This is a genomic window from Bacteroidota bacterium (assembly GCA_016706865.1).
Lineage (GTDB): Bacteria > Bacteroidota > Bacteroidia > Chitinophagales > BACL12 > UBA7236.
On the sequence record JADJIS010000002.1, the window covers coordinates 1,153,429 to 1,566,269 of the forward strand.

General features: G+C 35.6%; 307 protein-coding genes, 5 tRNA genes and 10 pseudogenes (1 of these 322 running past the window's edge). 202 read left to right on the forward strand and 120 right to left on the reverse strand.

Going from position 1 to position 412,841, the window contains the following annotated elements; all coding sequences use genetic code 11:
- From IPI31_07980 to IPI31_08005, 6 genes are all read left to right on the forward strand, one after another.
- Window positions 1-9, forward strand: the 3' end of a protein-coding gene (locus IPI31_07980) for a hypothetical protein (protein ID MBK7567755.1). The gene continues 1,473 nt to the left of window position 1, outside the view; the window shows 9 of its 1,482 coding nt (coding positions 1,474-1,482); the start codon falls outside the window, past its left edge; its stop codon occupies window positions 7-9.
- Window positions 10-478: 469 nt separating this feature from the next.
- The gene (locus IPI31_07985) at window positions 479-1,540 is read left to right on the forward strand and encodes a site-specific integrase (GenBank protein MBK7567756.1); all 1,062 of its coding nucleotides are present in this window, start codon (window positions 479-481) and stop codon (window positions 1,538-1,540) included.
- A 320-nt stretch (window positions 1,541-1,860) separates the two neighbouring features.
- Complete coding sequence (locus IPI31_07990; GenBank protein ID MBK7567757.1) at window positions 1,861-2,049, forward strand: helix-turn-helix domain-containing protein; 189 nt, start codon at window positions 1,861-1,863, stop codon at window positions 2,047-2,049.
- A 10-nt stretch (window positions 2,050-2,059) separates the two neighbouring features.
- A complete protein-coding gene (locus IPI31_07995) occupies window positions 2,060-2,797 on the forward strand; it encodes a hypothetical protein (protein ID MBK7567758.1) in 738 nt (245 codons plus the stop codon).
- A 349-nt stretch (window positions 2,798-3,146) separates the two neighbouring features.
- Entirely contained in the window at window positions 3,147-3,824 is a 678-nt protein-coding gene (locus IPI31_08000) for a hypothetical protein (GenBank protein ID MBK7567759.1), read from the forward strand.
- A 20-nt stretch (window positions 3,825-3,844) separates the two neighbouring features.
- The gene (locus tag IPI31_08005; protein ID MBK7567760.1) at window positions 3,845-4,228 is read left to right on the forward strand and encodes a hypothetical protein; all 384 of its coding nucleotides are present in this window, start codon (window positions 3,845-3,847) and stop codon (window positions 4,226-4,228) included.
- Window positions 4,229-4,718: 490 nt separating this feature from the next.
- On the opposite strand, the gene IPI31_08010 is transcribed toward IPI31_08005, so the two are convergent.
- Window positions 4,719-4,790: transfer RNA gene (locus tag IPI31_08010), tRNA-Glu, on the reverse strand.
- Window positions 4,791-5,430: 640 nt separating this feature from the next.
- Here IPI31_08010 and gap point away from each other — a divergent pair.
- The 4 genes and pseudogenes from gap to IPI31_08030 all read left to right on the forward strand — a co-directional run bounded on the left by gap (window position 5,431) and on the right by IPI31_08030 (window position 10,491).
- Window positions 5,431-6,438 (forward strand): type I glyceraldehyde-3-phosphate dehydrogenase, encoded by a 1,008-nt coding sequence (gap, locus tag IPI31_08015; GenBank protein ID MBK7567761.1) that lies wholly within the window; start codon window positions 5,431-5,433, stop codon window positions 6,436-6,438.
- 233 nt (window positions 6,439-6,671) lie between these two features.
- A pseudogene (locus IPI31_08020) lies at window positions 6,672-7,869 on the forward strand (phosphoglycerate kinase).
- Between the two features lie 574 nt (window positions 7,870-8,443).
- Complete coding sequence (locus tag IPI31_08025) at window positions 8,444-9,274, forward strand: ComEC family competence protein (protein ID MBK7567762.1); 831 nt, start codon at window positions 8,444-8,446, stop codon at window positions 9,272-9,274.
- The gene (locus IPI31_08030) at window positions 9,259-10,491 is read left to right on the forward strand and encodes a ComEC/Rec2 family competence protein (protein ID MBK7567763.1); all 1,233 of its coding nucleotides are present in this window, start codon (window positions 9,259-9,261) and stop codon (window positions 10,489-10,491) included. Before IPI31_08025 ends, IPI31_08030 begins: the two co-directional genes overlap by 16 nt.
- Before the next feature lie 31 nt (window positions 10,492-10,522).
- On the opposite strand, the gene IPI31_08035 is transcribed toward IPI31_08030, so the two are convergent.
- The 3 genes from IPI31_08035 to IPI31_08045 form a co-directional block, all read right to left on the reverse strand.
- Window positions 10,523-12,169: a serine hydrolase gene (locus IPI31_08035; protein MBK7567764.1), complete on the reverse strand. Its 1,647-nt coding sequence runs from the start codon at window positions 12,167-12,169 to the stop codon at window positions 10,523-10,525.
- Window positions 12,170-12,243: 74 nt separating this feature from the next.
- On the reverse strand, window positions 12,244-13,053 hold the full coding sequence (locus IPI31_08040) for a helix-turn-helix transcriptional regulator (protein MBK7567765.1): 810 nt from the start codon (window positions 13,051-13,053) through the stop codon (window positions 12,244-12,246).
- A gap of 242 nt (window positions 13,054-13,295) precedes the next feature.
- Window positions 13,296-14,831 (reverse strand): glycosyltransferase family 39 protein, encoded by a 1,536-nt coding sequence (locus IPI31_08045; GenBank protein MBK7567766.1) that lies wholly within the window; start codon window positions 14,829-14,831, stop codon window positions 13,296-13,298.
- Between the two features lie 932 nt (window positions 14,832-15,763).
- On the opposite strand from IPI31_08045, the gene IPI31_08050 reads away from it, so the two are divergent.
- The 14 genes from IPI31_08050 to ftsZ all read left to right on the forward strand — a co-directional run bounded on the left by IPI31_08050 (window position 15,764) and on the right by ftsZ (window position 32,256).
- Window positions 15,764-16,219 (forward strand): division/cell wall cluster transcriptional repressor MraZ, encoded by a 456-nt coding sequence (locus IPI31_08050; GenBank protein MBK7567767.1) that lies wholly within the window; start codon window positions 15,764-15,766, stop codon window positions 16,217-16,219.
- Window positions 16,216-17,163 carry a 16S rRNA (cytosine(1402)-N(4))-methyltransferase RsmH gene (gene rsmH, locus IPI31_08055; protein ID MBK7567768.1) on the forward strand — a complete coding sequence of 316 codons (948 nt, stop codon included), beginning with the start codon at window positions 16,216-16,218 and terminating at the stop codon, window positions 17,161-17,163. Before IPI31_08050 ends, rsmH begins: the two co-directional genes overlap by 4 nt.
- Before the next feature lie 49 nt (window positions 17,164-17,212).
- Window positions 17,213-17,578 (forward strand): hypothetical protein, encoded by a 366-nt coding sequence (locus IPI31_08060; protein MBK7567769.1) that lies wholly within the window; start codon window positions 17,213-17,215, stop codon window positions 17,576-17,578.
- A complete protein-coding gene (locus IPI31_08065) occupies window positions 17,565-19,652 on the forward strand; it encodes a transpeptidase family protein (GenBank protein MBK7567770.1) in 2,088 nt (695 codons plus the stop codon). Before IPI31_08060 ends, IPI31_08065 begins: the two co-directional genes overlap by 14 nt.
- Window positions 19,649-21,118 (forward strand): UDP-N-acetylmuramoyl-L-alanyl-D-glutamate--2,6-diaminopimelate ligase, encoded by a 1,470-nt coding sequence (locus IPI31_08070; protein ID MBK7567771.1) that lies wholly within the window; start codon window positions 19,649-19,651, stop codon window positions 21,116-21,118. Before IPI31_08065 ends, IPI31_08070 begins: the two co-directional genes overlap by 4 nt.
- A complete protein-coding gene (locus tag IPI31_08075) occupies window positions 21,118-22,422 on the forward strand; it encodes a phospho-N-acetylmuramoyl-pentapeptide-transferase (protein MBK7567772.1) in 1,305 nt (434 codons plus the stop codon). The genes IPI31_08070 and IPI31_08075 overlap by 1 nt, the downstream gene beginning before the upstream one ends.
- Window positions 22,423-23,775, forward strand: coding sequence for a UDP-N-acetylmuramoyl-L-alanine--D-glutamate ligase (gene murD, locus IPI31_08080; protein MBK7567773.1), 1,353 nt, complete (start codon window positions 22,423-22,425; stop codon window positions 23,773-23,775). It begins immediately after the preceding gene.
- Window positions 23,776-23,798: 23 nt separating this feature from the next.
- Window positions 23,799-24,995, forward strand: a complete 1,197-nt coding sequence (locus IPI31_08085) for an FtsW/RodA/SpoVE family cell cycle protein (GenBank protein ID MBK7567774.1) — start codon at window positions 23,799-23,801, stop codon at window positions 24,993-24,995.
- Between the two features lie 93 nt (window positions 24,996-25,088).
- Window positions 25,089-26,192 carry an undecaprenyldiphospho-muramoylpentapeptide beta-N-acetylglucosaminyltransferase gene (gene murG / locus IPI31_08090; GenBank protein MBK7567775.1) on the forward strand — a complete coding sequence of 368 codons (1,104 nt, stop codon included), beginning with the start codon at window positions 25,089-25,091 and terminating at the stop codon, window positions 26,190-26,192.
- 12 nt (window positions 26,193-26,204) lie between these two features.
- A complete protein-coding gene (locus IPI31_08095) occupies window positions 26,205-27,551 on the forward strand; it encodes a UDP-N-acetylmuramate--L-alanine ligase (GenBank protein MBK7567776.1) in 1,347 nt (448 codons plus the stop codon).
- A gap of 2 nt (window positions 27,552-27,553) precedes the next feature.
- On the forward strand, window positions 27,554-28,336 hold the full coding sequence (locus IPI31_08100) for a hypothetical protein (protein MBK7567777.1): 783 nt from the start codon (window positions 27,554-27,556) through the stop codon (window positions 28,334-28,336).
- The gene (gene ftsA / locus IPI31_08105; protein MBK7567778.1) at window positions 28,333-29,745 is read left to right on the forward strand and encodes a cell division protein FtsA; all 1,413 of its coding nucleotides are present in this window, start codon (window positions 28,333-28,335) and stop codon (window positions 29,743-29,745) included. The genes IPI31_08100 and ftsA overlap by 4 nt, the downstream gene beginning before the upstream one ends.
- Before the next feature lie 163 nt (window positions 29,746-29,908).
- Window positions 29,909-30,265, forward strand: a complete 357-nt coding sequence (locus IPI31_08110) for a four helix bundle protein (GenBank protein MBK7567779.1) — start codon at window positions 29,909-29,911, stop codon at window positions 30,263-30,265.
- Between the two features lie 203 nt (window positions 30,266-30,468).
- Window positions 30,469-32,256, forward strand: coding sequence for a cell division protein FtsZ (ftsZ, locus tag IPI31_08115; protein ID MBK7567780.1), 1,788 nt, complete (start codon window positions 30,469-30,471; stop codon window positions 32,254-32,256).
- A 480-nt stretch (window positions 32,257-32,736) separates the two neighbouring features.
- Here the strand turns inward: ftsZ and IPI31_08120 are convergent, their stop codons facing one another.
- From IPI31_08120 to lpdA, 5 genes are all read right to left on the reverse strand, one after another.
- Window positions 32,737-33,600, reverse strand: coding sequence for an alpha/beta fold hydrolase (locus IPI31_08120; protein ID MBK7567781.1), 864 nt, complete (start codon window positions 33,598-33,600; stop codon window positions 32,737-32,739).
- The gene (locus IPI31_08125; protein ID MBK7567782.1) at window positions 33,597-34,142 is read right to left on the reverse strand and encodes a TetR/AcrR family transcriptional regulator; all 546 of its coding nucleotides are present in this window, start codon (window positions 34,140-34,142) and stop codon (window positions 33,597-33,599) included. The genes IPI31_08120 and IPI31_08125 overlap by 4 nt, the downstream gene beginning before the upstream one ends.
- Window positions 34,143-34,648: 506 nt before the next feature.
- A complete protein-coding gene (locus tag IPI31_08130) occupies window positions 34,649-35,011 on the reverse strand; it encodes a DUF4260 domain-containing protein (GenBank protein MBK7567783.1) in 363 nt (120 codons plus the stop codon).
- A 1-nt stretch (window position 35,012) separates the two neighbouring features.
- Entirely contained in the window at window positions 35,013-36,065 is a 1,053-nt protein-coding gene (locus IPI31_08135) for a formimidoylglutamase (GenBank protein MBK7567784.1), read from the reverse strand.
- Window positions 36,066-36,403: 338 nt separating this feature from the next.
- Window positions 36,404-37,792, reverse strand: coding sequence for a dihydrolipoyl dehydrogenase (gene lpdA, locus IPI31_08140; GenBank protein ID MBK7567785.1), 1,389 nt, complete (start codon window positions 37,790-37,792; stop codon window positions 36,404-36,406).
- 377 nt (window positions 37,793-38,169) lie between these two features.
- Here lpdA and IPI31_08145 point away from each other — a divergent pair, with 377 nt between their 5' ends.
- Window positions 38,170-39,069, forward strand: coding sequence for a T9SS type A sorting domain-containing protein (locus tag IPI31_08145; GenBank protein MBK7567786.1), 900 nt, complete (start codon window positions 38,170-38,172; stop codon window positions 39,067-39,069).
- A gap of 151 nt (window positions 39,070-39,220) precedes the next feature.
- Here IPI31_08145 and glpK read toward each other — a convergent pair whose 3' ends face one another.
- Complete coding sequence (gene glpK / locus IPI31_08150; protein ID MBK7567787.1) at window positions 39,221-40,690, reverse strand: glycerol kinase GlpK; 1,470 nt, start codon at window positions 40,688-40,690, stop codon at window positions 39,221-39,223.
- Between the two features lie 2 nt (window positions 40,691-40,692).
- Complete coding sequence (locus IPI31_08155; protein ID MBK7567788.1) at window positions 40,693-41,769, reverse strand: endonuclease/exonuclease/phosphatase family protein; 1,077 nt, start codon at window positions 41,767-41,769, stop codon at window positions 40,693-40,695.
- A gap of 138 nt (window positions 41,770-41,907) precedes the next feature.
- On the opposite strand from IPI31_08155, the gene IPI31_08160 reads away from it, so the two are divergent.
- Together IPI31_08160 and IPI31_08165 are read left to right on the forward strand one after the other, a co-directional pair.
- Entirely contained in the window at window positions 41,908-42,744 is an 837-nt protein-coding gene (locus IPI31_08160) for an alpha/beta hydrolase (GenBank protein MBK7567789.1), read from the forward strand.
- Window positions 42,745-42,747: 3 nt separating this feature from the next.
- A complete protein-coding gene (locus IPI31_08165) occupies window positions 42,748-43,197 on the forward strand; it encodes a hypothetical protein (GenBank protein MBK7567790.1) in 450 nt (149 codons plus the stop codon).
- A gap of 5 nt (window positions 43,198-43,202) precedes the next feature.
- On the opposite strand, the gene IPI31_08170 is transcribed toward IPI31_08165, so the two are convergent.
- The 4 genes from IPI31_08170 to IPI31_08185 form a co-directional block, all read right to left on the reverse strand.
- Window positions 43,203-44,261: a VOC family protein gene (locus IPI31_08170; GenBank protein ID MBK7567791.1), complete on the reverse strand. Its 1,059-nt coding sequence runs from the start codon at window positions 44,259-44,261 to the stop codon at window positions 43,203-43,205.
- 169 nt (window positions 44,262-44,430) lie between these two features.
- Window positions 44,431-45,249: an SDR family oxidoreductase gene (locus IPI31_08175; protein MBK7567792.1), complete on the reverse strand. Its 819-nt coding sequence runs from the start codon at window positions 45,247-45,249 to the stop codon at window positions 44,431-44,433.
- Window positions 45,250-45,262: 13 nt separating this feature from the next.
- Window positions 45,263-45,967 carry a TIGR04283 family arsenosugar biosynthesis glycosyltransferase gene (locus tag IPI31_08180; GenBank protein ID MBK7567793.1) on the reverse strand — a complete coding sequence of 235 codons (705 nt, stop codon included), beginning with the start codon at window positions 45,965-45,967 and terminating at the stop codon, window positions 45,263-45,265.
- A gap of 1 nt (window position 45,968) precedes the next feature.
- The gene (locus IPI31_08185; GenBank protein ID MBK7567794.1) at window positions 45,969-46,499 is read right to left on the reverse strand and encodes a GNAT family N-acetyltransferase; all 531 of its coding nucleotides are present in this window, start codon (window positions 46,497-46,499) and stop codon (window positions 45,969-45,971) included.
- A gap of 190 nt (window positions 46,500-46,689) precedes the next feature.
- On the opposite strand from IPI31_08185, the gene IPI31_08190 reads away from it, so the two are divergent.
- The 3 genes from IPI31_08190 to IPI31_08200 all read left to right on the forward strand — a co-directional run bounded on the left by IPI31_08190 (window position 46,690) and on the right by IPI31_08200 (window position 51,647).
- Complete coding sequence (locus tag IPI31_08190; GenBank protein ID MBK7567795.1) at window positions 46,690-47,070, forward strand: hypothetical protein; 381 nt, start codon at window positions 46,690-46,692, stop codon at window positions 47,068-47,070.
- 134 nt (window positions 47,071-47,204) lie between these two features.
- Window positions 47,205-49,730, forward strand: coding sequence for a PIG-L family deacetylase (locus tag IPI31_08195; GenBank protein MBK7567796.1), 2,526 nt, complete (start codon window positions 47,205-47,207; stop codon window positions 49,728-49,730).
- A gap of 180 nt (window positions 49,731-49,910) precedes the next feature.
- A complete protein-coding gene (locus tag IPI31_08200) occupies window positions 49,911-51,647 on the forward strand; it encodes a sodium:solute symporter (GenBank protein ID MBK7567797.1) in 1,737 nt (578 codons plus the stop codon).
- A 115-nt stretch (window positions 51,648-51,762) separates the two neighbouring features.
- On the opposite strand, the gene IPI31_08205 is transcribed toward IPI31_08200, so the two are convergent.
- The gene (locus tag IPI31_08205) at window positions 51,763-52,167 is read right to left on the reverse strand and encodes a DUF1761 domain-containing protein (GenBank protein ID MBK7567798.1); all 405 of its coding nucleotides are present in this window, start codon (window positions 52,165-52,167) and stop codon (window positions 51,763-51,765) included.
- 142 nt (window positions 52,168-52,309) lie between these two features.
- On the opposite strand from IPI31_08205, the gene IPI31_08210 reads away from it, so the two are divergent.
- The 3 genes from IPI31_08210 (at window position 52,310) to IPI31_08220 (ending at window position 55,048) form a co-directional block, all read left to right on the forward strand.
- Window positions 52,310-53,125, forward strand: a complete 816-nt coding sequence (locus IPI31_08210; protein MBK7567799.1) for a thymidylate synthase — start codon at window positions 52,310-52,312, stop codon at window positions 53,123-53,125.
- A complete protein-coding gene (locus tag IPI31_08215; protein ID MBK7567800.1) occupies window positions 53,122-53,619 on the forward strand; it encodes a dihydrofolate reductase in 498 nt (165 codons plus the stop codon). The genes IPI31_08210 and IPI31_08215 overlap by 4 nt, the downstream gene beginning before the upstream one ends.
- A gap of 178 nt (window positions 53,620-53,797) precedes the next feature.
- Window positions 53,798-55,048, forward strand: coding sequence for an MFS transporter (locus tag IPI31_08220; GenBank protein MBK7567801.1), 1,251 nt, complete (start codon window positions 53,798-53,800; stop codon window positions 55,046-55,048).
- Between the two features lie 84 nt (window positions 55,049-55,132).
- Here IPI31_08220 and IPI31_08225 read toward each other — a convergent pair whose 3' ends face one another.
- Complete coding sequence (locus tag IPI31_08225; protein MBK7567802.1) at window positions 55,133-57,514, reverse strand: T9SS type A sorting domain-containing protein; 2,382 nt, start codon at window positions 57,512-57,514, stop codon at window positions 55,133-55,135.
- Window positions 57,515-57,785: 271 nt separating this feature from the next.
- Here IPI31_08225 and IPI31_08230 point away from each other — a divergent pair, with 271 nt between their 5' ends.
- The 3 genes from IPI31_08230 to IPI31_08240 all read left to right on the forward strand — a co-directional run bounded on the left by IPI31_08230 (window position 57,786) and on the right by IPI31_08240 (window position 61,987).
- Window positions 57,786-59,348, forward strand: coding sequence for a T9SS type A sorting domain-containing protein (locus IPI31_08230; protein MBK7567803.1), 1,563 nt, complete (start codon window positions 57,786-57,788; stop codon window positions 59,346-59,348).
- Between the two features lie 418 nt (window positions 59,349-59,766).
- Complete coding sequence (locus IPI31_08235; protein MBK7567804.1) at window positions 59,767-61,188, forward strand: T9SS type A sorting domain-containing protein; 1,422 nt, start codon at window positions 59,767-59,769, stop codon at window positions 61,186-61,188.
- A gap of 334 nt (window positions 61,189-61,522) precedes the next feature.
- Entirely contained in the window at window positions 61,523-61,987 is a 465-nt protein-coding gene (locus tag IPI31_08240; protein MBK7567805.1) for a hypothetical protein, read from the forward strand.
- A gap of 251 nt (window positions 61,988-62,238) precedes the next feature.
- On the opposite strand, the gene IPI31_08245 is transcribed toward IPI31_08240, so the two are convergent.
- The 3 genes and pseudogenes from IPI31_08245 to IPI31_08255 all read right to left on the reverse strand — a co-directional run bounded on the left by IPI31_08245 (window position 62,239) and on the right by IPI31_08255 (window position 67,865).
- Window positions 62,239-62,973 carry a response regulator transcription factor gene (locus tag IPI31_08245; GenBank protein ID MBK7567806.1) on the reverse strand — a complete coding sequence of 245 codons (735 nt, stop codon included), beginning with the start codon at window positions 62,971-62,973 and terminating at the stop codon, window positions 62,239-62,241.
- Complete coding sequence (locus IPI31_08250; GenBank protein MBK7567807.1) at window positions 62,970-65,831, reverse strand: histidine kinase; 2,862 nt, start codon at window positions 65,829-65,831, stop codon at window positions 62,970-62,972. Before IPI31_08250 ends, IPI31_08245 begins: the two co-directional genes overlap by 4 nt.
- A 559-nt stretch (window positions 65,832-66,390) precedes the next feature.
- A pseudogene (locus IPI31_08255) lies at window positions 66,391-67,865 on the reverse strand (proline--tRNA ligase).
- Between the two features lie 97 nt (window positions 67,866-67,962).
- Here IPI31_08255 and IPI31_08260 point away from each other — a divergent pair.
- From IPI31_08260 to IPI31_08300, 9 genes are all read left to right on the forward strand, one after another.
- The gene (locus IPI31_08260) at window positions 67,963-69,516 is read left to right on the forward strand and encodes a hypothetical protein (GenBank protein MBK7567808.1); all 1,554 of its coding nucleotides are present in this window, start codon (window positions 67,963-67,965) and stop codon (window positions 69,514-69,516) included.
- Window positions 69,517-69,544: 28 nt separating this feature from the next.
- Entirely contained in the window at window positions 69,545-71,053 is a 1,509-nt protein-coding gene (locus tag IPI31_08265; GenBank protein MBK7567809.1) for a hypothetical protein, read from the forward strand.
- Between the two features lie 871 nt (window positions 71,054-71,924).
- Window positions 71,925-73,817, forward strand: a complete 1,893-nt coding sequence (locus IPI31_08270) for a menaquinone biosynthesis decarboxylase (protein ID MBK7567810.1) — start codon at window positions 71,925-71,927, stop codon at window positions 73,815-73,817.
- A 262-nt stretch (window positions 73,818-74,079) separates the two neighbouring features.
- Window positions 74,080-75,363 carry a T9SS type A sorting domain-containing protein gene (locus IPI31_08275; GenBank protein MBK7567811.1) on the forward strand — a complete coding sequence of 428 codons (1,284 nt, stop codon included), beginning with the start codon at window positions 74,080-74,082 and terminating at the stop codon, window positions 75,361-75,363.
- A gap of 244 nt (window positions 75,364-75,607) precedes the next feature.
- Window positions 75,608-76,912 carry a T9SS type A sorting domain-containing protein gene (locus IPI31_08280; GenBank protein ID MBK7567812.1) on the forward strand — a complete coding sequence of 435 codons (1,305 nt, stop codon included), beginning with the start codon at window positions 75,608-75,610 and terminating at the stop codon, window positions 76,910-76,912.
- Window positions 76,913-76,968: 56 nt separating this feature from the next.
- Window positions 76,969-77,634 carry a response regulator transcription factor gene (locus tag IPI31_08285; protein MBK7567813.1) on the forward strand — a complete coding sequence of 222 codons (666 nt, stop codon included), beginning with the start codon at window positions 76,969-76,971 and terminating at the stop codon, window positions 77,632-77,634.
- Between the two features lie 54 nt (window positions 77,635-77,688).
- Window positions 77,689-78,954, forward strand: a complete 1,266-nt coding sequence (locus tag IPI31_08290) for a HAMP domain-containing histidine kinase (protein MBK7567814.1) — start codon at window positions 77,689-77,691, stop codon at window positions 78,952-78,954.
- Window positions 78,955-78,961: 7 nt separating this feature from the next.
- Window positions 78,962-79,666, forward strand: a complete 705-nt coding sequence (locus IPI31_08295) for a response regulator transcription factor (protein MBK7567815.1) — start codon at window positions 78,962-78,964, stop codon at window positions 79,664-79,666.
- A 179-nt stretch (window positions 79,667-79,845) separates the two neighbouring features.
- Window positions 79,846-80,583: a hypothetical protein gene (locus tag IPI31_08300; protein ID MBK7567816.1), complete on the forward strand. Its 738-nt coding sequence runs from the start codon at window positions 79,846-79,848 to the stop codon at window positions 80,581-80,583.
- 429 nt (window positions 80,584-81,012) lie between these two features.
- Here the strand turns inward: IPI31_08300 and gdhA are convergent.
- Window positions 81,013-82,349 (reverse strand): annotated as a pseudogene (gdhA, locus tag IPI31_08305) (NADP-specific glutamate dehydrogenase).
- Between the two features lie 97 nt (window positions 82,350-82,446).
- Entirely contained in the window at window positions 82,447-82,896 is a 450-nt protein-coding gene (locus tag IPI31_08310) for a type I restriction enzyme HsdR N-terminal domain-containing protein (protein MBK7567817.1), read from the reverse strand.
- A gap of 50 nt (window positions 82,897-82,946) precedes the next feature.
- Between IPI31_08310 and holA the strand changes: the two genes are divergently transcribed.
- Both holA and IPI31_08320 read left to right on the forward strand, forming a co-directional pair.
- Window positions 82,947-83,630, forward strand: coding sequence for a DNA polymerase III subunit delta (gene holA / locus IPI31_08315; protein MBK7567818.1), 684 nt, complete (start codon window positions 82,947-82,949; stop codon window positions 83,628-83,630).
- Between the two features lie 20 nt (window positions 83,631-83,650).
- Window positions 83,651-83,956, forward strand: coding sequence for a hypothetical protein (locus tag IPI31_08320; GenBank protein ID MBK7567819.1), 306 nt, complete (start codon window positions 83,651-83,653; stop codon window positions 83,954-83,956).
- 10 nt (window positions 83,957-83,966) lie between these two features.
- Here IPI31_08320 and ribF read toward each other — a convergent pair whose 3' ends face one another.
- Window positions 83,967-84,626: a riboflavin biosynthesis protein RibF gene (ribF, locus tag IPI31_08325; GenBank protein MBK7567820.1), complete on the reverse strand. Its 660-nt coding sequence runs from the start codon at window positions 84,624-84,626 to the stop codon at window positions 83,967-83,969.
- 10 nt (window positions 84,627-84,636) lie between these two features.
- The gene (locus tag IPI31_08330) at window positions 84,637-84,888 is read right to left on the reverse strand and encodes an adenylyltransferase/cytidyltransferase family protein (GenBank protein ID MBK7567821.1); all 252 of its coding nucleotides are present in this window, start codon (window positions 84,886-84,888) and stop codon (window positions 84,637-84,639) included.
- A gap of 60 nt (window positions 84,889-84,948) precedes the next feature.
- On the opposite strand from IPI31_08330, the gene IPI31_08335 reads away from it, so the two are divergent.
- A complete protein-coding gene (locus IPI31_08335) occupies window positions 84,949-85,185 on the forward strand; it encodes a hypothetical protein (protein MBK7567822.1) in 237 nt (78 codons plus the stop codon).
- Window positions 85,152-86,372: a hypothetical protein gene (locus IPI31_08340; GenBank protein ID MBK7567823.1), complete on the forward strand. Its 1,221-nt coding sequence runs from the start codon at window positions 85,152-85,154 to the stop codon at window positions 86,370-86,372. The genes IPI31_08335 and IPI31_08340 overlap by 34 nt, the downstream gene beginning before the upstream one ends.
- A 10-nt stretch (window positions 86,373-86,382) precedes the next feature.
- Here IPI31_08340 and truB read toward each other — a convergent pair whose 3' ends face one another.
- From truB to IPI31_08360, 4 genes are all read right to left on the reverse strand, one after another.
- Window positions 86,383-87,075, reverse strand: a complete 693-nt coding sequence (truB, locus tag IPI31_08345; protein MBK7567824.1) for a tRNA pseudouridine(55) synthase TruB — start codon at window positions 87,073-87,075, stop codon at window positions 86,383-86,385.
- Between the two features lies 1 nt (window position 87,076).
- Window positions 87,077-87,913 carry an undecaprenyl-diphosphate phosphatase gene (locus tag IPI31_08350; GenBank protein ID MBK7567825.1) on the reverse strand — a complete coding sequence of 279 codons (837 nt, stop codon included), beginning with the start codon at window positions 87,911-87,913 and terminating at the stop codon, window positions 87,077-87,079.
- 9 nt (window positions 87,914-87,922) lie between these two features.
- Window positions 87,923-88,210 (reverse strand): DUF3098 domain-containing protein, encoded by a 288-nt coding sequence (locus IPI31_08355; protein MBK7567826.1) that lies wholly within the window; start codon window positions 88,208-88,210, stop codon window positions 87,923-87,925.
- Between the two features lie 169 nt (window positions 88,211-88,379).
- On the reverse strand, window positions 88,380-89,105 hold the full coding sequence (locus IPI31_08360; GenBank protein ID MBK7567827.1) for a hypothetical protein: 726 nt from the start codon (window positions 89,103-89,105) through the stop codon (window positions 88,380-88,382).
- Between the two features lie 358 nt (window positions 89,106-89,463).
- Here IPI31_08360 and IPI31_08365 point away from each other — a divergent pair.
- The 3 genes and pseudogenes from IPI31_08365 (at window position 89,464) to IPI31_08375 (ending at window position 93,774) form a co-directional block, all read left to right on the forward strand.
- Window positions 89,464-92,278 (forward strand): annotated as a pseudogene (locus IPI31_08365) (leucine--tRNA ligase).
- A gap of 110 nt (window positions 92,279-92,388) precedes the next feature.
- Window positions 92,389-92,907, forward strand: coding sequence for a hypothetical protein (locus tag IPI31_08370; GenBank protein MBK7567828.1), 519 nt, complete (start codon window positions 92,389-92,391; stop codon window positions 92,905-92,907).
- 6 nt (window positions 92,908-92,913) lie between these two features.
- Window positions 92,914-93,774 (forward strand): hydroxymethylglutaryl-CoA lyase, encoded by an 861-nt coding sequence (locus tag IPI31_08375; GenBank protein ID MBK7567829.1) that lies wholly within the window; start codon window positions 92,914-92,916, stop codon window positions 93,772-93,774.
- Between the two features lie 170 nt (window positions 93,775-93,944).
- Here the strand turns inward: IPI31_08375 and IPI31_08380 are convergent, their stop codons facing one another.
- Window positions 93,945-94,796 carry a transposase gene (locus tag IPI31_08380; GenBank protein MBK7567830.1) on the reverse strand — a complete coding sequence of 284 codons (852 nt, stop codon included), beginning with the start codon at window positions 94,794-94,796 and terminating at the stop codon, window positions 93,945-93,947.
- Window positions 94,760-95,047 carry a hypothetical protein gene (locus tag IPI31_08385; protein ID MBK7567831.1) on the reverse strand — a complete coding sequence of 96 codons (288 nt, stop codon included), beginning with the start codon at window positions 95,045-95,047 and terminating at the stop codon, window positions 94,760-94,762. The genes IPI31_08380 and IPI31_08385 overlap by 37 nt, the downstream gene beginning before the upstream one ends.
- Window positions 95,048-95,743: 696 nt before the next feature.
- Here IPI31_08385 and IPI31_08390 point away from each other — a divergent pair.
- The 3 genes from IPI31_08390 to IPI31_08400 all read left to right on the forward strand — a co-directional run bounded on the left by IPI31_08390 (window position 95,744) and on the right by IPI31_08400 (window position 101,235).
- On the forward strand, window positions 95,744-97,414 hold the full coding sequence (locus IPI31_08390) for a beta-lactamase family protein (GenBank protein ID MBK7567832.1): 1,671 nt from the start codon (window positions 95,744-95,746) through the stop codon (window positions 97,412-97,414).
- 533 nt (window positions 97,415-97,947) lie between these two features.
- Window positions 97,948-100,470 (forward strand): CotH kinase family protein, encoded by a 2,523-nt coding sequence (locus IPI31_08395; GenBank protein MBK7567833.1) that lies wholly within the window; start codon window positions 97,948-97,950, stop codon window positions 100,468-100,470.
- A 477-nt stretch (window positions 100,471-100,947) separates the two neighbouring features.
- Window positions 100,948-101,235: a hypothetical protein gene (locus IPI31_08400; GenBank protein MBK7567834.1), complete on the forward strand. Its 288-nt coding sequence runs from the start codon at window positions 100,948-100,950 to the stop codon at window positions 101,233-101,235.
- A gap of 144 nt (window positions 101,236-101,379) precedes the next feature.
- Here IPI31_08400 and IPI31_08405 read toward each other — a convergent pair whose 3' ends face one another.
- Window positions 101,380-103,254 (reverse strand): mucoidy inhibitor MuiA family protein, encoded by a 1,875-nt coding sequence (locus IPI31_08405; GenBank protein MBK7567835.1) that lies wholly within the window; start codon window positions 103,252-103,254, stop codon window positions 101,380-101,382.
- Between the two features lie 252 nt (window positions 103,255-103,506).
- Here IPI31_08405 and IPI31_08410 point away from each other — a divergent pair, with 252 nt between their 5' ends.
- The 16 genes from IPI31_08410 (at window position 103,507) to IPI31_08485 (ending at window position 131,111) form a co-directional block, all read left to right on the forward strand.
- Window positions 103,507-104,028 carry an Lrp/AsnC family transcriptional regulator gene (locus IPI31_08410; GenBank protein ID MBK7567836.1) on the forward strand — a complete coding sequence of 174 codons (522 nt, stop codon included), beginning with the start codon at window positions 103,507-103,509 and terminating at the stop codon, window positions 104,026-104,028.
- Between the two features lie 39 nt (window positions 104,029-104,067).
- Complete coding sequence (locus tag IPI31_08415) at window positions 104,068-107,169, forward strand: TonB-dependent receptor (GenBank protein ID MBK7567837.1); 3,102 nt, start codon at window positions 104,068-104,070, stop codon at window positions 107,167-107,169.
- Window positions 107,170-107,189: 20 nt separating this feature from the next.
- Window positions 107,190-108,596: a RagB/SusD family nutrient uptake outer membrane protein gene (locus IPI31_08420; GenBank protein MBK7567838.1), complete on the forward strand. Its 1,407-nt coding sequence runs from the start codon at window positions 107,190-107,192 to the stop codon at window positions 108,594-108,596.
- Window positions 108,597-108,602: 6 nt separating this feature from the next.
- Window positions 108,603-109,964, forward strand: a complete 1,362-nt coding sequence (locus IPI31_08425) for an NAD-dependent succinate-semialdehyde dehydrogenase (protein ID MBK7567839.1) — start codon at window positions 108,603-108,605, stop codon at window positions 109,962-109,964.
- Window positions 109,965-110,474: 510 nt separating this feature from the next.
- Window positions 110,475-111,785 carry an aspartate aminotransferase family protein gene (locus IPI31_08430; protein ID MBK7567840.1) on the forward strand — a complete coding sequence of 437 codons (1,311 nt, stop codon included), beginning with the start codon at window positions 110,475-110,477 and terminating at the stop codon, window positions 111,783-111,785.
- Window positions 111,786-111,823: 38 nt separating this feature from the next.
- Entirely contained in the window at window positions 111,824-113,245 is a 1,422-nt protein-coding gene (locus tag IPI31_08435) for an NAD-dependent succinate-semialdehyde dehydrogenase (protein MBK7567841.1), read from the forward strand.
- Window positions 113,246-113,315: 70 nt separating this feature from the next.
- Window positions 113,316-114,707: a sodium:proton antiporter gene (locus tag IPI31_08440; GenBank protein MBK7567842.1), complete on the forward strand. Its 1,392-nt coding sequence runs from the start codon at window positions 113,316-113,318 to the stop codon at window positions 114,705-114,707.
- Window positions 114,708-114,746: 39 nt separating this feature from the next.
- On the forward strand, window positions 114,747-115,382 hold the full coding sequence (locus tag IPI31_08445; protein MBK7567843.1) for a GNAT family N-acetyltransferase: 636 nt from the start codon (window positions 114,747-114,749) through the stop codon (window positions 115,380-115,382).
- A 367-nt stretch (window positions 115,383-115,749) separates the two neighbouring features.
- Window positions 115,750-117,093, forward strand: a complete 1,344-nt coding sequence (locus IPI31_08450) for an aspartate aminotransferase family protein (GenBank protein ID MBK7567844.1) — start codon at window positions 115,750-115,752, stop codon at window positions 117,091-117,093.
- A 35-nt stretch (window positions 117,094-117,128) separates the two neighbouring features.
- On the forward strand, window positions 117,129-118,673 hold the full coding sequence (locus IPI31_08455; protein ID MBK7567845.1) for an amidohydrolase: 1,545 nt from the start codon (window positions 117,129-117,131) through the stop codon (window positions 118,671-118,673).
- 114 nt (window positions 118,674-118,787) lie between these two features.
- The gene (locus tag IPI31_08460; GenBank protein MBK7567846.1) at window positions 118,788-120,662 is read left to right on the forward strand and encodes a T9SS type A sorting domain-containing protein; all 1,875 of its coding nucleotides are present in this window, start codon (window positions 118,788-118,790) and stop codon (window positions 120,660-120,662) included.
- 267 nt (window positions 120,663-120,929) lie between these two features.
- Window positions 120,930-122,984 carry a T9SS type A sorting domain-containing protein gene (locus IPI31_08465; GenBank protein ID MBK7567847.1) on the forward strand — a complete coding sequence of 685 codons (2,055 nt, stop codon included), beginning with the start codon at window positions 120,930-120,932 and terminating at the stop codon, window positions 122,982-122,984.
- A 302-nt stretch (window positions 122,985-123,286) separates the two neighbouring features.
- The gene (locus tag IPI31_08470) at window positions 123,287-125,479 is read left to right on the forward strand and encodes a T9SS type A sorting domain-containing protein (protein MBK7567848.1); all 2,193 of its coding nucleotides are present in this window, start codon (window positions 123,287-123,289) and stop codon (window positions 125,477-125,479) included.
- A gap of 413 nt (window positions 125,480-125,892) precedes the next feature.
- Entirely contained in the window at window positions 125,893-127,626 is a 1,734-nt protein-coding gene (locus IPI31_08475) for a fibronectin type III domain-containing protein (GenBank protein ID MBK7567849.1), read from the forward strand.
- 240 nt (window positions 127,627-127,866) lie between these two features.
- Window positions 127,867-129,732: a fibronectin type III domain-containing protein gene (locus IPI31_08480; protein ID MBK7567850.1), complete on the forward strand. Its 1,866-nt coding sequence runs from the start codon at window positions 127,867-127,869 to the stop codon at window positions 129,730-129,732.
- Between the two features lie 116 nt (window positions 129,733-129,848).
- On the forward strand, window positions 129,849-131,111 hold the full coding sequence (locus IPI31_08485; GenBank protein ID MBK7567851.1) for a T9SS type A sorting domain-containing protein: 1,263 nt from the start codon (window positions 129,849-129,851) through the stop codon (window positions 131,109-131,111).
- Window positions 131,112-131,171: 60 nt separating this feature from the next.
- On the opposite strand, the gene IPI31_08490 is transcribed toward IPI31_08485, so the two are convergent.
- The 3 genes from IPI31_08490 to lepA all read right to left on the reverse strand — a co-directional run bounded on the left by IPI31_08490 (window position 131,172) and on the right by lepA (window position 134,725).
- Window positions 131,172-131,771: a 7-carboxy-7-deazaguanine synthase QueE gene (locus tag IPI31_08490; GenBank protein ID MBK7567852.1), complete on the reverse strand. Its 600-nt coding sequence runs from the start codon at window positions 131,769-131,771 to the stop codon at window positions 131,172-131,174.
- 11 nt (window positions 131,772-131,782) lie between these two features.
- On the reverse strand, window positions 131,783-132,670 hold the full coding sequence (gene folD, locus IPI31_08495) for a bifunctional methylenetetrahydrofolate dehydrogenase/methenyltetrahydrofolate cyclohydrolase FolD (protein ID MBK7567853.1): 888 nt from the start codon (window positions 132,668-132,670) through the stop codon (window positions 131,783-131,785).
- Between the two features lie 261 nt (window positions 132,671-132,931).
- A complete protein-coding gene (gene lepA, locus IPI31_08500; GenBank protein ID MBK7567854.1) occupies window positions 132,932-134,725 on the reverse strand; it encodes an elongation factor 4 in 1,794 nt (597 codons plus the stop codon).
- Between the two features lie 202 nt (window positions 134,726-134,927).
- Here lepA and IPI31_08505 point away from each other — a divergent pair, with 202 nt between their 5' ends.
- On the forward strand, window positions 134,928-135,461 hold the full coding sequence (locus IPI31_08505; GenBank protein MBK7567855.1) for an RDD family protein: 534 nt from the start codon (window positions 134,928-134,930) through the stop codon (window positions 135,459-135,461).
- Window positions 135,462-135,785: 324 nt separating this feature from the next.
- On the opposite strand, the gene IPI31_08510 is transcribed toward IPI31_08505, so the two are convergent.
- Together IPI31_08510 and IPI31_08515 are read right to left on the reverse strand one after the other, a co-directional pair.
- Window positions 135,786-137,936 carry a hypothetical protein gene (locus tag IPI31_08510; GenBank protein MBK7567856.1) on the reverse strand — a complete coding sequence of 717 codons (2,151 nt, stop codon included), beginning with the start codon at window positions 137,934-137,936 and terminating at the stop codon, window positions 135,786-135,788.
- A 3-nt stretch (window positions 137,937-137,939) separates the two neighbouring features.
- On the reverse strand, window positions 137,940-138,758 hold the full coding sequence (locus IPI31_08515) for a hypothetical protein (protein MBK7567857.1): 819 nt from the start codon (window positions 138,756-138,758) through the stop codon (window positions 137,940-137,942).
- A 264-nt stretch (window positions 138,759-139,022) separates the two neighbouring features.
- Between IPI31_08515 and IPI31_08520 the strand changes: the two genes are divergently transcribed.
- The gene (locus IPI31_08520; protein ID MBK7567858.1) at window positions 139,023-140,441 is read left to right on the forward strand and encodes a hypothetical protein; all 1,419 of its coding nucleotides are present in this window, start codon (window positions 139,023-139,025) and stop codon (window positions 140,439-140,441) included.
- Window positions 140,442-140,682: 241 nt separating this feature from the next.
- Here the strand turns inward: IPI31_08520 and IPI31_08525 are convergent, their stop codons facing one another.
- The 5 genes from IPI31_08525 to IPI31_08545 all read right to left on the reverse strand — a co-directional run bounded on the left by IPI31_08525 (window position 140,683) and on the right by IPI31_08545 (window position 148,664).
- The gene (locus IPI31_08525; GenBank protein MBK7567859.1) at window positions 140,683-142,764 is read right to left on the reverse strand and encodes a T9SS type A sorting domain-containing protein; all 2,082 of its coding nucleotides are present in this window, start codon (window positions 142,762-142,764) and stop codon (window positions 140,683-140,685) included.
- Between the two features lie 151 nt (window positions 142,765-142,915).
- A complete protein-coding gene (locus tag IPI31_08530; GenBank protein MBK7567860.1) occupies window positions 142,916-145,000 on the reverse strand; it encodes a T9SS type A sorting domain-containing protein in 2,085 nt (694 codons plus the stop codon).
- Window positions 145,001-145,929: 929 nt separating this feature from the next.
- Window positions 145,930-146,295 (reverse strand): hypothetical protein, encoded by a 366-nt coding sequence (locus IPI31_08535; protein ID MBK7567861.1) that lies wholly within the window; start codon window positions 146,293-146,295, stop codon window positions 145,930-145,932.
- 397 nt (window positions 146,296-146,692) lie between these two features.
- Window positions 146,693-147,199: a hypothetical protein gene (locus tag IPI31_08540; protein MBK7567862.1), complete on the reverse strand. Its 507-nt coding sequence runs from the start codon at window positions 147,197-147,199 to the stop codon at window positions 146,693-146,695.
- A gap of 118 nt (window positions 147,200-147,317) precedes the next feature.
- Window positions 147,318-148,664 carry a DUF5103 domain-containing protein gene (locus IPI31_08545; protein ID MBK7567863.1) on the reverse strand — a complete coding sequence of 449 codons (1,347 nt, stop codon included), beginning with the start codon at window positions 148,662-148,664 and terminating at the stop codon, window positions 147,318-147,320.
- A 68-nt stretch (window positions 148,665-148,732) separates the two neighbouring features.
- On the opposite strand from IPI31_08545, the gene mazG reads away from it, so the two are divergent.
- Complete coding sequence (mazG, locus tag IPI31_08550; protein ID MBK7567864.1) at window positions 148,733-149,515, forward strand: nucleoside triphosphate pyrophosphohydrolase; 783 nt, start codon at window positions 148,733-148,735, stop codon at window positions 149,513-149,515.
- Window positions 149,516-149,677: 162 nt separating this feature from the next.
- Here mazG and IPI31_08555 read toward each other — a convergent pair whose 3' ends face one another.
- Together IPI31_08555 and IPI31_08560 are read right to left on the reverse strand one after the other, a co-directional pair.
- Complete coding sequence (locus tag IPI31_08555) at window positions 149,678-150,421, reverse strand: sulfotransferase domain-containing protein (GenBank protein MBK7567865.1); 744 nt, start codon at window positions 150,419-150,421, stop codon at window positions 149,678-149,680.
- Window positions 150,422-150,504: 83 nt separating this feature from the next.
- Window positions 150,505-153,441 carry a TonB-dependent receptor gene (locus tag IPI31_08560; protein ID MBK7567866.1) on the reverse strand — a complete coding sequence of 979 codons (2,937 nt, stop codon included), beginning with the start codon at window positions 153,439-153,441 and terminating at the stop codon, window positions 150,505-150,507.
- A 204-nt stretch (window positions 153,442-153,645) separates the two neighbouring features.
- Here IPI31_08560 and IPI31_08565 point away from each other — a divergent pair, with 204 nt between their 5' ends.
- From IPI31_08565 to hemH, 6 genes are all read left to right on the forward strand, one after another.
- Window positions 153,646-157,359 (forward strand): hypothetical protein, encoded by a 3,714-nt coding sequence (locus tag IPI31_08565; protein MBK7567867.1) that lies wholly within the window; start codon window positions 153,646-153,648, stop codon window positions 157,357-157,359.
- Entirely contained in the window at window positions 157,356-158,672 is a 1,317-nt protein-coding gene (hemL, locus tag IPI31_08570; GenBank protein ID MBK7567868.1) for a glutamate-1-semialdehyde 2,1-aminomutase, read from the forward strand. Before IPI31_08565 ends, hemL begins: the two co-directional genes overlap by 4 nt.
- Window positions 158,665-159,672 carry a HAMP domain-containing histidine kinase gene (locus IPI31_08575; GenBank protein MBK7567869.1) on the forward strand — a complete coding sequence of 336 codons (1,008 nt, stop codon included), beginning with the start codon at window positions 158,665-158,667 and terminating at the stop codon, window positions 159,670-159,672. Before hemL ends, IPI31_08575 begins: the two co-directional genes overlap by 8 nt.
- Before the next feature lie 84 nt (window positions 159,673-159,756).
- The gene (locus tag IPI31_08580; protein MBK7567870.1) at window positions 159,757-160,449 is read left to right on the forward strand and encodes a response regulator transcription factor; all 693 of its coding nucleotides are present in this window, start codon (window positions 159,757-159,759) and stop codon (window positions 160,447-160,449) included.
- A 114-nt stretch (window positions 160,450-160,563) separates the two neighbouring features.
- On the forward strand, window positions 160,564-164,592 hold the full coding sequence (locus tag IPI31_08585) for a lamin tail domain-containing protein (GenBank protein MBK7567871.1): 4,029 nt from the start codon (window positions 160,564-160,566) through the stop codon (window positions 164,590-164,592).
- Window positions 164,593-164,681: 89 nt separating this feature from the next.
- Window positions 164,682-165,689, forward strand: a complete 1,008-nt coding sequence (hemH, locus tag IPI31_08590) for a ferrochelatase (protein MBK7567872.1) — start codon at window positions 164,682-164,684, stop codon at window positions 165,687-165,689.
- A gap of 8 nt (window positions 165,690-165,697) precedes the next feature.
- Here the strand turns inward: hemH and IPI31_08595 are convergent, their stop codons facing one another.
- Window positions 165,698-168,133 carry a TonB-dependent receptor gene (locus IPI31_08595; protein MBK7567873.1) on the reverse strand — a complete coding sequence of 812 codons (2,436 nt, stop codon included), beginning with the start codon at window positions 168,131-168,133 and terminating at the stop codon, window positions 165,698-165,700.
- A gap of 213 nt (window positions 168,134-168,346) precedes the next feature.
- Between IPI31_08595 and IPI31_08600 the strand changes: the two genes are divergently transcribed.
- From IPI31_08600 to IPI31_08610, 3 genes are all read left to right on the forward strand, one after another.
- A complete protein-coding gene (locus IPI31_08600; GenBank protein ID MBK7567874.1) occupies window positions 168,347-169,888 on the forward strand; it encodes an acyl-CoA carboxylase subunit beta in 1,542 nt (513 codons plus the stop codon).
- A gap of 54 nt (window positions 169,889-169,942) precedes the next feature.
- Window positions 169,943-171,028 carry a M42 family metallopeptidase gene (locus IPI31_08605; GenBank protein MBK7567875.1) on the forward strand — a complete coding sequence of 362 codons (1,086 nt, stop codon included), beginning with the start codon at window positions 169,943-169,945 and terminating at the stop codon, window positions 171,026-171,028.
- A 143-nt stretch (window positions 171,029-171,171) separates the two neighbouring features.
- Complete coding sequence (locus tag IPI31_08610; protein ID MBK7567876.1) at window positions 171,172-171,324, forward strand: hypothetical protein; 153 nt, start codon at window positions 171,172-171,174, stop codon at window positions 171,322-171,324.
- A 101-nt stretch (window positions 171,325-171,425) separates the two neighbouring features.
- On the opposite strand, the gene IPI31_08615 is transcribed toward IPI31_08610, so the two are convergent.
- Window positions 171,426-172,562 carry an AhpC/TSA family protein gene (locus tag IPI31_08615; GenBank protein MBK7567877.1) on the reverse strand — a complete coding sequence of 379 codons (1,137 nt, stop codon included), beginning with the start codon at window positions 172,560-172,562 and terminating at the stop codon, window positions 171,426-171,428.
- A gap of 254 nt (window positions 172,563-172,816) precedes the next feature.
- Entirely contained in the window at window positions 172,817-174,271 is a 1,455-nt protein-coding gene (gene gatB / locus IPI31_08620) for an Asp-tRNA(Asn)/Glu-tRNA(Gln) amidotransferase subunit GatB (GenBank protein ID MBK7567878.1), read from the reverse strand.
- Window positions 174,272-174,524: 253 nt separating this feature from the next.
- Here gatB and IPI31_08625 point away from each other — a divergent pair, with 253 nt between their 5' ends.
- The 6 genes from IPI31_08625 (at window position 174,525) to IPI31_08650 (ending at window position 183,460) form a co-directional block, all read left to right on the forward strand.
- Window positions 174,525-175,802, forward strand: coding sequence for a hypothetical protein (locus tag IPI31_08625; GenBank protein MBK7567879.1), 1,278 nt, complete (start codon window positions 174,525-174,527; stop codon window positions 175,800-175,802).
- Window positions 175,802-176,611, forward strand: coding sequence for a hypothetical protein (locus IPI31_08630; protein ID MBK7567880.1), 810 nt, complete (start codon window positions 175,802-175,804; stop codon window positions 176,609-176,611). Before IPI31_08625 ends, IPI31_08630 begins: the two co-directional genes overlap by 1 nt.
- 21 nt (window positions 176,612-176,632) lie before the next feature.
- Window positions 176,633-177,205 (forward strand): T9SS type A sorting domain-containing protein, encoded by a 573-nt coding sequence (locus IPI31_08635; protein ID MBK7567881.1) that lies wholly within the window; start codon window positions 176,633-176,635, stop codon window positions 177,203-177,205.
- A gap of 116 nt (window positions 177,206-177,321) precedes the next feature.
- Complete coding sequence (locus IPI31_08640; protein ID MBK7567882.1) at window positions 177,322-181,443, forward strand: T9SS type A sorting domain-containing protein; 4,122 nt, start codon at window positions 177,322-177,324, stop codon at window positions 181,441-181,443.
- Window positions 181,444-181,955: 512 nt separating this feature from the next.
- A complete protein-coding gene (locus IPI31_08645; protein MBK7567883.1) occupies window positions 181,956-182,528 on the forward strand; it encodes a hypothetical protein in 573 nt (190 codons plus the stop codon).
- Complete coding sequence (locus tag IPI31_08650; protein ID MBK7567884.1) at window positions 182,525-183,460, forward strand: class III cytochrome C family protein; 936 nt, start codon at window positions 182,525-182,527, stop codon at window positions 183,458-183,460. Before IPI31_08645 ends, IPI31_08650 begins: the two co-directional genes overlap by 4 nt.
- A gap of 65 nt (window positions 183,461-183,525) precedes the next feature.
- Here the strand turns inward: IPI31_08650 and IPI31_08655 are convergent, their stop codons facing one another.
- Window positions 183,526-184,932, reverse strand: coding sequence for a peptidoglycan DD-metalloendopeptidase family protein (locus tag IPI31_08655; protein ID MBK7567885.1), 1,407 nt, complete (start codon window positions 184,930-184,932; stop codon window positions 183,526-183,528).
- Window positions 184,933-184,970: 38 nt separating this feature from the next.
- Window positions 184,971-187,589, reverse strand: a complete 2,619-nt coding sequence (gene alaS / locus IPI31_08660) for an alanine--tRNA ligase (protein MBK7567886.1) — start codon at window positions 187,587-187,589, stop codon at window positions 184,971-184,973.
- Window positions 187,590-187,703: 114 nt separating this feature from the next.
- Between alaS and IPI31_08665 the strand changes: the two genes are divergently transcribed.
- The 3 genes from IPI31_08665 (at window position 187,704) to IPI31_08675 (ending at window position 191,122) form a co-directional block, all read left to right on the forward strand.
- Window positions 187,704-188,678: a M23 family metallopeptidase gene (locus tag IPI31_08665; GenBank protein MBK7567887.1), complete on the forward strand. Its 975-nt coding sequence runs from the start codon at window positions 187,704-187,706 to the stop codon at window positions 188,676-188,678.
- A 477-nt stretch (window positions 188,679-189,155) separates the two neighbouring features.
- Window positions 189,156-189,491, forward strand: coding sequence for a MerR family transcriptional regulator (locus tag IPI31_08670; GenBank protein MBK7567888.1), 336 nt, complete (start codon window positions 189,156-189,158; stop codon window positions 189,489-189,491).
- Between the two features lie 176 nt (window positions 189,492-189,667).
- Window positions 189,668-191,122 carry a T9SS type A sorting domain-containing protein gene (locus tag IPI31_08675; protein ID MBK7567889.1) on the forward strand — a complete coding sequence of 485 codons (1,455 nt, stop codon included), beginning with the start codon at window positions 189,668-189,670 and terminating at the stop codon, window positions 191,120-191,122.
- 423 nt (window positions 191,123-191,545) lie between these two features.
- Here IPI31_08675 and IPI31_08680 read toward each other — a convergent pair whose 3' ends face one another.
- Window positions 191,546-193,216, reverse strand: a complete 1,671-nt coding sequence (locus tag IPI31_08680; GenBank protein MBK7567890.1) for a hypothetical protein — start codon at window positions 193,214-193,216, stop codon at window positions 191,546-191,548.
- 115 nt (window positions 193,217-193,331) lie between these two features.
- Between IPI31_08680 and IPI31_08685 the strand changes: the two genes are divergently transcribed.
- On the forward strand, window positions 193,332-194,735 hold the full coding sequence (locus IPI31_08685; GenBank protein MBK7567891.1) for a hypothetical protein: 1,404 nt from the start codon (window positions 193,332-193,334) through the stop codon (window positions 194,733-194,735).
- Between the two features lie 348 nt (window positions 194,736-195,083).
- On the opposite strand, the gene IPI31_08690 is transcribed toward IPI31_08685, so the two are convergent.
- Window positions 195,084-196,403, reverse strand: a complete 1,320-nt coding sequence (locus IPI31_08690) for a hypothetical protein (protein ID MBK7567892.1) — start codon at window positions 196,401-196,403, stop codon at window positions 195,084-195,086.
- A 239-nt stretch (window positions 196,404-196,642) separates the two neighbouring features.
- On the opposite strand from IPI31_08690, the gene IPI31_08695 reads away from it, so the two are divergent.
- The 3 genes from IPI31_08695 (at window position 196,643) to IPI31_08705 (ending at window position 200,319) form a co-directional block, all read left to right on the forward strand.
- A complete protein-coding gene (locus IPI31_08695; GenBank protein MBK7567893.1) occupies window positions 196,643-197,527 on the forward strand; it encodes a T9SS type A sorting domain-containing protein in 885 nt (294 codons plus the stop codon).
- 190 nt (window positions 197,528-197,717) lie between these two features.
- On the forward strand, window positions 197,718-199,112 hold the full coding sequence (locus IPI31_08700; protein MBK7567894.1) for a DUF1800 domain-containing protein: 1,395 nt from the start codon (window positions 197,718-197,720) through the stop codon (window positions 199,110-199,112).
- Window position 199,113: 1 nt separating this feature from the next.
- A complete protein-coding gene (locus IPI31_08705) occupies window positions 199,114-200,319 on the forward strand; it encodes a DUF1501 domain-containing protein (GenBank protein ID MBK7567895.1) in 1,206 nt (401 codons plus the stop codon).
- Window positions 200,320-200,342: 23 nt separating this feature from the next.
- Here IPI31_08705 and IPI31_08710 read toward each other — a convergent pair whose 3' ends face one another.
- The 5 genes from IPI31_08710 to IPI31_08730 form a co-directional block, all read right to left on the reverse strand.
- A complete protein-coding gene (locus IPI31_08710) occupies window positions 200,343-201,884 on the reverse strand; it encodes a hypothetical protein (protein MBK7567896.1) in 1,542 nt (513 codons plus the stop codon).
- A gap of 889 nt (window positions 201,885-202,773) precedes the next feature.
- Entirely contained in the window at window positions 202,774-204,012 is a 1,239-nt protein-coding gene (gene clpX, locus IPI31_08715) for an ATP-dependent Clp protease ATP-binding subunit ClpX (protein ID MBK7567897.1), read from the reverse strand.
- Between the two features lie 19 nt (window positions 204,013-204,031).
- Complete coding sequence (gene clpP, locus IPI31_08720; GenBank protein MBK7567898.1) at window positions 204,032-204,721, reverse strand: ATP-dependent Clp endopeptidase proteolytic subunit ClpP; 690 nt, start codon at window positions 204,719-204,721, stop codon at window positions 204,032-204,034.
- The gene (locus tag IPI31_08725) at window positions 204,711-206,087 is read right to left on the reverse strand and encodes a hypothetical protein (GenBank protein MBK7567899.1); all 1,377 of its coding nucleotides are present in this window, start codon (window positions 206,085-206,087) and stop codon (window positions 204,711-204,713) included. The genes clpP and IPI31_08725 overlap by 11 nt, the downstream gene beginning before the upstream one ends.
- A gap of 254 nt (window positions 206,088-206,341) precedes the next feature.
- Window positions 206,342-206,426 (reverse strand) — tRNA-Leu (locus IPI31_08730).
- Window positions 206,427-206,881: 455 nt separating this feature from the next.
- Here IPI31_08730 and IPI31_08735 point away from each other — a divergent pair.
- Window positions 206,882-209,398, forward strand: coding sequence for a sulfatase-like hydrolase/transferase (locus IPI31_08735; GenBank protein MBK7567900.1), 2,517 nt, complete (start codon window positions 206,882-206,884; stop codon window positions 209,396-209,398).
- Window positions 209,399-209,609: 211 nt separating this feature from the next.
- On the opposite strand, the gene IPI31_08740 is transcribed toward IPI31_08735, so the two are convergent.
- The gene (locus IPI31_08740) at window positions 209,610-211,535 is read right to left on the reverse strand and encodes an ABC-F family ATP-binding cassette domain-containing protein (GenBank protein MBK7567901.1); all 1,926 of its coding nucleotides are present in this window, start codon (window positions 211,533-211,535) and stop codon (window positions 209,610-209,612) included.
- Between the two features lie 460 nt (window positions 211,536-211,995).
- Between IPI31_08740 and IPI31_08745 the strand changes: the two genes are divergently transcribed.
- The 3 genes from IPI31_08745 (at window position 211,996) to IPI31_08755 (ending at window position 215,147) form a co-directional block, all read left to right on the forward strand.
- On the forward strand, window positions 211,996-214,200 hold the full coding sequence (locus IPI31_08745; protein MBK7567902.1) for a bifunctional (p)ppGpp synthetase/guanosine-3',5'-bis(diphosphate) 3'-pyrophosphohydrolase: 2,205 nt from the start codon (window positions 211,996-211,998) through the stop codon (window positions 214,198-214,200).
- A 77-nt stretch (window positions 214,201-214,277) separates the two neighbouring features.
- Complete coding sequence (locus tag IPI31_08750; protein ID MBK7567903.1) at window positions 214,278-214,775, forward strand: transcriptional repressor; 498 nt, start codon at window positions 214,278-214,280, stop codon at window positions 214,773-214,775.
- An 18-nt stretch (window positions 214,776-214,793) separates the two neighbouring features.
- Entirely contained in the window at window positions 214,794-215,147 is a 354-nt protein-coding gene (locus IPI31_08755) for an STAS domain-containing protein (GenBank protein MBK7567904.1), read from the forward strand.
- A 458-nt stretch (window positions 215,148-215,605) separates the two neighbouring features.
- Here IPI31_08755 and IPI31_08760 read toward each other — a convergent pair whose 3' ends face one another.
- Window positions 215,606-220,282 carry a translocation/assembly module TamB domain-containing protein gene (locus IPI31_08760; GenBank protein MBK7567905.1) on the reverse strand — a complete coding sequence of 1,559 codons (4,677 nt, stop codon included), beginning with the start codon at window positions 220,280-220,282 and terminating at the stop codon, window positions 215,606-215,608.
- 46 nt (window positions 220,283-220,328) lie between these two features.
- Between IPI31_08760 and tsaD the strand changes: the two genes are divergently transcribed.
- The 4 genes from tsaD (at window position 220,329) to IPI31_08780 (ending at window position 226,581) form a co-directional block, all read left to right on the forward strand.
- Window positions 220,329-221,339, forward strand: a complete 1,011-nt coding sequence (gene tsaD / locus IPI31_08765) for a tRNA (adenosine(37)-N6)-threonylcarbamoyltransferase complex transferase subunit TsaD (GenBank protein ID MBK7567906.1) — start codon at window positions 220,329-220,331, stop codon at window positions 221,337-221,339.
- A gap of 27 nt (window positions 221,340-221,366) precedes the next feature.
- Window positions 221,367-221,786: a thioesterase family protein gene (locus IPI31_08770; protein ID MBK7567907.1), complete on the forward strand. Its 420-nt coding sequence runs from the start codon at window positions 221,367-221,369 to the stop codon at window positions 221,784-221,786.
- Window positions 221,787-222,166: 380 nt separating this feature from the next.
- Window positions 222,167-225,922: a T9SS type A sorting domain-containing protein gene (locus tag IPI31_08775; protein MBK7567908.1), complete on the forward strand. Its 3,756-nt coding sequence runs from the start codon at window positions 222,167-222,169 to the stop codon at window positions 225,920-225,922.
- Between the two features lie 182 nt (window positions 225,923-226,104).
- Entirely contained in the window at window positions 226,105-226,581 is a 477-nt protein-coding gene (locus tag IPI31_08780) for a hypothetical protein (GenBank protein MBK7567909.1), read from the forward strand.
- Between the two features lie 702 nt (window positions 226,582-227,283).
- Here the strand turns inward: IPI31_08780 and IPI31_08785 are convergent.
- Window positions 227,284-228,819 carry a CotH kinase family protein gene (locus tag IPI31_08785; protein MBK7567910.1) on the reverse strand — a complete coding sequence of 512 codons (1,536 nt, stop codon included), beginning with the start codon at window positions 228,817-228,819 and terminating at the stop codon, window positions 227,284-227,286.
- Window positions 228,820-228,954: 135 nt separating this feature from the next.
- Here IPI31_08785 and IPI31_08790 point away from each other — a divergent pair, with 135 nt between their 5' ends.
- Window positions 228,955-231,060, forward strand: coding sequence for a lamin tail domain-containing protein (locus IPI31_08790; protein ID MBK7567911.1), 2,106 nt, complete (start codon window positions 228,955-228,957; stop codon window positions 231,058-231,060).
- A 39-nt stretch (window positions 231,061-231,099) separates the two neighbouring features.
- Here the strand turns inward: IPI31_08790 and IPI31_08795 are convergent, their stop codons facing one another.
- The 3 genes from IPI31_08795 to IPI31_08805 form a co-directional block, all read right to left on the reverse strand.
- Window positions 231,100-231,468, reverse strand: a complete 369-nt coding sequence (locus tag IPI31_08795; GenBank protein MBK7567912.1) for a hypothetical protein — start codon at window positions 231,466-231,468, stop codon at window positions 231,100-231,102.
- Window positions 231,469-231,590: 122 nt separating this feature from the next.
- Window positions 231,591-232,337 (reverse strand): pirin family protein, encoded by a 747-nt coding sequence (locus IPI31_08800; GenBank protein MBK7567913.1) that lies wholly within the window; start codon window positions 232,335-232,337, stop codon window positions 231,591-231,593.
- Between the two features lie 85 nt (window positions 232,338-232,422).
- On the reverse strand, window positions 232,423-233,646 hold the full coding sequence (locus IPI31_08805) for an NAD(P)/FAD-dependent oxidoreductase (protein MBK7567914.1): 1,224 nt from the start codon (window positions 233,644-233,646) through the stop codon (window positions 232,423-232,425).
- A 36-nt stretch (window positions 233,647-233,682) separates the two neighbouring features.
- On the opposite strand from IPI31_08805, the gene IPI31_08810 reads away from it, so the two are divergent.
- On the forward strand, window positions 233,683-233,913 hold the full coding sequence (locus tag IPI31_08810) for a hypothetical protein (protein MBK7567915.1): 231 nt from the start codon (window positions 233,683-233,685) through the stop codon (window positions 233,911-233,913).
- A 185-nt stretch (window positions 233,914-234,098) separates the two neighbouring features.
- Here the strand turns inward: IPI31_08810 and IPI31_08815 are convergent, their stop codons facing one another.
- The 5 genes from IPI31_08815 to IPI31_08835 all read right to left on the reverse strand — a co-directional run bounded on the left by IPI31_08815 (window position 234,099) and on the right by IPI31_08835 (window position 239,225).
- Window positions 234,099-235,490 carry an NAD(P)(+) transhydrogenase (Re/Si-specific) subunit beta gene (locus IPI31_08815; GenBank protein MBK7567916.1) on the reverse strand — a complete coding sequence of 464 codons (1,392 nt, stop codon included), beginning with the start codon at window positions 235,488-235,490 and terminating at the stop codon, window positions 234,099-234,101.
- 95 nt (window positions 235,491-235,585) lie between these two features.
- Window positions 235,586-235,927 carry an NAD(P) transhydrogenase subunit alpha gene (locus IPI31_08820; protein MBK7567917.1) on the reverse strand — a complete coding sequence of 114 codons (342 nt, stop codon included), beginning with the start codon at window positions 235,925-235,927 and terminating at the stop codon, window positions 235,586-235,588.
- A 1-nt stretch (window position 235,928) separates the two neighbouring features.
- On the reverse strand, window positions 235,929-236,441 hold the full coding sequence (locus IPI31_08825; GenBank protein MBK7567918.1) for a hypothetical protein: 513 nt from the start codon (window positions 236,439-236,441) through the stop codon (window positions 235,929-235,931).
- Window positions 236,442-236,453: 12 nt separating this feature from the next.
- A complete protein-coding gene (locus IPI31_08830) occupies window positions 236,454-237,590 on the reverse strand; it encodes an NAD(P) transhydrogenase subunit alpha (protein MBK7567919.1) in 1,137 nt (378 codons plus the stop codon).
- Window positions 237,591-237,737: 147 nt separating this feature from the next.
- Window positions 237,738-239,225 (reverse strand): T9SS type A sorting domain-containing protein, encoded by a 1,488-nt coding sequence (locus IPI31_08835; GenBank protein MBK7567920.1) that lies wholly within the window; start codon window positions 239,223-239,225, stop codon window positions 237,738-237,740.
- 246 nt (window positions 239,226-239,471) lie between these two features.
- Between IPI31_08835 and IPI31_08840 the strand changes: the two genes are divergently transcribed.
- Window positions 239,472-240,518, forward strand: a complete 1,047-nt coding sequence (locus tag IPI31_08840; GenBank protein ID MBK7567921.1) for a hypothetical protein — start codon at window positions 239,472-239,474, stop codon at window positions 240,516-240,518.
- 134 nt (window positions 240,519-240,652) lie between these two features.
- Here the strand turns inward: IPI31_08840 and IPI31_08845 are convergent.
- Together IPI31_08845 and IPI31_08850 are read right to left on the reverse strand one after the other, a co-directional pair.
- A pseudogene (locus IPI31_08845) lies at window positions 240,653-242,190 on the reverse strand (IS1182 family transposase).
- A 517-nt stretch (window positions 242,191-242,707) separates the two neighbouring features.
- Window positions 242,708-243,922, reverse strand: coding sequence for a hypothetical protein (locus IPI31_08850; protein MBK7567922.1), 1,215 nt, complete (start codon window positions 243,920-243,922; stop codon window positions 242,708-242,710).
- A 210-nt stretch (window positions 243,923-244,132) separates the two neighbouring features.
- Between IPI31_08850 and clpB the strand changes: the two are divergent.
- The 3 genes and pseudogenes from clpB to IPI31_08865 all read left to right on the forward strand — a co-directional run bounded on the left by clpB (window position 244,133) and on the right by IPI31_08865 (window position 248,512).
- Window positions 244,133-246,728 (forward strand): annotated as a pseudogene (gene clpB / locus IPI31_08855) (ATP-dependent chaperone ClpB).
- 241 nt (window positions 246,729-246,969) lie between these two features.
- Window positions 246,970-247,143: a hypothetical protein gene (locus IPI31_08860; protein MBK7567923.1), complete on the forward strand. Its 174-nt coding sequence runs from the start codon at window positions 246,970-246,972 to the stop codon at window positions 247,141-247,143.
- 73 nt (window positions 247,144-247,216) lie between these two features.
- Window positions 247,217-248,512, forward strand: coding sequence for a T9SS type A sorting domain-containing protein (locus tag IPI31_08865; protein ID MBK7567924.1), 1,296 nt, complete (start codon window positions 247,217-247,219; stop codon window positions 248,510-248,512).
- A gap of 743 nt (window positions 248,513-249,255) precedes the next feature.
- Here the strand turns inward: IPI31_08865 and IPI31_08870 are convergent.
- On the reverse strand, window positions 249,256-250,659 hold the full coding sequence (locus IPI31_08870) for a sodium:solute symporter family protein (protein ID MBK7567925.1): 1,404 nt from the start codon (window positions 250,657-250,659) through the stop codon (window positions 249,256-249,258).
- A 191-nt stretch (window positions 250,660-250,850) separates the two neighbouring features.
- Between IPI31_08870 and IPI31_08875 the strand changes: the two genes are divergently transcribed.
- From IPI31_08875 to IPI31_08900, 6 genes are all read left to right on the forward strand, one after another.
- Window positions 250,851-252,728 (forward strand): M1 family metallopeptidase, encoded by a 1,878-nt coding sequence (locus IPI31_08875; protein MBK7567926.1) that lies wholly within the window; start codon window positions 250,851-250,853, stop codon window positions 252,726-252,728.
- Between the two features lie 20 nt (window positions 252,729-252,748).
- On the forward strand, window positions 252,749-253,771 hold the full coding sequence (locus IPI31_08880) for a sulfotransferase (protein MBK7567927.1): 1,023 nt from the start codon (window positions 252,749-252,751) through the stop codon (window positions 253,769-253,771).
- 149 nt (window positions 253,772-253,920) lie between these two features.
- Window positions 253,921-255,117 carry a glycosyltransferase family 4 protein gene (locus tag IPI31_08885; GenBank protein ID MBK7567928.1) on the forward strand — a complete coding sequence of 399 codons (1,197 nt, stop codon included), beginning with the start codon at window positions 253,921-253,923 and terminating at the stop codon, window positions 255,115-255,117.
- Window positions 255,118-255,125: 8 nt separating this feature from the next.
- On the forward strand, window positions 255,126-255,986 hold the full coding sequence (locus tag IPI31_08890) for an alpha/beta hydrolase (GenBank protein ID MBK7567929.1): 861 nt from the start codon (window positions 255,126-255,128) through the stop codon (window positions 255,984-255,986).
- A gap of 329 nt (window positions 255,987-256,315) precedes the next feature.
- Window positions 256,316-257,044 carry a hypothetical protein gene (locus IPI31_08895; protein MBK7567930.1) on the forward strand — a complete coding sequence of 243 codons (729 nt, stop codon included), beginning with the start codon at window positions 256,316-256,318 and terminating at the stop codon, window positions 257,042-257,044.
- A 151-nt stretch (window positions 257,045-257,195) separates the two neighbouring features.
- On the forward strand, window positions 257,196-258,431 hold the full coding sequence (locus IPI31_08900; GenBank protein ID MBK7567931.1) for a peptidase C1: 1,236 nt from the start codon (window positions 257,196-257,198) through the stop codon (window positions 258,429-258,431).
- Between the two features lie 250 nt (window positions 258,432-258,681).
- Here IPI31_08900 and IPI31_08905 read toward each other — a convergent pair whose 3' ends face one another.
- Complete coding sequence (locus IPI31_08905) at window positions 258,682-259,371, reverse strand: response regulator transcription factor (protein ID MBK7567932.1); 690 nt, start codon at window positions 259,369-259,371, stop codon at window positions 258,682-258,684.
- Window positions 259,368-260,816 (reverse strand): HAMP domain-containing histidine kinase, encoded by a 1,449-nt coding sequence (locus IPI31_08910; protein MBK7567933.1) that lies wholly within the window; start codon window positions 260,814-260,816, stop codon window positions 259,368-259,370. The genes IPI31_08905 and IPI31_08910 overlap by 4 nt, the downstream gene beginning before the upstream one ends.
- Before the next feature lie 128 nt (window positions 260,817-260,944).
- Here IPI31_08910 and IPI31_08915 point away from each other — a divergent pair, with 128 nt between their 5' ends.
- From IPI31_08915 to IPI31_08970, 12 genes are all read left to right on the forward strand, one after another.
- Window positions 260,945-261,697, forward strand: coding sequence for a GLPGLI family protein (locus tag IPI31_08915; GenBank protein ID MBK7567934.1), 753 nt, complete (start codon window positions 260,945-260,947; stop codon window positions 261,695-261,697).
- Between the two features lie 26 nt (window positions 261,698-261,723).
- Window positions 261,724-264,483, forward strand: a complete 2,760-nt coding sequence (locus tag IPI31_08920) for an outer membrane beta-barrel protein (GenBank protein MBK7567935.1) — start codon at window positions 261,724-261,726, stop codon at window positions 264,481-264,483.
- Window positions 264,484-264,817: 334 nt separating this feature from the next.
- Window positions 264,818-265,774: a GDP-mannose 4,6-dehydratase gene (locus IPI31_08925; protein MBK7567936.1), complete on the forward strand. Its 957-nt coding sequence runs from the start codon at window positions 264,818-264,820 to the stop codon at window positions 265,772-265,774.
- A 21-nt stretch (window positions 265,775-265,795) separates the two neighbouring features.
- Window positions 265,796-266,713 carry a WecB/TagA/CpsF family glycosyltransferase gene (locus tag IPI31_08930; GenBank protein MBK7567937.1) on the forward strand — a complete coding sequence of 306 codons (918 nt, stop codon included), beginning with the start codon at window positions 265,796-265,798 and terminating at the stop codon, window positions 266,711-266,713.
- 133 nt (window positions 266,714-266,846) lie between these two features.
- Complete coding sequence (locus tag IPI31_08935; GenBank protein ID MBK7567938.1) at window positions 266,847-267,218, forward strand: hypothetical protein; 372 nt, start codon at window positions 266,847-266,849, stop codon at window positions 267,216-267,218.
- Window positions 267,219-267,433: 215 nt separating this feature from the next.
- The gene (locus IPI31_08940; GenBank protein ID MBK7567939.1) at window positions 267,434-268,462 is read left to right on the forward strand and encodes a dehydrogenase; all 1,029 of its coding nucleotides are present in this window, start codon (window positions 267,434-267,436) and stop codon (window positions 268,460-268,462) included.
- The gene (locus IPI31_08945) at window positions 268,447-269,040 is read left to right on the forward strand and encodes a D-sedoheptulose 7-phosphate isomerase (protein MBK7567940.1); all 594 of its coding nucleotides are present in this window, start codon (window positions 268,447-268,449) and stop codon (window positions 269,038-269,040) included. Before IPI31_08940 ends, IPI31_08945 begins: the two co-directional genes overlap by 16 nt.
- Window positions 269,040-269,750, forward strand: a complete 711-nt coding sequence (locus IPI31_08950) for a nucleotidyltransferase family protein (protein ID MBK7567941.1) — start codon at window positions 269,040-269,042, stop codon at window positions 269,748-269,750. The genes IPI31_08945 and IPI31_08950 overlap by 1 nt, the downstream gene beginning before the upstream one ends.
- A 148-nt stretch (window positions 269,751-269,898) precedes the next feature.
- A complete protein-coding gene (locus IPI31_08955) occupies window positions 269,899-270,447 on the forward strand; it encodes an HAD family hydrolase (GenBank protein ID MBK7567942.1) in 549 nt (182 codons plus the stop codon).
- A gap of 217 nt (window positions 270,448-270,664) precedes the next feature.
- Entirely contained in the window at window positions 270,665-271,987 is a 1,323-nt protein-coding gene (locus IPI31_08960; protein MBK7567943.1) for an undecaprenyl-phosphate glucose phosphotransferase, read from the forward strand.
- Window positions 271,977-273,596 (forward strand): hypothetical protein, encoded by a 1,620-nt coding sequence (locus IPI31_08965; protein MBK7567944.1) that lies wholly within the window; start codon window positions 271,977-271,979, stop codon window positions 273,594-273,596. The genes IPI31_08960 and IPI31_08965 overlap by 11 nt, the downstream gene beginning before the upstream one ends.
- Window positions 273,597-273,846: 250 nt before the next feature.
- Window positions 273,847-274,236 (forward strand): hypothetical protein, encoded by a 390-nt coding sequence (locus IPI31_08970; GenBank protein MBK7567945.1) that lies wholly within the window; start codon window positions 273,847-273,849, stop codon window positions 274,234-274,236.
- 70 nt (window positions 274,237-274,306) lie between these two features.
- On the opposite strand, the gene IPI31_08975 is transcribed toward IPI31_08970, so the two are convergent.
- The 3 genes from IPI31_08975 to IPI31_08985 all read right to left on the reverse strand — a co-directional run bounded on the left by IPI31_08975 (window position 274,307) and on the right by IPI31_08985 (window position 276,411).
- Window positions 274,307-274,378: transfer RNA gene (locus tag IPI31_08975), tRNA-Arg, on the reverse strand.
- 119 nt (window positions 274,379-274,497) lie between these two features.
- A tRNA-Arg gene (locus tag IPI31_08980) sits at window positions 274,498-274,569 on the reverse strand.
- A 393-nt stretch (window positions 274,570-274,962) separates the two neighbouring features.
- The gene (locus IPI31_08985) at window positions 274,963-276,411 is read right to left on the reverse strand and encodes a hypothetical protein (GenBank protein MBK7567946.1); all 1,449 of its coding nucleotides are present in this window, start codon (window positions 276,409-276,411) and stop codon (window positions 274,963-274,965) included.
- Window positions 276,412-276,555: 144 nt separating this feature from the next.
- Between IPI31_08985 and IPI31_08990 the strand changes: the two genes are divergently transcribed.
- The 4 genes from IPI31_08990 to IPI31_09005 all read left to right on the forward strand — a co-directional run bounded on the left by IPI31_08990 (window position 276,556) and on the right by IPI31_09005 (window position 280,523).
- On the forward strand, window positions 276,556-277,068 hold the full coding sequence (locus tag IPI31_08990) for a hypothetical protein (protein MBK7567947.1): 513 nt from the start codon (window positions 276,556-276,558) through the stop codon (window positions 277,066-277,068).
- 43 nt (window positions 277,069-277,111) lie between these two features.
- Window positions 277,112-279,517: a TonB-dependent receptor gene (locus IPI31_08995; GenBank protein MBK7567948.1), complete on the forward strand. Its 2,406-nt coding sequence runs from the start codon at window positions 277,112-277,114 to the stop codon at window positions 279,515-279,517.
- An 80-nt stretch (window positions 279,518-279,597) separates the two neighbouring features.
- Window positions 279,598-279,909 carry a hypothetical protein gene (locus tag IPI31_09000; protein ID MBK7567949.1) on the forward strand — a complete coding sequence of 104 codons (312 nt, stop codon included), beginning with the start codon at window positions 279,598-279,600 and terminating at the stop codon, window positions 279,907-279,909.
- An 83-nt stretch (window positions 279,910-279,992) separates the two neighbouring features.
- The gene (locus tag IPI31_09005) at window positions 279,993-280,523 is read left to right on the forward strand and encodes a hypothetical protein (protein MBK7567950.1); all 531 of its coding nucleotides are present in this window, start codon (window positions 279,993-279,995) and stop codon (window positions 280,521-280,523) included.
- A gap of 339 nt (window positions 280,524-280,862) precedes the next feature.
- Here IPI31_09005 and IPI31_09010 read toward each other — a convergent pair whose 3' ends face one another.
- From IPI31_09010 to IPI31_09020, 3 genes are all read right to left on the reverse strand, one after another.
- The gene (locus tag IPI31_09010; protein ID MBK7567951.1) at window positions 280,863-281,576 is read right to left on the reverse strand and encodes a Crp/Fnr family transcriptional regulator; all 714 of its coding nucleotides are present in this window, start codon (window positions 281,574-281,576) and stop codon (window positions 280,863-280,865) included.
- A 19-nt stretch (window positions 281,577-281,595) separates the two neighbouring features.
- Window positions 281,596-282,534 (reverse strand): universal stress protein, encoded by a 939-nt coding sequence (locus IPI31_09015; GenBank protein MBK7567952.1) that lies wholly within the window; start codon window positions 282,532-282,534, stop codon window positions 281,596-281,598.
- Window positions 282,535-282,712: 178 nt separating this feature from the next.
- A complete protein-coding gene (locus tag IPI31_09020) occupies window positions 282,713-283,264 on the reverse strand; it encodes a DUF4468 domain-containing protein (protein MBK7567953.1) in 552 nt (183 codons plus the stop codon).
- Between the two features lie 601 nt (window positions 283,265-283,865).
- Between IPI31_09020 and gyrB the strand changes: the two genes are divergently transcribed.
- Window positions 283,866-285,821, forward strand: a complete 1,956-nt coding sequence (gene gyrB / locus IPI31_09025) for a DNA topoisomerase (ATP-hydrolyzing) subunit B (GenBank protein ID MBK7567954.1) — start codon at window positions 283,866-283,868, stop codon at window positions 285,819-285,821.
- Between the two features lie 809 nt (window positions 285,822-286,630).
- On the opposite strand, the gene IPI31_09030 is transcribed toward gyrB, so the two are convergent.
- Window positions 286,631-287,224, reverse strand: coding sequence for a hypothetical protein (locus IPI31_09030; protein ID MBK7567955.1), 594 nt, complete (start codon window positions 287,222-287,224; stop codon window positions 286,631-286,633).
- A 320-nt stretch (window positions 287,225-287,544) separates the two neighbouring features.
- Between IPI31_09030 and IPI31_09035 the strand changes: the two genes are divergently transcribed.
- The 6 genes from IPI31_09035 (at window position 287,545) to IPI31_09060 (ending at window position 295,986) form a co-directional block, all read left to right on the forward strand.
- Window positions 287,545-289,584 (forward strand): T9SS type A sorting domain-containing protein, encoded by a 2,040-nt coding sequence (locus tag IPI31_09035; GenBank protein ID MBK7567956.1) that lies wholly within the window; start codon window positions 287,545-287,547, stop codon window positions 289,582-289,584.
- A 403-nt stretch (window positions 289,585-289,987) separates the two neighbouring features.
- A complete protein-coding gene (locus IPI31_09040; protein ID MBK7567957.1) occupies window positions 289,988-291,163 on the forward strand; it encodes a homogentisate 1,2-dioxygenase in 1,176 nt (391 codons plus the stop codon).
- A gap of 41 nt (window positions 291,164-291,204) precedes the next feature.
- Window positions 291,205-292,353 carry a 4-hydroxyphenylpyruvate dioxygenase gene (hppD, locus tag IPI31_09045; GenBank protein MBK7567958.1) on the forward strand — a complete coding sequence of 383 codons (1,149 nt, stop codon included), beginning with the start codon at window positions 291,205-291,207 and terminating at the stop codon, window positions 292,351-292,353.
- A 27-nt stretch (window positions 292,354-292,380) separates the two neighbouring features.
- Window positions 292,381-293,772, forward strand: a complete 1,392-nt coding sequence (locus tag IPI31_09050) for an MBL fold metallo-hydrolase (GenBank protein ID MBK7567959.1) — start codon at window positions 292,381-292,383, stop codon at window positions 293,770-293,772.
- Window positions 293,773-293,824: 52 nt separating this feature from the next.
- Window positions 293,825-294,745 (forward strand): alpha/beta fold hydrolase, encoded by a 921-nt coding sequence (locus tag IPI31_09055; protein ID MBK7567960.1) that lies wholly within the window; start codon window positions 293,825-293,827, stop codon window positions 294,743-294,745.
- A gap of 392 nt (window positions 294,746-295,137) precedes the next feature.
- On the forward strand, window positions 295,138-295,986 hold the full coding sequence (locus tag IPI31_09060; protein ID MBK7567961.1) for a sterol desaturase family protein: 849 nt from the start codon (window positions 295,138-295,140) through the stop codon (window positions 295,984-295,986).
- 181 nt (window positions 295,987-296,167) lie between these two features.
- Here the strand turns inward: IPI31_09060 and IPI31_09065 are convergent, their stop codons facing one another.
- Window positions 296,168-298,348: an OmpA family protein gene (locus IPI31_09065; protein MBK7567962.1), complete on the reverse strand. Its 2,181-nt coding sequence runs from the start codon at window positions 298,346-298,348 to the stop codon at window positions 296,168-296,170.
- Between the two features lie 118 nt (window positions 298,349-298,466).
- On the opposite strand from IPI31_09065, the gene IPI31_09070 reads away from it, so the two are divergent.
- On the forward strand, window positions 298,467-300,323 hold the full coding sequence (locus IPI31_09070; protein ID MBK7567963.1) for a PQQ-dependent sugar dehydrogenase: 1,857 nt from the start codon (window positions 298,467-298,469) through the stop codon (window positions 300,321-300,323).
- Window positions 300,324-300,440: 117 nt separating this feature from the next.
- Entirely contained in the window at window positions 300,441-302,327 is a 1,887-nt protein-coding gene (locus tag IPI31_09075; GenBank protein ID MBK7567964.1) for a PQQ-dependent sugar dehydrogenase, read from the forward strand.
- 467 nt (window positions 302,328-302,794) lie between these two features.
- Here the strand turns inward: IPI31_09075 and IPI31_09080 are convergent, their stop codons facing one another.
- On the reverse strand, window positions 302,795-303,481 hold the full coding sequence (locus IPI31_09080) for a G-D-S-L family lipolytic protein (GenBank protein MBK7567965.1): 687 nt from the start codon (window positions 303,479-303,481) through the stop codon (window positions 302,795-302,797).
- 652 nt (window positions 303,482-304,133) lie between these two features.
- Here IPI31_09080 and IPI31_09085 point away from each other — a divergent pair.
- The 4 genes from IPI31_09085 (at window position 304,134) to IPI31_09100 (ending at window position 305,834) form a co-directional block, all read left to right on the forward strand.
- Window positions 304,134-304,463 carry a winged helix-turn-helix transcriptional regulator gene (locus IPI31_09085; protein MBK7567966.1) on the forward strand — a complete coding sequence of 110 codons (330 nt, stop codon included), beginning with the start codon at window positions 304,134-304,136 and terminating at the stop codon, window positions 304,461-304,463.
- A 66-nt stretch (window positions 304,464-304,529) separates the two neighbouring features.
- On the forward strand, window positions 304,530-304,961 hold the full coding sequence (locus IPI31_09090) for an arsenate reductase ArsC (protein MBK7567967.1): 432 nt from the start codon (window positions 304,530-304,532) through the stop codon (window positions 304,959-304,961).
- Between the two features lie 3 nt (window positions 304,962-304,964).
- A complete protein-coding gene (locus IPI31_09095) occupies window positions 304,965-305,627 on the forward strand; it encodes an MIP family channel protein (GenBank protein MBK7567968.1) in 663 nt (220 codons plus the stop codon).
- Entirely contained in the window at window positions 305,628-305,834 is a 207-nt protein-coding gene (locus IPI31_09100; protein MBK7567969.1) for a hypothetical protein, read from the forward strand.
- 756 nt (window positions 305,835-306,590) lie between these two features.
- On the opposite strand, the gene IPI31_09105 is transcribed toward IPI31_09100, so the two are convergent.
- On the reverse strand, window positions 306,591-307,889 hold the full coding sequence (locus IPI31_09105) for a hypothetical protein (protein ID MBK7567970.1): 1,299 nt from the start codon (window positions 307,887-307,889) through the stop codon (window positions 306,591-306,593).
- Between the two features lie 235 nt (window positions 307,890-308,124).
- Here IPI31_09105 and IPI31_09110 point away from each other — a divergent pair, with 235 nt between their 5' ends.
- Both IPI31_09110 and IPI31_09115 read left to right on the forward strand, forming a co-directional pair.
- Entirely contained in the window at window positions 308,125-308,907 is a 783-nt protein-coding gene (locus IPI31_09110) for a hypothetical protein (GenBank protein MBK7567971.1), read from the forward strand.
- A gap of 228 nt (window positions 308,908-309,135) precedes the next feature.
- Entirely contained in the window at window positions 309,136-309,897 is a 762-nt protein-coding gene (locus tag IPI31_09115) for a hypothetical protein (GenBank protein MBK7567972.1), read from the forward strand.
- Between the two features lie 160 nt (window positions 309,898-310,057).
- Here IPI31_09115 and IPI31_09120 read toward each other — a convergent pair whose 3' ends face one another.
- Both IPI31_09120 and IPI31_09125 read right to left on the reverse strand, forming a co-directional pair.
- Window positions 310,058-310,495, reverse strand: a complete 438-nt coding sequence (locus tag IPI31_09120; GenBank protein ID MBK7567973.1) for a hypothetical protein — start codon at window positions 310,493-310,495, stop codon at window positions 310,058-310,060.
- Complete coding sequence (locus IPI31_09125) at window positions 310,492-312,567, reverse strand: T9SS type A sorting domain-containing protein (GenBank protein ID MBK7567974.1); 2,076 nt, start codon at window positions 312,565-312,567, stop codon at window positions 310,492-310,494. The genes IPI31_09120 and IPI31_09125 overlap by 4 nt, the downstream gene beginning before the upstream one ends.
- Window positions 312,568-312,679: 112 nt before the next feature.
- On the opposite strand from IPI31_09125, the gene IPI31_09130 reads away from it, so the two are divergent.
- From IPI31_09130 to IPI31_09140, 3 genes are all read left to right on the forward strand, one after another.
- Window positions 312,680-314,491 carry a DUF1573 domain-containing protein gene (locus tag IPI31_09130; GenBank protein ID MBK7567975.1) on the forward strand — a complete coding sequence of 604 codons (1,812 nt, stop codon included), beginning with the start codon at window positions 312,680-312,682 and terminating at the stop codon, window positions 314,489-314,491.
- A gap of 428 nt (window positions 314,492-314,919) precedes the next feature.
- On the forward strand, window positions 314,920-316,125 hold the full coding sequence (locus IPI31_09135) for a site-specific integrase (protein MBK7567976.1): 1,206 nt from the start codon (window positions 314,920-314,922) through the stop codon (window positions 316,123-316,125).
- Between the two features lie 206 nt (window positions 316,126-316,331).
- Window positions 316,332-316,979, forward strand: coding sequence for a hypothetical protein (locus IPI31_09140; protein MBK7567977.1), 648 nt, complete (start codon window positions 316,332-316,334; stop codon window positions 316,977-316,979).
- Between the two features lie 40 nt (window positions 316,980-317,019).
- Here the strand turns inward: IPI31_09140 and IPI31_09145 are convergent, their stop codons facing one another.
- The gene (locus IPI31_09145) at window positions 317,020-317,196 is read right to left on the reverse strand and encodes a hypothetical protein (GenBank protein MBK7567978.1); all 177 of its coding nucleotides are present in this window, start codon (window positions 317,194-317,196) and stop codon (window positions 317,020-317,022) included.
- Complete coding sequence (locus tag IPI31_09150; protein ID MBK7567979.1) at window positions 317,193-317,549, reverse strand: hypothetical protein; 357 nt, start codon at window positions 317,547-317,549, stop codon at window positions 317,193-317,195. Before IPI31_09150 ends, IPI31_09145 begins: the two co-directional genes overlap by 4 nt.
- 280 nt (window positions 317,550-317,829) lie before the next feature.
- Here IPI31_09150 and IPI31_09155 point away from each other — a divergent pair, with 280 nt between their 5' ends.
- The 7 genes from IPI31_09155 to IPI31_09185 all read left to right on the forward strand — a co-directional run bounded on the left by IPI31_09155 (window position 317,830) and on the right by IPI31_09185 (window position 323,713).
- Window positions 317,830-318,489: a hypothetical protein gene (locus IPI31_09155; protein MBK7567980.1), complete on the forward strand. Its 660-nt coding sequence runs from the start codon at window positions 317,830-317,832 to the stop codon at window positions 318,487-318,489.
- A 154-nt stretch (window positions 318,490-318,643) separates the two neighbouring features.
- The gene (locus IPI31_09160; GenBank protein MBK7567981.1) at window positions 318,644-319,822 is read left to right on the forward strand and encodes a hypothetical protein; all 1,179 of its coding nucleotides are present in this window, start codon (window positions 318,644-318,646) and stop codon (window positions 319,820-319,822) included.
- Window positions 319,823-319,882: 60 nt separating this feature from the next.
- Window positions 319,883-320,554 carry an RteC domain-containing protein gene (locus tag IPI31_09165; protein MBK7567982.1) on the forward strand — a complete coding sequence of 224 codons (672 nt, stop codon included), beginning with the start codon at window positions 319,883-319,885 and terminating at the stop codon, window positions 320,552-320,554.
- A 121-nt stretch (window positions 320,555-320,675) separates the two neighbouring features.
- Entirely contained in the window at window positions 320,676-320,963 is a 288-nt protein-coding gene (locus tag IPI31_09170) for a helix-turn-helix domain-containing protein (protein MBK7567983.1), read from the forward strand.
- Between the two features lie 2 nt (window positions 320,964-320,965).
- The gene (locus IPI31_09175) at window positions 320,966-321,346 is read left to right on the forward strand and encodes a hypothetical protein (GenBank protein ID MBK7567984.1); all 381 of its coding nucleotides are present in this window, start codon (window positions 320,966-320,968) and stop codon (window positions 321,344-321,346) included.
- 7 nt (window positions 321,347-321,353) lie between these two features.
- A complete protein-coding gene (locus IPI31_09180) occupies window positions 321,354-322,547 on the forward strand; it encodes a hypothetical protein (GenBank protein MBK7567985.1) in 1,194 nt (397 codons plus the stop codon).
- Window positions 322,548-322,699: 152 nt separating this feature from the next.
- The gene (locus IPI31_09185) at window positions 322,700-323,713 is read left to right on the forward strand and encodes a hypothetical protein (protein MBK7567986.1); all 1,014 of its coding nucleotides are present in this window, start codon (window positions 322,700-322,702) and stop codon (window positions 323,711-323,713) included.
- A 316-nt stretch (window positions 323,714-324,029) separates the two neighbouring features.
- Here the strand turns inward: IPI31_09185 and IPI31_09190 are convergent, their stop codons facing one another.
- The 5 genes from IPI31_09190 to IPI31_09210 all read right to left on the reverse strand — a co-directional run bounded on the left by IPI31_09190 (window position 324,030) and on the right by IPI31_09210 (window position 331,757).
- On the reverse strand, window positions 324,030-324,932 hold the full coding sequence (locus tag IPI31_09190; protein ID MBK7567987.1) for a T9SS type A sorting domain-containing protein: 903 nt from the start codon (window positions 324,930-324,932) through the stop codon (window positions 324,030-324,032).
- A complete protein-coding gene (locus IPI31_09195) occupies window positions 324,925-325,368 on the reverse strand; it encodes a hypothetical protein (GenBank protein ID MBK7567988.1) in 444 nt (147 codons plus the stop codon). Before IPI31_09195 ends, IPI31_09190 begins: the two co-directional genes overlap by 8 nt.
- 77 nt (window positions 325,369-325,445) lie before the next feature.
- A complete protein-coding gene (locus IPI31_09200; protein ID MBK7567989.1) occupies window positions 325,446-327,407 on the reverse strand; it encodes a T9SS type A sorting domain-containing protein in 1,962 nt (653 codons plus the stop codon).
- A 127-nt stretch (window positions 327,408-327,534) separates the two neighbouring features.
- The gene (locus IPI31_09205; protein MBK7567990.1) at window positions 327,535-329,886 is read right to left on the reverse strand and encodes a T9SS type A sorting domain-containing protein; all 2,352 of its coding nucleotides are present in this window, start codon (window positions 329,884-329,886) and stop codon (window positions 327,535-327,537) included.
- Window positions 329,886-331,757 carry a T9SS type A sorting domain-containing protein gene (locus IPI31_09210; protein ID MBK7567991.1) on the reverse strand — a complete coding sequence of 624 codons (1,872 nt, stop codon included), beginning with the start codon at window positions 331,755-331,757 and terminating at the stop codon, window positions 329,886-329,888. Before IPI31_09210 ends, IPI31_09205 begins: the two co-directional genes overlap by 1 nt.
- A 197-nt stretch (window positions 331,758-331,954) precedes the next feature.
- On the opposite strand from IPI31_09210, the gene IPI31_09215 reads away from it, so the two are divergent.
- From IPI31_09215 to IPI31_09225, 3 genes are read left to right on the forward strand one after another with little or no spacing between them, the layout of a single operon-like run.
- A complete protein-coding gene (locus IPI31_09215) occupies window positions 331,955-333,133 on the forward strand; it encodes a hypothetical protein (GenBank protein MBK7567992.1) in 1,179 nt (392 codons plus the stop codon).
- A gap of 20 nt (window positions 333,134-333,153) precedes the next feature.
- Entirely contained in the window at window positions 333,154-334,239 is a 1,086-nt protein-coding gene (locus tag IPI31_09220; GenBank protein ID MBK7567993.1) for a hypothetical protein, read from the forward strand.
- On the forward strand, window positions 334,236-336,164 hold the full coding sequence (locus IPI31_09225; protein MBK7567994.1) for a hypothetical protein: 1,929 nt from the start codon (window positions 334,236-334,238) through the stop codon (window positions 336,162-336,164). The genes IPI31_09220 and IPI31_09225 overlap by 4 nt, the downstream gene beginning before the upstream one ends.
- Window positions 336,165-336,352: 188 nt before the next feature.
- On the opposite strand, the gene IPI31_09230 is transcribed toward IPI31_09225, so the two are convergent.
- From IPI31_09230 to IPI31_09245, 4 genes are all read right to left on the reverse strand, one after another.
- Entirely contained in the window at window positions 336,353-337,255 is a 903-nt protein-coding gene (locus tag IPI31_09230) for an RES family NAD+ phosphorylase (GenBank protein ID MBK7567995.1), read from the reverse strand.
- A 148-nt stretch (window positions 337,256-337,403) separates the two neighbouring features.
- Window positions 337,404-337,476, reverse strand: a tRNA-Lys gene (locus tag IPI31_09235).
- A gap of 211 nt (window positions 337,477-337,687) precedes the next feature.
- The gene (locus IPI31_09240) at window positions 337,688-338,134 is read right to left on the reverse strand and encodes a DUF4920 domain-containing protein (protein MBK7567996.1); all 447 of its coding nucleotides are present in this window, start codon (window positions 338,132-338,134) and stop codon (window positions 337,688-337,690) included.
- Between the two features lie 350 nt (window positions 338,135-338,484).
- Window positions 338,485-339,732, reverse strand: coding sequence for an NAD(P)/FAD-dependent oxidoreductase (locus tag IPI31_09245; protein ID MBK7567997.1), 1,248 nt, complete (start codon window positions 339,730-339,732; stop codon window positions 338,485-338,487).
- Window positions 339,733-339,941: 209 nt separating this feature from the next.
- On the opposite strand from IPI31_09245, the gene IPI31_09250 reads away from it, so the two are divergent.
- Entirely contained in the window at window positions 339,942-340,187 is a 246-nt protein-coding gene (locus IPI31_09250; GenBank protein MBK7567998.1) for a hypothetical protein, read from the forward strand.
- 335 nt (window positions 340,188-340,522) lie between these two features.
- Here IPI31_09250 and IPI31_09255 read toward each other — a convergent pair whose 3' ends face one another.
- The 7 genes from IPI31_09255 to IPI31_09285 all read right to left on the reverse strand — a co-directional run bounded on the left by IPI31_09255 (window position 340,523) and on the right by IPI31_09285 (window position 350,773).
- Entirely contained in the window at window positions 340,523-341,842 is a 1,320-nt protein-coding gene (locus IPI31_09255; GenBank protein ID MBK7567999.1) for a hypothetical protein, read from the reverse strand.
- 2 nt (window positions 341,843-341,844) lie between these two features.
- Window positions 341,845-343,932 carry a hypothetical protein gene (locus IPI31_09260; GenBank protein MBK7568000.1) on the reverse strand — a complete coding sequence of 696 codons (2,088 nt, stop codon included), beginning with the start codon at window positions 343,930-343,932 and terminating at the stop codon, window positions 341,845-341,847.
- Between the two features lie 24 nt (window positions 343,933-343,956).
- A complete protein-coding gene (locus IPI31_09265; GenBank protein ID MBK7568001.1) occupies window positions 343,957-345,765 on the reverse strand; it encodes an ABC transporter ATP-binding protein in 1,809 nt (602 codons plus the stop codon).
- A 616-nt stretch (window positions 345,766-346,381) separates the two neighbouring features.
- The gene (locus IPI31_09270) at window positions 346,382-348,370 is read right to left on the reverse strand and encodes a T9SS type A sorting domain-containing protein (protein MBK7568002.1); all 1,989 of its coding nucleotides are present in this window, start codon (window positions 348,368-348,370) and stop codon (window positions 346,382-346,384) included.
- A gap of 161 nt (window positions 348,371-348,531) precedes the next feature.
- Window positions 348,532-349,275: a hypothetical protein gene (locus IPI31_09275; GenBank protein ID MBK7568003.1), complete on the reverse strand. Its 744-nt coding sequence runs from the start codon at window positions 349,273-349,275 to the stop codon at window positions 348,532-348,534.
- A 19-nt stretch (window positions 349,276-349,294) separates the two neighbouring features.
- The gene (locus IPI31_09280) at window positions 349,295-350,011 is read right to left on the reverse strand and encodes a 3'-5' exonuclease (GenBank protein ID MBK7568004.1); all 717 of its coding nucleotides are present in this window, start codon (window positions 350,009-350,011) and stop codon (window positions 349,295-349,297) included.
- 54 nt (window positions 350,012-350,065) lie between these two features.
- Complete coding sequence (locus IPI31_09285) at window positions 350,066-350,773, reverse strand: SDR family oxidoreductase (protein MBK7568005.1); 708 nt, start codon at window positions 350,771-350,773, stop codon at window positions 350,066-350,068.
- 163 nt (window positions 350,774-350,936) lie between these two features.
- Here IPI31_09285 and IPI31_09290 point away from each other — a divergent pair, with 163 nt between their 5' ends.
- Window positions 350,937-351,593 carry a hypothetical protein gene (locus IPI31_09290; protein MBK7568006.1) on the forward strand — a complete coding sequence of 219 codons (657 nt, stop codon included), beginning with the start codon at window positions 350,937-350,939 and terminating at the stop codon, window positions 351,591-351,593.
- 13 nt (window positions 351,594-351,606) lie between these two features.
- Here the strand turns inward: IPI31_09290 and IPI31_09295 are convergent, their stop codons facing one another.
- Window positions 351,607-352,890, reverse strand: a complete 1,284-nt coding sequence (locus IPI31_09295; GenBank protein ID MBK7568007.1) for an NAD(P)/FAD-dependent oxidoreductase — start codon at window positions 352,888-352,890, stop codon at window positions 351,607-351,609.
- 120 nt (window positions 352,891-353,010) lie between these two features.
- Between IPI31_09295 and IPI31_09300 the strand changes: the two genes are divergently transcribed.
- Entirely contained in the window at window positions 353,011-354,216 is a 1,206-nt protein-coding gene (locus IPI31_09300; protein ID MBK7568008.1) for an aminotransferase class I/II-fold pyridoxal phosphate-dependent enzyme, read from the forward strand.
- A 36-nt stretch (window positions 354,217-354,252) separates the two neighbouring features.
- Window positions 354,253-354,492 (forward strand): hypothetical protein, encoded by a 240-nt coding sequence (locus tag IPI31_09305; GenBank protein ID MBK7568009.1) that lies wholly within the window; start codon window positions 354,253-354,255, stop codon window positions 354,490-354,492.
- A 166-nt stretch (window positions 354,493-354,658) separates the two neighbouring features.
- On the opposite strand, the gene fabD is transcribed toward IPI31_09305, so the two are convergent.
- The 5 genes from fabD to IPI31_09330 form a co-directional block, all read right to left on the reverse strand.
- A complete protein-coding gene (gene fabD / locus IPI31_09310; GenBank protein ID MBK7568010.1) occupies window positions 354,659-355,534 on the reverse strand; it encodes an ACP S-malonyltransferase in 876 nt (291 codons plus the stop codon).
- 12 nt (window positions 355,535-355,546) lie between these two features.
- Window positions 355,547-355,984 carry a hypothetical protein gene (locus IPI31_09315; GenBank protein ID MBK7568011.1) on the reverse strand — a complete coding sequence of 146 codons (438 nt, stop codon included), beginning with the start codon at window positions 355,982-355,984 and terminating at the stop codon, window positions 355,547-355,549.
- A 41-nt stretch (window positions 355,985-356,025) separates the two neighbouring features.
- The gene (gene folE, locus IPI31_09320) at window positions 356,026-356,658 is read right to left on the reverse strand and encodes a GTP cyclohydrolase I FolE (protein MBK7568012.1); all 633 of its coding nucleotides are present in this window, start codon (window positions 356,656-356,658) and stop codon (window positions 356,026-356,028) included.
- An 11-nt stretch (window positions 356,659-356,669) separates the two neighbouring features.
- Window positions 356,670-357,077, reverse strand: coding sequence for a 6-carboxytetrahydropterin synthase (locus tag IPI31_09325; protein MBK7568013.1), 408 nt, complete (start codon window positions 357,075-357,077; stop codon window positions 356,670-356,672).
- Between the two features lie 494 nt (window positions 357,078-357,571).
- Window positions 357,572-358,006 (reverse strand): hypothetical protein, encoded by a 435-nt coding sequence (locus IPI31_09330; GenBank protein MBK7568014.1) that lies wholly within the window; start codon window positions 358,004-358,006, stop codon window positions 357,572-357,574.
- Window positions 358,007-358,649: 643 nt separating this feature from the next.
- Between IPI31_09330 and IPI31_09335 the strand changes: the two genes are divergently transcribed.
- The 8 genes from IPI31_09335 (at window position 358,650) to IPI31_09370 (ending at window position 366,795) form a co-directional block, all read left to right on the forward strand.
- Complete coding sequence (locus IPI31_09335; GenBank protein ID MBK7568015.1) at window positions 358,650-359,681, forward strand: class I SAM-dependent methyltransferase; 1,032 nt, start codon at window positions 358,650-358,652, stop codon at window positions 359,679-359,681.
- Complete coding sequence (locus IPI31_09340) at window positions 359,681-360,940, forward strand: FAD-dependent oxidoreductase (GenBank protein MBK7568016.1); 1,260 nt, start codon at window positions 359,681-359,683, stop codon at window positions 360,938-360,940. Before IPI31_09335 ends, IPI31_09340 begins: the two co-directional genes overlap by 1 nt.
- On the forward strand, window positions 360,937-361,719 hold the full coding sequence (locus IPI31_09345; GenBank protein ID MBK7568017.1) for a DUF1365 domain-containing protein: 783 nt from the start codon (window positions 360,937-360,939) through the stop codon (window positions 361,717-361,719). Before IPI31_09340 ends, IPI31_09345 begins: the two co-directional genes overlap by 4 nt.
- The gene (locus IPI31_09350; protein ID MBK7568018.1) at window positions 361,719-362,438 is read left to right on the forward strand and encodes a hypothetical protein; all 720 of its coding nucleotides are present in this window, start codon (window positions 361,719-361,721) and stop codon (window positions 362,436-362,438) included. The genes IPI31_09345 and IPI31_09350 overlap by 1 nt, the downstream gene beginning before the upstream one ends.
- A gap of 202 nt (window positions 362,439-362,640) precedes the next feature.
- Window positions 362,641-363,861, forward strand: a complete 1,221-nt coding sequence (locus IPI31_09355; GenBank protein ID MBK7568019.1) for a class I SAM-dependent methyltransferase — start codon at window positions 362,641-362,643, stop codon at window positions 363,859-363,861.
- A 565-nt stretch (window positions 363,862-364,426) separates the two neighbouring features.
- Window positions 364,427-365,188, forward strand: coding sequence for a T9SS type A sorting domain-containing protein (locus IPI31_09360; protein ID MBK7568020.1), 762 nt, complete (start codon window positions 364,427-364,429; stop codon window positions 365,186-365,188).
- A gap of 103 nt (window positions 365,189-365,291) precedes the next feature.
- Complete coding sequence (locus tag IPI31_09365; protein MBK7568021.1) at window positions 365,292-366,182, forward strand: MerR family transcriptional regulator; 891 nt, start codon at window positions 365,292-365,294, stop codon at window positions 366,180-366,182.
- A gap of 97 nt (window positions 366,183-366,279) precedes the next feature.
- Window positions 366,280-366,795, forward strand: a complete 516-nt coding sequence (locus tag IPI31_09370; GenBank protein ID MBK7568022.1) for an RNA polymerase sigma factor — start codon at window positions 366,280-366,282, stop codon at window positions 366,793-366,795.
- A gap of 490 nt (window positions 366,796-367,285) precedes the next feature.
- Here IPI31_09370 and IPI31_09375 read toward each other — a convergent pair whose 3' ends face one another.
- Both IPI31_09375 and IPI31_09380 read right to left on the reverse strand, forming a co-directional pair.
- On the reverse strand, window positions 367,286-367,678 hold the full coding sequence (locus tag IPI31_09375; protein ID MBK7568023.1) for a VOC family protein: 393 nt from the start codon (window positions 367,676-367,678) through the stop codon (window positions 367,286-367,288).
- Complete coding sequence (locus IPI31_09380; GenBank protein MBK7568024.1) at window positions 367,675-368,040, reverse strand: YraN family protein; 366 nt, start codon at window positions 368,038-368,040, stop codon at window positions 367,675-367,677. Before IPI31_09380 ends, IPI31_09375 begins: the two co-directional genes overlap by 4 nt.
- Window positions 368,041-368,064: 24 nt before the next feature.
- On the opposite strand from IPI31_09380, the gene IPI31_09385 reads away from it, so the two are divergent.
- From IPI31_09385 to IPI31_09420, 8 genes are all read left to right on the forward strand, one after another.
- Window positions 368,065-369,045, forward strand: coding sequence for a bifunctional phosphoglucose/phosphomannose isomerase (locus IPI31_09385; protein MBK7568025.1), 981 nt, complete (start codon window positions 368,065-368,067; stop codon window positions 369,043-369,045).
- On the forward strand, window positions 369,046-369,744 hold the full coding sequence (lipB, locus tag IPI31_09390) for a lipoyl(octanoyl) transferase LipB (protein ID MBK7568026.1): 699 nt from the start codon (window positions 369,046-369,048) through the stop codon (window positions 369,742-369,744). It begins immediately after the preceding gene.
- Window positions 369,744-370,802: an RluA family pseudouridine synthase gene (locus IPI31_09395; GenBank protein ID MBK7568027.1), complete on the forward strand. Its 1,059-nt coding sequence runs from the start codon at window positions 369,744-369,746 to the stop codon at window positions 370,800-370,802. The genes lipB and IPI31_09395 overlap by 1 nt, the downstream gene beginning before the upstream one ends.
- 23 nt (window positions 370,803-370,825) lie before the next feature.
- Complete coding sequence (locus IPI31_09400; GenBank protein MBK7568028.1) at window positions 370,826-372,082, forward strand: T9SS type A sorting domain-containing protein; 1,257 nt, start codon at window positions 370,826-370,828, stop codon at window positions 372,080-372,082.
- A gap of 103 nt (window positions 372,083-372,185) precedes the next feature.
- A complete protein-coding gene (locus tag IPI31_09405) occupies window positions 372,186-373,484 on the forward strand; it encodes a T9SS type A sorting domain-containing protein (GenBank protein ID MBK7568029.1) in 1,299 nt (432 codons plus the stop codon).
- 73 nt (window positions 373,485-373,557) lie between these two features.
- Window positions 373,558-374,757, forward strand: a complete 1,200-nt coding sequence (gene mqnE, locus IPI31_09410; GenBank protein MBK7568030.1) for an aminofutalosine synthase MqnE — start codon at window positions 373,558-373,560, stop codon at window positions 374,755-374,757.
- Window positions 374,758-374,826: 69 nt separating this feature from the next.
- Entirely contained in the window at window positions 374,827-375,435 is a 609-nt protein-coding gene (locus IPI31_09415) for a histidine phosphatase family protein (GenBank protein ID MBK7568031.1), read from the forward strand.
- A complete protein-coding gene (locus tag IPI31_09420) occupies window positions 375,428-376,195 on the forward strand; it encodes a menaquinone biosynthesis protein (protein MBK7568032.1) in 768 nt (255 codons plus the stop codon). The genes IPI31_09415 and IPI31_09420 overlap by 8 nt, the downstream gene beginning before the upstream one ends.
- 502 nt (window positions 376,196-376,697) lie before the next feature.
- Here IPI31_09420 and IPI31_09425 read toward each other — a convergent pair.
- Window positions 376,698-377,573 (reverse strand): nucleoside phosphorylase, encoded by an 876-nt coding sequence (locus IPI31_09425; protein ID MBK7568033.1) that lies wholly within the window; start codon window positions 377,571-377,573, stop codon window positions 376,698-376,700.
- A 47-nt stretch (window positions 377,574-377,620) separates the two neighbouring features.
- Here IPI31_09425 and IPI31_09430 point away from each other — a divergent pair, with 47 nt between their 5' ends.
- The 3 genes from IPI31_09430 to IPI31_09440 all read left to right on the forward strand — a co-directional run bounded on the left by IPI31_09430 (window position 377,621) and on the right by IPI31_09440 (window position 383,894).
- A complete protein-coding gene (locus IPI31_09430; protein MBK7568034.1) occupies window positions 377,621-378,484 on the forward strand; it encodes a universal stress protein in 864 nt (287 codons plus the stop codon).
- Between the two features lie 225 nt (window positions 378,485-378,709).
- Window positions 378,710-382,609 (forward strand): T9SS type A sorting domain-containing protein, encoded by a 3,900-nt coding sequence (locus IPI31_09435; protein MBK7568035.1) that lies wholly within the window; start codon window positions 378,710-378,712, stop codon window positions 382,607-382,609.
- A 4-nt stretch (window positions 382,610-382,613) separates the two neighbouring features.
- Window positions 382,614-383,894 carry a T9SS type A sorting domain-containing protein gene (locus tag IPI31_09440; GenBank protein ID MBK7568036.1) on the forward strand — a complete coding sequence of 427 codons (1,281 nt, stop codon included), beginning with the start codon at window positions 382,614-382,616 and terminating at the stop codon, window positions 383,892-383,894.
- A gap of 215 nt (window positions 383,895-384,109) precedes the next feature.
- On the opposite strand, the gene IPI31_09445 is transcribed toward IPI31_09440, so the two are convergent.
- Window positions 384,110-385,951 carry a hypothetical protein gene (locus IPI31_09445; protein ID MBK7568037.1) on the reverse strand — a complete coding sequence of 614 codons (1,842 nt, stop codon included), beginning with the start codon at window positions 385,949-385,951 and terminating at the stop codon, window positions 384,110-384,112.
- Window positions 385,878-386,402, reverse strand: a complete 525-nt coding sequence (locus IPI31_09450; protein ID MBK7568038.1) for a YigZ family protein — start codon at window positions 386,400-386,402, stop codon at window positions 385,878-385,880. The genes IPI31_09445 and IPI31_09450 overlap by 74 nt, the downstream gene beginning before the upstream one ends.
- A gap of 239 nt (window positions 386,403-386,641) precedes the next feature.
- On the opposite strand from IPI31_09450, the gene IPI31_09455 reads away from it, so the two are divergent.
- The 4 genes from IPI31_09455 (at window position 386,642) to IPI31_09470 (ending at window position 393,107) form a co-directional block, all read left to right on the forward strand.
- Window positions 386,642-387,889, forward strand: coding sequence for a GHKL domain-containing protein (locus IPI31_09455; GenBank protein MBK7568039.1), 1,248 nt, complete (start codon window positions 386,642-386,644; stop codon window positions 387,887-387,889).
- A 45-nt stretch (window positions 387,890-387,934) separates the two neighbouring features.
- Complete coding sequence (locus IPI31_09460; GenBank protein ID MBK7568040.1) at window positions 387,935-388,312, forward strand: hypothetical protein; 378 nt, start codon at window positions 387,935-387,937, stop codon at window positions 388,310-388,312.
- A 75-nt stretch (window positions 388,313-388,387) separates the two neighbouring features.
- Window positions 388,388-390,535 (forward strand): T9SS type A sorting domain-containing protein, encoded by a 2,148-nt coding sequence (locus tag IPI31_09465; GenBank protein ID MBK7568041.1) that lies wholly within the window; start codon window positions 388,388-388,390, stop codon window positions 390,533-390,535.
- A gap of 1,468 nt (window positions 390,536-392,003) precedes the next feature.
- Window positions 392,004-393,107, forward strand: coding sequence for a glycosyltransferase family 4 protein (locus IPI31_09470; GenBank protein MBK7568042.1), 1,104 nt, complete (start codon window positions 392,004-392,006; stop codon window positions 393,105-393,107).
- A 784-nt stretch (window positions 393,108-393,891) separates the two neighbouring features.
- Here the strand turns inward: IPI31_09470 and IPI31_09475 are convergent.
- The 3 genes from IPI31_09475 to IPI31_09485 all read right to left on the reverse strand — a co-directional run bounded on the left by IPI31_09475 (window position 393,892) and on the right by IPI31_09485 (window position 397,608).
- Window positions 393,892-394,671, reverse strand: a complete 780-nt coding sequence (locus IPI31_09475) for a hypothetical protein (GenBank protein ID MBK7568043.1) — start codon at window positions 394,669-394,671, stop codon at window positions 393,892-393,894.
- Window positions 394,672-394,677: 6 nt separating this feature from the next.
- Window positions 394,678-396,018: a signal recognition particle protein gene (gene ffh, locus IPI31_09480; protein MBK7568044.1), complete on the reverse strand. Its 1,341-nt coding sequence runs from the start codon at window positions 396,016-396,018 to the stop codon at window positions 394,678-394,680.
- A gap of 141 nt (window positions 396,019-396,159) precedes the next feature.
- Window positions 396,160-397,608 carry a glyceraldehyde-3-phosphate dehydrogenase gene (locus tag IPI31_09485; protein ID MBK7568045.1) on the reverse strand — a complete coding sequence of 483 codons (1,449 nt, stop codon included), beginning with the start codon at window positions 397,606-397,608 and terminating at the stop codon, window positions 396,160-396,162.
- A 225-nt stretch (window positions 397,609-397,833) separates the two neighbouring features.
- Between IPI31_09485 and IPI31_09490 the strand changes: the two genes are divergently transcribed.
- The gene (locus IPI31_09490) at window positions 397,834-398,217 is read left to right on the forward strand and encodes an ATPase (protein ID MBK7568046.1); all 384 of its coding nucleotides are present in this window, start codon (window positions 397,834-397,836) and stop codon (window positions 398,215-398,217) included.
- Here IPI31_09490 and IPI31_09495 read toward each other — a convergent pair.
- A complete protein-coding gene (locus tag IPI31_09495) occupies window positions 398,191-398,817 on the reverse strand; it encodes a hypothetical protein (protein MBK7568047.1) in 627 nt (208 codons plus the stop codon). The genes IPI31_09490 and IPI31_09495 overlap by 27 nt on opposite strands.
- A 2-nt stretch (window positions 398,818-398,819) precedes the next feature.
- On the opposite strand from IPI31_09495, the gene IPI31_09500 reads away from it, so the two are divergent.
- The 5 genes from IPI31_09500 (at window position 398,820) to tnpA (ending at window position 402,058) form a co-directional block, all read left to right on the forward strand.
- Window positions 398,820-400,244 carry an LptF/LptG family permease gene (locus IPI31_09500; GenBank protein ID MBK7568048.1) on the forward strand — a complete coding sequence of 475 codons (1,425 nt, stop codon included), beginning with the start codon at window positions 398,820-398,822 and terminating at the stop codon, window positions 400,242-400,244.
- Window positions 400,244-400,714, forward strand: a complete 471-nt coding sequence (locus tag IPI31_09505) for a phosphatase PAP2 family protein (GenBank protein MBK7568049.1) — start codon at window positions 400,244-400,246, stop codon at window positions 400,712-400,714. The genes IPI31_09500 and IPI31_09505 overlap by 1 nt, the downstream gene beginning before the upstream one ends.
- The gene (locus tag IPI31_09510; protein MBK7568050.1) at window positions 400,657-400,899 is read left to right on the forward strand and encodes a phosphatase PAP2 family protein; all 243 of its coding nucleotides are present in this window, start codon (window positions 400,657-400,659) and stop codon (window positions 400,897-400,899) included. Before IPI31_09505 ends, IPI31_09510 begins: the two co-directional genes overlap by 58 nt.
- A gap of 54 nt (window positions 400,900-400,953) precedes the next feature.
- Window positions 400,954-401,319 (forward strand): hypothetical protein, encoded by a 366-nt coding sequence (locus tag IPI31_09515; GenBank protein ID MBK7568051.1) that lies wholly within the window; start codon window positions 400,954-400,956, stop codon window positions 401,317-401,319.
- Window positions 401,320-401,593: 274 nt separating this feature from the next.
- The gene (gene tnpA / locus IPI31_09520) at window positions 401,594-402,058 is read left to right on the forward strand and encodes an IS200/IS605 family transposase (GenBank protein MBK7568052.1); all 465 of its coding nucleotides are present in this window, start codon (window positions 401,594-401,596) and stop codon (window positions 402,056-402,058) included.
- A gap of 616 nt (window positions 402,059-402,674) precedes the next feature.
- Here tnpA and IPI31_09525 read toward each other — a convergent pair.
- Window positions 402,675-403,390: pseudogene (locus tag IPI31_09525) on the reverse strand (glycosyltransferase family 2 protein).
- Between the two features lie 278 nt (window positions 403,391-403,668).
- On the opposite strand from IPI31_09525, the gene IPI31_09530 reads away from it, so the two are divergent.
- From IPI31_09530 to IPI31_09550, 5 genes and pseudogenes are all read left to right on the forward strand, one after another.
- The gene (locus tag IPI31_09530) at window positions 403,669-404,319 is read left to right on the forward strand and encodes a hypothetical protein (GenBank protein MBK7568053.1); all 651 of its coding nucleotides are present in this window, start codon (window positions 403,669-403,671) and stop codon (window positions 404,317-404,319) included.
- On the forward strand, window positions 404,247-404,666 hold the full coding sequence (locus IPI31_09535; protein ID MBK7568054.1) for a glycosyltransferase: 420 nt from the start codon (window positions 404,247-404,249) through the stop codon (window positions 404,664-404,666). Before IPI31_09530 ends, IPI31_09535 begins: the two co-directional genes overlap by 73 nt.
- Window positions 404,667-405,095 carry a glycosyltransferase gene (locus IPI31_09540; protein MBK7568055.1) on the forward strand — a complete coding sequence of 143 codons (429 nt, stop codon included), beginning with the start codon at window positions 404,667-404,669 and terminating at the stop codon, window positions 405,093-405,095. It begins immediately after the preceding gene.
- Between the two features lie 19 nt (window positions 405,096-405,114).
- Window positions 405,115-405,390, forward strand: coding sequence for a hypothetical protein (locus IPI31_09545; protein ID MBK7568056.1), 276 nt, complete (start codon window positions 405,115-405,117; stop codon window positions 405,388-405,390).
- A 464-nt stretch (window positions 405,391-405,854) separates the two neighbouring features.
- Window positions 405,855-407,065: pseudogene (locus IPI31_09550) on the forward strand (bifunctional 3,4-dihydroxy-2-butanone-4-phosphate synthase/GTP cyclohydrolase II).
- Window positions 407,066-407,716: 651 nt separating this feature from the next.
- Here IPI31_09550 and IPI31_09555 read toward each other — a convergent pair.
- Window positions 407,717-407,866: a hypothetical protein gene (locus IPI31_09555; GenBank protein MBK7568057.1), complete on the reverse strand. Its 150-nt coding sequence runs from the start codon at window positions 407,864-407,866 to the stop codon at window positions 407,717-407,719.
- A 215-nt stretch (window positions 407,867-408,081) separates the two neighbouring features.
- Here IPI31_09555 and IPI31_09560 point away from each other — a divergent pair, with 215 nt between their 5' ends.
- The 3 genes from IPI31_09560 to IPI31_09570 are packed head-to-tail and all read left to right on the forward strand — an operon-like array spanning window position 408,082 to window position 409,019.
- Window positions 408,082-408,384, forward strand: coding sequence for a hypothetical protein (locus IPI31_09560; protein MBK7568058.1), 303 nt, complete (start codon window positions 408,082-408,084; stop codon window positions 408,382-408,384).
- Window positions 408,385-408,389: 5 nt separating this feature from the next.
- The gene (locus IPI31_09565; GenBank protein ID MBK7568059.1) at window positions 408,390-408,593 is read left to right on the forward strand and encodes a hypothetical protein; all 204 of its coding nucleotides are present in this window, start codon (window positions 408,390-408,392) and stop codon (window positions 408,591-408,593) included.
- A 15-nt stretch (window positions 408,594-408,608) separates the two neighbouring features.
- On the forward strand, window positions 408,609-409,019 hold the full coding sequence (locus IPI31_09570; protein ID MBK7568060.1) for a hypothetical protein: 411 nt from the start codon (window positions 408,609-408,611) through the stop codon (window positions 409,017-409,019).
- 521 nt (window positions 409,020-409,540) lie between these two features.
- Here the strand turns inward: IPI31_09570 and IPI31_09575 are convergent.
- A pseudogene (locus tag IPI31_09575) lies at window positions 409,541-410,010 on the reverse strand (hemerythrin domain-containing protein).
- Between the two features lie 32 nt (window positions 410,011-410,042).
- A pseudogene (locus IPI31_09580) lies at window positions 410,043-411,121 on the reverse strand (PAS domain-containing protein).
- A 721-nt stretch (window positions 411,122-411,842) separates the two neighbouring features.
- On the opposite strand from IPI31_09580, the gene IPI31_09585 reads away from it, so the two are divergent.
- The gene (locus IPI31_09585; GenBank protein ID MBK7568061.1) at window positions 411,843-412,052 is read left to right on the forward strand and encodes a hypothetical protein; all 210 of its coding nucleotides are present in this window, start codon (window positions 411,843-411,845) and stop codon (window positions 412,050-412,052) included.
- Window positions 412,053-412,841 lie beyond the last annotated feature (789 nt).

A 412,841-nucleotide genomic window follows, 5' to 3' on the forward strand; every position in this document is an offset into this window, starting at 1 on the left:
ATTGAATAAAAATTCGTCAGAGTTTTTATTATTTATATTTATTAGGATTCATCAAATAATCTCATAGTAAATAAATTATAAACTGTATTCCCATAAACAGATTTTTTTAAATGTGAGACTTTTCAAAAGATGAAATTTCAAATTAGTTTGCGAATTATTGGTTACTTAATGATTGACATCGAAATAATAATATTATAATCGCAACCGATTCGGGCAAATATTCATGAGCGTGTTAAATCAAAAAACCTTCACAAGTAATTGACTTGCAAAGGTTTATAAAGTTGGAGTAGCCCGTAGGGATACACAACCCTCTATTCATTCCGATACAAACCCTTGTAAACCACAGTTGCAAGTGGGTTTTGACAATCCATTTTTATATATTTTTATATTTAGTTGTCAAATACTTGTCACCCTAATGTCACTTGATTAAATAATTTGCTATATTTGCGTATTAATAAATCGTAATAAATATTGCAATATGTCAGTAACGCTAAGATTAAAAACCAATAAGAATAAGACTCAAACATTTTATCTTGATGTTTATGTGAATAAAACCCGAAAAAGGGAATTTTTAACAAACCTTAAACTTGTTAAACCTAAAAACAATATTGACAGGGATAGTAACCGACAAATGAGACTTTTGGCTGAGCAGGCTAGAAATAAAAGAGCGATAGAGATAGAGGCAGGCATACATTCAATAATTCCTATGTCGCGCAAATCAATCGACCTCTTAAAATATTTTACCTCAACTGCTGATAAGTATGGGAAGAAAGATAAACGCGTAATTTCAGCTTCTTTGGCGAAATTTGAAACTTTTTTGAACGATAAAGGAAAAAGGTCAATCAAGACAAATGAACTCACTAAGGGGCTTGTAATTGAGTTTAAGGAGTATTTAGAAACGAAGTTGAACGGTGAAACTCCTAGCAACTATTTTAAAAAGTTTAAGAAAGTCTTGGAAAGTCTTGTTAATGAGGGAGTTTTAGCTTCAAACCCTTCAAATGGTGTTTCAATAAAAAGAAATGAATCTATTAGCAAACAAATTTTAACTTTTGACGAAATAAATACCTTGAAGAAAACTCCTATCACCAATGAAGAAGTAAAACGCGCTTTTATTTTTTCATGTTTTACGGGGTTGAGATTTAGCGATGTATGTGAAATCACTCATGAAAATATAAATAATGATATAATTGACATTACTCAGAAAAAAACAAATGTACGTGTTATGATACGTTTACATGAGGAAGCAAAACAAATTCTAAATTCCTGCAAAACCAAAACAGGTAAATTATTTGTTTTACCTACCCATACTGCCTGTTTAAAAAGTTTAAAGGTATGGGTAAAAAAGGCTGAAATTCAAAAGCATATAACTTGGCATTGTGCAAGACATTCATTCGCAACGGCAATTATAACACATGGAAGTGATATAAGTAGTGCCAGTGCATTATTAGGGCATTCCTCATATGTTTACACACAGCGTTATGTGCGTGTCTCAGATAAATTGAAAGACACTGCAATATCAAACCTACCCATGCTTGATTAATTATTTGTAATTCTTAATTGCAAATACCCTTGTAATATCTATATAGCTTGCATTATAAATTAATTTTTGTAACTGCTATTTACAAAATGTGTAACTGCTATTTACAAATTCATTATTTTCCATTTAATTAGTAGTCTCATTACCTCAAAAAATATTTTAATTTATTTTGTTTTGCAATTACTTGAAAAACAACTAATTAAAAGCAAATCGGAAAATAACCCAACAAATTGTTCATAAACCGATATAAAAAATCGGAGTAGATAATTTATACTTTTTAATTTTGTATTATTAATTTAACCAATTATATAATTTTAAACTGTATGCAAGAATTTATTACTTCTAAAGAAGCCTGTGAGTTTTTAGGAATCAAACCACCTACTCTTTATAAGCTAACAAGCAATAGAGCAATTTCATTTTATAAACCAAATGGAAAAATGATGTATTTTGATAAAGGTGAACTTGAAGAATATATTACAAGACATCATTACCCAAGTATTACAAATATTTGATGTGATTATAATGACTGAAAGGTTTAAAATTCCACTAGAGCTAGGCAACTATGTAATTTCAAATTCATTGATAAAACCTTTCAAGTTGTATCTTATTTTAAAATCAAGGTGCAGTGGTCAAATCAAATTGGACACAGCAGATTTTGAGCAACTTGCAACTATTCTCGACTACAAGTCTATTAAGTCGATAAGAAACAATTTAACAATACTTATTAAACTCAATTGGGTAGGATACAATAAAAAATCAGGTTTGTATTTTGTTAGGGGTTTTGATTATATTCGTAAAAAGCATCAGTTTAATAGACGAACTGCAATATTTTTGGAACTGTCACAAATTATTTATTTGCAGGAGTTATTACTAGCAGGTTTAATTACGAAGTTAATAAAGAATCGTATCAGGGATATTATCAAAAATGTGGATTGCAAAGGAAGGCGATCCAACCAAGCATTTAGAAATATTCCTGATTTTTTTCCAATTTCGGCATCATATCTTGCCAAGATTTTAAACATTTCAATAAATAAGGCATTCCGTATAAAGCGGTCTGCAGCTGCATTAAAATATATTACAATCCAACCTAATCTTATTAGTACAAAGTTTGCAATTGGCAGCAAATTATATTTAAACAAACTAGAGTATCCAGAAGCAAACAAAGTAAGGGTGAAGAAGGGTTTTTTGGTTATTCAAGAGTGTGATTTGGTTAAGGCAAATATACCCTTAGCTGTTAGGAAAAAAATAGAATCATATTAGGGAAGGTTCTTAAGGTTTACTAATCCTTGATTATCAATACCCTGAAATCAAAAGGTGATTTTGCTTACTTTTCAAATTGCACGAGGTCGGTCTTTACTCAAATCTACACCCCTTTTTAAAAGTTTACTACTATTTCCTACATTTGCTAAATCTTATTGGCGTTCCTATTCCGTTACTCGAATCGACTAAATTCATACACAAACGGGAATATGGGTGCACTACGTTACGGCGTGGGCATTCTATTTCGTTTGTGCGCTTTAGTCGAGCGTGAGTAATGAATGGTTTGCTTCACGCCGATTAATTTGTAAACTACCTGACCGAAGCATAGGGATAAACTCATTCTTAGCTTATGAAAGCCTTATTATTATTCATAATTAGTATTTTTTTTACATCGCATCTATTTTGTCAAGATATTATAGTCAAGAAAGATGGAGAGGAAATACAATGTACTGTAAAGGAAGTTGGAATTTCGGAGGTAAAATATACTCCTGTTGGCGCTGAAAGTCCTGTATTTGTAATTAATAAGGCTGATATATTTATGATAAAATACAGTTGGGGAGAAAAGCAAGTCTTTTCAACTGATGATGAAGTTTTTAAGACGGGTAAGATAACGCCTTCACATGGTTATATAAATATGTTATACTTTTCTTTTTTCACGGCTCCTGGGTATGGATATATAGTTGGTTTTAGCGATGCAAGCGGAGTGCAGGTAAATGATTATTTTGCAATAATGTTTGGCGTTGGAATGGATTTTTATGGAGGAGAAATTTTGATACCAATCTTTGTTAGTCCAAGAGTTAATTTTATTACTGGACAATTCACACCTGATTTTTCTTGTGATATAGGCTATTCTTTATCGGTTTATGATACTGAGTATAGCAGTGGATTGATGTTAAACCCTAAGATAGGTTTTAAAGCTTATTTAAGCCCTAATATAGCTTATGCAGTCGCCATTGGTTTTAAAAGGCAATTTATAGATAACGGAGGGAATAATTTTATTTCTTTACAAACAGGATTCCAATTCTAAACTAAAAGAAATAAAAAATTATGGAAAACAAAATTAAGCAATCACTAATCCGATTACAGGAAAATTGCATAGCTATTAAACCTAAATTAATAAATGTTGGAAGAGAAAATAAAGAGTTAAATCTGTGTTTAATAGTTCCCGATGATATTGATATGTTTGAAGACTTACAAATAATTTCGGCATCGTTGACGAACAAGGATACTAAAATAAAATATCTGAACAAAGGGGATAATTTTTTATTGGAAATAGGAGATATTTCTTTTTATATAACATTGAAAGAGCCGCTAAATAATATAGGAGAATATTGGAAAGAGGGAAGCGTATTTGATAGCATATCTGTTTCATCTTGCAACGAAACTGGAGAGCTTGTGAGGTTTCCTGTTTCATTAAGCCCTACTATATGAGATGTACGAAGATTACATTTAAAGTATTCAAAAATAGACGGTAATGGAGTTGAAAATTTATGATGTAGTAATAAATTTGTTGGTCTAAATCTTTGGTCGTAATAAAATATTGTATGTTTTGACATATATAAATGTACAAAACATAATTTAAAAAAGGCTATTTTTCGCACTGGGTCACGCAAAACCAACCCTTTAGCCTTTATTAAAAAGAAGAAGTAGTTTTTAGGGTATTTAATTGTTAATATATGTAATAGGTATATGTTGGACTAACCCGCCTTAATTGCCCCCCCGCGTCTAAAGTCGAAAATACCCCTCCATGAGTTAATCCTAAATGATTTAATAGTTGAAGGAATTATAAATTTAAAGATATTTAGGTAATCGAAACCAAGAAACTTTGCAGTTTTTATAACCTTTTGTCACCCATGTGTCACCTACAAATTAAAAACCCCTGTAAACTATTGATTTACAAGGGTTTATAAGCATTGTTTTGTAGCCCGTAGGGGAATCGAACCCCTGTACCAAGAATGAAAATCTTGTATCCTAACCCCTAGATGAACGGGCCATATTTTTGTCGCAGTGAAAAGAACGTTGCTTTGGAGTCGAACTCCGGGAATCCCTGCCCTCCTGCGTCAGAGCAGGCAGGAACCCCTGTAACAAGAATGAAAATCTTGTATCCTAACCCCTAGATGAACGGGCCATATTTTTTGTCGCAGTGAAAAGAACGTTGCTTTGGAGTCGAACTCCGGGAATCCCTGCCCTCCTGCGTCGAGCAGGCGGGGAACCCCTGTAACAAGAATGAAAATCTTGTATCCTAACCCCTAGATGAACGGGCAATATTCTGTGTCGCAGTGAAAAGTACGATGCTTTGGAGTCGAACTCCGGGAATCCCTGCCCTCCTGCGTCGAGCAGGCGGGGGAACCCCTGTACCAAGAATGAAAATCTTGTATCCTAACCCCTAGATGAACGGGCCATATTTTTTGCCGCAGTGAAAGAACGTTGTTTTGGAGTCGAACTCCGGGAATCCCTGCCCTCCTGCGTCGAGCAGGCGGAGAACCCCTGTACCAAGAATGAAAATCTTGTATTCTAACCCCTAGATGAACGGGCCGTTTTCTCAAAAGAGATGCAAAAGTAGCGCAAAAAAACATTTTGTAAAAGTTTCTGCGAAATATTTATCGCGAACTGGGTAATTTTACAGGATAATTATGAGTAACTATCGCATAGCAATCAATGGATTTGGGCGTATCGGAAGGATTTTCCTTCGGAGGGTCCTCGAAAAAAATAATGTTGACGTAGTGGCTGTCAACGATCTTACCGACGTGGAAACCCTCGCTCATCTCTTCAAATATGACTCTATTCACCGCAAATTTAGCGGAGAAGTGCATATAGAAGGCGGTGATCTGATCGTAAATGGCAAACGTATCAAGGTTTTTGCGGAAAAAGACCCGGCAAATCTTCCCTGGAAGGATATGAACATCGATCTGGTGCTCGAATCATCTGGACATTTCCTCGATATGAAATCGGCAATGTTGCACGTTGCATCGGGAGCAAAAAAGGTATTGTTATCGGCACCACCCAAATCCCCCGACATAAAAACCATTGTTTTGGGTGTTAATGATGCCATGCTTCTGAAAGAGGATATCATCATCTCCAATGCCTCCTGCACCACTAACTGTGCCGGGCCCATGATAAAGGTGCTCCACGAGCAATTTGGCATCGATCACGCTTATATCACCACCATACACTCCTACACCTCCGACCAGCGCCTGCACGACGCTCCGCACAAAGATCTGCGCAGAGCCAGAGCAGCAGCCCTCAATATGGTGCCAACAAGCACCGGAGCGGCTCAGGCAATTGCGGCTACCTTCCCAGAACTAAAAGGAAGAATTGGCGGAGCAAGTATTCGTGTTCCGGTTGCCGATGGCTCCATTACCGATATTACCTGCACGCTGCTAAAGCCCGCAACAATCGAATCGATCAATGCAGCTTTCAAACAAGCCTCCGAAACCTATCTCAAAAATATTCTTTCATATTCCACCGAACCCCTCGTTTCCATCGATATCGTTGGCGACCCGCATTCCTGCATTTTCGACTCCGAATTAACAGCAGTAAATGGAAATATGATAAAAGTAATGGGTTGGTATGATAATGAGTTTGGATATTCAAGTCGCTTGGCAGATCTTGTGATTAAAATGAAAGAAATAAATATTTAAAGAATATTAAAATGAAAAAATGAAGGAATGAAAGAATGAAGGAATGGGGCATCCGGGCGGAAGTAAATTTTTATTCCAACAAAAAACTACTTCGCGGACCTTACCGCTCTTCCCGTCTTACCGGCCCCCTCATCCGCTATACGAAGACATAGGACATAAGACAAGGAAGTAGGAAATAGGACAAAGAAAGATACACAACAACTAATAATAAAAAACTAAATAGAATAAAATAAATGCGTACCATAAAAGACTACAACTTCAAAGACAAACGCGCGATCATACGCGTTGATTTTAATGTTCCGTTAGATAAAAAAACATTCGAGGTAACCGACGATACAAGATTAAAAGCTGCAATCCCAACAATTAAAAAAGTATTGGAGGATGGTGGTTCTGTTGTTTTAATGTCACACCTCGGAAGACCAAAAGGCGGGCCTGAAGATAAATATTCATTAAAACATATCGTAAAACATTTATCCGAATTAATAGGTCAGGATGTAAAATTTGCTGACGATTGTATTGGTGATGATGTGCGGTTTTAGCATTAAATTTATTGCCCGGTGAAGTAATGTTGCTTGAAAATCTCCGCTTCCATCCTGAGGAAGAAGCCGGCGATAAAGATTTTGCAATTCAATTAAGTGAGTTGGGGAATGTATATATTAACGATGCATTCGGCACTGCACATCGCGCGCATGCATCTACTACCATTGTTGCAGAATTATATACACCCGAAAATAAAATGGCGGGTTATTTATTGGCGGCAGAAGTAGATGCTGCAAATAAAGTATTGAACGATCACGAAAAACCATTTACTGCAATTATTGGCGGCGCAAAAGTTTCTGATAAAATTATGATATTGGAAAAATTAGTGGAAAAAGCGGATCACATCATTGTTGGAGGAGGAATGGCTTATACTTTTATTAAAGCAATGGGTGGTGATATCGGAAATTCATTATGCGAAGAAGATAAACTCGATCTCGCAAAACAATTAATAGAAAATGCGAAATCAACCGGTGCAAATATTTTATTGCCTGTTGATTCAATAATAGCCGATAAATTTGATAATGATGCTGCAAAAGATTCTTGCGTTAGCAATGTAATTCCTGCAGGTTGGATGGGACTCGACATTGGACAAAAAGCAATTAAAGATTTCAGCGATGTAATTCTTGCCTCCAAAACTATTTTATGGAATGGACCCATGGGCGTTTTTGAAATGGAAAATTTCAGCAATGGAACCATCCAAATTGCAAAAGCAATTGCACAGGCAACAAAAAATGGCGCTTATTCCCTTGTGGGCGGAGGCGACTCAGTTGCAGCGGTAAATAAATTTAATTTATCCGACCAGGTAAGTTATGTTTCAACCGGGGAGGGGCTATGCTGGAGTTTTTTGAAGGAAAGACTCTTCCGGGAGTTTTTGCTATTGAAGGCAAGTGATAATTGACAATTGATAATTGACAATTGGGGCTCGTCGATGGGAGGAAAAATAATTTCCTATTTATAACTGTGATATTATAATTGATAGTCGTTTAAATAATCTAAACGACTATTTTTTTTATAAAGTGACTTGGTAAATTTTCTATTTTTCGATTATAACCCTGGTAGACAATTGATTTCAGGCCATAATCGAATTCCCGTTATCAATTATCAATTGTCAATTATCAATTATTCCCGTGTATTTAATTTTAAGCGACTATTTTCAATTTATTTTACACTCCAATTATCGAACTTTAAATCGTATCCGATTAGCATAAAGTAATCTACAATCATTAGGTAATCAGCGTTATTCCTCACTCTACCCAGAGTAAAAATGGTACACGATTAATTCCCATCCCTAGTCGATGTAAAAAATTATCAATTGTCAATTGTCAATTATCAATTAAAAGGCTTTCTTCTTAAATTAATTCTCCTATTTTAGTTGCGTTTATCTCTTATGACAGGATACTGGAACCACATCCCTCTCTTCCGATATTTGGTCCCTTTTGTGTTGGGGATCATAATATCCATTCAATTGCAACTGCAGGCAATGGAGTATGTGTATTGTTTTTTCGGAGTGGTATTTATTTATTTTTTATTTCAGATAATACATAAATTATCCTCTTCATTCCGGCTGCAACCAATGCACGGGTTTTTATTTCATTTGGTATTATTTTTTGGAGGAATATGTATTGTGATTAAGGATACTCCTGTGTATCACGATGATTATTTTATGGTGAATGCAGATAGTATTTCTCTGTTCGAATGTAGAATAAATAAACCTCCGGAGCTTACCGGTAAAAATATTAAATTGTATGTTGATGTTGATTTTTTAATAAAGGATTCTATTTCCACACGCGTTAATGGAAAATCTATTGTGTATATCAAAACCGATACTTTGCATCCGCAAACTTTTAATTATGGCGATATTATTTATATAAAAAATAAATTCGCTGAACCTCAGTCTACAAAAAATCCGGAAGCATTTGATTACAAAAAATATCTGAAGAATTTAAAGATATATCACGTTGCATTTTTAAAGGAAGGAGAGTATAAAAAAACAAATAGAAATGAAGCAAAAACCATCTGGACACATATTTATGGGTGGAAATCTTATTTTATTCGTTTGATGGAGAAACACATAAAAAATGAAAATTCGCTTTCGGTGGGAGTTGCTTTAATTATCGGACAAAAAAGTGTAATTCCAGACGAAGTGCAACAAGCATACGCAAATACAGGCACTATGCACATTTTGGCAGTTTCCGGTTTGCACGTTGGCATCTTATACGTAATTCTCGAGTTTTTGTTTCGTCCTTTCTCCTTTTTTTCACCAAACGCTCTAAAGCTGCTTTGTTTAAAACGGTAATTATTCTTGTAATAATTTGGTTATATGCATGTTTATCAGGTTTATCGGCCAGTGTAAATCGTTCTGCAGTAATGTTCACTTTTCTTGCTTTGGGAAAATTGTATGATCAGCAGATAGATAGTTTTAACATATTATTTGTATCCATGATTCCCCTATTGCTCGACGATCCCTATCAGATTACACAAGTGGGATTTCAATTGTCGTATTTAGCGGTGGGAGGGATAGTATTTTTTCAACCCCTCATATATAATATCTGGAAACCCATTAATACTATTGTAAAATATTTCTGGTCCATGACCTCCGTTTCCATTGCAGCACAAATTGTTACATCTCCAATAGGAATATATTATTTTCATCAGTTCCCGAATTATTTTTTGCTTTCCAATATTGTTGCCATTCCGGTTTCCTTTTTAATATTGGTTTTGGGAGTTGCATTTTTTGTTTTGGGTGCCATTCCTTTTGTTGGCTCAGCCATTGCTTTTTTACTCGATTGGTGTTTGCGTATCATGAATAACTCTGTGATACGCATTGAAAAATTACCCTATTCCGTTACCGATAATTTATATCTTAATACCACTGCAACATTACTGTTATATCTCATCATTATTTTTTTCGGAGCATTTTTAGTGTTGAAAGAAAAAAAATATTTTTTGGGAATGTTGGCGGGTATTTTATTGTGTAGTTTGAGTCTTACCCTGCACAAATTCGAAAACAACAATAATCAGAATATCAGTATCTACAACCTGAAAAAAAACACCGCCATTGTTATCAATAACGGTACTACTGCTTATATATTTACAGATACTGATTCACTTCCCAATTCAGAAGAATATACTTTTCACCTAAAAAATGATTTTATAGAAAATGGAATTAAAGATGCCCAATACATCAATATCAAAACACAAAAAGAATTTACACCCATCACTTCCTTTTATTACCGTTATCCCTTTTTATATTACAACGGAACCACCCTCTATTTTCTCGACAAAGAAACCCGCAACGATTCCGTCCCCAATGCCGAAGTAATTAACTACGTCATCCTCACTCAGGATCCCTTTCTTAAAATTGATTCCACTAACAATCCTTTTCCAAATGCCACTTATATAATAGATAATACAAACAGCTGGAAAAGCAATAATTATTGGATTAAACAATTTGGAAAGATGGAGATACCGGTTTATTCGGTGAAGAGGGAGGGATTTTATAAAGTTGAGTAGGATATTAAATCCGGCAAAACCCTGCGAGCAATCATTTCATCACAGCCGGAATTAAATAGTCCTCCATCATTCTATCAACCTGAGCATGTGCATAGGGTGAGTTATATGCTGTAGATGTAATCAAAATAACTATTGGTTGATCTTTGAAAATAAAGATCTTATTACCACCATTTCCGCTGGAATAATATACCTCATGGTCCGCTCCGTTAACTTTATAGGTCTTATTCCAAAACAGAAACCCATAATATTCGCCTTCGGTAATTATTATTTGTTTTGATAAACTTTTATTCACCCATTCGGGAGTGAGAATTTGATTGCCATTCCATTTGCCGCCATTTTGATATAGTTGACCATACTTTGCATAATCAATGGAGCGCATCTTTAGTCCGCCTGCTGTATTTGCCACTTTTTGAGGAGTGTATTCCCATTTGTAATTTGTAATTCCAAGTGGTTGAAATAATTTTTTATCAGCATATTTTTCCAGACCGTTTGGAACAGATTTATTTATAATATCGCCAAGAATTATTACGCCAGCTGTAAAATAATCCCATCGATGGTTGGCTATTTTCACTGTATCAATTGGCAGATTTAATCCAAATTCAACCCAGTTATTTGTTGGATACATGTTTTCTTCATTTCCGGCTGAATTTTGATCTAGATCAGAACCATCAAAGGGTGAACTCATGGTGAGCAAACTTTGTATTGTAATGCTGTCTTTTAATGGATTATAATTTTGGTAAGATGTTAAGTTGTAATACTCATGAAGCATTTGCAATTCGTTTTTTATATAACCATCATTAATTGCAATACCCATCATTGTGGATGCAAACGATTTGCCAACAGATCTTGTATCGTGTAGTGTATTTCTTTTGGCTCCGTTAAAATATTCTTCTATTAATAGTTTACCGTCTTTTATTACTACAATACTTGTTATGTCTTTAAATGTTTGTGTGGCAATTTTCCTGTTAAGTTCTTCTACCAAATCGGTGTCAAATTGTTCTGTTGAAATTTGCCAGTCTTTGAGCGGTTTTATAGTTTGAACCTGAATAAGTTTTTCGTTTATTTTTATTTCGGTAACAATAACAATTATTTTTCCTTCGGCAATAATGTCTCCTGTTTGCAATTCCGTAAAATTCAAATAAGGTCTGATTTCAATTCTTAGAAGATGTTCTCCGGTAGTTAATGCATCTTGTCCTCCATTAAATAAAAACCTATTCCAAAGAAATCTTCCCCAGGAATCTTCATTAGTAGAACTTATTAATGGAACTCTAAAAACTGTTCTTTCGTTTTTACTTTCAGCACTTCCTGCACCAACGGGCAGATTTTCCACATAGATTTTTTGATCGTCAACGAAAAAGGAAAATTGGTAATTCCCATTATTCGTCAATATATCTGGGCTAAGTTGTGGCGAAAGTTGATGTAGATAATTCGTTAAGGAGTTGCCTAAGAATACCCTGATATTTAAATCGGTGTTTTCTTTAAGGACAAAGGAGGATAAGAAATCGCTTTCTTCACACTTTTCAATAGGAATACTTTGCGCCATAAAAGTAATTTTGCCAATATTTCTTTTATGAATTTCATAAGAAATGCTGTCTTCCTTTACCAGATCAGTTACCTGACAAAAAATATGTACGAACGGAAATTGAAATAGTAGTATTAAAAGATAAGATCTGATCATTTTAATAGTGTAAGTGAACAGCAAAACTACTTTTAACAAATGGATAAAAATAGAATAGAATTAACATGGAAATTTTAGGCCAATATCATTTTCCTGAATTTTTTAGGACCAATTCCATTTACGGACTTGAAACACCGTGTAAAATGACTTTGGTCTGAAAACCCACATTCGAAAGCGATATCTGTTAATGATTTATTTTTAACTGGAAGCAAAGCCAGTGATTGTTCAATTTTTAGTTTTCTTAAATATTCACCCAAATTACAGTTAAAATATTTTGAAAAATCCCGTGACAAGTGCACAGGGTGAATTTCTAATTCTTGGGAGAGATAGTCAAGTGTAAGCCGGTTGGAATGTTCAAAAAACAGTATTTCATTAATTTTTTTCGTCCATGCAGGTTTTCTTATTGTTTCTGTTCGATTCTTGCGAAACATTTCTGCAAGTGATTGTAGTACCAGGGATTGAATTGATAAGGCGGAAATTTCATCTTCTATTTTTGTTTCCTTAAATATTTTATACAACAAAAGTTTTACATCAACATTCGTAATTTTAATACTCCCTTGTAATCTATCTATGTTAAGGTCCAGCTTTTTGAACCATGAAGAATTTAATTCAATATGGAAGCCTCTCGTAAATCCCTCAGGTTTTATGTTGTAGTGAGGTTCCTGCCAATTGTGAAATAATAAACTTCCAGCTGCACAAGTATAAACTTCCTTTTTGTTTCCTTCTATTATGTTTCCTTGCAATACTAAAGTGAAATATGCATTTTCATGATAATGCCAATCTACTTTTTCATGAATATATTCCGTATCAGTTAAGGTCAACCCATTTAAATGAATCGTTTTATTAGTCTCCCCATAAAATTCTCCCGTTCGTAATTGTTTCATAATTGTTATTACCCAAAATTAAATATTTCCGGAATGGGAAGATGTTTTTTTTCAGATCTTAATTTAATTTAACGTTTTGCTTCTAGGGTTACTAAGGGTATCTTGAAAAGTTATATTTATTGGTTTAAGCAATTGGGTAGGATTGGATACTTATTTATTCTGTGAAAATAGAACCTTTTAACAGATGTGTGTTCAGCTGGTTCATTGTTGAGGGATAATTTTACATTTCCGCATGAATTAATTTAATATAATGTTTTATTTATTATAATAATATCTTTATCCTCTATAATAAATTGAGGCAAAATTTGATTGCCATGACTAGCAAAGGCAGCAATCTTGTAACCTTTGCTTTTAAGGGAATCTATTACATCTTTTTCGGGCCACCAAGCATAAACGTTTTGATTCGAATAAAAAAGAGCCTCTACATCTTCCATTGATTTACCATTAAAAATAATATAGCTGCCATTTAAGGTAGTATCTAAGGAACGATATATCTCAGCATTATGTATTTTAATTTTTCGATTGTCCCAATTATAATTTGATAATCCTCTTTCATGGGTTTTTCTGAGTGTTTCATATTTCAAGTTCGTATATACACTAATTGCTATGATCATAAATACTATGACTGTCCCTATTTTTTTACCAGACTTTACAACTAATTTATTATATAAATAATCATAGTTTAATCCTATAATTAGGAGAATAAGAGGGTAAACCATAAAAACGTAAGCCGATACTTTTGTAGTAGCTAATAGAGTAAAAAATACATAAACTGTTAAAATTGATGTCAAGATAATTATCTTAAAATACGTTGGAAGCTTACTTTTTAGAAATAGAATTAATCCTGATATAATTAATGGAATCAAAAAATAGGAAAAATGTTTTGGCAATTCAATGAAATAAAATAGATAATTTCCAGTATGCCCTTCAATAGCTTCCGTTAAATGTTGTTGGTTAAATTGGAACTCATACTTTGCTTCGACAGGATACTCTGTATGAATATAAATTTGCCAGGGAAGCATTATAATTAAGGTAATTATAAGTGTCAGAAATAGCCGTTTAAATTGTTTAATATAATCTTTTGGCCTTTCCATTATTAGAATATTTAAGCCAAATGCTGCGTAGACTAATAAACCCGTTAGCCATTTAACAAGAATGGCCAAACCGGAAAACAATCCAACGAGTATTAACCACTTGTAGTTTTTTGAAGAGTAATATTCAAGTAACGCCCAAATGCTGCAAGTAACATAAAATAGCATTGAAATATCATTATGATCCATACCTATTGCACCGGTAGTTAACTCAATAGAAAACATCGAAAAGCAGAATAATAGGGCGGCACCCATTCCCGCTAAAGGTTTTTTCATTAAATAACCAATTCGTAAAATAATAATGCATAGAAAACTGCATAGTATAGCGCTTGGTAACCTGAGAGCAAACTCATTTATGCCAAATATTTTCATGCTCAGAGCCATTTGCCACATAAACAAAGGTTGCTTATGTAGCCAAATGTGATTTCCCCACCAATCCTGAAAATTATATGGTAACACAGGATCTTCCCGCAATACAGGTAATAAAGGATTCGTAATAAAATTTTTAGCTACAACTGCATGATATCTTTCATCCCAATCATGTAAAAATGGGTCTTGTTGAATGTAATGCATTCTAACAAACAAGGCACTGGAAAACAAAAAGAAATACAGAAGTATATTTCTTTTTGTTAAAAATGCATAAATACTTAGAACTGCTAATAAAATACTTACTAAAAATAACTCCACATTCAAAAATTAATTTACAACAGATTCAACCTGAAAATTGAGTGATAAAAACTACAATTAATATTATTTTTATAATATTGGATTTTAGAATTAAAAATACACATTTTCCTGAACCGCGGGCAATTGATGCGATCGACTTCTTACTTGTTAATTTACTCCATCAACCATTTAAACAGTCAACAGTGTGCAGTGGGCAGTAAGCAGTTTGACGCCATCGAGTCATTCCTCCGAACAATATTTCTTCAACAACTTCAATCCCTTCAACCCCTTAAACAGTCAACAGTGTGCAGTGGGCAGTAAACAGTTTGACGCCATTGAGTCATTCCTCCGGACAATACTCCTTCAACCCCTTAAACAGTCAACAGTGTGCAGTGGGCAGTAAACAGTTTGACGCCTGTCGAGTCATTCCTCCGATCTATACTTCTTCAACCATTTCAACCCTTTAAACAGTCAACAGTGTTCAGTGGGCAGTAAACAGTTTGACGCCATCGAGTCATTCCTCCGGACAATATTTCTTCAACAACTTCAATCCCTTCAACCATTTCAACTCTTCAATCGATGTCATCTTCTAATCCCCTCTTCGAACCCCGACTCAGAACCGCAGCATGTAGTATCTCCGCAGGAGATCTACTACATGCCAGAACACAGAACACAGAACACAGAACACAGAACTCAGAACTCAGAACACAGAACACAGAACACAGAACTCAGAACTCAGAACACAGAACTCAGAACACAGAACACAGAACTCAGAACACAGAACTCAGAACTCAGAACTCAGAACACAGAACTCAGAACCCCCCGCTAACATTTGTGCATAACCCATGTGCATTTCCTGTGCACAAATTTTTTTGGCATCTCGGTGTACAAATGTGTACAAAAGTGTAATAAAAATGATAGGTTTACGTTCAAATTAACACTAAAACCAAAAAATGGCTTTCCTGATCGGTGAATATGAGTGTACCCTCGACGTAAAACAGCGCATTCGTGTGCCTGCGGGACTACTCAGTCAGCTTACAGGAGACGACGCCGGAAAGTTCGTGATAACCCGCGGTATCGACCCATGCCTTTATCTATATCCGCAAAGTGAATTCTACACAGAAATGGACAATGTGAGCAAGATCCAGGAGAATTCGGAAGAGGACAGGGACTATAAGACCCAGTTTTATAGCGGAACCTCGGTTTTGAATATCGATTCTAGCGACAGGATACTGATTCCCAAACTGCATTTATTGCATGCCGGAATTACCAAGGATATCATCATGGTGTGTATGAAAAATAAGGTTGCTGTCTGGAGTATGGAACGTTTCAGCGCAAAATTCATGAAAATGGACGCAACCCAATACCAGCAATTATCAGAAAAAGTGAGAAGTAAATATGGTATATGAGTGCAACATACCACATACCCGTTCTTTTACATACAAGCATTGAAAATCTGATCACAGATCCGGATGGAACTTATGTGGATGTCACCTTTGGCGGTGGCGGACATACAAGGGAGATCCTAAAAAATCTCGGAAACAAAGGGAAACTCTTTTGTTTCGACCAGGATGCAGATGCCGAAAAAAATTACATCAACGAGTTCAGCGCTAACGAACAAGTAACCTTCATCCCGCAGAATTTTCGCTACATGCAGAAATTTCTGCGGGTGCATGGAGTAACACAAGTAGATGGAATTCTTGCAGACCTCGGTGTAAGCTCCCATCAATTTGATGAAGGAGAACGCGGATTTTCCGTTCGTTTCGATGGTCCCCTCGATATGCGCATGAATAATAATCAATCCATTTCCGCATACGATGTAATTAATAATTATACGGAAGATCAGTTGAAAAATATTTTCAGCCTTTATGGTGAAGTGCGAAATTCAAAACAACTCGCACACATCATCGTGAACGCAAGAACAAAAATGAAACAAAACGGCGGCAGAGGAATTACAACAACCGGTGAATTAAAAAATATTGCATTAACGGTTGTAAAAGGAGAACACAGTCCGTATTTGTCAACCGTTTTTCAGGCAGTAAGAATAGCAGTAAATGACGAAATGGGAGCACTGCGCGAAATGCTCGAAAGCACAACACAATTATTAAAACCGGGCGGAAGATTAGTAGTAATAAGTTATCATTCCCTCGAAGACAGAATGGTAAAAAATTTAATAAAAACAGGAAGTGTTTTAGGTGAAAACGAAGGCGATATCATGGGAAGAAAAATAATCCCATTTAAATCACTAACAAAGAAACCAATATTACCTGAGGAAATGGAAATTAAAGAAAATCCAAGATCACGAAGTGCAAAATTAAGGGTGGGAATTAAAAATGAAGGAATGAAAGAATGAAAAATGAATTTTCACCCGAAACGCAAATTAAAGAATTAAAAATGAACGAATGAATTCAACCGAAAAAAAACAACCCACCGAACAAAAACGAAACCTTTCAGGTATGCTGAAATCGTTTGACGAGGTGTCGTTTTTCAGGTTGGAAAAATTAATCAGTAACATACCGTATTTCTTATTTGTTGTGGTGATCGGAATATTTTATATCTGGAATAATCACAGAGGAGTGGAAATGGAAAGAGAAATAAGAACAGTAAATCAGCAATTATTAGAAAAACAATATTACTATAATGCAACACGCGATTCGCTTACGCAACACAGTCGCCAAAGCACCGTTGCAAAAATGGTAGACACATTACATATGCAGGAATTATCACATCCGCCTTATACAATTAAAACAAAAAGTGGACAACACTAAAAAAGACATATTATGGAGATTGTATCTCTCGCTTGCAGCATTTGTCGTGCTTGGGTTGGGTATTACTGCGCAAATAATTAATATTCAATTTGTGCAGGGAGATGCTTATCGTGCAATGGCCGACAGCGCCAGAGTGCGCACTCAAGTAATAGAACCGAAACGCGGAAGTATTATGTCGGAACACCACGATATTCTTGCAACATCATTTCCATATTATAAAATATATATGGATCCGGTAGCACCAAATGATGTCGACTTTAAAAAGAATATAGATTCTTTATCCATTCAATTAGCAAATTTATTTCGCGATAAAACTGCAGCCCAATACAAACAAAAAATTACACAAGCGCGCAAACAGAAAAAAAGATATATCGAAATATATAAAAAAGCAACACTTCCTCAAAAACAAAAACTGGAAAATTTTGCTTTGTATCGTCTTGGAAAAAATCGCGGCGGATTAATTACCGAACAAATAGAAAATCGCGCATATCCATATAACAGTCTTGCAAACAGAACGATCGGTTATGTAAAAGACGGTAGAAAAATAGGTTTGGAAGGAACATACGATACCTTATTAACCGGTAAGGAAGGATATACTTTGATGCGTAAAATAGCAGGAGGCAGCTGGATGCCGATCAGTGATAAAAATGAAGTTGATCCTGTGGATGGTGTGGATGTTATAACAACACTCGATATTAATATGCAGGATATTACCGAAACTGCTTTGCGCAGATCGTTAGTTAAAAATGATGCTGCATGGGGAACTGCAATTGTGATGGAAGTGAAAACTGGAAAAATTAAAGCGATCGCCAATTTAACGCGCTCTGCTCCGGGTTTTTATAAGGAGGATTACAATTATGCAATTTCAACTAAAGTAGAACCAGGTTCCACATGGAAATTATTTTCCTTAATGTGTTTGTTGGAAGATGGATTATCTATAACTGATCATGTGGATCTTAATCAGGGCACCTATTTATTTGCCGATAGAACAATGCGCGACAGTGAACCACATAGCAGAAGAAATGTAACAGTGGAAACTGCATTTGCACTTTCTTCCAATGTAGGAATTTCACGATTGGCTTATGATTATTATCAAAAGGAACCACAAAAATATATCGATCATTTAATTCAATCTGGCATAGCAAATAAAACCGGAATTGAAATTAGTGGTGAACCAAAACCTTATTTTAAAAAAGATCCAAAGGATAAAGAATTGTGGTATAAAACTACCATTCCATGGATGAGTGTTGGATATGAATTAACAGTTACGCCATTACAATTACTTACATTTTATAATGGAATTGCAAATGATGGTAAAATGATGAAACCCTATTTGGTGCAGGAAACTCAGCAATATGGAGCTACAATTCAGGAATTTGAACCCATTGTTTTAAATGAAAAATTGTGTTCAAAAAGTACGGTTGATCAATTGCAGGAATGTATGCTTGCAGTAGTGGATAGCGGAACTGCTAAACATTTAAAAAATGAATATTACCAGTTTGCAGGAAAAACAGGAACTGCGCAATTAGTAGAAAACGGCGTGTATGGTCATAATCACCTTGCAAGTTTCGCCGGTTATTTTCCATATGAAAATCCGAAATATTCTATTGTGGTTATCATAAGTGATCCAAATAGCCCTGTGTATTACGGGGGATATGTTTCTGCTCCGGTTTTCAGAGAAATTTCTGATAAAGTGTATTCGCATTTTATTAATATGCGCGAACCCGTAAATATGGCGGATACTTCTTTTGTTGGTGTTACTGCATCCGCAAAAGGAAATGCATACGATTTCCGACAAATATTAAAATGGCTGAATGTAAATGAAACATTTGATGATAATGAAGAATGGATAGCTATTAATACAAACGGAAAATCTTCCACACACGAATTAATTAAAACATACCAATATACCATGCCAAATGTAAAAGGAATGGGTTTACGTGATGCAATGTATTTATTGGAATCCAACGGATTAAAAGTGGGTGTGAGTGGAAGTGGTAAGGTTACTTCTCAAAGTGTAGAAGCGGGACAAGCAATTAATAAAGGAACTTTTGTAAGCATACAATTGAATTGAAAAAATTAAACGAAATATTATCTGTTGTTAAATTCACAAACTCCGGTGGACAGAATTTGAATGCCATTTCTGTAAGCGGAATTACTGCGGATAGTAGAAACGTAAAACCCGGTTTTGTATTTGTTGCAGTAAAAGGAACTGCGGTGGATGGTCACGATTTTATTCCTAAAGCTTTTGAACTTGGAGCAGTTGCAATTATTGCAGAACATACCATTGACCATGAAGATGCAGAATTAATATTTGTTGTTGCCGATGCTTCAGATGCCTTGGGAAAAATTGCGCATAAATTTTATGATTCTCCAACAGAGCATTTAAAATTAATTGGTATTACAGGTACTAATGGAAAAACATCCGTTGCAACCTTATGTTATAATTTAATAAAGGATCTGGGATTTAAAGTGGGTTTGATAAGCACAGTGGAAAATAAAATTCAGGATACCATAATTCCTTCCACACATACAACACCAGATCCTGTCCAATTAAATAATTTATTGTCGCAAATGGTGGAAGCGGGTTGCGATTATGTATTTATGGAAGTGAGTTCGCACGCAGCGCATCAAAAACGTATCGCAGGATTAAAATTTGTCGGTGCGGCTTTTACAAATATCACTCACGATCATCTCGATTATCACAAAACTTTTGATAAATATATTGCAGCGAAGAAAATGTTTTTCGACGCGCTGGATAAAAATGCTTTTGCTTTGGTAAATGCAGATGATAAAAATGCCGGGGTGATGGTGCAGAATTGCAAAGCTGTTAAATATACTTTTTCCGTTAAAGGTTCCGCAGATTATACAGCAAGAATTAAAGAGAATGTTATCTCAGGATTAGTATTAAATATAGATGGAAGCGAATTTCATTCACAACTTTTAGGTGAATTTAATGCATGGAATTTATTAACTGTTTACGCAATCGGTCGCCTTTTAGGTTTTGATAAAAATGAAGTGCTTTCAGCGCTTAGCAAACAAACTGCGGTGGAAGGAAGATTTGATGTGATCTATTCTTCGGCTGATGCTATTACCGGAGTAATTGATTACGCACATACTCCCGATGCAGTGGAAAAATTATTATCAACCGTTCGATCCATGTTAAAAAATGAGCAACAATTATTAACTGTAGTGGGTTGCGGTGGCGATCGCGATAAAACAAAAAGACCTTTAATGGCTAAAGTTGCTGCAACGCTGAGTGATAAAATTATTCTTACTTCCGATAATCCGCGGAGCGAACATCCTGAAATAATTATTCAGGAAATGGAAGCTGGAATTGAAGGTGATCTGCGCAAAAAATCACTTTCGATACTGGATAGAAAAGAAGCAATTAAAACAGCGGTGATGTTGGCAAAGCGCGGTGATGTTATTTGTGTTGCAGGAAAGGGCCACGAAAAATATCAGGAAATTAAAGGAGTAAAATATCCCTTCGACGATAAAAAAGTGCTTTCGGAAACCTTTAAAACCCTTTCGAGATAATGTTATATTATTTATTTAATTGGTTGGATGAACAATATGATTTTCCGGGTGCGGGGATGTTTCAGTATTTATCTTTTCGCGCGGGAATGGCGGTTTTATTGTCGCTTATCATATCTATCATAATTGGTAAATGGATCATTAAATATTTACAAAAACAACAAATAGGTGAATCTGTTCGCGATCTCGGTCTGGAAGGTCAGTTGAGTAAAAAAGGTACTCCTACCATGGGAGGCCTCATCATTATCGCTGCTTTATTAATTCCCGTTTTATTATTGGCAGATCTGAAAAATATATATGTAATTCTCATGTTGATAGTTACTGTTTGGATGGGATTAATTGGATTCTTGGATGATTATATTAAAGTTTTCAGAAAAAATAAGGAAGGACTTCGTGCGAAATTCAAATTAATGGGGCAGGTGGGATTAGGAACCATAGTTGGATTAGTTCTTTATTTTTCTGATGATATTAAATTGCGCGACTACGATCATATTTATGTATATGAAGTGGAAAATGGTCACGCTGTTGGAAGACCTATAGAAACATATCCTTCTAATGATGTGCGTTTGGAAGGAGATGGAATTATGGATAAGGACGGTGAAAGATTTTTAAGTCACGATACACGTTCTACAAAATCAACAATTCCGCTCGTAAAAAATAATGAATTCGATTATGAATGGTTGGTGAGTTGGGCCGATGACAGCACGAAGGTTTGGTTATTTCCTGTGGTATTTATTCTTATCATTATAATAATAATTACCGCAGTTTCCAATGGAGCAAATCTCACAGATGGATTAGACGGTTTAGCCGCGGGAACATCAACCATAATTGTTTTAACACTTACCATTTTTGCCTATATAGCCGGTAACGCTATTCTCAGCGATTATCTGAATATTATGTATATCCCCGAATCGGGAGAATTGGTTGTATTCAGTGCAGCATTAATTGGAGCTTGTATCGGATTTTTATGGTATAACGCATTTCCCGCACAGGTATTTATGGGTGATACCGGTAGTTTAACTATCGGTGGAATTATAGCATCACTCGCAATTGCGACCAGAAAAGAATTATTAATTCCTGTGTTATGCGGAATATTTCTGGTGGAAAATTTAAGTGTGATGATACAGGTATTTTATTTTAAATATACCAGAAGAAAATACGGCACAGGTAGAAGAGTTTTTCTAATGAGCCCTTTACATCATCATTATCAGAAAAAAGGAATGTTTGAAACAAAGATCGTAACACGTTTTTGGATCATCACGATATTATTAGCAATTATTTCCATAGTAACACTCAAAGTGAGATAAATGACGAAACGCATTGTCATATTAGGTTCCGGCGAAAGCGGCACAGGCGCGGCGATACTTGCTAAACGCAAGGGATTCGACGTGTTCGTGAGTGACAAGGGTGTAATTAAAAATGTTTATAAGGATAAATTGTTAGCAGAAAATATTGAATTTGAAGAAGGAACACACACTTACGAAAAAATATTTGCTGCGGATGAAATAATTAAAAGCCCGGGAATACAGGAAAAATACGAAGTGATGAAAAAAGTGCGGGAACACAATATTCCCGTAGTTGGTGAAATTGAATTTGCGTGGAGATATTGTTCCGGAAAAGTAATTGCAATTACCGGAAGTAATGGAAAATCAACATGCACAGCACTAACTTATCATTTATTGCAGAAGGCAGGAATGAATGTTGCCATGGGCGGAAACATCGGTAAGAGTTTCGCCGAATTAATTGCAAACGGCGATCATGAATATTATGTATTGGAGATCAGCAATTTTCAATTGGATGATTCCGTAACATTTAAACCTTTTATTTCTGTTCTTTTAAATATTACACCTGATCATCTGGATAGTTATAATTATCAGTTTGAAAATTATATCGCATCAAAATTCCGGATAGTAAAAAATCAGGGAGCCGGCGATTATTTTATTTACAATGCAGATGATGCGGTAATTGAACAGGAATTAATAAAACCAAATTATCATAAAACGATCACATCGTTATCCGCAATTTCTTTCACACTGAATGACCGTTCAGGAGAAGGAGGATGGATTTCCGGTGACACTCTAAATATTCAACTCAACCAAAACCAATTTAACATGACCATCAACGAATTAGCGCTACAGGGTAAACACAACCAATACAACTCAATGGCAGCGGCCATTACAGGGAAGGCATTGGACATTAAGAACGAAACAATTCGCGAAAGTCTGATGGATTTTCAAGGCCTCGAACATCGCCTCGAATTTGTCGCAAAAGTGCACGGCATTTCTTTTGTCAACGATTCCAAAGCAACAAATGTCAACAGCACATGGTTCGCATTGGAAAGTCAGAACAATCCAGTTATCTGGATAGTTGGCGGAATTGATAAGGGCAATGATTATTCTCATATAACAGATCTTGTGAGAAAAAAAGTAAAAGCAATTGTTTGTCTCGGGGCAGATAATACTAAAATTCACGAAGCTTTCGGTAAACTGGTTGATATTTTAGTAAATACGGAAAGTATGAAAGACTGTGTTGAAATGGCTTATCGTCTTGGCAATAATGGAGATGTTGTTTTATTATCTCCTGCATGTGCATCCTTCGATCTGTTCGAAAATTTTGAGGACAGAGGCAGACAATTTAAAGCAAGAGTGAAAGAATTATAAATAAAAATTTCAAATAAGAATTAATGAGTCAACCGGTAACATATATGTTAAGTAAAGTAAAAGGCGACCGCTATATTTGGTTGGTTGTTTTTGTACTTTCGGTTTTCTCTATACTCGCTGTATATAGTTCCACGGAAACACTTGCATATAAATCTGCCGGCGGTAATACAGAGTATTATCTTATTAAACACACTACAATATTAATATTCGGAATTTTTCTGATGTATTTAAGTCATTTAATTCCTTTTAAATATTATAGTCGCATTGCACAGATATTATTATGGATCTCGGTTCCGGCTTTATTATATACCATGTTTCTTGCACCGGAAGTAAATGATGCTTCACGCTGGATAACATTACCCGTAATAAACCTTACCTTCCAAACCTCCGACCTTGCGCGGTTTGCACTGATCATGTATACCGCAAGGATATTATCTAAAACACAGGATAAAGTAGATTCTTTTAAAGAAGCATTTGTTCCGGTGATATTACCTATTGCAATAATTTGTGCATTGATATTACCGGAAAATTTATCTACGGCAAGTGTATTATTTTTTACTTGTATCGTTTTAATGTTCGTTGGTCGCGTAAATTTTAAATATATCATGCTCACTATTGGAGCAGGAATTGTTTTATTGGGAATTGTGATTGGGCTTTCTTATTTATTACCGGATGTTGGTCGTTTAGGAACATGGAATACGCGGGTGGAAAGTTTTATAAATGGTGGAGACGGCGATGAAGAATTTCAGGTGGAACAGGCAAAAATTGCAATTGCGCAGGGTGGAATTTTAGGTGTTGGTCCCGGAAATTCCACACAAAAAGATATATTACCTTACCCTTATGCCGATTTTATTTTTGCAACTATTATTGAAGAATACGGATTATTTGGTGCTGTTATATTTATCTTTTTATATCTCGTTTTATTATATCGCTGCATTAAAATAGTGATAAAAGCACCGAGCAGTTTTGGTGCCTTACTAGCCGTAGGTTTAGGATTGTGTTTAACAATTCAAGCCTTCGCAAACATGGCGGTAGCAGTGCACTTGGTGCCAACTACAGGATTAACATTACCATTGGTAAGCATGGGTGGAACATCACTCTGGTTTACCAGTTTAAGTATAGGAATTATATTAAGTGTAAGTCGCGAAATAGAAGTAAAAGAAGAAAAAGATTCGGCGAAGGCAGAGGAGGAAGAGGATGTTATTTTGGAAGGGGAATGAATTGTAATACGTGATGTAGTTGTGTTGTCCTATGTCCTATGTCATATGTCCTACGTCCTTGAAAAGCGTCGTGGCAAAACAACTAATTAAAATATGAAGCAACCAATAAAAATATTAATCAGCGGCGGTGGAACAGGGGGACATATTTTTCCTGCAATTGCTATTGCCAACGAGATCAGGAGGAGAGAACCTGATGCTGATATTTTATTTGTTGGTGCGGAAAATAAAATGGAAATGGAAAAGGTTCCAAAGGCGGGATATAAAATTGAAGGTTTATGGATAAGTGGATTTCACCGCGGATTGGATATGCGCAATTTTAGTTTTCCATTTAAATTAATATCAAGTTATTTCAGATCAGGTGCAATTGTAAGAAAATTTAAACCTGATGTAGCTGTTGGAACCGGTGGTTTTGCAAGCGGACCTGCATTAAATGCAGCAATAAGAAATGGAGTTCCGGCTTTAATACAGGAACAAAATTCATATCCCGGGGTTACAAATAAAATTTTATCGCGTAAAGCAAAAAAGGTTTGTGTGGCATACGACGGAATGGATAAATATTTTCCCGGTGAAAAAGTAGTTAAAACCGGAAATCCTGTCCGCCAAAGTATTATTTTATGCAACGTTAAACCGGAAAAAGCACGCAAAGATTTTGACCTCGATCTGGATAGTAAAATATTATTAGTGGTAGGAGGAAGTTTAGGTTCCAGAACATTAAATAATTGTGTGAAGGCAGGACTGGATAAATTGCGAGATGCAAATATTCAGGTTTTGTGGCAAACAGGTTCCTTATTATTTGACGAATGTAAGTCGACAGCGAAAGGTTACGACAATATAAAAGTTTTTGATTTTATAACCAATATAGATCATGCTTATGCTGCTGCCGATGTAATTGTTTCCAGAGCCGGAGCAATAGCAATTTCTGAATTATGTCTTGTTGGTAAACCTGTTATTCTGGTTCCATTTCCATCTGCCGCGGAAGATCATCAGACCAAAAATGCAATGGCACTTGTTCGTGGAGAGGCTGCAATTCATATCAGCGATAAAGCTGCACAAAATGAATTGGTTATAGCGGCAATAAATTTGTTGAATAACGAAACAAAAAGAAAAACTTTATCAGAAAATATTAAGGGATTTGCAATTCCAGATGCAGCGGAAAGAATTGTGGAAGAGGTTTTTAAAATGATGAGTAAAAATTAATTATTTAGAATAATGCAATTGGATAAAATTAAAAATGTGTATTTCGTAGGTATCGGAGGCATCGGTATGAGCGCACTTGCACGTTATTTTAATTTGCAGGGAGCAAAAGTTTCCGGTTACGATCGCACTCCCACCAATCTTACGGATCAATTGCAAAAGGAAGGAATTTTAATACATTTTGAAGATAATATTGAATTAATTGATAAGGATGCTGAACTGGTTATTTATACTCCGGCTATTCCTAAAAATCACAAAGAATTAAATTATATCATCTCCAATAATTACCCTTTATATAAACGTTCCGAAGTGTTGGGAATGTTGAGTCGCGATAAATTTACTATTGCAGTAAGCGGTTCACATGGTAAGACAACCGTTTCCGGTATGATTACCTGGATCTTAAAAAATTCGGGTTACGATTGCACTGCTTTTTTGGGAGGAATTTGTTCCAACTTCAATTCAAATTTTGTACACGGCGAAAATGATGTAATGGTTGCTGAAGCTGATGAATACGATAGGTCCTTCATGCGATTATTTCCGAATATTACCGTGGTAACTGCCGTGGATTCCGACCATCTCGAAATTTACGGAACACAGGCTGAAGTGGAAAAGGCATTCATCGAATTTGCGAATAAAACAGAAATAGGAGGCGAAATTATAATTAAGGCCGGATTGCCGATCATTCCATTTTTAGAGCAACATGTCACCCAATATGCTCTGGAAAATAAGGAGGCAGATCTTTGGGTTTCCAATTATAAAATAACATTAACCGGAAGTGAAGTGGAATTGAGCAACGGAATTCGTTATACACTTAAATATCCCGGAATTCATAATATTGAAAATTCAGTTGCAGCCGTTGCTGTTGCATTGCAATTGGGAATTACCAATGAAAACATTTCTGAGTCACTGAATACTTTCCAGGGAATATATCGTCGCTTTGAATTAGTTGCCTCCAATAATAAAACTGTTTATATCGACGATTATGCTCATCACCCGGAAGAAATAAGAATGTTTTTGCTGAGTCTGCGTGCAATTTACAAGGATAAAAAGATCACTGCAATTTTTCAGCCTCATCTCTTTACAAGAACACGAGATCTTGCCGATGGATTTGCCGCAAGTCTTGATCTTGCGGATGAGATCATTTTAATGCCAATTTATCCTGCAAGAGAAGAACCTATTGAAGGGGTAACTTCTGATATTATTTTAAGCAGAATAAAAAATCCCCGAAAACGAATTTTAAACAAAGAGGAACTTTTACATCATATTAACGAAAACGAGTTTGAGATCCTTTGTACCATTGGTGCAGGCGACATTGATAAAATGATAAAACCTATTGCTGAAATCATAAATACCAGATCATGAGCATGAAAAAGAAAATATTTCGCGTTTTTGGTTTTCTGTTGATACTTACATGTGTTACAGGATTGGTATTGTTAACCTCTTTTAATTCTAAAAAACAGGAAGCTGTTGTGTGTGGAAAGGTAGATATTTTGATCGATCACGATAAGAATATCTTTTTTCTGGATGCATCTGACATAAAATCGCTTTTAATTAACTCATTTGGCGATTCCGTTAAAGGCGACAGAATTAAAAATATAGCAGTTGGACGAATAGAAAAAGTAATCGAAGAAAATGATTTTGTGCAGGATGCAGAAAGTTGGTTGGATGCAAATGGTGAATTACATATCAATATTGTACAGAAACAACCACTTGCACGAGTTATTAACAGCAGTGGTGTGAATTATTATATCACTGAAAAAGGAAATAAGATGCCTATCAGCACTAAATTTACGAGTCGTGTTCCTGTTGTTACCGGAAACATTAAAGAAGGCACTTATAACTCAAACATGATAGAAACTCAGGTGCTTAAAAACGTGTTGGAATTATCGCGTTTTATTCATGCAAATACTTTCTGGAATGCCCAGATCGAACAGATCTTCGTCGCTGATAACGGCGAGTTTATTTTAATTCCGAAGTTGGGCGATCATAAAATTGAGTTTGGAGGAATTAATGAGATGCAGGAAAAATTCAATAAACTCGAAATATTTTATAAAGAGGGATTGAATTATATGGGTTGGGAAAAATATGAAACTATTAAACTTGACTATAAGGGTCAGGTTGTTTGTGATAAAAAAATGCAACTATGAACAACAGTAATCGAATTATTACAGGTCTCGATATCGGCACAACAAAAATTTGTGTTATCGTAGGACAAATGACAGATAATGGAAAGATCCAGATTCTCGGAATGGGAAAAGCCGATTCTTTTGGAGTAATGCGCGGAGTTGTTGCCAATATTGACAAAACCGTTGAAGCAATAAAACTTGCAGTTCAGGAAGCACAGGAAAAAAGTGGCGTTGAAATTCACGATGTATATGTCGGAATTGCCGGTCAACATATTAAAAGTTTGCAACATCGCGACATTTTCACTCGTAACGATGCGGAAAATGAGATTTCAATGGATGATATCGATCAGATGGTACTCAATATGCATAAATTGGTACTTCCTCCGGGCGATCGCATCATTCACGTTTTACCACAAGAATTTATTGTTGATGGCGAACAGGGAATTAAAGATCCTATCGGCATGAGTGGTGTGCGCCTCGAAGCCAATTTCCATATTATCACCGGACAAATTGCCGCGGCAAAAAATATTTTTAAATGTGTGGAAAAAGCCGGATTAAAAGTTATTGATCTCGTGCTCGAACCATTGGCATCATCTGAATCAGTTTTAAGTGAAGAGGAAAAGGAAGCGGGTGTTGCTTTAGTGGATATTGGTGGTGGAACAACAGATATCGCAATTTTTCAGGATGGAATTATCAGACATACTGCAGTTATTCCTTTGGGTGGAAATATTATCACCGAAGATATTAAGGAAGGTTGTATGATCATGAAAAATCAGGCAGAAATATTAAAAATTAAATTCGGTTCCGCACTAGCTACGGAAACAGAGGATAATGAAATTATTTCTATTACAGGATTAAAAGGACGTGAACCAAAAGAAATAAAAGTAGAAAATCTCGCTAGAATAATTCAAGCGAGAATGGAAGAAATTTTGGAACACGTTTATTACGAAATTAAATTATCCGGCCATCACAAAAAATTGATCGGCGGAATTGTAATAACAGGCGGTGGAGCACAATTAAAACATTTAGTGCAACTGGCATCCTATATCACCGGAATGGATGCACGCGTAGGATATCCCACAGAACATATTTCAAAATCAAAAGTGGAAGATATTCGTCATCCGATGTATGCCACTGCTGTAGGTTTAATTTTGAAAGGTTGTGATGATAGAAATTTCAGAAATTTTGAACCGACAACGGAAAATGTAAATCCAAAACAGGAAGTTAAAAATGTTGTTCCGGAGAATGTGATGAACAATAATATTTTGCAAAATAATTCAGTTGATGTTGCGGTGGAAAATGAAATGCGTGAAGAAGAAAATGAATCCACTCAACAAGATCGCAAAAATGCAAAACCAGGATGGCTGAAAAGTATGCTTTCGAATACTAAAAAATGGTTCGAAGAAGATGATGTTTCAGACTTTAAATGATTTGGTAATCTGGTAATTGTCAATTTGGTAATTGCTAGACACCCTTAAGATTGATTTAACATTGAAAAATTTATATCACCATAAAGTATTAAAGATTATGTAGAATTGAAAGAAAAATATACTGAAAATCATATTGTTTTCCCTTAACCCTTAAAAACGAAATATGAATGCTGAAGAGTTGAAGTTGCGAACTAAGCAGTTTGCAATTAATATCATTAAGTTCTTTGATTCGATAAGTAGTGATTCAAAAAGTTTGAGAATAATTCAAAACCAATTGATCAGATCTGCAACTTCCGTTGCTGCTAATTATAGAGCAGCCTGCAGAAGCAGATCCAAAGCTGAGTTTATTTCTAAAATTAAAATTGTAGAAGAAGAATCAGATGAAAGTCAATTTTGGATTGAACTACTTATTGAAAGTGGAATTGTGAGAAAAGAAAAAATAGAGTTCCTGTTAATTGAAGCAACTCACTTAACAAAAATTTTTTCCGCCTCTGCCAAAACTGCTAAAACAAACAAATAAATGGATAAATGTTAATAGGAAAATAAATTCTCCGGTAATAGAAGAAGTATCATCCGGAGCAATCAATTACCAAATTGACAATTACCAAATTGAAAATATCAAAATCATCAACGGGTAATAAAAGTCCCCGGTCATAATAAAATTATCATCGGGGAAATCAATTACCAAATTAACAAATTATTAAACTATTAAATTAAAAAGCAATGTACTTCGACGTACCGAAAGAACAATCATCCATAATAAAAGTAATCGGTGTAGGCGGTGGCGGCTCTAATGCTGTAAACCACATGTTCATGCAGGGAATTAAGGATGTAAACTTTGTGATCTGTAATACCGACCACCAGGCTTTGGAAATGAGTCCTGTTCCAAATAAAATTCAATTGGGACCAAGTCTTACAAAAGGCAGGGGAGCGGGTTCTCATCCGAGTGTTGGCCAACAGGCCACGATGGAAAGTCTGCAGGAAATAAAAGCCTTACTTGAAAAAAATACCGAGATGGTTTTTATAACTGCTGGAATGGGCGGTGGAACCGGAACCGGTGGTGCACCTGTTATTGCAAAACTTGCAAAGGAAATGGGAATTCTTACCATTGGAATTGTTACAGTTCCTTTCGGATTTGAAGGAAAAAGAAGAAAATCGCAGGCACATGAAGGTCTCGAAACATTAAAACATTTTGTTGATGCAATTTTAATTGTATCCAATGATAAATTGCGCGACATGTTCGGCAATCTTGCGTGGAATGATGCCTTTGCAAAAGCAGATGATATATTAACAACCGCAGCAAAAGGAATTGCAGAAATTATTACTGTTCCGGGTTATGTGAATGTCGATTTTGAAGATGTAAAAACAGTATTACGCGATAGCGGATTGGCAATAATGGGTTCAGGAAGTTCTGATGGTGATGATCGTGCTATTAATGCTGTGAAAGATGCATTGGAATCGCCATTATTAAATGATAATGATATTCGCGGAGCAAGAAATATTTTATTAAACATTTCTTCCGGAGTTAAACCGGTATTGATGGATGAAATTGCAGAGATCACCGATTTTGTTCAGGAAGCAGCTGGTAATGATTGTGATATTATCTGGGGAAATTGCACCGACGAAACACTTGGTGATAAATTAATGGTGACCGTTATCGCAACAGGATTTGAGACCATTGAAGAACGCAGTCGCAGGGTAAAAGAAAGCACTTATAAAATAACGCATATCGACACCAATGCTTTATTAAATAAAATGCTTGAACCCAAAATACACGAAAAAGAAGAAGATGTTGAAGTTAAGGAAAAGGAAGAATATTCCATTCATTTAAAAAGCGATAATAAACCGGAAGAAAAAAAAATAAAAAAGGAAGAGGATACTAATCCCCGTCAGTTCAGTTTCGATTTTGATATGTATGGTGTTCCGGATTTAAAGGTGGAGGAAGAAATAGAAGAACTTGTTAACGAGCAGGAACCAATTATTACCAAGGAAGAGCCGATCACGGAAATTGTTGCGGAAGAAAAAGAATTTCTTACTATAAATGAGGAACAGAACACAAATGAAATAGTTGCGGAAATTAAAATTGAAGAGGTTATATCTGAAATTCCGGAAGAAAAAATAGAAACTCCTGTAATTAAGGAAGAACCATTTTTCGAAATAAAAAAAGAAACCCGTGAACCGTTTATTGAACCTGTAATTAATAAACAGGAAATAAAACCGGTAGAACAAAAACCGGAACCTAAATCTTTTATCACTAACGAAGATAAAATGGGTTTGGTAAATAATCAGAGCAACGACAGGATCAATCGCCTCAAAAGCATGAGCATGAAATTAGGCAATAATAATTTGGAAGAATTAGAAAAAGTTCCTGCCTATTTACGCCGCAATGTCGAACTGGAAGAAACTCCCGATGCAAGAGAGATCAACGTTTCCAAATACAATATCGTAGACGGCGAAAATGGCCCGGAATTAAAAAAGAATAATTCTTTTTTGCATGATAATGTTGACTAAATAATGTTTTACAATACTATTAAAAAAGAGTTGGTTTAATTACTGACTCTTTTTTTGTGCCTCACAGAATTTAAAAAGGGAACACAGATAACGCTGATTTGGCTGATTTAAAAGGATTTCCAACCTTAGAGTTTCCCCACAGTAACGCCACTTAGGGTGTGACGTCGGAGCTCGGTATCATTGCTGTATCTTGTGGGGACACAAATGGAAATTACTAAATTTTATTATAAGATTATTAATCGGAAGAAAAACGGGCCTCATCAGGTTCGAAGCTCCACACCTGACGTGTCCCCACAGAGTTACGCGCAGCGAACTCTGTGGATGCGAAGTCTAAGTTTACATGTTACGTATTCGCAAAATTTTCTTCAATCCAAGAAATAAAGTATTTATTTGTCATGTTTAATTCCTCCTCCGAATCCACAGTTCCCTTCGGGTAACTCTGAGGGGACACAGTTGGGTGGAGAGAATTAATTCTATATATTACAATCCAAGAAACCTCTCAATCTCCACGGCAGCCACCATGCTCTTCTCCTCCAACACAAAATGCCCCACATCTTCATAACGCACTACCACATTATTAATAAATTTCTCTTCAAAACCAATTAAATATTTCTCCGTTATAAACTGATCCTTCATCCCCCAAATTAATAAAGTGGGTTTTGAAGAAATGTTACCCAATTTATTCCAAATACTTTCAAACCAATCCTGATCCTTTAAAAGCGATTTTGCAAAGGCGACCGTTCCATTTCTTTCTGACGGTTTAGAAAATGGTCTTAAAAATTGCTGGTGAATTTCCTTAGTTAACCGCGACCTTTCACCATAGGCTGCAGGTAAAATATATTTGGGAGAAAAATTGAATTGTTTATATAAAAATGGCAACAGCGGACTACCTAAAATTGCTTTCATTTTTTTAAACTCCGGTTCTGCACTTATGCTTTTACACCAGGTATTTAAAATGATAAGTTTATTTATTTTTTCTGGATGTTCCACTGCATAATTCAATCCGATCGGTCCGCCGAAATCGTGCACTAATAAGTTAAAATTTGTGATCTGTAAATGGTCTATAAATTTACCGAGTGTTGCAGAGTGGTTTTGTGCGCTGTAATCATATGCGGATGGTTTATCACTGAGTCCAAAACCGATATGATCTGCAGCAATACACCGAAAATTTTTCGATAAAATTTTTATGGCATTTCGAAATTCAAAACTCCATGAAGGAGTGCCATGCACAAATAAAAGTATTTCTCCAATCCCTTCATCAATATAATGCATTTTCGCTCCATTCACTTCAAAGTATTTATGTGCGAAGGGATATTCTTTAGTATCTATCCAATCAATATTCATATGGTATATTTTTGTATAAGATGTTTTTTAATTTTTTTGAGAGGAAATTCCTCCTCGTTCATCAGGTAATGATTAACTAAACCATCAATGGTTGCGAAAAATATTTTTGCCTCCACTGCAGGACTGGGATATTTCATTTTTTTGAAATTTTGAGTAAGTGTTGTTAGAATAAGCTGTAAACTCGTATGATAAGTTTCCTCCAGAAATTGTTTTACCGTATTCTGCATGCGTATGGAGTGAAACAATTTCCAATACTCTTTGTTCTCCTCCACCAGATCAAAAGTTGAATCAATATGTTTTGAAATAGCTTTTTTGGGATCCTTTTCATTTGTGTAAGCTTCCATCGACAACCTGATAACTTCAAATCCCCGATTGAGAATTTCAATCAGAAGATCGTCTTTCGACGAATAGAAATTATACATCAAACCCTGCGCAACATCTGCCTTTTTGGCGATCATTGCGATGGAAGTTTTGTCGTAACCATTGGCTGCAAACAGCTGCAGGGCAACATCTGCGATATGTTCTTTTTGGTTCGTTTTCATAATGAATGAACGTTCATTCACAAAGGTAAAACGCAAATTGCAATCGTCCAAATTGTGGCAAAACATGAGACTCAGGAAACAGGATACAAGATTGGACTTAGGACATAGGAAATAGGACATAGGACTGATGCAGGACAAGGGAAAATGGACGCAGGACCGCTACTGAATTAAAATATAAACCTTAATTTCTGATAGATAAATTTGAGTGAATTGGAAAAAATTTGAGTTTTACATATCGTAATTTTATTTTTTTTTAACTTTTTGGAGGCAAAAAAAATATTCAATAGAAATTGAAAATTTTATTCCATCGAAAATTACTTCGTGTAACCTTCGTGACTTTGTGTCTTAGTGGCAAAAAGATATTATTTAGAAACTAAAATATCATTCCACAGAAAACTACTTACCGCATTCTTCCCGCAATTACCCTCTTACCGGCCATCAACATCTATTTTTTTTTCGGTATATATTCGAAATGCATTAAAAGCAGCCTTCGAGATAAAACTTTCCTAACTTTTTGCTTTTCCAATCATCCCCAAGTGCGTATTATGAAAATTATCCGAAAATTTTAAACCATAACCAAAAACTCTATCCATACTGCTATGCGCAAATAACAATAACCCGACGAACTGCAATTCTGGATATGTGAGATAAATTCCGAGGAGATAAAATAATATCCCAGTTAATTTATGGTGAAATAAATTATAAGTGAAAGCTCCTGTTTTTGTATTAATTAAATATCCTAACATACTGATATCCGGTACTAATAAAAGTGCCCAAAACACCCATCCCTTAAAATCAAGTTGCCAATAAAACAAAAACACCGCTAATAAGAACATAGCAGCCTCTTCCAATTTGATCAGATTTTTCATGTTAAATATTTTTTGCGTTCATCGCTTTAATAAAATCAGTAATGATATAAGCAATCAGTTTTCCTGTTTTATTATCAACCTGTTTATGTGCGAGCACGGGCGCACCCTCGGCAATATGAAGATAAGCAGCATTCAGATTTTCCGCACAAAACCAAACATATTTTCTTACATCTACAGGTAACATTCCGCTTGGTGTTCTTGCACTTACGGGGACGTTCTGAATAGAATCCAGATCTATTTCAATTCCAACGGCATTTTCATCTCCCCCAAAAAAATCGAAACAACAACGCAGCGCATCGTAATAATTAATTGATTCCCTTACAAAAATATTATCATAAGATTCATACGCTAATCTGTTGGGATATTGCCGAAACATTTCCATCGCGAAACTGATATTATAGGATTCGTGTAATCCGAAAACCACATATTTATCTAAATAATTTTCTTCAAAGGCAAAAAGAAATCCATTGCCACTATGCCTTCCGTTCATGGGACGCATATCGCTGTGTGGATCACAATTTATCACATTAATTGGTTTGGAATTATTTGCAATACTTACACCTTTAATAATTGGATATGCATTGTTGTGTCCCCCGCCAATAACTATTGGAATTTTACCTGCGGAGATAATATTTTTAATAATATTTGCAACTCTTTCATCCACTTGCTCAACTAATTTTCTGGCTTTAATAATATCAGCTTCTAACTTGTAATTTAAGGTGGATGCCATTTCCATCAGATCATCAAAATATACATGCCCCAGAATTAATATTTCATCTCCCGATAAAAATTGATTGCTTTGCATATTAATAAGAAAATCCAAACTTGGTTTCCAAGCAGCATAAGCTCCGCCGCGACCATAATTTGCACGCACTCCGATATCCTCAGGTAATCCTAAAACAATAAATTTTGAAGAAGAATTTTTTAATTCCGTTTTCCAATTTTCCTGATCCGAAATTGTGTTAACAAGATCACCAATTTTTGTTTCACCCTGCCGATGCCGAACACGTGAATTAATTTCAGTAGCACTATATATTATTAATTGATCTTGCATATGGGAATTTAATTATATTGGTAATGATGCAGTGTCACTATCATATGGAAATTATTCTCCGCCATCCACAACGTTCCCTCGATCCTCGCGTAACACTGTAGGGACACTTTTTGAATATCAGCGTTTCCTCATTTCTCGGGTACCACAGCAGGGACACTTTTTGTTCACCGCCGCCCCCCCCCCCCCCCCCCCCCCACCACCAACCCAAAAAAAAAAAAAAAATAACAACAAAAAAAAAAACCCCCCCCCCACACAAAAAATCATCGGGTTATCGTTATTCCGGCTGTTCATTGGTACATCATCCCATTGGTACATTGGTACATCATCCCATTGGTACATCACAAATGAATCACCTCCCCATACGCCGCCGCCGCCGCTTCCATCATCGCCTCACTCATAGTAGGATGCGGATGTATGGATTTAATTATTTCGTGTCCCGTTGTTTCTAATTTTCTTGCAACAACTACTTCCGCAATTAATTCGGTAACATTTGCACCTATCATATGCGCACCTAAAAATTCACCGTATTTAGCATCAAAAATTACTTTTACAAATCCTTCGGGAGCACCTGCAGCTTTTGCTTTGCCACTTGCGGTGAATGGAAATTTTCCAACTTTAATTTCATATCCTCCTGCAATTGCAGCAGCCTCTGTTAATCCCACACTTGCAATTTCCGGTGAACAATAAGTACAACCCGGAATATTATTATAATCAATTCCCTCTGGTTTTAATCCCGCAATTGCTTCCACACAAGTGATCCCTTCAGCACTTGCAACATGCGCCAATGCAGGTCCGGGAGTTACATCACCAATTGCATAATATCCATCCACATTTGTTTTATAATATTTATCAACAGTAATTTTTCCTTTTTCTGTTTTTATTCCCGTTTCTTCCAGACCGATATTTTCAATATTTGCAACAACACCTGCAGCACTTAAAACGATATCGCATTCGATAATTTCTTCGCCCTTTGTAGTTTTCACTTTTACTTTACAACCTTCACCGGAAGTATCCACTGCTTCCACACTTGCTTCGGTCATAATTTTAATTCCTTGTTTTTTGAAATTACGAGCGAGTTCTTTTGAAATTTCTTCATCTTCCACAGGAACAACACGACTCATAAATTCAACGATGGTAACTTCTGTTCCGATTGAATTATAAAAATATGCAAATTCAACTCCAATTGCACCCGCGCCAACCACAACCATTTTTTTAGGTTGATTTGGTAAATTCATTGCCTCGCGATAACCGATCACCTTTTTGCCATCTTGTTTCATGGTTCCTAATTCTTTTGATCTTGCTCCGGTTGCAATAATTATATGTTTTGCAGTATGAATCGTTTTAACTCCGGCAGCATCAGTAACCTCAATATTTTTTCCGGGTTTTAATTTTCCGGTTCCCTGAATTACCTCGATTTTATTTTTTTTCATCAAAAAAGTAACTCCTTTGCTCATACCATCAGCAACATCGCGACTGCGTTTTATTATTGCAGGAAAATCCGCTTTAGGTTCCGCAGCAACTATTCCGTAGGCCGACGCATGTTTCATATAATCGAAAACATTGGCACTTTTTAGCAATGCTTTGGTAGGAATACAGCCCCAGTTAAGGCAAATTCCGCCCAATTCTGCCTTTTCCACAATTGCCACCTTCATTCCCAATTGAGAAGCCCTGATCGCAGCCACATAGCCACCCGGACCGCTTCCCATTATTATTACGTCGTAGTTCATTTTTTTGATTTTTTTGCAAAGATAGTAAAAGGGGGTGAGTGGGGAGTGGTGAATGGTGAGAGGGGGTGAGTAGGGTGGGAAATGGTGAGTGGGCGGGAATGAGCAAAGTTGATAGATTAATTTCATGTTAGAGCTGAATGGATCAATCTAACTTAAATCGGACCTGCCTGACGCGGTCAGCAGGCAGACTCACGATTCACAAAAAATGAGTAATGAGTTATGAGTAATGAGTTTGCTTCCAGCCAGGTTTATGGATTGTTTTCCTAGTGGTAATAATCGGTTCACTTTAGTGATTGCTGGATTCACGATTCACGGTTCATGATTCACGGCCTGCATTAAAAGATATTTCCGTATATTTATTACAAAATCACCTCCATATGAAAATAAGATTACTCTTTATCATTATTATGCTTTCATTGGTCACGATAAAAGCCCAGGTTCCGGAATTCGCGCCCATTGGAGCAAAATGGTGGTATGGCCAGATAGAAATGTTTCCACCTTATAATATTGCATATTGGCGATTTGAAGTAATAAAGGATACTGTAATTAATGATTTGACTCTCAGAAAAATAAATAAAACATTTGTAACACAGGTAGGTGAATCTACCTCGCCATTTTATTTATATTCGGATAGTGGAGAAATTTTCATTTATAGACCTGATTTAGATATTTTATATCCATATTTTAATTTTAATGCCAGTTTAGGGGATACGATTCAGACTTCTAATGGATATAATGGCATTGCGACAAATATTGTTGATTCCATTGTATATATTGAAATTGAAGGCGAAATGCTTAAACGATATTACCTCTCCGAAGTAGGAGACGAAAATTATTATTTTGCGGTTGATGGTTATTGTAATTGTTTTACTGAAAGATTAGGAAGTGATGGTTATTTTTTCGCTACATTCGGTGCCGTGGATCCGCCTACCGGTGGCCCGCGAAGATGTTATGAGGATGATGTTTTAGGATTATACGGTGCAGATGATCTGGAGGATTGTGAGTATATCTCCACAGGAATACAGGAAGTTATATCTTCAAATTTATCAGTATACCCTAATCCAGCAGAGGATAAATTATTTGTTTCATACAATGTAAATTCTAAACCTCAACTAAAATTAATTAATCTGGCTGGGGCAGAAATAAATATATCTGAAATAACAATTAATGAGAATATTTTGGAATGTGATATTAGCAATATTCCCGCAGGTATGTATTTTATTTCCATTATTTCCGAAAACGGAATCTATACAACAGATGTTATTATTAAACCCTGATGTAATTCCTCCGTATTAAACACTGCCAACGCTATAAACAACTCAAAAACACCTTGGTGAATAGTGAATAGTCAGTAGTGAGTTTACCCAACCCAGAACTTAGAACACAGAACCCAGAACTCAGAACACAGAACCCAGAACTCAGAACGTTTTAACCAATCCTCCCCACCGTCTCACTCCACTCCAAATACAATCTATCCGCCTCATCCAATTCCTTTTCTGGTGAGAAAATTGTTGATTCGGATTTAATTTTTTTGAGATCTTCGATTGTAAATAATTTTGCACCTATTCCGGCTAACATTGCAGCACCTTTTACTGTAGATTCTAAATATTCGGGTCTGATGACGGGAATTTGTAATTGATCACTTTGAAATTGCATCATCCAATTATTTGCGGATGCACCTCCATCCACTTTTAATTCTTTTAATGTAATTCCGGAATCTTTTTTCATGGCTTCAAATACATCGCGAACCTGATAACATATTCCTTCCAATGCAGCGCGTACGATATGATTTTTATTTGTTCCTCTGCTTAAACCTGTTATGCTTCCCTTTGCATACATGTCCCAGTGTGGTGCACCAAGACCGGTGAATGCAGGAACAAAATATACACCGCCATTATCTGGTAAGGATGCCGCCATTTCTTCTGTTTCATCGCTGCTTTTAATTATTTGAAGATTATCTCTCAACCACTGAATCACTGCTCCGGCAATAAATACACTGCCTTCCAATGCATATTCAATTTTACCATTTATTCCCCAGGCGATGGTGCTTAATAGTTTTGATTCCGATAATTGAAATTCAGCTCCTGTGTTCATCAACATAAAACATCCTGTTCCATAAGTATTTTTTGCTGAGCCTTTTTCAAAACAACATTGGCCGAATAATGCTGCCTGCTGATCGCCTGCAACACCATGTATCGGAATTTCTTTTCCATTTATATTCGCAAATCCAAAATCGTCTATAGAATTTTTTACGATAGGTAATATTTGTGCAGGAATATTTAATAAATTCAATAAAATTTCATCCCACTGAATTTTTTTAATATCAAATAACATGGTTCTTGATGCATTACTTACATCAGTTGCAAACATTTTTCCTTGGGTGAGTTTCCAAATTAACCAGGTATCAATGGTGCCACATAATAAATTCCCTTTTTCGGCTTTTGCTCTTGCACCTTCAACATTATCCAATATCCAATTGATCTTTGTTCCGGAAAAATATGCATCTATAAGCAATCCGGTAGTTTTGCGAATATATTCCTCGTGACCATTTTGAATAAGTGTTTCACACAAGGCTGCAGTTCTTCGATCCTGCCAAACGATGGCATTATAAATGGGTTCACCGGTTTTTTTATCCCATACAACTGTCGTTTCGCGTTGGTTTGTTATTCCAATGGAAACAATATCCTCCACATTAATTCCGGAATTTTTAATTACTGCATTAATAGTAAATAATTGGGTCTCCCATATTTCATTGGCATTGTGTTCCACCCATCCTACCTTGGGGAATATTTGTGTTAATTCTTTTTGCTCCTTTGTTATCTCCTTTAAATTCTCATCAAAAAGAATTGTTCTTGAGGAAGTGGTTCCCTGATCAATTGCCAGAATATATTTCATCACAATTAATTTTTTAATTTAACCTGCATAAGTACTGGCTGATGATCGGAGAATTCAAAATTGGTATTGATCGTTTTTATTTTTTGCAATTCTATATTTGGTGAGAGGAGATAAAAATCTATCACTGTTTTAAAAGTTTTATCATTTAAAGGTGCTTCTAAATGCCTGTTGGTAGGAACATCCGGGTCATACGCCCAGAGCCAGTTTTCAGGAGTGTAATCAAAACTCATGGAAGGAGGCATAAATCCATCATAACCACCGATAGGTGTAAAAAAATCATTTTTAAAACTGGGGGGACATTGGTTCCAATCGCCACCGGCAATTACGTAATTTCCTTTTTTATATTCTTCTTCCACATATTTTTTCAGATAATTCATTTCGGCATTTTTAATTTCACCGCTCTCATCATATGCAGAATTATGGGTATTGATTATAATTAACTCTTTATTATTTGCCATCGGATAACGCTGCGCTAAAAAACAACGGTCAAGAAAAAATATTCTTGTGGGCCAGGGGAATTTTCCGGGATACTGATAACGTTGCGATTCTGATGGTTGATATCGCGAAAATGTTGCAACCCCTCCGGTTACTTTTCCCATTGGATTGGTATAAGGAACCGGAACAAAATTTACATCGTAATTTAATCCAAAACTTGCGGAGTGATCAGTTAGTGTATGAAATACACTATCGTATTGATTAACTCCAAAACTCCGTGCTGAATTAACATCAATTTCCTGTATCAGAAAAAAATCAACAGTATCGTTTGATCTTAATATATTTAATTGGCCCTGAAAATCCTTATCCCAAATTTCTTTAGGTGCTCTCACCATTCTTCCGCCATCGTAAAAAAAGTCAGCTTCTTTCCCCAGCCCTCCATAACCAATATTCCAGATCATGAGATTTATTACGGAATCTATAGAATTTGATGCCAGGGCATTGCCCTCCGTTTTTACCTTTTCACTTGTTTCGGGATCTGGTTTATATTCGGTAATTGTTCCGTAAAGAATTACACCGATAAGATAAAGTGCAACTATTAGCACAAGTAACAGAATGATGCGGAAGGATTTTTTTATATATTTCATAAATTCTGGTATTTAACGCTGTGGTTGGTGGCCGTGGTTGGGGGTTTTCACCAACCACAACTACTTTTGTTATTCCCAATTCAATCCCGAAGGTAAAAGTTTTACCTTATATTTATGCCAACATTATATAAAGTATTTATGAATCATTCTACATACGATTGGAAGAATAAAAAAGGTCAACATATTTTCGCTCAGCGTTGGTTACCGGATGGTAAACCGATTGCTGTTATATGTCACGTGCACGGACAAAGCGATCACAGCAGCAGATTTGAACATGTGGCTGGTTTTTTTGTGGATCATGATATTGCTTTTATTGCGATCGACCTTATCGGTCATGGGAAAAGTGCAGGCGCACGCGGACATGTTCTTTCCTTTAGTGAATATACCGAGTCGGTTGACATGTTATTGGATGAAGCGGAGAAATTATTTCCTGATGTTCCAGTGTTTGTTTATGGGCATAGTATGGGTGGAAATATTGTTTTACATCATGCATTTGTAACAACACGAAACATAAAAGGATATATTGTTACATCACCCTGGATAAAACTTGCCTTCGAACCTCCTGCATGGAAAGTGGCTTTGGGAAAAACGGTTAAATCCATTTTTCCCGCTTTATTGCAACCAACAGGTTTGGATGCATCCTTAATTTCGCACGATGAAGAAGTTGTTGAAAAATATAAGAATGATAAATTGGTGCATGGTAAAATTTCCGCCTCAGGATTTTTTGAAATATTAATGCATGGATATGCAATTTTAGATCACAAAGACGAATTAAAATATCCCGTTTTATTGATGCACGGAACCGGTGATAAAGTTACTTCCTGTGATGCAAGCAGAACATTTGCTAATCAACATCAGAAAAATATGACCTTTATCGAAATGGATGGTTTGTATCATGAAATGCATAACGAACCCCAGCAATTAACTGTATTTAATGAAATGTTAAATTGGATAAAAAATACAATAAATAAATAATTTATGACAGCTAAACCAAACGCTCTTCAATCTATGTCAGTAATTTACGCATCCCTTATAATGGGTGTGGTATTATTTGGGGTGATGACCATCTTTGTGTTAGGGAAACCTGCGCAACCTCAGGATGAAATGGATATTTTGGGTTATACTGCAATTATTTTAGCAATTGTAGTACCAATAGGTGGAATTTATTTATACAATAAATTAATTGCAGAGGTAAAAGAGGCTGATGTAAAAACAAAATTAAACAAATGGCGCGCCGCAACTTTAATACGTGCAGCAACAATTGAAGGGCCTTGTTTATTTTGTGTGGTAAATATTATGTTGAGTGGTGCCGATATATTTCTATATTTGTATGTGGCACTTTTGGTATTGATGATATTCAATTTCCCAACAAAAAACCGGGTGCTAAATGAACTTCAGATTACAGAGGAGGATTTGAGTATTAAATAACAGATCTATCCCCTCGTTCTATTCAAGCCCATTGCTTTCACCATCCAATTTGGCAATGCCTGTTCAGGATCTCTTTTTTGCAGATTCAAATACCATCCGAATTTTTTTAGAATTGGAACTTTATGCGTTTCTACAAATTCTATTAATGCCCCGTCAGGATCTTCTATGTACGAAAAATGTCCCGCTGCTTCTCCCATATCAAAATGATCGCCGCTATCAACAGTAAACGGATAACCTTTTGAAGTACATAATTCCTTCATTTCTTTCATGCCCTGAATATCAAAACACAAATGAATAAAACCAAGATCACCCCAAAAACGATTTTCAAATATTTTTTTTACGGGACGATCATATACTTTTATTAATTCAATTTCACCGTTTCCTAAAAGTTTACTGAATGGTCCGCGTCGGGATGTTGATTGTGCCAATAAAACTCTTCTCGATTTAATTTGTCCTCCAGGTAAAACAGAGGTATCATTAAATATCTCTTCCTTATCATAAACAACCTTATCAAATCCGAGAATTTCACCATAAAATCGTTTTGATCTTTCCATATCTGTAACACCAACTACAGCTCCATAACTTCCACCGGTGGTAAATTCCGTTTTGCCAAACCAATCATCCGCTTTTACAATTTCAAATACATTTCCATAAAGATCTTTTAAATAAAAATGTGGATCTCCTTTAGGATCGTTGGTTACTTCTCCTAAAATTTTTACACCCTGACGTTGCAACGTTTTATAAGTAGCCTGTACATCCCGACTTTTTATTTTACATGCAAATATTCCAAGATCGCCATATTGAATTTCAAATGTAGCTGCAACCGGAGTTCTGGAAGTATATTGCCAAATCTCAAAACCACCACCTCCATTCATATTAATTGCAAGAATCGCATGGCGTTTATGTGGCTGTCCACCCGTATAGGGCAACATCAAGTTCGCCTCTGCGGCCTCCTCAAATATCTTCACATCCATCCCAAATTTTTCTCTATACCATCTCCATGCCTCTTGTACGAATGGATTGCCGATTCCTATTTGTTGTATTCCACTTATTATTGGTTTCATGATTACATTTTCAGTTTGTTAATTTATTTTATCGTGAATCGTGAGTCGTGAATCCGGGTCGGAGCATACTCATAACTCATTACTCATAACTCATTCATGCCTAGTAACAGTTCTAATTCGAAGCAAAATCATGATGCGGACATACTCACCACTCACTACTCACCATTCACTATTTCGTTGCTACTTTCGATATCATTTTATAATATAGTCCCGGCAAAAACCTCCTAATATGCGCCATCCAGATTTCTTTTCCGCCAATCAGAACTTCTTTTTTATTATTTTTTATTGCTTTTATTATTTTTCTTGCACATACATCCACAGGCATCCCTTTTGCTTGTCCGGGATCTAATATAGCCTGATTTTTTCCGTCGCCTTTTACCGCGTTATAAGAAATATTTGTATGCACAAATCCCGGCATTATTATGTGTATTTGAACGGGTGATCCTTTGATGGTATTTTCTGCGCGCATAGCATCAAAATACCCTATCAATGCGTGTTTACTTGCGCAATATGTGGACCGATTAGGGACACCGATTTTTCCTGTGATACTGCTTAACAAAATTATTTTGCCGTAACCGTTTTTTTCCATTTGTGGAATTACAGCTTTGCTTAAAATTACGGAACTATTAAAATTAATATCCATAATTCGCTGTTCCACATCCGCTTCGGTTTCCATTGCAGTGGATCGCTGACTTATTCCGCCGCTATTTATAAGCATGTCTATCCTCCCAAAAAGTGCAATAGCCTTTTCCGCAATTCCATTAAGTGAATTCAAATCAGAAAGATCAATTGGTAAAACTTCAATATTACTGCTGTAGGGAAGGCATTCCGTTTTTACCCTTTCGAGTTCCTCTTTTCTTCGTGAGGATAGGATCAAAGTAGCTTTATCACGGGCAAATTGTTTTGCAAGTTCTTCCCCAATACCCGAAGAGGCGCCTGTTATCCAGATCACTTTTCCAGTTGCGAAGGTCTTATTTGCAGCACTCATGCCGCAAAGATACTTATTGCCCCTTAGGATGTTTAATCATGCTGTGGTAAGTATTGCGAATGCGCTGCGGACTATAGGCTCCCGACATAAACATATACATGGCGACTGCATTGGCGAAGTTCACCTTTGCCCAACTGTTGTGTTCATATTTTCTTGCAGAAACTACCGCATATTCCGGGATCACTTTGAAGGAATATATTTTCATCAACCGTTTAACAAAATCATAATCCTCCATGATGATAAATTTTTCACTAAATCCATTTAAAGCAAAAAATATTTCTTTTTTTACAAAAAGTGTCTGATCACCGCCGCGGCATATTAATCCCCCGAAACGATTAAAAAAAGCATTTACTTTTAATAAATATTTATCTGAATCAAATTTATAACGGAAACAACCGGCATCATAATTTTGATGAACGGCTTCAATTATTGAATCAAAACAGGTTTTGGGAGGAATACAATCAGCATGTACAAAATATAAAATTTCTCCCCTGGCATGTTTAGCAGCAAAGTTCATTTGATTGGAACGACCTTTTTTTGGGGAATGCAGAATTATTGTATTGAATTGGGACGCTATTTTTATAGTATTATCCTCACTTCCACCATCACAAACAATACATTCTAAAATTTTATCGGAATTTATTGATGCAAACCACAACAAAATTTTTGAAATATATTTTTCCTCATTAAGGGTAGGAATAATTATACTGATTTTCATCTTATAAACTTTTGATCATGATAAAATCATCTTGAACATCGTCTCCTAAAGTAAAGGTAGTTGTTCCTGAAATTATAAAACCTAAATGTTTGTATATGGCAATTGCCTTTTCATTCTTTTGCCAAACACCTAACCACAAATAATTACAGGAACTTTCTAACGCAAAATTTTCTGTAATGTTCATCAGTTTTTTCCCCACTTTATATTGCTGATATTCTTTAATAACATAATACCGGGAAATTTCGCAACCACTTCCTTCTGCCATATACGTTGAATTTATGACCTCCAGTTTTATGTAACCTATCATTTTTTCTCCCTTGAAAGCGATAAAAATGGTAATATTTTTAGTTTTGAGTTCTGCCCCGATCACCTCCGGAGAAAAATGAGTGTTTATATACAATTGCATGTTCTCACTTGTATTTTCCTGTTGGTAGGTGTCGTAAAAGGTTTCTGCACATAAACTGCATAGGCCACTTAGGTCATCCGGACTAGCTTTTCTGATTTTTATTTCCTCTGTATATACATGCTCCATCACCCAATTTTAACACTTTGGCATCAATTTTTCGGCATTGGTCGAAAAATTATGTTAAAATTTATAGGGCGCCTGTAACTTTCTGTCATATTTATACGCCTTAGCGTTAAATATGGTTAAAAGATATACATATTAACATAATAATTTTTAATTTCACGTTACCGAAGGGTAGCACTATAAAAACCACTAAATGAAAAACCTGATCGCTATCGTATTTGTAATGTTAACAGGCCTTTCTGTTGTTTTGGCAGGCGGTCCTGAAAGCGACGATCTTTTAAATGCTGCCACCTGTGTTGTGGATGAAACCGCCCAACGAAGCTATTCTACCAGTCAATCAGGCGAAAAGAAGATATCTTATGCATCGGTAATACCTGCTCCGGATGAAAAAAATGTGGTGATCACTTTTACGATCAATGAGGATAACAAGATACATGTGGTAGATGTTAAAGGTGGTTATGCCTTTCTAAACCATTATATAAAATCATCCCTGGAAGGAAAAGTGATCAAAACTGAGAATGCCTTACCCGGAATAAACTATGTTATGGCTGTAAAATTGCCAACCTCTGTCTGAAAATATTAATAAAAGCTATATGGAACCCTCGAACTTAATCGGGGGTTTTCTATTTTTGAGGCAGGAGAAGAAATTTTGTTTATCTATTATTTTACGATATCCCCCTTCTTCCACTATTAAATCGGAATCAATTTATGAAAAAGAGTTTATTTATTATTTGTTTTTTATCAGCACTTAGAATTTCATTTGCGCAACAGGTCGAATGGAATTCTTCCAGAATTTTATTGGAGATACAAAAATTAAATACCACTGGTAGTGTGCTGTATATCGCCGCGCATCCGGATGATGAAAATACCAGAATGATAACTTATCTGGCAAACGAAAAGAAAGTGCGCACCGGGTATTTATCGCTCACAAGAGGAGATGGTGGACAAAATCTTGTTGGTGATGAACAAGGTGCCTATTTGGGATTAATACGAACACAGGAATTAATGGCAGCGAGAAGAACCGATGGTGGCGAACAATTTTTTACACGTGCAGTTGATTTCGGTTACAGCAAAAGTGCAACGGAAACATTTACCAAATGGCCACACGATAGTATTTTAAGTGATGTTGTATGGGTGATAAGAAATTTCAGACCTGATATTATAATTATGCGTTTTCCACCGGATGAACGTGCAGGTCATGGACAACATACCGTTAGTGGAATTATTGCAGAAGAAGCATTTGCGGCAGCTGCAGATCCCACAAAATTTCCGGAACAATTAAAATATGTTACTGTATGGCAGGCACAAAGATTATTTTTAAATAATTCTACCTGGTGGGATAAAGATCTGCCCACTAAAATTGCAAACGGTGAAAAAAATCTCGCATGGTTGGATGTTGGAGGATATAATGCGCTGCTGGGGAAAAGTTACGGCGAAATTGCAGCCGAAAGCAGAACCAATCATAAAAGTCAGGGTTTTGGAAGTACACCAACCAGAGGTGAACAAAAAGAATATCTCGAATTAAAAAACGGAACTGCTTTTTCGAACAACGATATTTTTGATGGAATTTCCACTTCCTGGGAGCGGTATCGTCAGGGTTCGGAAATAAAATTAGCGTTGGATAAAATTATATCTGATTTTGATGTAATACACCCGGAAAAATCAGTGGATGCATTATTAAAAGTTTACACTCAATTAGAAAATACTCCTACCGATCAATTGGTAGAATTTAAAAAACAACAGTTGCAGAATATTATTGTAGCATGTTTGGGATTGTGGCTGGAGCCTGTTGCGGAGAAGGATATGGTGGTGCAGGGGGAAGAAATTAAAATATTCAGTTCCTCCATCAAGAGAAATGAATATCCTCTCACATTGGAGTCCATTACAGTTTTAAATAATGAATATAAGGCAGGTGAAATTCTTCCTGCTGGAATTAATCAATTAGATACTTTTGAGATTCGTATCTCTGGCAATTTAAAATCTTCGCCTTATTGGCTGGACGATGATTATAACGGGCTCTTCACAATTTCGGATCAAAAGAATCGCGGTAAAGCAGAAAATGATCCATTACTTTCATTTATTTATAACGTAAAAATTGGCGAGCAATTATTTAATATAAAAAGAGCTGTTGTATATAAAGAAACAGATGCTGTAAAAGGGGAAATATACAAACCTTTAAGTATTATACCCGAATATTATATAGAGTTAGATCAAAACAATATATTTCTGCATCAAGATGCTCCCACAGAAATATCATTTAGCGTATATGCAAACAGAGACTTAGCTAATGCGCCGCTGGTAATTAAATCAGATAATATGGATAAACAAACTTCTGAGAAGGTTTTTATTGATTTAAAAAAAGGCGAAACGCGGAATTATAAAGTGAAAGTAAAACCAACTGGTCAATTAACTAATTTTGGTTTTTACAAAATCCGTTCTGATTCCTTATTCATTTTTGACGAAAATGCGAACGAACGGGTTGTAACTACAGATACATATTTCGAAGCAGGTTCAAATTATATTATCGAATACGATCACATTCCCCGCCAGGTAGTATTCGAGCAGGCAACCGTTAAAATTATCAATGCAGATATTAAAATACCTCAGATTAAAATTGCATACATAGAAGGTGCCGGTGATAAAGTGGATGAAAGTCTGCAACAGATCGGATTAAATATTACTACAATTGCACCGGAAGCCATCACCTTAAATGAATTGAAAAAATATGAGGCTGTAGTAATTGGTGTTCGTGCATACAATACCTCTAAGGTGCTGGCAGATAATCAAAGTATTTTAATGCAATATGTTAATGAAGGCGGACTTGTTATCACCCAATACAATACGAACTGGGATATGTATACAGAAATTATAGGTCCTTATCCGTTTAAAATTAAAAGAGGTCGCGTAACAGATGAAAATTCACCCGTCGACTTTTTGCTCCCGGAGCATAGTGTATTAAATACACCAAATAAACTCACTAAAGCAGATTTTGACGGATGGATACAAGAACGCGGAATTTATTTTGCAGAAGAACTTGCACCGGAATATGTATCACCATTGGCATTTACCGACCCCAACGAAAAACCTCAGAGCGGCAGTTTAATAATTGCAGATTACGGCAAAGGTGCATTTATGTATACCGGTATCGCATTTTTTCGTGAATTACCTGCCGGAGTTCCGGGAGCATATCGTTTATTTATAAATTTATTATCCTATAAAAATCAGGGTAAATAATGATCGTATTTAGTTCCTCCGTTATTTTAAACTTCGCGAAACTTCGCGTCCTTAGCGACTTCGTGGCCTTAACACTATCTAAATGAATACAAAAAAATATTGGCGCAACTGGTATCTTTTTGTAATAGCATTTCTTGTGTTGCAGATCATTATATATTCATACATTACAAATAATCTGCAATGAGTTGGATCGATTGGATTGTGATGTTCGGGACATTGTTTTTTATTGCCGGTTACGGTATTTATAAAACCCGTAAGACCAAATCTATTGAAACTTATCTTCATGATAATAATGAGAGAAAATGGTGGGAGATAGGATTGGGTGTAATGGCAACCCAGGCAAGTGCGATAACATTTTTATCGGTTCCCGGACAAGCATACGACAGCGGTATGGGATTCATTCAATTTTATTTCGGACTTCCGCTTGCCATGATCGTAATTGCCGTATTTTTTATTCCGATATTTTACAAATTAAAAGTTTATACTGCATACGAATTTTTGGAACAACGTTTTGATCTTAAAACAAGAACTTTTACTGCTTCCTTGTTTTTAATTCAACGTGCATTCTCCACGGGTATTACAATTTATGCGCCATCCATAATTTTATCGCAATTGTTAGGATGGGATCTGCGGACCACGGTTTTATTTATTGGCATATTAGTAACTGCATATATAATTTCCGGAGGAACAAAAGCAGTTGCAGTTACACACAAACAACAAATGTTGGTGATCTATCTGGGGATGTTCATCGCCTTCGGTTATTTAATTTATTATATCAGTGAACATGCGGATTTTGGAGAAAGTATGCAGATAGCCGGCGCGCTCGGAAAAATGGATATTATTTCCAATGGGATGGAAAATAATAAATTTAACTGGAGCGATAAATACAATATCATTTCCGGATTGATAGGGGGATTGTTTTTGCAACTCAGTTATTTCGGAACTGATCAAAGTCAGGTGGGGAGATACTTGGGGGGAGAATCAGTAAAGGAAAGCCGTCTGGGTCTTTTATTTAACGGTCTTGTAAAAATTCCTGTTCAATTTTTTATTTTACTCACAGGAATTTTGGTTTTTGTATTTTATCAATTTAATCAGCCACCGGTTTATTTTAATCAGGTGGCTTATGAAAACACAAAAACCTCTGTGTATGCCGATAGTCTTAAACTAGCAGAAGAACAATATTTAAATGCAACCTATTTAAATGCTGCAAATGCCAGTTTTTTAAAAGATAATCTTGATAAAAAGGATAAGACAGCAATTGCTGAAGCAAAAAATGAATTAGCCGCATCATACGTGCTTAGTGAAGAATTGCGGAAAGAAGTAAACAGGATTATAATTGCGGCAAATCCGGGTGTTGAGGACGATCACGATTATATATTCATGCATTTCGTTACAAATTATTTGCCTATTGGCCTTGTGGGATTATTATTTGCAGTAATTTTTTGTGCGAGCATGAGTTCTACCTCTTCTGCTTTAAATGGTTTGGCAGCAACATTTTCAGTGGATATTTACAAACGATTAATGAATAAGGATGCCAATGCAAAACAATATCTCAATGCCAGTAAATTATTGACCTTATTTTTCGGTGCACTTGCCATAGGATTTGCGTTGGTCTGTTCCCTTTTCGATAATCTGATTGAAGCCGTAAACATTTTGGGCAGTTTATTTTATGGCACCATACTCGGTATTTTTCTCACAGCATTCTTAATCAAAAAAGTAAAAGGACATGCCGTTTTTATTGCGGCCATCATAAGTGAACTCTGCATTTTATATTTAGATTTTAGCGTTCGGTTTAATTGGAACACTCCAAAATTAGAAATTGGATATTTGTGGTATAATGTTATCGGTTGTTTGTTGGTGATGATCATAAGTATAAGCATCCAATCCTTTAATCACCGCAAACCGATAGTCGATTAACTCCCTTACCGTATCTTCCCGCACTTACTATCTTCCTGGCCTCGTCATCCAAACTATAAACTCAAAATAAAAAGCCCGAAATAATATTCCGGGCTCTAAAAAATTAAACTTTATTTCACATCGATGCATAAATTACCGCAGCAACTATACTTGCAATAGTTGTATAGCCCGCATCATATAAAATAAGATTTTTCGAACGCATTGAATAAAGGTTATGTATCCAGGTGGTTAATCCGGAAAATATGAGTCCGATTACAAGACCGAATTGAACTGCATCACCGGTGCTGAGTTCTTGACCCATCAACCCACACATACATGCAACAATTACAAATTCCAATAAAAACGTCACACCGTAAATGGCTTTGTTAAAATTGTTATTTATTTGGTCCTTTGATAGACCGGCTGCCTCCATCCAGCCTTTGCCCAATATACCATACCAGGCAGCACCAATTACAAAATAGGCTACAGTCGCTAATAGAACGGCGAGCCAGTCTAGATTTGAGAGTAAGTTGCTAATCATTTGAGTTTGTTTTAATTAAAGATAAATTCTTTCCCAAAATCCGCAAAACCATCTTATACCGGCACTGTTGAGATTGTGTTTATTCCTTTGGTCATATCATTAAAATAGTTCCGTAACCCCTTAATTTCCGTAAATTTGCATCATGCAACAGTATCTCGATCTGCTAACAAAAATTTTAGAGGAAGGTCAGCAAAAGTCTGATCGAACAGGCACCGGAACCATCAGTTTATTCGGGTATCAGATGCGTTTTGACCTGAAGGAAGGATTTCCACTTTTAACTACTAAAAAACTACATACCAGAAGTATCATCCATGAATTATTGTGGTTCTTGAAAGGTGATACCAATATTCAATACCTGAAAGAAAATGAAGTGCGTATCTGGGATGAATGGGCAGATGAAAATGGTGATCTTGGTCCGGTGTACGGTCATCAATGGCGAAGTTGGCCGACAGCAGATGGCGGAGCTGTAGATCAGATTTCAAATTTGATCGAGCAGATCAAAAAAAATCCTGACTCCAGAAGATTAATTGTGAGTGCATGGAATGTTGGAGAAATAGAAAAAATGGCTTTGCCTCCATGTCATTGTTTATTTCAATTTTATGTCGCACCTGCTGAAACTCCCGGAGCAAAAAGAAAATTGTCATGTCAGTTATATCAGCGCAGTGCAGATACATTTTTAGGTGTGCCGTTTAATATTGCGAGTTATGCAGTATTAACCATGATGATTGCCCAGGTTTGTGATCTTGATTATGGTGATTTTGTTCATACCTTCGGAGATGTGCATATTTATAATGATCACATCGAACAAGCTAAATTGCAATTGACCCGCGAGCCCCGCAATTTACCGCAGATGAAAATTAATCCTGCAGTAAAAAATATTTTCGAATTTACTATTGATGATTTTGAATTGTTGAACTACGATCCGCATCCTCATATTAAAGCCAAAGTTTCCGTATGATATTTTCCGCGATTGCCGCTGTTGCCGATAATAATGTTATTGGATATAAAGGAGATATGCCTTGGGGAAAAATGCGCGCAGATCTTAAATATTTTAAACAAAATACTATTGGCAAATGGTGTATTTTAGGAAGAAAATCATATAATGCTTTGGGAAATAAAGTGCTGCCCGGTAGAAAATTTATTGTAGTTACCAGAGATAAGGATTTTGTTGCCGAGGATAGTTTAGTAGTGCACGATATTAAGGATGCGATAAATCATCCGGCACTAAAAGGGGAGGAGGAAGTAATGATATTAGGTGGAGGTGAAATATATAAACTTGCAATGGAGTACACCGATCGTGTTCATTTAACAAAAATTCATGCAAGTTTTGAAGGGGATACTTTTTTCCCTGAATTAGAAACAGATAAATGGATCTTATCTTCTGCTGATTATCATGTAGCAGATGAAAATAATCCGCATTCATATACATTTTTGGTTTTTGATAGAAAGTGAATTGAATTCTGCTTCATAATTATATAATATAAGTATGGTATAAAAAATAGGCCGCGAAGACGCGAAGAGCGCGAAGGAAGCGCGAATTATATCTCAAAACCTTTGCGAAACTTTGCGCCCTTTGCGTCTTCGCGGCAAAAAAACTATTTTTGACTCTTAAAATCCATTAACCACCAACATGAATCAACCCTCACCAAAAAAACATGCTATCCTCAGCCTCACAGTCATTGTTGCTGCCCTCGGGTATTTTGTGGATATTTATGACCTTCAGTTATTTAATCTTGTAAGCAAAACAAGTTTAAAAGGCTTGGGAATAACAGATCCTGCACAACTGGATTACTGGGATATCCGCTTATTTAATTTCCAGATGTTCGGAATGTTGATAGGAGGAATTGTTTGGGGAATTTTGGGAGATCTCAAAGGAAGAAAATCAATTTTATTCGGAAGCATTATTTTATATTCTATTGCAAATATTTTAAATGGATTTGTTGAAAATACCTTTCAATATTCCATTGTTCGTTTTTTTGCAGGATTAGGGTTAGCAGGTGAATTAGGCGCAGCAATTACCTTGGTAAGCGAAATTCTTCATAAAGAAAAACGCGGATTAGGAACAATGTTGATCGTAAGTGTTGGTGCTCTGGGAGCTGTTACTGCATTTTATATCACCGGGCAGGTGGATTGGAGGACTTCCTATTTTATTGGAGGTGGATTAGGACTTTTATTATTGGGATTGCGCTTCGGTACTTTTGAAAGTGGAATGTTCGATCAGGTAAAACAACAAAATATAACAAGAGGTAATTTCCTGTCATTATTTTCTGACGCTGCAAGATTAAAAAAATATATTTTTTGTATTCTCATCGGTGTGCCCGTTTGGTATTGTATCGGAGTTTTAATGAAGTTCTCCGATAAGTTTGCCGGCGAATGGGGATTAGATGTGAGCGGTGACAATGGCATACAGATCCGTAGAACCGCGATCATGCTTTCTTATGTCGGTTTAAGTGTGGGTGATATGCTCAGCGGAATATTAAGTCAGGTATTTAAAAGCAGAAAAAAAGTGGTGATCGGATATTTACTCGCCAGTATCGTATTTGCCTGCATCTATTTATTTATAAAAAGCGATTCTCTTTTCTTATTTAATACCATGTGTTTCCTTTTAGGTTGCGCAACCGGATATTGGGCGTTATTTGTAACCATTGCCTCAGAACAATTCGGCACCAATATCAGAGCAACAGTTACCACCACTGTTCCTAATTTTGTAAGAGGTTTGGTAGTTCCTTTAACGCTCGGATTTGCCGCCTTAGCCGGAAATATTGGGAATATAAATTCTGCTTTGGTAGTGGGATTGATTTCTGTTTCTTTAGCACTAATTGCTATTTTTTCTGTGAAGGAAACCTTTAGTAAAGATTTGAATTATGTAGAAATGAGCTGAGGGGACCTCAAGCTTCTTTATACTTATAAGGACTAGACAATTCAAGTTAGATAAGTGTGGTGTTACTTGACGCTACAATAATTATCAAAATACTACATGTATGATTTCTTTGAAAGAATAATTTGAATAATTTATTGTTAAAATTCCTAAACCCGAAAATGTTTTAGGTAGATTAATTAATATATTCTCTTTTGAATTAAATATATTAGTATATAAAGATTGTCCTGCCAAGTCATATATTTCGATAAAAATGTCCCCTGATAAATTTATTTGGTGGTTCACATTGAATACCCCGAAATTAGGATTTGGATAAATTGTAAATGCATAAAAATTATGGCTTTCAATGTTTACTAAGCCTTCATCAATGAGATTATTACAATTGTCATCCAATCCATTTAATATCTCTGTTGCCCCAGGATAAACGAATAGATTTAAATCATCGCAATCAGTTGAATCCAAAACATAGTCTTCAATAGTGGTTAAACATGAAATTGAATCAATGAGCTCGTTGCCATATCCATCATTATCGTTATCATAAAAAAAGTGAAATGTTGGCAAGTCTTCATCAATTAAACTATTACAATTATCATCTATTAAATTACATATTTCATTTGAACCTGGATTTACAAACATATTGGAATCATCACAATCAAGGGAATTAATTGAATACCCAGACGGCGGAAAAATTTCGCAATAAAATTCACTATTGAACGCATCGCCATACAAATCAGAATCATTATCTGCATAATATAATATTGATAAATGTATTGAAGCCTCAGAATCATCACAATCTGTACTGTCAGAAACATATCCAAAAGGAGGTATATCATAACAAGTAATTGTAAGGATCATTTCATTCCCATAACCATCATCATCTTCATCGATAAAGTAGATATAAGTTGCAAGACCCTCATCTATTACCACGTTACAATTATCATCAATTCCATTGCAGATTTCAACCACGGACGGATTGATTTCAAAATTGAAATCATTGCAATCAGTACTATCAGTTGCATATCCAAATGGTGGAAAACAAGATGAAGTAAAAAGATCAGCATTCCCAAATCCATCTGCATCTTCATCTCTATAATAAACAATAGGTGTGCAATCCTCAGGTGATAGTTTAATTACCCAATAATCGGAAAGCCCAATATTGAATTCTGTCTTATCTCCTGAAATACCGGATTGAGAAGTGCCTCCAAGAATAAACCCGTAATCTGCAGTTGGCCCAATATTAATCTGCTTTGCATCTAAAAGATAATCATAATTATCACCACCAATTGTATTATCCCATTCTATACTCCCAAGAGAGGAGATTTTAATTACCCAAAAATCATGCACATCTATGGCATTTTCACTCTTATCAATTGAGGCATTTGAATTCGAATGACCACCTAATATATATCCTGAATCATAAGTTTGTTGTATTGAATATAAATTATCCTCAGAAGTTCCTCCAATTGTATTTTGCCAAATTATTTCTCCTATTGAATCTAATTTAACTACCCAATAATCATTAAAGCCAATGTTGTCCTCCCATTTATCTCCCGAAATTGGAGATTTTGAATGTCCACCGAGAATATATCCTGAATCATTTGTGTGATTTACTGAAAATAATAAATCATCAGAAATACCTCCAATTGTATTTTGCCAAATAATCTCACCTAATGTACTTAGCTTAACTACCCAATAATCATTAAAACCAATACTGCTCTCTGTCTTATTCCCAGATATTGGAGAATTCGAATATCCACCAAGAAAATAACCTTCACCTTCTACCTCATCACAAGAATTTAAATAATCATCCCCAAAACCACCGATTACTTTTTGCCATTCAATATTACCAAATACATCAAGTTTTAAAATCCAAAAATCATATTGCATATCTCCACCCGGCAAGTTTGTTTCTGTCTTATCACCGGATATTGGAGAATTCGAATATCCACCAACTATAAAACCATTTTCTGAAGTTTGGTGTATGAAAGTCAATTTATCCTCCGCACTTCCGCCGATAGTATTTTCCCATTCAATAATACCTGCGGATGAAATTTTTACAACCCAAAAATCAGTACTTCCTGGAAACCCTATGTTTGACTCAGATTTATCACCGGAAATCCCGGAGTTCGAGACTCCACCCAAGATATATCCACTGTCAATTGTTTGTTCAATAGAATATAAATAATCAGCATCATTTCCACCAATTGAATTTTGCCATTGAATATTACCTAAGGAATCCAACTTAACAACCCAAAAATCCATGCCTCCATTTCCATTGTCAGTTTTATCACCAGAGATGCCGGAATCAGAACGTCCTCCTAGAATATAGCCCCCATCATATGTTGGTTGAATGGAATTTAAAATATCAGAAAAAGTCCCCCCAATTGTATTCTGCCATTCAATCTCAGGAGCTTGGGACAATGATATTTTCGTTAAAAATATTATTACAATTAATATAAATATTTTCATTAAAATTTATTTTAAGAAGGATCCATTGTTAATTCCAATGCAAATATAAAACAAATTTTTCCGATGCAAATTTTCTGATTTTAGTGAAATTCACTGCATTTGGCGAGTCTAATTTATTGGACAGTCTTGATTTTAATATATATTTAAATAAACTTCTAATGTAATTTCTATTTTAATAAGCATCACCTATCAATTAATCAATTTCAACTCTACGATTTAATCTATTTACGGATAAATTAATATTTCACTAAATTTGAACATATTTTTTAAGGTGAGACATAAAACTTACACATTATATTTTTTAAGCATTGTTATTTTTTTCAAGAATACAGTAGATGCCCAAACTCCAACCTGGAGCGAAAATATTGCTGATATTATCTATACGAATTGTTCATCATGTCATCATGAAGGAGCAATAGCTCCATTTTCCCTGATGGATTATGATGATGCTTATGAATGGGGCGATTTTATTGCAAATGAAGTGGAGTCCAAACACATGCCGCCTTGGCCGGCTGATCCTTCTTACCGACATTTTAAAGATGAAGCTGTTTTAACAGACCTCGAAATTGATCAGATATTGGATTGGGTGGATGCAGGTATGCCCACCGGTGATCTTGCAACTGCTCCGGATGCACCTATATTTCCTGAAAATGGATCCATGCTGGAATTTATTGATCTTACCATCGCAATTGAACCCTATACATTGCAATTTGATACGGATGAATACAGATGGTTTACCGTTACAAATCCCTTCGCAGAAACAATTTATATCAATGCAATTGAAGTGGAAGCAGGTCTGCCCGATTTGGTACATCACTGCGATATTTCCTGGGATGAAAGTGGAATTTCTCTAAATTATGATTTAGAAGATCCGCTTCCTGGATTTAATTCAAGTACCGGATATCCTAATTACGATTATTATATGAATGCATGGATGGCGGGAGGAAATTTAATTAAATATCCATCCGATTGGGGAATAGAAGTTCCCCCTGGTGCAATATTTGTTTTTGAAATTCATTATGGTCCCGGAGGACAAGGATTAATTGACAGCACAAAAATAAATTTTCAATTTGTGCAGGACCCAACTGATGTACGACCGGTTTATGCATCCTGGTTATTAAATAATCCGATAGCTGCGGAAGGGCCCTTAATTATTCCTGCAGATGAAGTGGTAACCTTTCATCAGGATTATACAACTCCGCAAAAAAGATCCTATTTAACCATTTGTCCCCACATGCATTTATTGGGAAGAAGTTATAAAGTATGGTTTGAAGATGATGGTGATTCAATTCCATTAATTAATATTCCCGATTGGCAATTTCATTGGCAAAAATATTATACCTTTCAAAAAGTGCAGGTAATTCCATACAATGCTCATATTAAATCGGAAGCAGTTTATGATAATACGGTATTTAATTTAGATAATCCGAACGATCCTCCCGAAACTGTTTATTATGGTTCAACCACCGAAGATGAAATGTTCATGACCTATTTCCTCTGGACCAATTACCAGAATGGCGACGAGGATATTATTCTCGACAGCACAATACTTTATTCTCCAATAAATAATTTAACTACATCCGATCTATTTAAACTCTACCCAAATCCCGTTCGCGATTTTTTATACCTTCAAGGTGATATCAACAATACCAACATAAATCAAATAAATATTTTTAACACCTATGGCCAATTAATTCAATTACCAAATCTAAATAATATCTCTATTCTTCCTCACCGAATTAATACCACATCTCTTCCCAAAGGAATTTATTTCATCGAAGTAATCACCAACAACGGAAAATGGAATACCACTTTTGTAAAAATTGACAATTGATAATTGACAATTTGCCTCAACATAAAATTTTAGTTTTTGAACTCATTAAACAACTAAACTTCGAAGCAATATTCACCATTGTTACAAAATTTATCCGCCATAGTTAAGTGAAGGAGGACTGCCCACTGCGACTGTGACTGCGATTGCCACTCGTTCAAATAATCGAAATAGCTTAAATGCTAAAACAATTTCACTGCGAAGCAATATTCATCAATGATACAAACTGCCCACTGCCCACTGTTGACTGTTGAATTTTTTCACGCAAACGCTTATCCTCCGAAACACTTCACTTATAATTCCACCCACACCACTTATCACAATTCCAATCCTGATAAAAATAGTCATTCTACTTTCACACCCATTATAAATCAATTTATAAAATCGATTCTAACATTCACACAAATAATAAATCTTTAAAATGAAAAAAACATTACTAACAATTTTATTCGCATCAATTTTTCTGCTTAGCGGAAAAATAGTAAATGCATGCGACAATTCGAGTGCATCTTTAATTTCTCAAACAGATCTCGGCGGAGGTCAGTATGAATTTGTAGTGGAATTTTGTGCCGGAGGTGGTCAGGATGGAACAGGTTATGGTGCCGATCAGGGTACTTATACTTGGTCTGTTGCATTAGGTGGTGGTGCTACTTTTATATCTTATCCTGCAACATTAACTAGTCCGCAAACTGGTGCCGTATTTGCTGCTTGGGCACCATTTCCAATGTTTGGTTTAGAATATTTAGTGTATGATTATTTTTCTCATCCAGGTACAGGTTGGGGAGCAGATTGGTGGACAACTACAGCAGGTGGTTGGGGACCACCAGATGCATATTGTACTACATTTACTATTGTAACTAATGGTATGCCCACTGCAATTATTTTAGGTGGTGCTGAAGGAGCAGGAGTTGTAGTTGCACCATACGGATGTAACGGAACTGCCGAAATGCAAATTAATTTAGGATTTGTTGTTGAAGCAGGCGATTATCAAAGTATTTGCGAAGGTTCCTTTGCAACATTAAATGCAACTGTTACCGGTGGTGTTGCACCTTTTACTTATTTATGGAGTAATGGCGCAACAACTGCAACTACCTCTGTTAATCCAACTACAAATACTACTTATTCAGTAACTGTTACGGATGCAAATGGTGCAACTGCATTTGATGATGTTCCTGTCTTAGTAAATCCTCGCCCTGTTGTAAATGCAGGTTTAGATAAATTAATTACTAAAGGTTACGGACCAGCTTGCGTAACATTAAATGGAAGTGCAACAGGTGGTTCCGATCCAAAAACATATTCATGGAGCAATGGATCAACAATTGCAAGCCCTTCTGTTTGCCCTACAACAACTACAACATATACTTTAACGGTAACTGATTATTACGGTTGTTCACGCAGCGATCAAACAGTTGTAACACATAAAGATGTTCGTTGTGGACCATCATTAAATAAAGTATACATGTGTAAAAATGGAAATACTTATTGTTATACGGTTGCGCAAGTTCCATCCAAATTATCAAATGGATATGTTTTAGGTGCTTGTTGGATGAAATTGGGTGATGATGTTGCAGAAGGTGAAAATCCAATATCCATATTCCCTAACCCTGCAAATCAAAATGCAGAAATTGTATTTGTTTTAAATGAAGGTTCAAAAGCTATTATAGAAATTTATAATACTGCAGGTGTAAAACAACTTATATCAAATCCGGAAGTGGAAGTTACATCTGGTGTTGAAATTACTCATGTTATTGCATTAAATGAACTTGCCGCAGGAATGTATCAGGTAATTATACATTCCGATGCAGGTGAAATATTAAAAGATAAATTAATCGTAATTCACTAGAATTGGCTGTCAGATAAGTAAAAAACCTCCCTTTCTCAGAGGGAGGTTTTACTTTTTTATCACTTATTCATGATGCGATTACTTATAAATATAAAAATTTGGGCCTGCCCGAATGACCCGGCGATAAATTTAAACCTACTATAAATTATTAACTTGATAAATTGATTGGTAATGTGATAATGTTTAAAGGGTCAGGCGGGCGTGTCCCTGTGGGCCGGGCTTTCCGCTACAACTCCTCGCCTCCTTTGGTCGGCTGTGGGGTTTCCGCTACAATCCCTCACGCAACTATCAGAACCATTGAATCTTGAATTTAAAACAAGTAAATTTTATATAAATGAAACAAACATCAAAAAATATTATTTTAACCTCATCCATAATTGTATTAATTGGAATTGTTATCAGTTTGTATTTTATCATTCGTTCAGAGAATAAAGCTTTTTCTGAAAATGGAATTTCTGTCACTGCAACCATTTTAGAAAAACAAGAAATTGATGACGACCACAGCACTAAACGCGTTAAAATGCGATATGTATTTCGCATTTCCTATTTCACAGAACCTGAAACCCAGGAAAAAAATATGGAAGTAAGACCCGATTCCAGCGAAACCAATAAATCAGAAATAGACAAAAAACTCGACGATATTTTTGGTGATCCCAACCGCGAACGTTTTGGCGATTATTCCACAACAGAATTAAATGTAAACTCCGATAAATACCTACAATATAATGTTGGTGATAAGATCCGTATTACCTATCTAAAAGATTCTCCAACTAAAGTGAGAATTGCTGAGGAAGATTAATTTAAAGGAGAAAGGAGAGAGGAGAAAGGAGTTTAAATTTCTTCGAAATTTTTGGCATATGCCGTTAGTGATATTTCTTCGAAATTACTGTGTATTTTCTTCCAATGACTTTCATATCAAAATGTTTAACGAAACTTTAAAATACTTATCATAAATTAAATTAACATTTTAAGACAAAGCTCCTTATATCGCCCTCCAATGTCCTATATCAAGTCCTATGTCCTATGTCCTATGTCCTTTGTCCCGTGTCCCTAGAGGTTCAACTTATGCAAATGCACCAACAACTTCGCCCTTTTTCGAACCGAAACCGGAATTTCACTTCCATCGTTCATCTGCACACTGGTTCCGTTTTTATTTTTATAAGTGGTAACATGATTTAAATTCACAATATAAGAATGATGAATTCTTTCAAATCCAAAACTCTCCAATTGCGCTTCCATTTCTTTTAATGTTTTGCTAACCAATATTTTTTTATTACCGTTACAGTTAATAAAACAATAATTTCCATAAGAAGAACAACTAATTATATCCGATATCTGAATAATATAAATTCCCTCTGATGTTTGAATGGTAATTTTATGTTGTTGGTCAAACAATTGCGCAGATTCCGGAGCAACATTTTTTTTATTTTGGTTATTTATAATTTTCGAAATAGCCACTTTCAGGTCTGTAGCATCCACGGGTTTTAATAAATAATCAACTGCACTTACTTTGATCGCTTTTAAGGCATATTCAGAATAAGCAGAGGTAATAATTACCTTTAATCCTGGAACTTCCGATCTCTCCAAAATGTCGAAGCCAAATCCGTCGGATAATCTGATATCGAGAAATACCAACTCAGGTTTTTCTTTGGAGAGAATATCAACTCCTTCAGAAACACTTGTAGCTTCGGCAATCAATTGAATATCGGGGCAGTGTAACCCGATCTCGTACTTTAAGGCAGAGCGTGCCTGTTGTTCATCGTCAATAATAATTGTTCTGATCATAAAATATTAAAATAGGGTAAAGTTATTATTACTTTGGTACCTGCTGGTTCATGTCTTTCATTGTAAAGATCCTGAATGTCAAGTGTAAATTTTTCTGAATAATTTTTAAGATTTAATGCGGCTATGAATTCATTTATGATTTCAATTGCCTTCGATTGATGCTCTCTGGTGGAACTGTTCATTTTAGCGGCACTTCTGCCAATTCCATTATCAGTAATATAACAAATGAGCTGTCCGTTTGCCTTCGCAAATTCTAATTGTATCAAACCTTCTTTTTGTTTAGGGACTATTCCATGTACTATAGAATTTTCTAAAAAAGGCTGAACCAGCATGGGTGGTATTCCGGTTTTTTCGATATTAATGTTTTCATCCAGCACGATCTTATAAATGAATTTGCCGGGATAACGCAATTGGGTAAGATCGAGGTATAATTTTAAATATTCAATTTCCTTTTCAAGTGATACCACCTGGTCGGTATTTTCAAGAATACTTCGCAATAACTTGGAAAATTTGGAAATATATTCATTGGCCTTCTCCGTATCATTTTCAGCATAAAAACCCTTTATTGAATTTAGCGTATTAAAAATGAAATGGGGATTCATTTGCAATCGCATAGCCTTGTGTTCCAGTTCAAGTAATTTTTTTTCTGTTTCCATGGCTTCCTTTTCTTCCGTATAATTTTCCTTTATCTTTCTCAAACGCAATTTCCATGCATAATAAATAATTGCAGCCGCTATGAGCGCAATAGCGCAATAAAAAAACCATGTTTGCCAGAACGGTGTTCTAATGGTATAAGGAATTGAAAGGGTTTCACTATAAATTCCGGATCTGTTTATAGCTTTAACTTTGAATACATATTTTCCCGGAGGAAGCGATTTGTAGGTAATATTTCTTTCTCTTGTTCTTTGCCAGTTGTCATCATATCCTTCCAGAACATATTCATAGGATAAATTCTGGTGATCGCGGAAGGAAATACCGGTATAAGAAATGGTGATCTCGTTTTGATGGTAGCCAAATGTTTTATTCTGATTTAAAAGTTCTGATCGACTGGAAACAATAAAATCCTGAATTACGATCTTTGGATTGGAAACATTTCTATAAGTATTTTTTCTTGCAAAGGAGATCAGTCCGTTTTCTGTTCCTAAATATATGGTGCCATTAATTTCTTCAATGGCAAAAATGCGGTTCGAAAATGCACCGGCAGAAATATTCAGAATATTAACAATTGGTTTTTTATCTATAGTAATTGTCACTAATTCATTACTGGAACTCGCTAATATATGTTCAGAGCTTAATATTTTTATTGCATAACAATCGTTGTACGGCAATCCATCGGAAGAAGTAATTGTGAATTCCAGTTTATCATCTCGTAAAACCAAAATTCCATTCGTATTGGTTGCAACATACGTTCTACCTGTTTCCTGATCATATTTAATATCTCTGATAAATGCTTTGAACAAAGGTTCAATTTTCCCAAAGTCGATCAAAACATTATCCCTGTAACAAAATAATCCATGTATAGTACCTATCCAAGCTTCGTTTTCTTTCCCGGCAGCCAATACATTACAACGCGATTTTATTAAAGTGTATTTTTCCTGGCCATACCGGGTAGCAATGGTATAGGCTATTTCTTCATCAAAATTGTCGGCGTTAAACTTCAAAACATATTCCTGACCTAAGATCAAGGCATTATTTCCAAATCGCAACAGGTCGTTTCCATAGAAGTCGTAATATTTTTTTTGACCATTTGCTATTTTCAAAAGCCCACTTTTCGAAACTACCCACGACTCATTTTCAAAATGGCGAATATTTACAATGTCGTGATTTATTTTGGAAGGAAATTGATAATTCTTAATAACTCCTGTAGTATCTATTACAGCATAATCATCATTGGTTAGTCCTACCCATAAATTGTTATCCGCATCTTTTTCCAGACAAGTGATAATTTTGGAAGGAAGATTGGGTTCATTATATTTTAATACATTCAGCGATTGAACCAAATGCACTCCATCTTCCAACGTTGAAATCCAAAGATTATTTTCAAAATCCTTTTCTATACAAGTAACCGCCCAATCAGAAAAATAATTGTGGAGTGAAGCAGTATCATTGGGATTGAGAATATAAAGCCCTTTTCTTGTACCTATATATAAGGAACTATCTGAAAACAACTTCATAAAAATAATTTCTACACTTTTTTCCGGAAGCGTTAGTAATTTTTCAAATTCACCGCGCCCTTTTTTGTAATAAACATTTGTATAAACTCCTATTGCGATTTGATCATTGTAAATAGTTCCTCTTGGATTATAGTGTCGGTTCAGTAACCTTTCTTCTATAGTATGAACAGAGTCATTTTCCACCCATAAAAAATTATAGATCATTTTATTATAGGACATGATCACGCTATCCTCAGGTGTAATTTTACAAACCATTTCGTTTTTTGAAGCGAAATACATATTACCCTTTTCATCTTCAAATTCACCAATTACAATTTTTGTAAAGGGAATTTGCGAAAGCATTTTATTATTTTCCGGAGTATTTAATTTTCCATTTTGATAAAAAGATAATTTTCCATTTAAAGGAATAAACCAAATTCTGTGTTTTTTATCCTCATATATTCTGAAAATTTCATTGTCGGGTAATCCATTTGCAGTTGAAAAATGTTCAAATTCGTAACTATCATACCTATAAACTCCTGCATCCGTGCTCAACCAAATAAATCCTTTTGAATCCTGCATCACATAATACACTGTCGACGACAAATACACATCATCCGGATTTATCCTCGTAGCCAAAGGATCTTGAGCCCCTGCTCCAAAAGCAGCAAAACAAAAAACCAAAATGGCGACGATCTTATTCAAGAATACTTAATTTGGGTCGAATTTAGTGTTTTCTATGTTACTACTTTATCACTACACAATAATTAATGGTATTAGCTATGACAACTGTGAGTTTATTTAGGATAAGTGTTTAAGTAAAAGGTGTAAATTGAATTGCGGAGGAGTTGGCCGGAAAGGCGGGAAGAGCGGGAAGAGGGCGGTAAGAAATTTAGAAGAGCTGGAACATGAGATTACTAAAAAAGAAAATCATAACAATAATCGAGAAATCCAATACCTGCTTCTCAGCTTATGCAATAGGTTATTTTGTAATCACAGCCGGAAACACAATTCCGGAACATTCAAAAAATATAGTTGAAGCACTTATATTATATTATTGGGATCAAAAAGTAAAAGTAATAGATACTAATTTGGATAGCTTTGAGTCACCTATAGTGTGCAACACCAACCGGCATTCGCAGAAAAATTGATCCGATCAAATATTTTATAATTCCATCAATTACAATTTCGTAGAAATAGACCGAAGGTCCCGGCTGTTCATTGGTACATCGGTACATTTTTTGGCTGTCCATTGGCACATCAATTAATACGCCCTTGCAAATAATACGCGCTTACTACTCTTCGCACCAGAATAAACACAAACCCCATCTTCTTCCTTCGCATCCAAAGGAATACATCTTATCGTCGCTTTAGTTTCTGATTTAATTTTTTCTTCAGTTTCAGCAGTTCCATCCCAATGCGCAGAAATAAATCCACCCACTTCAATTTGTGTTTTAAATTCCTCCCAGGTATTTACTTCAAAATAATGTGATGTTCGAAAAGCTAATGCTTTGTTGTACATATTTTGTTGAATTTCTTCCAACAAATTCTGAATATATACTCCAACATTTTCGTTGGATATGGTAGTTTTTTCTTTTGTATCTCTGCGCGCAATTTCCAGTGTATTATTTTCGACATCGCGCATACCCATAGCAATTCTCACCGGAACACCCTTTAATTCATATTCCGCAAATTTCCATCCCGGTTTTGCATTGTCGCTGTCGTCGAATTTTACGCTGATATTTAATTTTTTAATTCTGCAATTATTATATCTGCCTTTTCACCGATCTGATTTAATTGTTCCGCATTTTTAAAAATAGGAACAATTACCACATGCAAAGGAGCTAGGCGTGGAGGAATAATTAATCCGTCATCATCACTATGCGCCATAATTAATGCACCCATCATTCGGGTACTCACACCCCAGCTGGTTGCCCAGGCATATTCCAGTTTCCCTTCTTTATTTAAAAACTTTACATCAAAGGCTTTTGCAAAATTTTGTCCTAAAAAGTGACTTGTCCCGTTTTGTAATGCTTTTCCGTCCTGCATTAGAGCTTCAACACAATATGTATCCTCAGCACCGGCAAAACGTTCGCTTTCGGTTTTTATGCCCATTATTACCGGAACTGCCATATAATTTTCCATGAAATCAGCATATATATGTAGCATCTTCAATGTCTCCTCTACGGCTTCCTCCTTAGTAGCATGTGCGGTATGTCCTTCTTGCCAATGGAACTCCGAAGTTCTCAAAAATAATCTCGTCCGCATTTCCCAGCGCATCACGTTCGCCCATTGATTTATTAAGATGGGAAGGTCGCGATAGCTCTGTATCCAGTTTTTATAGCAGTTCCATATAATTGTTTCACTGGTTGGACGGATGATAAGTTCCTCTTCCAGCTTCGATTCCGGGTCAACTATCAGTTTTCCCTTGTTATTTGGGTCAGTTTTAAGTCGATAATGCGTTACTACGGCACACTCTTTGGCAAATCCTTCGGCATGACCTTCTTCCTTTTCGAGAAAACTTTTAGGTATCAACAGCGGAAAACTGGCATTAACATGTCCTGTCTCCTTGAATTTCTTGTCCAGAATACTTTTCATATTCTCCCAAATGGCCCAACCGTGTGGTTTTATCACCATACAACCCCGAACTGCCGAATTCTCCGCTAACCCGCTCTGTATAACGAGATCGTTATACCATTCTGAATAGTTTACATCTCTTTTTGTAATCTTCTCCGCCATATATTACTTTTGGTATGATTTTGGAATAAAGTGCTTTGTCGCAAAATTAAGAATTGCACAATCAGCAAACAGATTAATAACAATTAAAATATCAGTTATGAAATTAAGATACATACCGATTATAGCAGCAATGGGGTTTTTGGCATCATCTTGCGCTACCCAAACAGCTTCAAGAGGTTCTTCTACTGACGATATTTACTTCAGCACAGAAGATGCACAGGCATCAACCATTACAACCGAAACTACAACCACCACAACTACAGCAGAAACATATTCTACTTATCCCGGCAATTCCGGAAATGTGGATTATAAACAACCTTCAGGTTCCGATGCTGATTACAGAACCGGTTCTGAAGATCTTTCATCTGAAACTTACTACGACGATGAAGGAAATACCTACGTGGTAAATAATTATTATGAAGATGATAATTATGGTTACGACGATTATGACGATTATTATTATACCTCAAATATTTACCGCTACTATTATCCTTACAGCGGTTTTGGATATTATTCATATTGTTATTCCCCTTATTATTACAATCCTTACGGTTGGAATGTAAGTTTTGGATGGGGACACGGTCATTGTTACCCTTATGCTTATTATGGATATTATGATCCATGGTACTCTCCTTATTATGGTTACGGATATGGTTATGGTTACGGCTACGGTTATGGTGGATATGGAAATGGCTATTATAACGGTTATTATGATGGTTATTATAACGGATATTACGATGGCTACTACGGTTCAGGTTATGGAGACAATGGTTACAATGGTTATAGTGATAACGGATATTATTATGGACCAAACACTTCAACAGGTTCCAATACAAATACAGGAAGCAATTCGGTGGATATGATAGCTGCCGGATATGATAAAACCGGTAATACCGATATGAATCATATTTTAACAGATAAAGGTACACTTGAAGTAAATAAAGGTGATGTGAACACCAACGCTGCTTCTGCAGATAATGGTGCAACAATTGGTACTGCTGAAGTAAATTCTATAAAAGGTGTGATCGCTAAAAATGATGTTTCTGAATTAAATGGTGCAGTAGCAGTTATGGATGATAAATCTATAAACGCCGGTCAAAATGAAAATAAAGAAGCAGGTTCTGTAAAGGTGATCAAATATTATAGTGCACCGGATGCACCTGTAAAAAACACCATCTCAGAAAATGTTTCCTCACCGGTTGTAAAAACTGATCGCGGTATAATTCGCAGCAACGATAATAATTATTCTGTGAGTAAACCGTCTTCAAATTATCAACCAAAAGGTGGCGGTCCGGTTAAACCTGCAGCTGATGCTCCAATTCAAAAACAAAATTATCAGCAACAACAAAATAATTCCAACAATCCTCAGGTAAAACCACAATATAATGGAATGCCTGAGAATAAAAATACTTACGAGCAGCCTTCAAGGCCTGATAGTAATCCTTCAAAGAATTACGAACAGCCACCCGTAAAGAAAAATACTTATGAGGCACCTAAAACAAATTCAGGTACTTCAGGTAAAAGCACTTACGGAAATAGTGGAAGTTCGCCAAAAAGCAGCGGAAGTTATTCTAATGGTTCATCAGGAAGCAGACCATCCTCAAGCGGAAGTAATTCATCATCTCCTAAAAAGAGAAGCGGAGGAAAATAAATTTATTTCTATTAAATAATTAAGAGCCATGACAAAAATATTTACATTGGTTTTAGCTACTGCTTTGTCCGCAACAATGTATGCGCAGAGTGATGCAGATGCACTTCGATATTCGATGCTCGATTTTGGAGGAACCGCACGATCACTTGGATCAGGAAATGCTTACGGAGCAATTGGGGGCGATATGAGCTCCATGAGTATGAATCCTGCAGGACTTGGAATTTACAGAAGTTCTGAATTTGTTTTCACTCCCGGATTATTGAGTATTAATACCGAAAGTAATTATCTGGGACAAACCAATACAGACAGCAGATATAATTTTTATATGAGCAATTTCGGTTTTGTTTTTAGTAAAATAAATCCGGGAAAAGAAACTGCAACTGATGGTTGGGTTGGTGGTTCATTTGGAATAGGATATAATCGCCTTGCAAATTTTAACAGCTCAACATTGTATTCAGGATATAATGACGAAAGTTCTTTATTAAATACGTATGTTGATTATTTAAATGCTAACGGTGGAACAAATCCTTCCGATGCATTTGCAAGTGATCCATTTGGAGCCGGATTGGCATGGGAGACATATTTAATTAATCCACTTCCATCTGATTCAACTCAATATTATTCCGTTATTACTGATGGAAATGTGCAACAAACAAAATCGATTATTACCAAAGGCGGATTAAATGAAGTTGCAATTTCTTTTGCAGGAAATTATGGAAATAGATTATTCATTGGAGGAACTATAGGAATTCCAAGTATACGTTATTCCAATTCCACGGTTTATACTGAAGCAGATATTAATCAGAATCATTCCGATTTTGAAGACTTTACATTGGCCGATTATACAGAAACAAATGGTATCGGTATAAATGCAAAATTCGGTTTGATCTATAAGATCAGCGATTATTTCAGAGTAGGTGCATCCGTTCATTCACCTTCTTTATTCAGTTTAAGTGATACTTATTATTCTTCCATGAGCAGTGGTCTTGATACTTCAGGCAGCTATTCGTATGACTCACCAACAGGAGAATTTGATTATGAATTAATTACCCCCTGGAGAGTTATAGGTAGTGCCGCCATTACTTTAAAGAACATCGGTTTTATTAGTGCTGATTACGAATTTGTTGACTATAGTGAAGCGGGATTTAATTTCAACAGAAGTCTCGATGCCGGTGATCTTTCTTATGAAAATACTGTCAACACAAATATTGATACCAAATATGGCACTGTTTCAAATTTGCGTTTGGGTGCAGAATTAATGTATGATATTTTCAGATTCAGAGGCGGATATATTATCAGTGGAACACCGTTTAATGATGGTATTGCTGCCAACGGTGCCGACTTTGCTAAAAATACTATTACTGCCGGAGTTGGAATAAAAGAAAAATCATATTTTATCGACTTCGCATTTTCACATGCAACAACAACAGAATACGATATACAATATATTTATGATAATGGTGCCGGCGTAAACGAAGGTGCAACTATAGATAAATCTTTAAATAATTTCCTTTTAAGTTTTGGTTTTAGGTTTTAATGATTGTCAGTGAAGCAACGCCCTCCTGGTGGTTCGGGAGGGCTTTTTTTTTGTTCTGAGTTCTGAGTTCTGTGTTCTGAGTTCTGAGTTCTGAGTTCTGTGTTTCGATCCGAATAATGTTCTATATTCCTTGTTGTTTATTCTTTATTTTTATTCGATTATTTCCATGATAATTAATTCTTATTTGGTTAGCAGAGTTTACAAGGTTAGCCCGGTTGCCCTGGTTTCCTACGAAGGAATTTCTCCCGGGTTGTGTATCCGATTAATGTTTTTTATTTTTTGATTGTTATTTGATATTTATTCATGTTCACTACGAAGAACATAATTCCAGGTTGCCGATTGGTTTAATGCCTGCCTGGCGACTGCCGGCAGACAGGTTCTTTATTCCTTGTTCTTTATTCTTTATTTTTATTCGATTATTTCCATGATAATTATTTCTTATTTGGTTAGCAGAGTTTACAAGGTTAGCAAGGTTGCCCTGGTTTCCTACGAAGGAATTTCTCCCGGGTTGTGTATCCGATTAATGTTTTTTATTTTTTGATTATTATTTTTTATTTCCTTGGTTTCCGGCCCCATCTCTTATCTTCCCCAAAGGGAAAGACGTTTCTTTACCGTTTTTTCAAAGTTTCTGCAAAATAAATTACATCGCAATTTCTACCACCAAATTCCTCCAATTGATATTTCCCGTAACCCCAAAGCATCCAATCTTAAATTAATTTTCCAATGATACAACTGCATACTCCCACCCGCCAACTGCCACTGCCCACTTTCTACGAAGGAAAATCTCCCAGGTTATCGACAAATTGTCAATTATCAATTATCAATTGTCAATTATTCCCAAACCTTATTCCCTTATCTTTGTTCTTCTACTATGCATTACAAAAATCTTCAGCAGTTTATCGATGATCTTGAAAAATCAGGTGAACTTTTACGTATTAAAGAATTCGTAAGTCCAGATCTGGAAATAACCGAAATTGCCGACCGATATATCAAACAAAATGGACCTGCTTTGTTGTTTGAGAACACAGGTACTGATTTTCCTCTTCTTATAAATTCCATGGGCTCATACAAAAGGATGTGCATGGCTATTGGGGTGGATGATCTTGATGATGTGGGAAGAGATATTTCCGAATTATTTAAGAAGCTCGCAACTCCTAAAAATAGTTTGATGGACAAAGTGATGATGCTTCCGGAACTTGGTAAGGTTGCGTCATGGATGCCGAAGACAATTAAAGGAAAAGGTGCCTGTCAGGAAGTGGTTATGCAGGACGCGGATATAACTAAATTACCCGTGATGAAATGTTGGCCTGCAGACGGAGGAAAATTTATCACACTTCCAATTATTCATACCCTCGATCCTGAAACACAAATACGAAATGTGGGAATGTACAGAATGCAGGTATTCGGTCCTAAATTAACAGGAATGCATTGGCATAAACATAAAGTTAGTGCCGGGCACTTCAACAAGTATAAAAAATTAAATCAACGTATGCCTGTTTCCGTCGCATTGGGTGGCGATCCTGTGTATACATATTGTGCAACTGCACCTTTGCCTCCAAATGTGGATGAATATTTATTGGCAGGCTTTTTAAGAAAAAGAAAAGTGGAATTAGTAAAATGTATCACGAACGATCTGTATGTTCCGGCGGATGCTGATTTTATAATTGAAGGATATGTTGATCCCAATGACGAATTAATTTTAGAAGGACCTTTTGGTGATCACACCGGATATTATTCGTTAGCAGATTATTATCCAAAATTTCATATTACCTGCATCACCCATAAAAAAAATGCAGTTTATCCATCTACAATAGTTGGAATACCACCACAAGAAGATGCATGGATCGGGAAGGCAACGGAAAGAATATTTATTACTCCAATTAAATTAACCATGTTGCCAGAAGTGGAGGATATGGAATTACCTATTGAAGGTGTATTTCATAATCTCACCATTGTAAAAATAAAAAAAGAATATGAAGGTCATGCACAAAAAGTGATGAATGCAATGTGGGGAGCCGGACAAATGATGTTCAATAAAATATTGGTGATAGCAGATGAAATTAATATTCATGATTTTAAGGAAGTAGCACAATATCTCAGTAAAAATGTAGATCCGGCAAACGACATTTATTTCAGCGCGGGCCCAATGGATGTGCTTGATCACAGCTGCAGCAAATTTGCTTTCGGAAGTAAAGTATGTATTGATGCAACAGCAAAATCTGCTTCCGAATTAAAAAATATTGATAGTAAAAATATCCATATTGATAAATCGAAATTGATGACTACTTTTCCCGAAATTAAGGGAATAAATGATGATCTTTTAAAATTGAATATATCTGTTGTAGCAATTGCAGTAGAAAAAAATAAGAAGAAACATATAAGCACTCTCAACGATAAATTGATTTTAGAAGAGGGTTTAAATAAGGTGAAGATCATTATTTATGTCGATCATCTTGTGGAAGTAAATGATATGGCAGTTGTAACCTGGAATTTCTCTAACAATATTGATCCTAAACGCGATATATTTTTATCGCCCGATAATGGTTCAGGTTTATCACATTGTGGCATAGATGGAACGAGAAAAACAAAAGGTTTCGACGATTTTTTCCGTCCATGGCCCAATGTTATAATTATGGATGAGCAGACAATAAATACTATAGATAAAAAATGGATTCAACTCGGTTTGGGAAAATTCATTGAATCACCTTCCCACAAGTATAAAAGGCAAGTTATTGGAGATGGAGCAGTAGTAGAAGAAAAGTGACAAAAACGATCAGGTTATGGTTGAACCGTTTTATGGGCAGGTCACTTAAACCTAATCTTTTTTCAAAGATTGGTACATATTTATTTTAATAACATTAGCTGTCTGGCATAGGTCAAGGGTAGAATTACCATTTGCCCTGTCATGAAATTGATACTTTTGTGCACTAATTTGAATTAAAGATGTTTTAAATTTGTAAAAGTTCTTTAAACTCTATGTGTCGCACACGCCTTAACCCAATTAATTTTACGACACAACCTATCAAATGCAGAAATGGATTTCCTCCTTAATGATCCTGATTTGCACACACAGCTTTATTTATTCACAACTTTGCATCGAGGACCGCTTCACCCAAGCGGGATACTTTTCAACAGATGAGATAACCATTGAAAATAACATTTCCTATGGTCTCGCAAACGATTGGTATTATGGGATGGTTATGCCGGAGTTGAACATGTTCAATATTGCCTATCCGAAAACCGAAATTGATCCTTTAGTTAAAAGACCCTTGGTCGTACTTGCACATGGAGGCGGTTTTTGGGGTGGTGAAAAAGAAAATCTCGATTATATTATTCAACATCTTGCCCAAAAAGGTTTTGTTGCCGCCACTGTAAATTATAGAAAAGGTTGGAATGCCTATGGCGATCCGGAGGAATGTGATGGTGATGGAGTTTCGATGTATCAAGCTATTTATAAGGCTATGCAAGATGTAAAAGCATCGGTAAGATATCTCGTTGCAAATGCTGATACGTATGGAATAGATACTTCCTGGATATTTCTGGGAGGGCAAAGTGCCGGTGTGTATGCGATGATGAATGGTATGTATGCAACACAGGATGAATGGAATTCACTCTTTCCTGATCATGCCACTTTATTCGGAAATTTAAACAGTGCAACAAATGATATAGTAACTGATTTCACTGTAAAGGGATTTATGAATTTCTGGGGTGGCATAGTTGATATTAATTTGATTGATGCAAATGATGCCATTCCAACCATTAATTTTTATGGAACTGATGATGATATCGTTCCACCTTATCAGGGAAATTTTCAAGGTTGTGAACAGTATGCTTATGTTTATGGCTCAGCATCCATTAATAATGCTCTTAATTTACTTGGTGTTTGCAATGTAGTGCATGCGCGCGAAGGTTATGGTCACGATACTTATGAAGATGATTATGTGATCGATAATGTTACCTGTTTTATGAAATCCATATTTTGTGATGAATGTACTTCCTATGAAGTAGACTATCAGTCAGGTTCCTGTGAAGAATTAACTGTGACAGGAATTACGGATCATTCAAAAAAAGTGTTTACAGTGTATCCGAATCCGGCAAGCACTTTTGTTGTCGTAAATTCATTAAATCCACTGGAAATAAATAGTAAATTAAATGTCTGGAATTCAATGGGACAAACAACAAAGGTTGATTATACCAACACTGATAATACATTAATTTTACAAACGGAAAATTTGCCTTCCGGCTTATATTATTTTTCGGTAAATAGTAATAATAAAATACATCCCGGAAGTTTTCTCATCGATAATTAGCAGATGATTGTGTGCATAACGGGGGAATTTATGGGTAATAATTACCCATAAAATTCAGTGGCATTATTCTAATCAAAATTGTATTGTCATCAATTTGTAATCTTAATAATAAAATATTTTTTCACGATAAAAATTATACCAGCAAATCGAAAGTGGATACCGATTTGATTCTTGCATAAAGAAACAAGCCGTATATCTGACTGAAATACAATGTATATGGTATATATTTTGAATATAATTTAATATGAGGAAGTTCATTTTTGTTTTTGTTCTTCCCTTGTTTGCACATACACTTACAGCACAAATTTCTGAATATTGTATTCCTGATAGGTTTGGAGAAGAACCTCTTTTTAATGGGGATGATATTGAAGTAATTAATAATATTCCATATGGGCTTGCCGACTTCTGGTACGATGGAAATGTAGTTCCACAATTAAATTCGTTTGATATCGCTTTTCCAAAGGCAGCAGTTGATGATTTGTCAAAACGGCCTTTTATTGCATTATTTCACGGAGGTGGTTTTGCAGCCGGTGATAAAACTAAAATGACAAATTTTATGATGGAAATGGCGAAACGCGGATACGTGGCTGCTACTTTTAATTATAGATTAGGTTGGAATACCGGGGGTGTAGAACCATCCTATTGTTTGGGTGATCCCGAATCGCTTTTAGGTGCATATTACAGAACCTGCCAGGATGTAAATGCATCCATGCGATATATAACTTATCATGCATCGGAATATGGCATTGACACTTCTATGATCTTTATCGGTGGACAAAGTGCAGGCATGATGGGAGTTATGACCAATATTTATATGTCGCAACAAAATATAAATCAAATTTATCCTGGCTTAGAGGATAAATACGGAAGTATTGACGAATCAACGAATAGTATTGATATTACTTACTCCGTAAAAGGAATAATTAATATGTGGGGTGCAATTCCTGATACTACCTTTATAAATAGTAATGAAAATATTCCTATCATTAATTTTTATGGGGAGAGAGATAATGTAGTGCCTCCCGTTTCCGGACCGATTCAGGATTGTTTTAGTCCGAACGAATACTTTACGGTTTATGGCTCAGTTTCCGTTTATAACAGACTTTCCAATCTTGGAATCTGTAGTATTTTACATGCAAATCAAATAACAGGTCATGATGCGTATTTAGATGAATTTACTGTCCCGGAGTCAGCCTGTTTTTTGAAAAGTATAATTTGTGATAATTGCACTTCAGGTGAATTTTTGAACGAAATTTCCTCTTGTGGTCAATTTGTGCCAATACAAGAAAATGGATTGTTGGAAAATATAACGGTATTCCCAAATCCTGCAACAGGCACACTTTTCATTTCATTGGGAAATGCCTCTCTGCCGGAATATCCTATACTTGAGATCTATGATGCAACCGGACGAGCGATTTCAGCTGATTTCAACCTGGATGGTTCCCTGATAAAACTTAATATCACAGATATGGCTTCAGGAATATATTTTGGACGTATAAAAGTTGTTGATAGCATTGAGGATTTCCGGTTTGTTGTTAATCAAAAATAAATTTTTCAAACATTCTCCTTACCTCTCTGTTTAGAATTAATCTAAACAGTAGAAAGGTGCCCAATATTCAGATATTAATTGCCGAGACTCAATACCTTATTCTGGAGGGATTGCGGTCTATCTTCAGCAGGCATTCTGATATAACGGTTTCTCAGGAGATCACCAGTAAGGAAGCACTTTTCACAACCCTGCACATTACAAATCCCGATATTGTAATTATTGATCCCTTAAACCTCGAAAATTTCAGGATAGATGATATCAGTACCATTGAAACTATTTGTCCTGGCACTCGTATTCTAATTATCACCGACATAAACAATACGGAAGTGGTACATAGCATTGTGGAGACCGGCGTTAAGGGTTACCTTACCAAAACCTGCGATGAAAAGGAGATCATAGCTGCTGTCTATGCTTTAATGCGCGGGGAACAGATGTTTTGTTTCAAAGTGGTAAACATAGTAATGGATGGCAAAGCTCCAGCAGTGGAAAATTGTGAAGCAGCATTGTTGTCGGAACGAGAAATTGAAATAATACGACTAATCGCAAATGGTTATACCACACGCCAGATCGCGGATGCATTGTTCCGAAGTTTTCATACTATAACCACACATCGCAAAAATATCATGAAAAAGCTGGGTATCAATTCCAGCTCGGAGTTGTTGGTTTTTGCCATGAATACCGGTTTGATCCAATCCAGAGAGCAACTTATCTCACCTAAATAACATCATCGTTTTGAAAGCCTCTAATTATCTTTACATTTTAGGCAAGCGAAGAAGATGAATGTAACTACCATACGTTGGGTAATATTATTGGGAATTATTGCGATCATAACTGTGATCCTTTCTCAGGTATTTTGGATACGTAAAGGATTGATAATAAACCAATCTAATTTTGAAACAGCAGTTACACTTTCGCTGGAACAAATTGCAGCAAAAATAGAAATAGCCAACAATGGAAAAAAGATCACAGAAAAGCCGGTAGTCAGAATTTCTCCGCATTCTTATGTTGTAAATATTGAAGAAGAAATTGATCTTAACCAATTGGATTATTATATCCGCAACGAATTTTCCAATCCGTTTCACAAAGTAGATTTTATTTATCAGGTATATGAAACAACCAGAGATGTTTTGGTATTTGAAGAAACAGTTTCGGGCGAAATAAAAAATTCCACAATAGTTTATCCAACCAATTTACCCATTCTCAAAGAATCGAAATATTATTTTAAAATGAATTTTCCGGAGAGACCTGTGGTAGATTCTGTAATGTTATTTGTGTGGTCAACATCTATAATTGCACTTACTATTGTGTTGGTATTTTTTGGATTTACACTGGACGTTATTTTTCGTCAGCGCAGACTTAGTGAGTTTCAAAAGAATTTTATTAATAATCTCGCACATGAATTTAAAACACCAATTTCTACAATTGGAATTTCAGCAGATGTAATTACAGATCCAGAAATCATTAATGAACCCGAACGGTTAAAAAATTATGCCAATATCATCAAAAATGAAAACACAAGATTAACAGGGCAGGTGAGTAAAATATTGGAACTTGCAAAATTGGAAAATGATGAACTTGTTTTGAATTATGAAAAATTCCATTTGAATGAAGTTCTAACCGAGATCATTCATTCGTTTAAAGTGCGTATGGATGAAAATGAAGGATCAATTACCACCGAATTTAATGCAAAACCAGATCTTATTGAAGCGGATAAAGTGCATTTACAAAATGTAATAAATACCTTGTTGGATAATGCTTTGAAATACAACGACAAGGTGCCGGAAATTTCGGTAATGACCGCAACCGACGACAATGGGATCTTTATTTCCATCAGCGATAACGGAATTGGAATACCCAAAGAATTCCACAAAAGGATCTTTGAAAAGTTCTTCCGGGTTCCAACCGGCAATGTCCATAACGTAAAGGGTTACGGGCTTGGCTTGAATTACGTGAAGATGATAGCCAAGGCACACAAATGGCGACTTCGTGTAGACAGCGAAATAAATAAAGGAAGTATATTTACACTCATAATACCACAATAAGCAACACATGGAAATTAAAAGCCCTAAAATTTTATACGTAGAAGATGATGTGAATCTCGGATTCGTTACTAAAGATAATCTTCAAAAAAAGGGATACGATATTACCCTTTGTCAGGATGGATTGGAAGCTGCACAAACATTTACGCAGCAAAAATTTGATCTCTGTATTTTGGATGTGATGCTTCCAAAAATTGACGGATTTGCATTGGCACAAAAATTCAGGGATAAAGATAAAAATGTTCCTATTTTATTTCTTACAGCAAAATCAATGCTGGAGGATAAATTGCAGGGATTTAAAATTGGCGGTGATGATTATGTTACCAAACCCTTCAGCATAGATGAACTGGTTTTAAAAATAGAAGTATTTTTAAAACGCAGTAAAGTATTTGCTACAAATGTTGAAGAAAAAAATATTTATCATATCGCCGGTTACGAATTTGATTTTAAAGAACTCACACTTAAAAATAAAGCCAATACTTATACTCTAACATTGCGTGAAGCAGAATTACTTCGAATGCTAACACTCAACAGAAATCAGGTTGTGCGCCGAGAATCTATTTTACATCAGGTTTGGGGAGAAGATAATTATTATATAGGCAGAAGCCTGGATGTATTCGTGTCAAGATTAAGAAAAATGTTTTCGGACGATGAAAATATTCAGATAGAAAATGTGAGAGGAGTGGGCTTTAAGTTTATTGTGAAGGAGGGGTGAAAAGGGGTTGAAAGGGTTGGCAAGGTTTCCAGGGTTGGCAGGGTTTAGTACGGAGCGGATATAGGAGTGGCCTGAGGATTTTTTTTTAGCAAGTCACAGTAGTTGTGACTAATATGAAGCCTATTGTCACGACAATTAACTACAGCAACAGATTTCAGGTAAACATAAAATACAACCACATGCGAAACATTTTCTTTTTATTAATAATAAATGCAACAAACGTATTCTCCCAATCAGATACTATTAATCGACTCAATTTTCCCTATAGAGCCGGATATAATATGTATTTTTCGCAATATTCAACTTATTATACCAATGCAGTAGAAATTAAAAGCGGTGCTGAATCAGAAACTATTGAGGATGTGGGTTCATTTCAATATCATATCAATCGGGAATTTTTAGAAGGAACTGATACCATTGTAAATTTCCTGATCATTTCGAGAACGGGCGGTGATTCTGTATACATCGAATCACCATTATATATTAATAATGATGGTATGTTTTTTAAAATGCCAAAAGAGGCAATAGAAAAAGCGGTCGCGTATTATAAGATCACCGATAAGAAAAATTTATTATTTCAAACTATAAAAACACCATTATACAAAGGGATGAGTTGGGAGAGTTATAATTATTCCTTTTTAAAAACCACCTATTTTTGTACACATGTAGATACATTAATTGAAACCCCGCTTGGAAAATTTTCTGCTTTTGGAATTGGCACCAGTTCAGCCACAACTGAATTAAGAGGTAAGTTTAAAGATTACAATATGATAACCGAATATCAAAGTTTTTATGCACAGGACGTAGGTAAAATTGCGGAATACACAAACGTATATCTACAAGATAAATCTACAGGTGAAAAAATTCTTTCTACAACAATTGAAGTTTTCTTAGAAGAGATCTGGTGGGATGAGTGAATTCTTATTTAGTATATAGTATTTAGTATATAGTATTTAGTATATAGTATTTAGAGTGCTCCGAGTTATACTTGGAACTTAATATGATCGACTGAGGCTCTCGCTCCCAGCGAGGGTCTCAGTAATGGTAACCTTACAAAAACACTAAACCCGCAGTGTCTCACCTAATGTTTAAACTGGAAACTTAATTACTAAATAATAACTCCGCTTTAATGATATTTTGATGTTTTCCGGGTGAGGACACTGCGGGGACACACAACCCACAGTGTCTCACCTAATGTTTAAACTGGAAACTTAATTACTAAATAATAACTCCGCTTTAATGATATTTTGATGTTTTCCGGGTGAGGACACTGCGGAGACAAAAAATCCGGAAAAAAATAATTTTCCGGATATTAAAAAATTAAATAAAATAAGATAGTGTAAAATCTACACTAAGCCTTGTGCTAACATCGCATCAGCAACTTTAACAAAGCCACCGATATTTGCACCTTTTACGTAGTTGATATATTTACCTTCTTTACCGTATTTAACACAAGTAGCATGAATATCGTGCATGATCTTTTGCAAATGATTATCCACCTCTGTACGGGTCCAACTCATACGCAAACTATTTTGACTCATTTCCAAACCACTTGTTGCAACACCACCTGCATTGCTCGCTTTGCCGGGAGCAAATAAAACTTTTGCATCTATGAATGCATTTACTGCTTCAGGTGTACAAGGCATATTTGCACCTTCGGCAACACATTTAACACCATTTTTAATTAAGAGTTTTGCATCCTTTCCGTTTAATTCATTTTGTGTTGCACAAGGTAAAGCAACATCACATTTAACACCCCATGGAGTTTTACCTGCAATATAATCACATTTGTATTTAGTGGCATATTCTTTAATACGACCGCGTTTTACATTTTTTAATTCGAGTAAATAGGCAAGTTTTTCTCTTGTAAATCCATTCTTATCATAAATATATCCGTCGCTGTCGCTTGCGGTAACAACCTTGGCACCGAGGTCCAAACATTTTTCAATTGCATATTGCGAAACATTTCCGCTTCCGGATACCACAACTGTTTTACCTTTAAAATCCAGATCTTTGGTGCCCATCATTTCTGCTGCAAAATATACACAACCATAACCTGTAGCTTCAGGGCGAATTAAACTTCCTCCCCACTCCAAACTTTTACCCGTTAATACACCGGTAAATTCGTTGCGCAATTTTTTATACATGCCATACATATATCCAATCTCTCTTCCACCAACACCAATATCACCTGCGGGAACATCGGTATTAGAACCGATATGTTTAGATAGTTCGGACATAAAACTCTGACAGAAACGCATTACTTCTACATCAGATTTACCTTTGGGATCGAAATTACTTCCGCCCTTTCCTCCACCCATAGGCAAAGTGGTAAGGCTGTTTTTAAATACCTGTTCAAATGCGAGAAACTTTAAATTGATAATGTAACGGTAGGGTGGAAACGCAATCCGCCTTTGTAAGGTCCAATTGCACTGTTCATTTGAATACGGTAACCACGATTAATTTGAATTTCACCTTTGTCGTCCATCCAGGGAACTCTGAAAGTGAGAACCCGCTCGGGCTCGGCAATTCGTTCTAATATTTTAGAGTATTTATATTGAGGGTGTTCCTCAATAAAGGGGATAACTGTCTCGGCAACTTCATATACTGCCTGAAGAAATTCCGTTTCACCCGGGTTGCGACTTTCAACCAAGGTCATGAATGATTTTACATTTTTGTCCATAAAAGTGCGGTTTATTTGTAGTGTGAAATTAAACATCCTTTTGAATAATACAAATGATAAACTCTTTAAAATCAACTGATTTCAGGCACTGAAAAACTCATATTAATTCGGAGAGAGAGGGAAGGGTATCTAAAAATGTAAATTTTTTAAGTGTGTGATCAATGCGACATAAATGATTGACATTGCCGTTGCTGACCCATAAGAAAGGAACACTTAGAGTGAGATTATAACGTGCAATTTGTTCAAAGGTTTTTTGGGTGAGAGCAACAGATTCAGCTTTGCATTCTACAATTAAAACGGGTTCACCTTTTTGGTTATATAATACTATATCGGTGCGTTTGGTCAACTCGTTTAAGGTAAGCTTTTTTTCAAGGCTGATGAGTGATTTTGGAAATTGATGATCATATAGCAAATAATGCACGATATGCTGCCTAACCCATTCTTCCGGTGTTAATACAACATATTTTTTTCTGATGATGTCGAAAATATAGCGAATATTGTTTTCCGATTTGGTGCGGAAGTTATATTTGGAAAATTCTATATGCATCGGTTACACAAAAATACATATTGTATACCTGTATTTACTAAATTTGCAAAATGGATTACAAAGATCTGATCAATGATATAAAGGCTAAAAAATACAAACCCGTGTATTTATTACATGGTGATGAAGCCTATTATATAGATAAGATCTCCGAATATATGGAAGAGAATATTCTGACTCCGGCGGAAAAGGATTTTAATTGTTCAATATTTTATGGAAAAGACACGCATCCCCAACAGGTGATTGATGCCTGCGTTCGTTTTCCGATGTTTGCAGCATTTAACCTTGTTATTTTGCGGGAAGCCCAAATGATGAAAACAAAGGGAAGTGAGATAGATAAATTGGAACCCTATATTCAAAATGCTTCTGCCACCACAATATTAGTTTTATGTTATAAGGATGGGAAATTTGATGCGCGAAAAAAAATGTTCAAATTAATTAAGGATAAGGGCGTAGTTTTTGAATCGCAATCATTAAAAGATAATGAAGTTCCTATATTTATTGAAACGTTTTTGAAAAGAAAAAAAGTAACTGCAGATGGTAAGGCGATAAGAATACTGGTTGATCACCTGGGAACCGATCTTTCCAAAATAATAAATGAACTGGAAAAATTATGTATCAATCTTAAAGATGGCGATCAAATTACCTCTGAGCTGATTGAAAAAAACATTGGAATCAGCAAAGATTATAATGTGTATGAATTGCAAAGCGCGCTGCTTACAAAAATACAACTTTAGCTTTTACCATCATCAGTTATATGAACGATAATCCAAAGGCAAATCCTTTTGTATTAACCATATCCAATATTCATGCTGCATTTCAGAAATTGTATCATTTTATGGCAGGAGGAAATGTGAAGGATTTTGAAATGTTTACGATATACGGCATTCACAGTTCTCAGAAAAATGAATTCAGAGCTGCACGTTCATTATACACACCCTCTCGTGTCGAAGAAATATTTGAGCTAATGCTGGAATTTGATCTTCGTTCCAAAGGTTTACACAATGGAAAAACCGAGGCGGATGAATTGTTAAAAGAACTTGTTTACAGAATATTGAATTAATTAACGGGAATTAAGGATATTGCATTTTTTTATCCTCATGCATGGCTACTATCAGGTCTTCCCTTGAATCGAATTTTTTATCCTTGCGAATAAATTGTAATATTTTCACAGTAATTGATTCTCCATAAATTGTTTCATTAAAGTCGATAATATAAACCTCTATTCTTTTTTCTGTTTTATTAAAAGTAGGTCTGGTGCCTATGCTTAATAATCCGAATAATTTTATATTGTGATCTTTAAGTATCACTTCTGTAAAATAAACGCCATCGGCAGGAATTAATTTATTGGTATCCTCCACATAGATATTGGCAGTTGGAAATCCGAGTGTTCTTCCTATTTGATCACCTTTTACAACATGTCCGGAAAGTTGATAGGGATATCCCAATAATTCGTTCGCCTCCTGCACATTTCCATCTATTAAAAACTTTCTGATCTTGGAGGAACTCACAGTCAAATGATCAATTACATGTGCTGGTATCTCTTCTATTTTAACGGAATATTTTTCTGCTATGTTTTTTAACAAATGGATATCTCCGGATCTGTCTTTACCAAATTTATGATCATAACCGAAAACGATAATTGCGGGATTAAATTTTTTGATGAGAAAATTTTCAGCATAATCCGAGGCATCGATTTCTGAAAATTCGCGTGAAAAAGTGCTTACAACCACGATGTCGACATTATATTTTTTGCAACATGTCTATTTTTTCCTGCAAAGTTGTAAGATAATAAACCGGTGACTCCGGGGAAATAATATGTCGTGGATGAGGGTGAAAGGTGATAATAATACTCTCTCCATTCACTCTTTTTGCTGCTGCAGTTATAGAGTGAATGATCTCCGCATGTCCGCTGTGCACTCCATCGAAGGTTCCAATGGAAATTACAGAGTTGTGAAATGCGGGTAAATTATTAATATCTTTGAAAACTTGCATATATTTTGACAAAAGTAAAAATTTGTATCGCAATAACAACACAAAATATTGGTGAGCCTCGTGGATAAATTAAAAAAGAATGTTTTATACCTTTTGATCGGATGCCTATTAACGGCTTATCTGGTTGCGCGAGCCATTATTTTACCTATTACCATAGATGAAGGAGGAACATTTTATAATGCGGTTCCGCGATCGGTTTGGGATATCATTACTTATGTTGATCCAAGTCCCAATAACCATATTTTAAACACTTTACTGATCAAATTTTTGTATCCATTTTTGGTGCTCATTCGCTGATAATTCGTCTGCCGAATATACTTGCATTTATTTTATATTTTACCGTGGCAGTAATTTGGCTTAAAAAATTGAATACCAATAAATTGTTTGTGTTTTTCGGCATCGTGGTTTTGACATGCAATCCCTATATGCTCGATTTTTTTGCTTTAGCTAGGGGATATGCTTTATCAATTTCATTTATGTTTTCTTCCATGTATCTGGCTTATTTGTATTTTACTTCAAAACAGATCAAAAGTTTGTATTTTGCATTTATAGTTGCTGCTCCTGCTGTGTATTCGAATTTTACCATGCTGAATTTTTATTTGAGCATGCTTGTGGTATGTAGTATTTTTCTATTGAAAGATAACTGGAATAAACCGGTTAAAATTGTTTTTAAACAGTTTCTCGTTATAATTGGAATTTCCGGGCTGCTTGTATTTTTATGTTATATACCACTTAACCAAATAACTTCCAACGGCCAATTGCGTTATTGGAGCAGTAATGGTTTTTATCCTGATACTTTTATCCCGCTTGTAGCAGCCATGATTTACGGAAATGCCTTTTTTTATTCCATAAAGCCACAGATATATAGTATAATTGTTATTGTTTCGCTTATTGGAATAAGTATTTACGATCTAAGGAATTTGATTAAAAATAAATTCAATTTTGGTTCCGATTTTCTGTTGTTTAGTTTGTTAGTTTTTGGGGGCACTATCAGTGTTGTTTTATTACAATTTTATATATTAAATATTCCATTTCTGAATGCACGCGGGGCTATCTTTTTATATGTTTTGTTTGTAATACCTTTTATTTATTTTTTTAATTCTATTTTTATTAAAGGGTATAAATGGAAAAATTGGATGGTAATTCCATTTATTCTCCTCGGCAGCTATCATTTATTGAGTTCCATAAATTTTTATAATTGTCGGGAATGGTGGTTTGATGCGGATACTAAAAATGTTCTATCTTATTTAGAATCCAAACACGCAGGGGAGGAGATCACCTTAAATACGTATTGGATTTACAATACATCCTTTCAGTTTCATATTGATGAACGGCAAAGGGAGAATATTAAATTGGCACCCTATCATCAGGATCTGTGGCCGGATAGTAATTATTTGTATTATTATTGCGAAAGAGCGCAAGTTGTAGAATTAGAAAAAATTACCAGGAGGTTATTTCATTTAATGGAGGTAATAATGTTTTGATGAAAAAACGTTAAGAGGTGATACTTTCCATAAACTGATCTATCGAAATTGCATCCTCTATTTTAAAATAACCCACTCTTGTTCTGCGAAGAGATGATAAATAACCTCCACAACCTAATTCCTTTCCAAGATCATGTGCAAGGCTTCTGATGTAGGTTCCCTTGCTGCAACTTACCTTAAAATGCACCAGAGGTAATTCTATCGAAGTTATTTCGAAGGAATAGATGGTGATATTTCGTGATTTAATTATTAATTCCTCTCCTGCTCTTGCATAACTATATGCACGGCGACCATCTACTTTTACAGATGAATAAATTGGAGGAACCTGTTCTATGGTTCCTGTAAATTTCTCTTTAGCAGCAATTATTTTTTCTTCCGTAATATTTTCCAGACTAAAAGTTTCTGTAATCTCTGTTTCAGCATCATAACTCGGAGTTATGCCTCCTAAAGTTATAGTTCCGGTATATTCTTTATCGAGCGTTTGTAGTTCTTCTGCTTTTTTGGTGAAACTACCTGTTACAATTATAAGTAATCCGGTTGCGAGAGGATCGAGGGTTCCTGCGTGGCCAACCTTTAATTTTTTCTGATTGCAGAATCGCTGCAAGGGTCCTCGTATTTTACCTATCACGTCGAAGGAAGTCCATTGCATCGGTTTATCGATGAGCAAATAAGTTCCTTCAATAAATTGTTTCGCTGTATACATATTAAACTACCTTGAGATCAACACCCAATGCGAGTAAAATTAAGATAATGGAACCTACTATGATGCGGTAATAACCAAAAATTTTAAATCCGTGTTTTGTAAGGAAGCTGACAAAACTGCGCATGGCAATTAATGCAATTATAAATGCAACAATATTTCCAATAATAAAACACAGGATATTATTATTGGAGCTCAATAATATTTCATAGGCTGCTGTTCCTGCATTTGGACCTTCTTCAATTTCTTTTAAAAATAAAGAATAAGCAGTAGCAGCAAACATGGTTGGAACAGCGAGAAAAAAAGAAAATTCAGCCGCAGTTTTTCTTGTGAGTTTTTGTGTGAGTCCCCCGATTATTGTTGCAGCAGAACGCGACACACCTGGAATAACCGCGAGGCATTGAAATACTCCGATAAGAAAGGAATTTTTATAGGATATATTATCGGTGGAAGTAATATCCTTTTCTTCATCTCTTCCAAATAATTTATCGATGAATAATAAAACTATTCCCCCTAAAATCAAGGCAATTGCAACAACGGTTACATTTTCCAACATGGCATCAATTTCATCACCAAATAAAAATCCTATTGCTGCTGCAGGAATAAATCCTATAAATAACTTTAAATAAAAATTTACCGTTTTAAAAAATCTTTTCCAATACAATATTACCACCGATAATATTGCGCCGAATTGAATAGCAACCGTAAATATTTTGGTAAAATCATCTTCCGCAATACCCATTAAGGAAGATGCAATTATCATGTGCCCGGTAGAGGAAACGGGTAAAAATTCAGTTATTCCTTCTACTATAGCAAGAATAACTGCTTCGAATATGGTCATGAAACGGGATTATTTTTTTGATCTGTGAAACACAGCATAAATTTCGATGGCAAATCCAACTATCACAACAATAGGGGCAATGGTGATCCTGCGCGTACTGTATACCTCCGCTCTGGGGAATACATTGGGGTCGGTCCATTTACCACCACTCATTAAAATAAATCCGATTATAATTACTACCAAACCCAGAATGATAAGGTAATAATTTTCTTTTCCCAACACCATTTTTCCCATAAAATTTGCGGGATTAACCGGTTTTGGTGCTTCTTTTTTTTGAGTTTGTTTGCTGTCTAACATCTTACTAAATTAATATTAATACAATTCATCCAACTTCATGTTGATGTATTTGTGAACCGAATTTCTAGTGCTGTACCAGGTGATCATAACTCCCACACCTAAAAGCATTAAAAAAGTATATATAAATCCTCTTTTTAAAGTTGCATTGGTAAAATCCCAATAGTGAAAATTATTGTGTACACATTACTGCAATAAATAAAACTATCATTGCAACACCTGCACTGCACAAACCATTAATGATACTTCTGCGAACATATGGTCCGGTAATAAAGGAACGTGTAGCGCCAACCAACTGCATACTTCTCACCAAAAAGCGATTGGAATACATGCTCAGACGAATTGTTTTATCAATAATGGCTATGGATATTATCAAAAATAAAATGGAAAGTCCGGCAATTACAAATCCGGCAATTTTGAGGTCGCTGTCTACCGAACTAATTAATTCCTCATTTGCTCTTGTATGGGTTATTTCGGGATATATCTGCAATTTTTCGCGAAACATTCCCATGCTGTCGATATTAACTGCAGATGCATTTAAACTGATATCCACCGATGCAGGTAATGGGTTTACATCACCCAGAATTTCTGAAGGATCTTCGTTGAATTTATTTTCAAAGATCTTCATGGCATCATCCTTAGAAATAAATTTGGTTGATTTAACAGAAGGTTCTGCTTCTATCTTTTTTAATAATTTATCTATATCGGTTTGGGTTAGTCCTTCTTTCAGATAAGCAGAAATTACAAGGTCTTCTTTGATATTGGCTTCTTCATATTTAAAGGAAATGAACAGAATGCACATTAAACCCAACATCAGCAATGCTAATGAGGTGATGAGGATGGAATTGATATAATGCGTTTGCTTGCGTTGAAGCGATTTTCCGGCCTGTTGCGACATTGGCTGCAAATTTAGCGGTTTTACCCGATTGAACGCAAAAGGTTATTGGAAATTGCTGTGGGTAAGTGAATACTTTGGGTAGAAATTGTATTTTACGGGAGAGTGCGTGAGGGATTGCAACGGAAACCCCGCAGCCGAGGCACGAGGCGAGGAGTTGCAGTGGAAAGCCCGACCCGTAGGGACACGCCCGCCTGACCAATTGAACATAATTGCATTATCGATAAATTTATCAAGTCCTATAATTTAAAGTAGGTTTGAAATTATCGCTTAGGTCATTCGGGCAGGCCCAAAACGCCTTTAGACAATTGTGATTGCTTCTGTTTTCCCTAAAATGCCCTGAATTCGCTAATTTTGGCGCATGGAATATTCGATAGACCGGATAAAGGAAATAGAGAAAAAATGGAATAAAAAGTGGGAGGAAACCCAATTATATAAGGTTGTTGAGGATACAACGCGACCGAAATATTATGTATTGGATATGTTTCCATACCCGAGTGGAAGCGGTTTGCATGTTGGGCACCCGCTGGGATATGTTGCGAGTGATATTGTTTCGCGCTATAAAAGGTTGAAGGGATTTAATGTTTTGCATCCGATGGGTTTTGATGCTTTTGGCTTGCCGGCTGAGCAATATGCGATTGAAACCGGTCAGCATCCGGCGGTTACCACCGAAAAAAATATTAATTATTTCCGTGAACAATTAATGCGCATGGGTTTCCAGTTACGATTGGAGCCGTGAAGTGAAAACGAGTGATCCAAAATTTTATAAATGGACGCAGTGGATATTTATGCAATTATTTAAATGCTGGTATAATCCATTTAATGATAAGGCGGAATATCTCGACTCATTAATTTCGATTTTAAATACAGAAGGAAGTAAAAAATTATTTGATCTTGATAAATGTGAACAAATAATAACTGCAGAAGAGTGGAATAAATATTCGGAGGAAGAACAGCAACGATTTTTAATGCAATTTCGTTTGGCATATTTAGATCATGCTGAGGTGTGGTGGTGCGAAATTTTGGGAACTGTTTTGGCAAATGATGAAGTAAAAGATGGTGTAAGTGAACGCGGCGGACACCCTGTTGAAAAAATAAAAATGCGCCAATGGTTTCTGCGTATAACCAATTTTGCAGAAAGATTATTGGAAGGATTGGATCGTGTTGATTTTAGCGACAGCATGAAAGAAATGCAACGCAATTGGATCGGTAAAAGTGAAGGTGCACTGGTTGATTTTAAAATTAATTTTGACTCGAAGCAATCCCCCCTCCAGGGGGGCACGGGGGGTGAAGGGGGAGCTATCCAAATTTTTACCACTCGTCCAGATACCATTTTCGGTGCAACGTTTATGGTGTTGGCACCGGAACATGAATTGGTTTCAAAAATTACAACTTCAGATCAAAAAATTGAGGTTGAAGAATATATTAAATATGTAAAAAGCAGAAGTGAACGCGACAGAATAAGTGAAGTAAAAAAAGTAACGGGACAATTTACGGGAGCCTATGCAATTAACCCTTTTACAGCAAAAAATATACCAATTTACATAGCGGAATATGTGTTGGCGGGGTATGGCACAGGAGCAATTATGGCTGTTCCGAGTAATGATGAAAGAGATCGTGCTTTTGCGGAAAAATTTGGTTTGGAAATAATTGAGGTTGTTGATCAATCGAATTTTCCTAATGCGAGCAGAGAAGATAAAATTGGTAAATTAATTAATTCTGATCTGTTAAATGATCTGGAAGTTAAGGATGCAATAAAAACTATTTTAGACGCGATAGAAAAAAGGGGAATTGGAAAAAGAAAAATTAATTTCCGTATGCGCGATGCAGGTTATTCTCGTCAGCGTTATTGGGGTGAACCATTTCCGGTGTATTATAAAAATGAAATACCTTATTTATTAGCAGAAAAAGAATTGCCTGTTTTACTTCCCGAAGTAGAAACATATAAACCAAGTGGTGCGGGAAAATCACCATTATCTTCCCTTAAAGAATGGGTGAATTTACCGGATAATACAACACGTGAAACTGATACCATGCCGGGATATGCCGGATCGAGCTGGTATTTTTATCGGTATATGGATGTGGATAATGAAAATGAATTCGCATCGAAAGAAAAAATAAATTATTGGAAGGATGTTGATTTTTATATAGGCGGAACTGAACACGCTGTTGGGCATTTATTATATTCCAGAATGTGGAATAAATTTTTGTTTGACCTTGGATTAGTGCCGATGGATGAGCCTTATAAAAAATTGGTAAATCAGGGCATGATCCAGGGATTTTCAAAAATTGTTTATAGGGTTAGCGGGACGAATTTATTTGTGACCAAAAGTGAAAAAGATAATTACGAAGTAACGGAATTACGTGTTGATACGAAATTGGTGGATGGTGATGTTTTGGATTTAGAGGGATTTAAGAAATGGAGAAGTGATTTTGCAAATGCTGAATTTATATTAGAAGGCGGCAAATTCTATTGCGGAATTGAATTGGAAAAAATGTCCAAATCCAAACACAATGTTGTAAATCCAGATGAAGTTATCGATGAGTACGGAGCAGATTGTTTTCGCGTGTATGAAATGTTTTTAGGTCCTCTTGATGCAGGTAAACCCTGGGATACCAAAGGCATTACCGGAGTATACGGCTTCTTGCGAAAATTATGGCGCTTATTTATTGATGAGAATGGCAATGTAAAAGTAACGGATGAAAAGGCGAGCAATGAAGAATTAAAAATCTTGCATAAAACGATTAAAAAAGCGGGTGAGGATATTGAAAGGTTAGGATTTAACACTGCGGTAAGCGCTTTTATGATCTGTGTGAACGAATTGGGAACCTTAAAGTGTTATAAAAAAGAAGTTCTTGAAAAGGTGTTGATATTGGTTGCTCCTTTTGCTCCTTTTATTGCGGAGGAATTATGGGAAAAAATAGGAAACAGGGGAAGCATTCACGCTGCAACCTGGCCGGTATTTGAGAATAGTTTTCTGGTGGAAAACTCTTTTAATTATCCCGTTTCCATAAACGGAAAAGCGAGAGCGAATGTGGAATTACCTTTGGATATGCCAACTGAAGAAATAGAAAGAACTGTTTTGGCGTTGGAATCGGTAATTAAATGGACGGAAGGTAAAACACCTAAAAAAGTGATAATAGTGAAGGGGAAAATTGTAAACGTAGTAGTATAAATATTAGTTAAATCTTATTTGTCGTGTGAATTGGGCCAGAGTCAGTTTTCCTTTCCGAAAACTTCCCGTTCTTTCCGTCTTCCCGGCAAATTAATCCAAATTACAAAACAATGAAAAAAATATTTTTTTTAATTCCAATCCTTTTTTCTTTTTTAATTTCTACAGCTCAGGACGTATCAGTAAATATTAAGTCCCAAGCCGAAAAAATGGTAACTGCTTTTAAAGATGAAAATTATAGTGATCTATTAGATTATACTTATCCAAAAATTCTGGAAATAGCAGGTGGGAAAGAAGTATTGGAATCGATGGTTAAACAAATGATGGATGGTATGAAAGCAGATGGTGTATTCGTTGACTCCGCTACAGTTGGTGAGCCAGGAGCAATCTTTGAAGCCGGAAGTGAATTACATTCCACTATTACACAAACTGTATACATGAAATACACGGGTGGAAGAATGATAAGTGAAAGTACATTGTTGGCTGTATCCACCGATGCCGGATTAAATTGGTATTTTTTGGATATTAAACAATTAACTCCGGAAATGAAAACACAATTTTTTCCCGATTTTAATCCCGAACTTATAATACCGGAACCCAAACCATTAATTACTATTAATGATGAAAATTAATCAAAAATGCCTGAGAAAATAAAATTAGTAGAATGTCCGCGCGATGCCATGCAGGGTATTCATGAATTTATTTCTACGGAAAAAAAGGTGGCATATATTAACCAATTATTAAAGGTTGGATTTGATACCATTGATTTCGGAAGTTTTGTCTCACCAAAAGCAATTCCGCAAATGGCGGATACAGCTGAGGTTTTAAATCAGTTGGACCTTTCAGGTAGCAAATCAAAATTACTCGCCATTATCGGAAATGTCCGAGGAGCGGAAGATGCTGTTAAATTTGAACGCATTAATTATCTGGGATTTCCTTTTTCCATTTCCGAAACATTTCAGCAGCGCAATATAAATTCTTCTATTACAGAAAGTGTTGACCGCGTTAAAGAAATAAAACAATTGTGTGATGATAATGGCAAACAATTAATGATCTATATTTCCATGGGTTTCGGTAATCCTTATGGTGATCCATGGAGTGCCGAAGTAGCTGCGGAGTGGGTGGAAAAAATGGTGCAGTTGAATATTAAATATATTTCACTTGCTGATACTATTGGAATTGCAAATCCTGAATCCATTGAATATTTATTTTCTTATTTAATTCCGAAATTTCCCGCAGTGGAATTTGGTGCACATTTACATACTACCCCCGATGCCTGGTTGGAAAAAATTGATGCAGCCTATAAAAGTGGATGCAGAAGATTTGATGGTGCAATAAAAGGTTTTGGTGGTTGTCCCATGGCTGCTGATGATCTCACAGGTAATATGGCTACTGAAAATATTATTCAATATTTCAGACATGAGGATATTGAATTGAATATTAATTTAAAAGAATTTCGCGAGAGTGTGCGGAAGGCGTTGCTGACGTTTCCCGTTTAGCTGGAGGGACATAGGACATAAGTGTTGTATAGCATCACATAGGTAACACTTTTGGTCACTCCCTAGAGATCCTTGTATTTTGGGGTTGCCCTTAAGGGCGTTTAAGGGTCGATTCTATAGCAATACATAGGTAACACTTTTTCCCTTTGGCTTTAAATCAAACAAGAAGGTTATTTATTTTTTATTGTCATTGGATAATGAAGTATCTCTTTTATTTCGTCATTTTGGCGGATAATAAGCAATTGATTTTCAATATTAATTATGGCCACAACATAACTGTACTTTAATTCAGGCTTCATAATGAAAACCTCGTTAGCCAAATGAAGTTTTAGATCGCTTCGAATAAATCTGATATAAAAAATATTCCCTTCTGTTAGTGGTATTTTAATTTTTGGGTTAAGATTAGGCAGATGTATCGTGCCATTATAATAAGTAGGTGATAATTGTAACGATTTTACTTGATCTGGTGTTTTTTGCCCGTGTGCGCTGTAGCGATGATGACTATTATGGAACTGTATAAATTTTTGTTCTTGCATAGATAGATCTTCCAGATTTTTAAATGTATGCGTGTTCACAAACTTCTTCTGATAAGTATTATTAAACTGTTCGATCTTGCCGTTTCTCCAAGGTTCTCCTAAAGGAATAAAAATAACGACTACCCCTAGGCTAAGAGCAAAGCGCACAACATTTCCATAGCTTCTGGGGAATCGGTTGCTTCCCCGGAATGCTAATTCATTATCCATTTGTAAAGCGTCCGGTATGCCATGTATTTTCCAGAAGGAAGCAATGGCCTGAAGAATGTTTTCTGATGCTTTTGTGCGAACAGCTTCTACAAAACAGGTATGAGAACTTATATCTAAAATATTGACGCTATAGTATCTTCCATCACCTTTAATATATCTAGGCCCCACCAGATCTAATTGATGGGTATGAAGAAATAATTCAGGATATTCTATGGGTGATTTATAACCTGATGGCTTTGTATTTAATCCATGTTTTTTATTAATCGATTGATTGTCCATACCGAAGGAATAGGTTTAATTCCACGAAGTTCGCATTGGTATTGAATAGAAATTGCTCCGATTTGCGCCATCCTTTCGTTTACCAATTCCTTTCTGATTTGCAGAATTTGCGCCTCCAACTCAATGGATAAAGTTGAAGAGTTTTTTTTGGGTGCCTTACTTCGATCTTTAAACCAACTAAGTTCATCAGTTCTAAGGTTATATTGGTTTATCCAGTGGTGAACCCATTTGCGGCTTTTCTTAAATACCATTGCAATATGAGTTACATGTTCACCCTTTAAAAACCTTTGGACCGCCTCTTGTCTTTGCTGATACGAATTCATCACCTTTTTAGATGAGTATCAACCTTTTATGCTAAAAAACAAAATAAAGTGTTACCTATGTAGTGCTACGATAAAATGTGTTACCTATGTAGTGCTATTTATCACATAAGACATAGGACATAGGACTTGATGTAGGACATTGGAAAAGGACATAGGACATAGGAAATGGGACAGGGTATATTTTCACGCAGGGTTATTAAAAAGGTTTAAATAGTGGAATAAAAATTTCACGCAGGGGACGCAGAGGGTGCAGAGAGCGCAGAGGTAGGGTGGGTTTATTGGGAGGAGTCAATGGTCATTAGTCAGGAGCAAAAGTAAACGGTTATTGATGTGCAAACTCACGATTCACGAAAAAGTCAAGAGTCATTAGTCAGGAGTAAAAGCATTCGGCTACCGATAAGTAAACTCACGATTCACGCCTCACGATTCACGAAAAATTGTCATTAGTCAAGAGTAGAAGTAAACGGCTATCGAGATTCAAACTCATTACTCCCGTCCGACCGGGTCATCCGGGCGGGCATAACTCATAACTCATTAATTTACATTAATAAAAGCTAATAAAGGTTAATTGCTAGTTTACTGAATTAAAAACCTGTTATTTAGCATTTTCTAAAAGACCGACCTATGAAAAAAATAGTAATTTTTCTCTTCGTAATGTTTTCTGCAATTATTGTATTTACTCAAAATGAATATGCAGAGCAAATAGATAATTTTTTCAAAAAAGCGCAAACCAATAATTTTTCGGGAAATGTATTGGTGGTGCATGAGGGGAAAATTATTTTGAAGGAAGGTTATGGGTGGAAGGATAGAGAAACGGAAATGCCGGAAGATGGGAATTCGGTGTTTGATATTGGTTCTATCACCAAACAATTTACCGGTGCAGCAATTTTGAAATTGGAGATGCAAGGTAAATTAAAAACCTCTGATCTGCTGAGTAAATATTTTCCGGAAATTCCTGCGGATAAAAAGAATATTACCTTACATCATTTACTGACACATTCAGCGGGATTTCCGGGAGCCGTTGGTGATGATTTCGAACAAATCAGTTCCGAAGATTTTATGAAACGCGCATTTAACGAAGAATTACTTTTTACCCCCGGCGAAATGTATGAATATTCAAATGTTGGATTTTCAATTTTAGGAATCTTAGTGGAAAAATTGTCAGGCAAAACATACGAACAATTTTTGCATGATGAAATATTTGTTCCTGCAGGAATGTTGCATACAGGATATATAATTCCACAATATGATCCTAATACACTGAGTGTAGGTTATACTTCAGATGGTGAAAGATGGGGAACTATGCCGGAGCGGTTTAATGGAATTAGTCCGGGTTGGCATTTAAAAGCTAACGGTGGTATTTTGAGCACTTTGGATGATATGTATAATTGGACGTTGGCATTGGAAGGAGAGAAAATTTTAAATAATGCGGCAAAAGAAAAATATTTTACACCTCATATTAAAGAATATCCTGATGGAGATACTTATTACGGATATGGTTGGGTAATAATGGATTCACCGGAGGGTAAAATGATATGGCACAATGGTGGCAATGGAATTTCGCTGAGCACTTTTATGGGATTTAATCAGCAAACAAAAACCTGTGTTATTGTGAATGTAAATATCGGCGGAAAAGTATCTGATGATTATGCATTAAAAATATATGATATTTTAAGGGGAATTAATGAAGTGCCCGATCCGGAATTGATTAAAAAAAGCAATGGTATTTATGCTCTTGATGAAGCGTCAAAAATAACAGTGGAATTTGATGAGTTCGACAGATTAATTGTTCTTTATTCAACACCCGCTGCATTTAATGTATTGATAAGTGATGGCACTGAAAAAAAAGAAATTGTTGAAAAATACAATAGCAAAACTCAGGAAATGCTCAGCGGATTATTTTCCGAAAATTACCAATTAATTGCTGATGCCTGGGATATGCCCGCAGAAGAATTCGCCAACGGTCCTGGTGAAATGTGGAAACAAACCACCAAGGAAAATGGAGGATTTATTAATACTGAAATATTAGGCACTGCATTCCGCCCTCAAATGAATATTTATATTACAGTAGCAAGAATAAATTTTAAAGAGGATGTTGTATATATGATGTATGTCTGGAATGATCAAACTCTGCGCGATGCCCGCGAATTGGAAACGCCGGATAAAATGTTTGAATGGGAAAATAATAATATTTTTTCCGCACCAAATAATAATAAAAAGATCGTTTTGGAGGATGGAAGTTTGAAGATCGTTTCTGAAATGGGGGTTACGACTGCGAAAAAAATTGACAATTGATAATTGATAATTGACAATTGATAATTGATAATTGATAATTGACAATTGACAATTTCGTCGGGAGGATGATTAAGCTTCGGGTGAAAATTGAGAGTTGAGAATTGAGAGTTGAGAATGTGTCGTCAGGAGGATGATTAAGCTTTGGAAAAATTGATAATTGATAATTGACAATGATCGTCAGGATGATGATTTTTCCTCCGAATTGGTATAATGTCTAGGCCCATGTCCTGTATTTCATATCCCGTGTCCCCCTTTCCTTTTCCTGTGTCCAGTCCCGTGTCCTTCTTCCAGTGTCCGTATTGTGTCCATTTTTTGCCGTTACCACGGACTAAAGTCCGTTGTTACAAGATGTATCGTCCCTTCGGGACTGGTAGTTGTTGAGCAAGTTTAAACTATCTATTTTTCAGCAACATTTTTTCATCCCTTTTTATTGTCAACCTATTTCAGGACAAGACACCTATTTCCTACTTCCTACTTCCTATGTCCCAACTTTACATAAATTTAACTTTATATTTACACAAAAAATATAAAGCATGCGTCAGGTACTTTTTCTCCTCTTAGCCCTTTTAGGTACTCAGGTTTATAGTCAGGTAGTTATTAATGAATATTCAGCATCCAATTGGAAACAATTTCAGGATAATCATAACGACTATGAGGATTGGTTCGAACTTTATAATGTTGGCGGATTGGATGTTGATCTTAGTGGTTATCATTTGAGTGACGACGATGATGAATTAAATAAATGGACAATTCCGGCAGGAACTATAATTGCTGCAAACGATTTTATTTTAATTTGGTGCTCTGGCAGAGATGTAGTGGAAGGTGATAATTTCCATGTAAATTTCAGACTTACACAAACCAAAAATAATCCCGATCAAATTATTTTATCGGATGCGGGTTTAAATATTATAGATTCGCTTACTATGGATTTTACACTCACGCATAATGCAAGAGCGAGAAGTGTGGATGGATCTGCAAATTGGAAAGTTTGTACAGATCCAACTCCGGGTGCTACAAATAATACGGCTTTAATGTTTTCCGCATATAGCGACAGGCCGGAAATGAATTTAGCAGGAGGTTTTTATAATACACCCGTATATGTTAGTATCTCAACCATTGAACCAAGTGGAGAAATTCATTTTACTTTAGATGGAACAGAACCAAAATTAAATGACCCGATATACACAGATTCTATTTTAATTGAAAATACAACGGTATTAAAAGCAAGAACTTTTTCTCCTGATCCAAATATACTTCCGGGTAAAATTCAGTTTAACACCTATTTTATTAATGTAAGTCATACCATGAGTGTGGTATCGATTGCTGCTGATACTTTATTGGAATTGGCAAATGGTGATCAGGACCTGGAACCGATAGGTTCTATTGAAATATTCGGTGCGGATCTCGATAGTAAAACAAGATCTTACGGCGAATTAAATTCGCATGGACAAGACAGCTGGGCAAATGATCAGCGCAGTATAGATTGGGTGAGCAGAGATGAGTTTGGATATAGCAATGCATTAAAAGAAAAGTTTTTTGATGTATCGGAGAGAGATGAATTTCAGAGAATGATTTTTCGTGCTGCAGGAGATGATAATTATCCTGCCGCACATCATTCAGAAAATGAAGGAAGTGCACATATGCGCGATGATTATATTCAGATGCTTGCAAAAAATGATGATCTTTTATTGGATGTAAGAACATCAGCAAGATGTATCGTTTATTTAAATGGTGAATATTGGGGAGTTTATTCATTCCGTGAAAAAACGGATGATCATGATTTTACGGAATTTTATTACAATCAGGGAAAATATGATCTGCAATATCAAATGACATGGGGAGATACCTGGAGTGAATATGGAGGAATAGCAACTGAAAATGCATGGGACGATCTTCGTGATCTTGCAGATGATAATGATCTTACCATTGACAGCAATTATGAAAAGGTGACCGATCTTTTAGATATTTATAGTCTTGTAGATTACATGTGTGTTAATACTTCTTCTGTTTGTAAAGATTGGTTGATATATAACACTGCAGTTTGGCGCGGATTTAATCCTGAAGGAACGCATCATAAATGGGGTTATACTTTATGGGATCTTGATGCAACTTTTGGATTTTATATTAATTATTCCGGTGTTCCAACCGTTGGTCCGGAAGCATTGCCATGTGATGTTGATGTATACGATCCTACCTGGTTTCCACCGAGTTATTTTGATGGAGAAGGTCATGTTCGTTTGATGAATAAATTGCGCACCAATCCCGAATTCGAACAATTTTATTTATCGAGATATACCGATTTGTATAATACCACTTTCAGTTGTGAAAATATGTTGTATTCACTTGATAGCATGATGGCGGTGATAGAACCTGAAATGGCAATGCATGCAGAAAGATGGTACGGTACTTACGATGAATGGCATGAAAATTTTATGGAATTGCGCAGCTGGATAGAAGAACGTTGCGCATTATTATATACAGGCATGAGTGATTGTTACGAACTTACAGGACCTTACGATGTAACATTTAATGTAGAACCTCCGGGGGCAGGTCATATAAAAATAAATACACTTACGCATTATGATCTTCCCTGGAATGGAACTTATTTCGGAGGAATGGAAAATAAATTAATTGCATATTCCAATGATATGGGAGCTTATGTTTTTGATCACTGGGAAGCAAATCATGCAACATTTTCTCCTGGTTGGGATTCCACTATGACAACCTTAACTCAATCAGATACCATCACCGCATTTTTCAGAGTTCCGACAAGTATTGAGGAAATACAAACAATTCCATTATCCGTTTATCCAACAGTTTTCACCAACGGAATTATAATAAATTTCGAATTAACAGAAAGCGTTCCTGTATCATTTAATCTCTTCAATAATCTCGGCCAAAAGATCGCCACAAAAATTGTTTCCGATAACACAAATCCAGGACAACATTTTATTGCATGGGATCTTACTGATCTGAATTTATCATTCGGTGTTTATTTGGTGGAGTTTGTTGCGGGGGATTATAGGAAGAGCGTGAAGGTAGTGGGAGGGAAGTAGGAAATAGGAAGTAGGAAGGAAGTAGGAAATAGGACACGGGACACAGGACTGACATAGGACATTGGAAAAGGAAATAGGACTTTAGTGTGTATCAGGTATCGGGTATCAGGAAAACAAATGGTGGGGTTTTTAGGAAATCTATTCCGTATCGAGTGTCCCCACAGAGTTACGCGCAGCGAACTCTGTGGATTCGGAGGTTGATTTTAAGGATTAAAATAATTTGCTGCTATTAATATTAATTTGTGGGCAAAATTTATTGGCCACTAAGGTCGATTATTATAAAGTTAATTGCTTCGGAGAAAATCAATAACTCCAGAGAGTTTCTCCACAGTGTTACCGAAGGAACGCTTTGGGAGGACTAGGATTACCTATCATGAGGATCGAATACCTTTCATGTTTATAAAAATAAATAACGACAATCATAATTATAAAAGTGATTTCAAGATAAAATAAAGTTAATTGTGGAATAATTAATTTATGAATAGATTCAAAGTATTTATTTGTGTTATAATTATTTTCATAATAATTAATTTTATTCAGGCTTTATTATTAAATTCTGTCAATAAGGAATGGAAATCCATTTCAACAAAATGTAACATGTCTGATTTTATTGCTTTAAATTTTGAAAGCGGGAATTTAAATGTATTTGGTGGAATAAATAACAAAAGCAAAAATCAAACAGGGGTATTATTATTGTTTACTGGTAAAAAAGTTGTTATTCTTAATATTACAGGAATGGAGATATGTGTCTATACTCAATTATGAACCCTAAACATTACTACTCCGAATCCACAGAGTTCCTTCGGTAACTCTGTGGGGAAATAAGAGCACGAAAATTGTGAAGTAGGAAATGGAAATTAGGATTGGATTGTCTATTTCCTACTTCCTATTTCCTACTTCTAGTGTCCCCTATTCAATAAGAAGCACCTTATCCTTCGGATACTTCACATTATACTGCAACAATAATTTTTTCTCCTCTTTGGCGTTGAGATTCAGTTCCCAGGTTATTATTTGTGTTTCTTCTTCTATTTTTCCACCACTGAAATCCATTTTTTCTACTATCATATCATTTTCAGTGGCAATTGGGAATTGATCCTGAATTACAATTTTTATGGGCTGTTGTTTATTGTTTTTGATCACGATCTCATAGGCTATAATTTCTTTTTTATTTGTGCCAATAAATTGTCGTTGCGTAAATTCTTTTAATTTATTGCGTTGAATTATCACACCCTTATCTCTTCCCAAAGAAATACTCAAAGTATCTTTTGCATAGGCAATATCTAAAATTGTTTTACCGAGATAAGCTCCTTCAAAAAATAAATTGGCTTCTCCGGTCAATAAATTCAGATCCTGCCAGTCGGTTATTTTTGCAGTGAGGAATGCATCTCTGTCGATTTTAGGAACTGCAAAATATTCGAAATCAGCTTTTACTTTTACAGCTTTTATATCAATGGTGTAGACTTTTCCATCATTTAAAATGGTATACGGTTCTGTTATATCATAAGTAAATGTTGTAGGTTTATATTCAAAATTTGTTTCGAGAGCGATCGTTTTGAGGTCGATCTTTTGAGAGTTTGATAAACTCTTTGCATCGCCACTAAAACCATAAGAATTAACAGCGTTACTTCTGAGGGTAACTTCCTGAAGCATATTTGTACTTTCAACCATCATAACATTTACCTGATTAGAGGAAATTGGTAATTCTATAGTATTGTAACCTATATAACTAAAAACAAGATAATTTGATCCTTGCGGTAATTGTAACATATAATTACCGTCGGCATCTGTTACAGTTCCTACTGTTGTTCCTTTAACAATTACTGTTGCAAATGATAAAGGGTCGCCATTCTGGTCTGTTATTTTACCTCTTACAACAGTAATTCCATTATTTTTATAATCCTGTTTTTTTCCTTGCACATAACCTGCATTTCCATAATACAATCTCCATGGATATAAAAATGGAGCAACTCCACTTTCATTTGGATTTCCATTACTTAAAGTAACTTTAACATCCTTCCAATCTTCCCCGCTGTTTTGATAAACATTCGCCTTGTAATAAATTTCCACAGGTTCATTAATATTATCTACACGCAGATCGTAATTCGCAAACCATCCTGCATTAAGAACATAATAACTGATCTCGAAACTTCCGGATGTTGCAGCCTTTGAAGATACAATAACATGAATTTCAGCGGTGGGTTTTTCCTTTTTTGCAAAAAGTGTATTTAGTTGTTGAGCTATTTTTTGAGATTCGTCGTTGAGCTCTTTTATTTTTTTATTGAGTTCATTTTGTTTCAGATATATTTCTGTCAATCGCGTGCGCTGGAAGTCAGCAGCTGCTTTTAAATTCTCCGTATTCACACCCACATTACTTCCTCCAATACTCTGATTTTTTTCCATCAAAAGTTGTTCCTGCTTATAAACATTTAATATCGAGTTGTTATAAGTAATTTGTTCTGCCAACTCCTCCTTTCTTTTTTCCAGTTGTTGTATCTCATCCGATACCGCCTGCACTTTGAGATAATTCATTTGATGTCCCACCGACATAATTGTAAAGGAGCCTTCCCCTTTAACTTGTATACTTTGTTTGTCGATATAGGGAGAGATATCAGTAAACACCATTTCCGTTTTGCCGGTTTCAATATTTGTTTTGGCAGTTCTGTTAATTTGTGCACCGTTGGTAAACACAATTACTTTTTCAATTTTAGAAGTTATGTTTTGTTTGGTTTGAGTAAAGAGCTGTGTTGTAAACAGCATAATTATTCCGGTAATGAGGATGCGCATAGTGGTTTTTTTGGTAAAATAACGACAAATTTCATAGGTAAATTTAAATATTTAAGGGGTCGGAGTAATATGTCATTTCAATGACCTTTTGGATAATATTAATATTGAGCTAACTCCAGGAAATTATGATAACTTAAAATTTATTCAATTTTCTAAAAATACCATTTTCTGCAAAAAATGTAGAAATATGCCTTTTGGCATGAAAAAAAGTAATCAAAATTTGGAAAATCGTTCATTTCTTGCATTATTTGCATGCCACAATCAAACCTTTTAAGTATGCAGCTCGACGAATTGGATTACAAAGTTTTGGAATTATTGATCAAAGACGGCAGGAAAAGTTTTACTGAATTGGCAGAAGAACTCAATGTGTCCGTCGGCACAGTTCGCAACAGGTTTAATTTATTTGTAGAGGAAAATCTTCTGACCATAATTGGGCGCGTAAATCCTGAAAAAATTGGATTTCATACTTATGCCCAAATTTTAATAAAAGTGCGACCGGTGGATAGAGTTTCGGAAGTGGCTGAACGCATAGCAACTTTGCCCGAGGTGAGTTTTCTAGCTATGACTACCGGAGCATACGACCTCGAGGTTAATGTAATGTGCCGTGATAACGATCATCTGGTGCAGTTAATGACTACCCAGATCACCAAAATGGATGGCATTTATGAAAGTTCCACTAATATTTATTTCAAAGTATATAAATATGCTCAACCCGATCTTTATCTGCTGAAATCAAAAGAAGATATGCAGGCAATTGATCAGGTTGAGGAGTAATATATTTTTGATTACCCGATAATATTAAAACCTGATCTTATGATTAAACAATCACACAAATTTCTGATTGTATTGCTGTTGCAATTTACTTTCGTATCTATTTTTTCTCAAACAACAATTACAGGCGTTGTGAGAGATTCATTAACAAACGAAACGCTTGTTGGCGCAAATATCCGTTTGCAAAGTGATCCTACTGTAGGCGCAGGAACAGATATAGATGGCGCCTTTACTTTATCATCACCTGTTGCATCCGGGAAACTTATAATTTCTTTTGTAGGATATAAAACAAAAGAAATTAATTTTTCAGGCCCAGGGAATTTGAATATTGTTTTGCGATCGGAAAGTGCTCTCGATGAAGTGATAGTTGTAGGATACGGCACGCAAAAGAAAAGTGATATCACAGGATCTATTTCCTCCACAAAAAATGAAGAATTCGCCGATCAGCCCATTTCAAATATAGCCGGAAGTATACAGGGAAAAGTTTCGGGAATTGATATTCGAAATGCTTCCGGAACACCAGGTGCGGGTTTATTGGTAAGTGTTAGAGGACAAAATAATCCACTTTATGTGGTGGATGGAATTCCCATGATAAGTGAAAGTAATTCCTCCATTTCCACTTCTTTTGATCTGCAGGGAAATTCCGTTGGAAACGGACAGAATATTAGTTCTATTTCTGACATTAATCCTGACGATATTGAATCCATAGAAATATTAAAAGATGCATCCGCTGCTTCTATTTATGGAGCTCGTGCAGCTAACGGAGTAATTTTAATTACCACAAAAAGAGGTAAGGCCGGTAAAACAAATTTTAGTTTGAATTATTATACCGGAATTCAACAGGTAAGCAGGCCAATTGATTTTTTAAGTTCAGAAGAATTGGTTGATCTGATAAATGAGGCCCGTTTAAATGATCTAAATGCATACAATGCCGATCCAACTATTTTCGGGGAGGATTATGATCCTGCATTGTCGACAAATGAATTACCGGAAAGTTGGAATACAGGTGTTAACACAAACTGGATGGATGAAATTTTTCAAAATGCACCTATTAACGACATTGAATTTTCGGCATCAGGTGGAAATGATAAAACAACTTTTTTTATCAGTAATTCCTATTTCGATCAACAGGGAATTGTAATTGAATCATTTTATAAAAGATATTCCAGCAGATTAAATCTTGATCATAAGATCAACGATAAATTTTCGATGGGTGAAAATCTTTCCCTCAGCTTTTCCAATAACAGAAGAAGTTTAAACGATAATGTTTATACAGGAACAGTTACAAATGCTATAGGAGCCTCTCCATTAATGCCTGTATATGATGAGGATGGAAATTATGCGAACTTCGAAGATTATCAGGCGAGCTGGTTAAGTGATAATCCTGTTTTATCTACAAAAGAAATAATTCCCGGAACAAAAAGTTTCCGCACTTTGGGAAGTGTTTTCGGGGAATATAAAATAACCCAACAATTAAAATTCAGAAGTACCTGGAGCATTGATTATACCAATTTAAGTGATGATATTTATTTTAGTCCTTTAACTACCGATGCAGAAACAGTTGGTGGAAAAGCCACTAATAGCAATTTTACACAAACAGTTTGGCTGGGCGAAAATATTTTGAGTTACGATAAACCATTAAATAATAAAAGTGCAATAAATGCAATTGCAGGATTTACACTACAGGAATCGAACAGCGATTATTTAAGTATCAGTGGTCAGGGATTTCCTATTGGAACAGATCTGCAGGATGTTTCCAGTGCTGCATTAATTACAGGTGGAGAAAGTTTTTCCAGCAGATGGGCGCTTGTTTCTTTTTTGGGAAGAGTTAATTATAATATACAAAGTAAATATTTATTTTCACTGAGTGCGAGAGCAGATGGATCTTCTCGTTTTTCACCGGAAAATCAATTTGGATTTTTTCCCGCAGGATCCGCAGGGTGGCATATGAGCGATGAAACTTTTTGGCCAAGTGCATTATTTATTTCTGATCTGAAATTAAGAGCGAGTTATGGTATTACAGGTGATCAGGAGATTGGAAATTATCAATATATTTCATTTTGGTCGCCGGTGGGTTACAACGGACAATCAGGAGTTGGTCCTCGTAATTTAGCAGATGAAAATTTAAAATGGCAAACAAATAAAATGCTCAATATCGGTATCGATTATGAATTGTGGGAAGGAAGAATTAGTGGGTCACTGGAATATTATAAAGGTAATAAAACTGATCTGCTAAGTGAAGATGTTATTCCCGGAACTACAGGTTTTGGAAGCATAACCAGAAATTATGGAAATATAGAAAACAGTGGAGTGGAATTATCTGCCAATGCATATTTAATTGACAGAAAAGATTTTGATTGGTCGTTCTCCTTTAATATCAGTTATTTACATAATGAAATTATTGATCTTAGTACGGATAGTATTTTAATTAGTGCGTATAATGATCTTACCTCGACACATATTTTAGCAGAAGGGCAACCTGTAGGATCTTTCTGGGGTGTTCCTTACGAAGGTGTTGATCCTGAAACCGGTGATCCAATTTATACCGATACAAATGGTGATGGAATTATTGATGATGATGATGCAGTTATTATTGGAAAGGCCACACCTGATTTTTATGGAGGCTTTAGCACCAATGTAAAATATAAAAAATTCGATCTGGGAATTGCAGCAACCTTTACCATTGGAAATGATGTGTATAATTTGATAAGATCAACATATCAAACAGGTGGATGGAGTGATTATGGATGGGATGAGGATTATTTTTTATATCAGGTGTATGCAAATAATTCGCATGTAATTGACGATCGCTGGCAACAACCGGGTGATGTTACGGATATTCCGCGAGCATCTTTATTTAATTATAATTATTATTCCAACTCCTCACAAAGTATTGAAGATGGATCGCATTTACGTATTCGTGAAGTGAGTTTAGGGTATACTATCAAACCTGCAAATACGAATTTATATCAGAGTTTGAGGGTGTATGTGCAAGTTCAAAATGCATACATATTTACAAAATATACAGGATTTGATCCTGAGGTGAGTTCCACCGGTGGTGGCGCCCCACAAACAGCAGGAGTTGATTATGCGGCTTATCCGCAGGCGAGAACATATATGCTGGGATTTAACTTTAAATTTTAATTTTTTCTAAATTTAATTATATGAAAAAACAAAATATATTTTTACCAATTGGGATACTGTTTTTCCTGGTAATATTTTCATCCTGTGAAAAATTTCTGACAGAAACATCTACAAATGATGTTGCAAACGGAGATATGTTTACCGACCTTGCAAGTCTCGAAAGTGCACGAATAGGTTTATACAATACTTTGCAAAACCAATATTATTACGGCGGATATTACCAATTGTTAAGTGATGCATACAGCGATAATGGAGCAACAGGTGGATATGACAATGCAGATCTCGATGAATTTGGGTTAAAAGCGTTGACTGCTTCCAATATATATGTTGAAAATTGTTGGATAGCAATTTACAATACTATTTATACTGCAAATCAGATCATTACAAATATTGATGGAATTTCTGATCCGTTATTGTCAGAAGAATTAAGAAATGATATAAAAGGAGAAGCCCTGACCATACGTGCACTTGCACATTTTGATCTACTGCGCATGTGGGGAGAACATTGGGATATTACATCACCACTTGGAATTCCGGTTGTTACATCCATTTTATCAATTGATGATGCGGCCATTCCGAGAAATACCGTAGTAGAAACTTATGATGCGATCTTAACTGATCTTTTAATAGCAGAATCAATTCTAAGTGACGATGATCTGCGTTTTGATGAACCAACATTTAAAGGCACACAATTTATATCTAAAACCGCTTGTCAGGCTTTGTTAGCAAGAACATATCAATATAAAAGTGATTATATAAATGCCGCATTTTACGGTGATCTGGTATTCGGCTCAGGACTTTTTGGCCCTTTGTCAGGGGATGAATTTTTAAGTATATATTTATCTCCTACAAATGGTGAATCCATATTTGAATTACAATTTAATGTGCAGGATAAAAGTCAATTTAATGCACTTACCTATGCAAGACCGGATGCATTAAGAAGTGAAGTTTCCTTTTTAACTTCTGAAGATCTTAAATTGTTTTTTGAAACCAGAGATGGTGATATCAGATCTCAGTTGGTTGACTTTATAGCAAATGATGTAAGTATTGAACCGGATGGCAGGTCTCAAAAGTATCGCGGAGAAATATTTCAGGATAATTCTGCTTTTATACTTCGATTTAGTGAAATGGCTTTGATTAAAGCGGAGGCAGAAGGGTTTGTTGGAGGTGGAATTGATGAGATAAATACTTTGCGCGGTCTTCGTGGTTTAGATCCCGTGGTGATAGCTAATGAAGAAGAATTTTTACAAGTTTTGATGGATGAACGCAGAAGTGAATTAAATTTTGAGGGTAATCGTTATTATGATCTGGCGCATTTCCAATTGGTGGATGAAATATTGGGAGAAGATGTTTTACCTTGTTTCCCAATACCTGATCGTGAGATAGGTGCCAGTGGTGGTTTATTACAACAATATCCGGGGTACTAATTAAATATGAAAAAATTCACATCTATAAATCCTTTTGATCAATCTGTAATAGCAGAATATGTTTTGTTTGATGATCAAAAATTGGATACGGTTTTATCCTCTTCTGAAAAAGCATTTTCAGATTGGAAAAATACCTCTATCGATTTTCGCGCAGATCTTTTAAATAAAGCAGCAAAAGTTTTACGTGAGAACAGGGAAAAATATGCGATGACCATTTCATTGGAAATGGGGAAAATATTAAATGAAAGCAGGGCAGAGGTAGAAAAATGTGCATGGAATTGTACTTATTATGCCTCGCATGCAGAAAACATGATAGAAAAGGAGATCATTAAAAGTGATGCCCATAAAAGTTATGTTGTTTTTGAACCAGTAGGTTGTGTTTTTGCAATAATGCCCTGGAATTTTCCTTTCTGGCAGGTATTTCGTTTTGCAGCCCCTGCATTAATGGCGGGAAATACCATTATTTTAAAACATGCCAGAAATGTGAGCGGATGTTCTCTTGCAATTGAAAGTATTTTTCGGGAGGCCGGATTTCCCGAACATGTATTTCAATCTGTAATCGTAGATAGCAGTGCCATGGAAAAAATAATATCTCACGATATAATTCAAGGAGTAACTTTAACGGGCAGTGAAATTGCAGGTAGTTCTGTGGCATCCATTGCAGGTAAACATATTAAAAAAACCGTGATGGAATTAGGAGGTTCCGATCCGCTTATAGTTTTAAAAGATGCCAATATAAAAAATGCTGCAAAAATTGCAATTCAATCGCGATTTCAGAATGCAGGTCAAAGTTGTATCGCTTCCAAACGATTTATTGTTGAAAGTGAATGTAAGGTCGACTTTATAAATGCAATACTCGATGGAGTAAATAAATTAAAACAGGGCAATCAATTATCGGAAGAAACTACCACCGGGCCAATGGCTAAAATTGATCTGGCTGAGCAATTGGAACAACAAGAAATTCAATCGGTAAAACTAGGTGCCATTATTACCATGGGTGGAAAAAGGTCGGGAGCAAATTATCAACCAACTATTTTAGAAAATATTCAACCTGGAATGCAAGCTTTTGATGAGGAATTATTTGGGCCTATAGCAAGTATAATTGAAGCACGCGATGAAATGCACGCGATCGCCATTGCAAATAATAGCAGATATGGATTGGGTGCAACCTTATTTACGGAAGATCTTGAAAAAGCACAATTATTAGCACGAAAAATAAATGCAGGAGGAGTATTTATAAATGCCATGGTAAAATCTGATCCCCGTTTGCCCTTTGGTGGAATTAAAAAATCGGGATATGGAAGGGAGCTGTCGCATTATGGGATGAAGGAGTTTATGAATATTAAAACGATTTTTTTGAACAATTGAGAATTGGTTCATAGTCAACAGTGGGCAGTGGGCAGTGGGCAGTGGGCAGTGGGCAGTGGGCAGTGGGCAGTGGGCAGTGGGCAGTGGGCAGTGGGCAGTGGGCAGTGGGCAGTGGGCAGAATTTACGCCGCAAAATTAATGTAATACTGAAAAAAAGTCAACAGTAACAGTGGGCAGTTTGTAACATTGGAAAATATTGCTTCGAATTGAACAAGATGAATAAAAATTAATCATTAAAAAATAAAAAATAAAAATCGGATCCTAAGCTTGAAACTTATGGACATCCAAAAAAATAATATCGAATCCGCCAGTGGTCGGACAGGTATAGAACAAAGATTAAAGAACAACAAACAGATCGTAAGCCTGAAACTTTTGCAAACCATGTAAACTTATAACCAACTTAGAACTCAGAACCCAGAACCCAGAACCCAGAACCCAGAACTCAGAACCCAGAACCGAAACATGTAGTGATCGACGCAGGAGATCTACTACATGTCAGAACTCAGAACAATGAAGGAATTAACAAAAACAGAATTATTACACGAACGAAGAAAAAAACTTGTACCAAACGCATTGGGAATATTTAATCCTTCGAGTGTGGTGTCGGCGAGGGGTGCAATAATTACGGATGCGGATGGAAGAAAGTTAATAGATTTTGGGGGTGGAATAGGGGTTATTAATGCGGGACATTGTCCGGCGCCTGTGGTTAAGGCAATTCAGGAACAGGCGGAAAAATTTCTGCATACCTGTTTTAATGTTTCTATTTACGAACAATATTTGGATGCGGCGGAGAAATTAATTTCTTTAATTCCACATGGAGAGAATACAAAAGTGATGTTTACAAATAGTGGTGCGGAAGCGGTGGAGAATGCCATTAAAATTGCACGACAGGCAACAAATCGATCTGCAATTATATGTTATTCGCAGGCATTCCATGGAAGAACATTATTAGCTTCAACTCTTACAAGTAAAGTAGGATATAAAACAGGATTCGGACCTTATGCACCTGAAATTTATAGAATAGATTTTCCGGCCTATTCGTATTTTAAAGGTTATGCAACGGAGGATGAAGTAAGTCTTGTGCATATTCATAAATTAAATGATTTTTTTAATACGTATGTGCCGGCAAAAGAGGTTGCAGCAATAATTGTAGAACCAGTTCAAGGTGAAGGTGGATTTCATGTATTACCTAAAAAATATTTACAGGAATTAAGAAAAATATGTGATGAACATGGAATACTTTTAATTCTGGATGAAATACAAAGCGGGTTTGGCAGAACAGGAAAATGGGCAGCATTTCAGCATTATGATATAATTCCTGATCTCAGTACTTGGGCAAAAAGTATGGGAAGCGGAATGCCTATAGGGGCTGTTATGGGTAAAACAGAAGTGATGGATAATATTAATGCAGGAACTATTGGTGGAACATTTTCCGGAAATGCAATGTGCTGTGTTGCTGTAACAGCAACGCTTAATTATATGGAGGAAATTAATATCAATGCAAAAGGAATTAAAGTGGGTGCAAAAATTTTGGAGGCCTTTAATGCTTTTAAAGAAAAATTTCCAAAACATATTTCAGATGTAAGGGGTTTGGGTGCAATGATGGCATTTGAATTAAGTATAGATGGTAATATCACCAAACCAGATACAGAGTTATGTAAAAAACTTGTGCAGCGCTGTTATGAAAAGGGTTTGATCGTACTGAGTGCCGGTGTATATGGAAATGTGATCCGTAACCTCGCACCACTTGTAATAGAGGAGGATGATCTGTTAAAGGGATTATTAATTATAGAAGAAAGTTTGATGGAATTAACACAATAACTTAGAGGTATTTTGCAATTTGAGGAGGACATTAAAAAATGAGAAAACAATTTATTAACGGAATTTGGGTGGATGCAAATAATGCAGGTGTTTGGGATGTGATGAATCCCGCAACAGATGAATTAATTTGTACGATTCAATTTGGTGATGGTACAGATTGTAAGTTGGCAATAGATGCAGCGCAAAATGCATTTAAAACATGGAGTGTAATTTCACCCTGGACACGTGCTGAAATATTAAAAAATGCTGCAAATATTATCCGAAAAAATATTGCAGAATATGCCCGCGATATGGTAATGGAAAGTGGCAAACCGATTGCAGAGGCTAAGGGTGAATTAAATGTGGCAGCAAATTTATTTGAATGGTTTGCAGAGGAAGGAAAACGCAGTTATGGTAAAGTAATTCCATCATCAAGAACCGATAAACGAATGCAGGTAATATATCAGCCAATGGGTGTGATTGGTGTAGTTACCGCTTGGAATTTTCCTGCCTATAATCCTGCAAGAGCTTGGGCAGCAGCATTGGCAGCCGGGTGTACTGTAGTAGCGAAGGTTAGTGAATATACACCTCTCACAGGAATGAATTTAATTGCTGCATTAATCGAAGCAGGAATTCCCGCAGGAGTAATTAATCTTGTAAATGGTGATGCTTCAAAGATCGGAAATGAATTGTTGAATAATATTCATGTTAAAAAAATAAGTTTTACCGGAAGTACAAGAGTTGGGAAAATATTAATGGATGGAGCATCGCGAACCAATACAAAATTAGCGTTGGAGTTAGGTGGAAATGCACCCGTTATTATTATGGCTGATGTGGATGTGGAGCAGGTTGCAAAAACTTCTGTCAATACAAAGTTTCGAAATTGCGGACAAGTTTGTATTTCCCCCCAAAGATTTTATGTTCACGAAAATATTTATGATCAATTTCTAAAAGCAGTTGTAAAACACACAGAATTATTAAAAATAGGAAATGGGTTGGATCCGGAAACTAAATTAGGACCGCTCATTAATAAAAATCAACAACAAAATGTTTTAAATATCATTGATCAGGCCAAAAAGGAAAATAATAAAATTTTAACCGGTGGTGATATAATGGATAAAGGAAATTTTATTGCACCGGTAGTGATTGATGTTACTAATAATAATTCTGAATTTATAAATAAAGAAATTTTTGGTCCGGTATTGCCTTTAATTAAATTTTCCACAAAGGAGGAAGTAATTGCCAAAGCAAATGATACACCTTATGGCCTGGCTGCTTATATCTGGACCAATAATTTAAATGATGCAATTTATCTATCCGAAAAATTGGAGTTTGGAATGGTAGGGATAAATGAATGGGCACCACAGGGAACTGAGGCACCTTTCGGAGGTTGGAAACAAAGCGGATTAGGCCATGAAAGTGGAAGTGAAGGGCTGTACGAGTATTTAGAAAAAAAATTAATAAGCATAGGAAATTTATAAATAGGAAATTAATTTTAAGGAGTAGTCTTAGCAAACTCATTACTCATAACTCATAACTCATTCCGATCATATGGAAGAATTCTATTTCGGCTGGTTATCCATAATCCCACCACTGGTGGTAATTCTCGTTTCCATCTTATTGCGCTCCTCTTTTGAAGGATTATTAATCGGATGCCTTGCAGGATTTATAATGATAGATGGTTGGGGATTTTTTGATGGATTTATCACCTCACTTTATGCGGTGATGACCGATGAAGATACAGTATGGGTAATTGTGGTTTGCGGATTATATGGTTCCATCATGGCCTTGATGATCAGAAGTGGAGGTGCGAAAAAATTTGGAGAAAGAATGTTGGAGCGAATTCAAACTAAACGTCAGGCGTTGATGGGCACATGGTTATTGGGAATATTTGTTTTTATTGATGATTATTTAAGCGCATTAACAACCGGTATTACCATGCGGAATGTTACCGATAAATTTAAAATACCTAGAGAATATTTAGCCTATATTGTTAATACGTTATCACCGCCATTATGTGTGATAGTTCCCATTTCCACATGGACTTTATTTATAGGAGTACAATTAGAAGAATCCGGATTTGCCGCGTCGGGTGAAGGGTTAAAAACATATTTTTCTATTATCCCTTTTGTTGCCTACGGCTGGATATCGGTTTTAATGGTGCCACTTTTTATTTATGGAGTAATTCCAATGTTCGGCAAAATGAAAAAGGCAATTCACAGAGCAGAAACTACCGATGAAATAATTCCCGAAGGAACAAAATTATCGAGTGTTCACTTTGAAATATTTCCTAAACTGGTAAATCCGAAAGCGCGTTATTTTTTAATACCGATGTTGGTAGTCCTTATTGCAACTATGGCGTTTCAGGATTTTTCCACTCCTGGAATTGAAATTGATGCTCTCAAGGGAGTGCTTATTGGAGTTGCATTTACTTTTTTATATTTTTTAATTCGCAAATTGTCTACTGTTCAGGAATTAACCGAAACAATATTTTCCGGATTTAATTCTATGTTATTCGCATTGGCATTGGTTGTGATTTCACTCATGTTGAAAGAGGTTGGTGATAAAATGGGATTAACTCAATATGTGATCAATTCAGTTTCGCCTTATGTGAGCAGAGAATTTTTACCCGTCATTATTTTTATTTCACTTTCTGTGATCTCCTTTACCACGGGTTCGAGTTGGGGACTATATGTTGTAGCGATTCCTATTGTTATACCGCTTGCACAATCCATCGATTCAAATGTGCTGTTAAATATTGGAGCAATAATAAGTGCCGGAGTTTTTGGTGCAAATGCATGTTTATATTCTGACGCCACTATATTAACCTCTCAAAGTTGTGAAACCAATAATATGCAACACGGCTTAACACAGCTGCCCCTGGCATTATTGGCATTTGGTTTTAGTTGCATCGTATATGTAATATTGGGATTTATTTTTTAAAATATTTTTAAATTAAAGGGATTAAAAAATTATGTTATTTTGAATAAGATTCATTATATAAATAACGGTATATTATTTACAAATACCCGTGAAGAACATGCTTCAGCCTTGGAAGAACTTCAGTATATTGTATTTCCAAACCTTGCGGAGAATGAAATATTGCAGGCGGAACATTATCTAAAACATCTTAAAATTTTCCCCGAGGGACAGTTGGTAGCTCTCGACAACAATAAAGTAATAGGTGGAACAACCACAATGCGTTATAATTTTGACCTTAATGATCCCGTTCATCATACTTTTAATGAAACCGTAGCAGGAGGCTGGCTCACAAATCACGATCCAGAAGGGGAATGGTTATATGGAATTGATGTAAGCGTACATCCAGATTATCGCGGTCGCGGTGTTGCAAAAGAATTTTACAAAATACGAAGTGAGATCGCCAAAAAACTTGGATGTAAAGGGCAGTTAACCGTTGGAATGCTCAATGGATATATTAATTATAAAGATCATTTGACCATTGACGAGTATTATTTAAAAGTAAAGTCTCACGAAATTTTTGATCCAACCGTTTCTGTTCAGGAAAAAATAGGATTTGAAATAAAAGGATTGATAAAAAATTATCTTAATGACCCCACTTGTGGTAATGCGGGAGCGATAATAGTGATGTACCGATGAAAAAATAATGTACCAATGTACCAATTAACAGCCAAAAAAATAATTGATAATTGATAATTGACAATTGATAATGAAACAGCCAAAAAAATAATTGATAATTGATAATTGACAATTGACAATGAAACAGCCAAAAAAATAATTGATAATTGACAATTGATAATTGACAATGAAACAGCCAAAAAAATAATTGATAATTGACAATTGATAATTGACAATGAAACAGCCAAAAAAACTAAGCATTGTAAAATATATACATAAATCAAACTTTAAATTTTACCGAAATGTAACGACCGTCGAATGAGCGGCTGTTCATTGGTACATTGGTACATTATTACATTGTTACATTAAAAAGCATTAAATTTAAACTATGAGTTCTATAAATCTTAAAACCTCCATCCCCGGCCCTAAGTCGTTGGAAATTATTGAGAGGAGAAAAAATGCCATGCCTCTTGGGCTTGCAAAATCAACGGATATTGCAATTCATTCGGCTGAGGGTGGAGTTGTAATTGATGTGGATGGAAATACTTTGCTTGATTTTGCCGGTGGAATAGGGATGATGAACATAGGTCATAATAACAAACTCGTGGTGGAGGCCATGAAGGAGCAATTATATAAATATACCCATATCTGCTCCTTGGTTGCAACTCCGGAGCCCTATGTTGAATTAGCAGAATTATTAAACAGTTTAACTCCCGGTAATTTCCCCAAAAAAACATTATTGGCGAACAGTGGAAGTGAGGCCGTGGAAAATGCGGTGAACATCGCCAGATATTATACCAAAAGGTCCGCTGTAATTTGTTTTGAAGGAGGATATCACGGTCGCACATTGCTAACATTAAGTTTAACAAGTAAATACGCATTATTTAAAAAGGGATTTGGACCTTTTGTTAATGATATTGTTCGTTTACCATCACCAAATATTTATCGCAAACCTGATCAATTAACAGAGGAAGAATATATTCAATTTTGTATTAACCAATTTGAAGTGGCAATGATCTCACAAATTGATCCTGATAGTGTTGCCGCAATTATTATTGAGCCTGTATTGGGGGAAGGAGGATTTATTCCCATGCCGAAATTATTCCTGCAAAAATTGAGAGATGTTGCTTCCAAACATAATATCGTTTTAATATTCGATGAAATACAATGTGGTGCTTCGCGTACCGGAAAATTATTTGCCTGCGAACATGTGGATGTTGTTCCAGATATTATTTGTTCTGCAAAATCAATTGGAGCAGGAATGCCAATTAGTGCAATTACCGGAAGAGCAGAAATTTTAGATGTTGTACATTTAGGTGGTATAGGTGGGACATATGGTGGTAATCCTGTTTCATGTGTTGCCGCTATTCAATCACTCAAAATATTATCTTCTCCTGAATTTTTAAATCGTGTTAATAGAGTTGGGGAACTTATTGCAGATGAACTTGAAAAGTGGAAATTAAAATATTCCTGTATTGGTGATGTTCGAGGAATTGGCGCCATGCGATTAGTGGAATTCGTAAAGGATAGAAATACCAAAGAACCTGATGTAGAGATCGCCATGGAAATTATAAAGGATGCAATTGCACACGGAATAATTTTAATTCGTGCCGGATTATTCAGCAATTGTATACGTTTACTTCCTCCAATTGTAATGACCGATGAACAATTATTGGAAGGATTAAATGTTTTGGAAATGGCAATACAAAGTGCGCAATTAAAAAGAAATTAATCTTTACAAATTAATTTGGAGGCGAATAATAATTAATGGCGGATAAAATATTCTTTAATGGCAAAATATTGACACAGGATAAACAAAATCCTAAGGCATCGGCGTTTGCTATTAAAAACGGAAAATTTATTGCAGTAGGAGATGATAAAAATATACTTGAATTAAAATCCCCCCAAACCCTTTTAATTGACCTTCATAATAAAACTGTTTTACCGGGATTTAATGATGCCCATATTCATGTCTGGAAGGTCGGCAATTTATTAACTTCATTGTTGGATCTGAGAGGTATTAAAAGCCTCGGGGAAATGCAGGATAAATTAAAAGATTATGCGCATAATAATCCTCAATTGGAATGGATTTTAGCCAGAGGATTTAACGAGGCGCTTTTCCCGGATAAAAAAATGCCTGATAAATTCGATCTCGATAAAATAATTACTGACCGGCCCGTTTGTATTACTCGAACCTGTGCACATCAAATAATTGTTAATTCAAAAGCGCTCGAATTTTGTAATATAGTTACTGACACAAAAGTTCCGCAGGGAGGTGAGATCAAATTATTGCCCGATGGTTCACTGGCAGGGCATTTCACAGAAACTGCCATAGGATTGATTTTAAGTAAAATTCCAAAATACAACAAGATACAATTACGTGAAATGATTCTTGCTGCGCAGGATAAATTGATAGAATGCGGAATTACTGCCGCCACTGATCCAGCTGTGGAAAAAGACCTTATAGAAGTATATAAGGAAATGGATAGGAATGGTGAATTAAAGATCAGAATAAATATATTTCCCATCAGAGTTCCTGATGGAATAAATAAAGTATATCCATTACCGGAAAAATACAGGTCAGATCTTTTAAATATCGACACCGTTAAATTTTTTGCTGATGGTGGCTTAAGTGGAAAAACGGCTGCTATGAAAAAGCCCTACAAAAATTCAAATGAATCAGGGGTATTGAGAATTGAAAAAGAGACATTTAAAAAATTGGCACTCGAATCTCAGGATGCCGGTTTTCGAATTGCTGTGCATGCAATTGGCGATTCTGCTATCGAAATGGTTTTGAATGTATTAGAGGAAATTGCTCCTTTTAATAGAAGTAAAATAAATCATCGTATAGAACATGTTGGATTTCCATCCCAATACGATCTGAAAAGAATGGCCGATTTAAACATCAGTGCCGTGATGCAACCAATTTTTATTTATGAATTAGGGAAAAATTTCAGGCAAAATCTATCCGAAGAATATTTAAACAAGATTTATCCCGTAAAATCAATAATTCAGAGGGGAATAAATGTGGCATTTTCCACAGATGCTCCGGTGGTTGTAAATTTTGATCCTTTATTTAATATAAATTCCGCTATGAATAGAATTGATGATAGGGGAAACAAACTTTCAGCGGATCAAAAGGTAACTTTTGAAGAAGGTGTATTTGCATATACAATGGGTTCCGCAATCGCCTCAGGTTATTCAGAAAAATTGGGGTCAATTGAAATTAATAAATATGCAGATTTTGTGGTATTACAAGATGAACAAAAGGTGTATTCCACATTTGTAAACGGAGAACAATTAATAGTATGAATTTAAATCATTTTCGTCCGTTTATTCCATATAAATTCGTGTAATTGTTAATTTTAACTCAATTTTTTTTAAAAATTAAATAAAAACAGTATACTTGTATCTTAATTAAGAACTATGAAGAAAAATTATACCAAATTATTTATTGGAAAACCTGCACTGCTGGTAGCTTTAGCATTAATTTCCATTTCCTCCCGGGCACAATCTTATATTCAATCGGCCTGCGACTTTACTCCGATGTCAACGGAAGGGACGTTTTTATGTTTAGGGGACGATGAAGTTAGTGCTGCAATTCCCCTCGGCTTTACGTTTGAACTGTATGAAGTTCCTTTCACGGAATGTTATATAAGTTCTAACGGTTATTTGTCGTTTACCGCAGGACTTGGTTCTAGTTGTTGCACAGGGATCATTCTCCCATCGGGCACTTATCCCTACTCTATCTTTTTTGGACAAGAAGATCTTGATCCGAATGCTTGTGTGGATGGTGATATCACATATTATACTACAGGTGCTCCAGGAAGTCAGGTATTTGTATTAAGCTACACTGATGTGCCTCATTATCCTGGTCCTGAAGGTACATTTCCTATAACAGTTCAAGTTCAATTGTATGAAGGAACTCAGGAAGTTCGAATTGTTACTACGAATTATAATGGTGATGGGGGACTTTCTACTATGGGTTTAAACAAAAATGCTTTGGAAGCAGACGTTGTGCCGGGAAGAAATAGCGAAGATTGGTCAGCTTTTGACGAATGTATCTCATTTTTACCTGATGGACTACCTGATGAAGGTTGCACTGACCCTGAAGCTATAAACTACGATCCAGGCGCTGAAATTGATAATGGTTCTTGCTTCTTCGGATATTTATATTCCGAATGTGATTATGTAACCATGCCAACTGAAGGTACTATTGTTTGTTTAGGTGATGATGAAGTTTCGGCCGCAATTCCTATGGGTTTTGATTTTCCATTTTATGGTATTACGCATTCTGATATTTATCTTGGTTCAAATGGCTATGTAACATTTAATGCGGGATTAGGAACTGCTTGTTGCACTGGACAAATTTTACCAAACGGTATTTATCCAAATTCAATATTTTTAGGTCAGGAAGATCTTGATCCAAATTTCTGTGTTGATGGTGAAGTAAATTATTATACTTCAGGACTTGCCGGTAGTCAAATTTTTGTTGTTAATTATTTAAATGTTCCGCATTATAATGCCGATGCTGATCCTACTTATTTTCCGGTTACTGTGCAACTTCAATTATATGAAGCAACCGGGGAGGTTAAAATAGTTGTAACCCAATGGAATAATGACGGTGGTGCCGCTACTATGGGTTTGAATTATGACGGCGTAATTGCAAATCCAGTTGAAGGAAGAAATTCTGAAATTTGGGATGCATCAGAAGAATGCCATTCCTGGTTGCCAAGTGAAGGTCCAATTCCGGTTTGTGATATTCCAACGGGTTTATATGCAGATGGAATAACAACAGATGATGCAGTTTTACATTGGGATGCAATGGATGGTGCAGATCAATATAGAGTTACACTTCAAAATACAGCTACAGGCTTAATAAAAACACGTGGATTTGAATCAAATGTTGTGGAGATAGTTGACAAATTAACTCCGCTAACAACTTATGCTTTCCGTGTTAAAACTGTTTGTTATGATATTCTTGGTGAGATAACACCTCCATCAGAATGGTATTATTTTACAACACTTGGCCGCATAGGTACAACCGAAGCAGCAATTACCATGTATCCAAATCCAAATGCGGGTCAATTTACATTGCAGATAAGTGATTATAGCGATAATGCATTTGAATTATTTGTTTATGATGCAATGGGTAAAATTGTTTATAATAAATCCATTCAAATTGACAATGCAAATTATACAGAGCAGATCAATTTGGAAAATGTGGCATCTGGTATTTATCAGGTTAAATTGTTAAACAATGATGCACAATTAACATATCCTGTTGTGATACAGAAATAATGAAGTGAAAAATATGTCAGCAGGTCATCCGAAAAGATGACCTGCTTTTTTTTGTATATATCTCTATATTTCTGCCTAATTTGTTTACTTGAATGCAAGAACTTGGATAAGTTTATGTAGTAACTTGTCTGGGTTAGGTTGTATTTCGATCAAATTTCTTCTTGAATTTTATTTAAGATTACACCTTGGTTAATTCATTTTTTTATTTACCTTTAAACCACATTTATTATAACTATAAACTTAAATTTTAACTAAAAAAACACATTTATGAAAATTTTTAACGTATCAAAACGTATGGCTATCGCAACGCTGAGTTTACTTTTAGCTTCAGCAACTGCTTTCGGTCAATACTGCACTCCAACCTATACCACAGGTACGGTTGAAGGTGATTATTGCGGTTACGTCGGTTTAGGAACTATTGATAATCCTACAGATGGTGCTCCTGCTCCGTTTTACAGTGATTATACGTTTATGTCTACCGATGTTGCTTTGGGTTCATCTTATACAGTAACAGTTGGTTCAGGATCCTATACCTCCAATAATGATATTGCAATTTGGATCGATTACAATCACGATGAAGATTTTTATGATGCAGATGAATTGGTAGGAACTGTGGTAGATCTTGGTGCTTTCGCAACAGGCACAGCAACATTCAGTATTCCTGTAACTGCAATTGGAGGACCAACAAGAATGCGCGTTCGTGAAATTTTTAATATGCCAACAACTCCAGATGCTTGTGCAAGTTACAGTTTTGGAGAAACTGAAGATTACAGCGTTAATATTATTGGTGGCGCCTTAAATGATGTTGGAGTAGTTGACATTACAAACCCTGTTTCTGGTGTTGATCTTGGTTTCGAAGATGTAATTGTAACCATTTACAACTACGGTTCAGAACCAGCTTCTGAATTCAATGTGTATTATCAGGTTGATGGCGGAATAGTTACAGGTGGAGCATTCCTAGGAACTATTGAACCTTATAGCACTGCTTCTTACACTATGCCTGAAGGTTGGGATTTCAGTTTAGATGGATGTTATGATATTGTATCATGGACAGAAATGGAAATTGATGAAAATACAGATAACGACAGTTATACTGAAACTGTTTGTAATCTTGGTCCAATAACAGGAACAGGTGCAATGTATATCTATTCCAATAGTACCGGTGGTGAACCTTGGTTTCAGGTAACAAATACAACAGCAATGAATACTGTATTTGGTGCTGAAGGTATTGGTTGGACACGCGATTATTATGAGACAGTAGATCCATTACTCGCTTTCTCACCGGATAATTGTTTTATTTTCTTAGAAGGTAGTGATACACATGCAGATGAACTTGAAGCTTTCCTATCTGCAAATATTGGAACAATTGAAAGCTGGGTTACTTCAGGTGGTAAATTATTATTGAATTCAGCACCGAATGAAGGTGACGGAATGAGCTTTGGTTTTGATGGAACTTCCCTCATTTATGATGGTGGTGCTAGTGCAGTTACTGCGGCCGATGCTTCTCATCCAATTTTTAACGGACCAATTCTTCCTGTTGGAACTGATTTTACCGGTGGTAACTTTAGCCATGCTCGTGTAGAAGGAACAGATATTACAAGTGTTATTATTGAAACGGGTACTACTGACATTACCTTAGGCGAAAAAGCATGGGGTGATGGTCTTGTTATGTTCGGAGGAATGACCACCAATAATTTCCATTCACCTATATTGGAAGCAGCCAACCTAAGAGCAAATATTCTAGCTTATTTAAGCTGTATAACATTTGCAGTTTGCGAAATTCCAGGCGGATTATATGCAGATGGAATTACAACTAACGATGCAGTTTTACATTGGGATGCTGTTGACGGTGCCGATCAGTATCGCGTAACACTTCAAAATCTTGCAACAGGTTTGATCAAAACAAAAGGATTTTATACTAATATGGTAGAGATCACTGATAAATTAACTCCGTTAACTGAATACGGTTTCAGAGTTAAAACAGTTTGTTATGATGATCTTGGCGTAATTTCCGCTCCTTCACCATGGTATTATTTTATGACTCTCGGTCGTATTGGCGAAAATGAAGATGCTTCAGTTATGTTATATCCAAATCCAAGCAATGGAGTATTTAATTTAAATGTAAATGGTTATGCAGATAATCAGTTTGAATTAAATGTATCTAACTCCATGGGTCAGATCGTTTATACAAAATCAATTACAGTTAATAATGCTGATTATAATGAGCAAATAAACTTAATGAATGTTGCTCCTGGAATGTATCAGATTAGTTTAAAAAATAATGACCTTAATTTAAATTATTCAGTAGTGATCGTCGAATAATTATTATATTAATACATTATTAAATTTATAAATAATAAAGAGGCTGTTCTTAATTGAGCAGCCTCTTTTTTTTAGGTAATAACTCATTATAAAATTCTTTTTAAATTAATTTACAACCATGTATTTTGACTGGATTGGAATACATTCTTAAATCATATAAGTTTATTTAACAATTAGTCATAATCACCTGCCTCTCAAGTAAATGGTTATAAGATGATTAAAATCACTGTCGCGAATAAAAATCTTAAAAAAGTAGGGTAAAGTCAAAAATAATGGTATCATTGTGACCTAAAACTTTAATCATGAAACTAATTATTACACAATCTATTACAATTACCCGAAAGATCACATTGTTTATCGCAATGGCTACTTTTGGATTAATTGCGCGTGGTCAATACTATGTGCAATCTGACTGCGATTTTTCACCGATGGCAACTGCAGGAACTGCAATTTGTTTAGGAGACGATGAAATGAGTGGTGCTTTTCCAATTGGATTTACCTTTCCATTTTATGGTTCTTTGTTTTCCGACTTTTATGTGAGTTCGAACGGCTATATGTCGTTTAGCGGCGGACTCGGAAATGCATGTTGCAGTGGTGCAATTTTGCCTACGGATCTTTATCCGAATTCCATTTTCTTCGGACAAGAAGACTTGGATCCTAACTTTTGTGTAGATGGTGATATTACCTACTATACAACAGGAGCAGTTGGGAGTCAGATCTTTGTTTTGTCATTTACAGATGTTCCGCATTATCCTGGACCTGAAGGAGTATTTCCTGTTACCGTTCAAATTCAATTATATGAAGGAACTGGAGAGATAAGAATTGTTACCACACAAATGAATAGTGATGGTGGATTTCACACAATGGGTCTCAATCAAAACGGACTTGCATCTGATGTTGTTCCAGGAAGAAACAGCACCAGCTGGTCAGCATATGAGGAGTGTATCTCTTTCACAGTATTTGAACCTGCTGCAGCTGATGCTGGTGTAATTAATGTAACAAGTCCGGTTTCAGGTGTTGATCTAGGTTTAGAATCAGTAACTGTTACCGTTCAGAATTTTGGATTTGAAGCAATCTCCGAATTTCCTGTAAGTTATAATGTTGATGGTGGTGCAGTTATCACTGAAATTTATGGTGGAACTATAGCTCCTTTTTCCTCAGGCTCCTATACATTCAGCTCAATGCACGATTTCAGCATTGATGGATGTTACAATATTGTTTCCTGGACTAGTCTTGCAGATGATGGCGATGAAACAAATGATAGTTATTCTGAAACTGTTTGTAATCTTGGTCCTATAACAGGAACAGGTGCGATGTATATCTATTCCAATAGCACCGGTGGCGAACCTTGGTTTCAGGTAACAAATACTGAAGCTATGAATACTGTTTTTGGTGCTGAAGGTACTGGTTGGACACGCGATTATTTTGAGACTGTAGATCCATTACTTGCTTTCTCACCGGATAATTGTTTTATTTTCTTAGAAGGTAGTGATTCACATGCAATAGAACTCGAAGCTTTCCTTGCTGCTAATATGGTAACTATTGAAGGTTGGGTTTCTTCAGGTGGTAAATTATTATTGAATTCCGCACCAAATGAAGGTGATGGTATGAGCTTTGGTTTTGATGCAACATCCCTTATTTATGATGGTGGTGCAGGTGCAGTTACTGCAGCTGATGCTTCTCATCCTATTTTTAACGGACCATTACTTCCTGTTGGATTGGATTTCACAGGTTCAAACTTTAGTCATGCACGTGTTGCAGGAACAGATATTACAAGTGTTATTATTGAAACAGGTTCCACTGATATTACCTTAGGCGAAAAAGTATGGGGTGATGGTCTTGTTATGTTCGGAGGTATGACCACCAATAATTACCATTCACCTTTATTGGAAGCAGCTAACTTAAGAGCAAATATTCTTGCTTATTTAAGCTGTATAACATTTGCAGTTTGCGAAATTCCAGGCGGATTATATGCAGATGGAATTACAACTGACGATGCAGTTCTGCATTGGGATGCTGTTGACGGTGCTGATCAGTATCGTGTAACTCTCCAAAATGTTGCAACCGGTCTTATTAAAACAAAAGGTTTCTATACCAATATGGTAGAGATCACAGATAAATTAACTCCATTAACCATGTATGGTTTCAGAGTTAAAACTGTTTGTTATGATGATCTTGGTGTTATTTCTGCGCCTTCTGAATGGTATTATTTTACTACCCTTGGTCGTATTGGTGAAAATGAAACATCTGTTACCATGTTCCCAAATCCTTCCAATGGTGAGTTTGTACTTCAAATGAATGGTTTAGAAACCAGCACATTCGAATTGAATGTATACGATGCAATTGGAAATGTGGTTTATAATAAAACCATATCTGTTTCCGGTGCTGATTATTCTGAAACTATTTCATTGAATAATGCAAGCGCAGGTATTTATCAGGTTAGTTTGGTTAATTCCACTGTTAAGCTGAATTATCCTATTGTGATTCAGAAGTAATTAATTTAATTTATCTAATAAAAAAAATGCCTTGTTTAATTACAAGGCATTTTTTTTTATGTATTAGACCCAACTTTTCTAGAAATTAATCAAATAAAAATTTATTTCTTCGATAATATTTTTTTATTATTTAATCATTTTATATTCAAATAATAATTGACGATATTAAGTTGAATTATTTAATTAAGATCAGAATTTTTAATTGATTAACTATGATCATAAAAAAGTATACCCTTATACATATATTTATTATTGTAATAAGAAGGTATAGTTTATAAGATGACTTAAGTTAATCCCGGACCTCAATTAATAATCATATTAAATAGTTATTAATAAAATAAAGAAATATTAGGAATTTTGAAAAAGTAAATTGTATATTAGAGCATTAATTTCACACTTAATAAATTAGAACTATGAACAATTTACACTTTGCCAAACGTGCGACTCTCGGTTTGGCTTTTTTCGTTTTTACTGCTTTCTCAGCTTATGCTCAGTATTGTACGCCAACGTATACTACTGGTACCGTTGAAGGAGATTATTGCGGTTATGTTGGTTTGGGAGCAATTTCAAACACAACAGGAGGCGCTGCTTCTCCGTTTTATTCAGATTACACCGGAATGAATGCAGATCTTACTGCAGGTACGATGTATACAATTACGCTTGGTTCCGGAAGTTATACTTCTAACAATGACCTTGCAGCATGGATCGATTACAATCAGGATAATGATTTTTCTGATGTTGGTGAATTAATTGGAACCGTTGTTGACCTCGGTGCTTTTGCAACAGGTACAGCTGCGTTTACAGTTCCTTTAACTGCTCTTAATGGCGCAACAAGATTACGTGTTCGCGAAATTTATGCAATGCCAACTACACCTGATGCATGCGCAAATTATTCATTTGGCGAAACAGAAGATTACACTGTTACTATTTCCGGTGGCGGTGGTGGACCTGGCCCAACAGTTGGAAATTATTATATCTATTCCAACACTACTGGTGGTGAACCTTGGTTTCAAACAACAAACTCTACGGCTATGACCTCTGCATTTGGTGCTGAAGGTTCAGGTTGGACAAGAGATTATTTTGAAACTGTTGATGTTGCTACAGCATTTGGACCAGACAATTGTTTTGTATTCATAGATGGTAGCGATTCACATGCACAAGAATGTGAAAATTTCTTAATTGCGAATATGGCTGCTATCGAAGCTTGGGTTTCTGCCGGCGGAAAATTATTATTGAACTCCGCACCTAACGAAGGTGACGGTATGAGTTTTGGATTTGGTGGAACTTCATTGGTTTATGATGGAGGTTCAGGATCCGTTCAAGCTTTTGCTCCTGCACATCCAATTTTCAGCGGACCATTTACACCGGTAGGAACTGCATGGACAGGTTCAAACTTTAGTCATGCTCAGGTTACCGGAACAGGTATTGCAACAATTATAAATGAAACAGGATTTGCCGACATTACATTAGGAGAAAAAGTTTGGGGTTCTGGTATCGTTATGTTTGGTGGAATGACTACAAATAATTTCCATTCTCCATTAACTGAAGCAGCAAATTTAAGAGCAAACATTCTTGTTTATTTAAGTTGTTTAGAAGGATTATGCCCTGCACCAACCGATCTTATGGCTGATGCAATTACCGGTACTTCCGCTAACTTATCATGGGCTGCTTCCGATAATTCGGGTGGTTACCATCTTTCAGTTTATACACTCGACGAAGTACTTGTTGCAAAACAAAAAGTATTAGGCGGCGCAACCAACTGGAATGTTGGCGGTTTAACACCAGGTACTGATTATGCATTCCACGTACGTTCTATTTGTACAGTTCTTGGAACAAAATCTCCAATTTCTTATAACTATTATTTCTCAACTCCTGCTCGTTTAGGTGATGAAAATACTAGTGTAAGTTTATATCCTAATCCAAGCAACGGACAATTTACATTAGCATTAAATGGTTATGAAAACAATAATGTTGAATTAAATATTTATAATTCAACAGGACAAATTGTTTATGCATCTTCTATTAATGTAAACAGTGCTGATTATACTGAAATGATAAACCTCGGAACTATTGCTCCGGGTATGTATCAGGTTAGTTTAACAGGTAATTCAAATACGAATAATTATTCAATTGTAATTACTGAATAATTATTTTTTTAATACATATTTATAAGCTGCTTCCATTTGGAAGCAGCTTTTTTTTTATCATTTTATATATTAAAAATTAAATTATTTATTAAATTAAATTATCATATTTAATTTATTTATAATCATAAATAAAATCAAAAAGTAACATATTAATTTTTAATATATACGCTTATAAAATATTTGAAAAATTATTTGTTTTATAGAATTATAAATTGTAGACTTGTTGCCTAAATAACTAATATGAGAAAACTAAACACAAAAATCCTGTCGCTCACAACGACAGCACTGATCGCTATTGCGATCTTTTCCTCCACGCTTCTGGCGCAGTCCTACGTGCAGTCCACCTGCGACTACGCGCCAATGGCTACAACAGGCACCGCGATTTGCCTGGCCGATGACGCAGTTAGCGCAGCAATTCCATTAGGATTCAGCTTCAGTTTTTATGATGTTGCTTATTCTAATTGTTATGTAAGCTCTAACGGCTATTTATCATTTAACACTGGCCTTGGCACTGGATGTTGCACAGGGGCTATTCTTCCTTCCGGGACTTATCCGAATTCCATTTTTTTCGGACAAGAAGACCTTGATCCAAACAGCTGTATAGATGGTGATATCACCTATTATACAACAGGTGCAGCAGGAAGTATGATCTTCGTTTTAAGTTTTGTTGCTGTTCCACATTATCCCGGTCCGGAAGGTACATTCCCTGTATCAGTACAGGTGCAATTACACGAAGGTACAAATGAGGTAAAAATCGTTACTACCGAATATAACGGTGATGGTGGATTGTCAACAATGGGCCTAAATCAAAACGCTACAAATGCCGATGTCGTTACCGGCAGAAATAGTGCAGCATGGTCAGCCTTCAACGAATGTATTTCGTTTATGCCAATGGTTGTTGAAACTTATGGATGTACAGATCCAGCAGCTGTTAATTATGATCCGGCTGCAGATATTGATGATGGATCTTGTTTTTATGGTTATGATTATGCAACCTGCGATTACGCTCCTATGGCCACAGAAGGAACAGCAGTTTGTTTGGCTGATGATGCAGTAAGTGCAGCAATTCCAATTGGATTTGATTTTCCATTTTATGGCGTTGATCATTCTTCTGCTTATATAGGATCCAATGGTTTTGTATCCTTTAATTCAGGTTTAGGTTCAGCTTGTTGCACTGGTCAAATTTTACCAAATGCATTTTACCCAAATACAATATTTTTAGGACAGGAAGATTTTGATCCAAATACATGTATTGACGGTGATATTACTTATTATACAACAGGTGCTCCAGGTAGCCAGGTTTTTGTTGTGAGTTTTGTAAACGTTCCACATTATCCAGGTCCGGAAGGTACATTCCCTGTTTCTGTACAATTACAATTACATGAATCAACTGGCGAAATAAAAATTGTAGTTACAGAAATTAATGGAGATGGTGGAGCTGCAACAATGGGATTAAATTTAGACGGAACTGTTGCCAATTGGGTAGAAGGCAGAAACTCTGAAGTTTGGAGCGCATTCTCTGAATGTCATTCATGGATGCCTGCCGCTGGTATGGATGAATGTCCTAGTCCCGCCGGTTTAGCTGCCGATGATATAACAGGAACTTCTGCTAATTTAAGTTGGGAAGCTTCGTTAAATTCAGAAGGTTATCATCTGTCTGTTTATACAACAACAGGAGATTTGGTAATGAAGAAAAAAGTTTTAGGTGGTGCAACAAACTGGATGGTTACAGGTTTAACTCCTGGCACTGATTATGCCTTCCACGTACGTTCGGTATGTGTTGCCCTGGGCGATAATTCACCGATTTCGTATAACTATTATTTCTCTACACCTGCACGTTTAGGAGTTGAAGAAACAAAAGTTACTTTATTCCCAAATCCTAATACAGGACAATTTACACTTGCATTAAATGGGTATGAAATTGGAAATGTAGAATTAAATATCTCTAATTCAACAGGACAAATTGTATACAGCTCTTCAATTAATGTTACAGGTGCTAATTATACTGAAATGATCGACCTTGGTGCTATTGCTCCGGGAATGTATCAGGTAAGTTTGGCCGGCAATTCAAATGTTGTTAACTACAGCGTTGTTATTACCGAATAATTTATTAATTAAACATTTAAAAAAGCTGTTTCTTAAAAGAAACAGCTTTTTTTTTGCCAATTAAAATTTTATACTTATTTTTATAAACTATAATTTTCACATTTTAAAATCATTTTATGAAAACAAATTTTATCAGATCGATCGTTTTTTCTTTATTTGTATTTTGTACATTCCTTGGCGCACGGGCACAAAATGTATATTATATTTATTCCAACTCAACCGGAGGGCCTGAACCGTGGTTTACCACAACAAACACTACTGCAATGAACACTACTTTTGGTGTGGAAGGCACTGATTGGTTCCGGAGGTATTTTGAAACGCTGGTTCCTGCTGCTATTTTCTCTCCTACAACATGTTTTGTTTTTTTGGAAGGAGGTGATAATCATGCAGATGAATTGGAAACATTTTTTCTGGCAAATAAACCACTCATTCAGTCATGGGTTGCTGCAGGAGGGAAATTATTTATGAATGCAGCACCCAATGAAGGTGATGGAATGAGTTTCGGATTTGGAGGGGTATCTTTAAATTATCCATGGTATACTAGTTCTGTAACAGCTTTAATTCCGGCACATCCAATTTTTAACGGCCCTCATTTGCCGGTAGGCGCAGGCTGGAGCGGTTCTTCATTTAGTCACGCCACAATTTCCGGAGCCGGATTAACAAAATTAATCGGAGATACTTTTGATCCAACACTAAGTGTGTTATCAGAATTAGCCTGGGGATCCGGAAAAGTTTTGTTCGGGGGAATGACTACAAATAATTTTCATGAACCTGAGCTTGAATCGGCAAATTTGCGTGCAAATATTTTGGAATATCTTGCCTGTGAAGCAATTTGTATTCCTGAGGTTCCAGAAGGTTTATATACTGACAATATAACCTCCACACAAGTGAAATTGCATTGGGATGCAATACCGGGAGTTGATAAATATGCAGCAAGTGTTTATACTGCGGCAGGAGTATTTGTTGTTAAGAAAAAAACCAGTGCAACATTTGCCAATATTACCGGGTTGACACCAGGTACTGATTATTTATTTAAGGTGAGATCCATTTGTCTGGATGCCGGTACAATGTCATCATTTTCTGCACCATCATATTTCTCAACATTAATGAGATTGGGTGAAAATGAAAATGATATCGCCATTTATCCAAATCCATCTAACGGGAATTTTTCGTTGAATATAACGAATGCAATAAATACTAATTACGATCTTACTATTATCAATTCATTGGGCCAAACCTTACTTTCAAGGGAATTAATTATCAATGAATCTGATTTCAGTACCGAAATTAATATGGAAAATGTAACCCCTGGAATTTATATTGTTAATCTTAGAAACGATTTAACCAATATCAATTATTCTATTTTTATAACGGATTAAACCAAAAGTATTTTTATTAATTCCTGCAAGTTAAATTAATAATTTGCGGGAATTATTTTTTTACGGAACTTGTATAAATTTATGTATTTGAATGGAAATTTCCCAGACAGGATTTTGTTTTACATAATCAATTATAAGAGGCATTACTTCTTCGCGTTTGCTCCATTCGGGTTGGAGATATAATTTACAATTTTTACCAACCATTTTTCGATTTTCTTCCGCCCAAACAAGATCACTTTTATTATATACCACCACCTTTAATTCATTTGCATGATTTGCAACATCACTCAAAGGTTTTTTAAATTTTTTAGGCGAGAAGCATATCCAATCCCATTCTCCGGTTAACGGATATGCTCCGGATGTTTCCAGATTGATCTGATATTTATTTTCATGAAGAGATGATGTTAATTCTGTGAGATCATACATCAATGGCTCTCCACCGGTTATTACGATAATTTCTACGGGATATTTTTTGATATCCTCCATGATGGAGGATATACTTTTTAAAGGATGTTTTTCTGCATCCCAACTTTCTTTAACATCACACCAAACACAACCTACATCACATCCTCCCAAACGAATAAAATATGCAGCTCTTCCCTGGTAAAATCCTTCACCCTGAATTGTGTAAAATTGTTCCATTACAGGAAGCTGGTTCATTTTTTAATTTATTAATTTAGTTTACTATGTTGGTTGTTATAAGCTTTCATGGTATTCATCAAAAGTGAAATTACTGTCATCAAACCAACCCCACCAGGAACCGGTGAAATAGCGCTGCATTTCGGAGCCACCTCGTTGAAATTTACATCACCTTTAATTAAATATCCTTTTTCATTATCTGCATCCACACGTGAAATACCTACATCGATCACAATTGCACCTTCTTTAACCATATCTGCAGTTACAAATTCGGGTTTTCCCATTGCAGCAATTAAAATATCAGCTTGTAAACAAATTTCTTTTAAATTTTTTGAACGGCTATGACATAAAGTAACCGTGCAATTTCCCGGATTATTATTCCTCGATAATAAAATACTTAAGGGTGTTCCAACAATATTACTTCTGCCAATTATCACACAATGTTTACCTGATGTTTCAACATGGTATCTTTCTAACAGTGTTACAATTCCAGCCGGCGTTGCTGATACAAATGCAGGTAAACCTAATTGCATTCTGCCTAAATTAATGGGATGAAAACCATCGGCATCTTTATTGGGATCAATAGCCTCAATTATATTTGTTTCATTAATATGTTTTGGAAGAGGTAATTGAATAATAAATCCATTAATATCGATGTTGCTATTCAGATCATGCACTACTTTTAACAGTTCCTTTTCGCTTATCGTTTCCGGAAGATGAATAAATGTAGATAACATGCCCACAGCATTGCACAATTTAATTTTGCTCTGCACATACGTAGTACTCGCACCATCATTTCCCACTAAAACAGCTGCTAAATGCGGCAGTTTTTTCCAAGCAGCTTTTAATGCTTCAATTTCAGTTTTTATTTCAGCCTGAATTTCCTGCGATATTTTTTTTCCGTCGAGTATTAATGGCATAAAAAGTTTTTGTTCAGGGGTCAGGGGTCAAGAGTCATTAGTCAGGAGTCAATAGTCATTAGTCAGGAGTAAAAACATCCGGCTCATGTGGATCAATCTCACCACTCACTACTCACTCAGAGTCAATGGTCAGTGGTGAGTGGTGAGTATGCTCCAACCTGGATTTAAACTCAGAACTCAGAACCCAGAACCCAGAACCCAGAACTCAGAACCCAGAACTCAGAACCCAGAACTCAGAACCCAGAACTCAAAACTCTCCCATCAATCCTCATTCAATTTCAACACTGCTAAAAACGCTTCCTGAGGCACTTCTACAGTTCCAATCTGACGCATGCGTTTTTTTCCTTTCTTTTGTTTTTCCAATAATTTTCTTTTTCTGGAAATATCACCACCATAACATTTTGCGGTAACATCTTTACGCATCGCACTTATTGTTTCTCTCGCAATAATTTTAGCTCCAATGGCTGCCTGAATCGCAATAACGAATTGTTGTTTAGGTAATAGCTCTTTTAATTTTGCACATAACCTGCTGCCGAATTCATATGCTTTATCCCGGTGAATTAATGCTGAAAATGCATCCACATTTTCCCCGTTTAATTTTATATCTAATTTTATAAGATCGCCTTCGCGGTAATCTATTAATTCATAATCGAAACTGGCATAACCGCGGGAAATGGATTTTAATTTATCGTAAAAATCAAATACAATTTCCGTTAAGGGCATCTCCCAGATTAATTCAACACGTGTTGTGGTGAGATATATTTGGTTTAATAAAATACCTCTTTTGTCCATACATAATTTCATGATGGTCCCAATATAATCGGGAGCAGTAATTACCTGAGCTCTTATATAAGGTTCCTCTATATGATCGATATATGCAGGATCCGGAAGATCGGTTGGATTATGCACTACGATCTTTTTTCCGCCTGTGGTAAAACAATCAAACGATACGTTTGGAACGGTAATGATCACATTTTGATCAAATTCACGTTCGAGTCTTTCTGTAATAATTTCAAGATGCAATAAACCTAAAAAGCCGCATCGAAAACCAAATCCTAAAGCGACAGAACTTTCGGGTTCAAAAATGAGAGACGCATCATTTAATTGTAATTTCTCAATTGCATCGCGCAAACCTTCATAATCGTCATTATCGATTGGATAAACTCCCGCAAATACCATCGGTTTCACATCTTTAAATCCCTCCACTATATTACTGCAAGGATTATTTTTAAGTGTGATGGTATCACCAACCTTTATCTCTTTTGCTTCTTTAATTCCCGTAATAATATATCCAACATCGCCGGCTTTAACTGCATCTCTTGGTTCATATAATAAACGAAGAATACCCACTTCATTTGCCTCGTAATCATTTTCAGTATTTACAAATTTTACACGGTCGCCTTTTTTTAACGTGCCCTGAAAAATTCTGTAATATGCAACCACTCCCCGGTATGAATTAAATACCGAATCAAATATCAATGCCTGAAGCGGTGCAGTTTCGCTGCCTTTAGGAGCAGGTACTCTGTGAATAATAGCGTCCAGAATTTTTTCAATACCAAGTCCTGTTTTACCACTTGCTTCCAGAATACTTTCGCGACTACAACCAATAAGATCAACTACCTGATCCTTCACCTCCTCGATCATTGCACCATCCATATCAATTTTATTAATTATCGGGATGATCTCAAGATTGTGTTCTATTGCGAGATAAAGATTTGATATGGTTTGCGCCTGAATACCCTGAGTAGCATCCACCAACAACAATGCACCTTCACAGGCTGCAATACTTCTGGAAACTTCATAACTGAAGTCAACATGGCCGGGTGTATCGATCAGGTTCAATACGTATTCTTTTCCCTCATAGTGAAAATCCATTTGAATGGCATGGCTCTTTATTGTGATACCACGTTCACGCTCAATATCCATATCATCCAACACCTGTGCCTTGGAATCCCTTTCAGAAACAGTATGTGTAACCTCTAATAACCTGTCGGCCAATGTACTTTTTCCATGATCAATATGTGCTATTATGCAAAAATTTCTTATATTCTCCATCTTTCCTTACTTACCTTTTTCAATCAGGTGCAAAGGTAATTAAAAGAGAGGCCTTCGTATAACTGAAAAACAAGGAGTTCGTGTTATAGTAAAATTTACAATTTACGAGTTGATTTAGGTTGATCCGGAACGGTCTGAATAAATTTAAGTTCCTATATTTGCGGCGCTTATCAGCACAACAATTTATTAAACCAGACTACATATGACGCATAATTATCAATCTGCCTCCATGCCCAAAAGAACTATAGCTTACCTTATAGATTCCATTTTAATTATCGCAGTTGTTTCTGCATTTTTATTTGTTCGTATGGGAAAAACCGATGCGGAGGCTTTTATAGACGAAGGAAAGCCTGGATTAGCGGATAAGTATCCGTTTGTAGCAACTGCAGAAGCTGTTATTTTTGATCCGCAACGAATGGTGTATATGGAAAGCTTCTTAAAAAATTACACCTTGGATGCCTTGATAGGACTGCTTTTATTACCAATGCTCTATTTTATCTTTTTTGAAGGAATATGGGGAGGCACCATTGGAAAACTACTTTTAGGTATCAGAGTTCGCCGCAAGGACGGAGGAAAGATCAATTTTGGGATTTCCTTTATACGTTTTTTAGGCAAAATAGTTTCGACAATACCATTTTTTCTAGGCTTTATTTTGGCCTTTTTCGATAAAAAACATCAAACTCTGCACGACAAGATAGCCAATACCCTGGTTTTGAATAAAGGCACGGGGATTTAGGACACGGGACGCGGGACACGGGATTGACACAGGACATGGGAGGCGGACTCGGGATACGTATCAGGTATCAAGTATCGGGTATCAGGAAAACAAATGGTGAGATTGGGTAAAATTTCGCAAGAAATTTAAACTCCTTTTAGGAAGTAGGAAATAGGACCTAAGAAATAGGAAAACAAACGGTGGGATTGGGTAAAATTTCGCATGAAATTTAAATTCCTTTTATCATTAATCGGCTGTTTAATTATCAATTATCAATTGTCAATTATCAATTGTCAATTAATTATTGGCTGTTTAATTCTCAACTCTCAATTCTCAATTATTTTTTCACCATTTCAATCGCACCTGCAATTTAAAATCACTTCGTGTAGACCCGGGAAAAGTATTATCGCCGCTTCCTATTTCATCCATTTCTGAGTACCAGGTATTACTCACTCTGGCCCAGATATCCATCCATTTGGTGGGGGAGTAGGTTACCAATAAATAGGTTCTTGTTCCATGACCTGCTAAACCAATTATGGAGTATGCGTATAAAACTTCTGTTTCGTAGGTATAAATTCTGGTGTTGTAACTATCGGTATTAAAAATGGCAAATCGTGTTGCAAAACCAAAAGGACTGCTTAACGGATGATAATTAAAATCCTGGAATGCGAGATATCCTTTTTCAGGAAGACCTAATTGTTCGTCGTAAAAACTAACTTCAATTCTCGATTTTAATGTAAGAGATTTACTTACATCATAATCAGCATGCCAGCGAATTGTTGCTTTTTCTAATTCTGTTATTTCATTTAAAATAACATCATCTTCTAAAAGATCTGATGATGCATTTCTGTCGCTCACTTCACGTTTAAAACGCAAGTAGGTTTCAAAAGCTCTGGAAGGTTGCCAGGAAATTTGTGTTAAAACATCAGTACCATAGGAGGGTGCATCAGCGCGAAATTCGAGCCATTGGTGTTTATAGATATCAATATAACCGCTGAATTTCCATCCTCGCATTGGTTTAATTTCAGTTCCGAAATAGGTGCCTCTTTCGTTTTGCGGTGTTGGTCCGTCGGAAAAAGTTTCTGCGTAAAGCGTTTGATATTCAGGAGAGAAATAACGATGAACTATTGCAATATCTATTTTTGGATCTACAGGCATTACCAAACCGGTTAATGTTGCACCTTTTAAATTATCAGATACTGCTGCCTCGCCGAATATTAAAATATTTCTCCATAAAAAATTATAATGCACGCTGCTGTTCAATAAATTTGTTCCAGTAAAATCATATACATTATAAAGGTCGGGCGTTTTTATTATTGGAGAGGAAAGATGAAAGTATACTGCTGAGATTCCGGCATTAAATTGTCCTTTGTAATATGTTGCGTCGAAACCTGCAACGGTTTCATGAATTGCATTTTTATTTTCCAATTCATTATCGGTTCTGTGTAATCCGCTGTCGTCAATATTGGAAACCTGTAAAACTTCCTCATCTGTTGTATCTATCAAAGAAACATTTGCATCTAAATTTTTATAGGATGCAAATGCAGTTACATATACATTTTTAAATGCATAGGTTGCACCGGCTCCGCGCATGAATCTGTTTTCATTGGTGGATGTATAGGCATCAAGAACCGGTCCCGCTCTTCGCACTGCAACAGGATAAACACTTTTTCCGAAACCAAATCCACTCCACATAATTAATCCCTGGCCCATTCGTAATTCATAATCGCCTAATGCAAGTGCCTTTAATCTACCAGAACTTTTTTTAAAAAAATGTGCGGAATAATAATCAAAGCCCTGTGGTTGAGTGGGACCAAAAATTGCTTCGCCGGCATCTTTTTCGGCTGTTATACCGTAACTCAATTTATTGTTGTAATTGTACCTGAGTCTGGTATAAATACGTGAATTATTTCCATAATAGGTAGTTGCACCCAAACTATCTTCTTCATATCCATCTTGTAATTCGATATAGCGCCCAATACGGAAAAAATATTGGTAATCGCCAAGATATAATTGTTTAATAAAAGGTTCTGAGGGTTTGTTGGATCCACTATACGAAATAAAGGGTTTCAAACGATTAATATCTTCAAGCGAAAATGATGCAATGGTTTGCAGCTCGTAAATATTTACAATTTCCCCATATACTTCAATATGACGTAAAAGATCGCGAATTTGCAATTCGGTAAATAAAGTGGTATTGCGCAATTCCGTGCCCGTTGCCTTATTTATATTTATGGGGTTTTTTAATAATGCATTGAGATTTTCCTGATACGTATCGATGGAGATATCGGTATTATCAATTTTTTCTGCAGCATCTTCTAAAATATCTCCTTCCAATAATCTTCCTTCACCATTATTTTCCTGCGCGAATAAAAGGGAACTATTAAAAAGAAAAAAAGCAGAAAGCAAAAAAGAAAAAACATAAATATCTTTAAAGGTTCCGAAAAATCCGGAAGCTGTTTTTTTTAATTTGATGTGTATGTTTCGTTGCTGCATGTATTAAAAATTATAACTCATACCGAGTCCGGGAGTTAGCCCGAGTTGTTGATGAAATTGAGCGCTGAGGTCCAATTTCAATTCTTTTATCTTAACACCTAATCCGCTCGTGAACATAGAGGGATTTGAAATATATCCTCCTCTCAAATATAATTGTTCTACAATATGATATTCAATTCCGCCTTTTGCCCTGAGGTCGTTATTAATAGTTTGTTCACCTTCCAAACAAATTAATAATTTTTCGGAGGGTTGATATGCAATGCCTACATTTATGATGGAAGGTAATTCTTCTTCATAAGTTAATCCGGTTTTTGCGCGAATAGGATTAAATGTTTTTGCACCAATGGTGAGACTTTTTACAGGTTTATATAAAATTCCGATATCGAAAGTAAATGCTGCACCGCTTCCAACTTCAATTGTTTTTGTTCCAACATAATCCAATTGCAAACCGATCGAAACATTTTCCGCCAATTTTCTTCCGTAGCCGATACCGATTTGTGTTTGATTAAAGGTATTATCACCAAAATAATTTATACTGGCACCAAATACACCCTGTTCTTTAAAGGGTAAAGCAAAAACACCGTGATGTGCTCCAATTCCGCCCTCCACAAGAAAATAGTTTTGTGTGCTTAATCCGGCAGTGATATCCTCTACATAAGCCAATGCCGAAGGATTGTTTTGAGCACTATACACATCCTGAAGAGTTACTGATGCATTTCCCATTGCATTTGCCCTGCTTCCAGCATCACTATAGCCGGTTTGAGCGGCTGCAGTCAACGGTATCAAGCATAGTATTCCGAACAGAAATTGTATGTGGTTCATAAGGGTAAAGATAGTTTAAATTGAATACCTGTTTATATTCTCTATATTAACAAATATAAATATTTTTAACAGAACAAGAAAACAAAAGTGCTTGGGTGGTTGCTTCACCCTAGGATTTTCTCAGCAGTGTATCTCCACTGATTCTATAATTGTGAGGGGTTGCTGATGTTCCGATCTTCAACATCTAAATTATCAACAATCCGGCAGAATCACCGATCTATTCCCCCAAAAAACTATTAACTTTATTAGATCAAATTTATTAAAATGAAACATTTAATTTTCACTCTGCTTTTCATCAAAATACTAAATATTAATGCACAAACCGACACGGTAAATATCAGTTATATTTCTGAATATTATTTTGACCATCCCTTTCTTCCATATTCTGCTTATACTTCCGTGTTTAATAAAAATGATGCACCTTATATTTATTCTGCTTGTCGCGAATTGGGTATTGTTACTTTTGATATTAGTGATATTAATGATCCGATACCCGTTGATACAATTGGCACTGCTTCTTTAAATGGTTTGTTGCCAACAAATCTCAAACAAACCGGAAATTATTTATATTGTTCCTTAGGTGGATATGATGGATTTTTTCCACAAAAACCCGGCTTGGCTATTTTAGATCTGAGTAATCCTTCAAGTCCGGAGGTTACAGATATTTGGGATACCATTATTTTTGATCAGGGTGCAGCCATTGCAATTTCAGATGGTGAATTTGCATATCTCGGTGCAATGGATGATGGTGTAATTTTATTGAATGTAAATAATAAAAACGACATCAAATTTATTTCCTCTATTTTACCTGATCCTGATTTCCCCGAGGTTGCAGGAATTTTTTCCTCCCCAAATGCAAGAGGATTATCCTTATATGGTTCTGATAAATTAATGGTTGCTAACGATGCCGGGGGATTGCGTATGATTGATATTAGTGATAAAGAAAATCCCGTGGAAATTGGGAAATATGTTAATATGGGAATTGAAGATATTGCACAATCAGCTTATAATAATATTGTAATTGTTGATCATTACGCATACATACCGGTGGATATGTGTGGGTTGGATGTTGTTGACATATCAGATGAAGAAATGGAAACAATTTATTGGTTCAATCCCTGGAATTGTGATAGTAGTAATTGGATTGGCAGGCCGGGTCACACTAACGAAATTGAAGTTGTGGGTGATAGTTTATTGTTTGTTTCAGGAGGAGATTCTGAATTGTTGATATTTGATATTACAAACAGAGAAAATCCGGTATTTGTTGGTGAATATATTAATGAATTTGACAGTATAGTAGCATGGGGTGTTGATGTGCATGAAAATTATGTTTCCTTGGCTTTAGTGAATAATGAAATTGTGCAGATACCCTATTATTCCAATATTGGGGGGATAACTATTTTAGAATGGGATGCAATTCCCTACGTTTCCATTTTCAATACAGAAAGAAATAGGATCGATATAGAAATTTCTCCCAATCCTGCTGATAATTTAATACAAATACAAAGTAATTTACTGTGGCAAAATTGCGATATAATTGATGTAAACGGGCGGGCTATTAAACATGTTGAATATACGAGTTCCATTGATTGCATAAATATGGAAAATGGATTTTATTTACTGCGGTTTTTTGATGGGGAATCACAACTAATTGGCACAGGTAAATTTATAGTTCAACACTAAGAGCTCCACACTGTGTTAGGCAGTGTCTTCACAAGGAATTAAACAAAGCATGATGTGTTATTTATTTTGATTATTTGAATAATCATTTGGTGATAATATTATGGTGAGACGCTGCTGTATTCATGATCGGCAGCGACTCACGGCTGGTTTATTTTAATTGTGTGAAGACACTGCCTTTGCAGTCTCTAAAAAAAAATCCCGCCAAAAGGCGGGACCCACATCAAAATGAATAAAGCGATCACTATTTAATTAACGTAACCTGCTTTACTGTTACTGCGCTATGAGAAATAAATCTTAAAAGATATTCGCCGGAATTCAGGTTAGAAATGTTTATTTCATTGGAGGCTCCGTTGAGAATATCGGTGGTTAATTTTTGTCCGAGTGTATTGTAAACTTCTACATTAAGATCTTCGTATAATTCAGAAGTTTCAATATGTAAAATACCTGTAGTTAAAGTTGGAAATACAGAGATATTTAACTGAGGTAAGGCATTAACAATGTCGGTTTGGGTTACTTCAATAGTTTTGCAACTTTGATCGTCACCATACTTATTTTCAGCATTTAAACATACCAGAAAATTTCCGGTTGTTGTATATGCGTGCAAAGGTTCAAATTGTGTAGATGTAGAACCATCACCAAAATCCCAATTATAAGTATCGGCGTCAACACTTAAATTATTAAATGTGAAAACATTTGCAGCAGCGCTATAATCATATTCTGCTGTTGGATCATAAGGTTCAAATCTGCTGTAATCAAAAGCGCGGTATAATACATCGTTGTCTAATGTAATTGCATCCGGAGCAGTTGTTTCGGTGGAAGTTCCCGGATCCTGATCTTGTTGCCATAATACATGTACTTTATTACTGATAGTGCTCCAATAAACGGCAGGATTTACATTTTCAAAATTCTGTTCTGCAACATAAGTTAAATTAATTGGAGGCGACCAACTAATTCCTCCGTCGGTAGAATAAAATCCAAACAGATCTCTGAATGATTGAGCTTCGGCAACAGTAGGATCATCAAAATAATCGGTGAATTCAACGGGATGTGTATACACAACATATATATATCCGGTGAGTGGATCAACAGTTGCTGATGCCTGTGAAGTAAATCCGCAACCATAATTCGGAAGGTCGGCACCAATTCCTAAAAACGGATCACCATCTTCATCCCAATCAACTAATGCAAAATCAAGATATTGAACACTATCAGCACCAAAAGATTCATTCCAGTACCATAATCCTGTTACACCGGGAAAATAACTCCATCCATCATCATCAGGAGTAACATCTAATATTCGTGTTGCTCCGGTCCATACATGCATCATTCCACTATTATCAATTGCCAGTGCTATATTTCCATCTTGTGAAGTAATGGTATCGGCAACTCCATCAGCATCAATATCTGAAATGGTATTTCCATTGAAATTCGGAATAGGCCATTCAATTAATCTTGTTCTTGTCCATGAACCTATATCTCCATTTGAATTTGATTTCCAAACTGCAAGGTCATTAATATTTTCTCCGGCTGCAATATATACATTATCACCTATTGCGCGAATAGTATAACATTCTGCACCCATTATACTATATCCATTTGCAGTATCAATTCCTGGTAAACGGAAATGTGTAATATCCCAGGTTGCACCACCATCTGAAGAACGATAATATAACATATAATCATTTTCATTTGCGGCATCATCGTTGGCCGCTAATAAATGAATATAATTGGAACCCTGGGCACATGCTGCGCGAGGCCATGTTCCATGTAATAACAATGAATTTGCATCTTCTGTCCAATTAGTTGATCCGGTAGCATCATTTTTAAATATAACAAGATTGTTACTTCCGTCATGAGCAAAATACATTTCATGATCTCCAACATTTATCATTGCAGGAAATCCTGTTCTGTAATCTTCGATACGCGTATCAGGAATTGCACCCCAATTTGCACCATCATAATTATTAAAAAATGTTCCGCGATCAGTTCTTGCTTCTGCCGTGCTTGTAGAACCTGTCCATACGGCAGAAACTTTATTATCGGGATATACCAATAATCTGTTTGGTGCCGATGCATTTGTTACCAGATCGTAGGAGCTATAACCAACATAATCGCCGGCTACTCTTGAACCATTTGATATTTTATAAAAACTTTGATCTTGTAAAGGAACTCCTTCCCGATCTTTTGCATATTGCATATAACTTTTATCAGAAACTGCAATAGTAGTTTTTTTCAACGCTGCTTGTTTATCAGCGGTGGCGTTTTGTGCTATTACACCATTTATGGTGGATAGAGCAAGGATGATGTAGACAATTTTTTTCATAGCCATAGTTTAATTTTTTAAACAATGGCGGAAAAGTATTTCTTCTTTTCACATTTAAAACCTGATTTATGTCATTTAAGATTTCCTTTGTGTTAATTAACAAAAAACCCCCGCAATGCGAGGGTTTTTTGTTAATTATTTTAAGTTAATATTATTTACCAACTGTAATCTGACGAGAAGTGAACGCACCATCTTGTGAGTAAACTTTCACAATATAATTACCGGAAGCTAAAGTTGTAACATCAAAATTTACAGAACCTGTAAATGCTGATGTGTTAATTACTTTTTCTCCCAATGCATTATACATTTCAGCGAACATAGTTCCGAAATTACCTTCTACATTAACTGTTACATTTGTTGTAGCAGGTGTAGGGTAAACAGATATTGCCTGATCTAATGCGTAATTGATTACTGCAATAACACCGGATACTGTGATTACTTTACATGTATTATCATCGTCATATTTATTCGTTGCAACTAAACATACATTGTAATCGCCATCAGCTGCATAAACATGTGAAGGATTTTTCAATGTTGAATTTCCACCATCACCAAAATCCCAGCTGTATTGATCAGCATCAACTGATAAGTTAGCAAAGCTCACTAAACCAGCATCAGGAGTATAATCGAACTCAGCTGTTGGCGGGTATGGATTAAAACGTTCTTCATCGAAACAACGATATTTAATATCGTTCATACCATCAGCATCAGGAGCATTCGTATCTAACGAAGTACCTGGCTCTCTATCTTCCATCCAAATTGTGTGAACGCAATCATTAACCATTCTGTCGTAGCAATATGGTAATACACTTTCATATTGTTCGTGAGCTGTATAGGTCATATTTATTGGAGCTGACCATGAAAGTCCGCCATCATCTGAATATGTTCCGAAAATATCACGGAAAGATTGAGCTTCTGCAACAGTTGGATCATCAAAATAGTCGGTATATTCAATCGGATGTGTATACATTAAATATATTCTGCCTGATGTTTCATCAATAGCAACATTCGGCATTGATGTGAATGTAACGCCATCATACATACCAAGATCGGCACCAATTCCTAAGAATGGATCACCATCTTCATCCCAGTCAACTAAAAGACCATCCATATACATTGGTGCACCTGCAGCCATTGTAGAATTCCAATACCATAAACCGGAAAGACTTGGGAAATAACTCCAACCTTCAGCTACATCATCATCCAATAACCAGTAGTAACCTGACCAAATATGAAGAACACCATCATCACCTAACACCATTTCGTGGAAACCATCTGTAGTTTCAATTGTATCTGCAATACCATCTCCATTAACATCAGAGGTTTGATCTGCATCACCTTGGTAATTACATAAACCGGTTTCAATAATTGTTTGGCTTGTCCATGTTCCAGGATCACCGTTAGAAGTAGAAGTTAATAGAACAAGATTAGTCCAAGAAGAACCATAAAGTATATAAACAGTGCTTCCATCAACAGCTATTTGGTAGCAGTCAGCTGATAAAGCGCCGAAACATGTGCCTGCATCTAAAGGCAAAGTTGAATTCAATACAGTATATGTAGCTCCACCGTCATCAGATCTTGAAAAATTTATTGCTGTAGGTGTAGCTGTATTTGGGCTTACTAAGTAGATATCATCAGTTCCAACCGGTACATAAGCACGTGGCCAAAGACCGAGGTGTTGACCTGAAACTGGAAGGCTTGTCCAATCAGTGTTTCCAATTTCTGAATTTGCAAACAAATTGATAGAAGCTCCATCGTGAGATATTACAACTTCATGATCCATAACTGTATAAATACCACCGAAACCAGAACGAACTGGTTCAACTCTTGCTGTTGGAGCTGCACCCCAGGATGTTCCGTCATAAAAATTATAGAACATACCTCTGTCATCCCAAACGTGATCTGCAACGGTCGAGCCGGTCCAAATAACTGAAATTGTACCATCGTCATAAGCTCTTACGCGATCCATCGCAGCAGAGTTAGTTTGCAGGTCATAGCCGGTAGATCCCACAATTTCGCCTGTGCGTAAACCTGACTTTGCATAAAATGTTTCATTGTTACTAGGTACTCCGGTAGTAGCATCATCTTTTGCTACCGGGTGGTAAGGCACTGCAGTTGCAGTTTTAAATTTCTGCATCAATGCAGCCTTGTCATGGGTTTTAGTCTGAATTGCAGACTGTGCAAACAAACTTACAGATAGTAAGCCCGTTGCAAATAAAAGTATTAATTTTCTCATAGCTTAAAAATTTCGTTTTAAAACAGTTTTTGTAAAGGTATAAAGTTAATGTTAATTTATGTAAAATGGTTTAAAAATCGGTTAAAATTTAACTATTTGGAAAAAATGACATTTTTAATACATTAAGGTGGGGGAAGGGGCAGATCTTACTTTTTTGAATTTTGGTCAGGAGGCATTGGTCAGAGGTAATGGTCAGGAGGCAATGGTCGGGAGGCAATGGTCAGGAGGCAATGGTCAGGAGTCATTAGTCAGGAGGAAAAATTTCGGGATCGTGAAAAAGTGGATTCAAGATTGATGAAATGAGTAATGAGTTATGAGTAATGAGTTTGATCCACTTAGCCAAAAATGTGAGGGTCTACCTAAAACTCTAAGGTTGGCCGAAACGGGATCACGATTCACGAAATGAGTAATGAGTAATGAGTAATGAGTTTGATCCACTTAGCCAAAAATGTGATGGTCTATCTAAAACTCTACGGTTTGCCGAAACGGGATCACGATTCACGAAATGAGTTATGAGTTATGAGTAATGAGTTTGATCCACTTAGCCAAAAATGTGACGGTCTACCTAAAACTCTAAGGTTGGCCGAAACGGGATCACGATTCACGAAATGAGTAATGAGTTATGAGTAATGAGTTTGATCCACTTAGCCAAAAATGTGATGGTCTATCTAAAACTCTACGGTTGGCCGAAACGGAATCACGATTCACGATTCACGAAATGAGTAATGAGTGATGAGTAATGAGTTGATCCTCTTAGCCGAAAATATGATTGTTTATATAAAACTCTATGGTTAGTCAAAACGGATTCACGATTGACGATTCACGATTGACGATTAAAACAAACAGAAGTTGAATAAATGATTAATAGGAATTGGGCAAAAAAAAAGGAGACCAAAACTGATCTCCTTAATTTTTTTAAGCTACTAATTTTACATAGCACCACCATTTCCGTTTGCCGGAGGTGCTGCAGTTGTTTTAGCTTTTTTAGCACCGGCTTTCTTCGTTGCTTTTTTCTTTGGAGCCGGAGCTTTACTTTTTTTCGTTGCTTTTTTACCAGCTTTCTTAGCAGCTTTTTTTGCTGCAGGACGACCGCGTTTACCAGCTTTTTTTGCAGCAGCTTTTTTAGGAGCTTTTTTTGCAGCAGCTTTTTTAGCAACTTTTTTAGGAGCAGCTTTTTTAGCAGTAGCTTTTTTTGCAGTCTTCTTAACTGATTTCTTAGCTACTTTTTTTGCAGCAGCTTTTTTGCCGGCAGGACGTCCACGTTTGCCAGCTGATTTTTTTGTTGATTTTGCCATTGGAAAAATATTTGGTTATTGCAAAATTATACATAAATTTATATTATCAAAAAAAAAATAAAAAATAATTGTTGATTTTCACATGTTTTGCACATTATAGTATACAAACCATTATCTAATTTATCCTTTTAAACGGTTTTATGTGATTTAACTAGTGTTTTATACTTACCATTTATCAATTTTCAACTTCTCATTTTTCCAAAATTGACTTTTCATTGTGCATAAAGATTTTCGAATGCACATGTAAAAATTGCTTTTATAGTTGTTTTGAATACTTAAGTTGATATATGTCATTCTAAAATTTACAAATCCGGATACATCTATTTTGGTTTTTGCAAAGAATTCAAAGGGCATCAATTTTACCATTCACAAGTAATGAACAACAATATTTTTTGAATCAGAGGTTGGTATTTTCTATTTCTCTGGTATATGCGATATAGTCGGTGGATATCAAATTAGTGAAACCAATCCCTCTCAACATGGTTATGATCTGACCTCTGTGATAAGTTGAATGGTTCATGCAATGTAAAATGATCTGCCAGTGTTTTGTTTGATTATCGTTTCCATTTAATGTTTTATAAAAACATGTAGTGGTGAAATACGTTTCACTGCGTGATTGTATGAATCGTTGAAAGTCGATGGACTGTTGAATAAAATATAGATCGTAACCTGCAAATGCAGCGTCGTATTCTTTGCTGGGCCATGTGTTGAGCGATATGCCCTGCAGGCGGTTCAGCCATATCACCTGTGCATCCCATATATGATAAATAGTTTTTCGGATACTTGGGAAACTGCTTTCCATATGTTTATCGATAATATCTTCGGGCGATGATTGTATCAATTCAACTACCCGTTTGTTTGCCCAAACATTATAATCGCAGAGGGATGTTAATAGAGATTTCATATTATTACTTTTAAATCAGGAACTAATGTAAGAAAACAAAATGATAAATGTTAGTTAGCTGCAGGTAACAGTTGTGTTGGAATCAATTCGAATTTCATTTTGGAAAAAGTGTCCTGGATCACTTTATAGAATTAAAGATGGAACAACCGACTATTCGGTCGTAGTCACGATCGTACATGTGCTGATAAATAAATAACTGGTAGTCGTTCTCCGATTCAAAATGATTTCCTTCCGTGTAGATAAGTTCTCCTTTAGAAGATCCTATGCCTTTATACATATACAAATAGTTGTAGTATCCTTGTTTGAGGTATAATTGCGCAGTGTATTGTTGAAGGTCGTAATCGTAGGTCATTTTGTTTTGGTTGTTCATTTGGTTATTATTCAATTCGCCAAATACATATAATTCGCCGGAGGTTATCACATAAGGATATTTCAAAACAAAGTTCACCATTGCATAATCACCTTCGGTATTTACATCATTGGTAAGATCAGCCTGCAGAACATATTGACCATTGATATCAGTTTCATAAAAATATTTTTGATAGAGCCGGCTATCATCTACGTTTACATATACCTGGTATTTACCATCCTCTTTGGTGATTTTTCTTACCATATCTGATTGGAAATTCAAAGTTTTAGTATCAAAGTGCCGGTATTCTTTTCCCGCAGGAAAAACCATATCATCTTTATCATAGGTTAGCAGATCGTTGGTTATCATACGTGGTTTACTGTCGTAAATTGCATTGTCGTATCTGCCATTCTGAAAAAGGGTAACGCGTATTTCATCCAATGCGTGTGAAACATCGAGACTGCGGATATCAACGGTGAAATTTATTTCCTGATAGTTATTCCGGAATTCTATCAGGTTGGGTCTGTATACTTTTGCATTGATGGATGCGAGTTCCTCCCATACAAAAAAACGTTTTACTATAAGTGGAACATCTCTATTATCATCCTCCCAAACCTTTACAACATAATTTCCACTCACTTTAAAATCAATATTATCATTTGGAAAATTTACAGAATAGTGTGTATAAGCTTGCAGCGTTCCAAATGAAAAGGAATAGTTGTCTATTGTATTTTCTTCATACCCATCCAGATAATCGAAAGTGGTAAGATTGGAAGCTTCCCAGTTTTGGTCGCAATGTTGAAAGGTATAATAATAGTTTCGGACACCACCTTTCAGATCGTCAAAACTAAAAATCAGTTCATCTTCCGAGTTGAGCAGAAGAATTGGATACGCCAATTGCAGATCGCTCCTGTTCAATTGAACTGTTTTCAAATTCGTGTTATTTACTTGTTCCTCGATTATGGAACTGCTAATATTTGAAATCTCAACGGTATCAATTTGAAGAGTATCCGGTTGAATTTGGGCAAACACAACACACCTATATATATATAGTGTATAAAAAAGCAATAGCTTTTTGGAATAGGAATGGAGAGGATTTTGTTTATTGGAGTTCATATCACGCTGCAATTTACCAATTAAGATGCCAATTTAATTACTGACATTTGTAAAAAAATATAAAGAATATGGATATCTCTGTTGATTTAAAAAAGGCTGCCTTTGAAAGATTGCTTACAATAATGGATGAATTGCGGGCGGAGTGTCCCTGGGATAAAAAACAAACCATTCATACTTTGCGCAACCTTACCATTGAAGAAACCTATGAATTGGCCGATGCTATAACAGATAATAACTGGAACCATATTAAGGAGGAATTGGGTGATATCCTTCTGCATATCATTTTCTATTCAAAAATAGGAGAGGAACAAAATGAATTTTCCATTGCTGATGTTTTGAATGCACAGTGTGAAAAACTTATTCACCGGCATCCGCATATTTATGGTGACATAAAGGTGAAGGACGAAGCGGAGGTAAAAAAGAACTGGGAACAACTGAAACTTAAGGAAGGAAAAAAATCTGTTCTGGAAGGAGTGCCGCAAAGTTTACCTGCTATCATAAAAGCATATCGCATGCAGGAAAAAGCTGCACAGGTAAAATTTGAATGGGAAAATACATCACAGGTATGGGAAAAGGTGGAAGAGGAATTAAATGAATTTAAGGAAGTGGCATTTAACCCAAACCCCGATAAAACGAAAATGGAAGAAGAATTCGGTGACCTTTTATTTTCATTGGTCAACCTTTCCAGATTTATTCAAATAGATCCCGAAACAGCATTGGAAAAAACCAATAAGAAATTTATCAAACGATTTCAATACATCGAACAAAAAGCCACAGAACAAAATCGCACCCTCAATGATATGACACTGGCGGAAATGGATGCGCTTTGGAATGAAGCCAAAAATAATTGACAATTGACAATTGATAATTGACAATTATTGTCGGGATGATGATTTTGCTTCGGAGGGAATTGACAATTGACAATTGATAATTGACAATTATTATCGGGATGATGATTATGCTTCGGAGGGAATTGAGAGTTGAGGATTTCATCTGTGTATATTTCCTATGTTCTAGGTCCTATGTCCTATGTCATATGTCCTACGTCCTATGTCCTCCGTCCCCAAATACCCAAGGAATTTTGTTAACTCAGAATCAAGTGTCAAATTGATTATTTCCATATCCTCCCGAGTTATTTTATTCAGATGGTCTTTATTTAAAAATTGTTCTTTTTTATCACCGGTAAAACGCCTGGAAGCATATACTTTTTTAGTGGATTTTAATTTTAGTAACGGTAGTAGATTTAGTGATTTTCCGATTTTATTCAATTCCTCCAGTGGTTGAGTGAGCAGATCGGAATAACGAACAAAAATAATTTTTGATGATTCTTTAGCGAAGTGCATCCACCTGCTATAAAATAAATTGTATTCTTCTATATAATGATAGTCCGGATTTGGCCAGTTATTTTTTTTACTCCAGTTCCTGTAACTTACAAACCAGCTGTAAGGGTCTTTAGATACTATAATATAAAGTTCAGGAATTTTATTTGGAGGAAGTTTATTTTCAAATTCAGGAAAATTTTTAAACGATAGGTTATTGTTGAACTGCGGTTCCGGTATCATTTTTTTATTATCGTAAAGCCGAAAATGTTTATGTGTAATTTCGTTTCTGCTCTCTCCGTTTAAAAAATTACAATCGGGAAAATTGAGATTGATGAGGGTTTCCAGATAATTCGTACCACTGCGCTGTAATCCATAAAGCAGGATCTTTTTTGGTGATGAGTGTTTTTTAAAAAACCTTTGGTGCAAATTAAACATGGTGCGAAGATAAGTCACCTGAGTTTATTAAAGCCAAACGGCCCTTCGAAGGAAGAGCCGTTTGGTAAAAAAATAAGGTATGCTTAAAACCATTTGGTGATCTTAAAGAAATAAGTACTTCCAATTTTGGGTGCGCCAACAAAATATTGTTGTTCGTGATTATATAAATTGGTGATCAACAACGAAAACTGGGTGTCTTTAATGTAATCCGGTGAATAATTTAAGGTTAGGTCGAGGTCATGAATTTGTTCCACAGTTCCAACATAAGCGCCAGAATTTGCCGGATATGATTCTTGCCAACGGAAGTTTAATCCCACATTTAGGTCAAGCTTTTTAATATCGTAAAATCCACGCACTGCTAATTTATTTTTAGGTGCATTTAATCCAACATAACCCAATTGCGCACCTTCCAATGGAACAGAATCTTTATCTACCCACGAATAAGAAAATTGCATGGTAAGTGCATCACTTGCATACCAGGTAACACCAAGATCGGCACCAAAAACAGAAATATCTCCTAGATTAACATAGGTAACATATTTTGCACCATCGGGATATTGTGTTGGTGAAATTGTTCCCACGGGTAAACCCGCACCTGCTTCCAAAACAAGATTAATAAATTCATCTGCTCCTGTGCCATTTCCATTTCCACCATAAGAAGGATCATTATCTAATGTTGAAGTAACAAGTGAAGCGAGAAATTCATTTGATCCGGTGGTATCATTATAATTTTCCATAATAATAGGAGTAACATAAGCTGCAAGTTCAGCACCATCAATAAATACATTCGGTGTGATATCGGTTAGCGGACTTACATAATCCTGAATCAAATTATAATAAACATCAACGGTTGCAAAAACTTTATCATTAAATAGAGAGCCTTTCCATCCCACTTCAATAGTATTAGATGCCGAGTTCATTATTGCACTGTAATCTGTAATGTTTTTTGGATCAATTACATCGAATGAAGAAGTGGTAAGATTTAACGCAGCAACAGTATTTGCAGCTACGGTTATATCATCAGGCAACCATCCAACAAGTGCAACACCTAGTCCCGGAATTGTTGCATTAAATGCAGTTTCCAGTAAACCTCTTGTTGCATCCCAAATAACATTATTTATTTCAAGACTATTGTCCAATGAAAAATATTGATCAGATCCATAACCCAAATATTCGGCAAATGGAGAGGTGTATTGTGGCATTCCGATATCATCATAAGAATAGGTAAATCCTTCTCTGTTTCCAATTGCATATAATGGCATGGCAGGCTCATAATCGGAACCCAAAATAGTTTGGAATAATCCGGAATAACCTGTCAGATCACTTAATTGTAGTATATCGAGATTTAAATTATTGGAGCTTGGTGCAGAAAAGGAGCGGTTGTAAGTTAATCTAAAAGTATTTTTTTGATTAGCCTTATAAACAACAGCAGCCCGTGGTGCAAAGAAAGGCTGATCAACAAAATTGTGATAATCATATCTTAACGCCGCGATCAAACTAAATTTGTTATTTACTTTATAATCACCTTGTGTATATGCACCTACTTCCAAAATATTATCATCCTCTTCATTTTTTCCATTTATCGTATTCTCCGTGTCGGGAACTGTATAAATACCATCCACTCCATAAATTAGGTTTAATTTTTTATTCATCAAATCGCTTGAGTGTTGAAGTTGGGCAACATATTGTTTCGAATGGTCGATAATAAGATCACCGGTGCGAAATAAATATGTATCTCCCGCATCACTTCCATTAATAAATGCCTGAGCAAACCAATCCTTGTTTGTATATCGCAATTGTGCATAATAATATTTCCAGTTCACTGCCTGTCCAGCACCGATACCTGTTAATTCAATACCATCATTTTCTGTAAGTCCTCCGGTAAAAATGATCTCTGCTGAATTTTTAAAGCGATAATCAAAACGCAGATCAACACCTATTTTTTCAATATGGGTATCGCGCATATTTGGAATAGTGTCGCCAAATGGAATTCTACCTTCAGAAGTTTGATATCCCTGCTGAATATAATTTGGTTCAAAAGGATCATCATACAACCAATCATTTCCATTGAGATAGGTAAATGAGATCTTATATCCGAATTTATCCTTTATTTTTCCTGAATGACGAAAAGAGGCAGTATAAAACATCCTATCACCAATTGCATCATCATCAAACAAAGGGCTATAACTAAAATTGGTATCGGCTGCCAGATCATCAGAAAATAAGGGGTTTGATATTAAAATAGTATCTGAAATTTTACTTCTGAATCCCAATCCCACACTTGCTGTGGTCATGTATTTTTTTTCCTGAGAAAGTGGAGATTTTGTGATCATATGAACCACTCCATTCGAACAATTTGGTCCATAAAGTGCCGATGCAGGACCGCGTAAAATTTCAATTCGTTCGAGATCCGCATTATCGGTTGGGATAAAAGTGGCCACATTTGCCCTTAAAGAAGGCACTGCGCAATATCTGTTATCCACCATCATCAGCAAGGAACCTGAAAAAATGTTATTAAATCCTCTCACCACCACGTTGGTTTGAATAAGTCCGGTATTCACAATATCAACCCCCGGAACACCTTTAATATTGGCCATTGGAGTTATTGCTACAGTATTTTTAAGCTGCTCGGTGGTGATGAGACTTATCGAAGCGGGTGCATCCAATATTTTTTCCTGTCTTCTGGATGCGCTGATAACTACGGCATCCAGATCAAAATCTTCCGGTGACAAATTTATGGTGAGGGATGTGGAAGTGCCTATGGATACTTCCATTTCCGTGTATCCTACCGATCTGATAATAAGGTTTGCAGAGAGGGGAGGAACACTCAATGTAAACTTGCCTTCGAGGTCGGTAGAAGCCCCGATTCCATTATTTTCCTTAACCATTACAGTAGCTCCTGGAATGGAAAGTCCGGTTTCCGAATCTTTTACAACTCCTGAAATTGTGCGGTTTTGGGCTAACAGGCTGAAAGGTGTGCTTAGTAAGAGGATAGTAAGGATCGTAAAAATTTTTCTCATAGGCTCTTCGTTTAATTAGGTTGATTAAGTGATTAGGATGCTATTTTTACACAATAATTCCGGTTTAAAGGTTTGAAAATACAATTTTTTGAAATCTAAAATGCAAAAAATTATTACAACACACACAAACCAGGTAAACTTTTAACTCCGGCTTAAAAAACTGAAATTTATACAATTGTTATTTAAAATTAAAATAGCGCATAGTTGAAAAGAAAGACTCTTCATTTATTCACCACATTTATTTTATTATGCACTGCATCAATGGCTGCTTACTTATACAGTACAGGTAAACATAAATTTGAAGTGGAGGCCAGCGCGAAAACCATTGAGAAGGATTATCAACACTTTGAACAGGAGATCATTCGAACCATTTCCGACCCTGTTATTATAAGCAACCTGATTACAGATTCTTATACTTTCGATCAATTCAGTAAACTGGCAGCACAGCCTTTTGGATTGATCATTTATCAAAACGACAGTGCTGTTATCTGGACAAATAATTTTATTACTCCGGTGAAGGCACAAATGGTTTATAACGATGCTCCACTTTTTATTTCCGAATCCAATGGTGAGTATGTTATGTTGCAGCACGATTTCCCTGGCAATATTCATGTAATTGGATTTTTACCTCTTCAATTTGAATTCGGTATTAAAAATAAATACCTTAATCATGTTAAAACTCCCGGTATTCAGATCCACGATCATCTCAAATTAAAAGCCCGTTCAGAACCCGGATCATTTGCTGTGCATTCCTTAAACGGCAATGAGGTATTTTATATCATCGAAAACCCGGAGATTCAAAATATTGCCGAATACAATAAGTTCATGTATATTTCCATAATATGTGCATTTATTACGCTTCTTATTATTTGCAGTTCGGTGGCGAAATATTTCGTGAATAAATTCAACAGGGTAATTGGTACTTTATGTTTGCTTGTGGAATTAATAGGGGTTTATATTATTACGAATCTGTTGTTATTTAATAAAATATTCAGTTTTTTACCCCTCTTCGATCCGCAATATTATGGTTCTCCGGGAATTGCCGATTCTACAGGCGATCTTATGATCAAAACTGTTTTATTATTCTGTTTTGCGTTATTTTTCTCCAGATATTTTTATATAAAGGGTCCTTCCAAAGATGATGTTGCAAGAAATATATTGTTTCAAATTGTTATGGCATTGTTTATTAGCGTAGCAACATTAATTACAGGCTATATCTTCCGCAGTCTAATCATCGACTCTTCCATCTCCTTCGATATTCATAATTTTTTCTCCTTAAATTATTTCAGCTTCACTGGGTTTTTATGTATATCTATTTTATTACTGAGTTATTTTTTTATTATTATCCGATGCATTGAAATAGTGGTAAAAAATGCTGCTAATAAATACTTTTTTAGTGTGCTTGTTTTGATTACAGGATTGGTAATGTTACTGATACAATTTTATCGCGGAAATACGATACAATTTGATATGATCATGTTTGTAACAGGTTTCGTGATGTTAAGATCATTTTTGATAAGTAAAAAAATAAGCACACGCTCATTGGGCGGTATGATGTTGTGGCTGATCTACTTTTCAGCATTCAGTGCCTATGTTTTTAATACCTCTATTTATAAAAAAGAGGAAGAGACCAAAAGATTATATGCAATAAAAAAATCAATTGAAAAAGATCCTATCACCGAATATTTATTCAGTGAGGTGGAAACGAATATCGTGCGACAGCTTGCTATGCAAGGTCAGTTAAGAGAAAATGGGGATAAAATTCGCCCCGGATTAATTAATCAGATTCGACAAGACCTTCAGACAAATTATTTTAAAAAGTATGAAACAAATATTTCTATTTACAGGAACGATAGTTTGCTGATCGCTACCGCAGGTGAAAATAACCCCTTGCGTTTCCAATATATTGATGCGATTGAAAATAACGGAGAGTTTACTTCGGCAAATAATCTGTATTTTATAAATGATTATACGGGTAACTATTATTATCTGGCGGAATTACCTGTTTTTACTGATTCGGCGGGTGAATATGTGGCATATTTAAAAATGTTGCCGAAAAAATTTAGTGGAGAAAGTATTTATCCCGAATTGCTTATCGATGATGACCTGAGAACTGCGCAAAGTTTTGTGAATTTCGATTATGCAATATACAACGATCATACCCTTTCAGAAAGGGAAGGAGAATATCCTTATCCATTAATGGATATCTTTTATGTGAATAAAGAGGAGGAAGCATCCGATATTATTCAAAATGATTTTGATCATTATGTATACAAGGTAAATGAAACCAAAAAAGTAGTGGTATCGTCACCGGAACCAAGTTGGTTTGAACCCATTTCTATTTTTTCTTATTTGTTTTTTTTCAACCTGATATTTCTGGTGGTTATTTTATTATTGGAGTTGATAACACGAATAATTCAAGGAAATATTATTTTGAAAGAATGGATTAATACCTCACTACAAAACAAGATACAAACCTCAGTGATAAGTCTCATTATTTTTGCATTTATTTTAATGGGAGTGGCAACAGTGTATTATATTTCCAATCAATATAATTTCTCCCATCAGCAGCGACTGCTCAGTAAGATTGAAGCAGTGCAAACAAATATTGATTTTTTGATCAATGAGAATAAACGAAAGGAAACAAGAGGTATCACCAGTGTTCAAATGAAGAAGATCGGTAACAGAGTTTCGGAATTGTCGGAAATTCACGATATGGATATTAATATCTACCGACCCGATGGAAACCTCACTGCTTCCTCACAGCCAGATATATTTGACAAGGGACTCGTATCCAAGAAAATGAATGCACTTGCTTTTTTTAAAATGAGTTGCGATAAAGAAACTTGGTTCATACAAACAGAAAATATTGGAGACCTTGCTTTTTTATCAGCGTATGTTCCGGTTTTGGACGAGGACGGTGAGACAATGTTTTATCTGAACCTGCCCTATTTTGCCACTGAATTAAATCTCCGTACAGAGATTTCATCCTTCATGGTAACGCTTGTGAATGTATATGTTTTATTATTGATAGTTGCCGGTATAATTGCATTTGTTGTTTCAAAATCTATCACCCGACCATTAGCAAATATTGCTGGTAAATTTAAAGGGATCAAATTAGGAACCTTAAACGAACCTATTCACTGGACCCACGATGATGAAATTGGTTTATTGGTTGGAGAATATAATAAAATGTTACAGGAACTCGAAAACAGTGCAAACTTGCTTGCGAAATCAGAGCGAGAAAGTGCATGGCGTGATATGGCTAAACAGGTTGCACATGAAATTAAAAATCCGCTCACTCCAATGCGACTTAGTATTCAACATTTACAACGGGCCATACAATCGAATGCTCCAAATGTTAAAGAACTTACACGCAAGGTGACAGAAACAATTTTGGAACAAATTGATAATCTTTCGAATATTGCTTCTGAATTTTCAAACTTTGCTGTAATGCCTAAAGCAGTGAATGAAGTTTTATGTTTAAATGATGTTCTTGAAAATGCAACTGCTTTATTTATTGAGAACGACGAGGCTGAAATTAAACTGGAACTACCTGCAGAAAAAATTGAAATATTTGCTGATAAGAACCAGTTATTAAGGGTTTTTAATAATGTGATCAAAAATGCAATTCAGTCTATACCTGATGACAGAGTGGGTTTAATAGAAATTGATCTTAAGATGTTGGATTCCCGGGCTTTGATTCGCATTAAGGATAATGGCACGGGAATTTCGGAAGAGGAAAAGGATAAAGTTTTTGTTCCGAACTTTACCACAAAAAGTTCAGGAATGGGAATAGGTTTGGCCATGTGTAAAAATATAGTGGAAGGTGCAGGTGGATATATATGGTTTGAATCAACGTTAGATATTGGTACAACATTTTTTATTGAATTTCCAACGGATAATAAAAAGGGATGAAAAGAATAAATTCAGAAAAATTATTTGAAGAGGCAAAGGAATATTTTCCTGGTGGAGTGAGTTCACCGGTTCGGGCGTTTAAAACTGTTTTCGGGGCTCCTCTTTTTGTTAAAAAAGGTAAAGGAAGCAGAATCTGGGATGAGGATGACAATGAGTTCATCGATTTTTGTTGTTCTTGGGGACCGTTAATTCTTGGACACGCTGATGACCGCGTTTTGAAATCGGTGAGTAGTGCGCTGATAAATGGAACATCATTCGGTACACCCACAAAGTTTGAAAATATTCTCGGAAAATTAATTCTTGATAATCATAAATATGTTGAAAAATTGCGATTTGTATCTTCGGGTACAGAGGCAGTGATGAGCGCAATTCGACTTGCAAGAGGATATACAGGTAAAAATAAGATCATAAAATTTGAGGGTTGTTATCATGGCCACAGTGATTCATTATTAGTAAAGGCAGGATCAGGATTAATTACCCTTGGAGAAACTTCCTCAGCCGGTGTTCCTGCCGCTTTGGCAAACGAAACTATAGTTGTGGAATTAGATAATGAAGAAGCAGTTAAAGAAGCAATACAAAAATACTCAGGAGAAATTGCTTGTATCATTATAGAACCGGTTCCTGCAAATAATGGGTTGTTATTGCAACGAAAAGAATATCTGCAATTTCTGCGTGACATCTGTACTCAAAATAATATATTACTCATTTTTGATGAGGTGATCTCAGGTTTTAGAATTGGATTTGAAGGAGCATCGGGATTTTATGATGTTAGTCCTGATATTATCACTTTCGGTAAAATTATTGGCGGCGGATTACCTGTCGGTGCCTATGGAGCAAGTAAAGAGATCATGAAAATGATATCTCCGGATGGACCAGTTTATCAGGCAGGTACCTTATCAGGAAACCCCCTTTCAATTTCTGCAGGAATTGCACAACTAAAAGCTTGTCTTGAACCCGAATTTTATAGTGAACTTGCGAATAAAACTAAAAATCTCGCAGACAAAATAAATAAATTCACATTTGAAAATAAGATCCCTGTTAATATTTTATATATAGGCTCCATTTTTTGGATTTCATTTTCAGAAAATTGTGCGATCAGAAGTGCATCGCAAATAGATGCAGATATGGTAAATAAATTTAAATATTTGCATATTGAACTGCTGCAACGAGGCATCTATATTGGCCCCTCAGGTTATGAGGTATGTTTTATTTCGCAAGCACATTCTGAGGAAGATATTTTATATGCCTCTGAAATAATATGTGATGTGTTAACCTTGATCTTTGATAAAAATTATACTTTGAATAATGGTTAATATCCCAAAATCAAGATATTTTTTATTTTTTCACGTGGTGTTTGTTTACATCATTGCTTCCTTTATTTGGTGGTCTTATTTATTGCATAAAAATAACTACCAGAATTACAACGAAATTATAAAAAGAGAGGAGACCATTTATTTACAAAGTGGGAGAAATATTACAGATTTTTATTCAACTGCAATTTATATCCGTTTGCATAAAGATTTCAAACGAACCGAGTTAATGTTATATGGAGAAGGAGTGGTATTTATCGGACTTATTACATTAGGTTTTTGGCGTATGCGAAAAACATTTAGAGAAGAAGTTGCTCTCACCCGTCAGCAAAATAATTTTTTATTGTCCATTACACATGAATTGAAATCTCCACTTGCTTCTCTTAAACTATCGATGCAAACCATCCAAAAAAGACAATTAGATGCCGAACAGGTAAAAACCATGGCGGATATGTCGCTCGACGATATTGAAAGATTGGAATCTCTGGTGGAAAATATATTGCTTGCGTCGAAAATTGAAAGTGCAAATTTCCGATTAAATAAAGAGTTGATCGACCTTTCCTCTATTACAAAAAATATTTTTGATCGTATCCGGATAAAATTTAAGGGTCAAAGAAACTTTAGAAGCCAGATAGAGGATAATGTGTATTTTTATGGTGACAGATTTTCTTTTTCCTCAGTTATATATAACCTTATTGAAAATGCCATTAAATATTCGGGTAAAGGAGCAGAAATATCTGTTGAATTAAGGGGGGATGATAAAAATATTTATTTAAGAATTACAGACACAGGCATTGGAATTCCTGAAATGGAGAAGGGCAAAATTTTCGGAAGATTTTACCGCATTGGAACGGAAGAAACCAGAAAAACCAAAGGAACCGGATTAGGTCTTTTTATTGTGAATCAGGTGGTAATGATGCATTCGGGCAAGATAGAAGTGAAAAATAATGATCCTGTCGGGAGTATCTTTGAGATTACGATCCCTGTTGGAACAGCTGCCTAAAAACGACAAAATGATGACACTAAAATAAAACCAAATTGAATGTGCAGCGTATAATCAGACCAACTGCACAAAAAAACCGCGACTATGAACTACAGAATTTTAATTGTTGAGGATGAAGACCACATCCGTGAAAATCTTAAATTAAACTTAGAATTGGAAGGTTATGAAGTGATTGCCGTACCTGATGGAGCAAAAGCTTTGAAGGCATTCCGCGAGCAACGTTTTGATCTTGTTATTCTTGATGTTATGTTACCCGAAATGGACGGATTTGATGTTTGTGAACAGATGCGTTTGGAAGACAGAGAAACACCCATTTTGTTTTTAACAGCCAAAGATGCAAGCGTTGATAAAATTAAAGGATTAAAAACAGGTGGTGATGACTATATGACCAAACCTTTTAATCTGGAAGAATTATTATTAAGAATTATAAATTTATTAAAACGCAGTTCAAAAAATCCTGCGGAAGATAAATTCCACGAATATAGTTTTGGTGGAAATACTATTAATTTTGTTACCTATGATGCTATAGGAAGAAATGGTGTGGTAAAACTCACCAACAAAGAATTAAAATTATTAAAACTTCTTATCGATAGAAAGAACGAAGTTGTTTCACGAACACTCATATTACAAACTGTCTGGGGATATGATGTTTACCCTTCAACCAGAACCATCGATAATTTTATTCTCGCTTTCAGAAAGTATTTTGAAGCAGATCCTAAAAACCCTGTATTTTTTCACGCAATAAGAGGAGTGGGATATAAATTTTCGGATAAGTGATCTTCCCTTTTTGTTGAATAATTAATTCCACAAAACTAATCTATAAGCTATTGGATTGGAATTATGCTGCAGTGAATTATATTTGTGTAAAATTAGGAATCACAATACTACTTCATGCATACACCGTTACGCACATTTACTTTTACCCTGGTTTTATCATTCATAGGTTTTCGGATGAATTCTCAGGTAGTAATTAACGAGGGAACAAACAAAAATGGAACTCTTATTTACGATGAGGATGGGGATAACCCCTCCTGGATCGAACTATATAACTATGGTGCTGCCGCTGTCTCCTTATATAATTACGGTGTTTCAGATGATAGCTCCAACCTGTTTAAATGGCAGATGCCCAATATATTTTTGGAGTCAGGGCAATTTCTTATCCTATTCACTTCCGGTAAAGACCGCAAACCCGATAATACCATTCATCACTGGGAGCAACCGGTAAATGATGCGGCAATTTGGAAATATCTCGTGCCTGATGATGATACTCCCTCAGATTGGATCATGCCAGGTTTCGATGATTCGGCCTGGGGTAATAGTTTGGTAAGTGTTGGATACGGAGATGATGATGATAATACTATTTTACCCGATGGAACTTTGAGTATTTATTTAAGGCACGAATTTATTATAACGGATACATCCGATATTGCAAATGCAATGTTGAGTATTGATTATGATGATGGATTTATTGCTTATTTAAACGGTAACGTTATTGCATTAAATGGATTCGCAGAAGGTTCGCCTGAATATGATGAATTATCCGGTATTGATCATGAAGCTGCAATGTATTTTGGCGGCGCACCTGAAAATTTTATTTTCGATGAAACTTTATTTAAATCGTGGTTGGTTGAAGGAACAAATGTTTTTGCTGTGGAAGTGCACAATGTTACAGAAGGTTCGAGTGATCTAACAGCAAGGCCGTTTTTATCTATTGGAATTAAAACAGAAGAAATAATCTGGACTGATATACTTCCTGCATGGTTTCCAATTTTTGCAGTCTCGCAAAATTTGCATACTAATTTTAAAATAAATCCGGAAGGAGAATCTGTTTACCTTACAAATGCATTTGGAATAACCGAAGATACCCTTTTTATTTCTGTTGAAGAAGCCGATCATACAGTTGGATGTATTTCTGATGCTTCTCCAATTACTGCAATATTTACAACACCTACACCCGGATATAGTAATAGTGGTATGTATTATACAGGTTATGCAGAAGGTATTGCAAGTTTTAATTTAGATGCCGGATTTTATTCCGGAGAACAAATAATTGAAATAATTACTCCACCGGGTGGCGAATTACATTACACCTTAAACGGAGAACTTCCAACTTTAGCTGATCCAATTTACACTGATCCAATCTCCGTTGTAAATACCACTGTAATCAAAGCAAGAAATTTTGATCCATCCGGAATATTATTACCTGGTAAAACTGCAACTAATACTTTTTTTATTGATGAAAGTATTTCCGTTCCTGTAGTTTCTATCACAACCAATAATAATAATTTGTATGGTGATCAGGGAATTTTTGACAACTGGTGGACAGATTGGAAAAAGGCAAGTTATATTGAATATTTCGACTCATTGCAATACAATGCATTCGAACAAAATATTGCAATAAAAGTGGATGGAGGAGCGGGAGGAAGCCGATCGTTACCTCAACACAGCATGCGTATCGAATTGGATAATGCAGCTTATGGTGATGGTACATTAAATTATCCGCTCGTAAAAAGAAGATGGGCCGTTGATGAATACGAAACTTTTTATTTGCGAAACGGAAGTAATATGAGTAATGTGCTTCCGTATAAAGATGCATTTATGGTTCGCACCACAGAAGGTACTTATAACGAACACATGGCATACGAACCCATAGTTGTTTTTCTAAATGGCGAGTATTTTGGTTATTATGAACTGCGCACAAAACTGGATGAAGGTCATTTTGATCACGCTCTGGGAATTGAAAAAGACAGTCTCGATCTTCTCACTTTAAGTTACTGGTACGGTTTAATACTTCGTACCCTGAGTGGTTCTGATACCGACTTTATACAAATGCGTGATTATCTGGGAAATTATCCAACACCTGAAGATCCCGATTTTTATTTAATTGCTGATTCCATTCTCGATCTAAAAAATTTTACTGATTATATCGCTGCAGAAACTTGGATGGCTAATTACGATTGGCCCTATAATAATATTAAAGCCTGGCGCGACAGAGGTGGAGAAAATAAATGGAAGTATGCATTAATTGATGTGGAACTTGGTCTCGGGATCGGGTCATGGTCAGATGCAACTGCAGACCTTATCAGCGGATTATTCGGCAGCCAAATTTATATTGAACCACTTGCTAAATTATTACAGAATCCAATTTACCACGATTATTTTGTTAATAGATATGCCGATCTTATGAACTCCACTTTTTTACCGGAGAGAACGCTTAGCATGGAAGATAGTATGTATTTGGAACTAATGCCTGAATTACCCCGTCAATTGCTGCTTTGGGGTTATGGGCCACTGGGCGAACAATTGTCCACTTTTACTGATTATCGGAGTGCATTGCGAAACGATTTTGAAGTTCGTTCCGGATATGTTCGCAATCAAATAAATTCCGCTTTTTCTCTAAATGGAAAAGTAGATATCACTTTAGAATGTTCCCCACCGAGTGCGGGCAGAATAAAAATAAGTACACTTACAATTTTTGATATGCCCTGGAGTGGAATTTATTTTGATGGTGTTCCCGTTCAAATTACAGCCGAACCAAATACCGGGTATACATTTTCACATTGGGGAAATAGTCCTTTTATCACAGACACATTATTATCTACCTTTTTATCAAATATCTCAAGCGATGAAATATTTACAGCATATTTTGACGGAGCTCCTGCACCGGAAGAAATAGTTGTAAGTGAAATTAATTATAATGCGGAAGAAACAGTTAATGCAGGCAATTGGATAGAACTTTGGAACCACGGAATTGCAGATGTAAATATTTCCGGTTGGAAAATAAAGGATGCAGATCCGTTACATATTTATGTAATTCCGGAAGGCACCATTTTAAGTGCTGATGAACGCATTGTGGTTGCTGTTGACACAATACTTTTTCAAGACCAGCATCCTGAAATTATTAATTGGATAGGACCTCTGGGTTTCGGTTTGGATAATTCCTCAGAAACAATTCAGTTATTTGATATTCAAAATAATATTAAATTGAATTTTTCATTCCTCGATGATGCTCCGTGGCCGGGTGGTGCTGATGGTCAGGGAAGAACCATGGAGTTATCAAGTCCCCTTATAGACCTCAACAACCCTGATAATTGGTTTGATGGTTGCATTGGCGGTTCTCCGGGATTACCCTATTCTCCTTGTGATGAAGCAATTATTTTTAGTGAAATAAATTATAATTCAGGTGGCGATTTTGATAGTGACGATTGGGTGGAATTACGAAACATCAGTGATGCGTCTGTGGACATTAGCGGTTGGAAATTTATGGATGATTCCGTAGGTGTTACGCATGAATTTTTAATTCCGGATGGAAATATATTAAACCCTTCACAAAATTTGGTGTTAGCACAAACTGAAACTAAATTTATAGCAGCCCAGCCATTTGTAACTAATTACAACGCAAGTTTCAATTTTAATTTAGGTAATAATGGTGAATGGATAAGAATGTACGATGAAAATGGAATTCTATCATTATCCGTAAATTATCAGGACCTCGCACCCTGGCCACTGGCCGCTGATGGAGGGGATTATACTTTAGAATTGGTAGACTCCATGGGATTAATGAACAGTGGTTATAACTGGACAACAATTTGTCCGGGAGGTTCTCCGGGTTTTTATGCTCTTGAACCATGTTTGGATACAACAAATAATGTTGTTGATGAAAATTTATTGGCAATTTCCCTTTACCCAAATCCGGCGGAAAATTTTATCAATGTGTATTTAAGTGTTCCTGCAACTCAATGGGTAAACATTGCACTTACCGATATTAATGGATCCCAAACACGAAATTTATTTGACGGCGAACTTTCCGTAGGCATTAATAATATATTTGTCGACCTTGCAGAATATCCATCGGGTATTTACTTCCTGAAAATTCGAAATTCGGAAGTATTTGCTGTGCAAAAATTTATAAAGGAATAAGTTAAACCGGTAAACCACAGTTTTTTTTATACTAAAATGAAGTACCCTTATACTTAACACTTTACCTTTGTATCTAATTACTTTTTTACATGCAACAATTAACAGGAATTTTATTGGTAAATCTCGGAACGCCCGATTCTCCTTCGGTTCCGGATGTGAGAAAATATTTAAAAGAATTTTTATTAGATGAACGTGTAATAGATATTCCGGCTCCTCAACGCAATTTGTTGGTTCGTGGAATAATAGCTCCATTCAGGGCACCTAAAAGTGCTAAATTATATGAGCAGATCTGGAATGAGAATGGATCTCCGCTTTTATCATTCAGCAAACTGCTCAAAACAAAATTGCAGAATAAATTGGGCGAAAATTATTTAGTGGAATTAGCTATGAGATATCAAAGTCCCTCCATTAAAAATGGCCTTGATATTTTAAAAAAGGCCAATTGCAATAAAATAATTGTAGTTCCTCTTTTTCCTCAATATTCTTCAGCAGCCAATGGTTCGGTGGTGGAAAAGGTTATGGATATTATTAAAAGTGACCCCGTATTTCCTGAATTGCGTTTTACCGGAAGTTTTCATCAACAACCTTTGTTTATTAAGGCATTTTCTGAGAACGGAAGTAAATACAACCCTCAAGAATACGATCATATTATCTTCAGTTTTCACGGTCTGCCCGAAAGGCAGATCACAAAATCATTACCACATTTTAATTGTCTTTCTGAAACTTGTTGTGATAATTTAACACTGCAAAATCATTTATGTTATCGCGCACAATGTTTTGAAACAGCAAGGGCCATTTCAACATCCTTAAATATTGCTAAAGAAAAGTATACCGTTTGTTTTCAATCGCGTCTTGGAAAAACTCCATGGATAAAACCTTATTCTGATGAAGTGATCAAACAACTTGCAGCAAAAGGCATAAAAAAAATATTAGCATTCAGCCCTGCATTTGTGGCTGATTGTCTGGAAACAATTTATGAAATAGGTGTTGAATACGACACGATCTTTAAAGAACACGGCGGTGAAAAAATTCAATTGGTGGAAAGTTTGAACGATAACGATCTGTTTGTTGATTGTCTTGTGGAAATGATCAAATAATACTTCTATCAGAACATTTCAATTCCGCCACCATCGTAGTTTTCCTCCATTCTACCACCTCTTCGTTTATTATCTTGCTGCCCGAACTTATAGGTAAGTTTTAAAGTGCCGATCTGAGATTGACGTTTCCTGGAGTATTCTGAATAAAAGTTAATTCCTTCACTATATCCTTCCCAAATTCTTGTATTAAATACATCGCTCATGCTTAAATTAACACTGAGTTTATTTTGAAAAAAATCAGACTTTAAACCGGCATCAACATAATACACAGGTTCTGATTCGCCTTGAGCAAAGGTCCATGGAGTATTATAACTAAAAGTAACCTGAAAGGCTGTTTGTTTTAATACCTGAAAGAAAGACATCACTCTGATATTATAAGTAAATTGTGAATTATTTAATCCCGCTTCCAGATTTTCCGCATTTACCAATGTTTGATTAAAATTCACACTGGAGGTAACATTCCACCATTTATAAAATTCATTTTTTCCAACTAATTCCACTCCGTATTTTTCTTCATTATTATAATTCTGGAATGTCATAATGGAAACACCATCTGTATCCACAACAGAATACGGTGAAATTTCATTTAATGTTTGGTTGTAATAAACCGAAGCAGAAAGAGAGTGTTTTTTGAAATCTTTAGTAAATGCTATCTCATAAGAATTTTCATATTCGGGCTCTAAAAATGGATTACCAACTCTGAAGCTGTATGGGTCAGAATAATCAGGGAAAGGGTTTAAAAACCAAGAATTAGGTCTATCTATCCTTCTGCTATAACTTGCTCCAATTTCTGTTGCTTCATCAAATTTGTAGGCAACGTGTACACTTGGAAATAACCCGAAATAATCTTTATTATAAACTTGATCTGTAGTTACAAGTTCCGAATTTGTATAAGTTTGTTCTGCTCTTAATCCTAATTGATAACCAAATTTTTTATAGCTTGAATTCCAGATTAGATATGCAGCTACAACATCTTCATTATAAATAAATTGGTTATTTAAGGAATCATCCACATCCCAATCATTAATAATATCATCAAATGACTCTGAATAAAGTGTATTGTCTTTTACCTCTTTAGTATATTTAATTCCTGTTTCAAGTTGATTGCCATTTTTGAACGGATGCACATAATCAGTACCAATACTTGCATCCGTATTTAACGAAGGTCTGGATATAAATTGTAAAAGTGGATCACCTATTAAAATATTATCAGCATCGAAAAATTGTTCATCGTAATTACTTGCATCATTTCCATCACCTTTAGAATAAAATGCATCAGCTGTTAGTAAATGTTTTGGACTGCTGAAAGTTTTTCTGAGAGTTAGGCCAACATTATAGTTAGTGCCTTCATTTGCACCTAAGGTATTGCGATAACTTGTGGAGGTTAATACGCTGTCATTATCCAAAAAAGAATAATCCACGTTGTCAGTTCGGTCCGATTTATTTGTATGAAACGAGCCTGAAATACCTACTGTGGTTTTATCATTAATATAATAATCCAATCCCGTTCGTGCCATATGCATTTGCGATTTTGAATTGGAGTTACTTATCGAATTTAAATAAAATGTAGTATCAGCATCAAATGTTTTCCGAAACATAGAACCAGATCCATCGCGGTTATCGTTCACATAACTATAATTGGAATAAAAGTTGAATTTTTGATTTCGGAAATTTAAAGATACACCGCCTTCATATTTTGGTGTGGTGGATACACCCGCAGTAACATTGCCGTTTAATCCCCCTTTTTTATTTTTCTTTAAAACAATATTAATTATACCTGAATTTCCCTCTGCCTCATAACGCGCTGATGGATTTGTAACCACTTCAATACTTTCGATAGAACTCGCAGGAATTTGTTCCAAAATAGCATTCATATTGCTCCCGACAATTCCGGATGGTTTTCCATCTATAAAAATAATTACGCCTTCATTTCCCCTCAAACTAATATTTCCATCAATATCAATTACTACAGAAGGAATTGTTTGCAAAGCATCAGATGCTGAACCGGCTGAGGCAACAATATCTTTTTCAATATTATATACTTTTTTATCGATGCTGTTTTGAAAATACGATTTTTCCGCAGTGATATTCACTCCTTCCAAAGCCATGGCATTTTGACTGAGAAACATTTTACCTGCAAAAACAACCGGAGCCCCTGCTTTTATTTCAATATTTTTATTTGCCTCTGTATATCCGATAAATCGATAATGAAGCATATAATTTCCCGGATTTGCAACAGTGATGGTAAACTTTCCCTCGGCATCGGTAATTCCTCCGCTAATAATTGCAGAATCAGTTTGCAGTGTAAGTGTTACAGCGGCAAATTCAATAGGTTTTGTAGTGGACGAATCAATTACTGATCCGGTGACCATAAATCCTGAAACTTGAGCTGATGCTAATTGTATTGATAAAAATAATATAAATCCGCAAACTAAATATTTCATCCCTTTTTATTAATAATTTTTACAAAAATACGGCTTTTACACTGCAACAATTTCTCCACATTTAGCCCCATAAGTTGATATTAACAAACTATAACACAATAAGTTTGATTCCCTTCGGTAGGATATAAATAGCACCAAATATTCATTTATCATGGAATATCTAAGCAAGGTTTAGTATTTTTCGCCCTCAAACCGGTAAAAAAGAATAAAGTTGTGGAGAAAAAGATCGAAAGACTGCAAAAAAAGAAGGCAGAAGCCCTGTTAGGTGGTGGATCTGTGCGTATTGACCAGCAGCATAAAAAGGGAAAACTCACCGCACGTGAAAGGGTGCAGTTGTTAATGGATGAAGGCAGTTTTGAGGAAATTGGGCAATTGGTGATGCATCGCAGTCACGATTTTGGAATGGAAAAGCAACGATTTTATGGTGATGGTGTTATCACCGGTTATGGAAAGATAAATGGAAGACTCACCTATGTGTATGCTCAGGATTTCACCGTTTTTGGTGGCAGTCTGAGTGAAACACACGCTGAAAAGATCTGTCGGATTATGGATCTTGCTATGCAAAATGGTGCTCCGGTTATTGGTTTAAACGACAGCGGAGGCGCCAGGATACAAGAAGGAGTGAATTCTCTCGGAGGTTATGCAGACCTATTTTACAGAAATACGATTGCCAGTGGGGTAATTCCACAGATTTCTGCAATTATGGGCCCATGCGCCGGTGGTGCAGTGTATTCACCCGCCATTACCGATTTTATTTTAATGGTGGAAAAAACATCCTACATGTTCGTTACGGGTCCCAATGTTGTGAAAACAGTTACCCATGAGGAGGTTACAAGTGAAGAATTGGGTGGTGCGACTACACACTCAACAAAAAGCGGAGTAGCCCATTTTGCCACTACCAATGGGCTCGACTGTCTTAAAAAAATTCGTTTATTGCTCAGTTATATGCCTCAAAATTGTGAGGAGGAAACGCCTTTAGTGCAATATGTGGGGGGAGATGAACTGCGTCCTAAACTAAATACCATTCTACCTGATAACCCCAATCAACCCTACGATATTCGTGATGTGATCTCTGAAACCATGGATTCGGATACATTTTTTGAGGTGCATCAGAATTATGCAGAAAATATTGTGGTGGGATTTGCGAGAATTGGTGGCAAAAGCATTGGAATTGTTGCAAATCAACCTGCTATTCTGGCTGGAGTTCTCGATATTGAATCCAGTAAAAAGGCAGCCAGATTTGTGCGTTTTTGCGATTGTTTTAATATTCCATTGATCGTATTTGAGGATGTTCCCGGATTTTTACCTGGTACCGATCAGGAATGGAGAGCCATAATTACCAACGGTGCAAAATTATTATATGCATTTAGTGAGGCTACTGTTCCGCGCATCACAGTAATTACAAGAAAAGCTTATGGTGGCGCTTATGATGTAATGAATAGCAAACACATTGGTGCCGATATGAATTTTGCATGGCCCAGCGCCGAAATAGCAGTTATGGGTGCAAAAGGAGCAGCGGAGATCATATTTAAAAAAGAAATAGAAGAAGCGGAAAATAAAGAAGCAGCCTTACAGGAAAAAATTGACGAATACACCAATAAATTTGCCGACCCTTACCGCGCTGCTTATAGAGGTTTTGTGGACGAAGTGATAGTTCCTTCCGAAACCAGAATAAAAATTATGAAAGCATTGGATATGCTTAAAAATAAAGTAGCTAAATTGCCAAAGAAAAAACACGGTAATATTCCATTGTGATCCTTTTTTTGCAATTAATAAATTACCAAATTATCAAATTACCAAACAATAACCATGTCGCAAAAGAAAAAGATCATAGGAAAAACAGAAGTAGAATTTCTTTCTAAATATATCAATAATCCTTCGCCAACAGGCCATGAGGTTGCAGGGCAAAAAATTTGGTTGGATTATATTAAACAGTATACCGATACACATTTTGTCGACAATTATGGTTCCGTTGCGGCGATAATAAATCCTGATGCAGAATTTAAAGTAGTTATTGAAGCACATGCTGATGAAATAGGCTGGTCGGTGCATTATATTACTGAAGATGGTTTTATTTATGTAGAAAGAATTGGTGGAAGTGATTACGTAATTGCACCGAGCAAACGCGTAAACATTTATACCGATAAAGGCATTGTAAAAGCAATATTTGGATGGCCTGCAATTCATACCAGAAGAGGAAAAGAAGAGGCACCGGAATTAAAGAATATATTTTTAGATTGTGGTTGTACTTCAAAAAAGGAAGTGGAAAGTTTAGGAATTAAAATTGGTGATGCAATTACCTTTGATGATGATTTTTTTGAATTGAATGATAAATATTATGTGGGCCGTGCATTGGATAATCGCATCGGAGGATTTATGATAGCTCAGGTTGCGCGATTGTTAAAACAAAATAAGATCAAATTACCTTATGCCTTATATATTGTTAATTCTGTTCAGGAGGAAGTAGGATTACGTGGTGCCGAAATGATGGCGCATAACATTAAACCAAATGTTGCTATCATTACCGATGTTACACATGATTCCAACACTCCAATGATCTCCAAAAACCTGGAAGGAGATTTGAAATTGGGCTCGGGTCCCGCACTCACAAAAGGACCTGCGGTACATAATAAATTATTAAAATTAGTTTCGGATGTTGCGGCAGAAAATAAAATATCTTTTCAACGGGATGTGGCCTCACGTTCAACCGGAACTGATACTGATGCATTTGCATATTCAAATGGCGGAGTGCCAACCTGCCTCATAGCACTGCCTTTGCGCTATATGCATACAACAGTGGAATGTGTGCATAAAAATGATGTGGAACAGGTAATACAACTTATATATCACACGCTGATTAAATTAAAACCCGGGTTCAATTTTAAATATATGTAAAAACAAAAATTTTAAATACCCTGCGAAAATATTTAGCGTTTGATTGCCCTCAGGGTTAGTTTAAAACAATATCAAATTAAAAAAGGTCATATTGATCACACCTAAAACTTGATACTATTACATTTGAATTTTAAACTTCAACTATGCAAATTTCAACCATAGCCTTGGTATTTATCATTTTTGTTTCATTGCCGGTTATAGCAGCTATTACAATTGTGATTATAGCTTATCGCCGCAAAAAGAAGGATGAGGAAGCCAACAAATCCTCCGATAATAAAGAAAATAAAAAAGACTGAAGTCAGGAATTTAACCTGGAATCTGAACAGCCAAATTAAAAAATCAAAATATGTTTTTTTAATTCAATGATCACTAAAAAAAAAATAAGATAAGGCTCTGATCAATTATCCATTAACGTTTCCTTTACCATTTGTTCCAATTTTGCTCCACGTAAATTTTCTGCAACAATAATTCCCTCTCTATTAACCAAAAACGACATTGGAATTCCCGTAATACGATAATCGCTGGCAGCTTTGTTATTATTCGAATCAAATAGTGCAACGTGATTTTTCCAGGTTAAACCATCTTTTTGCACTGCATCAATCCATTTCTTTTTATCAGTGTCAAGAGAAACACTATAAACAGTAAATCCATCATCTTTATATAGATTATATACTTTCACTAAATTCGGATTTTCTGCTCTGCAGGGTGCACACCAACTTGCCCAGAAATCTATCAGAACAACCTTGCCCTTTAAGTCAGACAATTTCATTTGTTCACCTTCTGCATTTGGCTGAATTATATCAATAATAGGTTTTCCAATAAAACTTTGTGCAGCGGTAGCTTCCTGTAACTTAATTTTTTCCGATAATTCTTTTACATATACCGAATTAGAATCTGCTGACCCTTGAACTTTTGCAGCATAAGTTTTTACGTAATCAAAATCTACTGCAAATAAAGTTTCCAATGCTAATACCGCGTTGGAAACATCTTTGGCCGAATCCACATAGTTTCTAAAAATATTATAATAATCTTCCTGCAGATCTGCGATCACAATTTCCGCAATGGAATCCCTACCTGTCGATTTTAGGGCAATAATCGAATCGTTCAGTTTCATCGCCTTCGCGTCAAACTCACGCAATGTTCCTAAAAAGGCAAATAATGAATTTGTAGCGGAAGAGCCCGTTACCTCCGGATTTTCTTTTTCTGCCAATGATGCATTAAAATCCATTTTTTCGTCGTGCAATGAAATGATATAATAATTCTGGCGATTGCCATCAATGGTAATTCGGCAAATCATCCGTTCAGGTAAATTATTTTTTATTTTAAAAGTTCCCTTCTCATCTGCTCGTGCAGTATCTATCAAGGTGAATTTTGGATTACCTGAATTTGGAAAACTCATGGTTTCCAAAACAATTTTTTTATTCTCAGCGCCGGTTATCTTTCCATTTATTTCAAAAGCTAAACCCTTCTCTGCACTACAGCCCGCAATCACAAATAATAGAGTTACCAGAATTACATTTATTTTTTTAAACATTTTATTTATTTTTTTATATTTTATTAATCAACTTCGTTTGATGTAGGACCTAGGACATAAGACCTAGGACCTAAGACCTACGACTTAGTATTCGAAAGCCAAATTATTTAATGTAACCCGGTTGTTAATTCTCCATTCTCAACTCTCCATTCTCCATTCTCAATTCTCAATTCTCAATTTTTTTTTGGCTGTTTAATTATCAATTGTCAATTGTCAATTATCAATTATTTTTTTGGCTGTTTAATTATCAATTATCAATTGTCAATTGTCAATTTGTGTTCCAGCATTTTCGAAGTCATTTTGGGGTCTGCTTTTCCTTTGCTTAATTTCATTACTTCCCCCATAAATAATCCTAAAATACCTGTTTTTCCACCTCTGTATTCGGCAACCTTATCCGGAAACTTCGCCAAAGCAGCATCTATCATTTCTTCCAAAGCAGCCGTATCATTATCTTGCAGCAGATTTAATTCTTTTGCTGTTTCTTCCGCTGTTTTTTCAGCATTTTCGCAAATGGCCGGAAATAATTGTTGTGAAGCGATAGAAAAATTCAATTTGTTTTCATCAATCAACTTAATGATGTCGGCAATATGATTTGCTGTAACAGGCAAAGCATCTATATCCAAAGCATTTTCGTTTAACCAACTTTTTACCGGACCAAGCATCCAGTTTGCTGCTGCTTTATAATTAGTTGTGATGTTAATTATTGTTTCAAAGAATTCGGCAAACGACTTTTCACTGGTTAATATTTCTGCATCATAAGCACTCAATTTAAGCACTTCAACATATTTATGCGTAAGTTCTTTCGGAAGAGGAGGCATCGATTTTTTTATAGAATCAATTTGTTCTTCCGAAACAATAAATGGTTGCAGATCCGGTTCCGGAAAATACCTGTAATCATGCGCCGCTTCTTTACTGCGCATTCCAATTGTAGCTCCTTTTCCCGCATCAAAACTTCTGGTTTCCTGTGTTAATATTTCACCCGCCTCAATCGCATCAATTTGTCTTTTAACCTCAAAATCAATGGCGCGTTTTACATTTCTGATGGAGTTCATGTTTTTTACTTCCACCTTAACACCGTATTGTTGCGCTCCCTTTAACATCACACTTACGTTTGCATCACAACGCAAACTGCCTTCTTCCATATTTCCATCACAAATTTCGAGATGGCGCACTAATTTCCTCACCTCTGTCAAATATGCATATGCTTCATCACCACTTCGCAGGTCAGGTTCACTTACAATTTCCACTAAAGGTGTTCCAGCTCTGTTGAGGTCCACCAAAGTATAAAAAGGGTCCAGATCGTGAATGCTTTTTCCGGCATCTTCCTCTAAATGTATTCGTGTGATCCCAATTTTTTTCTCTTTGCCATAATCACCTATAAGTACATATCCTCCTGTACAAAGAGGAGTTTTATCCTGCGTTATCTGGTATCCTTTAGGAAGATCAGAATAAAAATAATTTTTGCGGGCAAATTCATTATACCTTGTGATTGAACAGTGTGTCGCAAGACCTAATCGGATTCCCAACTCCAGGCATTTTTGATTGAAAACGGGTAAAGTACCCGGATGGCCAAGTGTTACAGGACTTACAAATGTATTAGGAGAGCCTCCATATTCTGCAATATCAGCACTATATGCCTTCGTTTTGGTAAGCAATTGAGTATGCACCTCTAAACCGATGATCACCTCATACTTGTCGTATACTTCCATACTTTCGCAAAGATAAGCACTTGCACTTTCATGCTCTTTTAATTATGTGCCTAAAACCTTAAAATTTAATTAAATGCAGGTCTAAAAGTTAAAAATGGCTTTTTTTACAAGTAGACTGAGAATATTCCAAAATCTTTTTATCTTCGGACTTACATTTAAGAAATGTAATTTTTCTTTTCATATGTATAGTACCCGGTGGACAGATGAGGAGCTGGACACCGGTTTTTTATTTTCCAGGCAAACCAATTAAAATATGTATAAACTGCTTCAAACCTCTATTTTCCTTTGTTTAACAGGTTTTTTATCCGCCCAAAATTTTGAATATAATGTAATCTTAAAGTCCGTTACCTTTTCCGGCGACGAAATGTACGCAATAAGGCAGGATGATAATACCGGTTATATAGATGATGCCATACATTGGTCTGATGATGGAACTGTTAACCCTTCGGCGTTTACAAGTGGGTCGGTATTACAAGCAGCAGCTGTTATTCAATTCATTTGTGCCAATATGCCCACGGAAGTATTTGTTCGGGGCACCGGACCGGATGGTATTGATTTCCCCGCAAATTCTGCTTTAATTTCCGGAGATATTATTTCTTACCCGATCACTGATGCAGATCAGACCTTTGAGGACGAAAAGGTGAGGTATTTTGAAAATTTTTCTATTTTGTGGGAATGGTCTTTTGATAATATTGTATGGCATCTTGCCGGAACCAGTATGAGCCCCGTATATGTTACATGGCACACAGCAAAACCGGAGAGTGCTTTCTCAGGATATAAATATTATCTCACCCTTTTTGATCTCGCCTGCAGAAACGCAGATGGTGCAACCACGGAAGACGCATTTATCGATATGATATGGACAGATTTTACCGATCATTCTGTTTTTCGGGCGGATGGAGTGCCGATGCAGTATTATAAAGATATTTTTTCCCCAAACGTTACACTTCCCAATTTAATAAAATATGCCGATGGTGAATGTTATACATGGGCGCAATTATTTCTCGCCTGTTTAAAGATTCACGGATTTTCACAACCAAATAATTATATGAATATCACCGCAGATTATTCCTCAACCGGTTGCGGAAGTATTTCAAGATTTTTAGTGAAAACATGGAATTTCGGAACACCTTCTTACGATTGTACTGATATGCCTTATGTAAATGTTTATTCCCCCGATTATTACGATGCGGATACTGCATATATTTATGATTATGCAGAAGTAACAGATGAAATTGGTGTTATGGGACAAACAGAAACAAATCCCGCTTCCAGTTTTGGCAATCATCAGATCGCAATTGTAAATGGAAAATATTATGATGGAAGTTATGGTGTGTTATATGAAAATTTTGATGATATAAAATATGGAGGTTTAAGCGGTTGGAGCAGAAGCGAAACAAGTGATGAAGTTGGTATTGGCATAGACGTAAACGGCGATGGTGATCTTGATGCCTCTCCCGATTTTACCATTTTGCGCGCAACTCCGGATCTCGAAATGGCAGATTTTGATTCTAATATTGAAACCTGGTAATGAAAAAATATTTTCTGATTATATTATTTGTTGCTGTAAGCGAATTACTTTTTTCACAAGGAAAATTTGAACGTCGCATTATAATTGAAGACAGTATATTTTATGCAGTGGAGATCATTGGTCAAACAGGAGTATTGTGGAAAGGAAATATAACTGAACCAATGGATAGTGCTCAAAAATATGCACTTCCTGTGGGCACAAAAAGACGAAGCATTCACTATTTGCCACTATCCTGGAATGTACATAACGACACACTTTATGCTATTAATTTTACAGAATATGCACAAAATGAAAGGCTCACTTCTTTTAAATCGATACCTCTTTTAAAACTTGAAAAATACACAGGTCAAAACAATGCAAAACAATTAATGCAGGGGGCATTTGAAAACGGAATTATTGAAAATTGGCCTATGGTAAATATGCTTAAAAAATATAAATATATCGATGATCTTTTTTTCGATTTTGTAGTCACCGATTCCGGTATTATTCAATATATTGTGGTTAATAATGAATTGACAATATGGGAATGGAAAAATAATGTATGGACCGATTCTCCCATGATTCCATATACTGCGCAGGAATATTTTATTTTGTACGTTAATGATAGTAATATCTGTATGATCAATTCAAATGGCGAAGAAGTATGTTTGGCAAACCATACCCATATTACAAATTACTTTCCCGATGTTTTCGAACTAAAGAATTATTTGTTCTTGGAGAATAGAGATGCTGATTCACACAGGTTTATAAAAAATATATTTTTTGAAAACACTTCACTGTCATTAACACAAATACTATTACAAAAATAATTAGTCGATAAATTACATATCATGAAAAAAATAATTTTGATCTTAATAATAATCACTCTGACTGTTAAAGTTTATGCAGATGATGTTACTGCTGTTGTGGAAAATGCGGATCCCGGACTAAATAATGGTTCCATCACACTTACATTAAGTGCCGGTATTGCTCCATATACTTTCAGCTGGTCGGGTCCTGCCGGATATGTTTCTACAGAACAAAATATTTCGGCACTGGAAGCCGGAGAATATTGTGTTACCGTTACCGATAATTTATGTGGAGTTGCAACACTATGTGTTACGGTGGAAGAAAGTTTTCAAAATTCAATAGAAACATTAGGTGTAACAGCAGTTTCTATTTTTCCGAATCCATTTGAGGGAGAAATTACCATTTCACTAAATTTGGTTATTTCCGGGGATCTTAATTTTACCTTATCTGATCTGAGTGGAAAAATAATAGATTCAAAACAAAAAACCTTACCTGTTGGAGAAAACTTGATAAGTTTTAATACGCTCCATCCGCTTCCTGAGGGCAATTACCTGTTAACTGTTACAGATAATCGGCTAAATGCGATTACACGGCAAATTTTACACCTGAAATAAGTCACTTTAAGCAGGTGAAAACCAACAATAGTGGGTAAAAAGTAATATAATTTGTAGTTTTCTATTTATATTTTTGCCATATTGTGAATAGGCTGCTCAATTTTTCGCTAGGTATAATGTTAGTGTGTTGTTCCATTGTTGCAATAGCACAGCCTACGGTATTGGGAACACAGGCTCAAAACGGCAGTTACTCCACTTATAACCTGGCAGACCTTGGTATTTTCCGACAGGTGAGAATGCAGGCAACTTCCAGTGGGATTTCGGGAACGAGAAATTGGGAATTTTGCGAGGGAACCGCAGCATCTCCTGACTATGATCCAGCATGGAGGCCATATTCATGCTGCCTCACATTAGCATTTAATCAAACCATTATTCCCTTTGGAGGAACTGCATCCGCTTTGAAGAATCTTGGATTTGGGGGTAGTTCAGGTTATTTACCAGCTATCACCAGTGGCAATTATTATACTTTCAACTGCACAGAATCCAGTACACCAGGAGTTCCTTTGGATGAATATATGGGTGTTCTTGAAACCGCTTATAACCCGGTTTCTATTACATCAGTAGTTCAAACTCCCGGAATTGGAGCAGTATATCCCGAAAATTCAGTTTATGTTACAATTACTTTAAGTGGCACTCTTAGTGCTTCTGAATATGTTTATTTACGATATTCCACTACTGTTAATTTTGCAAGTTCCACATTTATGTCTGTTCCAATAACGGGAACAATCGGAACAGTTGAAATACCATGTCAGGCAGCCGGAACTACCATTTATTATTACGCATATACAAGCAATAAAACCTATGCAGCAATTAATACGGAAGTTGGTACCTATGGTCAGGTTGTGCATGATATGAACACACTTAGCATCAACAATAACGGTGGACCAAATTATATTTATACTGTTCTTCCTTCTGTTGGCTTTTGTGGAAATTATTATGTGCCTTCTGTTTGTTATCCAACAATAGCCTCTTTTGTAAATGCTTTAAATGGCGGAACAGTTAGCTGCTCTGTAATTTGTAATGTAGCAGCCGGACATACGGAAACAGCTCCGGTGGGTGGAATTAATTTAACTCAAACAGGAACTGCTGCGAATAATATTACATTTATTAAAAATGGAGTAGGGGCAAATCCGTTAATAAATGCATGGGTTGGCACTACAACACTTGCCGCTGGAATGACCACACCTGACGGCGTATTTTCATTAAATGGAAGTGATTATATTACAATTGATGGAATTGATATCACCGATAATAATGCAACTGCTCCCGGCACCATGGAATTTGGATACGCTTTATATAAAGTTTCAGGAACTAATGGAAGCAGAAATAATACCATCAGAAATTGTGTGATCACTTTAAAGAATTCTAATTTTTTTACATCTACTCCGGTTAATTTTGAATTTGGTTCTGTTGGTGTTATGGTTAGAAATTCTACGAGAACTGCGGCAAATATTTTACTGACGGTCTCTTCTGCTGCGGGTAGAAATGATAATAATTCTTTTTATGGAAATACGATTTCCGGTGCTTACAATGGATTTGTATTAGCAGGATGTAACGATGGAGTATCTCCATATACTTTTTACGATCAGAATAATAGTGTTGGTATAGTGGGAAATGGAAATATTATAAATAATTACGGCAATTTAAGTGGCACCGTACGATCCTCAGGCGTTTTTTCTATTTATAATAATAATCTTACCATTTCAGATAATAATATTAATAACTCCCTTGGTGGAACAGCAAGTGGATTTACATTGTATGGCATTTTTGTTTCAAGCCCAATTACCGTTACAAATTATTTGCAATCAATTAGTGTTTCTAATAATACAATTTCATTACTGGAAGCTGCAGTCACCTCTCAGGTTACCGGAATCAAATTGGGAAATTCAAATATCGGCGCAACAAATATTAATATTACTGGAAATACTATCCAAAATTGCACATTTACTGCGGGTGCCTCGGGATTGTTTATTGGTATAGAACAAGAATTTGATGCAACATCAAATCAAATAATAAATAATACAATAAGCAATAATACTTTTAATACTACAACCACTAGTCCCATTTATTTGATACATGATGATAACAACTCTACAACTTCCACAGTTTCAGGAAATGTAATGAATAATAATTTAAAAACTACAAATGTTGCAGGAGCTTTATATGGATATGTAAATAACACAGGAGGTAGTACTGTGGGTAGTTCTATTTCAATTACAAATAATAGTATTGATAATCTTACAGTAAATAATTTGAGTACTGGATATGTAAGTGGTATTTTTTGCAATTTCACCAATTTAAATGCAGTTAAAACAGTTTCAGATAATAGTGTTTCTAATATTGTAGCAGGTTCGGGCACAACAAACTGGTCAAGTGGAATTATGGTAAACAATATGCCTGCAGGATCAATAGTAAGCAACAATACTGTAAACAATATTTCTTCCACAAGCAATGTAATAGGAATTAATTGTGCTTCTAATGCATCTATTTCTACTTCGCTGAATCAATCGTTCAGTGTTTCTGATAATGATGTTAGCGCAATATCTTCAACAGGAAATAGTGCCAATATTGCAGGCATTGCCATTTATTCGTTGACCAACGTAGATTGCAATAATAATAATATTGATAATATAACAGCATCCGGAACGAGCCCTGCACAAATTAAGGGATTGAATTTAGGTGGAGGTTCCGTTGGAAATATTATTAATGTGAGTTTTTGTAATATTTCTAATGTAAGTCATACAAATGTTGCTGGTATTACAAATCCGGTGGGTATTTATTTGTTTCCTAATTCAGCAACACTTAATATATTTAATAATAATATTAATGAAATATCCGGAAGTGCTAGTGACTTTGTGATCGGTATATATGGAACTTCAGGAACAACTACTTATAATATTTACAATAACTTCATACAACGACTTTACGCTCCAAACAGCACAAATAATACCGCTGTAAATGGAATTTATGTTGCAGCAGGAGGGAATACCTACAATGTATTTTATAACACTATAGCACTTGGCCAAAATGGAGTTATTTCCGGAGGATCTGGTTTTGGTGTATGCGGATTTTACCACGGTGCAGGATTGTTAAATCTGAGAAATAATATCATTTATGTAAATGCAAATCCTGTGGGTTTGGGAGTTGCATCCTGCCTGAGAAAACCTACCCCCGGAACTGCAGGAACACCACCTGCCACCACAAGTATTTCTGCCACATCCGATAATAATTTTTATTATCTCAATACAGGGTTAAATAATTATATTTATGTGGAAGGATTAACTACTTCTACAATTAAAAATGGATATGCATACAGTGGAGCAACTACAAGCGTGCCTAATAACTTAAATAACGACCCTTGTTTTAATATTCTCACAGCCAGTGATATTATGTCATATAAATATTTTATGTCGCTTGGCGGAGGTGGTAACAGAGAATTAAACAGCTTATATGACATCCCTAATTTTGCCGGGGGTGCTATATTACCCGATAATTTAAAGATATTGGTCGGTTCACCCGATTATGCAGAAAGTCACGCAGTAAATATTGCAACTCCACTTATCACTACCGACTATGAGGGAACTATCCGACAAGGAAATCCAGGATATTCAGGTACAGGAACTGCGCCTGACATAGGAGCTGATGAAGGAGAATTTGTTTTGGCTCCACCCGAATGTTTGTTGTTGCCCATTGAATTATTAAGTTTTACCGGTTGGTATAATGGCGAAGAAAATGAATTGCACTGGACAACCGCATCTGAAATAAACTCCGATTTTTTTGAAGTGCAAAAAAGTACGGATGGAATTAATTTTTACATCATGGGAAATGTGGATGCTGCCGGATATTCTAATGCAGAATTAAATTATTTATTTTATGACGATGATCCAATTGCGGGAATAAATTATTATAAATTAAGAATGGTGGATTTTAATGGCGATTATGAATATAGTAATACCATTGCCATTCGTGTAGATATTGATGCAGATCCTGCATTTGTAATTTTTCCAAATCCCGTTCACGATAATTTGAATTTTTCTATCATATCAAACGATGATTCTAAAATAAATATTAAAATTACGGATGTGCTTGGAAGGAATTTATTGACGCAAGAATTTACATTACATTCCGGACAAAACACTTTCTCCCTCCCAATTGAAAAATTTGCTTCCGCAACTTACCTCATTTATTATTTTGATAAATCCGGAGCAAAACAAGTGCAGCAATTTGTTAAATTTTAGATAACGACTTTAGCGACTTGAGGGTCTCACTTTTTCAGTGAGGCTCTCAAATCGCGGGATCTGTGGCGTTAACAATTAACATTAGTGAGACCCGTTTTTAGATTACCATTAGTGAGACCCGTTTATAGATTACCATTAGTGAGACCCGTTTATAGATTACCATTAGTGAGACCCTCACTGAAAAAGTGAGAGCCTCACTTATCGACCTAGTACCTCACTACTCACTTGATGTAAAGAGTAATTAATCAGGACCGAACTCAACCGGCTATCGATAGGCCCTCTCATTACTCATAACTCATTACTCATTTAGTGAGGCTCTCACTTGGCTGACGATAGGCATTCTCACCACTCACCACTCACCACTCACCCAAATGAGATCCACCCTCGACGCTACTTTTATCAATAAATTTTATGACCTATATCACTATTTAGCAAATAACTAATCTTCAATTTTGACCTATTCGGTTCTATATTTCATAGGTGTGAAGAAATAAAATGGAGTCGCTTTAAAAATGAAAGAATCTATTTTCTCCAAATATGTGATTCCCTTTATTCAATGGTATGCATTAATGATATTGATCGCAATTGCCATTGATTATTTTTTGCACCGTATGCATATTGTAAATCTTGGATTGTTTTTTGGATATGCAGGTACTTTTATTATTGTTTTATCTTTTATTTATTCTTTGCGAAAAAGAAAAATAATTTCAAGTGGTTCTCCAAAACAATTATTGCATCTGCATGAATATATGGCGTGGGCCGGTTCTATAATGATATTGGTACATGCCGGTATTCATTTTAATGCAATATTGCCCTGGCTTGCAATTTTGATGATGCTTATTACGGTAGCAAGCGGACTTATTGGTAAATTTTTATTAAAACGAGCAGTAGAGACATTAAAAGAAAAAAAGGCGGAGTTGATCAGTAGTGGAATGGATAAGCTTGAGGCAGATAAAAAATTATTTTTCGATAGTATCACTGTCGACCTCATGAAAAAATGGAGGGTGATTCATTTACCTGTTACTGCATTATTAGCAATACTGGTAATAATTCATTTGATCACAATTATAATATTCAGCTCATGAATAGAATTATTGTTTTCGGATTTACGGTATTAATGGGGGTCATAGTTTATAAATTCCCACATCCAATGATTAATCCCGGTGAGTTATTGGAAGCGCACCAGGATCTCAACAGCGAATGTATTTCATGTCATGCTCCTTTTTGGGGAATTGATGATAATAAATGCATCAGTTGTCATACCCTGGCAGATATTGGAAGAGATACCAGTTTAACAGATTCGATGCAAAAAAATGTTTTGTTCCATCAGGCCTTAAAAAATGTGGCCTGTATTTCTTGCCATACAGATCATCACGGTAAAATTCCAAGAGAGGATATCAGTGTTTTTAAACATGACCTTTTAAGTGGCACACTCATCAAAAATTGCATCAGTTGTCATGCGCAGCCCTCCGACAATTTACATTTATCACTTTCTACCGATTGTAATAAATGTCATACTACAACAAATTGGGAAAAAACAATAGCATTTGATCACAACTTAATAATATCCGATAAAAAAGAAAACTGTAATACCTGCCATGCTGCACCGAAGGATAAATTACATAGTACACTAACAGAGAGTAAATGCGGAACTTGTCATACTTCCACAGCCTGGACTCCCGCAACCTTCGATCACGATAAATATTTTATTCTTGATCGCCACCATAATGTGCAGTGCAATACATGTCATACAAATAATGATTTTACAACATACACCTGTTATGGATGTCATGAACATACTGCATCAAAAATGATAAGTGAACACCGGGAAGAAGGAATTTATAATATAACCGACTGCGCCTCGTGTCACAAAAGCGGCGATGAAGAAGATGCAAAAAGATCACCCTCAAATCAAAAGAAACTGAATAAAAAAGATACAGAGGATGTTAAAGGTTATATCGAATCAGAAGAAAAAAACAGAAAACGCAAAGAGAAAAAAGACGATGATGACGACTGATCACTCATTGCGTTTTACAATTAATAGTTAAGCGAACTGCAAAATATATAAATAAGTTAAGAGGATTAATAAGATCCGAATTTCACCGAAGTGTTTTCACCGGAATCCATATCCATTAAATTCAACAGGTATATTCCTGAAGCAAAATTCTGAAATGGAAATTTAAATTCATTTACTCCTGAGGATATATTATCAGCCTCGCTATAGATCAATTGTCCGTTAATATTTGTGATCGTAATTTTTCCTTTAAAGGATTTATTTGCTGTGATGGATGTAGTCAAAATATCACCTGAAATATAGGTATTTAAATTTTTTATTAAATGATTTTCTTCCACATTCGCAGGCAGATCTCCTACTAAAAATTCGTGTTCATAATAATTTCCCGCAAGCTCACACGACCAGGTCCACATGCCTTCGGGAACATCCGTTGGTATCGAATAGGTCCAATACCAATACGATGCAACATAATCACCCGGCTGATAAAAATCCCATTCATACCAAACGGAACCATCAGCTCTTTCAATTTTTAAATGGCAGAGATCAGTAGCACTCACATCCTTTGCATAAAAAGCAAAAATCGCATTATCACCGGGGATAAATTCATTTTTTGCATTAATATCTTCAAGCTCAGGGCAGGTATTAAAATCAGGAACTAAATTATGTGTTTGCATTCTGTTAATTACCGGAACTGAATATTCAGGTTGATCAGCCCACCAACTCTCCACATTAAATTCGTTACACACTCCTGCATAAGGATCAATTAAATTATCATCTGCATCATAAACCTCAAAATGTAAATGTGGTCCGGTAGAATTTCCGGAACTTCCAACCAATCCTAAAAATTCGCCGGCCTCCACCATATCACCCAAACCTTTATCGGTTAATGAACCATTTTTCATGTGACCATACCAGGCAATAGAGCCATCGTCGTGACGAACATATACTGCATTCCAAACAGAATTATTAAAAGCACAATTTTGATCAAAGCCCCCATCCGTTTTTGATACTATCATTCCCGGAGCTGCAGCTACAATTTTTACTGCACCCTCGGCCATTAGGTCCCAGCTAAAAGGCCATAAGAAATAATCTATTCCCGCATGATTATATCCGGCGTCAGTATCGTAAGTACGAGTTCCACAATTATAATCTGTGAGTACTCCAGGAAATGCAGGATTATGATCCACATAATTAGAAATACCATAAAAATTATATCCGGTAAATCCATCGTTCCATGCTAAGGGAAACTGCAATTCGAGGGAAGCTGTTTTATTATAATTGGGATTTATTTTTCCCTCAGAGATCAATAGCTGAATATTTGTATTGATCATTTGTTTGATCTCTTGTCGCTGCAATTCAGACATTTCATCCATTGCGGATAAAACATATTCACCACCTCCAAAATGCTCAATATTTTGGGCAGCCACAAATTGTGTTCCATAAACGAATAACAATAAAAAAGTAACTATTTTCATAAGAGTGATTTTATATGTTAGAATAAATTTAAACATCATTAAATTAAAAAAGTTTTTGCCTTTTCCAAAGCAGTGGAAATTCCTCCCGGATTTTTACCTCCGGCACTTGCAAAGAATTTTTGTCCGCCTCCACCACCATCAATTTCCTTGCCCAATTCCCGAATGATCTTAGCAGCATCATATCCTTTTTCATCCACTAAATTATCACTAATGATGATAGAAATATTTGCTTTCCCTTGAAGATCAGCAGCCAATACACAAAATAAATTTCCCGTTTCATTGCGCAGGTCAAAGGCTAATTTTTTTATCTGATCGGCATTGTCGAGATCAACCTTTGCACTGATATAATTATATCCGTTTACAGCAGTGATGGTTTTTAATAAATTATCTTTTAAACGCACTATTTTTTCAGACTGATATTTTTCTAATTCTTTTTTCAGCGAATTATTTTCTTCACTTAATGCGCTCACACTTTTTACAAGGTCAGCACCTTTAGTTATTTCTGATATTTGTTTTAAAGTGTGTAGGGTATCGTCAATATAATTTCCAACTACCTCACCGGTAATTGCTTCAATACGGCGAATGCCTGCCGCAACCGCACTTTCTGAAACAATTTTACAATATCCTATTTCACCGGTTGCTCCTACATGCGTTCCTCCGCAGAATTCTTTGCTGAAATTTTCATCTGCAATAACCACGCGAACACTTTCCCCATATTTTTCTCCGAACAACATCATCGCACCTAATTTTTGTGCTTCCGCTATCGGCATTACTTTAGTAATAACAGGAATATTTTCACGAATTTTTTTGTTGATGATATTTTCAATTTCCTTTAATTCGTCGTCTGATATTTTTGAAAAATGGGAAAAGTCGAATCGCAATCTGTCGGGACCAACATAACTTCCTTTTTGTTGTACATGTGTTCCCAAAACTGTTCTTAATGCTGCATGTAATAAATGTGTAGCTGTGTGATTATAAGTAATATCCGTTCTTCTTTTTTTATCTACAAGTGCTATTACATTTTTATCTGGATGTTCAGGTAACTTATCCGTAAAATGAATGATAAGATCGTTTTCTTTTTTTGTATCTACAACCTTTAATACATCTCCATTAATGGTAAGTGTTCCGGTATCACCTGTCTGACCACCACTCTCCGCATAAAAAGGAGTTTTATCTAAAACGATCTGGTATTGCGTTACATTTTTTGTTTTTACAGAACGCATTTTCACAATGGATGCTTCCGTTTCCAATTGGGTATATCCAACAAAGTTTACTTTATTGTTTTCCTGTATCACTTGCCAGTCGCCGGTTTCCATGCTTGTAGCATTTCTGCCTCTGTCTTTTTGTTTTTGCATTTCTGCATCAAAGCCAGCTTTATCAATGTTTAAACCACTTTCTCTTGCAAGCAATTCTGTAAGGTCATATGGAAATCCGAAAGTATCATATAATTCAAAAACAACATCTCCCGCAATAATATTTTTATTGGAAGCAATTAATTCTCTTTGAACATCTTCCAATCTTTTAATTCCATTTTCCAGGGTGCGTAAAAAAGATGTTTCTTCTTCAAAAATTACTTTTGCAACAAGTTCGCGTTGCGCATATAATTCAGGGAAAACATTTTTAAATTCATTTGCAAGTACATTCACCAATTCATTAAAAAATGGTTTCTTTAAATGCAGAAAACTGAATCCGTAACGGATTGCCCTTCTTAAAATTCTTCTTATCACATATCCTGCTCCTGTATTGGAAGGTAATTGTCCGTCGGCAATACAAAAACTGACTGCACGTATATGATCGCAAATTACGCGAATTGCAATATCTGTTTTTTCATCGGTACCATATTTAACATTACTCAGCAATTCCACCTTATTAATTAAAGGCATAAATACATCCGTATCGTAATTGGAAGATTTATTTTGCATTGCACGCACCAATCGCTCGAAACCCATTCCGGTATCAACATGTTTTGCAGGTAATTCTTCCAACGAACCATCTGCCTTTCTGTTGAACTGAATAAATACGTGATTCCATATCTCAATTACCTGGGGATCTCCGGTATTTACTAAAGTTGCACCATCCACATTTTTTCGTTCTTCCTCCGAACGCATATCGTAATGTATTTCACTACAAGGACCACAGGGACCTGTATCACCCATCTCCCAAAAATTATCCTTTTTATTTCCGTTTAAGATATGCGAAGGATCGATATATTTTTTCCATTCGTTATAAGCTTCACTATCAAATTCGAGGTTTTCACTTTTATCTCCCTCAAAAACCGTAACGTATAATTTTGATTTGTCCAGTTTAAAAACTTCGGTTAGCAATTCCCAACCCCAACCTATACTTTCTTTTTTAAAATAATCGCCAAAACTCCAGTTACCCAGCATTTCGAACATGGTGTGGTGATAGGTATCCACGCCCACCTCCTCCAGATCGTTGTGTTTTCCGGAAACGCGTAAACATTTTTGAGTATCGGCAATTCGGGGATATTCAATTTTTTTGTTGCCGAGGAAGAGGTCCTTGAACTGATTCATACCTGCATTGGTAAACATCAATGTAGGGTCATTTTTAACCACTATTGGTGCTGAAGCAACAATTTTATGCTGTTTGCTTTCAAAAAAATCCAGAAATTTTCTCCTTATCTCCTGCGATGTCATACTAACTTGATTGTTGATTCGTTTTTGGGTTTGTCGTTTTTTATTTAACTTCGTGTCCCCTCCCAATACACACAGCTATTTTTTCAAGCCACAAAATTAGGTAATCGAAGCCGCATGGCGAAGAAGGTAAAATATTTTTATAACCCATCCAATTTGCGCTTCGAGAAGCATGTTACCCCTCGCTGGGTATGGGCTATGCGCATTACGGGCTGGGTATGTACGGCGGCGGTTTTTGCTACAATTATAGTTTGGTTTGCCTATACCTATTTTGATTCTCCCAAAGAAAAATACCTCAAGAACCAGATCGCTGAAATGGAACTGGAAATGGAATTCATGAATAACAAGATGGATACCATGGGTGTTATTTTGGGCGAACTAGCCATGCGCGACGACAATATTTACCGTGTGATTTTTGAGGCAGAACCCGTTTCCAGAAATGAACGTATTGCAGGTATTGGAGGAAGTGAACGTTTTCAGCGTTTAAATAAACTCGACAATGCCGAATTATTAAAAAATACCGCATTAAAATTAGAGCTCATCAGACGCCAAATGGTAGTGCAATCAAAATCATTTGATGAAATAACAGTTTTGATAAGCGATAAAGAAAATTTATTGGAACATACTCCTTCTATTCAACCTGTTTCCAATAAAGATCTGGAGCGAATAGCATCCGGTTTCGGATGGCGTATTCACCCCATTTATAAATTCGCAAAATTTCATGAGGGTTTGGATTTTACAGCGCCAAAAGGAACAGATGTTTTTGCTACTGCGGATGGAACTATTATTCAGGCCGATAATAATTCGAGTGGATATGGAAATGTAATTGTAATTGATCATGGATATGGTTATAAAACCAGATATGCACATCTAAGTGCATTTAAAGCCAAAGCCGGACAAAAAGTTAAACGCGGAGAATTAATCGGCAAAGTTGGAAATTCCGGTCTATCCACCGCTCCCCATCTCCACTACGAAGTAGAAAAAGGCGGAATTAAAATTGATCCGATCAACTTCTTTTACAACGATCTTTCCGCAGAAGAATATCTTCGTATGATTGAACTTGCGAACAAATCAAATCAATCGTACGATTAATTGACAATTGATAATTGACAATTGATAATTGACAATTGATAATTAAACAGCCGACAAACACTTTAGAAAAAGACCTCTTTTTATGAATCGTGAGTCGTGAATCCATTCAACACTAGCCCCTCATACCCGAAGCATAATCATCCGGCCGACGACCTCACTACTCACCATTCACCACTCACCCCAATCTCCCGAAGCATAACCACCCGGCCGACGACACTCATTACTCCCGTCCGACCGGGTCATCCGGGCGGGCATAACTCATCACTCATTTTCTGAAACGTATTTTCACCCGAAGCCACAAGCATCAATGTTACAACCTGCCAACTGCTACTGCCAACTGCCACTACCTCTACTCGAAGCATAATTATCCGGCCGACGACACTCATCACTCATACCTCATCACTCATTCCCATTAATTTTGATATATTTGTAATCTCTTAAAGCTTATCCTTTCAACTTTAAAACAAACTGCTAATCATGCCTTACAAAGAAAAGGAAATAGAAAAAGTTTACTGGTCGATAGGGGAGGTTTCTGCTATGTTGGATATCAGTTTTGCGCAAATACGTTTATGGGAAAAAGAATTCACCGTTTTCGATCTCAAAAAAAACAAAAAAGGTGATCGTTATTTTGCAAAAAAAGATATCGAAAATCTCAAAATGATAAAATATCTCCTAAAAGAAAAAAAATACACCATAAAAGGCGCTCAGGAAAAACTAAAAACCGGTTTAACAAAATCAGATAATAATTTTCAGACAGTGGAAGGGTTGAAAAGGATAAGGGAGTTTTTGGTGGAGTTGAAAGAGAAGCTGTGAGCAGGAATACCATTTTACATCAGGATGTTTATATCGCTTACATTTCAAATCTCACTATAGGTAAATTAAATAAAAAGTTCATAGTTATTCAATAACAAATGTTTAAATTTTGCCTCCTTGTTATAAGTAATCTCGCATTGTGTATATCATGCCAAGGGCAAATTACTTTTAGTAAATTGTACTCGAATCTAGATCCCTATTCAACCTGGGGATATGCAATTGAACAAGATTCACCTTTTTATTATATTTTTGGGGGCGGTGGAGAATCCTATGATGGATTTCAATATATATCTACATTTTTAATTAAAACAGATACATTAGGCAATCAATTAACTTTTAAGAATTTTTCCAAGGAGCATGCTGCGTATTATGCAAGCAGACCTGGTGCTTTAAAAAAAATACATTCCGGCTTATTTTTAGCTGGCAGCACCTTGGCCGATACTGGCACTATGGGACTCTTATATTTATTTAATGGTGAGTGTGATACAATTTTTACAAAACGATTTAAAGGGGATGGATTTACTGCTTTTTATAACACCGATATAATTAACGATACAATTTATTTAATAGGCGCTACACGTGACACTCTAGGTAGTGAGGTTTTTTTATATCTGGTTGCATTGGATACTTTTGGTACTACATTATGGGAACAAAAAATTGGCAATGGAGTCAATGCAGAATTTGGTTTAAATGTTGACCATTTTACAAATGGCAATCTGCTTCTTAGTGGTTCTGTTGATTATGACGATACTGGCATGGTTACTGACGGTAAGATTTATAAGACGAACAGAAGTGGAGATCCCTATTTTTCAAAAACCTATGGAACACCATTTGATGATAGTCATCAATATGCAAAAGTTTCTATTAATAATAAAAGCATACTTGTTCAACAAGCTATAGATACAATAATAAATATAGGTGATGTTGAATATCCTCGCTTTGTCGGCAAAATGGATACAAGCGGGAACTATATTTGGCGAACCTTTTTAAATAAACCTATATTTTTAGATCTATGGAATTTGTGGGAAAATGTTGATGGCACCGTCGTAGCTTGCGGCACAACAAAACCCGATTCATTAGAAAACTTGCATGGTTTTATTACAAAGTTGGATTCTAACGGTATAATTCTTTGGGAAAGAACCTACACTACCGATAATTATTATGATGCCTATTTTTTTGATGTTCAACAAACTCCTGATAAAGGGTTTATCATTTCAGGCAGTGCGGTGGGTGACATTCTTGGAGAACCCAATCAACAAATGTGGCTGGTAAAATTAGATAGTATGGGTTGCTTAGAGCCAGGTTGTGCAGATACTTTTACTTCCATAAATCCCATTTTAATTCAGAATGCAATGTTTACCATTTACCCAAACCCAATTAGTAACACCGCCACCGCAGAAATTCATATCCCTGAAAATTTTACCATTATCCCCGGGGAAAAATTATTTTTAAACATCTATGATCTCAACGGAAAATTAGTGGATAGTTATACTAATATATCCGTGCAAAATCCAAATGAAGTGATACGGTTTAATATTTACAACAAAAATCTCCCATCTGGAATTTATGAAGCAGCTTTATTTTATGGGGGAATTAAGTTGGGAGTGATGAAGTTGCAATACACTGATTAAATGGTCTGATGAACAGCCAAAAAATGTACCGATGTACCGATGAACAGCCGCCTTTTAGTAAGCCTTGAAATTAGATATACTAAACTAATTTTACAATTACATTTTCTCTGGGTAAAAAAAAATTAACCACAAAGGTCACAAGGGAACACACAAAGGACACAAGGTTTCTTTCCCCTTCGAAGCCAAAATTTTCCTCCCCAGCAGTTCGTGGCTGTTCCATTTGCTAATTGGCTAATTTGCTAATTATTTTCCCCCCTCCGAAGCCAAAATTTTCCTCCCCAGCAGTTCGCGGCTGTTCCATTTGCTAATTGGCTAATTGGCTAATTATTATTTTCCCCTCCGAAGCTAAAATTATCATCCCGACCAGTTCGCGGCTGTTCATCGGTACATTATCACATTGGTACATCGGTACATTTTTGCCTTTCAAAAATAAAAGTACTTCAAAACCTCATTCATCCTCACCCCAACAGAAAAGTAAAATTCATCCCTATCATAGGGATCGATTTCATTATTTAATTTGCGATAGGTAATTCGTGTGTCGATAAATACATTGTGCCAGAATTGAAAGGAGAGGATGAGATCGTTAAGTAATAGTGTATTTTTTACACCTTGCCCAATGAAATTACCATATACATTTTCGTAGGTGTTGTAGTCGAGAAAAATGTTGCTGCCCCAGTTACTGGTGAGTGTGTCGGAACCAAATGCAGATAGAATTAAATTATTGGAGATCGTAAATTTTGGGATGGGTTGATACCAGAGGGAAATTATATTTTCACTGAAATTTGCACCGAGTGGGTGTGCTATTGCCTGGGCATAATGCGTGTAACTGGAACCATTTTCGTCGTCGTAGGAATAGGTGTAGGGTTTTGCAAAATTGTGTTCAAATTGTATATCGAGATTGGAAATATTAAATACATCGATATATTTTAATCCTGCCTGTGCGGCATATTTATTTCCCCACCAACCATCACCGGCTAACAATTCTCCGAAAACAAATTCATCCAATACCACTTGTCCGTAAAAGGAAAAACGCTGCAAAAAATTCCACTTCCAGTTTAATCCCAGTAAAACATTATCACTGCTGCCCAAACCACTTTCCACAGCGCGATAAAATATGATGGGGTTGAGATAGTTTAATTCAAATCCCTTTACATTTCCGAAATAATCTGTCCTGTCAAAAATTACTGATTCAAAGGCTCCCAGGGTAAATGTTTTAGTAATGGGAACACTTAAATGATGTATGGTAGCATATTTTTTTTGAATTAAACTATTGTAGATATTCGAACCATCATAATTTGCCAATTCGATAAATATGTTTTGATAATTAAATCTTCCAATTCGGGTATTTATTTTTAGTAATAATTGATCTTTACTGTTATCGCTCCAGATCATACTTCTAATTCCATCGCCAATAAATATTTTATCCTGACCAAATTGAAATGCGATATGTTCTGTGGCATTGAAGGTGAAATATCCTCGTGCAACTAAATAATCAACTCCTGTGGTCTTGAATTTTTTTACCACGCCTTCTCCCGGAACAACCTGAGGTGCGGCATTTGTTCTCTCCTGAACATATCGCGGTAGTTGTGCTTGATTGTCGCTGGCATAAAAATAAAATCCCACCTTATTATCTATACTGCCTCTTATTTCTATTCCACGGGTATTTACAAATTTTAATCCACTGGTGTCGGAGGATGATCCAAAGGAATTGTGTATCACCGGATTCACCCGAACGGTCAAATATTGATAAAAAGTGGCAGGACTTCTATAAAAAAAGTTTTTAATGGAACCGGTATAATAATTTTCTTTGTCGCAGAAACAAAATTCTTCATTATCGGCACATAAATAATTCGTGTTGAATTTATCTTTTTTGTTAAGAGAATCATATCCCGAATAAGCAAGTGTAAGTCCGCTGATATTTTCCCTTAAATAGGGTTTTGTGGAGGTATTGAGAAATTGATATGCATTTTTATATTTAATGTCCATGCGATCCACCAAATGGTAGCTGTAACTATTGAGCGGAATGTAAGTATTGCCCGATTGGGGTAAAACAACTTCACTTTGAGCAATCAAACGAAAGCTGCTTAATGCCATACAAATTAGGCTCAAACCCTTAATTATTTTAATTTTGTATGTGTTATTTCTCAACAGGCACGACATTTGAAATTGTATCTTTAAATTTAACGCAGAGTTAAGGAAAAAATTGAACATGAAAAAACTACTTTATAGCATTTTACTGATTTCACAGTCGCTTACAGCACAAAATCTCGGTTTTAACGGGGCGGGTTTCTTCGAAAATTACGATGCCGACGTGGAAAAATATTTATTGGAAATGAATCAACCCTTTACTTTGAGAGTTCCGGGTGGTGCAATTTCTAAATTCCATGACCCATATAATGTAAAAAGTGGTTGGGGAATGACGGAAGCAAATATAAAAGATTGGTTCAATAAAACTGGTTTCGACGAGGATGGAAATGGTTTGGAAAAATGGTTGCGCAAAGCAGGTGAACAACCCGACCACAGTTTTTTGGAAGATATGATAAAACTTCAAAAAACTTTTCCGCAAATGCAGGTAATTTATGTTTTAAATGTATTGAACAGCACACCGGAAAAAAATATGCAGGCAATTCGATATTTAATGCAAAATAAAGTGAATGTGGTGGGAGTGGAGGCAGGAAATGAAGTGTATGGAAAATATGCATCATTTGCAGAATATGTAAACGACTTTGAACCCATTTTTAAATTAATGGAAAAGGAATATCCTCAAATAAAATTGGGATTGGTTGCGGGAGCAAATACCGGAAGAAAAGATATTGTGCAATGGAATGAAGATCTTTCCAAATATAAAGGAAATTACGATGCTGTTATCATGCATTATTATTATACCCAAAAAGAATTGAGTGAAGTGTACGACATGATCCCTTTGCGATCAGAATATATGGGTGAGGACACAAAAAGGGCGGATCTGGAAAAAGCATATCAGAAAGCTGCCGAACAATTACTTACAAAAAAACTTTTTATTGAAGGAATAAATTATGCGGATCAGAAATTCCCCGGTAAAAAAATATGGGTCACCGAATGGAATACCAAACCTTCTGAAATGTTGGGAAATACTTTGGTGAATGGTGCATGGCAATTTAAAGAAATGGTGGAATTGCGCGATAGAATAGAATATTTTTGTGTGCACAATGGTGTTGGTCCTGATAAATATGGCATGATCACAAAAAGTAATAAATACGACAGTGAATCCAAAACCATGTTAAAAAGAACAGGTTATTGGGCATATATTTTAGCATCAGAAACAGACAATGGAATTTCACTTACTAAAGAAACAAAGTATACACTTAAAGCAGATAACGATAAAAAAGTATATTATTATTTTACCAATATGAACGAAGCATTTTCTGCTAACATTGATAAAAATAATCTGAATGTTGAAAGTGCAACAATTCATTATTTATCCGGAAAACATCTCTACAGTGCAGCCGGCACCACCGGATATATGGGTAAAGGTTCGAAGCCTACTTATGAGATCAAAGGAATTAAAACGGAGAGCTTTTCAGGGACAATTCCTGCGAATTCGTTTGGGTATGTTGTATATGTGTTGAAGTGAACATAAATCGTCGTTCCATTCTGGTAAAACTGTGGGAACTCCGGCCGAAAATTTTCGCTGCAGAGTTACCGAAGGAACTCTGCAGCAGGGTTATGTTGGTGTATCATTAAACTTGAACATCACACCTTCGCATCCACAGAGTTCGCTGCGCGTAACTCTGTGGGGACACATTTAAATTGACAATTGACAATTGACAATTGACAATTTGTCGCCGGCATGATGATTTTCCTCCGCATCCACAGAGTTCGCTGCGCGTAACTCTGTGGGGACAGTCTCGGGGTGGTGAACCCAGAACTCAGAACTCAGAACCCAGAACTGTAACATGTAGTGATCGACTCAGGAGATCTACTACATGTCAGAACTCATTTCCTTCAACTTGTTCAAAACCAGATCCGGAACATAAATAAAATCATCGCTGTGATATTCATTTCTTATCAATGCATCGTGAACTTCATGCGATAGAACTACCGGTAAATATTCCTGTAAATTTGTTGCAAGAGATTCCCGCTCAACTTGTTCGTCATAAAGATCGTAGCCAACAACTACCGTATATTTATTTTCCGGATCATCTATATATCCGAATTCTTTTAATCTTTCATAAAATCTGGTTTTATATGCCGCGCCACCATCTACAGAGGAGCGGAAAAATATACGTCGATCGGGAAATTTTTTGAGAATAGTTTCTATTACCAGATCTGTTGCATCAATAACGATTATCTTTTCAAATCTTTTTTGCACCGATTCCAGTGATACTAATTCGATAGTACCATCCAATACACCTTTTATATTTTCCGTTTGAATACAACTTGTTTGTTTTTTATCGCCTACAATAATAATGCGTTTGGCAGGCCAACCTTTTATTTTTTCTATATCGCGAATTGCCTGAATAACCACTTCCACTTTTTCGGGCGAGAGATCGTATTGTCCGGGTCCCGGTAAAAATATTTCCGTGTCGATTATTGGAAACATAACATATTCACCACAATTATATGCATCGGCCAGATCTAATGTATTTTGAAGCGAATTAAATGTGCTCGAAGGGTTGTAATACAACCAATGAGAAGTATAGTGTTGTGTATGTGTTGCGAGAATAATGGAATCTTCAGGGTCGCAATTTTTTCCGAATTGTTCCGCAATAAAATCACCGTTGCCTACAAATAATAAACTATGTCCTTCTTTTAAATTATAATTTACAATTCCTTTTGTGATTCTTTCCTGTAAAATAACTTTAGCATCGTTTACCTTATCTAACCAAGTTTTTTTTCTGATATATTCCACTACTTTTTTAATGCCTATAACCCCAAAAGAATATAAAATAACATTGGGAATATGATATATGATATTATTCTTTTCTATAGGCTCTCCAATAATGCTCCAGATATAATCAACTCCGGCCGCAAGTCCCTCCGACATATTTGTCCAGGCAGGTAAATGACTTACCAGATTTTCATAAAATGCAGGAAATCCCGCCATGCTCATTCCTAAAATGATAGAACCAGGAAGAGCAATGGTAGCCAATATCTTGTGAAGTTTTGATTCCTTTTCAGGCACCTCAAATGCTGATAAAAGGTCGGCTTCAACAGGAGAGATGGGTTTGTTATCCCTGACTCTTGCCGCTATATCCAATAGTTGTTTTACCTTAGCTGAGGGAGTTTTTGTTGTTTCCATAATGAACAAATTTAGTGATTGCCTGTAACAAAACAAGGGTTGTGAAACGTTATATACAAAATAGAGATCCACACAGATTTAAAAAGCCTATTATTTTGAAGGTCAAACAAAGAGAAATTTCAATTATTTTTCTAATTTAATGGTTTGTATATTTGATTATAATTTCCATTGTAAAATTACCTTTGGTCAAGAATCTAAATCAATTAACGCAACAAAACAATTAGTTAAAATAAATTAATATGAGCAAAGGAAAGTTTAGTTTGAAAGAATATTCAACTTTGGCGGGGGTTATTTTAACATGTGGAAAATTGAGTATGGGGCAGGTAATATATACTGACCTGGAACCAGATATTATTCTTGATGCAGGGAATTTGTATATAGATTTAGATGATAATTTAATTAATGATTTCAATTTTAAAAAAATTATATTGCAAAACTCTAACACATCAGATATAATATGTTACTCCACAGCTATTTTTGGATTTACTTGTGTCAATACTGGAAATTCCATAATTGGAACAGAAGTCATCCTTGGAAATGATATTGTAAGTCCTTTGAATTACGGTGATCCAATTAATAATTCAGCACAATTTAATGATGATTATTGGCAATATATTACATTAAAGGATCGTGAAATTGGTTGTCTATATTCCAACCCACTTAGTCCTTGGGACTACGCAAACTTGGGAAACTGGGCTGCTAGTATAGACGAAAATAAGTATATTGGAGTCAAATTCAAAGGGGAAGATGAAAATTGTGTGTATTATGGTTGGGTTAGATGTGTTTTGTCAGATTCATTAGATATACTAACAATTAAAGACTTTGCGTATAATAGTAATTGTGGAACTGGATTAATAGCGGGAATGTTAATAACGGAAACGGAGAATAAAATAATTATCGAACCGCATATCAGATTAGTTGGGGATGAGATATTTATTGAAATTGATGAAAGTCAAGTAAATGCCAATTGTAAAGTAGTCAATCTCGCAGGGCAAGTCGTTAAAAGTGTTAACTTATCTAGTGCAATATCAATATTCAATATTGCAGATTTACCTTCTGGTATTTTAATTTTCAAACTTTATGATGCCAATTTAAGTTACACTAAAAAAGTTTTCTTAAAATAATTATTTTTCACTCATGAAATATTATTATATTATCTATTAGACGTAAATCATGAAATTTGAGAATTTTAATACGAGAGTTGGTTAGGAGAATGCGCAAGAAATAATAGGATGGTCTGCAATTCAAATCTTGAAAACTCTAAATACAGATTTATTGGCACAAGAATTGTTTTCACGGATTTAAGTTCTATCTATGGTAAGTCAGCAACAGAAGATACAGCACCTCTATTTGAGAGCCGGATTCGGCGAAACACCAGCCGTTATCAAACAAAAATTAAATACACCGATCGAAAAATTGGTGGATGAATTATTTGCCGATTCAAAACAATATCGATCTCTCACCCTTCTCGAAGATCCTGCTAAAGGAAAAGAAGTTTCCAATGTCAGAATACTCATTATGATATTGCGCAGTCAGGAACAAATGCGTGATCTCAATAATGAATGGGTGAGAATGATAAGCACTTCTAAAGCGCATTTAAGAGAGAAGATGACCATTTTCTGGCATGATCATTTTGCTACATCCACACAGCTTGCATATTTAATGCAAATTCAAAATAATACTTTGCGAAAAAACGCACTGGGCAAATTCGATAAATTATTACATGCCATTGCTCGTGATCCTGCAATGATAATTTATCTGAATAATCAGCAAAATAAAAAGGATGCACCTAACGAAAATTTTGCGAGAGAGGTGATGGAATTATTTACTTTGGGGGAAGGAAATATTTATACGGAAAAAGATATTAAAGAAGCTGCACGTGCTTTCACAGGTTGGACCGTAAATAAAAAAGGAGAATTTGAGATCGTTGATAAGGATCACGACAATGATGAAAAAGAATTTTTGGGAAGAAAAGGAAATTTTAACGGAGATGATATTATCAATATGTTGTTGGAGGAAAAACAAACTTCAAGATATGTTGTAACAAAAATTTATAAGGAGTTTGTGAGTGATATAGTTGATGCTGATAGAGTGGAAAAATTAACGGAAGATTTTTACACTGGAGGGTTCGATATCAGCAAATTAATGCGGAGTATTTATACTTCCGATTGGTTTTATGAAGAAAAGAACATAGGTGCTAAAATTATGTCGCCGGTGGAATTATTAATTAGATATAAATCATTGATAGCTTTAGATTTTAAAGAGGATAAAGCACAATTAAATTTACAAAAGGTTTTGGGGCAGATATTATTTTTTCCTCCCAACGTGGCTGGTTGGCCCGGCGGACGAAATTGGGTGGATAGTGCAACGTTGATGTTGCGCATGAATTTTCCAACCAGAATAGTACAGGGTGGAGGATTGGACATAAGACCTAAACCCGAATTTGAAGATGCTCCTGAAGATGAAAATGTATTGAAATCAAAAAAGAAAGCGGAGGTAATTTCTGATTGGTCGAAAATTGTGAATGTGTTTAAAAATGTAAAAAAGGAAGAATTGACTGAAACAGTTCTTCAATATTTTATACAGGCTCCAAAAAATAATATTGACACTGCCCTTATCGAACAATATATTGATAATTCCACCGATGAAAAAAGAATTATCAGTACTGTTGGAATTGTAATGTCGTTACCCGAATTTCAATTGATCTAATATGAAAAGTACCAGAAGAGATTTTATCAGATATTCCGGACTTGCTTCGGCAAGTTTGTTGATGCCAAAATTTTTACGTGCCTCGTCGGGTTTTTTACCTGCAGATGTTCGACCAAAAGTGCTGGTGGTAATTCAGTTTTCAGGAGGTAACGACGGATTAAATTGTATTGTACCTTTTACAGATGATCTGTATCAAAAAAACAGACCTAATATTGGTTACAGCAAGGAAGAACTCATTCGATTGAGTAGCGATATTGGTATGAATGCAAATTTGCAGGGACTAGCCGATCTTTTTTTTGATGGAGATGTGGTTTTAATTAATAATGTTGGTTATCCAAATCCCAATCGTTCACATTTCAGATCAATGGACATATGGCAAACTGCAAGTGATGAAAATCAATATTTGCAAACCGGATGGATAGGAAGAATTTTGGATTCCACCTGTAACAATAATTGTGTGAAACCACATTTTGCAATGGAAATTGACGACAGTGTGAGTCTTGCATTAAAAGGAAGTTTAATGAGTGGATTTGCCGTGCGTGATCCTAAACAATTAAAAAATGTAAATCAAAATCCTTTTATTGATTCCATAGCGCATGCAAATTTTAAGGAGAGTGACGATCATCCGAATGTGGAATATCTGCATAAATTATTAACGGATACTGCGGAGAGTACAGATTATATTTATGAGCAATCGAAAAAATATGCAAGTACAGCTGTATATCCCACAAATGAATTCGGCAATCAACTTAAAACCATTGCTGAATTAATTATATCAGAAACCAATACTTCCATTTATTATGTATCCTTAAGCGGCTTTGATACGCATGCATTACAAAGAGGTCAACAGGAGCGCCAATTAAAAGTTTATTCCGACGGATTAAAAGCATTTTGTACAGATCTCAAAATCAACAATAAATTTAAAGACACCATGATCATGACCTTTTCAGAATTTGGTAGAAGGGTGGAAGAAAATGCAAGTAAGGGCACCGATCACGGAACTGCAAATAATATTTATCTTATCAGTGGCGGATTAAAACAAGGTGGAATGATGAATGACATGCCGGATCTTTCCAAATTAGAGGATGGAGACCTGATACATCAAATGGATTTCCGTTCGGTTTATTCCACCATTATGAATAAATGGCTGAATGTGGATGCAGGGAAAATTTTGGATAAGAGTTTTCCGCAGTTGGATTTTTTATAAATCCTGAATAAGAAATAAAGAAATTAATTCCGACTGTTAACCGTTTTATTTTTTAACCGGTTAAGCACCTTTTCCCATAATATTTCGTAAGGGATAATTTCCCATTCATTCACTGTAGTATTTCCTTCCGGATCACCTTCCTGCATTTTGCGGAGATATTTATGGGCCATTTGTTTGGTGCGTTCGTATCCGAAATCTTCTTTTACTAGGGTAAGCAACATTTTTAGAAAAAGACTGCTTCGGTAACTGTCGTCTTTGCGCAGGTATCTGCTGCAATAAACATTCATTGCTTCAGAGCGATTGATGATATTGGTATATTCACCTTTTTCCAGCATATAAATGATCTGAATAACGAGAATGGAAACGTTATAACCTTTTTTGTCTTTTGTAAAGTTTGGAACTTCATTTAAAAACTTAAGCAAACGGAATTTTCTTTTGGTAGGATCGTTACTCAATAATTCGCGATCAAGATTTTCCGTTTCGAAAACATAATTGATATATGCCTCAAATATTTTCCACTTTTCTTTTCTTTCCTCATTTGTATATATAAAACGCTGATGATTTATCACCTTGATATATATAGCTGCCGCATTGATATAATTTTCGGTATGCATAGCAAGCAGAAAATAATATTCCAGAAATACGAACCAGTTATTACTACCTTCCTGAACAAGATCTAAACATTTCTCTGCATTTTTTCTTCCGTTCTCATAATCGCGCAATTGTAAATAGGAACTGATCTTTATCAATGCCAGATTTGCGAGTTTTATTTTTTGGTTGAAATTAGGATTACTTTCTAAATAATTTTCAGCTTCTTCGCAGATCTTTATGGTCTGCTTAAAATTACTTTTTATTTGAGTATTGAGAATTCCTATCTGATATTTTAAAAAGTGTAATTGGAAGCTATCGGAATGTTGACATAATTTAGTTACCTCCTCATAATATTTGTCCGCTATATGAGAAAGTTCATTTGCACTAACTGCAGAAGTGGCAAAATTGATCGTCAGGCGTTGATACATTTCTTCAGCCTTGATCTCCTCTTCCAGATTTTTGAGTGCCTTTCCCGTTAATTCAGCAAACTCTTCATATTCTTTATCGTTGCCACTTAAACTTGCATTGCTCATTAATATTCTTGAGCAATTAAGTATAATATCTGAAAATTTATAGGAAATTGCTACCGCTAAAGTTTTGGAGGCAATTTTAATAGCTGCATTCCTGGCTCCGCTGTTTAAAAGGATCCTGATCTGCGCCCAATTTTTATTGCAGGTATAATTTGCACGGTGATAGTCTGAAAAGGAAGGATCGTTGCTGTCTAAAAAGAATAAGGTATTAAGTAAACGTTTCGAAAAACGAGATTTGAGTTGCCGGTACTTATCATCTAATGGAGAGGTATTATATAAATACATTGCAGCCTCTTCATCGTTATTAAATTTATCGTTTACTAATCCTTCATAAAACTCGTTGAACTTACTATCCTTTCTATTTAATAGCGTTTTATCAAAGATCTCAATTTTGGAGATCCGCTTTTTGGTCACAACCTTGCTGATTTCTATCAAATTTTTCATATGGAATGAACTTCAAAGGGGTTAGTGTATTACGTTAAATTGTCGTGTTTATAGGCATTTACAGATTATTAACAACATGTAAACTTTTATTACCTGTCACAAATATAACAAATATTGAGCAGGTAATGAATTTAAGAGATAATTTTTTCCACCGTTCATCCACAGATATGTGGGAAATTCAAATAGGTTGCAACTATTTAAATTTATTCACTAAATGTCACAACAATATTTACATGACTCAATTAAATTAGTGTGTTTAAACTAAAAAATTGTTATTTAGACAGATTAATATGTCACAAAAACAAATTTACTGTAATACTTGATTACGAATAGCTTTTATACTTTTGACTTCATAAGTTATTTATTTCATTCACCTAAATCATAATACTATGAAAAAAAGATTACACAGCAAGATCCCGGTAGAAGTTATAGTGATTATTGATAATGATGAATTATAAGTTTGTAGACAGTTGGTTTGTTTCATAAATTAGGTTCACGACCAGAGGGAGGCGAAAGCCTCCTTTCTGTTTTTGGGAGGATGAGGAGGGAGGACCTAGGACATAGGAAGTAGGAAGTAGGAGTTTGCTTCGCTTCGCAAAGCTTTAAACCCAAAACTCTGAACCCAGAACTCAGAACTCTTCCATTAACTTTCAGCTCCGAATCCACAGAGTTCCCTTCGGGTAACACTGTGGGGACACTCCTGGGGTTGGAGAACTCAGAACTCAGAACTCAAAACTCAGAACTCAAAACTCTGAACTCAAAACTCTGAACGCAGAACTCTGAACACAAAACTCTGAACGCAGAACTCTGAACACAGAACTCTGAACTCAGAACTCTGAACGCAGAACTCAGAACTCAGAACGCAGAACTCAGAACTCAGAACAAAAAACTAACTCGCAATCTTCAACTGACTCAATTTTGACTGATTGAATTTGCTGGTTGCGTATTCGAGGGTGAGATGAAAATCTTTGATATCGGGAGTGGAAGGAAGATCATACATGGCATCTGTTAGTAATGCCTCACATATGGAACGCAATCCCCGGGCACCTAGTTTAAAGTCTATTGCCTTTTCTACTATAAAATCATATACCTCGTTTTCGATGATGAGGTTGATATTTTCTATTTCAAATAATTGCTGATATTGTTTGATAATGGCGTTTTTTGGTTGAACCAAAATTGCTCTAAGTACATCTGCATCCAAAGGATCAAGATGGGTAAGAACGGGAAGACGACCAATTAATTCGGGGATCAATCCAAATCCTTTCAGATCTTGTGGAGCAATGTATTGTAATAAATTATCGCGATCGGCGGTGTTATTATCGTCGTTGCGTTTGAAACCTATTAATTGCGTTGCGGTTCTTCTTGCAATAATTTTTTCAATTCCGTCGAAAGCTCCTCCGCAAATAAATAAAATATTCTGGGTGTTCACCTTCACCATTTTCTGGTCGGGATGTTTTCTTCCTCCCTGAGGTGGAACCATAACTTCGGTTCCTTCCAACATCTTCAAAAGTGCCTGTTGAACACCTTCTCCGGAAACATCACGGGTAATGGAAGGATTATCACCTTTTCGGGCAATTTTATCTATCTCATCAATATAAACAATACCCTTTTCGGCTGCAGGAACATCAAAATTGCAAACCTGCAATAAACGGGATAAAATACTCTCCACATCCTCCCCAACATAACCTGCTTCAGTAAACACCGTAGCATCAACAATTGCAAAAGGAACATTCAAAAATTTTGCGATGGATTTTGCCAGCAATGTTTTTCCTGTTCCTGTCTGACCAACCATTACGATATTCGATTTCTCTATCTCTACATCCTCATTGGTTTTGTAGTTCAATCGTTTGTAATGATTATAAACCGCAACAGAAAGTATTTTCTTCGCATCATCCTGCCCAATTACATAAGTATCCAAAAACTCCTTGATGGTTTTTGGTTTCATGGAATTGGCTAACGAAAATTTATATCGTTTTACAGGTTGATTTAACTCCTCCTGCACCAATTGTTCGGCCTGAGCAACACAATTTTCACAAATATGGCCTTCCTGTCCCGCAATTAGGATCTTTACATCTTCTTTGGCGCGTAAACAAAACGAACAGTGCGTAGTAGTTTCCTTTTTCTTCATGCTTGTAATTAAATCAAATTTATCCCTTTTTCGGGTCTTTTACCAGAATTTCATCTATCATGCCGTAATTTTTAGCTTCATCTGCACGCATCCAGTAGTCACGGTCGGAGTCTTTTTCCACCTTTTCATAAGGTTGACCGCTGTGATTACTGATGATAGTATATAACTCGGTTTTAAGTTTGATAATTTCTTTCAATGATATTTCCATATCGCTGGCCTGACCCTGTGCACCACCCATCGGCTGATGGATCATAACTCTTGAATGGCCTAGTCCTGAGCGCTTTCCCTTAGTTCCTGCACATAATAAAACGGCAGCCATTGACGCTGCAATACCGGTGCAAATAGTTGCAACATCAGGTGTGATATAATGCATGGTATCATAAATAGCGAGACCGGAATAAACGATACCACCAGGGCTATTGATGTAAATTTGTATGTCTCTTTTCCCGTCAACACTGGAGAGAAATAGTAATTGTGCCTGTATCACATTGGCAACATAATCGTCGATCGCTGTTCCCATAAAAATGATACGATCCATCATCAAACGCGAAAAAACGTCGAGAGCCTGAGCGTTTAACTGGCGTTCTTCAATAATATAAGGGGTAAAATTGGTTACATGCATGCTCTGCATATTCATGTAGCTGTCGAGAGCATTGCTGCTCATACCCATGTGTTTTACTGCATATTTGCGAAATTCGTTATTCTGCATATACTTCCTCCTGTTTGTTTAGTTTTTGAAATTCTTCGGCTGTTATTGCTTGTTCTTCAATTGTGATATACGTTTTTAAGGCATTAAAAAATTTCTGCTGAGCTACTCTGTCGTGCATATTTTCAACAAATGCCTTGTCTTTTAACTGCGATTGGGTGATATATTGAATAAAATCATCGCCCATTTGACCGTAACTCATCCTTACCGTTGTTAATGCTTCCTGAATGATCTCTTCATTTTTAACATTGAGATCATGCGATTTTTGAACGGTGCGATAAATTAATGATTGTTTAAGTTTAGTCAGGAAATCGGTAAATTCCGCTTCAAAATTCTCTTCTGTAACTCCTGCCTCATTGCTTTGTTTGAACCATTTCCTTAAGAAGACTTCCGGAAGGGGCACATTGGTTGTATCGCCTAAATATTTAAATAGATCGTTTTCGAGTGTTACCTCCGTTACGCGACTATTATATTGCTCAATTCCGTCTTTTATTTTTAAACGCAACTCTTCCTCCGACGATGTTTCACCAAACTCTTTACTTATTTCCGTATAAAATTCTTCATTGAGTTCGGCAGGTAACAATCTTGCAATTCTGTCGATCTTAAATTCAAATTTTGAACTTATACCTTCCAACGATTCCTCGGTTGCTTCCGTTAAGTGTAAAATATTTTTCGCGATCTTCACTTTGTCGCCCTTGAAGACGGAGAACACATCTTCAATATTGTTTACATCTCCTGGTTTAGCTCCTAAAAATAAATTTTGACTATCGTCGTTCAACATTTGCAGGTTAAAATAGGTGTCTGCATGCACTCCCCCTTCTTTTACTGAATTGTCTTCATTTAATTCATGCACATGTGCGTAGATCACATCATTTTGATCTACCATTTCCACATCTTCGCGTTTGCCATATTTATTGCGGATACGTTCTAATTCCGCTTCAATTTCCTCTTCTTTAGCGTGTATTTTGTAACGGGTAAAGGTTTTATCCTTATTGATATTTTCATCCAGATTTACAGCAGGTTGTATCCCGATCTCATAAGCAAATTCATACGATTTAGTATCGTTGTGATCTATATCCAGCTTGTTTTCCACGGGAAGAGCATCACCTAATAATTCATAGTTATTTTCTTTCAGATAGGCGTTCATCTGTTCATTCACGATCTTGTATAATTCTTCGAGAATGGCAGTATTTCCGTACATTTTTTTAACCATTCCCATAGGAACATGTCCGGGACGGAAACCCGGGAAATTAGATTTTTTTGCAAGATCTTTTAATGCTTTTTCAAAGCGATCGCGGTAGTCTTCATTGTCGATAGTAAATCGGATGATGTTGTGTTGAGGGCCTAAATTTTCGATTGATACGTTCACGTTTTTATTTTTTTATAGAATTTTTAATTTTATTCAATGATCAGAAGTATTGGCTATTTTGTGTTGTATAGATTTTGGATTTGAAAGGAAGTAACAAGATTGTTAAAAGAATGGTTTTGTATAAACCGGGTAGAATTTGGGATCTTGTTTAAATTGACAAAAAACATAGTGTATCTTCCTGTTGATCCTGATCCTGGTTATTTCCTTTTGTTGTCCGACAGCGTGTTTCGGAAGGAAATAAAAAATAAACGCTTTGGTGCGGGTAGAGGGACTTGAACCCCCATGCCTTGCGGCGCCAGATCCTAAGTCTGGTATGTCTGCCAATTTCACCATACCCGCCTTCGCTGAAGCTTCGTCAGCCGCGGCTGACAAAGATTTCGCTTTGGTTTGATATTTTCGTGTGCTAAAACATGGTCAGTCTTGTCTGACAATGGTTTTAGATTCGGTTTGATGTTTTTTCGGGCTGATAGATTTGGGAATAGATCCTAAAAATTTCAGCATGAATTTCAAATAACTGCTCTTTTTCAAAAAGAGTTGCAAAAGTAAGATAAAGAATTGAGGAATAGTAAATCGTTTGGATAAATCTATTAGGTTTTAAGGGAGAAGACTGAAAACATTAGGATTTTGAGGGTTTTTGGGGAAAAATTGGCTCCAAAAACCGAACATAGGATTTTTCCTTTGCTTCGAAGTAAGTGCATAGCTATATTCAGGAGTAAAAGTTTTGGCTTTTTCCTACCTTTAATTGTTAAATACCCCTTTATTAATTCAGATCTAATACGATTGGAAACACTGTTATGAACCGAAAAATTTTACTCCTGCTGTGTTGCATTTTAGGTGCAGCTATAATGTTTTCGCAAACCGGAGAGCCGAAACCGAATATTATACTTATTGTTTTTGATGATCTCAATGATTATGTGGAAGGTTATGGTGGGCATCCACAGGTGGAAACTCCTAATTTATTTGCACTTCAACAAAAGGGAACTACTTTTTTAAACGCATTTACGGCTTCCACATTATGTGTTCCTTCCAGAACCGCTTTTTTGGTTGGGAAAAATCCGGATTATACCGGCATTTATAAAAATGAGGATTATGTAAGTAATGCATTCCGGGAAAATTTTCCTCCAGACAAATATCTGGTCACCCTGCCGGAGTGGTTAAAAGATTCCGCAGGATATTTTACATATAATATTGATAAAATATTTCATTGTGATACTTGTGATCAACAGCATCCCGATTTTGATGACATAACAATGGATCCTTGTTCACGATCTCTTTCATGGAACAAACAAACAAACTCCGGTTATGACGTAACTGTTCCACCGGAAGATAAATTTCAAGGAGTGGAAAATTTAAAATGGGGTGCAATAGATAGTGCGAATGTAATTACTATGGCAGATTTCAGAACTGCAGATACAGCCAAAAATTTTATTGATGCCTACGCAAACGACCCTTCACAATTTTGTAATAAACCGTTTTTTCTTGCCATTGGAATCAGAAAACCACATAGCAATTTATTTGTCCCGGAACAATATTTTAAGGAAGATTATATCTCCGATTTTTATGCTGAACCATATAATATACCCTACAATTACCCTGAAAATTCTGAACCAGCAAATGGTGTTGTAATGCCACCACAGCCTGATACAATGTGGAGTGATTATGACAAACTCCCTTATCTATCAAAATTTATGGTGGGGCAAGCGATACATAATGATTTTATTACCTGGCCGGTTGATTCTTTATCACCACTTCCTGAAATTATAACAGGTATTTCCGACAGCGAAAGAATTAGTATTTTATCGGAATCAAAAAGAGCAAATGCTGTGCTTGCATATTTAGCTGCAATTAAATTTGCGGATGAACAAATTGGAAAAATTTTAAACCAATTGGAGTTGCATCCTGAATTATACAACAATACTGTAATAGTAATTACCAGCGATCATGGATTTAGTCTCGGGGAGAAAAAAGTGTGGGGGAAAGCCAAACTTTGGGAAACAAATATTAGAATTCCATTAATAGTTGCTGATCTTAGAAATGTTCAAATGAAAACCTGTAATAAGGCTGTTGGATTACTGGATTTATTTCCAACTTTTTGTGATCTGGCAGCAGTGGAATATCCAATAATGCCGGGTGGATCAAACTACTTTGATGGAAGAAGTTTGCTGCCCCTTTTAAATGATCCTGATACAATTTGGGAGCACCCCGTATTAACACAAATTTTATCCAGTAATTTGAATTGTTTCCCGCAAAACTCTGTGCGAACTGAACGTTGGCATTTAATTAATTATACATCCAACAACGAAGATGGAATTGGCACTTGCGACAGTAGTGTAGCTTTTCAGGAAGCAGAATTATATGAGATTGGAATAAATAGAAATATTGATCCGGAAGAATGGAATAATCTTGCAGAAGAAACGGATTATTTTCCTGTTAAACATTATTTACAGCAATTTTTACCGGATAGTAGTTTATATGGAGTACAGCCATTCAAAGTTATTGTTGAATCTCAAATTCCCGATTGTCTGCAAAACGAAAATGCTATCATAGTATTGGAATCAACTTTATACTCTGATAAAGGCGAATTAATTACCTTGGAAGATTTAAATGATTATTCTTTTAACTGGACGAATAATTTAACTAATGAGTCCTTTTCCGGTTCACAGTATTTCTTTGATATTTCATCCATAGATACAGAAGATTTTTATTCACAAGACAAAATTATTTTTTATATAGAAGTAAAGAATATTAATACTGGTAAGCTGGCTGCGTTTGAAGTGCAATATATTGATATTTATCCGCCCATTGTTGAACCGGTTGCGACTTTTAATTTAAATACCGATAATTTGACCGTGAATGTTTCTGACTATATTTTAAATGGAGTATATACAAGTTCCTATTGGGATTTTGGGGATGGGGAAACATCCATGGAGTTTATCCCGTCACCACATACCTACTCAGAGACCGGCGAATATGTAATGACAAATTTTATTCAATTTGCAAATAATTGCGAGGTGCAATATAACAAAGTGATCTTTGTAAACGAATCATTTGAACAACAAAATAATCTCTTGCATTTTGAAATATTTCCCAATCCGGCATACCAACAAATAAATATTATTTTTTCTACTCCTTTACAAAATGCAGTTATTAAAATAGGAAATATTACAGGACAATATTGTTATAACTACACCATTGAAAACAATAACAGCAATATTTTAACCTTTGACGTAACAAATTTTGTAAAAGGAATTTATTTTATTGAAGTGTTAAGTGATGGGGAAATGGAGGTGAAAATGTTTGAACGGATGTAACGGGAGGAGTGGCAGTCAGTCACAGTCGCAGTTTGCCTTCGAAACGGTTCATAGGGAATAACAAATAACAATCAAGAAATAAAAAAACTCAGAACTCAGAACCCAGAACTCAGAACTCAGAACTCAGAACCCAGAACTCAGAACTCAGAACCCAGAACTCAGAACTCAGAACCCAGAACTGAAACATGTAGTGATCGACGCAGGATATCTACTACATGTCGCTCAACTCCAACCAACGCATGCTCTTCTCATCTAAACTTTCAATTGTTTTCATCAATTCCTGTGAAATTTGATATATCTCATCGTGATGTAAATCGGGATTGTTGAGTTTGTCTTCGTTTTGTTTTTTGAGAATTTCTAACTGAGCTATTTCTTTAGCCAACTGGTCGAATTCAAATTTTTCTTTAAAGCTGAGTTTAGATTTTTCTTTTTTAATTTCCTGTTTTGCATGGACCTTTTCTTTATTGGTTCCATTGGAAGAATTATTTGTCGGGATAGATTTAACGGGCTCTGATTTTAGATTTTTTGCTTCTTGTTTTTCTAATTCCAAACGTTCTCTGTAATCGGAATAATTTCCCGGAAAATCACGAATAATTCCATCTCCTTCAAAAACAAAAACGTGATCAACCAATTTATCCATGAAATATCTATCATGGGACACAATTAATATACAACCTTGAAATTCCGCTAAAAAATCTTCTAAAATTCCGAGAGTTAAAATATCGAGATCATTTGTAGGTTCATCTAAAATTAAAAAATTAGGATTTTTAATTAATATGGTCATTAAATACAGACGACGTTTTTCTCCTCCGCTTAATTTACTTACAAATGCATATTGTGTTTCCGGTGCAAATTGAAAACGTGTTAATAATTGAGATGCACTGAGTTTGGAACCATCGGCCAACGGAATAAATTCAGCAATATCCTTCACCACATCCAATACTCTTTTTTCTTCTTTTAATTGTATTCCATCTTGCGAATAGTAGCCATAGACAATGGTTTCACCCGTTTGTATCTTTCCGGCATCCGGTTTTTCCAATTCCATTATCATATTTAAAAAGGTTGTTTTTCCAACACCATTTTTACCTATGATACCAATTTTATCATACTTCTTAAATAGGTAAGTAAAATTTTTAACGATAGTTAGATCCCCAAAAGATTTAGAAACTTTTATCATTTCTAATATCTTACCACCCATACGGGTCATTTTAACATCGAGTTTAAGTTGATCGGTATTTTTCTTTGCCGTAGCTTTTTCTGCAATATCTTCAAAAGAATCCAAACGCGATTTACTTTTTGTTGTTCTGGCTTTTGGCATTCTGCGCACCCATTCCAATTCGCGACGGTAAGTATTTTTTATTTTATCAAGTTCACTCGCTTCCGCAATTTCTCTGTTAGCTTTTTTTTCTACAAATAAAGAAAAATTTCCGTTGTACTGATATAATTTTCCATCTTCCAATTCAATAATCTGATTACATACTCTGTCAAGGAAATACCTATCATGCGTAACCAATAAAATGGTCATATTTTTAGTGGTGAGATATTCCTCCAGCCATTCTATCATTTCAATATCCAAATGATTTGTGGGCTCATCCATGATAATAAAATCAGGTTCGAGAATTAATAACTTTGATAAGGCTATACGTTTTTTTTGTCCTCCGCTTAAAGTATTTACCGGTTGCTCCAGGTCTGTAATTTTTAATTGGGAAAGAATTTGTTTTATTTTCAATTCATAATCCCAGGCCTCCAGAATGGTCATTTGTTCGTGAGCATTCTCTAATTGCAAGGCAGTTGCATCGTTATATTCATGATGCTGCGCAATTAAGGCTTCTTCATAATCAGTTATAGCCTTAATAATAGGAGAATCTCCGCTCAACAAATTTTCGAGAATAGTATGCGACTCATCAAGGTCGGGATCTTGCTCCAGATATCCGGTTGTTATGCCCTTGCGAAGGGTAAATTTCCCGGAATCGGCAATTTCCTTACCCATAATTATTTTCATGAGCGAAGTTTTACCCGCGCCGTTTTTTGCAACCAGTGCAACTTTTTGACCTCTGTTTATACCGAAAGAGATATTTTCAAACAGCACTTTTGTATCGTAAGTCTTCGAAAGTGCCTCAACTAAAAGATAATTCACGGTGCAAAGGTAGGGAGTTTGACGCGCAGGTGGAAATTTACTTTCAACGTGAAAAGTAATTTCTGTTTTGAATGAAGAGGAAGTTTGCAGTCGCAGTCGCAGTCGCGGTCTCAGTCACAGTAGTAGTGGTTGAAAATGGATCTAAATCGTAGAGTCGCAATGCATTGCGACTCTATGATTTAGATCCATTTTCATCGCAAAACCCAAACCCCAAAACCCAAAACCCAAAACCCAAAACCCAAAACCCAAAACCCAAAACCCAAAACTCAGAACCCAGAACCCAGAACTCAGAACTCAGAACTCAGAACTCAGAACCCAGAACCCAGAACTCAGAACTCAGAACCCAGAACTCAGAACCCAGAACTCAGAACCCTGAACTCAGAACCAAAATGAAACGTTGTTAACTAAAATCAACTTTTCTGAATGCGATTTCATTTAGATTTGTAATTCTAATTGAGTTATGGAAACATTAGACCCGATAGTTGTAGAAAAAGAAAAGAAACTCATTGTTAAAGAGTATCGGAATCTGTTGCGCGGATTAAAGAATAACATGACCGCGGGTGAACGGAACCAGATACGTCTTGCATTTGAGATGGCTGTGGATGCGCATAAAAATATGCGCAGAAAAAGTGGTGAACCCTATATTATTCACCCTTTAAAAGTTTCACAAATTGTAGTGAATGAAATGGGATTGGGTGCAACTGCTGCTATTTGTGCTTTGTTGCACGATGTGGTGGAGGATACTGAACTCACACTGGATGATATCAAAAGGGAATTCGGAATTAAGGTTGCAAGAATAATTGATGGTCTGACAAAAGTTTCCGGAGTATTTGATCTTACGAGTTCTATTCAGGCAGAAAATTTTAAAAAATTATTACTGACACTCGCTGATGATGTGCGTGTTATTCTTATAAAAATTGCCGATCGTTTGCATAATATGCGAACGATGGATAGTATGCCGCGCAAGAAACAATTAAAGATCGCATCGGAGACTTTATATTTATATGCACCTCTTGCGCATCGACTCGGATTTTATGCGATAAAAAGTGAATTGGAAGATCTTGGTATGAAATACCAGGAGAGTGAAGCTTATAAAGATATTGCACGTAAACTTGCGGATACAAAACGTGAACGCACACGTTACATGAATGAATTCATGAAACCTATTCGCGACCGTTTGGAAAAAGAAGGATTTGCTTTTGAAATGTACGGGCGACCGAAAAGTATTTATTCCATTTATAATAAGATAAAAAATAAGGGAGTTGTTTTTGATGAGGTGTATGATCTTTTCGCAATTCGTGTAATATTAAATTCTCCCGTTGAAATTGAAAAATCGGATTGCTGGAAAGTATATTCCATGGTTACGGAATTATATCATCCGAATCCCGACAGATTACGCGATTGGATATCAACACCGAAGGCGAATGGATATGAAAGTTTGCATACCACAGTAATGGGTCCGAAGGGAAGATGGGTAGAAGTGCAAATTCGCACAAAACGAATGGATGAAATTGCCGAAAAAGGATTTGCCGCACATTGGAAATATAAAGAAGGTTCAAATGATAAAGCACTGGATAATTGGTTGCGGGAAATAAGGGAATTATTGCGCAATCCGGAATTTAATGCATTGGAATTTTTAGATGATTTCCGATTGAATTTATTCTCCAAAGAAATATATGTTTTTACCCCAAAAGGAGATCTGAAAATTTTACCGCAAGGTGCAACAGCGTTGGATTTCGCTTTTGAGATACACACAGATGTTGGATATCATTGTATTGGTGCAAAAGTGAATCACCGATTAATTCCGATCAGCCATATTTTAAGTAATGGAGATCAGGTGGAAATTATTGCATCAAAAAAACAAAAACCGAATGAGGATTGGTTGAATTTTTTAATTACCTCACGTGCCAGAAGTAAAGTAAAAACAGCGCTTAAGGAAGAAAAACGTGCAATTGCTTTAGAAGGAAAAGGTGTGTTGGAAAAACGCATGAAAGCAATTAAAGCGCAATTCAACGATCGCAATATTCAGGTGTTGATGGAATATTATCATCAGCCTACAAGTATGGAATTATATTATCGCATTGCGATGAAAGATATTTCACTCAAAGAACTAAAAGATTTTACTTTACACATTGGAAAACTTGTTCCTCCCGCAGTTGATAAAGAGGCTCCTGTGGATTATGAACGCATGGAGAAAATAGCAACTTCTAATGCCGAATTATTAATTTTTGATAACGCAATGGATAATATTGCCTATTCATTGGCTAAATGTTGTAATCCAATTGTTGGTGATGATGTGTTTGGATTTGTTTCCATTAATGAAGGAATTAAAATTCACAAAACAAATTGTCCGAATGCTACAGAACTGATGAGTAAATTCGGATACAGAATTGTAAAAACGCGCTGGACACAACAAAAGGATATCGCCTTTTTAACAGGGATAAAAGTAACTGGGTTGGATGATGTTGGTTTAGTAAACAAGGTTACTCATATTATTTCGGGTGATATGAAATTAAATATGCAAAGTCTTGTTATGGATGCGAAGGAAGGATTATTTGAAGGAACCATTAAAACCTTTGTAAAAAACACCGAACAATTAGAAACCTTATTAAGAAAATTGCGCGCCATGAAGGGCGTAATTTCTGTAACAAGATTAGAGAATTGATAATTTTTTTTCCTTTGCGCCACCTTTGCGTTCTTTGCGACTTCGTGGCCCAAAAAACGAACTTTTTGAGATAAAATATGAAACAAGAAAACAATACCATCTTCGAAGAAATAAAAAATATTTTTTCTGCACATCTCGAAACCAAGGGTTTACGAAAAACTCCCGAACGATTCGCGATATTGGAGGAAATTTACAGCAGGACCGATCATTTTGATGCAGAAAGTTTATATACTCACATCCTCCAAAAAAACTACAGAGTGAGTCGTGCAACGGTTTACAACACGCTGGAGCTGCTTTTGACCTGCGATCTGATCACAAAACATCAGTTTGGAAAAAATCTGGCACAGTATGAAAAATCGTATGGATATAAACAACACGATCATATCATTTGTGTGGATTGCAAAAAAGTTGTCGAATTTTGTGACCCGAGGATACAACAGATCCAATCGATGATGGGTGATCTGTTGAATTTTAAAATAACACATCACTCGCTGAACATGTATGGCATCTGCGGAAGTTGTCAGAAGTTGCGCGAGATCAATGAATTAAAAGCACAGGAAAAATCAGAAGTGTAACAAGAAAGAAAAAACAACATGGAATTCAAAATACAAAAAAAGAAAAATCACACATTAGTTATAAAACTTGACGGGAGATTAGTAGGCGAATTTCAAACCATAACCCTCAACGACGAACTTAAAGAACTGATAGAGGATAAATACTATCGCATCATTTTCGATATGAGCGAATTGGAATATATTAACAGCACCGGACTAAATTTTTTCCTAAAGGTATTAACCAAGGTTCGAAAATTTGATGGCGAAGTTGTGATGTGCTCCCTCAACAAATTATTACTTGAATTAATGGTAACCACTAAATTGAATTCCTTTTTTACAATTGTCGATAATGTTGATGAAGCGTTAGAGCATTTGGAAAAAGAGAAAATCTGAAGAATCGAAGAGAGAAGGGGAAGGTTATAAGGAATAAAAAAGGAAGGAAGGGGTGTAAGGTTTAAAAAGGGGCATTTATTTTCGTTTAAAATTTTAATTCCACATCTGACTTTTATATTTATAATGCTCGGGACATGTAGGAACAAACTCATTACTCATTACTCATTTTCGTAAATCGTCAATCGTGAGGCGTGAATCCGGTACAGATAACATTGGAGCTTGGATTTTGAGATTAAAGTTTTTTCCCAGATCGGAGCATACTCACCACTTACATCTGAGTCGGAAGTTTTAATCCATCCCGGAACAAACTCATTACTCATAACTCATTACTCATTTTCGTGAATCGTCAATCGTGAGTCGTGAATCCGATACAGATAACATTGGAGCTAGGATCCTGAGATTAAAGTTTTTTCCCAGATCGGAGCATACTCACCACTCACTACTCACCACTCCCCACCTCATTCCTTCTTCCTCTGAAACAACTCCTTCACCTTATCAAAATCTTTGGTATAATTAATACCTACGCCGGTTTTGACGTCGTTTTTGGCAATGATGGCGTCGTATTCGGAGATGCGGAAGGCTTTTACGCGGATGCGCCCATCGTCGGTAATTAGATATTCCACTTCAAAATCACCTGCAAGACTCGAAGCAGAACTTGATCCTCCACCGGAAGCAAAATCATAATAGGTAGTTCCTACTTTTACAATGATGTTTTCGTTGATCTCTCGTTTCAAATCTAATTCAAACTGTTTTCCCTGCTCATCTGTAAAATTATAACTGCCGGTTTGAATATCATCATATCCAAAATCGATTTCTGTATCTTTTAAGAAATTGCTTAATACACTTTGAAAATATGTTGTGATCTGATTTGACATAAATTCATTAAGTGTGTTCGATGCCGTTGAGCCAACAGGATTATAAGTTGTAATATCCTGAGGTAAAAAACTTTTTGTGATCAATAATCCGAAAACCTGTTTATTTAATTCATTTTTATCAGATTCCACTTCCTGAATTCTTCGTGTAAAATCTGCATTACTCGATCCGCCTGATTTAGGTATTTCAAGATCAAAATTAATTTGTGGAGCCTCTAATGTTCCGGTGATGAGTATTAATACATTTACGTCAGATGTTTCCTGAGTATTTGTAGCGGTTAATGAGCTTACGGGAACTTTTTCTGCGGTATATTGAGCTTTGAGATCCAATGTTGCTCTGTCTACGTCACCGTCAAATGTTATTGTACTTCCCGGCACAACAGTAAATGGTCTGTTGAATAATCCTTGAAACGTAAAATCATATAAACCTTCTGTGATCCGATAATCTCCAAAGATCTTTACATTGCCTAAAGAGTTCGCCTGAATATTCAAAACGCTGTAACCTCGACCCAACAAAAATTCCGTTCCTTCACTGTTGAGAATAATTTTTATTTGGGCATCAGGTGTTACATTTAACTTAAGATCTATTGTTACAATGGCAAGATTTAATTCGTCAGGCAATTTTAATAAATTGGTATCAGCGCGATTTACAAATCGGATAAAATCGTGTTTTTTAACATTTCCCGAGCCATAGATCGGTAAATTTACCAATGTTTTAGCATGTGGAGTTGCAGATACAGCAATATTTAAAGCATCTAATTTTCCCGTGATATTGGCATTCACTTTTCCGACAACATACCCGTTAAAATCCGGATTTTCTTTTGGGGTGGATTCCATTAATAAAATATTATCCGATATCAACTGAAGTTTTTTGAAATTCCAATTATTAAAATTCGAATAAGTAATTTCCCCTTCTAAAGTTCCATTATTATCTAATTTATCATGAATGGCAGCTTTAGGGATCTCAATTTTATTTTTATCAATATTTATTTTTAATTCGGGGAAAAAATAATTCACTCCTAAGTAATCAATATTTGCCTCGCCCTGGTTTATGGTTAAACTACCCTGCATTTCAGGTCGTGTAACCGGACCTGCAATATTGAGTTTGCCGGTGATATCACCATCCATTTCTGATAAAATTCCGCGTAAAAATGGTTCTACGATCAATAATTTCGTGCGTCGTAAATTTGCTTCTAATACAATACTGTCCGTTTCGCCGAAAGTATAATATCCATCCGTGGTAAATCCATTATCGCCTGATAAAGTGGAATTAAATTTCAATTTAAAGCTCGGTTGAATCAGGGAAGCATTTACTTTCATATCGCCTAATACAACATCGTTAAGGGTGAGTTCTTTAATTTCTAAACCACCAATAAAACTGGGTTTGGTCAATACATTCCCGATGGTGAACGATGCATCTAAATTTCCGGAAACCTGCTCACCAGGTAATACATATGCTTCAGCCAATTCTCCAATTGGAATCTTATTTACTTTTAATTTTAATACCGTATTGTATTTGTCATCTGCGCTGCTGGTTAAGCTTATCAATTTGTCACCGCTGTTCAATGTAAAATTGTCTGCAATTATATTTTTGTTTACATATTGCAGTGAGTTATTTGGTAGTATATCCCACTTTTCGTTTTGAAAATATATTTCGGATGGAAGAATATTGAAGGCTATGAGGGAATCTTCAAATTTAATTGCACCGTTCAAATTTATCCGGTCTTCGTCAGTATCTTTCCCCACTTTCAGATTGTAATTTAATTCATTTCTTGCAAATGTTCCATCCATACGAATTATTGGAATTTCGGTCTCTTTATTTATTTGGGTGGAGTTTAATCTCGCAAAAAATCCAAGTGCATTATCTACAGTTCGCGCCTCGAATAACAAAGTATCAAAATGCATGGTTTTGTATTCCAATTCATCAACTCTGATCCTTGTGTTAAATTCATTTATTCCTGTATTAAAATTCCCTGTAACTGTAAGATTTCGTACGATTTGAATATCAGGGTAAAATATTGCCATTAGTCTGTCGGCATTTTTTACAGAGATCGTATATTCTGCGGTTTGCACAGAAATAATAGAATCTGACTTTCCGGTTGTGTAATGCCCAACCATATTTTTTATTGCAGTGGGTAGTGCACTTATTGCATAATCGCCGGTGATATTAAAATTGATAAGCGTAGATTTTACATCTATCACCTTTTTATTTTCAACATAACTCGAATTAATAACCAGTGTATCCAACCGGTAAATATATTTTTCTCTAATTAACAAAAGGTCACCAAAATTTGCAGAACCGGTCATATCATCAATAGTATTTCCTATTGTATTCATAGTTGCAGTTGCACTGAAAACAATTGGTTGATCGTAAAGATTTAGTTGCATTAAATTGGCGCGACTAATTTTTGTTTTAAAGTTATATACGGGAAGAGTATCCGCAAAATCAACAACTCCATTAAATGCCATAACAATATTAGGATCGTCAATTGTAAAATTCCCTTTAAAAGAACTGTTTTTTAATTCACCATCCACTTCAATGTTGCTATAAGTATATTTATTAAATTCTATAGAATTTACTGTAGCATCCACATCAAATTCAGCAGTATTGTCTGCGGCTATACTTCCATTTACGGTGGCTTCCATACTCACCTTACCCAACAGCTCAGGCGAACCTGCAATAACTCCCACATTTAATGCTGTGGTATTTAACGTTCCACTGAAAGAAGAGGATTTAACTTTAGGATCGTAGGTGAAATTAATATCGGAATATACACCCCCCTGATCAGTATTTAAATTTCCGAATGCAACAAGATTGTATGCAAAACCGGTAACTCTTCCCGTGTAATTTACCTCGCCAAGTGTAAGTAAATTTGCAGGAAGTGTATTTGGTCCTAATAACTCATCCAGAGCATACATGTCGGCATATAAAGGTTCTAATTTCAGATCGAGAAAAGTTTCATCAATATTGGGCAACCCTTTTATATCTAAAGTTCCTTTAACCCCACCTATACCTTCTACTTCTGCATCAAAATCACGTGCTTTTATATTTCCTAAGGTTCCATATATTCTGGTTGTTAGTGCAAGTGTTATATCGTATTCTTTTAGCTGTGGAATAAAGTAAGCAAGATCTACATTCGAAATAACAGAATTTTTAAAATCTGCATTCATGCGTATATCTGTTTCAAAACGATCAAAGTCGTTTAGTGTATTAAATGAAATTCCAATTTGATCTTTGATAGAAGAATGCGGAGTTGCAATTAATAAATTGGAAAGTGTAATTTCATAAGCTGAAAAAATTACGTTGGCTGTTAAGGTATCCAGTTGAAATCCCGATTTTTCTTTTAAAGAAATGCGATTGATCGTAGTTAATATAGTGTCACCTGAATAAATAATATCCGACATATCTATATTCAATTCAGTTATTTCGAGGTCACTAAAATTCATACCATCGGGATTGCTCGTAGAATTATCATCCTTATAACTAAATCCGCAATTGTTGAGTAATAATTGTGCGGTTTCTATATCCCAATTACCTAATCCAATATGAATTGTATCATAACTTTCTTCTTTATCGGAAGGGATAGTATCGTATAAAGCAGTGAGTTTAAATATGGTTTCATCAAACTCAATTTTTTCAAGAGCCAAAACTGATTTATTCAGATCAATTTTATTTATAAAAATTTCAGATTCACTTATATACATATCCATTGCTGAAGCGCCCACTTCATCATGCATTTTAAATCGGGTTCTGTCGATGGTTATTTTATTCAAGGCAACCTGAAATGTTGTTCCACCCTCTTCATTTTTAATTGTTGTAGTATCTTTCGGACCGGAAGAAAAAGCATCTGCAATAAATCCAAAATTATACGTGGAATCGGGTAAAGTGCTGTAAAGGTTGATATAACTATCACTCAAACTGATATTTTTGAGTTTGGCATTTTTTGTAATTGGGTTAATGCTTCCAATGTTGATCTCCAGTTTTCCTGCATACAAAAGAGTGTCGCCTTTTTGATCTTCAATATACAGTCCCTCCAATATCAGGTGATTGAAAATATTAATACTAACCTCATCCAAAGTAACCTTGGTATTTAATTTTTCGCTGAGAATGGAAGTGGCTTTATGTGCAGCCCAGTTTTGAACTGCCGGTATTTTGAGTATAAAATAGATCGCTAAAAACAGTCCGAGCAAACTCACAAAAAGTATAACCAATATCCTTCTGAAGAGAGAATAAATATGCCAGTATGTAAATATCTTCTGCACCTTTAAATTACCGTATTACTTTTGCGGGGTTAAATTACGACATTGTATGCCTGTAACTATCCTTGGAATTGAATCTAGTTGTGATGAAACCGGCGCCGCTGTATTGATTGATGGACAAATTGTATCCAATTGTATTGCCGATCAAACCATACATGAACAATACGGCGGGGTGGTTCCTGAACTTGCTTCACGGGCTCATCAGGCAAATATTGTTCCTGTTGTGCAGGCAGCGCTAAGAAAAGCAAATATTACATTGGGTCAAATTGATGCCATTGCTTTCACTAAAGGACCTGGTTTACTTGGTTCTCTAATGGTTGGGGCCGGATATTCAAAGGGGGTTGCCTTGGCTTTGGACATACCATTGATCGGTGTGCATCACATGCAAGCACACATTCTGGCTCATTTTATTGAAGATCCAAAACCATCATTTCCCTTTTTATGTTTAACGGTAAGTGGTGGTCACACTCAGATAGTATTGGTAAAAAGCCCGTCGGTTATGGAGATTTTAGGTCAAACCATCGATGATGCGGCAGGGGAAGCTTTCGATAAATCTGCCAAAATGTTAGGGTTGAATTATCCGGGTGGCCCCTTGGTGGATAAATTTGCTCAGAAGGGAGACCGGCTAAAATTTAAATTCGCTGAACCAAAGATACCCGGTTTGGATTTTTCATTCAGTGGGTTAAAAACTTCAATCTTATATTTTTTGCAGGCTCAAAAAAAATTAGATGTAAATTTTATTGAAAAGAATTTAAATGATCTGTGTGCATCAATTCAACACAGTATTGTGGAAATATTACTCAAAAAAATGATCATCGCCTCAAAACAATGCGGAATAAAACAGATCGCAATTGCCGGAGGTGTGTCTGCAAACAGTGAATTGCGTAAACAATTCGTCAATACAGGGAAAGAACTCGGATGGACCGTTCATATTCCCAAAATGGAATATTGCACAGATAATGCCGCAATGATAGCTATTGCCGGATACTATAAATATTTGGAAGGAGATTTTGAAGATCAGACAATAATTCCTTTGGCCAGAATTCCAGGTTTGCAATAAACTTTTATTAAAATATAAAATCACAATATGGCTAGAATTCAAATAAATTTTCCGGAAAAAAATATTTTCGCCACAGAGATAAAAATAAGAATAACCGATCTGAATTATGGTGGCCATTTAGGCAACGACACGATGTTATCCCTTTTACATGAAGCGCGAGTTCGATTTCTTAAACACTTCAACTACAGTGAAATGGATGTAGAAGGTGTCGGAATTATTATGGCCGATGCCGCCATCCAATTTAAAACCGAGGCATTTTATGGAGAAAGATTAAAAATAGAAATTGCGGCTGATGAATTCACCCGGGTGGCTTTTGACCTTTTTTACCGTGTTTCTTGTAGCGGAAGAGTTGTAGCTATTGCAAAAACCGGGATCGTGTTTTACGATTATGAGAAGAAGAAGGTGGTCTCTATCCCGGATAAATTTTATCAAAAATTAAATGTATAAATGCATTGGAACTATTTTCCTGATATATATGTTATTGCGATTCTTACACCCGTTAACATCCGCTACAATTAAATACTAATTTTTTACAATTTTATTAATTTTCAAAGAGTGATTTAAGTCACCTAAATCTCATTAATCTCCATTTAATTATTGAAAAGTCCTTCACATATTTTAATACCACAAATATTTATTGTAGTATTGGTTAGTCACACATTTATATATAGTGTAATAAATAATAAATAAAAACAGGAAAATAATTGAGTAGCTTTGCATCTGTTTAGATACTTCCTGCGTCTATCCACACAAAATCCGCTTTTTTCACACGCCACACTCCGGGATTCCGCACTATTTTTTATTCACTCTTAAATTTAACCAATCAGATGAAGAAAGTGTATCTGCTACAAACTGCTGTGTTATTTTTATTCACCGCATTCCTCACCACGAACGCATACACTCAAATGGAAGATTGTGGGGCTCATCCCGATGATGAAATGATGCATGATGAACATTGTGCGGTTTTCGCCTTAGTTCCTTATGACGGTGCAACTCATATTGCAGTTAATAATGGTTCGTGGTTTAATCCAACAACTTGGAATGTCTTATCAGTTCCGGGAACAAATGCTCAAGTTGTTATAGATTCAGGTTTAACGGTTACCTATGATGCGGTAAGTGAAGTGGAAATTCATTGGGTGCGCGTAATTGGCACCTTGAATTTTTCATCAACAGTAAACACTAAATTAAAAGTTATCACCGCAGTAGTTGATCCGGTTGGACATTTGAATATTGGTACTGCTGCCACACCGGTAATAAATGGAGTAACAGCAAAAATTATATTTTCCGATCAAGGTGCAATAGATATTAGCGACGACCCCTTTGAATTTGGTAAAGGATTGATCAGTCATGGATTTACGAATGTAAATGGATTTTACAAAAAAACCATTTGCGCAATATCAAAAAATATTTCTGCCGGTGCATCCAATTTAAAACTCGCCGAAATTCCAACAGGTTGGCAGGTTGGAGATCAAATTGTTTTACCGGGAACTTATGGTACGAGCATTAACGATTTTGAAAATAATTCAAAATTTCATGATGAAGTATTAACAATTTCAAGCATAGCATCCAAAACAATTTATTTCACAAATAACGCAACGGGTGGAAACTCACTTCAATATGAGCATAAATTTCCTACCGGATATGGCTTGCGTTTATATGTTGCAAATGTCACAAGAAATGTAATATTTGAGTCAGAGAATTATACCACTATTCCAATTAATCAACGAGCACATGTAATGTTGATGCATAATGTTGCACAGAGTATTTCTAATGCAGCATTTAACGGACTTGGAAGATCAGATAAAAATATTCTGGTAACCACTCCTGTTGTGGATGAATTTGGAAATCAATTAAGTGGTGGTGAAAATGTAAGAGGAAGGTATAGTCTGCATTTGCATAAAGCAGGAACAAATAACATAGGCGTGGTGCCTGCCTTAATTAAAGGTTGTGCAATAGTAGACGCCACAAGCTGGGGTATTGTAAATCATCAAAGTAATGCGAATATTGATGATAATGTTGTATTTGATTTTGGAGGTGCTGCATTTGTAACTGAGGATGGAAACGAGCTCGGTACATTTAATAGAAATATAGCAATAAAAGGAAAAAAAGCGTCGCTGGTTACTGATTTTGAATCGCGTACTGCTAATTTTGATTTTGGATTTGAGGGGAACGGCTTTTGGATTCAAAGTTCCAATGTTTCCTACGAAGACAATATTGCTACTAGTTGTGCCGGTGATGCATATAAAGTTTTCAGCGATGATGGAAGTTTACCCGCAGAACATAGAATTAAAATTCCAAAAACAAATATTTTAAATTCCGTTATTGCCGGAACTGATGATTCGATATACACCGCTGTTGTTCCATTGAGAAAATTTGAGGGTAATATCGCCTATAATTGTAATAGTGCACTTGCATTTTGGACACATTTATTAAACAACGACAATATAGGAGATTTTTCAATGTTGGAATATGATCCCTATACACATACTATTTTTAGTGTAGTGGAGGATTTTAAATTCTGGAATTTACTCGGTGCAGGAATTTCGATTAAATATTCAGGACAAATACATCTTAAAAATGGTTTATTGCTGGGTGATATTAATAATCAATACCAAACCAGCGATTGGATAACAGGAAATCCAATGGGCGGATTTGCCTTTATTTCAAGCACAGTAACAGGTCAGGTAATATATGAAGGTTTAACGGTCAAGGGATGGAAACGTGCTTTAGTAGCCGGAAGAACAGATGACCTTCAAAGTGCGGACGAAGCAGAATATAATTATAGAAATACAAAGGTGATAGGAGGAATATATAACAATAACTTATATAATATTGCTCCGGAGGAAGGTACAGATATATATGGTGCCTCAGAATATTATAAATTTCCAAAATATTTTGAAATATCCGGGTCGCCTTCCTTTACTGCTATAACTCCAAATGTATTACCTACTGCTGATTTTGCTTTTGTATTTACAGGCGGAAATACAATTAAGTTAAATGGAATTTTATCTTCAGATTCTGATCCGTTTGTTACTACCGCCGGGCAAGGTAATGGGATTGCATCATATTCCTGGAATTTTGGTGATGGCACTACAGGATTTGGATTGGATCCTGTCCACACCTTTAATACGCCAGGTACTTACAGCGTTGTATTAACCGTATACGATAGCCAGGGAAAAACATCATCAGTAACAAAAAATATAATAGTTACAGCAATTGATTACGAAAATATATTAACGAACTCGGGTTTTGAAACAGGGGGACTTCTCGATTTTTCATTAACTAAAAGTACAAAAGAATTTGTTGGTATTGGTTGGTTAAAAAAAGGTAGCTGGAGCATTGAAAATGGAAAGGCTGCAATATTTTTAAGTGATAAATGGAACAGACCTTTAATTCAGATCGTAAAAAATGATAAAGCCTTAAGAGGTGTAATAGAATTTTCGTTTCAAGCTAAAAATATAGGAGGCGGAGCCGCAGGCAATCATCTTGTATGTGAAATTTTGGGTGTTAATGGTGAATTCATAGATCCGGATGTTACTACGGAAAGCAATGTTCAAAAATGGAATAATAATGATCTTGCTTTTTCTTCCACTGTATTGTTGAATAATGAGTATGGAATGGTTAATTATAACTGGCAGACTTTTACACAAAATGTAAATTTCGGTGCAGGTTATGATTATATTATAATTAAAATTTATTCGGAGGGATTAAAAGCCGGACCTTCCGATGAACAGGGAATCGACAATGTATGTCTTCCTTGCAATTGTCAGATACCACAACATTTATTTGAAGATGAATTAACGTCCACTCACGCTATGCTCATATGGGATAATATGGGTAGCATGAATTATGAGGTGCAATATAAAACCACAGTTGGTGGATCGTGGACAACAGTGGCAGTGGAAAATACTTTCGAAGAACTTACAGGTTTACTTGCAAATACATCGTACACCTGGAAAGTTAAAGCTTTATGTGATGGAGTTTGGACAGCCTATTCCGGAGAAAAAATATTTATTACTCCTTCTGCAGGAACCAGTTGTACCTCACCGAATGTATTATCTACTACATTGATCACCGCTACTAAAGCTACCTTAAACTGGAATACGGTTCCGGGTGCATTGCAATATCAGATCTCTTATAAAAAATTGACTGATCTAACATGGACAGATGTTATTACAACAACTAACTCTAAATTATTAACAGGCTTAACGGCAAATACTGTGTATCAATGGAAAGTGAAAACACAATGCGCTGCAGGTTGGAAAGATTACACCTCCATAATGTTGTTTACCACACTCTTTTTAAAGGAGGAAAATGAAATTACTTTGGTTGAAAATGTAAATATCTATCCTAATCCGGTTACTGATATGGTTAATGTTTCTTTTACCAATTCCAGGAACGGTATCTTAAATATCAGAATTATCGATCTCATGGGAAGGATCGTTGAAGACAAAATGGTAAATGTTGAGGATGGGGAAGTAAATGTTGAATTAAATGTTGAACAAATACCTCCGGGTGTTTATTTATTAAATATCAATGATGAATTTAAAACTGTGGGCACAGTGAAATTTATCAAACAATAGTGGTTTAAATGTGAATAGATGGAACTCCGCAAGCAATTGCGGAGTTTTTTGTGGTATATCTCATCCGATTCGGGAAAATTTTCCACAGTTTTTTTAAAAAAATCGATCAAATTCCCCGTTTTTAATGAATTTCAGGGAATGGCTTTCAATTTGCATTATAAGTGGAAATTAGAGATGTATTTATGAAAACGTATATTTTAATTGCCCTTTGTTTTTTCACTTTTAGTAGTATTTCAGCGCAGTCAAATGCACTCGGAATAAGATTAGGAGGAGGAGATGGATCGCAAGCAGAAATTTCGTATCAGCAATATATCGGGGGACCCAACAGATTGGAATTTGACCTTGCTTTTTTTGATGATGGATATGCTGATGGATTTAAATTCACCTTATTATATCAATGGGTGCATGAGATCGAAAGTGGGTTTAATTGGTACGTTGGTGCAGGTGGAAGTATTGGTGCAAGAGATTTAAATGGCCATTTTTCAGATGATGATGATTTTAATGACGGCGTGTTCCTAAATTTTGATTTGCAACTAGGAATTGAATACAATTTTAGTGAAGTTCCGCTACAGCTCAGTTTAGATGGTCGGCCGGAATTTGGAATAATTAACGATGATTTTGATATGGGATACGGATTAGGTATCCGTTATACCTTTTAATAAAAATGTGTGGTTTAGGATTACACCCATCTGTCGCTCTGACAGGTGGGTTTTTTTTAATCCAACTTATTCAATAGCAAGCAGCGCAGCGAACTTGCTATTGAATTAGTTGGATTTACCCCGAATAGAAAATCCTCTAAAAGTTTGACCTAAATAGAATTTTAAATTCGAAGCATAAAACTTCATAATAAAATTAAGTATCTTAAATTTTCTTATTCGGGGTCTCCTGAGTTTGACGACAATTATTTAAACCAACCTTGCTAATGAATTAGTTGGATTTACCCCGAATAGAAAATCTTCTAATAGTTTGACCTAAATAGAATTTTAAATTCGAAGCATAAAACTTCATAATAAAATTAAGTATCTTAAATTTTCTTATTCGGGGTCTCCCGAGTTTGACGACAATTATTTAAACCAACCTTGCTATTGAATTAGTTGGATTTACCCCGAATAGAAAATCCTCTAGAAGTTTGATCTAAATAGAATTTTAAATCCGAAGCATAAAACTTCATGTTAAAATTAAGTATCCTGGATTTTCTTATTCGGGGTCTCCCGAGATGTATCCGAATAGAAAATCTTCTAACAGTTTGACCCTAATAGAAATATAAATTCGAAGCATAAAATTTCATGATAAAATAAATTATCCTAGATTTTCTTATTCGGGGTCTCCCGAGTTTGACGATAAATTATCAGAAATAATACCTAAAGTTTAATAAACGTTTTACAAATTGGATCGCCTTCTGTCTCTATCCTTAATACATACATCCCAGCCGCTAATTGCGAAACATTTAATATAGATTCATGCATTGTCATATTGAAGAGTGTTATCCCTTGCATATTCACAATTGTTACAACAGGCGAATCTCCTAATTCCCCATATTCAAAATATAAAATATCCTGAACCGGATTTGGAAAAATTTGAATTTTTGTTTCCGAATTTTCTAAAATATTATTTGTAATTTCCGAACAGTCGATAACATTATCAAGCCAATCATTTCTTTCACTTATAAACGACCTAAGTCCATAAATTGTTCCTCCGCCCGGACCACCACCAACAGTGATATCACTTTCAATATTTGTATCAAAATTTGAATTTGTATACATTTTGTTATCGTCGGCATAAACGTGCGGTTGAATTAATGTATAAAGTTGGTCGGTTTGAGTTTGAATGTAACTATCGGTAAAATAAGAAGTACGCAATGCACAATAGTATTCTTCATAAATTGTTTTTGTGGCATCTATACTAACGATACGTTCCAATAATGGTCTGTTTGATCCGAAATAGTATGGATCCAATTCCGTCATATCTGTTACAGCACCACCTGCAGGATACGATCCAAATGCCTCGTTACAATCCCAGTTGATCCATTCCCAGGTGCCTGTAGAATCTTTATTATATATATAATAATTACGCGCAGAATTTAAATAACTGTCGAGATTTGCAAACAGGTTACCCAGCGCAAAACTTTTCATTAATTGCTCTACATTAACATGCTCTGAAAGCTCAGCAACAAATACCTCATCGGAGGAATTATTAATAAAATCGACTAATGTAATCAGGTCGGACCAATTATTTTCATCTGTATTATTTTCTAAAGTATATTTACCGTCATAATCCAATTGATCTGTCCCGTAATATTTAAGATCGGCCTCATCACTGGGGCCACCCATTCCGAATGCATCTCCGGCCTTAAATAGATTTTCTGATTTGTCGTCAAAATGCGTTTTCAAAAATTCATCATCCACCTGTTCCACCACTGTGTAAAATCCCCAAAAAATATCATTCATGTAAACATTTGCATAATTAATTCTAGGTGCATTTATATTTTCCGACTTGCAGATATCATAATATATTTTCTCCCGCATAAATGTGGGATCCTTAAAACAATTATTAAAATTTAATTTTTTTATTCCATCGTATTCAAATGTATCAATATATCTGTTAAAGTCAATTTTAAACGATTTTTTTTCACCGGGATGGCCATAACTTGAATTGCCCTTTAACCTTATTCCAATCTCAGAATATGAAGTATCACCAAGATTATCTGTTATTGTTACAGATGCTTTCATATAAGTTTCCGTATCATAATTCAATACCAGAGAGTCCCAGAATCCGGGTTGAGAAAATTGAAGATCAATAGTAAGCACCTGGTTTTCGGAAAAAATTTGGTCTCCGGGATCTTGGGCAAAAGTTAAGGAAGGTAATAGGAAAATTAGGAGGGCTCTCAGGAAATTCATGAATTTTTCTACTTTGACTAATGGTCGGCTGTAAGGTTTAAAGGGTTATTATATATATTTTTCTGGTGACTGATGATATAAAAGCTTAAAATTAGGGCATTATCTTTGGTTACCTGAAACAAAAATTGTCAACCTATGATAAAATTATTACTCTACACAGCGCTGGTTTCCGTTTGCATCTCAAGTACAGCACAGGTTTCCATTATAATTCCGGGAACTCCTGTTGTTGAAACGTTCACCGGTTTTACAGGTTCAGGATTTGCTCCCACACCTTCAAGTGGACAATTGGATGCGGACAATTGGCAAATTACAGGCTTTTCTGATGGCAACCTTGCTTTTGGAGGAACTAGAACAACAGGTGATTATGCTCGCGGAGTAACGGGAGGAAATGTTACTGTTGGTGGTATTTATGGGTATAGTGGCGGGTTGGGAAATCAGGCTTTATATATTCAACCTGCAGCCTCAGATTTCGTTCCCGGAACTATTACAACTAGATATTTAAATATTACAGGAACTACAATTACATCTGTAGATTTTTCCTATGTTATTTATAATTATAATAATGAAGCAAGATCTACCTCCTTAAAACTTTCTTATTCATTCGACAATATCAGTTTTACTAATGTACCCTCTGCAGATTTTAACTCTTTTGGTGCAGCTGATTTTTTATTATATACATTTAATAGATCTGTTACAATTCCTGGCCTCTCCTTTTTAAATGGAGGTACAATGTATTTAAAATGGACCAGCGATGATGTAATAGGTTTTACTGGAAACAGAGATGAAATAGGTTTGGATAATATTACACTCAATGCGCACACAGATCCAATTCCAATTCCGGTAATTAATTTCAATTCAGAATTGCCATTTTATGATGAGGGAGTTGGAACTATTTCCGTTGACGTCCAAATTGCAACTCCCCATGATTGTAATGCATTTATTCATATTAATCACGATGTTACAAGTGCTATTAATGGAGTTGATTTTATATTACCTGAAGAAACAGAGGTTTCATTTTCTGCTGGAGGTGGAATTATACAAACAATATCTATCCCAATCTTGAATGACATCAATCCGGAATATCAGGATGCAATTTATTTAGAAATTGACAGTGTATCACCCGGCTGTTCCATTGGTGAACCACATTTTAAATTAATGTTTATTGATGATAATGATGATCCGGTAATTGCTGATTGCAGTAATTTAATTATTTCACAATACGGAGAAGGATCGGGTGTAGCAAATAATAAAGTTTTAGAGATATATAATCCAACACCGAGTGCAGTTGATCTTTCAAATTATTGGGTGCAAATTTATTTGAATGGAAATTTAGGACCGAGTTATTATTTTAATTGTAATGGAATGTTGGCTGCCGGTGATGCGTATGTGATAACTCCCGAAGATGCAAATCCTGCTTTATTAGCTCAAGCAGATACAGTTGGTGGCGGTGCTGCTTTTGATGGTAATGATGCAGTTGTTTTATATCAGGGACCTGATATGATAGATAAGATCGGAATTATTGGTGTTGATCCCGGACCCGGTGGTTGGATGGTTGCTGCTGGTTCAACAACAAATAATTCACTCTCACGCAAGAGCAATATTAAGATGGGACAATTAGATTGGACTATCGGCGCCACAGAGTGGAACGTTCTTGGAACAAATAATTTTTCAGGTTTAAATACCCATGTTTTCGACGGATGTGGTTGCGCTGTTCCTACGGGAATTTTTGTAAATATGATCACCAATTCTTCCGCAAAAATAAATTGGATCGCTGTTGCAGGCGCTACCAAATATCAAATTCAGTATCGTCCTGTTGGTGGTGGTGCATGGTTGAAAAAAAATGCAACTACAACATCAAAAAATTTAACGGGATTATTGGCAAACACTGTATATCAATATAAAGTTAAAACAATTTGTGGTGCGTCAAGTTCTGCATTTTCTCCTATTGCGAACTTTACAACACTTCCGTTGCGTTCTGAAATTAATGAGGAAATTTCATCAAAAACAGAAATTTATCCGAACCCATCAAACGGCAAATTTCAGATCGTAGTTGCTCAGGACATGTATACTGATGTGGAAGTGGAAGTTTATAATATTCTTGGTACGGAGGTCTATCGTGAAGTTTTTGATAACACAAACGGTAAATTGGAAATGGATTTAACAGATCTAATACCCGGACAGTATATTATCCGTATTAAAACCGATTCTTTTATCGAAACAAAAAAGCTTTTTATTAATTAAGGAAACTTTTTATTGAATTAATTTTTTCCGGGGATGTTTTTATAAACTATCCGGAAAAATCGGTTCAATGGTTAAACTATCAAGTCCACCTAATATAGAATCAATTGTAGCATCCATGGATTTGGACATATCCTGTTGCACCAACATAAGGGATAATTGAAATCTCAAGGAAATACCGGTTACGGCAGATTGTTGTTCGTCGGATAATTGCTGATTTCCTATGGCATCCATAATGGCACTTATGTCATCACCCAAGGCATTGATTTCAGCTTTATTCTTTTCTAAGCCATCATCTACAAGTTCCTCATAGGTTATAACCTTTGATTCATAACTATCAATTAGTTTATCTGTTTCACTTTTACAAGCAGATAACAGTATTAAAATCAGGAGGACGCTGGATATTTTCATATTGTTTTTGTCAAAGATATAAATTTCCTGAATATTCATATATATCCTTCAAGGGATTGAATGTTAATAGCAATTTCATGAAAATATCCATTCAATTTTTCGTGATTGTTGAGCTTCTGCAATTATCTAGATGCCACATAAGTTTCGTATGGAACTTCAGACAGGGAGCTTATTACAAAGATTTTCCCACCGGTTTCGGAAGAGAAATTCAACGTGTTATGTTCATCCACAACAATAAAATCATCGGGATTTAATGTCCTATTTTCTAAAAGCATATCTCCATCCATTAAATACATGGAATGTATCTGATCATTCTCCAGTTCTAATTTATGTGAACCGGAACTAAAAGTTATTTCCTGTATGTTAATTCCCGGCGTTTGCATTTCCAAAGGAGCACCTTCTCCTTTAAATGTTTTAATTGTAAATCCATTTTTGGTAATTACAGGAAACATCTCTGCTTCATAATCATTATAGGTGGCTGGCTGATAAAAGGATTTCGAAATATCAGGATCTAGCCATATCTGAAATATAGAAGAATTTTCTGTTATTTTTTCTGCATGACTGATACCACTTCCGGCGCGAATTATCTGCACATCACCTGCCTTTAATGGAATCCATTTTTTGTTTTTTGTGTCGTAATGTTCTATGGTTCCCTTTAATACGAACGACATGATCTCAAAACCCTGATGTGGATGCAAACCTATAGTACTCGTGACAGTTGCACTCGCATGGGCCCAATAAAAGATGTTGGAATAGGGTTGCAATTTACTTTTGTCATGCGACATCTGTATAGGCTTGTTTTCAACGATCTCTCCGTCGTTAAAACCACCCTTTATTTGTTTCTCCACCGGATAAATTTGGATAGCCATAATTTTTTTAATTTGATACAATTAATATTTGGAATTAGTTCCTATCTAAAGTTTTCTAATTCGTGTGCATTCGTGTCATTCGTGGCTAAAAATTTATACCAATAGCCTTCGCAGCAATAAATGCCGTTGTCCAAGCCGCCTGAAAATTAAATCCTCCCGTTACAGCATCAATATTTAATACCTCACCTGCAAAATACAGGTTGGGACAAATTTTACTTTGCATCGTTTTAAAATCAACCTCCTGTAATTTAACTCCTCCACATGTAACGAATTCGTCTTTAAAATTACTTTTACCCCTCACTTCAAAAATACTTTCCGTAAGCAATTTTGAAAGTAATTGAATTTTTTCTTTGGAAATATCACTCCAATTTAAAACACCAGGTATTTCCGCAAAATCACAAATACTTTTATATAGCCGGTTTGGCAAATTAAAATTATTGGTTAAAAGAATAGTTTTTTTTGGAGATGTTTTTCTGTTGGCAGATAATAATTCTAGACACGACTGATAGTTATATTCAGGGATAAAATTAATTCGCAATTGAAAATTATATTGTAACGCATTAAGTTCCACTGCTGCCCATGCTGAAAGTTTTAAAATTGCCGGTCCGCTCAATCCCCAGTGCGTTATTAATAAGGGTCCTGATGTAGTTAATTTTGTATTTTCGATGGAACAGGTGACATTCGGCACACTAATTCCCATCAGGTCATTAATTCTTGGATCTTTAATATTAAATGTAAATAATGAGGAAACGGGAGGCACAATTGTATGCCCGAGTTGTTTCAGAATGCTCCATATCTGATTACTGCTTCCCGTTGTAATTAATAATTTATCAGTCAGAAATTCTTTTTTATCGGAGGATATTAATTTCCATTTTCCATCTTCATCTCTCAATATTTCCTGTATACCTGTTTGAAGATGTAAATGAATTTTATGTCTCGCAGCCTCCTCCATAAAACAATCAATTATAGTTTGCGAAGAATTTGTGGAAGGAAACATTCTTCCATCTTCTTCCCTTACAATTTTAATATTTCTTTTTCCAAACCATTCAATTGTGTGTTCAGGATTAAAAATATAAAATGGACCTAATAATTCTTTTTTACCTCTGGGATAATTCGACACCAATAATTCCGGTTCAAAACATGCGTTTGTTACATTACATCTTCCTCCCCCTGAAATTTTTACTTTGGAGAGAAAATTATTTCCTTTTTCAAAAATATGAATATCAATTTCCGGATTCGATTCCGCAGCATTTATTGCCGCAAAGAATCCGGCAGCACCTCCTCCAATCACAGCAAGTGTTTTTTGCATATTGCAAATAAAAGCAAATTACCCTACATTAGCCTTATGAAAGCAACTAAAACATGTCCCAAATGCAAAGGCACTGAAATTTACACCAACGATACCATATTAAAAAGGGGCGAAAGAAGTACTGTAGGTGTTTCCGGCTGGACCAATATTTCAGTCTCCGTTTATGTATGTATGAGTTGTGGTTATTTTGAAGAATATATCGACAGTGAAAATATCAAAAAAGACAAATTAAGAGCCGCAATTGAAAGAGAATGGAAGCGGTTATAGCATTTGGTAATTTAGTAATCTGGTAATTTGTCCACCGCGGCGGATTGGTAACGCGTAATATAAAATCAGAGAAATATTCAGATATTAATGTTTACGACTAGTCATCCTATTTCCTACTTCCTATTTCCTATGTCCATTTCCAATGTCCTATGTCAAGTCCCGTGTCCCGTGTCCTGTATCCCATGTCATACATTTTTCACTTCCGCTATCAACTTCTCCAAAGTCGCTTTAGCATCACCAAAAAGCATTCGCGTTTTTGCTTCGTAAAATAATTCGTTTTCGATGCCCGCATATCCTTTTGCCATGCTTCGTTTCATTACGATTACATTTTTTGCAGTGGTTGCTTTAATAATTGGCATTCCGTAAATAGGAGAGGAGGGGTCAGTTTCTGCTGCAGGATTTACAACATCGTTAGCTCCAATTACAATTACAACATCCGTATTTGGTAATTGAGGATTGATATCATCCATCTCTTTTAATTTATCATAAGGCACATCCGCTTCTGCCAATAATACATTCATATGCCCGGGCATACGACCCGCAACAGGATGAATGGCGAAATTTACTTCAACACCTTTTGCTTCCAGCGCTTTTTCAAATTCGTGACAAGTGTGCTGTGCCTGTGCAACTGCGAGACCATATCCTGGAATAATTGTTACTTTATTTGCATAACAACATAATATTGCCGCATCGGAAACACTTATTTCGCGAATGGATAATCCTTCTGTTGATTTACTTCCTGGTCCGCTTGCACTGAATGCTCCGATAATTACATTCCACAAACTTCTGTTCATGGCTTTGCACATTAATATCGTTAAAATTGTTCCAGCACTTCCCACCAAAATACCACCTGTAAGCATCACCTGATTGTCGTATAAAAATCCACCAAACGCAGCCGCAACACCTGTAAATGAATTTAATAATGAAATTACCACCGGCATATCCGCACCGCCGATCGGTAACACAAAAAATACTCCGTATAGTAATGATGCTCCAAAAATTATCCAGATAATATTATCACTCAATCCGGCCGTTATGGATGCATAAATAATAACTGCTAAAATTGCAAAAACGAATGTGTTATTAAAAAATTGCAAAAATTTGCTTCCGTAATCTTTAATTTTTCCTTCCAATTTACCGTATGCGATCATACTTCCTGCAAAAGAAACGGAACCTATCATTAAACCTAAAAATATAATTAATCTTTCACCCCATTCTTCCGGATGATGTGTACTCATTTCCACAATTCCAATTAATGCTGCGCAGGCACCACCCATACCGTTAAATAAAGAAACCATTTGCGGCATCTGAGTCATCTTCACTTTCATCGCAGCAAAATATCCTATCACCGTACCCAAAACAATTGCACCGGCAATATAACCGAGGTTGCCAATGCTTTCATCAGTTTCCGGATCTCTGTGAAATAATATTGTTCCTAAAATTGCAATGGTCATACCTATTCCGGCAAAAAGATTTCCCTTTTTTGCGGTATCAGGTTTTGAAAGCATTTTTAATCCCACAATAAAAGAGATACTTCCGAGTAAGTAACAAATTTTTAATATGTCGTAATATTCCATAAGATGAGTAATGAGTTATGAGTAATGAGTTATGAGTTTGGTTCTATTTAAACTGCGACTGCGACTGTGACTGTGACTGCCACTGCCACTGCATTTTATTTCTTCTTTTTAAACATCTGCAACATTCTGTTCGTTACCACAAATCCTCCCACAACATTTAATGTTCCAAGTACAACGGCTAAAAATCCGAGCACTATTGCGAGATAATTATCGGGTTCAGCGTGGCCCATTACAATAATGGAACCGATAATAACAACTCCGTGAATTGCATTGGCACCACTCATTAAAGGTGTGTGCAAAATTGCCGGAACATTACTAATTAATTCCACCCCTAAAAAGGCTGCGAGTAAAAGAATATAAATGATATCCCAGGTGTCGAGTGCAGTTAAAAATGCACCAACTGTATCAACGGCATTCAATAAAATAATTTCTTGCATGTTATAATATATTTAAAGTGTATTCTGTGTATTTATGATTGTCTTTTACTCTGGTTTCGGCTTCTATATGTAATGCCTTTCCCGGATAATCAGGAGAACTTGTAAGAAAATAAGTAAATCCACCTTCCTTATCCGAAACAAATAATTTTTTAAATCCCAGTGTCTCTAATTGTTTTAAAAGATCCTGATATTCTTCATCACCATAAAAATAATAGATCACCATTTCTGAACTCGATTCATTTAATTCATATACAATGGTGTGATAAACATTAATAGTTGATTGCTCACTAGTTGTCAATTTTTTTTCTGTTGGATGTGTATAGAGATATCCCGTTTTACCTTCTTGTTTTATAGGAGTGTCGGAATATAGATATCCATTTTCCTCAATTAACGAATTTGCACAATCGTAATTTGTGCAGGAATGCATTTTCAACAGATCGGTTGCCTGCACAATTTGTGCGGAACAGAAATGTGTCAGAAATAAACCGATAAAGTAAAAAAGTATTTTTTTCATAATGCTTTTTTATCAGGAAACTGGTTGAGTCATTACTGATTTAACGCGTTCATTTTTTATTTCGCCGTTATGAGCTATGCAAGTACCGGTAACAAGATCATCTTCAAAATTCAGATTGATATTTCCCTCTTTGTCGATGAGAAGTTTAATATAATTCAGAATATTTTTTCCAAACATTTTACTTGCATCAAAAGGCATGGATGCCTGCAAATTGCTGTCGCCAATTATAGTGACACCATTCACATTTATCGTTTTGCCATTTTCCGTTAATTCGCAATTTCCTCCGGTAGAAGCAGCAAGATCCACAATAACAGAACCGGGTTTCATTTGCATAACCGTTTCTTTTTGCAATAATATAGGTGCTTTACGTCCGGGTATTTGTGCCGTGCAAATTACAACATCCGCTTTAGCAGCATGTTCCTGCACTTTTTGTTGCTGACGTTTTTTAAATTCCTCGCTTTGTTCAACGGCATATCCACCGGCGCCTTTATCTTCAGTTGCGCCTTCCACTTCAATAAATTTTGCTCCTAAGGACAGTACTTCTTCTTTCGCTGCAGTTCTTACATCACTCGCTTCCACAACTGCTCCTAAACGTTTAGCAGTTGCAATAGCCTGTAATCCGGCAACCCCTGCTCCTAAAATTACAATTTTAGCGGGGGTAATGGTTCCTGCGGCGGTCATGAACATCGGAAAGAACTTCGGCAGAGTGGTTGCGGCAAGTAAAACTGCCTTATAACCTGCCACAGTTGCCATGCTTGACAAAATATCCATCGCTTGGGCTCTTGTGGTTCTTGGAATAACGTCGAGGCTGAAGGCAGATACGCCTGCATTCAGACAACTGGTAACAAAATTTTTGTTCACAAGTGGGTTAAAACCACCTATCAGCACTTTTCCCTTCAAACCCGTTAACTCACTGCTTTCCAGCGGATGGATCATGATCAGGATGTCGCTATCTGACATAACGGTTTGCCTGGAGGCAATAACAGCACCTTTTGCGGTATAATCCGCATCAGGATAGCTGGCATTGGCGCCCGCATTGGTTTCTACAACTATTTTTTGTGCCTTTAAGGCCAGTAAGGAGGAGATATGCTCAGGTGTGATAGCCACACGTTTATCGGCTGAACCTTCTCCCAAAATTCCTATTATCATGAATTTTGGTTTTGGAATGGGCAAATATCCGAAATTATTCCCGTTCTCAATACCTGAAGAGCGATATTATTGCAAAAGAGGGCTTTCCCTGCAAAAAAAAAGCAACCCTTTAAGAGTTGCTTTCTCAAAACAATAATAAAAAATCATTTATTTATTTACTAATACAGGAATGCTAAATCGATCGCTTTTTCCTGAAATTGTCAATTGATAGATTCCGGATGGAACATTTAAGCCGGAAAAATTCCAACTTGCCTCGCCGGTTCCGGATTCTGTTTTAACTTCCGACCAAACTGTTCTACCTGCAATATCCACTAAATTAATGGTGTATTTGTCAGGTAAAATTGAACTCATATAAACTGTAAAATTGTTCATTACAGGATTTGGATAACAATAGATATTCTGATTTGTGAATTCCATATTTTCAATACCAACATTAATTGTTGGAGTTAAGAGATAGGTTTTATCGGTTGCATAAAAATAAGAACCGGTTGCAGAGCTTATGCCCATTAATAATATTTTATCATTTTCAGGCATGAAAACAAGAGTTGGGCTTAAATATTCAGAGACAGGTAAAACATAAGAATCCGGCGGATAATATTTATTTCCGTTATCCAGATCAACTGCTATCAAACCAACATGAATAGGATCAAATAATGCGTCGGCTGCAAGTAAATATGCATAATTTGCATCTTTATCCAGCACGAAATCAAAAATTCCACCATCAGTTAATGCATCCTCAGTCGTGTTGAAGGTAGCAACCTTTGAGAATGTTTTTAATTCTGGATCGAAGGTGATCAATGCATATTCCAAATCAGGATCATAACGATAAGCCAACATAATATAATTATCATTGTCCAAACGTTGATCAGCTATCACTTTCATATTGGAATAAGTTATCCATCCCGGATCCTCAGGAATTAATTCGCTGCTTAATAAAGAAAACGAATTTGTACTTTTATCATAATATTCCACTGCCATCACCATGGTTTCTCCATAACTTGTCCAGCCTCCGCAAACAACTGCACCTCCATCATCGGTTGGCAACACTAAAGTTTGGGCTCTTGGATTGAGCAAAGCACCTGTAAGAGTAGAACTTCCTGTGGTTAAGTCATAAATTTCACCATAGGTAGCTGCCTCCGTATTATACCAAGCACCTGCAATTAGTATTTTACCATTATCCAATTGAGCTGCTGCTAATTGCATTCTCGGGTAAACCATATCACCTGAAACACTAAAAACATCTGTTTCTGGATCAAATAATTCGGTGGAGGTTATTGCAGGAATTCCCCAGTCGTAACTTCCTCCTAAAATTAAATAACGACCATCATCCAGTTTCAAAACACAGGTTCCATCATGCGGATAATTCATGGTAACTTCTGTAAAAGTGTTGGATTCAGGATCATAGATATCGGCATTTATACCTGAAACAAATCCCACTTCCCTTCCGCCAAAAGCCACCACCCTGCCATCATCTAAAGTTGCAGAAAACGGAAAGATCCGTTCCTTGTTCATAAGCGGTCCTACTTCATAAATTGCACCTCCTGTTTGAGCTAAAATTGCACCACTCCACATAAAAAAAAGTAAAAAAAGTGTTGCACCCGGCAACCACTTATTAATATATCGAATTGTTTTCATACATATGGTTTTAATTGAGAATAAAGGTATTGCAGGTGGTAATTTTTAATTACGATGTAGGTCACTGATAAGAGAGATAGAAATCAAATTAGAAAATGAAACATCTCAGAAAAATTAAAATTTTGGCATAATTAATTCGACAAAAAGAATATAACAAATCATGGTAAAAGCCCAATTTAATGGCTCTGGAACGTGTTTTCGACATTTATTGCCAAAATCTATATCTTTACGAAAAAAAAATCAGCTATGAAAAAAATCAGCATTGTCAGCACAAGTGTTATGACTTTACTGCTATTGATCAGTTTTGCAGCCAATGGTCAATGGTCTTATGGTAAAGTGGAAGAAATTGAAGACCTCAAAAACCGCAAATTAATTGTGGTAACCGAGGTTGAAAATGAAAAGGTTGTTGAAAAATTAACCAAATTGCATAAAGAAGCAGCTCTTCCAGCCTATAGAGCAGCATTGGATGAATACAATGCTAATTTGAAAGTTGCTATCGAAAATTTCTGGCCTTATGAAACGGAAGTTGTTTACAAAACCTGGGAACAGGCAAAAGCACTTCAAAAAGCAAAAAGTGAAGAATACGGAGTAATTTATGCTTTTAATCGCGAAACGAATATGGTATTTAACGTGAGCGATTCTGATCCGGGTTTGGATTGGAATTATTATGATCTGAAAGAAGGTGATATTAAATCACAAAAAGCAGATTGGAGCAGTTCAACTTATATCAGAATAGATCTGATAGAAAATATCAAGAACACAAAAAAACTTCCTATTATGGAAATAGGATTACCGCATGTATTTCCACAAAAAAGTGATCTTACTTTCGGTTTACAATATTGTGCATGGTACATGGAAAACAGATTAGCAGATGCCAAAGCAAAAGATATGCGTGAAATGGCGGAAGAAAATGCAAAATTATTAAAGCAAATGACCGTTGTAATTCGCGAATCTGATCTTGATAAAGACCTGACCAAAAATGATATTAAAGCATTATATAAATTCCCTTTTGAATTAGTTTCTGATGCGCAATATGATAGTATCATTTTAGCTAAAACAGAAGGAAAACCTTATCTTATTATTTCTCCGCAATTTACAAGTGTAAATGGTACTTATACTGTATTGTATAGTTATCTTGTAATGAATCCGGCCAGTGGAGAAGTTATGGATATCATCTATCCGGGCGGCGGCGGAGCAGCAGTAACAGCAATGATCGGAGTAAAAACAAAGATCGGCATGGAACTTACCGAATACGTTTTTAAAACTTTACAAAAAGATGTGATCGACGATTGATAATTAATTAACTAAAATAAAAAAAAGAGGCTGTCTCAAAAGGATAGCCTCTTTTTATTTTTTAAGACCAGTTTGATGTTTCGCCTTTGACTTTAAATAGATTGGGGTTTAAAAATCATAATGCAAAAGTCTTTTTATGAGAGCTTACCATTCATTTTTTTCAGATTATGTGCTAATGCTAATAATCCTGTTTCTATTTCTACCTTTTTAATGCCTCTTAAATTAAATCGTTTAAACTTTTTATTCTGCTTTATATTGGCGAAGACAGGTTCTACATCGACACATCGTTGTCGTCGTAGTTTTAATCCTTTCTCACTGGTTAGAAGAGCATGAACTTGTGCTTTATATTTTCTGAGGTTGTGATTTATTTTTACTACCCTGTCGCCTTTTGATTGATGGCAAGCATCCCTCAACTCACACCCGGTGCAGCTTTGAGCCTGGTAATGGGTAACTATTTGGGTAAAGTCATTCCTGCTTTTGTCTCGATGTGTTCCCACATTATACATCGGTTCATTTATCGGGCAATATAAAATGTCTTCCTGTTTATCATATCGGAGATTGGAAGCTACAAACTTGTTTTTTTTTATGGGCTTTTGTTTCATCCTTGTAAAATGTATTGTATTTGATATAGGGAGTAATATTGTGCTGATCGCACCATAAATAATTTTCTTCACTTCCATAACCTGCATCTGCAATTACATTTACAGGAAGCCTATTGTACAATTTATTAAAATGAGTGAGATGGTTTTTTTAAAGTTGTGCTGTCATTAGGTTGTTGGTGAAGGGTATAATTAAGGATGAACTGATTATTGGTAGAGATCTGCAGGTTATAACCAGGCTTCAGCTGGCCGTTCAGCATATGGTCTTCTTTCATGCGCATGAAGGTGGCATCATGATCTGTTTTGGAGTAACTGTTTCTGTCGGCTAATATTTTTTCATGCTGCTCATATTTCTTCAGGTTCTCAACGAAGTTTTTTTTTACATAATTCAACTTCTGTTTAACCTTTTGGGGTATTTCTTTTCCACTTATTGCCTTATCTATTTCCTGGATGGTTTGTTTTACTTTTTCCGGATCGGCTGCCTCAAAACTAATTGCTGAAGTATCGTTGAGTTCTTCCACAGCCACTTGCTGACTATAGGCCCAAAGCTCCTTTAATTGACGGCTCATTCTCTCCCGGTTTGTCCTGATCGCGTTTCCCCATACAAAAGTATATTTATTAGCGTTGGCTTCTATTTTTGTTCCATCTGTATAAATCTCCTTCAGACTCACTAAACCCTGATCTGCGAGCAACATCACCACCTGGGAAAAAACACTTTCCAGGCCCTCCTTTAATTTCTCCGACCGAAAACGATTTAATGTATTATGATCCGGGCGACTCATTCCACTCAGCCACATAAAGTGAATGTTTTCCTTCACGGAAGCTTCCATCTTGCGGCTTGAATAAATGTTATTCAGATATCCATAGATTAATATCTTCAGCAACATACGCGGGTGGTAACTTGATGTCCCTCCACCTTTATATTGCTTCACAAGTCCATCGATATTTACTGAATCAATAACATGATTTACCAGACGTACCGGATGATTATTCTCGATTAAATCTTCGAGTGAGGGAGGTAAAAGATTCAATTGATTCGGAGAATAAGGTTTGAAAACTAATTTTTTTGCCATCTCCAAATCTCTTCAAAATCTATAATTTTTTAAAAAACTATATAAACACCCAAATGTGTACAAAACAAAGAGGCTATCCTTTTGAGACAGCCTCTTTTTTTTGGCCTTTGGAATTAATTATTCGTAATTTCATTCCTTCATTCTTTCATTCCTTCATTCAAAATCTGGCCCCATCTCTTATCTTACCCATAGGGGAAGACGTTTCTTTGGCGATTTTTCAAAGCTTTCTGCACAATAAATTGCTGTACAATTTCTGCAATCCAATTCCTCCGAAAATACTTTGAGTAAATCCTAGAAAATTCATTTCCTCAATCTTTTTTTTATCCTTTTAAATCCGCTCGATCCGCGTCATCCGCGCCTGTCCGCCCACCGGCGGATTCCCCCTTTTTTCTCATTCTTTCATTTTTAATTCTCTCCTCCTTCCCGACAGACCTCACAGGTTAAAAAAAACCTGGTAGGTCGTCGGGCTTAATTCTTTCATTCCTTCATTCTTTCATTCTTTAATTCCTTCATTCCTTCATTCTTTTAGCCCATCAAACCAAATCCTCGCAAAAATAAAACAAGGTTCTGCACAGGATGTGTGCGATGCGGAGGGGGAGGGTTGATAGAGGGTACTTGATGTGCAACCATTCGAATTAAAAATCTCTTGCGCATTAATTGCATTTTCGTAATTTACTAATTCATCTGCAGTGCAATAAAACATCATTAACGGAACTTCCGGTGTCCAGTTTGTAAGGTCGTTGTCGCGGAGTGCAATTCGAAATGGGTTATTTTCATTGGATAAAAAATCTTGTAATACTTCAGGTTTAATTATATTTTTTGGCACTGAAGGCATAACTGCATCCACTTCCCAACCTTCGTGTTCTCCATCAAATAAAGGTGGAATAGTTTGATCAAATGGAGCAATTAAAAAATCGGAAGGACTATCATACATTTTATACACTTCATTATAAGCAAACATTAAATAAGGTAAATAAAAAGGAGCTCCATAGGGTTCATCACTTAATACGTAATCCGTTTGTGCTCCGCTCATATCGTAGGGTCCGCTCATTGGGGCGCTTGCAGTAATTGTAAATTCGTCGCTGTGATTTAATTGTATTTCGCGTGTGGTTGCCATTGCCGCATGCCCGCCTTGCGAATAACCGAAAATAAAAAGTTGATCGTTGTATAAAACATTTTTTTCTGCGGATAATGTTTTTGCTGCACGTAAAAGATCAATACTTGCAGTAGCTTCTGTTTTAGAGTGACAATATAAATGTCGCCCAGGTGAATCTCCTAATCCTAAATAATCAGGTAAACTCATAATATATCCGGAACACGCATAAATAATTCCTAAAATAAGTTCATCACTTTCGTAGGAGGGAACATCAAATCTTTTTAATACAGTTCCGTGTTCATAAATACAATTTGGAAAAGCAGAAGAACCCGTAACAGGTAAAACAACTGCGCCTGAAGCCTGAGTTTCATTTCCAAAAGCATCAATTGTTTTATAAACAACACGATAAATTTCTATGGGATAATCATTTGGATAAGTAAGAAGATCAGGATCATAAGCAGCTAAAACCGAATCTGTTTGTTCAATGGTATAAGCGTGTAAAAGTTGGGAGGAAATTATTTCACCTCTGAAACTTAATTCGTCTGAAATTGCAACATCATACTTGCAGGAGTTTACAAGTATCGATAAAAATGAAATGGTTATTATAACTGCAGATTTGGAATTAAATAATCGCATGTGCCTGGATTTTTAGAGAACTAAAGATAATTATATTTTGATACTTCCGAACTACTTATATTAGTAGCTAAATGGCAGGTAAAATTTGTTTATGGCGACAAGTTGTCGCTTGAGACCAATGCAAAACAGCCAATCTGTCTCACTTTGAGGCAATTAGGTATAAAGTATATTTATTGCGTATAAGAAATACGATAAGAACAATCTAAAATTATGAATTTACAAAATTTCACTATAAAAAAGTCAGGAACTGATCCAACAGGCACAGCAACTGGCCATGCAATCGGATCACCAACAGATCACCAACGATCATATTTTAAAATCTATGATAGGTAGTGACGATGAGGTGATAGGTTATTTATTAAAAAAATTAAACGTTAATGTCAATTATCTTGAGCAAAAGATAGATGAACAATTAGCAAAATTACCTAAGGTAGAAAGTAAGGGTGGCGAATATTTATCTCGTGATGCAAATCTTACCATTGCAAAATCGCAAAATTATTTAAAAGAATTTGGTGATGAATTTGTTTCGGTGGAACATATTTTATTGGGAATTCTTGCGAGTAATGATGATGTAAGTAAATTATTAAAATCGCAGGGAGTTACGGAGAAAGATCTTAAATCTGCAATAAAAGAATTGCGCAAAGGAACTACCATGAATTCGCAGTCAGGAGAAAATCAACTCAACGCATTAAATAAATATGCTGTTAATTTAAACGAACGTGCAAAATCGGGAAAATTAGATCCTGTAATTGGTCGAGATGAAGAGATAAGAAGAGTTTTGCATATTTTATCGCGCAGAACAAAAAATAATCCGATCTTAGTTGGTGATCCAGGTGTGGGAAAAACTGCAATTGCGGAAGGTATTGCACATAGAATTGTGAATGGTGATGTGCCTGAAAATCTGAAGTCAAAAATTATTTATTCCCTCGACATGGGTTCTTTAATTGCCGGAGCAAAATATAAAGGCGAATTTGAAGAACGATTAAAAGCAGTTGTAAAGGAAGTAATTCAGAGTGAAGGGCAATTTATTTTATTTATTGATGAGATACACACTCTCGTTGGTGCCGGAGCAAGTGAAGGTGCCATGGATGCAGCAAATATTTTAAAACCCGCTTTGGCTAGAGGAGAATTAAGAGCAGTTGGAGCAACAACTTTAGCGGAATACCAAAAATATTTTGAAAAAGATAAAGCACTCGAACGCCGTTTCCAAAAAGTATTGGTGGATGAACCGAGTATTGAGGATAGTATTTCTATTTTGAGAGGATTAAAAGAACGTTACGAAAATTATCATAAGGTTCAAATTAAAGATGCCGCTATTATTGCTGCAGTGGAATTGAGTTCACGATATATTTCCGATAGAAAATTACCGGACAAGGCAATTGACCTCATTGATGAATCCGCAGCGAAATTGCGTTTGGAAATGAATTCCGTTCCGGAAGAATTGGATGAGGTGGAAAGAAAAATTCGTCAGCTCGAAATTGAACGCGAAGCAATAAAACGCGAAAAGGATGAAAGAAAATTGGAAGAACTCAATAAAGATATTTCTGAACTTTCTGAAACGCGCAATGCAATAAAAGCAAAGTGGCAACAGGAAAAAGAATTGGTGGATAAATTGCAGCAAAAAAAATCGGATATAGAACAATTCAAATTGCAAGCCGAACAATTTGAACGCGAAGGAAATTACGGGAAAGTTGCAGAATTGCGTTACGGAAAAATTAAAGAAGCAGAAACCGACCTTTTAAATTTTGAAACGGAATTAAAACAATTGGATGCAACCAAAAGGTTGATGAAAGAAGAAGTGGATGCTGAAGATATTGCAGAAATTGTCGCTAAGTGGACCGGTATTCCCGTAACAAAAATGTTGGAAAGCGACAGGATGAAATTGTTGAAGCTGGAAGACGAATTACATAAACGCGTGGTTGGTCAGGATGAAGCGATAATTGCTGTTTCTGATGCAATAAGAAGAAGCAGGGCAGGTTTACAGGATCCCAAAAAACCAATAGGTTCTTTTATTTTTCTTGGAACCACCGGTGTAGGAAAAACAGAATTGGCAAAAGCAATTTCCTCTTATTTATTTAATGACGAACACGCAATGACGCGCATAGATATGAGTGAATATCAGGAACGCCACAGTGTGAGCAGATTAATTGGAGCTCCTCCGGGTTATGTGGGTTATGATGAGGGTGGACAATTAACAGAAGCAGTGCGCAGAAAACCATATTCTGTTATTTTATTGGATGAAATTGAAAAAGCACATCCGGATGTATTTAATATTTTATTGCAGGTTTTAGATGATGGAAGATTAACGGATAATAAAGGAAGAACTGTTGATTTTAAAAACGCAATCATCATTATGACCAGTAATATTGGTTCGCATGTAATTCAGGAAAGATTTGAAGGGGTTACCGAAAATAATTTACTCGCAGTTACCGAAACAACAAAAATTGAAGTAATGGATCTTCTGCGCAAAACAATTCGACCTGAATTTTTAAATCGCATTGATGAAGTGATCATGTTTAAACCATTATTGCGACATGAAATAAAAGGCATTGTTGAAATACAATTAAATGGTTTAAAAGAAATGCTTGCCGAACGTGATATTAAAATAAGTTTTTCTGATGCAGTAATTAATTGGCTCGCCGAAGAAGGATTTGATCCTCAATTCGGAGCCCGTCCACTCAAACGCGTTATCCAAAAAGAGATAGTTAACGAACTATCTAAAAAGATCTTGTCGGGAGAGGTGAAAAGTGATGATACGATAGTTGTGGATGAGAAGGGTGGGGAAGTTGTGTTTGGGAATGCGTAAGTATGGCAGAACTTCATGAATGATTATTCTTATTAGTCAAGTAAAATTTTTAGAGGGACGCCGCGTGAGCGATTGTAGCGGAAAGCCCACAGCGAGGCACGAGCGAGGACTTGTAGCGAAAAGCGCGGCCCGCAGGGACACGCCCAAAATCCTTTTAAATTTAAACGAAATATCTTTTCTACCCACCTTTTTTCACAACTCAATATTCTTCCTTACATTTGCACCACAAAAACCACCAAAAATGGATCATACCGAAAAACCTAAGTATAAAGTAAAAGTGAACATGAAATGGCTGTTATTGGGCCTTGTGTTTAGTGCTGCAACCGTTATAATGATCATTTTCATGAGCCAGTTCTTCTGGATAATGTTGCCTTTTGCCTTTACATTTCTGGCACTTTCCATAGACGCTTTATAAAAGTGTTTTATATCATTTTAAAGGGTGAGGATTCGTATCTTCACCCTTTGCTATTTAAAGTAATTAACAAATGATGCGTAACCTCCTCCTTTTAATAAGCCTTTGCTCTTTTCAATATATAAAAGCACAACCCGCTCCGGACTGGTTCACGTACCCCGCAACCCCTACTGCAGGGCGTTTCGACGATATTTTTTTTATTAACGACTCCATCGGATGGGCAGTGAACAGTGATGGGGAGATATTTAAAACGATAAGTGCCGGCGAAAACTGGATTTTGAAGCATAGCAGTCCCGATTATTTCAGGTCTGTGGAATTTTTTGATGAAAATGTCGGATTTGCAGGGTCGTTATACGGCAGATTGTATAAAACAGAAGATGGTGGCGAAAATTGGGAGGATATCTCTGCACTGCTTCCCATTTCTTTTGATGGTATTTGCGGAATGAGTGCTGCGGATGATACCACAATTTATATATGCGGAGTCTGGAGCAACCCGGCCTATATTTTTAAAAGTACCGATAAAGGCGAAAGCTGGGAATTTATAAATATGACCTCCCATGCCTATTCGCTGGTAGACATAAAATTTACGGATGCAAACCATGGTTTTGTGTCGGGACAAAGTGCAAATCTGGATGAGGGCGGAATAATTTTATACACAGAAAATGGCGGTGCAGATTGGGAGGTAAAAAAATTAACAGATCACCCGAATGATTACGTATGGAAAATACAATTATTGGATTCCGTTAATGCTTTTGGTGCTGTTGCTGATGTTGCCGGAGGATTTGAAACGCGATTTTTAAAATCAATTGATGCAGGCATGAATTGGGAAGTAAAAACAGTAAGTGATGAATATCATTATGTTGAAATGTGTGGTTTTATAAATGTTGATACGGGTTGGACAGGTTCTTACGATATTTTAGAAACTTTTGATGGTGGCGAAACCTGGCATATTAATAATTTCGGTTATAACATGAACAGATTTTTTAAAGTAAACGATAATCTCGCATTTTCCTCCGGCGAATCTATTTATGTTTATTCGGATACAAGTTATATTGCGCCCGTTGATACAACAGAAGAGGATACCACAGAAGTTGCCATTCAAAATATTTTTGATCCAATTCACGCATTATTTAATATTACACCAAATCCATCACAAAATTTTATTTCAGTAAAATATACCATAGATAGAAATACAACAATTGACCTCAATGTTTTTGATTTGAACGGACATTTAATTTATAGATTATATCACGGAAAAATTATTGCAGGCACCTATACTCAAAATTGGGAGCATAATTTAATGTCTGGAGAATATATTATTACCTTGCATAGCAATGAAGGTTTATTGTGGGAAAAATTTGTTGTTCAATAGGCATATTTATTAATCGCAACACAATAATAATCTTTTAATTTCTCCATTCTTATTTGTTCAATCTTTTATGTTTCTTGTGGTAAAAAAGATCATAAAGATTTTATGTATATTTAGAATATTGTTCTTTGGGCGTTTCATTATGTCTCTTGTGGTAAAAAAATAACCACCACGTCACAAAAGAAAACATAGAAGAAACTCAACGCTAACCCCGGGCAGGGGTGGCATTATTATAGAAAAAAACAGAAGAAATTCTACGCTAACCCCGGGTAGGGGTGGTATTATTATAGAAAAAAAATAAGAGAAATTCTGCGCTAACCCCGGGTAGGGGTGGCATTATATACCACCCTATAAAAATACAGGTGTACAATTATTAATCAAATAGAAGACTATTTTGAAATATCGACTTTTAAAATTAATATCGTTTTTGTGTTTTGGGATATAATGCCACCCCTGCCCGGGGTTGTATTCCAAACAATTAAATGTTGTATCTATAATAATGTCACCCCCTGCCCGGGGTTGTATTCCAAACAATTAAATGTTGTATTATAATAATGTCACCCCCTACCCGGGGTTTACTTTTCGATATCAACAGAAAAAATGCATGGGCTCTACACACAAAGGTTACACGAAAAACTTCATGTAAAATGGAGGAGAAAGGAGAAAGGAGTAAGGAGTTCAAATTTCTTGCGAAATTTTACAATATCCCACGATTTATTTTCCTATTTCCTACTTCCTATTTCCCTTTACGCCAATCTTGCAGCCGGTTTCCTCGCTTCAAAAAATTTGCCCGTATACATAAAAATAAAACTCACCACCGTTGCCGGAAGAAATGCTTCAACAGGTAGAACAGGAAATATATATTCGAATAAAACGTAAACAATTATTCCGCTGAACATGCTCAACATTGCTCCTGTTTTAGTTGCATTTTTAAAATAGAGTCCTGCCACTACAGGGGCTAATAAACTCACCATACCCAATACTGCAGATTCACCCACTAATGCAAAAATATTACTGCGCATCATGCTTATACAAATGGAGATAAAACCAATAAAAATTACACTTAATCGCAGTATTCTTAAAAATTGTTTATCGGTATATGTTTTTTTGGATAATGGTTTAATAAAATTTTCTGCCAATATACTCGCAGGCGCTAAAATTGCTCCGCTGCATGTGCTTAATACAGCTGATAATAATGCACCAAAAAATATGATCTGCAACCAGAACGGAGTATGCTCGGTTATCATGGTTAAAATAATCGCCTGCGTATCTTCAAAAGTATTTTCCGGATAAATCACCTTTGCACACAATGTTATAAATAATGGCATCATCGCAATTAAAATATATAATCCCGCTCCAATATACATGCTGCGGACTGCACCTTTTTCTGTTCTCGCAGAATTTGCTCGTTGAAATACATCCTGCGAAGGAATATATCCGAGTCCTACCACCATCCAGGCACCCAGCCAATTAATGATGGAAAAAGAATCGCCATCCGGTAAAAAATGAAATGCATTTTCAGGAGCATTTGCAATTACATTATCAAACCCTCCTGTAACATTTAATAAGAAAAAAACGGCAAAAATAAATCCCACCACAATAATGATACTCTGTATAAAATCGGTGATGGAAACTGCCCACATTCCTCCAACCATGGTATAAACCATCACAATACAGGCACAAATAATGGATGCACTTTGAATGGATACTGCTCCACCCGTTGCAAATGAAAAAATATATCCCAAAGCAATAAACTGAGCAGCGATATAGCCGAAAAAGGTGAGCAACATAAAAAAGCTCGCTGTTACTTCCGCAGTTTTACCATATTTTATTTTGAAAAGATCGCCCAGAGTGAACAAATTCATGCGATATAATCGCCTGATGAAGAACATTCCGAATAAAACGAGGCATAAGGCTGCTCCGAACGGATCTTCCACTACTCCACGCAATCCGTGCTGTGCAAATTCGCTGGAAGCTCCAAAAATGGTTTCCGAACCAAACCAGAGTGCAAAAAGATCGGCGGCATTTAAAAACAGAGGTAGTCTGCGCCCGGCCTGAACGAAATCTTTGGATCCTTTTACGAGTTTGCTCGTGTAAATCCCTACCGCAAAGGTTATCACCATATAGATGATAACAAAAGTGATTAACATTTCCTGCCGGCTGTTGTTTTAGTGATTGTGAATGGTTTTCGGTGCCCCGCCCGCTTTTGCTGCGAATGGCGGTCAAAAATATAAATATTTGTGAATTTGAGGGTCTTTATTTTTGAATAAGCTGTTAAGATATCAGCAAGTTTAGAATAGGGAGCCGACTTTCTGTAAATTTGCCGCCACAAATCAACTGTATGAATCTGAGAGTATTTTGTTTATTGCCATTGATCATCACACTGATAAGCTGTAATACGAAGGAAAAAAATTCACCAGACCAACAAACAAATATGCAAATAATAGATCCGCACTCTTTTGCCAAAACAAATGAAGCTGTTGTTAAACATTTAAGCTGGAAGGCAAAAATAGATTTTGACACCAAAGTTATATCAGCTGTTGCCACCTGGACCATTGAAAATAAGTCGAACAGCGGACAGGTAATTTTCGATACCCGCGATCTGATCATTGAAAATATAATGGTGGATGGAAATACCAGCTCTGATTATAAATTAGCAGATACTATAGCAGGGCAATCTTTTTTAGGTTCTGCACTTATAGTTGATATTCCTACATCTGCAAAAACAGTGAGTATCACCTATAAAACTTCCGAAGGCGCAGCGGCTCTCCAATGGTTGAATGCAGAACAAACCCGCGATAAAAAATTTCCGTTTTTATTTACGCAATCGCAGGCAATTTTATGCAGAACCTGGATACCTTGTCAGGATGGGCCGGGTGTGCGATTTACATTTGATGCTCAGGTGGAAGTTCCCAAAGGAATGATCGCTTTAATGAGTGCGGAAAATCCTCAAAAGATAAATGAAGATGGTGTTTACCATTTTAAAATGGAACAACCCATTCCCTCTTATTTAATGAGTCTTGCAGTTGGTGATCTTGCATTTAAATCTGTTGGAAACGAAACCGGTGTTTATGCCGAACCTTCTTTTGTGGAAGCTTGTGCATGGGAGTTGAGCGATATGCAAAATATGCTCGAAAGTGCGGAAAAATTATATGGAAAATACCAATGGGGAAGATATGATGTAATCGTTCTGCCTCCGAGTTTTCCTTTTGGAGGAATGGAAAATCCAAGAATTACTTTTGCCACTCCAACAATTATTGCAGGTGATAAAAGTTTGGTCGCACTTGTTGCACATGAATTAGCACATAGCTGGAGCGGAAATTTAGTTACCAATGCAAATTGGAACGACTTCTGGTTAAATGAAGGATTTACCGTCTATTTCGAAAATAGAATTATGGAAGCAGTATACGGTAAAGATTATGCCGATATGTTGCAGGTTTTGGAATATGAAGGACTGGTAGAAACGGTAAAAGATTTTGGTGCAACATCTCCCGATACACATTTAAAATTAAAATTAGAAGGTCGAGATCCTGATGAAGGGGTTTCAGATATTGCATATAATAAAGGAGCTTATTTTTTACGTTTGCTCGAAAGTAAAGTAGGAAGAGAAAAATGGGATGTTTTTGTAAACGGTTACTTTACAACCAATGCATTCAGTGTAATGACCACCGAAGATTTTATTATTTATCTGAATAAAAATCTGATAGAACCCAATAAAGAAAAATTTGCGGATGTAAATATTGATGAGTGGATATATGGCCCGGGTATTCCTGCAAATTGCCCAAAGGTAGTTTCTGCGCGATTTGAAAAGGTTGATGATATTTTGCAAGGACTTAGTAGTGAAAATAATATTCCGGTAGATCAAGTTAAATCCTGGTCGACACATGAATGGTTGCGTTTTATTTACCAGTTACCTGATGATATTTCTTTGGAAAAGATGGTTTATCTCGACGGTTTATTCAAGTTTACCGGAACAGGAAATAGCGAAATTGCAGATGCCTGGTATGAACTTGCAATTAAGAGAAATTATTCCGTTGCATATCCTGCAATTGATACATTCTTGTGTTCTGTTGGAAGGAGAAAATTCCTCACACCATTATATAAGGCTATGATCAAAACCGGCCAGAAAGATATGGCTGTTAGAATATACACAAAAGCGCGCCCAGGCTATCATTATGTTGCCCAAAACACTATGGACGAATTAATTGGGGTTAAATAATTTATCTTTGCTGCCTGGAAATGAGTTTGACTGCAAGTGAAAAAATAATCTTTATCGTAGGTAATTCCCGCAGTGGCACTACAATGATGCGCCGTGTATTGGGAAATCACTCCAACATATATATGCTGGAGGAATTGCATTTTTTTGAGCAGCTTTGGAGTACTTCCGACAAACATAAAGTGATCTCACAGGAGGAAGCACAAACACTTGCTTCTAAATTATTATTTATTCAAAGAGATGGGTATTTATCTGCTATGAATTTAGATAAATATCAATCGGATGCGCAGGAAATTATCAAAAATATAAAAGGAGATATTTTTCCGCATAGCGTTTTAAATGCATTTTTGTTTTTTGAAACAAGAAAACATGATAAGTCCATTCCTTGCGAAAAAACTCCTCAGGATGTATTTTATATTGGTGAGATTCTGGAATTATTTCCCGGAGCCAAAATAGTGAACATGGTAAGGGATCCGCGTGGAGTAATGTTGAGCCAAAAACGAAAATGGCAACGGCGAGCTATGGGTGCTAAATTTATGACGAAGAAAGAGCAGCGTAGGTTAAAAATAAATTATCATCCCATAACCATTTCCAAATTGTGGAATTCCAGTATAAGAGCTGCGGCAAAATATAAAGACCATCCGCAATTGCATACCATGTATTTCGAAAAAATGGTGAATGATTCCCAAATCGAAATTAAAAACCTATGTCAGTTTTTGGAAATTGATTTTAGTGAAAATATGCTCATGATTCCTCAGGTTGGTTCCAGCAACGAAGCCGATAAACCGGATGAATTCGGAATAAAAACAGAAAGAGCAGGAAATTGGGAAAAAGGGGGATTAAATAACGGCGAACTTTGGTTTTGTCAGAATATTTGTGGCGATAATATGAAACAATTCGGTTACACCGTTAATAAAGTAAATCCAAATCCCCTTTATATTTTATATTATTATATTTCATTTCCAATAAAGATCGTTTTAGCCATATTATTTAATTTGCATCGCATGAAAAATATGGTGGAGGCGATTAAACGGAGGTTGAAATAATTTTTTTTAATTAATTTATACATTTAACAAACCATAGAAAGTTGCATAAATAGTCGAAGGAAAATCAATCGGGAATTAATTTTATTTATAGGTTAATTTCTTTGCGTTTACTTCGCGCCCTTTGCGTCTTCGTGGCAAATTTTTTTTTCATGTCGCTTGTTCGTAAAAAAGTACTACATATCACAATTCACCTTCCCTTCCCAACCAACCATGGTGCAAGTTTATTTAATTCCTACAAGTTAGCAACTTACCTTCATAAAAATCACGACCTGTTTTTTGCCTGTTTTTTAAAGGGAGATGATGTTAAATATAAAGATGCATTTCTTGCCGACACCGGTATAAAACAGTCTTATTTTGAAGTATTAAATGTAGAAAGAACCCCGGCAAATCTCATAAAAAGTTATGTGAAAGGAATCACCATAAACATGTTTCGGAATTATTCAGAAACAATGAAAAAAAAGATTGAAAGTATTGCAAACGATTTTGATGTGATTATTGCGGAGCATTATGAAGTGATGCAATATATTCCGAAGAGTTATAAGGGAAAAGTAATTTTTCGAAGCCACAACGCTGAATATTTAATATGGAGCCGATATGCAGAAGTGGAAACAAATCCCATTAAAAAATTCGTAATTCAACAAGAGGCAAATAGAATTAAAAAATGGGAATTGCGATATGTAAAACAAGCCGATATTGTTTTAGGTGCTACCAACGACAATGCCATGCATGAACCTGATCCCGAAAAACGAAAATTAAAGTTTCGCGATTATTTACATATAGGGGAGGATGATCAGATCAAAATTCCAATTCCAGCTTTTGATACTTTGGAAAATAGTCTGGTATATGTTGGAACCCTAACCTGGGAAGCAAATATTGAAGGATTAATTTGGTTTGTGAACGGAACCTGGAAAGAATTAAAATCGAAATTCCCCGAATTAAAATTATATATCATTGGAAAAAATCCCGACCAGCGATTAATACAACTTGCAAAGGATCATAGCGATATTATTATCACAGGATTTGTTATTGATCTGGAAGAATATTTTACAAAATGCAAAGTCAATATTATTCCCCTTCGTTTCGGTAGTGGAATGAAGGTGAAAACAATAAACGGATTATGCAGAGGAATTCCTATGGTGTGCACAACCATTGGAGCAGAGGGACTTCAGGTGCAACATGAAAAGGATATACTAATTGCAGATGATGTAAAAATGTTCGGGGATTATGTGGCAACATTATTGACAGATAAAAACAAATGGGAAAAAATTGCAGCTGCAAGTAAAATTACTGCTGCAAAATATTACACCTGGGATAGTTTATATACAATACTCGACGAAAATATCTAACTTTGAAAATGTTTCATCCTAAAATATTAATTCTTCCTTTTTTATTTCTGATTTTCACAGCTTGTAATAATGAGGATGAACCAACCGCTTTGCTGGAAGAAACTATTTACGAAGTTTCTTATGGTGCTGACCCTTTACAAAAATTAGATGTTTATTTGCCCGCTTCCAGAACTTTGGAAACTAAGTTATTAATATTCGTTCACGGTGGAAATTGGAACGCAGGTGATAAAAGTGATTATGCTTTAGTTTTGTCTGATCTTCAGCATCGCGGATTTGCTATTGCGAATATTAATTACCGACTGGCAAATTCCGCCTCCGGAATTTTATACACCGAACTTGCTGATGACGTGAGAGCAGCAGTAGATTTTTTGATCTCCAAATCAAATGCATTCGTTTATTCACCAAATAAAATAATAATTTCCGGTCATAGTGCCGGCGGTCATCTCGCATTATATACAGCTTACCATAATAATGCTGATAATGCTATTAAAGCAGTTTTTAGTCTCGCAGGCCCAACGGACGTAACAGACGATTATTTTTTAACTAATCCTGATCTAAATGCTTTGATCGAAAATCTTACCGGAACAACTTATCTGGAAGATACTGCAATATGGATGGAAGTTAGCCCTGTAACGCATGTAACCTCGGCCTCCGTGCCAACACTGTTGCAATATTGTGGACTGGATTTTATAGTTCCAGCCTCACAAGGTGAAATATTAAATAATGCATTGAATATTGCTGAAGTAGAACATCAATATTATTTTTATCCTCTTTACGGCCATGATATGGGAACAATTTATTTTGGTGGGCACTTGCCGGAAGATGTTAAAAATGATATTCTTAATTTTGTGGAAACTTACGGAAATTGATGTACCAATGAACAGCCGGCCTGTGCATGAAATAAATGCAAACCATGAAAAAAAAGTGAACAGTAAACAGTGGGCAGTCAACAGTTTGTAACATTGAAGGATAATCCTCCGTATTGAAACGAGATGAATAATAAATAACAATCAAAAAATAAGAAACCCGTCAGTGGCCGGGCAGGCATTAATCGGATCGTAACCCAAAAACTTTTGCAAACCCTGTAAACTTTTGGTAACCCAGAACTCCGAACTCCGAACTCAGAACCCAGAACTCAGAACCCAGAACTCAGAACCCAGAACTCAGAACCCAGAACTCCGAACTCATAACTAACAAAATGGTAATAGATCATAAACACAAATTTATTTTCGTAGAACTTCCACTAACGGCTACGAGTGCAATTTCGAAAGAAATTCGAGAGCAATATGGATGTGAGCCCTTTTTAAATAAACATGCTACGTATGATGATTATTTGAGGAAGGCAAATGCGGAAGAAAAAAAATATCGATCAATTGGATCTGTTCGCAATCCGTTAGATCAGACGGTGAGTATGTATTTTAAATACAAGAACGATCTGGATGAAAGATTTTCTTCTGGAAGAAAACGCCCGGGGAAATGGTTGCGAAAGTCGCTTGCAAAAAACAGAGATCAGGAGAGATATAATTTTATAATTCAAAATAATGCATCCTTTGAAACCTATTTTCTGAAATTCTTTAAATGGCCTTATAGCAACTGGAGTATTTTACATCACAAAAAAATGGATCATATCATTCGTTTCGAACATTTGGTTGCTGATTACAGAAAAGTATTTACAGAACTCGGATTGCCAATAACCCGTGATCTCCCTCAGGCAAATAAAACTCCGGAAAAGAAATCAGATTTTTGGAGTTATTACGAAACAGATAAAGCTAAACGGCGTGCAAAATTTGTCTTCGGTCCCTTTATGCGATATTGGGGATATAGTTTCCCCGAAAACTGGTCCCATATTAATGAACCCGCTCATGCGCAGTTTTTATATGATCTATTGAATATTCCGAGAAAGTTGTATTGGAAATTCTTGAGATAAATAAGTATTTTATGTTTATTTTTAGATTGGGTTTTATTAGCGGTTACTTCGCGCTCTTCGCGACTTCGCGGCCTCAATCTTAGCAAACATTAACAAAATTTATTTCCTCCCCAATAACATTAACCTTAAATTTGTTTTACAATTTGCGACTATGAAGAATTTATTTTTACTTGCTGCAATATGCAGTTTCTCCGTTTCCCTTTTTGCACAACAACCCACCAAGGCCGAATACCGCGAGCCGAAGGGAGGTTATTTTAATGATGTCATAATGACTGATATCAATAAAAATGTGCCGGCAACTCCTAAGGATAATCGTGTATTTAAAATTGATGCCAGCGGAATTTCCGCTCCTAAAGATCCTTCATTATACACGCAGGTATGGCATAACGATCCTGTTAGTCAGGGTAATACCGGAACATGCTGGTGTTTTTCCACTATGTCGTTTTTCGAAAGTGAAACTAAAAAAGCAAGCGGACTCGAAGTGAAATTGAGTGAGATGTATGTGGTGTATTGGCAATATGTAGAGAGAGCAAAATATTTTGTTGCCAACAGAGGCAATATGACCTTTGGTGAAGGCAGCGAAACAAATGGCACCACCTGGATGATAAAAGATTACGGAATAGTGCCTTACAACGATTATAAAGGAAAAACATCCACTGCAAGTTTTTACAATCATGAAGCCATGTTGGGTGAAATGAATACTTATTTGCAAAGTATTAAAACAAGTAATAATTGGAATGAAACTGAAGTGGTAAATACCATTAAATCCATTCTTAATTTTTATATGGGAGAACCACCAACTAAAGTAACGTACGAAAATAAATCGTATACACCAATTGAATATGCAAAAAATATTTTAAAACTCGACATGAATAATTATGTTGATTTTATGAGCCTCATGCAAAAACCGTTTTATACCAAAGCAGAATATGATGTCCCTGATAATTGGTGGAATGACGCATCCTATTATAATTTACCCGCAAATGAATTTATGGAAGCATTAAAAACTGCGCTAAAAAATGGTTACAGTATTAGCATCGGCGGTGATGTTTCAGAACCGGGTTGGGATAGCTGGAATAATATGGCCGTTGTTCCCACATGGGATATTGCAAGTGAAAATATCAATGATGCTGCACGTCAGTTGCGATTAAATAATGGTTCCACAACTGATGATCACGCTATGCATCTGGTGGGATTTAAAGAACAGGATGGAAAAACATGGTTTCTCTTCAAAGACTCCGGATCCGGTTCCAGAAATTGCGGAGCGGCAAGTCCAAGTTTCGGATATATTTACGTGAATGAAGATTATGTAAAACTTAAAATGATGTCGTTCACTGTGAATAAAAATGCAGTGAAGAGTTATCTGGAGAAGTTTGCATCGAATTAACTTGTCGTGAATCGTGAACCGTGAATCGTGAGTCCGCCGAGATCGTGAATTCGGGATCAAAGTATGATTTCTAGAAAAAGTTCCATGCGGTCAATCTCATTACTCATTACACATTACTCATTTCGTAGTCGTGAATCGTGAATCGTGAATCGTGAATCGTGAGTCCGCCGAGATCGTGAATCCTGATCAAAGTTTGATTTCTAGAAAAAGTTCCATGCGGACAAACTCATTACTCATTACTCATTACTCGTCACCCTTCCACCACAAACTGATACCCCTTCCCTTTAAGTGTAATGATCTTAATTCCCTCATCACCAGAAAAATATTCCCTCAACTTGCTGATATAAACATCCAGATTTCGTGAATTAAAAAAGGAATCATCTCCCCATACTTCCAACAATAATTTTTTGCGATCTATTGTTTGATTCAGATTACGAGAAAATACTGTGATAACTTCTGCTTCTCTGTTGGAAAGATGATGGACAGTTTGTAAAAATTTTAACTCAAGTTTATGAGGATTAAAAATATATTTTCCAATAGTTATAGTTCCCGAAGTATTTAGAATTTGATTATTTATTAGTTGAAACTGATTATTTATGCGCGCAACAAGTTCCTCAATACTAAAGGGTTTGCGAATATAATCTGTTCCTCCTGCGGAAAATCCTTCAATTACATCCTGAGTCTGTGTTTTAGCAGTAAGAAAGATAATTGGCATGTTTTTATTTAGATCTCTAATCTGTTTGCCCAATTCAAAACCATCCACGTTTGGTAACATCACATCTAAAATGCATATATCCGGTACAAATTTTTTAAAATTATCCATTACCAATGCACCGTCTTTAATTAGTAATACATCAAAGCCTTTTTGTTGTAAGGTCTCCGATACAATTATACCGAGATTGGGTTCATCTTCCACATATAATATTTTTTTTGTTATCATGGTTTCGGAAATTGTAATGTAAAGGTGCAACCTGAATCAGGATTGTTTTTTACTTTAATGGAACCTTTATGTTCTTTCATCACCTGCGCAACATAAAATAAACCCAATCCATATCCCTTCGTATTGTGAATATTTCCGGAAGGAACACGAAAGAATTTTTCGAATATTTTTGTTTTATATGCCTCCGGAATTCCCGGACCGTTATCACTCCATGTTAAAACAATATGATCTGGGGTTGAGCTGATTTTAATGGTTATTATCGATTTATCTTTTGCATATTTAATGCTGTTTTCGGCCAAATTAAATAATATTCCTTTTAAATGTAAAGCATCTCCCAAAACAGTGGCATTTTCAGTATCAGAATAAAAATTAAATTCCGTCTGTTTATTTTGAAGCTGTAGGGTTTGAATGGTTTCTTGGGTAATTATATTTAAATCATGGTATACTTTTTGATATACCAGTTTTCCATTTTCATTTAATACCGTATTCATTACTTTATTAACAAGTAATTCCAAACGCTCAATTTCTTCTGATGCCATTCCCAGATAGTCTTTAATTTTCTCCTTTTTTTCCACAGGATCCATCGCTTGAATAGATTCTATTGCAACTTTTACGGTTGCGACGGGAGTTTTTAATTCGTGCGAAATGTTACTGATAAGATCATCTTTTAAAGTAGCGAGTTTAATGTGACTTTTAATACTGCGATAAGAAAATATAAACGAAGTTACTATCAATAGGAAAAGAATTAAAGAAAATATCCCTTCCGGTAAAATTTGTTGTAGAATATAATTATTGTATTGTGTCACCTGAACGCCAAAAGGTTTTTCGAAATAATGACTTTCATAATAAAACGGCGTTGGTGGAAATTTGCTGTGGGTTTTATTTTGTTTCCAGTTTGTAGTAACGGATAATTTTTTGTTGCTTAAATTTTCTGCAAAAAAAGTTTTCATCATAACCGAATCGTCTCCGGTTATCATATTCTCAAAAAAATCGTGACTTCCCTCCGGTCCTCTTACTTTGGAAATAAACATTTTAACACCACTGTAAATTATATCAGTACTGTCTTCCTCTACCCGAAATTCTATCCTTGCATTTTCCGGTAAATTTTTCCGCATGTTATTTCTATGAATTAAGGAAGTGTCAAATTTTACATCTTCTAATATAATATTTATCGAGTCGCCTTCCGGATGTGGTCCCGTGTAATTTATTGTTTGTATTTCGAAACCCGCTGTATCCAGTAACATAGGTTCGATAAAATTTTTCGAAATAACGCTATCCATCAACCGTGACTCAGCTGCAATAAATTGTTCGAATAACTCCTTTTGCAGAATATTTTTTTCTCCTGTATACTCCGTCTGTAACCAGCGTATAATGAATACCAATAACAACAATGCACTGGTTATCATTAAAAAAATAACTCTTGATAATTTTTGTATTTTTATCATAAATATTAAACAAAATTAACTATAGTCTTTTTAACTTGTGCTTCGATTAACCTTAATTAACCTTATTTGGCATGCGATTAACGATGTATGTTAAAAGCTGCCATTACTTTTGCAGTAAATTAAATGATATGAAAGTATTAACCACTGTTTCCTTATTTTTCATTCTATTCAACAAATCCTTTGCTCAAACATCGGGTACCATCTCCTATACCGAGACCATGAAACTCGAAATTAATCTGGAAGGAGGAATGGCTCCTCCACCCGGAATGCCAACGGAAATGACAAATAAAACTACCTTGTATTACAACGATAAAATTTCTTTATATAAAAATGACGAAGCGGCTCAAAATGAAAAAACAAGTGAGCAGGCCGAGTCAGGTGATGGTAATCATTTTATGTTTAGAATGGCTCCTCCTGATAATCAGGTTTATTGCGACTTCGAAAAAAAGACAATTACCCGGAAAGAGGATTTTATGCAACGCCAGTTTTTAATTGAAAGTGAATTAAATGCAGAAGGTTGGAAGATGACCGGTAAACAAAAAATGATCCTTAATTATCCTTGTATGGAAGCAGTGAAACAAGATTCCGTTGATAAAAAAACAATTTGGTTTACTTCTGCAATTCCTATCACAGGAGGACCCGGTAAATTTGTGGGACTTCCCGGAATGGTGTTGGAAGTAAATATCAACGATGGTGAAAGAATTATTACAGCAACATTGGTAAGTCCGGAACTAGATGCTGAAAAAATAGTAAAACCTAAGGATGGCAAAAAAGTTACCGAGGAGGAATTTGATGAAATTGTTGCTGAAAAAATGAAAGAAATGGGAATTGAAGGACAGGAGGGAGGACCAAGGGTTATCATTCATATAAAAGAAGATTAATAATCGGGAAATTAATTTATAAGAAAATGAAGAGATTCAAATATTTTTTACTTCCCTTGTTAATTATTATTTCTTCTGTGGGATTTGGACAACAGCAAACCCTGAAAGGATTTATAATTAACGAAAAAACAGAACCTGTAATGTATGCTACTGCAGCCCTTCTGGAACCAGCAGATTCTACGCTCGCCTTTTTTGGATTTAGTAAGGAGGATGGAAGTTTTGAAATAAAAAATGTAAAACCCGGAAAATATATTTTACAGATTTCCTTTATAGGATATCGCACCTACGATACAATCTTAGGTGTTCCGCGCTTGTCTGGTGATGATCTCGGAATATTCGTATTGCAGGTTCAGGTGAACGAACTTGATGCAGTTAATATTAGTGGTGAACGAACACCTTTGCAAATTAAGGGAGATACCATTGAATATAATGCCGGTTCATTCAAAACAACTCCTGATGCATCCGTGGAAGAATTATTAAAAAAATTGCCGGGTGTTGAAGTTGACGCGGCCGGAAATATAAAAGCACAGGGGGAAGATGTGCAACAGGTTTTGGTGGATGGAAAAGAATTTTTCAGCAACGATCCAACCGTTGCAACAAAAAATTTACCTGCAGACGCGATCGAAAAAGTGCAAGTGTATGATAAATCATCAGAGGATGCAGAATTTACGGGAATTGAAGATGGATCAAGAAGTAAAACAATAAATCTTTTATTAAAGGATGATAGAAAAAGTATGTGGTTAGGTGATGTAACTGCAGGTTATGGCACGGAGGATACTTATAAAGCTAATGCGAAATTATATCGTTTCACAAAAACAGATCAGATCGCATTTTTAGGTATGTTTAATAATATTAATGACTATGGTTTTAATTTAAACGATTATATAGACTTCAGTGGAGGAATGGGTGCCATGATGGGTGGTGGTGGTTTCAGAATTAGTTCGGGTGATGGCGATAATATTCCCATTAATTTTGGTGGCTCGGTCGACGGTTTAATAACATCAGGTGCAGCCGGTGCAAATTATACCCATGAAGAAACTCCCGGAAACCGTATTAATTTTTCATATCTCGGAAATGGTTCACGTAAAGATCTAATAGAGAATACCTTTACGCAAAACTTCTTGCCTGACTTCGATTATAATACGGAAGAATACATGAATGAATTAACCGATAATTTTGCGCACCGATTGAATTTTAATCTCAGGAACAAACCTGATTCCATGCAAAATATAATTGCAACCGGAGGCGCTACGCTTTCTTATGGTGATCAGGGAGGAAATTATCTTATCCATAATTATATTTCCGATTCTCTCACCAATGCTCTTACAAGTGAAACCTTTGAAAATTCTAATAGTATTAAAGGAAATATTAATTTAAATTATGTTCATAAATTAAATAGTAAATGGAGATACGTAAAAACTTCAGCTTCCGGATCCGCAAAATCCACTTTATCAGAAACACAATGGGATAATTTAACGCAGTATTTTGACATGGGCATTGAAGCAGTGGATAATTCTTATCAGAATAATACAAATCAGTTATTTGATTATTCGGTAACTCAAAATGCTTTATATAAAATAAAAAATGGATATTATTTAGAGCCATCACTTTCCTTAGGTGGCACTAACGAATTGTTAAACAGAGAACAAGCGAGTTTGATCGGTGATGAACTTCCTGTTGACTCCCTGAGTCCGGAATTCAACAGAAATAATTATTGGTTAAAACCGGCGATCGGATATAAATATAGTTCTCAGAAAAAAAATTGGAAGATCACACTCGCAGCGGAATATCTGACTATGCAAAATAATTTGAACGGAACTTCTGAAAATAACTCTGATCATATTTATTTCTTACCGTCATTTAATTACGATAAAGAAATAAAAGAAGGAAGACATATCCGTTTATTTTATGAATCCTATCTTACCACACCTTCCGCAAGCCAATTAATGCCTGTTACTGATTATCTTAATTCTTTATCATTATATTCAGGAAATATCGACCTGAAACCGGAATATAGCCATATGTTGAATTTGCATTATATGTTGTTCGACCAGTTTTCATTTACTTCCCTATTCACTAATCTGAATCTTACCTATACAAAAGATAAGATCAATTACGCAAAAACAATTAATGAAGATCTTAGTGAATCTCTCACTTTAATTAATACACCATCTGACTTTGGTGCAAGTATTTCCGCCGATTTCTCTACGCCTATCCGCCCTTTAAAAATTAATAGTCATTTATCCTTAAGCGAAAATTATGACCGCGGAATTAATTATATCAATGATATTGAAAATTCCATAGATGCATTCACACACAGCGCCGAGATCAGTTTCGACAACAGAAAAAAAACAAAACTGGATGTCTCCATCGGTGCGTCGCTTGCTTATACGCAGGCAAAATATTCTATTCAAACAACGCAGAGTGGAAATTATATTAATAGTTCTCTATTTGCAGAAGGCGATTATTCTCCCACCGATAAATGGCGATTTTCTTTTGATGCTAATGTAGATCGTTATGCAACGGAAGGCGATGACGATATTATTACCATTCCCATATTAAAAGCAGAAATTACAAGATATATTTTAAAAGGAAATCGCGGAACAATTAATTTAAAGGGATATGATCTGCTCGACAAAAATTCAGGCCTCACCCAAACCAGCGCATATAATTTTATTCAGGTTAAAGAATCAAATACAATAGGCCGATATGTAATGCTCAGTTTTAAATATCGGATAAATAAAACGGAAGTGGAAAATGGAGTGGAGGTCAAAATGAAACATTGATTGAAATTTGTGTTTTTGTAGAGTCGCTAAATTTTGCGACTCTACAAAAACACAAATTTCAATCAGAACCAGAGAAATATCGAATAAAGAACAAGGAATAAGAACATTAAACATATACCCACCCCGATGATTTTCCTTCGCAATATACCTTTGCCAACCCTGTCAACTGGAGAAATATCGAATAAAGAACAAAGAATAAAGAACATTAATCGGATACCCGCCCAAATGATACTCCTCCGAATTGAACCTTTGCTAACCTTGCTAACCCTGCCAACCCTCCCAAAACAACATTCAATCATTATCTTTGCTCCGAAACATAACGAAACAAGGATCAATGAATATTTTAATAACTGGAGCCTGTGGAATGGTGGGTTCGCATATGGTGGAGTATTTTCACAGGGAAGGAGGACATAAAATTGTTGGGACATATTTTAAACCTACCACCGATCTTGAAGATATTCGGGGAAAGGTGCATTTGGTGGAATGTGATGTTCGGTATTATCAGCGGGTGTTGGATATTATTGATGATATAAAACCGGATAAAATTTTTCACCTCGCGGCACAGAGTTATCCTACTGTATCATGGCATCGTCCGCAGGAAACCATGGATACCAATGTAAATGGAACCATTAATATTTTCGAGGCGATCAAATATGTCAGAAAAACGGATAAAAATTATGATCCCGTTGTTGTTGTGGCGTGCTCAAGTGCGGAATATGGTGCATCATTAACACCGGAAAATACTCCTGTTAAAGAAGATACTGCTTTGTTGCCATTGCATCCATATGGAGTAAGCAAAGTGGGACAAGATCTTTTATCATTTCAATATTATCAGAACGATAAAATCCGCTGTATTAGAGCGAGAATTTTTAATACCACAGGACCGCGAAAAACAAATGATGTGGTTGCAGATTTTACACATCGCGCAGTAGAGATAGAACAAAAAAAAATAAACGTTTTAAAGGTTGGAAATTTGCAGACAAAACGCGCCATTACCGATGTGCGTGATCTTGTAAATGCATTAATTTTATTAAGTGATAAGGGCACTTGGGGAGATGTATATAATATCTCCGGAAACAAAGTATATCTCATCAATGAAATAATTCCTATTATAGAAAATTATATGGGAATTAAATTACCTGTGGAAGTTGATCCCAAATTATTGCGTCCTACTGATGAACCAATTATTTTTGGGGATTCTTCCAAATTAAAAAAGGACACAGGCTGGGAACAAACATTTGCGCTCGACCAGACAATTAAAGACATGATAGATTATATCAGAAATAAATAAATAGGGGAAAGAAATTATTTTATGATAAAAAGAACCCGCATTTTTGATCTCGATCTTATCAATGATAAAAACTTCGATGAAACTATTTCATCCATATTAAACTTTAATAAGGAGTATGATGAAAATTCGGGTTTATTGCCTTTGTTATTTACTCCCAATGTTGATGATGTTGTTAAATTAAATGAAAAACAATACGCCGATCTTTCTGCAATTCTTAAAAGATCATATTATATATTACCCGACGGACAACCCGTTATCTGGGCGAGTAAATTATTAGGAAAAAAATTAGAAAGCCGTTTGCCCGGCAGCGAATTATTTCCCCTTTTATGGAAAGCCGTAATCCACGAAAATAAACGCGTAATGGTTGTTGCTCCAAGCCCTGAAGTGGGAGAGCTGCTGAAAAAAGAATATCCATCACTTGAATATTATGTCCCTCCATTTTTTGATGTGAATAATCCCGACGAATTAAAAAATGTAATTACCGGCGCCTCCGAAATTTTCGATAAAATAAAACCTGATTATGTTTTTATCGGAATTCGATTTCCGAAACAGAATCATATTGCTTTGGGATTGATCGAGCATTTTAAGAAGTCGCAGTCGCAGTCTCAGTCGCAGTCACTCAACCCAGAACCCAGAACTCAGAACCCAGAACTCAGAACCCAGAACCCAGAACTCAGAACTCAGAACCCAGAACTCAGAACCCAGAACTCAGAACCCAGAACCCAGAACTCAGAACATCGAATGCCCCTATTTTTATTAATGGGCGCTTCATATGAATTTTACCTAAACTTAAAAAAACGCGCTCCAAAATTCTGGCAAAAAACAGGAATGGAATGGTTTTACCGATTCACACAGGAACCGGGAAGATTATTTAGAAGGTATTTTGTGGATGATATGCAGTTTTTTCCAATTGTTTGGAGAGAATTTCGAAAAAAATAAAATACGAATTTCTCTTATTTATTGGTTGTATCCGTGGATAACCGATTATTATTTTCTACACGCAAAAAAAGCCTTATTTTAATTTGAATTTTTCTTTCAGGTAATTATTTTTGAGATAATTAATTCCTTAAAAATGAAAGATAAACCAAAATTTATGATGATCTATCGCTGCATAAAATGCGGCCTGGAATCCGGTTACACGGAGCTCGATGCTCCTTCCTGCAGATATTGCGATGAAAGTACCGAAATGACCCTAATTTCAAAAGATCCTCTCACGCCCGAATTAATGGCAAACAGATTAAAAACATTAGCGGATAACATGATGAAAAATCTGGAATCTGCCTATGAAACATTTTCGGATGAGGAAAAACAAATGCTTGATGCTGCAGAAACAAATGCAGAAAAAGAGGCCGAGGCAGAATTGATGGATCTTATGGTACACGCAGAAAAATTGAAACAAATGTTAAATGAGCTCAATTTAAAGGATCCTCCAAGTGAGAATTGAAATTAGTTCTTTGGCGGTCTGGAAATATACTTATACGGCTTAAATTGTCAACTATTATTCCGACAAAGAAGAAGAGCCTGATATTAATTTTTCGTCAATTCCAGCCTCAATTTACAACCATTTCTATATTTTTCCCCTCTTTTTCATCATCTTTGCACCCGATTTTGAGGGTGAAAGGATAATTTTTTACGAAAGATCACAGGGGAAAACAGTTTATGATCATTAGAAGTCAAGCTCCATTAAGGATTGGTTTAGCCGGCGGCGGAACAGACGTAGGTCCTTACAGCGATATTTACGGTGGCTGTATTTTGAACGCCACCATCAATAAATATGCTTATGCCACCATTATTCCGCGCAGAGACGGCAAGATCGTGCTCTCCGCTATGGATAAAAAAGAAACCGTGGAACTCGATTCCACCTCCAAACTCGAAATTGATGGCACTTTGGATCTATTGAAGGGTGTATATAACCGTATTATCAAAGATTTTAATCATAATGCACCCCTTAGTTTTGAGCTAAATACTTACGTTGATGCTCCTCCGGGTTCAGGATTGGGCTCTTCCTCAACCTTGGTTGTGGCAATAGTTGGTGCATTTACCGAATGGTTGAGATTGCCACTCGGCGAATATGATATTGCACATCTTGCATACGATATCGAAAGAAAAGACCTCGCAATGGCCGGGGGAAAACAGGATCAATACGCAGCTACATTTGGCGGATGGAATTTCATGGAGTTTTATAAGGATGATAAAGTAATTGTAAATCCTTTGCGTATACGTCCCAATTATTTAAAGGAGCTGGAATTTAATATCGTAATGTATTATACCGGAACCTCGCGTTTATCCTCAACAATTATTGAAGCACAATCATCAAACGTTTCTAAAAAATCAGATAAGTCGATCGAGGCAATGCATAATTTAAAAGAACAATCTTATATGATGAAAGAGGCTATCCTAAAAGGAGAGCTAAATCGCATAGGAGATATTCTTGATTATGGATGGAAAAATAAAAAAGCAACAGCAGTTGGAGTGTCAAGCGACGTGATCGATAATATTTATGAATCAGCAATTAAGGCAGGTGCTACCGGGGGAAAAATATCCGGTGCAGGCGGTGGCGGATTTATGACTTTTTATTGTCCTGGAAACACCAGATATAAAGTAATAGATGTATTAAATACATTCGGGGGGGAAGTTCACAATATTGAATTCAGTCAATACGGATTAACATCATGGGAAGCAAAATAGAAAAAATTAAATCGGTAGTAGCCGAAAGTATCAGGGTTAAAAACGAAATATTAAATAACCCGGAAATGATCGCAATGTGCGAAAAGATCGCAGATGAAATTGCAGAAGCATTTCGTCAGGATAAAAAAGTTTTGTTCTGCGGAAATGGTGGAAGTGCCGCTGATGCCCAACATTTAGCAGCGGAATTTTCCGGTAGATTTTATTTCGACCGTCCGCCTCTGGATGCAGAAGCATTACATGTTAATTCATCGTATGTTACCGCAGTTGGAAACGATTATGGTTACGATCAGATATTTTCCAGAGTATTAAAAGCGAAAGGTAGAAAAGGAGATTTTATTTTCGGTATTTCCACTTCAGGAAATTCTCCAAATATTTTAAAGGCATTTGAAGTTGCACGTGAAAGAGGAATGGTAATAGTTGCCATGACAGGTGCAACCGGCGGTAAAATGAAAGATAATTGCGATTATTTATTAAATGTTCCAAGCAATGATACACCGCGTATTCAGGAATCTCATATTATGCTCGGACATATTATTTGTGAACTTGTTGAGGAAGCATTATTCGATCGTCCCCAATAATGAAATTGCAAAAACCAAATGAAGCAATTGTTCTTGCAGGCGGATTTGGAACGCGTTTGCAAACTGTTGTTAATCTGTTGCCAAAACCTATGGCTCCCGTTGCAGGAAAACCCTTTCTGCAATATATCCTCGACGATCTTATCAATCAGGAAATTGAACATGTAATTCTCGCTGTTGGTTATTTAAAAGAAACCATCATCGATCATTTTGGATATCATTATCACAATTTAAAAATTACTTATTCTATTGAAGATGATCCATTAGGAACTGGTGGTGGAATTTTGCAGGCAAGTAAATATGCAAATCAGGAGGTGAGTTATGTAATTAATGGTGATACCTATTTCGATGTTGATCTCGAAGCTTTATTTAATTTGCATATTCATCATAAAGCACTATTGACTGTAGCCTTAAAAAAAATGCAAAAATTTGATCGTTACGGAACAGTAGAAATTGATAACGACCATAAAATAATTGCCTTCAACGAAAAAAAATATGTAGAGGAAGGTTTAATTAACGGCGGAATTTATTGCCTCGATAAAAAAATATTTTCACAAGATCTTCCCGATAAATTTTCCTTCGAAAAAGAAATTCTCGAAAAAGAATTTATAAAAGGCAATGTCTTCGGAAAAGTTTTCGACGGATATTTTATCGACATCGGGATTCCTGAGGATTACGCTAAGGCACAGGATGATTTTAGGAAGTGGCAGTAGTAGTAGGCAGTGGCAGTAGGGAGTAGGCAGTGGCAGTGGCAGTAGGCAGTAGACAGTGGCAGTTTCTCCTCCGTTATAAACCCTGTCAACCTTGCAAACGTTTGTAACCCTCTCCCTCAACAAAATTTTTATCCCCACCTTTGCCCTGATGACCATAAAGGATCTGCAAATCGACAAAACCTGGACTCTTTTCCTCGACCGCGACGGTGTGCTCAATAAAAAAATTGACGATGATTATGTGCGAAACTGGGAGCAGTTTGAATTTTTACCCGGCGTAAAGGAAGCATTGAAGGATCTTGCTCAAATCTTCCATAGAATTATTATAGTTACCAATCAGCGCGGGGTTGGAAGAGGATTGATGTCGCTGGAAGCACTTAATGCTATTCATGAAAATCTTGGATTTGAAGTTGCAGCCTCCGGAGGACGGATCGATGCAATATATTTTTGTCCTGATGTGAGCGACGAAGGTTCGACCCATCGTAAACCTCAACCCGGAATGGCACTCGATGCACAGAAGCAATTTCCCGAGATCGATTTTACCAAATCTATAATTGTGGGGGATTCAGCAAGTGATATGCAGTTAGGCGAAAACCTGAATATGAAAAAGGTATTAATTTCTCATAAAATTAAAGGCAATCCTGACCTGATTTTCCCATCTCTGATTGAATTTTCAACAGAATTGAAGTCGAATATTTAGCATTTCGTTAATGAATGCAAATTTTTCACCTAATCTTAGTTATTTTTGCGCCCGATTGGGTCATTTTAATGTAAAAAAGTACCGATTTGCTACGCAACCAATAACGGTATGTTAGCATCTGTTAAAAGACCGGGTAAAAATCATGATTAGAAGATACTCCCAATTTCTCGAGCTCGTATATTTCCTTGTGGACATTGTTCTGCTCAATGTATCTTTTATGATAGCTGTATTCATCAGCTTCGACAGGGTTTCCAAGATAACTACTGACAGAAAATTTGCCATGTTGTTGGTTGCTGTCAACCTGATCTGGTTTCTTGTTACCAGCGTATTTAATTATTATAAATTAGAAAGAAGAAGTGGATACGAATATCTGGTATTCCGTTTTGTAAAAGTACTGGCATTCCAGGCCTTACTCACGTTTACTTATTTGTTCCTGATAAAAGGTTATCAGTTTTCGAGGGCACAATTAGCATATACTTATTTATTTTTTACCGTTTTGGACCTTGTATGGCGCATAGGTTTTGAAACGTATTTGCAAAGATATCGTGCAAGGGGAGGGAATTACCGTAGGATAATTGTTATCGGAACCACCGGTGCATCTCTTCAATTTGTAAAAGAAATTCGCGATCACAACGAATTTGGATACAAATTCCTCGGATATTTTGATGATCCCGAAACTGCAATGGAAGAGGTGGAAGGTCATTTGGAGGATGTAAAATTATTTTGTGTAAAAAATTCAGTGGATGAGATCTATTTTGCTCTTCAGCCTTCAGATATGAGTGCCTATGTTGATGATCTGATGGAATTCAGTAACGAAAGAATGATACGATTCAGAATAGTGCCTGAATTTTCGAGTTATATCAGCAAACAATTTAAAAAGATCAATATCGAGTATTACGGAAATACACCTATATTAAGTATCCGTCCCGAACCACTTGATAATTTATACAACCGTTTACAAAAAAGAATTTTTGACATCGCCTTTGCTTTTTTATTTTTCATTTTGATAGGATGGTGGTTGTTCCCTTTAATTGCACTTTCTGTTAAATTATCATCCAGAGGTCCTGTATTTTTTAAACAAAAACGCAGTGGAGAAGGAAATAAAGACTTCCTGTGTTATAAGTTCCGCACAATGAAAGTAAATGCGGAAGCCGATACAAAACAAGCCACTAAAAATGATCCGCGTATAACAAGAATAGGATCTATTTTAAGAAAAACAAATCTCGATGAATTACCGCAATTCATTAATGTATTAAAAGGCGACATGAGTGTTGTTGGTCCTCGCCCGCATATGTTGAAACACACAGAAGAATATTCAAAAATTGTAAATAACTTTATGGTTCGCCATTTTGTGAAACCCGGAATTACCGGAGCAGCGCAAGCCAATGGTTACCGTGGAGATACCACCGATCCTGTGATGATGGAAAAGAGAGTGCAATACGATCTTTGGTATCTCGAAAACTGGAGTTTTTGGCTCGATGTAAAAATTGTGTTTCTTACAATTTGGAGTATGCTTAAAGGAAATGAAAATGCGGTTTAACCTTCTACTCGTTTTATTTTGCCTCACACTAACGGTTTCGGCACAACAAAATTATTTACCTCTCAACAGAAATATTTATAACTGGTACGAACCCTATTTAAATAAACAGGGAACGCAGTTTCATACTTCTATTCGCCCTTATCGCTTCAGCGAATTGGATTCCGTAATTACTTATGACGAAATTTTTCAATTGGAAAAAGTTCCTGGAAATAATTTTTTCGGTAAGCTCTGGAACTGGACCATGTATGATACTATTGTTGGCGTGCAACAAAAAGATTTTCATTTACGCATTGATCCGCTCATCAATTTTGGTGGTGGTTATGATGCAGCTAACGGAGGAAAAGCAATTTGGGTAAATACCCGCGGAGTTTCCGCATCCGGAGATATCGGAGAAAAAAGAAAAGTTTCCTTTAATGCTACCATGCGCGAAAATCAGGCGAAATATCCCGATTATATGGTGCCATTCATTAAATATTATCAGGTGGTTCCGGGGCAAGGAAAAGTGCGTAATTTTAAAAGTACTGCCTTCGATTTTGCAAATGCTACCGGATATTTATCTTATACGCCTACTAAATATCTAAATTTTCAGCTGGGTCATGATAAAAATTTTTTAGGAGATGGGTATCGCAGCATGTTGTTAAGTGACAATGCATTGTATTACCCATTCTTTAAAATAACCACAACAGTGTGGAAACTCAAATATGTAAATCTGTATGCCGAGTTTGATGATGCCATTTCGGGCACGGTTGATTCACTGATAGGGATCACCAGAAAATTCGGATCCTTTCATTATTTGAGTTATGATGTATTTCCATGGGTCCAGGTGAGTTTATTTGAAGCAATTATTTGGCCGGCAAATGATTCTGTGCGTCACCGCGGTTTTGATGTTAACTATTTGAATCCCATTATATTTTTCCGCCCGATAGAATTCGGCTTAGGTTCTCCTGATAATGCAATGATAGGAGGTAACATTAAATTTAAACCGATCAAAGATCTGATAGTATACGGGCAGTTTTTAATGGATGATCTTGATGTGGTAGCAGCGAGGGCAGGAAAGGGATATTATCGCAATAAATTTGCAATTCAAACTGGCTTGAAGTTCTATGAACCAGCGGGTATAAAAAATTTAATTGTGCAGGCAGAAATGAATCAGGCAAATCCCTATACCTATGCGCAAAAAGAACCGGTTCAGAATTATTCACACTATAATCAGGCGATAGCACATCCGCTTGGCGCAAATTTCAGGGAATTTATCGGCATCTTTAATTATCGTTTTTTTCAACGATATTATCTCGAAGCAAAATTCCAATCTGCTGTGGTTGGATTGGATGAAAAAGTTGATGATAATTTCGGAGCCGACATATTTAAATCAGATCTGGATATTCCCGGCTTTCCGGATTCCTATGGAAATTTTATCGGCCAAGGATTAAGAACCACCATCAAAAGCACCGATCTCCGCGCCGGCATTTTATTAAATCCCTCCATCAATCTCAATTTAGAGGGACAAATATTTATCCGCACATTTCAAAATGAAAATGAAAAGATATCTACAAAAATGATCATGCTTTCTTTGAAAACGGATTTGTTTAATACGTATTTTGATTTTTGAGGGGATGTAATTTGTAAAGCAATCTATTTTTTAAATATCTGGAACCAGACGGACTTCACTCAGTCCAAGCGGGGATATTGTCACTCAGTCCAAGCAGGGTTCTTGTCACCATAAAATTTGATACCGACAAAACCCTGCGGCATGCAGAGCATACTATATGCCATCGCAAAATGTAGGGGAGTTTTTAACTAAAAATTAATTCATATTTCCATGGAAGAACATTATTAGATTTGTTAATATTTAATTAATAATGAAAAGGTATTTAGTGAGTGTAATATTGAGTTTATTTATTTTTCAATCTTGTATTAATAATTATAATCAAGAAGAATTAAGAATTTATTCAGAAATTGCAAACACTACGTTTATTTACGATTCATCTAGAAGTGAGTTAGACGGTTTAGTAATTGATAGTATAGATAGTTTGCACTTGCAATTGAAAAAAGATAGTACTTTTCATTTCGTTTCTTTAAATCCTAAATTTTCAAACATTACAGGAAGTTGGAGACTTTCAGAATTCCCGGAAATTCAATTTTGGATTTTTAAGGTCAAGGGAGATTCTTCAGAACAGTGGAATTCGAAACTTGAAATTAAAGTAAACATTGATAGTGTGGAATCAACTATTGCATTTAAAAGAAAATGATAATGATACAAATCGCAGGGTTTTGCCTAATAAATAATTTTTTATGGAAGCAAGAACCCTGCTCGTACTGTGGCCCCGGTAGGAATCGAACCTACATATCAAGTTCCGGAAACTCGCATTCTATCCATTGAACTACGGGGCCAAAATTTACTGCACAAAGTTAACTCATCAATCCCCTTAAAAAAATTGTCCGCCAAAAGGCGGACCTGCTTTGCGACATGAGGGAACCCACTGTTAAGCGGACATGTAACTTTGTAAGTGTAGTCCCGAGCAGAATCGAACTGCTATCTAGAGTTTAGGAAACTCCTATTCTATCCGTTGAACTACGAGACCGTTACTGCAAAAATAGTGCAGAATTCGGGATAGCCTTTCCTATTACTGTTTATTTAAGAAATTTAAATGCTAAACGCGTTGTTAATGGTCTAATCGGGAATAATTCAATTTTATTATTATTTTTTAGCAAAAAAATTAGTATATTGGTTTGATTATCAAAAGATTATGAAAATAATACTTTTGAATCTTAGTTATTTTCAACTCAAAATAATACATCGATTTACAAGTCAGAATCTAAATAACATTTAGATATCAGATCATCATTCCATCGATAATTTCTTCGCGTACCTTCGCGCCCTTTGAGCCTTTGTGGCCTAAAAATCTTCAATAGATACTTAAAACATAATTCCAACTAACACTTATTCAATCTATAATCCTGACTCATAAATATCCTCACTCCACCACCACCTTCACATACCCAAAACTATTATAAGGAATCTCCCCAACGGCCTTAGAACTTACCCTGTCAATTCCTCTAACCTCCAAAGAATTATCCGAACCCTTTGCCATAAATCCTGTACTTCCCGCACTGCTGTAATTGTATTTACCAGTGAGATAATGCGTTTCGAAGGAGATTAATTTTCCATTTTTGATATTAAATTCCGGAGTATATTTTTTGCCTCCGGCATTGTCGTAATAATAATAATAAATTCCGGGCTGGGTAATATTTATATTTGAAGTTAAAACAGGTGCATTAAATGGCAATTCATTTGCAAGTTGAAAAGAGTACCAATGACAACGGCTTATTTTTTCTAGATTGTCCGGATTATCATCATATCTTCCTGCAACACGTCTTGAAGCCCAAAACCAATTTGCAATTAAATTTTGCATTAGTAAAATATCAAAATCATTTCTGTATTTACAAAAGGTAACATACATATGTGCTGCATTTGCAATAGTATTCGACCAATATTCCGCTTCCTTATCACCAAATTCTGTGCAGTGATAAATTTTTCCCGGTAAATTTATTTTGAGATAGTTTACAAGAGCCCCGAATTCATCGTTAGCCCTGTAAGATCTTATATATTCATCAAATGCTTTTTCCAATTCAGGATAATGTTCTCCTGATTTATATACTATACTTTTAGGATGTAAAGTATTTGCTGACTTAATTTCTTTCATCATATAATAATGCACATCAACACCCGATATAAAATTACCGGTGGAATTAATATATTCGATTGCACTTGTATTCCATCCCAAATGATTTTTTTTATCAAAATCCTGGCCCAAACAAATGAGCCGTGGAATGTCAGGAAATTCCTTTTCACAGGCTCTTAAAATAGGTTCAAAATCATTTTTATATTTCTCCCAATTAAACCGATAACTGAAAAAGCATTCATTCCCAGCTACAATAGAAATGATATTCACTCCAGAATCCAATAAAGTGCGAATAGCAGAAATATTGGATTCAACAGATCCCATTAAAACATTTAAACAAAAATCAACCTGTAATCCCTTAACCTGTCTCGAAACTTTTATAAGGGATAATAAAGCACTTTGCGCCTCCAATGCGTCTTTTTCAGCCTGTTTCAACTCCTTCTCCAATTTATCATATTGAACATTTCCTTCATTATCACGAAATTCCTGATACAATTTTTCAATGGAGTCTTTGTTCATCCCAAGCCCTGGTTTATTTAATGCAGGGAAGGCCACCCGCGAATCGCCACCTCCCGGCCAACGAATAGCAATAGGATGCTCTTTAGAAGCTTCCAATAAAAAGGGTATGTCGGATGCAGATGCCACAGAAGTGAAACCTTCTCCGTTTCCACCAATTATCTGTGATTCACCACGAGAGCAGAGCAGTAATATAGTGAGCGATAGTAAAATAAATGTTTTCATAACTTTCCATTAAGTTTGTGCGGAAATCCGGGGAAACCAAAGATACCTAAATAATTTCAAACCAATAATTTGGCGTCAATTTTCCTTTTATAATTTTGTGACAATACAGAGTTTAATTAAGGTTAACTTTGAGTGCCATTAGAAATGAAAAAAAAATCTCAACATATAATAGCAATTTCCGTGCTAGTGTGTTTTTTAATTTATACTAGTGGTACTATTATTCTGTTTGAATATCGATTGGACAATATTCAATCGGCAAATAATGTGAGAAAAAAAGTTTCGGAAAACGAACATGTTCTCATTCACTTAGAAATTCCACTCCATGAAGTGCATTGGGAACACGAATATGAATTTTTCTGGAATGGATTCATGTATGATATTTCTGAAAAAGAGATCATCAACGATACGCTTTTTTGTCTTGCATACCAAGATGCGGAGGAAACGGAATTAAAAAAAGAACTTTCCAATCAAATGAATAGTGAGCAGACTCAAAACAAAGAACGCAACCCCAATAATTTTAATTTTCCTGTATTTATTACCTCCTTGAAATTGAAATTGTTTCACCCGATCAATTACATTGTATTTGAACAATATATCACCTCGAATTCCGGAAGAAATTTTTCCAGCGCCGTTTTTATTCCTCCTGATCTTTCCTGAAATATTTTCAGTAACCTTTATTATATAATTTAAATTATTAATTATGCGAAAACTTATAGCATGTGCATTAAGTCTTTACGGCTTTATGTTGCATGCACAGGAAATTTATATAAAAGATCAGACCACGTTAAAAGCATTGGAACAAGTAACCATCATCAATGTTGCAAGTCAGGCTGCTTTAACCTCTGATCAAAATGGAATGGTGGATATCACCACCTTCCGAAACGCTGATTCCTTAATATTCAAAATGTTGGGATATGAGGATCTATTTTTATCTTATGAGGAAGCAATTCAATTAAAAACAATATTACTTACTTCTTCACCCTTTTCTTTGGAAGGCATAATAATAAGTGCAAATCGCTGGGAACAAAATAAAACGGAAGTCCCAAATCATATCACTTCAATTGAGGCAAAGGATATCGCTTTTTATAATCCTCAGACCAGTGCTGATATGCTTGCACAAAGCGGACAAGTTTTTGTTCAGAAAAGCCAGTTTGGTGGTGGTAGTCCGATGATTAGAGGATTTGCAACAAACCGTTTATTAATGGTAGTGGATGGTGTGCGCATGAATACCGCAATTTTCAGAAGTGGAAATATTCAGAATGTGATCTCCATAGATCCAAATGCATTGGAAGGAGCGGAGATCATTTTTGGACCGGGTTCACTCATTTATGGAAGTGATGCATTGGGTGGAGTAATGGATTTCCATACACTTACTCCAGAATTATCCAATACAGAAAAAACTATTGTGGAAGGTTCTGTATTCGGAAGATTTGCATCTGCCAATATCGAAAAAACCGGACATGCTGATATTAATATCGGCACAAAAAAATGGGCTTTTTTAACTAGTGTAAGCTTCAGCGATTTTGATGATCTTATGATGGGTTCTAACGGACCTGATGAATATTTGCGACCCGAATCTGTTGAAGTAATAAATGGTGTGGATAGTATTATCCCAAATGAAGATCCACAAAAACAATTACATACGGATATGTCTTATTATAATATCATGCAAAAAATAAGATTTAAACCGAATGCAAACTGGGACCTCAATTATGGATTTCATTATTCAAAAACTTCTGAGTACGACCGATACGACAGATTAATTGAATATCGCGATGGTGCTCCGCGTTCTGCAGTTTGGAATTACGGTCCTCAGATATGGAATATGCACGTAATTTCTTTGCAACATAATGCTAAATCAAAATTGTATGATATTGCAAGAATAACTTTGGCGTATCAGTTTTTTGAAGAAAGCAGAATTGATCGTTCTTATCAAAAAACAACGCAACGCACAAAATTGGAACAGGTGGATGCAATTTCTGCAAATCTGGATCTTCAAAAATCAATTAATAAAACAACATTGTTTTATGGTCTCGAAGGAATTCATAATGGGGTAACTTCTTTAGGGACCGATCTTGATATTGAAACGGGAATTGAAGAGAATGCATCATCCCGATATCCTGATGGAGCTACCTGGCAAAGTTTTGCAGCGTATTTAAGTTCCAAAACAAAGTTGAAGGAAAATTTTACATTGCAAGCGGGTTTACGATATAATCGCGTAATATTAAATGCAGATTTTGATACTACATTTTTTCCATTTCCATTTACCTCTGTTAATATCAATAGTGGAGCTTTAACAGGTAGTGCAGGATTTGCATGGTTGCCGGCGAAAGATCTTCAGATAAATTTTAATTTGTCAACAGGATTCCGCGCTCCGAATGTAGATGATATCGGAAAGGTTTTTGATTCAGAACCGGGAAATGTAACCGTTCCGAATCCTGATCTTTTACCTGAGTACGCTTATAATATTGACCTCGGTTTTATAAAAGGTTTTGGAGACATTGTTGAAATTCAAATTACCGGATTTTATACTTTGTTAAGCAATGCAATTGTGCGCAGAAGTTTTAATTTAAATGGTGAGGATAGCATCATATATGCAGGTGAATTAAGTGGAGTGCAGGCATTGCAAAATATTGATAAAGCATTTGTTTATGGTATAGAATCAGGACTGCGAATTCACCCTTTAAAAAATGTGACGCTCGCTTCTTATCTCACATTTACACATGGAGAAGAACAAGCAGAGGAAACGGGAGATGAATATGTTCCGCTGCGCCACGCTCCTCCGCTATATGGTTCCACACATATCAGTTATCAGATGAAAAAATTCAGAGCTGACCTGTATGCTGATTATAATGCGGAGGTGCCATTTGAAGAACTTGCACCAAGCGAGGCTGATAAACCGCATTTATATGCCGTGGATGATAATGGTAACCCCTATTGCCCGGGTTGGTATACCTTAAATCTCAAATTAGGATATCAGATCATTTCGAACCTCAATATACAGGCAGGTATCGATAACATAACAGATGTGCGTTACAGGCCATATTCCTCAGGTGTTGTGGCACCTGGAAGGAGTATTATTGTTGCCTTGAGAGCTACTTTTTAAAGTTAATAACGGGTGCATTTTTTGCACCCGTTTATTTTTTTATACCTTCGTGCTATTCTTAACTTTTTAATTAAACTCTAATGAGCCTATTTTCTAAACTATTTGGCGGTAATAAGGGTGAAACCGGAAGAGGAGCCGGTCGAGCCCAGGAATTTATTACCACCCTAACCAATGATCTAAATTTGTCGGCTGATCAGGTAACAAAAGTAGAAGCTGCTATCCGTGAATTCATGGGTGAAAAAAAACAAAACAAACAAAGTGGTGGTGGGAAAGATGCCATGCGTGAAAGTAAACAGGATTTTAAACAGGATATTCTCAATGTTTTAGATGCTACCCAGCAACAAAAATTTATGGCGAATATCCAGAATTACAAACATCTCCTCAAAAGTTAAGATTATTATTATTCTGGTAAATTTATAATCAGGATAATTATTTTTTCTTATTTATTAATTCATGCTAATCAAACACACACACAATGACAGCAACAATTATTTCCACAGTTTTACTGTTTGGGTCAGATGAAGCGACCCGCCACCTTCCCGAAGGATTGTACAAAGCATTAATGGGTTTTCACTCAGGCTGGAGGTACATCATTTTAATTTTAATGGTTCTTGGTATTTGGTTTGGATTTCAAACATCCAAAGGAAAAAGACCATTCGCCGGAGCAACGAAAAAAATGGGTATGTTCACCATGATTTCCATCGACTTGCAATTAGTGGCAGGTTTATTATTGTATTTTAATTGGATATCCACACAAACCAATTTTAAAATATCCAATATTGCAAGTCAGATGGGTGTTGCAATCTTTAGAAATATTGCTCTCGATCATGCCATAGGTATGCTCATTGCAATTATTTTTATTCATATCGGATATGCTAAAGCCAAAAAAGCATTAAATGATGCCGATGCCGGAAGAAAACAATTCATCTGGTTTTTGATCGCATTTATTTTAATTCTTGTTTCCATTCCATGGCCGTTTTTGTACGAGACCAGAGGTTGGGTGTAAAGGGAGGAGTGAGGAGAGAGGAGAAAGGAGTTTAAATTTCTTGCGAAATTTTTGTTTCTGTACTTTAGTGAGAATGAAATGAAGATTCGAAGGGAGAAGAATCGAAGATTCGAAGGGGAAGGTTCTAAGGAATAAAAAAGGAAGGAAGAGGTGGTAAGGTTGAAAAAAGGGGCATCTATTTTTAATTGAAAATTTTATATCTAACCGCTAATTTTTGGTTAGGAATAAAATTTTCAATTTAAATCAAACTAAATCGCGAGACTTTTATCCAGCTTGATGGTTTCAAATCGAAGGAAGATCTTTCAATGGTACAAACTGCCCACTGCCCACTGCCCACTTTCAGTCATATAACTCACACACCTTCGTCAATCTCCCCGCATCCAGAATTTTAATTGCATGGTTATTAGTTTCAATCAAACCATCTTCTTTGAAATCTTTTAATACACGTATCGCAGTTTCTTTAACCGTTCCAACATAAGAAGCGAGGTCTTCGCGGGTGATGCTTACGATGCCTTCGGGATTATTTTCATCCTTGTATGATTCACTGAGTAATAACAGTGCTTCAGCAACTCTTCCTCTAACGGGTTTGTAGGCGATGTCCGCCATTTTTTCTACGGTCTGATCAAGAGTTTGAGTGAGTAATTGCACCATTCCTTCTGAAAATCTATTGTTCTCGCGGAATATTTTTAAAACGGAATCTTTAGGTATAAAACAAATTACGGCATCTTCAATTACTTCGGCACTAACACCATAGGTAGTAGAAGATAACATCGCTCCGTAACCAATAAAATCTCCCGGAGTAACTATTTTTAATATTTGTTCTTTGCCATCTGCAGCCTGTTTGTATAATTTAACTTTACCATCATTCAAACAATATAATCCATAGGCATTTGCATGTTCATGAAAGATCGTCTGACCTTTTTTGTACCTGGCACATGTTTTTGTCTGATTAATAAATTCCGTTTCTTCTAAATGGCAAAAATGAAAGAGTGATTTATTTTTGCTCTTGCAGTGTTCGCAATCGGGTGTCGCTATTTTAGTTTGCATTGTCATTGTAAAAAGTTTGCCTGGTTCATTTATCAATATTATATGCTAATAATGGGATCTGACTATAAAGCGCAATATTTCTTGTTATGCTCATATGGAAAATTGTTGCAAATAATCCATGGTGATGCGTAACCATACTTATCATATCAATATTATTTCTGGAAGCGAATTTTTTTATCCCTTCCGTAATATTTTTTTCAGCAAGAAAATGCAATTGCAACATATCGTTATCTAAATATCTTCTGAAACGATTATGCAATTTATCAATCATCGATTTATTGTAATTTGTTGAATCGGTTAAAAAGTGCACCGCATGCACTGTAGCTTTATTTTTTTCTGCAAAATTCAATAACCAGGTAATGGTATCATTATCTTTTTCTGTACCTTCAAATGGGATCATAATATTTTTAAATATATTATTTTCACTTTGTTCAGGAATTGCAATAACAGGAATTTCTGATTGTTTAATAATATTCCATGTAACTGTTCCGAATAATTTGTCATCAACACTATTCGCACCTTTTGTTCCTGTTATAATAAGGTCAACATTATTTGCACGTGCAAAAACCAATATCATTTCAGATGCAAAACCCATTACGGTTTTAAATTCGATGGGAACCATATTTTGTTGTACTATTTCCTCCGATTCCATGAAGGTTTTCATTTCCAGATCTGCTCTTTCTTTCTGCGTGTTCATCAATTCCTTTATCATTGCAGGAGGCATGTGCTCATCGGCAAATGGCATATGAAAAACATGTAATACGATCAAAGTAGCGCCCTGAATTTGAGCAATCGAAATTGCTGATTTTAGCGCTCCCAAAGAATTTATCGAATAGTCCGTTGGCAACAATATTTTTTTGATGTCCGTTGGCAAACTCTTTTCTTTTTTTAAACTCTTCGATGATTTGATATCGTTGGAGCCTTTTAACATCGAATTCTCTATATCTGACTCGTAAGTAGCCATTGATTTATATTTTATAGCTCAAAGTTCATTCTTGGTCAGTAAGGATGGCATGATGTACCTCAAAGTAAAAAATGACTTTTGTCACCATTTGACGATTGAGCAATTTCAAAATAAAAAAACCTGCAGTAGGAAGTGCAGGTTTTTGTCAGGATAGAAATGATCCTTATAAATTAGTTATTTACCAGTCCTCTTCCTTTTTTGGAGCTACCGGTCTCACTTCCGATTCCATTGATGCGATCAGATCCATCATGAATTTATCTATCTGTGTCAAATATCCCGGTATGTTCTCATCTTTTTTATATGCATCTTCAGTAAGCCATTTTTCTATTCCAAAGTAAGAATTACCCTCTAAATTCACTTTTGTGATGGTGTATTTAAATCGTCCATCCCGAAACTGAAGTGTAAGGTAGTAATTGATCAAACCTGCTTTCACTTCCTGATTTTTATCCTTGCGGGTAACATAAAACTGGTGCCGAATATCTATCATTCCCTCCTCTTTACTTTGACTTTTTATCACCTGGCTTGGCGATTTATAGTAGATCTTCATCCAGGCAAGTGCTACATCATAAAGCGAATCCTTCAAAACACCGGGAACCTGTATAACATCTGTATAGGTTACTAATTTTGTTTCTTCATCTATTGGAAAATAGGGTATTTCAATATCAGAAGCTTTTTGTGCGAATAAACCCACACTCAGGAACAAAACGAAAATTAAACTGATTTTTTTCATACGTGATTTTAATAATTAGGTTGAATTTTTTTACGAAGATAAGAGGCAAAAATGATACCGTTTACTTTTTTTTACAGCTGTTTTGTTAACAGTTTGTGAAGAAATCTGCTGCTGCCTTTTTATAATTACTTCATTTCTTTACCTTTGTAGCTATAAATGTAAATCTATGAGTTCTCAATTTTTTGTTGCTTTGGTGGTAGTATGTTATGTTCTCGCAGTAGGGGGACTATTCGTAATTGAATACATTAAAAGCAAAAGAGGCAACGGATCAGGGCATTGAATGAGAAATGAGTAATGAGTAATGAGTTGCGCCTACTTGGCCGTAATATTATTCTCCTTGCCTCTTAGTACGATTTTCTGAAATAAATCCTCCATTTCACCCGTGAATTAAAGTTCAATTCCACCACAAAGCCCCAATTATCAATTGTCAATTATCAATTCTCAATTTTTGTTGAAATTTCGTGCATAAATAATCGCCTGAAATACTTAAAAACACTACATTTTTCAGTATTTAAGTCGTATATTTGCATATTCAAATTTAAAATACAACTTCGCAAGCAAAACAGTAAAATTTACGCCTGAAAAAGAGGTAGAACGATTTATGGAAAAAGAAGAAATTTTAGCACAAGATCACTCCAATTACACAGCCGAGAACATACAAGTATTAGAAGGTCTGGAAGCCGTTAGAAAGCGTCCTGCCATGTATATTGGTGATACCGGATTTAAGGGTCTACATCATTTGGTATATGAGGTAGTGGATAACTCTATTGATGAGGCCCTCGCGGGTTACTGTCGCATAATCGATGTTACCATCTTACCCGGTAATATTATTCGTGTAAAAGACGACGGAAGAGGAATACCTACCGAGATACATAAAAAGGAAAAAAGATCTGCTTTAGAGGTTGTAATGACCGTATTGCACGCCGGTGGAAAATTCGATAAAGACACATATAAGGTTTCCGGAGGATTACACGGTGTGGGTGTGAGTTGCGTTAATGCACTTTCCAAACATCTTACCGTAGAAGTTCACCGCAATGGTAAAATGTTCATGCAGGAATATGAAATTGGAAAACCACTTTATCCTGTAAAAGAAACAGGTGATTCCGATGTTCATGGAACCTATGTTACTTTCCAACCGGATGATACTATTTTTACCGTAACGGAATTTAAATACGATACATTATTATCGAGAATACGCGAATTGGCTTATCTAAATAAAGGAATCAGTCTCACTTTAACCGATGAGCGTGAAGCAGATGAAGAAGGCAAATTCAGAACGGATACTTTTTTGAGTCAGGGTGGATTAGTGGAATTTGTTAAATTTCTGGATGAAAGTCGCACTTCCATCATTCCTTTTCCAATTTATGCAGAAGGAGGAAAAGATAATGTGATGGTGGAAATCGCTTTGCAATACAACGATTCTTATAGTGAGAATATCCATTCTTACGTGAATAATATCAATACCATTGAAGGAGGAACCCACGTTGCAGGTTTCCGTCGCGCTCTTACAAGAACCTTTAAAGCTTATGGCGATAAAGAAAATATGTTTGAAAAAGCGAAAGTGGAAATTTCCGGCGATGATTTCCGGGAAGGACTTACTGCTTTGATCTCCATAAAAGTTCCGGAACCACAATTTGAAGGCCAAACCAAAACCAAATTAGGTAATAATGAGGTAATGGGTATTGTAGATATTATTTCCGGCGAAATGCTGAATAATTATCTGGAGGAAAATCCAAAACAGGCAAAACTTATTATTGGTAAAGTAATTCTCGCCGCGCAGGCAAGAATTGCAGCAAGAAAAGCCCGTGAACTTGTTCAGCGCAAAAGTGCGTTTGGCGGTGGTGGATTACCTGGAAAACTTGCCGATTGTCAGGAAAAAGATGCTTCCAAATGCGAATTATACCTTGTAGAGGGAGACAGCGCCGGTGGAACTGCAAAACAGGGCAGGAACAGAGGATTTCAAGCCATCTTACCATTGAGAGGAAAAATTCTCAACGTGGAAAAAGCATTGGATTACAAAATTTTTGACAACGAGGAGATAAAAAATATTTTTACGGCTTTGGGTGTTATGCCGGCTGAAGATAAAACTTTAGATACAGCAAAACTTCGTTATCACAAGATCATTATCATGACGGATGCCGATGTGGATGGAAGTCATATTACGACTCTTATACTCACTTTCTTTTTTAGAAAATGTTTTGAATTGGTGAAGGAAGGATATATCTATATTGCAACACCTCCTTTATACCTTGTTAAAAAAGGAAAGGAACAACGTTATTGCTGGAATGATGAAGAAAGAAAGGCCACCACTGCAGAATTTGCAAAAGGTGGAAACGAAAGTTCAGTTCACGTTCAACGATATAAGGGTTTGGGAGAGATGAACGCAGAACAACTTTGGGAAACAACAATGAATCCCGAAACAAGAACATTGCGTCAGGTAACTATCGACTCCGCAGTAGAAGCTGATCATGTATTTTCTATGTTAATGGGAGATGAAGTTCCACCGCGCAGAGAATTTATTGAAGCTCATGCTAAATATGCGAATTTGGATGTGTAATTAATATTAAAAAAATAATCAAGCCACGAGTTTGCGAATTTTAAAATTCGTGAATTCGTGGCTTTTTTTCATCCGTGTTGTAGGTTAAATATGTAGCCACGAATGCACAGTAGTAGTATAGGTTAATTAGAGAGTTTTTAATTAATAGAAGGTTGTAACAAATAAACAGTCGAATTAAATGAGGTCGGTTTCTACATGATTATTTTACAGCACCATGCTGTGGTGGTTGAAAAACGCAACCGCTTTGTATAACAATTAAATCCATGAAAAAATAATAACCCCCGGCTTTAGCCGGTGGGAATGCACGGCCCCCGAAATGGGCTTTAGCCCAAATGAGTATTTTGAATTAAACAGTAATGTTTGATGGAGGTGTGCTTTAGTTCCAGTTGTTCATTTAGATTAAATTTTATCATTGATGCTCCTTTTGGGCTAAAGCCCTGCTTCTCGTACCATTTGCATCCCTCCGGCTAAAGCCGGGGGTTATTGGTGTTTTTGATTTGAAATAATTTATTTTGTTTTAATTCAACAACTTATTATCAATATAAAATTCTTGTAACTCCATTAAGACTTTATTAAGATTGATTTTTGCATGATGTTTTCACCTTCGCCATACTGTGGTTGGTGAAAAAACTACGACGTATTAGAATGTTTATCGGAAACTAACGCTGGAACTTTTGTAAACCCAAAGAAATAATAAATAACAATCAAAAAATAAAAAATGTTAATCGGAACTCAACCCTGTAAACTTTTGCTAACCCAGAACCGAAACATGTAGTGATCGACGAAGGAGATCTACTACATGTCAGAACTTATAACCCTATATTAAACCCCATCCGTATCGACCAGGGATTAATATAAATTGATTCCGCAGAATGCAGCACATCATATAATGCCATGATCTGAAAACGTGCATTATTACTTATCTGATAATTATATCCTGCACCGACAAAAAGAGCAGGAACAGCACCGGTATATTCTCCGAGAGTTACATCTTCAAAAGTGAATTTGTACCATGAATATTCATATTCGGCATGTGCGAAAATTCCGAATATCAGATCGTATTGAGAAAATATGCGGGCACCCATTACAGTTGCCTTATAATCGTAGAAATTGTAAACATTATAATTTTCACTTAAATATTGATAGGTGAATCCTACTCCTGAAGTAAGGTCTTCTGTAATTCTATACCCCACCAATGGCGAAATTTCTATAAAAGTGGCATTGCCAAATTGTGCACTTACGTTTCCACCCACAATAATTTTATCCTTCCATTTTTTTTCAGAAAAATCTTCTGCTTCTGCATCCTTCTCTTCCTGCTCAATAGTTTGCGTCTGAGCAAAACTTTGTGCTGTTACAAAATAGCATAGAAATGACAAAAGCAATATTCGAATCTTAATTTGCATAGCTGTTTAACGGATTTTCCCTGTGTAAAATTAGATATTTTATGTAAAGCAAATGTCATAAAACCACAATTATCGTTCCTTATTTTAATGCTTTACTAATCAGATGAGGTGATTCACACGAAAAATCATGAACTTTGCTAAAAACACGTAATAAACCAATGGGAACACCTCTATCTTTAAGCTATAATCAAAACCTCATGACATTTTTCAGGAAGATGAAGATCCATTGGCGGGTGGTCCTCTTTTTTATACTGCTCATTTTATTGCCTTTTATCCTTTTTTCGGCTCCAACCAACAAGTTTTCAGCAAGAAATTTCGTTTTGCTTTTACCGGCAGATGATACTATACCTGAATTTGTGGTTGTTTCCACTCCGGATACATTAAAAGAAAATTTCACCGCAATTTATTCATCACTTACTTTTGCCCTTGATAGTATACCGGCGGATACCGTTTCATTAACTGCTATTCCCGATGCTCAATTAAATCTCGGGCTTGGTGCGGGAGTTCCTGTCACACTTAAATTCGCTCCTTATCCAATGGCACTTTTGCCACAAGAAATAAAGGTAAAACCTGTAGATGACGACATTTTTGAAGATTGGCATTATGGAAATATCACCTTTTTGATCGATGCAGTAGGATCAGGATTTGACGAATTGGTAATAAACGACTTGCAATATTTAATTGAAGATAATGATCTTATGCCCGGTATAAATTATATTGTGGATGCAGATACCTTTTTAACCGAAGGACTAACCGGTGTTGAATTATTATTTTCTATGAATTCCATTCCAACCGACACCGTTATCATTACAATAGATCCCGATGATCAAATGCGTATTACCGGAATTCCCGGTGAAGCAGTGAATTTAATTTTTCCACCAAATGCATCCAGTCTGAGTTTGGATGGAGTAAATATACGTGCTGCAGATGATGCAATTTATGAAGGATTGCATAGTGGTACTGTTCATTATACAATTACTTCCGACGATATTGTTTATTCAGGATTTATTATCCCAGATCTTACTTATGTTATTTATGATAATGATAGTGTTCCGGGGATAAATGCAGTAATTAATTTAGATACTTTTTTAACGGAAGGACTTACCGGAGTTGATCTGCTTTTTGCATTAAAATCTATTCCTTCCGATACCGTAAAAATAACTGTTGATCCTGATGTTCAAATGCGTATCACCGGAATTCCAGGCGAAGCTGTGGAATTAATATTTGCTCCAAATGCATCGAGCTTAAATTTTGAAGGAGTTAGCATTCGCGCATATGATGATACGGAATTTGAAGGTACACATTCCGGATTAATTCAATTTACCATTAATACTTTGGATACAAATTATAATGATCTATTAATTGATGATATAATTTATACAATAATTGATAATGACAGCGCATCGGAAATTCATCTTTCTATTCCTGCAACTTTAGAAGTTACGGAAGGTGATGGAGAAATTCCCGTTGAAATTCATTTAGCTTCCGTTCCAACGGATACTGTTTTTATAAATGTGATCCCTAATCTGCAACTGCGACTGGCAGGGGCTCCGGGAGAATTATACCAATTGGTATTTCCACCAAATGGAACTGCATTGAATCCACATATTGCTATTGTGAAAGCATATGATGATTTGATCTTTGAGGGAACACATTCGGGGGAAGTTAGTTTTGAAATAATTACTACTGATGTTGATTATGCTGCATTCTCCTTAGATCCATTTGAGGTAGTAATATTTGATAACGATCTTGAGCCGGGTATTGTGATAGAAGATACCACTTCACTGGCAGGAACTGAAGGCGATAGTATTTTATTTTTTAATGTTGTTTTATCAAGTATACCATTGTCAACGGTTACTATTAATCTTCAACCTGATGATCAATTGGATCTTGGTAAGGGGCATGGAACATTAGTTTCTCACAAATTCAGAGGCGACAGTGCATTAATTGCAAGATTAGTTGATGTATTTATTTTCGATGATCCATTTTATGAGGGTTTGCATATTGGAACCATAGAATGTAGTATTATTACAGGAGATACTATTTATTCTGCATTCACCATTCCTGATATTATTGTTGATATTACAGATAATGATGGAGTTGATATTGTAGAATTCGATCCTACCCAATTTAATATCTATCCTACTGTTTCTTCCGGTATTGTTCAATTTGAAATACCGGATTTAACAGATAAAATTACTTTATGGGTTTATAATAATGCCGGAAATTTAGCTGCAACACGATCTGTCCATGCAAATTCAGGTTCCGTTGATCTTAGTGATCTTCCATCCGGATTGTATACCATCACCACCGAAATTAACAGTAAAAAATATTACTGCAGAATTAGTATTTTGCGTTGATAAACTATTTGAGTATTACGCAATGGTTGTGTTTCGGCACATGGTTGTGGTTTTTAACCAATTGCAGTTGGGCGAGTAGTTATTAATCCGGAATTAATCTTATTTACCGGCATATCGAAAACTCCCGAATATAAATTGAATTTTTTTTAGCTGGAATGATAAAATAATATTCCATTGAATATTATATTACCACAAGCCGCGGAGTTGCTCCAAGAAATTCTTGTTGGAACTATACTTTAATTATTGCTTAGCATTCATAGGTTCATTTTGATGTTGAAACATCACCTTTAAGTTTGCCTCGAAATTGCCAAGGCAATTTCGAGGTAAATATCACCTCACACATTGACCTTCGTCACCTTTCCCACATGCACAAAAATTGAAATTTGCATATAAACCAACTGCTATGCCTCTATACCAACAACTGGGAAAGATCCCATCCAAACGCCATATCGTTTTCCGTAATCCTGAAGGTAGACTGTATAATGAAGAACTTGTTGGCACCCAGGGATTCAGCAGTTTATCATCTCTTGTTTACCATATTTATCCCCCAACAAGAGTAATTAAAACCGAAAAACCATTTAGTGTGCAACCCAAAATTGCCATTGAAAATAACATGCAGATGTTGGGTTTTAATGGTTTTGAAATTCCTTCGGAAGATGATTATATACAAAGTCGAAAAGTATTATTTGTAAATAATGATCTCCATATTGGTCTGGCATCACCCGCACAGACTTCCGATTATTTTTTTAAAAATGCTGATGCGGATGAACTGATATTTGTTCATCAAGGAGAAGGAATATTATCAACCATGTATGGCGAAGTTGTTTTTGAAGCACACGATTATTTAATTATTCCCAGAGGAACCGTATATAAATTGGAATTTGAAACTACCGATAACAGATTATTATTTATCGAATCTTTTAGTCCAATAGTTACACCAAAAAGATATAGAAATGAGTTCGGACAGTTATTGGAACATTCACCTTTTTGTGAACGCGATATTAAACGTCCTGAAAATTTAATTACTATTGATCAGGAAGGAGAATTTGAGATCATGATAAAAAAGAAAGGTCAGATATTTCCTTATACCTATGCAAATCATCCATTTGATGTAATTGGATGGGATGGATATCATTATCCTTACGCATTTAATATTCATAATTTCGAACCTCTCACCGGTCGCATTCATATGCCTCCGCCAATACACCAGAATTTTGAAGGAAATAATTTTGTGGTGTGTTCTTTTGTTCCGCGTATGTATGATTATCATCCGCAGGCAATTCCTGCACCTTATCACCACAGCAATATCGATTCCGATGAATTATTATATTATGTGGAAGGAAATTTCATGAGTAGAAATAATATTAAACCCGGACAATTTACTTTACATCCTGCAGGAATTCCGCATGGTCCGCATCCGGGTGCAATTGAAAGAAGTATTGGAAAAAAAGAAACACAGGAATTAGCAGTAATGATAGATCCTTTTAAGCCGGTTATGATAACGCAGGCAGCAGTTGAATTGGAGGTGGATGACTATTATTTGTCCTGGGCGGATAAGCAATTGACAATTGACAATTGAGAATGGTGCCTTGAATTATATTTTAAACTTAAATTTTTAATATGGAACATTTATTATTAGAGAAAAAAGATATTGAAAAAAAACAAATTGAAGCTGTATCTCAAGATTTTCTTCCTTTGATGGGTACTGATTTTATAGAATTATATGTAGGTAATGCAAAACAGTCGGCGCATTTTTATAAAACGGCATTTGGATTTCAATCGCTTGCCTATTCAGGCTTGGAAACCGGGAATAAGGAATGTGCAAGTTATGTTTTACGACAAGGTAAAATTACACTGGTGTTAACTACCCCTTATAATTCCAATTCATTAATTGCAGATCATGTAAAAAAACATGGGGATGGAGTTAAAGCAATTGCATTTATGGTGGATGATGCACAATATTCTTTTGATCAAACCATTCAGCGAGGTGCGGAACCATTTATATTTCCTTTCTCAAAAAATGATGAAAATGGAACGGTGCAAATTTCCGGAATAAAAACCTATGGTGAAGTTGTGCACTTATTTGTTGATAGAAAAAATTATAAAGGAGTTTTTTTACCTGGTTTTGTGAAATGGGAAAGCGAGTATGATCCAACTCCGATAGGACTGGAATACGTGGATCATTGTGTTGGGAATGTTGGTTTGGGAAGAATGAATTACTGGGCAGGTTTTTATGAAAAAGTATTGGGATTCACGAATTTGATAACCTTTGATGACAAAGATATATCAACGGAATATACAGCGCTTATGAGCAAGGTAATGGTAAATGGAAATATGCGCATTAAATTTCCGATCAATGAACCAGCACAAGGAAAAAAGAAATCGCAGGTTGAGGAATATCTCGATTTTTATGAGGGAGAAGGTTGTCAGCATATTGCAGTTGCAACTAATGATATTGTTTTTACAGTAAGTGAATTGCGCAAACGCGGCGTGGAATTTTTATTTGTACCGGGAACCTATTATGATACTGTTAAAAATAGAGTAGGAGAGATAAAAGAAGACCTTGCGGTATTAAAAAGTCTGGGAATAATGGTGGACAGAGATGAAGAAGGATATTTATTGCAGATATTCACAAAACCTGTAGAAGATAGACCTACCATGTTTTTCGAAATTATTGAACGCTGTGGCGCAAAATCATTTGGCAAAGGAAATTTCCAGGCTTTGTTTGAAAGTATAGAAGAAGAGCAAAGAAAGAGAGGAACACTATAATTATTAAATAAAATAAATCCAAATATTATGTATATCCAACAAATTTATACCAACTGTCTTGCACAGGCAGCGTATTATATTGAGAGTGAGGGTGAGGCGTTGATCATAGATCCGCTTCGTGATCCGGAACCATATATTGAACTTGCAGAATCGCGAAATGCAAAAATCAGATTTGTGTTGGAAACGCATTTTCATGCTGATTTTGTTTCAGGACATTTGGAGCTTGCACGTAAAACCGGTGCTGTAATAGTGTATGGACCTGGTGCTCAGCCTGATTATCCTGCAGCAATTTTAAAAGATTATGATGTTATTGATCTTGGAAAAATTAAGGTAATGTTATTGCATACTCCAGGGCATACCGTGGAATCAAGTTGTTTCCTTTTATTTGATGAAAAAAATCAGGTGAACAGTGTATTTACCGGTGATACTTTATTTATTGGTGATGTTGGTCGTCCTGATCTGTTAAGTGGAAATCTGGATGCTGAAGTACTTGCAGGAATGTTATTAGAATCGCTGAATAAAAAAATAAAAGTATTGCCTGATAATACCATTGTATATCCGGGACATGGAGCCGGAAGTGCATGCGGAAAAAATCTTTCCACGGAAACATCTTCCACTATGGCAATTCAAAAAGAAACTAATTATGCATTGAAAATTGAGGATAAAGAAACATTTATTAAAAAGGTAATTCAGGATCAGCCTGCTGTTCCGGCTTATTTTTTTAAGGATGCGAAAATTAATGTTGTTGGTTATGATACTTTCGAAAAAGTGTTGGAACGTTCATTAAAACCATACAGTTGTGAAGAGTTAATGATAGAATCTGCAGATGGTGCCATTTTGTTAGATACAAGAAATAGCGAAGATTTTGCTAAAGCTTTTATTCCCGCATCAATTAATATTGGATTAAATGGTGAGTTTGCGTTATGGGCTGGAACTCTCCTTGAATTTAATAAACCGTTGATATTGATCACAGAAACCGGCAAGGAAGAAGAAACAATAACACGTCTTGCCCGTATTGGATACGAGAATGTGTTGGGATATTTAAAAGGTGGAATTGACCAGTGGAAAGCTGAAAAAAACAAAACTGAAAATATTAAAAATATTACGGTTGATGAAATGGCAGAATTGATGGATACCGGTAAATATGCATTATTGGATGTGCGTCGACCATCTGAAGTTGTAAAAAACAAAGTATTGGAAGCCCACCATATTCCTTTAAACGAATTACAAGGTCAAATTGATGTATCTATTGATCCGAAGAATAAATATATTATTTATTGCGCCGGAGGTTACAGAAGTATGATGGCTTGTTCTATCCTTAAAAGAGAAGGAATTAAAAATGTGATCAATGTGAAGGGAGGAATAAATGCCATTCTAAAAGAAAAGCCTGATCTTGTTCAACAAAGTGAATTGGTTTAAGTTAAAGGATATCTTAATTTTACCTCCTTGTCCAAAAACAAGGAGGTTTTTTATGAAATTGCGTTATCCAGTTTTACTTGTAGTATTTATACTTTCGAATATTTATGCTTTCAGTCAAAAGGTTTCTTTTGAAGGTCTTAAAGACATAAATGGCACTCAGCTCTATTTTAAAGTAATAGGTGAGGGAGAACCACTTCTGATCGTTCATGGTGGCCCGGGACTCAACCACAACTATTTCTTTCCGCATTTAGAATCCCTTGCAAAAAAATATCAATTAATATTTTACGATCAGCGTTCTGCAGGACAATCAGCTTTAAATGTTAAAGCATATATGACGCTGAAAACATTTTCAGAGGATATAGAAGCGATAAGGATTGCGTTTGGAATTGAAAAAATAAATATTCTTTGTCATTCCTGGGGTGCATTACCTGTAACTCAATACGCAATAGATCATCCCGATAAATTAAAATCCATTATTTATTGCAGTCCCATTCCATTGAGCAGTAAATTGGCAATGCAATCCAATCAGGTTGGAATAGAAAAAACCACAAGTGCCGATAGTTTAAAACGCGCTCAATTAATTGCTTCACCCGGATTCCAAAAGGGGGATATGGCAATAGTAAATGCATTGATGATGTTATCGTTCAAACAAGTTTTTTGTGATACAACAAAAATGCAAAAATTTGATCCACATTTACCGGATAATTATTTGGTGGCATCACTTTCCCTTGCCGGTCTAATGCCCGATATGAAAGGCTATAATTATTATCCAAAATTATCCGCTTTAAAAGATGTGCCGGTATTAATAATTCATGGCAGTTGCGATATTGTAGTTCCTGAAGCTGATCAAAAAATTAAAGATGCACTTCCCAATTCTACCTTCATCATATTCGAAAAATCCGGGCACTTCCCATTTATTGAAGAAAATAAACGTTTCAATAAAACTGTGAAGAAATTCCTTAAGGGGAAATAGGAAGAAGGAAGTAGGAAGTAGGAAATAGGAAGTAGGAAATAGGATGTAGGAAATAGGACTGACATAGGACATTGGAAATTGAAAATAGGACTGGATTAATTTTGTTTGGAAAATTAATATAAGTTTTAAAATTTGTAACTTAGATTATTATCAGTGGCGAAGATAAATTAAACAACTTTCGTGGGTCAAACTCATTACTCATTACTCATTACTCATTTAATGATTAATAAAGTTTTGAATTACACTAATTTCAAACCCGGAGCAAAGGTTACCAATGATACAAACTGCCCACTGCTACTGCCCACTGCTACTGCCCACTGCTACTGCCCACTGCCCACTGCCCACTCTTCTATTCTCATGAATTTATTAATTTTACAAATTAATCCTCCGCAATGGAATCCGTCATCAACTACTTCGCCACCATCCCCGATCTTCATCGGACCATAATTTTATGGGGAGGATTGTTGTTTTTTTATGGATTGGAATATTTAATTCCTTTATTACATTTAGAATATAAAAAAATTAAACATGCGGGGGTCAATATATTTTTTACCATCACTACTATAATTGTAAATTTTGCACTAGCATTCTTAATCGTGAAAACGTCTGATTGGGTAACCTTACATAAATTTGGTATATTATATATGCTTAACCTGCCATTAATATTTACAATTATTACAGGTTTGTTATTGATGGATCTTATCTCCGCTTATTTCATTCATTTTATTCAGCATAAAATTAAATGGATGTGGAAATTTCATCTCATTCATCATGCAGATCAACAAATTGATACAACCACAGCAAACCGGCATCACCCCGGGGAAAGTGTTTTCCGATTTGGCTTTACGTTGTTGGCAGTATTTATAATCGGAGCACCGATATGGATGGTATTTATGTATCAATCGATTTCTGTTATATTGTCGCAATTTAATCACGCAAATATTTCGCTCCCAAAATGGTTTGATAAAACAATGAGTTTTATAATTGTGTCACCAAATATGCACAAGGTACATCATCATTATGTTCAGCCTTATACGGATTCTAATTATGGAAATATATTTTCTATTTGGGATCGAATTTTTGGAACATTTAAAATACTGGATCCCGATAAACTAATATATGGAATTGATACGCATATGCAGCCGGAGGAAAATTCGAGAATTGGCAACCTTCTAAAAATGCCTTTTCAAAAATATCGATCGCCGAAAGGGAGTAAGTTTTCGGATAACGAAGCGACTTGAGGCTCTCACTTTTTCAGAACTAACAGCTCCGAATCCACAGAGTTCCCTTCGGGTAACACTGTGGGGACACTCATGGGATGGAACACTCAGAACCGAAACATGTAGTGATCGACGCAGGAGATCTACTACATGTCAGAACCCAGAACTCAGAACCCAGAACGCAGAACCCAGAACCCAGAACTCAGAACTCTACTTTTTTATCATCCGGATCCCTAACCCCATCAGGAGCCTTATCAATTTCTATCGTATCCGCATCCTCCGATTGAATATTAATTGTTGCACTTGTAACATTAAATGTTGTGCGACGATTTAACTGATGCAGAAATTCAAAATCCTCCTTGTTACTTTTAAAAGTATTGATAAAGGCATCATTTAAAACAGTGCCCTTTGGTGCTGTTTTGGCGCTTGGCAAAACTTCTTCTGAAGTTAATGTGCTTGGAGTACTTTCACCAAAACCTTTTGACGATAATCGGGATTTATCAATTCCTTTTTCTATCAGGTATTCTACAACACTGTTCGCTCTTCCTCTACTTAATTTCTCATTGTATTTATCATTACCACGGGTATCGGTGTGTGAATTTATTTGAATATTAATACCGGGATTCTCGCTCAACAGTTTTACTAATTTATCCAGTTCGGGAAAAGATTCTGCTCTGAGTGATGAATCATTATAATCGTAATAAATATTTTTTAGTTTTATTTCTCCGCCCTTTTCTGCTGTTGCAACCGGAATTTTATCCAATACTACTTCAGCATATAATTGAACAGTATCTCCCGCTTTTCCACGTAAATTTTTTGTGGAGATAAAAGTGGTATTATTAAAAAAACCATCTTTCATTCCCGTAATTTTATATTCCTTCATGGAGTCCACCTGCACTGAAAATTTACCATCCTCAGCAATGTTAAATTTTCCCAATAAGGTAAGCAAATCGGGATATGCAAGTGTGGCAATCGATTTATTTAATACGATGGTATCCAAAACTCTGCTGTTCACATCCATGGAATCTTCATACACTTTTTGTTTAACCATTCCATTTAAAACATATACCGCAGGGCGCAACTTTTTCTTTGTTTTTACAAATTGATAAATATCGTCATCACCTTCTCCACCTGTTCTGTTCGAGGAGAAATAACCCGCCATTAATGTATCGCTGTTCTTAAACTTATTTTTATTCAACATGATCAATCCAAAATCATCAGCACCGCTATTAATGGGATATTCTAGATTTTTAATATTGCTGAATTTTCCATTTTTCCATGATGCAGAAAAAAGATCCAATCCGCCAATTCCCGGCTGTTTATCACTCGAAAAATAAAAGTTTCCCTCTGTATCAAAATAAGGAAAAACTTCGTTGCCATCTGTATTAACTACTTGTCCTGCATTAACTGCCGCATCCCAACCTGCGTCGTTGCGTTTACTTGTATAAATATCACTTCCACCAAAACCATCTAAATTAGTAGCAGCAAAAAATAAAGTTTCACCATCCGGCGATAAACAAGGTGTGCCGATATTCATTGTATCCTCAAAAAATGGAAGTGCTATAGGTTCGCTCCATCCGCCATTAGGTAATGCTGTGCTTAAATAAATTCCGCAATAATCATCTATTTTTTTATCCCCACTTCCGCACCTTGTAAAATAAACTTCCGTAAAATCTTTATTAAAGGCAGGAGTTCCATCATTGTATTCCGAATTAAACGGTCCTTCAAATTTTTCGGGGGCAGTAAATGTATTTATATCCTTAATTTGTGAAATAAATAGGTCATAAAATTTATCATTCGTCCATGTATCCGTTTTTTCACCACTCGATGCAGTTCTTGATGATGTTATCAGCACTTGATCCTGTTTATATAATACAGGATTAAAATCCGCATCAGCTGAATTTAATGCTGTGAGATTGGTTACATAAGTATCACGTTCATACTCGTCATTTTGATTCGACATCCATGTTAAAGCTTGTTTACTGGCATTTAACTCAATTGTTATCTCCGGACGGCGATAGGGTTCTTCATTTAAATATTTTTCAAATTCTTTAATTGCATCAATGTATTTTTCCTGCGCTTTCAACATATATGCATATCGCAAAATTGCATCACTTCCATAATTCAGATCGGAAGCTTTATAATACCATTCTGCTGCACTTTTATAATTATTATTATATTCATAACTTTCCCCTATCTGAAAAGCTATTCTTCCTTTTTCATCCGGTAATTCGGCTTTAGCAAAATCTTTTTGTAATAATTCTGTTGCAAGTGCATATTTTTTAAGATTATATGCCGTTTGTCCGTCCTGTATATTTTCGGCAGTTTCGCAGGAAGCCAAAATAAAACAAACAATTCCCAAGATCAGTAATCTATCCTTCATAAACATCAAGTAAAGTTATAAAACGAATTTTGAGTTTGCTTGGTATCTGTGTTTAAGTTTTGTAAAACTTTGATTTTTGCTAAATTTCAGCTCTATTTACAACATAAATCCACAAAATATGCGTATTTACTTTACACTTTTGTGCTCTGTATTCCTTTTGTATTGTAAGGCGCAACCAAAGCCCGGTGCTGTTTTGATCGCAGCAGGCTTTACCGAGCCGGTTGATATTGTTCACGCAGGCGACGATCGATTATTCATAGTTGAACGGACCGGGAAGATCAAAATATTGTTTCCCGACAGTTCTGTAACTACTTTTTTAGATATTACCTCAAACGTGGGATCAGAAGGAGGTGAGCAGGGCTTACTGGGACTGGTTTTTCACCCTGAATATGCCACAAACGGCTATTTTTATGTGAATTATACCGATTTGTTGGGAGATACCCATATTTCGCGATTTTCAGTGAGTGGTGCCGATCCGGATGTTGCGGATCCATTTTCTGAGTTGAATTTGATATTTTTGGATCAACCGGCGGCCAATCACAATGGGGGTGATCTCAATTTCGGGCCGGATGGCTATTTATACATTTTTATGGGTGATGGTGGTGGGGCAGGACATAACAGATCCCAACAGATCATCGATAATAAATTCGGAAAAATTTTGCGTTTGGATGTTGATGGAGGAACACCTTATACAATCCCATCCGATAATCCTTATGTTGGAATTCCGGGTGATGATGAGATATGGGCAATTGGTTTGCGAAATCCATGGCGATGCAATTTTGATCGTTTAACCGGTGATCTGTTTCTTGCAGATGTAGGTTCTGAAAGTTGGGAAGAAATTAATGTAATTAAGTCCGACACCGCCGAATTTTTTAATTTCGGATGGAAATGTTATGAAGGAAATATGTTGCGGCCCGGTCCTCTTTGTGATACTATAATCGCGGATTTTGATTTTCCGGTTTTTGTTTATCCGCATGATATAGATTCGGGAGGATTTGCAATAACCGGAGGATTTGTTTATCGCGGATCAGAATTTCCGGATCTTTATGGAAAATATATTTTCTGTGATTATGTGAGTGGAAATTTTTGGACCATGGAAGAAAATGCTTCCGGATTTTGGACAACAGAATTCTATGGATATGTAGTTGACCATATCACTTCTTTTGGTGAAGATGTAAATGGTGAATTATTTGCCTGTGTAAATCAAACCGGAAATATTTATAAAATAATTGATAACTGCGAAAGTTTTAATTTATCTGCTGCAATTACAGATGCATCTGCATCTACTATTAATAATGGCGCTGTAGATCTTATTTTGTCGGGTGGGCAATCACCCTTTACATTCAATTGGAGCAACGGTTCTACCACGGAAGATATTTCTTCTTTATTTGCCGGTGAATATAATGTAATTGTTAATGATAATATCGGATGTTCAAAATTATTAACCACAACTGTCGATAATTTATGCGGTCCGGCCACTGGAATTATTTCCACTCCATCCACAAATTCCGTAAATATTAATTGGGATGATGTTGGTTCGGTTGGATATAGAATTTTTTATAAACCTGTAGGTCCCGGTTCTTTTACTCAAATTAATACCCCTGTTTCCAATATTAATATCAGTGGTTTAATTCCTTCCACAAATTATACCTTTAAAATAAAAAATAAATGTCCCGGAGCTCCGGGAATTTTTACAACAAATGGAAATTTCACCACTCTTCCACTAAAAAATGATGGAGGAGATGTTGAAAATTCTATTATTATTTATCCTAATCCTGCTAATGATATAATTTATTATAATGGATTAACAGAAATGAATTTAATTTCAGTTTCTGATATAAATGGTAGAATTGTTAAATCACAGGTTGCAGAAATAAATGGCTTCATGGAAATTGCAGATATTGCAGCGGGTATTTACATTATTAAATTCAAGAGTGAGTCCGGTGAAATGATATACAAATTCGTTAAGAAATAAATAATTTACCAAAATACTTGTTTACTAATATATTTTTCTATTTTCGTATCGAAATAATATTTTAGCTCCTGACTCCCACACGACATTTAACTCACTTTAAAAGACAATTTTATGCAAATGAATTTACGAAAATTATGCGCACTTACAGCTATTGCACTTTGCGCTCACATCTCTGTGAATGCGCAGGTTGTGGAACATCCACACATTGACCTCGAACTAGTGCCTTCACCTGGTTTTAATTCCCCTGTTGACATTGCAAATGCAGGCGATTCAAGACTTTTCATTGTGGAGCGCACCGGTTATATCAGAATTTTAAATACCGATGGAACCAGCTCTTTATTTATGGATATTGATGCGAAAGTAAAATCATCCGGTGGAGAGCAAGGGCTTTTAGGATTAGCTTTTGACCCTAATTATGCTGCGAACGGATACTTTTATGTGAATTATACCAATAATACAGGAACAGGAAATACTGTTGTTGCAAGATATACGCGCAATGCTGTAAATCCAAATATTGCGGATGTTGCGAGTGAGGTCATAATTATGACCATCGTTCAACCATTTACAAATCACAATGGTGGAAATTTGGAATTCGGACCTGATGGATATTTATATATCGGTACCGGTGATGGCGGAAGTGGTGGAGATCCGGGCAATCGTGCACAGGATATCACTGATCAAAAATTAGGTAAGATGTTGCGTATTGATGTCAGCTCACTTCCATATACAAATCCTGCCACAAATCCTTTTATAGGTATTACCGGTGATGATGAAATTTGGCAATATGGTTTAAGAAATCCATGGCGTTTTTCTTTCGATAGAGAAACAGGTGATCTTTGGATCGGAGATGTTGGACAAGGTGCATGGGAAGAAGTTAATTTTCAACCGGCATCATCAACAGGTGGAGAAAATTGGGGCTGGAGATGTTATGAAGGAAATGCGGTTTATGATGGTGCAGGTTGTGCCGGTGCAGGTTCATACGATTTCCCGATTTATGTTTATAATCACACTTTTGCTTTAGGAGGATATGCAATTACGGGTGGTTATGTTTATCGCGGAACTCAATATCCAGGTATGGTTGGATATTATATTTTCTGTGATTATGTTTCTGGTAATTGGTGGACCACAGTTTCCAACGGAGTAGGTGGATGGACATCAGTGAAAGAACCATTTACACAAGATGATATTTCAACATTTGGAGAAGGTGCTGATGGAGAAATTTATTGCGCTTCTTTATCCGGCGGAGAAATTTATCATGTTGTTGATGCATGTGGTGATTTTGAACTTTCCACTTCTGTTACTAATGCAAATTTTGGTTTAAATAATGGAGCGATCGATCTTACAGTAACCGGTGGAAATGCTCCTTTTAGTTATGCATGGAGTAATGCTGCAACTACAGAGGATATTTCTTCGTTAATGGCAGGAAGTTATTCTGTAACGGTTACAGATGCCATAGGTTGTACACGTTTAGCGACCGTAACCGTAAGTTCTGTATGCGGACCACTTCCATCCATCTCAATAACCGGATTAAGCTCAACAACTGCAAGTTTCGATTGGATTGATGAAGGTGTTGGAAGTTATAAAGTACAATACAGACCAGCTGCAGGCGGCGCATGGACAAATTCCATGGTTGCAACAAGTAATGTTACCCTTGCAGGACTAACTCCGGCAACTGCTTATAAATTAAAAGTGAGTTATACTTGTCCGGGTGGAACTAAATATTCCAAAAGCAAAAATTTCAGCACACCTGCACGTTTAGGAACAGAAGAAATTATTGCTCCCGAAATTATTCCCAATCCTGGTTCAGGATTATTTAATGTTTTAAATCTTGACAATAAAACAACTATCCGAATATTCGATATTACCGGCCAACTCACCGGCGAATTTTCCGGCCAAACAAATGCAACATTAGATCTGACAAATTATGCAGAAGGAATGTATTTTGTGCAGTTTGTGAAGGAGAATAATGTGGTGAGTGTGCAGCAACTGATTATTGCGAGATAAGGGAGATAAATTATTCATTTTTAAAAGCTGCTTCCATTTGGGGGCAGTTTTTTTTTTGACCTAAAATGTCCTTGCAATTGTAAATTCTCCGCCTAAAAAATAAACCTGGAACCCTGATTAGTAGGGACATTATTATAGAAAAATTTCAATGAAAAATTCTACGCTAACCCCGGGTAGGGGTGGCATTATTTTAGAAAAAAGTAAATGAGAAATCACGGTAACCCCGGTTAGGGGTGGCATTATATCCCACCCAATAAATAAGCACATCTACTAAAACAAATTATATTTAATGTAGTGTTTTTAAAATATCGTTTTTGCAAATCAATTACGTATTTTGTGTTATGGGATATAATGCCACCCCTTTCCGGGGTTAAATTCCTTTACTATTGAAGGTTGTACTATAATAATGTCACCCCTACCCGGGGTTTACTTTTTCGATCGCAGAAAATATTAATCGGGATTACAACTCATTCCACTAATAGCGGGCGTACTATCTCATTCCAAACCCCATATCCCTTCTCATTCATATGTAATTTATCATCATAAAAATAAGTAGTATCCGGCCGTCCATCGGGAGTAAGCATTCGCGAATAAATATTTGCAAAGGTGATATTACTTTGTTGTGCTGAATAAACTGCAACCATAGTATTAAATGCAATAATTTTATGCATCATATTTATTTTGGAGGGGCTCGGTTTCAAAGAAATATATATAATGGGAACATCTGTATATTTATTTCTGATGACAGAAATTAAATTCACAAACCGCGAGAAAACAATTTCGGGGGATATTGTATCAACCGCAGCAAAATCATTTTCACCACAATAAATTACGATCTGTTTTGGATCGTATTTTAATATCACATCATCGGCATAATTTATTACATCCTCAAAAGTAGAACCGCCAAATCCCCGATTTAAAATTGGATACCCAACAAAAGCACTATCCAATTTGATCCAGTTTTTTATCGACGAACTTCCAATAAACAGAATCGGATTTTGAGGCAACTGACCAACAGTATCCACCTGACGATAATAATTGATCTCCGGATCAAAATTTCCCGACGCGGTCATTTGCCCCGATACATCTCCATGAATTCTGAACAATAAAAAAAGACTCGCTATTTTATATCTTATATTCTTAAATAATTTCATCATTTTGTGTTTCACCTCTAGACCAATAATAAACGGATGCTATGAACTTATAATTTTAGAAAGGTAAAATTAATTAAAACCCTAGACCTAACATCTTTTGGAACTTTCACCTCGCAGGTTAGAAAATCGACCTACCAGGTTTTTTTTAACCTGTGAGGTCTGATTTTCGGGATGGAGATCAAGAAGCTTCATTTTGCCATAAATTTAGATCTCATCTTGCCGACCTTCCAGGTTAGAAAATCGACCTTCCAGGTTTTTTTTAACCTGGCAGGTCTGATTTTCGGGTTGCAGTGAAAAAATTTCATCTTACGCTAAACTTAGATTAAGTCCTGCCGACCTTCCAGGTTTGGGAAACCTTGAAGGTCTACATTTTTTAACCTGGCAGGTCTGATTTTCGTGATGGAGATCAAGAAGCTTCATTTTGCCATAAACTTAGATTACATCCTGCCGACCTTCCAGGTTAGAAAATCGACCTACCAGGTTTTTTTAACCTGTGAGGTCTGATTTTCGGGATGGAGTAAAAAATTTCATCTTACGCTTAACTTAGATCACACCCTGCTGAACTTCCAGGTTTGGGAAACCTGGTAGGTCTACATTTTTTAACCTGGCAGGTCTACCAAATTTATCGTATCATTGCGATATAATTACAACCATGGGATTAGCCAAAATTGAAGATTTTACCATACGGGAAAACAAGATTGCCCAATTTGCCAAGGCATTGGCGCATCCTGCTCGTATTGCCATTCTTCAGCTATTGCTGAAAAAACAAACTTGTTATTGCGGGGATATTGTGGAAGAAATGCCCTTATCACAATCCACTGTTTCGCAGCACCTTAAGGAACTAAAAAATGCAGGTTTGATCAAGGGAACCATCGATGGGGCCAAAATTTGTTATTGTATTGATGAAATCGTCTGGGAACAGGCACAGCATTACCTCGTGGCGCTTTTGAAAACGCCGGTTCAGACAAATAAATGCTGCTGAAATGATTGTACAAATATTAGCGTAATATTACGATTGTATTAATTTATAAGAAAAACTCAAAAAAAAATGTCACCAATAAAAGTTTTATTTCTATGTGTGCACAATAGTGCAAGGAGCCAGATGGCGGAAGCTTATTTGAAAAAATTTGGAGGTTCTGCCTTTGAAGTGGAAAGTGCAGGATTGGAACCCGGAAAATTAAATCCTCTTGCAATTGCAGTGATGCAGGAGGATGGAATTGATATTTCAAACAATCCGACAAAAGATGTTTTTGGAATGTATAAGGATGGAAAATTATTTAATTATGTAGTAACAGTTTGCGACGCACATAATTCAGAACGTTGTCCTGTATTTCCGGGAATTACAACACGTATAGGTTGGGAGTTTGATGATCCTTCCTCTTTTACAGGTACACAGGAAGAAAAGTTGGAAAGAACACGTGTCGTAAGAGATCAGATAAAAGCTTCGGTTAAACAATTTATTCAGGACAGAAATCTTTAATAAATGAAACGATATCTTGCTGAATTTATTGGCACTTTTGCTTTGGTATTTTGTGGTACGGGTGCAATAATTATCAACGAACAAAGCGGTGTTATTTCTCATGCAGGAATTGCAATTACTTTCGGATTAATTGTTATGGTAATGATATATGCTGTCGGAAATATTTCCGGTGCGCATTTTAATCCTGCGGTGACAATTGCATTTACTGCTGCAAAAAAATTTCCACTCGATCAATTATCACAATATATAATTGCGCAGGTTGGTGGGGCCGTACTCGCTTCATTAATTTTAAAATTTCTTTTTCCCGAAAATATTTTATTGGGAACCACACTTCCTTCAGGAACTGATTTGCAAAGTTTCGTTTTGGAAATTATTCTCACCTTCTTTTTAATGTTTGTAATAATTAATGTTGCACATGGTTCTAAAGAACAAGGCATGTTCGCCGGACTTGCAATTGGTTCCACTGTTCTATTGGATGCCATGTTTGCCGGACCAATTTCCGGCGCATCCATGAATCCCGCCAGATCATTTTCCCCAGCTTTAATTTCAGGAGAATTCTCGCATTTATGGATATACCTTACCGCCCCAATAATTGGTGCTCTCCTTGCAGTTTTACTTCATAATATCCTCACAAAACCAGATGCAATTAAATTGCAGTCAAATTAAATGAAAAAACTTTTAATCAAAAATAAGTTGGCATTTATTTTTCTATTAATTTGTATTACTGCAATATCAAGTTGTATTCTATTTAAGAATTCTGAAAAAATGAATTATATCATTACCTATCCGCTTGCAATAATCGGTTGGGTCGTGTTTTTTATTTTGGTGAGGAAAGGGAGAAGGTTTGAAGTTAAGAAGGATGATTTGGAATAACATTAGCGTAAATTAATTAGCCGGTAAGTCGGAAAGTTCGATAAGTAAGCGGGAAGAGATTTTAGGGGGAATTAAAATTATAATTCCTATTGGTGATTTTTTAGGCCACGAAGGGACAAAGAACACAAAGGTACACGAAGAAGATTTCGTTGGAATAAAATCTTAATTTCCTATTGATATTTTTTTAGGCCACTAAGGCACAAAGAACACAAAGGTTACACGAAGAGGTTTTCGTTGAAATAAAATTTTAATTTCTAATTAAAAATAAATTATTTCCTATGGCTTTTCGAGTGATATTTAATAAATTTTCAATGGAATGAATTCGTTCAGGGTTGTCACCGGGCCTCATCAGGTGGCTTTAATATCCCTTGTGTGCAGCCACAATTAATCAAATTTTCAAATGATAAAAGAATTGAGCGAAAATCAGCGCCACCATCAGGAAAAAATTAATATTTTAATATGAAATTAATTAATAATTCGGTAGAATAATTTCCAATTTAGGTGTGGCGCCTTTTTCGCTCGGGGTGGCAAACACTAGGGATATTTAAGCCGACTGATGCAGCCCTTGATTTTTGGTGCTACCTTTTTATCAAGAAAAAGGTAGCGAAGTTTCATGCGAACGATTACTATTAATTCAATCCGAAAATTTTCTTAAATAGATTTATTAATCAAAGTTATATTAATTAACTTTCATAAAATTGGATTCAAATGTTTCAATGTTACAGACTCACCACTCGCTATTCACCACTCACCATCTTACTTACAAGAACAACAACAATCAGTCAATGCAATATTCCACAATATATTCGTATGTAATCCCACTATCACCATTTCCGGTTCAATGGAAATTGCAGAATTTAATGGAACATCAGTTATAGAACTCAAAGGAAATCCAGGAACACAACCTAAAAAATCGGCAAAGGCAGTTTGTGCTGTTTGCAGATGATTAAAAATAACGGTTTGTAGTGCTGCAGGCATGGGAGCCGGCTGACACATGCGTGAATTTGCATGTGCTTGTGCCGCACCAATATGAATTCCGAGAACATAAAGCGACATTAAGGTTGATCCATTGCCACAATTCAGGGTGACTTTTTCCACTGCTGCCTGAATATCTTTAATAACAAATTCTATTTCTGCAACACATTGTGCATTTGTAAGAGAAGGAAGTTTTGCAATGAGTGCATCAATTTTAGCAACATCATAGGGAACACATTTAACAACTTCTAAAGCAGTCTTAGCATTTTTAATTACCGCTTGCATTGCCGCAATAGAACCCGCAGGAACTATTGTGGGTTCATGCGCCGCTCTCGCCCACGCTGAACCCAATCCTCCAACGCCCGCGTAAAATGTGCTGAGTTCTCTTCTGCATAAAGTGGAAGGTGTTCCTGTCACGGTAGTAGTTGTTGTGGTAGTTGTGCTGGTACCGGTGCCTGTAGCTGCTCCTACAGTAAATGTATATCTCGACTGCACTACATATTCGTTTTTCATATAAGAGCGCACTTCATAAGTGCCCTCAGGTAATCCCGGAAAAGGCATGGTTCCCGATTTTTTACCTTCCGTATAAAACCAATATGATGATTGATCATCTTTAAAACCAACAGGTGCAATTGCGATCCAGTCGTTTCCATTGCCCGGGAAATTAGAATAATTCACATTTATTTTTTCATTCGCTGCATACTTTGTTTTTTCTGTTTCGGCTTTCATTTTATCGGCAGCAGATGCATATCCCACCGTAAATTGATATCTACAACGAACAACATATTCATTCTTAAAATAACCCCTCACCTCATATTTACCCTCAGGCAATCCCGGAAATGGTACTGTTCCGCTGCTTCCACCACCGGTATAATACCAGTACGACGATTTATCATCTGCAAATCCAACCGGTGCAATCGCAACCCAATCGTTGGTATTACCCGGAAATCCCGAGAAATTTACTGTTATCGGTAGGGTTGGAGCTACAAAAAGACTTTGGGTGGATACACTTTGAGATCTAATGGAATTCGAGAATCCAATAAATAAAAATGCAAGCAGGAGGGTGTGGTGCGGTTTCATTGTGCTGATTATTTAAACTAAAGATAAGTTTTTATTTGAAAAAAATGCATGGAATAGGGGTTCAGACCTATTTGTTTAATGTGTTAAAATTGGGAATCAATTAGTTTAATAGTCAATCTATAACTTGACAGATATGTTGTAAGGTAAAGCTATTTATTTGCTCAAAAATTTTGGAATTAATGAAGGACTGTTTCACAGAAATACAAAGTGGAAATAAAGAATTATTTTTAGGTCTATGAAAATGATCGTATATTTTTTTGGATTTTATTTGATGTGTGCAAAATGTATTGCTCAGGTTTATACATTGGATCCATTATATGAATGTGAAACAATTGAACTCAAGAAAGGAGGGGATCTGGAGTTGTATTCCATCGATTCTTTTACACGAGGGAAATTTGTGATAGACCTCGATAAAATGACTTTCACAGATCCCGTAACTATTCTTTCGCAGCCTGAAATTATCGACATTAAAAAGGTCACTAAACTGGAAAATAACCTGATACAGATCGATCTTAAAAAAGATAACCGATACTCACCCGATCTTTATTATTTACAGCTTGATTCAATGGGTGATCCATTATATCTTCAACAATCTGAAGTGATATTTAAAAATTATACCAGTAATCCGGCTTCTCTGATATTGCACTCTGAATGTACAAGAAACTTAATAGTGGAGATTCCATATACTGCAGGCGACCCTGCACCTGATGTTGCATTGAAGAAAGCTCTTGAGACTGCAGATTTTACGGATGGGGATAATTCATTTCAACTTGAGCATGGATACCTTACCTGGACATCGGGTAAAGGAAAAAATGCGGTCCAAAGTAAGATCAGGATCGATAATGCATACGTCTCAACAAATTCTGATAAATATTACATACAGCTCACGGGAAAAGATAATTTCGGACTATCTTACAGTATTGCATTTTACCATTCAAGGAATGGATATCCTGCATATAATTATATTTTTTTTGAACGAATTGAGAATGGCAAGTGGATCGTGATGCAGTGTTTTTGAAAGGAAATTATTGAGGTAATTTGATCAATAATTGTGTAATTATCTCTATAATAATTCAATAGACGCAGATACGAAAACCGCCTTGTAACTTTCGCCATAATATTTAAAGATTTAGAATTTATCCAACAATACATATTTCAATGATCTACAAATATTGTTGCTATTGAATGGGCAAGTTATATTGTTGATTCCGCCAATTTATTTAACTTTCCGGTAAAATCGTTTATTATGAAAATGAGCACAATTGGATGGATCGGATTGATCATCGGGGGAATCGGTGGACTAATAGGGTTGATCGTGGGCATCATGGCTGATCCTTTCGAAGGCTACATTGTTGGAGGTATTATTGTATCCATATTTTTTCTTATTTATTGGTTTTTTATACGACCCACGATCACCGCAAACCGTATTTTAAAAACTGGAGAGCAACGCAATGGGAAAATTTTGGAAGTATGGGACACAGGTGTCACCATAAATAACGATCCACAGATAGGAATGTTGGTGGAAGTTTCGGATAAATACGGGAAGACATATCAGACAAAAACAAAAATGGTTATTTCCAGACTGCAAGTAGCTGATGTGCGCCCCGGGCAAATGGTGACGCTGCGGGTGGATCCACAAAACGAACAAAAAATTGCAATAGAATCCTTCGGTATATCAGGAGGTGTAAATTATACCCAAAATGAATATGAAGACGACTTAAACCAAATTCTTGTGCAGATCGATAAAGAAAATAAAGAAATTTTATTGTCAGGCATTTCTGCAGAAGCAAAAGTTGTCGGTTATTACGACCTGAATATAAAAGTGAATGGCGACAACCCGATGGTTATGTTATTTGTTGAAGTTTATCCAGGCCTAAAAGCACCATTTTTTGCAGAGGTAAAAGGGGTAATTGCAACACAGTCGGTATCGAAATTTCAGCCGGGTAGTACAATTACTGTTAAATACGATCCGAAAAACTTAATGCGGGTGACGGTGGAGAATAGTTGAGATTGATTGTTGAATGTTGTGGTGAAAGTTTTCCTTGCTAGTGAACCAAAAGAAGTGTTTATTAAATTCTCATTTAAATGCAGATTTACCTTTGAAAATTTAAAGATTTCCATTGTATAAAAGTATAGTATTATATTCTATAAATATAGTAAGTATTCGACTAAGGTATTTCATTATTTGATATAACATTACCTTGAAATGTAAACGTTATTTTTTTGCCATTGGATAATATAAACCCCATTGTTTTATAAAAGTGTCCAGTATATTTTAAAGCGAAGCAAGCTTTGAATGAATAGATTGCCTCATTGATAAGTACACCTCTTGGATATTCGCAAATAATATGTGGATCAGTGGTCCATGTACTTTCTATCCAAACAGTATCTAGCGCAGTATATTTAAAATATTTAATAAGGTCATATTCAAACGTTGCGGTTAAATCACCTAAATTATGCTTCAAAGAATCAGTAACAAATCCGTATGTAGTATCAATAAATTCAATGCAGTCAGGCCTATCTACTTCACCAGCAGTTTTTATTTGTGAAAAACTCAAGTTCATGTAACTTACTATAGATATAATATTAATGAGTAAATATTTCATTCAACAATCAATTTATGCATAAATTTACTTCCATCAATAACTACTTTTACAAAATAAAATCCATTAATAAATTCCGAAACATCAATTTCAGTTTCACCTGATTTAATTATCATTTGCAAAATATTTTTCCCTGATAAATCGCATATTGTAATGTTTGATGAAGAATTTATATTGAATTGGGTATTAATTGAAAGGATTATTTTATCATTTGCAGGATTTGGGTAAATGGAAATAGCATTTTCGTTTTTTATCCCATCTAATCCAACTCCTTCATCCACAATTTGATTGCAATTATTATCCAGCCCGTCCAGTATTTCAGGAGCACCTGGATAAATTAAAGGATTGGTATCATCACAATCCGTGCTGTCAGATTGATAATTAGCCAAATCGAAAAAACATGTTGAAGTATCAATTAATACATTTCCAAAATGATCTCCGTCTTGATCATAATAAAGAATAAATTGAGGTAAATCATCATCGATCAGTATATTACAATTATCATCCAAATGATTGCAGAATTCATTTGCACCCGGATTAATTAAAAAATTAGCATCATTGCAGTCAGTGCTATCACTGGAGTAACCCGGTGCAGTGGCATAACATGTTAAAGTATCAAAATCTGAATTCCCGAAGGTGTCGTTATCATTATCAGCATACATTGTAAATATAGGAAGAGCATCATCTATAAATCCATTGCAATCATCATCAATATCATTACATATTTCTGTATTAAATGTACAGTCAGGGAAAAGTTTAATTATCCAAAAATCTCTATCTCCAATACCTTCTTCTGTTTTATCTACTGATGCTCCGGAATAAGACCAGCCACTAATTAAATAATTGCCTTCAGGTGTTTGCTGAGCAAACCAGCCTAAATCACTCTCACTTCCTCCAAGTGTATTTTGCCATTCGATAAGACCCGTTGAATCTAATTTTATTATCCAATAATCATAATAATTATTACCATAAATATCAGCGCCCGTATAATTATTTTCTATTTTATCACCTGTTATACCAGAATTTGAATAACCACCCAAAATAAATCCCCCATCGCTGGTATTTTGAATTGATTTTAAATTATCCCTCTTACTTCCTCCAATGGTATTTTGCCATTCGATATTTCCTAATGAATCTAATTTCACTACCCAATAATCTTCAAAACCAAAATTCTCTTCAGTTTTATCACCGGAAATTCCAGAATAGGAGTGGGCACTAATTACATATCCATTTCCATTAGTTAATTCAATCGACGTTAAATAATCCCAGTTTGAGCCACCAATAGTATTTTGCCATTCAATGTTCCCTGATGAATCCAGTTTAATTATCCAGAGATCATATGACCCTAAACTGGCTTCTGTTTTATCCCCGGAAATTCCGGAGGCCGAATATCCACCTAAAATATAACCCCCATCTGCTGTTTGTTTTGTTGAGCATAAATAATCCAGACTTGTTCCGCCAATATTATTTTGCCAAATAATATTTCCAACACTATCTAATTTAATCACCCAATAATCTGGAGCACCTGAAATGGAAGACTCCGTTTTATCACCTGAAACATATGATTCAGAATGACCGCCTACGATGAAACCATGATCATCCGTTTGAGAAATTGAATACAGAAAATCATCCTCCCACCCACCTATTGTATTTTCCCACTCAATATTGCCATTGGAATCAAGTTTTACAACCCAATAATCATAATAATTCCCCAAAGAATCGGCACCTCCTAAATGATTTTCTGTTTTATCACCTGAAATATCAGAATTGGAAATGCAACCCAAAATATATCCTCCGTCAATAGTTTGTTGCAAACCCTCAATGCCTTCACCTTGATCACCTCCAATTGTATTTTGCCACTCGATATTATAATTAGAATCAAGTTTTATTACCCAAACATCCCAGCCGCCAATAGTGTCCTCAGTTTTATCTCCCGATATTCCTGAAGACGAATTTCCGGCGAGTATAATTCCACCATCGAATGTAATTTGAGAACACTTTAACCAGTCATATCCGCTTCCCCCGATCGTTTTTTGCCATTCAATTTCTGGAGCCTGCCCGTAACCACGAGTCATGCAAAATAGTAAAATGAAGTATAAGCTTTTCATGGAGTGTTTCATGAATGTAAATTTAGGAAAAGGATCGGTAGTTCGGTATAATTTTTGCCAAAATCCTTAAAACACACAAATGAAATTCTTGCCGCTTTTATTCTTTTATTTTATCCGGGTTATAAATGCATATGCTCAACCGAATATTGAAATTTCGGTTGATAGTTCTGAAGCATGGAAATTTAGCAGAGCTGAAGATAATCACGCATTCCCTAAAATCATTTATTATGATTATCAGATTGGAGAAGTTCCATTTGGAAAATCATTCAAAATGAATTTTTATATGAAAAATATTTCTTCTGATCCAATTGAAATTGGCCAAATGTATTGGGGAGAAGGATTTATTTCTCCAGAATGGGTAAGTAACAACAGAATTTTACAATCCGGTGAAACAGGACATTTTATATATACCTTTCATTCACATGCGATGCCCGGTAACTTTAATAAAGCTGGAAGAGTTTCGATTAAATACCAGAATGAATATTACCACATTAATATTATTTTTCGAGGAAAACAACTTGAAAAATCAAATCCTCAAAAAGAGAAAGATGGGGATATTCCAAAAATAAAATGGGATGACATGGATGGATATGATTTTGGGGATGTTCAGTCCGGAATACCGATCTCGCATAAATTTTATTTTTTGAATTGTGGAGCCAGTCCATTTGAAATTAAAAACGTTTGGTTTAACGGCCCTCGAAATTGGATCACAGGAGAAATTCAACCGGGTGAAAGAGGCTGGATCGAAATTCATTACAATCCACATCTAGAAGGTAATTTTCGGAAACAGGTTGAAGTTTATTTTATTGATTTCCCTCAAAAAATTCCTGTTTATTTTTCAGGCAATACAGTTTTAACTCAAGGTTTAAATGAAGATCCATTCTACTTAAACATTTTTGAATATGCTGAATTACCTGAAATTGAATGGATCGACTCTCCGGTTTTTGATTTTGGAGATATTTTGATCGGATCACCGGTAACTCACTATTTTAATTTCATCAATCGGTCAAATCATGCTATAGCGATCTCAAATGTGTTAGGTGGAAGTGAACCGATTGCGAGAGGTTGGAAGCAGGAAATTATTCAATCTAATGATACAGGATGGGTTAAAATGGAATTTTCACCTGCCAGTCCTTCACGGTGTTTTTACAAATCAATTCATGTTTATTTTGAAAATTATCCCGGAGATCAAAAACTTTCAATCGAAGGAAGAGTTGTAAAAATTAAATGGCTGGACTCAACGAGAAATGAAACCTTTATAACATACGATTGTGGTCTGATTTCCAAAAAAATATATATTCATGATTTTTATTTTGTGAATGAAGGAAATGACGTTCTTTCACTGAATGTGCAGGGCGGTGGTGGTGGTGGAATTTGGAGAGTTGCAAATTCAAAGGTTATGCCCGGTGATACATCTTACATTCGATGTGAATATTCTCCATCTGGTGAAGGTCAATTCATCAAAATTGGAAATGTTTGCCTAAATACCTGGGACAGTAAATGGAAACTAATTATGAAAGGAATTGTGGTTGAAGAACAAGTCGATTCTATTGCCATCAAATGGCTTGATTCGCTTTATTATGATTTTGGTCAAATACCGGTTGGAAAAATGGTACATCATGATTTTCGGTTTGTAAATACAAGTCTTGATGTTTTGTCAATAGATATCAGGCAACCCGATGGCGGCACCTATTGGTACGCGAATAAATATACGAACATTTTGCCGGGTGATACCGTTGCTATCACGGCTGAACACAGACGGTATATTACTTCAAATATTCAATCCACGAACGAGGCAAGGATTTCAATTGGAAAAAATCTACCTCAAATGGTTTTGTATAAATTGACAATAAAGGGCATTACTGTCGAGGAAATGAAAAATGAAGATTAACCCTTTTTATATAATCAATTATAACAAAATAGACTAATAAAAGAATTGTGAGTCAAAGATGAAAAAGACAAGGAGGGTCAATTGATATGTGATGTTGCAGTTGGATTAGATTAATTTTATTTATTGGAAAAACAATTCGTAATAAAAGTTTGAAAGTATATTTAGACTAGAAAATGCCAAATGTTTCCCCTAAAACTAAAAAACCCTCACAAATCATCGATCTGCAAGGGTTTTTTCATTAGTTGGTGATCCCGCTGGGATTGTATCTATTGCTATCTTTTTCTGCAATTTGCTCTGTAATGCCTATAAATATTGATTTTATATTTTCTCATAAAGCAATATAAAGTATAATAAAGAACGAAAATGAATCAAATGTTTCCCCCTTTGTTTCCCCCACTTTTTATATCTTTGCGTCTTAAAACTCAATTATGCCGTCAGTTTCAACAGTTCTAAGGAAAGACAAGATTAACAAAAAAGGGAAAGCTCCCATAGCTTTTTTCATAATTAATAATAGAAAACTAACAAAAGTGGCTACAGGGATCATGATTGATCCGAAATTTTGGGATGAAGGTAAGAGCCAAATTAAGAAAGGTGAAAAGAACAGCGCCCGTTTTAATGCCTATTTGGCTTCAAAACGCTCGGAGATCATTGATTCTATTTTTGAATCTGATACTAAGCCTAATTCCCTCTCTGAAAAGCAATTGAAGGATAAGATTTACGGCAAAAAGCCGATCAATTTTTTTGAGTTTGGAGAAAATGTTTGCAAGGTTTACCATGAAGCGGGGCAAATCGGGACTTACCACAAGAGTAAATCTATTTTGAACAAGGTAGAGGACTTTTTGGGAAACAAGATATTAAATCTTCAGGATATAGATGTCCAGTTTTTAATGAGATATGAAAAGGATTGCCGGACGAGATTAGAAAATAAAACAAATACGGTTCACAAGGATTTCAAATTTTTAAGGAAAATGTTCAATGATGCTTACAGGCAGGATTTAATTGAGCACAATCAAAATCCATTTCTCAAATATCAACTTAAACAGGAAAAGACAGATAAAATATTCTTAACCGAAGATGAACTCTCAAAAATTGAAAACCTGGCATTAAATGAAGGAACCCGTATGGCTTTGCACAGGGATATGTTTGTTTTTGCATCTTATGCTGGAGGTCTCCGTGTTTCTGACGTTTTACAATTGAAATGGAAAAATTTTGATGGTACACACCTTTTATTGACTATTAAAAAAACCTCAGAACAATTACAAATTAAATTACCAAACAAGGCCATGGAAATCATCAATAAAAACAAAGAACCAAAGGTTGATCCCAATTCTTACATTTTCCCAATCCTTGACCAAAATCTTGATTTAAAGGATCGAGAGAGTTTAGATAGAGTTATTTCCGGTGCAAATGCATATATCAATAAGAATTTAAAGGTAATAGCAGAAAAAGCTAAAATAAATAAAAACATAAGTTTTCATACTAGCAGGCATACGTGGGCAACCAGAGCTTTGCGATTGGGCGTAAGTATCGATAAAGTTTCTAAATTGATGGGACATGCTCAGATTAGAGAAACTATGGTTTATGCGAAAATTGTAAATTCAGAATTGGATAAAGCTATGGAGGTTTTTAATTAACAATGGCCTATTCATTGAGTCAAATATTTTCCACAAGAGAGCTTTCATTAATCATTTGGATTGCAATCGGTTTATTGATAGGGTTATATAGTAAAAGCTTTAGGTCTTTATTAAAACAACTTATATTAACATTCTTAAAATCCAGAATACTACCAGTATTCCTGTTGTTTTCAATTTATACTATATCACTAATTTACTTATTTGGTATGTTTCATCTTTGGGATATCACACTATTAAAAGATACCATATTTTGGTTTATTAGCGTAGCCCTCCTTTTGTTCTTTACTATAAACAATGCAAAGAATACAGGATTTTTTAAGAAAGCATTTATTGAAACTTTTAAATTAACAATCGTCATTGAATATATTGTCAATTTATATACTTTTAACTTAATTGTTGAATTAATGCTCTTCCCGATTTTACTAATTATGTTTATCATTCCTGTAGTAACGGAAAGTAATCCGAATCAAAAACAATTGGGAGAGAAAATCAAATCTTTGTCTTCTTTTTTTGGACTAATCATATTTATAATAATCATTATAAAATCCGTTATAGAATTTAATGTGCTAGCTTCAATTAATAACATATATTCTTTCTTGTTACCACTTATAATGACAATGCTGATATTACCTTTCCTTTATTTTTTGGCTTTGTTTATCAATTATGAAGAATTGTGGACACGTATTAAAATTTTATATAAATATCAGGATTTGTATTTAAAAATGAAAACCCCTTTGTTTTGTGTTGCATTGTTCGATATCAACAAATTACAACGGATTAGTAAAAACTTGAATAAGCAAGAAGCTTATAATGCTAATAGTATTAGAGAATATTTTCGAAAAATATCAAAATAACTTCATTTACCCCTAAAGTAATTAATGAAATCTTAAAAAATCAATCCCTCTCCGGCTCGTTGCGAATATTGAAATACCAAACGAGACCAATTCCTAAAAGAATTAAGATAATTACGATTATTAGCCATTTAGATGATTTCGGTGGAGCTGGGGCAATTTCAGTAGAAATTTGCGGAACTAAGTTGAAGTTGTCTATTGCTGATGTTATGTCTATCATTTTTTTACAATTTTAATATTTTCAGAATCAATTCTCATTATAAGATAATTATAGATTGCCCGACAACTTTTTCCTTCATATTCTTCATAATGAGTCATAACGTTTAAAGAATATCCTTTCCCATTAAGAAATTGCTCATGGAAGATTGATTCCAGTTTGCCTTCCATCAATTCTGTCAGGATTAGTAAGTTTTTATGCAATGGTTTGTCTACAAACGATTTTTCTATACGAATTTCCTTCGCTTTTTCATTATTGAATCGAATTCTGTTTTCACCATTTGCGAAAACTTGATTTGATCGTAAGGCAATAAATGCTTCGCCAGTATACGGATCGATTTTTTCTATGCTTCCCATAATACAAAATTAGAGAGTATATTTATATGAATTTACATTAAATCAAAGCAAATTAATGTGAATTGACGCATAAAAATCAATTAATTCAAATTGATACATCTTAATTTAGATTTAAAGCGCTTTGAAAGTATGTAGTTGGTGTTTTAAATTATATTGATTTAGTATTCAAATAGTTGATAACTGGTTGTTGTATACATACTTAAATAATGGAATATTCCGTATCTTTGAAAACAAAGAGTGTACAATTAAAAGGCATAAAAAGAATAAAATTTATAGATAAATGAAAAGTATATTACTATTGAGAGCCTGTGGGCTATCTGACGAGAAACAAGAATGTGATAATATTAAGTCACAGGCTCAATTATATGGATTGGAAGTTCATGACCATTGTCCAAAAAATAATGAAGAGCTATATTCAATCCTTAACCAAGGAGTTGAGTTTGACTACATCTATTTAAGTTCACATGGCAGTGCTGAAGGATTCGGAAATGATTCAGGAACTATTGATTCTTCCTGGTTTGATTTCGGAATTGAACTTTGTGGTTCAGCATGCATGAATCCAAACTGTGTAGTTATGTTATCATGCTGCCGCGGAGGATTAAATCAAGTTGCTTATGATCTATTTTTTTGTTGTCCAAAAATAGCTTTTATAGTTGGACCACGACAAAGCTTGTTTCCACATGATATGCTAATTAGTTTCAATATTTTACTTTATAATTTAGAACATAGAAATATAGATCCTTTAATTGCGTGCGAAAAAATTAAACTGGCGACAGATATTCGGTTCATTTGTTTTGATCGCTTAGAAACGGAAGTAGAGACAGGATACCTTATGTATATAAAGAAATATGATGAAAGCGCGACGGAAGATTTAAATGTTGCAAGAGAAAAAGCTAATGAAGAATTAATTCCAATTGAGACTTATTCAAATAATAAATAACTTACAAAACAATAATCATGTTCTTTCAATGGAATTATCATGATTCGCCTATTTATAAAAGCAAAAGTTAGAAGTATAATTAATATGTTCAGTGTATTAGTAAAATTAATCTGTTTACCTTCAGATTTGAAATTTCATATATAATATCGCCAAAATGGATAAAGATGTTTGCATTGAGAAAATATGCTTGTTGCCTTTAAATGTCAAATTAGAACAAAAATCAGCATCACAATTATTAGCTGAATCTTTATATTATATTTTTTCCGAAACTATATCAATTGAAGATATAAAGACTCATTTGAATAATGCTCCACACCTCATTGATCACTGGCTTGAATGGTCAGATAATAAAAAAGGCTCCGGCCTCCTGCTCATTATAAGTGAAACACAAAATTTTGTTAGATATGTTTCTGCAAACGGGGAACTACTTTTTGAACATGGTTTTCAAAATAAGACAGATGCTTGTTCTGAATACATATTGAGGGAAATTATCGAAATTCTATCTAAGGGAATAGAACACAACCCACAATTTGACTTAGATGTGATAATAAATGCCTCAGTGGAGATTGGGAATTTGATGCAAGGAGCATTAATACCCGAAAGTTCACATATGCTTTATTATGCTGAAGGCTTAAGCCAAAAAATTATAAACCATATTTTGACAGCTCGATATTTATTGAACGGTTACCAATTAGGTATTGAAAATAATTTGTTCGAACCTAAAGTTGATTTTGGATCAATAATAATATTAACAAGGGCTGCATTGGAAACATATTTAGCTTTAAATTATATCTTCATTGCTGAAAACAATCATTCGCTCCAAGATTTTCGATATTTATGTTGGGACCTGGCTGGATATCTAGAAAGAGCTAATATGCCCGCAAAAGTTGACCATCATAAGCAACTAAAAGAGGATGAAGCTAAACAAATTGAACTTATAAGGAATAAACTTTTAATTAATGGTATTTTTCAATCTTTAGGGCCCAAGGTGCAAAAAAAGGCTTTAAATGGTGAATGGCGATTAACACTGGGTTGGGTAGATTTAGCAACCCGTGCAGGTATTAATGAAATTTATTTTAGAAACCAATACAAATTTCTTTGTAATTATGCACATGCCAGTCGACTTAGTGTTATTCAAATTCAGCAGAACAAAACTTTTATACAACAAAAAGAAATGGCGCTTTTTACTGTTAATACTCTCATCGTGGTATTAGCAAAACACATGTATGACTATATTGAAATTATGCCCGCATTGAATGTACTTAAGGTCAAAATGAAACAATATCCAATTATATTATTTTGGAAAAAAATCGGGGAAAATCTTCGTAGTTAATAAAATATATTATGGGATGATTATTAATTAAAATGAAAGCATTGATAATTTAAATAATTTATGAACGAAAATCGAAACTCAATCCACCATCAAAGTATGGTAAGAGACCAAACTTTTAAAGAACATCCTATTAAAAACCATGAGACTGAGAATTATTCAGATTATGATGTTACCGCAAAATATTATGATAGCGCGGATTTTACTTTTGATGGCTCCTTTTCCATGCTCATATACTGCAAAGCCTTACTCTCAAAATTTTCCGAACTTACAAACAGCCAAATCCCAAAATTTATCGATTACCAAATAAGTTTTGTATCTGATAAAAAGCAGTGGCTCTACGACATTGAAAAGTTGATTGAGAACAATCCTGAGCGGATAAATAGGATCAGGCCAGAATTGCATGATTACTTAACGAAGCTTATACAAGCAAAGATAGCTTCAATGGATGCTTCCCTTGTACCAGGACCGACAAAACAATTAACATGGAAAGGACCTGAGATTGACCTTATAGAATTAATTACAGCTCTAACACAGTCGAAAAGAATAGTGAATGAAAAGGGTGAATCTATCCGCACTGAAGCAATTGAATTTTTTGAATCTGTTTTCCATATTAAGCTAAAAGATCCTGAAAAAAAGCTATCGCAAACTAAAGGAAGAAAAGAAGGATACAATCATTTCCTTGATCGTTTATCTGAAAAATTCAAGGAGTGGGAGCAAAAACGCTCTAAGTAACCCTTATTTACCAAGGGTTTCAGAAAACCTTTATAGACTCCTTTATAGACTCTATATGTGGTCGGTATTCATGTGCGCAATTTTGCTTTGCCTTTCATAGGTAAAATCAAAATTTAAAATCATGAATGTAATAACTATAGAATCCGAAGCATTTGAACAGCTAATTGGCAAGATCGATGCTCTCCAGGCTACCTTACTAGAAAAGGAAAAACAGCCTAAAGAAATCTGGTTAGACAACCAGGAATTTATCCAACTTTTAAAAATTTCAAAAAGATCTGCGCAAAATTTTCGCGATTCGGGAATGATTTCATTCTCGCAGATCGGAGCTAAAATCTACTACCGATTATCTGATGTAGAGGAACTTCTTAAAAAGCATTATAGAAAAGCTTTTAAACCAACCAATAAATAATAATGTTATTGGAAGCTTCAAATAACATGACTGAGCTGGGATGGAATGATTTAATTCATAGGCTTCATTCTATGCTTGATATGGAATGGATCAGGCTGGAAAGAAATAAAGCCTATTATACCTCTGAATTTAATAAATCAGGAGCTGACTTATCAAAACTTGAAAAATTATACAACCGGATAAATGAGGAGCAAAATAGAAATCAATTGATCGAGGAATTTCTGATGAGAATAGAAGAACAAAATATGCTTGCAATATTTCAATCATTAGATTTTTGCATCCAATCAGAAAAAATGCGTACTGGAAAAGAACCGGATAATTTTGAAATATATATCAATAAAGTGAACAGAGTTTATAAAACCTACTATTTACCATTAAAATAAGAATCAAATGCTAGATATACCTCACCCAAATCAAAAGTTAACTCCTTCGATACATATTGAAAAATCTCAGGAAAATGACTATTTAACTCAAATATTAAATACACGTGATAAATTAATTAATGCACGTAAAAAAGAAATCACTTTTAGCAAACCTTTTCTTTCACAAAATGGAAATCCTGTATTTCAGATGAATACTATTAATCTGGTGCAGGGCAAAGCCGGAGTATTCAAAAGTCATTTGGCAGAAAGAATGTGTAGTGCCATTTTATTAAAAGGTGATCCAACAGAGGAAATGTTAGGATTTCATGCTGATCCTTCGCTGGATTATACCATTTGTTATGTTGATACAGAAAGAAACCACTGCGACCAATTACCTTTTATGATGCAACAAATTCAAAAAAAAGCTGGCATCCCAATAGAAATTACGCCGGAAAATTTTGATTGCATATCCCTACTTGAAATTTCAAGACAAAGCCGGTTTGAGGCATTAAAACAATACATTGAACACGTAAGGACTAAATATTCCACTCATATTGTTATTATTCTTGATGTAATAACGGACTGCATTGAAAATTTTAATGACACGAAAGAAAGTATGAAATTAATTGATATGATGAATTTATATATAAATCAATTCAATGTAACCTTTATTTGCCTCATTCATGAAAACCCAGGAAGTGCTGAAAAAGCGCGAGGTCATTTAGGGACAGAATTAATGAACAAAGCATCTACTGTTATTCAAATAGGGTTTGAAAGGGATAGTCAGAACAAACCTTTAGAACTAATCAAAATTTCATATCTAAAGTGCAGGACATCACGCAAACATGATCCCTTTTATGCCGAATATTCAGAAATAAAAAGGGGTTTGGTTTTAGCCTCTCAGGAGGTAATAAAATCAAATCTGGCCAAGAAAAGACTGAAAGCAAATACAGAGGCTATCCTAGACTGTTTACCAGATTTGTTAAGATTGCCAATGAATAAAACTGATTTATTTGAATATCTAATGCAGGAATTAGATTGTAAAGAGGGGATTTTAACTACAAGACTTAAGGAAATTATAGAACAGGAAGTGACACTAGAAAATATCAAGGGTGAAGTTTGTCATTTGAAAAAGAAGTCAGTTGACAGAAAAGCGATTTTTTATCTAGAACCCATTAATTCCACCTTTGATAGTTTTACTGATAAGGATGCTTCAAAATGATATTCAAATGCTTCTTTTGACTTTTGCATTTGCAAACCCTTATATAAGCCTTTGCAAATGTCAAATACAATTCTTCTAGGATTCTCTGTGTTTTGCTTAAATTTATGCAGGAAAAGACCAATAAATGCTCTTTCCTGGTGAAAATTCATTTTATGCAGAACCAATCAACCTTTGAAAATCTTACGATCAGCTTAAATAATGATCTCCTGAACTATTGGGATCAGCTTGCCAGAATACATAAGTTCTTTCATGACCCTGACAGATCAAATATTTTGGTATTTGAAATACCATTAGCATATCAGAACAGTTTTGTCACACCAATTGAGACAGCCTTAAAAGTACAAAAGGATATTATAGATACCATCGGACAATTAAAAGGTTTTGATGTTGATTATTATTATTTCCTAACCAATTCATTACAACCTGCAATACGTAATTTATCAGATTTAGTGCAATCAGTAATTGTAGGTAAACCTCCCGAAAATGTTTTGTATAATCATAAAATCTTAATAGAAATATTAAATGATGAACTTGCAAAACTCAAAGATCTTATAATAAAGGGGGCTGGTTATCTTCCAAAACAACAAGAGCAGGACACAATTCAAATTATATTAGAGCATTTTGATTCGTTAGGCAAGGCAGAGGTTAATGAAGTACCTGGATATTTGTTAAAAGGATTGGAGGTTATTCTAAAAACCCCTGTTACAAGTGAAATGTTTTATAAATACTCTCAGAATAAAGGAATTATACTTTTTTATTATAAGTTATTCAAGATACAGGGAATTAAAAATTTTGCAGTTAAAAATTCAGATAATTTAGTAACTCTAATAACCTATTTTTTGCAGAACCAACTTCAGATAATTAAAAAGCTCTTTACAAAAGTTAACTTTTTTGAGGAAATGCTTAAATTTAATTTCACTTTAGCAGAAGAAAAAGAAGGGTTTCAAAACAATCGGGAATTATTTGAGATATTTATAGCAATTGCCAAGGTTCGTGGTTTGCCTCTGACTTATAAAATGAAGAAAAATTTTGTAAGCATATACACAGGTAAAAAATCTATTAATAAATTTCTTCCTTATATAAAAAGAAAGGCCCCAGGATACGCACAATATCTTTTGTATTTAAATAGAAAGAAAAAACAAATGACTGAGCAAGAAATTAAATAGATACAAAAACTATTTTTAGATTTAAATTAATTAATAAAATACACCGCAGTAAGACTGCACAACGCCATTCTCGTTGTAAAACAAGAACTTCCGGCATAAACACAAAGCCCACAGCACATGGCTAACGATTTATTCCGTTGCTTCTTGTTTTACAAGCTATCGTCAGTCTGAAATAGCTACTTTCTTTTTCTTTTTCCGTTTTCTTTTTCTTTTAAAATATCCGTAGCAATATATTCTGCTCGGAGGTGGGATAAATAAAAACCCGGCTCCATCTAGCGACTTTGCCGGGTATCCCCATGAAAACACAAGCTTTAAATTAATTTATAAAAATCTTTTTTGTATACTTTTTTTCTGCGGAAATTAGTTCAACAAAATAAATTCCTTTTGATTCAGTTAGTTCAATTTGTGAAAATTGATTAATTACCTCATCAAAAAAGATTTCTTTTCCCATTATGTCAAAAACTCGAATCTCAGTATCTTTTAATTGCTCATTCAATTTGATATAGATTATATTTCCAAAACTATACACCATTACATTCAAAGTATTTATCTCTCCGACCACTACATTAGTATCTCCAATTCTATCTCCTGCTTTAATACTTGTTTCGCATTTCATTTCATAAGCATAATCATGAATAATTAATGTCTTGGCAGAATCCACAGTTGAACAGCGTATCCATCCGTAATGACGGCATTCATCGCTTCCAATAAAACGGACACCTAAGTATGAGGAATCTATATTGGGAGACCAAAAACCATTATCATAATGCCAAATCCAATCAGAGCTTAGGATATCATAAAAGCCGCTGCCCATTTTTTGATAACCCCAATATTGAAAATCAAGTCCATTATTAATGAGACTTCCCGACTCAAATGCGAATGGGAAATAGCTCGTGCCTCCACCAGCGCCATTGGTGACTGATTCACCAGCAATTTCATTTTCAGGAGAGCCATAGGGTCCGCACCAAAGCGCATGCCTGAATTCATAGTCAGTAGAAAAAGTGCTTGTCCAGTAATAACTTAATTTAAAAAAAGCAAAATCAAAATCACCATCATTATCCATATCTACCCCTGTAGTTTCATCATCAAATTGCAAGACAATATCCGGGTCGATGTCCGTATATATTGCCTGAGCGCTTAAATCAGAATGCATAAGCAACAATACCCCAGCCATTCCGGAATATTGTTGCAACGAAAATTTCCTTTTTCTATTATTCAATTTTTACAATTTTCTTATACACATAAAAAGTTTTCTCCCTATTAGACCACATAAATTCATTGGAATTAATAATTGCTATTTCGGAGCTAAAGGAATATGGCCCAATTGTATTCCATGTTTCGCCTTTATCATATGTATAGAAAGCCCGAGTACCTGAAACATCACCAACAATAAAACCTGTGTCTCTATTTATAAAATCAAATTCATACACTATATCAGTTGGTTCACCTAATTGAGTTGTTTCCCAAGTATATCCACCATCTATTGTTTTGTAAATAAACTCATGACCAACAGTAAACCCAATTGTGTCATCTATAAAATATAAGTCTAAAAATGAACTATTTGGCAAATCGGAAATTCGTACCCATTGTCCCGCCGCATATTTACTACAGATAAATGGGATAATGAAAATTATATAAATTGTAAGTTTCTTCACGGTTAAAACTTTACTATTTTAATGGTTGTTTACATTAGAAGCATTAATAAATCAGACAAATAACATTCAAAAAATTATTATTCCTTTACAAAATACAAACTTGCTTCACCATTCGATGTAATAATTTTCAACAAATAAATACCAGACGTAAATTTACTTACATCAATTTCTGTAAGCGCGGAAACAATATTATCCTTCCACAAAATTTGTCCCGAAATGTTTATGATCTCAATTGTTGCTACATCATAATCTGCATATTCAACAAATAAAATATCCACAGTCGGATTCGGATAGACTTTGATCGAATTTAAAATATTTTCGTTTATAGATATTCCTTCATCTATTAATTGATTACAATCATCATCAATACCATTTGATATTTCTTCTGCTCCAGGATAAATATCAGGGTTTGTATCATTGCAATCGGTGGAATCTAAAACGTAGCCTGCAATAAATTCAAGGCAAGAATTTGTAAAAACAGAGCCATTACCATATCCATCAGAATCAGCATCGATATACCAAGTTAAAAATAATGCATCTTCATCAAAAACACCATTGCAATTGTCATCTATACTATTACAAGGATCTACTAATATGGCAGGATTTATTTCTGCATTTGCATCATCACAGTCAGTATTATTAAATACATAACCTAAAGTATCTATACAGCTATAAATGTAACCACCACTCGCACCGAAAGAATCCCCATCTGTATCGGGATAATAAGCCAAGAGGTTACAATTGACTTTAACTTTGAGACTCCATGCATCAGGTCCAGAAAATGGCCCCGGCTCGCCGTGATGTCCTGTTACATCACCGTCATCTGACAATGCATAGCCTGTTAATAAAATAGAAGAATCGGAAGCAAGTAGGGCGGCATTTGCAAAATCACTTTCATACCCGCCTAAACATCTTTGCCAGCGAATTATGCCAGAAGAATCTAAATTTATAATCCAATAATCACCATGACCCGGAAGGCCTTGATGACCATAAACATCTCCGTTATTATCAGAACCCGCCCACCCGGCTATAGTTATTGAACCGTCTGAATGAGTTAAAAGTTCTTTACCAGTTTCTCCGTGGGTACCCCCTAAGGCTTTCTCCCAAATAAGATCACCAGTCGCATTCAGCATAATTGTCCAGGCATCATTAGAGCCATGAGCTTCTGTAATATCACCATCTGAGGATTCTGCTTCGCCAGTTACCACTAATCTGTTCGGATTAATTTCTGCAACAGCAAATGCAATTTCATCTTCTGACCCACCATAATCTTTTTCCCACAATAAATTGCCTTCTGGATCAATTTTTATAATCCAATAATTTGTGGCAAAGGCAATCTCAGTAGCACCTACTACCACATAGTTTGAATCAGCAATCTGAATTATTTTATAGCCTCTGTCATCACTGTAACCACCATAACTGTTTGACCATTCTGTTTCTCCCTCTGAATTTAATTTTACAATAATCAGGTCTTTATATTCCGTGCTGCCGATATGATCTGAAAAAATCCCGTCATCAGAATTACTATATCCGGTAAAAATAAACCCTCCATCCGATACTTGAATTATTGATATTGCTTCCTCCCCTAAACTCCCACCAATAACTTTATTCCAAAGCAAATCGCCATCAGAATTTAATTTAATGATCCAGCAATCATTATTTCCATAATTAATTCCGACATCCCCGTCTGAAGAAATTGTCCTTCCGCCTATCACATATCCTGAGTCAACTGTTTTTATAATTGAAAGACCTTCGTCATTACCAGATCCTCCATAACTTTTTTGCCAGATAATATTACCATCAACATCAGTATGGACAACCCATACATCATGTTGACCTGCATTAAAAGTAACATCCCCATCTGAAGAAGCAGAGTATCCAAGAAAAACATACCCAGAATCCACTGCCCCGCAAATTGCAAACCCTTCATCACTGTTGAAACCGCCAAAACTTTTTTCCCAAACAATATCTACTACTTGTGAATTACAAACAGTAATCTTGCAAAAAACAGCGAGAGAAATAAGTAATAACCGGTTCATAAACACTTAATAATCAAAGATACTAAATTTAGGAATTAATAGCGTTATGTACCGACACCTGATTCTAAATCGACGTGTTGAATAACCTTTATTGATGTGAGCCATTTAAGGCAGTCTTTATTATAATTTATTCTTTCACAAATTTTCCAATTACATCTCCATCTGAGGTTTTAATTTTCAACAAATAAATACCAGACGTAAATTTACTTACATCAATTTCTGTAAGCGCGGAAACAATATTATCCTTCCACAAAATTTGTCCCGAAATGTTAATGATCTCCATTGTTGATACCTCATAACCTGTATATTCAACAAATAAAATTTCCTCCGTCGGATTCGGATAGACTTCGATCGAATTTAAAATAGTTTCGTTTATAGATATTCCTTCATCTATTAATTGATTACAATCATCATCAATACCATTTGATATTTCTTCTGCTCCAGGATAAATATCAGGGTTTGTATCATCACAATCCGTATTATCCAAAACATATCCGTCAATTTCAAAAAAACAAGTGATAGAATCAATTAAGAGGTTTCCATAATTATCACCATCGGCATCTATAAATAATGTTTGAGTGGGAAGCCCTTCATCTATTTCGGAGTTACAATTATCATCAATATTATTGCAGGTTTCATTTGATAATGGATTAATTAAACTATTAGCATCATTACAATCTAGATTATTTATTACATATCCAGTAGGCGGAAAAATGGTGCAGAAAAAATCTGAATTTAATTCATCTCCATAAAGATCACCATCCGTATCTGCATAATATAATATCGATTCATGAATTAAATCATCAGTATCATCACAATCTGTACTGTCAATTACATAACCTGTTGGCGGAATATCATTGCATATTATAATCTCGATTAAAAGGTCACCAAATCCATCGGTATCTCCGTCATAGAAATAATTATAAAGGGGAAGCCCATCATCAATAATGAAATTGCAATTATCATCAATTAAATTGCAAATTTCGATTGCAACCGGGTTTATGGCTGCATTTAAATCATTGCAATCTGTATTATTTGAAACATATCCAGTAGGTAAAAAACATGACAATACATGGTCGAGATTATTTCCAAATCCATCTCCATCTGAATCAGCATAAAACATAGTAATGACACAATCTTCATCCGGCAATAGTTTAATTATCCAAAAATCGCTATTACCAATATTATCTTCACTTTTTGTAACAGACGTATTCGAACTGCTCCATCCACCAGTGATATAACCACCATCAGGTGTTTGTCGAATGGATAAAGGTCTATCGTAATCACTTCCACCGATCACTGATTGCCAAGTAATATTTCCAACACTATCCAATTTAACAATCCAATTATCATCAACACCTATATTTGCATCAGTTTTATTTCCTGTTACGCCCGATAAAGAATAGCCAGTAACAATATATCCTTTATTAAATGTATATGTTGCAGCAGTAAAATAATCTTCAGAAGTCCCTCCTAAAATTTTTTGCCACTGAATCACACCCAAGTCATTTATTTTTACTATCCAATAATCATCCAAACCGTAAGAATCTTCAATTTTATCTACGGAACTTTCCGACTTAGAAACCCCACCAAGGATATAACTTCCATCATTACATAATTCTATATCGATTAAGACATCATCCCAATTACCACCGATCACTTCATCCCATTCAATATTTCCACTAGCATCAATTTTAACTACCCAATAATCTGAAGTAGGAATTCCGTCTATTCGCAGAATACAATTTTCAGTTTTATCGACCGACATATCAGACTTTGAATATCCAGCTAAAATGTATCCACCATCTAAAGTATTCTTTATACTATATAACCCATCATGACGGTTGCCACCAATAGTATTTTGCCAAGTAATATTTCCTAACGAATCAAGTTTTACCACCCAATAATCAGTCTCGCCCAAATTACCCTCTATTTTATCACCAGTAATTTCTGAGGATGAAGATCCAGCCAGAATATATCCTTCATCTTTAGTTTGAATAATATCATTTAAAATATCAGATGATGTTCCACCAATTGTATTTTGCCACATAATATTGCCAAGGCTGTCTAACTTTAGAATCCAGTAGTCGTAGCTTCCAATATTTGCTTCTGTTTTATCCCCTGATATTCCCGAATCTGAATAGCCACCAACGATAAATCCGCCATCTGAGGTTTGTTTAATGCATGTCGGTTTATCTGTATTATCTCCACCAATAGTATTTTGCCATTCTATACTTCCCAAACTATCAAGTTTTACAATCCAATAGTCCAACAATCCAATATTTGGTTCTGTTTTATCGGCAAAAATATTTGAACCGGAATAACCAGCTAAAATATAGCCACCATCAAAAGTGATATCAATACTATAAAGGTCATCACTTCCACTGCCCCCAATTGTATTATCCCATTCAATTTCTGGAGCTTGAGAGAATGAAAATTTAGTAACAATTATTGCAGATATTAAAAATATATTTTTCACTATTCTTTTATTATTTTTTGAATATATTCACACCCATTATGATTCACTTTAATAATATAAATCCCAGATGCATTATTTCTAAAATCCAATTCTAAAATTCCATTTGATATATTTTGGTTTAAATTAAGGATTTGTATACCTGCAATATTTATTATGGTGATAATAGCAGATCCTTCTAAATTATTTTCGAAATCGATTAGTAGATTTCCGTTTGTTGGATTTGGATAGATATTAATTAAATCACTATTCAGTTCTCCTTCTTTCATCGGCAATGTCGTAAATGTTTCAATAGCTGAAAAATCACTTGATTCAACTCCACAATTACTTCTTACTTTCCACTCATAGGTGGTTGATGGCATTAATCCTGGCAGGTTTTTAAAATTAGATGTTGCTGTTTTTTTTGTCCATGCTCCTGCCCCGGTTACACGATAAAAAACTTTATACGAATCAGCAGTTGGCACATTATTCCAATGAACTTTAGCAGTTGTTGAAGTAATATTATCTGTAAATAATGCTGAAGGAACTTCGCAAATTAAAATTGAATCACCTATTAATTTAACTACCCAATAATCCGTACTGCCCATTGAATTTTCCGTTTTGTCACCTGATATATTTGAAGACGAATATCCCCCTACAACAAATCCTCCATCAACGGTTTGTTCAAGCGTATGTGGCGATTGAATCAAATCCCCTGCACTACCTCCAATTGCATTTTGCCAAATGATTGTTCCAGTGGAATTAAGTTTTAGGATCCAATAGTCATTCCCGCCAATTTTGGGATCAGCTTTATCTCCAGAGATTACCGAACGGGAATAACCACCAAGGATATAACCCCCATCAGTAGTTTGTTGAACTGAATATAAATAATCGGCATCTGAGCCACCAATTCCATTTTGCCACTGAATGTTACCAAGGGAATTAATTTTAACTATCCAATAATCATAATTACCATTGGTTGCATCCGTTTTATCGGCTGAAATTCCCGAATAAGACCATCCACCTAAAATATATCCCCCATCAGTTGTTTGTTCTGCAGAAAATAAATTGTCCTCAGAGCTTCCCCCAATTGTATTTTGCCATTCAATAACACCGGAGGAATTTAATTTTACAACCCAATAATCTGTACCACCAAGTGAATTTTCAGTTTTATCTCCTGCTATTCCTGAATTAGTGTAACCTGCTAAAATATATCCTCCATCTGAAGTCTGTTTTACTGAATTTAAATATTCATCTGAAAATGAACCAATATCATTTTGCCAAACAATTCCGCCTGTTGAATTAATTTTAATAACCCAATAATCAGAACTTCCAAAATTGTTCTCTGTTTTATCACCTGTAATATCAGATTTGGATTCACCTCCCAAAATATATCCCCCATCAGAAGTTTGTTGAATTGAGTGAAGTTTATCTTCCAAAGCGCCACCAATTGTATTTTGCCATATTATACTACCTGATGAGTTCAATTTTATTACCCAATAATCGAAACTACCAACAGAATTTTCCGTTTTATCTCCTGAAATATTGGAGTTTGAATAACCTCCTAAAATGTATCCCCCATCTGATGTTTGCTGGACACATTCAAGATAATCGTCCGAACTTCCACCAATTGTATTTTGCCATTCAATTAGGCCACTAGAATTGAGTTTTACAACCCAATAGTCCTGTGCCTGGTGACCTTCAGTTTTATCTCCTGAAATGATCGATTTGGAAGTTCCGCCCAGGATATAACCACCATCAACGGTTTGGTGGACAGAGTAAAGCTCATCATCGGAGTTACCACCTATGGTGTTTTGCCATTGGATTGCTGGGGCTTGAGAGAAAACTGATGAAGTAACTATGATAACACAAAGTATAGAAAAGGCTTGTTTCATAGGCTGTTTTTAGGAAAGTAAAGATAACTAAAAATTTGAGAACCTAACTACCTGTAGGATAAGCCTTTATAGCCTAATTAATATTATATTTAATGGTATATTTACCTTTTTTCATTGGGTGTATATGGTATTTTATGTATAGTAAAAATAGCAATACGTAAATAGGACAATTTGCCATAGAAAAATATATTTATTTTATGAAAAATAATACATCCGCTGAATTAAATAAATTAAAACATCTTAGGATTTTGCAATTGAAGAAATTTAAATCTTTTGCTTCGAAAATTCTTAAAGAAAATAAAGAGTTTAAGAAACGAAGGAAAGCGACATGGGAGAACAAAACAATTGAAAGTAATATTAATGCTATTGAAAACATTATTAAAGAAATTAATTTTGAATTAAAAAACGAACATGCATTAGATCAATATTGCAAGGGGTTATCTGTTGACTTTTTAACTGACACTTTTTTTGGACCGGAATTTATGTTTAATGCACGAATATCAGCATTTGGGGTGCCAGGAAGTATTATTTATGATATTAATTGGCTCAAATATCTCTCTATTGGCGAAAGAAATAGTATTGCAACAGGCAAAAAAAGTCCAACAATATTAGCTGATAATTGGAAATTACTTGTTGGACATCTTTTTAAAGATATTCTGGAACTGAAAAATTACGCTTCTTTTGAACATTACCCGAAACTAATACATGAAGCAATTGACCTTGCAAAGAACGGTTATTTAATAGCCAGTAATTTATTTTTAATATCTATTACAGAAAGCATTATTAGAGCCTTTTCAAAGAAAATATTAATACTTCAAAATCCAAATATGACACTTGAACAGGTACATGACTATATTGATAATTTTCAATCTTTGGAAAATGTAATAATAAAACCCGATTGGAAAATTGATAAAGAAATTTCAATATTTGAAGCGGTTACGCTATATGGATTTGCACATGACACTCAAATCGAACTGGCAAGGGAAAAAGTGGCCAAGGCAACTTACGCTAAACAAAAATTGGAAATAGCAATTAATAAATTTTCTCAGCAATTAAATTCTTTCAGTGAACAAGGAAACGAACAAGATGACAATACAATAAGAGCAACTGTGAAGAATCACATGGATGATCTCAAAAAATTGTCGCCTGCGTTACTGAGCGATTCTGACAAACGTATAGGAATCAGTATTAAAACTGAATTGCAGTTTTTAATTCGCCGATTTAAAGAAGATCGGAATGATTTGATGCATGGTCAATTCGAAGGATTTAATGAAAAATGGAAAAATTATATATACTTATCAGCAATTGATAAAATCAACGATATTATAATGGGATATGCAAAAATATATCCTAACTTTCAAAAAATTAAAATTTAAAACACCCCACTTTTATAAAAATGAAATTGTCTAAATTAACAGATATTGAATTAGGAAAGCGCTATAAAGGCAATTACACAAAGCTTAAAGTTATCCAAAGGAGAGAAAAGATACGGGCATATATTTGTAGTTATAGGAGTTACTTTGTAATATTTATCATTACGGGCTTGCTTATTTCATTATCATTTATTTCAATTTACTTGAAGCGCTACGAGTGGCTTTTTATTATTAATATGGATAGAAATACAGCGAGTTTAATTGTGGATCAAAGGATTACTAATACCGCTGCAATTATTGGGGTTTCCTTTGTTGTAATTGGGCTAATGATAAATAATCTAAAGGAAAAAACTAAATCAAACTATGAGCTATTATTTACGGCCACATATTTATACCCGCTAACCTATTTTGTTTTTAGCGTAGTTATATTTTTAATTACTTTATCGTTTCTCCGGAATACTTTGTCAGAATTGATATTTGTAAATGCTGTCGAGATTATATCAGTATTAATTATCATCATCATTGTTTGCATTGTAATTTTATTTACAAAGGTTATTAAAATATTTGAACCAAATTACTTAAATGAGTTAAGTTTAAGAGAATATTTAAATATTTGTCGGGATGTAGTTTTGAAAGAAAAAATATTTAATACAAGTTTTGAAGTATTTAAGGATAATATGGTCGCTATAGGGGGTTTATCAATTAAATCACTGCCTCCAAAATTTAATGGATCAAGCGTGACCCTTTTGTCTCAAGGTAACTACCTTAAGGATATTAATATGAAGCGGCTAGTACGGATATTGAGACAAAAAAATCCCCAAATGTTAAAGAATAAGACTTTTTATTTTGAGACAATCCAAATTGGTGATTACATGCATATGGATTTAAGCCCATTTAGATTTGAGGATGAGCAGTTATCAGTATCGCAAATAAGAAAAATCGAGCAGGCATTTAGCTTTACTTCACATAAATTAAATTATTCTCGATATTTATCAATGAGAACTGCACTAAATGAAAAACTATTAGAGGCTACTAAGTTGGGGGATTTGAAATCCGTTAGTCAAATACTTAGTCATTTTGAGGAGGCAATGAAATTAGAAATAAAATGATAAATTCAAGAAGCCAAGTGCTACCTAAATTGAGCTCTATAATTCAACAAGATTATGGTGACGGGCTAAGACGTGCATTGAAGGAGTCTTTTAAATTGGGTGCTTCGGAAATACCTTTCAAATATTTATCTTTCATAAGTTCAATTATATCTAATTCAGCTCAAGAGAGAAATTTACCTTTGTTTGCTAATTATATATTTTATTTTTGGGATTTTTATAGGTATAGTAAAGTAAATCCGGCTATACAAAAAGATATTGTTCATGAAATAAGTGTTGATTATAAATCATTAGTTGCTTACAATATTGGTTATAATTTTGATAGTGCAAAAACAATTCAAGAAAAAGAACATTTAAATCAGTTTATCTATTGGTCTTATTTCAGTATGTTGACTTTTCTGCATTCACTTTTAGATGACCTCGACCAGGAACAACTTAAAAAAGCTTTTTCTGAAGTTAATAAAATAGTTCAGCATTTTCACCGTAATAACAATATATCTCAACTGCGGAATAGAAACTTTGCAGATAGTGGCGAAAATAATGCATTACTACATGAAATTAGAATAGAGACTTTTATAGATGAAGTGCATCGACATAGTATGCTTGCATTATATTATTGGACATACTTTTTATATGATATAAAAATGGCCTCAAAGGAAAAGGTTGAATTAAGAACATCTTTTATTAAATTGCCAAGCCAGAAAATTGAAGATCTATTTAATGATTTATCAATCCTCCGAGAAAAAGTAACTGAAGGGTATTTAGGACTTGAGGGATGGGATTTTATGGATAGGACAGGAATGAATGTTTATTCACCTCCTGATGCCGCTGATTGGGTAACCAAAGGAACTGTTATTTTCTTGTTAAAAAAGAATTATTCTGGATCGATAGATATTGAAAAGGTTGAAAACAATCGGAATTACTATTTTATCTACGATACGATAAAAGAGTATTTTTCAGATACTACCAACTTTTACGACAAGTGGAATGCAATAATTGATTGTAAATCTATTGAGCAATTACAATTGCGATTTAATTGGATATTAAATGTTTTCAAGCAATTAAAAGATCGCTACATATTTTCAATGGAATTGGAGATAGCCGAACAACCGCTCGAAGAAAAATTTACCTTGGCATTTAAAACAAGTGTTTTTGAATCTTGGATATCATCGATTAAATCTATTAAGCTTTTTGAACATTTTGGAAATATGAGGGATGCCAAAGAGGATGAACAACCTGAGGATTTGGGAGGGGTTTTGAATTTAAAGGCAAAAAGTAATTTTATAGAGAAAGGGTATCAGCAGATTCATCTAATTGAAGATTTAGGTAGTAAAATCGCCAATAAAAACGATGAGGAGTTTATTTCAAAGGTGCTAAAAGATACGCCTACCTTAGAATACGGTTTAATTTATGATGCAGTATATGACATGATTCAAAAGCTGAAAAATACGGGATTTAAGCCCTCAGTTATCTTTACGGATTCAATTGCTGCTTATGATGATTCAATAGAAGAATCGAGCTATTTTATCCCTTATTGGAAATATATGGATAAAAAGATTCAAGTTGATACATCAGGTTATTTTGATGAAATTCCTGTAATTCCAATATATAGTGACTCAATCGAAAATATTATTATTGCATGTGACTTTGAAAAGGCATTTGAGTTATCAGTAGTGAAGAATAGTGACTGGTTCAACAACATATTGAAGATTGAAATTAAAGCTGTAGATCGTGAGATGGCAAAAAAGAGTTTTGAAAGTGACAAGGAAGGGTGGCTGGCGGAATGGAACGATATTAATATATCAGAAGAAAAAGCAATAGTAAGATTAATGAATTATGTGCAAATTTCGGGTATTGTTCACGGAAAGTTTAATATTTGTAACAGTGAAGCATTTTTAGTCGGAAAAATTATAAAAGACGAGGATTAATCTTGTATGCTACTTTGCTATATGAATGATCATTTTAATTTATTAGAAGCTCATTTTGTCGGTGAATATTTTCTATCTAATAATCGAATAAATCTCCAGTCAGTAGATAAAGCGATAAGATTTGAATCAAACATGTTACATAGGGTAAAGATTTTAGAAAAAATTCCAGAGAAAAGGAATAAATATTTTTAGTACATACGATTGTTGGCATGATCGCTAATTCTCACTTCGCCCTTAAGAATTTTCAATGCCAGTTCCTTTCCCAAATGATCTGTTTGCATTTTCTCAAGCTTGAAAGTACCATCACTTTCAACGTATGCAAATTTCTCATTGTCCACTACGGATTTCAAATTTTTATGATAAACTGTGTGAACTCCAACTCCCACCAACTTGAGATATTCGTCTGCAACAAATGGTAGAATAGCAACATTAAATCCGGCACCTTCAGTACGAACACTGGGATATAAAATACCTCCAACTCCATTACTATAAATTTTATTAGCGATAGCTGCTGAAATCTTATAATCATTTTGGGAAGTAATATGATCCTTTGCAAATTCTGAAGCAAAATATTCACCAATTGCTTTGGCTGCAATAGGATCGGGATATGATTTCAGTTTCTCAGCGAAGGATTCTGCAAGATTCAATTGTGATATATTTTCTGGATTGGAGGCAACGTCACTTACAATAGCTACCAGCCAAAAAGGTTTTTCTACAAGCCACTTACCTACTGTCATTTGAAATTCACCCTCAGTGGGTAATTTTTCACGTAATATCAAGGATGCTTCGGCTAGATTTGTTAACATAGGGTATTTAATAGCCTCTGAAGCAATAGAGCCATAAAATACAGGCAAGCCTGGAAAGTGGCACCTTCCAAAACTTTTAGAAACAGGATTATAAGACATTTCTTTACTTGTGGTAAAATCTACTGCTTCAGTTGGTCGTGCTCTATAAATAGCATGACCTTTAGGAATTTCAACTGCCAGTACTGGAAATGCTTTTAATGAATCAATAAAATGTATTATCTCTGGGAATTCTGATTTGTATAAATCGAGGCCTTGGAGCCCATGTATTATTTGTATGTCTTCCATCGTAAATTTTTTTCAATCATCGTCAATAAAAAAAGAACATTTGTTTTACAAATGAAGTTTCAAAAACCAAATGTTTCCCCTATGTTTCCCCCAGAATTAAAAAACCCTCGTAAATCATTGATTTACAAGGGTTTAAACCTGTTTAGCGTGATCCCGCTGGGACTCGAACCCAGGACCACTACATTAAAAGTGTAATGCTCTACCAACTGAGCTACGGAATCTTTAAAAAGGAGAAAGGAGAGAGGAGGAAGGAGTGAAACCCACCAACGCCATGTAATTCCTTTCCGTTGATTTAAGAACAATTTTTAATCACCTTTTTTCAAAAGTGTCGCAAAGATAGGTGTTAATAGGGGGAAAAAAAAGGGGTGTTGAAAAGTTTTATTCAACACCCCAATATATTTTGGTTCGAAAGCCTTGTTAGGGGCGGAAATTTTAGTGAATAACCACTCCGTCAGCTACGAAACGCAACTCCTGCTTAGGGGTTGTGATGGCATCGATCTCTGTTTGAGATTTGCCTGCATCTCCTGCAAGATGTTTTTGCTCGTCAACAGTTACGGTTCTGAGTTCTGCTTTGCCTTCCATGGTAACTACTGTGCCACTGGCAAGGTCTTTAGGAACAAAAAAACCATAATCCTTAAAAGTAACCATCATGGTTTTACCGTTTCCGGCGTCCATGGTCATCCAGCAACCTTTGTTTTGACAAACGGAAGTAACCTTTCCGGTAACTTTTCCGGTGTAACCATTGGCCGTTGATTCATTTGCAGCCAAATTTTGAATATTTACACCTCCCTCGGAGCTGATGGTTTTGCCAAAATGTTTAGCAGTATCGGAGGATACATAACTGGCTAGTTGATAAGGAGATTGTTCAGCCATGGTCATGTCGATATCATCATCATCACCACCATCTTTTTTATCTTTTCCACCACAAGAAACCATTAAAATGGCACTGGATGTAATTAGCAGGGAATAAATTAGTTTTTTCATATCAAATTATTTTAGGCAAAATTAACTACAAAAATCTTAGCAAACTGCTAAATTTTTGTAAAAAAAAGGGTTTTCATGGGGACCTGAAAATCAGGAAATGAAAGTCATTTGTGCGGGAACCACATAGGTCATGTCTTCCATGTCGTCTTCGCCTTTGTCTTTGTCTTTGCTTCCGCAAGATGTAGCCAGACTGAACGTTACAGCCATTACTACGAGGTAGATCATTTTTTTCATATTTGTATATTTTACCTCGAAAATAACAATTTGAAATAAAATGAAGGTTTTCTCAAACGATCGCGAATGTCGATATCTTCAAACATTACCATAATTGTTTCGCGTAAAGTTTTATTTCTGTTCGCTTTTCGCACCACAAAATTGAATAACCAAGGGTACTTAACGAGTTTTTGCATGCGATAACTCAATTGCAATTCTCCACCCAAACGGCGGTAAATTGCCTCGTCATATTTTTTTAATGCAGATGCCGAAAAATCATTTGCTGCCAGACTTTCCTTTACCTGCTGGGCTGCAGTGTATCCACTTAATATTGCGTTGCCAATTCCCTCCCCGGTAAACGGATCTATCAAACTTGCTGCATCACCAATTAACATATAATTATCTCCGCTGATCTTCCTTTTTTTACTGCCGAGCGGCAATCCATATCCTCTTATTTCATCCACAGGTTCTGCGTTCTTAAAACGTTCGCTGAGCTGTGGATATTTTTTTATGATATGGTTCATTTCTTCTTTTAGGTTGATGCGTTTTTTTGCAACATAATCTGACCGCATTCCCACCCCAACATTGCATTCACCATTTGCCAAAGGAAATATCCAGAAATATCCTGGAAGAAAATCTTTCACAAAATGTAATTCAATATAATTTCCTTCCTTCATACCTGTCACATTTTTATAATAAACCCGCAATCCGGCACAGTGATGATCCTTTTCCATTTCCAAACCGCCAATTTTTCTTGCAAATTGCGAATGTGCACCGCTTGCATCTATCACTAATTTTGTGTGGACAATAATTTCTCCATCCTTGGATGTGCAGATATATCCATCCTTTGTTTTTTCAAAACCGGAAATATCCACGCCTTCCAAAAATTGAATGGAAGAATGAGTTTTAACTTCCTGAATTAAAAAATTATCAAAATCGATTCTTTTCGAAATAAAACCCGGAGCGATTTCTCTGGCTTCATCTGTTTTTTTAGGTTTATTGCGGAAGGGGATGCTCAGTTCATCAAGATTTGGTGCAACAAATGTCACTCCCCAACAATTTAATTGAATGGGATCCAACGAAAGTTTTTCCACCAATTTTTTATCGTAACGATTTAATATCTCCACCACCTTTCCGCTCAATGCATCACCACAGATCTTATCGCGGGGAAATATCGCCTTATCCGCCAATACACAATTGATCTTTTCCTTAGCTAAAAAAAGCGAAGCAACCGCACCTCCCGGTCCTGCACCAAGAATAAAAACATCTGTGGTTAAAATTTGAGACATGGGTGCAAATATAAATCTTATGTCCGCTCATGAGGTGTTTTTAGCCCATTATTCCCCACTTTTATCAAAAATTTGTTGTGGAATATTTTCCCTGCCCATAGTATTATTTTGGCTGTAAATGCCTGTACATCTATATCCAGATTGATTTTTAAAATAATGGCACAGGTATTGGCCTACCATAATGAATAAAATGAAAGATCATGAATAAGCGAATAAAATTAATAATTGGTTTATTGATGTTTGCAGCATTTGCAGTTGCAAGTTTCATTACTATTTTTTGGCAATTGTTTATCATTCTTTATATTTTAGGAATGGTAATGATCATCTGGTTCATTATTAAATTACTTCGATACCCAACATCTTCCAACAGAACTTTTGATAAATATTTTTATGATGATTTGAATATTAAGATCATGGATGAGAAGAAGTTAAAAATGAAAGAATGAATATCGCGAGACGCGAATGAAGGAATGAAAGAATGAATTGCCACCTGAAAATTAATATATCACATGTGTACTTTTTGGGTTTACTTATAATTTATTTCGAAGGATTGTGCCTGAAAAAATTGCTAAATAATTTATTTAGCAGAAACTTTGAAAAACCGAAAAGGTAATGTCTTCCCCATGGGGAAGATAAAAGATGAGGCCCGAATGCGAATGAAGGAATGAATGTATAATACGTAGGAATGTACCCGAAAAAATTCCGAAGTAATTTATTTAGCAGAAACTATGAAAAATCGCAAAAGAAACATCTTCCCCTTTGGGGAAGATAAGAGATGGGGCTAAAACATCACCGTCAAACTCCCATACCCACCAATCCCGGTAAACGCATCCTGCGCAACTAATCCAAGAATACTATTGGAGCCAACTTTAAGTTCAATGGAATTTCCAAATCGTTTTTTAATATCTAATCCCGCATTAAAGGAGCCATATCCACCAACATGTGCATTTGCAGAAATTGTAGTTTGAATATTATTAAATGTTTTTCCTCCCTGAACAAATATTAAAGGTTTGTAAGGAGTATTAAACATATATTGTGTGCCTAGAGTAATATACATAGAGCTTCCAATATTTTTTGAGATACTAACATTTAATCGGGAAGGTAATGCCTGACTAAATATTTTTTCGCCCTTTTGAATTCCAATTATTTCTAAAAGTGAATCGGTATTTCCGGTAGCAGCGGAATCGGTTGCGGAAAAAAGATTATTAATTTCAATTCCTTCAAAATGTAAGGTGGAATCTCCTGAATATTGCAATGGATCCTTATTCCAAAAAACAGCACCAATATCATTCATCATTACATTGATAGAAATTTCTGGATCTTGAAAATATGCCTGACCGAAAACATCAAAACTAAATCCGGCGCCTGTAAATGATGTGAGAGAAGGTTTATTTTCGCCGGAGGTATGAATATCAAAATCGTATTCCAGATCCAGATATCGCCCATCAGGAGCAGTGAATAAGGTGCCGTATCTTGTCTTTATATCCAACCCAGATAATCCTTGTACTAAGCCAACTGTAGCGCCTACCTTAAAAGAATTATAACTATCATTAAATAATTTCATCATCCCCACCTTATATTCCATTACACTTGTTAAACTGAATTTGGAATCGGTTAATTGGGCATTAATATTTTGATAATCGTAATTACCATAAAATACAAGATGAAAAAGATCGCTGGTAAATTGACTGGATTCTTCAAAATTATATTCAACTCCCGCTAAAAAGATATTATCTGAATTGCTTTTACTTGCCATCATCAACCAAACACCATTATAAAAATCTACTCCTATGGTGTTGAGATTTGTGAGTTTAGCACTTGCATTGTCTTTCATTTCCTCAGTAATAAATCCTGACCCAAAGAAATTCTGTATGAAAGATGCACTGAAACAATTGCTGGCAGTATATACATCGCTGAAAGCAACAACAGCAATTCTGTTACCGTTAAAATTTACATTTAGCGGATCAAAAATTCCGAAAATTGTAGTAGATGAAGCCGTGGTTTGCACCGACCCTATTTTTACATCCATAGAATCGGGTGTGGCCTGAGCGGTAAAAATTATTAAAAATAAACTGCTAAGGATAAAAAGTTTTCTCTGCATCACTAAAAATCAGCGGTTGAAAATGTGTAATTAATATCACCTACCAGTTGTATTTTCATAGCATAATCGCTATAAATTTTTACGATATCACTGCAATCGGGAATACTGGCGGTATTAAATTTTATGGTAGCTATCGCATTGCTTGCATTCAGTATGGCATCCTTTAAAGCTCCATCAACAACCTGATGCATTTCAGTTATGGTAACTTCATGTACGCGACAATCTGCAGCTAAAATTCCGGGATTAATTTTATTTCCTCCAAAATTTAAAGAATCTAATTTTGTTCCGAACTCATCCATAAATACAATATTTATAGTTGCATCGAGAGGGAAAGTATTATCGGCATACAAGGTAAGATTAATATTTCCTACACCATCAGTACCGGAACCTGCATCTATTGTAACTGGAAATTCATTTTCTAAGGTTAAATTACTCGCAAAAAATTCGAGCGGCATATTTAAATTTAAACTGATATTTAATTTGCTTGTGCTGATCACAAAATCCTGATAATTAAATTCATTTCCATTTGGATTAACATGCATCACAACATCATAAAATAATTTATCAGGAAATATTTCCAACAGATCATTAATATTCGAATTATCTGAATTTAATGATATGGTAGTATATCCCGGAGCATAAGGATTATCAATTGCGCGACTGATAGGAAGTGTTTGTCCAATCACTTCACTGCAAGTGAGATAAACTACTTCGCCGGTTTCGGTATTCATGGCACCTAAACTATTTACTATTACAGTACCGCCGGCCCCTAATCCATTTGCAATTTCAAGATCAACATTGATCTGACCGAATTCAACAACACCATCGGTAAATTGATCAAATACATTAATACCATCAGTAGTGTCAGCAACAATTACATCATATTGGCCGAGATATCCACGCAATTCGTTTGGAACAATATCCTCCAAACCATAAATAACACGCAAACTATCGGCGAGAGTTATATGGGTTGCAACACCGGTATAATTAATACTCGCACTTAATGCCTGAAAAAAAGTATTTACCCTATCACCTGAACTCCCACGCAGATCAATTGTATATCCGTGCAGATCAAAGGGTTCATCTAAAGTATCATTTGGTGCAACCTTACTAACTATATGCACAGAAGATCCATCCGGACCAATTGCACCCGGAATATCATAAACAATTTCAATGGTATCATTAATACTATTCACTACATAAACAACAACATGCCCGCTTTCAATCCCCATCATGGTAAATTCTGGTCCGCCCATATCATATTCCACGTCGTTGGCACTATTGATAAGATTTTGTTCGGGAAAAACCGCAGTGGCCTCCAACAATTCCATATCGAATGCAGTAAATTGAATAAATAGTGCATCGCTGGTATCTATAAAAACAGAATCTTCTCCGCTACCGGGGGTATTAAAATTTAATATCTCAGCGATCATATTTCCTTCCACTGTCATACCCGCGAGGTTTTTAGTAATAACGACAGGTACACCTGTTGCAGGAACTAAAAAGAAAGTGTCCTGCATAATCAGTGCGCCATCGGTAAAATTTGTCAGTTTCAAAACAACGGTATCGAGATCGACAGGTAAACCATTAGCTAAAGAAACGCTCAAAGACCCTTGACTAAAGGTTGCAGTTTCAAAAAAACTTGTTGCATCAATAGGAGTTGGATCGGTGGAAAGTCCGGTAAGCGGAGCTAAGACTGCGGAGTCTCCATTAGATAAAATAATAAGTGTTCCGATAGGAAAACCGAGGTCAATTGCGATCTGGCCAAGAGAAATCGAAACTTCCATTTCCTGGTCCTCCAAAGTGAGAGAATCGAGGGAAACGTAAACCTCCACTGCCGTATCTGGAATTTCTATGGCTTCCTGAGTAAGATCGTAGTTGAGTAATTCGCTTTTGTAAACGAGGGTGACGCTCTCGTCGTCCTCAAATTGTGTTAGAGTGTCGGGTACGAGATCGTAAATGGTAAGTTCACCGGTTACAATTGGAGTCAGATATCTTGTATCCCAACCCGTATCAAGGCTTCGCCTGCATGAGGCGATGACCAATATTACACAAAGAAGGAGGAGTAGCCCTTTATAATGTTTGTCCATTATGTGGTGAAGATAAAGAATATTTTATTGCAGTTGCATTAACCTCTGTTTAATGTCACTTAACTGACCCTTCGGAATGGCATCAATCAGTTTCCGGGTGTATTCTTTTTGGGGATTGTGATAAATTTCATCCGATGCACCCATTTCTTCAATTACCCCTTTATTCATCACCACCATCCGGTCGCTCATGAATTTTACCACCCCGAGGTCGTGAGAAATAAATATATAGGTAAAATTGAATTCGTTACGCAATTGGATCAGCAGATTTAAAACCTGCGCCTGCACACTTACATCCAAAGCGGAAACACTTTCATCACAAATAATAAATTTCGGATTTAAAGCCAGTGCTCTTGCAATACAAATTCGCTGACGCTGCCCGCCGGAAAACTCATGTGGATATCTATTATAAAATTCGGCTTTCAAACCCGTTTTCTCCATTAATTCTATCACCTTTTCCTTTCGGATCTTATCATTAGCATATAATTTGTGTACTGTCATCGGTTCTTTAATGGCATTACCCACTGTCATACGCGGATTTAGTGAGGAATATGGATCCTGAAAAATGATCTGAATATCCTTTCTCAAAGGTTTCATTTCATTTTGTGATAATTCGAGAATGTTTTTGCCGTTAAAAATAATATTTCCGGAAACAGGTTCCACTAAACGAATAATGGTTCTCCCAAGAGTAGTTTTTCCGCAACCGCTTTCACCAACCAATCCCAAAGTTTCCCCCGGGTAAACATCAAAAGAAACATCATCCACTGCTTTTACCCATTCCGTTACTTTTCCGAAAATTGTTTTTGTTGCAGGAAACCATGTTTTAATATTTTCAATTTTTAATATGGGCTCTTGTTTTTGAAGATCAATTAATCGCTGATCGGTTTCCTGTTGGGTTACGATATTTGTTTTGAGAATATCTGTTATACTATTTTCCTGTCCGTCTTCAGAATCTGTTCGCGCAAATAGATTCCCCGATTCATCCTCGCGCATAAAATCTGCAATAACAGGCAATTTTTTTAAACGGAGCTCCAATTGCGGGCGACAAGCCATTAATCCTTTGGTATAAGGATGTTTGGGATCTTCAAAAATTTCGAGAACGGTTCCCTGTTCCACAATTTTTCCTTTATACATCACCAAAACTCTGTCGGCAATTTCTGCAATTACACCGAGGTCATGTGTAATAAAAATGATGCTGCTGTTAATTGTTTTTTTGAGTTCCGACATTAATTCCAGAATGGTTTTCTGAACCGTTACATCTAAAGCTGTGGTCGGTTCATCGGCAATTAAAATATCGGGATTACAACTCATTGCCATTGCGATCATTACCCTTTGTTTTTGTCCGCCGCTTAATGTATGCGGATACGAAGAATAAATTCTTTCAGGAGATGGAAGTTGTACTTTTTGAAATAATTGTAGTGTTAATGCCTTTGCTTCTTTTTTATTTTTTTTCTGATGTAAAATAATTGCTTCATCCACCTGAGAACCACAGGTAAAAACAGGATTTAAACTTGTCATGGGTTCCTGAAATATCATGGAAATTTTATTTCCCCGGTAATGCCGCATTTCAGCTTCAGGAACTTTGGTGAGATCTACAGCGCCTTTTTCACTGCGATATATTAATTCTCCACCCACAATTTTTCCCGGAGGATTTGGAATAAGTCGCATTAACGATAAAGAAGTGACCGATTTTCCGGAACCTGATTCGCCAACAATGCCTACAGTTTCTCCCCTGTAAATTTGAAAGGAAATATCATCAACGGCTTTAACAATTCCACCATCCGTAGTAAAATGAGTAGATAAATTTTTAACATCCAGCAACAGATCCTTTTGCATGTGGTAAAAATAGTGGGGAAAGTTGAAGGTTCAAAGAATGGTTGCGTTTCACCACTAAACTGCGGAATCATTTGAAGGGTATAAAGTGTCGAAAACGGAAAGGCGCGACAAATATTTGATATAATAATATTCACAAAATATGAATCTAATCTTCTGAAAAACACACCTAATGGCAGTTCATTCGTGCATTCATGGTTTATTTTTCATCCACATATTGGACAAAAAAAGTTGCCACGAATGCACGAATGAACAGCCAAACTGACATTTTATTTGTATGATGGAATCTTTCTACTGATGCAGTTTAGCAACAAGCTTACGGCAGGAATTTGAGGATTTTGAAAACCAATAACCCCCGGCTTTAGCCGGTGGGAAAAAGTACACACTATAGACGGGCTTTAGCCCAATTGAGGATCATCATGTTTAGAATAAAATATCAAGAAAAATTGAATTATCAAAAATCAATTATTGAAAAAATCATAGCCATGTAACATAACTTTCCAATTAAAAATCCATAATTGGGCTAAAGCCCGGTCACTTATCCGTTTTTAATCCGTGGGTTAAAACCCACGGCTATTACTTTGCCACAATTACCGATGGAATCTCTGTGTAAGACGATTTATTCAATTAATATTGTTCCAGTAGTTAAATCACCATTATACAACATCTGAATAAAATATATCCCCGATGATACACCGGATAGATCTATTTTTTCCTCCTGGTCTTCCACAGTAGTAAACACATCTTTTAATAAAACAATTTTACCAAGTGCATCTATAACTTTTATCTCCACCTTAGTATTTATTAAATCAGGTAATTGCACAGTGAAATTTCCATTGGAAGGATTTGGATAAACAATTAAGAAATTATTTATTTCTCCCGATCTTAATGGAGGTGTGGTGAAGAAAGAAGTTGCTGAATAAGGAGAAAAAACACCACCCGGACAAATCGTCTTAATTTTATATGCATAATCTGTTTCCGGAGTTAGACCGAGAATATTTGCCATATTGCTCGCTGGTTTTTTCTTAAATTTTATTGCCGGATCTGAAACTTGATAAACCAATACCTGATATTTATCAGCACCCGGAACTTCATCCCAATGTAATTGCACTGATGTTGGTGCAATTGGAGCTGCAAATAATCCTGTTGGGCCTTCGGTGAAATCGCATGGTGGTTCAATTCCGAAATCTGCTCCGTCAAATGCTTGATATCTGATATTATTTGATCCATAAGCATCTGTGTTATTAACATCCAATGAAGTTCCGGGTTCAGCATCTTGCATCCAAACTACATGCACTTTTCCGTCAATTGCTTTATCATATACCATTGGAAAAACATTTTCCTGATGTAATTCTGCGGTGTTGGTCAAATTAATTGGTGCCGACCATGTTGTTCCATTATCAGCAGAATACACTCCAAAAAGATCTCTGAATGATTGCGCTTCACTTACTTCAGGATCACCAAAATAATCGGTATATTCTATAGGCATGGCATAAATAAGATAAATATATCCTGTTGCTTCATCAATTGCCGCACCAACCATAGAAGTGAAGGATACGCCATCATACATTGCGAGATCCGCACCGATACCTAAAAAAGGATCATTTAATCCATCTGCATTATTCCAATCAATTAATAATTCAATATTTGTCGGTTCAGCCATGGTGGAATTCCAATAAAGTAGTCCGCTTGTTCTTGGAAAATAACCCCATCCTTCTGCGTCTGGATCAGTATCAAGCAGTTGATAGTTTCCAGAAAAAATATGCACCACACCCGCATTCGTGATTATCATTTCATTAAATCCATCAATAGTATTAATGGTATCAAAATCACCATCACCATCAAAATCAGAATCCTCACCCAGATCTCCATTATAATTATCTATTGGAAAATCATTTATTTCTATTTGTGACCAGGTTCCGGGATTTCCTTTTGCAGGTGAATGAAGTAATATTAGATCTGACCAACTGCTTCCATAGGAAATATATACATGTGATCCTTTAACTTGAATTTGATACACTTCAGCGCTTAATGCATCAAATCCATCTGCTTCTGATAAGAAGGGTAAGGGAGATTCTAAAACTGCCCATGAAGCACCTCCATTATCTGATCTTGAAAAAATGATACTGGTTGGCGATACGTTATCTGCACAAACAACATAAATATCATCAGTACCTTGAGGACATTCAGTAACCGGCCATAATCCTGTTATCAGATCAGATCCCGGGAGTTGTGTCCATACTGCACCACCTATAACAGCATTGGCAAATAATTGTAAATTAGTTCCATCATGAGAAAGTACAACTTCATGATCCAGCACTTTCATTAATTCACCAAAACCTGTCCTAACAGTTTCAATTCGGGCAGTTGGAGCAGGGTTCCATGTTACTCCGTTATAATGATTGTAAAACATTCCGCGTTCTGGCCAAGCACCTAATGTGGTGGCTCCGGTCCAGACTACTGATATACTTCCATCGTCGTAAACCTGTATCCGGTTTCTGGAGCAGGCATTTGTTTGAAGGTCGTAAGTGGTTGTGCCAATAATTGTTGATTGGCTGTAAACACCGATGGTTATTGAGGAAAATAAGATCAACAGAAATGTTTTCATAATATTTGAGTTAGATGATTTAAAGATATAGGGATATTGCATTAGCTAAGGTATTAAAAATACCGATTATCCGGATGCCACAGAGTTCTTTCGGTAACTCTGTGGCAAAGATTTCTATGTGCTTTATGATAGAGTTACCGAAGGAACTCGTGGATTTCTCATCATTCCGATATTAATTCCAACCAGGTTTTCTTTTCAAGATCTAAGTCCAACAACTTTATTTTACTTTCATCCATAAAAACAATATATCTCAAAATAGTTTGCTTTTTTTCATTTTGATATCCCAAAACAAAAAGGTATGAATTATATTCAATAGAGTTGATCTTTAGATACTCATCCAGTAGTTTGATACCCAATTCCAATTCTTTTTCGCGAGGAGTAAATAAACCATTAGAATTACCGATATTATTGATAGCATTTGTTGCCTCTACAAAAGATTCAGCGGGAGTAATGATCCATTCATTGTGATATTCTAATTCTTGGGATATATAATAATCTGAGATTCCCCAGGTAGGAACATTTAATGAATCCAATTTGCCACCTACTGTAAATCTGATCTTTATTGGTGAATTTATTCCTTCAGTTCCTGAACAATCAAGATATTGTAATGAATTTATATCAAGTTCATGATAATGTATAGAATCCCGAATATCTTTCATATTTCTAACTAGTGAAACAAAGAGGGAATCGTTTAAAATTTTAAGCAAACTATCTCCACGACTATCAACTTCCCAATGCAAAATTTTCCTTATTTCTTCTATTGGTTGCAAATGGTCATGCAAATCGATATAATTTTCCGTTTTAATGATCTGCAAAATTTCCCTGGAGAAGGTATCGCATTGTGCATGTAATAAACCTAATTTTAATAAAAGAAAACTTATTACAAGCGCAAATAATTTAAACATCAGATCATGTATTTAATCATCATACATAAATAATATTCTCCTCCCTTATCAACTCCAATCCCTTTAATCGCATAATTACCTGTGCAACGGCAATAACATCTTTGCTGCAATATAGACCGATACGGTTAAGGTCATTTTTATTCCAGTAAACATCGCCAACCATGCTGCCATCAATATCATCTTTTGGTGTAGGAATTTCTAAAATTGTAGCTAATAAATTCAGAGAAGTATAATTTTTATAATCACCGAATTTCCATAATTCCATGGTATCCACATGATTTACTTCCCAGGGTTTTTTGCCATAAATATCCAACACCGGAGGTAAAGTAATTCTGTTAATTAAATATCTTCTGCACAACCATGGAACATCAAATTCGCGAATATTATGCCCGCATAATTGAAAATTATTTTTGGAGACATTAATTAAGGTCTGTTTAAATTCTTCCAACATCATTTTTTCATCATCACCTTTAAAAGTTTTTATTTTAAGATGATAATCATTATTTATTTTTTGGATATAGGCGCAGGAGATACATATTACTTTTCCAAACTCTGCAAATATTCCTGCTTTCGAAAAATAGAATTCGCTTTTATCCTCATCCTCCTTTCGGGTGCGACCTACTTTATCGTCAAATAATTTCTGTAATTCCGGAGCGAGTTCATCATAGTGTTTTTTTCCGGGTACTGTTTCGATGTCGAAAATAAAAAGATTTTCGGGGGCAATTGTTTGTAACATACGTTTTATTTTTAAGGGTTAATAAATACATGATTCAAAAATAGGAATTTTATTTTACCATTCAATTTTATTATACATAGGGATTGAAACTCCGGTAATTCCTTTAGCCTTCTCACTCATTAAAAATGCGATGGTATCCGCAACATCTTCGGTGGGAGTAAAGGTTTTATATTGTTCTTCCGTAGCCCAACTCAAATTATTGGGTGTTTGTAATGTTGCCGGTAAAATAATATTCGCCCTGACATTAAAATTGCGACATTCCTCAGCCACACTTAAAGTGATTGCAACCAATGCACCCTTGCTCGCCGTGTATAAAGTATTTCCTTTCGCCTGATGTAAAACAGGTTTTGCCCCGATGGTTACTATGGAACCCATACCGGAAGCTTTTAGTATAGGAACAATTTCTTTGAGCAATAAAAAAGTAGGTTTTACATTCAGGTCCATCAAAAAATTATAATCTGCTTCGGTATAGTCTGCTATTGAACCTGCTCCTTTATAACCTCCTGCAAGGTGGACAAGTCCGAAAATATTGCCTTTTATGCCTCTTATCCAATTCTGCACCTCTGTTTCTTTAGCAAGATCGGCAATAAAAGGAAAAAGAGTTTTATTGATCTGTTGAGGGAAGAATTCATCGAGAATGGATTTGCTTTTTTCATTTAAAACCGCGGCATGTAATTCCCAACCTTCGTCTAACAAACGCGCTGTAACTGTTTTTCCCAATGCTCCGTCGGCGCCGGTTATCAGTAATATTTTAGATTTCATCTTTATGTTCTTTTACTCAAAGTTAAGGTTTTGTAGAGGCAATTGGACATAATAAAGGTGCCGTATTGACAGCAGATTTCATTTTACAAGTAAAAATCATTTATTTTGTGCAGTAATCAATAATCCAAAGGGTTTTGATACACAACCTTAAATACCACCGAATATGAAGAAATCAATATTGGCTCTTACTATTGCGACGCTTTCCATCCTCAGTACCAAACAAGTAAATGCCCAACTTTGGCTCATGACAGATGGAGGCATTTTTTTTACAAAAGACCTTGTAGGCGAAGGTATTAACCTTAAAGTCGGCTGGCATTATGGTGATTACGACTATAATATGGTTACATTGGGTGGAGGTTATAACTTTTTTGCTCAAAAACCATGGGATATCATTATGTTTGATTCTACAGGATTACTTACGGATACTGTCGAATCGTTTTTAGTGAGTAATCTTATTAACATCGACGCCGACTATAGAAGATATTTTTTCCAGACTGATGCAGATGATTATTTTGCCTTTTATGGTATAATTGGCGCAAGTCTTTGGATGGTGAATACAAAAATGAATTTAGGTCCTTATGTGGATACCGTATTTGCAGTATCGGAAGGCACAACGTTGGTCGCTTCCAATTTGAGTGTTAGAATGCCGTTGGGTTTCGGAATGGACTGGACTGTTAGAGGCAGATTCTGGTGGTATTTCGAGGCTAAAATTGAAGTGCCATTCACGCAAGTGAATAATGAATATATCGGAAATGATTTTGGTGTGAGTTATCACTTTACCACCGGTGCCCGTTTTCTGTTACACGAATTTTATAGGTAGCGCACTTCCTTTTTCAGGTATTTTTTTCTTCCGGTTCTACGATGATGCGTAATGCGCGATCGTATGAAAAATAATTCCACATCCAGTTCATAAATACCATAAAACGATTTCTGAATCCCACAAGCGCCATCAGGTGAATGAACATCCAGATGTACCAAGCCAAATAGCCTCCAAAGGAATAGAAAGGCAGATCTACAACGGCTTTATGCCTTCCGATGGTTGCCATGTTTCCTTTGTTTTTATATTTGAAGGGTTTTAATTCTTTTTTTCTATTAAGTCTGATAAAATTATTGGCAAGATTAGAAGCTTGTTGTATTGCAACTTGTGCTACTCCCGGATGTCCGTTGGGAAAATTTTTATCCTCAGTCATGAAAGCTATATCTCCAATGGCATAAATATTTGAATAATTTTTGATTCGGTTAAAAGCATCCGTTTGATATTTTCCACCTCTTACAATTGATTCGGCACTTATTCCCTCTATAGTTGCGCCTTTTACTCCGGCAGCCCAAATAATATTATCTGTTTTAATTTTCTCGCCATTGGAAAGTAATAATTCATCACCATCAAAATTTTGAACAAGGGCATTCAGCCAAACTTTTACTCCATCACTTTCCAGATATTTTTTAGCCAATCGGGATGCTTTTTCGCTCATTGCAGCCAATAATCTACCCGACCCCTCTATTAAATGGATCTCCATATTTTCGCCTTTAAGTTCGCGATAATCGTGAGGTAAAACATTTTTTCTGATCTCTGCTAAAGCACCGGCAAGCTCTACTCCGGTTGGGCCCCCGCCAACAATAATAAAATTCATCCGCTGTTTTTGGTCTGCAGTGGAATCGGAGATTATCGCCCTTTCAAATTTGTGTAAAATAGCACTTCGCATATCCAGAGCTTCCTGCACCGATTTAAGTGTGAAACTCACTTTCTCAATTGCAGTATTGCCATAAAAATTTGTTACTGCCCCGCTTGCAATTATGAGATGATCGTATTCGAAATCCCCAACATCTGTAATTACTTTTTGTGTTTGCGGATCAATTTTTTCCACCGTTGCCATCCTGAAAATAATATTGGGATATTGGCCTATCTTTCTGCGAAAAGGGTATGCAATACTTTCCGCTGTCAATCCCGCCGAAGCTATCTGATAAAGCAAGGGTTGAAAGGTGTGAAAATTATTTTTATCTAAAAGAGTTACGCGGTAAGGTTTATTATTTAGTCGTTTTACGAGTTCCAGGCCCGCAAATCCTCCGCCTATGATCACAATTTTTGGAAGCGATGTATCGTCGTATCGGTATGTCATTTCATTTAAGTTTGCCTATAAAATCAACCATTCTCATTAAACAAATGTTCAGTTAAAGATATTTAATTTCCTAAAGGCATTGTAATTATTTTACTTTGTATGTGCTTAATTTAAAATTCCATGTCTAAAAAGAAAAATAATCTTCAATTCGGATCTCTTTGTGTTCAACCTTCAAAGATCACAAAAAAGATCTCTCCTCATACGGAACCCATTTATGCTACAACCGCATATACCTTCGATTCCACAGAGGAGGCTATGAAATTATTTGATGATCAGTTTCAGGGATATGTGTATTCCCGCTGGTCAAATCCCACTGTTGAAATGGCCGAAAATAAAATTGCCGCCTTGGAAACGCATGGTTCGGATATTAAGGCGAAAGCCCAATTATTCAGCAGTGGAATGGCAGCAATTTCTTCAGCGATGATGGCTTGTTTAAATTCCGGTGAAAAATTGCTCACCCAAAATCAACTCTATGGCACCACCGACGAATTAATTCAAAAACAACTCGCTTCATTCGGAATTGAAAATGAACGTTGCGATCTGAATGATCTTGATAAAGTAGAAAATATTATTAAAAAAGATAATTCCATTAAATTAATTTATCTTGAAACACCATCCAACCCAATGATGGAAGTTTACGATATAAATGCTATTTCCAAACTGACAAATAAATATAAGATAAAAGTAGCAGTTGATAATACCTTTGCTTCTCCTTATTGTCAACAACCATTGATTTCAGGTGCTGATCTAGTTATACATTCCACAACAAAATATTTAAATGGACATGGATCAGGATTAGGTGGAGTAGTGGTAGGAAAAGATATTAAATTCATGAAAGAAAATGTCTGGACCAAAATAAAATTACTGGGTGCCAACTCAAATGCCTTTGATGCATGGTTAATATTGCAAGGATTAAAAACATTGGAAATAAGAATGCAACGACACTGTGCAAATGCAAAAAAAGTTGCAGAATTTTTACGCGATCATAAAAAAGTTGCTCAGGTAAATTATTGTGGATTTAAAGAGCATCCCCAACATAAAATAATTAAAAAACAAATGCGCGATTTCAGCGGCATGTTGAGTTTCGATCTAAAGGGAGGATTAAAAGCAGGAAAACAACTAATGAATTCCGTGAAACTTTGCAATATGGTAACCACACTCGGAACTCTGGATACATTAATTCAGCATCCCGCAAGTATGACCCACGTGAATGTTCCGCGTGCAAGGCGAATAGCCGGTGGTATAACTGATGGACTTGTAAGATTAAGTGTGGGTATTGAAAATGTAGAGGATATTATTGCGGATTTAGAGCAGGGTTTGAAATAATTAATTCTCCTTTTAATTTATTCTATCTTTCTTCTTTTGAATAAACTAATAATGAAGATGATAGTGAATACTAATAACAATAGTGGGCCTAATAGAATCATAATTAAAGTAGGGGCATCTGTTGATAATGCTGATGGGTCTGGAATGGAATTAGATGCCATTACAAAGATCAGATTATATAATGATCCTGTAAAGAATATTCCCGGAATCCATAAAATAAAAAGCGAAATGATAAAACTACGATTTACAGGGCTTTGTGATTTTTGTTTTCGCTGAAAAACATAGCCTATGATTCCAGAAAGTACAGCAGCACTAAAATAATAAAAAAATATTTGACTATCACCTAATACTGCAATAATGATAAATATTATGGTAATACTATAAAATAATAAATAAGAGTAAAATTTCAAATATTGATGCTTAAAGTCAATGTGAAAATAAATTAGAGGCTTCCCGCTTCCACTCCCACACTTATCTTTTTCACCAATCCCTGCAACACTTTCCCAGGTCCAACTTCCACAAAATGTGTAGCTCCATCCTCCACCATTTTTAAAACAGATTGTGTCCATTTTACGGGTGCAGTTAATTGCGCAATTAAATTATTTTTAATTTGTTCAGGATCTGATACCGCACTTGCATTTACATTTTGATATACCGGACAAATAGGAGTATTAAATGTAGTGGCTTGAATAGCCTCATATAATTCTTGACGCGCCGGTTCCATTAAAGGTGAATGAAATGCACCTCCAACAGGTAAAATTAATGCGCGTTTTGCACCGGCTGCTTTTAATGCTTCACATGCTTTATTTACTGCTTCAATTTCTCCGGAAATAACTAATTGACCGGGGCAATTATAATTTGCAGGAACAACAATGCCATCAATTTCACCGCATATTTTTTCTACAATATCATCAGCTAATCCTAAAACTGCTGCCATTGTTGAGGGTTGCAAGGCACAGGCTTTTTGCATGGCATGTGCGCGTTTGGAGACTAAAATTAATCCGTCTTCAAAAGATAATGTTTTATTGGCAACCAATGCAGAAAATTCACCAAGAGAATGTCCTGCAACCATATCAGGATGGAAATTTTCAATGGTGGATGCAAGAATAACGGAATGTAAAAAAATAGCAGGTTGCGTTACGTTTGTTTGTTTTAATTCTTCCTCGGTTCCATTAAACATGATATCGGTGATACGAAAATCCAATAACATATTTGCCTCTTCAAAAAGGGAATTGGCATTTGTATTATTTTCGAATAGATCTTTTCCCATTCCAGGAAATTGAGCACCCTGTCCAGGGAAAATATATGCTTTTTTCATACCCGTTTATTTTTATTCTTTAATTCCTGATTCACCAATTACCATAAAAATATCCCGCGAAGGAGCCCATCCGCTTCCTAATTCGGAATTGTGTTTTGCGGGTATCACTAAAAGATATTTTCCATCCAATTTGCAAACTTTATATGCAACCAATGATTTCATTTTGTCGGGATTATTTACTCTGGAATCAAGATTACCCAATTCAGAAGGCCATTTATCTTCTGTATGGTTATTCTGAATACTTTCCAAAAGAAATGGTTTTACATTTTCTATTTTAAGTATAGCCAGGTCTTCATCAAGTAGTTCATAACTGCTATATAATTCGCCGGGATCCGTTATTTCAACACGAGTGCACTTTTTACCTTCAATTTTATATTTTTTTGATTGTGCATTTACCAGAGTAGAACTCAGAATAAATAATATGGCCAAAACCAAACGTCCTTTTTTCATAGCGTTTATTTTAAGCCGTAAATGTAAAAAATAATAGTTGATTATTTACTTAACCTGGCAGCGATAAGGTTTATGAATTCATTTCGCGTCTGCATTTCTTGAAATTGACCGGTAAACGCAGATGTAGTGGTAACTGAATTCTGTTTTTGCACTCCGCGCATCATCATACATAAATGACTTGCTTCAATAACCACTGCAACCCCATGAGGTTTCAAAGTATTATCTAAACAATGCAAAACCTGTTGAGTAAGTCGTTCCTGAACCTGCAAACGCCTTGCAAAAACATCAACCACCCGCGCTATTTTGCTCAGACCTACAATTTTTCCATTCGGAATATAGGCAACATGTGCGCGACCATAAAAGGGTAACATATGATGTTCGCACATCGAATAGATCTCAATATCTTTTACAATAACCATCTCACTGCATTCTTCATTGAACATGGCTCCGCGAACAATTGCCTCTGCATCCTGATTGTAACCCTGTGTCATATATTGCATGGCCTTCGCGATGCGCTCCGGAGTTTTTTGCAATCCTTCGCGATCAGGATCTTCTCCCAGAGTTTTAATAATTTCCAAATAATTATTACTCAAAGATTCAATGGAAGTACTTCCGAATTCTTCCACTTTTCTGTAAAAGCTGTTGTTGCCCTTATCTTGAATTTTTTCTGCCATGGTAATTTTGTTTAGTCGCCGAAATACTCTGCGTAGATATTTTCTGTTTCCTGCAATTTAATGCTATGTAAAACCCCTTGGTTGATCTTTGGTTCAATAAGGTTCCAAATTACTTTGCAAAAATTTTCTGTGGAGGGTTGAATGTTCTGAAAGTAGGGAGTATCCGTATTTAAATTTTTATGGTCAAATCGCTCAACGATCTCCTTTTTTATCAGATCACCTAATTTTTTTGCGTCAATGATAAATCCGGTATCCGGATCAGCTTCCCCTTTTACCGTAACAAAAAGCTGATAATTATGTCCGTGCCAGTTTTTATTGGCACATTTTCCAAACACCTCAAAATTTTTTTCCTCGCTCCATTTCGTATTAAAAAGGCGATGTGCAGCATTGAAAGTTTCTCTGCGCGTTAAGTAAACCATGCCGTAAAGATAAGAATCGAAGGGAGAAGTAGCCAAGAATCGAAGGGAGAAGTATTAAAGAATCGAAGGGAGAAGATTCGAAGGGAGAAGATTCGAAGGGAGAAGGTTAAGGATCTAAGGAATAAAAAAGGAAGGAAGGGGTGTAAGGTTAAAAGGAAAGTCGATTAATCCAGAAAATTTTAGATCAATCTGGAAACTTTTACTATGTAATAAAATTTTTCAATCTAAATCAAGGTAAATCCCGTGTCTCGTGTCCCGATTCCCCTGTCCATATCAAGAATCGAAGGGAAAGGTTCTAAGGAGGAAAAAAGGAAGGAAGGTTTGTAAGGTTAAAAAAGGGAAACCCAATTTTTGGATCGAAAATTTTACAATTAACTGCAAACCATTAATAAGTAATAAAATTTTCCAAATTAAATAAATGTAAGTCCTGTTTCCAATTTCCAATGTCCTTTGTCAAGTCCTATGTCCTGTGTCCTATGTCTTGTGTCCCCAATTCACGCCGCCAAAATCGCAACCTTCTTCTTATCCCGACTATCAACTTTAACCTGAAGTGTCCGTCCAACCTGATAGTTTTTCAGTTCGTCTTTTTTGATGTTTTGTTTTAACTCAACTTCATAAGGAACCATGGAACTATGGCGAATCTCTAATAATAATTTTATTCTCGGATTGTGGTCAACAGTTAAACCTGTTTCATGCACCTCCAAAATAATGGCCATTGCCGGTTCACCAATTTTCATAATGTTTAGGGCAACAAAAGCAGGTCTGAAAAAGAACCAATAACCTGCAAAAGCTACGCCGCATGTCAATATAAATGTTGCCAACCCATAGGTCCAGTGAAATACAGAAATAATACCAACCGCAACAAAAGCGATTCCTGTAAATATCCAAACTACATAATTTGGCAATCCGAATTGTTTAATAGTGTTCATTTTTTCAAAGTGGTTTTCAATGTGATTTCGGGCTTATACATTAATATACGTAAAATTGTACCGAAATGTTCAAAAAGCATACCCACTTTTTCACATTTAATTGGTAATAAAATTTCTTATGGATAAATTAACACGCACTTTACTTTAAAAATGAAAGAATTAAAGAATGAAGGAATGAAGGAATGAAAGAATGAAGGAATGAAACCCGACGACCTCATCAGGTTTGGGAAACCTGTGAGGTCTGAGGGAAGGGAAAATAATTAAGAATGAAGGAATTAAGGAATGAACACTCAAACCATATAAAGTGTTTTTAACCAAAACATATGTTGACCGACACAGGAGATCTACTACATGTCCGAACCCTGAACCCAGAACCCCGAACCCTGAACCCCGAACCCCGAACCCCGAACCCCGAACCCTGAACCCAGAACCCCGAACTCAGAACTCCGAACCCAGAACTCAGAACCCCGAACTCAGAACCCAGAACCCAGAACTCAGAACCCCGAACCCCGAACTCAGAACCCCGAACTCAGAACTCCGAACCCAGAACTCAGAACCCCGAACCCCGAACTCAGAACCCCGAACTCAGAACTCCGAACCCAGAACTCAGAACCCCGAACTCAGAACTCAGAACTCAGAACAAATGATAAACAAACTTCTCGAAAAAAACCTAATCCCCGACTCATTGATCCGAATGCGTATCAGAAGTTTGTTGGCAGAACGATTAAAACAAGAAACAAAAGCAACACAAGAACTGCAACAGGAACATTTGATGCAAATTATTGAGGAGTTGAAAAATTCTCCGATCGCCATCGAAACGAAAGCTGCAAATGAGCAGCATTATGAAGTTCCGACACAGTTTTTTAAATATGTGATGGGAAAAAATATGAAGTATTCTTCTTGTTTTTATAACGCCCAAACTAAAAATTTAGATGAGGCGGAAAATAATGCCTTAGAACTAACCTGTCAACATGCAGAATTACAAAATGGGATGAAAATACTTGAATTGGGATGCGGTTGGGGAAGTTTAACGATGTATATGGCAAAAAAATATCCTCAGGCACAAATTACAGGTGTTTCCAATTCCGCATCTCAAAAAATTTATATAGATGATTGTTGTCAGGAAAGAGGACTAACTAACGTTACCATTCTAACCGCTGATATGAATGTTTTTGAAACAGAAAATAAATTTGATCGCGTTGTTTCAGTCGAGATGTTCGAACATATGCGCAATTATCAAAAACTGTTGCAAAAAATAGATCGTTTTTTATTGCCGGGAGGTAAATTGTTCGTTCACATTTTTACACATAAAGAATTTACCTATTATTTTGAGGTTGTAGATGAAAATGACTGGATGAGTAAATATTTTTTTACGGGTGGTATCATGCCTTCTGATGATCTTCTTCTTTATTTTAATGATCATTTTAAAATAAATAAACACTGGCATTGGGACGGAACACATTATGAAAAAACCTCCAATGCCTGGCTGGCAAACATGGATGCACATAAAAAAGAAATTCTTCCTATTCTACAAAGTGTTTATGGAGAAAAACAGACAACAAAGTGGTGGGTCTATTGGCGAATATTTTTTATGGCATGCGCCGAACTCTGGGGTTATAAAAGTGGAAAGGAATGGTTTGTGAGTCATTATTTATTTGAAAGAACTGCAGGATAATGTCGAAACAAAAATTAGCAATTATTGGAACCGGAATTGCCGGAATGGGATGCGCGCATTATCTGCAAAATGATTTTGATATTACTGTTTTTGAAAAAGCGGACAGAATTGGTGGTCATACCAATACAGTGTACGTTGAAGAGGAGGGAATTCACATTCCAATTGATACAGGATTTATCGTTTTTAATAATGAAAATTATCCGCATTTATTAAAATTATTCGATGAATTAAATGTTCCCATTAAAAAAACGCAAATGAGTTTTTCTGCTATGATCCCACATGAAAACCTGGAATATTGCGGAAGTAGTCTGAACCTCATCTTTGCACAACGCAAAAATATTTTTTCGCCGCGATATATTCGATTTTTAATGCAGCTCACGCGATTTAATAAAGAATGTATCGAAGTGCTTGAAGATACTAACATGCAAAATTTATCTATAGCTGAATACTGTAGATTCAAGAAATTCCATAATAATTTATTGGATTGGTATTTATTACCCATGAGTTCCGCCTTGTGGAGCACACCTCCTGAAACCACTTCGTCTTTCCCTGCAGCAACTCTTGTTCGCTTTTTCAAAAATCATGGTTTTTTGGGATTAAATACACAGTTTCAATGGTATACGGTGGACGGTGGAAGCGAGGAATATAAAAAACGATTGATAGCACCCTTTAAAGATAAAATTCTGGTAAATTCAGGGATAAATAAAATTAATCGTTATGACCATCATGTGGAAGTTATAACTCATAAAGGTGAAAAATTTTTATTCGACAAAGTTATAATTGCAACACATGCAGATGAGGCGAGAACAATGCTAAATGATGTTATGGTTGCGGAGAAAAACATGCTTTCTCCCTTTCATTATGAGAAAAACCGCGCAATTTTACATACCGATGAATCGGTTATGCCTAAAACCCGCAGAGCCTGGAGCAGCTGGAATTATTGCACAGAAAAAAAGGATGATAAAATGATTTCCGCCTGCACCTATTGGATGAATAGTCTGCAACAAGTTTCCAAAAAAAAGAATTATTTCGTCACTATAAATGAAAGTAAAATAATAGATAAAACGAAGATCATAAAGGAGATCATCTACGAACATCCTATCTTTACCGTAGAAGCAATGCAAATGCAAAAACATTTGCCTGAACTAAACAACAACGGACAAATCTTTTTTTGCGGAAGTTATTTTCGTTACGGTTTTCATGAAGATGCTTTGATGAGTGCCGTTGACGTTTGTAACAGAATAAAAAATAATACATGAGTTCAAAACTCTATAAATGTCAGGTAATGCATAATCGGCTCACCCCGAAAAGGCATAGGTTTACCTATAAAATTTTTATGTTTTGGCTGGATATTGATAAACTGGATGAAACTTCTGATCAATTAAAGTTATTTTCCTGCAACAAAACCAATATTTTTAATTTTCGGGACGATGATCATTTTAAATTCCCAAAAGGAGATAATAGAAATCAACTAGATGTAAGAACTAAACTCAATAATTATTTAAAAGAAAACGGAATAAGTGATATTCCGGTAAAAGTATTTCTACTAACCCATGTGAGAATGTTCGGCCATGTATTCAACCCGGTAAGTTTTTATTTTTGTTATGGTGCTGCCAATGATTGCAAATATGTTGTCACAGAAATAAGCAACACCTTCGGCGAAATGAAAATGTTTCTTATAGATAAAAAACATGACAAAGGGTTCGAACAACACGCTACCAAATATTTTTATGTTTCTCCTTTTACCGAATTGGATGAAGAATTTGAGTTCCGATACCAGATCCCCGCTGAAAAAATGAATATTCAGATCAACGTAAAAAATAAGGAAGGGTTTAAATTTTTTATCAGTACCCTGACCGGAACAGAAAAAAAATTGAGTGACGGAAGACTTTTAGCTTATGTTTTTCGTTTTCCCTTCATATCAGTTAAGGTATTGTGGAGTATACATTTTCAGGCAATGTTATTGTGGTTTAAGAAAGTGCCTTATCATAAAAAAAATGCCAATAAGGATTTGCAAAAGGGGATAACAAATATTTGATGAAATATTGCTATTTAATTGCGATTTTACTAAATTTTACAGCCATTTCTGCGCAAATAAATTCTGACTCGGTTTTAATTAGTGAGGATGGGAAGTTTTTACTTATGATTGATGACCCGTTTTATGCTGATTTGGACTATCAACAAATTGTAATTCGAAATTTTGATTCTTTGTATGTTGGAACCACGTATATTTTAAGGGCCGATACAATATTCACCAAGACTCCTTCCTATGCCGGACAATATGGGTATTATTATTATGTTGGTGATGAAAAAACATATAATATTATTTACGACACCATATTATTTAATGAATTTAACATGCTGTATAATTTTGATAAAAACAATTGGATCCATCGTACAGATGTACAGTTAATTGTCGATACCCTGAAAACGATTTTAGAGGTACCCAGAAATTCATCCAATTATTATGTTCATCCACACGACACAATTGATCTATCGAGGTCATACGAACTATTGATCAAATTTGTATATAATAACACCATATTATATTCCGTAAAGAAAAGCGAAGATCTACCTACTATTTTTAATTCTTTTGATGTAAGGAGTGCGGGGTTATATTGGGAACTAAAACACCAAAAATATTTTTTGGAATCCTATTTAGTAATGAAAAATTATATGATCAATCATGACACCTATGAAGTATCAACTATTATGGTTGGTTATGAAATATTGGAAAGTGGATTGATTACATGGTAAGGTCATTAAAAAGCCCTGAAAACTTTATTGAACAAAATGACTGTTAAATTGTTTTTAAATTTTCCAGAATTTGCAATCCCGAACGGGTCAAATTCCGTAAATAATTTGTGGATTCAAATCCGATAAACAAATTCGCAGCTTTTTTAGTTATTATTGTGGACAATTTTTTGGTGTTAGCCGGAAATTATCTCAAAAACCAGAAATGCCAAATTCAATGAGTTTTTACAAAAACACCATCCTAAACCTCCTGAAACCCATGCAAAAGGGTTATATCCACATCACTTTGGAAGATGGAACAACCATGGAATTGGGTTCGAAGGAGAATGGATTACATGCTGATGTTGCAGTAAATGACTTCAAATTTTACAAAAGAGCATTTTTATTCGGCGATATCGGATTTGCAGAAGCGTATATGGCAGAAGAGTGGACCACAAGCGACCTTACAAAATTATTGTCGTGGTTTTTATTGAATATTGAAAATTCTCCGACAGTTTCCGGTTCAGCAGTAAAATCGGTTGCATTAAATATTTTACAATTTGCCAATAAGATCTATCACAGAAAAAGGAAAAATTCTTTGAATGGTTCCCGTAAAAATATTTCTGCTCATTACGATCTGAGCAACGATTTTTTCGCTTTGTTTTTGGATGGAAGTATGACATATTCCTCCGCTTATTTTACTGATCCTAGTCACGATCTCGAACAGGCACAAATTCAGAAGTATGAAAGTTTGTGTAATGCCTCAAAAATTAAGGAGGGAGATCATGTATTGGAAATTGGAACCGGTTGGGGGGGATTTGCCATGTATGCTGCAAAAACTTATAATTGCAAGATCACTTCCGTAACAATTTCGCAACAGCAATTCGATTTTGCAGTTAAACGTATTGCAGATGCAGGCCTAAGTGATAAAATAGAAGTGCAGTTAAAAGATTATCGATTGATAGAAGGAAAATACGACAAAGTAATTTCCATAGAAATGATAGAAGCAGTTGGCGCTAAATATTTAAAAACATACTTTGATAAAATTCATGGTTTATTAAAACCTGATGGCGTTCTTGCCTTGCAGGCAATTGTTTGTCCCGATTCCCGTTTTGATGAATTTAAAAAGAATGTCGATTTTATCCAAAAACATATTTTTCCCGGAACATTATTGCCTTCCATTGCCGCAATAAATAATGCCGTAAACGAAACAGGCGATATGTTCATGTTCGGCCTTAAAGACCTCGGAAAAAGTTACGTGCAAACCCTCGCTGAATGGCGCTCCCGATTTAATCTCAACACCGATAAAATTAAATTATTGGGTTTCGACGATGAATTCATCCGCAAATGGAATTATTATTTTTCCTATTGCGAAGCAGCATTTAATATGCGTAATATTAATGTAGTGCAGATGGTGTATACAAGACCGAATAATCATGCGTTTTGAGCATAAGGGAGTAGCAGTTGGCAGTGGCAGTTGACAGTTTGAAGCCAAATGGAAATATCTTCGAATTAAGCTAGATCAACTATTGAATGAGTAATGAGTGATGAGTTATGAGAATCGCTTGCATGGTGATTTTCCTCCCGTCCCAGAACAAAGAATATAGAATCCATCAGTGGACGGACAGGTAACAAACTTTCCACGCCCATGTGATTTTCCTCCGTATTGAACTCAGAACAGGAATATCGAATAAAGAACAAAGAATAAAGAATCCATCAGTGGACGGACCGGCAACAAACTTTCCACGCCCATGTGATTTTCCTCCGTATTGAACTCAGAACAGGAATATCGAATAAAGAACAAAGAATAAAGAATCCGTCAGTAGACGGACCGGCAACAAACTTTCCACGCCCATGTGATTTTCCTCCGTATAGAACTCAGAACTCAGAACTCAGAACTCAGAACTCAGAACAGAACTCAGAACTCAGAACTCAGAACGCAGAACTCAGAACTCAGAACCCCGAACTGAAAACATTGATCATTAAACTTTTATCTAACTTTGTAATACAAAATGAAACATATATTTTACATTTTAACTCTGATTTTAATAACAACGGTTAGTTATACTCAAGTAACAACCGCAGAAAATTGGACCAAAACCGATTGTGAAGGAACAGAACATACCCTGTTCACCGAATTGGATGCGGGAAATGTGGTGATCATGGAATTGGTAATGTTGGATGGATGTGTTCCTTGCATCAATGCCGCGCATTTAATGCAGCCTATAATCGACCAATATAATGCGAATTTTGAGAACAGGATCAAATGGTACACTATGGGTTACAATGATACCTATACCTGTGAAGCCTTGATCACATGGAAAAGTGATAACGAAATTAATTGCGCTTCCCAATTTGAAGAAGGGGCCGATCAAATTGAATATTATGGCGGAATGGGAATGCCAACCATTGTAATAGTAGGTAGAAATACCCATAAAGTTTATTTCAATGAATTCGGATTTGTTCCCGCCGATACTGTCGCCTTTGCCGATGCAATTGAATATGCGCTCGGAATTGCGGAACCGGTTTCAGTGATTGAGGAAAAGTTTAAGAATATTTCTATTACTCCCAACCCGGCGTCCGATTTTATTCATATCACCGATCTTCCGAATTCACCTTTTACGCTTACCATTATTAATGCCAGCGGAGCTATAATACAAACAATGGAGGGAAGTAATCGTGATCTTGACGTTCGATCACTTCCAAACGGCTTGTATTTTTTAAAGGTTCTTTCTCAGGAATCTTATTATTCGACCCCATTTGTCAAGAATTAATGGCTCATTTCAACATTTTTCTAAAAAATTTAGTCGCCTTTATCAACAATTGCCTTGTTTAACTGTTATTAGTATTTGTTAAACAAATTTTAGCTTTGCATTAATGGCTGCAATATACTCAATACGCGATCTGGAATTACTTTCGGGAATAAAGGCCCATACGATCCGTATATGGGAGCAGCGCTATAATATCCTTAAGGCACATCGCACAGAAACTAATATTCGTTTTTATTCTGAGACCGAACTGAAGTACCTGATGAGCCTGGCTTTGTTGAACAGAAATGGGTACAAGATCTCCAAACTTGCAGCATTTTCCCCAGAGAAAATTGCCGAACTGGTGGAAAAATTGATTCACGAACCCACCGAATATTACAACCAAATTGAAGGCTTAACCATTGCTGCCATTGCATATAATGAGGAAAAATTTGATCGTATACTCAATACCTGTATATTGCAAATGGGATTTGTAGATGCCGTAAAAAAGATCATTTTTCCTTTTTTGGAAAATCTGGGTATTTTATGGGTATCAGGCACTGTAATAGCCGCTCAGGAACACTTTGTGACGCATTTACTCCGCCAGAAATTCATAGTCGCCATCGACGGCCATCCACTGCAACTGCACGCAGAATCCAAAACCTTTATACTTTTTCTGCCCAATTCCGAATGGCATGAATTGTCGCTGTTGTTCTTGAATTACCTTCTTCGCTCCGCCAACCACAAAGTGATTTACCTCGGTCCGAGTGTGCCGATAGACGATGTGATCAATGCAGGAGAAGCAATCAAACCGGATGGATTTTATACCGTTATCACCGGACAGCCAAACGGATATTCGTTAACCGACTATCTGAACAAACTCGCAAACCGGTTCCCGGATTCAAACGTATTTGTAAGTGGACCCCAGGTGGTGCATCCTATCAAAGGTTTGGATCCTAATGTGTTCGTTCTCAATAATTTAAATACAGTAATTTCACAGGTAGAAGTTTTATGTGAATAGAAATTATATTTTTTGTTTAAGAAATTTTAAAAATAGTTAAACAAAAATTTGGAAAAACCAATTTTCTATCTCAACTTTGGGTAAAATTTGAAGGATTATGAAGAACTCGGAATTTCAAGCACACATCATACAACTAAAGGCTCCCCTCAGAACCTTTGCAATGAATTTGACCCGCGACCGCGATGATGCACTTGATCTGATTCAGGAAACATACATCCGCGCTTTAACGAATGAGGACAAATTTCATGAAGGTACCAACCTCAAAGCATGGTTACTTACCATAATGAAAAATATTTTCATCAATAATTATCGCAAATCCACCAAAAGAAATACGATAGTGGATATATCCGAAAATCTTTTTTTAATTAATTCTTCAGAGGCGATCACAGGCAATCAGGCAGAAAATGATTTTGTGATGAAAGACCTTGCGCTCGCAGTAAATAATCTCGATGCAGAATATAAAAAACCTTTCATCATGCACTACAATGGTTTTAAATATGAAGAAATTGCCGAAGAAATGAATCTCCCCCTCGGCACCGTAAAAAGCCGCATCTTTTTCGCCCGCAAACAAATGAAAGATTTTTTAAAAAGCCGGGGATTTGAGAGGAATTGACAATTGACAATTGATAATTGACAATTATTGACGGGATGATAAATTAAGTTTCAATTGATGAATTAATTCGGATGTAAGTAACAGAGTGGGCAGTAAACAGTAAACAGTGAGCAGTGGGCAGTTTGTAACATTGGGAGTTATAGCTCCGAATTATAAAATTTCTTTATTGATAATTTTACGAGAGTTTGCATTTGGAAATTAAATTCTCATCAGAAATCAAAACAAATCCTAGGTCTTATGTCATATTTCCTAGGTCTAATTTTTGGGCAGCTTGTAACATTGGTAAATTTCGCTTCGAATTTAAATATTATTTATTAGCAAGATTCACGTAGTTTACAATTGGAAATTAATTTCTCATCAACGATCAAACTCATCCTACTTCCTATTTCCTACTTCCTATTTCCTATTTCCTTTGTTCAGGCCAGTAATCAAAACTCCAAATGTTACTGTGATCCCGGCTGTTTAATTATCAATTATCAATTGTCAATTGTCAATTTTTTCCCGTTTCATAAAGTTCGATCGGCAACCCATCCGGATCCTCAAAGAAAACAAACCTTTTTTGGGTGTATTCGTCAATTCGAATTTCTTGAAATACAATTCCTTTTTGAGATAATGTTTTAATTGTTTCGTCGAGATCATCTACAGCAAAACAAAGATGTCGTAATCCATGGGCTTCGGGGTATGAATTTCGGGGTGGTGCATCGGGGAATGAAAATAATTCGATGGCGGTATTTTCATCCACTTTGAGATCGAGTTTATAGGAATTTCGGTTTTCGCGATAGTTTTCTGCTATTATCTCAAAACCTAAAACTTCGGTATAGAAATATTTCGACCTCATATAGTCGGAACAAATTATTGCAATATGGTGTATCCCTTTTATCATCCGTAAAGAAAAAAAGCATCCTCAAAATGTTTAAAAAACCATTTTTCGTCCTTTGATCTGAAAATAGCTATGATATCAAAGCGCACCTCTTTTTCCAGATTTTTTTCATATAAATAGTTTCCCGCTGCCCTCACCATGAGTTTTTGTTTGGCACTGGTCACCGATTCCTCAGGGTAACCAAACACATAACTGCTGCGGGTCTTCACCTCTACAAAAACAATAATATCCTTAAAACCGGCAATAATATCCACTTCCGCCCTGCCACTTCTATAGTTTTTTTCCAGTATCACATATCCTTTCTCCTGCAAAAAGGCCACTGCTTTTTCCTCTCCCTCCTTCCCCAATTCGTTGTGCCTGCCCATAAAATCGTATTTTTGTATGTGACGATGGACAAATATATTGATAGATTTCGGGAACAACTGATCGAAGCTCTCGCGATCGGTGAACAGATATCTGAAATTAAAACGGGAAGACCTATTACCAATATCCTCATCTCGGGTATGGGTGGATCGGGAATTGGAGGAGCGATTGTGCAGGAATTTGTTGCCGATAAATTGAATATTCCAGTAGCTATTATAAATGATTATGATCTCCCGACTTATGCTGCGGAAAATACCTTATTTATTTGTTGCAGTTATTCGGGGAACACAGAGGAAACACTTTCCACCTTTCATCAGGCTCTTGAAAAAAAATGTTTCGTGGTATGTATCACCACAGGAGGAAAATTAAAAGAACTTGGAGAAATAAATAATTTTCCAACTGTAATTATTCCCGGAGGAATGCCTCCGAGAACATGTTTGGGATATTCTCTTGTTGCACAACTTTATGTTTTGTATAAAATGGGTTTAATTGAGGATGATTTTATTACTCAAATTAAAAGAGCCGCAGATCTTTTGTTGAAATTAGAAGAAGAAATTAAAATTACAGCTAAATCAATAGCTGAAAAAATAAAAGATACCATCCCGATAATTTATTCCTCTGCCCCTATGCAAAACATTGGATTGCGTTTAAAACAACAAATAAACGAAAATGCAAAAATGCACTGTTTTGCAAATGTAATTCCGGAAATGAATCACAATGAGTTGGTTGCATATTATGAAAGAAATAATAACTTGTCGGTAATATACCTCCGTGATAAAAGTGCGTCAGAACAAATAAATAAACGATTCGACCTTTGTGCTGAATTGATTCAACCAAAAGTTTTAGTGATGGAAGAATTTTATGCCGAAGGAACTACACACTTTGAAAAATTGTTGTACCTTGTTCATCTGGGCGATTGGCTGAGTTATTATTTATCGGAATTAAAGTCAGTGGATGCGATAAAGATACACAGCCTCGATTGGCTTAAAACAGAATTGGAGAATTAAATGCAATTAGTAAAATACCGCGACCTTGGAACTATGGAATATGATTTTGCATGGAAACTGCAACAGAGTATTTTTGATGATATAGTAGCAAAAAAATTAAAGAACAGAACCCTGATGCCTGATGACCAATTAAATTATCAGCATCATTTATTGTTTGTTGAACATGATCCCGTAATAACAATGGGAAAGAATGCGGATGAAAAAAATTTGTTGTTGAATGAAGATTTTTTGAAACAAAAGGGCGTTCAGTTATTTCATATCAACAGGGGAGGAGATATAACCTATCACGGTCCCGGTCAAGTTGTAGGATATCCGATATTAGATCTGGATAATTTTTTTACCGATCTGGGAAAATATCTCCGAAGTATTGAGGAGGTGATAATTAAAACGCTCGCTGAATATAATTTGATCGGTGAACGCTTAAAAGGTGCAACAGGTGTTTGGCTGGATGCCGATAAACCAACTGCCAGAAAAATATGTGCAATTGGTATTAGAAGCAGCAGATGGGTTACCATGCACGGATTTGCATTTAACGTGAATACTGATCTGAGTTATTTTGATTTTATAATTCCCTGCGGAATAACAGATAAAGCAGTAACATCATTAAAAAAAGAATTAGGAAGGGAAATTGATATGCAGGAGGTTAAGAATAAATTGAAAAGGAATTTTGAAATAGTATTTAATTGTAAACTGATATAATGGCTGAGCAAGAAGAGGATATAGAAATAAATGATCTATCGGGTGATACGGAAGAGGAATTGTATGAACATTATCGCGTAACCACCGATAAAAAACAAGAACCTCTTCGAATAGATAAATTTTTATTTAATCGCATAGAAAATATTTCGCGCACAAGAATTCAAAATGCCGCATTGGCGGGTTGTATTTTAGTGAACGATGTTCCTGTGCGCTCCAGCTACAAAATAAAACCGGGTGATACTATTGTTGTGGTATTGCCACAAAAACCTGCAAAATACGATGTTCGTCCCGAAAATATTCCCTTGAATATTATGTATGAGGATGATGATATCATCGTAATTAATAAACCTGCTGGAATGGTTGTGCATCCCGGACTCGGTAATTTCAGCGGTACTTTAGTAAATGCATTGTTATATCATTTTCAAGGTTTACCACAAAGGGAAGATGAACCTTTTCGCCCAGGACTTGCACACAGAATTGATAAAAATACCACAGGAATTATCATAGCAGCAAAAAATGAATTTTCCTTAGCGCATCTCGCAAAACAATTTTTCGATCACTCTATTCAAAGAAAATATATTGCTTTAGTTTGGGGCGAATTTGAAGAAAAACAAGGAACCATAGTTGGAAATATTGCACGCCATCTTCGATTCAGAAAAATATTTACAGTGTATCCTCCAGGTGGAGAAATTGGTAAACATGCAATAACGCATTATAAGGTTTTGGAGAGTTTTGGTTATACCAGTTTGGTGGAATGTCAATTGGAAACCGGTCGTACACATCAGATCCGTGTGCATATGCAACATATCAATCATCCTGTATTTGCAGATAATACTTATGGCGGCGACAGAATTGTAAAGGGTACAATATATACCAAGTACAAACAGTTTATTGATAATTGTTTCGAGATAATCCAGCGTCAATCGCTTCATGCAAAATCTCTGGGTTTCATCCACCCAAAAACAAACGAACCCATGTTTTTTGAAAGTGATCTGCCACCCGATATGCAACAGGTAATTGAAAAGTGGCGTCACTATGCGAAATTTTTGAAACTTTAAAAATTGTATTACCTTTCGTCTGTATGAAAAGTCAGTCCTCCACTCTTTTAACATTGTTTTTCCTCATGATCAACATGTTTGTTTTCGGGCAAACACAAAAATGTTATACCGATGGATTTTTACAATCCCTGCAACAAACTGATCCTGCCAAATATGAAAAAATGAGGGCAGCACAAACCGATCTGTTATTCACCAATGCAAAAATTACGGATGATATTTATATGATTCCAATTGTAGTGCATGTGGTATATAAAACAGAGTCACAAAACATCAGCGACATTGAAATTTTTGAACAGATCAATGTCCTTAACGAAGATTTCAGAAGATTAAATCCCGATACAATAAACACATTACCCGGATTTCAGGGTGTTGCCGCTGATTGCAGAATTGAATTTTGCCTCGCTCAATTTGACCCGGAAGGAAATCCAACCTCCGGAATTATTCGCACTCATACAGATACAACGGAATGGTTGCTTGGATTTTCAGAAAAAGTGAAATTTACCAATCAGGGTGGAGATGATGGATGGCCAGCGATCAGTTATCTCAATATTTGGGTATGTAATTTAGAGGATGGCATTTTAGGATATGCATATGGTCCGCCCTCCGGTGCACCTGACGCTGGAGATGGAATAGTAGTGGATTATAAAAATTTCGGACTTGGCGATGTTTCTTCAAAACCCTATGATCTTGGCAGAACAACCACACATGAAATTGGCCATTGGCTCGGATTAAATCATGTTTGGAGCGGATTTGGTTCTTGTGGGGCTATGGATGATGGAATTGAAGATACTCCTCCACAATCAGGCGAAACTTATGGATGTCCGGAGGGTGAAGTTTACGATATTTGCAGTCCTGAATCTCCCGGAATTATGTATCAAAATTATCTGGATTACACAGATGATGCATGTATGAATTTATTTACCGAAGGGCAAAAAAATAAAATGCGTTCTGTTATTGAAACCAAACGCGCTTCTCTTCTTTTTTCTTCCGCAGGTTGTAATGAAATTCCGCCGTTACCGGGTGATATTGCTGAATTGATAATTTATCCCGTTCCTACAAGCGGGGAATTCACGATTGTGATCAAAAACTTTCTTGCCCTGCAGGAAAATATGGAAATTAATATTTATGATGCTTTGGGACAGCTGGTTTCAACCGCAAATCCAACATCCGCAAATACTGTTGCACAGTATTTCAACCTGAGCCATTTGGCTACAGGCTGTTATTTCGTTAGGGTGTTCAATGGCACTTACTTTTTGACAGACCAGTTTTTGCTCTATTGATTTGTGACTTATATCAACACAAATTAAATTGTTTACACACGCAATTATTCCCTCGCACTTCTTAACTTTGTGTAACAATTTTAACACCTAACCTATATTAAGAATGAAAAAAATGTTACTCTCAGGGTTGATCCTGATGTCGTCGTTTGCTGTGTTTGGTCAAACCATCCGCTGCGGTTACAATACCTATCTCAAGCAGCTTGAGCAGAACTTTCCGGATGAATACAACCAGATTTTAGCAGCTGAGGAAGAAGCGAAAGCCTATTCTAACAGCACCACTACCTATAAAACCAACGGGGGAGTTTATACCATCCCGGTTGTTGTGCATATTGTTTATTCAAGTGCAAGTCAGAATATTGACGATGAATTTGTAACGTCCCAATTGGAAGTTCTAAACGAAGATTTCCGCCGGTTAAATGCAGACGCAGATGAAACTCCTGCTGCATTTGAAGGTGATGCAGGTGATGCCCAGATCGAATTTTGTCTCGCTCAACAGGATCCTGATGGAGTAATACACTCTGGAATAACCAGAACGGAGACTGATATTACAAGTTGGAATTTATTTGCCGATGCCGGTGATGATAATTATGCCGACAATGTGAAATTTACCAATAAAGGTGGCGAGGATGCCTGGCCACGCGCTGACTACCTTAATATTTGGGTTTGTAATATAACAGGCGGTATTTTAGGTTATGCCACTCCTCCAGGAGGAATTTCAACAAAAGATGGGGTTGTGATCGGATATAAATATTTTGGAGTTGATGGTGCCGGTTCAGATGTTTACGATAAAGGTCGCACAGCAACCCATGAAGTTGGGCACTGGATGAGCCTTAAACATATTTGGGGGGACGATGATTTTGCGCCAGATCCGAATTGTGGAGGTAGTGACGGTATGGACGACACCCCAAATCAAGGTCTTGCCACCTATGGAAATCCTTCATTCCCACAATTAGATGATTGTTCGCCTTTAAGTCCAGGTATTCAATTTATGAATTTTATGGATTACACTGATGATGGTGCAATGAATATGTTTTCCAATGATCAAATCACTAAAATGCGTGATATTTTGGAAACCTCTCGTTCAACTATTCCTGAATCAAACAGATGCGAAGAAGGTGGAGTGGATATTAACGAAGTGTTAAAAAATAAATTGATTCAGCTGACAGTTTATCCTAATCCATCAAAAGGTGAATTTATTTTTCAAATGAAAAATTTTGAAAATAAGGAGATCACAGTGGAAATTTATAATTTAACAGGTGAACTAATTAATAGAATTCTCGTTAACAATACAGGTGATGACAAGGTGGTTTTTGATGCCGGAATATTGAGTGCCGGTGATTATCTTGTTAAAGCTTCAGACGGTGAATTTATTTTAACACAAAAGATCACGGTCATTAAATAATGAAAAAAAGTATTAACTCATAATAAAAAAGTGGTTGGCTAATTTTCAACCACTTTTTTATTTATACCATGTTATGAAACGCGAAGAGGAAATTTTACAACTGCTTACAAGTACAACCGACGATTTACAACTCCATGCAATTGCCGCAAAAGTTTTAAAGGAAGAAAGATTAAATGTTGAGGAAGGAATAATTTTATTTGAAAAAGCTTCACTCGGATTTGTAGGTACACTTGCTGATCATATTCGCAGAAAAAAACATGGTGATATCACTTATTTCAACCGCAATTTTCATATCGAACCAACCAATTTATGTGTATTTGATTGTAAATTTTGTTCCTATTCCCGTTTATTAAAACAACGCAGCGATGGATGGGTGATGAGCAAGGAGGAGATGTTGGATATTGTGCGTTCTTATAAAGATAAACCTGTAACGGAAGTACATATTGTTGGGGGAGTTTTACCGGAATTAAATCTGGAATGGTTTGCAGATATTTTAAAGGAAATTAAAAATTTGCGTCCTGATGTTCACATTAAAGGATTTACTGCAGTGGAATTGGAATACATGATCCGTAAATCAAAAATGTCGATTCGCGATGGATTAAAATATTTGATGGATGCAGGATTAGGTTCTTTGCCCGGTGGAGGTGCTGAAATATTTGATGAGGAAATAAGAAATATTATTTGTGCAGATAAATGTGATACCAAAACCTGGTTGGAAATTCACCAGACAGCTCATGAACTCGGAATGCACAGCAATGCAACTATGTTATACGGACATATCGAAAATTATGCGCATCGCATCGACCATATGGAACGATTGAGAACTTTGCAGGATATTACGGGTGGATTTAATTGTTTTATTCCGTTGAAGTTTAGAAATCAAAACAATCAGATGAGTAATATTGCAGAAGTGAGTGTGATTGAAGATCTGAAAAATTATGCTGTTTCCAGAATTTATCTCGATAATTTTCCGCATATCAAAGCTTATTGGCCAATGATAGGAAGAGAAAATGCACAACTCAGTTTAAATTTTGGTGTTAACGATATGGATGGAACAATTGATGATACAACAAAAATTTATTCCATGGCAGGAGCGGAAGAACAATCCCCCGTTTTAACAACAAAAGAAATTTGTGCATTAATTCTTGCAGCCGGAAAAGTCCCCGTTGAACGCGATACTCTATACAACACCATTCGCAATTATGAAAACGTTGATCTTGATGCAGAATTTGGTATAGATCATCATATAAGTCTGAATGTTATAAATAATTAAATTGATCTATACTTCCCGCAACCTTCGCGATCTTCCCGCCTTACCGGCCAAAAAACTTAAACCCTTCCATTGAAAAAAGAAATATATCTAATCCGTCACGGTGAAACCGATTTTAATAACTTAGGTATAGTGCAAGGTCGTGGAGTAAACAGTTCTATAAACGAAAAAGGTATTAGCCAGGCGCAACAATTTTACGACGTTTACAAAAATACCGGATTTGAAAAAATATATGTTTCCCTTTTAAAACGAACGGAAGAAACTATTTCACCGTTTAAACAATTAAATATTCCTATAGAAAAACATGTTGGGTTGGATGAAATAAGTTGGGGAGTTCATGAAGGGCAAAACAGTGGAGATACCTTCAAAGATTTTTATCGCATTATACATTTATGGACCGAAGGTGATCTTGAAGCAAAAATGGAAGCAGGGGAGAGTCCCTTGGAAGTGCAAAACAGACAGTTGGAATTTCTAAAGGTATTGAAAAATGCGACGGAGCAAAAAGTTTTAATTTGTTCTCATGGAAGAGCGATCAGAATTTTATTATGCACCATGTTAAATAAACCCCTTAATGAAATGGATACTTTTCCGCACCATAATGTGAGTCTTTATAAACTCAATTATGAAGATGATATTTTTACACTTGAAAATTTTAATGATATAGCGCATTTAAATGGATAATAAAATTGTAATTTCTTTAGTTAGTTATTTAAATACCAAACCTTTTTTATACGGTTTGGAGCATTCAGCAATCAGTGAAAGACTGGATCTTCAATTGGATATTCCCTCAGTAGGAGGAAAAAAATTATTGGAAAATTCAGTAGATATCGGATTAGTACCCGTTGCCGTTTTAGCAAAATTGAACGATGCCCAAATAATTACCGATTATTGTATTGGAGCTGATGGCCCTGTTAAAAGTGTAAGTGTATTTTCTGAAATACCAATTGAAGAAGCAGAAAATATTTTTCTTGATTATCATTCACTTACATCCGTTCAATTACTTAAAATATTATTACACGATCATTGGAAAATAACTCCCAATCTTATATCAGCACATGATGGGTATATCAATGAAATAAAGGGCAAAACAGCGGGTTTGGTAATTGGTGACAGAGCATTGGCATTAAATAATAAATATCCTTACGTTTACGATCTTAGCGAAGCCTGGAAAAAAATGACGGGATTACCCTTTGTTTTTGCCGCCTGGATAACGCGTAAACCACAATATTCCGATAATATTTTTGAATTAAATGAGGCATTAAAATACGGTGTTCATCATATAGACGAAGTTGTTGATACCTACGATTCCGGCCTCCTCAAAAAATCCGAATTAAAAGACTATCTCCAAAACGACATCGACTATAATCTCGATTCCCTAAAACGCAAAGCCCTCGATCTTTTCATCGGCAAAATAAAAAACGCGGAGATTGTGAATCAATGAGGCAATTATTTCCGCTGCGAATAAATGTTGAAATTATAGATTATAATGTCACCCCTCTGGGGTTTGTATTTTCTATTGTTACGGTTTATTATAATAATGTCACCCCTCTGGGGTTTAATCGGATTATATGTGTTAATATAACTTCTACCATATAACTTATAATCAGATTTTAAATATAAATATTATTAGACTATATTAATATACCTTTTAAAAATTGGGAAAAAAAATATTACGATAAAGAATATATTTCTAAATAACATCGCACAAAACCCCAGCGGGGTAGCATTATTATAGAAATATCATGAAAGAATCAGAATCAAACCCCGTAGGGGGTGACATTATAATCAATCTTGCCAACATCGGTTAGCAGGGGATAATCTTTATGCTTAAATTTATATCATCTTATTATTTTTATCCCTTTAAATCTGCCCAATCAGCGTCATCCGCGTTCCCTTTTTTTAACCTATTATACCATAGTTGGTGCTTTCCAACTACATGATACTTATATCATTTCTATCACCCCCAACACCTCCCTTATCAACCCATCCACAGCCTTATCCGGATCCTTACTAAATTCTCCTCTGGCTCTGTTTGCGAGCAAAACATTTAACGATAAACATTTATGTCCCAATAATTTCGAAAAACCATACATCGCTGCTGTTTCCATTTCAATATTAGTAATGCGATGACCTGCAGTTTTAAAACTTTTAATATCCTCATAAAACTTTTCTTGCGAGATCGGAAGATTAACTTTTCTTCCCTGCGGTGCATAAAAGCCGGGTGCAGTTAATGTTATTCCGCTATAAAAATCCTTTTGAAATTTAGAATGAAGATATTCATCCGATTTAAATGTATATGGATGAATTGTATGATGAAAATAACAATGCAATTTAAATCGCGTTAATAATTCCTCTTCCTCCTTTGTATTTTCAAATTTATAAAAATGCATAACATTATCAATTCCTATCCCAAACGATGAAGCTAAAAATGCATCCACAGGAATATCCTCCTGAATACAACCGGAGGTTCCAATTCTGATAATATTAAGGGAAATTGGGGTTGTTTTGAATCTGTTCTCCGAAAAGCTATAATTTTTTAATAAATGCAATTCATTGAGGGTTATATCAATATTGTCGGTGCCTATACCTGTTGAAATTACGGTTATTCTTTTTTTACCGATATATCCGGTATGCGTAATAAATTCTCGTTTTTGTTTTTTTGTTTCAATTCGGTCGAAATACCTGCTTACCAAAGCAACTCTGTCGGGGTCGCCAACGGTAATTATGGTGTCAGCAACATCATCAGGGTGCAGGTGAAGATGATAGATACTCCCATCGTTATTCAGTATTAATTCGGAGGCCTTGTGTTGTTCATCCATGTCCGACAAATTTAAATCGAAATTTTCTGATTATTTTTGTGGAAATTATGCAACAGCAGGAAAGAAGGATATTTGTCCCTACCGATTTTTCAAAAGCCTCCAATGCAGCTCTCCAATATGCAATTTACATCGCCAACCGATCAAATGCTATTATAGATCTGGTGCATTTTGCCAAAAGAGATGATCTGATGCAAAAATCGGAAGGCGCGGCCGAATACAAGAAAAAATTATTGGCACTGGAGAAAAAACTGCATGATATGAAAAATAAAAGTGGCGCAGCTTTTCGTATTAATGAAGTGGTGATCACAACCACTGAATCCGTTTCTTCAGAAATTCAGGAGTACGGACTTAAAATTCACGCCGAATTGGCTTGTATTGGAACATTCGGATCCGATTCCAAACCTTCAAAATTCAATCTTGGAAATAATACAGAAAAACTGGTGCGCAGTGTCGACTTTCCGGTTTTAACTTGTCGCACGGTTAAAGACACCATAAATTTTAAAGATCTATTACTGCCTATCGATCTCACCAAACACACCCACGAAAAAGTGGAACGCATTATTCGTTTTGCACAAAATTTTGATTCTACCATTCATCTTGTTGCTGTCTCCGAATTTCTGGAAGAATTTATTTCCAGCAAAGAAGAATTATTAAACCGCATGGAAGAAGCCGCGGAAACCATTCGCAAAAACGGATTAAAATGTACCACCGAAATGATAAGGCACGATACCGTGAGCAATTCCGTTTTATTATACGCCCAGGAAATTGATGCCGATCTTTTAGTGGTAATGAGTCACGCAGAAAATCGATTTAACCAATTACTTTTTGGTTCGAGAATAAATAAAGTGATCTCACATTCGCCAATTCCGGTGTTGAGTTTCAGGCCTTCGGAGGAGTATGAGGAGAAGTGATAGTATTTAATTGCTGTAAAATTCTTCCACAGATCTATAATTTCTTTAGTCGTGATTAATCGGTAAATTTGCTGTGAGTGTCTACTATTTAGGATTCACTAAAAATAGTGAATTTACAGTAAGTTATAAAAATATAACACAAAAAATTTGGTTGCGATTAAAAGTAGTTCTAATTTTCATAAGTTTTTTGAAAACTTATTGATTTCACGATTAAATCTACTAGTTATGAAAAATCTATTTACCCTCTCCTTGATTTTTACATTGTTATTATTTTCAACTCCGATATTTGCTCAAAATTTTCTTGTACAGGAATGGATGCACACAACCGGTATACCCGATACTATTGATTGGAGTGCTGCCACAACGGATGGATCAGGTAATATATATGTTACCACAAACACATTAGTAGATGGTGAAAAAGCAAATATTCTAACTACAAAATATAATAGTAGTGGAGTTGTGCAATGGGAAGTATCCTATAACAGCACTGGAGATGATAATGATTATGGGACTGCAATATGTGTAGACGGAAGTGGAAATGTATATGTTGCGGCTTCCTCTTATATAAGTGGCAATAATTATGATTACCGAACAATAAAATATAATAGTTCCGGAACGATACAATGGAATGTAACCTATAATGGTCCCGGAAATTTTTACGATGTGCCCACTGGTATTGCTGTAGACGGATCAGGGAATGTTTATGTAACGGGAGGCAGTTATGGAAGCTCTACATTGAGCGATTTTTGTACTATTAAATATAATTCTTCGGGCACAAGCCAATGGACATCTCGGTATAATTATGCAAGCGATCAGGATATTGCAGCGATTATTAAATTTAGTCCATCCGGAAGAGTTATTGTTGCGGGCGGAAGTGCAGCCTCACCTGGGAGTTGGGATTTTGCATCTATTAAATACAATCAAACCACCGGAGCACAATTAGCGGAAAACAGAAATTCTGCATCCGGAGCGGGGTTTGATGAAGTTTATGCTGCTGAAACAGACGCGAGTGGCAATATTTATTTAGTTGGTCGTGCTGCCGTGATTGATGAAGGATATAACATGCGAACAATTAAAATTGATACTTCCATATCAGTTGTCTGGGCTAGAAATTACGATCATGTAGAATTGAATGATGAGGCACATGGAATAGTTGTTGACTTGAGTGACAACGTATATGTAACTGGTTGGGTTACAAATACTGACGGAACAAAATCGTTTGAAACACTTAAATATAACAGCTCCGGAACTTTGCAGTGGTCAAATGAAGAAAATGCTGACAATAGTGGTTTAGATGCTTATGCACTAAAAATCAGCAATACCGTTTACCCATATTTAATGGTTGCAGGTAATGTAGATAATGGAGCGAGTCTTGATTTTATGTCAGTTATCTATAATACGGATGGTGACAGGTTATGGATCGAACAATACGATGATCCTGATAAAAGTGATGACAAAGTCAATTTTGTAAAAACAGATCTTGATGGTAATTTTTATGTTGGTGGAAAATCATATGCTGTATCAACAGCAACAAATAGATTAATCAAATATAATTGGAATAGTTATATTATTCCGCCTGATGATGATATGGCACATCCAACCTCTTTTACTTTTTTCGAAAATAAAGGACAGATAATTGATACAGATAATGAATTAAGAGAAGATATCAAATATTACACACATCGGCATAATCCATCCTTATATTTTACAGATGATGTTTTAAGTTATGTTTGGAGCAGAATAGACACCACTTCCGCAAATGATACACTTTCTAGAATTGATTTAAGTTTTCCGGGAAGCAATGGAACCAAAGTGGTAAATAGAGCCGTAAGCCAAGCCGGTGAATATTTGAATTATTATCTTGCTCACTGCGCTGATGGAATTACCAATGTAAGAAGTAGCGACAGGCTAATTATTACTGATCTATATGATGATGTCGATTTAGAATTTTTCTTTGATGAAGCAGGAATAAAGTATTATCTTATTATTAAGCCAGGATATAGTGAACAGAATGATCCGATTTCCTTATTATATGATGGGGCAGAGGAGGTGAATATATTAGGTGGTGGCGAACTTGAAATTGTCGGATTACTCGGAACATTAAAACAAGAAATTGCAGAAGCATATCAAATTGACGGCGCAGGTGATCTGGTTACTCTTGGTTGGGATGCAGATTTTGTTGTTATTGATGATTTTGAAATTGGGTTTGATTTAGGAGCTTATGACGATGAATTACCTCTAATTATCGAAATGAAATTTGAACCTCTTATAATGGGAGCACTATGTGAACCCAATTTGTTTTGGGGAACATGGTATGGAGGTGATGATGATGATATATTGACCGATGTTAAAATTAATTCGGCTGATTATCCTGCTTTATACATTTCTGGCGCAACTCAATCAACTGCAACAGAGTTTCCATCGGAATACGAATTTATAAACGAATTAACAGGAACTGCTTATGACATTTTCATTCAAAAAATAAATCTAGATGAGTATAATCCAATTTATGATATGTATCAACCGTATTGGGGTTCATATGTTGGAGGAAGCGACAATGAGTATTTATATGGATCTAAAAATTCTAAATTAACTATTATAGAATCGTTAGAGGGTAATGGCAAAAAAATTTATTTTACTGGGCTTAGTGAAAGTGATGATCTTCCTGTTATTGACAACGCGCCAGGTGATCCAGATAACCTATTTGACCCCGATTTAAATTCTGGCATGGATGGGATTTTAGGCATGATGTCAAGCATGGGTTATTTAAATTGGTTAACTTATATTGGTGGTTCTACAGATAACACAAGAATATATGGAATTGATAAAACTTATGATGATGGAATAATTATAGTTGGATATAGTAGAGGTGGCGATGACTTTCCATTTTATGACCCCTCAGGCACATTTCCGTTTCATACTTCTCTTAGATCTGGGTTTATAATTGAACTTGACAACGTTCATCATCTTAAGTTAGGTACTTTATTTGGGAGTACATCAACTGATCAAATATATGATGTAGTTGTAGATAACAATAACGATTATATTATTACAGGTTATACATATGGAATAGATTTTCCAATTACAACGGGTGGTTGTTATGGAACCTCTGCCGGGGCTTCAGATATATTTGTTACTAAAATACGAATTGATGGTGATGACAGAGATTTAGATTGGAGCACATATTATGGAGGCGCTGGCGATGAGTATGGATACGCCATAACAAATGACCTTGACAATAATTTATTTGTAACGGGAGCAACATTTAATTTTGAAATTGATGAATCGGAAAGATTTCCATTAATTTCAGGTGACTTTTTTAATGATAATGTTTTCACTGAAGATGCAGCTGCGGATTGTAAAGGCTTTATACTAAAAATTAGTGAGGAAGGTGACTGTTTATGGGCAACTTTATTTGGTGGTGATAATAGAACGTTTCCGAGGGATATTACAAATAACAATGAAAATATTGTCATAGTAGGTAACCAGATAGATGCAAATGGCAACTTTCCACTCGAACCTTCTGATTATGAAGATGTATTTTTTGATGATTTCGATGACGCTGAAGGCAGTGGAGGTGCCACTTCATTTGTTTCAATGTTTAATAATAATACTGATTTATTGTGGTCAACATTTATTGGTGACAATGCTCACAATGGTGCTGTTGCAGCCACAATAAATACTAATTATAGCAACCAATTATTTATTACCGGATTCATTTCCTATGATTACTTGATAGATGATTTTTTACCTCTATGTAATCCAGGCGGGGATGCTTTATTTATGGATCATGATGCCGGTGGAATAGATGGTAATGATGGTTTTATTGTTGGTTTTGATTTAAGCGCATTTCCAATTTTTATAACATCGGTTAATGATGATGCAATAATTATTGATGAACCTAAAATTAATCCTAATCCGACTTTGGATATTATTAATATTAAATTTCCTGATTTGAATTTATATAATTTAACCATATTTGATATGATGGGCTCAGAAGTTTATTCCGGTAGCACCTATGATTTAGAAACTTCAGTAAGTTTATCGATGCTCTCAAGAGGGTCATATATCTTAATGATCACATCCAATAAGAATACTTATAACCTACTTTTCATCAAACAATAATATCATGAAAAAATTTGTTTTCGCTATCTCTATTTTTTTGCAGATCAATTGCAGTTTAGCACAATGGAATCTTATCGAAGAAAACGCTATTGGGTTTCCATGCTATCACGATATAGAATTTGTTTCAGATTCGGTAGGATATGTTGTAACTTATAATTTAATTGGCAAAACTGAAAATGCAGGTTCCACATGGTCTTTCGATTCAACAAAAAGTGGTTTTTTTGATCTAATAGATTTTATTAATGCCGATACAGGAATAGTATGTTGTTACCCTGTAGATGGTACAGAAATCATATTGACAATTGATGGTGGTTCTACATGGTCATTTCCAGATATAGAAGATGTCTCTTTTTATATTGATGATATTGAGCTTCTCACTTCTGGGAAAATTAAAATCATAGAATCTATACCTGATAATTTACTGCTACATAATATTACAGACTTTTATACAGACTATGAAGGCACTGAGTTATTCTCAGGTTATGCATCAGACATTGATTTTTCATCCGTTGACACAGGTTACATGGCTGGCTTTTTTGATATTGATTTTTCTTCATCTAATGTAATAAGAACTTATGATGGTGGATTGACATGGATACCAAGTGATTCAGAATTAAATGGGCCTGATCTTGGAATTTGTTTTCCAACATCACAGGTGGGATATGGTTATGGAGATGGCTTAACCCAAATTTGGAAATCGGAAGATTACGGTAATATTTGGGAATTATTAGAATGGGATTTTAGTCAGGGGTTAGATCCACATGATGTTGATATAACAAATGTTTATTTTTATAATAAGGAGGTTGGATTTGTGGTTACATCGACAGAACTGGGAGATGATGTGCATTTTGAAGTATTACGCACGATAAACGGTGGTATGACATGGGACTCAACAGATTTTGATGCTGGAACGGAAATTTATGTAACAGATATATTTTGTACTGACCCTCTAACTTGTTACATGACAACATGTAATAGTGGGATTTATAAAACATTAAATGGTGGCGGAAATATCGATACAGTAATCATTAATGAAATTGCTCAAATTGGTCCTAAATTATTACTAAATATTTACCCTAATCCCGCGATAAATGTTATTAAACTAAAATTTCCCAATGATGTAAACCTTTTATCAATAAAAACTATGAATGCTTTTGGTGAAATAATAAACCTTGAATTGAAAAACAATGAAGAAACGGATATAATGCATATTCCAGCAGGTATTTATGTAACTGAGGCTAAAAGTGACAGAGGAATCGTTACAAAAAAATGGGTCAAGTTTTAAAACGATTTTAATTTTAAATCGACAGTTGGCTAATTAATTTTATAATTATTTTAAATCTTAAAATTTTAATCCAAGGTGAAAAGTTTGTAAACTTACTATGAAAGTTATCTGAATTTTTATTCATAAAGTAGTCATATGAAATTTGCGTTCTTTATACAATTGTGATTATCACGAATATAAAAAGCTCACTTTATAAAATCATTGTTTTGTAGTTTTTAATGGGATGTACTTTCAATTAAAACACTCCCAACTTCCCCATCCGTTATAACCTCCACAACAAACATTCCCAAAGCAAATTTTCCCGGACTAAACTCAATAATTTTATCCCTCCCATTTTCAGAATAAACCATTCTCCCATCAATTCCATAAACATTTAAAGTATAGTTTTGATATTCCGGTAATTCAATCATTAAAGGTTCATTGTTAAAACTAAATCCGTAGGTATTTTTAAATTGAATTGTTTGATTGGAATTTAAATTTTCAGTGGCAACAACGGTCATTAACCCCCTTGCATCAAGAGCATTATAGACTTCCTCATAATATAATCCACCAAAAATAGACTCCTCGGAAGCAAGTATTATTTGCGCAGCGTCCGGCATGCTCATATTGTCGAAACTTCCGTAAAGTGTTTCCAAAACAATTTTATCAGTATTTTCTTTTCCTATGGCGTCAAAAATATCCATTAATGCTCCACTCCATATTTCGCTGGAGGAATAATAATCTGCGGAATTATCTTCGGGATAATGTTTATTGGTGTTGGCATTTCTTCCCGCCCAGAATTCATTGTGTCCGTCCCAACTGAAAATAAAATTCCAGCGATAATCACTGAACATTCTCGAATAACTCGCGGCAAAATAATCTCCATATCCTTCATCCAATGCACGGCGCTCCAATCCGTCGTTAGTTTCGGGGGCTGCCTGATCGCTTAATGCATGGCCATATTCATGAACAATTACATCCGCATCCTCAGCATCATCCACTCCGCCTTCGCCAAGTTGTATAGAGGGAATTGCAGCACTTACATAAAAGGATTGGTCGGCTCCACTTGCACCATGTGGATCAATTTCAATATAAAAATTTTGCAGATCGGTATATCCTAAACTCAGGATATAATTATTGAGATTTGTAATATGGTAAAAAGTATTTACATCCTCAAAACCACTCTCACTTCTTGTGAAATTAAATTCCGGAGTGATGGAAGTTACAACACCTGTTATGGGAGTATTCAGATCCTTTATAATAACCGAATCCGTTCTTAAATAAAAAATTCCATCCTCAAACTTTGCCTTAAAACTTACATCCAATAATTCAGCGGTCAAAACTGCTGTATCTGCATCATCAAAATCTTTATATTCTCCAACATACGTAGTTTCAGCAGATGTTAAGGGGTCGGGACCAAATACTTTGCCGGTAACTGTGGTATCGATTGCTGTAAAATATACCCGGTTGTCATTTTCTGAAATTAATTCTCCATTTTCATTCAGCAACAAAGTAATTCTGCTGCGGTCTGAATTTTTAATCAATTCAAATTCAAAATAACGTTTCGGATCATTATTTTCATCTACAATAATGTGCTGTGTAGAACTAATATCCTCAGATATTTTATAAACATTTTTTATGGTAACCGGGAGTTCCATTTTTTGTGTTTTCTCCAGCGGTAAATTCCAGTCTTTCGTATTAAAATAATTACCTGTAATAAATTGAATTTCACCCGAATTATTAACTGCCACTTTAATAATGGAATTAGCCACCAGTATCTCCTTATAATGTTGTCGGAAAGTGTAATACGTGTTTTGTGGTGATTTTTTTATTGTGATCAATTGAAGATCTGAATTTGATGAAAACAATTCAGGATGAAACTGTAAAACATAATTTTCCACTTCATTTTGGTCATTTAAAACCAATTTCGCTTCCGGTTTAAAATTCCGTATCGAAATATTTTGTGCTGTAACAGAAAAACTGAAAAGAAAAAGTAAATAACAGCTATTTCGGAGCAGAAATATGCTCCAATTGTATCTGCCAGATGGTTTTGAGTTTTGACAATATTTTTTCTGCATTTGCGCGGTCAAATTCTATCCTAAAATTACATATTTCTGCGAAATCTGTTGCCATGATATGCGCCCCCGACTTGTTAAGTTCATGCATCACCATTGGCATATCTGTTTCACTGCAAGAAATATTATACGATTCTTTAATGGGAACTGTAATGATATTTGCCTTATCCAGACAATCAGCCGCGGCCATTTTATAAGCATTTATCAATCCCGGAACTCCAAGTTTTTTCCCACCGAAATAGCGCACCACTAAAATAATACATTCTGTAACGGCTCTGCTTTTCATTTCATTCAAAATCGGTCTACCAGCTGTACCGGAAGGTTCTCCGTCGTCGGATGCCCTTTCCATTTCTCCTTCAAAACCCAATCTGTAAGCAAATGTTACATGCACTGCCTTGTGGTGTTCTTTTTTTAAAGCATCCCTTAAAAGTTTAAACTCCTTTTCATCTGACATGGGGTAGGCATATCCCAAAAACTTACTTCCCGACTCCGAATAAGAACCGGTGGAGGCATTTTGTAAGGTGTTGTAACTCAATATCACAGATCAGAAATTACGGCGAAGATGACAGAACTATTGCAAAATAAAAAATGAATGAACAATTAGCCTCATTTTTCGTTACTTTTTCTGTCAAAATATTTGTGGGTTTGTTAAATTCGGAGTTATCTTTCGCACAGATTTAAACACGACACAACTTGGCAAAACCGGAATCCCTTTCATTGATCGCAGAGATGTCTGAAAAAATTGTTTTTATCCGTCAATCGGCGGATGCACAACAATATTTTGCCGATTGTTTTAAGAAATTATTTAATCTCGAACATTGCGCAATCTACCGTGTAAGTGAAAAAAGAGATCTTTTCATTCGGAGTTTTCAGGAATCTCCCAAAAAAAAGAACAACAATATATTTAAATATCCAATAAAATGTTCATTGACTGAAAACATATTAAAAAATTTCAATCAATATTTATTTCTTAAGGGAAATGAAATTTCCTTGATCTCTGAAGTAAATGAAAAAACAAACCCTGAGGAGATTTTACTCACCGTAAGAAGATCCGGAGAGGTGGAATTATTTTTTTATGGACTTACTTCAACTTCTGTTGAGGTTTCAGATGAACAGAATGATGTTTGCAGAATAATATCCAACTTTTATTTACAGGTTCAGGACTCCCTGCAGATCAGAAATAATATTTCGTCTAAACAAAATGAATTATCGGGAAGGATAACACAAAATAATGATTCCTTAATTCAATTGAATGAAAAGTTATTGCAAAGTAATCAGGAGTTACAACAATTTGCCTATTCCGCTTCTCATGATCTGCAGGAGCCATTAAGAAATATTTCCGCTTACATCAATTTATTTTTGCGCAGTTATGGAAATACATTAACGGAAGATGGAAAGGAATATCTTCATTTTGCTTCGGATGCGGCGCAACGAATGCATCATCTTATTAAAGACCTCCTTACTTTCAGCAAATTAGATCATGCGGCGGAACCAATGGGTAAATTTGAAGGGAATGATATTATCCGCGAAGCTTTAAATAATTTGCAAATGGCTGTGGAAGAAAGTAATGCAATAATTTTATATCCCGACCTTCCTGTTTTATATGGAAATCATTCACAGATATTATTATTGTTTCAGAATTTAATTGATAATGCAATTAAATTCCGCAGTAAAAGTGAACCACTTGTTTTTATTGATATGGAAGAAAAATCTGATCAATGGGAATTTAAAATTAAGGATAACGGAATTGGAATTCCACAACAATTTCAAACTAAAATTTTCGGATTTTTTAACCGGCTTCATCCGCGAGATAAAATTCAGGGCTCAGGATTAGGATTATCCATCTGCAAAAAAATAGTGGAAAAACACAATGGAAGTATTATAGTGGAATCGAAACCCGGAAAAGGAAGTACATTTACTTTTACTTTGCGCAAAGATTGATCTGCAACTCAACGAATTTTAGTAAATTATTATTCAATAATAAATATGCCTCCAAAAAAAGTATTAAAATTATATTACCTCAGTACTTGTTCCACTTGTGCACGAATTATGAAGGACTTAAAAATAAAAAATTATCCCTTCGAATTACAGGATATAAAAACGCAAAATATTACAGAAGAACAAATAGATGAAATGCATAAAATGTCCGGATCATACTTGGCTTTATTCAGTAAAGTAGCCTTGAAATTTCGGGCATGGGGTTTAAACGAAATGGAGTTGACAGAGCAGGATTATCGGAAGTACATCCTGCAGGAATATACCTTTCTGAAGCGACCTGTTTTTATCATCGGTAAAAAAATATTTGTGGGTAATGCTCCTAAAACTGTTGCGGCAGTAGCGTCAGAGTTAAAATCCTTGGTTTAGTAAAGTCTGCTGTTTAAAATTATTTTGTAATTCCAAACAATGTTTTTACATTTAAGGTCAGAAAATTCGATCCAAATGACAAAAAAATTTACTCCTCAAATTATCCTCATTGCCATTTTAACACTTGTAACTTTTTCCTCAAACAACCTTTTCGCAGCTGATTTGGAACCTAAAACAGTTATGTTACCGACTCCATTTTCTCCGGGTGATGATTGCACGGAAGCTGTTGTAATAACTGAAGGAACTTACACCGCACCAAATTCTGATTATTGGTATAGTTTCACAGTTCCAGTAACAGGATCTTATATTCTATCTACATGTGACCTTGGAAATACCTGCAATACAAAAATTTATTTGTATGATCACTGCGCCGGATTGATACCAACGGAATTAGCAGAAGGAACTTTGGCATATAACGATGATTTTTGTGATGAGCAATCGCAGATCATTGCAATTTTGGAAGAAGGGACAGAAATTTATATTCGAATTGGTGATTATGAAGTTGATTGTAGTGGAACTTCCATAGATTGGTCAATAACTTATTCGGGTGCACCGGCTGGATGTCTGGATCCATATGCTTGTAATTATTCTCCACTTGCAATAATTAGCGACGGTTCCTGTATTTATCCTGGGCATCCTGATTGTCCTTCTGGACCTGATCTCGTTTTGGATCCAACTTATTTTGATGGAGAAGTAGGTGTAGGTTGGGGAAATGATTTTCAAATTGATCAAATAGATGCGGATGAATGGACAAACGAATGTTATATTGAAGAGGGATCATTAACTGGCCCCGGAATGAGAACTATTATAAAATTTGGTATACGCATTTGGAATTATGGTGATGAAGATTATCATATCGGTACAAGTGCTGAAAATCCATTATTGCAATTCGACCCATGCCATGGTCATACACATTATGTAGATTATGGCGAATATCAATTATATACCGAAGATGGTGTTGAACTTTCCGTTGGACATAAAAATGGTTTTGCAGTAATGGATCTTTGCGGATTTGGCGGATATACCGGCGCAGATATGGGTATTTCAGCTGGATGTTATGATGCTTATGGTGCAGGAACCGGTGGTCAATGGATAGATGTAACAGATGTACCGGATGGTACATATACATTTGTTGCGAGAGTTAACTGGATGAATCATCCGGATGTTGATGGAAGAGTGGAAGTAAATCTTGCAAATAACTGGGCTTCCAGATGTATGACAATTACTCGTGATATAGATGGTAATATAGGTGCTGAAATGATAGATGATTGTGTTGCATTTTTAGATTGTCTCGGTGAAATTTGGGGAACTGCCAAAATGGATTGTGAAGGAAATTGTAACGGATGGCATCATATAGGTGATTTAAATGAAGACAGCACAAGAACAACAAATGATGTTGATCTTTACGTTGATAATATTCTTGATAATACTATTATTGCAGAAATGTGTAATGATGCAAATGCTGACAGTGATATAGATGTTGTTGATGCTGCTTTGGTAATGGGTTGTTCAAATCAGGCATTAGGTTACACACATGCCACCGATCTATGTGAACTTCCACAAACATTAATGAATACTTCTGATACAGTAACATATAGTATTGGCTCTGTAAATCCAGCATTTAATTATCTGGATATTTATAGTTTGAATCCAAGTGCCAGAGTAATGGGTGCGCAATTTACAATGGAGGGATTGACTATAGATTCCGTTGTTAATTTATGTCCTGAAACGTTCGGGTCCAATTATCAGATCACACATACCGCGAATGAAGTAATTGCATTAGGAATGAATGAAGTTCCTTATCAAATACACTTTGAACCTATTCCAACTTTCAGAATATTTTATAGTGCAATTTATCCTGCAGAATTTTGTATCAAACATTTTACTGCTGCAGTAAATGAAAATTTTGAGGAAGTAGTTACAGATCTTAACGATGCCTGTGTAACTGTTACAGAAACAGGAGTGGAAGTGCTTTCAGCAAATCCATTAAATGTAAAAATTCAGCCAAATCCATTCAGTGAAACAGCAGTAATGAATTTCACCAATTTCACAGGAAAAGAATTTGTAATTGAATTGAGCGATATGAATGGAAATCTGATAAGAACAATTACCACATCCTCGAACACTATCACCATCGATCGTTCTGACCTTGCAGCAGGTGTTTATATTTTCAGATTAACAGGAGTTGACGTAAGTCAGACAGGTAAATTTATTATTCAATAAGACTGAATAATAATTCTAAAATAAATACTTCGCGTTGTCATGAGCGAAGTGCTTTGTAAAAAACCGGGAGAGGAGCCCGGTTTTTTTTTTACCCCGAGTAGAAAATCATTAGAAAAACTTTCGGGCTAAAATAAATTCTCCAAATGATTTTCGTACTCGGGGTTACCCTGAATAGAAAATCCATTAATAACCTACAAACTCGATCAAACTATTTTGCGTAGTTAAATTATCACTACAAATATTTACTTTTTAGATTTTCTTATTCAGGGTACCCCAAATTAACTTTTAGTAAATAATTCTCCGGGCTTAAATAAAATCACAAATGATTTTCATACTCAGGCTTACCCTGAATAGAAAATCTAAAAAAACTTTCCTCTCCGCACAAATTTCCCGGTATACTAAAAATAACTTCTAAAAACAATGCATCCTAGATTTTCTTATTCAGGGCCCAAATGATTTTGCTGGGTTACCCTGAATAGAAAATCTATTAATACCTACAAACTCGATCAAACTATTTTGCGTAGTTAAATTACACACTTTACTTTTAGATTTTCTTATTCAGGGCCCCAAATTAACTTTTAGTAAATATTCTCCGGGCTTAAATAAAATCACTGATTTTCATACTCAGGCTTACCCTGAATAGAAAATCTAAAAAACTTTCCTCTCGCACAAATTTCCCGGTATACTAAAAATAACTTCTAAAAACAATGCATCCTAGATTTTCTTATTCAGGGCCCAAATGATTTTCGTACTCGGGGTTACCCTGAATAGAAAATCTATTAATAACCTACAAACTCGATCAAACTATTTTGCGTAGTTAAATTATCACTACAAATATTTACTTTTTAGATTTTCTTATTCAGGGTACCCCAAATTAACTTTTAGTAAATAATTCTCCGGGCTTAAATAAAATCACAAATGATTTTCATACTCAGGCTTACCCTGAATAGAAAATCTAAAAAAACTTTCCTCTCCGCACAAATTTCCCGGTATACTAAAAATAACTTCTAAAAACAATGCATCCTAGATTTTCTTATTCAGGGCCCAAATGATTTTCGTACTCGGGGTTACCCTGAATAGAAAATCCATTAATAACCTACAAACTCGATCAAACTATTTTGCGTAGTTAAATTATCAATAAAAATATTTACTTTTTAAATTTTCTTATTCAGGGTACCCTTTCCATAATCCTGCGCACAAAATTTCTACCTTAATTTTCCTTTCCAAAAACAAGTTGAATGGAAATTTAAAACTCCTTTCTTCCCTGAATAAGTTTTCATACCTACTTAAAACATCTTCTAAAGGCAAAGTAACCTTGATTATCTTATTCAGCTCCCATTCATAAGATAGTGTAATAATAACACTATGCACTATTCCCTAACTCTTTACCAGAACCTAACAATACCCCCCAAACCTATCCACACTTCCCTTATTACCTAAGTTGCCCATACTTCTATATCTTCGCCCTATGCGAATTGGTTTTGATGCTAAGCGGATATTTCAAAACACAACAGGATTGGGCAATTACAGCCGCACCGTGGTTAAAAACCTTGCTGAATTCTACCCCGAGAACGAATACTTTTTATTCACTCCTACACTAAAAAATAAGTTACCCTTCGCCTTTAATAAAAATACGCACATGGTGGTGGGCAGAGGTTCTGTGTGGAGAAGTTTCGGAGTTCGCAGGGATATTGTAAAACACAATGTTGACATTTATCACGGATTGAGTAATGAAATTCCTTTCACCCTCAAAATTTCCCATATCAAATCAGTAGTTACCATTCACGACCTGATATTTGACCATTTCCCGGAATATTACCCTGGTGTGGACAGGAAATTTTACGACCTCAAATCAAAATTTGCCGTTAAAAACAGTGATCTCATTTTTGCAGCCAGTGAGGCAACAAAAAATGATATCATCAAATTCTATCATATTTCTCCGGCGAAAATAAAGGTGATCTATCAGAGTTGCGAAGACCTTTTTTATGATAAAGTTTCACCCGAGGAAATTGATATTCATATTAAAAATTACAAATTACCTTCCGAATTTATTTTATACGTTGGAAGCATTAATGAAAGAAAAAATTTAATGAATATCTGCAAAGCATATTTATTAATTCCAAAAGAAAAAAGAGTGCCTTGTGTTGTAGTTGGAAATGGAAAAGAATATTCTGAAAAAGTAAAAACATTTATTCACGAAAATAAATTACAGGATTCTTTTGTTTTTTTGGAGAATGTGCCAACCGAACATTTGCCAGCTCTCTATCAAAAAGCCATAAGTTTTATTTATCCAAGTTTATACGAAGGATTTGGTATCCCTGTTCTTGAAGCTATGGTAAGTGGTTGCCCGGTTATGACCTCAGGAATTTCCTCTCTTCCCGAAGTTGGGGGAAATGCTGCATTTTATTTTAATCCCTCCAGTCCGGAAGATATTGCCGAAAAAATTAATTCAGTAATTGTCAGCGATACCATAAGAAGTGAAATGCGTCTCCGTGGATTCGAACAAATTAAAAAGTTTAATAAACAAGATATTGCCGGGCAGATAATGTCGGGATATCGGTCGATTAATTGATAATTGACAATTGATAATTGATAATTGACAATTGAACAGCCACAAATTAATTGAGAATTGAGAGTTGAGAATTGAGAATGAGGCTTTGATGATTAATGAAAATTCTTAGTTCCTTATTCAAAGTTTAATTAGGAACAAAGAATTTGTAATGATTAGACTCCGCCTCTCATTACTCATAACTCATTACTCATTTAGACATAAGATATAGGACATAGAAATAAGACCTAGGAAATAGGACATGGGAAAACAAACGGCGGGATCTTATCAGAGGATGGAAAAAAAGGGGAACCCGCCAGTGGGCGGACAGGCACGGATGACGCGGATTGGGCGGATGAAAAAGGATAAAAAAATTTGATATTCTAGATTTTAAAAATTATGTGATTAACGTAATCAAAAAACCTGAATGGGTGAACGATTTTATCGAAGCGAGTGAGGCTCTCGCTCTTAGCGAGGGTCTCACTAATGGCATAAGTGGGACAGAGGAAATAGGAAGTAGGATAATTTTGATTTCTGAAGAGAAATAAATGTCACAATGTAAATTTTAATAAGCTCTCAACTAGGAAAACTTACAATTCGAAGCGATAATCATCAATGTTACAAACTGCCCATTAAATGGACCTACGAAATAGGACATAAGACCTAGGATTTGTTTTGATTTCAGAAAAGAAATTAATTTCCAAGTGTAAACTCTAGTAATTTATCATTAAAGAAATTTTATAATCCGAAGCGATAATCATCAATGTTACAAACTGCCCACTGCCCACTGTTGACTGTTAACTACCTACTACCTAAAAACATTATACCCCTTATAAAACCTCTCCCTTTTAGAAACATTCCCTTCCTCATCGAAATAGAACCAGTCGTTGTTTTTGTAGCCGCGTTTATCAAATTCGCCGATATTTTTAATGGCGCCACTTGGATAGTATTCAATAAAATAACCGCAATTTTTTACCCGGAAATTATATAAACTTTCACTTATTAAAACGGAGTCTTCTGAAAAAATCATTCGAATATGATTTTCTAAAGTGATGTGTGAATCACGTGACATGTTTTGTCGAATGGTGGTCTTTTTTCCTTTTACAACAACTTCCTCATAATATTTTAAGGTATCAAGATCAGCATTGGAATATCTGTCGTAAGTAGTATCACGAATTTTTATTCCATTTTCATAAATTTCCCATTTTGTTTGTCGTTCGTTTAATACCCCGGAATAAATGTCGGTGATCTGACTATTTCTATTTCTATAAGTAACGGTATAATTTGTTTTTGTTTCACGCAATTCAGATATTGGTGTTCCATCTTTTCTGAAGACCGCAATGTAAATAATATTTTTTGCCGCATCAATAGAATCGTATAAAATGGTTTTTCCTGATCTGGTATACCAACGTTTAAGTGAATATTGATTGGAAGGAACTCCCTCAATTCTCGCATCGTAAATTTTAACCTGATTTGATTTATAATATTCAATATGTATTATGGTATCAGGAATAAAAACGGGGGCTTCAGTTTGAGAAAAAACCCCTAAGGAAATAATGATAAAAAATATGGTAAGTGTGGTTTTCATTTAATTTTATCTTTTGCCCATCATACCGCCCAATGCTCTGGCTGCTTTTGCGCCTCCACCCATTTTATTCATCATCTTCATCATTTTGCGCATCTCCTCAAATTGTTTCATAAACTGATTTACATCCTGAATGGTTGAACCACTTCCACCGGCAATTCTTTGTCTGCGAGTGCCTGTCATTATATCAGGATTACCGCGTTCTTCCGGTGTCATACTCAGGATCATGGCCTCTAATTTGGCGAATTGTTTTTCGTCAATATCCATATCCTTAATTTGTTTCCCAATGCCCGGAATCATACCCAACAGATCTTTCATGTTTCCCATTTTTTTGATCTGTTTCAGTTGCTGTAAAAAATCTTCAAAATCAAATTGATTTTTGCGGATCTTGCGTTGTAGTTCTGCAGATTTTTCTTCATCATATTGCTCCTGTGCTTTTTCAACAAAGGAAACAATATCGCCCATACCTAAAATACGCTGCGCCATACGGTCTGGATAAAAAATATCCAGCGTATCCATTTTTTCACCCCGGCTAACAAATTTTATAGGCTTCTGAACAATATATTTAATGGATAAAGCAGCACCACCTCTTGTATCACCATCTAACTTTGTTAAAACAACTCCGTCAAAATCCAATCTGTCGTTAAATGCTTTTGCAGTATTTACAGCATCCTGCCCAGTCATGGAATCCACTACAAATAACGTCTCTCCCGGACTGGTTGCCGATTTAATATTTGCAATCTCATCCATCATCGCCTCATCCACTGCAAGACGACCGGCAGTATCGATAATTACAACATTGTGACTATTTGTTTTTGCATAATTAATTGCCTTTTTAGCAATATCAACTGCATTTTTATTTTCAAGATCTGCATAAACTTGAACGCCAATTTGTTCTCCTAAAACCTGTAATTGATTTATAGCGGCAGGACGATAAATATCGCAGGCAACAAGTAATGGATTTCTTCCAAGTTTTGTTTTAATGTGATTTGCAAGTTTTGCACTGAAAGTAGTTTTACCCGATCCTTGCAATCCCGCAATTAAAATGATAGCAGGTGAACCTTTTATATTAATGTCTATCTTTTCACCACCCATTAAGGCAGTTAATTCATCCTGCACTATTTTCACCATTAACTGCCCCGGCGAAACAGAGGTCAAAACATCCTGACCCATTGCTTTTTCTTTTACAGTATCTGTAAACTCCTTTGCAATTTTATAGTTAACATCAGCTTCAACTAATGCCCGACGTATTTCTTTTACCGTGGTAGCAATATTGATCTCTGATATTTTACCTTGCCCCTTTAAACTTTTAAAGGCACTTTCTAACCTGTCGGATAAATTTTCGAACATAGAATTAATTAGCAAATTTGGTAATTAGCACCCACCTGCTTCGCATTCGGGCAAGAATTAGCAAAAGTTTTATCGCGAGCGACAAAACATTGCAAATTCATAATTATCGACCTGATTGCTTTCAGACCGAATTTTAATTATTTAATAATATCTCAAACGGATAACACCTGCAAGATACTTCGATAAACGAACAACTTGTTTTGTATATCCAAATTCATTATCGTACCAGCAATATAAAACAACACTTTTCCCATCCTTGGAAACAATGGTTGCAGGTGCATCCACAATCACACAATGGCTGTTGCCAATACAATCGCTACTTACAATTTCCAAACTCATGCTGTAATCTATCTGTTCAACAAGCTGACCATGGGAAGATGCCTCTTTAAGCATATTGTTCACTTCCTCAATGGTAACATTTTTCCTCAGCGTTAAATTCATGATCGCTAAAGAAACATCCGGAGTAGGAACACGAATTGCATTTCCTGTAAATTTTCCTGCTAGATCAGGTAATACTTTCGCAACAGCACTCGCAGCGCCTGTTTCTGTAATTACCATATTCATTGGAGCCGAACGACCTCTTCTGGATTTTTTGTGATAGTTATCCAATAAATTTTGGTCGTTTGTATAACTATGCACTGTTTCTAAATGTCCGTGATCTATACCGAACGCATTTTCCATTACATACAAAATTGGCACAACTGCGTTTGTAGTACAACTAGCCGCGGAAAAGATCTTTTCCTTTGTAATATCAAATTTCTCATGGTTGATTCCGTGAACGATGTTAGGAATATCACCTTTACCCGGAGCAGTAAGTAAAACCTGACTAACTCCTTTTGCCTCCAAATGTTTCGCAAGTTTTTCGCGTTCGCGAGAGATACCTGTATTGTCGATAACAAGTGCTTCATTAATATCATATGCAGTGTAATCAATACTTTCCGGTTTATCGCCTGCTATCATATAAACAGTGTGACCGTTTATGATCAATGCTTTATTAGCAAGATCTTCTACCACTGTACCTTGAAATTTACCATGGATAGAATCCCTACGCAACAAACTTGCGCGCTTGATAATATCCTCATCCGAATTTGAACGGGTTACGATTGCTCTTAGGCGGAGTTGCTCCCCTTTTCCTGCCTCGTTTATAATAATTCGGGCTGCAATGCGACCAATACGACCAAAACCATATAATACTACGTCTTTTGGTTTAAGAACTAATTTATCTTTCCCAATAAATTCAGCCATTTTTTCACCAACAAAAGCCTCGGTGCTAGCATAATTAGAGCCTTCACTTAACCATTCGCTGCCCAAACGGCCAAGATCTATACGCGATGGAGCAAGATCAAGTTTAACAAGAGCCTGAGTTAGCGCCAAAGAAATTTCAATAGTTAATGGGCGATTCAAAAAGCGCTGTGCATATAAATGGTGATTTAGGATCTCACTTGCACGTGCATCAACCAATTGACGGCGAAAAATAATGAGTTCCACAGATTTGTCGTACCAAAGTTGTGAAGCCAGAGCGCTAAGCTCTACTGCGGCCTTCTCTTTCTGGTTCCACTCTTTTAGGGTAATTTCATACGAATTGTTCATCATAAAAGCTCTTGTTTTGTAGGTTATTTTTAGAGAGCACAAAGTTAATAAATGCACCGCAGAGCAACTCTAAATTTCTAAAAATTGATGGATATTTTAAAAAACAGCGGATTCGGAAGATATATTTACACAATACACCAAAATTATTTGCTAAAAATTTTGTATCCTTTGAAATTATGTTATACTTGCAACTTATAGCTAAATTATTAAGTGGCAAAGCAAATAATGTCGAAAAAGAAAAAATTTACGATCGAATATATCATTAAGTCGAGTCCTTTGGTTTTATATAACTGTTTAACAACACCTACGGGTTTGCAGCAGTGGTTTGCCGATACTGTTGACAATGATGGCAATACCTTCTTCTTTACCTGGCAGGGCGAGACCGATAGTGCCGATCTGATCAGCACTGATGATGATGACTTTATCCGTTTTCGCTGGGATTGGCAGGATGAGGATGAATATTTTGAATTCCGGATCGATAAGACCGAGGTGACAAACGACACCATATTATTTGTTACGGATTTCGCCGATGATAACGAAATGGATGCCCAAAAACGGCTGTGGGACGCTCAGATCCACAATTTAATGGTTCGTATCGGTGCTACCTGATAGGGTGTTCAGGAAAATTATATAAAGTTCCTCTACTTTTGAATAGATCTCTTTTGCATCAAAAGAAGAGATTTTACCCGAAATTTTAAGATAACTTCGGTCTTTTAGGTGATTTTGAATCATTTGATCGCTCATATTGTCTAAAAGCAGGCAATTTTCTTCGGATATAACATGTTGCCAGGCATCTTCATGTATCGAAAAATAAAGGGACCTTCCTTTCAATAAATTTCTGTTCCGAATAATGGTAGCAATATAAAATTCCGCTACAGTTCCTGCCAAAACCAAAGAAAAGCTGAAGTAATGTCCGTACCAAAAAAGGGTTCGGAAGGCAAAGATCTCATGTTTATTAAACAGTTTCGGAAAATCTAAAATCACCCAGGGATACGACAGATAATTCTCCCCTTGCGAAATTTTTCCGGTTTCACTATCTGTTCCGGTTGGAAAAATAAATTGTTTGTGCTGCGCTGTATCTTTGAGACCTGATTTGATTTGTTCGAAAAGAGTATATATTTTTTGATTGACTTGGCGTTTTAACGGAAATAATTCCGTGTTGTACATCAGGTCGGATTCTTTATCATCAAATTGAATTAGCTTTTGCATACATGAACAAGATCGACAAATATATTATAAAATCGTTTCTGGGACCGTTTTTTATTTCCTTTATTATTGCATTGATCATTTTTTTAATGATCTTTCTCTGGAAATATATTGAGGATCTTGTAGGAAAAGGATTGGAATGGTGGGTGATCCTGAAATTGTTGTTTTATGCCTCGGCTAATATGGTTCCTTTATCACTCCCAATTGCAGTTTTACTTGCCTGCATCATGACCTATGGAAATTTGGGGGAGAGATTTGAGCTCGCTGCTTTTAAAAGTGCCGGCATTTCCATGTTTCGGTTTATGAGAAGTACAGTTGTTATTGGATTATTAATTGCAATAAGTGCATTTCTTTTTTCCAATTATATTCTTCCTTCGGCGTATTTAAAATTTGTGGTCACTCTGGTGGATATCACAAAACAAAAGCCTGCGTTAAATATTAAACCGAACGAATTTTATAATGAAATAGAAAATTACAGCATTATAATAGGTGGTAAAAGTGATGATAATGTTACAATACAGGAGGTAACCATCTATGAAGAATTAGATAAATCCAACGATAATGTTTTGATCGCAGAAAGCGGTAAAATGCAAACCACTTCCGACAATCAGAATTTAGTTTTTACATTATATCATGGTAAACAATACGAGGAATTAAATTCTCAGGTAAAAAATAAAAAGTCGAGAGAACATGTGCGGATGAATTTTGATCAATGGGAAAAAACGCTCGACCTTTCCGGTTTTCAAATGACACATACCAGTGAGGAATTATATTCCAATCACTATAAAATGCTTAACATAACTCAGCTGACCACAGCAATTGATTCATTGAAAAATTATGAAGTGCGTCAAAAAACAACACTGGAACCAACTTTGCGTTCGCATTATTATTTATCGCGGGGTGGAAGCAATCAATTGCCTGACAGTTTGGGTTCCGGAAAAGAAAAAACATTTTTAGATCTTATTCCCGCAGAAAATAAATATGCTGTGATCAAAGGCAGTTTACAAACAGTTCGCAGTCTTTCTGGTTACAGCAATCAGATCGTTTTGAGGATGAATCTTACGGAGGATAAAATAAGAGATCACTGGATAGAATGGCATAGAAAATTCACTTTATCGCTTGCTTGTTTTTTATTTGTATTTGTTGGAGCTCCGTTGGGTTCCATTATACGTAAGGGTGGATTCGGACTGCCGGTTTTATTTTCCATATTTATTTTTATATTCTTTTATATTCTCAATATCAGTGGAGAAAAAATGGCGGAGCAAAATTTTGTAACTCCGTTTATTGGAATGTGGTTATCCATTTTTGTAATTGCGCCAATAAGTTATTTCCTCACTATAAAAGCCAAGAATGACGCACCGGTTATTGATGGCGAACAATACCGCAATAGATTTGTTCAACTTAAAAATGCAATATTCCGCAAAAAATAATGATTAAATTACTAAAAGAAAATAAAATATTTTTTCTGCTTTGTATTTTGTGGTTTATTATTGCCGGAATATATCTTTTAATTTATAACAAGGGTGCATTTTCTCTTTGGATGAATGCAAACCATAACCCCACATCTGATACTTTTTTCAGATATGCAACCTGGCTTGGTGATGGATATACGATTGGGATAGTGTGTTTGTTATTGTTATTTGTTAAACTGCGATTCGGAATAATTGCATCCTTAGTTTCCTTCACCTCTGCTTTTTTAATTTCGCTTTTAAAGGATTTTTATAATGAAGCCCGACCATCTCTTTATTTTAAAGATATGGATATCCATTATGTGGAAGGATTAAAATTATATCAGTGGCACAGTTTCCCTTCCGGACATACGGCTGCTGCTTTTACCCTGTTTTGTCTCTTCGCAATATTTGTAAAAATAAAAATTACGGGTATTTATTTTTTGGTTTAGCATTGCTTGTCGCTATTTCGAGAGTTTATTTAATGCAACATTTTCTTGTAGATGTTTATTTCGGGTCTTTGTTTGGATTGATATTTACTTTGATATTATATCAACTGCTTATGATCAGTCCTTTGTTTAGAAATAAAAAATGGCATGAAAGATCTTTCATTAAAGGTAGAATGGTAAGTTCATAACAATAATATTATCCTAATTATTAAATGAAACCGCGGTTAGAAAAAGCAATAAAAATGGCCAACTTGCAGTTGGTAAGTTGGATTATTGTTCTGGTTAGTGTTTTCCTCAGCATCTTTGGTTTTAATTCCATTGCTTGGGCAATTATTATTATTGGCGGATATGCTTTTCAAATTTTTGGTGCCATTTATATCTATGTTATTACTAATCGCGAATACGGAAAAAAATTTCTTTATTATAATGTTTTTATGTGTATTAGCATTCTGATATTGACACTGATATCAATGGGAGTAATTCCAACTACTGATGATAATGATACAGAATATACTATATTTTTTGGAAGTTTATTTTTGGTTTTATTATTATACTTCTTTTCTGCATTTTTAATAGTTCAACTGAAAGACCGACTTAAATATTTATGATTTATTTCCTGAAGGGTCTCAATTTACTTGGTTTTAAATGATAATTAATTCCTCTATGGGAAGCTTCTGGAATAATTGGAAATGGCCAGCGCGGCTTACAGGCGATATAATGTTTAAATGTGGAAATAGACAATGTACTCTCTAATCCTACTCTGGCAAGACCAAAGCCGATTCAAAAAATACTTCTTGATAAATAATTTAAATAATTTTTTAATTATTGGAGTAATTCCTAATTTCATTTCATAATTAATTATTTCACCTTAAAAACATTATTATGTCACAAACATTTTCACAAATTTACATTCAAATTGGATTTGCAGTGCAAGGAAGACAAAACCTTATTCAAAAATCATGGAAAGACGAATTACACAAATATCTTTCCGGAATAATTACCGACAAAAACCAGAAATCGATAATTGTTAATGGTATGCCAGACCATATTCATGCTTTTGTCGGATTAAGGCCTTCGATGGCAATTTCAGATCTGGTAAGGGAGATGAAAAATAACTCAACTAATTTTATTAATGACCGAAATTTTGTTAAGGGAAAGTTTTCATGGCAAGAGGGATATGGAGCTTTTTCTTATTCGCATTCGCAAATGGATAATGTATACAATTATATTTTAAATCAGGAAGAACACCATAAAACTAAAACTTTCAAACAAGAATACATTCAATTTTTAAATAGTTTCGGAATAAGTTATGACGAAAAATATTTATTTGAGTGGATCGAGGATTGAGGGTTTATTGATAACCGTGGTTGCTGGGTAGATTATAATGTCACCCCTACGGGGTTTGATTCCCATTAATTTTGGGTTTATTATAATAATGTCACCCCGCTGGGGTTTGATTCTCGTTGGATTGATAGTATTATACTAATTTTTAACACAAGAGGTTGACTTTTAATTAATGTGGCATTCAAAGTAATAGTTAATGAAATCCATAAGGTGTTTAGTTCTGAATGGATTTGTATTACAGAACCATAAATCTCATGACCCAGATATAACTAAACCCCAGCGGGGTGACATTATTATAGAAATAAACATTGATAATTATTGCAAACCCCGTAGGGATGACATTATAATCTATTAGGTCACGACTCAGTTTGAATTAGACCGGGGGAAATCCAATTTAATCCGCAATTTAATTCTTGGGATTGTATCAGAACTAAATTCTTATTTACAGATAAAACCCAGCGGGGTGACATTATTATAGAAATAAACATTGATAATCATTGCAAACCCCGTAAGGTGGCATTATAATCTATCAAGCAACGACTAACTTTAATTAAAACGTGAGTTGATTTGAAAGTCCTCAAATGTTAATAATGAGTGAAACCAATTTATTTATTCGGCGTCAAATACTCAAACTTAGCAATTCCCCATTTTGTAAACGGTATTGCAATGATGTTCTTAATACACCTAAACCATAAATTACACTCCTTTTGAAATTAATGGATGATGCGTCTTCAAAATATTTGGTGGGACAAGTTACTTCTGCAATTTCGTAACCTGCAAAAATATTTGTGCCAGCATTTGATTGTCGAATACAAAATCGTCGGAATTGGCTTCATAATTTATTTTGCGCAAAACTTCACCCGAAAATGCTCTATAACCTGTATGGTATTCTGATAATTTTTGTCGCAACAACACATTTTGTGAAAGGGTAAGAAAACGATTGAACACATACTTATAAAATGGCATTCCACCATTTAATGCTCCTCTTCCTAAAATTCTGGATGCCAAAACTACAGGATAAAGATCCTGAGCAATAATATATGCCATACTGGTTATCAATTTCGGCGTATACTGATAATCGGGATGCAACATGATAACAATATCTGCGTTCAGCGAAAGTGCCTTATTGTAACAGGATTTCTGATTTCCGCCATAACCCTTGTTGTTTTCATGTTTAATAATGTGTTGGATTCCGATCCTGTTTCCAACTTCTACTGTATCATCCTTACTCGCATCATCAACTAATACCACCTCATCCACAATATCCATCGGAATTTCCGCATAGGTTTGTTCCAGTGTTTTACCCGCGTTATAAGCCGGCAGAACTATCACTATTTTTTATTCCCTATCATGTGTCGCGCAAAAATACGTATTCATAGCTGATTGTGGAATGCTTAATTTTGCGGCATAGGATGAATATATTATTGCTCGCAAAAAAAATCCCTGGCCGCCAAAAGACGGTGAAGCCATAGCCATACTACAAATGGCAAAGGGTTTGGCTGCAAATGGCAATAAAATTACCATTCTTTATATGAACACCCCCGAAACACCATTTTGATCCGGAAAAAATTAATCTGCTGGGGTTTGAAAATATAAGTTTTATTTGTGTTTGGGTGAATTCTAATGTAAAACCTTTGGGTGCCTTGGCTAATCTTGTTAAAAAAACTCCCTACCACACAGTACGATTTTTTAGCAGAGATTTTTTAACAAAACTCGTAACTCTGATCAAGGATCAAAATTTTGATATTATTCAGGCTGAGGGATTATACCTTATCCAATATTTTAATTCCATTTCCAAAAACGCTAAAACGAAATTCGTTTATAGAAGTCATAATAAGGAAGGAGAAATATGGAAAAATATCGCAGCAAATTCCAAAAACCCCTTCGAAAAATGGTATCTGAATTTACAGTCCAAAAAATTGTTAAAGTATGAAAATTTAATTGTTAAAGATCTGGACGCCATTGTTCCCATTTCATTAACAGATACTGTTTTTTATAAAAATATTTCGGATAAATATCAGGTGCATTATTCTCCAACGGGAATTGATATTGAAAATATTCCCGACAACTATAAAGACGTAAAAGAAAACGATCTTTATTTTATAGGTGGGTTGGACTGGCTTCCGAATACCGAGGGATTATTATGGTTCATAAATAAAATTTTTCCTGCCATAAAAAATTATTTCCGGATATTCAATTTCACATCGCAGGTAGAAATGCGCCAACCTGGCTCGGAGAAAAATCTTTTAAAGTGGAAGGAATAGAATTTCATGGAGAGGTGTCGAATGCTTTTGAATTTATTCAGGATAAATTTATCTGTATTGTTCCCCTCTTATCCGGCAGTGGTATGAAACTTAAGATCATGGAAGCCATGGCCATGGGAAAACCCGTAATCACTACTTTTAAAGGCGCTGAGGGCATGCCTGCCGGGGTGGATGAACATATTTCAATTGCAATTTCAGATACTGAATTTATTCGCAAATTAAGCGATCTTATACTTAATAAAACAGATACAATTCAAAAAGCTAAAGCAGCAAAACATTTTGTAATTCAACACCTTAATAATAAAACACTTACTAAACAATTAACTCAATTTTATACCAATTTATAAATGTTGATCTGGCAAATTATATTCTGGTTTTGTGTGCTGTGTTTGATGCATAGTTATATTTTTTATCCATTGATATTAAATATACTTTCTGGTAATAAAAAAATAATTGCACCCCAAATTTCAGAACCTGATCAACCGATGGTGAGTGTAATTATGTCGGTATACAATGAGGAAAAGGTGCTGGAGAAAAAGATCAAAACTGTTTTTTCCACTAGTTATCCTTCCAATAAACTTGAATTGGTAATTGGGTCTGATGGTTCCACAGATAATACTGACAGTATCATCGAAAAATTTATTCAGGAAGGTTATAAAATCCGGTTTAAAAAATTTGGGGGGAGAAGCGGAAAATCCAATATTATAAATGCATTGATACCGGAGGTAAAAGGACGGATTTTTTATTCTCACCGATGCAAATATTTTGTTCGATGAAAACACTATTCCTTTTTTAGTGAGGCATTTTAAAAATGAAAAAATAGGCCTTGTGGGTGCCAATGTGATCAATACAGGTTTACAGAAAGAGGGCATTTCTTTTCAGGAGGAATCCTACATCCGCAGAGAAAATAAAATAAAATATCAGGAGGGATTGATATGGGGAACTATGATGGGCGCTTTTGGTGCCTGTTATGCAATTCGGGCAGAACTTTTTGGAAAGATCCCGCAAAATTTTTTGATGGAAGATTTTTACATCACCTTGGGAGTAATTCGGTCTAAAAATTGTCTATAAGTGATCCGGAGGCTAAAGTGTATGAAGATGTTTCTAATCTTGTGCAGGAGGAGTTTAAAGAAAAATCCGTATTTCTGCCGGAAATTTTCAGAATCTCGGTGTTTATTACGGGCTACTTAAAAATCCTTTCAGCGGAGCCGGATTCAGTTTTTTATCCCACAAGGTTTTGCGGTGGAAAGGCCCGTTCTTTCTGATAGTTGCCCTCATTTCCACTGCCTTTTTAATGGAGCAGAACTTATTTTATAAAATTCTGTTCTTTTTGCAATTGCTGGGATTTATTTCCCCCCTTATCGACAGGCTGTTCAGCAGCTTAAATATCCATAACTTTGCACTCAGACTGATAGCCTATTTTTTATATGATGAACCTGGCATTGTTGTTAGGATTTGTCAAATGGGTTAGAGGAATAAAGACCAACACCTGGAATCCCACACAGCGAAACGTAGAATAAATACTAAAAAACGACATGGACGAAATAAAATTAAACACTATCCCGGAAGCGATAGAAGATATAAAAAATGGCAAATTGATTATTGTTGTAGATGATGAAAACCGCGAAAATGAAGGCGATTTCATCACTGCAGCACGCAATGCCACACCTGAGATCATCAATTTTATGGCAACACATGGCAGAGGATTGATCTGTGCTCCCTTAATTGAAGATCGTTGTGAGGAATTGGGATTGAGTTTAATGGTGGATGATAATACTGCATTGCATTCCACGCAATTCACTGTTTCGGTGGATCTTATCGGACATGGCTGCACAACCGGTATCAGTTCCATCGACCGGTCACTGTGTGTTAAAGCATTAATTAACCCTGAAATAACAGCTAAAGATCTAGCTCGCCCCGGACATATATTTCCATTACGTGCAAAAAAAGGTGGTGTATTAAGAAGGACAGGTCACACAGAAGCAGCTATAGATCTCGCCCGTTATGCAGGTTTTGAACCAGCGGGAGTTTTAGTGGAGATCATGAATGAGGATGGAACCATGGCGCGGCTGCCCGACCTTATCAAGGTTGCAGAAAAACATAAGCTGAAAATTATTTCTATAAAAGACCTGGTTGAATATCGTCTTCAAAAGAAACGCTCATCACAAAAGAAGTTGCAGTTACCTTGCCCACCAAATTCGGAAATTTTGAATTGCATGCCTACACCCAAACAACAACCGGTGAAGTGCACCTTGCTTTGGTAAAGGTAGCTGGAATGAGGATGATGCAGTGATGGTTCGTGTGCACTCTTCCTGTGCAACAGGCGATATACTTGGTTCTTTGCGTTGCGATTGTGGCGATCAATTACATGCCGCAATGAAAATGATAGAAAAAGCGGAACCGGTGTATTATTATATATGCAGCAGGAGGAAGGGGAATTGGATTATTAAATAAACTCCAAAGCCTATAAATTGCAAGAAAGCGGAATGGATACCGTGGAAGCAAATTTAGAACTCGGTTTCACCATGGACCAGCGCGATTATGGTGTAGGTGCTCAAATTCTACGCGACCTTGGAATTCGAAAACTGAAACTAATAACGAATAACCCTAAAAGCGGGTAGCTTTGAAGGGTTACGGGTTAGAAATTGTGGACAATATCAAGATAGAGATTGCCCCTAACTCTCACAATGAGTCTTACCTCCTAACCAAGAGGGATAAAATGGGCCACGAAATCCTTAAGGGTTAAATCAAGCAACAAGCTTTGGTTCCGTGGCCCGTAGCCTTACATTCAGCAATTCGTTCACTGAGATCAACTCCACATCCGCGGGTGCGGCTTCAAATGCTACGGGATTGTCGAATACTAAAATCTTTTTAACGGGTGACTTGCCGCCGTGGTGTAAGCGTTTCGACAGTTTTTGCAAATTGTCGTAATGGTGTCGTGTTACCTGGTTATCTAAGTTTACACTTACAATAACCCGCTCTACCCCGGTTTGCGATTCCTTCTGCAGAAGAAAATCAAAACACTTGTTCGTCCAGTTGTATTTGTTATGCAATTTCCAACCGTCGTGGTGACAATACATGTGTTCAAGCGACGATTTGATCGGGACCAACATTTCGCTTTTTTAAAGGCTCGTTTTTTAAAAGTGTGTGAAGCATATACCCGTAAATTTTTTTTGGTTTCTGATTACAGGGTGCAAGGTCACTCGAAAAAAAATACAGGCAAAGGAAAAAATCAGGTCAATTCAACAGAGGGTTTGGTATAGCAATATCATATCATTTTGATAATCAAGCAATTATCGAAATAATACGTGGTAAAAATTAACACATAGATTTATTGCCCTCCTTTAAAAATTGGAAGGTAGCTCAAGCCTTAGTTAGACTAATGAAATCCGGCTAATTATCCACCTATTTCAGTGTCCCAAACGTTGCCTCTTGCATTTACATTTGAATTATGATGCTGTGCATCGTTCATTTGGATGTTACCATTGTTGTTTGAAGGGTTAGAAAAGATACCCAAAGACATAAGAATAGAAAAAAGGATTGCCATAATGTTAAATTTAGAAGGTTAAGTTAATTTAGCTGTTATTTGTATTATTAAAACTGAATAAAAAGTCTGTTACATGCAAATACATGGTGTTAAGGGCTAACAAGTATGCTGACAGATGCGATAAGGGTAGTAAACAAAACTGCTGTGTGTATGCTAACAGGTAGTAATTAGTGACAAAAGTAAAGTCTGTTTATTCTGCCATAAGTAACAAAATTATGAAAAAAATAACTCAACTTATACAAACATTTTCACCTACTGAGATCAGCAGTTTGCGTAAATACTATGCGATAAATAGCAGACAGGACACCATATTAAGAAATAAACTATTTGAAATAACTCTCAAAAATAGCCCTAAAAGTGACAAGGAAGCCGCCAATTTTATGGATACAAAACCTGGTGCGGCCTTTTCTATGTTAAAGAAAAGACTTTATAACGATGCATTAAAATATTGTTCTGGGGTGAAGGCTCAAAACGATTTAAATCTAAATTTTACGAAAGTAGATATCAAGTTAGGATGATGATTATGGAAGCGGACATTTTACTTGATAGGCAATTAATTACAAGTGCACGAGATGTTTTAGTTAAAGCCGAAAAAATTGCCAATAAATATGAATTAGATGAAGAATTGTTATTGTTAAAGGATTTAAAACAAACAAAGAAGAGGACTATCTCGAACTCTTCAAAATTACCTTCAACTTTCCAAGGACAAAGTGCTTCATATAGATGATATAAAGACAAATTAATGGCAGCAGATTATCAGCGTCAAATAATTATGCCGAATTTGTATGCTGCGAATAAGGATTTAAGCTATATAGAAAAATCAAGAGAGGCAAATAAACTTTTAAAAGAATTAGTAGATAGAAATCCCAATGCAAATATTTTAGCATATTACTACCAGAAGTCAAATAGTTTTTATCACTTAACTAGTGATTATATTGAAGGTTTAAAAGTTGCATTAAAATATGCAGATCTAATAAAAAATAGCCCTGCGGTTCATTCAAAAGATGCTATGGGTTCTGCGGGATTATATTTATCAAACATAAGTCTGCAATTATATAAATTTGATGACTCAATAAGATATGCAGTAGATCATATGGACTATTTCTATCATGGTAGTCCAAATCAAGTTGGATTATATGAAATTTATTTGTAGCATATTTGACTACGAAGGAATTTATTAAAGCAGAAGCTCAAATTAAGATCGTAACCTCATTTAAAATCGTTAAAACTGGTAATGTATTTCACTCTAGGTGGATGTTTTTCGTGCAAATTATGAATTTGCTTTAAACAATTTTAGTGAATCATTAGCCATTTTACAGAAACAGACCACATTAACTAAAGATAAAGCAGGGTGGTGGTTAGGATATAAAATTCTAGAAATGCTTTGCATAATTGAATTGAAGAATTATGACTGGTTAGAATATAGAACTGAAACATTTAGAAAATTGTTGATGCTGTTCGAACAAAAAACATAGCTAGGCCTAAAAATAATTTTAAAATTACTCAAGGCCTTAATAAAGAAAATTACGATTTCAAGGCAGTTACTAATTTGCAAAGGAAAATCTCAACTTACTAAAAAAAGGTGAAAGCGATTACCGTTGGGATCCTGATGGCTACGAAATCATCCGTTTCGACACATGGTGGATGGAAAATTAAAAAACCTGTCAGGAAAAATTAAGTTATTTCATTTCCAAAATACATCCAACTCATTTTCACAAAAGCTTCTTCCTTGTGAATGGTCTGAATGTTTTCCAGTTGCTGGGGAGTTGCAATATCCTGAACTTCATTAAAAAGTATTCTCTCCTCAAAACGTATATGTTTTTCCAATTCGATCTGAATTTTTTGAAGGGATAAAACATTTGGTGTATCGTTAAATAATTCTTTAAGTTGGCGGTGTTGATCTAGTGCATCTAGAACATGCTGATGCTGATTCCCTAAAATTGGAAAAACTAATTTTTCTTCCAATTCGAAATGTTGAATCAAATGTGTTTGGTAAAACCAATCGCAATAATTTTTTTATTCTTTGCACATCAATACCTTTTGAAAATCCTGTTTTAATTTTCCAGCAGAGCAGGAGCCTGATGATGCTCGCGGCTAAGCGGTGCAAGAAATTCATTTCTTTTTATTGGTTTTATGTTCTGCATAAAAGTGATAATTAAAAAAATATTTATTTATTCTAATGATCTATCTTTAAAAACACCCTAAATTCCGTCCCTTCATTTGGAGTGCTTTGCACCAGAATTTTACCTCCGGTGCTGTTAACAATTTCTTTAACGAGATACAATCCTATGCCCGAACCCTCTATTTCATTTTCGAGGCGATAGTATTTGGAAGAAAATGGCTTCCTGTTTGGTGGGGTCTATTCCTATTCCGTTGTCTTTTACAGAAATAACAATAAAGTTATCGTTGCGTGTGGTGGTGATCAAAATCTCGGGTCTTCGGTCGGGAGCTCTGAATTTGATGGCGTTATTCACCAGATTATACACTACAGATCGCAGTTTCCGGCGTGAGTAGGTGATCTCTGATACCTGTATATCGCTTTTTATTTTCACACCAATTGCACTGATATTGTCGTTGAGCGTGAGGCGCACATCTTCCAATATATGTTCAAAATTGAGCAGTTCTATTTCGGCTTTGTATTTATGTTCGGTTTTGCGGGTTTCGGTGAGCTCACTTATCAGGAGATGCATTTTTGTGAGAGAGCTGTCTACAATTTTTAGAAGATTTGAACTCCTGTTCATCCTCCGGAGTTATATTTTTAAACAGCTCAATTGCTATTACAAGGTTGGATAGAGGATTTTTTGATATCGTGCGAAATGGTATCCAACAGAATTTCGTGGTCAGCTATCAGTTTTCCTGTTCCTTCAGGTTTTTTATGCGCATGGTGATCTCCACAAAAGTGATAATTACCCCATCGGTCTTGTTGTCGCGCATTTTCACATAAGGAATAATATTCATCTGATACCAACGCAGATCTGTGGTTTGGATCTCCTTCTCCAGAATTTCGTTGCTATCAATTACTTGCTGAATATTTTCGATGATAGAAGGAAAACAGAAGTTGTCTTTTATGTCGTCAATTGGCCTGCCAATATCAGTTTTAGCAAGGTTGAACTGTTTCATTGCCGGCGGTGTAAATTTCTGTAATTTGAGGTTGCCGTCAATAAACAATTGAGGTATAATGGTATTGCGGAAATAATTTTCGAGTTCGTCGTTGTGCTCTATCAGTGATTTTATCTGTTGATTCTTGTCGGTCATTCTTGGTGGTTAAGTGTTCGTGTCTATAGCTCGAACAAATGTAGCAGGCTGGGTGTAAGGAGGCACTTCAGGTCAAACATACATGTCACTAAGGGTAAAAGAGCTAAGTTTTCATAAATATAGGCAAAAGCAGGGATTAAAACATAATTTGGGCCAAAAAGGGTCTCAAATGCAGCGCAACCACTACCACCACAGCCCTAACATCCACGTCCGCAACCGCTATTACAAGAAAGTAACTTGAAATCCGATGATATAAAGTAAAAAACCAGCGCCGCATTGGAATCAAACATTGACCTTAATAGCAGATTGTGCCTTATTACGATAAAAGGTTTAAATTCGTATCAGATATAAAAAGAAATGACTATTAAAAAAATTAGTGTTTGGTTGCTCTACATAAGAAAACTGGTAATTTTTATTAGGATGTCAGGAACACTAATTGCTAAAGTCAAGGCGTGAGATTTAGCATTCATACATCCGGATATATCAGTGCCTCTATTTTGGAATAATTTAATGCCTAACATCCATTTCTTTTTATACATATTTGAAACAAATTTTGAAATCAATAATTTTTATAACTTAAAATGTAACAATATGAATTCTAAACCAACGAATCACGCCATCTCCACAAACTTACCTATTTAGTGGTATGTATGTTTACAGTAAGTTATTTACTTAGTATGAATAATGTAACCACGTTTATTTTTCTGATGGTTTTAAAGGTATGTTTATTTACGATGATACAATTCCGCCTGTTGAGGAAGGAATGCCAGACACAAATGGTCTTGTTCAGGAAACGGTAGTAGATGGAATAGATACGGTCTGGTATTTAGGATATGACACTATAACAACGGAATTTGAAGAATTTAAACTTGGAATCCTAGATTCTATAATAACGATAAATTTAGGTTCAACCAAAAAAAACAGTCACTAAAAGTTTATTCGGATTTGCAACTGCAGGTATTTTTCAAAGGTTGCAAATGCCTAACGACTCTTCTAGTTTAGATCGGTGGCAGTGGATTAGCGATATTCAACCTCAAGTGCTTCGCTTTCCCGGAGGAGCTGAAAGTAAGTTTATGGATATCTAAGTGGACCAGGTTACGGATATGACCTACAAACAATTATGCGCTATTTTGATATGACCGATAGCATTTTTGGATTATCCGACTTTAGCTGATGTTTTAGATGATGCTTCAATCAGAAGATTCTATTGATAATTGGGCAACTCCTGCGGAAATTACGTGGACGATTATAAAAAATTCAAGGAATCTTGGAATGAGCAGCAAAATCTTGATTCGACACACAAGTTTATTGATGATTTCATAGAAATGGTCAAAAAATTGAAGTTGAAAACAGTATAACTGTTAAGGTAGTTTACTGCCTAAATATATTTAGTAATTCAGCTACTCAATGTGGAAATTCCAGTCAAACTGACCCCACCTGAGCAATTTAAACTGACCCCCACTTCTGCGGAACAAACTGACCCCATCTCTGTAATCGAAACTGGCCCCACCTGTTTCATGTTGGACCAGGCCCTGCATTTTTGAGTTGATTATACTGTTTTAGCACGGTGATTTTTACTGTTTGCATTATCGTATTATGACGATTCTGTAAACTTAATAAATCATGGCGAATAAAACAATTAGTATGAACACAATCAGACAAATAATGAAGCTTTATTCGCAACGAATGGGCAAAGAAGATCGGAGGCCGATTATCTATT

Coding starts and splice junctions, on each gene's coding strand:
- IPI31_08210 (MBK7567799.1), top strand. CDS start 52,310: ATGCAACAGTATCTCGATCTGCTAACAAAAATTTTAGAGGAAGGTCAG.
- IPI31_09075 (MBK7567964.1), top strand. CDS start 300,441: ATGAATTTACGAAAATTATGCGCACTTACAGCTATTGCACTTTGCGCT.
- IPI31_09115 (MBK7567972.1), top strand. CDS start 309,136: ATGAAAATGAGCACAATTGGATGGATCGGATTGATCATCGGGGGAATC.
- IPI31_09400 (MBK7568028.1), top strand. CDS start 370,826: ATGAAAAGTCAGTCCTCCACTCTTTTAACATTGTTTTTCCTCATGATC.
- IPI31_09570 (MBK7568060.1), top strand. CDS start 408,609: ATGGCAGCAGATTATCAGCGTCAAATAATTATGCCGAATTTGTATGCT.
- IPI31_09290 (MBK7568006.1), top strand. CDS start 350,937: ATGAAGAAATCAATATTGGCTCTTACTATTGCGACGCTTTCCATCCTC.
- IPI31_08130 (MBK7567783.1), bottom strand. CDS start 35,011: ATGAAAAATCTGATCAAATTGGAAGAGGCTGCTATGTTCTTATTAGCG.
- IPI31_09565 (MBK7568059.1), top strand. CDS start 408,390: ATGGAAGCGGACATTTTACTTGATAGGCAATTAATTACAAGTGCACGA.
- IPI31_08815 (MBK7567916.1), bottom strand. CDS start 235,490: ATGGAATATTACGACATATTAAAAATTTGTTACTTACTCGGAAGTATC.
- IPI31_08145 (MBK7567786.1), top strand. CDS start 38,170: ATGAAAATAAGATTACTCTTTATCATTATTATGCTTTCATTGGTCACG.
- IPI31_09175 (MBK7567984.1), top strand. CDS start 320,966: ATGTTATTGGAAGCTTCAAATAACATGACTGAGCTGGGATGGAATGAT.
- IPI31_09070 (MBK7567963.1), top strand. CDS start 298,467: ATGCGTATTTACTTTACACTTTTGTGCTCTGTATTCCTTTTGTATTGT.
- IPI31_08095 (MBK7567776.1), top strand. CDS start 26,205: ATGCAATTGGATAAAATTAAAAATGTGTATTTCGTAGGTATCGGAGGC.
- IPI31_09435 (MBK7568035.1), top strand. CDS start 378,710: ATGAAAAATCTATTTACCCTCTCCTTGATTTTTACATTGTTATTATTT.
- IPI31_09505 (MBK7568049.1), top strand. CDS start 400,244: ATGATTAAATTACTAAAAGAAAATAAAATATTTTTTCTGCTTTGTATT.
- IPI31_08755 (MBK7567904.1), top strand. CDS start 214,794: ATGGAATTCAAAATACAAAAAAAGAAAAATCACACATTAGTTATAAAA.
- IPI31_09560 (MBK7568058.1), top strand. CDS start 408,082: ATGAAAAAAATAACTCAACTTATACAAACATTTTCACCTACTGAGATC.
- IPI31_09155 (MBK7567980.1), top strand. CDS start 317,830: ATGAAAAGTATATTACTATTGAGAGCCTGTGGGCTATCTGACGAGAAA.
- IPI31_08915 (MBK7567934.1), top strand. CDS start 260,945: ATGAAAGTATTAACCACTGTTTCCTTATTTTTCATTCTATTCAACAAA.
- IPI31_09200 (MBK7567989.1), bottom strand. CDS start 327,407: ATGAACCGGTTATTACTTATTTCTCTCGCTGTTTTTTGCAAGATTACT.
- IPI31_08860 (MBK7567923.1), top strand. CDS start 246,970: ATGGATCATACCGAAAAACCTAAGTATAAAGTAAAAGTGAACATGAAA.
- IPI31_08415 (MBK7567837.1), top strand. CDS start 104,068: ATGATTAAACAATCACACAAATTTCTGATTGTATTGCTGTTGCAATTT.
- IPI31_08000 (MBK7567759.1), top strand. CDS start 3,147: ATGAAAGCCTTATTATTATTCATAATTAGTATTTTTTTTACATCGCAT.
- IPI31_07995 (MBK7567758.1), top strand. CDS start 2,060: ATGACTGAAAGGTTTAAAATTCCACTAGAGCTAGGCAACTATGTAATT.
- IPI31_09105 (MBK7567970.1), bottom strand. CDS start 307,889: ATGAAACCGCACCACACCCTCCTGCTTGCATTTTTATTTATTGGATTC.
- IPI31_08530 (MBK7567860.1), bottom strand. CDS start 145,000: ATGAGAAAATTAATACTTTTATTTGCAACGGGCTTACTATCTGTAAGT.
- ftsA (MBK7567778.1), top strand. CDS start 28,333: ATGAACAACAGTAATCGAATTATTACAGGTCTCGATATCGGCACAACA.
- IPI31_08005 (MBK7567760.1), top strand. CDS start 3,845: ATGGAAAACAAAATTAAGCAATCACTAATCCGATTACAGGAAAATTGC.
- ftsZ (MBK7567780.1), top strand. CDS start 30,469: ATGTACTTCGACGTACCGAAAGAACAATCATCCATAATAAAAGTAATC.
- IPI31_08425 (MBK7567839.1), top strand. CDS start 108,603: ATGAAAAAATTCACATCTATAAATCCTTTTGATCAATCTGTAATAGCA.
- IPI31_08460 (MBK7567846.1), top strand. CDS start 118,788: ATGAAGAAAAATTATACCAAATTATTTATTGGAAAACCTGCACTGCTG.
- IPI31_09365 (MBK7568021.1), top strand. CDS start 365,292: ATGGCTGCAATATACTCAATACGCGATCTGGAATTACTTTCGGGAATA.
- IPI31_08475 (MBK7567849.1), top strand. CDS start 125,893: ATGAACAATTTACACTTTGCCAAACGTGCGACTCTCGGTTTGGCTTTT.
- IPI31_08440 (MBK7567842.1), top strand. CDS start 113,316: ATGGAAGAATTCTATTTCGGCTGGTTATCCATAATCCCACCACTGGTG.
- IPI31_08560 (MBK7567866.1), bottom strand. CDS start 153,441: ATGAGAAAAATTTTTACGATCCTTACTATCCTCTTACTAAGCACACCT.
- IPI31_08225 (MBK7567802.1), bottom strand. CDS start 57,514: ATGAAAATATTTATATTAATTGTAATAATATTTTTAACGAAAATATCA.
- IPI31_08160 (MBK7567789.1), top strand. CDS start 41,908: ATGAATCATTCTACATACGATTGGAAGAATAAAAAAGGTCAACATATT.
- IPI31_08750 (MBK7567903.1), top strand. CDS start 214,278: ATGAAACAAGAAAACAATACCATCTTCGAAGAAATAAAAAATATTTTT.
- IPI31_09150 (MBK7567979.1), bottom strand. CDS start 317,549: ATGGGAAGCATAGAAAAAATCGATCCGTATACTGGCGAAGCATTTATT.
- IPI31_08865 (MBK7567924.1), top strand. CDS start 247,217: ATGCGTAACCTCCTCCTTTTAATAAGCCTTTGCTCTTTTCAATATATA.
- IPI31_09265 (MBK7568001.1), bottom strand. CDS start 345,765: ATGCAAAAGGATCTGTTGCTGGATGTTAAAAATTTATCTACTCATTTT.
- IPI31_08035 (MBK7567764.1), bottom strand. CDS start 12,169: ATGATCAGATCTTATCTTTTAATACTACTATTTCAATTTCCGTTCGTA.
- IPI31_08985 (MBK7567946.1), bottom strand. CDS start 276,411: ATGAAAACATTTATTTTACTATCGCTCACTATATTACTGCTCTGCTCT.
- IPI31_08480 (MBK7567850.1), top strand. CDS start 127,867: ATGAGAAAACTAAACACAAAAATCCTGTCGCTCACAACGACAGCACTG.
- IPI31_09405 (MBK7568029.1), top strand. CDS start 372,186: ATGAAAAAAATGTTACTCTCAGGGTTGATCCTGATGTCGTCGTTTGCT.
- IPI31_08790 (MBK7567911.1), top strand. CDS start 228,955: ATGATAAAATTATTACTCTACACAGCGCTGGTTTCCGTTTGCATCTCA.
- IPI31_08215 (MBK7567800.1), top strand. CDS start 53,122: ATGATATTTTCCGCGATTGCCGCTGTTGCCGATAATAATGTTATTGGA.
- IPI31_09465 (MBK7568041.1), top strand. CDS start 388,388: ATGACAAAAAAATTTACTCCTCAAATTATCCTCATTGCCATTTTAACA.
- IPI31_09420 (MBK7568032.1), top strand. CDS start 375,428: ATGGATAATAAAATTGTAATTTCTTTAGTTAGTTATTTAAATACCAAA.
- IPI31_08630 (MBK7567880.1), top strand. CDS start 175,802: ATGAAAAAATATTTTCTGATTATATTATTTGTTGCTGTAAGCGAATTA.
- IPI31_08135 (MBK7567784.1), bottom strand. CDS start 36,065: ATGCAAGATCAATTAATAATATATAGTGCTACTGAAATTAATTCACGT.
- IPI31_08540 (MBK7567862.1), bottom strand. CDS start 147,199: ATGAAATCTCTATTAACATCCCTCTGCGATTATAATGTTTGGGCAAAC.
- IPI31_08525 (MBK7567859.1), bottom strand. CDS start 142,764: ATGAAAAAAATTGTCTACATCATCCTTGCTCTATCCACCATAAATGGT.
- IPI31_08895 (MBK7567930.1), top strand. CDS start 256,316: ATGGTAATAGATCATAAACACAAATTTATTTTCGTAGAACTTCCACTA.
- IPI31_09145 (MBK7567978.1), bottom strand. CDS start 317,196: ATGATAGACATAACATCAGCAATAGACAACTTCAACTTAGTTCCGCAA.
- IPI31_09425 (MBK7568033.1), bottom strand. CDS start 377,573: ATGGATGAACAACACAAGGCCTCCGAATTAATACTGAATAACGATGGG.
- IPI31_08300 (MBK7567816.1), top strand. CDS start 79,846: ATGCGAAACATTTTCTTTTTATTAATAATAAATGCAACAAACGTATTC.
- IPI31_09555 (MBK7568057.1), bottom strand. CDS start 407,866: ATGGCAATCCTTTTTTCTATTCTTATGTCTTTGGGTATCTTTTCTAAC.
- IPI31_08375 (MBK7567829.1), top strand. CDS start 92,914: ATGCCTGAGAAAATAAAATTAGTAGAATGTCCGCGCGATGCCATGCAG.
- IPI31_08770 (MBK7567907.1), top strand. CDS start 221,367: ATGGCTAGAATTCAAATAAATTTTCCGGAAAAAAATATTTTCGCCACA.
- IPI31_08220 (MBK7567801.1), top strand. CDS start 53,798: ATGAATCAACCCTCACCAAAAAAACATGCTATCCTCAGCCTCACAGTC.
- IPI31_09295 (MBK7568007.1), bottom strand. CDS start 352,890: ATGACATACCGATACGACGATACATCGCTTCCAAAAATTGTGATCATA.
- holA (MBK7567818.1), top strand. CDS start 82,947: ATGGATTACAAAGATCTGATCAATGATATAAAGGCTAAAAAATACAAA.
- murG (MBK7567775.1), top strand. CDS start 25,089: ATGAAGCAACCAATAAAAATATTAATCAGCGGCGGTGGAACAGGGGGA.
- IPI31_09065 (MBK7567962.1), bottom strand. CDS start 298,348: ATGAAGGATAGATTACTGATCTTGGGAATTGTTTGTTTTATTTTGGCT.
- IPI31_09370 (MBK7568022.1), top strand. CDS start 366,280: ATGAAGAACTCGGAATTTCAAGCACACATCATACAACTAAAGGCTCCC.
- IPI31_08330 (MBK7567821.1), bottom strand. CDS start 84,888: ATGCAAGTTTTCAAAGATATTAATAATTTACCCGCATTTCACAACTCT.
- IPI31_09010 (MBK7567951.1), bottom strand. CDS start 281,576: ATGACAATGCAAACTAAAATAGCGACACCCGATTGCGAACACTGCAAG.
- IPI31_09225 (MBK7567994.1), top strand. CDS start 334,236: ATGATAAATTCAAGAAGCCAAGTGCTACCTAAATTGAGCTCTATAATT.
- IPI31_09215 (MBK7567992.1), top strand. CDS start 331,955: ATGAAAAATAATACATCCGCTGAATTAAATAAATTAAAACATCTTAGG.
- IPI31_08235 (MBK7567804.1), top strand. CDS start 59,767: ATGAAAAAAACATTACTAACAATTTTATTCGCATCAATTTTTCTGCTT.
- fabD (MBK7568010.1), bottom strand. CDS start 355,534: ATGAAAAAAGCATATATTTTCCCTGGACAGGGTGCTCAATTTCCTGGA.
- IPI31_08510 (MBK7567856.1), bottom strand. CDS start 137,936: ATGCAGCAACGAAACATACACATCAAATTAAAAAAAACAGCTTCCGGA.
- IPI31_08775 (MBK7567908.1), top strand. CDS start 222,167: ATGAAGAAAGTGTATCTGCTACAAACTGCTGTGTTATTTTTATTCACC.
- IPI31_09170 (MBK7567983.1), top strand. CDS start 320,676: ATGAATGTAATAACTATAGAATCCGAAGCATTTGAACAGCTAATTGGC.
- IPI31_09340 (MBK7568016.1), top strand. CDS start 359,681: ATGTCGAAACAAAAATTAGCAATTATTGGAACCGGAATTGCCGGAATG.
- IPI31_09005 (MBK7567950.1), top strand. CDS start 279,993: ATGACAGCAACAATTATTTCCACAGTTTTACTGTTTGGGTCAGATGAA.
- IPI31_09540 (MBK7568055.1), top strand. CDS start 404,667: ATGTTGATCTGGCAAATTATATTCTGGTTTTGTGTGCTGTGTTTGATG.
- IPI31_09060 (MBK7567961.1), top strand. CDS start 295,138: ATGGAATCCGTCATCAACTACTTCGCCACCATCCCCGATCTTCATCGG.
- IPI31_09270 (MBK7568002.1), bottom strand. CDS start 348,370: ATGAAAACATTTCTGTTGATCTTATTTTCCTCAATAACCATCGGTGTT.
- IPI31_08455 (MBK7567845.1), top strand. CDS start 117,129: ATGGCGGATAAAATATTCTTTAATGGCAAAATATTGACACAGGATAAA.
- murD (MBK7567773.1), top strand. CDS start 22,423: ATGACGAAACGCATTGTCATATTAGGTTCCGGCGAAAGCGGCACAGGC.
- IPI31_08155 (MBK7567788.1), bottom strand. CDS start 41,769: ATGAAATATATAAAAAAATCCTTCCGCATCATTCTGTTACTTGTGCTA.
- IPI31_09515 (MBK7568051.1), top strand. CDS start 400,954: ATGGCCAACTTGCAGTTGGTAAGTTGGATTATTGTTCTGGTTAGTGTT.
- IPI31_08505 (MBK7567855.1), top strand. CDS start 134,928: ATGACGCATAATTATCAATCTGCCTCCATGCCCAAAAGAACTATAGCT.
- IPI31_09495 (MBK7568047.1), bottom strand. CDS start 398,817: ATGCAAAAGCTAATTCAATTTGATGATAAAGAATCCGACCTGATGTAC.
- IPI31_08170 (MBK7567791.1), bottom strand. CDS start 44,261: ATGAAACCAATAATAAGTGGAATACAACAAATAGGAATCGGCAATCCA.
- IPI31_09430 (MBK7568034.1), top strand. CDS start 377,621: ATGCAACAGCAGGAAAGAAGGATATTTGTCCCTACCGATTTTTCAAAA.
- rsmH (MBK7567768.1), top strand. CDS start 16,216: ATGAGTGCAACATACCACATACCCGTTCTTTTACATACAAGCATTGAA.
- IPI31_09130 (MBK7567975.1), top strand. CDS start 312,680: ATGAAATTCTTGCCGCTTTTATTCTTTTATTTTATCCGGGTTATAAAT.
- IPI31_08515 (MBK7567857.1), bottom strand. CDS start 138,758: ATGAACCACATACAATTTCTGTTCGGAATACTATGCTTGATACCGTTG.
- IPI31_08825 (MBK7567918.1), bottom strand. CDS start 236,441: ATGAAAAAAATACTTTTTTACTTTATCGGTTTATTTCTGACACATTTC.
- IPI31_07990 (MBK7567757.1), top strand. CDS start 1,861: ATGCAAGAATTTATTACTTCTAAAGAAGCCTGTGAGTTTTTAGGAATC.
- IPI31_08465 (MBK7567847.1), top strand. CDS start 120,930: ATGAAAATTTTTAACGTATCAAAACGTATGGCTATCGCAACGCTGAGT.
- IPI31_08060 (MBK7567769.1), top strand. CDS start 17,213: ATGAATTCAACCGAAAAAAAACAACCCACCGAACAAAAACGAAACCTT.
- ffh (MBK7568044.1), bottom strand. CDS start 396,018: ATGTTCGAAAATTTATCCGACAGGTTAGAAAGTGCCTTTAAAAGTTTA.
- IPI31_08670 (MBK7567888.1), top strand. CDS start 189,156: ATGCCTTACAAAGAAAAGGAAATAGAAAAAGTTTACTGGTCGATAGGG.
- IPI31_09485 (MBK7568045.1), bottom strand. CDS start 397,608: ATGAACAATTCGTATGAAATTACCCTAAAAGAGTGGAACCAGAAAGAG.
- IPI31_08840 (MBK7567921.1), top strand. CDS start 239,472: ATGAAAAAAATCAGCATTGTCAGCACAAGTGTTATGACTTTACTGCTA.
- IPI31_08795 (MBK7567912.1), bottom strand. CDS start 231,468: ATGAAAATATCCAGCGTCCTCCTGATTTTAATACTGTTATCTGCTTGT.
- IPI31_08370 (MBK7567828.1), top strand. CDS start 92,389: ATGAAAAAAATATTTTTTTTAATTCCAATCCTTTTTTCTTTTTTAATT.
- IPI31_09360 (MBK7568020.1), top strand. CDS start 364,427: ATGAAACATATATTTTACATTTTAACTCTGATTTTAATAACAACGGTT.
- IPI31_08965 (MBK7567944.1), top strand. CDS start 271,977: ATGCGGTTTAACCTTCTACTCGTTTTATTTTGCCTCACACTAACGGTT.
- IPI31_08925 (MBK7567936.1), top strand. CDS start 264,818: ATGAATATTTTAATAACTGGAGCCTGTGGAATGGTGGGTTCGCATATG.
- IPI31_09490 (MBK7568046.1), top strand. CDS start 397,834: ATGTCGAAAAAGAAAAAATTTACGATCGAATATATCATTAAGTCGAGT.
- mqnE (MBK7568030.1), top strand. CDS start 373,558: ATGAAACGCGAAGAGGAAATTTTACAACTGCTTACAAGTACAACCGAC.
- IPI31_08685 (MBK7567891.1), top strand. CDS start 193,332: ATGAAAAAACTACTTTATAGCATTTTACTGATTTCACAGTCGCTTACA.
- gap (MBK7567761.1), top strand. CDS start 5,431: ATGAGTAACTATCGCATAGCAATCAATGGATTTGGGCGTATCGGAAGG.
- IPI31_09160 (MBK7567981.1), top strand. CDS start 318,644: ATGGATAAAGATGTTTGCATTGAGAAAATATGCTTGTTGCCTTTAAAT.
- IPI31_08200 (MBK7567797.1), top strand. CDS start 49,911: ATGAGTTGGATCGATTGGATTGTGATGTTCGGGACATTGTTTTTTATT.
- IPI31_08310 (MBK7567817.1), bottom strand. CDS start 82,896: ATGCATATAGAATTTTCCAAATATAACTTCCGCACCAAATCGGAAAAC.
- IPI31_08490 (MBK7567852.1), bottom strand. CDS start 131,771: ATGAACCAGCTTCCTGTAATGGAACAATTTTACACAATTCAGGGTGAA.
- IPI31_08165 (MBK7567790.1), top strand. CDS start 42,748: ATGACAGCTAAACCAAACGCTCTTCAATCTATGTCAGTAATTTACGCA.
- IPI31_08400 (MBK7567834.1), top strand. CDS start 100,948: ATGAATAGATTCAAAGTATTTATTTGTGTTATAATTATTTTCATAATA.
- IPI31_08320 (MBK7567819.1), top strand. CDS start 83,651: ATGAACGATAATCCAAAGGCAAATCCTTTTGTATTAACCATATCCAAT.
- IPI31_08745 (MBK7567902.1), top strand. CDS start 211,996: ATGGAAACATTAGACCCGATAGTTGTAGAAAAAGAAAAGAAACTCATT.
- IPI31_08275 (MBK7567811.1), top strand. CDS start 74,080: ATGCAGAAATGGATTTCCTCCTTAATGATCCTGATTTGCACACACAGC.
- IPI31_09220 (MBK7567993.1), top strand. CDS start 333,154: ATGAAATTGTCTAAATTAACAGATATTGAATTAGGAAAGCGCTATAAA.
- tnpA (MBK7568052.1), top strand. CDS start 401,594: ATGTCACAAACATTTTCACAAATTTACATTCAAATTGGATTTGCAGTG.
- IPI31_09280 (MBK7568004.1), bottom strand. CDS start 350,011: ATGTTACAAACAATTGCCCCCGAAAATCTTTTTATTTTCGACATCGAA.
- IPI31_08605 (MBK7567875.1), top strand. CDS start 169,943: ATGTCGCAAAAGAAAAAGATCATAGGAAAAACAGAAGTAGAATTTCTT.
- IPI31_09500 (MBK7568048.1), top strand. CDS start 398,820: ATGAACAAGATCGACAAATATATTATAAAATCGTTTCTGGGACCGTTT.
- IPI31_09055 (MBK7567960.1), top strand. CDS start 293,825: ATGAAATTGCGTTATCCAGTTTTACTTGTAGTATTTATACTTTCGAAT.
- IPI31_08690 (MBK7567892.1), bottom strand. CDS start 196,403: ATGGAAACAACAAAAACTCCCTCAGCTAAGGTAAAACAACTATTGGAT.
- IPI31_08265 (MBK7567809.1), top strand. CDS start 69,545: ATGACAAAAATATTTACATTGGTTTTAGCTACTGCTTTGTCCGCAACA.
- IPI31_08360 (MBK7567827.1), bottom strand. CDS start 89,105: ATGTCGCAACAGGCCGGAAAATCGCTTCAACGCAAGCAAACGCATTAT.
- hemH (MBK7567872.1), top strand. CDS start 164,682: ATGCAACAATTAACAGGAATTTTATTGGTAAATCTCGGAACGCCCGAT.
- IPI31_08290 (MBK7567814.1), top strand. CDS start 77,689: ATGAATGTAACTACCATACGTTGGGTAATATTATTGGGAATTATTGCG.
- IPI31_09350 (MBK7568018.1), top strand. CDS start 361,719: ATGAAATATTGCTATTTAATTGCGATTTTACTAAATTTTACAGCCATT.
- IPI31_08295 (MBK7567815.1), top strand. CDS start 78,962: ATGGAAATTAAAAGCCCTAAAATTTTATACGTAGAAGATGATGTGAAT.
- IPI31_09380 (MBK7568024.1), bottom strand. CDS start 368,040: ATGGGCAGGCACAACGAATTGGGGAAGGAGGGAGAGGAAAAAGCAGTG.
- IPI31_08810 (MBK7567915.1), top strand. CDS start 233,683: ATGAAAGCAACTAAAACATGTCCCAAATGCAAAGGCACTGAAATTTAC.
- IPI31_08535 (MBK7567861.1), bottom strand. CDS start 146,295: ATGGCAAAATCAACAAAAAAATCAGCTGGCAAACGTGGACGTCCTGCC.
- IPI31_09120 (MBK7567973.1), bottom strand. CDS start 310,495: ATGAAATATTTACTCATTAATATTATATCTATAGTAAGTTACATGAAC.
- IPI31_09040 (MBK7567957.1), top strand. CDS start 289,988: ATGCCTCTATACCAACAACTGGGAAAGATCCCATCCAAACGCCATATC.
- IPI31_08545 (MBK7567863.1), bottom strand. CDS start 148,664: ATGAACTCCAATAAACAAAATCCTCTCCATTCCTATTCCAAAAAGCTA.
- IPI31_09260 (MBK7568000.1), bottom strand. CDS start 343,932: ATGGACAAACATTATAAAGGGCTACTCCTCCTTCTTTGTGTAATATTG.
- IPI31_08240 (MBK7567805.1), top strand. CDS start 61,523: ATGAAACAAACATCAAAAAATATTATTTTAACCTCATCCATAATTGTA.
- IPI31_09330 (MBK7568014.1), bottom strand. CDS start 358,006: ATGAACACTATTAAACAATTCGGATTGCCAAATTATGTAGTTTGGATA.
- IPI31_08470 (MBK7567848.1), top strand. CDS start 123,287: ATGAAACTAATTATTACACAATCTATTACAATTACCCGAAAGATCACA.
- IPI31_08175 (MBK7567792.1), bottom strand. CDS start 45,249: ATGAGTGCTGCAAATAAGACCTTCGCAACTGGAAAAGTGATCTGGATA.
- IPI31_08575 (MBK7567869.1), top strand. CDS start 158,665: ATGGTTAATATCCCAAAATCAAGATATTTTTTATTTTTTCACGTGGTG.
- IPI31_09085 (MBK7567966.1), top strand. CDS start 304,134: ATGGGATTAGCCAAAATTGAAGATTTTACCATACGGGAAAACAAGATT.
- IPI31_08850 (MBK7567922.1), bottom strand. CDS start 243,922: ATGCGATTATTTAATTCCAAATCTGCAGTTATAATAACCATTTCATTT.
- IPI31_08420 (MBK7567838.1), top strand. CDS start 107,190: ATGAAAAAACAAAATATATTTTTACCAATTGGGATACTGTTTTTCCTG.
- IPI31_09325 (MBK7568013.1), bottom strand. CDS start 357,077: ATGGTTTACTTAACGCGCAGAGAAACTTTCAATGCTGCACATCGCCTT.
- IPI31_09335 (MBK7568015.1), top strand. CDS start 358,650: ATGATAAACAAACTTCTCGAAAAAAACCTAATCCCCGACTCATTGATC.
- IPI31_08180 (MBK7567793.1), bottom strand. CDS start 45,967: ATGAAAATCAGTATAATTATTCCTACCCTTAATGAGGAAAAATATATT.
- IPI31_08185 (MBK7567794.1), bottom strand. CDS start 46,499: ATGGAGCATGTATATACAGAGGAAATAAAAATCAGAAAAGCTAGTCCG.
- IPI31_08875 (MBK7567926.1), top strand. CDS start 250,851: ATGAATCTGAGAGTATTTTGTTTATTGCCATTGATCATCACACTGATA.
- IPI31_08920 (MBK7567935.1), top strand. CDS start 261,724: ATGAAGAGATTCAAATATTTTTTACTTCCCTTGTTAATTATTATTTCT.
- IPI31_08655 (MBK7567885.1), bottom strand. CDS start 184,932: ATGAAAATAGTTACTTTTTTATTGTTATTCGTTTATGGAACACAATTT.
- IPI31_08100 (MBK7567777.1), top strand. CDS start 27,554: ATGAAAAAGAAAATATTTCGCGTTTTTGGTTTTCTGTTGATACTTACA.
- IPI31_08830 (MBK7567919.1), bottom strand. CDS start 237,590: ATGATAATAGGAATTTTGGGAGAAGGTTCAGCCGATAAACGTGTGGCT.
- lpdA (MBK7567785.1), bottom strand. CDS start 37,792: ATGAACTACGACGTAATAATAATGGGAAGCGGTCCGGGTGGCTATGTG.
- IPI31_08950 (MBK7567941.1), top strand. CDS start 269,040: ATGAAATTGCAAAAACCAAATGAAGCAATTGTTCTTGCAGGCGGATTT.
- IPI31_09140 (MBK7567977.1), top strand. CDS start 316,332: ATGTTTCATCTTTGGGATATCACACTATTAAAAGATACCATATTTTGG.
- IPI31_08260 (MBK7567808.1), top strand. CDS start 67,963: ATGAAATTAAGATACATACCGATTATAGCAGCAATGGGGTTTTTGGCA.
- IPI31_08665 (MBK7567887.1), top strand. CDS start 187,704: ATGGCGAAGAAGGTAAAATATTTTTATAACCCATCCAATTTGCGCTTC.
- IPI31_08615 (MBK7567877.1), bottom strand. CDS start 172,562: ATGTTTAAAAAAATAAATGTAATTCTGGTAACTCTATTATTTGTGATT.
- IPI31_08610 (MBK7567876.1), top strand. CDS start 171,172: ATGCAAATTTCAACCATAGCCTTGGTATTTATCATTTTTGTTTCATTG.
- IPI31_09090 (MBK7567967.1), top strand. CDS start 304,530: ATGTCACCAATAAAAGTTTTATTTCTATGTGTGCACAATAGTGCAAGG.
- IPI31_09230 (MBK7567995.1), bottom strand. CDS start 337,255: ATGGAAGACATACAAATAATACATGGGCTCCAAGGCCTCGATTTATAC.
- IPI31_09475 (MBK7568043.1), bottom strand. CDS start 394,671: ATGAAAACCACACTTACCATATTTTTTATCATTATTTCCTTAGGGGTT.
- IPI31_09015 (MBK7567952.1), bottom strand. CDS start 282,534: ATGGCTACTTACGAGTCAGATATAGAGAATTCGATGTTAAAAGGCTCC.
- IPI31_09345 (MBK7568017.1), top strand. CDS start 360,937: ATGAGTTCAAAACTCTATAAATGTCAGGTAATGCATAATCGGCTCACC.
- IPI31_08680 (MBK7567890.1), bottom strand. CDS start 193,216: ATGGCATTAAGCAGCTTTCGTTTGATTGCTCAAAGTGAAGTTGTTTTA.
- IPI31_08245 (MBK7567806.1), bottom strand. CDS start 62,973: ATGATCAGAACAATTATTATTGACGATGAACAACAGGCACGCTCTGCC.
- IPI31_08390 (MBK7567832.1), top strand. CDS start 95,744: ATGAAAAAAATAGTAATTTTTCTCTTCGTAATGTTTTCTGCAATTATT.
- IPI31_08805 (MBK7567914.1), bottom strand. CDS start 233,646: ATGCAAAAAACACTTGCTGTGATTGGAGGAGGTGCTGCCGGATTCTTT.
- alaS (MBK7567886.1), bottom strand. CDS start 187,589: ATGACATCGCAGGAGATAAGGAGAAAATTTCTGGATTTTTTTGAAAGC.
- IPI31_08350 (MBK7567825.1), bottom strand. CDS start 87,913: ATGACCATATTCGAAGCAGTTATTCTTGCTATAGTAGAAGGAATAACT.
- lepA (MBK7567854.1), bottom strand. CDS start 134,725: ATGGAGAATATAAGAAATTTTTGCATAATAGCACATATTGATCATGGA.
- folE (MBK7568012.1), bottom strand. CDS start 356,658: ATGGCAGAAAAAATTCAAGATAAGGGCAACAACAGCTTTTACAGAAAA.
- IPI31_08650 (MBK7567884.1), top strand. CDS start 182,525: ATGAATAGAATTATTGTTTTCGGATTTACGGTATTAATGGGGGTCATA.
- IPI31_08040 (MBK7567765.1), bottom strand. CDS start 13,053: ATGAAACAATTACGAACGGGAGAATTTTATGGGGAGACTAATAAAACG.
- IPI31_08125 (MBK7567782.1), bottom strand. CDS start 34,142: ATGAAAACGAACCAAAAAGAACATATCGCAGATGTTGCCCTGCAGCTG.
- IPI31_08940 (MBK7567939.1), top strand. CDS start 267,434: ATGATCATTAGAAGTCAAGCTCCATTAAGGATTGGTTTAGCCGGCGGC.
- truB (MBK7567824.1), bottom strand. CDS start 87,075: ATGTATACAGCGAAACAATTTATTGAAGGAACTTATTTGCTCATCGAT.
- clpX (MBK7567897.1), bottom strand. CDS start 204,012: ATGAAGAAAAAGGAAACTACTACGCACTGTTCGTTTTGTTTACGCGCC.
- clpP (MBK7567898.1), bottom strand. CDS start 204,721: ATGCAGAATAACGAATTTCGCAAATATGCAGTAAAACACATGGGTATG.
- IPI31_09210 (MBK7567991.1), bottom strand. CDS start 331,757: ATGAAACAAGCCTTTTCTATACTTTGTGTTATCATAGTTACTTCATCA.
- IPI31_08710 (MBK7567896.1), bottom strand. CDS start 201,884: ATGAAAAATTTGATAGAAATCAGCAAGGTTGTGACCAAAAAGCGGATC.
- IPI31_09375 (MBK7568023.1), bottom strand. CDS start 367,678: ATGATAAAAGGGATACACCATATTGCAATAATTTGTTCCGACTATATG.
- IPI31_08485 (MBK7567851.1), top strand. CDS start 129,849: ATGAAAACAAATTTTATCAGATCGATCGTTTTTTCTTTATTTGTATTT.
- IPI31_08990 (MBK7567947.1), top strand. CDS start 276,556: ATGAAAAAAAAATCTCAACATATAATAGCAATTTCCGTGCTAGTGTGT.
- IPI31_08945 (MBK7567940.1), top strand. CDS start 268,447: ATGGGAAGCAAAATAGAAAAAATTAAATCGGTAGTAGCCGAAAGTATC.
- IPI31_08800 (MBK7567913.1), bottom strand. CDS start 232,337: ATGGCTATCCAAATTTATCCGGTGGAGAAACAAATAAAGGGTGGTTTT.
- IPI31_08355 (MBK7567826.1), bottom strand. CDS start 88,210: ATGTTAGACAGCAAACAAACTCAAAAAAAAGAAGCACCAAAACCGGTT.
- IPI31_09585 (MBK7568061.1), top strand. CDS start 411,843: ATGTTTATTTACGATGATACAATTCCGCCTGTTGAGGAAGGAATGCCA.
- IPI31_08270 (MBK7567810.1), top strand. CDS start 71,925: ATGCATTACAAAAATCTTCAGCAGTTTATCGATGATCTTGAAAAATCA.
- IPI31_08405 (MBK7567835.1), bottom strand. CDS start 103,254: ATGCGCATCCTCATTACCGGAATAATTATGCTGTTTACAACACAGCTC.
- IPI31_08595 (MBK7567873.1), bottom strand. CDS start 168,133: ATGAAATATTTAGTTTGCGGATTTATATTATTTTTATCAATACAATTA.
- IPI31_08700 (MBK7567894.1), top strand. CDS start 197,718: ATGGTAAGTCAGCAACAGAAGATACAGCACCTCTATTTGAGAGCCGGA.
- IPI31_08705 (MBK7567895.1), top strand. CDS start 199,114: ATGAAAAGTACCAGAAGAGATTTTATCAGATATTCCGGACTTGCTTCG.
- IPI31_08555 (MBK7567865.1), bottom strand. CDS start 150,421: ATGTTTAATTTGCACCAAAGGTTTTTTAAAAAACACTCATCACCAAAA.
- IPI31_09080 (MBK7567965.1), bottom strand. CDS start 303,481: ATGAAATTATTTAAGAATATAAGATATAAAATAGCGAGTCTTTTTTTA.
- IPI31_08075 (MBK7567772.1), top strand. CDS start 21,118: ATGTTATATTATTTATTTAATTGGTTGGATGAACAATATGATTTTCCG.
- IPI31_08395 (MBK7567833.1), top strand. CDS start 97,948: ATGCGTCAGGTACTTTTTCTCCTCTTAGCCCTTTTAGGTACTCAGGTT.
- IPI31_08120 (MBK7567781.1), bottom strand. CDS start 33,600: ATGAATATTGATTGGATAGATACTAAAGAATATCCCTTCGCACATAAA.
- IPI31_09470 (MBK7568042.1), top strand. CDS start 392,004: ATGCGAATTGGTTTTGATGCTAAGCGGATATTTCAAAACACAACAGGA.
- IPI31_09275 (MBK7568003.1), bottom strand. CDS start 349,275: ATGTTTAAATTATTTGCGCTTGTAATAAGTTTTCTTTTATTAAAATTA.
- IPI31_08450 (MBK7567844.1), top strand. CDS start 115,750: ATGAGTTCTATAAATCTTAAAACCTCCATCCCCGGCCCTAAGTCGTTG.
- IPI31_09110 (MBK7567971.1), top strand. CDS start 308,125: ATGAAAATGATCGTATATTTTTTTGGATTTTATTTGATGTGTGCAAAA.
- IPI31_08380 (MBK7567830.1), bottom strand. CDS start 94,796: ATGGACAATCAATCGATTAATAAAAAACATGGATTAAATACAAAGCCA.
- IPI31_09185 (MBK7567986.1), top strand. CDS start 322,700: ATGCAGAACCAATCAACCTTTGAAAATCTTACGATCAGCTTAAATAAT.
- IPI31_08930 (MBK7567937.1), top strand. CDS start 265,796: ATGATAAAAAGAACCCGCATTTTTGATCTCGATCTTATCAATGATAAA.
- IPI31_09440 (MBK7568036.1), top strand. CDS start 382,614: ATGAAAAAATTTGTTTTCGCTATCTCTATTTTTTTGCAGATCAATTGC.
- IPI31_09165 (MBK7567982.1), top strand. CDS start 319,883: ATGAACGAAAATCGAAACTCAATCCACCATCAAAGTATGGTAAGAGAC.
- IPI31_08935 (MBK7567938.1), top strand. CDS start 266,847: ATGAAAGATAAACCAAAATTTATGATGATCTATCGCTGCATAAAATGC.
- IPI31_09250 (MBK7567998.1), top strand. CDS start 339,942: ATGAATAAGCGAATAAAATTAATAATTGGTTTATTGATGTTTGCAGCA.
- lipB (MBK7568026.1), top strand. CDS start 369,046: ATGCAATTAGTAAAATACCGCGACCTTGGAACTATGGAATATGATTTT.
- IPI31_08085 (MBK7567774.1), top strand. CDS start 23,799: ATGAGTCAACCGGTAACATATATGTTAAGTAAAGTAAAAGGCGACCGC.
- hppD (MBK7567958.1), top strand. CDS start 291,205: ATGGAACATTTATTATTAGAGAAAAAAGATATTGAAAAAAAACAAATT.
- IPI31_08520 (MBK7567858.1), top strand. CDS start 139,023: ATGAAACATTTAATTTTCACTCTGCTTTTCATCAAAATACTAAATATT.
- IPI31_07985 (MBK7567756.1), top strand. CDS start 479: ATGTCAGTAACGCTAAGATTAAAAACCAATAAGAATAAGACTCAAACA.
- IPI31_09395 (MBK7568027.1), top strand. CDS start 369,744: ATGGCTGAGCAAGAAGAGGATATAGAAATAAATGATCTATCGGGTGAT.
- mazG (MBK7567864.1), top strand. CDS start 148,733: ATGGATATCTCTGTTGATTTAAAAAAGGCTGCCTTTGAAAGATTGCTT.
- IPI31_09255 (MBK7567999.1), bottom strand. CDS start 341,842: ATGCAGAGAAAACTTTTTATCCTTAGCAGTTTATTTTTAATAATTTTT.
- IPI31_08885 (MBK7567928.1), top strand. CDS start 253,921: ATGTCGCTTGTTCGTAAAAAAGTACTACATATCACAATTCACCTTCCC.
- IPI31_08695 (MBK7567893.1), top strand. CDS start 196,643: ATGAGCAAAGGAAAGTTTAGTTTGAAAGAATATTCAACTTTGGCGGGG.
- IPI31_08410 (MBK7567836.1), top strand. CDS start 103,507: ATGCCACAATCAAACCTTTTAAGTATGCAGCTCGACGAATTGGATTAC.
- IPI31_08585 (MBK7567871.1), top strand. CDS start 160,564: ATGCATACACCGTTACGCACATTTACTTTTACCCTGGTTTTATCATTC.
- IPI31_09460 (MBK7568040.1), top strand. CDS start 387,935: ATGCCTCCAAAAAAAGTATTAAAATTATATTACCTCAGTACTTGTTCC.
- IPI31_09095 (MBK7567968.1), top strand. CDS start 304,965: ATGAAACGATATCTTGCTGAATTTATTGGCACTTTTGCTTTGGTATTT.
- IPI31_09315 (MBK7568011.1), bottom strand. CDS start 355,984: ATGAAAAAAGGACGTTTGGTTTTGGCCATATTATTTATTCTGAGTTCT.
- IPI31_08820 (MBK7567917.1), bottom strand. CDS start 235,927: ATGCAAGAAATTATTTTATTGAATGCCGTTGATACAGTTGGTGCATTT.
- IPI31_08905 (MBK7567932.1), bottom strand. CDS start 259,371: ATGATAACAAAAAAAATATTATATGTGGAAGATGAACCCAATCTCGGT.
- IPI31_08890 (MBK7567929.1), top strand. CDS start 255,126: ATGTTTCATCCTAAAATATTAATTCTTCCTTTTTTATTTCTGATTTTC.
- IPI31_08435 (MBK7567841.1), top strand. CDS start 111,824: ATGAGAAAACAATTTATTAACGGAATTTGGGTGGATGCAAATAATGCA.
- IPI31_08870 (MBK7567925.1), bottom strand. CDS start 250,659: ATGTTAATCACTTTTGTTATCATCTATATGGTGATAACCTTTGCGGTA.
- IPI31_09355 (MBK7568019.1), top strand. CDS start 362,641: ATGCCAAATTCAATGAGTTTTTACAAAAACACCATCCTAAACCTCCTG.
- IPI31_08785 (MBK7567910.1), bottom strand. CDS start 228,819: ATGAATTTCCTGAGAGCCCTCCTAATTTTCCTATTACCTTCCTTAACT.
- IPI31_08910 (MBK7567933.1), bottom strand. CDS start 260,816: ATGATAAAAATACAAAAATTATCAAGAGTTATTTTTTTAATGATAACC.
- IPI31_08835 (MBK7567920.1), bottom strand. CDS start 239,225: ATGAAAACAATTCGATATATTAATAAGTGGTTGCCGGGTGCAACACTT.
- IPI31_08970 (MBK7567945.1), top strand. CDS start 273,847: ATGAAAAGGTATTTAGTGAGTGTAATATTGAGTTTATTTATTTTTCAA.
- IPI31_09240 (MBK7567996.1), bottom strand. CDS start 338,134: ATGACCATGGCTGAACAATCTCCTTATCAACTAGCCAGTTATGTATCC.
- IPI31_09020 (MBK7567953.1), bottom strand. CDS start 283,264: ATGAAAAAAATCAGTTTAATTTTCGTTTTGTTCCTGAGTGTGGGTTTA.
- IPI31_09135 (MBK7567976.1), top strand. CDS start 314,920: ATGCCGTCAGTTTCAACAGTTCTAAGGAAAGACAAGATTAACAAAAAA.
- IPI31_09100 (MBK7567969.1), top strand. CDS start 305,628: ATGAAAAAACTTTTAATCAAAAATAAGTTGGCATTTATTTTTCTATTA.
- gyrB (MBK7567954.1), top strand. CDS start 283,866: ATGGAAAAAGAAGAAATTTTAGCACAAGATCACTCCAATTACACAGCC.
- IPI31_08205 (MBK7567798.1), bottom strand. CDS start 52,167: ATGATTAGCAACTTACTCTCAAATCTAGACTGGCTCGCCGTTCTATTA.
- IPI31_08385 (MBK7567831.1), bottom strand. CDS start 95,047: ATGGTATTTAAGAAAAGCCGCAAATGGGTTCACCACTGGATAAACCAA.
- IPI31_09050 (MBK7567959.1), top strand. CDS start 292,381: ATGTATATCCAACAAATTTATACCAACTGTCTTGCACAGGCAGCGTAT.
- IPI31_08640 (MBK7567882.1), top strand. CDS start 177,322: ATGTTAGTGTGTTGTTCCATTGTTGCAATAGCACAGCCTACGGTATTG.
- IPI31_09125 (MBK7567974.1), bottom strand. CDS start 312,567: ATGACTCGTGGTTACGGGCAGGCTCCAGAAATTGAATGGCAAAAAACG.
- IPI31_08280 (MBK7567812.1), top strand. CDS start 75,608: ATGAGGAAGTTCATTTTTGTTTTTGTTCTTCCCTTGTTTGCACATACA.
- IPI31_09030 (MBK7567955.1), bottom strand. CDS start 287,224: ATGCAAATTAAGATTCGAATATTGCTTTTGTCATTTCTATGCTATTTT.
- IPI31_09300 (MBK7568008.1), top strand. CDS start 353,011: ATGTCTAAAAAGAAAAATAATCTTCAATTCGGATCTCTTTGTGTTCAA.
- gatB (MBK7567878.1), bottom strand. CDS start 174,271: ATGGAAGTATACGACAAGTATGAGGTGATCATCGGTTTAGAGGTGCAT.
- IPI31_09450 (MBK7568038.1), bottom strand. CDS start 386,402: ATGTCAGATGAAAAGGAGTTTAAACTTTTAAGGGATGCTTTAAAAAAA.
- IPI31_08995 (MBK7567948.1), top strand. CDS start 277,112: ATGCGAAAACTTATAGCATGTGCATTAAGTCTTTACGGCTTTATGTTG.
- IPI31_09385 (MBK7568025.1), top strand. CDS start 368,065: ATGGACAAATATATTGATAGATTTCGGGAACAACTGATCGAAGCTCTC.
- IPI31_09445 (MBK7568037.1), bottom strand. CDS start 385,951: ATGCAGAAAAAATATTGTCAAAACTCAAAACCATCTGGCAGATACAAT.
- IPI31_09000 (MBK7567949.1), top strand. CDS start 279,598: ATGAGCCTATTTTCTAAACTATTTGGCGGTAATAAGGGTGAAACCGGA.
- IPI31_08880 (MBK7567927.1), top strand. CDS start 252,749: ATGAGTTTGACTGCAAGTGAAAAAATAATCTTTATCGTAGGTAATTCC.
- IPI31_09180 (MBK7567985.1), top strand. CDS start 321,354: ATGCTAGATATACCTCACCCAAATCAAAAGTTAACTCCTTCGATACAT.
- IPI31_08190 (MBK7567795.1), top strand. CDS start 46,690: ATGAAAAACCTGATCGCTATCGTATTTGTAATGTTAACAGGCCTTTCT.
- hemL (MBK7567868.1), top strand. CDS start 157,356: ATGAAAAGAATAAATTCAGAAAAATTATTTGAAGAGGCAAAGGAATAT.
- IPI31_08900 (MBK7567931.1), top strand. CDS start 257,196: ATGAAGAATTTATTTTTACTTGCTGCAATATGCAGTTTCTCCGTTTCC.
- IPI31_08625 (MBK7567879.1), top strand. CDS start 174,525: ATGTATAAACTGCTTCAAACCTCTATTTTCCTTTGTTTAACAGGTTTT.
- tsaD (MBK7567906.1), top strand. CDS start 220,329: ATGCCTGTAACTATCCTTGGAATTGAATCTAGTTGTGATGAAACCGGC.
- IPI31_08645 (MBK7567883.1), top strand. CDS start 181,956: ATGAAAGAATCTATTTTCTCCAAATATGTGATTCCCTTTATTCAATGG.
- IPI31_08955 (MBK7567942.1), top strand. CDS start 269,899: ATGACCATAAAGGATCTGCAAATCGACAAAACCTGGACTCTTTTCCTC.
- IPI31_08195 (MBK7567796.1), top strand. CDS start 47,205: ATGAAAAAGAGTTTATTTATTATTTGTTTTTTATCAGCACTTAGAATT.
- IPI31_08580 (MBK7567870.1), top strand. CDS start 159,757: ATGAACTACAGAATTTTAATTGTTGAGGATGAAGACCACATCCGTGAA.
- IPI31_08780 (MBK7567909.1), top strand. CDS start 226,105: ATGAAAACGTATATTTTAATTGCCCTTTGTTTTTTCACTTTTAGTAGT.
- IPI31_08430 (MBK7567840.1), top strand. CDS start 110,475: ATGAAGGAATTAACAAAAACAGAATTATTACACGAACGAAGAAAAAAA.
- IPI31_08050 (MBK7567767.1), top strand. CDS start 15,764: ATGGCTTTCCTGATCGGTGAATATGAGTGTACCCTCGACGTAAAACAG.
- IPI31_08635 (MBK7567881.1), top strand. CDS start 176,633: ATGAAAAAAATAATTTTGATCTTAATAATAATCACTCTGACTGTTAAA.
- IPI31_08960 (MBK7567943.1), top strand. CDS start 270,665: ATGATAGCTGTATTCATCAGCTTCGACAGGGTTTCCAAGATAACTACT.
- IPI31_09285 (MBK7568005.1), bottom strand. CDS start 350,773: ATGAAATCTAAAATATTACTGATAACCGGCGCCGACGGAGCATTGGGA.
- IPI31_08110 (MBK7567779.1), top strand. CDS start 29,909: ATGAATGCTGAAGAGTTGAAGTTGCGAACTAAGCAGTTTGCAATTAAT.
- IPI31_08735 (MBK7567900.1), top strand. CDS start 206,882: ATGAACCGAAAAATTTTACTCCTGCTGTGTTGCATTTTAGGTGCAGCT.
- folD (MBK7567853.1), bottom strand. CDS start 132,670: ATGCCATTAATACTCGACGGAAAAAAAATATCGCAGGAAATTCAGGCT.